This window comes from Bacteroidia bacterium (assembly GCA_027493955.1).
In the GTDB taxonomy this organism is placed as follows: domain Bacteria; phylum Bacteroidota; class Ignavibacteria; order SZUA-365; family SZUA-365; genus JAOSJT01.
In genome coordinates, this window is sequence record JAOSJT010000001.1 from 57,672 (window position 1) to 519,044 (window position 461,373).

At 56.9% G+C, this 461,373-nt stretch carries 342 protein-coding genes, 1 tRNA gene and 2 pseudogenes (1 of these 345 cut by a window edge); 210 read left to right on the plus strand and 135 right to left on the minus strand.

Annotation, left to right across the window (positions count from 1 at the left end):
- The 5 genes from M5R41_00295 to M5R41_00315 all read right to left on the minus strand — a co-directional run.
- Positions 1–795, minus strand: the 5' portion of a protein-coding gene (locus M5R41_00295) for an acyl-CoA carboxylase subunit beta (protein MCZ7554824.1). It extends 750 nt beyond the left edge of the window; only the first 795 of its 1,545 coding nucleotides appear in the window; it begins with the start codon at positions 793–795; its stop codon lies beyond the left edge, outside the window.
- 119 nt (positions 796–914) lie between these two features.
- Positions 915–2,420: a choice-of-anchor D domain-containing protein gene (locus M5R41_00300; GenBank protein MCZ7554825.1), complete on the minus strand. Its 1,506-nt coding sequence runs from the start codon at positions 2,418–2,420 to the stop codon at positions 915–917.
- Positions 2,421–2,438: 18 nt separating this feature from the next.
- The gene (gene pyk / locus M5R41_00305) at positions 2,439–3,857 is read right to left on the minus strand and encodes a pyruvate kinase (protein ID MCZ7554826.1); all 1,419 of its coding nucleotides are present in this window, start codon (positions 3,855–3,857) and stop codon (positions 2,439–2,441) included.
- Positions 3,858–3,864: 7 nt separating this feature from the next.
- The gene (locus M5R41_00310; protein ID MCZ7554827.1) at positions 3,865–4,632 is read right to left on the minus strand and encodes an NAD-dependent deacylase; all 768 of its coding nucleotides are present in this window, start codon (positions 4,630–4,632) and stop codon (positions 3,865–3,867) included.
- Positions 4,633–4,647: 15 nt separating this feature from the next.
- A complete protein-coding gene (locus tag M5R41_00315) occupies positions 4,648–7,065 on the minus strand; it encodes a penicillin acylase family protein (protein ID MCZ7554828.1) in 2,418 nt (805 codons plus the stop codon).
- Between the two features lie 257 nt (positions 7,066–7,322).
- Here M5R41_00315 and M5R41_00320 point away from each other — a divergent pair, with 257 nt between their 5' ends.
- From M5R41_00320 to lpxK, 6 genes are all read left to right on the plus strand, one after another.
- Entirely contained in the window at positions 7,323–9,068 is a 1,746-nt protein-coding gene (locus tag M5R41_00320) for an OmpA family protein (GenBank protein ID MCZ7554829.1), read from the plus strand.
- Between the two features lie 345 nt (positions 9,069–9,413).
- Positions 9,414–9,638 (plus strand): hypothetical protein, encoded by a 225-nt coding sequence (locus M5R41_00325; GenBank protein MCZ7554830.1) that lies wholly within the window; start codon positions 9,414–9,416, stop codon positions 9,636–9,638.
- 6 nt (positions 9,639–9,644) lie between these two features.
- Positions 9,645–9,887 carry a hypothetical protein gene (locus M5R41_00330; GenBank protein ID MCZ7554831.1) on the plus strand — a complete coding sequence of 81 codons (243 nt, stop codon included), beginning with the start codon at positions 9,645–9,647 and terminating at the stop codon, positions 9,885–9,887.
- A 12-nt stretch (positions 9,888–9,899) separates the two neighbouring features.
- Positions 9,900–10,691: an acyltransferase gene (locus tag M5R41_00335; protein ID MCZ7554832.1), complete on the plus strand. Its 792-nt coding sequence runs from the start codon at positions 9,900–9,902 to the stop codon at positions 10,689–10,691.
- Between the two features lie 17 nt (positions 10,692–10,708).
- Entirely contained in the window at positions 10,709–11,332 is a 624-nt protein-coding gene (locus tag M5R41_00340) for a lysophospholipid acyltransferase family protein (GenBank protein MCZ7554833.1), read from the plus strand.
- The gene (gene lpxK / locus M5R41_00345) at positions 11,333–12,364 is read left to right on the plus strand and encodes a tetraacyldisaccharide 4'-kinase (protein MCZ7554834.1); all 1,032 of its coding nucleotides are present in this window, start codon (positions 11,333–11,335) and stop codon (positions 12,362–12,364) included.
- Between the two features lie 12 nt (positions 12,365–12,376).
- On the opposite strand, the gene M5R41_00350 is transcribed toward lpxK, so the two are convergent.
- From M5R41_00350 to M5R41_00365, 4 genes are all read right to left on the minus strand, one after another.
- The gene (locus tag M5R41_00350) at positions 12,377–12,715 is read right to left on the minus strand and encodes a hypothetical protein (GenBank protein ID MCZ7554835.1); all 339 of its coding nucleotides are present in this window, start codon (positions 12,713–12,715) and stop codon (positions 12,377–12,379) included.
- 166 nt (positions 12,716–12,881) lie between these two features.
- Positions 12,882–14,750: a tRNA uridine-5-carboxymethylaminomethyl(34) synthesis enzyme MnmG gene (gene mnmG / locus M5R41_00355; GenBank protein ID MCZ7554836.1), complete on the minus strand. Its 1,869-nt coding sequence runs from the start codon at positions 14,748–14,750 to the stop codon at positions 12,882–12,884.
- 425 nt (positions 14,751–15,175) lie between these two features.
- Positions 15,176–16,576, minus strand: a complete 1,401-nt coding sequence (locus tag M5R41_00360) for an MBL fold metallo-hydrolase (protein MCZ7554837.1) — start codon at positions 16,574–16,576, stop codon at positions 15,176–15,178.
- Positions 16,577–16,618: 42 nt separating this feature from the next.
- Complete coding sequence (locus M5R41_00365) at positions 16,619–18,613, minus strand: thiamine pyrophosphate-dependent enzyme (protein ID MCZ7554838.1); 1,995 nt, start codon at positions 18,611–18,613, stop codon at positions 16,619–16,621.
- A gap of 377 nt (positions 18,614–18,990) precedes the next feature.
- On the opposite strand from M5R41_00365, the gene M5R41_00370 reads away from it, so the two are divergent.
- Positions 18,991–19,293 (plus strand): HU family DNA-binding protein, encoded by a 303-nt coding sequence (locus tag M5R41_00370; GenBank protein MCZ7554839.1) that lies wholly within the window; start codon positions 18,991–18,993, stop codon positions 19,291–19,293.
- Positions 19,294–19,521: 228 nt separating this feature from the next.
- Complete coding sequence (locus M5R41_00375) at positions 19,522–21,060, plus strand: YifB family Mg chelatase-like AAA ATPase (protein MCZ7554840.1); 1,539 nt, start codon at positions 19,522–19,524, stop codon at positions 21,058–21,060.
- A 193-nt stretch (positions 21,061–21,253) separates the two neighbouring features.
- On the opposite strand, the gene M5R41_00380 is transcribed toward M5R41_00375, so the two are convergent.
- From M5R41_00380 to M5R41_00395, 4 genes are all read right to left on the minus strand, one after another.
- Entirely contained in the window at positions 21,254–22,000 is a 747-nt protein-coding gene (locus tag M5R41_00380) for a WecB/TagA/CpsF family glycosyltransferase (GenBank protein ID MCZ7554841.1), read from the minus strand.
- 445 nt (positions 22,001–22,445) lie between these two features.
- Positions 22,446–22,979, minus strand: a complete 534-nt coding sequence (locus M5R41_00385) for a hypothetical protein (GenBank protein ID MCZ7554842.1) — start codon at positions 22,977–22,979, stop codon at positions 22,446–22,448.
- Positions 22,980–23,267: 288 nt separating this feature from the next.
- Positions 23,268–24,674: a HAMP domain-containing histidine kinase gene (locus M5R41_00390; protein ID MCZ7554843.1), complete on the minus strand. Its 1,407-nt coding sequence runs from the start codon at positions 24,672–24,674 to the stop codon at positions 23,268–23,270.
- Positions 24,675–24,751: 77 nt separating this feature from the next.
- Entirely contained in the window at positions 24,752–25,132 is a 381-nt protein-coding gene (locus M5R41_00395; protein MCZ7554844.1) for a response regulator, read from the minus strand.
- A 332-nt stretch (positions 25,133–25,464) separates the two neighbouring features.
- Between M5R41_00395 and M5R41_00400 the strand changes: the two genes are divergently transcribed.
- The 4 genes from M5R41_00400 to aat all read left to right on the plus strand — a co-directional run bounded on the left by M5R41_00400 (position 25,465) and on the right by aat (position 30,962).
- The gene (locus tag M5R41_00400) at positions 25,465–27,513 is read left to right on the plus strand and encodes an ATP-binding protein (protein ID MCZ7554845.1); all 2,049 of its coding nucleotides are present in this window, start codon (positions 25,465–25,467) and stop codon (positions 27,511–27,513) included.
- A gap of 6 nt (positions 27,514–27,519) precedes the next feature.
- Positions 27,520–29,013, plus strand: a complete 1,494-nt coding sequence (locus tag M5R41_00405) for a response regulator (protein MCZ7554846.1) — start codon at positions 27,520–27,522, stop codon at positions 29,011–29,013.
- Between the two features lie 486 nt (positions 29,014–29,499).
- The gene (locus tag M5R41_00410) at positions 29,500–30,384 is read left to right on the plus strand and encodes a tyrosine-type recombinase/integrase (GenBank protein MCZ7554847.1); all 885 of its coding nucleotides are present in this window, start codon (positions 29,500–29,502) and stop codon (positions 30,382–30,384) included.
- Positions 30,381–30,962 carry a leucyl/phenylalanyl-tRNA--protein transferase gene (gene aat / locus M5R41_00415; GenBank protein ID MCZ7554848.1) on the plus strand — a complete coding sequence of 194 codons (582 nt, stop codon included), beginning with the start codon at positions 30,381–30,383 and terminating at the stop codon, positions 30,960–30,962. The genes M5R41_00410 and aat overlap by 4 nt, the downstream gene beginning before the upstream one ends.
- Before the next feature lie 74 nt (positions 30,963–31,036).
- On the opposite strand, the gene glgB is transcribed toward aat, so the two are convergent.
- From glgB to M5R41_00430, 3 genes are all read right to left on the minus strand, one after another.
- Positions 31,037–33,250, minus strand: a complete 2,214-nt coding sequence (gene glgB / locus M5R41_00420; protein MCZ7554849.1) for a 1,4-alpha-glucan branching protein GlgB — start codon at positions 33,248–33,250, stop codon at positions 31,037–31,039.
- 305 nt (positions 33,251–33,555) lie between these two features.
- Positions 33,556–34,536: a class I SAM-dependent methyltransferase gene (locus M5R41_00425; protein ID MCZ7554850.1), complete on the minus strand. Its 981-nt coding sequence runs from the start codon at positions 34,534–34,536 to the stop codon at positions 33,556–33,558.
- Positions 34,537–35,020: 484 nt separating this feature from the next.
- Complete coding sequence (locus tag M5R41_00430) at positions 35,021–35,833, minus strand: hypothetical protein (GenBank protein MCZ7554851.1); 813 nt, start codon at positions 35,831–35,833, stop codon at positions 35,021–35,023.
- A gap of 178 nt (positions 35,834–36,011) precedes the next feature.
- Here M5R41_00430 and M5R41_00435 point away from each other — a divergent pair, with 178 nt between their 5' ends.
- Positions 36,012–37,688 (plus strand): peptidase, encoded by a 1,677-nt coding sequence (locus tag M5R41_00435; protein MCZ7554852.1) that lies wholly within the window; start codon positions 36,012–36,014, stop codon positions 37,686–37,688.
- Between the two features lie 819 nt (positions 37,689–38,507).
- A complete protein-coding gene (locus tag M5R41_00440; GenBank protein ID MCZ7554853.1) occupies positions 38,508–39,713 on the plus strand; it encodes a T9SS type A sorting domain-containing protein in 1,206 nt (401 codons plus the stop codon).
- A gap of 126 nt (positions 39,714–39,839) precedes the next feature.
- Here M5R41_00440 and M5R41_00445 read toward each other — a convergent pair whose 3' ends face one another.
- Positions 39,840–40,736, minus strand: a complete 897-nt coding sequence (locus tag M5R41_00445) for a hypothetical protein (GenBank protein MCZ7554854.1) — start codon at positions 40,734–40,736, stop codon at positions 39,840–39,842.
- 315 nt (positions 40,737–41,051) lie between these two features.
- Complete coding sequence (locus tag M5R41_00450; GenBank protein MCZ7554855.1) at positions 41,052–42,473, minus strand: IgA Peptidase M64; 1,422 nt, start codon at positions 42,471–42,473, stop codon at positions 41,052–41,054.
- A gap of 352 nt (positions 42,474–42,825) precedes the next feature.
- Here M5R41_00450 and M5R41_00455 point away from each other — a divergent pair, with 352 nt between their 5' ends.
- Positions 42,826–43,515 carry a hypothetical protein gene (locus M5R41_00455; GenBank protein ID MCZ7554856.1) on the plus strand — a complete coding sequence of 230 codons (690 nt, stop codon included), beginning with the start codon at positions 42,826–42,828 and terminating at the stop codon, positions 43,513–43,515.
- A gap of 159 nt (positions 43,516–43,674) precedes the next feature.
- Here the strand turns inward: M5R41_00455 and M5R41_00460 are convergent, their stop codons facing one another.
- Positions 43,675–44,655: a dihydroorotate dehydrogenase-like protein gene (locus tag M5R41_00460; protein ID MCZ7554857.1), complete on the minus strand. Its 981-nt coding sequence runs from the start codon at positions 44,653–44,655 to the stop codon at positions 43,675–43,677.
- Positions 44,656–44,809: 154 nt separating this feature from the next.
- On the opposite strand from M5R41_00460, the gene M5R41_00465 reads away from it, so the two are divergent.
- Entirely contained in the window at positions 44,810–45,439 is a 630-nt protein-coding gene (locus tag M5R41_00465; protein MCZ7554858.1) for a hypothetical protein, read from the plus strand.
- Between the two features lie 56 nt (positions 45,440–45,495).
- On the opposite strand, the gene M5R41_00470 is transcribed toward M5R41_00465, so the two are convergent.
- The 3 genes from M5R41_00470 to murA are packed head-to-tail and all read right to left on the minus strand — an operon-like array spanning position 45,496 to position 49,522.
- Positions 45,496–47,268, minus strand: a complete 1,773-nt coding sequence (locus M5R41_00470; GenBank protein ID MCZ7554859.1) for a hypothetical protein — start codon at positions 47,266–47,268, stop codon at positions 45,496–45,498.
- Positions 47,265–48,260: a hypothetical protein gene (locus M5R41_00475; protein ID MCZ7554860.1), complete on the minus strand. Its 996-nt coding sequence runs from the start codon at positions 48,258–48,260 to the stop codon at positions 47,265–47,267. Before M5R41_00475 ends, M5R41_00470 begins: the two co-directional genes overlap by 4 nt.
- Positions 48,260–49,522: a UDP-N-acetylglucosamine 1-carboxyvinyltransferase gene (gene murA, locus M5R41_00480; protein ID MCZ7554861.1), complete on the minus strand. Its 1,263-nt coding sequence runs from the start codon at positions 49,520–49,522 to the stop codon at positions 48,260–48,262. The genes M5R41_00475 and murA overlap by 1 nt, the downstream gene beginning before the upstream one ends.
- Before the next feature lie 392 nt (positions 49,523–49,914).
- On the opposite strand from murA, the gene M5R41_00485 reads away from it, so the two are divergent.
- Together M5R41_00485 and M5R41_00490 are read left to right on the plus strand one after the other, a co-directional pair.
- The gene (locus M5R41_00485) at positions 49,915–50,736 is read left to right on the plus strand and encodes a hypothetical protein (GenBank protein MCZ7554862.1); all 822 of its coding nucleotides are present in this window, start codon (positions 49,915–49,917) and stop codon (positions 50,734–50,736) included.
- A gap of 11 nt (positions 50,737–50,747) precedes the next feature.
- Complete coding sequence (locus M5R41_00490; protein MCZ7554863.1) at positions 50,748–52,295, plus strand: methylmalonyl-CoA carboxyltransferase; 1,548 nt, start codon at positions 50,748–50,750, stop codon at positions 52,293–52,295.
- A 245-nt stretch (positions 52,296–52,540) separates the two neighbouring features.
- Here the strand turns inward: M5R41_00490 and M5R41_00495 are convergent, their stop codons facing one another.
- The 7 genes from M5R41_00495 to M5R41_00525 form a co-directional block, all read right to left on the minus strand.
- Positions 52,541–53,887, minus strand: a complete 1,347-nt coding sequence (locus tag M5R41_00495) for an MFS transporter (protein ID MCZ7554864.1) — start codon at positions 53,885–53,887, stop codon at positions 52,541–52,543.
- Positions 53,888–53,912: 25 nt separating this feature from the next.
- On the minus strand, positions 53,913–54,368 hold the full coding sequence (gene nusB, locus M5R41_00500) for a transcription antitermination factor NusB (GenBank protein MCZ7554865.1): 456 nt from the start codon (positions 54,366–54,368) through the stop codon (positions 53,913–53,915).
- Between the two features lie 130 nt (positions 54,369–54,498).
- Positions 54,499–55,287, minus strand: coding sequence for an ABC transporter ATP-binding protein (locus M5R41_00505; GenBank protein MCZ7554866.1), 789 nt, complete (start codon positions 55,285–55,287; stop codon positions 54,499–54,501).
- Complete coding sequence (locus M5R41_00510; protein MCZ7554867.1) at positions 55,284–55,919, minus strand: hypothetical protein; 636 nt, start codon at positions 55,917–55,919, stop codon at positions 55,284–55,286. The genes M5R41_00505 and M5R41_00510 overlap by 4 nt, the downstream gene beginning before the upstream one ends.
- Positions 55,916–56,419: a hypothetical protein gene (locus M5R41_00515; GenBank protein ID MCZ7554868.1), complete on the minus strand. Its 504-nt coding sequence runs from the start codon at positions 56,417–56,419 to the stop codon at positions 55,916–55,918. Before M5R41_00515 ends, M5R41_00510 begins: the two co-directional genes overlap by 4 nt.
- 54 nt (positions 56,420–56,473) lie before the next feature.
- Positions 56,474–56,863: a hypothetical protein gene (locus M5R41_00520; GenBank protein MCZ7554869.1), complete on the minus strand. Its 390-nt coding sequence runs from the start codon at positions 56,861–56,863 to the stop codon at positions 56,474–56,476.
- Entirely contained in the window at positions 56,860–57,255 is a 396-nt protein-coding gene (locus M5R41_00525; GenBank protein MCZ7554870.1) for a (deoxy)nucleoside triphosphate pyrophosphohydrolase, read from the minus strand. Before M5R41_00525 ends, M5R41_00520 begins: the two co-directional genes overlap by 4 nt.
- Positions 57,256–57,608: 353 nt before the next feature.
- Between M5R41_00525 and M5R41_00530 the strand changes: the two genes are divergently transcribed.
- From M5R41_00530 to M5R41_00545, 4 genes are all read left to right on the plus strand, one after another.
- Positions 57,609–58,886, plus strand: coding sequence for a citrate (Si)-synthase (locus M5R41_00530; protein MCZ7554871.1), 1,278 nt, complete (start codon positions 57,609–57,611; stop codon positions 58,884–58,886).
- Between the two features lie 265 nt (positions 58,887–59,151).
- Positions 59,152–59,523, plus strand: coding sequence for a VOC family protein (locus M5R41_00535; GenBank protein ID MCZ7554872.1), 372 nt, complete (start codon positions 59,152–59,154; stop codon positions 59,521–59,523).
- Positions 59,524–59,738: 215 nt separating this feature from the next.
- Entirely contained in the window at positions 59,739–60,125 is a 387-nt protein-coding gene (locus tag M5R41_00540; GenBank protein MCZ7554873.1) for a DUF488 family protein, read from the plus strand.
- 159 nt (positions 60,126–60,284) lie between these two features.
- Positions 60,285–60,731, plus strand: coding sequence for an SRPBCC family protein (locus M5R41_00545; GenBank protein ID MCZ7554874.1), 447 nt, complete (start codon positions 60,285–60,287; stop codon positions 60,729–60,731).
- Between the two features lie 37 nt (positions 60,732–60,768).
- Here the strand turns inward: M5R41_00545 and M5R41_00550 are convergent, their stop codons facing one another.
- A complete protein-coding gene (locus M5R41_00550) occupies positions 60,769–62,076 on the minus strand; it encodes a serine hydrolase (GenBank protein MCZ7554875.1) in 1,308 nt (435 codons plus the stop codon).
- A 319-nt stretch (positions 62,077–62,395) separates the two neighbouring features.
- Here M5R41_00550 and M5R41_00555 point away from each other — a divergent pair, with 319 nt between their 5' ends.
- From M5R41_00555 to ychF, 3 genes are all read left to right on the plus strand, one after another.
- Positions 62,396–63,754 (plus strand): tail fiber domain-containing protein, encoded by a 1,359-nt coding sequence (locus tag M5R41_00555; GenBank protein MCZ7554876.1) that lies wholly within the window; start codon positions 62,396–62,398, stop codon positions 63,752–63,754.
- A gap of 13 nt (positions 63,755–63,767) precedes the next feature.
- Complete coding sequence (locus M5R41_00560; GenBank protein ID MCZ7554877.1) at positions 63,768–64,547, plus strand: T9SS type A sorting domain-containing protein; 780 nt, start codon at positions 63,768–63,770, stop codon at positions 64,545–64,547.
- Positions 64,548–64,931: 384 nt separating this feature from the next.
- The gene (gene ychF / locus M5R41_00565) at positions 64,932–66,014 is read left to right on the plus strand and encodes a redox-regulated ATPase YchF (GenBank protein MCZ7554878.1); all 1,083 of its coding nucleotides are present in this window, start codon (positions 64,932–64,934) and stop codon (positions 66,012–66,014) included.
- A gap of 372 nt (positions 66,015–66,386) precedes the next feature.
- Here ychF and M5R41_00570 read toward each other — a convergent pair whose 3' ends face one another.
- The 12 genes from M5R41_00570 to gdhA (M5R41_00625) all read right to left on the minus strand — a co-directional run bounded on the left by M5R41_00570 (position 66,387) and on the right by gdhA (M5R41_00625) (position 80,564).
- Positions 66,387–66,812, minus strand: a complete 426-nt coding sequence (locus M5R41_00570) for a VanZ family protein (protein ID MCZ7554879.1) — start codon at positions 66,810–66,812, stop codon at positions 66,387–66,389.
- The gene (locus tag M5R41_00575) at positions 66,799–68,373 is read right to left on the minus strand and encodes an NAD(P)H-hydrate dehydratase (protein MCZ7554880.1); all 1,575 of its coding nucleotides are present in this window, start codon (positions 68,371–68,373) and stop codon (positions 66,799–66,801) included. The genes M5R41_00570 and M5R41_00575 overlap by 14 nt, the downstream gene beginning before the upstream one ends.
- Positions 68,374–68,601: 228 nt before the next feature.
- Positions 68,602–70,026, minus strand: coding sequence for an NADH-quinone oxidoreductase subunit N (locus M5R41_00580; protein ID MCZ7554881.1), 1,425 nt, complete (start codon positions 70,024–70,026; stop codon positions 68,602–68,604).
- A 33-nt stretch (positions 70,027–70,059) separates the two neighbouring features.
- Positions 70,060–71,511: a sodium:proton antiporter gene (locus tag M5R41_00585; protein ID MCZ7554882.1), complete on the minus strand. Its 1,452-nt coding sequence runs from the start codon at positions 71,509–71,511 to the stop codon at positions 70,060–70,062.
- A 74-nt stretch (positions 71,512–71,585) separates the two neighbouring features.
- Entirely contained in the window at positions 71,586–73,130 is a 1,545-nt protein-coding gene (locus M5R41_00590; protein MCZ7554883.1) for an NADH-quinone oxidoreductase subunit M, read from the minus strand.
- A gap of 10 nt (positions 73,131–73,140) precedes the next feature.
- Positions 73,141–75,075, minus strand: coding sequence for an NADH-quinone oxidoreductase subunit L (gene nuoL, locus M5R41_00595; protein ID MCZ7554884.1), 1,935 nt, complete (start codon positions 75,073–75,075; stop codon positions 73,141–73,143).
- Between the two features lie 52 nt (positions 75,076–75,127).
- Positions 75,128–75,430, minus strand: a complete 303-nt coding sequence (nuoK, locus tag M5R41_00600; protein MCZ7554885.1) for an NADH-quinone oxidoreductase subunit NuoK — start codon at positions 75,428–75,430, stop codon at positions 75,128–75,130.
- A gap of 21 nt (positions 75,431–75,451) precedes the next feature.
- A complete protein-coding gene (locus M5R41_00605; protein MCZ7554886.1) occupies positions 75,452–75,910 on the minus strand; it encodes an NADH-quinone oxidoreductase subunit J in 459 nt (152 codons plus the stop codon).
- 290 nt (positions 75,911–76,200) lie between these two features.
- Complete coding sequence (locus tag M5R41_00610) at positions 76,201–77,034, minus strand: aminotransferase class IV (protein MCZ7554887.1); 834 nt, start codon at positions 77,032–77,034, stop codon at positions 76,201–76,203.
- On the minus strand, positions 77,022–78,422 hold the full coding sequence (locus M5R41_00615) for an anthranilate synthase component I family protein (protein ID MCZ7554888.1): 1,401 nt from the start codon (positions 78,420–78,422) through the stop codon (positions 77,022–77,024). The genes M5R41_00610 and M5R41_00615 overlap by 13 nt, the downstream gene beginning before the upstream one ends.
- A complete protein-coding gene (locus M5R41_00620; protein MCZ7554889.1) occupies positions 78,419–79,006 on the minus strand; it encodes an aminodeoxychorismate/anthranilate synthase component II in 588 nt (195 codons plus the stop codon). The genes M5R41_00615 and M5R41_00620 overlap by 4 nt, the downstream gene beginning before the upstream one ends.
- Before the next feature lie 214 nt (positions 79,007–79,220).
- Entirely contained in the window at positions 79,221–80,564 is a 1,344-nt protein-coding gene (gene gdhA, locus M5R41_00625) for an NADP-specific glutamate dehydrogenase (protein ID MCZ7554890.1), read from the minus strand.
- Between the two features lie 473 nt (positions 80,565–81,037).
- On the opposite strand from gdhA (M5R41_00625), the gene M5R41_00630 reads away from it, so the two are divergent.
- On the plus strand, positions 81,038–84,055 hold the full coding sequence (locus M5R41_00630; GenBank protein ID MCZ7554891.1) for a histidine kinase: 3,018 nt from the start codon (positions 81,038–81,040) through the stop codon (positions 84,053–84,055).
- Positions 84,056–84,213: 158 nt separating this feature from the next.
- Here the strand turns inward: M5R41_00630 and gdhA (M5R41_00635) are convergent, their stop codons facing one another.
- From gdhA (M5R41_00635) to M5R41_00670, 8 genes are all read right to left on the minus strand, one after another.
- Entirely contained in the window at positions 84,214–85,554 is a 1,341-nt protein-coding gene (gene gdhA, locus M5R41_00635) for an NADP-specific glutamate dehydrogenase (GenBank protein MCZ7554892.1), read from the minus strand.
- Positions 85,555–85,808: 254 nt separating this feature from the next.
- A complete protein-coding gene (locus M5R41_00640; GenBank protein MCZ7554893.1) occupies positions 85,809–86,549 on the minus strand; it encodes a hypothetical protein in 741 nt (246 codons plus the stop codon).
- Positions 86,546–87,208 (minus strand): NUDIX hydrolase, encoded by a 663-nt coding sequence (locus tag M5R41_00645; GenBank protein ID MCZ7554894.1) that lies wholly within the window; start codon positions 87,206–87,208, stop codon positions 86,546–86,548. Before M5R41_00645 ends, M5R41_00640 begins: the two co-directional genes overlap by 4 nt.
- A gap of 169 nt (positions 87,209–87,377) precedes the next feature.
- Positions 87,378–88,055 (minus strand): metal-dependent hydrolase, encoded by a 678-nt coding sequence (locus M5R41_00650; protein ID MCZ7554895.1) that lies wholly within the window; start codon positions 88,053–88,055, stop codon positions 87,378–87,380.
- A 238-nt stretch (positions 88,056–88,293) separates the two neighbouring features.
- Positions 88,294–90,342, minus strand: a complete 2,049-nt coding sequence (locus M5R41_00655) for a T9SS type A sorting domain-containing protein (GenBank protein MCZ7554896.1) — start codon at positions 90,340–90,342, stop codon at positions 88,294–88,296.
- Positions 90,343–90,834: 492 nt separating this feature from the next.
- Complete coding sequence (locus M5R41_00660) at positions 90,835–92,880, minus strand: T9SS type A sorting domain-containing protein (GenBank protein MCZ7554897.1); 2,046 nt, start codon at positions 92,878–92,880, stop codon at positions 90,835–90,837.
- A 265-nt stretch (positions 92,881–93,145) separates the two neighbouring features.
- On the minus strand, positions 93,146–94,402 hold the full coding sequence (locus M5R41_00665; GenBank protein MCZ7554898.1) for an SPOR domain-containing protein: 1,257 nt from the start codon (positions 94,400–94,402) through the stop codon (positions 93,146–93,148).
- A 36-nt stretch (positions 94,403–94,438) separates the two neighbouring features.
- The gene (locus M5R41_00670) at positions 94,439–95,587 is read right to left on the minus strand and encodes a tetratricopeptide repeat protein (GenBank protein ID MCZ7554899.1); all 1,149 of its coding nucleotides are present in this window, start codon (positions 95,585–95,587) and stop codon (positions 94,439–94,441) included.
- Positions 95,588–95,845: 258 nt separating this feature from the next.
- On the opposite strand from M5R41_00670, the gene M5R41_00675 reads away from it, so the two are divergent.
- Together M5R41_00675 and M5R41_00680 are read left to right on the plus strand one after the other, a co-directional pair.
- Positions 95,846–97,210, plus strand: coding sequence for an NAD-dependent succinate-semialdehyde dehydrogenase (locus M5R41_00675; GenBank protein ID MCZ7554900.1), 1,365 nt, complete (start codon positions 95,846–95,848; stop codon positions 97,208–97,210).
- 131 nt (positions 97,211–97,341) lie between these two features.
- Positions 97,342–97,842 (plus strand): hypothetical protein, encoded by a 501-nt coding sequence (locus tag M5R41_00680; GenBank protein MCZ7554901.1) that lies wholly within the window; start codon positions 97,342–97,344, stop codon positions 97,840–97,842.
- Positions 97,843–97,890: 48 nt separating this feature from the next.
- Here the strand turns inward: M5R41_00680 and M5R41_00685 are convergent, their stop codons facing one another.
- From M5R41_00685 to M5R41_00715, 7 genes are all read right to left on the minus strand, one after another.
- Complete coding sequence (locus tag M5R41_00685) at positions 97,891–98,985, minus strand: UDP-N-acetylglucosamine 2-epimerase (protein ID MCZ7554902.1); 1,095 nt, start codon at positions 98,983–98,985, stop codon at positions 97,891–97,893.
- Between the two features lie 17 nt (positions 98,986–99,002).
- Complete coding sequence (locus M5R41_00690; GenBank protein ID MCZ7554903.1) at positions 99,003–99,389, minus strand: hypothetical protein; 387 nt, start codon at positions 99,387–99,389, stop codon at positions 99,003–99,005.
- Positions 99,390–99,400: 11 nt separating this feature from the next.
- A complete protein-coding gene (gene purD / locus M5R41_00695) occupies positions 99,401–100,699 on the minus strand; it encodes a phosphoribosylamine--glycine ligase (protein MCZ7554904.1) in 1,299 nt (432 codons plus the stop codon).
- Complete coding sequence (locus M5R41_00700; protein ID MCZ7554905.1) at positions 100,696–102,084, minus strand: glycosyltransferase family 4 protein; 1,389 nt, start codon at positions 102,082–102,084, stop codon at positions 100,696–100,698. The genes purD and M5R41_00700 overlap by 4 nt, the downstream gene beginning before the upstream one ends.
- 1 nt (position 102,085) lies before the next feature.
- Complete coding sequence (locus M5R41_00705; protein ID MCZ7554906.1) at positions 102,086–103,192, minus strand: Xaa-Pro peptidase family protein; 1,107 nt, start codon at positions 103,190–103,192, stop codon at positions 102,086–102,088.
- A 148-nt stretch (positions 103,193–103,340) separates the two neighbouring features.
- On the minus strand, positions 103,341–104,813 hold the full coding sequence (gene guaB / locus M5R41_00710; protein ID MCZ7554907.1) for an IMP dehydrogenase: 1,473 nt from the start codon (positions 104,811–104,813) through the stop codon (positions 103,341–103,343).
- A gap of 26 nt (positions 104,814–104,839) precedes the next feature.
- Positions 104,840–106,003, minus strand: coding sequence for an acyl-CoA dehydrogenase family protein (locus tag M5R41_00715; GenBank protein ID MCZ7554908.1), 1,164 nt, complete (start codon positions 106,001–106,003; stop codon positions 104,840–104,842).
- Between the two features lie 472 nt (positions 106,004–106,475).
- Between M5R41_00715 and M5R41_00720 the strand changes: the two genes are divergently transcribed.
- The 5 genes from M5R41_00720 (at position 106,476) to M5R41_00740 (ending at position 116,696) form a co-directional block, all read left to right on the plus strand.
- The gene (locus tag M5R41_00720; protein MCZ7554909.1) at positions 106,476–107,552 is read left to right on the plus strand and encodes a T9SS type A sorting domain-containing protein; all 1,077 of its coding nucleotides are present in this window, start codon (positions 106,476–106,478) and stop codon (positions 107,550–107,552) included.
- A gap of 175 nt (positions 107,553–107,727) precedes the next feature.
- Positions 107,728–113,460: a hypothetical protein gene (locus M5R41_00725; protein MCZ7554910.1), complete on the plus strand. Its 5,733-nt coding sequence runs from the start codon at positions 107,728–107,730 to the stop codon at positions 113,458–113,460.
- A gap of 121 nt (positions 113,461–113,581) precedes the next feature.
- A complete protein-coding gene (locus M5R41_00730) occupies positions 113,582–115,624 on the plus strand; it encodes an OmpA family protein (protein ID MCZ7554911.1) in 2,043 nt (680 codons plus the stop codon).
- 38 nt (positions 115,625–115,662) lie between these two features.
- Positions 115,663–116,412 (plus strand): DUF5714 domain-containing protein, encoded by a 750-nt coding sequence (locus M5R41_00735; protein MCZ7554912.1) that lies wholly within the window; start codon positions 115,663–115,665, stop codon positions 116,410–116,412.
- A gap of 134 nt (positions 116,413–116,546) precedes the next feature.
- Positions 116,547–116,696 carry a hypothetical protein gene (locus tag M5R41_00740; GenBank protein ID MCZ7554913.1) on the plus strand — a complete coding sequence of 50 codons (150 nt, stop codon included), beginning with the start codon at positions 116,547–116,549 and terminating at the stop codon, positions 116,694–116,696.
- On the opposite strand, the gene M5R41_00745 is transcribed toward M5R41_00740, so the two are convergent.
- On the minus strand, positions 116,648–117,556 hold the full coding sequence (locus M5R41_00745) for a DUF72 domain-containing protein (protein MCZ7554914.1): 909 nt from the start codon (positions 117,554–117,556) through the stop codon (positions 116,648–116,650). The genes M5R41_00740 and M5R41_00745 overlap by 49 nt on opposite strands.
- Positions 117,557–117,775: 219 nt before the next feature.
- Between M5R41_00745 and M5R41_00750 the strand changes: the two genes are divergently transcribed.
- The 12 genes and pseudogenes from M5R41_00750 to M5R41_00805 all read left to right on the plus strand — a co-directional run bounded on the left by M5R41_00750 (position 117,776) and on the right by M5R41_00805 (position 131,135).
- Positions 117,776–119,170, plus strand: a complete 1,395-nt coding sequence (locus tag M5R41_00750; GenBank protein ID MCZ7554915.1) for a sigma-54 dependent transcriptional regulator — start codon at positions 117,776–117,778, stop codon at positions 119,168–119,170.
- A gap of 419 nt (positions 119,171–119,589) precedes the next feature.
- Positions 119,590–121,830 (plus strand): carboxypeptidase regulatory-like domain-containing protein, encoded by a 2,241-nt coding sequence (locus tag M5R41_00755; GenBank protein MCZ7554916.1) that lies wholly within the window; start codon positions 119,590–119,592, stop codon positions 121,828–121,830.
- Positions 121,831–122,251: 421 nt separating this feature from the next.
- On the plus strand, positions 122,252–124,069 hold the full coding sequence (locus M5R41_00760) for an NAD(P)H-dependent oxidoreductase subunit E (GenBank protein MCZ7554917.1): 1,818 nt from the start codon (positions 122,252–122,254) through the stop codon (positions 124,067–124,069).
- A 27-nt stretch (positions 124,070–124,096) separates the two neighbouring features.
- A pseudogene (locus tag M5R41_00765) lies at positions 124,097–124,807 on the plus strand (2Fe-2S iron-sulfur cluster-binding protein).
- A 20-nt stretch (positions 124,808–124,827) separates the two neighbouring features.
- Entirely contained in the window at positions 124,828–125,373 is a 546-nt protein-coding gene (locus tag M5R41_00770) for an NADP oxidoreductase (GenBank protein ID MCZ7554918.1), read from the plus strand.
- 30 nt (positions 125,374–125,403) lie between these two features.
- Positions 125,404–126,852 (plus strand): Ni/Fe hydrogenase subunit alpha, encoded by a 1,449-nt coding sequence (locus M5R41_00775; protein MCZ7554919.1) that lies wholly within the window; start codon positions 125,404–125,406, stop codon positions 126,850–126,852.
- Positions 126,849–127,334 carry a hydrogenase maturation protease gene (locus tag M5R41_00780; protein ID MCZ7554920.1) on the plus strand — a complete coding sequence of 162 codons (486 nt, stop codon included), beginning with the start codon at positions 126,849–126,851 and terminating at the stop codon, positions 127,332–127,334. Before M5R41_00775 ends, M5R41_00780 begins: the two co-directional genes overlap by 4 nt.
- A 56-nt stretch (positions 127,335–127,390) precedes the next feature.
- Positions 127,391–127,765 carry a response regulator gene (locus tag M5R41_00785; GenBank protein ID MCZ7554921.1) on the plus strand — a complete coding sequence of 125 codons (375 nt, stop codon included), beginning with the start codon at positions 127,391–127,393 and terminating at the stop codon, positions 127,763–127,765.
- Positions 127,766–128,167: 402 nt separating this feature from the next.
- On the plus strand, positions 128,168–128,371 hold the full coding sequence (locus M5R41_00790) for a type II toxin-antitoxin system HicA family toxin (protein ID MCZ7554922.1): 204 nt from the start codon (positions 128,168–128,170) through the stop codon (positions 128,369–128,371).
- The gene (locus M5R41_00795) at positions 128,368–128,589 is read left to right on the plus strand and encodes a pilus assembly protein HicB (protein MCZ7554923.1); all 222 of its coding nucleotides are present in this window, start codon (positions 128,368–128,370) and stop codon (positions 128,587–128,589) included. Before M5R41_00790 ends, M5R41_00795 begins: the two co-directional genes overlap by 4 nt.
- 664 nt (positions 128,590–129,253) lie before the next feature.
- Complete coding sequence (locus M5R41_00800) at positions 129,254–130,279, plus strand: hypothetical protein (GenBank protein ID MCZ7554924.1); 1,026 nt, start codon at positions 129,254–129,256, stop codon at positions 130,277–130,279.
- Positions 130,280–130,913: 634 nt separating this feature from the next.
- On the plus strand, positions 130,914–131,135 hold the full coding sequence (locus M5R41_00805; GenBank protein MCZ7554925.1) for a pilus assembly protein HicB: 222 nt from the start codon (positions 130,914–130,916) through the stop codon (positions 131,133–131,135).
- Between the two features lie 17 nt (positions 131,136–131,152).
- Here M5R41_00805 and M5R41_00810 read toward each other — a convergent pair whose 3' ends face one another.
- Entirely contained in the window at positions 131,153–131,278 is a 126-nt protein-coding gene (locus tag M5R41_00810) for a hypothetical protein (protein MCZ7554926.1), read from the minus strand.
- Positions 131,279–131,381: 103 nt separating this feature from the next.
- Here M5R41_00810 and M5R41_00815 point away from each other — a divergent pair.
- A pseudogene (locus tag M5R41_00815) lies at positions 131,382–131,994 on the plus strand (virulence RhuM family protein).
- Between the two features lie 202 nt (positions 131,995–132,196).
- On the opposite strand, the gene M5R41_00820 reads toward M5R41_00815, so the two are convergent.
- Positions 132,197–132,685, minus strand: a complete 489-nt coding sequence (locus M5R41_00820; GenBank protein MCZ7554927.1) for a T9SS type A sorting domain-containing protein — start codon at positions 132,683–132,685, stop codon at positions 132,197–132,199.
- Positions 132,686–132,997: 312 nt separating this feature from the next.
- Here M5R41_00820 and M5R41_00825 point away from each other — a divergent pair, with 312 nt between their 5' ends.
- The 3 genes from M5R41_00825 (at position 132,998) to M5R41_00835 (ending at position 139,244) form a co-directional block, all read left to right on the plus strand.
- Positions 132,998–136,504 carry a PAS domain-containing protein gene (locus M5R41_00825; protein ID MCZ7554928.1) on the plus strand — a complete coding sequence of 1,169 codons (3,507 nt, stop codon included), beginning with the start codon at positions 132,998–133,000 and terminating at the stop codon, positions 136,502–136,504.
- Positions 136,501–137,148, plus strand: a complete 648-nt coding sequence (locus tag M5R41_00830; protein ID MCZ7554929.1) for a response regulator transcription factor — start codon at positions 136,501–136,503, stop codon at positions 137,146–137,148. Before M5R41_00825 ends, M5R41_00830 begins: the two co-directional genes overlap by 4 nt.
- Before the next feature lie 416 nt (positions 137,149–137,564).
- Positions 137,565–139,244, plus strand: a complete 1,680-nt coding sequence (locus M5R41_00835) for a hypothetical protein (protein ID MCZ7554930.1) — start codon at positions 137,565–137,567, stop codon at positions 139,242–139,244.
- Positions 139,245–139,411: 167 nt separating this feature from the next.
- Here M5R41_00835 and M5R41_00840 read toward each other — a convergent pair whose 3' ends face one another.
- A complete protein-coding gene (locus M5R41_00840) occupies positions 139,412–139,675 on the minus strand; it encodes a hypothetical protein (protein ID MCZ7554931.1) in 264 nt (87 codons plus the stop codon).
- A gap of 93 nt (positions 139,676–139,768) precedes the next feature.
- On the opposite strand from M5R41_00840, the gene M5R41_00845 reads away from it, so the two are divergent.
- From M5R41_00845 to M5R41_00865, 5 genes are all read left to right on the plus strand, one after another.
- Positions 139,769–140,041, plus strand: a complete 273-nt coding sequence (locus tag M5R41_00845; protein ID MCZ7554932.1) for a hypothetical protein — start codon at positions 139,769–139,771, stop codon at positions 140,039–140,041.
- 171 nt (positions 140,042–140,212) lie between these two features.
- Positions 140,213–144,226: a T9SS type A sorting domain-containing protein gene (locus tag M5R41_00850; GenBank protein ID MCZ7554933.1), complete on the plus strand. Its 4,014-nt coding sequence runs from the start codon at positions 140,213–140,215 to the stop codon at positions 144,224–144,226.
- An 84-nt stretch (positions 144,227–144,310) separates the two neighbouring features.
- Positions 144,311–148,633, plus strand: coding sequence for a hypothetical protein (locus M5R41_00855; GenBank protein MCZ7554934.1), 4,323 nt, complete (start codon positions 144,311–144,313; stop codon positions 148,631–148,633).
- Between the two features lie 345 nt (positions 148,634–148,978).
- Positions 148,979–149,704: a hypothetical protein gene (locus M5R41_00860; GenBank protein MCZ7554935.1), complete on the plus strand. Its 726-nt coding sequence runs from the start codon at positions 148,979–148,981 to the stop codon at positions 149,702–149,704.
- Between the two features lie 215 nt (positions 149,705–149,919).
- A complete protein-coding gene (locus M5R41_00865) occupies positions 149,920–151,938 on the plus strand; it encodes a kelch motif-containing protein (protein ID MCZ7554936.1) in 2,019 nt (672 codons plus the stop codon).
- Positions 151,939–152,090: 152 nt separating this feature from the next.
- Here M5R41_00865 and M5R41_00870 read toward each other — a convergent pair whose 3' ends face one another.
- From M5R41_00870 to M5R41_00880, 3 genes are all read right to left on the minus strand, one after another.
- On the minus strand, positions 152,091–155,339 hold the full coding sequence (locus M5R41_00870) for a C10 family peptidase (GenBank protein MCZ7554937.1): 3,249 nt from the start codon (positions 155,337–155,339) through the stop codon (positions 152,091–152,093).
- A gap of 191 nt (positions 155,340–155,530) precedes the next feature.
- The gene (gene ugpC, locus M5R41_00875; protein MCZ7554938.1) at positions 155,531–156,625 is read right to left on the minus strand and encodes a sn-glycerol-3-phosphate ABC transporter ATP-binding protein UgpC; all 1,095 of its coding nucleotides are present in this window, start codon (positions 156,623–156,625) and stop codon (positions 155,531–155,533) included.
- Positions 156,618–156,842 carry a hypothetical protein gene (locus M5R41_00880; GenBank protein ID MCZ7554939.1) on the minus strand — a complete coding sequence of 75 codons (225 nt, stop codon included), beginning with the start codon at positions 156,840–156,842 and terminating at the stop codon, positions 156,618–156,620. Before M5R41_00880 ends, ugpC begins: the two co-directional genes overlap by 8 nt.
- 77 nt (positions 156,843–156,919) lie before the next feature.
- Between M5R41_00880 and M5R41_00885 the strand changes: the two genes are divergently transcribed.
- Positions 156,920–158,218 (plus strand): MFS transporter, encoded by a 1,299-nt coding sequence (locus M5R41_00885; GenBank protein ID MCZ7554940.1) that lies wholly within the window; start codon positions 156,920–156,922, stop codon positions 158,216–158,218.
- A 150-nt stretch (positions 158,219–158,368) separates the two neighbouring features.
- Here M5R41_00885 and M5R41_00890 read toward each other — a convergent pair whose 3' ends face one another.
- Positions 158,369–159,025, minus strand: a complete 657-nt coding sequence (locus tag M5R41_00890) for a Crp/Fnr family transcriptional regulator (protein MCZ7554941.1) — start codon at positions 159,023–159,025, stop codon at positions 158,369–158,371.
- 546 nt (positions 159,026–159,571) lie between these two features.
- Here M5R41_00890 and M5R41_00895 point away from each other — a divergent pair.
- The 17 genes from M5R41_00895 to M5R41_00975 all read left to right on the plus strand — a co-directional run bounded on the left by M5R41_00895 (position 159,572) and on the right by M5R41_00975 (position 180,318).
- A complete protein-coding gene (locus M5R41_00895; GenBank protein MCZ7554942.1) occupies positions 159,572–162,322 on the plus strand; it encodes a valine--tRNA ligase in 2,751 nt (916 codons plus the stop codon).
- A complete protein-coding gene (locus tag M5R41_00900) occupies positions 162,291–163,067 on the plus strand; it encodes a hypothetical protein (GenBank protein MCZ7554943.1) in 777 nt (258 codons plus the stop codon). The genes M5R41_00895 and M5R41_00900 overlap by 32 nt, the downstream gene beginning before the upstream one ends.
- A gap of 6 nt (positions 163,068–163,073) precedes the next feature.
- Positions 163,074–165,596, plus strand: a complete 2,523-nt coding sequence (locus M5R41_00905; protein MCZ7554944.1) for a hypothetical protein — start codon at positions 163,074–163,076, stop codon at positions 165,594–165,596.
- Positions 165,597–165,888: 292 nt separating this feature from the next.
- Positions 165,889–166,668 (plus strand): hypothetical protein, encoded by a 780-nt coding sequence (locus M5R41_00910; protein ID MCZ7554945.1) that lies wholly within the window; start codon positions 165,889–165,891, stop codon positions 166,666–166,668.
- 841 nt (positions 166,669–167,509) lie between these two features.
- Positions 167,510–167,977 (plus strand): hypothetical protein, encoded by a 468-nt coding sequence (locus tag M5R41_00915; GenBank protein ID MCZ7554946.1) that lies wholly within the window; start codon positions 167,510–167,512, stop codon positions 167,975–167,977.
- Complete coding sequence (gene ybeY / locus M5R41_00920; GenBank protein MCZ7554947.1) at positions 167,949–168,419, plus strand: rRNA maturation RNase YbeY; 471 nt, start codon at positions 167,949–167,951, stop codon at positions 168,417–168,419. The genes M5R41_00915 and ybeY overlap by 29 nt, the downstream gene beginning before the upstream one ends.
- 57 nt (positions 168,420–168,476) lie before the next feature.
- Positions 168,477–168,935, plus strand: coding sequence for a DUF494 family protein (locus M5R41_00925; GenBank protein MCZ7554948.1), 459 nt, complete (start codon positions 168,477–168,479; stop codon positions 168,933–168,935).
- A gap of 86 nt (positions 168,936–169,021) precedes the next feature.
- Positions 169,022–171,274: a type I DNA topoisomerase gene (topA, locus tag M5R41_00930; GenBank protein ID MCZ7554949.1), complete on the plus strand. Its 2,253-nt coding sequence runs from the start codon at positions 169,022–169,024 to the stop codon at positions 171,272–171,274.
- Positions 171,275–171,284: 10 nt separating this feature from the next.
- Positions 171,285–172,175, plus strand: coding sequence for a tyrosine recombinase (locus M5R41_00935; GenBank protein MCZ7554950.1), 891 nt, complete (start codon positions 171,285–171,287; stop codon positions 172,173–172,175).
- Between the two features lie 30 nt (positions 172,176–172,205).
- Entirely contained in the window at positions 172,206–172,502 is a 297-nt protein-coding gene (gene raiA, locus M5R41_00940) for a ribosome-associated translation inhibitor RaiA (protein MCZ7554951.1), read from the plus strand.
- 63 nt (positions 172,503–172,565) lie between these two features.
- A complete protein-coding gene (gene hprK, locus M5R41_00945; GenBank protein ID MCZ7554952.1) occupies positions 172,566–173,597 on the plus strand; it encodes an HPr(Ser) kinase/phosphatase in 1,032 nt (343 codons plus the stop codon).
- Positions 173,598–173,876: 279 nt separating this feature from the next.
- Entirely contained in the window at positions 173,877–175,472 is a 1,596-nt protein-coding gene (locus M5R41_00950) for a peptide-binding protein (protein MCZ7554953.1), read from the plus strand.
- Between the two features lie 32 nt (positions 175,473–175,504).
- Entirely contained in the window at positions 175,505–176,470 is a 966-nt protein-coding gene (locus M5R41_00955) for an ABC transporter permease (protein MCZ7554954.1), read from the plus strand.
- A complete protein-coding gene (locus M5R41_00960) occupies positions 176,463–177,953 on the plus strand; it encodes an ABC transporter permease (GenBank protein ID MCZ7554955.1) in 1,491 nt (496 codons plus the stop codon). The genes M5R41_00955 and M5R41_00960 overlap by 8 nt, the downstream gene beginning before the upstream one ends.
- A 303-nt stretch (positions 177,954–178,256) precedes the next feature.
- On the plus strand, positions 178,257–178,484 hold the full coding sequence (locus tag M5R41_00965; protein MCZ7554956.1) for a hypothetical protein: 228 nt from the start codon (positions 178,257–178,259) through the stop codon (positions 178,482–178,484).
- A gap of 88 nt (positions 178,485–178,572) precedes the next feature.
- Positions 178,573–179,469: an MlaD family protein gene (locus M5R41_00970; GenBank protein MCZ7554957.1), complete on the plus strand. Its 897-nt coding sequence runs from the start codon at positions 178,573–178,575 to the stop codon at positions 179,467–179,469.
- A 267-nt stretch (positions 179,470–179,736) separates the two neighbouring features.
- The gene (locus M5R41_00975; protein MCZ7554958.1) at positions 179,737–180,318 is read left to right on the plus strand and encodes a YIP1 family protein; all 582 of its coding nucleotides are present in this window, start codon (positions 179,737–179,739) and stop codon (positions 180,316–180,318) included.
- A 167-nt stretch (positions 180,319–180,485) separates the two neighbouring features.
- Here M5R41_00975 and M5R41_00980 read toward each other — a convergent pair whose 3' ends face one another.
- Positions 180,486–181,502: a rhodanese-like domain-containing protein gene (locus M5R41_00980; GenBank protein MCZ7554959.1), complete on the minus strand. Its 1,017-nt coding sequence runs from the start codon at positions 181,500–181,502 to the stop codon at positions 180,486–180,488.
- Positions 181,503–181,539: 37 nt separating this feature from the next.
- Positions 181,540–182,877 carry a hypothetical protein gene (locus tag M5R41_00985; protein MCZ7554960.1) on the minus strand — a complete coding sequence of 446 codons (1,338 nt, stop codon included), beginning with the start codon at positions 182,875–182,877 and terminating at the stop codon, positions 181,540–181,542.
- A gap of 305 nt (positions 182,878–183,182) precedes the next feature.
- Here M5R41_00985 and mazG point away from each other — a divergent pair, with 305 nt between their 5' ends.
- The 6 genes from mazG to M5R41_01015 all read left to right on the plus strand — a co-directional run bounded on the left by mazG (position 183,183) and on the right by M5R41_01015 (position 192,220).
- Entirely contained in the window at positions 183,183–183,944 is a 762-nt protein-coding gene (gene mazG, locus M5R41_00990; GenBank protein ID MCZ7554961.1) for a nucleoside triphosphate pyrophosphohydrolase, read from the plus strand.
- Between the two features lie 86 nt (positions 183,945–184,030).
- The gene (locus M5R41_00995) at positions 184,031–184,654 is read left to right on the plus strand and encodes a DUF2239 family protein (protein MCZ7554962.1); all 624 of its coding nucleotides are present in this window, start codon (positions 184,031–184,033) and stop codon (positions 184,652–184,654) included.
- 337 nt (positions 184,655–184,991) lie between these two features.
- Positions 184,992–190,592, plus strand: coding sequence for a hypothetical protein (locus M5R41_01000; protein MCZ7554963.1), 5,601 nt, complete (start codon positions 184,992–184,994; stop codon positions 190,590–190,592).
- 486 nt (positions 190,593–191,078) lie between these two features.
- A complete protein-coding gene (locus M5R41_01005; GenBank protein MCZ7554964.1) occupies positions 191,079–191,312 on the plus strand; it encodes a CopG family transcriptional regulator in 234 nt (77 codons plus the stop codon).
- 312 nt (positions 191,313–191,624) lie between these two features.
- Entirely contained in the window at positions 191,625–191,864 is a 240-nt protein-coding gene (locus tag M5R41_01010; GenBank protein MCZ7554965.1) for a DUF433 domain-containing protein, read from the plus strand.
- Positions 191,861–192,220 (plus strand): DUF5615 family PIN-like protein, encoded by a 360-nt coding sequence (locus M5R41_01015; GenBank protein ID MCZ7554966.1) that lies wholly within the window; start codon positions 191,861–191,863, stop codon positions 192,218–192,220. Before M5R41_01010 ends, M5R41_01015 begins: the two co-directional genes overlap by 4 nt.
- Positions 192,221–192,713: 493 nt before the next feature.
- Here M5R41_01015 and M5R41_01020 read toward each other — a convergent pair whose 3' ends face one another.
- On the minus strand, positions 192,714–193,385 hold the full coding sequence (locus tag M5R41_01020) for a hypothetical protein (GenBank protein MCZ7554967.1): 672 nt from the start codon (positions 193,383–193,385) through the stop codon (positions 192,714–192,716).
- Between the two features lie 407 nt (positions 193,386–193,792).
- On the opposite strand from M5R41_01020, the gene M5R41_01025 reads away from it, so the two are divergent.
- From M5R41_01025 to M5R41_01080, 12 genes are all read left to right on the plus strand, one after another.
- Entirely contained in the window at positions 193,793–194,089 is a 297-nt protein-coding gene (locus M5R41_01025) for a GIY-YIG nuclease family protein (protein MCZ7554968.1), read from the plus strand.
- Between the two features lie 750 nt (positions 194,090–194,839).
- Complete coding sequence (gene mtaB / locus M5R41_01030; GenBank protein MCZ7554969.1) at positions 194,840–196,207, plus strand: tRNA (N(6)-L-threonylcarbamoyladenosine(37)-C(2))-methylthiotransferase MtaB; 1,368 nt, start codon at positions 194,840–194,842, stop codon at positions 196,205–196,207.
- Positions 196,208–196,317: 110 nt separating this feature from the next.
- Positions 196,318–197,649 carry a signal recognition particle protein gene (gene ffh, locus M5R41_01035; protein ID MCZ7554970.1) on the plus strand — a complete coding sequence of 444 codons (1,332 nt, stop codon included), beginning with the start codon at positions 196,318–196,320 and terminating at the stop codon, positions 197,647–197,649.
- A 32-nt stretch (positions 197,650–197,681) separates the two neighbouring features.
- Positions 197,682–198,227, plus strand: a complete 546-nt coding sequence (rpsP, locus tag M5R41_01040) for a 30S ribosomal protein S16 (GenBank protein ID MCZ7554971.1) — start codon at positions 197,682–197,684, stop codon at positions 198,225–198,227.
- Positions 198,228–198,253: 26 nt separating this feature from the next.
- Entirely contained in the window at positions 198,254–198,778 is a 525-nt protein-coding gene (gene rimM / locus M5R41_01045; protein ID MCZ7554972.1) for a ribosome maturation factor RimM, read from the plus strand.
- Complete coding sequence (gene trmD / locus M5R41_01050; GenBank protein MCZ7554973.1) at positions 198,768–199,484, plus strand: tRNA (guanosine(37)-N1)-methyltransferase TrmD; 717 nt, start codon at positions 198,768–198,770, stop codon at positions 199,482–199,484. Before rimM ends, trmD begins: the two co-directional genes overlap by 11 nt.
- 39 nt (positions 199,485–199,523) lie before the next feature.
- Entirely contained in the window at positions 199,524–199,862 is a 339-nt protein-coding gene (rplS, locus tag M5R41_01055) for a 50S ribosomal protein L19 (GenBank protein MCZ7554974.1), read from the plus strand.
- Between the two features lie 153 nt (positions 199,863–200,015).
- Complete coding sequence (locus M5R41_01060; GenBank protein ID MCZ7554975.1) at positions 200,016–200,798, plus strand: hypothetical protein; 783 nt, start codon at positions 200,016–200,018, stop codon at positions 200,796–200,798.
- 376 nt (positions 200,799–201,174) lie between these two features.
- Positions 201,175–202,884 (plus strand): DNA repair protein RecN, encoded by a 1,710-nt coding sequence (gene recN, locus M5R41_01065; GenBank protein MCZ7554976.1) that lies wholly within the window; start codon positions 201,175–201,177, stop codon positions 202,882–202,884.
- A gap of 342 nt (positions 202,885–203,226) precedes the next feature.
- Complete coding sequence (locus M5R41_01070; protein ID MCZ7554977.1) at positions 203,227–203,445, plus strand: type II toxin-antitoxin system HicB family antitoxin; 219 nt, start codon at positions 203,227–203,229, stop codon at positions 203,443–203,445.
- Positions 203,442–203,621: a type II toxin-antitoxin system HicA family toxin gene (locus M5R41_01075; protein ID MCZ7554978.1), complete on the plus strand. Its 180-nt coding sequence runs from the start codon at positions 203,442–203,444 to the stop codon at positions 203,619–203,621. The genes M5R41_01070 and M5R41_01075 overlap by 4 nt, the downstream gene beginning before the upstream one ends.
- Positions 203,622–203,728: 107 nt before the next feature.
- Positions 203,729–204,652, plus strand: a complete 924-nt coding sequence (locus M5R41_01080) for an EamA family transporter (protein MCZ7554979.1) — start codon at positions 203,729–203,731, stop codon at positions 204,650–204,652.
- A 142-nt stretch (positions 204,653–204,794) separates the two neighbouring features.
- Here the strand turns inward: M5R41_01080 and M5R41_01085 are convergent, their stop codons facing one another.
- Positions 204,795–206,195 (minus strand): M28 family peptidase, encoded by a 1,401-nt coding sequence (locus tag M5R41_01085; protein ID MCZ7554980.1) that lies wholly within the window; start codon positions 206,193–206,195, stop codon positions 204,795–204,797.
- Positions 206,196–206,244: 49 nt separating this feature from the next.
- Positions 206,245–207,657: an MFS transporter gene (locus M5R41_01090; protein ID MCZ7554981.1), complete on the minus strand. Its 1,413-nt coding sequence runs from the start codon at positions 207,655–207,657 to the stop codon at positions 206,245–206,247.
- A gap of 74 nt (positions 207,658–207,731) precedes the next feature.
- Here M5R41_01090 and M5R41_01095 point away from each other — a divergent pair, with 74 nt between their 5' ends.
- A complete protein-coding gene (locus M5R41_01095) occupies positions 207,732–208,082 on the plus strand; it encodes a hypothetical protein (protein ID MCZ7554982.1) in 351 nt (116 codons plus the stop codon).
- 52 nt (positions 208,083–208,134) lie between these two features.
- Here M5R41_01095 and M5R41_01100 read toward each other — a convergent pair whose 3' ends face one another.
- The gene (locus tag M5R41_01100; GenBank protein ID MCZ7554983.1) at positions 208,135–210,768 is read right to left on the minus strand and encodes a carbohydrate binding family 9 domain-containing protein; all 2,634 of its coding nucleotides are present in this window, start codon (positions 210,766–210,768) and stop codon (positions 208,135–208,137) included.
- A gap of 314 nt (positions 210,769–211,082) precedes the next feature.
- Here M5R41_01100 and M5R41_01105 point away from each other — a divergent pair, with 314 nt between their 5' ends.
- The 5 genes from M5R41_01105 to M5R41_01125 all read left to right on the plus strand — a co-directional run bounded on the left by M5R41_01105 (position 211,083) and on the right by M5R41_01125 (position 221,001).
- A complete protein-coding gene (locus tag M5R41_01105; GenBank protein MCZ7554984.1) occupies positions 211,083–212,093 on the plus strand; it encodes an FAD-dependent oxidoreductase in 1,011 nt (336 codons plus the stop codon).
- Positions 212,090–212,551 carry a hypothetical protein gene (locus M5R41_01110; protein MCZ7554985.1) on the plus strand — a complete coding sequence of 154 codons (462 nt, stop codon included), beginning with the start codon at positions 212,090–212,092 and terminating at the stop codon, positions 212,549–212,551. Before M5R41_01105 ends, M5R41_01110 begins: the two co-directional genes overlap by 4 nt.
- 15 nt (positions 212,552–212,566) lie before the next feature.
- On the plus strand, positions 212,567–214,321 hold the full coding sequence (locus M5R41_01115; GenBank protein MCZ7554986.1) for a right-handed parallel beta-helix repeat-containing protein: 1,755 nt from the start codon (positions 212,567–212,569) through the stop codon (positions 214,319–214,321).
- Positions 214,322–214,661: 340 nt separating this feature from the next.
- Positions 214,662–217,661, plus strand: coding sequence for a VWA domain-containing protein (locus M5R41_01120; protein ID MCZ7554987.1), 3,000 nt, complete (start codon positions 214,662–214,664; stop codon positions 217,659–217,661).
- Positions 217,662–217,998: 337 nt separating this feature from the next.
- Positions 217,999–221,001, plus strand: a complete 3,003-nt coding sequence (locus tag M5R41_01125; protein ID MCZ7554988.1) for a VWA domain-containing protein — start codon at positions 217,999–218,001, stop codon at positions 220,999–221,001.
- A 162-nt stretch (positions 221,002–221,163) separates the two neighbouring features.
- On the opposite strand, the gene M5R41_01130 is transcribed toward M5R41_01125, so the two are convergent.
- Positions 221,164–221,625 carry a hypothetical protein gene (locus M5R41_01130; protein ID MCZ7554989.1) on the minus strand — a complete coding sequence of 154 codons (462 nt, stop codon included), beginning with the start codon at positions 221,623–221,625 and terminating at the stop codon, positions 221,164–221,166.
- A 570-nt stretch (positions 221,626–222,195) separates the two neighbouring features.
- Between M5R41_01130 and M5R41_01135 the strand changes: the two genes are divergently transcribed.
- Positions 222,196–226,530, plus strand: coding sequence for a choice-of-anchor L domain-containing protein (locus tag M5R41_01135; protein MCZ7554990.1), 4,335 nt, complete (start codon positions 222,196–222,198; stop codon positions 226,528–226,530).
- Between the two features lie 212 nt (positions 226,531–226,742).
- Here the strand turns inward: M5R41_01135 and M5R41_01140 are convergent, their stop codons facing one another.
- Positions 226,743–227,219, minus strand: a complete 477-nt coding sequence (locus M5R41_01140) for an EVE domain-containing protein (protein MCZ7554991.1) — start codon at positions 227,217–227,219, stop codon at positions 226,743–226,745.
- A gap of 840 nt (positions 227,220–228,059) precedes the next feature.
- Here M5R41_01140 and M5R41_01145 point away from each other — a divergent pair.
- The 13 genes from M5R41_01145 (at position 228,060) to M5R41_01205 (ending at position 243,444) form a co-directional block, all read left to right on the plus strand.
- A complete protein-coding gene (locus M5R41_01145; protein MCZ7554992.1) occupies positions 228,060–228,704 on the plus strand; it encodes an HAD family phosphatase in 645 nt (214 codons plus the stop codon).
- Between the two features lie 10 nt (positions 228,705–228,714).
- Complete coding sequence (locus M5R41_01150) at positions 228,715–229,227, plus strand: TlpA family protein disulfide reductase (protein MCZ7554993.1); 513 nt, start codon at positions 228,715–228,717, stop codon at positions 229,225–229,227.
- 3 nt (positions 229,228–229,230) lie between these two features.
- Complete coding sequence (locus M5R41_01155; protein ID MCZ7554994.1) at positions 229,231–230,835, plus strand: DUF6029 family protein; 1,605 nt, start codon at positions 229,231–229,233, stop codon at positions 230,833–230,835.
- Between the two features lie 89 nt (positions 230,836–230,924).
- Complete coding sequence (locus M5R41_01160; protein MCZ7554995.1) at positions 230,925–232,520, plus strand: Rne/Rng family ribonuclease; 1,596 nt, start codon at positions 230,925–230,927, stop codon at positions 232,518–232,520.
- Positions 232,521–232,734: 214 nt separating this feature from the next.
- Entirely contained in the window at positions 232,735–233,862 is a 1,128-nt protein-coding gene (gene dnaN / locus M5R41_01165) for a DNA polymerase III subunit beta (protein ID MCZ7554996.1), read from the plus strand.
- 2 nt (positions 233,863–233,864) lie between these two features.
- On the plus strand, positions 233,865–234,998 hold the full coding sequence (locus tag M5R41_01170; GenBank protein ID MCZ7554997.1) for a DNA replication/repair protein RecF: 1,134 nt from the start codon (positions 233,865–233,867) through the stop codon (positions 234,996–234,998).
- A complete protein-coding gene (locus M5R41_01175) occupies positions 234,995–235,288 on the plus strand; it encodes a DUF721 domain-containing protein (GenBank protein MCZ7554998.1) in 294 nt (97 codons plus the stop codon). The genes M5R41_01170 and M5R41_01175 overlap by 4 nt, the downstream gene beginning before the upstream one ends.
- Before the next feature lie 8 nt (positions 235,289–235,296).
- Positions 235,297–236,667 carry a tRNA uridine-5-carboxymethylaminomethyl(34) synthesis GTPase MnmE gene (gene mnmE, locus M5R41_01180; protein ID MCZ7554999.1) on the plus strand — a complete coding sequence of 457 codons (1,371 nt, stop codon included), beginning with the start codon at positions 235,297–235,299 and terminating at the stop codon, positions 236,665–236,667.
- A 27-nt stretch (positions 236,668–236,694) separates the two neighbouring features.
- A complete protein-coding gene (gene gyrB / locus M5R41_01185) occupies positions 236,695–238,689 on the plus strand; it encodes a DNA topoisomerase (ATP-hydrolyzing) subunit B (protein ID MCZ7555000.1) in 1,995 nt (664 codons plus the stop codon).
- Between the two features lies 1 nt (position 238,690).
- The gene (locus tag M5R41_01190) at positions 238,691–239,992 is read left to right on the plus strand and encodes a GWxTD domain-containing protein (GenBank protein ID MCZ7555001.1); all 1,302 of its coding nucleotides are present in this window, start codon (positions 238,691–238,693) and stop codon (positions 239,990–239,992) included.
- Position 239,993: 1 nt separating this feature from the next.
- Positions 239,994–240,992, plus strand: a complete 999-nt coding sequence (gene pdxA, locus M5R41_01195; protein ID MCZ7555002.1) for a 4-hydroxythreonine-4-phosphate dehydrogenase PdxA — start codon at positions 239,994–239,996, stop codon at positions 240,990–240,992.
- A gap of 18 nt (positions 240,993–241,010) precedes the next feature.
- Positions 241,011–241,667 (plus strand): ATP-binding cassette domain-containing protein, encoded by a 657-nt coding sequence (locus tag M5R41_01200; protein ID MCZ7555003.1) that lies wholly within the window; start codon positions 241,011–241,013, stop codon positions 241,665–241,667.
- The gene (locus M5R41_01205; protein MCZ7555004.1) at positions 241,660–243,444 is read left to right on the plus strand and encodes a DEDD exonuclease domain-containing protein; all 1,785 of its coding nucleotides are present in this window, start codon (positions 241,660–241,662) and stop codon (positions 243,442–243,444) included. Before M5R41_01200 ends, M5R41_01205 begins: the two co-directional genes overlap by 8 nt.
- A gap of 81 nt (positions 243,445–243,525) precedes the next feature.
- On the opposite strand, the gene M5R41_01210 is transcribed toward M5R41_01205, so the two are convergent.
- On the minus strand, positions 243,526–243,915 hold the full coding sequence (locus tag M5R41_01210) for a vitamin K epoxide reductase family protein (protein MCZ7555005.1): 390 nt from the start codon (positions 243,913–243,915) through the stop codon (positions 243,526–243,528).
- Positions 243,916–244,151: 236 nt separating this feature from the next.
- Between M5R41_01210 and M5R41_01215 the strand changes: the two genes are divergently transcribed.
- The 28 genes from M5R41_01215 (at position 244,152) to M5R41_01350 (ending at position 273,076) form a co-directional block, all read left to right on the plus strand.
- Complete coding sequence (locus tag M5R41_01215) at positions 244,152–244,574, plus strand: DUF3788 domain-containing protein (protein MCZ7555006.1); 423 nt, start codon at positions 244,152–244,154, stop codon at positions 244,572–244,574.
- Positions 244,575–244,778: 204 nt separating this feature from the next.
- Positions 244,779–246,035 carry a thioredoxin family protein gene (locus M5R41_01220; GenBank protein ID MCZ7555007.1) on the plus strand — a complete coding sequence of 419 codons (1,257 nt, stop codon included), beginning with the start codon at positions 244,779–244,781 and terminating at the stop codon, positions 246,033–246,035.
- A 179-nt stretch (positions 246,036–246,214) separates the two neighbouring features.
- Complete coding sequence (locus M5R41_01225; GenBank protein MCZ7555008.1) at positions 246,215–246,754, plus strand: hypothetical protein; 540 nt, start codon at positions 246,215–246,217, stop codon at positions 246,752–246,754.
- A 49-nt stretch (positions 246,755–246,803) separates the two neighbouring features.
- Positions 246,804–247,634 (plus strand): class I SAM-dependent methyltransferase, encoded by an 831-nt coding sequence (locus M5R41_01230; protein ID MCZ7555009.1) that lies wholly within the window; start codon positions 246,804–246,806, stop codon positions 247,632–247,634.
- 128 nt (positions 247,635–247,762) lie between these two features.
- Positions 247,763–248,812 carry a CNNM domain-containing protein gene (locus M5R41_01235; protein MCZ7555010.1) on the plus strand — a complete coding sequence of 350 codons (1,050 nt, stop codon included), beginning with the start codon at positions 247,763–247,765 and terminating at the stop codon, positions 248,810–248,812.
- Positions 248,813–248,972: 160 nt separating this feature from the next.
- Positions 248,973–250,223 carry a thioredoxin fold domain-containing protein gene (locus tag M5R41_01240; protein MCZ7555011.1) on the plus strand — a complete coding sequence of 417 codons (1,251 nt, stop codon included), beginning with the start codon at positions 248,973–248,975 and terminating at the stop codon, positions 250,221–250,223.
- 404 nt (positions 250,224–250,627) lie between these two features.
- On the plus strand, positions 250,628–251,626 hold the full coding sequence (locus M5R41_01245; GenBank protein ID MCZ7555012.1) for a cytochrome c: 999 nt from the start codon (positions 250,628–250,630) through the stop codon (positions 251,624–251,626).
- Positions 251,627–251,770: 144 nt separating this feature from the next.
- Positions 251,771–253,186, plus strand: coding sequence for a carboxylesterase family protein (locus tag M5R41_01250; protein ID MCZ7555013.1), 1,416 nt, complete (start codon positions 251,771–251,773; stop codon positions 253,184–253,186).
- A 407-nt stretch (positions 253,187–253,593) separates the two neighbouring features.
- Positions 253,594–254,151 (plus strand): DUF2384 domain-containing protein, encoded by a 558-nt coding sequence (locus M5R41_01255; GenBank protein MCZ7555014.1) that lies wholly within the window; start codon positions 253,594–253,596, stop codon positions 254,149–254,151.
- On the plus strand, positions 254,148–254,621 hold the full coding sequence (locus M5R41_01260) for an RES domain-containing protein (GenBank protein ID MCZ7555015.1): 474 nt from the start codon (positions 254,148–254,150) through the stop codon (positions 254,619–254,621). The genes M5R41_01255 and M5R41_01260 overlap by 4 nt, the downstream gene beginning before the upstream one ends.
- 174 nt (positions 254,622–254,795) lie before the next feature.
- Complete coding sequence (locus M5R41_01265) at positions 254,796–255,278, plus strand: nuclear transport factor 2 family protein (protein MCZ7555016.1); 483 nt, start codon at positions 254,796–254,798, stop codon at positions 255,276–255,278.
- A gap of 236 nt (positions 255,279–255,514) precedes the next feature.
- On the plus strand, positions 255,515–255,715 hold the full coding sequence (locus M5R41_01270; GenBank protein MCZ7555017.1) for a hypothetical protein: 201 nt from the start codon (positions 255,515–255,517) through the stop codon (positions 255,713–255,715).
- A 214-nt stretch (positions 255,716–255,929) separates the two neighbouring features.
- Positions 255,930–256,394: an SRPBCC domain-containing protein gene (locus M5R41_01275; GenBank protein MCZ7555018.1), complete on the plus strand. Its 465-nt coding sequence runs from the start codon at positions 255,930–255,932 to the stop codon at positions 256,392–256,394.
- On the plus strand, positions 256,391–256,831 hold the full coding sequence (locus tag M5R41_01280) for a VOC family protein (protein MCZ7555019.1): 441 nt from the start codon (positions 256,391–256,393) through the stop codon (positions 256,829–256,831). The genes M5R41_01275 and M5R41_01280 overlap by 4 nt, the downstream gene beginning before the upstream one ends.
- 170 nt (positions 256,832–257,001) lie before the next feature.
- Complete coding sequence (locus M5R41_01285) at positions 257,002–257,586, plus strand: Crp/Fnr family transcriptional regulator (protein ID MCZ7555020.1); 585 nt, start codon at positions 257,002–257,004, stop codon at positions 257,584–257,586.
- A gap of 103 nt (positions 257,587–257,689) precedes the next feature.
- Positions 257,690–258,229: a YceI family protein gene (locus tag M5R41_01290; GenBank protein MCZ7555021.1), complete on the plus strand. Its 540-nt coding sequence runs from the start codon at positions 257,690–257,692 to the stop codon at positions 258,227–258,229.
- A 102-nt stretch (positions 258,230–258,331) separates the two neighbouring features.
- Positions 258,332–259,216 (plus strand): 4,5-DOPA dioxygenase extradiol, encoded by an 885-nt coding sequence (gene ygiD / locus M5R41_01295; protein ID MCZ7555022.1) that lies wholly within the window; start codon positions 258,332–258,334, stop codon positions 259,214–259,216.
- A 392-nt stretch (positions 259,217–259,608) separates the two neighbouring features.
- The gene (locus M5R41_01300) at positions 259,609–260,022 is read left to right on the plus strand and encodes a hypothetical protein (GenBank protein MCZ7555023.1); all 414 of its coding nucleotides are present in this window, start codon (positions 259,609–259,611) and stop codon (positions 260,020–260,022) included.
- Positions 260,023–260,420: 398 nt separating this feature from the next.
- A complete protein-coding gene (locus tag M5R41_01305; GenBank protein ID MCZ7555024.1) occupies positions 260,421–263,672 on the plus strand; it encodes a glycosyl hydrolase in 3,252 nt (1,083 codons plus the stop codon).
- A gap of 510 nt (positions 263,673–264,182) precedes the next feature.
- A complete protein-coding gene (locus M5R41_01310) occupies positions 264,183–265,949 on the plus strand; it encodes a transglutaminase-like domain-containing protein (GenBank protein ID MCZ7555025.1) in 1,767 nt (588 codons plus the stop codon).
- Between the two features lie 341 nt (positions 265,950–266,290).
- On the plus strand, positions 266,291–267,217 hold the full coding sequence (era, locus tag M5R41_01315; GenBank protein MCZ7555026.1) for a GTPase Era: 927 nt from the start codon (positions 266,291–266,293) through the stop codon (positions 267,215–267,217).
- A 39-nt stretch (positions 267,218–267,256) separates the two neighbouring features.
- Positions 267,257–268,324: a N(4)-(beta-N-acetylglucosaminyl)-L-asparaginase gene (locus tag M5R41_01320; protein MCZ7555027.1), complete on the plus strand. Its 1,068-nt coding sequence runs from the start codon at positions 267,257–267,259 to the stop codon at positions 268,322–268,324.
- A 61-nt stretch (positions 268,325–268,385) separates the two neighbouring features.
- Positions 268,386–269,441, plus strand: a complete 1,056-nt coding sequence (gene ruvB / locus M5R41_01325; protein MCZ7555028.1) for a Holliday junction branch migration DNA helicase RuvB — start codon at positions 268,386–268,388, stop codon at positions 269,439–269,441.
- On the plus strand, positions 269,438–269,980 hold the full coding sequence (gene lptC / locus M5R41_01330; GenBank protein ID MCZ7555029.1) for an LPS export ABC transporter periplasmic protein LptC: 543 nt from the start codon (positions 269,438–269,440) through the stop codon (positions 269,978–269,980). The genes ruvB and lptC overlap by 4 nt, the downstream gene beginning before the upstream one ends.
- 27 nt (positions 269,981–270,007) lie before the next feature.
- Positions 270,008–270,592 (plus strand): DNA-3-methyladenine glycosylase I, encoded by a 585-nt coding sequence (locus M5R41_01335; protein ID MCZ7555030.1) that lies wholly within the window; start codon positions 270,008–270,010, stop codon positions 270,590–270,592.
- A 74-nt stretch (positions 270,593–270,666) separates the two neighbouring features.
- Positions 270,667–272,394 carry a serine hydrolase gene (locus tag M5R41_01340; protein MCZ7555031.1) on the plus strand — a complete coding sequence of 576 codons (1,728 nt, stop codon included), beginning with the start codon at positions 270,667–270,669 and terminating at the stop codon, positions 272,392–272,394.
- The gene (locus tag M5R41_01345; GenBank protein MCZ7555032.1) at positions 272,391–272,783 is read left to right on the plus strand and encodes an SH3 domain-containing protein; all 393 of its coding nucleotides are present in this window, start codon (positions 272,391–272,393) and stop codon (positions 272,781–272,783) included. Before M5R41_01340 ends, M5R41_01345 begins: the two co-directional genes overlap by 4 nt.
- Positions 272,780–273,076, plus strand: coding sequence for a hypothetical protein (locus tag M5R41_01350; protein ID MCZ7555033.1), 297 nt, complete (start codon positions 272,780–272,782; stop codon positions 273,074–273,076). The genes M5R41_01345 and M5R41_01350 overlap by 4 nt, the downstream gene beginning before the upstream one ends.
- 25 nt (positions 273,077–273,101) lie before the next feature.
- Here the strand turns inward: M5R41_01350 and M5R41_01355 are convergent, their stop codons facing one another.
- Both M5R41_01355 and gpmI read right to left on the minus strand, forming a co-directional pair.
- The gene (locus M5R41_01355; protein MCZ7555034.1) at positions 273,102–274,778 is read right to left on the minus strand and encodes an NFACT RNA binding domain-containing protein; all 1,677 of its coding nucleotides are present in this window, start codon (positions 274,776–274,778) and stop codon (positions 273,102–273,104) included.
- Positions 274,779–274,851: 73 nt separating this feature from the next.
- Positions 274,852–276,474: a 2,3-bisphosphoglycerate-independent phosphoglycerate mutase gene (gene gpmI, locus M5R41_01360; GenBank protein ID MCZ7555035.1), complete on the minus strand. Its 1,623-nt coding sequence runs from the start codon at positions 276,472–276,474 to the stop codon at positions 274,852–274,854.
- A gap of 385 nt (positions 276,475–276,859) precedes the next feature.
- On the opposite strand from gpmI, the gene M5R41_01365 reads away from it, so the two are divergent.
- The 4 genes from M5R41_01365 (at position 276,860) to M5R41_01380 (ending at position 280,716) form a co-directional block, all read left to right on the plus strand.
- Entirely contained in the window at positions 276,860–277,783 is a 924-nt protein-coding gene (locus M5R41_01365) for a hypothetical protein (GenBank protein ID MCZ7555036.1), read from the plus strand.
- A 289-nt stretch (positions 277,784–278,072) separates the two neighbouring features.
- Positions 278,073–279,059 carry a phosphate acetyltransferase gene (pta, locus tag M5R41_01370; GenBank protein MCZ7555037.1) on the plus strand — a complete coding sequence of 329 codons (987 nt, stop codon included), beginning with the start codon at positions 278,073–278,075 and terminating at the stop codon, positions 279,057–279,059.
- 192 nt (positions 279,060–279,251) lie between these two features.
- Entirely contained in the window at positions 279,252–279,878 is a 627-nt protein-coding gene (locus M5R41_01375; protein MCZ7555038.1) for a TatD family hydrolase, read from the plus strand.
- A gap of 73 nt (positions 279,879–279,951) precedes the next feature.
- On the plus strand, positions 279,952–280,716 hold the full coding sequence (locus tag M5R41_01380; GenBank protein MCZ7555039.1) for a tRNA threonylcarbamoyladenosine dehydratase: 765 nt from the start codon (positions 279,952–279,954) through the stop codon (positions 280,714–280,716).
- Positions 280,717–280,785: 69 nt separating this feature from the next.
- On the opposite strand, the gene M5R41_01385 is transcribed toward M5R41_01380, so the two are convergent.
- The 4 genes from M5R41_01385 to M5R41_01400 form a co-directional block, all read right to left on the minus strand.
- Entirely contained in the window at positions 280,786–282,075 is a 1,290-nt protein-coding gene (locus M5R41_01385) for a BamA/TamA family outer membrane protein (GenBank protein MCZ7555040.1), read from the minus strand.
- Positions 282,076–282,610: 535 nt separating this feature from the next.
- Positions 282,611–283,429, minus strand: coding sequence for a hypothetical protein (locus tag M5R41_01390; protein ID MCZ7555041.1), 819 nt, complete (start codon positions 283,427–283,429; stop codon positions 282,611–282,613).
- 18 nt (positions 283,430–283,447) lie between these two features.
- Positions 283,448–284,353, minus strand: a complete 906-nt coding sequence (locus M5R41_01395; GenBank protein ID MCZ7555042.1) for a hypothetical protein — start codon at positions 284,351–284,353, stop codon at positions 283,448–283,450.
- A 108-nt stretch (positions 284,354–284,461) separates the two neighbouring features.
- On the minus strand, positions 284,462–286,162 hold the full coding sequence (locus M5R41_01400) for an amidohydrolase (protein ID MCZ7555043.1): 1,701 nt from the start codon (positions 286,160–286,162) through the stop codon (positions 284,462–284,464).
- Between the two features lie 202 nt (positions 286,163–286,364).
- Between M5R41_01400 and M5R41_01405 the strand changes: the two genes are divergently transcribed.
- Entirely contained in the window at positions 286,365–289,514 is a 3,150-nt protein-coding gene (locus M5R41_01405; GenBank protein ID MCZ7555044.1) for a biopolymer transporter Tol, read from the plus strand.
- Positions 289,515–289,989: 475 nt separating this feature from the next.
- A complete protein-coding gene (locus tag M5R41_01410; protein MCZ7555045.1) occupies positions 289,990–291,003 on the plus strand; it encodes an aspartate-semialdehyde dehydrogenase in 1,014 nt (337 codons plus the stop codon).
- 188 nt (positions 291,004–291,191) lie between these two features.
- Here the strand turns inward: M5R41_01410 and M5R41_01415 are convergent, their stop codons facing one another.
- Together M5R41_01415 and folE are read right to left on the minus strand one after the other, a co-directional pair.
- Entirely contained in the window at positions 291,192–291,536 is a 345-nt protein-coding gene (locus M5R41_01415) for a nucleotide pyrophosphohydrolase (protein ID MCZ7555046.1), read from the minus strand.
- Positions 291,537–291,667: 131 nt separating this feature from the next.
- Positions 291,668–292,297 carry a GTP cyclohydrolase I FolE gene (gene folE / locus M5R41_01420; GenBank protein MCZ7555047.1) on the minus strand — a complete coding sequence of 210 codons (630 nt, stop codon included), beginning with the start codon at positions 292,295–292,297 and terminating at the stop codon, positions 291,668–291,670.
- A gap of 696 nt (positions 292,298–292,993) precedes the next feature.
- Here folE and M5R41_01425 point away from each other — a divergent pair.
- Positions 292,994–293,446, plus strand: a complete 453-nt coding sequence (locus M5R41_01425) for a hypothetical protein (protein MCZ7555048.1) — start codon at positions 292,994–292,996, stop codon at positions 293,444–293,446.
- 32 nt (positions 293,447–293,478) lie between these two features.
- Positions 293,479–295,713: a TonB-dependent receptor gene (locus tag M5R41_01430; protein MCZ7555049.1), complete on the plus strand. Its 2,235-nt coding sequence runs from the start codon at positions 293,479–293,481 to the stop codon at positions 295,711–295,713.
- A 59-nt stretch (positions 295,714–295,772) separates the two neighbouring features.
- Here M5R41_01430 and M5R41_01435 read toward each other — a convergent pair whose 3' ends face one another.
- A complete protein-coding gene (locus tag M5R41_01435; protein ID MCZ7555050.1) occupies positions 295,773–298,376 on the minus strand; it encodes an outer membrane protein assembly factor in 2,604 nt (867 codons plus the stop codon).
- A 293-nt stretch (positions 298,377–298,669) separates the two neighbouring features.
- Here M5R41_01435 and M5R41_01440 point away from each other — a divergent pair, with 293 nt between their 5' ends.
- Genes M5R41_01440 through M5R41_01455 form a run of 4 tightly spaced genes read left to right on the plus strand, consistent with a single transcriptional unit; the run spans position 298,670 to position 303,521 of the window.
- Positions 298,670–299,521 (plus strand): phosphatase PAP2 family protein, encoded by an 852-nt coding sequence (locus tag M5R41_01440; protein ID MCZ7555051.1) that lies wholly within the window; start codon positions 298,670–298,672, stop codon positions 299,519–299,521.
- Positions 299,522–299,534: 13 nt separating this feature from the next.
- Positions 299,535–300,035 carry a histidine phosphatase family protein gene (locus M5R41_01445; protein ID MCZ7555052.1) on the plus strand — a complete coding sequence of 167 codons (501 nt, stop codon included), beginning with the start codon at positions 299,535–299,537 and terminating at the stop codon, positions 300,033–300,035.
- A gap of 46 nt (positions 300,036–300,081) precedes the next feature.
- Positions 300,082–302,187, plus strand: coding sequence for a polyphosphate kinase 1 (ppk1, locus tag M5R41_01450; GenBank protein MCZ7555053.1), 2,106 nt, complete (start codon positions 300,082–300,084; stop codon positions 302,185–302,187).
- Positions 302,188–302,246: 59 nt separating this feature from the next.
- A complete protein-coding gene (locus M5R41_01455) occupies positions 302,247–303,521 on the plus strand; it encodes a DUF5706 domain-containing protein (GenBank protein MCZ7555054.1) in 1,275 nt (424 codons plus the stop codon).
- A 450-nt stretch (positions 303,522–303,971) separates the two neighbouring features.
- Here M5R41_01455 and M5R41_01460 read toward each other — a convergent pair whose 3' ends face one another.
- The 9 genes from M5R41_01460 to M5R41_01500 all read right to left on the minus strand — a co-directional run bounded on the left by M5R41_01460 (position 303,972) and on the right by M5R41_01500 (position 320,614).
- Positions 303,972–305,996: a hypothetical protein gene (locus tag M5R41_01460; protein ID MCZ7555055.1), complete on the minus strand. Its 2,025-nt coding sequence runs from the start codon at positions 305,994–305,996 to the stop codon at positions 303,972–303,974.
- A 239-nt stretch (positions 305,997–306,235) separates the two neighbouring features.
- Positions 306,236–307,321, minus strand: a complete 1,086-nt coding sequence (locus M5R41_01465; GenBank protein ID MCZ7555056.1) for a hypothetical protein — start codon at positions 307,319–307,321, stop codon at positions 306,236–306,238.
- A 1-nt stretch (position 307,322) separates the two neighbouring features.
- Positions 307,323–308,327 (minus strand): PorV/PorQ family protein, encoded by a 1,005-nt coding sequence (locus tag M5R41_01470; protein ID MCZ7555057.1) that lies wholly within the window; start codon positions 308,325–308,327, stop codon positions 307,323–307,325.
- On the minus strand, positions 308,324–311,203 hold the full coding sequence (locus M5R41_01475; protein MCZ7555058.1) for a TonB-dependent receptor: 2,880 nt from the start codon (positions 311,201–311,203) through the stop codon (positions 308,324–308,326). The genes M5R41_01470 and M5R41_01475 overlap by 4 nt, the downstream gene beginning before the upstream one ends.
- Complete coding sequence (locus M5R41_01480; GenBank protein MCZ7555059.1) at positions 311,169–312,647, minus strand: hypothetical protein; 1,479 nt, start codon at positions 312,645–312,647, stop codon at positions 311,169–311,171. Before M5R41_01480 ends, M5R41_01475 begins: the two co-directional genes overlap by 35 nt.
- A 10-nt stretch (positions 312,648–312,657) precedes the next feature.
- Positions 312,658–315,777, minus strand: a complete 3,120-nt coding sequence (locus tag M5R41_01485; GenBank protein ID MCZ7555060.1) for a M4 family metallopeptidase — start codon at positions 315,775–315,777, stop codon at positions 312,658–312,660.
- Positions 315,778–315,798: 21 nt separating this feature from the next.
- Positions 315,799–316,293, minus strand: coding sequence for a hypothetical protein (locus tag M5R41_01490; GenBank protein ID MCZ7555061.1), 495 nt, complete (start codon positions 316,291–316,293; stop codon positions 315,799–315,801).
- A 108-nt stretch (positions 316,294–316,401) separates the two neighbouring features.
- On the minus strand, positions 316,402–318,519 hold the full coding sequence (locus M5R41_01495; GenBank protein MCZ7555062.1) for a T9SS type A sorting domain-containing protein: 2,118 nt from the start codon (positions 318,517–318,519) through the stop codon (positions 316,402–316,404).
- A 13-nt stretch (positions 318,520–318,532) separates the two neighbouring features.
- Positions 318,533–320,614, minus strand: a complete 2,082-nt coding sequence (locus tag M5R41_01500; protein MCZ7555063.1) for a hypothetical protein — start codon at positions 320,612–320,614, stop codon at positions 318,533–318,535.
- A 416-nt stretch (positions 320,615–321,030) separates the two neighbouring features.
- On the opposite strand from M5R41_01500, the gene M5R41_01505 reads away from it, so the two are divergent.
- From M5R41_01505 to M5R41_01515, 3 genes are all read left to right on the plus strand, one after another.
- Positions 321,031–321,867, plus strand: a complete 837-nt coding sequence (locus M5R41_01505; GenBank protein ID MCZ7555064.1) for a hypothetical protein — start codon at positions 321,031–321,033, stop codon at positions 321,865–321,867.
- A 519-nt stretch (positions 321,868–322,386) separates the two neighbouring features.
- Entirely contained in the window at positions 322,387–324,072 is a 1,686-nt protein-coding gene (locus M5R41_01510) for a glutamine--tRNA ligase/YqeY domain fusion protein (GenBank protein MCZ7555065.1), read from the plus strand.
- 210 nt (positions 324,073–324,282) lie between these two features.
- The gene (locus M5R41_01515; protein MCZ7555066.1) at positions 324,283–325,266 is read left to right on the plus strand and encodes an NAD-dependent epimerase/dehydratase family protein; all 984 of its coding nucleotides are present in this window, start codon (positions 324,283–324,285) and stop codon (positions 325,264–325,266) included.
- A gap of 3 nt (positions 325,267–325,269) precedes the next feature.
- Here M5R41_01515 and nadD read toward each other — a convergent pair whose 3' ends face one another.
- From nadD to gltX, 3 genes are read right to left on the minus strand one after another with little or no spacing between them, the layout of a single operon-like run.
- Positions 325,270–325,860 carry a nicotinate (nicotinamide) nucleotide adenylyltransferase gene (gene nadD / locus M5R41_01520; protein MCZ7555067.1) on the minus strand — a complete coding sequence of 197 codons (591 nt, stop codon included), beginning with the start codon at positions 325,858–325,860 and terminating at the stop codon, positions 325,270–325,272.
- Entirely contained in the window at positions 325,857–326,765 is a 909-nt protein-coding gene (locus tag M5R41_01525) for a glycosyltransferase (protein ID MCZ7555068.1), read from the minus strand. Before M5R41_01525 ends, nadD begins: the two co-directional genes overlap by 4 nt.
- 12 nt (positions 326,766–326,777) lie before the next feature.
- Positions 326,778–328,220 (minus strand): glutamate--tRNA ligase, encoded by a 1,443-nt coding sequence (gene gltX / locus M5R41_01530; GenBank protein ID MCZ7555069.1) that lies wholly within the window; start codon positions 328,218–328,220, stop codon positions 326,778–326,780.
- A 272-nt stretch (positions 328,221–328,492) separates the two neighbouring features.
- Between gltX and M5R41_01535 the strand changes: the two genes are divergently transcribed.
- The 3 genes from M5R41_01535 (at position 328,493) to M5R41_01545 (ending at position 330,347) form a co-directional block, all read left to right on the plus strand.
- On the plus strand, positions 328,493–329,062 hold the full coding sequence (locus M5R41_01535) for a DUF4256 domain-containing protein (protein ID MCZ7555070.1): 570 nt from the start codon (positions 328,493–328,495) through the stop codon (positions 329,060–329,062).
- A 683-nt stretch (positions 329,063–329,745) separates the two neighbouring features.
- Positions 329,746–330,024 carry a type II toxin-antitoxin system Phd/YefM family antitoxin gene (locus M5R41_01540; GenBank protein MCZ7555071.1) on the plus strand — a complete coding sequence of 93 codons (279 nt, stop codon included), beginning with the start codon at positions 329,746–329,748 and terminating at the stop codon, positions 330,022–330,024.
- The gene (locus M5R41_01545; GenBank protein MCZ7555072.1) at positions 330,021–330,347 is read left to right on the plus strand and encodes a type II toxin-antitoxin system RelE/ParE family toxin; all 327 of its coding nucleotides are present in this window, start codon (positions 330,021–330,023) and stop codon (positions 330,345–330,347) included. Before M5R41_01540 ends, M5R41_01545 begins: the two co-directional genes overlap by 4 nt.
- Positions 330,348–330,681: 334 nt before the next feature.
- Here M5R41_01545 and M5R41_01550 read toward each other — a convergent pair whose 3' ends face one another.
- On the minus strand, positions 330,682–330,810 hold the full coding sequence (locus M5R41_01550) for a hypothetical protein (GenBank protein ID MCZ7555073.1): 129 nt from the start codon (positions 330,808–330,810) through the stop codon (positions 330,682–330,684).
- A gap of 115 nt (positions 330,811–330,925) precedes the next feature.
- Between M5R41_01550 and M5R41_01555 the strand changes: the two genes are divergently transcribed.
- The 3 genes from M5R41_01555 to M5R41_01565 all read left to right on the plus strand — a co-directional run bounded on the left by M5R41_01555 (position 330,926) and on the right by M5R41_01565 (position 332,561).
- Positions 330,926–331,156 carry a type II toxin-antitoxin system VapB family antitoxin gene (locus M5R41_01555; GenBank protein ID MCZ7555074.1) on the plus strand — a complete coding sequence of 77 codons (231 nt, stop codon included), beginning with the start codon at positions 330,926–330,928 and terminating at the stop codon, positions 331,154–331,156.
- A 540-nt stretch (positions 331,157–331,696) separates the two neighbouring features.
- Complete coding sequence (locus M5R41_01560; protein ID MCZ7555075.1) at positions 331,697–331,987, plus strand: nucleotidyltransferase family protein; 291 nt, start codon at positions 331,697–331,699, stop codon at positions 331,985–331,987.
- Between the two features lie 70 nt (positions 331,988–332,057).
- Positions 332,058–332,561, plus strand: coding sequence for a DUF86 domain-containing protein (locus M5R41_01565; GenBank protein ID MCZ7555076.1), 504 nt, complete (start codon positions 332,058–332,060; stop codon positions 332,559–332,561).
- A gap of 73 nt (positions 332,562–332,634) precedes the next feature.
- On the opposite strand, the gene M5R41_01570 is transcribed toward M5R41_01565, so the two are convergent.
- Entirely contained in the window at positions 332,635–332,916 is a 282-nt protein-coding gene (locus M5R41_01570; GenBank protein ID MCZ7555077.1) for a hypothetical protein, read from the minus strand.
- 177 nt (positions 332,917–333,093) lie between these two features.
- On the opposite strand from M5R41_01570, the gene M5R41_01575 reads away from it, so the two are divergent.
- A complete protein-coding gene (locus tag M5R41_01575) occupies positions 333,094–333,291 on the plus strand; it encodes a type II toxin-antitoxin system VapB family antitoxin (GenBank protein ID MCZ7555078.1) in 198 nt (65 codons plus the stop codon).
- The gene (locus M5R41_01580) at positions 333,288–333,683 is read left to right on the plus strand and encodes a PIN domain-containing protein (GenBank protein ID MCZ7555079.1); all 396 of its coding nucleotides are present in this window, start codon (positions 333,288–333,290) and stop codon (positions 333,681–333,683) included. Before M5R41_01575 ends, M5R41_01580 begins: the two co-directional genes overlap by 4 nt.
- 207 nt (positions 333,684–333,890) lie before the next feature.
- Here the strand turns inward: M5R41_01580 and M5R41_01585 are convergent, their stop codons facing one another.
- The 3 genes from M5R41_01585 to M5R41_01595 form a co-directional block, all read right to left on the minus strand.
- Positions 333,891–335,171 (minus strand): adenosylhomocysteinase, encoded by a 1,281-nt coding sequence (locus M5R41_01585; protein MCZ7555080.1) that lies wholly within the window; start codon positions 335,169–335,171, stop codon positions 333,891–333,893.
- 30 nt (positions 335,172–335,201) lie between these two features.
- On the minus strand, positions 335,202–336,356 hold the full coding sequence (gene metK / locus M5R41_01590) for a methionine adenosyltransferase (protein ID MCZ7555081.1): 1,155 nt from the start codon (positions 336,354–336,356) through the stop codon (positions 335,202–335,204).
- A gap of 362 nt (positions 336,357–336,718) precedes the next feature.
- Positions 336,719–339,985 (minus strand): S41 family peptidase, encoded by a 3,267-nt coding sequence (locus M5R41_01595; protein MCZ7555082.1) that lies wholly within the window; start codon positions 339,983–339,985, stop codon positions 336,719–336,721.
- A gap of 220 nt (positions 339,986–340,205) precedes the next feature.
- Here M5R41_01595 and M5R41_01600 point away from each other — a divergent pair, with 220 nt between their 5' ends.
- From M5R41_01600 to M5R41_01625, 6 genes are all read left to right on the plus strand, one after another.
- On the plus strand, positions 340,206–340,610 hold the full coding sequence (locus M5R41_01600) for a hypothetical protein (GenBank protein ID MCZ7555083.1): 405 nt from the start codon (positions 340,206–340,208) through the stop codon (positions 340,608–340,610).
- A 572-nt stretch (positions 340,611–341,182) separates the two neighbouring features.
- The gene (gene cysS, locus M5R41_01605; protein MCZ7555084.1) at positions 341,183–342,583 is read left to right on the plus strand and encodes a cysteine--tRNA ligase; all 1,401 of its coding nucleotides are present in this window, start codon (positions 341,183–341,185) and stop codon (positions 342,581–342,583) included.
- A 15-nt stretch (positions 342,584–342,598) separates the two neighbouring features.
- The gene (locus M5R41_01610) at positions 342,599–343,123 is read left to right on the plus strand and encodes a cyclic nucleotide-binding domain-containing protein (protein MCZ7555085.1); all 525 of its coding nucleotides are present in this window, start codon (positions 342,599–342,601) and stop codon (positions 343,121–343,123) included.
- Positions 343,123–344,160 (plus strand): AI-2E family transporter, encoded by a 1,038-nt coding sequence (locus M5R41_01615; GenBank protein ID MCZ7555086.1) that lies wholly within the window; start codon positions 343,123–343,125, stop codon positions 344,158–344,160. Before M5R41_01610 ends, M5R41_01615 begins: the two co-directional genes overlap by 1 nt.
- A gap of 151 nt (positions 344,161–344,311) precedes the next feature.
- Positions 344,312–345,757: a 23S rRNA (uracil(1939)-C(5))-methyltransferase RlmD gene (gene rlmD, locus M5R41_01620; protein ID MCZ7555087.1), complete on the plus strand. Its 1,446-nt coding sequence runs from the start codon at positions 344,312–344,314 to the stop codon at positions 345,755–345,757.
- Entirely contained in the window at positions 345,718–346,566 is an 849-nt protein-coding gene (locus tag M5R41_01625) for a phosphatase PAP2 family protein (protein MCZ7555088.1), read from the plus strand. The genes rlmD and M5R41_01625 overlap by 40 nt, the downstream gene beginning before the upstream one ends.
- Before the next feature lie 230 nt (positions 346,567–346,796).
- On the opposite strand, the gene M5R41_01630 is transcribed toward M5R41_01625, so the two are convergent.
- The 3 genes from M5R41_01630 to M5R41_01640 are packed head-to-tail and all read right to left on the minus strand — an operon-like array spanning position 346,797 to position 349,951.
- Positions 346,797–347,486, minus strand: coding sequence for a PAS domain-containing protein (locus M5R41_01630; GenBank protein MCZ7555089.1), 690 nt, complete (start codon positions 347,484–347,486; stop codon positions 346,797–346,799).
- A complete protein-coding gene (locus M5R41_01635) occupies positions 347,483–348,163 on the minus strand; it encodes a TrkA family potassium uptake protein (protein MCZ7555090.1) in 681 nt (226 codons plus the stop codon). Before M5R41_01635 ends, M5R41_01630 begins: the two co-directional genes overlap by 4 nt.
- A 12-nt stretch (positions 348,164–348,175) precedes the next feature.
- Positions 348,176–349,951: a hypothetical protein gene (locus tag M5R41_01640; GenBank protein MCZ7555091.1), complete on the minus strand. Its 1,776-nt coding sequence runs from the start codon at positions 349,949–349,951 to the stop codon at positions 348,176–348,178.
- A gap of 404 nt (positions 349,952–350,355) precedes the next feature.
- Between M5R41_01640 and glmM the strand changes: the two genes are divergently transcribed.
- The 5 genes from glmM (at position 350,356) to M5R41_01665 (ending at position 356,817) form a co-directional block, all read left to right on the plus strand.
- Entirely contained in the window at positions 350,356–351,762 is a 1,407-nt protein-coding gene (gene glmM, locus M5R41_01645; GenBank protein MCZ7555092.1) for a phosphoglucosamine mutase, read from the plus strand.
- A 39-nt stretch (positions 351,763–351,801) separates the two neighbouring features.
- Entirely contained in the window at positions 351,802–353,100 is a 1,299-nt protein-coding gene (gene eno / locus M5R41_01650) for a phosphopyruvate hydratase (GenBank protein ID MCZ7555093.1), read from the plus strand.
- A gap of 3 nt (positions 353,101–353,103) precedes the next feature.
- On the plus strand, positions 353,104–354,213 hold the full coding sequence (locus tag M5R41_01655; protein ID MCZ7555094.1) for a glycerate kinase: 1,110 nt from the start codon (positions 353,104–353,106) through the stop codon (positions 354,211–354,213).
- Between the two features lie 69 nt (positions 354,214–354,282).
- Positions 354,283–355,686, plus strand: a complete 1,404-nt coding sequence (locus M5R41_01660) for a phosphoglucomutase/phosphomannomutase family protein (protein MCZ7555095.1) — start codon at positions 354,283–354,285, stop codon at positions 355,684–355,686.
- Between the two features lie 15 nt (positions 355,687–355,701).
- Entirely contained in the window at positions 355,702–356,817 is a 1,116-nt protein-coding gene (locus tag M5R41_01665; protein MCZ7555096.1) for a YfiM family protein, read from the plus strand.
- On the opposite strand, the gene M5R41_01670 is transcribed toward M5R41_01665, so the two are convergent.
- The 3 genes from M5R41_01670 to M5R41_01680 form a co-directional block, all read right to left on the minus strand.
- Positions 356,818–357,888 carry a DUF1624 domain-containing protein gene (locus M5R41_01670; GenBank protein ID MCZ7555097.1) on the minus strand — a complete coding sequence of 357 codons (1,071 nt, stop codon included), beginning with the start codon at positions 357,886–357,888 and terminating at the stop codon, positions 356,818–356,820. It abuts the gene before it with no gap.
- 23 nt (positions 357,889–357,911) lie between these two features.
- A complete protein-coding gene (gene asnB / locus M5R41_01675) occupies positions 357,912–359,834 on the minus strand; it encodes an asparagine synthase (glutamine-hydrolyzing) (GenBank protein MCZ7555098.1) in 1,923 nt (640 codons plus the stop codon).
- Positions 359,835–359,962: 128 nt separating this feature from the next.
- Entirely contained in the window at positions 359,963–362,095 is a 2,133-nt protein-coding gene (locus M5R41_01680; protein MCZ7555099.1) for a hypothetical protein, read from the minus strand.
- Between the two features lie 359 nt (positions 362,096–362,454).
- Between M5R41_01680 and lexA the strand changes: the two genes are divergently transcribed.
- The 5 genes from lexA to M5R41_01705 all read left to right on the plus strand — a co-directional run bounded on the left by lexA (position 362,455) and on the right by M5R41_01705 (position 373,881).
- The gene (gene lexA / locus M5R41_01685; GenBank protein MCZ7555100.1) at positions 362,455–363,093 is read left to right on the plus strand and encodes a transcriptional repressor LexA; all 639 of its coding nucleotides are present in this window, start codon (positions 362,455–362,457) and stop codon (positions 363,091–363,093) included.
- Positions 363,094–363,306: 213 nt separating this feature from the next.
- The gene (locus M5R41_01690; protein MCZ7555101.1) at positions 363,307–365,181 is read left to right on the plus strand and encodes a hypothetical protein; all 1,875 of its coding nucleotides are present in this window, start codon (positions 363,307–363,309) and stop codon (positions 365,179–365,181) included.
- Complete coding sequence (locus M5R41_01695) at positions 365,075–368,593, plus strand: C25 family cysteine peptidase (GenBank protein ID MCZ7555102.1); 3,519 nt, start codon at positions 365,075–365,077, stop codon at positions 368,591–368,593. The genes M5R41_01690 and M5R41_01695 overlap by 107 nt, the downstream gene beginning before the upstream one ends.
- A 21-nt stretch (positions 368,594–368,614) precedes the next feature.
- Positions 368,615–371,707, plus strand: coding sequence for a DNA polymerase III subunit alpha (locus M5R41_01700; protein ID MCZ7555103.1), 3,093 nt, complete (start codon positions 368,615–368,617; stop codon positions 371,705–371,707).
- Between the two features lie 272 nt (positions 371,708–371,979).
- On the plus strand, positions 371,980–373,881 hold the full coding sequence (locus tag M5R41_01705) for a tetratricopeptide repeat-containing sensor histidine kinase (GenBank protein ID MCZ7555104.1): 1,902 nt from the start codon (positions 371,980–371,982) through the stop codon (positions 373,879–373,881).
- A gap of 80 nt (positions 373,882–373,961) precedes the next feature.
- On the opposite strand, the gene M5R41_01710 is transcribed toward M5R41_01705, so the two are convergent.
- From M5R41_01710 to M5R41_01725, 4 genes are all read right to left on the minus strand, one after another.
- Entirely contained in the window at positions 373,962–374,639 is a 678-nt protein-coding gene (locus M5R41_01710) for a hypothetical protein (GenBank protein ID MCZ7555105.1), read from the minus strand.
- Between the two features lie 220 nt (positions 374,640–374,859).
- Positions 374,860–375,441: a thioredoxin family protein gene (locus M5R41_01715; protein ID MCZ7555106.1), complete on the minus strand. Its 582-nt coding sequence runs from the start codon at positions 375,439–375,441 to the stop codon at positions 374,860–374,862.
- Positions 375,442–375,469: 28 nt separating this feature from the next.
- On the minus strand, positions 375,470–376,006 hold the full coding sequence (locus tag M5R41_01720) for a TlpA family protein disulfide reductase (protein MCZ7555107.1): 537 nt from the start codon (positions 376,004–376,006) through the stop codon (positions 375,470–375,472).
- Between the two features lie 62 nt (positions 376,007–376,068).
- Positions 376,069–376,785: a hypothetical protein gene (locus M5R41_01725; protein ID MCZ7555108.1), complete on the minus strand. Its 717-nt coding sequence runs from the start codon at positions 376,783–376,785 to the stop codon at positions 376,069–376,071.
- A 248-nt stretch (positions 376,786–377,033) separates the two neighbouring features.
- On the opposite strand from M5R41_01725, the gene M5R41_01730 reads away from it, so the two are divergent.
- From M5R41_01730 to M5R41_01760, 7 genes are all read left to right on the plus strand, one after another.
- On the plus strand, positions 377,034–377,579 hold the full coding sequence (locus M5R41_01730; protein ID MCZ7555109.1) for a hypothetical protein: 546 nt from the start codon (positions 377,034–377,036) through the stop codon (positions 377,577–377,579).
- 397 nt (positions 377,580–377,976) lie between these two features.
- The gene (locus M5R41_01735; GenBank protein ID MCZ7555110.1) at positions 377,977–379,164 is read left to right on the plus strand and encodes a SpoIIE family protein phosphatase; all 1,188 of its coding nucleotides are present in this window, start codon (positions 377,977–377,979) and stop codon (positions 379,162–379,164) included.
- A gap of 46 nt (positions 379,165–379,210) precedes the next feature.
- Positions 379,211–380,224, plus strand: a complete 1,014-nt coding sequence (locus M5R41_01740; protein MCZ7555111.1) for an ABC transporter substrate-binding protein — start codon at positions 379,211–379,213, stop codon at positions 380,222–380,224.
- A gap of 50 nt (positions 380,225–380,274) precedes the next feature.
- Positions 380,275–381,483: an STAS domain-containing protein gene (locus M5R41_01745; protein MCZ7555112.1), complete on the plus strand. Its 1,209-nt coding sequence runs from the start codon at positions 380,275–380,277 to the stop codon at positions 381,481–381,483.
- Positions 381,480–382,427 carry an ABC transporter permease gene (locus M5R41_01750; protein ID MCZ7555113.1) on the plus strand — a complete coding sequence of 316 codons (948 nt, stop codon included), beginning with the start codon at positions 381,480–381,482 and terminating at the stop codon, positions 382,425–382,427. The genes M5R41_01745 and M5R41_01750 overlap by 4 nt, the downstream gene beginning before the upstream one ends.
- Positions 382,427–383,239, plus strand: a complete 813-nt coding sequence (locus M5R41_01755) for an ATP-binding cassette domain-containing protein (protein ID MCZ7555114.1) — start codon at positions 382,427–382,429, stop codon at positions 383,237–383,239. The genes M5R41_01750 and M5R41_01755 overlap by 1 nt, the downstream gene beginning before the upstream one ends.
- Before the next feature lie 103 nt (positions 383,240–383,342).
- Positions 383,343–384,275, plus strand: coding sequence for an ATP-binding protein (locus M5R41_01760; protein MCZ7555115.1), 933 nt, complete (start codon positions 383,343–383,345; stop codon positions 384,273–384,275).
- Between the two features lie 26 nt (positions 384,276–384,301).
- Here M5R41_01760 and M5R41_01765 read toward each other — a convergent pair whose 3' ends face one another.
- Entirely contained in the window at positions 384,302–386,242 is a 1,941-nt protein-coding gene (locus tag M5R41_01765) for a tetratricopeptide repeat protein (protein MCZ7555116.1), read from the minus strand.
- A gap of 476 nt (positions 386,243–386,718) precedes the next feature.
- Here M5R41_01765 and M5R41_01770 point away from each other — a divergent pair, with 476 nt between their 5' ends.
- The 5 genes from M5R41_01770 to M5R41_01790 all read left to right on the plus strand — a co-directional run bounded on the left by M5R41_01770 (position 386,719) and on the right by M5R41_01790 (position 392,261).
- A complete protein-coding gene (locus M5R41_01770; GenBank protein MCZ7555117.1) occupies positions 386,719–387,132 on the plus strand; it encodes a hypothetical protein in 414 nt (137 codons plus the stop codon).
- Positions 387,133–387,406: 274 nt separating this feature from the next.
- Positions 387,407–387,739: a hypothetical protein gene (locus M5R41_01775; protein MCZ7555118.1), complete on the plus strand. Its 333-nt coding sequence runs from the start codon at positions 387,407–387,409 to the stop codon at positions 387,737–387,739.
- A gap of 404 nt (positions 387,740–388,143) precedes the next feature.
- Positions 388,144–389,079: a hypothetical protein gene (locus M5R41_01780; GenBank protein MCZ7555119.1), complete on the plus strand. Its 936-nt coding sequence runs from the start codon at positions 388,144–388,146 to the stop codon at positions 389,077–389,079.
- A 56-nt stretch (positions 389,080–389,135) separates the two neighbouring features.
- Positions 389,136–389,546 carry a hypothetical protein gene (locus M5R41_01785; protein ID MCZ7555120.1) on the plus strand — a complete coding sequence of 137 codons (411 nt, stop codon included), beginning with the start codon at positions 389,136–389,138 and terminating at the stop codon, positions 389,544–389,546.
- Between the two features lie 255 nt (positions 389,547–389,801).
- Positions 389,802–392,261 carry an ATP-binding protein gene (locus tag M5R41_01790; GenBank protein MCZ7555121.1) on the plus strand — a complete coding sequence of 820 codons (2,460 nt, stop codon included), beginning with the start codon at positions 389,802–389,804 and terminating at the stop codon, positions 392,259–392,261.
- Between the two features lie 138 nt (positions 392,262–392,399).
- Here M5R41_01790 and M5R41_01795 read toward each other — a convergent pair whose 3' ends face one another.
- The 3 genes from M5R41_01795 to gatE form a co-directional block, all read right to left on the minus strand.
- A complete protein-coding gene (locus tag M5R41_01795) occupies positions 392,400–394,469 on the minus strand; it encodes an Omp28-related outer membrane protein (GenBank protein MCZ7555122.1) in 2,070 nt (689 codons plus the stop codon).
- A 310-nt stretch (positions 394,470–394,779) separates the two neighbouring features.
- Positions 394,780–396,168, minus strand: a complete 1,389-nt coding sequence (gatD, locus tag M5R41_01800; protein MCZ7555123.1) for a Glu-tRNA(Gln) amidotransferase subunit GatD — start codon at positions 396,166–396,168, stop codon at positions 394,780–394,782.
- On the minus strand, positions 396,165–398,090 hold the full coding sequence (gatE, locus tag M5R41_01805) for a Glu-tRNA(Gln) amidotransferase subunit GatE (GenBank protein MCZ7555124.1): 1,926 nt from the start codon (positions 398,088–398,090) through the stop codon (positions 396,165–396,167). Before gatE ends, gatD begins: the two co-directional genes overlap by 4 nt.
- A 179-nt stretch (positions 398,091–398,269) precedes the next feature.
- Between gatE and M5R41_01810 the strand changes: the two genes are divergently transcribed.
- The 3 genes from M5R41_01810 (at position 398,270) to M5R41_01820 (ending at position 401,582) form a co-directional block, all read left to right on the plus strand.
- Positions 398,270–398,659, plus strand: a complete 390-nt coding sequence (locus M5R41_01810) for a RidA family protein (protein ID MCZ7555125.1) — start codon at positions 398,270–398,272, stop codon at positions 398,657–398,659.
- Positions 398,660–398,697: 38 nt separating this feature from the next.
- Positions 398,698–399,438: an ABC transporter ATP-binding protein gene (locus M5R41_01815; protein ID MCZ7555126.1), complete on the plus strand. Its 741-nt coding sequence runs from the start codon at positions 398,698–398,700 to the stop codon at positions 399,436–399,438.
- Between the two features lie 158 nt (positions 399,439–399,596).
- A complete protein-coding gene (locus tag M5R41_01820; protein ID MCZ7555127.1) occupies positions 399,597–401,582 on the plus strand; it encodes an ATP-dependent helicase in 1,986 nt (661 codons plus the stop codon).
- A gap of 110 nt (positions 401,583–401,692) precedes the next feature.
- Here M5R41_01820 and M5R41_01825 read toward each other — a convergent pair whose 3' ends face one another.
- On the minus strand, positions 401,693–402,364 hold the full coding sequence (locus tag M5R41_01825; GenBank protein ID MCZ7555128.1) for an IMPACT family protein: 672 nt from the start codon (positions 402,362–402,364) through the stop codon (positions 401,693–401,695).
- A gap of 67 nt (positions 402,365–402,431) precedes the next feature.
- Between M5R41_01825 and bshA the strand changes: the two genes are divergently transcribed.
- The 6 genes from bshA to M5R41_01855 all read left to right on the plus strand — a co-directional run bounded on the left by bshA (position 402,432) and on the right by M5R41_01855 (position 410,379).
- Positions 402,432–403,553: an N-acetyl-alpha-D-glucosaminyl L-malate synthase BshA gene (gene bshA / locus M5R41_01830; GenBank protein ID MCZ7555129.1), complete on the plus strand. Its 1,122-nt coding sequence runs from the start codon at positions 402,432–402,434 to the stop codon at positions 403,551–403,553.
- Between the two features lie 137 nt (positions 403,554–403,690).
- Positions 403,691–406,195, plus strand: coding sequence for a tetratricopeptide repeat protein (locus M5R41_01835; GenBank protein MCZ7555130.1), 2,505 nt, complete (start codon positions 403,691–403,693; stop codon positions 406,193–406,195).
- Between the two features lies 1 nt (position 406,196).
- The gene (locus M5R41_01840; protein ID MCZ7555131.1) at positions 406,197–406,985 is read left to right on the plus strand and encodes a dihydroorotate dehydrogenase electron transfer subunit; all 789 of its coding nucleotides are present in this window, start codon (positions 406,197–406,199) and stop codon (positions 406,983–406,985) included.
- Positions 406,982–407,929 (plus strand): dihydroorotate dehydrogenase, encoded by a 948-nt coding sequence (locus M5R41_01845; protein MCZ7555132.1) that lies wholly within the window; start codon positions 406,982–406,984, stop codon positions 407,927–407,929. Before M5R41_01840 ends, M5R41_01845 begins: the two co-directional genes overlap by 4 nt.
- Before the next feature lie 17 nt (positions 407,930–407,946).
- On the plus strand, positions 407,947–408,903 hold the full coding sequence (locus M5R41_01850; protein ID MCZ7555133.1) for a hypothetical protein: 957 nt from the start codon (positions 407,947–407,949) through the stop codon (positions 408,901–408,903).
- Positions 408,904–409,809: 906 nt separating this feature from the next.
- A complete protein-coding gene (locus M5R41_01855) occupies positions 409,810–410,379 on the plus strand; it encodes a hypothetical protein (protein ID MCZ7555134.1) in 570 nt (189 codons plus the stop codon).
- 330 nt (positions 410,380–410,709) lie between these two features.
- Here M5R41_01855 and M5R41_01860 read toward each other — a convergent pair whose 3' ends face one another.
- The 10 genes from M5R41_01860 to M5R41_01905 all read right to left on the minus strand — a co-directional run bounded on the left by M5R41_01860 (position 410,710) and on the right by M5R41_01905 (position 425,660).
- A complete protein-coding gene (locus M5R41_01860; GenBank protein ID MCZ7555135.1) occupies positions 410,710–410,898 on the minus strand; it encodes a hypothetical protein in 189 nt (62 codons plus the stop codon).
- A gap of 122 nt (positions 410,899–411,020) precedes the next feature.
- Positions 411,021–411,554 (minus strand): hypothetical protein, encoded by a 534-nt coding sequence (locus tag M5R41_01865; protein MCZ7555136.1) that lies wholly within the window; start codon positions 411,552–411,554, stop codon positions 411,021–411,023.
- Positions 411,555–413,173: 1,619 nt separating this feature from the next.
- A complete protein-coding gene (locus tag M5R41_01870; GenBank protein MCZ7555137.1) occupies positions 413,174–414,055 on the minus strand; it encodes an IS3 family transposase in 882 nt (293 codons plus the stop codon).
- Positions 414,052–414,366, minus strand: coding sequence for a transposase (locus M5R41_01875; protein MCZ7555138.1), 315 nt, complete (start codon positions 414,364–414,366; stop codon positions 414,052–414,054). Before M5R41_01875 ends, M5R41_01870 begins: the two co-directional genes overlap by 4 nt.
- A 446-nt stretch (positions 414,367–414,812) precedes the next feature.
- Positions 414,813–415,598 (minus strand): T9SS type A sorting domain-containing protein, encoded by a 786-nt coding sequence (locus tag M5R41_01880; protein MCZ7555139.1) that lies wholly within the window; start codon positions 415,596–415,598, stop codon positions 414,813–414,815.
- Between the two features lie 13 nt (positions 415,599–415,611).
- Positions 415,612–417,693 carry a hypothetical protein gene (locus tag M5R41_01885; protein MCZ7555140.1) on the minus strand — a complete coding sequence of 694 codons (2,082 nt, stop codon included), beginning with the start codon at positions 417,691–417,693 and terminating at the stop codon, positions 415,612–415,614.
- Positions 417,694–418,347: 654 nt separating this feature from the next.
- Complete coding sequence (prmC, locus tag M5R41_01890; protein MCZ7555141.1) at positions 418,348–419,220, minus strand: peptide chain release factor N(5)-glutamine methyltransferase; 873 nt, start codon at positions 419,218–419,220, stop codon at positions 418,348–418,350.
- Entirely contained in the window at positions 419,217–421,634 is a 2,418-nt protein-coding gene (gene lon / locus M5R41_01895; protein MCZ7555142.1) for an endopeptidase La, read from the minus strand. Before lon ends, prmC begins: the two co-directional genes overlap by 4 nt.
- 319 nt (positions 421,635–421,953) lie before the next feature.
- Positions 421,954–423,309, minus strand: coding sequence for a 2-oxo acid dehydrogenase subunit E2 (locus M5R41_01900; GenBank protein MCZ7555143.1), 1,356 nt, complete (start codon positions 423,307–423,309; stop codon positions 421,954–421,956).
- 260 nt (positions 423,310–423,569) lie between these two features.
- Entirely contained in the window at positions 423,570–425,660 is a 2,091-nt protein-coding gene (locus tag M5R41_01905) for a thiamine pyrophosphate-dependent enzyme (protein MCZ7555144.1), read from the minus strand.
- Positions 425,661–426,215: 555 nt separating this feature from the next.
- Between M5R41_01905 and M5R41_01910 the strand changes: the two genes are divergently transcribed.
- The 3 genes from M5R41_01910 to M5R41_01920 all read left to right on the plus strand — a co-directional run bounded on the left by M5R41_01910 (position 426,216) and on the right by M5R41_01920 (position 430,104).
- Positions 426,216–427,124, plus strand: coding sequence for a PfkB family carbohydrate kinase (locus tag M5R41_01910; protein MCZ7555145.1), 909 nt, complete (start codon positions 426,216–426,218; stop codon positions 427,122–427,124).
- 74 nt (positions 427,125–427,198) lie between these two features.
- A complete protein-coding gene (locus M5R41_01915; GenBank protein ID MCZ7555146.1) occupies positions 427,199–429,013 on the plus strand; it encodes an ABC transporter ATP-binding protein/permease in 1,815 nt (604 codons plus the stop codon).
- Positions 429,014–429,711: 698 nt separating this feature from the next.
- A complete protein-coding gene (locus M5R41_01920; protein MCZ7555147.1) occupies positions 429,712–430,104 on the plus strand; it encodes a GxxExxY protein in 393 nt (130 codons plus the stop codon).
- A 301-nt stretch (positions 430,105–430,405) separates the two neighbouring features.
- Here the strand turns inward: M5R41_01920 and M5R41_01925 are convergent, their stop codons facing one another.
- From M5R41_01925 to M5R41_01950, 6 genes are all read right to left on the minus strand, one after another.
- Positions 430,406–431,734, minus strand: a complete 1,329-nt coding sequence (locus tag M5R41_01925; protein MCZ7555148.1) for a GWxTD domain-containing protein — start codon at positions 431,732–431,734, stop codon at positions 430,406–430,408.
- A 2-nt stretch (positions 431,735–431,736) separates the two neighbouring features.
- On the minus strand, positions 431,737–433,044 hold the full coding sequence (gene rimO / locus M5R41_01930) for a 30S ribosomal protein S12 methylthiotransferase RimO (GenBank protein MCZ7555149.1): 1,308 nt from the start codon (positions 433,042–433,044) through the stop codon (positions 431,737–431,739).
- Between the two features lie 142 nt (positions 433,045–433,186).
- Positions 433,187–433,921: a 3-deoxy-manno-octulosonate cytidylyltransferase gene (kdsB, locus tag M5R41_01935; protein ID MCZ7555150.1), complete on the minus strand. Its 735-nt coding sequence runs from the start codon at positions 433,919–433,921 to the stop codon at positions 433,187–433,189.
- The gene (locus M5R41_01940; protein ID MCZ7555151.1) at positions 433,918–434,283 is read right to left on the minus strand and encodes a hypothetical protein; all 366 of its coding nucleotides are present in this window, start codon (positions 434,281–434,283) and stop codon (positions 433,918–433,920) included. The genes kdsB and M5R41_01940 overlap by 4 nt, the downstream gene beginning before the upstream one ends.
- Positions 434,283–435,404 carry a GNAT family N-acetyltransferase gene (locus tag M5R41_01945; protein ID MCZ7555152.1) on the minus strand — a complete coding sequence of 374 codons (1,122 nt, stop codon included), beginning with the start codon at positions 435,402–435,404 and terminating at the stop codon, positions 434,283–434,285. Before M5R41_01945 ends, M5R41_01940 begins: the two co-directional genes overlap by 1 nt.
- Positions 435,405–435,418: 14 nt before the next feature.
- Positions 435,419–436,660 carry an aminotransferase class I/II-fold pyridoxal phosphate-dependent enzyme gene (locus M5R41_01950; protein MCZ7555153.1) on the minus strand — a complete coding sequence of 414 codons (1,242 nt, stop codon included), beginning with the start codon at positions 436,658–436,660 and terminating at the stop codon, positions 435,419–435,421.
- A gap of 407 nt (positions 436,661–437,067) precedes the next feature.
- Between M5R41_01950 and M5R41_01955 the strand changes: the two genes are divergently transcribed.
- From M5R41_01955 to M5R41_01965, 3 genes are all read left to right on the plus strand, one after another.
- Positions 437,068–437,143: transfer RNA gene (locus M5R41_01955), tRNA-Thr, on the plus strand.
- A gap of 102 nt (positions 437,144–437,245) precedes the next feature.
- Positions 437,246–437,917 carry a fumarylacetoacetate hydrolase family protein gene (locus tag M5R41_01960; GenBank protein MCZ7555154.1) on the plus strand — a complete coding sequence of 224 codons (672 nt, stop codon included), beginning with the start codon at positions 437,246–437,248 and terminating at the stop codon, positions 437,915–437,917.
- On the plus strand, positions 437,914–440,172 hold the full coding sequence (locus M5R41_01965; protein MCZ7555155.1) for a M23 family metallopeptidase: 2,259 nt from the start codon (positions 437,914–437,916) through the stop codon (positions 440,170–440,172). The genes M5R41_01960 and M5R41_01965 overlap by 4 nt, the downstream gene beginning before the upstream one ends.
- A 182-nt stretch (positions 440,173–440,354) precedes the next feature.
- On the opposite strand, the gene M5R41_01970 is transcribed toward M5R41_01965, so the two are convergent.
- Together M5R41_01970 and M5R41_01975 are read right to left on the minus strand one after the other, a co-directional pair.
- The gene (locus tag M5R41_01970; protein ID MCZ7555156.1) at positions 440,355–441,113 is read right to left on the minus strand and encodes a PorT family protein; all 759 of its coding nucleotides are present in this window, start codon (positions 441,111–441,113) and stop codon (positions 440,355–440,357) included.
- A 12-nt stretch (positions 441,114–441,125) separates the two neighbouring features.
- On the minus strand, positions 441,126–445,877 hold the full coding sequence (locus M5R41_01975) for a T9SS type A sorting domain-containing protein (GenBank protein MCZ7555157.1): 4,752 nt from the start codon (positions 445,875–445,877) through the stop codon (positions 441,126–441,128).
- A 286-nt stretch (positions 445,878–446,163) separates the two neighbouring features.
- Here M5R41_01975 and M5R41_01980 point away from each other — a divergent pair, with 286 nt between their 5' ends.
- From M5R41_01980 to M5R41_01990, 3 genes are all read left to right on the plus strand, one after another.
- A complete protein-coding gene (locus tag M5R41_01980) occupies positions 446,164–446,886 on the plus strand; it encodes a hypothetical protein (protein ID MCZ7555158.1) in 723 nt (240 codons plus the stop codon).
- A 71-nt stretch (positions 446,887–446,957) separates the two neighbouring features.
- Entirely contained in the window at positions 446,958–448,310 is a 1,353-nt protein-coding gene (locus tag M5R41_01985; GenBank protein ID MCZ7555159.1) for an SPFH domain-containing protein, read from the plus strand.
- 387 nt (positions 448,311–448,697) lie between these two features.
- A complete protein-coding gene (locus tag M5R41_01990; protein MCZ7555160.1) occupies positions 448,698–449,276 on the plus strand; it encodes a hypothetical protein in 579 nt (192 codons plus the stop codon).
- 171 nt (positions 449,277–449,447) lie between these two features.
- Here the strand turns inward: M5R41_01990 and M5R41_01995 are convergent, their stop codons facing one another.
- Positions 449,448–451,235, minus strand: coding sequence for a lysophospholipid acyltransferase family protein (locus tag M5R41_01995; protein ID MCZ7555161.1), 1,788 nt, complete (start codon positions 451,233–451,235; stop codon positions 449,448–449,450).
- A gap of 242 nt (positions 451,236–451,477) precedes the next feature.
- Here M5R41_01995 and M5R41_02000 point away from each other — a divergent pair, with 242 nt between their 5' ends.
- The 3 genes from M5R41_02000 to M5R41_02010 all read left to right on the plus strand — a co-directional run bounded on the left by M5R41_02000 (position 451,478) and on the right by M5R41_02010 (position 459,990).
- Positions 451,478–453,403: a glycosyl hydrolase gene (locus tag M5R41_02000; GenBank protein MCZ7555162.1), complete on the plus strand. Its 1,926-nt coding sequence runs from the start codon at positions 451,478–451,480 to the stop codon at positions 453,401–453,403.
- A gap of 141 nt (positions 453,404–453,544) precedes the next feature.
- Complete coding sequence (locus tag M5R41_02005; GenBank protein ID MCZ7555163.1) at positions 453,545–456,520, plus strand: VWA domain-containing protein; 2,976 nt, start codon at positions 453,545–453,547, stop codon at positions 456,518–456,520.
- A gap of 143 nt (positions 456,521–456,663) precedes the next feature.
- Complete coding sequence (locus M5R41_02010) at positions 456,664–459,990, plus strand: T9SS type A sorting domain-containing protein (GenBank protein ID MCZ7555164.1); 3,327 nt, start codon at positions 456,664–456,666, stop codon at positions 459,988–459,990.
- Positions 459,991–460,085: 95 nt separating this feature from the next.
- Here M5R41_02010 and M5R41_02015 read toward each other — a convergent pair whose 3' ends face one another.
- Positions 460,086–461,312 carry a hypothetical protein gene (locus tag M5R41_02015; protein ID MCZ7555165.1) on the minus strand — a complete coding sequence of 409 codons (1,227 nt, stop codon included), beginning with the start codon at positions 461,310–461,312 and terminating at the stop codon, positions 460,086–460,088.
- Positions 461,313–461,373: the final 61 nt, after the last annotated feature.

A 461,373-nucleotide genomic window follows, 5' to 3' on the forward strand; every position in this document is an offset into this window, starting at 1 on the left:
GGCGCGTGGTGGCTTAGCGGGGAAGGGATCGGGTCGCTTGTTGTTGTTCCATGGAATAAACGTGACAAGTTTCTTGATCTGCTCGAAGCATTCCTGCTCGCTGCGTGCGAAGAAATGGGCGTTGCCGGTTATTTCGGTATGGACGCGCGCTCCGCCCAAATCCTCCATGGAAATGTCCTCGCCGAGTACGGTCTTGATTACCTCGGGACCGGTAATGAACATCTTCGAGATCTTGTCCACCACGAACACGAAATCCGTCAACGCCGGCGAGTACACCGCGCCGCCGGCGCATGGACCGAGGATGACGGAAATCTGCGGGATGACGCCCGAAGCGAGGGTGTTGCGGAAGAAGATCTCTCCATATCCCGCCAGGGAGTTGACCCCTTCCTGAATGCGTGCACCGCCGGAGTCATTGATACCGATCAACGGCAGGCCGAGCTTCATCGCATGATCCATGATCTTGGTGATCTTGCGCGCGTGCATAAGGCCCAATGAGCCGCCGGCGACGGTGAAGTCCTGCGCGAAAATGCAGATGGGGAAGCCTTCGATTTTTCCCGTTCCCGTGATCACGCCGTCCGCGGGCAGCTGCTTTTTGTCCATATCAAAATCCTGACACTTGTGCTCGACGAAGAGGTCGTACTCGTGAAAGGTGTCATTGTCCAGGAGCGTCATGATACGGTCGCGGGCAGTGAGCTTACCCATGGAGACCTGCTTCTCTATGGCCTTCTCTCCGCCGCCCAGGATGGCTTTCGACTTGCGGCGAAAGAAATCCATTAATGATGATGCGAGTGACATTACGGGGAATTCTCCGAATTGTGAGAAATGGACAGTATGCCGGTGCCGGACTTTCAGCGGATCACAGGGGGTAAAACTCCTGTATAGACGTAGTCATGCCCTCTTCGTTGAGCGTGCACTCAACGGAGAAGGAGCATGGATCGTGTCTGTGCGCCCGATGAACTATGAAGTGTGTACACATACACACCGCTGGGGAGCCCGGAGGCAAGGAAATGCACATCGTGATTTCCTTCTCTCAGAGTTCCGTTCACCAGTGTCGCAATGTGCTGTCCGTCCATGGCGTGAACGTCGAGACGGACGTACTGTGCGATGGGCAGATGAAAGGAGATGACGGTCGAGGGGTTGAATGGATTGGGATGATTATTCCGGAGTTGCGGCGCAGCGGACAATTGAACGGTTTTCAGATGCTGGTTACACATACTGTCCACCAGGAGTACGCCGTCATGCGCACGCGCGCGCGGGTTACCGGCATTGAAGCTCAGAGTGCGAATGCGAAGCGGGGCGTTGTTCGGTTCGTGCCAGAGACCAATACACCGAAGCCGGAGGAGCACGCCGGTTCCGGATAGTGCGGGACCTCCATTGTCGCGGATGAGAATCTCGCCGGGACGGGAGAGGTCAACGCTCATGCTGTGCCCCTGCGTGAGCGTCCCTTCGCTGCTCCATCCGATGGGATACAGTAGATGGGGATCGTACTCCACATCCATGGCGAAGATCGTGGCGAGGGAGCCGCTGCGATTCTGCGTCAGGAAGAGCGGGATTTCCACGAATTCCTGTGCGCGTGCATAGACCGTGTCGTTGAAACCCGCCGCAAGCGTTGTAACACCCACGCCGGTGAGACGAATCACGATCAGCGGTACATCGCTGTCGTTGGTGGTCAGCTCCAGTTGCGCATCCTTGCGGAAAATGCTTTGCGGAGCGAAGCGTATGCTCAGCGAGGCGCTGTCGCCGGGTTGTAACACCCATTGCGCCTGGGCTGTGAGCTGATACTGGTCGGCTTCGCTGCCCGTTATGCGGGGGTTGTCGATGCTCAGAGGGCCGTACCCGACGTTCCTGAAGGTCAGCACGGTGTCGCGGAAATCACCCAGTTCAACCTCGCCGAAATCTATGGCCGAGGTGTCAATGGCGATTTCCGGGGAGACGTTATACAGCTCGACCCGTATCATCCCCGTGTTGTCGGCGTGCCTGTCAATGGAAAAAGGTGGTTTGTCCTCGATGAACAATGCCGCGGGTGCACCCAGCCCGGTGAACGGTACGCGATACGTGTAGGTGGAGCTCACGCCAGGCGGATTTATGCGCCCGGATATCGGTTGCCCGTTGATTAAAAAACCATTGGTGATAGAGGTGGAAAGACCGGGGAAACCGAATTCCCCCGGCGGAATGTCGCGATAATACGCGGCGTCCACGAGACCTATGCTATCTCCCTGCAAGGTACGCCAGAAGGAGAAGGTTCCGGAACAGATGAATTCGAAGCGCTTCTGTGCCGGAAGAAATTGCGTCTGCTTCGGAATCGTATCCACGGCGTACACGTCGATGGTCTCCATATAGAGCTGCGCCTGGCTTCTGCTCGGAAGAAACAGCGCCAAGGTACAACACAGCAGCGCGAGAGTATGGAAGCGATACGACATCAACGGACTTTCATTGACCTACACCTTGCGTACTTCTAACATATTGGTCGGGCCTCTCTTGTGCAAGGGGGAGCCGATGGAGAAGACCACGAGAGCTCCGGCGTCCACAAGCCCGCGTTCCAGCAACAATTTGCGTACGGCCTCGATGCTGTATTCCTGGTCAGGCAGCGGAGGCAGAAATTCACCCTTTACGCCCCAGGTGAACGCCAGCCCCCGGAGCGTCGCCGCTGTGTCGCTCAACGCGAGTATGGGTGTGGATGGCCGGTACTTCGCTATGAGCCGGGCCGTATCTCCGGATCGGGTCAAGGTCACGATGGCGGCCGCTCCGATTTGCTGAGCAAGCCCGCAGGCCGCCTTGCCGATGGCGTCGGTCACATTGTGCCGTTCGTCGTCGGGGATGGCGTACTCCCGTTCGTGCTTTTCCTCCGAGGCCTCTATCGCCCGTATGATGCGATCCATATAGGTTACGGACGCGACCGGCCAGTCTCCGACGCTTGTTTCTCCGCTGAGCATCACGCAGTCGGTCCCGTCCAGCACGGCATTGGCCACGTCGCTGGCCTCGGCGCGTGTCGGCCGTGGTTGCGTGATCATGGATTCGAGCATCTGCGTGGCGGTGATCACGGGTTTTCCGTGCGCGTTGCACCGTCGAATGATGTGCTTCTGCAGCACGGGTACCTGCTCCGCCGGCATCTCCAGCCCGAGATCTCCACGGGCAACCATGATTCCGTCCGCTTCACGGATGATATCCTCTATGTCCATGAAACCCTCCCATCGCTCGATCTTCGCAATAACGGGCACGTTGCGGCCGTGGTACTTCATGGCGCTCTGCAATTCGATGACGTCCCGCTCGGAGCGTACGAACGACAGGGCGACGGCATCCACTCCCGCACGCAGACCGAAATCGAGATCTTCGAGATCCTTCCTGCTTAGTGCCGGGGCCGAAATGGACGCCTTGGGCACGATTATGCCTTTGTTGCTTTTCAGGACACCGCCTTTGACCACCCGGGTACGGATCTCCGTCGCGGTGACGTCGAGAATTTCCAGCGTGAGATATCCATCGTCCAGGAGCATGTGCTGTCCCGCCAGCACGTCCTCCGCCAACTGCGGATAGGTTGTGCCGCACCGTTGCGCATTCCCGATGCCATCAAAATCCATTGCGATGGTGAAATCGCTGCCGTCTATGAGCTGCACACCGCCTTCAGGCATGGGGCCGGTACGAATCTTCGGACCCTGAAGATCCTGGAGAATTGCGAGCGGCGTTCCATGCTGCTCTGCAACGGCGCGGAGCCGCTCGATCATCTCCAGATGCTCCTCCCGCGACCCGTGTGAGAAATTGAGACGCGCGACATCCATCCCCGCATCCAGTAATTCTCTGATGCGCTCCTCACTCCGCGAAGCGGGGCCTATGGTGCAAATGATTTTTACCTTTCGTTGCATGGCTGGGTCAGTCTCCTTCGTTTCTGATGTCCATCATCGTTTGGAGAATGGCCGGGAGCACTACCCCTGAAAGGAACGGAAGCTGTTCGTCCAGGGAAGGTGCGAGTCCTGTCGGCTCCGGATTTATTTCCACGGTGTATGCGCCGCTGCGATGCGCGAGACGCGGGAGGTCCGCTGCGGGATACACCAGTCCCGAGGTCCCGACGGAAAGGAATACATCACAGTCCACAGCGGCGGATTGGGCGAAACGCAATTCGTCCTCGGGCAAGGACTCGCCGAACCAGACCACGCCCGGCCGGATCCATCCGCCGCAACTGCAACGCTGTGCGGTTTCCGTCGGGGGGGCCGCAGCGTCGTGATAGGGTATTCCGCACGCGATACACCGGCTGTGTTCGATATTGCCATGCAGTTCGTGTACGTCCGGCGATCCCGCGCGACGGTGCAGGTTGTCGACATTTTGGGTTATCAGTGAAAAACGGGGGAAAACCTCCGGAAAAGCGGCCAACGCCCGGTGGCCGGCGTTGGGCTCCACGCCCGCTATCAGCGTGCGACGCCACGAGTACCAGCTCCAGACCAGGTCCGGATCCTTTCTGAAGGCGCGCTCCGTGGCTAACTCCGTCGGATCGTATTGAGACCAGAGTCCACCGGCGCTGCGAAATGTCGGGACGCCGCTTTCGGCGGACACGCCTGCGCCTGTGAGAACGCAGACATGCCGCGCGCGACGAAGGCGCTGGATAAATGTCTCAGACAGTACCGGGGTGTGTGAGTGATTCATGCAGCAACTCCGGGGTCAATTCGTGAGGGAGAGACGTTTCCAGCCGGATCGCCGAACAGCCTCGACATTGATGACGAGGCGGTGCAACGCTCCCATGTGCCAGAATGCGGTGTGATCGGCATAATGCGGGCTGAATGGCTGCCCCGACTGTCCGCCCGGTATGACGATGTAACTGGAATCCGGTGAATTCAGATCCGCCACGAAACGCATGGATGCCGCGACACGTGCATCATACGGGCGCGAAATGGAGTACTCCGTGTTGTTCACGGTCGTGTTGGATCCGCCGATGCTGAAGGGACCGATATTGAAGAGACGATCCAACGGTTTCTTTTCACCGAAAGGATGGCGGAACTCGATGGTGTGCAGTCTTCCCCAGTTCCATGTGTTCATATCCCTGCCGAGCGCGGTGCGAAGGTCGGTTACAGCGTCGGTAATACCCTTGACGAGGATGTGCCTCTTGCTCTCCCTCCCCGGTGTCCGGATATCGTCGAACCAGGTTTCCGTTGAGTCAGCAAGCAGGGTCGGAAGGACGCGCGTGACGATGTTTGCAACGAACGTGTAATTGTGAAACAGTGTGCTGTCCATCTCGTCTTCGAAGGTTCGACGCAGCACATGCGTCAACGCGGCATTGAAAATGGCGGCTTCGGCGGATGAGGTGTTCATGCGACAATCCCAGCGGGCCAGCAGATTCATAACCCGCGTGATGAGCAGCGGACGAGCCTTCCATGCGCGGAGGGCTCCTACGAAGGCACGTCGGAGAGTGTCCGCATAGGGTGATTGCACATCCATTTGCATCAGGCGGAAATCGTCCGGAGTGAACATGGCCTGTTCGCTGAGCATTTGATGGATGCGTTTCGCGCGCGAATCGTCTTCCCACAGAGAGGAGATGGGCACCGGAGAAGACGTTGGCACCTTGTTGTTCGCCGCGACGAGCATTCCCTCTTCGGGTTCGGCCAGGCGGGGAAGCTGCCCGGCCGGAACATAGCCCTGCCAGCTGTTCGCACCTTCCCAGCCCGCCGAGGGGAGCAGCGCTTGTCCTTTACCACGAATCGGCACACGACCGACAGCGAGACGAGCGATGACGCCGCTGGTGTCGGCGTAGATGATGTGTTGCGCGGGAACGCCAAATGTTGCGAACGAACTCTGAAATTCATTCCAGTTCCGCGCGTGGGCCGCACGGTACATTGCCAGAATCTCGTCGCTGGCTTCCTGTCCAGCCCAGCGCAGCGACACCGCAGTAGGGCCGCTGAAGCGGCTGGAATCGCGAATCACGTTCTGCAGCGGATACACGGGGGTGATAATCGGTCCGCGCGGTGTTTGCCATGTGGTTTGCACGACAGGCAGACTGTCGCGAACAAAGATCGAATCGGTGAACACGCGCATGCCCACACTGCGACCCGCATCGATGCAGGTCGAATCGCGATAGTTCACCCGCTCGGTGAAAAAATCAACGTCGTCCGCCATCAGATTTGTCATGCCCCAGGTCAGAACGGAATTGTGTCCGATGACGATACCGGGCACACCGGGGATCGTTACACCTCCCACATTCAATCCGGGAGCGGAGAGGTGCATGATATACCAACGGGAGGGTTGGCTGATGAGCAAATGGGGATCATTTGCCAGCAAAGGTTTTCCGTTGACGCTCCGTGTTCCTGTAACAGCCCACGCATTGCTGCCGATCGCCGAACCTTGTGACGCGAGGAGGCGCTGTGCGGTTGCAGCCCCATCGTGCAGAAGTCCGAGCGACACCAGTTGCCGCGGTTGTGTCGGATGCGGAAGTGAGGAGATCGCCGTCTGTTGCGGCGGGAAAAGCTGGCGAGCGCGTTCTTCGCCGAAACGCGCGATGAGTTCGCTCAAGGTCAGGTCTGTCCACCAGGAGAGGGCAAGTTCCCATCCGAGCAACCGCGCGATGATGAGCGAATGCGCCGGCGTCCACGGTTCAGGTTGATACTGGAGTAAATCGAACTCTATCGGTAAGGAATGCCCGCGTTCGTGTATGCCCGCATTGACCCCCTTGCTGTACGCGTCGAGTATTTTCCGTGTCTGATCGGAAACCTCCGTCAGCAGACTGTCCGCCTGCCGGTGCAGGCCGATGGTACGCATGAGACGGTCGGCAGGCAGCGCTTCAGCGCCAAAAATCTCGGCCAGCCGACCGCTCCCGTAGCGTCGAAGCACGTCCATCTGCCAGAGGCGATCCTGCGCGTGAACATATCCGGCGGCGACAAAGGCGTCATACTCGTTCCCTGCGAGAATGTGTGGTATTCCGGCCTGATCTCTGAATACCTCTACCGGCCCGGAGAGCGCCGACACGGAGGCCTCTCCCTGCGTTTCAGGGAGTGCCCGTGTCGCCAGATCGTAGGTGAGGTATCCGGCGAAAATGAGGAGCAGAATGGTGCTGACCGTTAGTGCGATTGAGGTGTGTCGTCGTTTCATGGTGTCGCTTCATTGCGTCGTTCAAACTAGCAAGCACTGCAGCGAAATCCAATGAACACCGCGCGGCATGTGCGCTTTCACCCGTACGGAGCGGCAAGGTGTTTTCCGCACACAGGAGACGGGGCGGCAATATGCAACCATAGAGCGACAGAGTGATACGCTTTGCGCCATTTTCGCGATACTCCTCCCTGACCGGGAGTCGCTGATACCGGAGCGCGATCTTCCGAGGCACGCGACGCCCGGCATCAGGCACATCCGTGTTTCTCACGCCGCGAAAAAGCGGCAGCACATCGGTGGCTGAGGCCGAAGAACTCGCGGCACAGCGTGTGGATACCGAGGACGAACAGTTTCAACTTGTCGTGAGAATTCATTATCTTTTCATCATCAACATCTACCACAGCTGTACTTCCACCGCCATGAAATACGAAGCATTCAAGGTTTCGCAACGTATGAAAAACCGCTTTCTGCTGTTGGTGGCCGCGACGATACTGGCAGGTACCGGCAGCACGATGAATGCCCATGCACAGCAGGCGCAAAAGCCGGCATTCATGCCGAAGCGGGAAAATCTCGGGCCCATGGTGAATTCCGAATATGACGAGGTTTTCCCTGTCATTTCCGCCGATGCAAAAACATTGTACTTCGTCCGGAAAGGTCATCCTGACAACACGGGATCAAAAAAAGAAGATGATATATGGGTCAGCGAGCGCCTGCCGGATGGAAGCTGGAGCAAAGCGCGCAATGTCGGGCAGCCGCTCAACACCGATGGCTTCAACTTCGTCTGTGCCGTGCTGCCGGACAACAACACCCTCCTTCTCGGGAACCAGTATATGCGGGATGGCTCCCAGCGTCAGGGTTTGTCGCTGACATATCGTGAGGGTGAAACATGGAGTTTTCCCTCGCCGTTGAGCATCGCCAACCTGGGCAATCTGTCGCATCTCACGGAGTATACCATGGCGCCTGACGGCAGAGTCATTGTGATGAGCATCCTTCGCCAGGACTCCATTGGCGGCAGGGATCTCTATGTCAGTTTCAGAAAGCCGGACAACACCTGGGCCGAACCCGAGAATATGGGGCTTGGAATCAACAGTACGGAACAGGACGTCACTCCCTTCATTGCTGCCGATGGTGTGACACTGTATTTCTCCAGCAATCGTCCAGGGGGCTTCGGGAGCAACGATGTGTATATGACGCGAAGACTGGATTATACGTGGAAGAAATGGTCCGTTCCGCGCAATCTTGGCTATCCAATCAACACGGCGGGCTGGGATGCGTACTACACGGTGCCCGGCAACGGAGAATTCGCATATTTCGTTTCGACCAGCGATGGATATGGAAAATCTGATCTTTTCCGTATCGAGTTGCCTGAGGATGCCCGGCCTATTCCGGTCATGATGGTAAGCGGTAGGGTACGCGACCCCAAGGGGCAGATCATTCCCGCATCTATCACCTATGAGCGCCTCTCCGATGGGGAAGTGATGGGATCGGCGACAGCGGATCCTACCACGGGCGAATATCAGATCGCCTTGCCTATGGGGCATCAGTATGGCTTCCATGCGAATGCCGAGGGGCATTATCCTGTAAGCCAGCACCTGGACCTTACGGATCTGTCCAATTTCAAGGAAGTGGAGCGGGATCTCATCCTGGCTCCGGTGACGCGAGGCGCATCGATACGACTCAACAACCTGTTCTTCGATTTTGACAAGGATATACTCCGCGATGAATCGAAACCGGAGCTTGACAGACTCGTCCGTTTCCTCAATGAACACCCGAGCATGATCATACAGGTCGATGGTCATACGGATTCTGTGGGTGGGTTCGAGTATAACATGGATCTGTCCCGGCGTAGGGCCAAAGCGGTCGTCGAATATCTCGTGTCGCATGGAATTTCCGACGTCAGACTTATTCCGCGCGGCTTCGGTAAGACGCGTCCTGCTGCGACCAACGAAACGGACGAAGGTCGGCAATGGAACAGACGGGTTGAATATTCCATCCTGCAGGAGTGACGTCGCTCCTCTGTCGTGTCCCAATGTAAATCCCGGTTCGCCGGGATTTATTTTTCCCCCTCGAAGGAGGTCCGAAGCGCAGGACTGGCGCAACCCGAGTCCGACCGGGCATTTCGATGTCTCATGCCGTGCGTACGTCGTCTCTCCGGTCATGGCATCACCAGAGCGCCATATCGCTCCCCCGCGCTGAGCGTATCGCGCTCTGATCGGAAGTATCAGCACTCATTGGATGCAGATCGCGATTCAGGTATATTTCTGTGACAATCGCGGCCCCGCCCAGGTCGGTAGAGGAGCGAGGCGGACGCAGCGCTCGACACAGTTCCCCGCATCATCGAGATGAATGGTATGAGTAAATTCGAAACGATTCTTCACTCCAAATCCGATTGTCTCATCACGCTTTTTCATGATCCTGAAGATCACATGTCGTGGATTATTCGAAAGTGGAAGCGACGGCTGTTCGGAAAGAAATGTCTCGTCAGCCGTTGGTTCAACACACGCGAGCAGGCGGAGCGCTTCGCCGAGCAACTGGTGCGCGAATGTGCCGGAATACGCGCAAAACTTCAGTCGTAAGGCATCATGGATACCACCTATTGTTATTCACCGGAAAACGTCTTGCGTCAAATCGAAGGACGGGAGGCCGTTCTCGGCGTTTTCGAGCTTCGGTTTTATTCTTCCGGAGGCAGACCTGCGAAGGAAATGACCGAGTGTGTTGAAACCTTTTACTACTATCCCTCCGGCGGTACGATTCGCGATGCGTCCTTGAATATTCTCCTGTATGAGCCGCGTCTCGATATTTATCATACCGGCAAACGGGGATAGTTCGCTTTTCAGATGCGCAGCGCAGCCCTTCAATTTTGCCCGGAATTCCTCGCCGTCGAGTCCAATCAGACGCGTGTACTCGATTTCATACGCACCTGCGATGCGGAATTGCTGGTTCTGCCCGAGCTCTGCTTCACGGGATATTTTTTCCACGACAGCGAACAACTCCGCTCGGTGGCGGAAGCAACGAACGGGCCCTCCGTCACGTTGCTGCGTGATGTTGCACGTTCACGGAAGGTTATCATCGTGGCCGGAATCGCCGAACGTGCAGGAGAAAACGTGTATAACAGCGCTGTGACGGTGCTCCCGGATGGCAGTGTGGATGTATACCGGAAAACCCATCTCTTTGCAGAGGAAAAAATCCTTTTTACTCCGGGTGACAGCGGTTTCCGTGTGAGGGACTTCGGTTCCTGGCGCTTGGGCGTCATGATCTGCTATGATTGGCGTTTCCCTGAAGCCGCGCGTACTTTGGCACTCAAAGGGGCGCATATCATCGCCCATCCTTCCGATCTCGTCGCCGCTCCGGAACTCTGGCAGCCTGCCATGCGCGTGCGATCACTGGAGAACAGGGTGTTCACCATCACCGCCAATCGCACCGGGCGTGAAACACGCGGACTGGATGAACTGATATTCCATGGTTGCAGTCAGATTGTCGCACCGTCGGGCAAGGTGCTCGTGGAGGCGGGCAGGGAGGATGAAGGTTGGATATACGCCGAGATAGATCCGACTGCCGCTGACCGCAAAGCCTTCTCGCAGTGGAACGATATCATGACAGATCGCCGGCCGGATCTGTACGAACTCTGACACGATACGGAGGAGTGATGCGCGCGTTACTTGTCAACGTCCTCGTCGGAATGCTTATGCGTACCTTGCGTATCTCCGTCGAGAATTCGGCAACGGTAGATGCGCTCCTTGAAGCCCGGTCTCCGTTCGTGCTCGTCTTCTGGCATGGTTCGATGCTCTGGCCGTGGTGGCGATTCGGAAACAGCAATGCTGCCGCTCTCGTGAGCATGAGCAGCGACGGCCAGCTGCTCGCAGACATTCTCCGGCGGTGGGGATACACTGTTGTCAGAGGATCCAGCAGTCGCGGCAGCAAGGAAGCGATGCAGGCGATGCGCGACATCATTCGCGAAGGACACATTCTCTGCGTCACACCGGACGGACCGAGAGGGCCGCGCCATGAAATGAAAATGGGGGCGGTGCGCGTGGCCCAAACCATGCGTGTTCCGCTCGTCGTCGTCAGTGTCGGGTACGTCCGTTGTCGGCACCTGAAAAGCTGGGATCGTTTCGAATTACCCATGCCGTTCTCACGCTGCTATGTGCGATTCAGCGAGGCGGTGCAGATCAATCCGGATCTGGAAGGTGAGCCGCTGGAAGATGTGCGCGCAGATCTGGAGAAAAAGATGACGGCCGAGTATCGCAGCGTCGCTCTGCGGGGGGCATGAGTGATTCGGACGCTTGCATCCCGGCTGTACGGGACGGTGGTGCGCCTGCGCAATCGGGCCTATGACCAGGGGTACCTGCGCAGTGTCCGTATCCCTGTACCGGTAATTTCCGTGGGGAATATCACCGCGGGCGGCACCGGAAAGACGCCGGTCGTGGAACGATTGGTCGAGTACTACCTGAGAAGTGGTATACGAACCGCTGTTGTGTCACGCGGATACAAACGTACCAGTACAGGCAGTGTTGTCGTGTCCGACGGGAAGGGAAGCGTTGTGGATGTGCCGAGTGGCGGAGATGAGCCGGTTCAGATCGCACGGAAATTCCCGGAGGCGGTGGTCCTTGCGGATGCGAATCGCGTTCGCGGCTGCCTCCGAGCAACGCAGGAATTCGAGGTCGAGGTCATCATCCTTGACGATGCCTATCAGCACAGGGCTGTGGGCCGTAGTGTGGATATCGTCGTGCTCGACGCCTCGAGCGCACTCTACGCGCAGCGGCTGTTGCCGGCCGGACGTCTGCGGGAACCGCTGGTGAATCTTTCCCGGGCGGATGTTCTGCTTCTCAGCCGCTGCGAAGCCGACGTCGCGCACGAACAGATGACGCTCGCGCTTCGGGCCTACAGCAATGTGCCGGTGTTTGCGACACGCTTCCTGCCTCAGCATCTTCGCCGCCTGCACGACTTCGGGGAGCTTCCACACGATGCACTCCGCGGTGCCTCGGTGGTGTCTTTTTGCGGTATCGGTGCGCCGGCAAGTTTTCTGAAAACCATGGATCATATGGGCATCGCGTCGCAGCAACATCATGAGTTCCCCGATCACCATCGTTTTACTGACGCGGATATTGCCATGCTTCTGGATGGGGCCAGAGCCGCAGGGACAGTGCTGCTCACCACGGAGAAAGATGCGATGCGACTGTTGCAGCATCGGACGGCACTCGAGGGAGTGGATGTGCTGTATCCGGTGATGCGTCTGGAGTTTTTGGGAGCGGAGGAAGATTTTTTTCGTCTCTTGTCTGAACGCACATCCCTGCGCATCTAACGCACACCCTGCTCAGCGTCGCTGGAAACCGTACGCCGGCGAACTTGTCCTTTTCCTGAGAATACCAGCGCACTGTTCGCAGAAATGGGCGGTCGGATGTTGCCGCAGGAGATCCGCAGCGATCTGTCCCTTGCAGAAAATGCACTGGCCGTATTCGTTGCGATCCAGACGTTCAAGTGCCAGACGCAGATCATTGAGTCGCGGATCGGCCTTGAACGCGAGATGCGCGGACAGCGCCTCAGGCGTGAATTGGGTAATCTCCTCTTTGTACACCTCGGTGAGAATCGCCGCTATGCGTTCGAGGATAATTTCCCTGATGCTTTCGTCTCTATTCGTCGCTGCGTGTTGCACGATGTCTTGCTCGTCATGATACCGGATATCCATCCGGCGGGAAAAGGTACACGATGGTTGTTACCCGCAAGTATAGAGCTTTTTTCGAAAGAGTCAAGTGAAATCGTACAAAGGCGCAAAACACACCGATTCTCCGCGATTTCTTGCTGCGTCAGGCTGCCGCACTTCAACGAAGATAGACCATGAGAATGGAAATATCGGCTGAACTCACTCCGCTGATGCGCGATGCCTGCCCTATGGAGCTGGGTTGCACACGCATGAGCTTTTCGCGTCCCTCATTGGAAAGCGAGCGCACGCGGCTGTAATCGAAATTCGGCGGAATAATGAAATCCTCCGCAAAACTGAATTTTTCTACATCGCGTTGTTGACGGTCTATATAACCGGCATATTTCGTCTCGATTTCGAGCTGCTCAAGCACGCGTGTATCAGCAAGCGCACGGCGGACGAGTGGATCCCGCGCAATACCGTCCAGGCGCAGGACGCTTTCGGCCGTCACTCCCTCGCGTCGGATGATTTTGCCCAGAAACTCGTTCTGTGCAACCGGCGTGGATGCGTGGCGGGCAAGTAGGGGATTCAGAGTCGCGGGATCGAGTGTGCGCACTTCCACGAGGTCTCTCATTGCGGCGATTACGGGTTCGCGTTCGCGCACGGTGTGAAACAGATCGTCCGGTATCAGTCCATAACGGTGCCCGTGATGCATCAAACGACGGTCGGCATTATCCTGCCGCAGAAGTAGCCGGTACTCTGCCCGCGAGGTGAACATGCGGTACGGCTCCTCTGTCCCTTTGTTGACCAGATCGTCGATCAGCACTCCAATGTACGCCTCGGAGCGCCGGAGGATGAAAGGCCGCTCCCCGCGCAAGGCCAGTGCGGCATTGATACCCGCCATCAAACCCTGCGCCGCGGCTTCTTCGTATCCGGATGTACCGTTTATCTGTCCGGCGAGGTAGAGTCCGCGCACGCGCTTCGTCTCAAGGCTGAGGTTGAGCTGATGAGGTGGGACGTAGTCGTATTCGACGGCATAGCCGGGGCGTAACATCTCGACGCGATGCATGCCCGCGACGCTGCGCAGCGCGCGCAATTGAATCTCCGCGGGGAGACTGGAGGAAAAGCCGTTCACATAGACGACATCGGTCGCCCGGCCCTCCGGTTCGAGAAAGAGGTGATGGCTCTTTTTATCGGCAAACCTGACGATTTTATCTTCTACGCTCGGACAGTAGCGCGGGCCTGTTCCCTGTATTCTGCCGGTGTACATCGGCGAGAAAGCGAATCCTTCGCGCATGATGTCATGTGTCTGTTCGTTCGTATGCGTGACGTAACACGGCACCTGATCGAACGAAGGGCGGGGTGAACGGAAGGAAAACGCGAATGGTGGTTCGTCGCCGGGGGCGATGGCCGTCTGGTCGAGATCCAGAGAGGCGAGTGATACCCGCGGGGGAGTGCCGGTTTTCAAACGTCCCGTTTCGAAACCAAGTCGCTGCAGCGCTTCGGTTATTCCAGTCGCCGGCATTTCACCATGCCGCCCGCCCTCCGTGCGGGCAAGTCCGGTGTACATGGCGGCGTTGAGAAAGGTGCCACTGCAGATAATCACCGCGCGACAGGAGATATCACCCCGCGATGCGGTACGGACAGCGGTAATGCGCCCGCTTTCGACATGCAGGTCCCGCACTGAATCTTCGAGAACAGACAATCCGGGGATGGATTCGACATAGGCGCGGGCGGCATCAGCATACTGTTCACGGTCATTCTGCGAACGAGGCGACCACACCGCCGGACCCTTGGACCGGTTCAGCATTTTATACTGAATTGCGGACGCATCGGCGAGCAGGGCCATGGCGCCTCCGAGCGCATCGATTTCCCTGACGAGATGCCCTTTTGCAGTTCCGCCGATTGCGGGATTGCATGAGAGTCGGCCGATGGCCTGTGCGTCCATCGTCACCAGGGCGGTGGTGCAACCCATACGTGCGGAAGCGGCGGCGGCCTCAATGCCCGCATGCCCGGCTCCGATAACGATAATGTCGTAATCCTGATTCATCGTAACCTTTTAAAGTAACGCAATTCGGTTGCAATTGCGAGCGGGAAGCAGAGAAAAAATGCACGGAAAAATGCAGCGAATACCTTCAATACTCACGGCGGTGTTTGCTCTTTCGATAAAAATCTTTGAGCACTCTCGCATGCCTGTTCCCTCTGTCCGGCTTTCCTGAGGAATGCAGACACGAGTCGGACTCCCACAGATGGAAGTCCGAATCGCAGCCGGGGAAACCGGAAGAACCCTCGTGGTGTATGCCGTCCGGCCGGAATATTCAGGTCATAAAAAAATCCCCATCCGGATTGTGCAACCTTGGACGAGGATCACCGTAACAACTTTGGGCTAAAGATCTAGGGAGACAAAGAACCCTCCGAACACACCCCACCGTCAATCAGTAATAGCGGGCGATGTCGAGATCGCCCGTTATTTTTTTATAGCACAAATGATTCACCGGCAGCGGGAATGACGACGTTGCGCAAGCCCAGGTCTTCCTGCATCGCATGTTGCAGTTTCTGTTGCTGGTCGTAGTCCCCGTGCACAAGGAAGGTGTGACCGAGCCGGGCGGGATTGAATCGCCCGTGGAAGGCGAGGAGTTCTTTTTTGTCCGCATGTGCGCTGAGGCTGTTCATCACGACGATCTCCGCCTTGACGGCAAACTCCTCGCCGAAAATGTTCACCTTGGGGTGACGTTCGACCAGCCGCCTGCCGAGTGTATGCTCGGCATTATACCCGGTGATCAGAATGGTATTGCGCGGATTTTCGATGTTATTGCGCAAATGATGCAGTATGCGTCCTCCTTCGCACATTCCTGAAGCGGAGATGATCATCATTGGCTGATGAATGCCATTCAGCTCTTTGGAATGCGTTACATGTGAAACGTAGCGCAGCGTTTCGAAATTGAAGGGATTCTGCTGTGTGAGCATCGCTTCGCGGGCTTCGGGATCCATGCACTCGGGATGAATGCGGAACACCTGCGTGGCGTTGACGCTCAGTGGACTGTCAACATAAATGGGAATCTCTGGTAGTCTCCCTGCTTCCCAAAGTAAATGCAGATCGTAAATGAGCTCCTGAGTTCGGCCAACCGCGAAGGCGGGAACGATGATTTTACCGTTGCGCGCAATGGTGCGCTTGATGACATCCTCCAGCAGGTCAAGCGCAACTTCGGTTTCGAGATGCGTCCTTCCGCCATAGGTACTTTCCGTGATGAGGACATCTGCGTCGCCGGGGAATTCCGGGTCCATCAGAATCGGCCTGTCGGGGCGCCCAAGGTCGCCCGTAAAACAAATACTGAGCTCGCGGTCGCCGTCGCGCACGTCGAGCATCACGATGGCGGACCCAAGGATATGCCCGGCATCATAAAAGGTGACAGTGATGCCGTCCGCAATATGTGTTTTTCTCCGGTATCCTACGGTCTGGAACTGCGTGAGCGAATCCACGACATCGTCGAGGGTGTACAGCGGTTGCACTTCGGGGAGGCCCTTGCGCTGATGCATTTTGTTGACGAACTCCGCATCCTTCTGCTGCAGGAACGCGCTGTCGAGCAGCATTACATTGGCAAGATCGCGTGTCGCATGTGTGCAGAATACGGTACCGTCGAAGCCGTGCTTGCAGAGCATCGGGAGTTTGCCGCTGTGATCGATATGCGCATGTGAGAGCACCAGCGCATCTATCTCCGACGGGGTATACGGAAACCTGCTGTTTATCTCCCATGCCTCTGCACGCTTTCCCTGATAGAGTCCGCAGTCGAGCAGGATGTTTGTTCCGTTGACCGTGAGCAGATGACTGGAGCCCGTTACCGTCCGTGCGGCACCGTGAAATGTGAGTGTAATCATGGTAAAACAGGATTTGTGGTTATTGATTCCCGGGCGAACAATTCAATATTGCGCCAGTGCGCGTGCTGATTGATAGATGTCCCCTTCACTGACGAGGATTGCCTCCTCCAGCGCTTTGGCGAAGCCTACAGGACAGTCCAGTGAGGCGACACGCCTGACGGGTGCGTCGAGTTGTTCAAAAAGATGTTCCGAAATCCACGCTGCGATCTCCGCGCCGAAGCCGCCGGTTCGACCGGCTTCATGGACCACCAAAGCCTTCCCGGTACGGCGCACGGATTCGGTGATTGCATCCGTATCGTACGGTATGATGCTACGGAGGTCAAGGATGTCCACCTCTACGCCCTCACGGGAGAGACGTTCGGCTGCGAGATCGGCAAGACGCACTGTATTTCCGTAGGTGATGATGCTCAGCGCGTCGCCCTTGCGGCGGAGCCGCGCACGTCCGATGGGAACACAGAGATGCTGTTCGGGGTACGGCGCACGTCCCCATGCGTGGTTGTAGAGATACTTCGGTTCGAGATAGACCGTAATCCCGCGGGTGCGGAAGGCGCAACGCAGGAGTCCGGCGGCGTCGTCGGCGGAAGCCGGCATCACGATGCGCACACCCGGAATGGACGCGAGAGCGGCTTCGATGGATTGCGAGTGGTACATACCACCCTGAATGTAGCCTCCGGAAGCCAGTCGTATGATAATATTCGGGACGAACTGTCCGTTCGTGCGCCAGCATTCGTGTGCGCTGTTGACAAACTGTTCCATGGCGGGCCAGAAATAATCTGCGAACTCGGCCGCTTCCACGACCACCCAGATGTCGTCGCTGTAACGGCAGAATCCGTTCGCAGTGCCAAGGATGAAGTCCTCCGCAATCGGGGCATTGAATACGCGGCCCCCGCCGAACTCTTGCTGCATCCCTTTTGTGACATTGAAGACGCCACCCTTCTCGCCGGAGGCGACGTCCTCGCCCCAGAGAAAGGTGGACGGATTGCGACGGAATTCATCAATCAGCGTCGCGTTGATCGCTTCGCGCATCGTGAGCGTCGGGACGCTTGGATCGCCGGAGCGAAGTCCGGCTTCGAACTGCGATTGCGACAATGGGCAGATGTGCGTGTCATCCGCAAATACGTACCGCAGAACGCTTCCCGGATCCGGTGGAGGTGCCGCTTCTGCGCGTGCAGCGGCGGCCTCTATCTCCGCATGATTTTCACGTTCGATAGTGGATACATCTTCGTCACGTACTATTCCGTGCTCGAGCAGCCAGAGGCGGAAGCGCGGTAATGGATCGCGACGCTGGGCTTCGATGATTTCCTCATCGCTCCGGTACAATTCGTGTCGGTCGGAATTGCTGTGCGCTCCGATGCGCACGCAATCGGCATGTACCATGGCAGGACCGTTGCCCGAACGTATCCATGCTATCGCGCTCTGCAGTGTCGTCCAGGAGTCGAAAATGTTCGTGCCATCGCAATTCAGCACGAGAAGATTTTTGAAGCCGCGGAAGTTGTCCGCGATATTGGTGTTCGCGCTCTGCTCATGCACCGGGACAGAGATGCCGTACCCGTTGTTCTGCAGGATGAACATCACCGGCAGTTTTTCTCTGCATGCCCCGCTCAGTGCTTCGTAAAAGTACCCTTCGGAGGTCGCGGCTTCACCGCTGCTATACCATGCGATTTCATCGCCACCGAAATAGCGTGCAGCCCGCGCGACACCCACCGCATGGAGTGCATGGCTCCCGACACAGCTCGAGACATTCTGTATACGCAGGGACGGTTTTGCAAAATGGTTGCTCATGTGCCGTCCCCCCGAGGCAGGATCGTCCGCCTTTGAGAGTCCGTTGAGAATAATTTCCTCACACGTCAGGCCGGCGGCGAGCACGGTCATCAGATCGCGGTAATACGGGAACAGGAAATCGACACCGCTGCGGACGCTGAGGCCCATCGCGAGTTGTATTCCTTCGTGGCCTGCGCACGGTGCGTGATAACTCCATCCCTTCGACATCTTGAGATAGCGGGCGGCTTTCTCATCCAGCGACCGGCCGCAGTGCATGAGCTTGTACCACGCGATGAGTGTGGCGTCGTCCACATGCGCTGCTCTGCCACCGATGGGATAGAGGTCGAAGACGGGAGCGGAAGATATATCGGACATGAAATGCGCTTTCGATTTCTGCTACGGAATGCAGGAAAAATAGCTGCCCCGGCGCGACGAAACAACAGCCGACAGCGGCGGAGCAGGGCGGGAAGCGGGTGATCACCGCCTCATGCAGCGGAGTGTTTTTGCGGCGGCGTGCCGAGACCACTTCCACACCCCTGTCAACATTGCTCCAAATTGCTGTGCTCGCGCAAAATAGTATTTGACACCTCTCGAAAATTTGCTATGTTTCATCGAGCTATCACAATTAACTTCACCATCACCAGGAGGCATCTATGGCAAAGGCAGCTCCAAAGGCCATGACGAAAAAGGAAATCATCGATCACCTCTCCACCAAGCTCGATGTGCAGAAGAAAGTCGCCGAGCAGTTCCTCTTCGAGTTCACGGATCTCGTGTACAAGCAGACGAAGAAGCAGAGCGAATTCACCCTTCCGGGTCTCGGCAAGTTCGTGACAGGAAAAACCAAGGCACGCACGGGACGCAACCCGTCAACGGGCGAGACAATCAAAATCCCGGCCAAGAAAGTCCTCAAGTTCCGCGTCGCAAAAGCGGCAAAGGACAGTGTGCTCGGAAAATAATCGTCGTCCTCCGGACCGATGAGAAGGCGCCGATTTGGCGCCTTTTTTTTGGACTGCGCGGTGTTGCGCTTCATGCGTACGTTTATGGTTGTCGTACACTGTCGACGGTGATCCTGGTCCTGTGATGGAGCAATGATGCAACTGTCGCATAGACGGCAACGATGTACGCACGTCGTCCGCAGGGATTCGCGGCACGGAAAAAATAACTTGAAACAAAGGCAGGGAGCCATGATCTCAACAGTCAACAGTGCGGCAACGCATGGCATCAACGCATATCTCGTCACCGTGGAAACACATCTGGAACAACAGGTCCCGGGTTTCGTTGTTGTGGGGCTCCCGGACAACGCCGTCCGCGAGAGTCGCGAACGCGTGACCGCGGCCATCAAGAACTCGGCGTATCACTTTCCGATACGGCGCATCGTCGTCAATCTCGCCCCCGCCGATGTGCGGAAGGAGGGGTCCGCTTTCGATCTGCCGGTCGCCATGGGCATTCTCAACGCGGCCGAATTTGTGGACGGGAAGCTCTTTCCCGACACGGTCTTTTTAGGTGAACTGGCGCTGGACGGGAGTCTCCGTCCGGTACACGGCGCGCTGTCCATCACGATAGAGGCGCGGCGACGGGGGATGCGACGTATCATTCTCCCCGAGGCAAACGCACGTGAAGCGGCCATGGTGCAGGGTATTGATATTCACCCCTGCACGTCCCTTACCGAAGCCGCGGAAATAGCGAACGGCACGCATCCCAGCGCAAAACCGTTTCGTGTGGATGTGGAAGCGGTATTTCGTGAACAGCAATGCCGCGCCATCGTGGATTTCGCCGATGTGAAGGGACAGGAAAACGTGAAACGCGCTCTGGAGGTATCGGCCGCGGGCGGACATAACATCATTCTCATCGGTCCGCCGGGATCGGGTAAAACAATGCTCGCAAAGCGTATACCGACGATTCTTCCCCCTCTGGATTTCGACGAGGCGCTGGAGACAACGCGCATTCACTCCGTAGCCGGCCTCTTGAGCCCCGGGGCCGCCATCGTCGCCACGAGACCATTCCGTTCACCGCATCATACCATCAGCGATGCCGCGCTGGTGGGCGGAGGCATTGGGTACGCAAGACCCGGGGAAATCAGTCTGGCGCATAACGGCGTGCTGTTCCTGGATGAACTTCCGGAGTTCGCGCGTAATGTGCTGGAAGTCTTGCGGCAACCGCTCGAAGAGGGTAGCGTCACAATTGCGCGATCCAAAATGTCCATCGAGTATCCCGCTGATTTCATGCTTGTCGCTGCGATGAATCCCTGCCCTTGCGGGAACTACGGTAATCCGCTTCAGGAATGCTCCTGCACGGATCAGCAGATACAAAAATATATGGGACGCATATCAGGGCCTTTGCTGGATCGCATTGACATCCATATCGGATGTCCGCAGGTCAAGTATCAGGAACTGGCCAGCGAACGACGCGGAGAGTCGTCCGGCATCATCCGTGCGAGGGTGCAGAAAGCCCGCGACCGGCAGCGCGAGCGTTTTGCGCACCGTCACGGATTACACTGCAACGCCTCGATGACATCGCAGGATATTCAGAAATTCTGCTCGGTCGATGAAGCGTGCAAAGCCCTGCTCAAGCATGCGATAACCGTACTCGGCCTGAGCGCCCGCGCCTACGACCGCATCCTCAAGGTAAGCCGCACCATCGCAGACCTTGCCGCTGCTCCCACAATTACAGCTGAACATGTCTCCGAGGCGATACAGTACCGCGATCTCGACAGACGCGTCTGACGCTTGCGCGCTGTCGCACGGTGCCTGTTCCAGGGGTGCAAAGCGGCATGAGTGGATTGCTGGGTGCTCGCGGGACTTCGCGAGTGTCAACCGTACAAAACCCTTTGTTGCGGAGGGGGAAGAAAATGCTCTCGTGCGAGACGGATTCCTCGACCGATTGGCTGGGCCACAGAACGATCATTTGTGCGGCATGCTATCGTTTGATGATACCAAGCTTCATGGCAACGAGCAGTAAGAGGAACTGCGGGATGCCAAGAATGTACCGTCTCCAGAGTCGACCAGGTTCCAGCATCAGACGATGGAGCCATTCGAGTCCGAGATACTGCATCCACAGCGGTGCGCGAGGTTTCGTCCCCGAGAGGATTTCGAAAAATCCGCCAGTGAGAACGACACGTGGCGCCAGGGCGAAATCCGCATGTGCGGCATACCACTCGAACTGCTTCGGAGTACCCATGCCGATGAAGAGGACATCCGGAGCGAATCGCCTGATGAGCTCGACAGTATCCGAATCGTCGATTTCTCCATACCCGTGACGGATGAGCAGGCGGTTATCGGGCACGCCCAGCCGGTGCATGGTCATGCGCAGCCTGTTGATCGTTCCCGGCAGGGCGCCGATCATGGCGATACGATGTCCCTGAGCAATGCAGCGCTGGAGCAAGCGATGATTCATGTCCGTGGCGTTTATCCTCGCAACCGGGCCGCCGTGCATGAGTCGAAACGCAAAGCGAGCGCCTATTCCGTCGGGATAGGTGAGTGAGCAGGCGGACAGAACGGATCGGAGGAGAGCATCCTTGCGGCAACGCATCAGCACGTCGAAGTGCCCATAGGCGACGGACACCGGCAGGGGCTCGTTGTCTATTGCAGAAAGCATGGCATCGTATTCGCCGACCAGCAGGTCGATGCCGAACAACGCACCTTTTCGAGGAATGGTCTGAGCCACGGTTCTTTGTATGGAATGCGTGATGTTTGCGTGGATCCGCGTGTTTCCTTGATGCGGCGCTGCCGAATGGGGGGCGGCGCGCCATCATACGCGTCGCGACTCACCGATGGTATCGTCTACTGGCTATCGCATACTGTTGGACCGCAGAACGGGCTTGCTTGCTGAAGCGTGTACGATAACCGCATCACTCCGCAATATCTTTCCACTCACGAGCAGCCGGAGACTAGCTCAGTTGTTACCTGCGGACGGGTGTTGACTTTGCGGAAAAATTTCCTTATACTTGCAGCAGATATTCTCACCAAGACAGGAGGACCCGATAGAAGCATTTATGCTGAACATATCGTTAGAACTGTCTACCGTCAATATCTGATGACGGTTAACCCGCGAAGGGTTTGTAAATGGAAAGCGGCGAGCATACCTCGCCGCTTCCGCGTTTTCAGGGATTTCAGGCCTCTTCTTCACCCGTGTCTTCCGCTTCTGCATCGGGATTTTCTTCCTCCTCGCTGCCGAACCAACCGAGAAGGAGGGACATGAGCATGACGGCGTTGCTATCCTCATTCGGAAGAAATGTACCGTCGAATTGGGACGAAGCAACTTCTTCGCTCAGCGTGTGCCATTCCACCTGCCCATTCTCATTGAAAAGCGTCGCTTTCGGTTCATACCCGAGGTCACGCAGCTTCGTCGCCACCTTGTCGCGCAGTTCCGTTTGTCCGGCGCTCCAGTACTCAAGAATGCTCTTCGCGAGATCGGCGGAAAGGTTCGCCTCCTCCGAGATCGCGGGTAAAATCAGCGAACCCGGCGCCTTGGCGATATTCCGGAAGCCTTTAACCTGATGCTTCCCGGTTACGAGCCGGCAAAGCCCGGCTTTATCCTGTTCCAGTCCCGGCCGAATGACGGAGTGACGAAAGTTCTTATCCTCCATGAGCGCGAATACCACATTCGCGGGGTGTTCCTGTGCTTCTTTACGGTTAAGAGCCATTGTGCTGCAATACGGTGAAACAAATCATGATGAAGAAAAAGATACGCTTTTCCGACCGAATGCGGAAGTACCCGAATGTTTCGGTCGGAAGCATGGCTAGCGAGACGCCGGGTGCGATGTATTTATGGCGCAATACGGTATCTGCAGTGCGGGATGACGGATGGACAGCGAAAAGTTGCGTGTATGCGCAGACGGGAAATGCTGAATGGTCTGCCGAAGGCTTGTGGTCTCTCCGCAGGGTGCGAACGCGTTGATGCCGTGGTGCTGACCAGGCTTTCTCAGCGGTGGTTACACCGCGAGATCTTCAATATCCGGCTGCGTCCATGTGAAGGACCTGGGCAGCGTTATGATAAACGCCGAACCAGGGAATTCCGGACCATTTTCCAGTCGTGAAGGGGATTCCACTCTGATGCTGCCATTGAATTGGCGGAGGATGTGCTTGACGACGCTCAAACCCAGACCGGTGCCTTCGATGCCGTGCTTTTTCGAAAGTGTGGAGCGATAAAAATCCTCGAAGATTTTTTCCTGTTCCTCCGGAGGGATGCCCATACCGCTGTCGGCAATCTCGATACTGACACTCTCATCACGCTGATGGATATGAATCTCGACGCGCCCTTCCGCCGGTGTGTATTTGTGCGTGTTCGAAATCAGGTTGGAAAGCGCGAGCTTGAGCAAGCGCGGTTCCGCCTCGATATGCAAATCCTGTTGCGCACCGATCCAGGTCGAGAAGCGAATTTTCTTCGCGATGAAGAGGACACGCATTTCCTGGTAAATCTCGTCAATCAGCTCCGTGAGATTCACCTGAGTAATCACCGGCTTTTCCTCCAGTTTCAGTTGTGTAAGCTGAAGGATGTCGTTGACTACCTGAATGGCGTTCATCATGCGTGCCTGCGAACGCTCAAGCGGCCGCTGCATGGCCTCGGGTACCGCTCCGACCGAACCGTCCAGAATCATGTTCAGATAGGTAGTCGCTGCGGCGATCGGAGTCTTGAGATCATGTACCACGGACATGACATAGCGCGATTTCGCCTGCTCCGCGTCTCCCAGCTTGCGAAGGGCTATCGTCAGCGCACGTTCCCGTAAGTACAGTTCCTTTGAAATGGAATTCGCGAGATAGTTGCTGACGAACAAGGTGAGAGCAAGAAAAACGAACTGCACCCCGATAAACGTTTCGCTCAGATAATGGTCGTCCGGGATAAATCCTTGCGCGTGCATGTGGGGAATAACACCGTGTAATTCCATCATCGCGCCGCTGACCGCGACCACAAGCGTCACACTGATCAAGACCGAGATCACGCGCATCGGCAGTATCAGGCTGCCGATGATGACATGAAAAATGAAGAAGTACAGGAATGGCGATTCCACTCCGCCCGATATATAAATCAGGGCAAGCAGCGCCAGGAAATCCAGACACATCTGGATCAGCGCAAAGTGAAGCCCGTTGAACGCCGCGAAACCGTCCGGCGTGAGATGATGCGTGCGGTGGAGAATCAGATTGTAGATCAAAATTCCACCAGCCAGGGCGGTGATCAGAAATTCATCGAGCGAGATATCCGATAACGCAATGCTGAAAATGATGACGGACAGCAGCATCGCGACGGCAATGTAGCGCATGTTGATAAGCCAGAGGTTGCGCCGCTTGAGCGCCCTCCAAAACTCGTCGTACATGATCCATTTCGGTGCGAGATGTAGCATACTTCCTCGTTGGTACCAGCCCCGCATGGTGTGGATGTGATTTCGCTTGCTGAAGCAGTGCCGGTCGCTCCCGCAACTCAATGCGGGCGGACGCGTGCAAGATGTCGTTGAATCTTCTCCAGAAGGACGGCCGGCGCGGTGGGCTTTTCAAGAAACTCCTGGATGGGGACGCTTGCGCTTTCGCCGAAATTGAAACCGATTGCGCGCGTCAGGGATGTGAGCATGATGATGGGGACGGTCAATCCGCCGCGGCGAAAGCGGCTGGCCAGATAGAAACCGTCGTCCGCTTCCTGCATCATGACGTCGAGAATGATCAGATCAGGTTTTTCGTGGGAGACGATTTTGATGGCTTCGTCTACACATCCCGCTGTAACCACCCTGTAGCCGTGGGATTCAAGAAGCAGGCGGTTGGCTTCTACGATGTCCGGATCGTCGTCGATGAGTGCGATGGTAGGCATGACAACTCCACGTGCCGCGGATAAAACAGTAAGGGCTTGCGCCGGAACAGTTCCGGCGAGGGGTACTCTCTTCCTGAAAAAATACAGACTGTCGCTTCCAAACGCAACGACATAGAGATGTGATTCTCTGCTGTGTTCATTTTTTTCGGGATGCGCATCGCACAAGGAAGCCGACACGCTGCTTTCGGTTTCGCCTGTGTACGCCGATGCCGGATGTGTGACAAGTGCTTTATCCTCTGTCCGCCGCCCTGTGCCTGGCGATTTCCATTGTTTGGTAATCATCTAAAGGCGAATTTTATAGGTATATGCGAAAGGAAATGCAATCCTCATACATGTCCTCCGTTATCTCCACCATACCCGAACTGTGCAAGCGCTGCTATTGCTGCGTACGCGAATGCCCCGCCAACGCCATTCAGATTCAGAACGGACAGGCCGTGGTGCTGTCCGCGCGCTGCGTCGGTTGCGGGAACTGTTTGAAGGTGTGTACTCAGCATGCAAAATCCGTGCAGGACGGGGTATCCCATGTACTTGAACTGCTCGCGAATGCCGGATCACAGGAGCGCATCGCTATGCTTGCGCCTTCCTTCCCCGCGGCCTTCCCCGGTATCGAACCGTTGCGCATTGTCGGTGCACTGCGGACAGCCGGCTTCACCAGGGTTGTGGAAGTGGCGTTCGGTGCCGATCTCGTCAGCGAGGCCTATCACAATTTCATAGCCGAAAGCGATCGCCCCGTCATCACCACTCCCTGTCCGGCCATAGTCGAGTACATCGAGATGTACTACCCCGAACTCATACCCAGTCTCGCCCCCATTGTGTCTCCCATGATCGCGGCAGGGACGGTCATGCGGGAAAAATACGGCGCGTCGGCGGTCGTCGCATTCATCGGACCCTGTGTCGCAAAAAAACTGGAGATCCTCGATACCAATGTCGAGGGCATCGTGAACGAGGCGCTGACGTTTGATGAATGCACTACGCTGTTCGAACGCTGCGGCATTGATCCCGCCACGCAAGCGGAAGTGGAATTCGACCAACCGCGGGCGAATCTTGGCCAGATTTATCCTGTTTCAGGAGGCCTGTTGAAAAGCGCGGGCATCGGTTCCGATGTCATGAACGAGGAAGTCGTGATCGTTGAAGGCCGCCAGCGCTGCATGAATATCATCAGTGAACTTGCGCAGGGGAAGGTGAACAGCAAGTTGATAGACATCCTTTTCTGCGAGGGCTGTATCAACGGTCCCGGAATGACCAGTGAACTGAATTATTTCGAGCGGCGGGAATGCATCATCAGCTGGACGAAGTCCCGCAGTGCGGGTCTCAACAAGGCCATCTGGCGCAATGCCATGCAAACGTACAAGGATCTGGACCTCTCGCGCGAATACCGCGACCGAAGGGTACAGGAACGGGTGCCGGATGAAGTGGAGATTCAGCGCATTCTCAACGCCATGGATAAGCATGCGGTGTCGAACCAGATCAATTGCGGGGCCTGTGGCTATGCAACCTGCCGGGATCTGGCAATTGCGGTGGCTCAAGGCATCGCCGAAAAGGAAATGTGTCTGCAGTACACCATTGACAATCTCGAACGCTCCCATCGTGAACTCGCTGAAGCGCAAGCGCAGCTCATTCAAACCGAGAAGCTGGCTTCGGTCGGCCAGTTGGCGGCAGGTGTGGCGCATGAGATCAACAATCCGCTGGGCACCATTGTACTCTATTCCCATTTACTGCTCAAACAGTTACAGGAATCGGACCCCGCACGCGACGATATCCGGTTCATCATCGCCGAAGCCGAACGCTGCAAGAACATCACCGCAAGTTTGCTCAATTTCGCTCGTCAGGGGAAACTGGTCGTAGCCGAAACTTCCGCACAGGAGCTTCTCACCTATACTGCGACTATGATCGGCAGAAGGGACGATTTTTCCGCCATCGAACTACGACTCGACATCGCGGATGAACTCCCGCCGCTGTTTATTGACCTGGATCAGATGAAACAGGTGCTGCTCAACCTCGCCCTGAACGCTTGCGAAGCGATGCCGGACGGTGGCACGCTGACGCTCGCGGCACACATGGCTCAATCGCCGCGGGAAGTAACCTTCCGCGTTTCGGACACCGGAGTAGGAATACCGAAAGAAAATATGTCGCGATTGTTCACTCCATTTTTCACAACGAAACAGATCGGGAAAGGCACGGGACTGGGGCTCCCCATCGCGTATGGAATTGTCAAACTCCATCACGGGCGGATTGAAGTTCGCAGTGAAGCGATGAAGGGGACCACCTTCACCATCACTCTGCCAAGCGATCTGCGGGATTATCCGACCGGAAAACCGATGACGCCTTCTGAACTGGCGGACGCGTTGTCCCCCGGAGCGCTCACAACAATAAGCACCTGAATTCGCATGGATGAAAACAAACCGACTCTGCTGGTCGTTGATGACGAGTTGGGTCTGAGGGAAGGCATACGCCGGATTTTTACCCTCGAAGGTTACGCGGTAACCGTCGCGGAAAATGGCAGCGAGGGTGTTCAAAAGGGCTCAGAAAGTGAGTTCGATGTCGTGCTTCTGGATTTGAAAATGCCCGATATTGACGGACTCACTGTGCTCCGACGACTGCGGGAGATATATCCGGATACCGAATATCTGATTATCACCGCTTTCGCCGGTATAGACACGGCTGTGGAAGCGACGCGTCACGGTGCCTACACCTACATCCCCAAACCCTTTACACCCGATCAAATCGTATTCGAGGTCAACCGGGCTTTGGGGAAACGGCGGCTCACGCTCGAGACCCGTGAATTGCGGGCCGAACAGGAACGACGGCTTCTCGAGATCAGTCAGGAGAAGAGCCGGCTTCGCACCATTATCAATGCGATCAATGATGCGGTGTTTGTTACCAATCTGGAAAACGAGATCGTCCTGGCCAACCCACAGACCCGCGCACTGTTCAACTTTCCGAGCACCATCAAGGCTGGCGATACCATCACCGATCTGCTCCCGCGCGAGGTGATCGATATCATCGAAGAGGCACGGGTGAAGGCCGGTGAGGGCGTGGAGGTGCTGGCGCACGAGTGGGAGATGAAGCCGAATCTCGAGCTCGTGGTGTCCATGAAAACCGCACCCGTACGCGATGCGTCAGGAAGTATCATCGGTTTCGTGAGTACGATACAGGATGTCACGCAACTGAAACGTCTGGATGCCCAGAAGTCGCAATTTGTCTCCATGGTAGCGCACGAGCTCAAAGCGCCGGTCGCGGCCGTGTCCGGGTATCTGGAAAATATGTATGCGAAAGTTCTCGGCGACGACATTGCGGCGTATGAAAAAATGATTGCCCGGTCACGCGAACGTCTGCAGGCGTTGATTGATCTCGTCAACGATCTGCTGAACATCAGCAGACGCGAATTAGGAACGATACGGCGCGAGATCGCCCCTGTCAGTATTCCGGATATCGTTGAAGCGAACAGAGAACTCTTGCAGGGAGAAATGGACAGGCGCGGACTGGCGTTCATCACGGAATATTCCGCTGCTCTCCCCCCCATATCTGTCGACAAGGATGAGTTCTCCCGCGTGGTCACGAACCTGCTCAGCAATGCGATCAAGTATAATCGCGACAACGGAACGGTGACGGTTTCGGCGTTCCCCGAAGGCGATTCCGTGATCATTCATATTCGCGACAGCGGTATCGGTATGAAGAAAAAGGACCAGGATATGCTGTTTAGGCAGTTCTACCGTATTAAAAACGAGCAGACGAGAAGCATTCCTGGCACAGGTTTGGGGCTTTCCATCGTGAAACAAATCATCGATTCCTATCACGGAAATATCAGCGTGGAGAGCGAGGAGGGCGTCGGAACGACGTTCGTTTTGCGGATCCCGGTGCATTTCGTCGGGGGTGAGTGACAGACGAATACCGCTCGTCCGCTTTCGGCGGAGGAGAATGTTGTGCTATTTGCGATGAGGGAGCCATGATGCATACTTGCACGCGCAGGCCTTGTGTCTTGCAGTGTCAGGACGAATGCGGACATCCTCACGCCCGACTCCGCTGTTGCCGCTCGTCAGGGGATACAGCGCGTTTCCGTTAAGACGTCGTAATTCGAATACTACCATCGCGGCGATGTACGGAGCTTTGGTATAACTCCGCGGACCTCCGGAGCGCAGGTGGCGCCAGATACGCGTGGGTAGTTGTGACGACCCCGGATTCTTCCGGTGAAACCGGATCACAGAAGCATCGAATGACAAGGCATCGACGGTGCGGCGCGTCTGCGCGGGCGAATCCCTTCGATGCCCGGTGCTCTGGAGCGCCCAATTTTTTGAATTCTCGGTGATCCTGCCAATATTTCAAGATTCGTATCGCATGAATCGTTTGTTCGCAGGAAACAGTACAGGATGACAGAGAAAAAGCTACAGGGAATTGCCGAATCCTTCCAGACCTACCTTGCTGAGCACGGGAAGCATTTGAATACCATACGGTCGTACGGGAACGATCTCCGACAATTTTTTACCTGGTGTCGCAGTACCTTCGGAAGCGAACTGGATCTGTCGATGTTGACACGCAGCGATGTCCAGGATTTCCGCGCGTTTTTACTCACCCGTAATGCGTCTCCGGCATCGGTCAACCGCAAGGTGACGGCCTTACGTCAGTTTTTCGAGTTCTGTCGTAATCGCGATTTCATTTCCTCCAATCCCGCGAGCAACATCGGTGGCGTGACCGCAGATCCGAAACCGCCCACGGTGTTGCTCCGCAAAGACGCTCTCCTGTTGGTACGCACGGCGGAGCGGCAGGCGGGTTCGCTGGACGCGAGTATCATTCTCCTGCTGCTGCATGCAGGATTGCGGAGCAGTGAACTCTGCGCTCTCACCGTCGGCAATGTGCATCTCACACCACGCGAGGGGCGGTTGTTCATCAAGGGACAGCGGGGAAAAACCACGCGGTTTGTTTTCTTGAGCATGCGCGCACAGAATTCTCTCCGGCAGTACATGCGCCAGCGCGGCATTAGTGTGCTGGCAAAACGGTTGCGCAATGAGGCGCTCTTCCTCACGCATGACGGCTCCCCGCTGACACAGCAGGCGGTGGATCAGATCGTCAAGCGCGTGGGACGTCTTGTCGGCATGGCGGAAATCACACCGTCCATGCTGCGCAACACCTACGCCGCAAATCAACTGCAGAGCGGCGCGTCGCCGGAGGCCGTTGCGCTGACCATGGGAGTCGCATCACTCAAGTCCATTCAGCGACTCAAGGAGCATTTGGACGACGATACGGATGTGGAATGAACATTATCTCCCCGGATCGTTTGCTCGCCATGTACGCTTCCGGTGTGTTCCCGATGGCCGATGGACGAAGCGGTCCGTTGCTGCTGTTCAGCCCTGATCCGCGCACGATCATACCTTTGGAAGACTTTCACATAACACATTCGCTGAAAAAAACCTGGCGGGCCGGTCGTTTCGACATTCGTTACGACACCTGTTTCGAGCGGGTGATGCGCGAATGCGCCGCGAGAGACGATACCTGGATATCCGAAGAGATCATCCGCTCCTATGTTCTTCTGCACCGGCAGGGGAATGCGCACAGTGTGGAGACGTGGATGGATGGCGAGCTGGCAGGAGGCTTGTATGGCGTAGCCCTCGGGGGGGCGTTTTTCGGAGAATCGATGTTTCATCTGCGACGCGACGCTTCCAAGCTCGCGCTCATCGCACTGGTAGAACGTATGTTGGATAAGGGAATGACGTTGCTCGATGTGCAGTACAGCACACAGCATCTCCTTACTTTCGGGGCTAAAGAGATACCGCGAACGAGCTATCTGCGTCTGCTGGAAAAAGCGATTACCCAGACGGTATCTTTTTCGGATTGACAATCCATTTTCCCGCGGTCAAAGCAGACCAGCGTACCACCATGTGGTGGGCAGGAATGCCTACTGTCCGGGTATCACACGCGCTTCAGAATAAGGATTCCCAGCGGCGGGACGGAGAGCAGTACGGAATGATCACGCTGGTGCATCGGGTGCGCTTCGGAGGTCACACGCCCCATGTTCCCGACGCCGCTCCCGCCATATTCGGTAGCGTCGCTGTTCAGGAGCTCCACGTATTCTCCCGCATCGGTCACACCCAGGCGGTACATGTGATGTACTGTTGGTGTAAAGTTGCATAGGAAGACCAGACGTTCCTCTTTGTCACGTGAAATTCGCTCAAACGATAGGAGGCTGCGGGTGCTGTCCTCGAAATCAATCCACTGAAAGCCCTCCCAACTGAAGTCATCCTCGAACATCGCACGTTCGTGCCGATAGACGCGGTTCAGATCACGGAACCAGGTAAGCAGCTGTTTGTGCGCGTCGAAATCCAGAAGATTCCAGTCGAGCTGCGTGTCATGATTCCACTCATTCCATTGGCCGAATTCCTGTCCCATGAAGAGGAGCTTTTTCCCCGGGTGGCCATACATGAAGCCAAGGAAAAGCCGCATGTTCGCGAATTGTTGCCAGTAATCGCCTGGCATTTTGGAAATCAGGGATTTCTTCCCGTGCACGACTTCATCGTGAGAAATCGGGAGCAGGAAGCGTTCCGTGAACGCGTACAAGAGACTGAAGGTGAGATTGCTGTGATGATAATTTCGGAAAAGTGGGTCCTTTTCGAAATACTGCAGTGTATCGTGCATCCAGCCCATGTTCCACTTCAGGTCGAAGCCGAGTCCGTCATTATCCACAGCATGTGTAATGCGGGGAAAGGCTGTTGATTCTTCGGCCATGACCATGACGCCGGGATGATTAGCCTGGAGGGCAAAATTGAGTTGGCGCAGGAAATTCATTGCCTCGAGATTTTCACGGCCGCCGAACTCGTTCGGTATCCATTCCCCTTCGTTGCGTGAATAATCCAGATACAACATGGAAGCGACGGCGTCGATACGCAGCCCGTCGATGTGAAAATGATCTATCCAGTACAATGCATTCGCGAGCAGGAAATTCCTGACTTCGTTTCGTCCGAAATTGAAGATGAGGGTCCCCCAGTCCATGTGTTCGCCCTTCCGCGGATCGGCATGTTCAAAGAGATGCGTACCGTCAAAATAGCCGAGCGCATGGCCGTCTTTCGGAAAATGCGCGGGAACCCAATCGAGGATGACGCCGATCCCGGCCTGGTGAAAGGCATCGATGAGATACATGAAATCCTCAGGCGATCCGTAGCGGCTTGTGGGCGCGTAGTATCCGGTTACCTGATATCCCCAGCTCCCATCGAAGGGATGTTCCATGATCGGCAGGAATTCCACATGTGTGTACCCGCATTCGCGCACCCAGGGTACAAGATACTCCGCCAGTTCCCGGTACGTCATGGGTTCACCCGGATGATCGGGCGCGTGCCGCCATGATCCGAGGTGGACTTCGTAAATCGAAACGGGTCCGTCGAGCGGAGAGATCTTCGCGCGGTGGTCGAGCCAGGCCTTGTCCTTCCATTCGTATCGGTTATTTGTCGCGACGATGGATGCGGAGCGGGGCCGGACTTCCATCGCGCGTGCGAATGGATCGGTTTTGTCGATCACATGGCCGTCGTGTGTTTTGATTTCGAATTTGTAGAGCTCACCGTCGCCGATGCCAGGAATGAAAATCTCCCAGACGCCGGAGGAGCCGAGCACACGCATCGCATGTCTTCGTCGATCCCAACCGTTAAAGCTTCCAATGACGCTGACGCTCCGCGCGTTTGGCGCCCACACGGCGAACTCGATACCGCCGATGCCGTTAATTTCTTTAAAATGCGCTCCCAGCTTGTCGTAGATACGGTAATGATTCCCCTCGCCGAAGAGGTATAAATCAAAATTCGTCAGCTGAGGGAAAAAGGCATAGGAATCGAAAAATACTGTATCGCTGCCGTCCGCAAGCACGCGTTTGAGTTTGTACGGAAATGGTTCCGGTTCGCCGGGGAACAGGCACTCCCAGAATCCCTCCTCATGAATCCGCTCCATCGGGTATTCACCGATGGTCCCGTCCGCAAATTCGCGCAGCACGAACGCATGCGCTGCGAGCGGCATGAATGCGCGCACCGACGTGGCAGGATGATCCTCGATCACGACCTTGTGTATACCGAGTACCGTGTAGGGATCGTAATGCTCGGTGTAAATGATGCGGTAAATATCCTCGACGTTCACGGTCGATCGCATGAAATCCTCGTTCAATATAGACATACAAGTTACGGAATATTGCCATGCAGAGGAAAATCGAGGAATCCGCGTGAACGCGCTGCGTGATTGCACGTCGGAGGAAGACGTACAAGAGTGTATTCCCATGTCCATGCACCAGACGTATATTCGGGATCAGGAGAGAGCAAACCACGGCAGAACACTGCTTCCTGACGTACGACCGCACAGAGAACGCCGTATTCCGATGCGGAAGATCCCGGCGAGATTCACCGATCGGTATGTCTCCCGTCGTCAGCGGCAACGATCATCGAAACGGTCGTTGTGTGTCAGCGAAGCGGCTTACGCAGGCAGATACTGTACTGGTCACCTCTACCGTTGGTATTGAGCACGCGGGCCATACTTTCCCATTCTCGGATCTGCTGTCTGCTGAATGGTGACGAAGCGGGGTTGACCGCATGGCTCCGGGCGTCGTTCAGCGGAATGCCCATTCTGTACTGCTCACTGCCCCAGAACTGGAATGCGGTGGAGTTCCAGCGGATGTTTGTGACCTCGAAACCGATCCGTGTTGCGAGTGCTTCCAGTCCCTGCGGTGACGGAAGGAACAGATGGCGCGGGGCATCGAGTTGTACCCAGCGTTCGCCGTAGGTATCCCAGGCCTCCGAAACAGGATTCGGAGTGTTAATCAGACAGATGCCGCCGGGCGGTAACACGCGGAGTCCATGAGCGAGGACATTTTCGGGGTGCTCCATGTGCTCGAAGGAATGATGGAACATGACGAGGTCGAATGTCTCCTGGACGTCGCCCAATCCGGCTTTCCGGATCTCTGCGCCGTGAGGAAACAGGATATCTTGAGGTGCGAAAGGATCAACACCGAGAACACGCGCGAAACCGAGTTCTCCCAGCGTGTAGAGCATGGAACCGGAACCGCAGCCGACATCCAGTATGCGGGCACTCGTGTTGAGACCGAGCATGCCCAGACTGGCGAGCATTGGATCGGGGAAGCGGTGATAGAGCAAGCGTCCCGGCCAGCCTCCCCGCTTCCACAGCGCGTGTCGGGCGCGCAGCCGATGGGCGATTTGCTTTACACGGTTTCGCAGGGAGGGATCTGTGGAGAAGGAGTAGTAGCCGTCCGGATAGTGCCTGGACATATCGGTGGGTATTTCTCGATTTTCCATGCTGCCGCAGTGCTTGCAGCGATGATAGGCAAAGTGTTCGCCTGTTCCGAACATCATTTCCGCGACAGTGTGTTCGGACATGCCGTCCGAGGATTCGCAGAAGCGACAGCTCTGTCCCGGTATCGGATTCATGAAAATACCCTGTAAAATGGTACAAAATACAAGATACACTTCTTTTGTCTGTGTCACCAGCGAGTGATGCTTTAGTGGAGAACGGTCGTACCGTGTTGTCGTCATGTATATGCGGCGGGAGCGTACGCGAGGAGATGCATGCTGGTGGGTTTGTGCGACCGATGATACGCGATACGAGAGCGGCTGGAAGGCGATTTGGGCGATTCATGTATCGCCATCTGACCGAGGCCCGAATCGGATTTGGGCGATTCATGTATCGCCCAATTTCTCCCCAGGACCCGGAAACACCCCCGCCACACCAGGTTCCAACCCTCAAAACCACCACCCAAACCAGCACACTCCTCCATTTCCGACCATCATCCCTCACCAGATGGACCCAAATCCAGACAAATGCACAGAGCTTTCCCTCCCCGCCTGACGTCCGTCGTCCCGGAGCGCTGTCCCTGTCTCCTTGCGATAAAAAAATGTGCTCTTCGGCTTCCGCTTACTCGGATAGAAAGATCCGGGCAGGACCCAGGCTCCGGATCACCGAGCCTCGCCCGCCCGCCATGCCACCGGCGCCTCCCCCACGCGCGACGCCCTTCTTGGATGCAGTGCGCACCGCCTCATCTCTCCGCGCGCCCGTCAGCAACAGAACGCGGCCGAGAAGCATCGCCCCCGCGAGCTGATCCGATACCGCGCGCCCTTTGCTTCCACGTACGGGCAGCGCACCCGTGCCGCCGAATTCCGATGCAAGAACATCGGCCAAGGTGAAGGCCTGCTTCCCCTTCTTCGTCTGAGGCGCGGGGTCCACCACCACACGGCTCCACTCCTCCCGCAACTCCGCGTACACACGGGCCAATACGTCCTCGTCCTCCAGAACGCATGATGCGTAGCGCCGCGCCCAGACTGCGCCGCCATCCCTGCCGAACAACGCGTTGATGCGATGCGCGCTGTTCATCTTCAGATACCCCATGAACTCCGGCAGTGTCATGATGCGCCGGTAGTATATCCATTCGTCACTGTCCTCCGGCGGCGCTTTCCGGGGGTTCCGGACTTCCGTGATCTCCAGGGCCATCTCCACCTCGGAGGGACGAATGTTCAGTTCGTGAAGGCGAATGCACGGGAAATTCTGCAACGCCTGACCGAGCACATCGAGGAATGCGCGTCCGGCGTCGCTGAGCGTGGTGATGCCGTCTTTCGTCGTTCCGAGAATTTCAGCATTCTTCCTGGTCTTGAACACGACGAGATGCTTCGACAGCTTCGAATAGTCGTACTCCCGCACGCGGCGGGTACTGAGTTCTTTGAGTCGTTTCACAAAATGCTCCCTAAGCGTTGGAAAAGACGATTTATTAAATATGTATGTGCTCGCACTCCGGACAAGGCAGAAAACCGCCGCTGCTCGAAGGCCGGCGCACAGGCTCCTTTCGTCGGGTTTGTGCCTTCGCAACGGGTTCGGTAGCTTACTGCTTCTTGTCAAACGTCTCCGGACTGTCATGAAGAACCGAAGCAATCTCCTCACCAGTATTCTCATTACGTCCGTTGCACTGCTCCTCATGCGGTGCGGCGGAAAACAGGATAATCACATGATGGAATCAGAGCAGTTGAAGCTCGTACGAGAGCGTATAGCCATGTTTGCGGAGACGGAGGTTTCCGCTGACCTCTCGGCACTCACTGAACGCGAACGCGCCTGTGTTCTGAAACTGGTGCAGGCCGGGAAGCTTGCGGATGCCATTTTCTGGATGCAATCCTCACATGACGCGGCAGCCGTACGAGATTCGCTTGCGACGCGTGACGACGACGCAGCAAAGGATTTTCTCACGTATGTGATGATCCATTACGGCCCTTATGATCGGATTTTTGAGGGCGAGCGTTTCGTCGGACACGGCCCGGAGCGGAAACCGCTCGGGGCTGGTCTCTATCCGCCGGATATGTCGCGGGAGGAGTTCGAGAGCTGGGTGGCGGCCCATCCTGAGCAGCGCGCCGCCTTAGAAAGTCCCTACACGATCATCGTGCGCGGTGACGACGGTTTACGCGCGGTACCCTACCATACATGCTATCCGCAGGTACATGAGATGTCCCGCCTGTTGCTCGAAGCCTCGGAACTCGCCGACAATCCCGGTCTCAGGAAATATCTCGCTCTCCGCGCCAAGGCGGTTATTACCGACGAGTATTATGACAGCGATATGGCCTGGATGGATCTGAAGACAAACAACATCGACGTTGTCATCGGTCCCATCGAGAATTATGAAGATGGGCTCTTCAACTATAAGACGGCATACGAATGCGCTGTCATGGTAAAGGATCCGGAGGGGACACGGGAACTACAGATGTTCATTTCCCATATTGATGCATTCGAAAAGGCTCTCCCCATCGAAAGCAAGTACACACGGACGTCCGCAGGCAGCGGCAATATCCTCGAGGTCGTGAACATCGTGTACTTCGGAGGCGACTTCCACGCAGGCGTGAAGACCATCGCGGCGTCTCTCCCCAACGATCCCCGTGTAACGGAGAAAAAGGGCGGCAAAAAGCAGATGTACAAGAATCTGATGGAAGCGAAGTTTGATAAAATCGTCGTGCCCATTGCGGAGCGTATCCTCGATCCGGCTCTGCATCCATTCGTGAACCGCAGTTCATTCACAAGCTTTGTGACGCTGCACGAGGTCTCGCATACCCTCGGCATGCCCTACGTGTATGGGAAGCCGGAGTTGAGCGTACGCCGGGCTCTCAAGGACCGTTACTCCGCCATCGAGGAATGCAAGGCCGACGTGCTCGGTTTGTACAACAACATGGTTTTGCTCGATGAGAAAATCATCACCAAGGAGGCCCTGAAGAAAAGCATTGTCACCTACGTGGCCGGTCTCTTCCGGTCCCTGCGTTTTGGTGCCGAGGAAGCGCATGGTAAGGCAAATCTCATCCAACTCAACTGGCTGATTGACCGCGAGGCCGTCATACGGAGCGGAAAGCGGTGGAGTATCAATTTCGATCGTTTCATGCCGGCACTCACCGAACTCGCCCGCGAAGTGCTGATGCTGGAGATACTTGGTAACTACGACGGAGCCGGTGAGATGCTCACACGATACGGCGGCATCACACCTGCGATACAGGAAACCGTAGCGGCGCTGGCGGAAATTCCGCGGGATTTGAACACGAAATATTCTGTGCTTCGATAATATCCCGACCGGTTTGCCTGTGTAGAGCGTCTGAAGCCGCGGCAGTGCCCTGCTTCCGTGCGCGCTACGTCTCTCGCACATCCACATGTGAATGTGTCGCGGTTACGCCCGGAAGCACGCGTAAGTGTATACGGTGACGACCCCGCCGCTTCATGCGACGGACGCTCGCACTCCATTTCTCTTCGCGAACGAGCTACACTCCGGTGGTGTATCAGGCCTTTGCACATCGATGGCTGTCACGACCGGGTGATGACCAGTATGTGGCGAATCAGCATCGGGTATGGGAGTCGGGAAGCATGGTGCGCTCAATAGGGCTCATCACATCACCTCAACGAGTCTGAATCTGCACCAGATGGCTGGAGAACGCTGGCCCTTTGGCGTCCATCGTGTATTTCGGGCACTGGCAGACCCGAATCGGCGTGTGGATCGCGTAACCATGACAACGCGGGGAGAACAACCGGAACTTCGTGTCACCAGCGCCGCCGTGAGGCAATGTGTTGACGAGGAAAACATGCTGCGAGGCACAGGAGAGGGAGTTCACACCGCTGTCGGAACGTCACTATCACAGCCCCGTGTTCGTTAGTCCTCCCGAAGTCCGGGAGGAATCCTGTTGTGATTGACGCGGTGACTCCGAGTCCCACCATGCGAAAAAAATAATAATCTTGCTTTCTATTAATTCTCTTCGTATAATGCCGCGTCATCATCATACCACGACTCTGACGGTTTCACCCGAGCGCCGGCGTCACGCCGGTTGCATTGTGATAGAAATTCCCGTCCCGAATGGGGCACCTTATTCTCTTCACACACATGGAGGTTCTCATGATCCGTTCCACACGCATGATTCTGTGCATGGTGCTTTTCATCACCATTGCGGTGCCGTCACTTCACGCGCAAATCGTCTTCGATGGATCGCCCGGTACCGCGGCACCACCCGCAACGTTGGGTCCGTACACTATGATGACGTTTCCCGCCGATCCGCGGCCGGATTTCACGAACCTGACGACGGTTACCGGACCCAACGGTGACGTGATCTTCGATCAGAACATGTTGCGCGCGACTCCCGGAGTAAGCTGGAATCCCGGATGGAGTCACGGATATACCGGCCCGATTTATTATCGCGGAGGCAATGATGTGACGATGACAATGCCCGCCAATACGGTCGCGTTTTACTTTTATGCGGAACCGAACATACACAGCACTTTCACCTTCACCGCGACAGCTCAGGACAATACTTCGTCCGGTCCGATCAGCGTCGCAGGTGCCGGGGGTGCGAAGTATTTCGGATTTTATTCGACGAACGGCGTGCCGCTCGTCAGCATCGCTGTGTCGGTTTCCGGTAGTCCGTCGGGATTTGCTGTGGGTGAATTCGGCATTTACCAGTGCGCAGCTCCGACCATCGCGGTTACGGTGACGCCGGCGATGTTATGGCCGCCGAATCACACTATGGCGACAATCAACGCCACTGTCGCCGTCACAGCGGACTGCGGTGGCGATGTGATCACCCTGGAGTCCGTGACCAGCAACGAGCCGGACAATGGACCCGAGGACGGAAACACGATCAACGACATTCAGGGTGTCAGCACAGGTACCGCTGACTATGAATTCATGGTGCGTAAAGAACGTTCGGGCATCGGTACGGGTCGCGAGTATACCGCTACCTATATGGTCACGGACGGTGCCGGCAACACGGCCACAGCATCCGCTGTCGTTTCTGTTCCGTTGAGTCTGGCGAAAAACGGAGCCGACGTCTCTGTTGTGCCTGGAATTATCGAACTGGAGCAGAATTATCCGAATCCCTTCAATCCATCGACGACCATCAATTACGTGGTACCCGAAGCAGGGAGAGTCACTCTCGCTATCTTTGATATGATGGGCCGCGAAATCGCGATGCTCGTCAACGAAGAGCAGGAGAGCGGTCGGTACAGTGTCAGTTTCGACGCTTCGCACCTCCCCAGCGGGAACTACATTTCCCGCCTCTCCATGGGTGACCAGTCCGTGATACGCACGATGACGTTGTCGAAATAGGCATCAGACATCAATTGATCGGGAAAGGGCGGTGGTTCACCGCCCTTTCCTGGTTTCATAGTCCCCGGAACTTCTATTGAGCCGCGGCACTGTTACCGAGCGGAACGCACTTGTTGGTACGCCGGGTTACAGAACAATCGACGCCCCGATCCAGGGAAGAAATTCGAGCGGTTCCATTTGCAGAGGCAGAATGACGCCGAGGTCGATATCGAAGGCCCCCGCCTGCAAGCGCACGCCGGGAGTACAGTATGAAATTTGTCTTTGATCGCGAATGAGAAACAGCTCGGTCATAAGTCGCACATGATCACTGACGGGAAGATCAATTCCCGCTACCATAAAATAATCTTCCTCGTCGGACTGATATCCCATGCCGCAGGTGAGATAGTTTCCCCTGGGACCACCGAGGTTCACCGTTCCAACGAGAAAGGGAGCTGTGGTCGAGTACTCGTCGGCAGTGAAATAGGTAAAGCCTGCCGAAATCGCTCCGAATGTTGTCGTGAAAGGCGTTACCTTCAATGTCGTGTGGAGGAGTTGACCGTCTGCGTCTGGGAAAACAGATGTTCCTCCCTGAATCGTAACATATCCCGCTATTCCATATGCGATTGTGGGAAAGAATACCTCCTGTAACCCGAGCCGGAGATCACCAGCGCTCTCGGGATATGCGGTGGGGATGAGGTAGAGGTTCGGACTCCCGCGGCGCGAGCGAGGGATTTGAGGGTTCAGGACCGATACGCCGCTTACGGCTGAATGCGAAGCTGACTGCTCCTGATCCGGTGTCAGGATACGGGTCAGCGCGAGTATCGATGAGGAGGGTATTCGTACTTCGACGCCGTCGCGTGTCGTGAGTATGAGCGTGTCGGCACTCCACCCCGATTCTTGACCTTCGATCGTCAAGCCATCCGTGCTTGTAATCGTGCAACGTGCGCTGTGAGCGTCACGCTGGTTGTTGTTTTGCGCGTTCATCGTCGCGCCGAGAAACATCATGCACAGCATTGCTATGCCCGTAAACTCCCTGCAGGTCATGGCGACCTCCGTTTTGTGTGACAGGAATAGAGAAAGAGCAAAAGGCGGTAAAAATGCGCAGTACGTCCGTTTCCCGATGTTCTCCAGCTAATATGCGTCATTGAGGTGTGAAATAGCAATAGAGAAAGGGCACCTTACAAAAAATTAATGTGAAGGGAATATCCCTGCAGTGGAAAACCGGAGTTATAGATATGAAGAAAAGGCCCCGCTGCTGCGGGGCCTTTGATGCTCATACGGTATTGTCAAAACGGAAGGGCATGCTCCTGTCAGATTCCTTCGCTGCACGTCGTCGTACGACACGCAGACTGAGTAATCTCAGTTGCTATAGAAATCGATTTGCCTTTCGATCGCAGCCGAACATACCTTGCAGAAGGGGCCGAGTGTCAGTGAGAACATTCTGCAGTCGAGAGAAGGCCGGTACATGCCTTCGGAGATGTAGCCCGCTCCTTCGAAAGCGCCTACCTTGCCGAGGAGCTCGGGATTTTCTGTTATTGCCTTACTACGCTTCATGATGGGGTCGCGCTTGGCATAATAGTCGGCGGCAAGTCGGTCGAGTGTCGAGATACTCGACCGCAGTTCGTCGTACTCCTTTTTTCCCCAGTCTGTGGGGAGACTGAGGCCTTGTGTGAGATGCTCCCGCCATTTTACGTCCGGGGCGTCGAGGAGGCGCGTAATGTTCGGTTCCCACGGCTCGACTCCGGCGGGATAAAACTCTTCGTACCCGGTGGAGGAACTGTAGTACTCGTCACCGAGCCCGCCGAAGCTATGGCCAAACTCATGTACGTACACATAGTCGCGCTGCCACTCCTGCCCCTTGTTGTTCTCGATTGTGTACGTGGTGGTATAGAGCTGATAGATGCCGCCGCCGCCGTAGCGGCTGTCATTGATGAGGATGCAGATAAAGTCATACGGTGCCGCGGAAGCGATGTCGCGGAGTTCACGGTTTGCTTCGGTGAGGACGTACCGTTCACTACCGAAGGTGTTGTACATGCTGCCGAGCGCGGTATTTTTCCACACATTCTTGTCCGGTATGTCGATGCCGGATTCCGTGGAGACGGCACAGAGGGCGCGCACATTGAAGTCCTTCTTCCTCTCCTTGAAGGGGGAAGTATCGAACATCACATCGTTGAAATGCTTTGCATCGGCCTTGAATTTCTCCATATCCTTGGCCGCGTAACCATCGCCGATAATAAGAATATCCACCTTCCTGTGCATGTCTCCGTTATCCATGAGTGTGACGAGTTCCGATGCCGGCGCACGGCGCTCGATGCTGACAACGGTAGGATCGTTCGGATCTATGACCGCGCTGAATTTCTCCTCGAAGATCAGATACTTGTTCCGACGGCTGAGCGTGAGTTGGACATGGCGTTTGGGGAAGGGGAAGCGAACGCTTTCATGAAACGACTTCCACACGCCGCGGCCCGCTTCCGCTGTGGTTTGCCACTCGTTGAACACAGTGGAGAAGCCACGCGAATAGAGCAGCATACCACTCTGCAGGTCGTAGATGCGAACCAGAAATTCCCCAAGATTCAGGGTATCGATGAGGTTCTTCGTGCTCCCGGCCCATGGGCCTTCGTGGAACACCTTGTCGAGGGTGATTTTCTCCTCGCCGCGCGTGCCGAGGTGATAATAATCCACGCGCATGGTCTTGTTCAGGAAAAAGCGGTGAAAATCAACTTGAGCTGTAGCCGGGACTGTGAGCAGGACGAAGAGCAGGATGGTTGATTTGAATTTCATGAATTCCTCGATTGCGGGTTGAGGGCGTTGGCCTATTGAGGAAAATTACGGATTTTGGCGGGATTGGAGAAGTATCTCACGGGAAAGCGGCGGACAATGGGAAGCGGGGGAGAGATGCCGTACGGGAGTATCCCTCAGCTGTGTGCGCTGCCACAACCTGCGGCTGCGATTTCTCACAACCTGGCCACACAGTGGATGATCTCGTTTCCCCTCTGTTGTTTTCTCTCGACAGTTGAAGTGCCTTTGCTACGTTATCGCTTTTCTCCTATGTTGTTTTTGTACGCTGGACTGCAATTGCAACTTTGGCACGGGATTTGCCATATACGGGGAATATCAAAAAGGAGATATCGTCATGCACCTTCGTACCATCGCAATCTCTCTTATGTCCGTCGCACTTCTGAGCGCATGTTCGTCAACAGGACGCCTCAAGGAGTACAGCTTTCATCAGAAACGGGTGGTCTTCAGACCGATAGCGGAAACGCAAACCATGACAGCGTCCGTGTTCGTGAACGATCCGTCCCCCGGCTCGAAGAATGCCTGGTCGGCTCTCGGCTCTTTCTTTCTTTCGCTCGCTGGCAGTGCGGCGGCGAGTGACAATGTCAAGCAAACTGTGAGCACGCAGGGTGTTGCACAGATACTCTCGGAGAATATGCGAAGCAGTATGGAAAACAGATATGCCATAGCCACTGTAGGGGAGGCGGAAGGTGAGGCCGACTTCATCGTCGAGACACGTCTGGAACATGTGGAACTGAGCAGCGATCCGGGTGGGGTGTTCCTGCATCTCAAGGTGAAACAGCATCTGTTGGATTGGCGCGACCTCAGCGTCATTTACAAGCAGTGCTTTGATGAACATGTTGCATTGCGATTCCACCCTGTTGGAGGTGTTCATCCCGCAGTCGATGCCGTGGTGGGTGTCGTCAGTGCCGTGCAACTCCTCTCCATGGATGAAGCGGAAGTTCAGGACGCCGTACTTGCGACAGCGCAGGATGCCGGACGCATGCTCTCCGACGATTTCGTTCGCGCTGTTGCGCGTACGCGCTGATCGGGTTTCTGCTTGCGCAGTTGATGATCGCAGGTTTTCCTGCACGAAGGAACGGGAGAGGATATGAAAAAGGCCCCGCGCGCGTCGCGGGGCCTTTTCATTGCTGCATCGAACGGATAGTGTAAGCGGTGCTTGCGGGGTGGCCCGCGCAAGGGGGCTTTACTCCACTTCGGAAATCTTTTCCATGAACTGTGTACGCAGATATTTTGACGGATCGCCTGCCTTGTGGAAATTCAGCATCCCCTTGAATTCTGCGATGGAACTGAATCCATTTCTCGCCATCCATTCTTCCAGTCCACTCAGAATCGGCGCGATGGCTCCGAGACCCTCCTTGTACAGCAGCGAGGCGACCTGCACACTGGACGCACCGGCGAGAAGCATTTTGATCACATGTTCGGCATTTTTGATACCTGTGGAGGCGCAGAGATCGTATGGCAGATAGTGCGACATCAGTGCGATCCATCGGAGAGGCAGATGGTGCTCGTCAGGAGAGCTGAAGCTGAATGTCGTGCGCAGTTTGAGTTGTTCGATGTCGATATCGGGCTGCGTGAAGCGGTTGAAGAGTACGAGGCCGTTCAGATCGCGCCTTCCGAATTCCACCGCGAGGTTCGGCAGCGCAGTGAAGCCCGCGCCGATCTTCAATGCGACGGGGATGCTCACCTTCTGTTTTACCGTGCTGAGGATCTGAAAATACAGCTCCTCGACTTTTTTAGCGTCCATCGTGAGGTCCGTGGCGGTGGTAAACACGTTGAGTTCGATGGCATCCGCCCCGGCACTTTGCACCTGAACGGCAAAGTCCGGCCACCATTCGGCGGAGACGCAGTTGATGCTCGCGATGACGGGAATGGAAACTGCTGCTTTTGCGTCACGAATGAGCTTTGTGTAATCCTGTGCGCCGTACAGCAGTTCGAGACGGGCATAATAGTAGTCATACGCTTCTGTATGATCGATGACCGAATCGCGCACACCGAAATCGCGCTCGGAGAGAACCTCTTCGAACAGACTCTTCAGAACGACGGCGCCGGCGCCGGCTTGTTCGCAGGCAATGAGGTTCTCGACGGACTTGGTGAGTCCGCTGCTTGCCGCAATGACCGGATTTTTCAGTTGCAGTCCGAGATACGAGGTGGTGAGATTCGGCATGGGTGTGCTCCGCTGGTCTGATTGGTGAGTGCTGCGAAAAAAAGAAATATCCACAAATCAGGGAACTGCTGCAACAGAGATTTGCATATCTGCCCAAACTGTTGTAATATCCGATGCAGAACTCTTTAGATAAAACACCCTAACCGGGAAACGCATGAAACAGGCCACAAGCTCTCCGAAATACATCACCCCCGCGCTGCCGCTGCTCGCCGTCGTGTTCCTTGTCTCTGCTTGCGGTACCCTTGATATCGCAGCGGTTGCGGACACACAATTTATGATGAGTACACGCACGCTGCCATTCGAGCGCATCCTGGTGGTCTGCGACACGCGCGATTTGGGATTGAAATCGGAGCTGGAGGAGGGAATGAAGCGCTATCTCGAGGAAACGGCAGGCGTGGAAGCGTTTCGAGATCTTGATCTCTTCACCCCTCTCAAGACGCTCTCCGAGAAAGAAAAGGTTTGGGCGCTGAAAGACGCGGGCATCAATGTGGTTCTGTACATGAGTGCCGGAGGCAGCGGTCGCTCCCTGCGCGATTGGCTCTACACGGAGGCGGAGGATGTGGACAAAACGACACAGGCATGGCAATCTTCCGTCGTGCGGCTGATTATTCCGGAGACGGGCCAGGTGGTGTGGGCCGCCGGATTGCCCGGGGAATCGCAGCTGATTACCTCCGAGACGCCGGCCCGGAAACTGTACGCCGCCATAACCAGTGATCTCCTCAAACGCGGTTTCCTGGCCCTTCCGACGGATAATCAACCGCTCATCAGGGGATTCAATCGGTAAGAGCGCGGGGATGACGGTCGTCTGCTGCTTGCGCTCCGCTTTGCGTCAACACCGGCCTATTTTTGTCGCCGTGTTCGGTTGGTTTCCATTTTTCTCATATCAATCACCACGTCGCTGTCTTTCCCGCGCACGGTAAGTGCGCCGCTTCCTTTTTCGCATGAAAGACGCGGGCTGGAGAAGAGGAGATTTTTGGGGGGATGGGGCAACACTTCGCCGTTCACTGTGCGCGACCCCTCATAGGCCATGCTGAGTGTATCGCCGAAAATGGTGATATAACGTATGCTCATGTCGCTGTCGAGACGGCTCGCATCCACCTTGCTTGCCTTGATGCGCCTGACGAACTGCTCGTAGGGTCCCACTACGTTTCTGCCCGCTACCTGCACGATGGCGCCGTTGCGCCGTTCATAGGATATCATGTGCCTGCCGAAATGCCCTTCGGCCATGCGATATCGTTTGAACGGGTACAGCGCGATATACACATCGCCGGTATTGATGGTGATCCACCCCGATTTCACGCTGTCGATATCCAGAGCTTTCACATCGGGAGGGAGAAAACCGGTGAGCACCGGGAAGCGGGTAACCGTCCCGATGTCGTACAAGGCAATCAAGGTGTTTTTATACTGAAATACGTCCTCGAAAGGCGAGCCGCCGACGATTTTCGTCACTGTGCCATGATAGGGATCCAGAATGGCCGTGCTGCGCAATGCGAGTTCTTCGGAGTGCGGGAGGAAGGGGGTGAGACTGTTGGCGTCGGAATACGGCTGCATGAGAAATAGTGTCGCGGACTTTTCGGGATTGTCCGGTATCCATGTCACATCCCATGTATGCTGCTCACGGTGCTGAATGAGTCCGCCATCGATCGATCCGATAGCATACAATGGATCCATGTAGGTGTATTTCCAGACCGGTCCGTTTCCTGTGAGACCATTGTCCCTCAATGGTTTGCGCCTTGGTTTCTGCTCCCAGGCCTCATACGGTTCCTGACGGTGCGTAGCAATGTCCACTATTTCAGGCAGCGGCTCGAAATCGCTGAGCGCGGCGAAGTATTGGTCACGGGAGTACAGACGCGTACCGTCGCCAAAGTACAGCCATCCGATGGACGACATGTCCGAGGTGATGGGCTGCATCGCGGAAAGCATGTGTTCACGCGCGTGAGCGCCGGCGTACGCACCCACCAGATATTCATGTGCAAAATCCGCAAGCAGCCACTGCGCCATGAGCTCGGCGCGCTTGCGTAATCCATCATCGATCGCGTGGTCCCGCAGCAACAACAGCGCATTGAATACCGCAGCTCCGTAGGTTGGCGAGTCGAATTCTTCCTGGCCGGCCTCCGTGACCTCTCTCATCCAGTGCAGTAAGAATGCTTTGCTCTCGTCCTGATTCTCCTGCCTTGTGCGACCGTTGAACCACACCGCGGAATCTCCGAAATACAGCGTGGACAGATGGAGTGCGGCAAAATAGCAGACACGTTCGTGCTCTGCCTCGAAGGGCCTCACCGGAAGCTCCGTCCACACCATTTCGATATCCTGCCGCACATCATCCGCCATGGTGTTCCGGAGCAGCACGTAGGCTGTCGTCAACCGAAAGCGCTCAATGATATCCGGCGTCGCCATCGCGCTGAGGCTCCGGAGCATGTCCATGCCGTATTGGACCGCGCTGTCATTGCGGGAAAGTATTCTGGCGACGGCGGCGGCATGGTTATTCGTGGTTTCGTGATTTGTCCAGAAGGAGATGACGGAGTCTCGCCGCTCCGTCAAGGTGGGCTGCGCCGCCGCTGACCCACAGAGTGCAAGGAGGACGATGAGGGTGATGCGAATGTTCATCTTCATTGAATCAGAATGGTGCTGATGTAACCAAGCCGCACGGAGAAGGGTTGCCAGGAACGTCCACGCGCGTTGGAAACGAATGATCCGTTTTCCGAGCCCGCATAGACACGGTCAGGTGAATCAGGGTCGAAAGCCAGCGCCGTGATGTTAAAATTCGTCAATCCGCCGCCGGCGATTTCCCATTGACGGCCGAGCGATGTGGAGCGGAAAATCCCGGCGTCGCGTGTGCCGACAAGGATCACATCCCGCTCATGCGGGCTGAAAGAAATGCATTTGACCATGGTGGAACGCAGGCCGCTGTTTCTGCTCTCCCAATTCCATCCTCCGTCCGTGGAAATCCAGACGCCCTCTGTCTGGCTGATTGCCGCAAAGGTGGTTGGTATGGCCGGATGGGAGATAATGCGAAAGACGTCCTTTCCTTCGAGCCCGCTGCGAATCCACGTCGATCCGCGATCCGAAGAGCGAAAGAGTCCGTCTGCCGTGGCGAGAAAAATCTCTCTTGCGGTAATGGTAATGCCGTTGACGTAGCCCGCATTGGTACCGGGAAGCAGGCGCCCTTTCTCAACCCAGCGCTCGCCCCGGTCGGTGGATACGTAAACGCCGCGAGCCGTTGCTATCCATATCGCACCGTCGCGTATCGCAACGTCCGTCACGGTTGGCATGTCCCAGTCGGTGAGTAGTCTCCACGACAATCCTTCATCGCTGCTTCGCAGGACGCCGTAATCCGATGCGAGGAACATGACGCGTTCGGCCCCATCGCTCAGCATCGCGACACCGCTCACACCGCTGGTCACCCATCCGCGATTACTCCAGGTGACTCCGCGATCCGAGCTCACCGCCAAACCCTGATACACCGGGGCGGCACGCCCGGCTTCCATGGGTGGTGGGGCGTAATAAAAACCGAAGGCCATAAGACGCTGTGGCTGCGCGTATGCCGGCGTTTCGGGGATGATGAGCAACAGAAGAGGGAGCAGGGGCAGCAGGATTTTTCGCATCAGTATTCCTCGCTGTCAACGCGGTGTATGTCGGCGCCGAGATCACGTAGTTTGAGCTCGATCGCCTCGTATCCGCGATCGAGGTGATAGACGCGGAGCACCTCCGTGCTTCCCTGCGCGACCAGGCCGGCAATGATCAGTGACGCGCTTGCCCGGAGATCCGTGGACATGACGGTCGCACCTTTGAGAGCGGGCACACCATGCACGATGGCCGAGTTTTGTGTGACGTCAATGCGGGCACCCAGACGCTGGAGCTCGGCGACGTGATTAAAACGGTCTGTGTACACAGTATCAGTGATGAATGAACTCCCGTTCGCACCAGTCATCAATGCCATCCACTGTGCTTGCATGTCCGTGGGGAAACCGGGGTAGATGGCCGTCGTAATGTTGACGGGCAGCAGCCGCTCCGGTGCGCGGAGCGTGACGCTGCGCGCGCCGGGGAGGACTTCACAGCCGGCCTCGCGGAACTTCGTCAGCACGGCGGTGAGGTGGAAGGGATCGACTTGCTCGAGTGTGATTTCTCCACCGGTCGCAGCAGCAGCCGCGAGAAAAGTACCTGCTTCGATGCGATCCGGGATGTTTCTGTCCTCGGCGGGATGGAGTTCGTCCACACCCTCCACGGTGAGGCAATTACTGCCGATGCCGTGGATAATCGCTCCCATGCGGACAAGAAAGCCGGCGAGTTGGGTGATTTCGGGCTCCGTTGCGGCGTTGCGTATGGTCGTAATACCTTCCGCGCAGACTGCCGCCATCAGGGTGTTCCCCGTGGCGCCCACACTGGAAATGTCGAATGTGATGTCCGCACCCTTGAGTCGTTTGGTTCGGGCGACAACATAGCCGCCATCGATGTCGATCTCCGCACCCAGTTCCTGCATGGCCTTCAGATGGAGGTCCACCGGTCGAGGTCCCCATGCGCAGCCACCGGGATAGGAGACACGCGCCGTACCGTAGCGGCCAAGCAATGGTCCCAGTACGTAGAATGATGCCCGCATCTTTTTTACGAGATCGTATGGTGCTTCAAATGAGTGGATGTTGCTGCAGTCGAGTTCCAGCGTCGTACCAGGATGACGTATTTCCACACCCATGGATTCGAGCAGCGTTGACATTGTGGCGATGTCACGCAGACGCGGAGTGTTCTCCAGCCGACAGACACCGTTGCACAGCAAGGTGGCCGGCATCAGCGCGAGTGAGGCATTCTTAGCGCCGGAAATCGTCACCGATCCCTTGAGGGCATTGCCACCCCTGATAATGAATTTGTCCATGTTACCCGGAAAAAGAGAGATGTTAAGCACTCATGCAATCTTCAATCTACGCCCCCCGTCTACGCAAAGCAATGTCTTTCGCTGTCCGCTGGAGCGTGCTTGTTGACTCATACATCATTATCCTCAAGGGTTTCATCATCGCATGCGACTGTTTGCGTATCCGTCTGCAGGCCCATGGGTAAGCCTGAGCCTGTGTACGCGGATGAATACGGATTGTCATGGATTCATGCGGCGTTTTTTCATCGCTGGAAAGATCGTCTTTCACACAGTGCGATCATGGGCGATACATGAAGCGCCCGCATCCGCGGATTGCGGGCAATTGCGTCCCCGCATGCTTTTCCCTATATTTTTCGCACCTCGTTCTCCGGACTGTACCAGCACATGGATACACTATGAATTCCTACCTCGGCTATTTGAAAGCCGCACTGACCTCGCAGTACAACCTGTTGCTTCTCGCCGCCGCAGGTATGATCTCGCTCATCTCAGGCAATCTCCTCCCTCTGCTCGTCGCTCTCGGCGGGGAGGCCGTCTGGCTCGCCGCGGCACCGCTATCACCAGCCTACCGGGCGATGGTGGATAGAAAACAACAGAAACACGCCCGAATCGATGCCGACGATGAAATGCAGCGCATCGCGGGCGAGTTACCGCCGGAACTTCAAAAGAGGTTTGAACGCATGCGGAGGCAGGTTGGCGAAATTCGATCGCACAACGAAGCTCAGGACGCACCCGGCCTTGCCCTCATGAACAGGACGACGGAGCGCCTCGATGACATGCTGCGCCGCTACGCGCGCATGTTGCACGCCCATAATCGCTGGCTGCAGCACGCCGCCAGCGGAAATCGGTATGAGGTGGAGCAGCGGCTCGCCGCACTTGCCGGGGATGATGGCGGAGATTCCGAGCTCGCCGCGGCACGCGAACAGCAACGGCGTATTCTCGAGCAGCGGCTGGAGAAACTCGATAAAGCCGAACGGGACAACACGCTGTTGGAAACGCAGATAGCCACTCTGGAAGATGCCATGGGTTTACTTCGTGATCAGGCGCTCACTCTGCGCGATCCCGGGGAAATGACGGCACATCTGGATGGATTTCTCACCGAAGTGGAAGTGACGGAGCAGACTGTCTCCGCGCTCGAATCCTCCTTTGCTGCGCTCTTTGACCGCGAATTGAAGCAAGCCGAAGAAGCCCGACGTATCGGCGATTCCACTCAATCCTGAACGGAGATACCATGTCCGAACAAAATCGCAGGAAGCTGCAGGAAATGCGCGCACAGTCCCGTCTGGGTGGCGGCGCGGAGCGCATCAAGGCCCAGCATGACAAGGGAAAATTTACGGCGAGAGAGCGCATAGACATCCTGCTCGACCGCGGCAGCTTCGAAGAAATTGACGCCTTCGTGACGCACCGCTCGCGTGACTTCGGACTGGAAAAGCAAAAATTCCTCGGAGACGGTGTCGTGACAGGCAGTGGCACCATCGACGGACGACTGGTCTTTGTCTTTAGTCAGGATTTCACGGTCTTCGGCGGTTCGCTGTCCGAAGCGCACGCGGAAAAAATATGCAAGATTATGGACATGGCGATGAAGGTCGGCGCGCCGGTCATCGGCCTCAACGACAGCGGCGGAGCGCGTATACAGGAGGGTGTCGTGAGTCTCGGCGGCTATGCGGATATTTTTCTCCGCAACACGCTCGCATCCGGCGTCGTGCCGCAGATAAGCGCGATTCTGGGTCCCTGCGCCGGCGGAGCGGTGTACTCGCCGGCCATCACGGATTTCATTTTCATGGTCGAGCAGAGCAGCTACATGTTCGTGACCGGTCCCAACGTGGTCAAGACCGTGACGCATGAAAATGTGACCTCCGAAGACCTCGGCGGGGCGATGACGCACGCGAGCAAGAGCGGGGTGGCCCATTTCACGCATGAAAACGAAGCACAAACCTTGCTGGCGATTCGTCGCCTCATGGGCTTTCTGCCGCAGAACAATGTCGAATGTCCACCGCGCGTCCCGCCGACGGACGACATCCGCCGCAAGGAAGCCGCTCTGGAGGACATCATACCTGATAATCCGAATAAACCGTACGACATCAAGGATGTCATTCGGCTGACGGTGGATAACGCGGATTTCATGGAGGTGCACGAGCATTACGCGCCGAACATCGTCACGGGTTTCGCGCGTTATGACGGACGTTCGGTCGGCATAATCGCCAATCAACCCTTCGTGCTTGCGGGGGTGCTCGATATCGATGCGTCAACGAAGGCGGCGCGTTTCGTGCGCTTCTGTGACTGCTTCAATATTCCCCTGGTGGTCTTCGAGGATGTTCCGGGATTTCTGCCGGGCACGGATCAGGAGTGGCGCGGGATTATACGTCACGGCGCGAAGCTTCTGTACGCCTTCGCGGAGGCGACGGTGCCGAAAATCACCATCATCACCCGCAAGGCCTACGGCGGTGCTTACGACGTGATGAATTCCAAGCATATCCGCGGCGATTTCAATTTCGCCTGGCCCACCGCCGAAATTGCGGTGATGGGACCGAAAGGCGCCGTGGAAATCATTTTCAAGAAAGAGATCAGCTCGGCGTCCGATCCTGAAGCGGCATTGGAGGAGAAGATTAATGAGTATCGGGAGAAATTCGCGAATCCCTTCATCGCTGCGGAGAGAGGGTATATCGACGATGTGATCGCCCCGTCGGAAACCCGCCCCCGCATCATACGAGCGCTCGAAATTCTCGAAAACAAAGTGGATACCAATCCCCGCAAGAAGCACGGCAATATCCCGCTGTAGCGGAGGCGCAGAGCGCAGAGCGACTTCTTTCGGAGACCGCGGTGATATTGGCGACAGGTTTCGCTTTGCGTGGTGGATCGTGGGCGATTCAGTGATCTGAGAAATGTGCCGTAACGGCATCGAAGCGCGGACACACTGTGGAATTCTCTCCGAGCAGACGCAATGTCATGACACTTCGACGGGTGAGTAGCCTACATCGTTCCGCCTGAGGCATAAAGATCGTAACCCGTAGTGGTTGTAAATCTTTATTCGCTCAGTTTTGCTTCCAGCGCGTCACGGTCTAGCTCGGCGCACGGGATGTTGACGAAGGCGAGGAGAAGGAGCCCGACAATGAAGAAGATGACCAAAGAAAGAATACTGTTGCGCGAGCTGCCGCTGACATAGGTCAGGTAGGCGAACAGCGCGGGACCGAGTATGGCGGAAAACTTTTCGAACACGGAGAAGAAACCGAAAAATTCCGCCGAGGCCGAGGGAGGTATGATGCGGCTGTACAATGAACGGGAGAGCGCCTGGCTGCCGCCGAGCACGAGGCCCACCACCGCGCCCAGTATCCAGAACTCCATCGCCGCCGTCATGAAAAACGCGTAAATCACTACACCGGTCCAGATAAGCAGCGATACCATGACCATGACTTTTGCGCCCCAGCGCCCGGCTGCCGCGCTGAACATACGCGCTCCGGCGATGCCGACGAACTGTATCATCAGCAGACTTCCCATCAGCGTCATCGTATCGAAACCGAGTTCCTCCTTGCCGTAAATGGTCGCCATGGCGATGACGGTCTGTATGCCGTCGTTGTACACCATGAATGCCAGCAGGAAGAGCCCGAGATGCCTGAGCGAGCGAATGGTGCGCATGGTGAGAAAGATGCGCCGGAAACCGCCGGCGAAGAGTTTCAGCACCGGGCCCGCGCTCTTCCGCAGTCGCGGTTCTTCCAGGCGCGCAAAAGTGATCATCGAGAAGCCGCCCCACCAGAGCCCCACGCTGCCGAGTGCTATGCGTATGGCGAGCTGCATGTCTATCCCCACCGCTTCGTGAAAGGTCACCAGAAGTACCTGAAGGACGAACAGTGTACCACCGCCGGCATACCCGTACGCGTATCCTTTTCCGGAAACGGCGTCCTGTTCGTCGGCGGATGCGATATGGGGCAGGAAGGCGTCGTAAAAGACATTTGCCGATACGAAGCTGAAGTTGCCGAGGAAGAACAGCAGAAGCGCCGGCCATACATCCCCCGGACCGACAAAGAACATAAGCAGCGAACTTCCGCTCCCCACCCACGCGAAAAAAAACAGGAACGGACGCTTTGCGGAGGTATGATCCGCGATTGCGCCAAGCACCGGCATGAACAGCATGACGAGCAATGCGCTTGCGCTGAGCGTGTAGCCGTAGAGCGAGGTGGCTTTCACGCCGGTCAATCCGAGAAAGGCTATGTCGACACCGCCTTCGGGTACGACAACCGAAGCGAGATAGGGCCCGAACAATGCTGCGAGTATGGTGACGGCAAAAGCGGAGTTCGCCCAGTCGTACATGTACCAGCCGTACAGCACGCGCCTCCGCGCACTCGTCACGGAAACGGCGGTAGTGCTGCCTGTCATGTCGGTGATCCTTTCAGCGGAGATATCAGGTATCCAGCAATCCGCGGCCCGTCTTGTTGAGCCGTTCGCTGGTCTTCAGTTCGGTGAGAATGCTGTCGAGCAGACCGTTGATGAAGCGGCCGCTCTGCTCCGTGCTGTAGCGCTTCGCAATCTCGACGCATTCGTTGATGGTCACTTTGGCGGGAATGTCGGGGAAGTACAGAAATTCGATGATTCCCATGCGGAGCAGCACGCGGTCGAGAAGGGCTATGCGCTCGAAGCTCCAATGAGTGGATTTATCGGTGATGAGTTTGTCCGCCTCCGCCCTGTGCTTGAGTACCGCGTACACGATGCCCTGTGCGAAGCGGTAGTCTTCTTCGACGGCGTTCAACTCCTCGCCGGCTATGGTTTCCAGGAGCATTTCAATGGGCCCTTGTGACACCTCGTAGGCGTAGAGCACCTGCATTGCTTTTTCGCGTATTTCTCGCCGGGTTTTAATCATGTTTTCAAGATAGAGAAATAACCGCTGTCACGGAAGTTTGAGAATGTACAGAGATTTCTACGTCGGATCGCGGTGCCAGTGCTTGCTGTGTGTTCTCACTGCTGGATGCTGCATGTTCCATTCTGTCTCGTTATCCTCCGCGCAGCAGCCGGATCGAGGGGGCGTCATCCTCCATGGTCACACGTGTGCGTACGCCGAAATGTCGTTCGAGGTGTTCTTCGGTGAGCACGTCATAGGGTGACCCATCAGCGACGGTACGGCCCTCGTCGAGCATTATCAGACGCTTGCAATACTTTGCGGCGAGATTCAGATCGTGGGTGATGCACAGAATGGTTCTCCCTTCCATATGCAGCCGCGAGAGCAACTCGAACAGCTCGACCTGATGGCGCAGATCCAGATGCGCGTTGGGCTCGTCCAGGAGAAGAATGGGCGTCTCCTGGGCTAATGCCCGGGCAATGAGGACGCGGTGCAGCTCTCCGCCGGAAAGATCCGTGACTTTGCGGGCGGCGAATTTCGCCACGCCGGCCAGTTCCATCGCACGCTCCGCTGCTGCGATATCCGCCTGCGTCTCATACCCGAAGTACCCGAGGTGCGGCCCGCGGCCCAACAATACCATGGACCTTACCGTGAAAGGGAATACCATGTCTTCGTTCTGCGGTACGACGGCGATCAATCGGGCACGCTCGCGTGCCGCATAGGCGTGCAGATCTCTGCCGTGCAATGCCACCGTGCCGCGCTGCGGATGTAACTCTCCGGTGAGCAGACGGAAGAGTGTCGTTTTGCCCGCCCCGTTTCTCCCGATGACTCCCGTGAAGCTTCCCGACGTGAAGTCGACCCGCACATCGTGGAGAATTTCCGTGTCGTTATATGCGAAACAGACATCCCGCAGCGCAAAGATCGTGTTTCCCGAATCGCTCATTTTAAAATGTATCCGGTTTCACGCTGCCAGAGGAGCAGATCCAAAGCCGCGTGCGGTATATCCAGAGCGGCGGCGAGTTCTTCGAAGCGTCGCTCCAGGTTGCGATAGGTTTTGAGTGAAATACTCGGCGGCCATGCCTCCAGTACGTCGAGACGGATGAGATTGCGAATGATATGCCTGTCCACGATGGTGACCTCCGTCCTCCCAACATTACGCAGAAAATGGCTGGCTTCCTTCATTCCCAGACCATCGATGCCATCGGCGAGGATATCGCGGAGCTCTTTATCCGTAGAGTTCTGCTCAAAGAGCTGCAGTATTTCATCCTCGCGATTTCGCAGCGTGAGCAGGCGCCGCGCTTTAGTATTGTGAAAGCGCACATAACCGCCGGCGTGTCCGCGAAGGAGGGGAGCGGGATCGAATTCCACCGAAAGGAAGTTCCTCCGTTCCAATTCTTCCGCAACCAGCGCGCATTGCGCCGCGCTGCTCTGCGGCGTCATGACGCAGAAGAACAATTCATACATGTACCGCTCCTTCGGGACGTTCCCGAAGTCCCGCAATCTGCTGCGAATCGCATCGCGGTGGGCGTCCCACGCCACGAGTAATTCACTTCGGTCCGCTGCTTTGATTTTCATTCCGCAAGCCTCACGAGAAGTCGTGCGGGCGGAGTGGAGGCGTTATCGGGCCGAAGGGTGATGAGGCTGTCCCTCCGCAGCGAGTTCAGCGCGTCCGCGAGAAGGCGTGGTGCATCGTGCCGCTCGTCGTACACTGTGCGGAGCAGCCGCGAAGCCCGGAGTTCATGTCCCGGGGCGTTTCGTAATTCCTCTACGATCCGGCCGCGATAGATTCTGCGCGGTGTCTCGCGCGTCGTGCCTGAAGAAGTTCGTTCGGAAGCTTTCATGCGTCCGCGCGAGTTGCAATGCGCGGCGAGCGGACAGCGATCACACGCCGGCTGTCTCGATGTGCAGATCGTAGCCCCGAGGTCCATCAGGGCCTGGTTCCAGTTGTAATGGCTTTGCCGCGGTAACAGTGCCCACGCAATTTCCCATGCCGACGCCTCCGGGAGCATGTCTGCTTCGCGTTTCTGCTTTGCGAATAGTCGCGAGAAAATTCTCCGAATATTGACATCCACCATGGCCGCTCGTTTCCGGTGCCCGAAGCACAGGATGGCATGCGCGGTGTAACGCGCCTATGCCGGTAGTGCACGCAACGCCGTGACGGAATCGGGAATGCGGCCGTCGAAGCGTATGTGTATCACCTTAGCGGTCTCATGCAAGGATATTGCCCTTCGGTTGTAGCCCATACCGCTCCACGCCAGCAGTACGCTGCGCCTTTCGGCCGTGGCAAGAGCGGCGATATCCGGAAAACGCTGAAGCCAGAGAGGCAGCTTTTCGAGAACGCGGGAGACCTGTGTCTGCTGCAGCATGAACTCACTGACGAGTACGGAATAGACATCGTCGCGGTCGCGCCAGGGAAGAACACGCCCATGGCGTTTGTACCATCGCAGCAGCCGTCGCTGTAGCTGTGTGCTTTCCTCGGGGGTGGGTAGTCGAATCCCGGAAACTGCGGCGGGGATCATTTCAACGCGGGAAGAATCGGAAGCGACCCTTCAAGCATCTCATACTGTGATACTTCGTCGAGGGTCACCCAACGGATATCCTCGAACACACGGTTTTTCAATTCACCTGTGTACTCGGTCACCTGGAAAAAGGTGATAAGAAAACTCCCGCCGTCATCGTAGGTGGTTTGAATGGTCTTCAGCTCCACAGGTTTCACGGGTTCAATGTTCAACTCTTCCCAGAGTTCGCGCTCGAGACATTCGAGCAGTGTTTCTCCCGGGAAGGTTTTACCGCCCGGAAACTCCCATTTGAGGCCGTATCTGTGGTTTATGCCCCGTTGGCAGATGAGAAACTTCGCTCCGTCGCGAATGACGGCGGCAGCTACTCGTACAAGTTCTTCGCGATCGTACATGCTGTTACCTGTTAAGCTGATCGATGACGGGACGGGCGGGCGAGGGCCCGTACGCAACAGTCCCATTGACCGTGCAGGATATTGGGCAATATACAAAATTGGGAAGGAGAAACACACAAAAACCGGACAGAGCGATGCATGAACTGCTTACACATCGTCAGGGAGCGCGCGCGGCAGTGACGCTCCCGACCTTTCTCCCGAGCCCGTATCGACGTCATCGGGCAAGCAAATTTTCTCGCGGCCGGGAGTAGGCGAATTGTTTCATTTTTACTGACAATTGTCTACTTTCCTAATGGTTTCCACACCGACCAACAAATACTCACTTCACCGATCATCAACCAAGAGGAAGGATCATGCCTACTCTGCAGGAAAAGCTTGCGGCTGTCTATCCACCGCTGCGAGATGAAATCAAGAACCTCGTCGCCGAGCACGGCGACAAAGTTGTTTCCCAGGTCACTGTCAAGCAAGTCTATGGCGGTATGCGCGGCGTCAAGGGTCTTGTGTGCGACACCTCGGAAGTTCCGCCCGACAAAGGACTGATCATTCGCGGTATCGAACTCAAGCACCTCGGCGACAAACTCCCCGAAGAAATCCTTTACCTGCTTCTCGTCGGCGAACTTCCCGATGCCGACGCGCTGGCAGACATTCAGGCGCAACTCCGTGCCCGCATGGATGTTCCGGCATATGTATGGGACGTGCTGAGTGCCATGCCCGCCGATTCCCATCCCATGACCATGTTCAACACAGCCATTCTGACCATGCAGAAGGAATCGGTGTTCGCCCGCCGTTACAACGAAGGCATGAAGAAGGACCAGTACTGGGATGCGACGCTGGAGGACGCGCTCTCCATCATCGCCAAGCTGCCGACGATCGCTGCATGGATTTACCGCAAGCGCTTCGGCAAGGGCGATCCCATCGCGCCACTGCCCGATGTGGATTGGTCGCAGAATTACGTGCACATGCTCGGCCTCGGTGATCCCAACGGCGAGTTCACCAAGCTGATGCGTCTCTATCTCGTGCTGCACAGCGATCACGAGAGCGGCAATGTGAGCGCGTTCTCGGCTTCGACCGTCAGTTCCGCGCTGTCGGATCTCTACTACTCCCTGAGCGCGGGTCTCAACGGACTTGCAGGTCCGCTTCACGGTTTGGCGAATCAGGAATGCCTGAAATGGGTTATCGAAGTGAACGAGCAATTCGGCGGTGCTCCGAGCAAGGAACAGCTCGAAAAATTCGCCTGGGATACGCTGAATGCTGGCAAGGTGATTCCGGGTTACGGCCATGCGGTGCTCCGTATCACCGATCCGCGCTTCGACGCCTTCCTCGCCTTCGGTAAAGAATACTGTACCGGCGATCCGGTATTCGAAACCGTCTCGAATGTTTTCGACGTCGTACCCAACGTGCTGCGACAGATTCAGAAAATAGCCGATCCGTGGCCGAACGTGGACGCCGGTTCGGGCGCTCTGCTGTATCACTACGGTCTGACCGAATTCGATTACTATACCGTGCTGTTCAGCGTCAGCCGCGCTCTGGGTATCGCCTCGCAGGCGGTCGTCGCCCGCGCCATGGGTATGCCCATCACTCGCCCGAAATCCGTCACCACTGCTTGGGTCAAAGGCCAGGTCCAGGGCTGACCTCTCTGAAACACCTTTCTCAATCGACAAAGTCCCGCTTCGGCGGGACTTTTATTTCCGGGAGGGCGGGAGCTGATGCGCAGTTGGCTATGGAGACCGGATACGGTGCTGTTCCATCGCTCACTCGCGACCGAGGTTGAGCACCTCTGTATCGGTGTGTTGTCAGGAGAGGGCCCTGTCTGCGGGGACCAATGAATCAAAAGCATACAATTTCAGATCAAATCTTCGTACCTTATGTCGAGCCACCCATATACAGGAGTATTTCATGAATCTCGGCGCATTTTCTGTCAGCTTGTCCGTCAAGGACATCGAAGCCTCAAAACAGTTTTATGAGAAACTCGGATTTGCCGTAACCGGCGGGAATCAGGAGCAGAACTGGTTGATACTGAAAAACGGAAGCCATGTCATAGGATTGTTCCAGGGGATGTTCGAAGGAAACATCCTCACCTTCAATCCCGGATGGAATAACGATGCCCAACGACTCGATCACTTTACCGACGTGCGTGATCTCCAGCGTCTCTGTAAAGAGCGAGGGCTCGAATTGACGTCCGAAGCGGACGAAGCGACTTCCGGTCCCGCGAGCTTCACGCTGGCAGATCCCGATGGCAATGTTATTCTTTTCGATCAGCATATTTAGCCCGGTCTGTACTCCTGTTCCGTCCCTGGCGCGAATGCCTCGCATGCTCGTAGCGATGATGCCGGAATGGCGACCGGGCGAGGTACGTTTTCCCGCATCAATGTTTCGGCGCTGGTTGGTGTGGGGGATTCGCTCGCGGAGGATTGGCGCGGTATCCGTAACAAATCTTTCGTTCAGAGGAAATTCTCAATCACGACTTTTCATCACGAACGACTATGGCTATCAGTATTGTCCGACTCGGCAGTGAACGGTTGCCCGGCGAGGGCTTGCGCATCGGTACTGTGCGTCGCCCGCCGCGCGGTGTTCCAAAAAGTGAATTCGCAGCACAAAACTGGTACGATGTATGGTATCCCAATCTGGCCCCGACTGCGGAAACCCTGAAAATGGGGCAATCGGCGAGTACGGCGACGGAGTGGACAGCATTCGTCAGAAAGTTCCGGTCGGAGATGTCCGAGCCCGACGCTGCCCGGTCTCTCGCGCTGCTGGCGGCGTTATCGCATCAGACGGACTTTTGCGTCGGTTGTTACTGCGAAGATGAGGAACGGTGTCACCGTTCCGTCTTGCGTGCGCTTTTCGCGGAGCTGGGTGCCATGCTTCGTTGAAGCCCGGACGGCGGGATCGAGCATTCAGGAGACCACCGCAGCAGTGCCGGAACAATTGAACGAAGCACTTACATGGATGCCGGAGAAAAAGAATAAAACGCCTATATTCTCTCCCTCGAAACGTCTCACGAACAGATACCTTCCGAAAGGATAATAGCTATGGCGACAGGCAGCGTTACTCTCCACCGTGTGCTTCGGGCGACACCCGAAACAGTGTATCGGGCATTTCTCGAAGCAGACGCTCTCTGTAAATGGATGCCGCCCTACGGTTTCACCGCGGAAGTGCATCATATCGAACCCCGCGTAGGGGGCACCTACCGCATGTCGTTTCGAAATTTTTCGACGGGACATGCGCACAGCTTTGGCGGCGAGTATCTCGAATTGCTACCCAATCAGCGGCTGGACTATGTTGATCGTTTCGACGATCCGAATTTGACTGGGGATATGCGCGTCACCGTGCTGCTGACAGAGGTGTCGTGCGGTACGGAATTGACGATTACGCAGCAGGGCATTCCCGAAATTATTCCGGTGGAGATGTGCTATCTCGGATGGCAGGAGTCCTTGCTGCAGCTGGCCAATCTCGTCGAGGCGGACATCCCCGAGTGAACCGCCGGTGGCGTGAAAGTGGCAAGGAACGACACCCTTACAACTTGAGAAATCGCCTCGTCCCCGCGCTGCCGCGAAGCAGATAGATACCGTCGGGCCAATCCGATACATCGAGTCGGATGTTCCCGTTAGCGAATCCCGAGTATCGCATACGTCCGAGTATGTCGGAGATGGAGAAAAATCCGTCGATATGTCCAATGTGGATGATGTTGACTGCGGGATTCGGATGGATCGTCATCACGAATCCCCGGTCCGCTACCGATTCTGTTGTTGTAGATATCGTTTCGGCGAGCGCGGCATGCAATTGAAGCGCAACGAGAGCCGCCGGCGCAGGTGTCGCATTGGTGAGCACGCAAATCACAGCCCCCGATGAAACATCGTACATCATTTGCGATGAGTAGCCGCGTATACTGCCGCCGTGTTGCCACACCACGCGGCGGTTGAGGATTTTTTCGGCTATGCCGAAGCCGTAATTCCCGCTGCCCACAAAGGTGGTCATCTCCCGCAGAGACGTGCTGCCAAGCACCTTACCCGACAGCAGCGCGGCATACCATTGCAGCATTTCACTGGAGGTGGAGTACATCGCTCCGGCAGTCCAGGCGGCGCTGAGCAGGGAGTTTCTCGACGTTGCATTGACATTCCCGCCATTCGCCCAGGGATGGGCGATGATTCCGTCCAGTGCTTCGTCAATAGGGAGAAACGTGCTGTCGAGTTGCAAAGGGGTGAGTATGGAATCGCGCAGAAAACGAGAAAATGGCCTTCCCGTGGCGCGTTCGACGATCATGCCCGCGAGGAGATAATTTGTGTTGCAATACCCCCAGGAGGTCCCTGCCGGGAAGTGTGGCGGCCCGATCCAGCTCAGCACCTCTTCCCGTGTAAATACTCGTTCGGGATTTTTCAGAATAGTGTCGGGATATCCGGTGATTTCGTTGATGTCCGCCAGACCGCTCGTGTGATTCAATAGTTGGCGAATGGTGATGTTTGCATCAATGTGCTTGAACGCCGGCAGCCGGGAGTGCAGCGAATCTTCGAGGGTCAGGAGACCGGACTCGACACATTTCAACACCGCAGCTGCGGTGAAAAGCTTGCTGTTGCTGCCAATACCGAACAGCATCGCCGGGGAGACCGGAAGCCCGGGATGTGAACCTCCGGACGTGCCCTGCCACATTTCATGCCCGGGCAGCAGAAGCCCTGCGCTGATGCCGGGGATGCCGTGCGCGATACGCATGCTGTCTAACACGCGCTGTAACTCGGAGCGCAGCAATTCGGGCAGCGGCTGCGAGGTGACGGTGCCGCACACAACGAAAAGAACTATGAGGTGTAACGTTGCTCTGCGCTTGATCATTTTCCGGTGAACGTGCAGTGTGCGGGGAACATGATAACAATCCACAACATGCAGAGAAGATAACGCGTTAGCCGTGGACGCACAATCATCTGATGAGTGGTCCTGAGAGACAAACCCCCGCAGATCCTGCTTCTCTGCACACGAGGTCGAGCCCTTCCGTGAAAAAATACTTGCATGGAGTACAAAGGAGCAGTAAGTTTCCACCGTACACATTTTCATGGTTCTGAATTACACGGTCACAGGGCCTTCTGTCGTAAAAACAGAAGCATCCTTCCTGTATATACCTACGACATCACTCACCATTTAAGGACGGGTCACCATGAAGGCAATTACCATTTTTCTCTTCGCAGTCTGTCTGAGCGCACTGCCGGTATCCGCACAGGATATTGAAGCGAAACTTTCGGGAGCGACACCATCACAGGGATTCACCATCAAGGACAATGGTGGCACAAATCTGTTCACGCTCCGCGGCAATGGCCGACTCGGTATGGGTACGATGAATCCCGTCGGGTCCATTCACATCGAGGGAACGTCCGGTTCTTTTAACGCGCTTCGCGTCTACACGTCTACTCCCGACGGCTGGTCCGGGATATTATTGAACCAGAGTGGCGCGGGTAACGCTGCACGGTTTGTCATCAACAATACCACGTCGACCAATAGTTGCCTCGAAGCCTCGACCAACGGGCTCGGAGCTGCCATAAACGCCAATAGCAGCAACGCCAGCGGGAAGTTGTTGGAACTCATGAACAGCAACACATCGAGATTTCTCGTCGAAACGGATGGGACGGTAAGCATGGGAGGCAACCTCGGCATTGGCACTTCGTCTCCGTACGGTAGACTGGATATTCAAGGTACCGCATCGGCGAATGCCATCCGCATCACACCATGGACCAGCAACGGGTCAGGGATATACATCAAACAGGACGGTTCCGGAAATGCCGCGCGCTTCGATATTGCAATGTCCACATCAACGAACAACTGCCTGGAAGCGACAACCAACGCTTCGGCACCGGCGATCTGGGCGAATAATACCAATACGGGAGTCACCGCGCGCATCTTTCAGGCGAATAATGGATCCTCTATCACACGATTTTTTATTGAATGTGGCGGAAATGTCGGTATCGGTGTTGATGACGCGACGCAGGATCTCGACGTACTCAACAACGCACGGTTTAGAGGAGTTATTTCATCCGCCTACTCTGCTCCGCTGAATCTCACGTCCACCGGAGTACTGACAATGGCGACATCTGACATGCGCCTGAAAACACATATCACCAGGCTTCATGGGTCACTTGAAAAAGTCATGAAACTTCGGGGAGTGCGCTACAACTGGAAATCCGATCCGGACGGCGATCTCCGCATCGGCTTCATTGCACAGGAGGTCAGGGACGTGGTACCGGAAGTCGTGTACACCAATCCTGTTGACGGCTTTCTGGGGCTCAATTATGCGGAACTCACCGCTGTACTCGCCGAAGCAATGCAGGAGCAGCAACTCCTTATTAATGCGCTGCAGAAGAGAACGGATGAAGTTGCCTCGTTGAAGCAGCGGGTGCAAGAACTTGAACAACAGTACGCTCAGGTCCGTCAACTCGAGTCCGATCTCAACGCGCTGAAGGCCCTGCTGAGAGAACGCACCGGGGATACAGGCGCCGTTCAGGCCTCCCTGCAGATGAAGTGAGCGAGGCGACGAAATGAAAACCATAATGATATTCTTCATCGCTTTGTTTGTGGTGCACATGGCCAATGCGCAACGAGGCGATATGACCGTGGCGACTGCGGCGCAGCTTACCGTGCCGGCCGGCGCGCAGATATGCGCAGACAGAATATTCGCGAATAATCCCGGCTATGGTGCGCTCACCATTGCGAACGCGAACTGTCTGTGTCCCGGCATGTCGGTGGTCCCGGTGGAACTCCTCGCGTTCAGCGCCTCGGCCGACAATGGTATCGTACTCCTACGTTGGACCACCGCGACCGAACTCAACTGCCACGGCTTCGAGGTACAAAAAGCCGCTCACGGCGGGGGAGCGGAATGGCTGGCGCTCGGATTTGTTGAAGGTGCCGGAAGCACAACGGAACGGAGAGACTACTTTTTCAGCGATCCGGGGACGAATGAAGGCACTGCGTTCTATCGTCTCCGTATTATCGATTACGACGGCTCTTTCGCGTACTCTCCTGTCGTCGAGGTTCGATTCGTGACGCGGGTGTTGCCGTATACGATGTATCCGGTCTATCCCAACCCGGCGACAGAAAACATTACCGTCTCCTTCACACTTCCGGAAGCCGCGAGTGTATCGCTCACACTCTACACGGTAGCAGGCACCGAGGTCACCAGGGTGATGGAACCGCGGGAATTCAGCGCCGGCTTCCACGCGGCGACGCTACCGACCTCAGGTTTGAGCCCCGGGACCTACGTTATCGAGTTGCAGGCAGGTGCAGTCCGTCGGACGCAAACGGTGGTTCTGCTCCAGTGATCTGAGCTGATACGGCGAACCATCTGCAGAGGACAGACGGAATCGCTCTTTCACGGAAGCACAAGCGATGGAAATATTCCTTCCGTCTGACCTGCGTTCCGCGCGGAGCGGACGGACAAGGATGATTGTGGTGTGCGATACTCTTCATCACAGTGGGCGAACGGCACGGTGAAAGACGAGAACTAAAACCCGTCCGGGTATCCGGGAGCGGTATGGTGCGCCGTTTGCGCATTGGATGCGAAGCGCAAGTACTTCGTGAAGAACGACGTACCCGGGGTGGGGCATTTTCGCGATGCCGGACTGTTCGAGGGAATTGAAAGGCCTGCTTTCCTCGTGATCGCCATTGCAGTATCTTATAGTTTTTGCTCACCTTTTGGATGAATCATGCAAATCGGTATCGTCGGTCTTCCCTTCAGCGGCAAATCCACACTGTTTCAAACGATGACGCGCAGCTACCTCGACGAACAGGCGTTGGCGCGCAAGCAGACCAACATTGCCGTGGTCAAGGTACCGGACGCACGCGTGGACAAACTCGCGGAATACTACAATCCCAGGAAACTGGTCTATACGTCCGTGGAATTTGTGGACGTCGTCGGTCTGAAGAAGGGAGATCAGTCATCCACCCAGTTCACCGGCAATTTCCTGGCCGGGGTTAAAACCAACGACGCGCTGATTCACGTGGTGCGTTTGTTCGACGATCCGCTGTATCCGCATCCGGAGGGGTCCATCGACGCGTTGCGAGATGTTGAAATTCTGGAAACGGAGTTCATTCTCTCGGATCTGGCTATGATCGAATCGCGCATGGAGAAATTGCGCAAGCAGGCCATGAAGGCACCGGATGACAAGACGAAGGCTGAAGTGCGCATCATGGAGCGCTTCCAGGCTGCGCTCGAGCAAGAGCAGCCTTTGCGGACCCTGGACCTCGATCCGAATGACAGAGCGGTGATCAAAGGATATCAGTTCCTCAGTCTCAAACCGGTCCTTGTGGTACTGAATCTCGCAGAAGAGCAACTCGGCGATATAGCCATGCAGGTGCAACGTGTGCGCGAAGCTGTTCAATCGAAGGGTATGGCGGTGGACGCGTTTGCGGGGAAAATCGAAATGGAACTCGCGCAACTCGACGATGCCGAGGCGTCCGAATTCATGAAGGACTATGGAATCGCCGAGTCGGCCCTTACGCGTATCATCCGCTCCGCCTATGATATGCTCGGTCTGATTTCCTTCCTGACCTTCGGAGAGGATGAATGCCGTGCGTGGACCATACGGCGTAATACGCCGGCCCAGGAAGCCGCCGGCGCGATACATACGGACCTCATGACGCGCTTCATTCGCGCGGAAGTCGTGCACTTCGATGATTTCGTGAAGCATGGATCCATCCAGGCCTGCAAAGACGCCGGGCACTGGCGTCTCGAAGGGAAGGAATACGTGGTCAAAGACGGAGACATGATCACCGTCCGTCACGGCTAGGAAGCGGGAGCGGAACGCTGCGAATGGAAATCATCAGAGAGTAGACGTATCAGGTAAAAGGGAAGGGATCGCGAAAAGGAAAAAGGGTGAAATGGTAGGACGCTATTTGATGAGCATTCTTACCTTTTCACCATTTTTCCTTTTCACCGTTTCACGAGCGTCCGACGGTCCACACCGATCAGGCGAAATCGTCAATCGTTCCGCCTATAGGCGGATCAATCGAAAATACAAAAGCCTGACCACGTGACGGACAGGCTTTTTCGTTCAGTGAACGTGCACAGAAAGGTATACTGCAATATACTCGTGCGGAGAGGCGTTGTCAAGAACAAGTCTAAATACGCTTTACCGCGTCAAGACGAGCGGGGAGATTTCTCAGGTGTCGAGGCGGAAGAGACGACGCGCACGGTTCAGCACGCGCTGTGTCCCCGTGCCCAGAATGATCCCGGTGGAGAGCAAAGCGCCGACGGTGTTCGCGATCATGTCGTAGGGATCGAGCATACGGGATGTGGCGACATCCTGATACACCTCGCTGAGTATACCGAAAGCGACGGTGGCGGCGAACGAGGCAAAAAGCGCTTTCGCAGGGGAGGAAAATCGTGGCAGCGGAAGCTCCAGCGCAAGCCAGAGCAGGGCTTGCTGAACACCGAAAAGCAGAATATGCGCTATCTTGTCCGGCTGCCAGATCCGGACGACAGGGAAGGACGTCCCCGGGAGCGACAGCAGGGTCATGATGAACAGGAACCAGACGACGGCGGGGAGAGCGGTACGCAAGCGAGCGCGTCGTTCATCCTGTGACATGCGGAGAAAAATCCTTCAGAATCGACGCAAAGGAGGAAAGCAGATCCGTCGCGATCAGACCGTATTCCCCAACCCGATCTCTTGCGTGATCTCCCGCCTGACCGTGGAGATACACCCCCGCGCTGGCAGCGTGCTCCGATGAACAACCCTGAGCGCGGAATCCGGCTATGATACCGCTCAGCACGTCTCCCGCGCCGGCGGTCGCCATACCGGGGTTGCCGGTGGGATTGATAAAGACGTTTCCGTCTCTGCTGGCGATAACTGTCGGAGCGCCTTTGAGTACCAGTGTCACACCGAACTCCACCGCGAAGGTCTGCGACAAACTTATGCGTTTGGTCTCGATCTCCTCCTTGGATTGCGAGACAAGACGTGAAAATTCTCCCACATGCGGTGTCAGAATAACCTCCGCGTTGGTTTTTTGCAGCAGGTTGAGATGACCACCGAGCGCGTACAAAGCATCTGCGTCCAGCAACAGCGGTGCGGATGCGTGTTCGACAATGCGGCGGACCAGATTCTGCGTTTCGTACTGTCGGGAAATTCCGGGACCGATTACAGTGATACTTGCGCTGTTGATACGCTCGAGTATTTTGTCGAAATCCTTGAGACTGAGCGTTCCTTCATCGGTCTCATTCAGGGGAACCGTCATGACTTCCGTGAGCTTGATCTCGAAAATCGAATTCAGGCTGGCCGGTACTCCGAGATGCACGATCCCCGCTCCGCTCCGCAACGCCGCTTCGGAGGCCAGGACGGCCGCACCGGTCAGTCCGACGGATCCGGCGAGGACGAAGACGTTCCCCATCTGGTATTTGTGGACGTCGAATGCGCGTCGGGGCAGCATAGCGATGACGTCGCGACTTTCGAGGAGGAATGCGCTCGCGGCGCTGCGCAGCACAGCCGCGTCCGGCAGCCCGATGTCAACCACGCGGACCTTCCCGGCATGCGCGCGGCCTTTGCGAAGAAGTACCCCGCGCTTGTAGGCACCCATGGTGGCAGTGCACCCGGCGCGCACGGCACAGCCGAGAACATCCCCTGTATCGGCACTGATTCCTGTGGGTACATCGATGGACAGAACAGGAACCGGCGAGGAATTGATGACCTCGACAACCTCCGCGAGTTCTCCCGTAAGGGGCGAGGCAAGACCAGTACCGAGCATGGCGTCTACGAGCAGGGCGGGTCCTTGCCGGAGGAGATCCGCGAGTTGGGCGCTGCCTCGGAAAAGGGATACATGCAGGGTATCGCTGCTGCTCTCCATGCGCCGGAGAATGTCGAGATTCGTGCGAGCGTCTCCCAGAATACTCTCATCCGGAGCCAGTGTCAATACATCCACGTGAACGCCGCGGTTGTGCAGATGACGGGCGATCGCGAAGCCGTCCCCTCCGTTGTTGCCTTTCCCGCATACGATCAGAACGCGTTTCCCGGAGAGAGGCCCGAATTCCGCTTCGGCCACATCTGCCGAACCGCGGGCGGCATTTTCCATGAGTACAACACCAGGAATGCCAAATTCCTCGATACCTGTCTGATCGCAGGCGCGTATCTCATCAGAAGTGAAAACGGGCAGCATTTACGATTTTCGATTAAACGATGTACGATATACGATTTGACGATTAGGAGGGAGGCCGAAGCTATGTATGTTGATGGCTCTTGTGTCGATATATGCGAGCGAAGGTGGGAGAGAGTGATGCAGCATACAAAACAGCGGTCCCGCCTGGCATCTCTCATGATTTCGCTCCAGGGCTCGGGCAGGAACTGCAATCTCCGTGCTCTGCTCTCCGCGCTCAGCTCTCCGCGCTCAGAACAATCCGTTCATCCAGGCCAGTACGACGGCGGGGAAGAGGCCAATGAGAAAAATGGCAGCGGTGGAAAGAATGAGCGCCGACGTGCCGGCACCCGTCGCATCCACTGCGGATTGCGCCTCGCCTTCCTGGAAAAACATCACGACGGTCACGCGCAAATAGTAATACACCGATATCATGCTGGTAATGACGCCGACAATGGTCAGCCAGGTATAGCCGCCCTCTATCGCCGCGACGAAAATGTAGTATTTACCGAAAAAGCCGGCCAGGGGCGGTAGTCCTACCAGAGAGAACATGAACACCGCCATGAGCACAGCCAGCATCGGACTGCGTTTGAACAGTCCACGGAAATCCTCGATCTCGGTTCCACGCTGCTCTGAATTCTCAATGATGGAAATGATGCCGAAGGCGCCAATATTGGTAAAGGTATAGGAAATCAGATAGAAGAGCACACCAGCGATGCTCATATCGGCTCCAACGGTGATACCGATCAGCATATAGCCCGCGTGAGCGATGCTCGAATACGCCAGCATGCGTTTGACATTGCTCTGCGAAATTGCAACCAGGTTACCGACGATCATGGATGCCACGGACAATACCGCAAGAACAGTGTTCATGCTGCTTCCGGTAAAGTCGAAAGTCGCGGTGAAAACCAGCAGCAGGGAGGAAAACGCGGCGGCCTTCGCGCCGGTAGACATGAATGCCGTGACCATGGTGGGTGAGCCTTCGTATACGTCCGGAACCCACATGTGAAAAGGGACAGAGCCGACTTTAAACGCGAAGCCGACAAGGAGCAGACCGGCCCCTGTCAGAAACAGGGGCTCGGTCTTGTATGCGGTTATGTTCTGTGCAATCTCCAGAATGTTCGTGCTTCCCGTGCTGCCGTACATCAGGGCAATGCCATACAGGAAGAATCCCGATGCAAAGGAACCGAGCAGGAAGTACTTCAGCGCGGCTTCGTTCGATTTGTGCATCCGGCGGGTGGCGCCCGCAAGTACGTACAGGCTGATGGACATCAGTTCCAGTCCGATGAACGTCACCACGAGATCGATGCCCGCGGCGAACGTCATCATGCCGGCTACCGCGAAGAGAATCAAATGGAAGAACTCTCCGAAGTTGGCACCGATTTTCGCGATGTACTCTCTCGAAAGGAGTATCGTTAGTCCCGCTGCGGTCAGGAACAGTATGGCTGTCACGCTCGCGAAGCCGCCCGTCAACACCGAGCCTCCGAAGGCGGTACCGTTGTCGGGATACAGCAGTATCGCGAAAACAATGTTCACCGCTATACCGAGCAGCGAAACCCAATACTCCGCGGCGAGCGGATTCTTTTTCAGCGCGTTGATCAGCACGACGATGAGCGAAAGCGCGACCATGCCGGCGATCGGCCCTGTGCGAATGGTGTCGTTAATCAGTTGTTCCATTGTACCTGTCGGATGCGTCGAATGCGATTGCGGTCAATTGAAATACAGCAGCCACACCAGGAAAAAGATGGGCAGAAGTATGGGAATGGCAAAGCGGAACAGATAGCCGAAAAAGCTCGGCATTTTGGCGCCCGCCTGCTCGGCGATGGACTTCACCATGAAGTTCGGCGCGTTGCCGATATACGTCATTGCGCCGAAAAACACGGCGGCAACGCTGATCGCGACGACGTAAATGTCGTGCAGTCCGATCAGAATGGAGACGTTGATATCATCGAGCGGGACATTGCCGGACGCGACCATGTCACCATGGTACCGCACCAGCACCTCCACCGTCGTGCGCACCTCCTGCGAGTACTGCGCGAAATTCGGGGCGTTCAGCGCGCCATTCGCGATCACCTCCTGCACCTGCGTTACCAGCTCGGGTCGCACGAGCAGGCCGATCTCCGCGCTAAGGAAATTCAGATACGTCGGGGCGTTGTCGAGGAAGGAAGACAACGCTCCAGTGCCCCAATAGAACTGTCCTGCGCTGGAGATGCCGAGCGATGCCGCATTCAACTCCAACCAGTCCAATGCGGGCACCATAGTCGCAAAAAGCCCGAGGAACAGGAAGCCTACTTCCTTGATCGGGAAGAAATTGAAATCGTTGGCCCGATGAATATCGCGCTTCGTCGTAAAATACGATGCGGCGGCAGCGATAATCATGATCGCCTCACGCACGAACGGAGGATCCTGGATGAAGACGGCGATGAGGATCAGGAGAAGGAAGCCGATATTGTGCATGCCCTGCAGTTTCGTCTCGTCGCCGGCCTCGTTCTGTCTGGCGCGGACATCAACCGGTACCTTCTTGTAGTAGTATGTGTCGATAGCAATGAAGACCGCAAGAACGATGCCGATCGTCAGAAGCCATATCATCCACACATTCTCCATCACCCAGAAGAAGGGGATACCCTTCAGATACCCCAGAAACAGAGGGGGATCGCCGATGGGCGTGAGCGCACCGCCGATATTGCTGACGATGAAAATGAAGAAAATGATGTGGTAGGCGTGCAGACGCGATTTGTTGTTCCGCATGAACGGCCGGATCAGAATCATCGATGCGCCGGTCGTACCTACCAGATTCGAAAGCACAGCGCCGATCAGCAGCAACACTGTGTTCTTCACCGGTGACGCATAGCCCTTGAGGTTGATGTGCATTCCGCCTGCGACGACGAAAAGCGAACCTACGAGACAGATGAAGCTGAAATACTCGATCCCCGAATGCAGCATGCGCACCGGGTTGTGGAGGAAAAAGACGTAATAGACTATGGTGATCAACCCGAGGCCGATCGCCACATGAGGGAAGTAGTGCTCCCACCAATGCTTGTTGATGAACGGCATCAGAGCGATGGCGAGCAGCAACACGACAAAGGGGATGATCATGAGAGGATTGGGCTCAATTACATGCGAGACGCCTTCCGACGCGAACGCCGGAAGTGTCGTCAGCATGAGAGCCGCGAGTGCGCCGAGGCACACTTTGACTGCGTAAGCCAGGGTTTTCAACGAAATACTCCTGTTGAACATCACGGTTGTTTGGGTGCAGTCTCCGTCATCGTTGCACCGCTCCGTACGTGTTCCAGTTTGTCGACCACTCGTTGCATGGTCGGCTCGGACTTGGACAGAAATGTTGACGGGTACACGCCGATCCAGAAAATGAAGAGGATGATCGGTAGAAGAAGGCCGATCTCACGTTTGCTCAGATCGGGCAGAGACTCGTTTTCCGGATTTCTCGAAACGCCGAACACCACCCTCTGATACATCCACAGCATGTACACCGCCGCGAGCACAACGCCGGTCGAGGCGAACACAACATACCAGATGGATCCCAGCACGCCGGAGTTGAAAGAGCCGAGGAGAATCAGAAATTCTCCGACAAACCCGTTCGTGCCCGGCAAGCCGATGGACGAAAGTGTCACGATGAGAAAGAAGGTTGAAAATACCGGAATGGAGCGAGCCAGTCCGCCAAAATCCTCGATCATGCGCGTATGCCGACGATCATAAATCATACCCACGATGAGGAAGAGCGCCCCTGTCGACAATCCGTGATTGATCATCTGAATGAGTCCGCCCTGCAAACCGGCAGTGGTCATACCGAACAACCCGAGCAGGATGAAACCCATGTGACTCACGGAACTGTAGGCGACGAGTTTCTTCACGTCCTTCTGTACCATCGATACAAGCGCGCCGTAAATGATTCCGACAACACCGAGAACCGAAAGGAGCGATGCGAATTCTATCGAAGACTGCGGGAAGAGCTGAAGATTGAAACGGATGAGGCCGTATGTGCCCATCTTGAGCAAAACGCCTGCGAGTATGACCGATCCTCCCGTTGGTGCCTGAACGTGCGCATCAGGCAGCCAGGTGTGCAGCGGGAAGGCCGGTACCTTGATAAGGAAACTCAGTGCAAACGCCGCGAACATCCACTGCTGGATCTGCAAGGGTACCGTGGGTGCGATCTCGAACAGCTCAACGATATTCGTCGTGAATACACCGCCCGGCATTGTCGACGCGTAATACCCGAGCCAGATGATCGCGATCAGCATGAGCAGTGATCCGACCATCGTGTAAATGAAGAATTTCACCGTCGCATATATGCGATCCTTGCCGCCCCAGATACCGATGATGAAGTACATCGGGATCAGTATCAGTTCCCAGAACACATAGAAAAGAAATGTGTCCAGCGCCACGAACACGCCGATCATCGCCGTCTCGAGCAGCAGCATCATAGCGATGTACAGCGCGATGTTTTTTTGTATCGATGTCCACGAGGAAAGCAGAACGATGGGGGTGAGGAAGGTCGTAAGCAAGACCAGCAGCATGGACAGTCCGTCAACACCCACGTGATAACTCACGTTCAGCGAAGGTATCCAGAGGACGCGCTCGACGAACTGCATGCCGGGATTGCCGGCGTCGTAGCCGAAGTACAACGGAAGCGACAGCGCGAATACCACGAGAGAGGAGAGTAGCCCTGCCCATCGCGCGCCTTCGGCGCTACGGCGGAACAACAGGACGATGGCGGCTCCGATCAGCGGGAGGAAAAGCAGGTAGGTCAGCAGGTGTGGGATCATCGCGATTCCGTCAGCTCAATATGATCAATCCAAGGACAACCGCGATTCCAAGAACCACGAGCATGGCATATTGCTGTACCACGCCGGTCTGGATAACGCGAAGGGCGGAACTGCCCGCAGCCGTGAGTTTCCCGAGGCCATTGACAATTCCGTCAATGATGCGTACGTCGAATACACGGAAGAGGAGAGACTCGGATGTTTTCACCATCGGCTTGACAACCGTGGTATCGTAGGCCTCGTCCACAAAATATTTGTTTGCCAGAAGCTTGTACAGTCCGCCGGCTTTCATGAGCTTTGTGTCGGCGTTGGGATCCTTCAGGAACATGCTGCGACCAAGCCAGAAGCCCGTGATGCCGATAAGCACGCTGATACCCATGAGGGCGTACTCGAGCGCGTGGTCATGATGCTCGGCCAGGCGCATCGTTGCCTCGGCCTGCGAGAAAACAGGGTGAAGCCATTGATGAATGGCATTGCCTCCGCCCAACACCGCCGGAACACCGACGAAACCGCCGACAACAGCCAGCGCGGCCAACACGATCAGCGGAATGGTCATCGTCGCGGGCGATTCGTGCGGATGTTTGTCGTGCCCCCAGCGCGCTTCGCCCTCAAAGGTCAGGGTTACCATGCGGAACATGTAGAATGCCGTCATAAGGGCTGCGGCCGCACCGAGCAGCCAAAGCACGGCGGAACCATCGGCGAAAGCCTTCCACAGGATTTCATCCTTCGAGAAAAAGCCCGACAACGGGGGGAAGCCGGCGATGGCGAAACTGGAAATCAGAAAGGTCCAGTATGTGCGCGGCATGATTTTTTTCAGACCACCCATGCGGCGGATGTCCTGCTCTTCGTGCAGGGCATGGATGACCGAGCCAGATCCAAGGAACAGGCATGCCTTGAAAAAGGCATGGGTCATCACATGGAAAATGGCTGCTGTAAACGCTCCCACGCCCAGTGCCAGGAACATATATCCCAACTGGCTGACGGTGGAATATGCGAGCACTTTCTTGATGTCGTTCTGCGCGATACCGATGGAAGCGGCCATGATGGCCGTCACAGCGCCGACGATTGCCACGATCATCATCGCATCGGGCGCCAGGGCATATAACGCGGAATTACGCGCAACCATGTACACTCCTGCGGTGACCATGGTCGCGGCATGAATGAGAGCGGAAACCGGTGTCGGACCCGCCATCGCATCGGGAAGCCAGACGAAGAGGGGAATCTGTGCGCTCTTGCCGGTCGCGCCGATGAAGAGCAGCAATGTGATCCAAAACATCGTGCTGTCGCCGGGCGCCAATGCGCCTGCCTCGCCCATGACTTCGCGGAAGGTCAGTGTGCCGAATTCCCGGAAAATCAGAAACATGCCGAGCATGAAGGCAAAGTCACCGATACGGTTGACCCAAAACGCCTTGTTCGCCGCGTCACCCGTCCACGTGATGCTGGTGCCGGGAAATTTCCTGTCGTACCAAAAGCCGATCAGCAGGTACGAGCACAGTCCCACGCCTTCCCATCCAAGAAACATGAGAAGGAAATTGTCCGCCAAAACCAGGTTCAGCATCGCGAAAATGAACAGGTTCAGGTAGGTGAAGAAGCGCCAGAACCCGCGGTCGCCATGCATGTAGCCGATGGAATATACGTGGATGAGGAAGCCCACACCGGTCACCACCAGCGTCATGAGTATGGACAGCTGATCCACCTGATAGGCGGCGGAAACCTTGAATGACCCTACCGCCAGCCACGTGAACAGTGTCACGACATGGCTGCGCTCCTCCGGCGCCGCGCCCAGCATTTCGATGAATATCAGCGCTGCGACGACGAAGGACAAACCCACGGCGGCGCTGCCGATGGCTCCGACGAGAGATTCGCTCCTGATTTTCCTCCCGAACAGCCCGTTAATGAGCAGGCCGATCAGCGGGAAGAGGACAATGAACCCGGCGTATTGATGCATGGAAAATGATGGACGTTAAACAGTGACTGTGTGATGCCGAAGCGGTGCTCTGTCACCACTTTAAGAGATTGACGTCGTTGATGCTGACGGTTTGCTTATTCCTGAACAGCGCGATCACGATCGCGAGACCAACCGCGGCCTCGGCGGCGGCGACGGCCATGACGAAGAAAACGAAAATCTGACCTGCCGCATCGCCAAGGAAGGCGCTGAATGAAACGAAGGTCAGATTCACCGAGTTGAGCATCAGCTCGATGCACATGAATATGATGATGGCGTTTCTGCGCGTCAATACCCCGACCACGCCGGTCGTGAACATGATGGCGCTGACAATGAGATAAAAATGAATCGGTACCATGTAACGGTCGTTTCTCCTTCGTCAGGGGAATTGCTTCTTCGCGAGTACCACTGCTCCGATCATTGCCGCAAGCAACAGCACGGAAGTGATTTCCACAACAAACACGTATTCGGTGAACAGAACCCCGCCGATGTGCTCAACGGTACCAATGACCGATGCTTGCGGGGACTGCGCAGTCATGGCGTCGAGCGTGCTTCCGCCTTTCCATAACAACACCTGCAGTATCAGCAGTAAAGTCACGGACGCCAGCGCAACGCCGATAAATTGCGAGGCTTTGAGATGCTCACGTAACGGCGCGTCACTCTGCAGATTGAGCAGCATGATGACGAACAACACCAGCACCATGATCGCGCCGGCATAGACGAGTATCTGTATCACGGCAACAAATTGCGCGTGCAGCGTCAGATACATCCCCGCGAGCGCGATGAAATTGAGTATGAGAAAGAGCGCACTGTTGACCGGATTCGCCCTTGTGATCATCAAAATCCCGGACAAAACCGCGGTTACTGCCAGGACAAGGAAAAAAATCATTTCGGAAGACACACTTTCTCCGGGAGAATAGAGGTTCGGCACTAATCATGGCAATATAGCCCGAGGGGGCCTTTCATACAAACCGCAACGTCGTTGCGCGTGCGTCCATTACCGAAGTCCGGACAAGAAAGCGCAGTGTTGATCGCCATGAGCGGTGCCGGGGGTCGCCTTCGGACAGGCCCCGTATGCGAACGTGAAGCGCAAGCCTCACTGACGGAAGCGGCCTGCGTGTCTGCCTGCTACGACGGCTGTGGTTCGTAGGCAAGCCATTGTGTGCGCAAATCCACGAGCAGCTCTTCGGGAAGCGCTTTTACCTCTACGCGGTTGATCGAATGCACCGGGAAGGGACCGAGTAGCGAATTGCTCAACAGTATGGCGGATTTGAGCAGCCGCTCCGGCGTCACAACACCCGTTGCCACATTCGCTCCCTTGCCGCGCAAAATTTCGATGAGGATGTCCCGGGAAATGCTCGGCAAAGCATCCGGAGTCTCGGGCACGATCCAACGGCCCCGATAGAACAGCAACAGCGCTGCGATGCTGGTTTCAGCCACGTTCCCGTTGCGATCGAGCAGCACCATGTCGTCGAAGCCGTGTAGCCGCGCCGAGTGCAACGCCATTCGCGCAGCGAGGTAGCTGCTGCTTTTATGCACGGTGAGCGGGCCGCCCTGCACACGTCCGTCGAGCCCCAGTCTCCAGGGCATGGAAAGAGCCGGCCTCAGGTAGGGCTCGGCGGTAATGAACAAGGTAGGACGTCGCACCGGCTGATACGCAGTGATGTCCCCGGGAGTAGCGAGTATTTTCACGCGCACCTGTCCGTGATCAAGACTGTTCTTCTTCAGCACCGAGGTGATGCCCGTCCGCAACTCATCGTCGCTTTCCACGATGGGAATTCCCAGTTTCTCCGCCGATCCGCGTAAGCGCGCGAGGTGACGCCCGAGTACGCGGGGAGTTCCGTCTATGCACAGGAGCGTTTCGAAAAGTCCGGCGCCGAACTGAAAGCCCGCGTCGAAGACGGAGATGGTCGCATCGTGCAAGTGCACGAGTGAGCCGTTGAGGTAGACTATTCCTCGCATCTATCGTCCAGTGTTCGTGAAATATCGATTCCAAGAAATTTGAAAAACGTCCCTCCCTTGTGCAACGTTTCAAGATACTCCGCTTCGGGATCCGAGTCGTAGACGATGCCCCCGCCCAGTGAGAGGTGACAGACGCCGTGACGCAGTATCGCCGTGCGTATCGCAATGTTGAAATCACACCGGCCGCCCGCGGCAATATAGCCGATGGCACCGGTGTACACATGCCGTGTCGAAGACTCGAGCTCCGCGACAATCTCCATTGCCCGGATTTTCGGACATCCGGTAATGGATCCACCGGGAAAAAGGGCGCGGAACACCTCTCCGACCCTTGTGCCGGGCGTCAGCCGGCCCTCGACCACGGAAACGAGATGCTGCACATTCGCATAGCGCTCGAGTCGCTTGTGCGCCGTCACCTTCACACTTCCCGTGGCACAGATGCGACCCAGATCATTGCGCTCAAGATCAACGATCATGGAAAGTTCAGCATCATCCTTCGGGTTGCTAACAAGATCCTGTGCCAGGGCTTCGTCCTCTTCCGGTGTCGCGCCCCGCGGCCGCGTCCCCTTGATCGGGCGCGTTTCAATTCGTCCGTCGTCGAGGAAGAAGAATCGCTCCATGGAGGTGCAGAGAATGTCGTGCTCCGGCGCATGTATCCATGCAGCGAAGGGAGATGGGTTCGCCTCAACCAGCTTTTTCCAGAGTGTTCGCGCGTCGCCGGTCAGGCGAATATGAAAGCGCTGCGCGAGATTCACCTGATATACATCCCCGTCGTGAATGTGCTTCCGGACGGTCTCGGCCTTGTGGAGATATGCACGCTCGGTCCAGTCCGCGAAGGTCACAGACGTGTCGTGCAATGGCGTATCGGGAACGAAGGGAATCTCATCGATGCGCTTCCCCTCGTCGTCGCACCAGATGAAACGGCGGGATTCGATTGTGCCGCCGGCGTGTTCATACACAAGAGTGCGGGAGGGAAGAAGGAAAAGCAGATCCGGCAAGCTGAGTTCGTCATGCGCGTGGACGCGCATGTCGTCGAGCAGTACCGCCGCTTCGTAGGCGACATATCCGCCAAGCAGCGGGGCATCCTTCCAAGCGTGCGGAGCAGCGGGCAGCAGCGATGCCAGCTCCTGGAGCACATCGAAAGGATGCGCTTCGAAGTGCGTTACCTGCAGACCGATCTGCAAACGGCACTGCATCGCTTTTGCGGTGAACAACACGACCGGACGCAGCATTGCCATGGAGTGCACGCTCAGGTCGTGCGCTCCTCCGCTGGCCAGAACGACTTCGTATCCGCCTCCGGCCGCCGCCTGACTGCGCGCAAGAAATTCCTGTACGTCGGTGCAGGGAGTGACGGAGGATTCGGTACAGCGGAACGTGAGTGATGGTATCATCGGTGTCGTTTCCCCTTCTCCCGCTCAACGAGAGCGAGAAAATTTCCGGCCATGGTATCGCCGTGTTGTGTAAGGAAGGATTCCGGATGAAACTGCACACCGTGGATCTCGAACGAGCGATGCCGCAGGGCCATGACGGTGCCGTCGCTGCCCCATGCCTGCTCGACGAGTTCGTCGCCTTTGCGGCGTATGGCAAGCGAGTGATAGCGGGCGGCGCGAAAGGGGCTCGGTACACCGAAAAACACACCGCTGCCATCGTGATGCACCTCGTCCGTTTTTCCGTGTACCGGGAAGGGAGCATGAACTGTCTCACCACCATAGACCTCATTGATCAATTGCATACCGAGGCATACACCCAGCACGGGAAGGACGCCGCTCCAATGCAGCAGTGCCTCGCGGCTTACGCCCGTCTCATCCGGACGGCCGGGGCCGGGGGAAATAAGCAAGGCGTCCGGACGCAACATCACCAACTCCTCCAGAGACACGCTGTTTCGACGTACCACCACGTCTGCACCGCCCGAGCTGAGGAGTTGCGCGAGGTTGTGCGTGAAAGAGTCGAAATTATCTATGAGCAGAAGTCGCATCAGGTAAAAATAGTCAGCGGCGCGCAATACCCATAACGAGCAGGCTGGGGTCGCGTCTCATGCGCCGTCGGCATCGCGGCAGGGTACAGCAGAGTGATGTGGCCCTTGAAGAAATGCCCGTGAGCGGTGACGCACACCCGGTTTGAGCCAAGGTATACAAAAAACGCCCTCCGAGGGGGGAGGGCGTTTGAAGGAAGCCAGAGGTGTGTAGAGATTACACCACGCCCTGTGCCATCATGGCATCGGCGACTTTCAGGAAGCCGGCGATGTTCGCGCCGTTGACGTAGTTGCCCGGGGTGCCGAAACGGTCCGAGGCCTGGACGCAGGATGTGTGAATGTTGTGCATGATCGTCTGCAGGTGTCTGTCCACTTCCTCGCGCGACCACGACATGCGAATGGAGTTCTGGCTCATTTCCAGACCGGAGGTGGCGACGCCGCCCGCGTTCGCGGCCTTGCCGGGGCCGTACAGCAGTTTGTGCTCGATGAACAGATCCACCGCGGCGGGTGTGGACGGCATGTTCGCGCCTTCGGAAATACAGATGCAGCCATTGGCGATAAGTGCTTTCGCATCGTCACCGTCGAGTTCGTTCTGTGTCGCGCAGGGCAGCGCCACATCGCAGGGAACGCTCCACACGCCCGTACCCTCGTAGTACTCGGCGTTCGGATACTGCTCCGTGTACTCCTTGATGCGACCGCGGCGGTTGTTCTTGAGATCCATGACGTAATCCCACTTCTCACCGCTGATGCCGTCCATATCCACGATATAGCCGGCGGAGTCGGACAAGGTCACGACTTTACCGCCGAGCTGATTCACCTTCTCGGTGGCATACTGCGCCACATTGCCCGAGCCGGAGACCACGACGGTCTTGCCTTCGAGCGACATGCCGCGCGTCCCGAGCATGTCGGCCGCGAAATATACACAGCCGTAGCCCGTGGCTTCCGGACGGATGAGCGACCCGCCCCAGGACAGGCCTTTACCGGTGAGCACGCCTTCAAACGCGTTGCGCAGCTTTTTGTACTGTCCGAACATGAAGCCGATCTCACGGCCGCCTACGCCGATATCGCCTGCCGGAACGTCGGTGTTCGGACCGATGTGGCGGAACAGCTCGCTCATAAGGCTCTGACAGAAGCTCATGACTTCATTGTCGGATTTTCCTTTCGGATCGAAATCGGAACCGCCCTTGCCGCCGCCCATGGGGAGTGTGGTGAGGCTGTTTTTGAATACCTGCTCGAAACCGAGGAACTTGAGAATGCCGAGATTCACGCTCGGGTGGAAGCGCAAGCCGCCCTTATAGGGACCGATGGCGGAGTTGAATTCGACGCGATAGCCGCGGTTGACCTGCACGTCGCCGTTGTCGTCCACCCATGGAATGCGGAACATGATCACACGTTCCGGCTCAACGATCCGTTCGAGGATTTTCGCCTTCCGGAATTCAGGATGCTTGTCGACAACGGGCAACAGCGAACCGATGACTTCCTCGACTGCCTGATGAAATTCGGGCTGGGCAGGATTCTTCGCCTTGACCTCGTTCATAAAATCGATGAGTGCGCTTGACATGAACCACTCCTTGGGATGATGATTGGTGGTGGAGATGTGGAGCCGGGGCGTTATGCCGCCGTTGGCTCCTTCTATCAGTGAAGATCACGTGTGCCGATATGATTGCCCTGGAAGTTCTATCGCGTACAAAAGGGTTTCGGACCCGACTCATTGAATAGCCTCACTACAAAACTACGACAGCGCCGTGCAACATGACGTAGGGAAATGGCGCGGATATTTGTAGGGAAAACCCTACACAGTTATATCGGTGATTGTAGTCTTACAATATGGCACACTGATGCATGAAAAACAAGAGCGCCGCGCTCCCACCAGCCGGTACGACGTGGTGACCGGCAATCGTCACACCTCAGCGGACCGCGTGCACATCCGCGGCGCGTACGGCACATGTCCGGGCGACGCGGCTGTTTGTACAACGCCGTATCGACAGTTACATTGACCTCCATGAACTTCCATCTCCCGATGAGTACTCTGCCATGAAACGCCAGCGAATAAAAAGCGACGAACTCCGCGATCTTATCGTTGATTCCGGTTTTGCCAATAAGGATGTCAGTCCGCAGGACCTGGACTTCAAGGATCTGATGCGCTTCCGTGTCAACAATATCCTGCTCGTGTCGAGTCGCTACGACTTCTATACGCTCGTGGATGACGGACAGCTGACAGAGGCCATCTTCAGCGAGTATCTGGAACTGAACCTGCATTACGCACCATCCATTACCCGCGTCTACTCCGGTGAGGCCGCGCTCGATGCGCTCGACAACAGCCGCTTCGATCTGGTCATCACGATGATGCGCCTCGGCGATATGCGACTCAAGGATTTTGTCGCCGCACTCAAGGCACAGCACCCCGATCTGCCCGTAGCCCTGCTGGGCTATCAGAGCAGGGAACTGCAAATCCTGATCAGCCAGGGCGCGGTGGACAAATTCGACCGCGTGTTCATATGGTCCGGCGACAGAAAGCTCTTCCTCGCCATTATCAAGTTGCTGGAGGACCTGGTCAACGCGCGCACCGATTGCATGGAGTTCGGCGTTCGCGCGATTCTGCTCGTCGAAGATTCGCCGCAATTCTATTCGTCGTATCTGCCACTGATTTATACCGAGCTCATCAAGCAGGGGCAGATGCTTATCGAGGAGGGGAAGAATTTCGCGGAAAAGCTGCTACGTCAGCGCGCCCGGCCGAAGATTCTTCACGCGATCAATTTCGAGGAGGCATGGCGCTATTTCCACAAGTACCGGCACGAGCTGCTCGGCATCATCACCGATATCAAATTTCCGATCAACGGTGTGGAGGATGAAAAAGCGGGCCTCAAGTTTATTCAGCGCGTCCGCGTGAAAAGTCCGGAACTTCCGGTTCTCGTGCAGTCATCCAGGGAGGATTTGCGGGAAGAAATCGCCATTCTGAATGCCGCCTTCTCGAATAAAAACTCCCGTATTCTGCTGCAGGAAGTGCGGGAGTTCATGCTGAACAACTTCGGCTTCGGCGATTTCATTTTCCGCATGCCCGATGGGACTGAGCTGGACCGCGCCCGGACGCTGCGGCAACTGCGGCAGAAGATGCGCATCATGCCGGAAGAGTCCATCCGGTATCACGCTTCACGAGACCATTTCAGCAATTGGCTTATGGCCAGGACGCGATTCCGGCTCGCACAGGAGATCAAACCGGTCAAAATCACGGAGTTCAAAACCACAGAGGAACTGCGACAGTACATCCTCACCAAGATCGACGAACTGGTGTTGCACGATGAGAGGGGACTGATAGCGGATTTCTCGCACGAGGAAGTCGATTCCCGATCTACCTTCCTGCGCATCGGCCGTGGCTCACTCGGTGGCAAGGCGCGTGGTCTGGCTTTCATCGATACGATTCTGAAGAATTATCTGCATCCATCGTATTTCCCGACCATGCGCATCAAAATTCCGCGATCCGTGATTCTCTGCACGGAGGTGTTCGCGCAATTCATGGAAGCGAACCAGCTGCTGCCGCAGGTGGTGCAGAACATATCCGATGAGGAGATTGTGGACTTGTTCATGCAGGCGCGTTTCCCGCAGAGCGTCGAGGAGGATTTGCGTGCCATCGTGCTGCGCAACACCCAACCCCTCGCGGTGCGTTCTTCCAGTCTGTTGGAAGATACACTCTATCAGCCCTTTGCGGGTATATACGCCACAGTGATGCTTCCCAACAGCAATGACGATCCGTACATCCGCTTCAAGGAACTCGAGCAGGCAATCAAATACGTCTATGCGTCCACCTACCTTCGCGGAGCCAAGAATTACATCGAGGCGACGGGGCATCGTCTCGAAGAAGAGCAGATGGCCGTCATCATTCAGGAAATGGTCGGCAGAAAATACGACAACTACTATTACCCGCATTATTCCGGCGTGGCGCGTTCGTACAATTACTATCCCTTCGGAGACGCACGGCAGGCGGACGGCATCGTGAATCTCGCCGTGGGACTGGGCAAGACCATTGTCGAGGGGGGCGTCAGTACGCAGTTCTGTCCCGTGTTCCCGACAATTCAACCGCAGTTCGCGACGCGAAAGGATTACTATGCCAATTCGCAGAAAAAATTCTATGCAGTGGATTTGAACGCCGAGCCGTTGAAGCAGAAGCCCAGTGAAGACGAAAATCTCGCACTGCTCGACCTCAAGATCGCCGAGCAGCATGGGACGCTCGACTACGCGGCGTCCACCTACTGTACCGAGGACGACACGCTGTATGAGGGCACCTTCAGAAAAGGCCTGCGCGTCACGAATTTTGCCCCGATTCTGCAATCCGAATTTATTCCTCTCGCAAAAATTCTGCGTCTCCTGATGCACTTGTGCGAGACGGCGATGAACTGCCCTGTCGAGATTGAGTTCGCAGGCACGTTGGGTGAGAGTTTCGACGACATTGCGGAATTCGATTTCCTCCAGGTACGCCCCATGGTGAAGGAAGAGGGCAGTGTGGATCTCGACGAGGCGCATATCGCCGCCTCGGACGTTCTGCTGTGGAGCGATAAGGTGCTGGGGAACGGCGTGTATCGTCTGCGGGATATCGTGTATGTGAAGCCGGACTCCTTCGAGAGCGCAAGAACGCAGGAGATGGCGAATGAGATCGCCGAAATCAACAAAGGATTGGTTGCGGAGCATACACCCTATCTGCTCATAGGGCCTGGTCGCTGGGGTTCAGCCGATCCCTGGCTCGGGATTCCCGTTCGATTCACCAGCATCGCCGGCGCTCACGCGGTGGTGGAAACTTCTCTGCCCAACATGCTGCCCGACCCTTCGCAGGGCTCGCATTTCTTCCAGAATCTCACGTCCTTCCACATCGCGTACTTCACGACAAGGCACTATAACGAGAAACACACTATCGACTGGGACTGGCTGAACGCGCAAGAAGGGGTGACGGAAACGCAGTGGATACGTCATGTCCGTCTGCCCGAAGATCTGGAAATTCGCGTGGACGGACAGACCGGACACGGCGTCATTCTGAAGCGGCTGCAGGTCGTGGAGGACTGACACGCGCCCGGTACAGCAGGACGCGGTGCTGTACACACCCTGTGCCGGGACAGACGCGCCGGGCCTTTGGTGCGTCACCGAAGCGATTCAATGGTATCGGTGGAATACAACAACAGCGCCCGGTTACCCGGGCGCTGTTTCCTGATCGAACTTCGGTGTTATACGATGCCTTGTGCCATCATCGCGTCGGCGACTTTGACGAAGCCAGCGATATTGGCGCCGGCGACGTAGTTACCGGGAGCGCCGTAATTGCTTGCGGCGTCGAGGCAGGATTGGTGGATATTCGTCATGATGCGGTGCAGATGCGTATCCACTTCCTCGCGCGACCAGCTCATTCGAATGGAGTTCTGCGTCATTTCGAGGCCTGATGTCGCAACACCGCCGGCGTTCGCGGCCTTGGCGGGTCCGTAGAGAATCTTGTGGTCGATGAATAATTTCATCGCTTCGGGAGTGGAGGGCATATTCGCGCCTTCGCACACGCAGATGCAGCCGTTGTCCAGCAACGTCTGGGCGTCCTTGCCGTCGAGCTCGTTCTGTGTGGCACAGGGCAGCGCGACGTCGCACTTCACTTCCCACGGGCGTTTGCCGGCCACGAATTCGCAACCGAAGCGCTCGGCGTAGGGTTCGACGATGTCCTGATTGCTTGCGCGCAGCTCGAGCATGTACTCGATCTTTTCGCCCGAGATCCCTGCCGGATCGAACACGTAGCCGTCGGGACCGGAGAGGGTCACAACCTTACCGCCGAGTTCGGTGACTTTGATCGCCGCGCCCCATGCCACGTTGCCGAAGCCGGAAAGAGCGACCGTCTTGCCCTCGAAGCTCTGTCCCTTGGTCTTGAGCATTTCCTGCGCGAAATAGGTGACGCCGAAGCCCGTGGCTTCCGGACGGATCAGCGATCCGCCCCAGGTAAGGCCCTTGCCTGTGAGCACGCCGTCGAATGAGTTGCGAAGCTTTTTGTATTGACCGAACATGAAGCCGATCTCCTGGCCGCCGACGCCGATGTCGCCCGCGGGCACGTCGGTATTGGGACCGATATGGCGGAACAACTCGCTCATATAGCTCTGACAGAAGCGCATGATTTCATTCTTCGACTTGAATTTCGGATCGAAGTCGGAGCCGCCCTTACCGCCGCCCATCGGAAGCGTCGTGAGACTGTTTTTGAAAATCTGCTCGAAGCCCAGGAATTTGAGAATGCTCAGCGTCACGCTGGGGTGGAAGCGGAGACCACCCTTGTACGGACCGATGGCGCTGTTGAACTCGACGCGATATCCGCGGTTGACCCGTACTTCGCCGTTATCCGCCACCCAGGGGACGCGGAACATGATGGTCCTCTCGGGTTCGACGATGCGTTCGAGAATTTTCGCCTTGCGGTACTCCGGGTGCTTGTCCAGCACCGGCATGAGAGTTTCGACAACTTCTTCCACTGCCTGGTGGAACTCGGCCTCTCCAGGATTCTTGGCCTTGACTTCCTGCATGAAGTCGTTCAGTGCGCTTGACATCGAAGCTTCCTTCAAAAGAATGATGAACAAAAAAAAGAACGAACCAGCATGGTTAAGATACGGCTTTCTGATCTCGAAAAAAAGATTTCAAGGGCATTTTGAGAAAAAAATCACGAGCGACGCCGTGATATTTCTCACGTATCGGTAAATCTTGGCATAAATGGGAAAACCCGAAGGCCGGGTGTCGAAAAAGGTCGCTAGAAATCACTAATTGCCGCGAAATCGTTTGAAAAATGATGGAATACCCATCATCCCTACATGCCGAGTGCGGACGCTTGTTTGACGCAGGTGAGCAGGGCACCACAGCGTTTGAGGCTGTCGAGAATGGTTTCGTATTCCACTACGCTTCCCTGGGCTCTGGCGTTGTCGAGAATCTCTTTCTTGACCACCTTGGCGAAGGCGGCGGGTGATATATGTGCTTTACCTTGAGTCACAAGGGTACTGAAAACACCATCGTCGTAGAGAAACCAAATATTGAATCCCTCGAGAATATCGCTGCTCAACGCGGCGGTGGAAACGATGGAATCCGCGGTCGCGCGTGTGAGACCATGCTCATGCATCAGGTACTTCAGGCTCAAGCCGTAATGCGTTTCTCCCGTTCGCACCCGGTGCGGGCTGGGAAGGTCGGCGAGGAGCTCTTCCACCTCCGCCCGATGCTCGGTGATCATCTCCTGAAGCTCGAAAACACGCTCCAGCAGGCCCCGGCATGAAGCGTCATGTTCTTCCTCCATGTGATGCTTGAGCACCAGCAGGGCGTCGTCCGACAGCCCCCGATCGGGATCCAGTGTGAGCGTCAGCCTGCGTTCCGCTGGTACGGAACGGTTGTAGCTGTGGAGCATATCCCGAATCTCGGCCTGCTTGACGGAGATCGAGAACAGGTACTGTTCTGTTTTCTGAGCGGTATTCCGGAATTCCTCGCTGTCGAGCCGATGCAGGCCGCAGGAGGAAAGTGTGAAAATCGCAATAAAAATGCAGACAGTAACAATCGCTTTCATGCAATTCCTGGCTTGTGGGACATTGATGGCATCACAAGATCAGAACGCTGCAGAAAAAGCTGTGCGAAGGCGGACACGACCAGAGCGTGAGAGATCGATCCATTCAGAATCAAAGAGGGTACGGCCGTGAGGGGCACGTGGCGGATGCGCAGTTCCTCAAGATCATCGGGGCGCTGGGCGGCGGCGGGCCAGGCGTCATACGCCACGAAGGAATGGCAGGTATTGTTGAGTATTGCCGGATTCGGATGCACAAAGCCCAACGGCTCAATATGGGTTGAATCATACCCGCATTCCTCGAGCATCTCGCGTCTGGCGGCTGCCAGTGTGCTCTCGTCCTCCGGATCCACAATACCGCCTGGAATTTCGAGTGTGATGTCCTGCGTCCCGTGGCGAAACTGCTCCACCATCACGACCTCACCCGCGACGGTGATGGGAATAATGTTGCACCACGCGTCCGCGGTGAGGACGTAGAAATCGCCACGGCGATGCCTGTTGCTCCGCTGATGCCGTTCGATAGTAAAAATGCGGCACGCGAATTCCGTTGAGGATTCGAGGGTGTTCCACTGCAGTTCCGACAGGGTATCGCTCCGGTTGGGCCCGGAATTCCGGACTTCTCCATCTGCGAACGGCGTTGCATGTGGTGTGGCGGTACTGTCCATGAGTGTTCACTGTTTCGTCACGCACGGGCGTGAAACAGAAATTTGCGGAAAAATCACAGGAAATGCAACGCGCCGCAACAATGCGGCATGTAGTGCGCATCTCGTCTCCGGAGGACGGTCGGAGCTTCCGGCGGGTTGGACAGGGGGCCGGGACGTCCATGTGGCCGTCTCAGAGCTCTATCGTCTCTCCGTACTGCATCACGCGGGCATGCAGACCGGCTGCGTGTACGCCTGTTTGGAACGCTTCCGGATCGGCTTCTATCACTGGAAACGTATTGTAGTGCATCGGGATGGCGAGTCCGGGGCGGACGAATTCCACCGCGGCCACCGCATCTTCCACCCCCATGGTGAAATTATCTCCGATGGGAGCCAGCATGCAGTCGATACTGTTGCGCTCGCCAATGAGCTTCATGTCGAGGAAAAGACCCGTGTCGCCGGTATGGTAGACGGTTTTACCGCCCATGGAAATGAGCACCCCGGCGGGCTCACCCATGTACATACCCTCAGGCGATGATGAGCCATGGTGGGCGATCGTGAACTTGACGCGGCCAAAAGGGAAGATCCGCGCGCCGCCGATGTGCATATTGTGCGCTCTGGCGCCGTGCGACGCCACATAATTCGCGAGTTCGTTGACGGCGATGATCATTGCATCGCAGCGTTTCGCGAGCGCCAGACCGTCGCCGAGATGATCGCCGTGACCGTGTGTGAGTACGATGAAATCCGCATGGACCTCGTCCGCTGCGACGGGGGAGGTTGGATTACCGGTGAGGAAGGGATCGATCAGCACTTTGTGCGAGCCGTCATCGAGCATGAATGATGAATGGCTGAAGTAGGTGAGTGAGAGCATACATCCTCCAGTGAATCGGATACGGGAAATATACGGGGCTTCGCACATTTCCTAAAGCGGAATCCTTCTCCTCCGCACACCCGCACGGCACCCTTCCGGCGGCCGACAGCACAGACCGGGACTTGCGCGCCCCACGCACGTTCGTTGCTTGCGCCGTCGCGGGCTCACGACGACGCCATTCTCGAAAGAGGACGGCGCGAGTGTACCCGCGCCGTCGCTTTGAAAACCGGTGGCTGTGTTATTTGCTGAGCATCATTTTCTGCGCCATGCTCCTGTTCCCGCTCTCGAGACGGTAGATGTACACGCCGCCGGGGAGTGAACGAGTGTCGAAGTTCACCGTATGTGTGCCGGCCGTCAACTGTGCATCCACCAGTGTGGCGACCTGCTGACCGAGCAGGTTGAACACGCGAAGCGTGGTCTGCCCGGCGGACGAAAGCGTGAAGTGGATTTTCGTGGACGGATTGAACGGATTCGGATAGTTCTGCGCGAGATGAAAACTGCCGGGGGTGGGATCGAGCAACTCGACATCAAGAATGACGGGGACCCGGAGATTTTGAACAAACCAGACAGTTTGATCCGAAAATACGGCGTCGTCATCCCTCCGCTCGCCGACTCCAAATTCCGGGGTTAACACAAAGCACTGACCGTCGACGCTGGCGTATTTCGCAATTTTTGTGAACTTCGCACCGAAGGTGGCATCCTCTTCAAAGAGACTGAGAAAATCACCGGTATAGCGCATGACGCTGTCCATTTCGAGAGTATTCGCGCTTGCATCGGCGAAGTTCCAGGGATGGTGATAGGGGTGTATACCGCGACTGTCCACGTGGCGCCCGTTCACATACACCTGGGCGAGAGTATCCTGAAACAGCGTTGGTGTACCGGCGACGACACTTACGCGCCAGGAGTAGAACGGGGAAATCCACTTTGCGAAGAGCTTGTCCCCAGCCCAGGTCCGCGCCCATTTGGGTTCGCAATGAATCCGGTAGGGCTCAGCGCTACTGGATGCGGATGTGAAGGCAACCCGGTTGATGCGTATCCTCCGCGCGGGTCCGATAGGGATAATACGCCAGCCCTGTTCCATTTCCACGACTTCGCAAGCAAACGTACTGTCCCCGCTGTTGAGCGCGATCGTGGTGTCCGTCGGCCGATCCAGGCCGAAGGGATTGAAATCCGACGAGAGTATGGTGAGGAAGTGCGGTTTGTTCTCCTTGCTGACGATCATGTCAAAATCCACAGACATTTTACAGTCTGCGTTCAGCGGTTGCGGCGTATTCGGGATTTCAGATGGCTTGATCCGTTGCAGATCTCCCCAGGTGCGTCCCTTATCGGTCGACACGCGCCAGGCGATTTCATGTCTGTCGTCGACCTGCAACGCCTGGTCCGGTTCGTATTCGAAGGCGAGCTGAAAGGCGACAACGAACGTACTTCCGTCAGGCGAGATGTCGAAGCGAAGCTGAGAAGCGAAAAAACCGTCCGGGACGATGTCGGCGGACCAACACGGTGTGCTGAGATCAGCGGCCCATGATGCACCTCCGTCGGTCGATTTGAAGAAGTAGAACTCTCCCGTGCTGGCTCCGTTTGCGGGATCTACCGCGAGAGCCATCGTGTACAGATCGCCGGTGGACTGATCGAGCACCGACGTGTACGGCAGGTCCCAGCTCGGGGGAGGAGCCGGGAACTGCGCATACAACGGATTCATGTTGTTGCGCTGATTTGAGACCCCGTGCACGCGCCATGCGAGAGTCCCGTCACCATTTTGACTGATCTGTCCCCAAAGAGAGGCGAACGTTGTACTTCCATCGCTTTTGGGCACACAGGATATCGTCGGATACCTCGGCTGGTTCGTGCTGGACACATTATCTCCGATGGCGCTCCAGCTCTGTCCGCCGTCATCGGAATATCTGATGTACAGCGTATTGCCATCGGATTCACCGACGGAGGCGCGATCATTTCCGCGAAAGATGACCGCAACGCGATTATTCCGCGGATCGTAGGTGATCTGACTTTGCGTTTCGGCCATCATTCCATAAATATTTGCCATTTTACCAACTTCGAACAGACTGCTGCGCTGAAGCAGCTGTGTCGTGAGTTGGTCCACGATGACACGATTGGTCGGAGCTGTGTTTTCCCGGCCCGTTGGCCTTGGCTGAAAGAGCGACGGGAGGGCACGCTGCGTTTCATCACCCTGCAGAACAGAAGTGTTTTCCGGCGCGCGGACGGTAGTCTGCTGCGCCTCCGCCAGACCGACGAGTGTTGTCAGAACGGCAAACAGGAACAGTTTCTTCATGAGTTACTCCGGGATTTGAGGTGTTTCCTGCAACAGTGTAGGTGCTATCCTGTCAAAAATCATCGTTTTGGCATGTCGGGCAAGGCAATTCGTAATGCATTACCGGTGCCCGTCCCGGCGATGTGGTGTACGCCTGAGGGCTCCGGCTGCGTGTGCCCATCCGTCAGTCTCAGGTTGAGACCGGTCCATCTCGTATGTGACTTCACAGCGCCGGCGAAGCTCGTCATGCTGATGAGACGGAAAGTACATGCACAAAGGCGTATCGCCATCCCTGTGATGCGTGCAGTGGCTCCGTACTCCGTAATTCGTCATGACGCCGTTTCCCGGCATGGGGTTGCGCTGTTCTCGCGCCTGTGATCAAAGGGCGCGTGTTCCCGGTACGGGTGACTGTCTGCAAAGGATGCTGTGCGAGATGTGGGCGTTCTCCCACGCCCCCCAAAAAAAAACGGCGCGGGAAAACCCGCGCCGCAGCACTGGAAACCAGTGGTTGGATTACTTGCTGAGCATCATCTTCTGGGACATGCTCAAATTCCCGCTCTCGAGGCGGTACATGTACACGCCGCTGGGGAGCGAGCGGGCGTCGAAGCTCACCGTATGCGTACCAGCCGTCAGCTGCGCATCCACGAGTGTGGCGACCTGCTGACCGAGCACGTTGAACACGCGCAATGTGGTCTGTGCGGCCGTCGGAATCGTGAAGTTGATTTGCGTGGACGGATTGAACGGATTCGGATAGTTCTGCTCGAGACTGAAGCTGCCGGGAGTGGCATCGAGCTGTTCGACATCCACCATGATATTGGGGATTTGCGCGCCCTGCAGGAACCAGATGGTCTGATCGGAGAACAGAGCATCGTCGTCGCGGCGTTCGCCGACACCGAATTCCGGCGAGATGACGAACACATCGCCATTATCGCTGGCGTATTTCGCGACCTTGGTGAACTTGGCACCGAAGGCACCGTCTTCCTCGAAGAGGCCGAGGAGATCACCCGAGAAACGCATGGTGCTGTCCATGTCGTAGGTGTTGTTGTCGGGTTCCACGAAATCCCACTTGTGCATATAGGGATTGCCGATCGTTCTGCTGTCCACGTGGCGGCCGTTGACATACACCTGCGCCAGAGTATCGGGGAACAACGTCGGCTGGCCGGCCACAACGCCGATGCGCCAGGTCAGATACGGGGAGATCCACTTCGCGAAAATCTTGTCGCCGTTCCAGGTGCGCGCCCATTTCGGCTCGTTGCGGATCACGTACGGCGTGGATGTCGTGGAAGCGGCGGTAAAGGAGATTCGGTCGATACGCAGACGGCGCGCGGGACCGATCGGAAGGATGCGCCATCCCTGGCCATCCATTTCGGTGATTTCGCACACAAAAGTGCTGTCCGTGCTGTTCAGGGCGATGGTCGAATCCGTCGGGCGGTCGAGACCGAAGGGATTCACGTCCGCGGACAGGACGGTGAGGAAGTGCGGCTTGTTGTCCTTGCCGATAGTCATGTCGAAGTCCCAGGACATATTGCACTGGAAGTCGAAGGGCTGCGGCTTGTTCTGAATCGCGGAAGGCTTCACGCGCTGCAAGTCACCCCAGGTTTGACCCATGTTGGTGGAAACACGCCAGGCGACTTCGTGATTGGCATCAACGAGGAATGCGCGGCCGGGTTCGCTCTCGATGATGAGCGAGAACGCCATGATCATCGTGCTGCCATCGGGAGAGATGTCCAGACGGAGGTTGGAATCGAAATACCCGCTCGGGATGAGGTCCTCGGTGTACACCGGGCTCGACAGGTCGGCAGTCCAGCTGGCGCCGCGGTCGGTGGACTTGAGCAGATACAGTTCGCCGGTGCTGGCGCCGTTGGCGGGATCGAGGGCGAGGGCGATCGAGTACAGATCACCGGTCTGCTGATTCATCACCGGTTCCCAGGGAATCGACCAGAGGGGAGGAGTGGGGAAGGGCGAATACAGCGGATTGCTGTTGCCGAAGCCGGCTTTCATGCTACCGACGGCGCCGAAGCCCGAGTTACCGTCGTTATATTGCGTCGTTTGCGCCCAGTACGCCGCAACCGAGGTGCTGCCGTCGTTCTCGGGAACGAGTGCGAGGTTCGGGTAGCGCGGCTGTGTGGTATTCGCGATGTTGTCGCCCTTGTCTGCCCAGGTCGCGCCGCCATCAGAGGAGTAACGGATGAACAGGGTGTTACCGTCGCTGGTACCGCGGTCATTGCCACGGAAAATCACCGCAACGCGGTTGCTCTTCGGGTCGAAGGCGATCTGCTGACGGGTATCGCCCATCATGCCGTAGATATTGGCCATCTTGCCGATTTCATAGAGATTGGTCCTGAATGCGGTTTTCTTCAGGCTCGTGCTTTTCTTCGCGGCGCGGGGAAGGAGGTTCTCCGCGGCGGGGAGGAACTCACGGAAAATGGAAGGACCTTCAACCGATTCGCTCTGCAGCAGCTGCGGCTGCACGCGCTCCGGCGCACGGACGGTGGTCTGCTGCGCCTGTGCCAGTCCGACAAGAGAGGTCAGAAGGGCAAGCAGAAACAGTTTCTTCATTAGTAACTCCGGGATTGTGTGTGATAAACCTGGAAATATGCTGGTATCGTTGTGCCAATGAGCATGGTTTTGTGCCAAAGGGCAAGGCAATTCGCGATGGGTTCCTTGCGCGGGACCGGATCCGGAAATATCCGTTTTCGGGCTGTGGCTTGTGATGTTCGCATTGCCGCGAACATCGGTAGCTCAAAATCTACGTAATTCGTTTGTAAAACCCTAACTTTTTGCGCCTCATATCGGCTGGGGGCGGATTTTCGACCTGCTTTCCCTATTTCTGGGACAAATCTACGGTGTACGCCTCGTTGCCGTACGTGACATTGATCAATTTCGTGTATTTATCTGCGTCCGTGCGAGTGTTGAACGGACCGACAAGTACGCGATACCATGTCGCCCGACCTATCGTCGCGCGGGTGATGAAAGCGGGGTACCCTTGTTCCACCATTTTGCGTGCTTCGACGCGCGCTACATCCACGCTGCGCAAGGAGGAGACCTGAACGGCATAGCCGCTCAACGGTTCGTCCACAATGCCGAAATCTTTTCTCCAGCGTGCGATGTCGTCATTCGCGTTCGCCGTTTCCCTGGAAGCCTCTCGGCGCATGCGGGCAGGTCGTCCGGTGCCGGGCTCTGCGGCGGCTACGGGCACCGATTCCGTCAATCGTACACTGTCGAGAAATGCATCCGCCGGAACCAGCCCGGGGTGAGCTGCCGCGGCGGCAAAAGCGGCCTCGGGGCTTTCATACGGACCAAGGCGGACGCGGTAGAAGGTCCCACCGCGTCTGGACAGGGCTTCGCCTTCCACGGCCACATCGAGCCCGGCGGCGCGTAATTTTTCAGCCTCCTGATCGGCTTTCATCAATTCTTTCCACGACGATACCTGAAGAAAATAATCCCAGGAACGCAATTCGGTGTCGTCGGCCGGGCTGGCCGCATCCTGATCTGCTGGCGGGGTGGAGACGGCAGCGACTTCCGTCGGTTTGCTCTTGAAAAAGCCGGCTATGGCATCCTTCAGCGGAGGATACGGATTGACATGCCAGATGAGCGCGATAAGGACGAGCAGCACAACAACGCCGCCGATGATGATGATGGGCCAGGAAGTGCCGCCTCGCGTGGTATGTGACGATGCTGTCATCTCTGCGTTCTCCTCGCTGTTCTCCGCTTCGTACGTCGATGGATGTGCAACCGCGGGATCGGACTCTTCCGCGACCTCCGCAGTCTCGATGGGATGTTGAACAGGTTCCGTGGTGAGATGAGAAAAATCGCGTTTGGGGTATTTATCGAGAATGCTGGTCGGCGCTTTGCCCCCGTCGGCTTGAGGGGGCGCGCCCGGCGACGAAGACGGCTGCCCGTGCGATGCATGCGCGGGTTTTGAAGGAATGCTGGTAAGCTCGTACGGAAGCTCACCCTGCCGGGCATCATCGGCAGAAACCGGCCGCGCGGGGCCGGTTTCATTGCGTGTCGGAGCGGTCGACGGGCGCTCGGTTTTGGTGCCGCCGCTCTTGCCTTTCGCGAAATTGAATTCAGGCACGAGATGTTGCCTCTCGCTTCGTGAACGAAAAAAACGTTACCGACGCCGCTTGGGAACGGTAATATTCTTGATATTGCCGTTGACCTTGTTCTTGTAATACGTCGACTCGGCGCCGAGCTCAAGGTAACGGTTATAAGCCGCCAAGGCCTTTTGCAGATCGTTCAGTCGCAGATAGGTGTCGCCGAGAATGCGAAATGTCTTGTTATGCGTCGGGTCGAATGCGGCCGCAAGCAGAAGCGTCGATTCGGCATCGGCGTACTTGCCGTCGTGCAACAGGAATTCTCCGAGACGGACGCGTGCGAAAGTCATGAAGGGATTGACTTCGAGTGCTTCGCGCAATCCGACAATACCATCGATGCGTGTCTCTTCGCGGTTCAGCTTTGTGCGGGCCGATTTCGCTTTCGCATCGGCCTCCTGGATCTTGTCATAGCCGACCGAATCATACACACCGTAGCGCAAATGATTGGGAAGGAAGTCCAGTGTGAGGATATACTGGTCGACCATGTTCTTCGAGGTGGCCGCACCGCCACCTGTTTCGTGTACGCTGTAACGGACAAGCAGCTCCTTGACCTTGTCGAAGTTGCTGTCGGTCCACGCTGCGTCCACTTTCTCGGCGACGAACTTTCCGTCACGCTGCCCCGCGGTTTCCGTCCATGAAGTGAGCACGATCACGGCGGTCTGCGTGTACCAGAGGATGGAACCCTTGGTCTCGTTCGCACCGTTGGGGAGCGTGTATTCGCTCTGCAGGTACATTTGCACGCCTTTGTCGAGCGTGATGATGGGACGGATCATGGTCTTGCCGGCCGGGAGGGCCAGGAGATCCATGAGCTGATATTTCCCTCCGCCGGCAGGTGTTATGACCAGGGTCACGTTACAACCCGCATTATCGGGGCCGGTATGGTACAACAGCCACATCTCCTCCTTTCCATCGCCGTCGTAATCCGCCTGAAAACCGGTGAGCGTGCCGGTCGGCTTTTCCGCGAGACAAACGTCCTGCGGCGAAATGGTCTCACCGGAGGCGGATATGATATCGACGAGAGCCGTCGCGGGCAGAGTCACCTTGGCGTAGGCATCCTCGGCTTCGCAGGCGTGCTGCATGCCAAAGGCGAATTGCTGCGCGCTGAGCTTTGACACGGACAGCAGCAAAAAGGCGAAGAGCAGAAGGGAGGTTGCGCGTGTTTTCATGAGCTTCGGAGATGGATATGAGTAATGTATATACCAAATCAAAATACGGAGACCTGCGGCCAAGTGCAAGAAAGTCTGTGAATACTCGGCACATTCCCCTTATAGCGCCGCGCGCGCAGGGTTGTTCCGAAAAGGATTTGCCGATCTTGTCGCATTTCATAATTTTTCCGGAAGAATTCCGTACACGGAAATCCGTCTTCCTGTGCCCGGCCTTCCAGAGGCGGATCACAGCCAAGCAGTACCACAGTCGAGGCCACCATGTCTTTCTCATCACGCAACCCGGCGACGGGCGAAATTCTTGAGCGCTTCGATGCTCATACGCCGGCGCACATCGAAGAACGCATACACATCGCTGCACATACACAACAAAGCTGGAAGCACGTGCCTTTCGGGGAACGGAGCGCGCTGATGTACAGAGCGGCGGCGGCGCTCGAGAGCGGACGAGAGGAGTACGCAAGAACGATCAGTCTCGAGATGGGGAAACCCGTCACCCAGGCCAGAGCCGAGATAGAGAAATGCGCCTGGGTGTGTCGCTTCTACGCTGACGAGGCGGAGCGCATGCTCACGAAGGAGCGTCTGGAATCCGACGGCAGCGAAAGCTATGTGCGCTTCGATCCGCTGGGTGTGGTCCTCGCGGTCATGCCGTGGAATTTCCCGTTCTGGCAGGTCTTCCGTTTCGCCGCGCCCGCGCTGATGGCGGGCAACACCGCATTGCTCAAGCATGCCTCCAACGTTCCGCGCTGTGCGCTGCATATCGAAAAGGTATTCTCGGAGGCCGGCTTTCCGGATGGGTGCTTCTCGACGCTGCTGATACCTGCCGACGCGGTGCAAGGCGTCATTGACCATCCCGAGGTGGCGGCGGTCACGCTCACCGGCTCCGAGTATGCCGGCAGCCAGGTGGCGTCCAAGGCGGGCGCGCGTCTGAAAAAGAGCGTCCTCGAGCTTGGCGGCAGCGATCCCTTCATCGTTCTCGCTGATGCCGATGTGCAGCGGGCCGCGAAAACCGCCGCCGCCGCACGCATGTTGAATACCGGACAGAGTTGTATCGCGGCCAAGCGCTTCATTGTCGAAGCGCCGGTATACGAGCGCTTCCTGTCGGAATTCGTATCCGCGGTCGCCGGCATGCGCGTCGGCGATCCTCTGGACGATGCGACGGAGATCGGTTCCATGGCCCGCGAAGATTTGCTGCTCGAACTGGATGTGCAAGTGCGCCGCTCCGTGGAAATGGGAGCACGCATTTTGCTCGGCGGACAGCGGCTGGACCGCCCCGGCGCATTCTACGCACCCACTGTGATGGACCAGCTGACGCCGGAGATGCCCGTGCTGTCGGAGGAGACCTTCGGACCGGTCGCGGCTGTCATCGCTGTGGACGACGTTGATGCCGCGGTGGCCGCGGCCAACGCCACGGAATTCGGTCTCGGTGCCAGCGTGTGGACCGAAGACCGCGTGCGGGCGACGGATATGGCGCGACGGATCGACGCCGGCTGCGTGTTCATCAACGGCATGGTGAAATCCGATCCCCGGCTGCCCTTCGGGGGCGTCAAGAAGAGCGGCTACGGGCGTGAACTTTCGCAATACGGTATTCGCGAATTCGTGAACATCAAGACGGTCTGGATTGGCTGATCGTGCGGCCTGCGTCCGGGTGAGGTTCGCGATACCCCATGCGGCGTTCTGCGGCGGAGGCCTCTCCGCCGTCTACCGCCCACACCCGGAAGAAGCCATCATAACACGTGGAACAGTCGAGGAACAGAAACATGGATACAGCACAACCTCGGGATGCGATGGGGCAGAGCAAGGGCGACGGAGACGTGTCGGACCGTCGCCGCCGCTTTTACGCTCGTCTGTTCGTTATCGTCATGGTGTCGGTGCTCCCTCTCACCGCACTGGCACTGTGGCTGCTGACTTTCCTCAATTTTTGGAAAGTCAATGTGGACGCAATGGGGCTGCTGGCAATCTCCGTTGGAATTCTGGGGATTCTGGTCTTCTTCATGTTCCTCTACAAGTATCAGATCATCATGAACGGTGATCACCGCGCACGCGTTCTGGCTCTCACGTTGCATGGCGTTATAACGCTCACGCTGTTTCTTGGATGTATCTGGTTGGCTTTCGATTCCCCCTGGTCCCTGACGAAGCTTTGGGGCGATTACGACATGCTCAGCGTGGGCAAACCCTGGATCATCTCCATCCTCGTTGTCGGGAGTATCTCGCTGCTCGGCAGTTTGTTTGATCTGGTGCGGAAACGTCTGTCGGAATGAACGCCGTTGAGCGTTCACGCCTTTCGGCGGGTGCCGGAGACCGGAAGGTCAGCAAGGAATATATTCCAGCATCGCACGGACAATCCGTTCCGCCGCATGGCCGTCACCGAAGATGGCGGGGTGTTCGGTGGGCCGCGGTGCCTCGACGGCGGCGCGAATCGCATGGGCGTCCGCACCGGTGAGGCTGCACCAACCGTTCTCGACAAGCTCATACCAAGCGGTGGAATCATCGAGACAGATGGACGGAACACCGCAAAAATACGCTTCGCGGGTGAGTCCGCCAGAATCGGTGAGGACACAGCGCGCGTTGCGTGTGAGCGCGAGGGAGGTTGCGTGGGAGACGGGCTCGATGATACGCAATGCTCCCTGCGGGGCGGTCAGGCCATAGGCCCGAAGCCGTTCGCTGCTGCGAGGATGCAGCGGTAGTATCACGGCTGCATCCAACCCGGCGAGTGTCTCCAGAAGTGAAGCGAAACGTCCCGCGTCGTCCGTATTCACGGCGCGGTGCAGAGTCGCGTAATAATAGCCTTCTTTGCCGATACCCAGGCGTCGCAGCTCGGCGGCATCATTCACCTTGCCGGCTTGGAGGCGCAGATACAGATCGTACATGATGTCGCCTGTCAGGATCGCTTCTCCGCAGCAGCCCTCGCTCAGACATTGTGTGCGCCCCTGTTCCGTTGCGCAAAGCAGCAGCGCTGCGGTGTGGTCGATAAGGACGCGGTTGCTCTCCTCCGGGGAGGCTGCGGGATGGACGCGGCTGCCGTCCGTGCAGCGGCTGCGCTCGCCGGCTTCGACGTGCATGACCGGAACGCCGTGCTTGACCGCGGCCAGCGACGCCGCGAGCGCGCTGTCGGTATCGCCAAAACAGAGCAGCGCATCGGGACGTGCATCGTCGATTATAGTGTCGAGACGCTCGAGGTAGTGCGCAAGACGGGGGAGGCCGTCCAACGGGCCGGATGCAAGCACATGCGCGGGTTGCGGCAAGCCATACTCCTCGATGAAGTCGCGGGAGAGGGCTGTGCTGTAATGTTGTCCGGTGTCAACCAGCACGATGTGCAGGCGTTCGTCGAGATGCGGCAGCAGAGCCGCGAACTTGATGTACTGCGGGCGCGTGCCGATGACGGTGAGTATCGTGGGTATCACGACGCGGGTCCCGGTGTTCAGAGCGTGAAGCGCACGGATGTCAGCTCGTCGTTCACGGACGCGAGTTTCGTATGCCGGAGCCCGAGTTCTTTCACGATGTGTATCATTTCTTCGAGACTGCCGTCGAAGTTGTATTTCTCACGGTACTCGTCCTTTGGATACAGCACCCAGATGGCGCCGTCGGGATCGATGGCCGGCCGCAATCTCCGGGCTTTCTGCTTCCACTCCGCGGCGGAGGTGGGTGCCACGAAGGCGAGATCGCAGACGCCCTGCCGGACCAGTTTTGTATCCTCGGTGAAGGGGAGCACCAGGTTTTGCAGCCAGGGCGGATCTTTTTCGATACGGATTTTCAGCCAGGGCATGATGCCCCATTTTTCGCCGAGAGTTTTGACTGGTCGTCCCATGAGATACAGCTTCAGGGTTGGTGGAATGTGGATAACGCTTTTTTGCCGATATCGGTGCGGTAGTAAGCGCCGTCGAAACGGATACGGTTCACGGCATTGTAGGCGATGCGAATTGTTGTCGCGAAGTCCTTATCCTCACCGAGCGCCGTGACGCCGAATACGCGTCCCCCGGCGGTGACGATGTTTTTTCCCTGCATTGCGGTGCCGCTATGGAAGACCACAACGCCTTCCGCCGCCTCATCGATGCTGTCGAGTCCGGCTATGGCCTTGCCCGTCTGATAGGCATCAGGGTAGCCATTGGAAGCGATCACGACGCAGACCGCGTTCGCGTCGTGCAGGGGTACGCGATTGAGTTGCAGGTTGTCCATGGCGATGTCGTGCAGCAAGGAGGCCAGGTCGTAATCGAGCAGCGGGAGCACGACTTGCGTTTCAGGATCGCCGAAGCGGCAGTTATACTCCAGAACCTTCGGACCCTCGTCGGTGAGCATCAGGCCGACGAAGAGCACGCCGTTGAACGGTATACCATCGGCGCGCATACCGTCGATGGTGGGTTTGATGATACGGATTTTGATGTCTGCAAGTATCTCGGTGGGGACCCAGGGCGTCGGGGCGAAGGCGCCCATGCCGCCGGTATTTTTTCCAAGATCATTATCCAGAATGCGCTTATGATCCTGGGCCGGAGCAAGCGTCACGAAGCGGTTTCCGTCGGTCAGCGCGAACACCGAGGCCTCGATGCCGGTGAGGAATTCCTCGATCACGAGCGTGGTACCCGCCGCACCGAACGCACTGCCGGAAAGCATTTCACGCGCGGTAAGCAGGGCCTCATCGAAGGCCTGCGCGATAACGACGCCCTTACCGGCGGCCAGGCCGTCCGCCTTGAGCACGAGCGGGTACTTCGCGTGGCGGAGGTATTCTCTGACGGCTTCCTCATCTCCTGTCCGGAACACTTCGTATGCGGCCGTGGGGATGCGGTGGCGCTTCATAAAGTCCTTCGCGAAGGCCTTGCTCGTCTCGAGCTGCGCCGCAGCCGCGGTGGGACCGAAAATACGCATTCCCTCGGCACGAAACGCGTCGACGATTCCCTCAGCCAAAGGCGCTTCAGGTCCGACTACTGTCAGATCGATATTCTGCTTTTTGGTGAAAGCGAGGAGTTGCGGTACATCGGTTGCCTTGATCGGAATGTTTGTGCCGAGCGCGGCGGTACCCGCATTGCCGGGTGCGCAGTACAGCGCGGTCACGAGTTTACTGTGCGAAAGCTTCCAGCAGATGGCGTGTTCACGACCGCCGCTGCCCACGACGAGGATGTTCATGTCGATGTGGTTTTGCTGATGGATGATACCGTATTCCCGGCGGTGGCGGCCTCGCTCGCCCGTCTTGTGTGGACGGTGTGCTGCCCGGCGTCGGTGTCGACCACCGAGAGCAGGGTTTTGGCGAGAGCTCCGGTTAAAATATTTCTGTCGAACTGTGAGACGAAAGAGTACGACGGTACTGGCAATCTATGGCTTTTGTGGAGCTGGTACAAGGCGTACATCTGACTCGCAATGGCCTCCACGTCGTCCGGAGCCGTAAAAAAAGCTGCTCCACATTTTTCCAGGACCTGCCGCGCGGCCCCTTCGGGTATGGTGGCGAGAATCGGCTTCATCGCACCGAGGTACTCAAAGAGCTTGCCGGTCGACATCATTCCCTCGCCTTTGCCGCGTCCGATGAGCAGCCAGAGCACGTCCGCGTTCACCAGCTCCTGAACCGTGTCGCGGTGCGCGAGATAGCCGCGGGTGATCACCTGTTTCTCCAACCCCATGCGGCGGACCATGGCGGCGTCCACCTCGCGTGCGCTGCCCACGAGGTGCAGTTCTACCGTCCCGCGTGTTTCAGGATGGCGCTCGCCGAGCAGGGCAAGTGCACGGAACAGGGTTTCAGGACTGCGGTTGTAATAAAATGTCCCCGCGTGAAGAATCCGGAGCTTCCCGTCTGTTTTGCGCGTGCGCTCCAGACCAGTGAAGTCGTCCTGATCGTAGCCGTGCGGGATGATGCGGATATCGTTGTGCGATACCAGATCATAGCGCCGGACCATCTGCTCCTTGATGGGCCGGTTGATGGTGATGATGGCTGCGGCGGCCCGAAGCACACGCTGCTCGAGGCGCATATGCAGGGCGCGATGCAGCGGTGTTGCATAGAAGTGCAGGGGATTGTCCACCCAGGCGTCACGATAATCCACCACCAGAGGCAGCCCCGTGCGCTTGCGCAGCTCTTCTCCGATCAGGAAGTCGGTGTAGGGTGGAGCGGTGGCGAAAATGACGTCTATACCATCCCGCTCGATGATGCGCAGGCCCTCGGCCACGGCTTTGCGTTTCCAGCCGATTTTATTGTCCGGTACGAGCAGGGTCTGGCTTATTTTTCCGAACAGACTCAACGTCGCCGCGCGCGGCATCTGTACGACATTTTTCCTGCGCAGCAGGTGCAGCGGATCGAGCGAACGTGTCCGGTGGATCTGGACCGGAAGATCCGTCAGTTCGTCCAGCAAGGCGGCATCTTTCGCGAAATAAGCCCGATCTTCGACTGTCAGCACCGAAGGATGCCAGCCGTGCTGCGGAAGATATTTCACGAACTTAGATGTCCGTTGCACACCGCTCAGCCCGAGGGGCGGGAAGTAATAGGCGATCACGAGGACGCGATGTGTGCGGAGCGTTTCGGTCACGTCACAGCTCCATCAATTCGCGGGGGAAGCGTGTGATGCTTTCGGACCCCTCGCGCTGTACCAGTACATCATCCTCGATGCGGATACCGAACTCGCCCGGGAAATACACACCCGGTTCGATAGTAACAATCTGCCCGGCTTCGAGGAGACGCTCGCTGCGCGACGAAAGCACCGGTGTCTCGTGCACGTCGAGTCCCAGGCCGTGACCGAGGGCATGCCCGAAATACGTATCCATTCCGGATTCCGCGAGACCTTCGCGCGTCAGTGCGTCCAGGGTGCGCGCCGCTACTCCCTCCCGTACAGCGTCCCTGGCGGCTTGCTGGACTCTCTGCAGCTGATCGTAGGCAGCACGGAAGCGTTTTGACGCGCGTCCCAGGATGAAGGTGCGCGTGATATCGCTGCAGTAGCCTTTCACCTTGCAGCCGATATCCATCAGAATCGGCTGGCCGCGTTTGAGGCGATGCGGACCGGGAGTGCCATGCACAAGCGACGTACGTGGGCCGAAAAGCACGATGGGGTCGAAGGCGTCACCGTCTGCCCCGGCTTCGCGAAGGCGATAGCTGATGCGCGCGGCTATGCTCTGTTCGCTCACACCGGGACGCAGGTCGGAGAGAATATCGCGAAGCACGGTCTCGACCACATCCACCGCATTGCGGAGCGACGCGAGTTCGAGCGGCGATTTCTTCTCACGCAGCGATTCCACGATGCCGGTGAGCGGATGCAGCGCGCTTCCCTTGAAGGTTTTCTTGAGCGTGCCATGGAGGGCGACACTGACATCCTCCGCCTCGAAACACAGCGCTTCGGCTCCCTTCAGCGCACCGACGCGCAGCAATGCGTCGGACAGACGCTCCTGACCGGCGATAAGCAGCGTTGCTTCACGCACCTCGTCGCCGGCCTGTTCTTCGTAGCGGCTGTCCGTCACCAGCAGGGCGGAGTGCCGCTTCACGAGCAGCCATCCGTTGCTTCCGGTGAAGCCGCTGAGGTAACGCACATTCGTCCGCTTCGTCACGAGCAGGGCATCGCAGCCGCGCTCACGGAGGGAGGCGCGAAGTCCTCGAAGGCGACCAGCGATTTCCGGAGAGCGGAGTATCTTGCGCTTGGGCGTCACGAACGGGTCCGTGAATGTGGATAATTACGTCGAATCTGTGGATAACTATGCCAGTCTGTCGAAAATGGGCCTGAAATCGTTGATTTCTCAGCTCTTTTCGGTGAGAGATCTGGCGCTTGGTCCGGCAGGATTGTGGATAACTCCAGACTCAGTTACTGCCCGCCTGATAGTTCGGAGCTTCCTTCGTGATGAAAACGTCGTGCGGGTGGTTCTCCTTGAGCCCCGCGGCCGTCACCTGGATGAATTCGGTTTTGCTCTTCAGGTCCGCAATAGTCGCGACACCGCAATACCCCATGGAGGCACGCAATCCGCCGAGCAGTTGATAGACGGTTTCTTCGAGGAGTCCACGATACGACACCATGCCCTCAATGCCTTCAGGAACCAGTTTTTTTATATCGTCTTCCACATCCTGGAAATATCTGTCCTTGCTCCCTTCCTTCATCGCGCCTAAGGAACCCATGCCGCGATACACTTTGTAGCGGCGGCCTTCATAGAGGATTTTTTCACCGGGACTCTCTTCCAGACCTGCGAACATTCCGCCGATCATGACAGAATCCGCGCCGGCCGCGATGGCCTTGGGCACGTCGCCCGTTTGCTTGACGCCTCCATCCGCGATAATGGGAACGCCATACTTGACGGCAGCTTCGGCGCAATCCATGATGGCGGTGATCTGGGGTACGCCCACGCCGGTGACGACGCGCGTCGTGCAAATACTGCCGGGTCCGATACCCACTTTCACCGCATCGGCGCCGGCTTTGATCAGGTCCTCCGTCGCGGAACCGGTACCCACGTTTCCGGCGATGAGCTGCAGATCCGGGAAGCGTTTCTTGACTTTCTTTACCATCTCCAGCACCCCCGCCGAGTGTCCGTGCGCCGTATCGACGATCACCACATCCACCGCGGCGTCCACAAGCGCCTGCACGCGATCCAGGGTATCGGCGGCGATGCCCACCGCGGCGCCGGCACGCAGGCGTCCGAGCGAATCCTTGCACGCGTTGGGATGGTGCTTCTTTTTCATGATGTCCTTGAACGTGAGCAGGCCTCGCAGACGCCCTTTTTTATCCACGACCGGAAGTTTCTCGATGCGATGCATCTGGAGGATGGATTCCGCTTCTTCCAGGGTGGTGCCGAGCGGGGCTGTGACGAGGTTGTCGCGCGTCATGATGTCGTACACCAGCATGGAGCGGTTGGGCTCGAAGCGCAGGTCGCGGTTGGTGAGAATGCCGAGAAGCCGCTCCTCCTCGTCCACGATAGGGATGCCGGAAATTTTATAGCGCTCCATCAGCTCATGCGCGTCGGCGACGGTTTTGTCAGGACGCAGGGTGATGGGATTGACGATCATGCCGCTCTCCGAGCGTTTGACCTTATCCACCTCTTCCGCCTGCCTGCGGATGCTCATGTTTTTGTGGATGATGCCGATACCGCCCTCTCTGGCCAGGGCGATGCCCATGTCGGACTCGGTGACGGTGTCCATGGCCGCGCTGAGCAAGGGTATGTTCAGCTCGATGGTGCGCGTCAATTTGGAACGGACATCCGCTTCACGCGGGAGGATGGAGGATTTTCGCGGGACGAGCAGAACGTCGTCGAACGTAAGGCCGAGGCGGATCTTTTTCTGCGGCATGGAAAAGTGTGGTGATGAGTGAATAATTAGCTGTATGCCGGCAGGCCGGTGATTTCGTGTCCGAGAATGAGCGTGTGAATGTCGTGTGTACCTTCGTACGTGTACACAGACTCGAGGTTGTTCATGTGCCGCATCACGGGATACTCGTCGAGAATGCCGTTGGCGCCGAGGACGTCGCGCGCCATGCGCGCAATTTCCAGCGCGGCATGGACGTTGTTGCGCTTGGCCATGGAAACATGGCCGAAGGTCATGGTATTGCTATCCTTCATTCTTCCGAGATGCAGCGCGAGCAGGCGTCCCTTGGTGATTTCAGTCAACATCGCAACGAGCTTCTGCTGGACAAGCTGGAAGGAGCCGATGGGACGGTCGAACTGTTTGCGTGTGACGGCGTAGCTGACCGCGGTGTCGTAGCACGCCATAGCCGCACCCATTGCACCCCAGGCAATACCGTAGCGTGCCTGCGTCAGGCAGGACAGCGGCGCCTTGAGTCCGGCGGCCTCCGGCAGAATGTTGCTTTCGGGGATTCTGCAGTCCTGGAAGACGAGTTCCGAGGTCACGGATGCCTTGAGTGAATGTTTACCGCGCATTTCCGGGGCGGTGAAGCCGGGCGTATTCTTCTCCACGAGGAAGCCGCGTATCTCTCCGTCGAGCTTGGCCCACACCACCGCAACATCCGCGATGGTCCCGTTGGTGATCCACATTTTTGCGCCGTTGAGAACGAATTCCTTGCCGTCGCGTACGGCTTTCGTCTCCATGCCGCCGGGGTCGGAGCCATGATCCGGTTCCGTGAGTCCGAAGCAACCGATGGCATCCGCAGTGGCGAGCCGTGGCAGCCAGTGCTGGCGTTGCTCCTCTGTTCCATAGCGGTATATGGGATACATGACCAGACTGCTTTGTACGCTGGCGAAACTGCGGACACCGCTGTCGCCGCGTTCGAGTTCCTGCATCATCAGGCCGTACATGACGTTGTTGGCGCCCGCACAGCCGTATTGCTCGGGGAGCGTCGCGCCGAAGATGCCGAGTTCGGCCATGCGCTTTGCGAGATGCAAGGGGAAGCGATGCTCGCGGTTCGCTTCCTCGATGATCGGAAGCACCTCTTTCGCGACGAAATTGCGAACGGTATCGCGGACGAGGAGTTCTTCTTCGGTGAGCAGTGCGTCGATGTTGTAGAAATCGGGGGTGGTGTGCATGGGACTATCCGGACGTGTGACCAGTGGGAAGGGACATGCTCAGCGTATATCCTCTAATATTACGCAGATCGGCGTCGAAAAACAACCGCCACAGAAGGCAGGATCGGCTAACAGCCAGGATCGGCGCGGTCGTCGTATCCCTCTCCGCCGTTGCGGCCGGAACGAAATCACGCCGCGTCGTTTTCGCGGGACACGTAGGAGGCGCAGCGTACCTTGTGCGCGATGTGGTGCACGTCTCCGTGCCGTCAGTCTCTGTAGTGTCACATGGCGGGAGTGCCATGATCATGTCGGGGTGCGGGTATCCGGACAGTCGGCTGCATGCACGGAGTGTTTCGTGCCGCCCTCGCACGGCACGCGTACGACATTCACTCGCGGCGATGACGCAACCTGCAACATCGTGATTCGTATTCCCATATCTGTGCAAGTTTTTGTACTTTTTCATATTCATTTCCAACAACGCCAGGAGGATTTCATGCGTTTGTTTCAACATGTCTTGCTTGCTCTCGTACTCACGGTGTGTTTTGCGGGAGGTTCGCAGGCACAATTGCAATTTACCCGTGCCGACGCCGAGCCGATGATGCAGAATGGGACCGCGACGACGTTTGACGCAACCAACGCGCCCGGGAGCACATTCAACCTGGGAAGCAAGGGCAGCGGTAATACATGGGATTTCACCGTGTATCAGTACTCATCAGATCAATACGAGCGTGTGTATGTCGATCCCTCCCTCACTCCGTATTCGGATATGTTCGAAGGCGCGACGCATGCCATGTACTTCGATGCCACGTCAGAATCGTACTCCTATTTTCTGCTCAACGATGCCGGACTCTATTCACTCGGTGTGGCAACCGAGGTGCAGGGCATGCCCTACATCATGGCCTACAAGCCGCCTATGCCGCAATTTCTTTTTCCGATGCAGCTCGGCAGCAAATGGACCTACACCGGCGATCCTGTCGTTCCGCTCGAAGGTATGACGCAGGAAACGGTCATGACCGTTGAGGCAATTTCCTCCGGCACACTGAAGACGCCTCGGGGCTCGTACGAGGCTTTGTGCATCAAAAACGTGACCAAGCTGACCGTCCGTTTTGAAATCGGCGGACAGGTGTTGTCCGAGGGCTACACCACGAACACGGATTACATGTTCATGACGAAGAACGGCGTCGCCGCCACGCTCGCTGTAGACAGTGCCGATTCGGACAGCATGACTCCGATGCTGCTGGAAGCCGGCTACTCGGTGGACGGAAATGTCAACGCGGTTGAGGATTTCGCTTCCGTCCGGCCATTCGCGCTTCGGTCGGTGTGGCCCAATCCCGCGCAGAGCGGCAGTACCTTGAATGTGGGCTGGACGCAGGAACGCGGCGCCAACATGCGCATCGCGTTGTACGATATGCTCGGTCGCGAGCTCCGGCCGGTATTCGACGGTTATGCCCCATCGGGCAGCCACGCACTGACCATCCCGACGAACGATCTTCCCGCCGGACTGTACATGCTTCGCGGTCAGTCCGCAGGCATGAACAGCGCGATGCAGCGCATCATGATCGTTCGCTGACGATTTACCCCGGGCTCTTTTCCGCGCGGTCTTGCTTCACGCACAAAACAGAGTTGGACCGCGCGGAAATCAGAGCTGGTTATAGCGCAAGGATCGCGTTCTCGACAGCGATCTCTTGTACGGTGTTTCGGCCAGAAGGTCTCTTTACTACACCTCACCATGATCGGCTTATCCCATGATGCTTGCCGGATCCCTCCGTTTCACAGCTGCCTTTCTCCTCTGTTGCCGTATCGGAGTCGCCGCGCCGTCTGTCACCTTTGCTGACAGCGGTGAAGGCGGCTTTCGCATTGAGCAGTACCGCGACAGCCATGAAATTTTTCTGCTTCGCGATCTCACCCGCACTCACCAGCATGACGCCGCACCCTTCGCGGCCACCACGATGCTGAACGGTGTGCGTGTCTTCTTTTCTCCGCAGGGCCTGCATTTCGTCCGTTACACCGCGGCGCATGCAACGGCGGCGGACGAACGCGTGAACCGCGCAACGGAAATTTTTAGCGGGTGGATGACGCACCGGGTCGATTTGCGTCTTGTCGGGAGTGCGCCGGCCTCCGTCGAGACCATCGGTCGCGCAGATGCGCACAGGTGGGTCTACACACACGCGGCTCCGTATACGGACGGCAACGCCTGGCAGGGACTTCGTTACCGCAACGTCTGGCCCGGCATCGATTTGGAGTGCCTCGCGACCCAAGACGGTATAAAGTACCAGTTTATCGTGCATCCCGGGGCGGATGCTCGTTTGGTACGTCTCCGGATGGATGGTGCGAACGGCACCTCTCTGCTTGGTGACGGCACGTTACGCCATGACTGCGGCGCGTGGAGCATCAGCGATGCGGCACCCGTAGCATTTGTTCAGGGAGCGGAGGCCGATCGCATACCGGCGCGCTGGAAGCGGGCAGGCAAGGATTTGCGTTTCGACATCGGTGCGGTACCCACCGGGAAGACGCTTGTGATAGATCCTTTTTTGCAATGGAGCACTTTCATGGGCGGCTCGCTTTCCGACTATGCGAGAGATGTGGCGGTGGGAGCGGACGGCTCCACCTATGTTTGCGGCTACACGGCGAGCACGGATTTCCCGGTCTCTCCCGGGGTGATGCAGTCCGCTTTCAGCGGGAGTTTCGATCTCTTCATCACGAAGTTTTCCCGTGAACGGAGACGTGTTTGGACGACCTTCTTCGGGGGATCGGGCGCCGAGGAAAATCCGCAGATAGCGCTGTCGCCCGGTGGCGATATCGTTGTTGGAGGTTCCACCTCCAGCGTGGATTTGCCCATCGGTACAGGCACAGCGCAACAGCGGAATGGTGGTCGCTACGACGTGTTCGTGCTCGCGCTCGATGCCGACGGGCGTCGCAAGTGGGTTAGCTACCTCGGCGGGAGCTATACGGACGAACTGGGTGGACTCGCCGTGGATGCGCAAGGACGGATCTGTCTTGCCGGTGCGACCTACAGCACCAATTTCCCGGTAACCCCTGATGCCTGGCAGACCAGCAACGCGGGTGATTTCGATATGTTCGTCGCACGTTTTACCGCTGGCGGAGCGCTCGACTGGGCCACGTACATCGGCGGATGGAGCATGGACATCGCGACGGATATCGCGGTCAATGCATCCGGGGACATGTTCATTTCCGGGAGGAGCGAGAGCACCAATCTTCCCGCGGTCGGCGACAGCTTCCAACCGCAGTACGGTGGTGGTACCTTCGATGGTCTGTATTATCACATCGACGGACGACTTCGCAGAGTCATCCGCGGCAGTTATCTGGGTGGTGAAGGCGAGGATTGCGCCGAGCGTATTGCTGTCCGAAAAGACGGGAGTATTGTCATCGCGGGATATACGGAGAGTCAGCGCTTCCCGGTGAAGGGAAATCTTTCGCCGAAGAAGGGTGGTGCGATAGATGGTTTCGTCGCGGTGCTCGAAGGAAAGGGAGACCTCCGCTGGTCCGCGGTATTCGGCGGCGCGGACCTGGACAGAGTCGGTTGCCTGGATGTGGACGCGAATGGAAACATTTTCCTCGCCGGGGTCACCGCGAGCAAGGATTTTCCTCTGGCGGGAATTCCTGATCAAAAGGAAAAAGGCATGGGCTTCGACGCGTTCGTGATGCGGCTCGGCAGCAACGGCGCATATCTCTGGGGAAGTTTTGCGGGTGCCGAAGGGCATGACATCGCGCATGGCATCGCCGCGGACGCAAAAGGGAACGTGGTTGTCGTGGGCGGAACAGAGAGCCGCGGATTCAAGACCGCAGGAAATCTCTTTCAGGCCGATCGCAAAGGACTGACGGACGCATTCATCCTGCGGCTGATCTTTGATGAACCGCTCGCAAGCGCGGGACCCGACACGACAATCTGCGCAGGAAGTTCCGTCGTTTTGGGTGGAGATATCGGCGGAGGACTGCCGCCGTATCGGTTCCTGTGGGAGCCCTCGTCCGGATTGAACAAAAGTAACGAACAGCGACCGACCGCGACGCCTTCGCACACGACAACGTACGTCCTGAGCGTCACAGACGCCGAAGGCGCGGTAACGCGCGACACCGCCGTCGTGACCGTGGTAGCATTGCCCGTGGCGAAGGCGGGTCCTCCGCAAGCCGTCTGTCCCGGCTATTCGGCGACTCTGGGCGGAAGCGCTTCGGGCGGCAGTCCTCCGTACCGGTTTTCCTGGGCTCCGGCGGATGGTCTGCAGAGTCCCGGCACGGCAGTCACCACGGCTACGCCGCGTCGAAGCACCTGGTACACACTGACAGTCACCGATGCACGGGGCTGTACTTCGAGTGATTCCGTATTGGTGACCGTGCATCCTCCGCTGACCGTCGACGCAGGCGGAGACCGCGAGGCATGCGCAAACACGCCATCCCTTCTGCAGGCCGAAGCCAGGGGCGGCACCCCGCCGTTCCGCTACGCCTGGTCGCCTTCCGCGATTATGGAGAATCCATCCGCGCGCGAAACGCGATTTACCCCACGCGGGAATATCGCTGTAAGTGTGCTGGTGACGGATGCCAATGGCTGCGTTACCGGCGATACAATACGCATCATCGCGCATCAGCCGCCCGTGGTTGACGCCGGTGACGCTGTGTCGCTTTGTGCGGGTGAAAAAACCGTGCTCAAGCCCCGGAGCAGCGGCGGCAAGCCACCGTACAGCTACAGGTGGTCTCCGGCTGAAGGACTCAGCTCACCGACTATCGCAGCACCACAGGCCTCGCCAATGGTCACGACGCGCTACGTACTGACGGTGACCGACGCGAACGGCTGCTCCACTGCGGATTCCCTGTTGGTCGCGGTACATCCGCAACCCGGTCTGAACATGGTCGCTGATGCCATTTCCTGTACCGGTGTGCCCGTGCGCATCGGAGCAGAGGCGGCGAACGGAACACCTCCGTACCGCTATCAGTGGTCCCCGGTCACGGGACTGGACAATCCCTCGGCAGCCATGCCCCTCGCTTCGCCGTCACGCAGCACGACCTACGCTGTTACCGTCACGGACGCGAATGGTTGCCGTACAGGCGGCACGGTGCGTGTCACCGTGCAGCCGAAGCCGGTGCTGAAAGTCAGTGGCGGTGTCACGCTTTGCAGAGGTGCCTCGACGCAACTGACCGCGAGCGTACGCGGTGGGACAGCACCGTACACCTATCTGTGGAAGCCGGAGGCGGGGCTTTCTTCCGCCACTTTGCCATCGCCCGTTGCAGCCCCGTTGCTGTCCACAACATATCGCGTGACCGTTACCGATGCGGCTGGCTGTGTCGTGGAAGAGCAAATTTCGGTGGCGGTCGCGGATGTCCCGACCGTGAATGCGGGAAAGGACGTTTCTCTCTGCTCCGGCGCTGAAGTTGAACTCAACGCGAACGTCACCGGCGGACGTCCACCATATCGATTTGTATGGAGTCCGGCCACCGGGCTCAGTTCGACACGCACGCTCAATCCGCGCGTCGCCGTCAATCGCACGACATCGTATATGCTCACCGTCACGGACGCGTCGGGCTGCACCGTGAGCGACTCGGTGACGGTGTTCAGTACGGTCGCGCCGAGAGTGCAGGCAGGGCCCGATGCCACGATCTGTGCCGGCTCCATCGTACAGCTTACATCTGCCGTCACGGGAGGAACGCCGCCGTTTTCCTGGAAATGGTCACCGGCGTTCGGCCTCAGCAATGCGTCCATTGCAGCACCTACGGCCAGCCCCACGTCCTCAACGCAATATACCGTGACTGTAACGGACGCACTGGGCTGCACCGCCGCAGATCAGGTGGTCGTTACGGTGCATCCTCCTCCCGCACTGTCTTTACCGAAGGAACTGACGATTTGCAGAGGGCAGTCGAAGCGCATCGAACTCGGTGTCAGCGGAGGCAGCAGACCGTACCGCTACGAATGGGTACCGCGAGAAGGACTCAGCGATGCCTCGGCGGCATCACCCGTCGCCAATCCTGTACAAACCACCACGTATTCCGTGACGGTGACCGATGCACACGGGTGCAAAAGCACGGCGATGATTGTCGTCATTGTACAGCCGTGTAACAAGGCGGATGCCGGGATGGATCAGGACATGTGCGTCGGCGCGGCGGTGCGTCTCGGTACAACTTCGCCGGACAGCAGCGACAAAGCGCAGTTTACCTGGACGCCTGTAACCGGGCTCGACAATCCTCTGTCGCCCGCTCCCATGGCCGCGCCGCTGGCAACGACCCGGTATATACTGCAGGTAGGCAATTCCTTTGGTTGTGTGGCGCGCGACACGGTGCTGGTACGAGTACGGGAGGTCCCCCGGATACAGGTCACGCCGGATCTGACGGTGTGCAACGGCGGCAGTGCACGGCTTGCTGTGCAGGTGAAAGGCGGGAAGGCACCGTATCGCTTTACCTGGTCGCCGCAAAGCGGACTTTCGCGTACGGTGGAGGCGCGTACGGAAGCGCGGCCGGTAGCCACGACACGCTATACCGTAACCGTGACCGATGCCGAAGGATGTTCGAGTCGCGACTCCGTGCTCGTCACCGTCGCTCCCCCGTTGGCAATGTCGCATGATAGATCCGTGCTCCTGTGCGAGGGAGAGGGGATCACGATTGGAGCACGCGTCACGGGAGGTACGCCTCCCTTCAATTTTTTTTGGAGTCCTCCGGAAGGTCTGGATAGCCGGACCGTCGCCAGCCCTCTCGCGTCGCCCCGGCGCAGTCTGAAATACACCGTTACTGTGACCGACGCATCCGGCTGCCAGCTCATCGACACGGTGATGGTAACGGTCCTGAAGGTGCCACGTGTCGACATCACTGCCTCCGGAGCCACCGACATCTGTGAGGGACGGTCTGTGCGTCTGAACGCGCCTGTTGGATTTACGCGGTACCGATGGTCGAATGGTAGCGAAGGACCGGAAATACTGGTGGGCGAGCCGGGGGAGTACTTCGTGAGTGTCTGGAACGAGGCCGGATGCGAAGGTCGCAGCGCGCCGATTATCGTGCGGGTGTTTCAGCCGCCTACACCCGAAATTACCGCTCTGGGTCCATTGCGATTCTGTGAAGGAGATAGCGTCGTGCTCGACGCGGGCGCGGGTTTCAGGAGCTACCGATGGATCGGGGGGGGGAGCGGCCGCCGCCTCACCGCACGAAGTGCCGGTGAATACCGCGTGACAGTGGCAGGACCGGGAGATTGCGAAGAGACGTCGGAGGCCGTCCGTGTACAGATAGATCCGGCCCCTGTGGCCAGAATTTCGTCGCAGGGCGACACGTTGATCGCGAGCGATGCGGAAAGCTTTCAATGGCGGAGGGATGGAAAAGTGATCGCCGGTGCGACGGCGCGTTGGTACATTCCGACACGCGCAGGGAACTACACGGTCTTGGTCACGAACGAGCGCGGTTGTTCCGTCGTCAGTCCGGCGATGCGTTGGCGTCCCGGCACAAAAGTGGGTTCGCCGGTACGCCGGAACGCAGGCAGCCGCCGATAGGACCGATGCATCACGATCTTCGCGCTTGCTCCGTCTCAGCATTCATCCATACGGAGTTTTTCCTTCGCGGAGAAGTTGCTACATTAGAACACACGCACCTACACCAGTACGGAACGACAGAATGATGTTTCGATCTGCACGGCTTTCGTATTTTTTCAGGACGGCGACAATACTGTTCCTCGTCGCTCTTCTCGTGACAGCCTCACAGGTGTTTGCGCAGAGCGCCGACGAGGTTGATACTACCGGACTGCGGTACGGCGGATTCATCAATTATTCGCTGAACATGCACTCCGCCGATTTCCAGAAACTTCCTGGAATCCCGAACTGCTGCCCGCGCTTCGAGACCGGAGACGGCGGAGGCTTCGCGATCGGTGGTATGGTGGAATGGCCCTTCGCCGACAGCTTCGCCATACTCTTCCGGCTCGGCTATCACGACTACAGCGCCTTGCTGACCGACAGGGAGAACATTCTCGTCAATGTCAACGGTGAAGCCGTCCCCGGTGTGTTCGAACACAGCATCGATGCCTCGCTTGCCGCACTGATTTTCGAACCGCTTGTGGCATGGAAGCTCTTCGGTGCATTTTCACTGCTCGCCGGACCCAATCTCGGCTACGTTCTGACGAAAAGCTTTGAACAGGCAGAGACAATCGTTGAGCCGTCGGATGTCGGTGTGTTTTTCAACGAACAGCGGAGGACACGCAACGAGTTCTCCGGCGACATTCCCGACGCAGGTACCCTGACCGCTTCTTTCCTCGCTGGTGCGCGCTACGAAGTTCCGCTCAATGAAAGCCGGACGCTCATGGCGGCTCCGGAAGTGCTGTACTCCATCGGCCTCCTGTCCGTCGCGGATGGACTGAACTGGTACTCGAATTCCCTGCGTCTGGGTGTCGGCGTGTTGTATCGACCGGAAAGCGGTACACCGGAGGAGAAGCCGCTCCCGCCACCACCACCTCCGCCACCACCGCCGCCGGCTCCCCCCGCGCTGAGCGCAGATATCAATGCTGTCGCGCTTGCAGCCGATGGTTCTGAGCAGCCCATCGCCACGATTCGTGTCGAGGAATTTATTTCCACGGAAATGCGTCCGCTGCTGCATTACGTGTTTTTCGACGAGAATAGCGCGCAGCTTCCCGAGCGCTACGAGCGCCTGACCCCGGCGCGAGCGGCTTCCTTCGATGTACTTTCCGTCAAGGACCGCGACATCCTCGGCACCTATCACAACATTCTCAATATCATCGGGCGGCGCCTGACGCAATACCCTGAGGCGACGCTGCAATTGACGGGCACGAATACCGATGCCGGAGTCGAGGCGGGGAATCTGCAACTGTCTCGCGGCCGCGCCGATGCTGTGAAGGAGTATCTCCTCTCTGCCTGGAACATCGCTTCGGAGCGCATCACGGTCGATGCACGAGGCCTTCCGGAAAAACCATCGAATGTGTCGGATCCTGACGGCATCGAGGAGAACCGCCGCGTGGAAATCGTCTCCACCGACCCGCGTATACTCGATCCCGTGGTGATCGACGATACTTTGCGCACCGTCAATCCGCCTGTCATTCTGTACAAGCCCGAGGTCGAAAGCCAGGCCGGCGTCACTTCCTGGCTGGTGTCCGTTCGTCAGGATGGAACCGTGCTCAAGAGTTTCGATGGACGAGGGGACGTCCCGCGCGTATTGGAATGGCAGGTCGAACGCGAGCGCAACAGCATTCCCCGCGGCAGCGCATCGCTCACCTATCGCATCGATGTCACCGATGCCGCCGCGCAGCAGGCCTCCTCGCCGCTGCGATCGCTGCCGATAGAGCAGCTCACCGTGCAGAAAAAGCGGCGCGAGCGACTCGGCGACAAGGAAATCGATCGTTACAATTTGATTCTCTTCGAATTCAATTCCGAAGAATTGGGCGACAGAAACAGACGCATCGCCGGTATGATCAAGCCGCGTATCGCCGCAAATGCGACGGTGAGCATCACGGGCTACACCGACCGTATCGGAGAACTGAGCGTCAATGAACCACTTTCTCTGGGGCGCGCACGATCTGCGGCGCTGGCGCTGGGTCAGCCATTGGAAAAGGCCACCGGTCTCGGTGAAACGAATATGTATACAAATGATCTGCCGGAAGGACGCTTCTATTGTCGCACGGTGAGCATTGTCGTGGAAACTCCGGTCGAATAACACAGTCGAGCCAGACACGAAAAGAAAGTCAGGATTGTATGCATCAGGTATTCCGTTCGGACGATGACCTCTGTCAGTTTTGCGGCGCGGAACGTGTGCCGGGAATCGAGGACATTGATGTGTTGTGCAGTATCTGTGAATCGCCGCTCACCGGAGCTTCGGTGTGCACTGCGGGACATGCCATATGTCCCGACTGCAAAGCTCTTTCGGCGGTGGAAGTTATCGAGCGCTACTGCCGCACGACGAGAGAGCGCGACCCGCAAGCTATCGTCGAGATTCTGATGGGACATTCCGCAGTGCGACTGCAGGGCGCGGATCATCATTTCCTCGTACCCGCGGCGCTCATAGCGGCGTACGCGAACTCCACGGAGGACGCGACGGACCGCGCCCTCCGTCTTCACGAGGCGAGGATTCTCGCCGAATGCGCACATGAAGGTCAATGCGGCAGCAGCGGTCGCTGCGGAGCCGCAACGGGAAGCGGGATTTTTTTCCAGGTGTTTGCGCGGACGTCCGAGTTCGCGGATTTTGAGAAGCAATGGAGCACGCGCGCTGTGTCGAGAACACTCGAGCGTATTGGAGACGACGCGCGACATCGTTGCTGCAAAATGGATACGTCACTCGCCGTGCTCGAGGCCGCGCAATTTCTCTTCGAAACCACCGGTGTCCGTATCGGCGTGCAGACGCACAGGGCTTGTGGACTGTCCAAACTCAATCAGGAGTGCCTCGCGACAAGCTGCCCGTTTTACAACAATCCGCTCAGGGAATTGGGCCTGGACGGCGTCGCCTGAATATGCGCCGGGGTGGTGAACACTGATGGTGCGAATTTCCTGACCGCATCACTTTTTCCGGCCTTCCTTTTTGACTCGATACTTTTCGGACTGTTTTGCATTGTACCTCCTGTATTCTTGTCCAGGAGGCAATCATGGCTATCGTCGTCGCATCCCTTTTTCTGCTGCTGTGCGCGGCCTTTCTTACCCTGGCGCTTGGAATCTGCCGCCTTTCGGGTGAGGCCGAACAGACCTACTACGATGTACTTTCCAACCGTGAGGGGAGGGGCACACCGGCCTCCTGAAGCGCCGCCCGCAGCAGAGTCATGAAGCGCTCGATGGTCAGCGGTGCACACCCTTCGTAATGGTTGTTGACGTTCACAATGACGTCAACGCCATCCCCGAGTAACGTCGCGACACGTTCTGCGATTCCCCGCAATTCCTCGTCACGCGTTTCGATCAATCGACTCCACACACCGCCGCTTTTTTCCTCCATCCCCTTTCTGTCCGGTCCGTGCAGACGGATCACCGTCTTCCTCCCGGTGTAGCCATGTGCGCGGAGGACCTCCCGAATATCCGGCATGTAATACCCTTGCAGGAATACATGCTGCGCTCCCGCGTCCGTGAGCAGATCGAAATACTGTCGCGACAGATAATTCGGATTCCTCGTCTCGATACCGATGGGAATGCTCTCGTCATAGTGTTCGAGAAAGGACGCCAGCTTCTCCAGAAATTGATCCCGCCCCTGCATTTTCTGCCGGTTCAGATATTCGAATTGCAGCATGACGCACGCGGTGCGCGGCAGCAGCGGTGCGACGGATTCGAGAAAACGATTGAAAAGAGAGACAGAAAGAAAGTGATCGTTTGCCCCGAGAGGCGCCTGTTTCGATTTCGCATAGAAATGCGTGAGCGTCACACTGTTGGGCGCCTTGATCGTGAACCGGAAATCATCGGGAACAGCCTGGGCATAGGAGCGGACGGTGCGCTCATCCGGCATGGCAATCTTCCCCGGACCGTGCAGCGACCAAAACCATTGATCAATTTCCACTGTGTCGAATTTCCGCGCATATTCGGCGAGAAAATCTATCCCTTTGTCCGATGAATACACGACACCTTTCCATTCACCGTATTTCCAACTGCATGTTCCTATTCTGAAATCCGCCATAATCATCTCTGCTTGTGACTCAATCAATGTACATCTCGCGCGCGAAATGGGAAATCTGTGCTTCGGCATGTTTTCAGGACGACGAAGGAGGGAGACTACACCATGTCGCCTCGTCTGTTATCCGTCCGGGTGATCCGCTGCCGCAAGGGTGGCACCTCTGAGAGTCGCTTGGTATATTGCGTGAGGCACTTACACATTCCAGCGGAGGAGATCGCAGGTATGTCCGAACAGTATCGCGTCTGCATCGTGGATGATGATCTCGCCACACGGCGCCTGATGGAACTCACCATCGGCCGCGCATGGGGACACGAGGTCCGCGTGTTCGAAAGCGGCATCCGCTTTCTTGAGGCGTTCCCCGACGACCCCGGCATCGTGTTGCTCGACATCATGATGAGCGGAATGACCGGCGTGGACGTGCTGCGTCATATCAAGGAGCGCTCGCCGTCGACACCGGTGATCATGCTGTCCGCTCAAGGGAATATCAATGTCGCCGTCGAGACCATGAAGCTCGGTGCCGAGGACTATTTTACGAAACCGGTGGACTTCAACCGACTCCGCTTTGCGCTGGAGAAAGCAGTACGTCTTCAGCAGCTGGAGCACCGGGTGCGGCAGTTGCAGGAAGCGGTGGAAGGAGAAGCCAGTTTTGAGGGCATCATAGGAGCGGATGGAGCCATGCGCAATGTCCTGCGCCTTGCCGACAAGGCGCGGCACAGCGATATCACGGTGCTGATCGAAGGGGAGAGCGGTACCGGCAAGGAACTGATCGCCCGCGCGATTCACTTCAACGGCAAGCGCCGGGAGCAGCCTTTCGTGGTGCTCAACTGCGCGGCAATACCAAGGGATCTGCTCGAGAGCGAGCTTTTCGGGCATGAACGCGGCGCATTCACCGGAGCAGTGGACAGAAAGCCCGGCAAGTTCGAGCTTGCGCATCAAGGGACCATTTTTCTTGATGAAATCGGGGAGATGGACCTCGCCCTGCAGGCGAAGTTGCTGCGCGTCCTGCAGCAGCAGGAGTTCGAACGTGTGGGCGGCACCGAAACGGTACGGGTGAATGTACGCGTGATATCGGCAACCAACAGGGAACTCGCGCGCATGGTGGCGGACGGCCTGTTCCGTGAAGATCTGTACTACCGTTTGTGCACTTTTCCCGTCAAGCTTCCCCCGCTGCGTGAGCGACCGGCGGACATCCTTCTGCTTGCGGAACACTTCCTTGGCGTCTTCGCGAGGAAAGAGGGGAGAGACGGCCTCCTCTTCTCACGGCTTGCGGTCGAACGCATGACATCCTATCACTGGCCGGGGAATATCCGCGAGTTGCAGGCACGCATTGAACGGGCGGTGTTACTCAGCGAAGGACAAGAAATCCCCGAGTCCCTGTTTCCGATTCCAACCACGCTGCCCCCCCCGCATCCGCCCGAAGTCATGCCGCCCATCGAAACCGTTCCTGACGGGTCCGCTCCCATCATCCCGCTGGAGGAACTGAAGAAACAGGCTCTGCTCAACGCACTGCATACCACAGGCTGGAACATCAAGGAAGCCGCCACACTGCTGGGCATCGGGCGCACCACCGCGTATCGCATGATGGACGAATATGGGATACACGCGAAGGAAACCTAGCGTTTTGCGCACAATACTGGGTGAACCCGCTGCGGAAATAGTGCATATTGAAGCGCGGGTCCAACGACACTGCCGGCCGGCGCGTCGTTCCAGCCTTGGTGCGGTGTGTCGGCAACCTGAAGGGTATGCAATGCTAACCACTGGCTAGTGGGATAGCTGATAGGCATGAATTGGACCGGCAAGTCACTCCTGAGGGCCGCTCAGAGCGTCGATCGTCAACAATTCGCCGACGAAGCAGACGGTCTTCGGGGGCGCAGCTCGTGCGGCACCGATTTTCTCCGTTTCTTCACACGGAGCCCGGAGGTGTGTAACTTTTTCTCGTTTCAAGGTATCTTATACTATTGGCATCCGCGCACCTTCCCGGTCCCTTCCGGCCATTGCAGCTCAACAGCGCCCATCACATTCATTTCAGGTGTTCCATGACACGATTGATTCCGTTGTTCACGGCTCTTTTCCTCCTGACGCTGGTCATTTCTTGTTCGGATGACGCAGCCACTCCACCGCAGGATACCGTAAGTTTCGCGGGAACGGTGCGCGATGGCGCAAACGGTACACCAATGCAAGGTGCAGAGATTGTTGCCCTGCGGCACGACAATGGCGCTGAAGTCGCGCGGACCGTCTCCGATGTGGATGGTTCCTTCACGTTTCCGAAGGTTCCGAGAACCGCCCTTGACGTACTCGTGCAAAAAGCCGGATACAGCGCCCGGCGGGTCGAGAATGTCGATCCCACCGAGCAGCTCGATCCCGAGCACACTGGTCTGAATGTGCGCATGGCTCCCTCGTCCAAGGAATGCTGCGATGGCGTGCTCACTCTTACCGTGACCGATGCGAACAATGCCGGTATTCCCCAGGCCAAGGTGCAGATAAAGAAGAACGGCAATCTGATTGACGATCCCCGGACCGATGCCAACGGTGTCGTCGTCGTGGACAACCTGTGCCCCGGTAATTACAGCATTCGCATTTCCCGCGATGGCTACCGTGTGTACGAAGCCGCATTCGTGATCAACGAAAGCTGCGAGCCGGTAAATCATACCGCTGTGCTCGAAGCCATGCAGGTTTGCTGTACCGGTGTGTTGACGCTGACCGTCAAAAAGGCGCTCGGCGCGGGGATACCAGGTGCCACCGTTCATCTCTGGAAAGGCGGAGGCATTATTGCGACCAAGAGCACCGACGCCAATGGCGTCGCGATGTTCGATTCCCTCTGCACCGGATCGTATGGCATCAATGTCGAAAAACAGGGCTATGAAAGTCGTGAGCTGACATTCACCATCGGGGAGAATTGCGCTCCCGTGGAGAAATTCCTTGTTCTCGAAGCGCCCGCTTGCTGTGATGGTGAATTCACCATGACCGTGCGCGACAACAACAACAATCCCATTGAGGGAGCAAAAGTTGTTGTGAAAAAGAATGGGGTAGTGAAAGGCGAGGCGCTCACGAATGCGTCCGGTGTCGTCGTCATTGGCAATCTCTGCGAAGGTGGGTATACCTACCGCGTCAGTAAGGAGGGCTGGACGGTGCGTGAAGGCGAATTCGCCATCAACAGCTCCTGCGATCCCGTTACACGCGACGTGACCATGGAGCAGACGCAACAGGTGTGCTGCAGCGGTGTGCTCACCCTGACGGTGAAGGATGTCAACGGCAATCCCATTCAGGGTGCGAAAGTGTTGATCAAAAAGAACGGTGTACCGATCAGCGATCCGCTTACCAACGCCTCCGGTGTGATTACCGTGGACGGTCTCTGCGCGGGTGAATACACCTACCGCATTTCCAAAGATGGCTGGCAGGTAATCGAGGGCAGCTTCGCCATCAACACGAATTGTGATCCTGTCACCTTGCTCAAAACCATGGAACAGACGCAGCAGGTGTGCTGCAGCGGTGTACTCACCCTGACGGTGAAGGATGTCAACGGCAATCCCATTCAGGGCGCGAAAGTACTCGTCAAAAAGGGTGGCGTCGCTGTCGAAGATCCTCTCACCAATGCCGCCGGCACGATAGTGATTGATGGTCTGTGCGCCGGGGAATACACCTATCGCATCTCCAAAGAGGGCTGGCAGGTAATCGAGGGCAGCTTCGTCATCAACACGAATTGTGACCCCGTCACTGTGCTTAAGACCATGGAACCGACGCAGCAGGTGTGCTGCAGCGGTGTTTTCACACTGACGGTAAAGGACGCCAACGGCAATCCCATTCAAGGTGCCAAAGTGTATCTCAAAAAATCCGGATCTGTGGTTGCCGATCCGCTGACCAATGCCAACGGACAAGTGGTCGTCAGCAATCTCTGTGCCGGTGCGTATACCTGGAAAATCGTGAAGGATGGTTTTGCCGTCAACGAGGGCAGCTTCGCCATCAATGAGCAATGCGATCCTGTGGTTCGCGAGGCGACCCTGATCTCCGATACACCCTGCTGCACAGGCGTGCTTACCGTGACGGTAAAGGACGGCTCGAACAATCCCGTCGCCGGTGCGGCCGTACGACTCTGGAAAAACAGCATCCTGCAAACCACCATCCAGACCGACTCGAACGGTGTTGCTGTCATTTCGGACCTTTGCAAAGGCTCCTACGGTGTGGATGTCGCAAAAACAGGATACCAGACCCGGGAGTTCACGTTCAGCATCAATGCAAGCTGCGATCCGTTCAACAAGATTGTGGAACTCATTCCCTGAGGCGAATGCCGCAGGTACTCCCTCAAAAAGGCCGCGATAGCGGTCTTTTTTTTTCCTTCCACTCGTAACGCGCCCACGGGTCGCCTCGTCCGGCGATATTCCACGCGCAAAGGGACGGTTTTCGTGCGAAATACGGATTTTCTGCCGATAATGGGTAATTCCTATCGACAGATGCCGTGCAATCGTGATTTTTTTATGTCTATGGCGATAAAAAGAGAAAAAAAATTGGATATGACGAGTCCGAATAACAAATCATCGGGAGAATTTGGAAATATTGTTCAGATATTGCACACATCCGGCGTCTAATCGAGAAAAATTTCTTGAAAGTCTTGCTCAAGTGCTTACGGCTTCATAATTTGAAGAAGAAAATCTCTATCTCTGAGATTATGCTCAACCACAGTGAGTTACAGAGAGGTACTGGATGTCAGAAAACTTCGAATCGGTCATCACGACCATCTGTGAAGGATTCGGAAACGACAAAACCCGCATGATGGATATCGTGCGCGAGGTGCAGGAAACCCTCGGTTGTGTTTCCGATGAAGCGATGGAACTGATCGCCGCGCGTGTCAACACGCATCGCGTCGAAGTGGAAAGCGTTGTATCCTTCTACGCTTTCCTCAGCAAGGAAAAGAAGGGAAAAGTGGTCATACGGCTGTGCGACGATATCGTCGATCGCATGTCGGGATATGACCGCGTTCGTCAGGCGTTTTGCGATGCACTGGGTATCGGTGTGGGCGAAACGACGGAAGACGGAATGTTCACACTCGAAACCACGCCGTGCATGGGTATGTGCGACCAGGCACCCGCCGCCCTGATCAACGAAGAGGTCTTCACTGATCTGACGCGCGACGCCGCGACGCAGATGGTGGAGCAGCTTCGGAACGGGGTCAAACCCGAGCGCCTGCACCGCCGCCTGGGCGACGGCAACAACTCCCATCCGCTGGTGGGTGCTGCCGTCATCAACAATATTCGTAAACGCGGCGAGGTGATTTTCGCTCCGCTCGATTGCGGTACGGCACTCAAGAAAGCCGTGGCGATGAGTCCCAACGAAGTGATACGCGTCATCAAAACCGCTCGTCTGCGCGGGCGCGGCGGCGCGGGTTTCCCGACAGGTATGAAATGGGATTTCACGCGAGCGGCCGAGGGTGACAAGAAATTTGTCGTATGCAATGCCGATGAGGGCGAACCCGGCACATTCAAGGATCGGGTGATTCTCACGGAGCGGTCCGAACTGCTTATCGAAGGAATGGTGATCGCCGGTTACGCGATCGGCGCGCAGCAGGGCATCATTTACCTGCGCGGCGAGTACGCCTATATGCGTCCTTTCCTCGAGGATATGCTGCAGAAGGCGCGTAACGTCGGTATGCTCGGCGAAGACATCGAAGGCAAAAAGGGCTTCCATTTCGATATCCGAATTCAGATGGGCGCAGGCGCCTATGTGTGCGGCGAAGAGACCTCGTTGCTCAGTTCCTGCGAAGGTCTCCGTGGAGATCCCAAGAATCGTCCGCCGTTCCCGGCACAGAAGGGCTATCTCGGCTATCCAACCTCGGTAAACAATGTCGAGACCTTCTGCTGTGTCGCGCGTATCCTCGACAAGGGTGCGGGCTGGTTCTCCGAAATCGGATCCAAGGGCAGCACCGGCACCAAGCTGTTGAGCATCTCGGGTGATTGCAGCCGTTCGGGTGTGTATGAGGTGCCCTTCGGCGTGAGCATGAAAGAGGTACTGGAAATGGCCGGCGCCGCCGATGCCATCGCGGTACAGGTGGGTGGTCCGAGCGGTCAGATGATTGCTCCGGACATGTTCCATCGCGTCATCTGCTACGATGATCTCGCAACGGGCGGTGCTCTGACAGTATTCGGTCCCGGCCGCAATCTGCTGGAAGTCGCACACTACTACATGGAATTCTTCAATGAAGAAAGCTGCGGTTATTGCACGCCCTGCCGCGTCGGCAACGTGCTGTTGCAGGAGCGTCTCGAAAAGATTATGCAAGGTCTTGGCGAACCCTCAGACCTGACCTATCTCGAGGAACTCGGAAGCAGCGTCAAATCCACAAGCCGTTGCGGACTCGGACAAACCTCCCCGAATCCCATCCTGACAACGCTGAAGAATTTCAGGCCGCTGTACGAAGCACTCGTCAAGGAAAATCCGGACGGATTCCAGTCGAACTTCGATATTCATCAGGCGCTCACCGAATCCTCGGCGATCGCGGGCCGGCCGTCCATGCACTTTGCCGAATAATTCACCAGACGACAACGGAATACCGACATGAACGATACTCTCATCACATTCGAAATTGACGGCGTCGAGGTGAAGGGCACGGCGGGGCAGACCATTCTTCAGGCTGCCGATCAGGCCGGCATTTACATCCCTCGCCTCTGCGCGTTCGACGGACTCGAGCCCTTCGGCAGTTGCCGTGTGTGCACCGTCAAGGTGAACGGCCGCTTCCAGGCCGCCTGCACGCAACCCATCGCGGAAAACGCCGTGGTGGAAAACGACACGCCCGAATTGCTCGAATTCCGACGCAACATCATTGACATGCTTTTCGTGGAGGGCAATCACTTCTGCATGTTCTGCGAAAAGAGCGGTAACTGCGAGCTGCAGGCCATGGCCTACCGCTTCGGCATCACCGCGCCCAAGTACCCGTATATGTTCCCGGCCGACCGCAAGATCGACGCCTCGCATCCGGACATTTTTCTGGATCACAACCGCTGCATCCTTTGTGCACGCTGTATCCGCGCGTCGAAAGATCTCGACGGAAAGAATGTGTTCCAGTTCGTCGGACGCGGCAAGCACAAGCACATCGCGGTCAACGCGCGCGCCCGCTTGTCCGATACCGACATCGACGTCACCGATAAGGCCGTGTCGTCGTGCCCCGTCGGAGCGATTCTGACCAAGCACGTCGGCTACGCGATCCCGGTCGGACAGCGTAAATACGATCAGCAGCCGATCGGCATTGACATCGAATTCAAAAACCGGTTCAGGCGTAGGAGCACACCATGTCAAAACCAAAAGTTGCAACAACCTCCCTCGCCGGCTGCTTCGGCTGCCACATGTCCATTCTCGACATTGACGATCGCATTCTCGAGCTGGTGGAAATCATCGATTTCGACAAATCGCCCATCAACGACATCAAGGAATTCACGGGCGAGGTGCTCGTGGGTATCGTCGAAGGCGGTTGCGCGAACGAAGAAAACGTGCGTGTGCTGCAGGATTTCCGCAAGCACTGCAAAATCCTCATCTCGCTCGGCGACTGCGCCATCAACGGCGGCCTGCCCGCTATGCGCAACACCATTCCGCTCATCGAATGCCTCGAGGAAGCCTATCTCAACGGTCCCTCCGTCCACAATCCTTCGGGCCGCATTCCGAACGATCCGGAAATTCCTTTGCTGCTCAACAAGGTGTATCCCTGCCATGAGGTGGTAAAAATTGACTACCACCTTCCGGGCTGTCCGCCCTCGGCGGAAACGATCTGGCAGACGCTGGTGGCCTTGTTGACCAACAAGCCGCTGGATCTGCCCTACGAGCTGATCAAGTACGATTAACCGGACAGAACGGAAAAAGGAGTAGATATCGTGAATACCACTGATAATTTGAAACGAGTCGTCATCGAACCTGTGACCCGCGTCGAGGGACACGGCAAGGTGACCATTCTCCTCGACGAGGAGAACAAGGTGAAGCAGGCACGCCTGCACATCGTCGAGTTCCGCGGCTTCGAGCGCTTCATCCAGGGGCGTCCCTACTGGGAAGCACCGGTGCTCGTGCAGCGTCTCTGCGGCATCTGTCCGGTGAGTCATCACCTCGCGGCGGCCAAGGCCATGGATCAAATCGTGGGCGTGGACACGCTCACCCCGACAGCCGAGAAAATGCGCCGTCTCATGCATTACGGCCAGATGTTCCAGTCGCACTCGCTGCATTTCTTCCATCTCGCCTCACCCGATCTGCTGTTCGGCTTCGGCTCCGACGTGGCCAACCGTCACGTGATCGGCGTCGCCGCCAAGCACAAGGACCTCGCGGTGCAGGGCGTGATGATGCGCAAGTACGGCCAGGAAATCATCAAGGCAACCGCCGGCAAAAAAATCCATGGCACCGGCGCTATCCCCGGCGGCGTGAACAAGAACCTCTCCATCGAAGAGCGCGATGTCTTTTTGAAAGACATCGACCAGATGATGGAATGGGGTCGCGGCGCGCTGAAAATCGCGAAGGACTACACCGTCGAAAATCTCGCGGAAGTCGCACCTTTCGGATCCTTCGACAGCAACCATCTCTCGCTCATCCGCGAGGACGGCGCGATGGATCTGTACCACGGCAATCTCCGCGCCATCGACGCGCAGGGGAACAAGATTTTCGATCAGGTGCAGTACAACAACTACCTCGATTACATCGTCGAGGAAGTGCGTGACTGGTCGTACATGAAATTCCCCTTCATCAAGTCCATCGGTCCGGAAAACGGTTGGTACCGCGTGGGTCCGCTCGCGCGCGTCAACGCCTGCGATTTCATAGACACACCGGAAGCCGAAGCCGCACGCAAGGAATTCATGGCGGTGACCGACGGCAAGCCCAACAATCTCACGATGGCGTATCACTGGGCGCGCATGATCGAGACCCTGCATTCCATCGAGAAAATCCGCGACCTGCTGCTCGATCCCGACTTGCAGGGCACGGACCTCGTGCTTCGCGGCGACCGTCGTGAAGAGGGCGTTGGTCTGATCGAAGCGCCGCGCGGCACGCTGTTCCACCATTACAAGGTGAACGAGAACGACCAGGTGACCATGGCGAACCTCATCGTTTCGACGACGAGCAACAATATGCCGATGAACACGGCCGTCGAGAAAGTCGCCATGGACCATCTTTCGGGAAAACCGGAAATCACTGAAGGTCTCCTGAATCACATCGAAGTGGCCATCCGCGCCTACGATCCATGTCTGTCCTGCGCCACTCATGCGCTGGGCCGCATGCCGCTCGTCGTGCGGCTGGTGGACCACAACGGTAACGAGGTCGCCAGGAAGAGCACCACGGAATGAGCCAGGCGCCCCGCATATTGCTCATTGGTTACGGCAATCCGGGCCGTCTCGACGACGGCTTGGGACCTGCCGTAGCCGCTGCCGCCGAAGCATGGAAGCTCACGCACGTCACTGTGGATTCGGACTATCAGCTCACGGTGGAAGACGCGGCCGACATCGCCGCGCACGACATCGTGGTGCTGGCGGATGCATCGGTGAACGGGCGCGAGCCCTTTTATGTGGAGCCGGTGGTACCAGTGCCCGCGCAAAGCTTTTCGAGCCACAGCGTGGAGCCGGGACCCTTGCTGCACATGGCCCGCTCGCTGTTTGACGGGCACACGCGCGGCTACATTCTGGGCATACGGGGTTACGAGTTCAACGAGTTCGGAGAGCGGCTGTCGCCACGCGCGCAGGACAATCTCCGCCAGGCGCTTGACTTCCTCCGCCTCGCGCTCGACGATCCGCGCTTGTTCGACCTTCCCTCTCCCGGGGAGACGAACTGAGCGGGTGCTGAGCGCATCATTGCGAAACATGAAGAATCATCTATATGGAGACAACAATGAAGGACGGTAAACACGTGATCCTGTACCTCGACGACGATCAGGACATGCTCGACGCCGTGCGCATGATACTCGAAGCCAACGGCTACGAGATGGCAGAGGCGCACAGCGGCGAGGAAGGCCTGCGGGTGTACAAGGAAAGCAAACCCGATTTTCTCCTCGTCGACCTGATGATGGAAGAAGTGGATGCCGGCACCGTTTTCGCCAAGGAGCTCAAGCTGCTCGGCAATCAGGTTCCCGTCTTCCTCCTCAGTTCCGTGGGCGACAGCCTCGACGACAACACCGACTATAAGGCCCTCGGCCTCGACGGCGTGTTCCAGAAACCCGTGCATCCCAAGACGCTGCTGTCGATACTGAAAAAGAAACTCGGCTGACGTACCCCTGCGCCCGGCGCGGCCCCGTCAAGGGTGCGCCCGGCGATGCAGACAGACGTAACGCGCGGCGATCCGGAAGGGTCGTCGCGCGTGTGTGTTTATAGTTACCGTGAACGAAGCGATGAGCTCTGCGACTGAGGTGAGGGTGCATGGCTTGCTTATGCTTTGCTGTTTTAGTTCTCTGGCTCCTTACATTTCTTCGATCGAGCCTGTTACGTCGCGGAGGTGCATTGTTTAAATTATTGAAATGGCTTCGTACCTTACCGGTAAGTGCATTGCTTTTCTAAGGTGGGGGTTGCATCAGGAGCTATTCATCTGAAAAAGCCAAGGAAGTGCAGTCGAATCGGCAATAAAGTTCCCGCGCATTTGCAAAATGTAAACTGAAGTATCCGCTCACCACATATGGCACAGAAAATCAGACAGCTGATCACGGCGCTCACTCAAGCAGGCTTCATTGAAATTCAGGGCGGGGGCAAGGGTTCGCATCGTAAATTCACTCATGTGAAATATTCGGGTGCGGTAACACTCAGCGGTCGACCCGGGGATGACGCAAAACCATATCAGGAAAGACAAATTCAGTTGGCAATCATGGAGGTTCAGAAATGAAAACCAGCGATACATATCACAAATGGGTTGAATGGAGCGAAGAAGATCAGGCATACCTCGGGAAATGCCCGGATCTGATGACCGGTATTCACGGAGAGGATGCGCTCGAGGTATATCGTGATCTGTGCGCCGTCGTCGAGGATATCATTGCGCATTTCGAGTCCGAAGGCCGACCGCTACCTCCACCGCGCGTGCGTCCAATGCGTGAGGTTGCCTGAAGTTCCGCCCGGTTCGCTGCAACAGGGGCCCGCATCACCGTATAGGGAACTGTGATGTTCACCGGGGTCCCTTCCGCATTCACAACACCGACTATCAGGTCTTCGTTCTCGACGGCGTGTTCCGGAAACCCGTGCATCCGAAAACGCTGCTGTCGATACTGAAAAAGAAACCCGGCTGACGTACTCACGCGCGAGGCGCCGCCCCGACAGGGACGCGCCCCGCGCCGCAGACAGAAGTAACGCGCGGCGATCCGAAAGGGTCGCCGCGCGTGTGTTTCTGATGTACTACATCGGTTCGCGGGGGTAACAAGCCCGGGGGAGCGAAGAAATTGAAAAACGAATATTCCTGAACCGCAAAGGCATGTCGATACAGTATGCACGGGTTCAGCTCCGTCGCGGCACATCGGCTTGTCTTGGCCAGGTGGCAGCGAGATACCGACTGGCGCGGCTTACCATACGGCGCTCGACACGCGGCGGACCTATTGACAAGAGCGTTTTTTTTATATTGGTCAAAGAGATGCGTTTATTGCCGTTAAGACTCAGCCGTCCATCACGTACGACACCGTCAGCATAGGAGGACTCTTATGATCCGTACAACCGCCATCGCGATGTTCCGGGCCTTGCTGTAACGCAGTGCATGATCGGGCAAGTACAGGGAGATTACTTGTATCAAATAGGCGACTCTGTTCGTGTGCTGGAACTTCGGGATGAGAGTGGAACACACCAGGCCCACTATGTCAGAGCGACGCAGTATTTTCCGCAAGTTGCGGTAGTGACCGATCTGGGTGAGGTGAATATTCGCGGACAGCAGGGCGACACGCTGGAACTTCCCTTCGATTTTCACGAAACATATATGGCACTTACTCCGGAATATCGGGTGTATGATACCAACACCGTGAATTTCGCCCTTCCGATGTACACGAAGCAATTCCGGTTTGAATCGGGAGACACCTTATACTACGTATTCTCCCCGAGCTATCGTTTCCCCCGCTTTAACGCTACAGGTGGTGAACGGACATTCGAAGAGGACTCCGCTAATTTTTGTGTACCCGACAGTGTTTTGTATTATGTGGATCTCATAGACGCGTATACATTAGAACCTGTTGTATCGATTGATTCCATCCTCTTCGTCCCGGTGTTTTCGATAGACAGCATGCTTATCGCGATCAAGGGACTTCAGTACGATGCGACAATTATCGAGCGCATGGAGAGGTCCTTTCTTCCCGGGCCGCAGCATACAGCAGGATCAGACTATCGATTGCGGCTGCGGCCGATTCATATGCCACAACTCGTGGGGAATTACGACAACAGGGTGCTCTATGGAAGATATTTCTGGAGCAACAGGTTGTCGGCTGCACTCAGAGATTGGGCCAGGGCCAATCCGAAAAGCACTGACCCAGGGGTGGTCCGCTCATCCAGACAGGAGCGAGCACTGCATATCGTTCCAAATCAGCTCACACGCGCAAAGAATGGAATTCTTCAAGTGAGCGGCGACTGGGATATTGCCGCGCCGGTGTACGTTACGGTGCACGACGCGCTCGGAAAGATCGTGTACGGTACGAGGATGATGAGCGAACCTTCCGGCTCATTTCTCCTGACGCTCGAAACAGAAAAATTGGCGGGAGGAAAGTACTTCGTGAAAGCATCACAAGGTACTTCGATTTTTGTTGGTTCCGTCACCATATTCTAGCGGGGGCACAATGAGAGCTGGATACCTCTTGATCGCAATGGTGGCATGTACGCAAATCACCATGGCTGAAGGACCGTCTGATCGAAGTGGATTTGATGAAGACATGTGTTACGGTTCCATTTTTGTGAGAGCGGAGAACACGTCGTACCGATACGTCACTGGTGCCGTCCCATATTGCGGTGAGCTCGTAAGGAATATCTGGAACTATACGAGAGCGCTGCATTTTTGTTTTTGCACCCGGACACTCATGTTGGAGATCGTCTACGACCGGATACAAGAAAGGTCGAGGACCTATTATATATTGTGTGGGCACTGTCGGTATTACGCTCAAGGGGCTGCGCCAATGGAGCAACAGTACGCCCCGTGTGATTATCCTGAAACAACGGCCGTCTGCCATGATGTTATTATTAACGGCTGGGCAGACAACGGCATATGCAGATCCATAACCGAGTTTTGGGAAATACCCTGAGGCGCTGAACATCCAATCCGTGTCGCCTCTCCTGATCTGACAGCAGATTCAGTGCACCCGTAGCAACTCCCTTCCAACAGGAGCATATTCGTGCGCGAAGGGGAAAAAGGAAGTGCGTTCACGCAGCAGGCGGCGACGAGCCGGAGCAATCGGGTTGCTTCAGAAATGAAAACCAGCGATACATATCACAAGTGGGTTGAATGGAGGGAAGAAGATCAGGCATACCTCGGGAAATGCCCGGATCTGATGACCGGTATTCACGGAGATGATCCGCGGGTGGTATATCGCGATCTGTGCGCCGTCGTCGAGGATATCATTGCGCATTTCGAGTCAATAGGCCGCCCGCTTCCGCCGCCGCGTGTGCGTCCGATGCAAGAGGTGGCCTGAAGTCTGCCTTCGTTGCGTCAGTGTTCTGATACACTGCCGTACAATCCGCTCACCGCACTGTCCGCAGGGGAGAATTGAACAACGCTGATTTCAACCACGCCGATTTCGAATCCAAAAACTGTTTCGAAGAAGGAGATATCCATCGTCCGCTCCTCGGCGGCAGAATATCTGACCTTCGTTGCGGCAAGCGGGACCGGCGGCGTCGAAGCGTTGTACGCCGATGAAAGCATCTGGTTGACGCAAAAGATGATGGGGATGCTGTATGATGTGGCAACAGACACCATCAACTATCACCTGAAAAAGGTGTTCTCCGACAATGAGGTGCAGGAGGATTCAGTTATTCGAAATTTTCGAATAACTGCCGCCGACGGCAAGACTTACGACACCAAGCACTACAAGCTCCCGACCATCATCGCAGTTGGCTACAAGGTCAACTCTGAACGAGCCGTGCAATTTCGCAAATGGGCCACCACGATCATCGATGAGTACACCATCAAAGCCTATGTCATGGATGATGAGCGGATTAAAAGTGGCGGCTCCATCCTTACGGATCAGTACTTCGAAGAGCAACTTCAGCGCATTCGGGAGATCCGCCTGTCGGAGCGAAAGTTCTATCAGAAAATCACCGACATCTATGCTACATCCATCGACTACTCCCCGTCTCAACCGCTTTATCGCAGCCACCGAGCGCGAAATTCTTCAGGATGCGGGCAAAGTTACGGCGGAGATCGCCAAGGCCCATGCCGAAAGCGAGTTCGAGAAATACCGCATCGTGCATGATCGGCTGTTTGAAAGCGATTTTGACCGCATGCTCACAAAAGTCAAAGCCCTGCGGAAAGAGGAGGGTAACGATGAGTAAACAAAGCGCTCAACTACCGTAAGTGCACTTCAACAGTGGTTTGGGTTCGCAGCGGGTACCGACAGGGTAATCGCAAAATTAATTCGATCCGCTGTCTTTTCTCTGCGCTCCTTGCGTTCTTTGCGGTCAACATCTCCCTGTGGTTTAAAAAAACGCGGACAAGTATATCCGCGCTCTGCTAACATTCTATCTCCGCGGTCCGTCACTTTGCGATGACGAATCTCCGCGACATTCTCATCCCATCGCCTTCCAGCAGCAGCATGTAGGCGCTGGACTGCAGGCCGCGGGCGTCGAGAGAAAAGCTCGATTCGTCGCCGGGGAGCTCGCGGCTGGCACTACTCTGCACAACCCGGCCGAGTACATCGATGATGTGTATTCGGCACTGCGCGGGCAGAGACAGCGACACACGTACAGTCGCCGTGCTGTTGGCAAGTACCGGATGCGGAGAGGGGAGGGCGAGCGAGGTGGCGACAGAGGTGCCCGCCGCGCTTACCTCAATCACCGATGTATACGCAACACTCCCGTCCGTATCGATCTGACGAAGACGGTATTGCGAAAATGTTACGGGAGCATTGTTGTGCACCTGTCTGTCGATATGTTCCAAGCCATTGCTCGCCACGGCGGAGAAGAAGGCGTGGTGCCGCCTGTCGCTGTCGGAGACGAATACGGAAATCTGATCGCGAACATGCAAGAGGACGCGCTGTGATTTTGACTTTCAGCGACGCGGCTCTTATATTGTTGGCAAGGTAAAATAGCAAAAATAGTCCCTTGTTAGGTCTATTGAGCGGTTACGTGGTCACCGGACGTGGCAGAGTTTGTGGGTTGCGTTCAAGAATACGTTTCAGGCACGTTGTGCGTTGCATTCTGTTAACCTGACTTCAAGCACGGACACGTACCCGGCGGCAGTTGTCGTAGCAGTCCCGAATCTGATACGGAGAGGAAACATGAGAGCGGGTTCCCGTTGAGCAGCCGCATTCGATTGCGTCTTACCGCAGTTCTACGGATGTCGTTGAGAATCGTCATTTGGCATGGGTTGGTTTACGCTCTGGGGCTGCTTTGTCCATCGCAGCTTTACGCACAGGATGATGAGCGATATCCACTAGAGGATTCCTGGCGATGGGTGCGCTTCGGGCAAAGTTCGGGACTGCCGTCGAATCGCGTGTACGATGTTATCGAGGCGCCGGACGGTACGCCGTGGGCCTGGAGCGAAACAGGAATCGCCTGGTATGATGGCTTCCGCTGGCGTGGCCTGGGTTCCGTCCTTCGGGGCATGGAAATGACCACTTCCCGATTCCACGGCTTTATGCGCGATAAGCTGGTTGTCCGTATCGGTGGCCGTGTAGGGCTTGTCGATACAAGTGGAATTGAGTTGCTGCCGATGCATGATGTGTCGGATATTATGGTCAATGGTGGTGATTCTCTCTTATTTCGAAAAGCTGATCGGCTTTTTCTCTACCTGCACTGCGAAGCGGTAGCTCTGAAACCGCCGCCATGGTTCAATTCGCAAGGTAAACCATACGCTGCGTATCCCGACAGAAGAAGGTATTTCTCCGGACCGGGGGGCTTGTACCGCATCTCTGGCAGGAAGCATGAAAACCTGCTTGAGACAAACATGAGGGGGTTGGGAATCATTGCAATCAGCGTCAATAGCGGAGGGGAGGGTGTGGTCTTAATCAATTCGCCCGTGGAAATGCAGGGCACATGGGAATGGGACCTGCACAAGGGAGCAAAAATGACACCGATCAGGTCTCATCGAATACCCCTGCATACAGCGATTTCTGAGGACGGATATGCCGTAGTCCTCCATGAAGATGGCATGTACTCGACGCGATCTGACGGGAGCTGGTGTGCACTGCGGCGGCTGCGGCAGGATTTGAACGATGTTCATAGAATCCGCTTCGCCAAAAACGGGGATCTGTGGGTGGCAACGAACAACGGTCTGTTTCTGTGTCGGCTCTCCTCGGTCGCGGTGCGGAGTTTCCAGTGGCCGGAGAACGATAAACGCAATCGCATCAATGATATCATCCGAGATCGTAATGGGAATGTCTGGTGTGCGACGAGTGGCGGAATTGTGCGCATTTCACCTGATGGGGCTGAACGGAGATGGACCAGGATTCTGGGAACGCGCTTCTCCGTCGTTACCGGTGTCTGTGAAGACAATGAAGGTGGTATCTGGATATGCAGCGGCGTAGATTTTTCTGGAGCGTTCCGATGGGACGGTCGGCAGTGGTTTAAATACGAAACACATGCGAACGGGAGGGCTGCGAACATTCACAGGATATTCCGCGGACGGGGGGACCGTCTTTGGTTTGCCGGAATATCTCCGGATTATACCCTGGCACCGGAGGACAATCCGGGAGTATTCGTGTGGGAGCGCGCAGTACTGCGTCACTGGGAGCATAGCGATGGATTGCCGCATAGCCGGGTATACGCGGTCAACGAAACGTCCGATGGGACGCTTTGGTTCGGCACGTACAATGGCGTCGGAAAATTCAGGGATGGTCAGTGGACGATGCTTGCTCAAGGCGCTCGTCCCGGCTGGCGCTACGTGATGTCCATTACTCCACATTCCGACGGCAATGTGTACTTTGGCATGGCGGCCAGCACCGCCCGCGGTTTGGGAGTGATCGATGCGCAGGAAAATGTCCGGTATGTCGACGTAGCTGACGGATTGCCGGACAACAAAGTGTGGGAAGTGAAGTCTGACGCAGACGGTCGTCTCTGGGTGGCCTCCGGCAACGGCTTGGGCTGTATGCAGAATGGGGATTGGACGGTATATCGCGAACAGGCAGGCCTTCCTTCGGCGAGCCTTTGGCCGCTGTATCCTTGCGGTGATTCGCTGTATGTGGGTACGAGTTCGAGTGGATGGGTGCGAATCGATATAAGTAAACTACGAACATCTCCTCCTCGTATTGACCTCGATGCGCCCATAGTTGAAGGGAGGGAAGTCCTGCTTTCGTGGACGCCACTGCTGTATTACGGAGGCCTTGAACCCAATCAGGTATACTGCCGGTATCGTATGGATAGTGGTGAATGGAGTAGGTGGCTGCAGGGAAGAACTATCAAGCTGTCCGACGCGGCCTATGGCGCTCATTCTTTCCACATTCAGGCGAGGGGTCTACACGGAGAATATGATGTGCTGGGATCCTCACTGGAATTTTACGTCCCGTATCCTCCCATACTTCGTTGGTACATTCTCGGCCCACTGCTCGTCCTGTTGACCGTGCTGATCTACCTGAGCGTACGGTACATCAGAGGAAAAATTGCCTACAACAGTGAACTGCGTCGCAGTCTCGAGCGCTATCAAATGCTCAACAACCTCTTAGTGAACAACGCCTCTCTGAATCGTGAATTACAGCATAGCGAGCAACGATATCGGATGACCACTGAACTTATGTCCGATTTCGCCTTTGGCTTCGATGTTTCGCCCAATGGTTCATGGAGTGTGCAATGGATGACGGAGTCGTATTCACGCTTGACCGGATATAGTCTGGATGAAAGCCGCTACACGGGATTCATACGGAAATTCATCATATACGATGATTTTGCGAAGCTCATCGAAAGCAGGAGGAGCGTAAATCAAGGTCTCCAGGTACATATTGAATATCGTGTGCGCACAAAATCCGGCAGTGTGTTGTGGCTGGAGAGCGAACTCAGTCCTGTAAAAAATCCGGAAAGCGGTGTGGTAACGCAGGTGTACGGCATAGCCCGCGATATCACGCAGAGGAAGGCAAGCAGCGAGCGATTGCGATGTCTGGCGGGTGATCTCGTGCAAACGGAGGAAAGGGAACGGCGTCGCATGGCCACCTTTCTGCATGACGTCATCAGTCAGTCGATTGCACTCGCATATCTGAAGCTTCACCGCTGGCAGAAGCGTGCCGCACCGGATGACGCGGCTCTTGACGAGGTGCGCGGCATGCTGGATCATGTCATTGAGGACGCCCATACCCTGACGTTTGACCTGTGTCCCCCCATCATCCACGAGCTCAATCTCGCCGAAGCAATCACCTGGCAGGTTCGCCAGCTCCAGAGGCAGCATGGTGTGGAGTTGTTGACATCATACAACGGCATTGACGTTCGGGTAGACCCGGAGCTTCACGTACTCCTGTTCCGCGCTGTGCGGGAATTGATCGTAAACGCTCTCAAACATGCACAAGCCCTGCATATTCGTGTGGAAGTGCAGCGCGATCTCGACATGGTGATCCTCCGCGTGATCGACGATGGCGTCGGCTTTCCGACCGGGCAATCCGATGCCGGGGATGAAGAAGATCGCGGAGGATTCGGTTTGCGCAACATACGGAGACGGCTCTCCGACTTCGGCATCGACGTAGTGGTGGAGAGCACACCAAGAGAGGGAAGCGCGGTATCGTTGTGTGTGCCATTGGGCCTGATTCGCTCCCTGAGTGAAGGCGGCGGAGATGGAATCTTAACGACCGATAGAGAATCCAAAACGGAAACAGAAAGCAAAACGGCAACGGCGCACGATACCAGCATAGAGGAGACCACATGAGCACACGCATTCTTCTTGCCGACGATCATCACCTTATGCGCGAGGGGCTCCGCAGCATCATCGAACAGGATTTGAAGATGCGGGTGGCGGGACAGGCCGCGGACGGCATCGAAGCAGTTGCATTGGCGGAGACGCTGAAACCCGATCTGGTGATTATGGACGTACACATGCCGCATCTCAACGGCATCGATGCCACGCGCGAGATCAAAGCAAGAGATGCCACCATCCGTATTGTCGCGTTGTCCATGCATAGGGAGCAGCAATTCGTATCCGACATGTTCCGCGCCGGCGCCGATGCGTATCTCCTCAAGCATTGCGTCCTGGACGAGCTCGAAACCGCTATTCGTACCGTCCTCACAGGCAGAAAGTATCTCAGCGCCGACCTGACCAATCTCGTTATCGACGACTACGTGCGTCACCTCGACGCCGATGCCATCGCGCACGACGATGGTCTCACCGCCAGGGAGCGTCAGATCCTCCAGCTCATCGCCGAGGGGCAGTCCACCAAGGACATTGCCGTTCTCCTCCACCTCTCCGTCTCCACAGTCGAAACCCACCGCCAGCATCTCCTCACCAAGCTCCACGCCCACTCCATCGCCGAGCTCACCAAAGCCGCCATCAGGATGGGACTGACGGGGGTGTGAGAGCAGGCATGGTTGCTTGAGCGCGTTTTCCACGATGCGACATCGTGGAAAACGCTATTACTCGTGTGCAAGCAAACACATCGAAGTGCCTCCCGTTGACGATTTGCCGCATTCACTAAAGCGGTGAGCCCGGCTGTGTCCACTCCAAATCCGTTCCCGCTTCTGGCGGATTTCGTGGTAAACAATCATGGATAGCGCTATCGCGTTGTTGATTTGATACGAGGCAATTTACTCGTGTCATTCTGGAGCTGCCATGGAAATTGATCATCAATCATACGCATAGTGCGGAAATGCTCAAATTCCGGGCAACTTCGTACGGGCTCCGCTTAGAGAACATCTGCGGCGGAGGGTAAGGACGGAGCAACCAGCACGCCGCTTCTTCATTGATGATCGATTAAAAGGCAAAGGAAAGGCAAATGAATAACATCAACAGCGCCTTTAAATGTATTGTACTAATCGCTACAGTATGGATGCTCCTCCCCGCCGTCCTCGCCGCCCAGGACTGGGCCTGGATGCACGGTACCAGGACAATAAATGAAAGAGGGATCTATGGCACATTGGGACTGCCTGATTCACTTTCGACGCCGGGCAGCCGCAGTGGCGCATTCACCTGGAAGGCCAAGGACGGCACCTTCAGGCTGTTCGGTGGAAACACCCGCATAGCGGGACTTGTGATTCACGTCTATAACGACCTCTGGAAATTCGATGCGAACACCAATTTGTGGACATGGATGCACGGTCCGGACAGCGTCGATGATCCGGGACAATACGGAACCCGTTCAATGTCATCTGCCGCGAACGTCCCACCGGGGCGCGAAGCAGGCGTGAGTTGGGTAGACAGGAACGGGAATCTCTGGATGTTTGGCGGAAGTAAGGAAACAACCTCCGGCCTTGGAACCGATTATTTCAATGATCTCTGGATGTTCGATGCAGAGCGAGGGGAGTGGGTTTGGATGCATGGCTCGAACAAGGTCGACCAGAACGGTGTGTACGGCACAAAAGGTCTCCCGAACGGGGCGAACACACCCGGCTCACGCGAAGGTTCCGTCGGATGGACGGACCTGCTCGGTAACCTCTGGCTCTATGGAGGAAGAGGTGTTCCATTCAGTCAGATCACATTCAACGACTTGTGGAAATTCGACGCTGTTCAAAAAACGTGGACCTGGATGCAGGGTGATGACAACACCAACAAACTTCCGGTGTACGGCACGCTGGGAGTACCCGCATCCGGAAACCAGCCCGGTGGACGGTTCTCTGCGACGGCATGGAGCGACAGCGAGGGAAATTTCTGGCTCTTCGGAGGTATGAGCGTGGAGGGGTCGGTGACATATAAAAACGATCTGTGGAAATTTATGCCGAGTACAGGCCAATGGACATGGGTACACGGGCCTAAGGAAACAAATATTGCAGGGGTTTACGGCATGAAAGGTGTGCCCGATCATGCCAATGTTCCCGGCGCCCGCAGGAACTCCGTCGGCTGGACTGCCGACGACGGAATGTTCTGGCTTTTCGGTGGGGAACATTACGACAGTAAGTCGGGCAGATTTCACCTGCAGAATGATCTCTGGCGTTATGACCCGCGAAACAACGAGTGGACCTGGATAGCAGGTGCAAAGGAAATGGACGAAAAGAGTCAATATGGCATCAGAGGCATCCCTTCTACCGGAAATGCGCCGGGTGCCCGCAAGGCGGCTGCCGCGTGGGCGCACAATAACAGCGAGTTCTGGATGTTTGGTGGCTTGGGCTATACGGAAATGCTCGCAGGTTTTACCAACGATCTCTGGCGAATAAGCACATTTGTGAACAATGCTGACCGAGTCGACGAGCCGCGGCGTGATGTGTCCCTTTCGCTTATCGGTTCGGAACCGTTTTCAAAGAGGTTTACAATATCCTGCCGCGCCAGCGGCAATCAGTCGTTCCTGCTTGAGATTCGAGATCTGCATGGTCGGCGTGTACACCTGCTGACTGAAGGCATCGGCGCGCCCGAAGAACGTATCTTCGTCTGGGACGCGAGCGCGATGCCGCCCGGCGTGTATTTCTGCTGTCTGCACGTAGGTGAAATAATGAAGACGATGAAAATCCTGCTGCTGCGTTGAGGTTCAGGTCAAGAGATTCGAAAACGTTAGCCGGAAGTACACAAGACAAGCTCTTCATTCGCTATGTCGCATCGCTACGTTTGTATCGAGGGCAATGTTCATACCAGCTCCAGGCTTGATCGTACACCTGATACAGGCAGCGGAGCAGAGCGATGGATGTGTGATGGTCAGACAACAGGGCCACCTGAAGCACCAAAAGCTTTTACCGAAGTCACCATCAGCATGGGGTTGATGGGGATGGCAAAGCAGGCATAGCTGTTTGATCGCGTTTCCCACGATGCAATATTGTGGATAACGCGATTATTCGTTCGCAACGAAACACGGCGAAGTGCCTCCCATGGATGATTTGCCGCAGTCAATGAAGCGATGAGCCGGGCTGTTTCCACTCCAGATCGTTTCTGCTTCTGGCGTATTTCGTGGTAAACAATCATGGATATCGCTATCGCGTGGCTGCATGAAGCAACACAATTTACTCTTGTCATTTTATGCGCGTCATGGATCTTTGATCATCAGCCAACGGCGTTATGAATACTGATCCCGTCATCACAAAGCTTATTTACCCCGATCCCTTCGAGCCAGCCGGTTTGGAGGTGGATTTGCCGGACGACGCTCTGGTCACCGTCACTGTGACGGACGATGCCGGCACCATCATCCATACCGTAGTCAATAGCGTACCCATGCAAAAGGGCAGACACACAATCTCCCTGATCGGTGGCGTAGACCGGCGCGGTCCGCTGTATTGTCGTCTCACCGCCGTCATCGGAAGCGAGACGGTGCAGGTGGTGAAGGGGTTGTGATGGAAAATCTCACTAGTGAATGCTGAAGATATCGAGTTGCAGGTGAAGTTCATGAACCCATAAACCAAACATTGCCACAATGAAGCTTCGGCTACGATTAGAAAATGTGTTTATTGAACAGTGTATAACCGCTTAGCATCTGTGAATTCCGGTATCACAAAGAGGTGAATCATGAAAAGAATGCTTCAATACTTGGGGTTCACAGGCTTGAGTGGCCAGTCATCTCCTGCGAAAAAATTGATTCTGATTGGAGTGGCGCTCTGCCTGCACGCACCTCAGGTGATGCTGGCCCAGCCTGTCTGCGGCACAAATTATGCGCCGAGCACAGCTTTTCCTGTCCAGCAGGGAGAATGCTGTTTCGATCTTGGATTGTACACCGGTTCGCTCACTCCGACGGCTGTAACTATACAGGCTGTGGGTAGCACGGGACCACAGATTGGATCTGCAACTACGACGATTACATATTGGACGGCGACGAACGTAACATCGTCGTACATCCGTTATTCTGGTGTATCGACTCTATTAGACTGTGACGACCACCACAGACAATTTACCTTTTGCGTCACCAATGCATACGGTGATGTCACATTGCACTGCCAGGTATGGTCAAATAATACGATGATTAAAACATGTGACACCACCATCCACTGTTGGGACGATCCTTGCAATGACATCGACCTACTGAAGACAGGCCCATGCTCGTGGGACCTGACCTTTGTAAATACGAATTATGGAAATTTCGCAGTAGATGGATTTCATATTTCCGCAATATCACCTTCAGGCGCAGGGATAAGCCTTCTTACACCTCCGTCCGGCTGGAACCTGACTTCTGAAACCCCGCAAGCATTCACTATTGCGCCGGACGATCCGAACGACGCTATCCCGGCGAATGGTACTTTGCAAGGCCTGACCTTCACGACAGACGTCACCTGTCAGCCAGTGGAATTCATGTGGAAAACGGTCACCAGTGACCCAGCAACGAGTGACAGCACGCTCTGTAAAGGAACGGGGACTATCACCTGCTGTGATTGTGAACCCGGAGTTTTTACGAAGATTCCGTCTGGATCAACGGGTGATTGCTGTTTCAAGTTCGAGATACTGAACCAGAATCCCTACCTGAAGGACGTGACCGAAATCCAATTCACGGTAATCGGCGGCGGCGTCATCAGCAATGCCAGCCACACCGGAGTCCCAACTTTCAACAACAACGCGCCAGGGAATACTGTTACATTCCAAAACGGTACCATCCCTCTTGGAACGACTGGAACCGGATTTACCTTGTGCTTTGACAATATCCCATCCATGCCCTTCACGGTGGAATATTCGACATACTGGACGAACGGAAGCGAGAGGCGCTTGCTATGCACATTTCAGAAGGTACTTGAGTGTTGTGATTGCGAAGGGAGTTTCGTACCGCTGCCAGCGATTCCAGGCTGTGGTTGTTTGTATGAATTGAGCACCATCAATCCAGATCCGATAAATAAGATTGTCCTGTCGATTCCGTCAGGCACCTTCACCTGCCCGACTGTTGGTAGCTCATTGGCGGGATGGACTGCGAGCGCGCCGGGGGGCAGTACGATAGAATTTACCGCGCCTACGAACACCAGCCTTCCCGCATGTACGTTGGGGAAATTATCCTTTGGAATTTCAGAAACAGCATTGGTGAAGTACGAGACGTTCTTTAACTCGGAGCCAATTTGTGACGGCAAGGAACTGCTGACGTGCACGCCGCCGCCGCCATGCGATATACAGTGGAGCACCTTAACACCTGACGCGAACTGCCCATGCAGATATAAAGTTTCAATATCCAATCCCGATGATGTCGTAAAGATCGTGCTTGAGTCACTCGATGCTGGAGTGAATATCACTTCAGTCTCTGTCCTTAGCGGAACGCTAACAACGATTTCAGGGGCGTTGCCGGGGACGCAGGTGGAGTTTATCGGTGGGACTGCGGGAGCAACTCTCCCGGCTGGTAGCACTCAGGAAATTGAATTCTGCATGGATGGCTCAGCGGACGTTCAGATTAAGTCATATGAGACGATCGGCATGGTGGTCTGCTGGGATAAGACCACTTTGATCTGCAATCCATGCAGCTGCGAATTGGAAGAGCTGCCGGTAATAGTACTGGATGACTGCCCATGCGCAAAACGGATTCGTATAGAGAATCCTGATCCGGTGAATATGATCGTTCTTACTGCGACTGGTGGACAGATTATGGATGTGAATCTCGGGCCACAGTTCAGCGGCTGGCAGCAAACCATGTTACCTTCATCAACAATCACGCTTGTGGCTGCAAATCTCACACCGTCCCTCCCGGCTTGCACAGACGGATTCCTTGAGATATGTGTCGACCAGCAGTGCACCGTCGCCATTGAAACATTTTTCAAGGATCCCGCAATCACAACGCCGATACCCGTTTGCGATTGGGATATAGAGATCAAATGTAAGGTGAAAAACTGCTGCGACCCGGATCATTGGAAACACAGCGCAATCCCGCATGACGTCAGTTGGGACGCGTTTATTACATCCGGTTCACCGCCGGTGATTTGGCCGCCGACAGCGTACGTTGTGCTGCACTTGACTTCGGACAAGCCCGTAACGCGTGTTTCAGTGATTAACGAGCGCACCTGGATTTCGGCGCCGGGCATACCCCCGAACGGAACAAAGGATGTCACAGGCTATTTCTGCGGCGCTCGGGCCTCTTCCATTCCCATGATACCGCTAGTTCCGGGTACGGGACCATGGTCAACTACACCCATTCTTGGCACAGGCGGCTTCGGGTTGCATGATTTGACCGTCGGCTCTTCCGTTGCACTGCCATGGATACTTGGGGGAGGTCCGCGTGTAATCACGTGGAATAACGTTTCCACCACAGGTTCGGACTGCGCCGGAAGCCCGAGCTGCAATCTTGGGTCGCCCACTCCGATTGTTGTTGCGATCGGCTGGAGACCGGGTGAGATGCCCACGGTTCAGGATCGTCAATTCAACTTCAGAATGCGAGTGGAATTCACGAACGAGGATTGCGTCACCTGCTGGGACATCGTTGATGGCAAGCTTGCTATCCCGAATAGCGCCTACAACAGCAATCCAACGCTGTGTTCCTCGCAACTTTCGATGACCAACGCAACCGACGGCGTGCTCTCTATATCCGTACCAGACACCGAGCATATACCCGACGATCTCAAGCTGATCCGCGTATCCATGGCGCCGGATACGTCGGTGAGAATTACCTCCATGCGGAATGAGACGACTGGCAAGGCTGCCATCGTGCGAGATAATTCGGCCGCAATATCGGTAGATATCGGGAAGGGGCAAAGCGTGAGATATACTATCCGTTACGACAATCCGCAGCCTGTCCTGCTGATTCCCAACTCGCTCCTTCTGAGCGGGGTGCGTGGGTCACCGCTGGACAGCACCGTGTACGAAGCATTCGAATTGCCAACGAAGGTCGTCGGAAGAGTCCCTGTGCAAGCATCCGACCCCTTGGATTCACTTCTGGTGTCAGAAGCTGATTGTCCGTCCGTGCGGACAGTCAAGATGCACCTTATGAAACCGAGAAATGGAGAGATCCAATGGGTCATATGGAGCGACGTATACCGAAGCCGGATACTCGCTACTGGTTCGCCGATATTTACAGAGGACGCGGCCAAAGGACAGAGAAGCATCAAGTCGGGGCGGCACCGGATCTGGGGGCTTCCGGATACGTCTACATGGAAACCGATGCGGGACAAGGCTCCGGATTTCCCGTTGCAAGCCGAGGTTTTTCTGACGCTGTGCAGTCCCCCGAATGAGAAAGTGGAAATCAACGTGGTCAAGATTACCGCGAGCGGGGACACGCTGTCCTTTGTTACAGTGCTGGTAGATTCAATTGTGCAAAGCATCGGAAACCAGGACCGTGATCCCGTACCGATTGCTCGTACACTCTTAATAGCACCGGTATATCCAAATCCAGCCAAAGAACATGCGAGCGTACAGATACGTGTTCTTAGAGCGGAACAGCGGGTTACACTTAGCATTAAGGACATGGCGGGACGCGACGTGCTGCGTCTGTTCGAGAACGAGCTTCTGACCATCGGAGATCATCTGGTCTGTTTAGACCTGGATGGACTTCCCGCCGGAGTTTACCATCTCGTCGCGAACAACGGCGGCAATATTGCGACCAGACCTCTCATCATTGTTCGATGAGCGCAGGAAATGAATTCCCGGTTCGTACCAACGACAACTGAATTGATGAACTTCCCGGTCAAAGACAGAAATCGGAGATTCGAAATGCAGAAGCATATATTCCACGCTATCATAGTATTTGCGGTAGTCTCATTTCTAGCCGCACCCCGTTGCGCTTCGCAGAGCAACACCACGCCCGAAGTGGAGCTCGACGGCTTCCGTCTGAAACTTTCGGTAAGTGATCTGGAGATTCTGACAGGGGAGCAGTTCTCCTACCACATTGATTTTACAATTCCTGGAGGAGCGTCGGGTGTCAAAATTGCATTGCAGATCCCGTCGGGTTTGGAATTCATCGGTCTTACATACGATCAGGCCGCCTCGGGGAATCCGGCTACTGAGCCTCCATCACTGCCTCCGGTCTACCACCCTTTCAACGGTGATCTGGGAATTGATTGGGGCTCAGCGGTTTTCGCGCAACCCTTGACAGGCCTCTTCACCGTGAGCGTTCGTTACGCGACAGGCAGCACATGCCCGGGTCCGAATAACGCGGTGAATTGTTTTGCACATCTTCACGGTGTGATTGACAATCAGGCGACGGATTTAAGTACCGATATATTGGGGACAGCACCCCTGATCGTTCCCAATCCGTGGAACATCAGTAAAGTCGTACTGGGTGCATCAACCGATGCAGATTTTCCCGGATGTGAGCAAGGTGTGAGCGGAAAAGTCGTCAGATATAGATGGCGACTTGCGCAAAACGACGGCACGACAGGTCAATTGGACCTGACTAATATAATAGTTACAGACGATCTGGGGCAGTATGCTGAAAGCGTAGACCTTGTCAACACTTACGACGCATCATCATCAATTGCAAGTGTAACACAAACCAACAATCCTAACCTAACGCTAACCTGGTCGGTTAACCCGCTTGCAGCCAACGGCAGCAGTGAAGCATGGGTCATCTACGAAGTTACATATGCACCTGGGGCTACCTCTCCGCAGAAAAACAAGGTCGAATTTGAAGGCAACCTCGGTTCATCCACGTCAAACTGCGGTCAACTCACTGGCGAAAGTAACGAGACCTGCGTGCGCTTGGAACGACCGGGCGCTGGATTTATTGATAAGGGCGTATATACGCAGGGGCAACCCGGATGCAGCGGATTTTATCGGATCCTGTTCGTGAATAATACTGGGTACCCCATACCCGCAGATCAATTGGTGATTCATGATCCGTTCGCAGTTGACCTTGAAAATTTTGGCCCCGTGGATTTAAATTCTTACGCGTTCACAAAGTTTTTAATTACACATTCTCCTACAGATATCGAGCCATGGCTAACGCTAACAAATTACGTTGAAATACCAGAAATCAATCCATCTGAGGGATATATCATCACGGTCCCTTTCATGATCAAAATTGGCGTTTCACCTGGTACGCTAGTGGAGAACAAGGTTACGGCAACAAACGGGGCAGATCAATCCTCCGCGTATGTAAAATTCAAAGTCAAGAGCGACAAGCCAATATTGTGCCTCAAGAAAGCGGTCTGCGGCGAACAGCCCGAGTATCACCCGGGCGATGTGCTGCGCTTCAGGATTGGAATCCGCAATATCGGATCTACAGTTTTACTAGGCGCATCCATCACGGATGTCCTGGATCAGAATCTGGAGTACCTCGGCAACGAATCATTTTACTCTACGACCAACTGGGATGAGGCTTGCTCTCCGACAGGGCCTGTTAATTCTTGGGCCCCGCCCTTCAGTGTTGTCGGAAATCAACTCGAAATAGGAGCATTCGACCTGGATGCCTCGTGTCAGGATGTGTTCCTGAATATGTGCGACGGCTATGGGAGTGATATCACGACTGTCCCATGCCATTTTATGGAATTCGATGCGCAAGTTAAGGAAGACGCGGCCGTCGGGAACATCCCCAATTTCTTCACGGTCAATGCCACTAATCTAGATCCTGACGAAACATCAAATACCGTGTTGGTCAATGTGGTTGGGACGGCAAGCTTCACTACAGAAACCTCATTCAATGTTCAGAATGTGCTTCCCGGGAGCGCTCCCATCAAGACGCTTCGCTTTGAGAAAGGAGCGGGCACAAAAGTCGCTCTCAGGCACCTGACCATGGTGGATTTGTTGCCTCGCTCGTCAAGTCCTGATGATTACTTTATTGATGCGCCTTGCACCGCTCCGGGAAGAGGCAGCAGTACCGATCTCAGCTACCAATCCACAGTTCAGGTGACGCAGGACGGCCAGTCAGCTTTCCCCGAGCCGTGTTACGACGACGCGGCAACAGGTGTGAGTATAATTCCTCTGGCGCCAAACTCCGGGAGCTACCCGAATTATCCGTCCCAAATGTTTACGACGGACTGCTTCTCGATGATTTCGCCGAATTGGACATGGGGAAACATTTTGGCTGGTGTTCGGAATGTAGGTTGGTATTTTCCCGCTCCGCTATTACCCTCGTCTACGAATGTGCAGGTTGATTTCGTTACTGGTGTATCTCCTAATGCAATGGCTGGCGATGTAGCGTGCAACACTTTCATCGCAAACGCCGCAGTAAGACGGCTTTACAACAGCACTACGACAGTTGATGAACCCATGTGCCAGCAGGAGTCAGCACCGGCCTGTGTCACGGTGGAAGGGCCGCCACCGACGAACTGCTGTGATCAGACGACGTTCCCGAGGAGCGCAAGTGTGATGGAAACTGTTTTCGGTGCTGGAAATATGGTCTTGCCGCCACGGATGCGCATAAAACTCCACGTGCAATCAGACAAACCGGTCACCCGCTTCTCCGTGGTCAACGACAGAACCTGGGTAACCGACGGACCGTCAGCAGCGACCGAGCAGGATGTATCGGGTTTCTTCATCTCCGCGCAAGGCAATTCTTCCGGATCGGGAACCTGGCTTTTGTCACAATCCAGCCAGGCAAATCCGTTGGTCTGCGAGCCGGATGGCGCTAACGCGACCGGGTTGCCCGACCTGCGCGTGTATGCCCCGATGCCGCCTCCTTCGCCGTACAATATTGGCGGACCGCGCGAGGTTGTATGGAACGGCGAATCCGTATCGGGCTTCGACTGTGCCCAGGATCCGATATGCCTGATGGTCAACGGTCTGGACCTGTTCGTGATTCTGGCATGGCGCGCCGATGAGTATGCGGGCCTCGCGGATCCCTACCTGCATTTCCGTTTCCGCTGCGAGTTCACCAACTCCGAGTGCGTAACCTGCACGGAATTCGTCTATCAAGCCGTTCGGCTTAACGATGTGTTGCCGCAGGGCACGACGAACGGAGGGCCTTCGATCAACGCGTCGATCATTATGACAAACGCGAATTCGGGCACTCTGAAAATGTCGATACCGAAATTCTCAGCGGCAGGAGACGACGTTCATATCAATCAACTGGAATTCGAGTCCGCTGCGGATGTCGCGCTTGTCTCAATGAAAGATCTCGGGTCGGGAGCAGTGGCAGTTATAACCGGCGGGAAAGCCACCTTGCCCGTGTCGCTCGGGGAAAATACGACAGCTTCGTACACAGTGGAATTCGATAACATTCCGGCGAAAACGCCACTACTCAACCATCTTGTCCTTCGGGGATCGGTTGCGAATGTACCACCACTTCCGGCTGATTTCGTCCTGCACGAACAGGACGTCGTTGCGCACGTCCGGTTGGAGACCAAAATGGATTCGGTAATGGTCACCACCGATACATGCAAACACATCAACACGTATGCACTTTCCTTCAAAAACTCCAACCAGCGAGGAGAGGAAGCGGCCACGGTTATTCTTGAGAATCCGGTGGGAGCTAAAATGCTCGCCCTCGGACCTCCTTCATTCCTGACAGATTCCAGCAGTGTTCTGCTCTACTGGTGGCTGAAGAAGGACGAGAGCGGAGCGGCCTTGTTGAATACGGATCCCAGGAACCTTTACAGTGATCTGACCAATTACAATCCACCTGCATCCGATACAGCGCACTTCTCTGGTTACGGAGGTCGGATCTACCTGACCGTTTGCGAAAACAGGCCCGGAGAAAGCAGCGTACGCTTCACATCACTCACAGCCGGAGGCGACACAATCACCCGAGGTCAGTGCAACCTCCTTAATCCTATGCCCGGTTATGCTACCGGTGGCGGTGGATGGGGTGTTTCGAAGTCGGTGCCGAGCGAGACCCTGCTGATGAAGGTCGCTCCGGCAAATGAGTTTACGGGCGCAATGAATGCACAGCTATCATCGTCGACGGGATGTCCTTCTGCCACTCTCACACTTGTAACACATGACGGTAGAGAAATCCTGCGACTGCTGGATCGAAGAAATCTGCCTGCTGGAGAACACATCATTGCGTTCGATATTCGTGAACTCGACAGAGGAGAATACAAACTGCTTCTGGAAGGTGCTTGCGGCAGTAAGGAAGTACTGATACTTGTACAGTAGTGGATGATTATATACACGTGTCGATCATGCGACGCACTTCGCGAATAGTGACTCAATGTACTATTTGTATTCGTCTCGTTAGGTACTGTTGTGATCAGCGATATCTGTGAAAAAATTGAGCGCGTGCACGTGACGAGAATGTGAACTGATTTACGTTTACGTCTATATTGTCCTTCGATCGCACACAGCCGTCTCAAGACTCCCAAATACCCTGGGCCGCGACACGTATCTTGGAGTGAGATTGTACGTCATTTGGTCGCCGATGGTGAACTCATCGGGATGCCTTACGGATAACGAAGATTGCTCATCTACCCACACTCATTCCAACAAATCCGGACTACCCCCATGAAGCACCTAAGCATACTATTACTCCTATTCGCCTTCTCGGTCTCCGCACTACTCGCACAGCCGGACAGACGGCCAACTCGCTCCATCGGCAACGATTACAGCATTCGCGCCGGCGGTACGGAACGCGCGGTGCTCACCGCGCAAGGACAATTCGGGCTGAATGTCAATCCGCCGACGAAGTATGTTGACCTGCGTTTCATGGACCAAACACGATATCATCAGAATAAATGGGGCATGGAAGGCATGCTGCTGTACAACAACTGGAACACGACAACGACGGGTCACGGCGCTGCTATTACTCTCGCCGCTATCGGTGGACAAGGAGCGCACATGGCCCGGGCAATGATATCCGGTCAGGTCGTAGACGCAGACCGCATGGATATTGTATTCCAGAATGAGTTCGGGGCACCGGACCTCATGCGCGAATCCATGCGCATCACTTCGGAAGGATTCGTTGGCATCGGTATCACCCAGTCCCGACCAGCCAGAACGCTGCATACGGCGGGCACCATACGCTTCAGTGCGCTTGAATATGGCACCGGCGATGTGCTGGTTGTCGATGACAATGGCGACGTGTTCAGAAGTCAGGCCGGACAGGCGAGAGAAGGACGAAGAGAACCTCGCGCGAGCAGCAATGAGATTGAGATTCTCGAAAGAAGGATTCGACTTCTTGAGGCAGATGTCATCGAACTCCAGAAGGCGCTGCAGCGGCAAGAGCGGTAACGCTATCGCTCTCTACTTCCAACCATGCACTCGTATTGCGTTCATGATCGCAATCTGTAGTACATGACCGCAATCTGTAGTACATGACCGTTACGGTATCCATGCCGAAATTTCCGTCCGCACTCCGGATCACCAACGCGCCGTTCCGCCTCATGGTTTATCGTGGTTTTCGCATCATAAACAGCCCGCACATTCCACTTTCTGGAGATGCATAGATGAACACAAAACTCTTCAACGTGATGCTGCCGGTCCTGGCGCTGGCGCTTATGGCTGGATTTCCGCTCGCAGAGACGCACGCTCAGGAATGGGCATGGCTGAAAGGATCCGACGGCGTGGACTCTCCGGGTGTCTCCGGGATCAAGGGGGTAGAGTCGCCGGACAACACCCCCGGGTGCCGGAAACACGCCGCATCCTGGACCGACAAGGACGGAAATTTCTGGCTGTTCGGAGGCAGCGTGCCCGGAGGATCGCTGAACGACCTGTGGAAATTCAACATCCAGACGCGAAACTGGGTATGGATGAGCGGTTCTATCGCGATCAACCAGTATGGAACCTACGGAACATTCCGCGTGGAGGATGACGGCAATCAGCCCGGCAGCCGTGCCGCTCCCTCAGCATGGACGGACGAAGATGGAAATCTTTGGCTCTTCGGTGGTGTAGGTTACGGGGCAGTCGGGTTAGGGTGGTTGAACGATCTGTGGCGGTACAACATCGCGACCGGAAAATGGACGTGGATGAAGGGCGGCTCGCAGGTGTCGGTCCCTGCGGTGTTCGGCACACAGGGCGTCGAAGATCCGTCGAACAGACCTGGTGGAAAAGCCGAGGCGGCGTGTTGGACGGACCAGAACGGCGACCTGTGGCTGTTCGGAGGCCACGGGCATGTGCCGAACGCTTTCGGACCGATGAACGACCTCTGGAAGTACAGCATCGCGACTGGGAACTGGACATGGATCAAGGGCTCGGCCTGGGTTTGGCAATACAGCATCTACAACACGATCGGAGTCGAGTCGGCGTCAAGCACGCCCGGCAGGAGATGGGGATCCGCTTACTGGACTGATCCGGCCGGAAATCTCTGGCTTTTCGGAGGTCACGGTTCGGGGGAAGCGACGGACGGATATCTGAACGACCTGTGGAAATTCAACGTCGCGACTGGCAACTGGATCTGGATGCATGGTGCCAAGATAGCTGCTGAATATGGTGCATACGGAGTCAAGGGGATACCTGCTTCGACGAATTGCCCTGGTGCGAGATACCTCACCGCTTCGTGGAGCGATGGAGATGGAAATCTGTACCTCTTTGGTGGCCAGGGACATGCGGCTACGTTGATAGGATATATGAACGACATTTGGAAATATCACGTGGCTACTGGAGAATGGACCTGGATGTATGGATCCGATGGAACCGATCTGTTCGGTGTGTATGGATCGAAGGGCGTTGCATCTCCTTCGAACATCCCGGGATCGAGACGCTCCTGCCGGGTGTGGGGTGATGCATACGGACGCCCGTGGTTCTTTGGTGGAGAAGGATATTCCGCATCCTCCTTTGGCCAACTGAACGATTTCTGGGGTTACGCGCCTGTCGCGGTTTGTCGCGATGTCACCGTGCTTTCCGATCCGACGGGCTTTGCCATGGCGTCGGTCGACAACGGTTCCTACGATCCGGAAAACGATCCGATTGTCGTAACGCAACTACCGCCGGGTCCCTATCCGGTGGGTACGACAACGGTTACACTCGTTGTTACAGATTCGAAGAATGACTTGTCAACATGCGGCGCTTTCGTCACCGTGGTGGATATCCGCTGCGGTCAGAACAATAACAAAGTTCTTGTATGCCATGACGGCAACTCGCTGTGTATAAGTCCTCACGCTCTGCAGGCCCACCTGGATCACGGCGACACGCCCGGCCACTGTCCCGTTCAGAAGCATGGCGACCCAACGGCAGCCATTTCACCAGAAAGGCTATCGGTAAGAAATTATCCCAATCCGTTTGGGCCATCCTCAGCGGGAGGAACAGCCGGTACCGTAATCTCCTATGCTCTCGAAACCGGAGACGATGTGCGCCTCACCGTTCTGGATTCCTACGGTCGCGAAGTGGCAACGCTCGTTGAGGAAAAACAGGAAGCCGGTGTTTACAGCACGGAGTTTCGTCCGGCCAGTCTTCCATCAGGAATGTACAGGTACGCACTTCGCGTAGGCAACGTGCTCCGGACCGGAACCATGGTGTATTTGAAATAGCTGCTTCGACGACATCTCGATACGATACGGTTTGAGTCTTACGACCCGCACCGCAACGCAACTTCTCTCCGAATCCTCTTTTTTCACCGGTGTCCATAAATAAAGCGCGGGCCGAAACGCCCGCGCTTTCGATTTCATATGCGTCGCGAAAATTATTTCGTCACCACCACGCCGCGAGCCGTGCGCTGTCCGCCGCGATCGAGCACGAGGAGGTACGCGCCGGGACGAAGCCCCTGCGTGTCGAGCATGATCATGCTTTCACCGGCGGGATAATCACGGGCTTCGGTCAATATTGCTTCGCGGCCCAGAACGTCGAAGACCAGGAGGCGGCAGGGCGAGGGGGAGGGAAGGGTGAAGCGCACCGAGGCCGTTTGTCCGCTGACGAGGGGATGCGGAGAGGGTAGCGACAGCGAAACAGCGGTGGCTGCACCCTCAGCGCTCACATCAATCATCGCTGAATACGCAACACTCCCGTCCGTGTCGATCTGACGCAGGCGGTATTGCAGGGCGGCGGTTGAAGGCGCATCGTCGATCCATGAATACGAGTGCTCTGAATTGCTTCCCATCGATGCGGGGACGAATCCGTGTTGACGCCATGCGGTGCTGCCGGATTCGCGGCGCTCGACGAAGAAGCCGTGATTGTTCACCTCGTCGGCCGTGCGCCAGTGCAGGACGACCTTTTCATCCATGCGCGCGGCCGAGAAGGTGAGGAAGCGCACCGGATACAGGCCCTGTCCGCTGCCGATGGCGAGAGGCATGCCGAGTTGCGAAATGGTGGTGAGCCCGCTCACGCTGCGTGTGTAGGGTCCGTTGCCCGACGCCGCGCCTGCGGCCTGAAGCGGATCCCAGAACATGCCGATGTCGTTGCGTGAGATGGCACACAGTGCGCGGTCGAAACCGCTGAGTTCGTCGCCGGCATTCCATTGCAGCGTAAGCGAAACGTTGCTTTGAGAACTGCCGCTGATAATCCAGGTGCGATTCACGGCGGAGTTGCTGATCGCTGGTCCGCTCAGGCCGTGCTCCTGTACGCCGTCGAGTACGCGCACGGAGAAGTCGCAGGCAGGGGCCGTGTTGCTCATGCTCAGCGGCGTGTAGCTGCTTCCGCTGCCGACGGGGAATACGATGGTGCCGCTTCGCCCGCCTGCGCCGATGTTCTCGACGAGCAGCGACCCGCTGCCCGTGGTGGCGATATGACTGCCCGAACTGCCTCCGGCAATGCTGGCGGTGGCCGACAGTATCAGATCGTGATCTCCAAGTTCGAGCGATCCGGCCTGCAGGATCAATGAGCCGGTGATGTACAGCGTGCCGCCGAGCGCGGTGCCGGTCGAATTGTTCAGCGTGAGGTTGTGCAGCGTCAGAAATGGCACCGATGCCGGTGGCTGAGTGCCGGCCGGTATCACGACATCGTCGCCGCTGCCGGGCAATGCGCAGGGATTGTCCCAGTTGCCCAGATCGTTCCACCTCGAGCTGATGGCGCCGGTCCAGACAAGAAGCGTCGGATCGAGGGGATGCAGTGTGACGCTGGTGGGAGCGGATTCCGTGGCGCAGGTGCCGACCGTCACGGTCACGGTGTACAGACCGGCTTCGGTTGCCGTCCACATGCTTGTGGTGGCTCCCGGTATGGGTGTACCGTCGCGCTTCCAGAGGTACGACGCTCCGGTGACCTGTTGCGCGGTAAGCAATTCGCCGGCGCCTTCACATGCTTCGACCACAGGACCGGTGAGAATCACGGCCGCGGGCTGCTGATGCACAGTCACTACCATGGGATCGGATGTGGTGGTGCAACCGCTTTGCGTCACTCCCACAACATAACTGCCTGACGTACTCACGAGCAGGGTAGCCTGTGAAGCTCCGGAAATTGGCATACCATCGCGCCACCAGGTGTAACTCACGCCGCTGCCGCTGGCGGTGCTGAGAGTCACCGAGCCGCCGCTGCACAACACCACCGGTCCGGAAGCGCTGATCGTGACATTTCTTGTGGTAAAGCTTCTGGCGGATGACCATGCGCTCGTACCGGCTGTGCCGGTTGCGCGCACACGCCAGTAATACGTGACTCCCATGCTCAGCGGTCCCGCCGCATACGACGTGCCCGTCAGCGAAGGCTGATCCACCACGGTCGTCGCGAAGGATGATGCCGTCGACACCTGCAGATGATAGCTGTCCGCGCCGGAGGAGGCGTTCCAGACCAGGGTCGGTGTCACACAAATGTTCGTCGCCTGATGCGATGGCGACGACAGCGTGGGGGTGGCAATGGTCTGCGGCTGAATTCCGATGACCGCACCCTGATAATAGGTGAAAATATTGCTGCCCGGCGTGATGTCGTTCAGGTAGAAATACCCGTCAAGATAGCCGCCCCAACCGTAGTTCATGTGGAAGTAATCCGTGCCCGAGAAACCGTCCAGCACCCAGGCATGTCCGCCGGAACCGTTGGAGGCGGATCCGCGATATATCATCGGCCTTCCGCTGTTGAGTTCGCTGGTCAGGAGAGACGTCCAGGCCGACGAGGAGTAGGAATTCTTCCATACATGCGTCGCGCTGCTGCTGTAACGGAAATAATTTACCAATGCCGCGCGAGCATCCTGTGTGGTTGCGCCTGATCCGGTTGGGGAAAAATCCATGTCCACCGACACGGCGCAGTGGTAGATGAGCTGCGCGATGGCGTCCTTCGCTGTGCTGCTGCTGGAGCCGCTGATGCTGTTCGGCATGTTGGCCCATTGGTACGTCGTGGCGCCGAAGTTGGCGCTCTGCAGCCCGTACGTGGGATGCACATAGCTATACGAACCCTGACCGGTAGTCGGCGCGTTGTAATAGCGCATGACCTGTGCCATGGCGGTGGCCACACAGCCCGCGTACACATAGCCGCCGCTGCCGCCCGTGCTGGTGGGCGGACAGAATTTGTTGTAAGGTGAATTCTGATTCCAGGTTGTCGTCAACAGAGGAGAGACAGCCATGACGGACGATCCGCTTCCAAGATTGGAGACACCGTTTTCATCCAGAAGCTCACGCCATCGCATCTTCGTCTCCACGGGGGCTTCGAGGCCTTTCGCTACGGCCGAGGCGATTTCTTCCGATGCTGTCCGCAACAGCGAAGCGAGCCCGTCGGGAAGTGTGCTGCCATCATAGCTGCCGTTTGATGTGTACATCAGCACCGGGACCGCGACGTCATCCGCACTGATGACGACGACGCCTTCGGGTGCGAGATTCACGATGTAGCAGGTGGTGAGATTGTCCGATACAAGCGGATACACCATGCGCACCGAATAGGCGGGCGCTTCACCACCGCCATGCGTGAGCATCCAGCGTACGGCGGCTTTGCGTGCGGTGCCTTCGTCCACGGGTTCCGCGAACAGATTGCACGTCAGAAGCAGAAGACAGAACGAAAGGGTAGCGGCAGCTTTCATGGCAGGAACCGGTCAGTGAGAGAGAGACAAGTTGGCCATTACGCTCAGCGTAACGGCACAGAATTAATATAGGATGGACAAGACCGGTGAAACAATGGCCAATGCACGAATTAATGAAAATGTCATGTTTCCCGTGCGGGAGGGGGAGTCGGGGGTAAAACACCGGGCGGGCGTCGCCACACTTCCGCGGGTCAGAAGATTCTCCGTCCGCTTTCGGCGTCAAACAAATGGGCTTTGTCCATATCCAGATACACGGTGATGGCATCGCCGCTCGTCGCAGGCGGGGCCGTATTTGCGCGACAGGTGAGACGTGTATCACCGGATCGCAGATACAGGTAGGTTTCGTGACCCAGAAGTTCGGAAAGTTCGAAGCTCGTCGTCAGAGGACGCACGTTTTCGCCGTGCCCGGGATTGATCGAGATGTGCTCCGGTCGAATACCCAGAATGACGTCCGTTGCGGAGCGGTCCGCCAATGCCACCCGCTGGGTATGTGCGAGCGGGAGAGCTATCCCGTCGGCATTCGACAAGGTGCTTCCGTCCGCGTCCGGTCGCAGAGTGAGCATGTTCATGCCCGGACTGCCGATGAAGCCCGCGACGAAGGTATCCGCCGGTTTTTCATACAGCGCCATGGGCGCATCCACCTGATGAATTTCGCCGTCCTTCATGACGGTGATACGATCACCCATGGTCATGGCTTCCACCTGATCGTGTGTCACGTAAATCATGGTGGTTCCGAGCCGCTTGTGCAGCTTTTTTATTTCCGTGCGCATCTGCACGCGAAGCTTTGCATCCAGATTGGAAAGCGGTTCGTCGAAAAGAAACACCGTGGGTTTACGAACGATGGCACGGCCGAGGGCCACACGCTGCCGTTGGCCACCGGAGAGCTCCCGCGGCTTGCGCTCGAGCAGATCGGGGATCTCCAGCATTTCCGCGGCTTCACGCACGCGCGCGTTGATCTCGGTTTCGGGAAATTTACGCAGCTTGAGACCGAAGGCCATGTTCTCGCGCACATTCATGTGCGGATACAACGCGTAATTCTGAAACACCATGGCGATGTCGCGGTCTTTCGGCGCCACGTCGTTGACGCGCTTGTCGCCGATATACACGTCGCCGCTGCTGGCATCCTCCAGGCCGGCGATGATGCGCAGCGTGGTTGATTTTCCGCATCCGGATGGACCGACGAGCACCATGAACTCGCCGTCCTCGATGTGCAGGGACAGGTCGCGAATGGTGGGAGCCTGTTTTCCGTACACTTTCACGACCCGGGCCAGATGCACGTCAGCCATGAGTTTCTCCCCCGCCCCCCCCTGAGCGCTTCAGATACAATTTCCGGAAAATGGAAATCTTCAGGAGGTACAATACGGCGAGCATGACGGCATAGCCGCCGGCCATGTAGGCGAACCACGGATGGTCGCCGATGATCAGATACATGACCGCAAGTCCGGCCAGCAGCATGAGTGGTGTGGCCAGATAGACGAGAAAGAAAAGCAGTGAGTCGCGCATACGCTGAAGGAAATGTTCTGAAAATGAAATAAGTTACTCACGCCGTGCGCAAGTTGAAACTGCTTTAGAGGAATTTCATGGACAAGCCCCGTCTTGGTTTCTGGCAGATCTGGAACATGAGCTTCGGCTTCCTTGGCATACAGTTCGGCTTCGCCTTACAGAACGCCAACGTGAGCCGTATTTTCGAAACGCTCGGTGCGAGTATCGAGGACATCCCCATCCTTTGGATCGCGGCGCCGGTTACCGGTCTGCTGGTACAGCCCATCATCGGCCACATGAGCGACCGCACCTGGGGTCGTCTCGGGCGACGGCGTCCGTATTTTCTCGTCGGCGCAATTCTTGCGTCACTGGCCTTGCTCATCATGCCGAATTCGCCCACGTTGTGGATTGCCGCCGGCATGCTCTGGATCATGGATGCCTCGATCAATATTTCGATGGAGCCCTTCCGGGCGCTGGTAGCGGATGTATTACCCGGGGAGCAGCGTACGACGGGCTTCGCCGTGCAAAGTTTTTTCATCGGTACCGGGGCCATCATCGCCTCATCGCTGCCGTGGGTGTTCAGCAATTGGCTCGGCATCGACAACACGGCTGCACCGGGAGAAATTCCCGATTCCGTACGCTATTCGTTCTACATCGGGGCTGTCGCGTTTTTCGGAGCCGTGTTGTGGACCATTGTACGAACAAAGGAATACCCGCCGGAGAATCCTGAAGAATTCCGGCGACGCCTCGAGGAGCAGCGCGGTGTGCTGCCGGCATTCATGGACATCATGAAATCCATCGGCGCCATGCCGCGCACCATGCTGCAGCTCGCCGTCGTGCAATTTTTCTCCTGGTTCGCACTGTTCGCGATGTGGATATACACGACCCCCGCGGTGACGCAGCACATCTACGGCAGCAGTGATCCTACATCTGCGCTGTACAACGAGGGCGCGGATTGGGTGGGCGTGTTGATGTCCGTCTATAACGGTTTCGCCGCGGTGATGGCCTTCGTGCTGATCGCGCTGTCGAAGCACATGTCGAGGAGGTCCGTACACGGGATAGCGCTGATCATCGGCGGTTTGGGACTCGCCTCGTTTTTCGTGATACGCGATCCCCAACTGCTGCTCGTCAGCGAACTCGGCATCGGTCTGGCCTGGGCTTCGATTCTGTCGATGCCCTACGCCATCCTTGCCGGCTCGCTTCCTGCGGAAAAGATGGGTGTGTATATGGGAATTTTCAACTTCTTCATCGTGCTTCCGCAAATCGTGGCGGCCGCCATACTCGGCGCCATGGTCAAGCACTTGTTCGCCGGCGAGGCGATATACGCGCTCCTTCTAGGCGGCGCCTCCATGGTGCTGGCGGGCCTGCTGGTGCAGGTAGTGGAGGATAGGGGGTAGAGAGTGGAGGGCAGTGAGCGGAGTGCGGAGAGCGGAGAGTATGGCCGTACAAATCGGAAGTACGAGATACGCACTATAACCGTCGCTGACATCTTTTACATTTCACAGCGATCCGCACAGACGTACCCTCCGCTCTTCGCTCTCTGCTTCTTACAGCAGCTCGGTGAGACGAGCGAGGGAGGGACGATCGAGAATGGTCACTGCCCCACGGTTCAGGGTGAGCCAGCCGCGGGTTTCGAACTCCTTGAGATGACGACTCACGACCTCGCGGGCCGTGCCGGCGTCATAGGCGATGCGCTGATGTGTCGCGGCGAGCACCGGTTGATCGGCGCTGGTATTCTGCAGCAGCACATCGACAATGCGCGATTCGACGCTGCGAAAGACCATGTGGTCCACCAGCCCGATGAGTTTGCGTATGGTACCGGACAGGAAGCCGATCACATACTGCCGCCAGAATTCAAAACGGACCATCCAGTCCTTGAACACAGCGGCAGGGACCAGCCACACGACGCTTGGCTGTTCGGTGTAGGCATTCGCGGGAAAATCCGTGCCATGGAGCAGGCAAGTCATCGTGAGAATACAACCTTCACCTTCCCGGATGCGATACAGTGTCAGCTCTCCGCCATCCCGGCTGAGCTTGAATACACGAACGACACCCGATGAGACAAGAGGGAAGAAGTGGCATGCCGTGCCCTCCGCGCTCAGTTCGACGCCACCGGGAACAGATTTCGCGATCGCGTGGCGCCGGAATTCCTCCCGCAGCGCCTCGGGAGCCGTTTCAAGAATTGTAGGTAACGTTGCATCCATGAGGACCTTCCTGGTTGTATGGATCTGCGAAGCGATGAGACTCTGCTCCTTCGTCTATCGCTCGCGTCGAGGATGGATGTACGGGTGCGGTATTCCGGCTGTTCCAGTCGTCGCTCGCATTCGGGTTCGGGCTAACGGTATTGACGGTACCTTCGTATACGGGTGCGGAAAGTTCGTGGATGAGGCCAGGCAGAGCAAACCGTCGGAATCAATGAGAGCCGCTGGCGGCTCGGATTACCGCATAAAGAATTAATAATAGCATCTCCTTGAGTGTCGCGCAAGGAGGTATGCCGATTTGACCCACCGCACATCGAAGGAGATGACGCTTCGCTGCCTGCCTTCGCATGTTGAGCGGCCGTGTGCCGGATTTCACACACGCTATTCATGTGCCCGTGCTCGCGCGAGTGGGCGGAAACAAGCACATCCTACGCGCTTACCGACGCTCCGGCCGGGTTCCCGTATCTGCCGGTTTCTTCGTATTTTACGTGATTGCCCCGCCGCGACTGATCACGCGGGCGGATACGGTTGTCATTCATTGGAGAACACATGTCGGATACATCATCACCCGCATCCCCATCCTCGACGGCGTACGATCCCGCTCAGGTAGAGGACAGCTGGTATGCGTTCTGGGAGGAACAACGCCTTTTCCACGCGGAACCGGAATCCACGAAAAACCCCTTCACCGTGGTCATCCCGCCGCCGAATATTACGGGCATGCTCACAATGGGACACGTGCTCAATAACACGCTGCAGGACATTTTTCTTCGCTGGCGCAGACTGTCCGGCGATCACGCGTGCTGGATACCCGGTACGGACCACGCAGGCATCGCGACGCAAACCGTTGTCGAAAAAACCCTCAAACGCGACGAGGGGAAGTCGCGGCATGACCTTGGGCGCGAGGAATTCCTCAAGCGGGTCTGGGAATGGCGCGGCACCTACGGCGACATCATCATCCGTCAGCTTCGAAAACTCGGCGTTTCCTGCGACTGGGAACGCACGGTATTCACCATGGATCCCGGTCTCTCCCATGCCGTCCGGGAAGCTTTCATCCGTCTGTACAAGAAAGGACTCATCTATCGCGGTAAACGCATCATCAACTGGGATCCTGCCGCGCATACGGCCTTGTCGGATGAAGAAGTCGTGTACAAGGAACAACAAGGAAAGCTTTGGCATATCCGCTATCCGGTGGTGATCGATGGCGCACCGAGCGCAACGGACTTCATCGTCGTCGCCACCACACGTCCTGAAACCATGCTTGGCGACACCGCGGTCGCGGTGCATCCTGAAGACGAGCGCTACACGCATCTCATTGGAAAGACCGTGCTGCTTCCCCTGATGCAGCGTGAAATCCCCGTGATCGCGGACGATTATGTGGAGACAGCCTTCGGCACAGGTGTGGTGAAAATCACTCCCGCACATGACCCGAACGATTTCGAAGTCGGTGCACGGCACGGACTTCCACAGATCAATGTGATGAACGTCGACGCATCCATCAACGAACTCGGCGGCGCGTATGCCGGACTCGACCGCTACGAGGCGCGTAAACGCATTGTAGCCGATCTCGAGGAGCTGGGACTGATGGAGAAGATCGAAGACTACACGCACAGCGTGGGCTACAGCGACCGCACCGACGTCGCCATCGAGCCGTATCTGTCGGACCAGTGGTTCCTCAGCATGCGCTCACTTGCCGCGCCCGCCCTGCAGGTGGTGCGCGATGGCACAATACGATTCCATCCGGAGCGCTGGGTGAAAACCTACGAACACTGGATGACCAATATCCGGGACTGGACCATTTCGCGGCAGCTCTGGTGGGGACACCGCATCCCCGTGTACTACTGCGACACCTGCGGATGGATGGACGCACTGCATGAGACACCCGCATCCTGCCCCTCCTGCAGTGCCGCAGTGCGTCAGGACGAGGACGTGCTCGATACCTGGTTCTCGTCCTGGCTCTGGCCGTTCAGCGTTCATCACTGGCCGACGGATTCACCCGACCTGCGTTACTTCTATCCGACCAGTCTGCTCGTCACGGCGCCCGACATCATTTTCTTCTGGGTAGCGCGCATGATCATGGCCGGACTCGAATTCATGCCGGACATTCCGCTGCCCGACGGTTCGAAACGCAGCGAAGCCAAGGATCTCGTCCCCTTCCACGACGTGTATTTCACGAGCATCATCCGCGACGAGAAAGGGAGGAAAATGTCCAAATCCCTCGGGAACTCCCCCGATCCGCTGGACGTGATCGCCGAGTACGGCGCCGACGCCTTGCGCTTCACCGTGGTGTATCTCGCTCCGCTGGGGCAGGATGTGCTGTTCTCCACCCAGAAATGCGAACTCGGACGCAACTTCGCAAACAAACTGTGGAATGCCGGCCGCTTCCTTCTGCTGTACAAGCAGCGTCTGCAGGACGCCGGCTCGTGGACCGGATTCGGCGATACGGTGGATACCGAAGCGATGGGTATCGAAGACCGTTGGATATTCAGCCGCTATCACGCCACCATTCGCGATCTGCGCGACGGCATGGATCGCTTCCGGGTGAACGAGATGGCGAAAATTCTGTACGATTTTATCTGGCACGACTTCTGTGACTGGTACATCGAACTGATCAAAGACCGGCTGTATTCCGATGACAGCAGCGTACAGCTCCGCACCTTGCAGCGGGCCTTGCACATTTACGACGGCATTCTTCGGCTGCTGCACCCGATCATGCCGTTTATCACCGAAGAGCTCTGGCACAGATTGGACGAACGCCGCGCCGGCGCCAGCATCATGACGCAACAGCACCCTGTACTGCACGAGAGAATGATAGATGCTGCCGCGGACGGTGAAATGAATTTCCTGCAAGCCCTGGTGGAAGGGGTGCGAACCATTCTCGGCGAGATGAATGTGCCTGCCGGAAAATCATGCGACGTGCACATTGCGTGCAGCAGTGATTGGCAACTCGCGGCGGTCAACGAGAATACGCATTTCCTGCGCCGCCTCGCGCGCATCAACGAGGTCCGTTCCGGGATGGAGGTGAAACGGCCGCGGCTTTCCGCCTCGGCAGTGGTGGCAGGCGCTGAAGTGTTCGTCCCGCTGGAAGGTCTCATCGATATTGATGTCGAGCGCAAGCGATTGGAGAAGGAAATCGCCCGCGTCACGGGGCTGGTGAATGGTATTGATTCCAAGCTCGGAAATGCCAAGTTTTTATCCAATGCGCCCGAAGATGTTGTTGCGCGTGAACGCGACAAGCAGGCGGCATTCCGACTGAACCTGGAGAAACTGCATGCGAACCTTCACAGTCTCGATCTGGACTGACGCGGCAACACGGATTGCCATTGTACTTGTGCTCGTGTTCTGGGGTGTGGCACCGCTATGGGCACAAACCGAACCTGAGGCGCCCAAGCCGCCGGAGAAGCTCTACAACGGCTGGCAGCTCAGTCTGTATGGGGGCGGAAGTCTGTTCTATACGAACGGAGAATATAATGGCGTATGCAATTGCGATTTCGTCGGAGATGTGACGAGTTTCAACGCCATCTTTGGTTCGTCCGTCAATATCCCCGTGCATCCTGATTTCGCTCTTTATTTGCGCGCCGGCCTCAACAACGCTTCCACCACATGGTCAACGGCGCGAACGGATTCGCTGACTTCCACCGGCGGGAGCGGGTACGTTCTGTCTGACATGACCTTCGATTATCACCTGTTGAATGTCGACGTGTTGTTTCGTCTCATAGGCAGCATGGACGGTGAACGTGTATACATCGGCCCCAGCTTCGGCATCGTTGGCAGAAAGAACGTGCGCGTCACGGATACGGAGCTGTCCTCGGGCCTGATCCGAGTCGTGGAGGACGGTCCGCTGGATGTGGATCACAGTTTGCGTGTTTCCATGATCATCGGAGCCGAGTACGCCTTCGTTCCCATGAAAAATCTGTACGTGGTTCCGGCCTTCGAAGTGGATTACGCGTTCGGAAAAATCATCCAGGACAGAAGCTCCCGGCCGAATTTCATTCTCCGTCCTACCTATTACAAATTGCTCGTCACCGTCGCGTACCAATTCCTGTGAGATCCCATGCGCCTCCGCATTCTGTTGCTGTTTCTGACGGCGGCTGCGGCCTGGCAGTTTGCTCCACCGCCCGCTCCGCGGGAGATCGCTGAACGCTCGGGAAGGCCTTTCGACCGCCCGGCGGATGCGGCGCGATTTTTCATGGAACAGCGCGCCTGGCCTCAGGGCATTCCGGAGCGGTGGCACGAAAGGGCCATGACGCACGTGCATACGATGCGCCGGCAAGGGCTGAGCAAAGCCGCGGCGGGCTGGCGGTGGCTCTCCCTCGGACCAGACAACATTGCCGGACGTATTCGCGCGATGGCCATTGATCCCCGCAACGCCTCGCTTGTCTATGCAGGAAGCGCAGGAGGCGGTGTGTGGAAGAGCAGTGATCGGGGCAGATCCTGGCGTCTGCTCGACGAGCTCTTACCGAACCTCCGCATCGGCGCCGTCGCGGTGGATCCATTTTTTCCTGATCGCGTCTTCGCCGGTTGCGGCGAAGGGTACGTCGCCTGGCAGGGAGGAGCGGCCTATGGTCGCGGTATCTATGCAACGGTGGACGGCGGGGATAGCTGGCAGCTGTTGGGGTCCACCGACAGAAGCGAATTCGCCTATGTCTTTCATCTCGCCTTTGATCCCTTCGCACGAAACGTCGTGTACGCAAGCACCGCCAGCGGGATCTATCGCAGTCCGGATGCCGGCAATACATGGACGCGCGTTTTCTCCAGGCCGTTCACACAGTTTTCCGCCATGGTGGAATGCAGCCGAACGCAACCGGGCGTGTGTTACGCGGGAGTGGAAGGCGTGGGGGTGTTCCGCTCGTCCGATTACGGTGTAACATGGTCGGGCCCGCTTACGAATGGCATCGAGACGCAAAGCTTTACCCGTGTCGTCGTCGCTGCTGCGCCATCAAACGGCAATGTCGTGTACGCGGCATTGACAGCAACGGACGAACAATGCGCCGGCGTGTTTCGCAGTACAGATGGCGGCGCTTCGTGGTCGCGCGTCAGCACACCGCGGAATGAACTGAACGGAAACACCTACATGGGATTTCAAGGGAGGTACAACAGCACTCTCACCGTGCACCCCACCAATGCGAATGTTGTGTGGGTAGGCGGAATCGATCTCCACCGCAGTACCGACGGTGGCGCAAGTTGGAAGCAGATGAGTAATTGGTATCGCTTCCAGCGCTACCCGTACGTCCATGCGGACGTGCACGCCATCATTTTCGATCCGTATTTTCCGGAAACGCTGCTAGTCGGCACGGATGGCGGGCTGTTCGTGACTTCAGATGGCGGAGGAGCTTTCGTGGAATACAGCGCGGGTATGGTCACCGTGCAATTCCACAGCGGCACGCCGCATCCACAGAGCGACATGGTGATCGGCGGCACTATAGACAACGGCACCCTCCGCACGATGCAGGGCGACGGATGGAGCGACGTCACCGGCGGAGACGGTGGACACACGGCCATCGATCCCGTCGAACCGCGCATCATGTATGGCGAGCTCTACTATCTGCATTTCTTGAAATCCACCAATTTCGGACGCAGTTTTTATCTCAGTATGACCGGGATTCCACGCGCGAGAGATTTCGGGACGTCTGATCGCGTCGCCTTCATCGCGCCCTTTCTGCTCTCGCCTGGAAATCCTCGCACGCTGTATGCCGGCACGTACCGGGTGTTTCGAAGCAGCAACGCCGCGGAGAGTTGGTCCGCTATCAGCGGCAATCTCGCTGGTGACGGATACATCAGTGCGCTGGGACTCTCTGCCGCGGACGCGAACGTGGTGTATACCGGGGCGTCGCGCGGACATATACACGTCACTACCGACGGCGGGGCGGATTGGACCAGAGTCGATGGCACAGTGCCCGATCGCTATGTGACGGACTTCGCAGTACGCTCTACCGACGCACGCCGGGTATTGGTCGCCCTCAGTGGCTTCTCCGGTGGACATCTTTACTATTCGTCCGATGCCGGCGGGACCTGGGCGGATCTGTCCGGCAGCGGTACATCGGGATTACCCGATGTACCCGCGAACACTGTGTTCTGGCATCCGGAAGATGAAAGCACCATCTATGTCGGAACCGATGTGGGATTATTCGTGACCACGGATTTCGGGCAGAGCTGGATGGTTGACAATAACGGTGTCGGAAACGTGATCATCTCGGATCTTCAACTGCGGACCGATGGTGTCTTGTTCATGGCCACCCACGGCAGGGGAATGTACCGGAGCAGCCGGTCCATCCTCGCTTCCTCTGAATCTCCACCTCTGCGGGCAGTCGTGGGACAGAATTACCCCAATCCGGTGTCTCTCTCAACAGGATATGAAACCGTGCTGCCCTACACGCTGACGGAAGAGGCCGACGTGCGCATTACCGTGCACGATGCGGCCGGTCGTCGGGTCTTGAACCGTCATTTGGGCCATCAGGCGCCAGGTGACTATCGTCTGCCGTTCGATGTGCGTGGACTGACGTCCGGACTGGCGGTGTACCGTGTCTATCTGAACAGGATACAAGCCGGAGAGAAGAACATGCTGGTCATCCGGTAAAACATCGTTCCCGTATGTTTTACAGGTCCGCCGTTTCTCAGGATGATGGAAGAAGTGGATCTATGACGACGGTGATGGCAGGTTTTGGAGCGGCACAGAAAGGGCAATCCCTGAGTAAGGCAGAAAGACCAGTCGTGGATGAGAGCCGGATGGACATTGAAACTTGAGCTGTATGGGAGTCGCAGCTTTCTTTCTTGTACCGAGTGCGACCACCTACATATCTTAAAGTTCGTTCTTTTCACTGCTTAGGGAGCATTTTGTGAAATGACTTAAAGAACTCAGTACCCGCCGTGTGCGGGAGTACGACTATTCGAAGCTGTCGAAGCATCTCGTCGTGTTCAAGACCAGGAAGAATGCTGAAATTCTCGGAACGACGAAAGACGGCATCACCACGCTCAGCGACGCCGGACGCGCATTCCTCGATGTGCTCGGTCAGGCGTTGCAGAATTTCCCGTGCATTCGGCTTCACGAAATGAGCATTCGTCCCTCCGAGGTGGAGATGGCCCTGGAGATCACGGAAGTCCGGAATCCCCGGAAAGCGCCGCCGGAGGACAGTGACGAATGGATATACTACCGGCGCATCATGACACTGCCGGAGTTCATGGGGTATCTGAAGATGAACAGCGCGCATCGCATCAACGCGTTGTTCGGCAGGAACGGCGGCGCAGTCTGGGCGCGGCGTTATGCATCCTGCGTTCTGGAGGACGAGGACGTATTGGCCCGTGTTTACGCGGAGTTGCGGGAGGAGTGGAGCCGTGTGGTGGTGGACCCCGCGCCTCAGACGAAGAAGGGGAAGCAGGCCTCCACCCTGGCCGATGTTCTTGCATCGGAATTCGGCGGCACGGGTGCGCTGTCCGTACATGGACGCAAAGGCCGTGCGGTATCGGATCAGCTCGCCGGGGCGATGCTTCTCGGCCGCGTTCTGTTGCTGACGGGCGCGCGGAGAGATGAGGCGGTACGCACTGCATCCAAGAAGGGCGTCGCGCGAGGAGGAGGCGCCGGTGGCATGGCGGGCGGGCGAGGCTCAGTGATCCGGAGCCTGGGTCCTGCCCGGATCTTTCTATCCGAGTAAGCGGAAGCGAAGAGGACATTTTTTCATCGCAAGGAGAAAGGGACAGCGCTTCGGGACGACGGACGTCAGACGGGGAGGGAAAGCTCTGTGCATTTGTCTGGATTTGGGTCCGTCTGGTGAGGGATGATGGTCCGAAAGGGAGGAGTGTGGTGGTTTGGGTGCTGGTTTTGAGGGCTGGGACCTGGTGTGGCGGGGGTGTTTCCGGGTCCTGGAGAGCAAGTGGGCGATACATGAATCGCCCAAATCCGATTCGGGCCTCCATCAGATGGCGATACATGAATCGCCCACTTTCGGTTTCGGCCGTACCCTCGTGGCGATACATGAATCACCCAAATCCGATTCGGGCATCCATCAGATGGCGATACATGAATCGCCCACTTTCGGTTTCGGCCGTACCCTCGTGGCGATACATGAATCACCCACTTTCGGATTCGGCCGTATCCGGGTGGCGATACATGAATCGCCCGAATCGCCTCCGAGACGCTCTCGTATCGCGTACCATCGATCGCACGACCCCAATTTCACTCATTACTCCCCCCAATCCCGTCACTCCGCAAACTGAAGTATCCGGATTCCCGAATACGAATTGGCTACCTTTCATACAGGAGTACTCTCGGATTTACCTCCTGCGCCACCAAATGGGTATAATCCAGATTTTCGGAAACCGCTACTGTTCAAACGCCTCTGGGTACGTTTTTTGTGCGAGTCAACACGTCGATCTCCCGATTTCCTCTCGCGTCTTGAATTACATGTTCCGTGGGACTATTTTGAAACAAATCAGCGAAGTCCCGTACAACTCCGGGTGTACCGGATCCGTCACGAAATTGAGGACGCAGCAATCATGAGCTTCGAATTTACACAAGAGCATATCGAACAGATCGCCGCCATTCTCGGCGTTGAAGCAAAACATTACGGGAATCACTACCGCTTTGAAATCCTTGGGGCCACAGCCGAGCGGCGCGTGTCTTTGGAAGTGTATCCCCGCATTCCCATCGGCGACAGCGACGGTGCCTTGATCAGCGTGTTCACGCCGAATTCCAATTTACAGATTCAGCATTGCGCCGGCGTGGTCGTCAGTGAACTGATGGGCGAAGTCACCTTTTTCGCCGAGGGAGGAGGCAAGCTCTCCGGACTTATCATTGAGCGCGAGGGCGGTTGTTCCATGTACGCAAATGTGGATCGCGAATTACTCTCCGGCGATTTCACCAAGCTCGGTCCCGAGGTCATGCTTTCGGGCATCGCGCTTTCCCTCACGGAAATCATGCTTCCCGACGAAGGCAATGGCGACGCGCAACTCCCGGGCGCTTGACGTTGCCGTCACCTTCCGGACCCGCCTGGGCAGCATTGGCACCGCTTTTTTTGTCGATGCGGCACTATTCGCGTTGGCCGCGCAGAAGGTGAGGAACGCGTCCATTTCCATTACCTTGCTCTCTGATCGCGAGATGCATGCACTCAACCGCGAATGGCTCCAACATGATTATCCGACCGATATCATCACTTTTCCGCTCGAAAGTGATCCGCTCGAAGCCGAGATTGTGATCAGCCTTGACACGGCACGGCGACAGAGCAGGGAATACCGCGTAGCACTGCGCTCGGAACTGGCCCGACTCGTGCTGCACGGGATACTGCATCTGACAGGCTTCGACGATGACACCGAAGAGCATCGTGCTGTGATGAAACGGCGTGAAGATTTGCTGCTTAAACAATGTCCGGGAGTACCCGGTTACAGCCCGGACGCGGAGCTGACTTGACATTCGGACTGCGAAAGCCTACATTTTGCAGGACGTAGTAAAAACAGTGGCCTGAAAATGCAGGAAAGAATTGTTGAAATAATAGTCTATTTGATCCACGAAATGCAGACCGACAAACGCCTCGGCGAAATCGATCTCCGCATTCTCTCGGACAGGGGCTATACGCAAAATGAAATCAGTACAGCCTTCAGCTGGCTATTTGATAAAATTCACCTCGGGGATAATATTCTCTCCGAGGGCAACAGGCGTCTGCCGCATTCGCATCGTATCCTGCATGATTCCGAGCGATCAGTGATATCACCCGAAGCCTATGGGTATCTCATCGAGCTCCGGGAACTCGGGTTGCTCGACGATATGGACATCGAGGTCACCATCGACCGCATTATGATGGCGGGATTCGGAACCGTCACAATCCGGGAGATGAAATCCGTCGTCGCATCCGTGATTTTTGATTACGACGATTCCAATCGTATCGGAAGCAGGCTCATGCTGAACAGCAAAGACACTATACATTAAAACGCATCCTGGCCCTACGCCGGGAAATCAAGGGAACGTAGCGCGGAACCGTTCATCGGTACTTTTTTCATCCATGTGCGAGAATCATGTCGAAATCGTTGATCATCGTTGAGTCGCCTTCCAAGGCGAAGACCATCAATAAATATCTCGGGAAGGACTTCACCGTCGAAGCCTCCGTCGGGCATATCAAAAATCTCCCGTCCAAGGAAATCGGTGTGGATGTGGAGAACGGCTTCGAGCCCAAGTATGTCACCATTCGCGGTAAGGCACAGATAATAAAGGACTTGCAGAAAAAGGCGGCGCTGGCGGAAGCGGTGTACATCGCGACTGACCCTGATCGTGAAGGCGAAGCCATCGCACATCATATCGCCGTGGAACTGGAGAAACAACTCAAAGGCAAGAAGCTGTACCGCGTGCTTTTCAATGAAATCACGAAGTCCGGTATCGCGGACGCGATGAAGCACCCGCGAAATCTCGATACACGCATGGTGCAGGCTCAGCAGGCCCGTCGTGTCATGGATCGCCTCGTAGGATATAAAGTCAGTCCCTTCCTCTGGAAGACGATTTACAAAGGATTGTCCGCCGGCCGTGTGCAATCGGTGGCGTTGCGCCTGATCTGTGAAAGAGAAGAAGAGATCGCTAAATTCGTTGTCGAGGAGTATTGGACCATTACGGGTGAATTCCGTAAGCCGGGTGACGGCGCCTTTCATGCAAAACTTGCGAAGGTGGATGGGCGGGCCCCATCCATACCCGATCAGGCGACAGCGGAGAATCTCCTTCAACGTCTGCGCGCGGAGTCCTACGCGATCTCCGACATCCAGTCCCGTGAAGTTCTGCGCTCACCTGCCCCCCCGTTCATCACCAGCTCTCTGCAGCAGGAGGCATCCAATCGCCTCCGCTTCAGCGCAAAACGGACCATGATGATTGCGCAGCAGCTCTACGAGGGTGTGGACCTGGGGCCGGAGGGTGCCGTGGGTCTCATCACCTACATGCGCACCGACTCGACGCGCATCAGCAAAGAGGCGCTCACGTCCGTGCGTGCCCACATCCATGACACGTACGGGCCGGACTTCCTCCCGAAGGATGCACGCAGTTTCAAGGTGAAAGCAAGCGCCCAGGATGCGCACGAAGCGATACGCCCTACGTCTTTGCAGTACGCGCCACAGGCGGTCCGAAAATTCCTCAATCCTGAGCAATACGCCCTCTACGAGCTGATCTGGAAGCGTTTCGTCGCCAGCCAGATGTCCGCTGCGAAGATGCTGCAAACAACAGTGCTCGTCGATGGCGGCCCGTTCCAATTCAAGGGTGTTGGCTCCATATACACCTTCCGCGGTTTCTTGCAGGTGTTCGACGACTTCGCCGGCGACAACGGGCAGGAAGTGGACGAGGAAGAAACCCTGATCCCGGAAGGGCTTAAGGTCAAAGATACCGTCGAAGCCCAAAGTCTGGATCCCCATCAACATTTTACCAAACCGCCCCCGCGGTACAGCGAAAGCAGTCTCGTGCGTGAGCTGGAAGCCAACGGTGTTGGACGCCCGAGTACCTATGCACTGATTGTGAGCACGATACAAGATCGGGGGTATGTAGAGCAGAAGAATCGTCGTTTACACGCCACGACGCTGGGCATGGATGTCAATCGCTTGCTCACCACGCATTTCGACCGTCTGTTCAATGTCACGTTCACCTCACAGATGGAGGAAGAGCTCGACACCATCGCGAGCGGTGAGGTCCCCTATCTCAAGGTGATGAACGATTTCTACGGTCCCTTCGTGGATTTGCTCAACAGCGTTTCTGTGGACGACGCACGCCTTCAGGAGGAGACGGACGAGGTATGCGATAAATGCGGCAAGCCTATGATCCGGCGCTGGGGTCGCAACGGCAAGTTCCTCGCGTGCAGTGGGTATCCTGAATGCAAGAACGCGAAACCTCTGCCCGAGGATGCGGAGAGAATGAAGATCAACGAGGATTGTCCCAGCTGTGGAGGGGGGCTCGTTCTCAAACAAAGCCGCTATGGGAAATTCATCGGATGTTCGAATTACCCGGAGTGCAAATTCACACGCCCCATCACCCTGGGCTTCAGTTGTCCTAAATGCGTCAAGGGCGAAGTGGTGGAGCGGACCACGAAAACCAAACGGACGTTCTACGGTTGCACCCGCTATCCCGAGTGTGATTTCACGTCCTGGGATCGCCCTGTACCGAGTATTTGCCCTTCATGTAAAAATCCGTATCTTCTGGCAAAGTACACACAGAAGAAAGGCGAATTCCTGAAATGTCCTGCGTGCAAGGAAGAGTTCACGAAGGACCTTGACCCATTCGACCCCATGCAAGTAGCAGCATGACAGAATGCCGATGCTCACTGCGCTGAAATTGTTCCACGAATATCTGCTTGTGGAGCGCAACGCTTCACCCCATACGGTCAAGGCGTACATGCGCGACCTGGAGCGTTTTCACGCCTGGGTAGCGGCGCTTGCCGAAACGGAGGCGGTGGACCCTGATGCAATTGACCGCAATACGATTCGTGCATACATGGGTGCGCTGGCGGAGCAGGGGCTGACCAAGCGTTCGATCAGCAGAGTGATGACGTCTATCAGAATGTTTTTCAAATTTGCTGTTCGCAGAACCATCATCAGTCGCGATCCGACATTGAATCTGAAGTCCATGAAAATCGAAAAGCGGCTCCCCGCCTTTGTCGAGGAATATGCGGTGGCGGCGATGCTTCGACTTCCGGATACTTCGACTCTTGAAGGAGCCCGCGATGCGGCGATTCTGGAATTGTTCTACAGCACAGGGATACGTTTGAGCGAACTGGTTTCGCTCGATCGACGCGATCTTCCGGTGGATACCGGCACTATACGCGTGCTGGGAAAACGCAGGAAGGAACGTGTTCTGCCGGTGGGCGGGCCGGCAATGGAAGCGGTGCGGCGCTATCTCGCGATGCGCGATGCTCAGCGCGGCGGCGATACGCAACCCGTTTTCACGAACAACCGCGGCACGCGGCTTTCGGGTCGCAGTGTCTATACCATCGTACACCGCTATATGAGAGCGGTATCGGAGCAGGCCGTCTGTTCACCGCATGTCCTTCGTCACAGTTTCGCCACGCATCTGCTCAACCGCGGTGCGGATCTCGAAGCAGTACGTGAACTGCTGGGGCATGAGAGCCTCTCCACCACACAGATCTATGCGCATGTCAGCATGGATCACCTCAAGCGCGAATACGCGAAAGCGCATCCGCGAGCGTAAACCATCCACACCATTCCAAGGAGCGTTGTTATGAACGTCCAATTCACCGCTCGGCACTTCAAGGCACATGAAGGCCTTAAGCATTATGCCCTGTCGCAGGTGTCTACGCTCAAGAAGTACTACGACGGCATCGTCACGGGGAATGTGGTTCTCCGTTTCGAGAAAGCCAAGGACTCGGTCAAAATCGCCGAGATCAACCTCTCCGTTCATGGCACGAATCTCGTGGCCATCGAGAAATCTGCCGATTTTTACAAATCCATAGACACCGCCGTGGAGAAGCTGGAACGACAGCTCTTAAAATATAAGGACAAAAAGCGCGGCGTCTGATTGACTCCGGGGCTTTGAGAAGGTATTTTATGGGCGGAATTTCCGCCCATTTTTTATACTCCCATGCCGTCACCAAACGAACCCCTCAAAAACCTGAAGACTCTGCAGAAGCAGAGCATCACCGTCAGCGAATTTTTCGAACTCAATCGCAGCCGCATCAAACTCACATCGGCGAACGGTCTGGAACATTCCGAACGGCTCATTGTCGAGAAAAACCTCCATCGGCCGGGCCTCGCTCTGGCGGGCTTCGTGGGTCTGTTTACCTACCAGCGTGTCCAGGTGTTCGGGAACACCGAGATCAACTATCTCAAGTCCCTTCCCGACGACGAGCGGCAGGCGTCGTTGCACTATCTCCTTGAGTTCGAAATCCCCTGCATCGTTGTCACCAACGGCAGCAATCTTGACCCGGCACTGCTCGACCTGGCGACCGAGCACGGCGTCCCGGTCTTCATCTCCCAATATGAAACCACCCGCGCGACGTATTTCATGAGCGACTTTCTCGACGATCAGTTCGCTCCCCACGCAGCCATTCACGGCGCCTTCGTGGATGTCTACGGCGTCGGGGTGCTGCTCATCGGCAGATCCGGAATCGGAAAAAGCGAAATTGCGCTCGACCTTATCGAACGTGGACACCGGCTTGTTGCGGACGATGTCGTCATGGTGACGCAAAAGGGCGAGGGGATTCTTATGGGGGCTGGTACCGATATGGTCAAGCATTTCATGGAAATACGCGGGCTGGGACTGATCGATATCCGCGCCATGTTCGGTATCAGAGCCATTCGTTTTCAGAAACGCCTCGAAATCGTGGTGCACCTGGAAGAATGGAGCGACAGATTGGATTATGAGCGAACCGGGCTCGATACGCAGGAAGTGGGCATTCTCAACGTCAATGTACCACACGTGCGCCTTCCCATTTTCCCTGGCAAGAATGTGACCGTCATCACGGAAGTGATCGCACTCAACTATCTCCTCAAACACTACGGCTACGACGCCGCCAACGAGTTTTCGCGTATGCTGAAGGATCACCTCGAGCAGAAGGCCAAAGGAGTGACCGAACGCCGCGCGATCGATTATTTCGAGCACGATTTCGAGTGATCCGCGGAGCCGTGCCATCCCGACAGTGCGTCAACGACGATGGCGGGGAAGCGAACGGATCCGGTACGTCGTTCATGGAAGAAATATCGTTTGACTTTTACGACACTTTTCTGTTTTTTTCAGAAGAAGAACACGTCTACACGGCCCGTTTAGACCAGCGGTTTGAGCGCAAATTCAAATTGAGACGGAGGTACCATGTCTCCACGTTTTCTCCCTCTATTCGTTCTCTGCTGCCTTATTCTCGCAGCGTGCGGTAAGAAATCCGGAGATAAAGACCCGATGGGCAGCACAGCCGTCGTGGCTCTCTCCGGCGATGCCGACAATCTTAACCCTGTTGTATCCAATTCCACCATGGCGTCCGATATCGGAAGCGGCATCTATCCCATGATGTTCGATGTCTCCTTCGACCTTCGTGAGGGGAAGCTGGTGTTTGAACCCGCGCTGGTTTCATCGTGGGAATCCAAAAACGGAGGTCGTGACGTCGTGCTCAATCTCCGCCCCGGCGTGAAATGGCAGGATGGCATGCCTGTGACCACCGCGGATATCAAATTCAGTTACGAACTGTACGGCGACCCCGACGTCGCCAGTCCCCGCAGACATTACGTCGAGAGCATGATATTTACGAATGGGGAATTCGATGTGGATAAAAGTATCGAGATCGTGGACGATGTGACGATGATTTTCCACTTCTCCAAGGCTTATCCGCTGCAGCTTTTCCACATGAATCTCTCGCCCATCCCGAAACATATTTATCAGAACGCGGACAGAAAAACCCTCCGCACCAATCCCGCCAATTCCAATCCGATAGGCGCCGGTCCGTTCAAACTCGAGGAATGGGTGCGGCAGCAACAGGTGACTCTGGTGAGAAACGGTCGTAGCACGCTTCCGTATCCCTCGAAGCTGGACAGGGTTGTGTTTCGGGTGATCACCGAACCGACGACGCGCCTGACCGAGCTGAAAAAGGGGACCGTTGATATGATGTGGCCGGTGTATCCAGAGGACGTCCAGGACATTCAGAAGAACAATCCGAATGTCAAACTGGTAACGCTTCCTCCCCGTATGCATGATTACATCGGATGGATGAACATTGACCCGGACGAATACCACAACAAGAAGGTTGTCAAGCCGCATCCGCTCTTCGGTGATCGTCGCGTGCGTCAGGCGCTCACCTACGCTATAGACCGTCGGAGCATTATTCGGGAAAAATTGCAATCCTATGGCGAACAGGCGGTCACGGACTTCTCCCCGATTTTTCGCTGGGCTACCAATAAAGGGCTCGTACCCTATCCGTACGATCCGGACAAGGCGCGGCAGCTCCTGCGTTCGGCAGGATGGACCGACAGCAACGGTGACGGTATTCTTGACCAAGGCGGTAAGAATTTCGAATTCACGCTCTATTACAATGTCGGCAACAAGCGTCGTGAGTACGTCGCCACGGTGGTTCAGGAGAATCTGAAACGCGTCGGTATCAAGGTCGCGATTCAGGGTGTGGAAAATACGGTGCTGTTCCAGAACATCGATCAGAAGCGCTACGACGCCTTCGTCGGAGGCTTCAACATCGGTCTCGCCATCGATCCTTCGGACCGCTGGGGCGATGTGTCCAGTCCTTTCAATACCGTGGGCTTTCAGAATACGCGCGTAATGGAATTGCTCAAACTGGGCTTGCACGTCGTCAACGAACGCGACGCGGGTCCCTTCTGGATGGAAATTCAGTCCATCCTGCATCAGGAACAGCCCGTGACCTTCCTGTACTGGATTAAAGATATCGTCGGTGTGAACCGTCGACTCAAAGGAACCAACATCAATACCCTGGGCGTGACGGACAATATCTGGGATTGGCAAATCGGTGATCCCAATGCAGCGATGACTCCGTGACGCTTTCGCAACGCTTCTGCGTCAGGTAGAACGTGCTACGTTTCATTCTTCGTCGTATTGTGTCAGCAGTCCCGCTGCTATTCGGGCTGCTGACCTTTACGTTTTTTATCATCCGCCTCGCACCGGGCGATCCTGTCGCGCTCTATGTGAGTGCGGACATCGATCCGCACTACGCCGACAATCTTCGGCAGTCCCTGGGACTGAACGATCCCTTACCGGTGCAATATGTGAAGTGGCTCAAGGGTATGCTCAGTGGCGAGTTGGGTGTCTCCCTCAGCATGCACGATGAAGTTGTGCATATTCTTGCCCGCACCATCCCCAACACGCTTCTTCTGACCTCGCTCGCTCTCGTTCTGAATTTTCTTCTCGGTATCGCGCTGGGAATCGCATCGGCGCTGAGGCGAGGGCGTCCCCTCGATCACTTCATCAATGTCAATGCGTTGTTCCTGTACTCCATCCCGGAATTCTGGCTCGGCCTGATGCTCATTCTCGGCATATCGTTGAACCTGAATCTGTTGCCGGCATCCGGCATGCATGCGCCTCTGGCGTTCATGCTTCCGTTCTGGGAAAGGCTTCTGGATTTGCTTGAACACATGATCCTTCCGGTATTCGTTCTTGGCGTGGCAAGCGCCGCGGCCACGGGGAGGTACATGCGAAGCAGTTTACTTGAGGTCATTCATCAGGATTATATTCGGACAGCACGGGCGAAAGGCTTGAGCGAAGTGCTTGTCATCGGCAAACACGCGTTGCGTAATGCGCTCATTCCGATTATCACCTTGCTGGGACTGTCGCTCCCGTTTTTGCTCGGGGGAGCCGTCATTGTGGAATCGGTGTTTGCCTGGCCGGGCATGGGGAAGCTCACCATTGACGCAATCTTCGCGCGGGACTATCCGCTGATCATCGCATGCACGCTTGTTTCAGGCGTCATGGTCATTGTGGGCAATCTGCTCGCGGACATTCTCTACGCGTTCGTCGATCCGAGGATTCGCTATGACTGAACGACGCGGCTTCGGAAAGTTGTTGCACATTCTCGGACAGCACGTCCCCGGGATCACGCAAATCCGCAGAGGACGGCGCCTTACCGGCTGGCTGTTGCTGTCCTACCTGGCACTTTTCCCGGTTATCATCATCGGCCGCTTCGGGTACTTCATCGACAGTCTGATCTCTCTTGCCCTCACTGCGTTTCTCCTGGTCTTCGACAGCATAGATTCGTCCCTGCTGCTGCGCGAGGATACGATCGAGCATTGGATCGCCGCGGTATTCCTGCTTGTCATGCCTGTGCTGCTCTGGTATCTCCACAGGCGCTATCTCCGGCGGAGCGAAACCACGGACAGCGATACCGAGGTCAGTCAGTGGACCATCGCGCGAAGAGAATTCGCGAAAAACAGACTGGCAATCGCCGCATTGCTTCTCGTGGGAATGATGTACACCGTGGCTTTCCTGTGTCCGTTTATCGCTCCGTTTGATCCGAATGTTTTTCAGGATGGCGTCGTGACGCAATTCCGTCCGCCGTTTTCCGTGGTACCGGTCCTGTATCTGGCCGAGGACAGAGATCCCGAGCCGCATTGGACGATGGCGGGGATACAGACGAATTACCCGGAAATCACGTCTACGGTATTGAGTATCAACAGGGAACTTGAGGACCATGGTCTCAAGCGCGAGCGTGCTGTGGAGGCGTTTCGCGTCGAGGAATCCAACGTCATGGCAACCGAGGGGGATGATCTTCTCGTCATTCCCATCGCATCGCTCATCAGTCCGCATGAAAGCGAGTTTGCCGGTACGCGTACATACGTTCTCGGAACGGACAGTTACGGCCGTGATCTGTTGAGCCGCATCATTTACGGATCGCGTATTTCTCTGTCGTTGGGCTTTCTCGCTGTACTCATATCCGTGACCTTCGGTACGCTGATTGGTCTCCTCGCCGGATACTTCGGTCGCTGGACCGAAACGGTGCTCATGCGCACAGTGGACATATTACTCGCCTTTCCGACATTGTTTCTCATTCTGATGATCATCGCCGCGTTCGAGAGCGTGGCGGTGCCGCGAAGTTTACTCATCGTCGTAATACTCGGACTTACCTCATGGATGGGTATAGCGCGTCTCGTACGCGGTGAAGTACTTTCCCTGAAGGAGCGTGAGTTCGTACTGGCGGGGAAGGCACTCGGTCTGGGCCATGTGCGCATCATGATTCGGCACATTCTTCCCAACACACTGTCGCCGATCATCGTAAACGCCACTCTGCGCATCGGTGGCATCATCCTCGTCGAGGCCGCACTCAGCTATCTCAATGTCGGTGTGCAGCCGCCGACAGCGAGTTGGGGGAACATCATTTTCGAGGGTAAGGACTTCATGTCGCACTCCTGGTGGATCAGCACCATCCCCGGATTCGCGATCGTGATCGTCGTTGTGTGCTTCAATCTCATCGGGGACGGCCTCCGCGATGCCTTCGATCCCATGCTCGCGAACGAGAGGCAGGGGTGAGGGGAAGGTGAAAAGGTAAAGAGTGAAGAGTGAAGCGTGAAGCGTGAAGAGTGAAGAGTGAAGAGTGAAGAGTGAAGAGTGAAGAGTGAAGAATGAAGAGTGAAGAGTGAAAAGTGAAGAGTGAAGAGTGAAGAGTGAAGAGTGAAGGTAAACCTCTCACCGGTCAGTATTGACATGAGAACTCCCGCACAACGCTTGCGTGACATCCCGCTTCGGTTTACGATGAACGTTTTACGTTTATCGTGTTCCTCCTCCTTTCGCTTTTCGCCGAAACAAGACACACGAACGAATCCAGGAGCAATAATGACACATGCCGAACAGCACAAGCTCGTCGTGGAGCTGCGCGACCATGAAAACAAGATGACCCGTCAGGAATTGGAGATGTTCGATATGTTCCGCAAACGGGACAAGGATGATGAGGATCTCGACGCGATTTCGAGGAAGAAACTGGTCGCGTTGCATGAAAAGTACGTGGTTGCCTCACGACCGAAAGGGAATCCGCTCGACGCCCTGTTCGGTAAAAAGCCCTGACGCGTTGTTCGTGGCGGTGCTCTTCCGTACATTCCGGTATGCAACAGCATCGAGATTCACGTAAAATAACAGATGAGAGGGGATTGAGGTGAAAGATCACAGCAAAAACGAGGTGAAAGTAGGGCTCACCGTAATTGCGGGCCTGCTCATCCTGCTGCTTGGTTTTTCCGTATTCAAAAACTGGAGCGTGGGCAAGGCACAGTACGAGATTCGTATGCATTTCCCGACCTCCTCCGGATTGCAGGCGGGCGACCAGGTGTCCGTGAATGGCGTGCGCGCGGGCGCGGTATCGGCGGTGGAACTGCAGAACGGGGGTGTGCTTGTTACCGCTCTCATCGATCAGAGTATCGAAGTGTACCGCGAAGCGACTCCCGTCATCCAGATGCTGGAACTGATGGGAGGAAAGAAAATTGAAATCCGTCAGGGCGGAAGCGGATCGCCGGCTGACGCATCCTTCGTCATTCAGGGAACGGTGGACCCCGATATAGCCGGGGCTCTGGGTGCATTGGGTGCTGTACAAGGCAACATACAGAACATCAGTGTGCAGGCGGATTCCCTGCTTCGCTCCATCAACAGCGTGATGGGAGACAAGGAGTTCATCGCCTCGCTGAAGGAGACCGTGACGAATCTCCATGCACTCTCCGGAGAACTCCGCAGCTACGCGACGCGCAACGGCGCCAATCTCGACCGCCTGACCGGTAATCTGACCACGCTTACCTCCCGCGCGGATACGTTACTGGCCGAATTGCCGCCGCGCCTCGGTCGGACGCTGGACAACACGGATCGGCTTCTCGGTCAGGGCGATACTCTGCTCGGAGACGTGCGGTCCCTTCTGACAGACATTCGCGACAGCAGGGGCCTGCTGCACAGTGTCGTTTTTGACACGGCGCTGGTCCGTCGCTTCGACGGTATGCTCATAAAACTCGACAGTCTGAGCAACATCATCATCAACGGCGAGTTTACGACGAATATATCCTTGTTCTGACCTCCACCGTATCCGCCTGGGGAGGGTGTCGCATTCGGCCGTCCTGCGCCGTTGTATGCGGTTTCTCTGTGCGTCTGCTTGAATGCGTCGTACAGAGTGAGGCGAATTTCCGGACATACTCATTTTTTTGCGAAGGGAAACAACAAAAAAAAAGTTGTTTTTGAGCACATTTAATCGGAGATTGCTCAATCAATCAGAAGATCCCTGACAGTCTGTTCCATCGGAAACATAGGTTCAGAATATCCGTCAAAATATTCAGGAGGTTCCATGAGTCTTGTTGATCGTGCAAAAAACATCATCGTCACACCGAAAACCGAGTGGGAGGTAATCGAAAACGAAACGCCGGATACCGGTGCGATTTTCACCGGGTATGTGCTGCCGATGGCGATTCTGCCGGCTGTGGCCAGCTTCATTGGCTATGGTTTCATCGGTCTCGGTTTCATGAGCGGTGTCACCGTGGGTATCGCCTACGCGTTGATCAATCTGCTGACGACACTGATTTCCGTATTCGTCACCGCTTTCGTCGTCAACCTGCTCGCTGGGAGCTTCGACTCTCAGAAGGACATGGGTCGTGCAATGCAGTTAGTGGCCTACGGCTACACGCCGGCGTGGGTGGGCGGAATATTGAACATCATTCCCGTCATCGGCTGGTTGGGTGCGCTCTTCGGTTTGTACGGCATCTACCTCATGTATCTCGGCTTTCCGCACACTATGAAAACGCCGAAGGATAAGGTGATCATTTATATGGTCGTGACCTTCATCATTCTCATGGTCGTGTACTTTGTGCTGATGGGGATACTTACCACCATTATCTTCAGCATTCTGGGCGTAACGCTGTTCGGTCTGTAACCGTCCCGCCTTTCGCATCTTTGCAGCGTCCCGGGCATCCGGGACGTTTTTTTTGGGGTGACTTTGGGCATGCGTATCCGTCACTCGTCTATCGCTGAGTAACCGGATGAAGCATAAAAAAAACGCCCCGGAAACCGGGGCGTTTTTTATTGGGGAGGAACCGCGGATTACTTCACGTAATCGAAGTTCTTGCAGTCGACGGCGTTCTGATACACTGTTTTACCGGCGGTTTTCATTTTGTCGGCGATCATGCCCTGTGTCCCGAAGGCGAGACTCTTGGCGTCGTAACCCATCACGCGAAGGATGGCGGCGACGTTGGCGCTGGTCTGGCCGGTGTAGCAATACACAACGATGGTCTTGTCGGTCGGCAGGGTCTTCAGATTGCTCGCGAGCTTCAGGTCGGCCTTCGGAGTATACTGAAGGGAACCGGGGATGTGACCGATACCAGTGTAATCAGTGACGGACCAGTAATTGATGATGTAGTACTGGCTCAGGTTCGTGAACACTGTTGCGGCATCGATGGCGGATTTGGAATAGCCCTCGGCGTGAATAGCGGCGATACGATCCTTGAGGATCTCGGCACCGGTGGCTTTCCCGGTGTTGACTGTGGGGAGATTACCCGCGGCGGGCTTGGCCGGAGATGCCGTCGTGACGAACTGGCTTTCCTTGTCGCTGTTCAGTTTGGAGGTGATGTTATCGAAATCGCTGTGCCACGACGACATGCCGAATTTCATCGAGAAGGCCTTGGTGTAGCCGGACATGCGGAGGATGGCGGTGGTCCACGCGGCGCTCTGGCCGGTGTAGCAGATCACGGCGATCTTGTCGTAATTGGCCATGTTGACGCCGGCCATGTGCGTCAGCACATTTGCGATCGGGACGTTGACTGCCCCGGCAATGTGACCTTTTGCATAGTCGGCGGCCGCGCGGATATCAAGGATGTACCACTTCTTCGCACCATTGACGTCTTCGTACACTTCCTGAGCGGAGACAATGGCCGGAGCGGCGGTATTCATGTAATCACCGTTTGCGCCTTCGAGTTCGGCTACCAGCAGGGCGGCTTCGTCGACGGACGGAATGATGGGATCGTCGTCGTCATCCGAGCAGGCATTGGTGAATACGAGGAGAGGCAGGGCGACCAGTACGGTCACCGCGTAGCGACGGAGAAAAAGAGCGAGGTGCGACATAGAGTATCCTTTCCGAAAAGGTTATGAGGGTGCTTTGTTATTTCCAGCTTGCGGGGAGTGCGCCGTCCACCACGACGGATGTATTGGCGTCCTTCTCCCACTGCTCTTTGAGATCAGCTTCGAAGAGGAACCATTCTTTGTTCTTGCCATCCTTGATATGGCATGCTTCGTAGCAGGCCTGTCCCTGCGCAACTTCGGTACGAGGGGTCCAACGCTTGATGTTGTGCGGTGTGGCCATGCGCCAGGTCGGATGGGAATTGAAATTGTTGAGGTTCGGCACTCCGTAATTGCTCCAGGTGTCCGGCGCGTGCGGTGCGTTGCGCAGTACGACCCATTTGAAGCGTTTGGTGTTGGGAAGAGGATTCTTCCCGATTTTGAAGGCCATGTACGGACCGTTGCGGACGCCGGTATCCACGTGACAGCTGCCGCAGTTCTGATAATCCTGCGAATGGCAACCCTGGCAGGAGACGTTGTTCCAGTGCACGTTGTGGAAGGTGTTGGCGGTTGCCTTGTTGCCGTGACAGTGCTCGCACTTCGGCTGGTTCGACACGGAGTAGCGCTGCTCGAACTTTTGTCCCGTACCGTGCATCTCGTCGGCGGTGTGGCAGTTGGTGCACTGGCCGCCGGGCATCTTCAGATAATGCACGTCCGGACGCAACCCGAAGCCTTCGCCGAAGTAGGCGTGTGCCACACGGGCGGAATGGCAGGCGGTGCAGTTGAGGCGCATGTCGGGCTTTTTCTGGAAGTCGTGCGAGGCCAGGAAACCGCCACCGGCCTGACGGGGACGCATGACGTGGCACTCGCCGCAGGAGGCGTGACACTTGCCGCAATTCTTGTCGTAGCCCTTCTTGAGCTGTTCGGGGTAGTTTTCATAGCTGGGCAGGCCGGCGCGATCGGCGACCATGCGTTTTTGACCGAAGCCCTGCGTGTGGAGGCTGTTTTTATCCCGCGCGGCGATGGAGGGATGGCAGCTACCGCAGTATTTGTCGGCATCGTGCGAGGGACTCGCAACGAAATCCGTTGCATGCGCTTCGATTTTGTCCTTGGCGGGTTCCTTTCCTCCATGGCAGCTCACACAGGAGAGCTTGCCGTGGGCGGAATTCAGAAACTTCGCGCCGTTCTCTCCGCCGACGTACACCTTGGCCCAGGCTTCCATTTCCGGCAGAGTGCCGCCGCAGCCGCCTTCGCCTGGTCCGGCTGGGGGATTGGGATCGGCGACTTTCTTGAGCGTCGCTTCGTCACTGTGGCATCCTACGCAGGTTGTGATGTCGGCCGTCGGCTGAAGCGTGTTCGGCGGGATGGTCTCTTCGTCGTCGCAGGCCGAAAACACGAGTATCGGCGCGAGGACGAGCAGGAGTTGTGCGAATCGTTTCATAGGTGCTGTATTCTGTTGTGAATGGTGCTGCGCGGATCGGAGGTTCATGTAGAAAATATAGAGGTACGGTTGTCCTGTATACCAATGCAAAATACGAGCATTAGTTGATAGGCGCAAGTATATTTTATAAAATCTTAAAAACGTAATAACGTCCGAATACTATACAGTTGGAGCGTTCAAATGAAGCGAATGTTTTTCCGGCCTCGCCGATGCAGCGCAGAGCTTGCGGGCGCGCTTCCGATCCGGTGATTGTACCAAGCCTCGCCGGGTGCTAACTTGCTAGCTTCTCTACATCAGGAATGACTATGCAAACATATACCTTCGACGATTTGCTGACAGTAATGAAACGCCTGCGGGCGGAATGCCCGTGGGACAGAGAGCAGACCAACGACTCCATCAAGGCGCACACCATCGAGGAGGCCTATGAAGTGGTGGAGGCCATTGACCATGGAAACGACGAAGATTTGCGCGGGGAGTTGGGCGATTTGCTGCTGCATGTCGTCTTTCACGCGCAAATCGCCGCCGACGGCGGGCGTTTTACCATAGACGATGTGCTGCGCGCCATTATTGACAAGCTCGTCCGGCGTCATCCGCACATTTTCGGTGATGTCCTCGTGAGCGGCTCCGCCGATGTGATGAAAAACTGGGAGCAGATCAAAATGGAGGAGGGCAGGGAATCGGTGATAGACGGTGTTCCCGCTACGCTTCCGGCGCTCTTGCGCGCCTGGCGCATGCAGGACAAGGCATCGAAAATCGGTTTCGACTGGGAAAAACCCGACGATGTCATGGACAAAGTACGGGAGGAATTGGAAGAACTCCACGCCGCCACGGAAAAACACGACCTCGACGCTATGGAAAGCGAAGTCGGTGACGTTCTCTTCTCCATAGTCAATTACTGCCGTTTCATCGGTGTCAATCCGGAGAACGCTCTCCGCCGCACCATTCAGAAATTCGACCGGCGCTTCCGCCATGTTGAGCGTCGGCTGCGGGAGGAAGGACGGCTTCCGTCCGATGCGACGCTCGACGAAATGGATGTGTATTGGGACGAAGCGAAACGTCGCGAGTGAGCGCTGGAAATATTATCCGGATGATATTGCGTTTTGAATTGTATCCGGGTATATTGTGTACATGAATTTCACACAGTGGAGAACACATGTACACGGAAACTGCGGAACGATGCATTGCCTTTGATGGCCATCGCTGCATAGCGAAGGGAAATATTCTCACCACGGCGGCTGCCGTGAAATCCTATATTGATGAGCGGCCGGAATCGTCCGTCTTGATTTTTGACGCAGGGGATTCCCGCATCGTCGAAATTGACTTTCGGGGCACCCGGGAGGAAGTCATTGACCGGCTGAAGACTCGCCTGGGCCAAAGCGGCGCACCACTTCCGGAATACCCGGAACCACCACGCCGCGCCGGTCGCCCGAAACTCGGCGTCATTCCGCGCGAGGTCACCCTGCTGCCGCGGCATTGGGGCTGGCTCGAGGCACAGCCCGGTGGGGCCTCCGTGGCACTGCGGCGGCTTGTGGACGAAGCACGGAAAGACAATGCCGGACGCGAGCGCATGCGCTTGGCTCAGGAAGCCGCGTATCGCTTTATGAATGCGGTGGCGGGAGATCTCCCGGGCTTCCAGGAAGCACTGCGCGCCCTCTATGCCGGTAACGCCGGGCGCTTCGCAGAGGAAACCGCCGCCTGGCCGCGCGACGTGCGAGAGCATGCACGCGCGCTCGCCACGACGGCTCTCGACGCCGCGACTCCGCCGACAGCCGGATGATACACACTCTCTTGTATCGCCACCTTCCGGTCGGGGCCGCTGCGTGAAAGCGGCCCCGGCCGTCTCAGCCCCTGCGGAAGCGACGCGCCTATAGTTCCCGACCCCCAGCCCTGAGTGCGGCGTCAGCCCCGGCTCCCAATTCTTCATCACTATCCCACGCACTCCGGCGTCGGTGTCCCGTACGTGGTCGTTCGAGGTTCAGCCGAAGAAAAACGGGTTCATCGGAGAAAAAAGCTTGATTTTTTAAGAATATTTCGATATATACAGACGATAAAAGCCTACTCGGCAATTGTTGCCTGCCCTGCCGACGTCTGACCATACCATCATCGGAGCCGCCATGAAGCCTGTAACAGTACTATCTGTGTTGTTCGGTTTTCTATTCATCTTTCTCAAAGGGCCGGACGTCACAGCCCAGGGCGTGATCATTCCAACGGACGAGCAGCAAACAGACATGCTCCGGGCGTACAGATTCGTCCTGACCCAGGCCTCGGCCGATTATCGTTTCACCAATACCACGATGGATACGCTGCTCTTCCCGCGCTGGGGCGAGTACTCGATCTACTGGGCCGCATCGGGACAAAACAGGGGCAGCTTCGTCTTTCCCGATGTGCTTCCTTCCGCGTATTCGACGGTGCAGGCAACCCGCTACACCGGGTACGATTTTGCGCAAGCCGACCACTACGCGCTGACGTTCAAAGCCTACGCGAAGACGATCGCCATTTTCAAAAGCGCTTTGCAACGGAACAACGGAAGTGTGTCGTGGGAGGCGGTATACTTCCAGAATCTCGTCGAGTCGCATTTGCTCGGTGGCGTCTCCTATCCCATCAACGAAAGAGAGATCGACTCGGCGGGCATCATCTGGACGACGCAGGTGCTGGTAATTCCGGCCTTCGCCATGCATGGCGGTGACTGGAAATTCTATGTGGACAGCATGTTCACCGCGGCTCCGCGGCTTCGCGAAAGGCTGCTTACCTTCCTGTCGCGCGGAGGAACGATATACACCGAGGGCAACGCCGTCTACGTGATAGAAAAACTGGGTCTGCTGTCCGATGGGGCGGTGGACTACACGGACGCCGTGCAGCCTGATACAACAAACAGCAGCATACTTCTCGATATCGCCGCATCCAACCATCCGGTCGCTTTTGCGCATGCGGCGGCGGGAAATCGCATTTACTCCGGCAGCATACCGAGGGTGCACTGCGGCGGAGCGGAAGTCCTCGCCAGGGCACAGGGTACGAGTACGCCTGTGATTTTCGTCCTGCAGGGTCCGAAGGCGAACAACGGACGGGTGATCTGCAATACCGCGCTTCCGACGGTCGGCGGCTCGAATGCCATACAGCCCGGGGAGACTTCGCACGAGAGCCGGCAGCTACAATGGGCGATCAATGCCATCCTCTCGGCATTCGCCACGCGCATAGACGTCACGCGCTCGATTGACAACGCTATCCCGGATTCCATTACGGCCGGGCGCAATGCGGCCTCGTTCGACCGCTGCGACACTCTCGAGGTGCGGGTACGTCTGCGCAACCTCTCTTCTTCGCCCGTCAGTGGCATCGAAGTGCAGGAAGCGCTGCGGGATTTCTTCACGTTTGTGGACGTCGTGACGCCCGATGTGACGGCAGAGTACAGCAAACCGAATCTGACGTTTCGCGGGATTTCCCTGCAGCCGCACGAGGAAAAGGTAATCGTCTATCGTATCGCCACGCCGGCGCCCTCCGATCCCGTCCACGAAAAGGTAAACAGTTACATTTCCTGGGCTTCCTATATCTACGCGTCCTACGCCACCATTTCGTACACGGACGTTGACGGCGCCGCATCCTATCGCAAGTACAGGAATTACGTGGACCTGCTGTTCTCCGCGCGTATTGTAGCGGATACCGATCTGAATTGGAAGAATTTCCTGGGACTGTACTATCAGCCGTTCAAAGTGTTCATGCTGATGGAGAACAAGGAGCGCACGGCGGCCAGGAGCACGAAATATGTGCAGTATATCCCCAAAGACGTTCCGTTTTACTGGACCGACACCGGGCTCGATATTCCCATTCTGAAAACTCCGGGCGGTAAATACGTGGACGTGCTCCGCGGCAGCAACAGCGACAGCTCTCCCGAGTTCGACATGGACAGCGACGGGCATCCCGACGTCTGGCTCGATACCGCGTCCATCAGCCCGAAAAACTACCGCCTCGAAGAAACGGAAGTGTACTGGATCAATCCGTGGGAGCATCTGCGGAGCGGCAACACCGCATTGTACGAAGACATAGATCATGACGGACTGCGCGCGCAGGATGTGGACGGCGATGGAATCGTGGACATCGAAGAGCCAGGTGATAAAATCCGCGTCTGGAAAGTGACCTGGGATATCGGCACCATGGCCGGGTATCAGTTCTTCGATCCCTATTGTTACTTCGAAATCTGGGTCGATCCGCCGGATCTCGTTCCCATGTCCGCAGGTGTAGCGAGCGCGCTCGGGCGGCTTGATGGCGGCGTCGAAAATATGTTCTATCCCTACTCTCCCGATGTGCACGCGCCGAATCTCAGGGACACCTGCTGGACACATTGGATGGAGCGTGACGAAAAGGGGGACGTGGTGTGGAAGCAGCTCATCTTCCAGCAGATCGGGAACTATGAAGGATTCACCTTCATCGACACGCTGAAATCGGGCTACAAGCTGAAGGCGACGGACCGCTGCGCCGGCACCGTACCGCAGCCGCACAGGGAATTCATCGCCGTACTCTCCCTCGGTGGCGAGGAAATCGACATGAATAATTTCACACCCTCGAAATCGCAGTACTCCAACATCGAGTATGAAACGATATTCGGCGAGCAGCGAAACACGCCAATCCGCACCACATACACGTACTATGCGCCGCTGCCGAACCCGCTGCAGTTCGAATATCTAACCAACAATTTTACCATTACCAGTCCGAAGGACGGATCGCTGCTGCGAGAGCTCCCGGCCTATGGTAAAGCGAATCTCACCTTCGACATCGATGCGTCTACGGAGTACTCCTACTACTGGATACGCAACGCCGGACATGACGTCGATTTCAACGATCCGTCCGAGGCTCTTGACAGCGTCGAAGCGTTGGGCGATGGAGTGTTTGGTTACATGCTGTACGACATCCCGAAGGGTATGGGCGGTTACAAGATCACACTCCCGAAAAAATCCGACGGAAGCTACGACATCGACAGAATCCTGAAGGTCGACGGGAAGCCGTATCAATCGTGGTTGTCCAACGCGCACACCAGCGACTCGGTGCGGATATTCGAGGACCAGTTTACCTACCACCTTCATATCCCGCAACTGCTGATTCCGCCGGCTCTCGACGACGACAACTACGACGGCGTAGACGACTGGATAGACGACCGCGGTGACCGCTTCCAATCCTCGACGGGCTTTTTGCACGACGGCTTCATGAAAGGAAACGGAGAATTGTATCCGGAATATCCGCCCACACCCTTCAGGGACGATATCTACGGTTGGGTGACGTCGGGCTGGTATCCGGGCGCGGACAACACCTACGGCGACGATTTTTTCGAGACGCTGGGTAAGACGCATTTCACCATCAGTGCGCAGTACGAGGGCCTGGGGAGGGAGGGCTCTGTTGACATCAGCAAGGGCGGCTGGCTCGTCGTGGAGGAAATCTTCGGCGGCTCACCCTGGGTGCTGTTCTCGCATGCACTCAGCGCCTATGCCGAGGGCGTCAATTACACGCTCACGTCCGCCGTTAATCCTTCCGTTGCGCGCTTCGGTGTGGACACCGTGTACGTCAGGCATGTGATCGAGGACAAAGGTGAGCCGCATTCCTTCGACGCGAATTTCGATCCCTTCCAGGTTTCCTACGGCTACGGACAAACGACGATCAGCACGTACTCGGGCGGCAAGGATCCCTGCGGTCTGATCGAGCCGTCGCCGAATCTCTCGACCATCATCGATCCCGGTCGCGACACGCGGCAGCTCACACTCGTTCCAAACGCCGATCCGGCGAATCCGGATCTCGCAGACTACCCGAAGCAGGTGAACGGCACCTTTCTCTCCGTGCGCATCGAGGTGTCCAATGGTACGGACTACAACTGGATCGGGACGAACATCACGCCGCACATCCCTGCGAAAAGCGGCAGCACCCGTCTCGTTATGAGTTATGTGTCATATCCACGGCCGCTGGTGCCCGCGCAGGTGGATCCCGCCACCGGAACTGTGATCCGGGGGGGTGATGATCCTCGTGCGTTCCGGGCCGGCTGGCGATTCAATCAGCCGGAGGGAGAAGTGCTCGTGAAAATGGGAAACGAACTGCCCCTCCTGCAGCCGTCGCGGCGCGCGTATTTCGTGTTCCTGTTCGAAGTGGATGCCTCCCTGGATGATGGCGTGTACGGCATTGATTTTACGATGAAAGGCGAGATGCGGCATTACGACGGCAGCCCGGCAGGGTCGGCGGCGTTTGACGTGCCGTCGTCCATGTTCAGCATTGCTCCGCGCGATGCGCGTGGCAATGTGCGCGAGTACCAGAAGCTCGTCATAGGACAGGGCGCCCTCGGCGACATCGGCACGACCATGCTCTCGCCGCAATTTCGCGGACTGGAGAATGTGCGCTGGTCCACGAAGGATGTGCAGGCAACGGACTTCGACACGCTCACCGCGACGCTCCCGGCAACATACCTTCCTGCCTCCGGCGTGGAAACCATCGATCTCTCGCGCTTTACCGCGTTTCCCACGGTTGATGCCACGAAGCTTTACGTGCTCGAAGAGGCCGAAGTGCGCAGCGGCACATCCATCGAAACGCTCAACATCACAAGCGGTGAAGCGCTGCATTATTCCTACGATCCTTTCGGCAGCTATACCGCCACCAGCAAGGCCTTGACCCTTTCCACCGTCGGTCCCAAGGTCGTGATCGGGAAAACGGTGTCCGATATCAACGGACGGCGGTACAGCGAGAAGTGCATTCCGGAATTCCTGCCCGGCGAAGAAAAGGTAATAAATGTCCTATATACGGTCACCAATCAAGGTTCGACGATGGCGGAGAACGTGGCGTTGCGCTGCGATTCCGGACCGCTGTTCGAAGCGGATCCCGACCACCTGCCCGCGGGCTGCAGAAGCGTGAGCGGCGGCATCGAGATCGGGTGTTCCTCGCTGATTCCCGGCGAAACCCGCGAGATCCTGCTGCGCTACCGCGCGACGGAGCGCGCTTGCGCCACAGTGTACGATTCCATCGCGCTTGTGCGCGGCATGACCGCCACCTACGACGGCAAATACGTGTTGTCCGGCACGGTCAGGAAGGAAGTGTTCACCGTGCCCGATGCCGCTGTGCTCGATCTCCCGGCCTATGATTTCCGGGCGGACCGCCTTGTGTGTTCGCAACTGGACGCTGCGCCGGGCGAGCACGTGTCGCTGTATGTCAAAGTCGTCAACGGCGCACTTGCCGCAAAGGATGTAACGGTCGGATTTTACGCCGTGGTCAACAATGCGGACACTGTGTTGCTCGCTTCACGACCGCTCGACGCGATAGCGGGACAGACGTATCAGATCGTCTCTTCTGGCGTGACCATACCGGATTCCGCGATATGCATCGAGGTGTTTGCCCGCGTGGATGACGCGGACGGATTTGGCGAATTTTGCGAGGGCAACAACATCACATCGCTCAAGCTCCCTTTGCGCGGTCTGGACTGGATACTCGAGGTCGGCAATTTCCCGAATCCGATGCGCGGCGAGACTGTGATCTCCTATGTGCTTCCCCGCGAAGTACGCGAGCTCACGCTTTCACTGTACGCCCTGGACGGCAGGGAAGTCGGCAGGATAGAGCATCCCCCATCGGAAATTGGAAGACATAATATTCCCTGGCAGGAGGCGCAGCTTTCCGCCGGCACCTACCTGTACACCTTCAGGGGCATCGACGACCGCGGCGAACTGAAAACATTTACCGGACGCCTCGTCAAACTCTGACGTCCGAACGACAGGCGACGGATCAAGACCCGCTTCGACACATTACCGTCGGAGCGGGTTTTCCCGTATTGCGGTGGCTCGATGTCACACACGATATAAACCTGAGCGCAGCTAAGTTTACCCGACTGCTCATGACATGTTGGACGATATGGGTCGACTCTGAGTATACCAAACCTCGTCACCCTGAGTGTGCCCACCAGTCCGCCCAGGTGGACTGGTGGGCACACTCAGGGTGACGGTGTTAGTTGAGTCGCTAATGCCAAATGTCATGAACGAAATGGACCGTCGTCCGTCCAGGCGGACTGACGCGCACACTCAAGTCGAAGACTCGCCGCGGCGGGATGATGAATATGACGTACACCTCAGAAGCTTGAACACCGACGTTGTAGGAATGTGCAGGCAAATACAGTTTTCAATAATCGAACATTTTTCGTAGACGTACATGACGTTATAACGTTGTTACGCTACGACATCCGGAGGTGTTTGATGATTTCAGCGAACCGTCGTGTGACGATTTACATCGATACGGATCTGCACAAAGCGCTGCAATTGAAATCCGTTGAAACATCGAGATCCGTATCCGACCTCGTGAGTCAGGCAGTGCGTGAATCTCTTGCGGAGGATGCCGAGGATCTGGCCCTCTTCGAAACGCGTGCGCATGAGCCATCGCTCAGCTACGAAGACATGGTGAAAAAGCTGAAGCGCGATGGGAGAATTTAGCGTCCGCTTCAGGCAGTCCGTATGGTGGAAACCCCGTCATCCTGAGTCATGTGACCAGCGCTGCGCGACGTTTTATATCGAGTGTGACATCGATTTGGGATGAAAGATCTATCAAATATCGTCACGCTGAGCGCAGCGACCGCAGCACGGAGTGAGGTTGATAGATGATCGTCCCCGGTCGCGGAGTCGAAGCGCTCATGTCCGTCCTCTACGGTGTTCACAGGTCCCGATACAACCATGTCATGAGCAGCGCAGAGCACACCGCGGATTTATCGACTTGCTCTCGATAAGCACAAACCTTAACTTTAAAGTATGAATTGGACCGAACATATCTCTGTTGAGCCTGACGTTTGCCATGGAAAAGCGTGCATTAAGGGGACCCGTGTCATGGTATCCGTGATCCTTGACAATCTGGCTGCTGGTCGTACGACTGAAGAGATTGTCCACAGTTACCCATCTGTTCAGCCTGACGATGTAGCCGCTGCGATTGCGTATGCCGCTGATCTTGCTCGTGAGCGAGTGGTTGCGACGCCACGTGGCAAAGTGGCGTGAAGTTTAAACTTGATGAGAATTTGCCGGTCGAAGCCTCCATTCTGCTTCGAGATATCGGTCATGACGCGCATTCCGTTCAAGACGAACACCTTGGCGGGTCGCCTGATAGTGAAATCGCTGAAGTTTGCCGACACGAACAACGAATTCTTATAACACTCGACCTCGATTTTGCGGATATCCGCAATTACCCTCCCTTACGATACCCCGGTACGATAGTACTTCGGCTTTCGCGTCAGGATCGTGAAAGTGTCATTGCTATTATTCCACGTATTCTCGAACTTCTGCAAACTGAGCCAATCGTTGGACGCCTCTGGATAATGGACGAACGGAGAACTCGCATCAGAGGAGAATCGTAATGTGTGAGAGATCGAACGTGCAAGAGTCGTGTCTATATTGTGCCCAAATGAATCGTGGACACATATCAAGATATCCCGAAACCCGGCCCAATGTTATCAGAATTCCTGCTCTGCTTCAATCACAAAGCAATCCATAAGCTCCAGCTTCCGCCGGCAGCCGCACAATTCGGTGTTGAAGCAAGCTCTGTATCCGGACTATTGAGCCTTGAATCGAAAATGGGTGCGGATGAAGTGCACAACCGCTTCTGTTGCTGCTCGCGCGCTTAGCTGCGGTTTCCTCCACAACGCATCTCGGCATGCTACGCGAAAGATTTTAGACAACGCCGCCAAGTCGGCCCCTGAGAGAGGTTTCGGCGGTGCCTGAGCGTAGTCGAAGGGCAACCACCGTCGAAGGGCGGCCCCTGAACAGAGTCGTAATCATGCCAAAACAAGGGTATGCTGCGACGGATTGGCTCGCTGTCCGTGTCTCAACATCCAACGCGAGCCGCCACCATTACAGCCTCACCCCCAACAGCAGCACGAGTATGAAGTGCCGCCTGTAGCCGGTTGAGTACGAATCTCCGGCGTTGTTCCCGGGATGCTTCCAGTACGCGTGCACACCCTTCTGCAACTCCGTCCGATGCTGCAACTCGATGAACATGCGCCGGTACGTATAGCGCAGTCCGATTTGCGCGAAGAGCCGCTTGGCGAAGTCGTCGCGTTCCAGTACGTAATACCAGAGCGCGCTGCTGACCTTGTGAGCGATCATGCGTTCTTCGCGCACATCCGCACCGATGCCGACGAGTACCGAGGGGAGATCCTCCCAACGCAGCGAGACGCCGATATCCACGAGCGCCGCTTCGGAGGTATACAGAAACGAAGGCCTGAGCCCCAGCGCGAGAGAGCCGCCGATGTCCGCGAGTGGCAGTTCCGCCCCAAGCATGGCCGCGAAGGAAACGTCATTATTCAGCGCGTCGTATTGCCGTATGAATTGCACCGCATATCCCGCCGCCGCGAAGCCGGATATCGTACGATCTGCATCTTCTGTTGAAGCCGCGGGCAAGGCCGGTCCGCTGCCCGTTATCGTACCCGACAGACCTGTCGGCGGAGTGGCATCGGACGTCTGGGCGGCAGTGGCACTTGCGAACAGGCACAGCGCCGCCAGGATGAAAAACATGTCTTTCATGATCAGCCCCGAAAATGAATGTGATAATGGCGATGTGTGACAGCCGCAACGCGCGGCACGGAAAAGAGACACGGGAGGAGGGGAATTGTTACGGTGGTTGAACGGATACCGTTTGCTGCACGGTCATTCCGCGCGGAGCGAAACAGCACACGGTCATTCCGCGCGGAGCGAAGCGGAGTCGCGGAATCCATCTTAAAACTCCGCATGGACCCTGCGACTCGCTTCGCTTCGCGCAGGGTGACAGACGCCGGTCATTCCGCGCGGAGGGGCCTGGTACGGTCATTTCGCGCGGAGCGAAACAGCACACGGTCATTCTGCGCGGAGCGAAACAGCATACGGTCATTCTGCGCGAGCGCAGCGAGTCGCAGAATCCACAACAAAGTCTAACACAACCGGAGTGACGACTCATGGCTAAGGCTGCTTATGTGTACATCCTCGCGAGCAAGAAAAACGGCACCTTGTACACTGGCGTCACCAGCAACCTCGAGCGTCGGCTATACGAGCATAAGCATCATCTTCTGGAGGGGTTTACCAGCAAATACGATGTTACTCGTCTTGTCTGGTTTACTCAAGGTGATGATATTGCTTCAGCCATTGCCCTCGAGAAAAAAATCAAAAACCGCAACCGGCAATGGAAAATTGACTTGATCGAGAAGAATAATCCGAATTGGGATGATCTTGCTGCAGAATGGTTTGAGCCATGATTAAGAGTGCAAAGCACCATGGACCCTGCGACTCGCTTCGCTTCGCGCAGGGTGACAGACGCCGGTCATTCCGCGCGGAGCGAAGCGGAGTCGCGGAATCCATCTTAATACTCCGCATGGACCCTGCGACTCGCTTCGCTTCGCGCAGGGTGACAGACGCCGGTCATTCCGCGCGGAGCGAAGCGGAGTCGCGGAATCCATCTTAAAACTCCGCATGGACCCTGCGACTCGCTTCGCTTCGCGCAGGGTGACGGACTAAGGTCATTCCGCGCGGAGCGAAACAGCACACGGTCATTCCGCGCGGAGCGAAGCGGAGTCGCGGAATCCATCTTAATACTCCGCATGGACCCTGCGACTCGCTTCGCTTCGCGCAGGGTGACGGACTAAGGTCATTCCGCGCGGAGCGAAACAGCACACGGTCATTCCGCGCGGAGCGAAGCGGAGTCGCGGAATCCATCTTAAAACTCCGCATGGACCCTGCGACTCGCTTCGCTTCGCGCAGGGTGACAGACTAAGGTCATTCCGCGCGGAGCGCAGCGGAGTCGCGGAATCCATCTTAATACTCCGCATGGACCCTGCGACTCGCTTCGCTTCGCGCAGGGTGACAGCGACTTCGCGCAGGGTGACAGACGCCGGTCATTCCGCGCGAGCGCAGCGGAGTCGCGGAATCCATTTCCGTACCTTCTGCCCTCGACAGGTCACCGCGCCCCCCCTTTCTATTTCAACGAATTTTTCCTTTTTTATAAGGCTATGAAACGTGTGTCCTTCCATACGTTGGGCTGCAAGCTCAATTTCGCCGAAACGGCCACCTTCCAGCGACAGTTCGCGCAGAGGGGCTTTGCCACCGTGGATTTCCGTGAAGAGAGCGATGTGGTGCTCATCAACACCTGTTCGGTGACGGCGAATGCGGACAGCGACGCGCGCAAGGCCGTGCGGCAGGCGCTGCGGCGCTCGCCCGGCGCCTACGTCATCGTCGTGGGTTGTTACGCGCAGCTTCGTCCCGAAGAACTGGCCTCCATCGACGGCGTGGATCTGGTGCTGGGTGCGGAGGAAAAATTCCACATCATGGAGCATGCGGATCCGTTGTGGAGCAAGGATCAGGTACGGGTCGCGGTGGGGGACATCGCCGAAGCCAACGATTTCGGGGTTGCCTACTCCGCTGAGAGCAGCGAGCGCACGCGCGCCTTTCTCAAGGTGCAGGACGGCTGCGACTACAGTTGCTCCTATTGCACCATTCCCATGGCGCGCGGAGGCAGTCGCAGCCAGAGCATAGAGCGCACGCTGGAACATGCACGCGATATCCTTGCGCAGGGCTTCCGGGAAATCGTGCTCAGCGGCGTGAACGTGGGCGATTACGGTGCGGGCACCGATACGACGCTGTACGAACTGCTGCAAAGGCTTCTGGAACTGCCGGGGGATTTCCGCGTGCGTATCAGTTCCATCGAACCGAATCTGTTGAGCGATGACATCATCGCGCTCGCCGCCGCCAACGCGAAACTCGTTCCGCATTTCCACATCCCATTACAGAGCGGCAGCGATGCCGTGCTGCGTCTCATGCGCCGGCGCTACAACACGCGGTTGTACCGCGAGCGTATTGACGCCGTGCTCGCGGCGCTGCCCCATGCCGGCATCGGCATCGACGTTATCGTAGGCATGCCGGGAGAGACAGAGGAGCTGTTCCGCGAGGGCTATGAATTCCTGGTCGATCTGCCGTTTTCCTACCTGCACGTCTTCAGCTACAGCGAGCGTCCGGGAACCGAAGCCGCAGGAATAGCGGAGAAAGTTGCTCCCACCGAGCGGGCGCGTCGCAGCCAGATGTTGCGCACGTTGAGTCAGCGGAAACGCCGCGCCTTCCATGAACAGCAGCTTGGCCGCACACTTCAGGTGCTTTTCGAATCGGGCGAGCAGGGTCGCAGTTCCGGCTTCTCGGAAAATTACGTCCGCGTTTCCGTACCCTGGCAGCCGGGCCTGGAGAACCGCATCCTTCCCGTCCGCTGCGATGCGCTCGAAAAGGATTGCGTCGTCGGCACACTTCTGGAAACCCCTGCAGATTGGAGCGGATACATTCCGCTGCAGGTGAAACAAATTCCCGATTCCCGATTCCCGATTCCCGATTGATACAAATCGTAAATCGTAATTCGTACATCATACCTCACTTTGCATTCTCCCGTAAGTTCTTTATTTTACCAAGCTAGTACGATTGTAAACGATGCGTACCCGTAATAACTATGTTCGAAGCCCTCTCTGACAAACTGGAAGAAGCCCTCCGCCGCGTGAAGGGCCAGCACCGCATTTCCGAAGACAACGTCTCGGATACCCTGCGTGAAGTGCGCCGCGCGTTGCTGGAAGCGGACGTGAATCTCCAGGTCACCAAGGACTTCATTGACTCGGTGAAGGAAAAAGCCGTCGGCGCGGATGTGCTCAAGAGTCTGACGCCGGGGCAGCAAATCGTAAAAATACTGCACGACGAACTCGTGGCTCTCATGGGCACGGAGAAGTCGGACATCACCTTCGCCAAGACGGGGACCACCGTAATCATGGTCGCGGGCTTGCAGGGTTCCGGTAAAACGACGTTCAGTGCCAAACTCGCGCGCATGCTCAAGAGCCAGGGCCGCTCGCCCTTGCTGGTCGCCGCGGACGTATACCGTCCCGCCGCCATCGGGCAGCTCAAGCAACTGGCGCAGCAGATTTCCGTGCCTGTGTATTCGGGCGATGAAAGCAAACCGGTGGCCATCGCCGTCGAGGCCCTGGAGTACGCGAAGAAAAACCTCTGCAATGTCGTCATCATCGATACGGCGGGACGCCTCAGCATCGACGAAGAGATGATGCAGGAGGTCGCCGACATCAAATCCCGCGTCAATCCGACGGAGATCCTCTTTGTCGTGGACAGTATGACGGGTCAGGATGCGGTGAACACGGCACGTGCCTTTCACGACCGTCTCGACTTCGACGGCGTGGTGCTCACCAAGCTTGACGGCGACACGCGCGGGGGTGCCGCGCTGTCCATTCGTCGCGTGGTCGAGAAGCCGATCAAGTTCGCCAGCGTCGGTGAGAAGCTGGACGCGCTCGAGCCCTTCCATCCGGACCGCATGGCCTCGCGCATCCTCGGCATGGGCGATATCGTCACCCTGGCTGAAAAAGCGCAGGAGCAGTTCGATGAAGCCGAGGCGCAGAAGCTCGAAGAGAAGATGCGGAAGAACCAGTTCACGCTGGAAGACTTCTATTCGCAGATTCAGGCATTGAAAAAAATGGGGCCGCTGTCAAGCGTGATCGAAATGATCCCCGGGGTCGGCAAAGCCCTGCGCGGCGTGGACATAGACGACCGTTCCTTCGTCAAAATCGAAGCGATGATACTTTCGATGACACTCGAGGAGCGACAGAAACCGCATATCATCAACGGCAGCCGCCGCAAGCGTATCGCGGGCGGAAGCGGAACGACGGTGCAGGACGTCAATCGCCTGCTCAAGCAGTTCACCGAAATGCAGAAGATGATGAAGCGCCTCACCAAGGGCGGAATGCGGCAGTTTGCGCAAAGCATGATGAATCAGAAATTTTCATAACCGTTCTATCGTTTTATTGGAGGTCAAATTCCGTGGTAAAAATTCGTCTGCAGAGAAGAGGCAGGAAAAAAGCGCCGGTGTACAAGATCGTCGCAGCCGACGCGCGCTCGCCGCGTGATGGTCGTTTCATTGAAGCGTTGGGCCAGTACGCTCCGCTTGCCAAGCCGGTGCGCATCGAGCTCAACAACGAGCGCGCGCTGTATTGGCTCAAAGTCGGCGCGCAGCCGACAGGGACCGCCAAAAGCCTCCTGAGCGAAGCAGGCCTCATGCTCCATCTGCATCTTATCCGCAAAGGCAAGTCAGAGGAAGAGATTCAGGTCGAACTCGACAAATGGAGCAAGGAAAAGCAGGCCCGTACGGTGAGCAGCACGTCCAAGAAGGAACGCCGCGCCATCAAGAAGGCCCAGGAAGAGGCGAAGGCCAAGGCGGAAGCCGAAGCCAAAGCCAAGGCGGAAGCTGAAGCCAAAGCCAAAGCGGAAGCCGAAGCGAAAGCCAAGGCCGACGCGGAAGCCGCTGCAGCCGCTGCAGCCGCTGCGGAAGCCGCTCCGGCTGAGTCGCCCGAAGAACCTGCGGCGTAAGTCCGTACGGGCGAGCGTGCGACGTCATGTCCGGCCTCTGTCTGATCGGCGTCATTACCGGCGTGCACGGCATCCGCGGCACTGTCACGGTGCTGTCGTATTCCGATATACCCGGGCGCTTCGAGCGATTGAAGCTCGTGAGAGTCGGTGCGACTCCTGAAAGCACGCGCTCGCTTGAGGTACACTCGGTGGACGAACACAAGAACCGTATCCTCCTCACCTTCGAGGAAATTCCGGACAGGACGCAGGCCGAGAAGCTGAAAGGGCTCAACCTTTACGTCACGGAAGAAGAAATGGCCGAGGCACCCGAAGGCCGCTATTTCATCCACGATTTGATCGGTTGCGAGGTCGTCACGGTGCAAGGAGAACGGAAGGGCAGTGTGCGCGATGTGATGCTGCTGCCCGCGAATGACGTGTATGTCGTGGACTGTGACGGTCGTGAAGTTCTGATTCCCGCTGTGCCGTCCATCGTAACCTCGGTGAACATCGCGGCGCGCGTCATCACGGTGGAGCCCATGCCCGGTCTGTTTGAGGAGAACGATGAGGATTGATATCATCACTGCCTTTCCTCCGCTGTTCCGGGGGCCGTTCAGTGAGAGCATCCTCAAGCGCGCTCAGGCGGGTGGATACGCCGAATTGGTGCTGCACGATTTGCGCGATTACGCGCACGACAAGCACAGGACGATAGACGATTCGCCATACGGCGGTGGCGCCGGCATGATTCTGAAGCCGGAACCGATTTTTGAATGCGTCGAAAGACTGACCTCCGAACGACGCTACGACGAAGTGATACTGACCACGCCGGCGGGCGAGGTCCTGACGCAGGAGCGCTGCAAGCGCCTGTCGATGCTCGGGAACATCATCATTCTGTGCGGCCACTATAAAGGAGTGGATCAGCGGGTGATTGACGCTCTCGTAACGCGCGAACTGTCCATCGGCGATTACGTCCTCACCGGTGGAGAACTGGCGGCAGCCGTCATCGTGGACGCCGTCGTGCGCCTCATCCCCGGCGTGATAGGGGACGGCGAATCCCTGCTCACGGATTCGTTCATGGACGGTGGACTCGACAGTCCGTATTACACGCGGCCACCGGAGTATCGCGGCATGGTGGTTCCCGACGTGCTCCTGAACGGAGACCACAAGCTGGTGGACGAGTGGCGCCACCGCGCGGCGCAGGATTTGACCAGGAAACGCAGGCCGGAGCTGCTTCCCCCGGAAGAGCCAGAGCCGCCCAAACGACGTAAGAAAGAACACTAGATTTCATATATTGAATTTCCTATCCCAAGGAGTACACTGATGAACACCATTGATTTGCTCGAACGTTCGATGATGCGTGACGACATCCCGAATTTCAAACCCGGCGATATCGTCAACGTGCACGTGCGGGTGAAAGAAGGAAACAAGGAGCGCATTCAGGAATACCAGGGCATCGTGATCGCCCGTAGCGGTGCCGGCGCGCGTGAGACCTTCACCGTACGGAAAATCTCCAACGGCGTCGGCGTCGAGCGTATTTTCCCCGTGCATTCGCCCTCGCTTGCGAAAATCGAGAAAGTCCGCGACGGCCGCGTGCGCCGCGCGAAGCTTTTCTATCTGCGCACACTCGCCGCAAAGCAGGTCCGCGCGAAGACCACCTGATCAGGACTTCGCGGCATGCGGAGTGCTGCGAGGGACACAGATTTTCCGGACCTTTACGCCATCGCATAACGTGTTGCAGTCCGGTTTGAAACTTCGATCCCATCATGGAGGCTTGCACGGCATGTCTCCATTTTTTTTCCAGGAGGAAACGCTATGCTTTCGCTCGTCTATCATCGTTCCGGCAGAAACGGCGAACTCATCGAGGCGGTGCGGCGTGCGGCGGAAGATGGCATCACTCTCCATGAGGCGCTTCCTGCGCACGTGGACTGGATGCTTCTCGAACAGCAGGCCGATGCCGCGCTGGCATCGCCGTTGCTGTACGGACAGCGCGAGGGGGATCTCGTGCTGCTCCCTGGTGCCAGCCTCACGGCCAGCGGCGCGACGGCCGATGTGTTCCTGCATTTCCGCGAGGGACTGAAAACCATCGCAACGTTGGGCTATTACGGTGAAGCGGATATCAACACCATGCTCGCGCAGGTGATTCTGAAGGAGAAATACGGCATGGCCCCCCGGCTTTCGCGGTTGACGCAGCCTCCTGCCGAGGCTCTGACCGTGGTGGATGCTCTGCTGCTCGCGCAGAAGGAAGACGCCCCCGCCGCGCTGCCGCAATCGGCCATCGATCTGTACGACGAGTGGTTCGACATGACGCAGCTTCCTTTCGTCCGGGAGGTGTTTCTGGCCTGGGAGGCCATGGTCACTCCGGAGTTCGCGGAGGCCGTGCGCACTGCAGGCGAGATGCTGGATGACGCCGCACTCCGACAGTTGGAACACCATATGGAGCATGAACGCCCCGAAGTGGAAACATCGACGATACCTCCGCATTACCGCTACAGATTCACCGACGATGCCGGCGAAGGGTTGCGCATGTTTTTCCAGCTCGCATTTTTCCACGGTCTGCACAGGGATATACCGGATTTTCGCATCTGGGAAGTGTAGAGTGTAGAGCGGAGAGCGGAGAGCGGAGAGCGGAGAGCGGACGTTGCATTTGTAGAGACGTTGCATAAGCGGAGACGTTGCACGAAAAACTACGCATGATCCTCCGCATCTTGGCCCAACGTCTCTGGAGTGAATCGTTAATCGGGAATCGTGAATCGGGAATCGTGAATCGTGAATCGTGAATCGTGAATCGTGAATCGGGAATCGGGATTTCTGTTTCATATGTGTGGAATCCACAACCGCAATTTTCAGTGCACGGCTGCTACTCCGGAAGCGCCTTGCAACTCAATTTTTCAGCGTCTAGATTACTCTGTTTGCCCGGGTACAGGGGAGTCCCCGCCATCCCGGTAATTCCGTCATCCATACCACGCGTCGCATGCTTACTTCGCTGTACATTCGCAACTTTGCTCTCATCGAGGAAATCCGCATCGGATTTCAATCGGGACTGACGGTGATGACCGGCGAAACCGGCGCCGGCAAGTCCATCGTGGTGGATGCGCTGGGCCTGGTGCTTGGCGGACGCGCCGATACCTCGATGGTGCGGCAGGGCAGCGACAAGACGGTGATCGAGGCGGAATTTGATGCCGTCGGTCTGGACTTCCTTCGCGAGCGCGTTGAGGCGGGCGGAGCGGAGTGGCAACCCGTGCTCATACTGCGTCGCGAAATATCCGCGAAAGGGACAAGCCGCGCCTTCGTCAACGATTCGCCGTTGCCGGTAGCGGAACTGCGCTCATTAGGCGACAGACTCGTGGACATTCACGGCCAGCACGAACACCAGTCGCTCCTGCGCAGCGAAACGCATCGCGCGATTCTCGACTGCGACGCCTCAGTGGCCTCGGTTCTCGCGACCTACCGTGAACAGTATGCGGAATTCGTCGCGCTCGATGCCGAAACGGACGAAGCCCGGCGCACGCGCGACCGCATCGACGAACGCCGTCTGCTTGCCGAACATCAACTGAAGGAAATCGACGCAGTCAGCCCCGTTGCGGGAGAAGACGAGGACATCGAGCGCGAACTTCGCGTCGTGGAGCATGCCGAAAAACTTGCCGTCGCCGCGAACGAAGCGACCGATTTGCTCTATGATGGCGAGCACAATGTGGCGGACATGCTCGGCCGCGCCCTTCGACTGCTGGATGATATATCCCGCATCGACGACAGCGTCGCACCGTTACGCGTAGAAGTCGAGAGCATGGGCAGCGGTGTCGCCGAGATCGCGCGTACCCTTCGCGATTACTCCGAGCGCATCGATTTCAGTCCCGACCGCGCCGAAAAACTTCGTCACCGCCTGGCCGAGTTGCTGCAGCTCACCCGCCGCTATCGCATGACGCTGCCGGAGCTGGTGGAAAAGCGCGAAGCCCTGACCGCAGAACTGCAAGGCCTGGACAACATAGACGGCCGCATAACGGAACTTGAACGCCGGGTAGAAGCCGCGCGGGCGCAGTGCTCCAAATCCGCAGCGCTGCTGTCGAAAGCGCGCGAGGCCGCGGGCGGCGAACTCGGCAAACGCATTGCCTCCGAACTTGGCGAGATGGGTATCAAGCACGCGGTGTTTCAGACACGGCTCACACCCTTTGTCGCGGAGCATCGCACAGATGCGCGCTATCTTCTGCGCGGCAAGGAGCGCACCGCTTGCGGCGAATACGGCTGGGAGGACGTCGAGTTTTTCCTTTCCACCAATGTCGGAGAATATCCCAAACCGCTGACACGCGTCGTGTCCGGTGGCGAGGTCTCGCGCATCATGCTCGCCATGAAAACCATTTTCGCCGGTCGTGAAGGCATCCCCATCATGGTGTTCGATGAAATCGACACCGGCGTCAGCGGCACCATCGCCCGTAAGGTCGGCAAGGCAATGCGGAAACTCGCCGCTAAACATCAGATCCTCACCATCACCCATCTGCCGCAAATCGCCGGTGTTGGCGATGCTCACTTGCGAGTGGAAAAGCACAGCAGCAATGGCCGCACGATCACCCGCGTGATCGCGCTCGGCAGCGACGATCGCGTCACCGAGGTTGCACGGCTGCTCAGCGGCGAGAAGATAACGGAGGCGGCTTTGCAGAGCGCGAAAGAGTTGATTGAAAACGGGTAGAGGATTTACGAGGTACGATTGACGATTTTCAATTGCCTGGCCGCCGAGGCATCGTCGGTTTATGTTTGGCTTCTGGAATGAATGGCAATACAGTATGTGCAGTGAAATTGCATTGACGACGGCAGAATATATTGCTATTTTCATTGTATTCTTCGGAAAAATCATAGTGAATCCGGAAGCGGTCGCCGCAACGCAACGTGCAACTCATGGCTGCATGCGGAGTCAGGACAAATAGAAGGCGGTCGTTCAAGGAATACCGGTCTTTTCGGAGCAACTCCACAGACTTTTATGCGGCGGAAGCGGTGACGATCATTCAGGATAGCATGCAAGAAAGGAAATACCATGAAAGCGGAATTTACTGCAATCATTGAATCTGCGCCGGAGGGCGGATACTGGGCGGTTTGCCCCGAAGTACCAGGCGCAAATGGACAGGGCGAAACCATCGAAGAATGCAAAAACAATTTGAGTTCCGCGATTGAATTGATTTTTGAGGATCGTAAAGCCGACATGCTTCGTGGGTTGCCCGCAGATGCAATTCAGGATACGGTGACTGTCGGATGAAGCGGCGGGATTTGGAGCGAAAACTACGAATTGCGGGTTGTTATTTGAAACGTGAAGGTGCTTCGCATGCGCTATGGATCAATCCGAAAAATGGGATGGTAGAGGCGATTCCTCGCCACGTTGAGATCAAAGAGGCTTTGGCAATGAAAATATTGAAAAGCATGGGGGCTGAATGATGTCAGATCTGTCGCCTTGTTCCGGGTTGCAGTAACCGGGTTAATGCAACTCGCCAGGATTTGTTTCAAGCGAATCACGTCATGAGGCTACTACGAAAACACCGGATATGAACGAGGCCTCCCGTGCCAAAGTGCTGCTCGCCTTTGCGATAGTGTATCTCGTCTGGGGATCCACCTATCTCGGCATCCGTTTCGCTATCGAGACCATTCCGCCGTTCATCATGGCCGGGGTGCGATTTTTTGCCGCCGGCGCGATACTGTATCTCTGGCTGCGCTTCCGCGGCGCACCGGGGCCGAGCAAAGCACAGTGGCGGTCAATGAGTGTTGTCGGCTTTCTGTTGATCGGCATAGGCAACGGCACGGTATCATGGGTGGAATTGACCCTGCCATCCGGTCTGACGGCGCTGATCATCGCGTTGACGCCCTTCTGGTTCGTCTCGCTCGAATGGATGCAGAACGCCATACGACCGACGCGTGAGGTCATCGTTGGTTTGTTGCTCGGATTGTCGGGAATGATCATTCTCATCGATCCTGCGAACATCACGCAGGGTGGGCGCCTCGATCCCTTTGCGACGACCATACTGATACTCGCGACAATGTCCTGGGCGGGAGGGTCAATGTACTCGCGCAGCGCGGAGCGTCCCGCATCGCAGCTCATGGGCGCCGCCATGCAGATGCTCGTCGGAGGTGCCGTGCTCATTGTGTTCGGCAGCATTATGGGCGAATGGGCGGTATTCGATCCATCCGCGGTCAGCACTGTTTCGCTTGCGGCGTTTCTGTATCTGATCGTGTTCGGGTCACTGATCGCCTTCTCCGCCTATATCTGGCTCCTGCAGGCCAGCTCGCCGGCAAGGGTGTCCACGTACGCCTATGTCAATCCCGTCATTGCCGTATTTCTAGGCTGGCTTCTCGCCGGGGAAACCCTCACACCCCGCATCATGATTGCCGCCGCGGTCATACTCTCAGGCGTGGCGCTTATCACAGCAGTAAAAATCCGCCTCGCCGCTTCGTCGTTGCGTCGGGAATCGTGAAGCGTTAAACGTTAAAAGTTAAACGTTAAACGATGATGCGGTGTGGGATATGAATGCGATATGTAAAATGTTCCGCCTGAGGCGGATAAATCGTAAATCGTAAATCGTAAATCGTAAGTCGTAAGTCGTAAGTCGTAAATCGTCAATCAAAAGTCCATTCACCCTGCTTTTTCAGCCGTTTGTCGAGTCCGTATTTCACCAGCCAATCGCGGGTTTCGGCAGGAGAGCGGCGCAGCATGAGGGCGTCGGGTGTGTTGGCAAGCTCGTGCGTGAGAATGGCGACGACTGCGGCTGCTTCGGAAAGATAGCGGCGGTTGACGAGGTCGAAGGTGTCGCCGAAATCATGATAGGTTTCCACCATTTCCTTGTCGAGATGTCCCATCGGTGTGATTGCGGGGATGCCGGCCAGCATGAACGGCTGATGGTCGCTGTTGGTCCATGGCACGCTTGCAACGCCGCGCGACATGTCGAAACCGCGCAGCTGCGGAAGCAGGCCACGCAACAGCGGCAGCAAATGCTCGTTGCCCATGGCGTTGAAGCCGCGCGGCGAACCCGTCATGTCCATGTTGATCATGACGGCTATCGGCTCATCCTTGTGCTGCTCCACGTAGCGCCGGGAACCCCAGAGACCCATTTCTTCGCCGTTGAACCAGACGAACTCCACCGTCCTCTCGTTTTCCGGGGAGAGCGCTCGAAGGATGCGCGCGACATCGAAGAGAATCGCCGTGCCCAGGCCGTTGTCTATCGAACCCTGCCCGACATCCCAGGAATCAAAATGCGCGCCGACGACGATTTTTTCCGGCCGTTTACCCGGAAGCGTACAGACCACATTGGCGCTTTTCACCGGCAAGCAGCGCGACTGCGTCGTGATGCGCATACGCACCTCGACACCGCGCCGCAGCAATCGCAGCAGGCGCTGACCTTCTTCCCAGGTGAGACTGAATGCGGGAACAGCCGCGGGTTCGCCGTGGAAGTTGCTCATGCCCGAGAGCGTCATCCGTCCTTTCTTGTCATTGATGAACAGCACCGCCTTTGCGCCAGCCTTCGCGGCATGGACGATGGCCTCGGCCCGCAGCAATTCTTCCGCTCCCGCCGGGGCTTCCTGCGTGAGCAATGCGATATGTCCGCGCACGTCCACAGTATCGAAATCCGCCGCGGTGCCGCGATTGGCCCAGCGCAGCTGCGCTTCGAACTGCGGCGTACTTTCCACATACCCCAACGCCACAGCACGAAATACGCGGTCCGAGGGAACGAGCATGCGCACCTCATCCGCCCCGCGCATCCAACCGGGAACGTCGAATCCTTCCTTCCGCGGCTCCAGACCCTGACGGCGCAATTCCTCCTGGAGGATGTCCATGCCGAGTTCATTCTGCGCCGATCCGATCCACCGTCCTCCTGCTTCATCGCTCAGCCGCATCAGCATATCGAATGAATCGTTGTGTAAAAAAGCCGATCCGGCGATGCGTTCGCGTACTGCGTCGCTCTGTGCGCTCAGCAGTGACGGGAGGGCAAGGAAGACGAGAAGGATCTTGAATCGTTTCATTTTTTTCTTTGTGAGAATAGTCGGAACGCGTGAGTATCTGTGTGTCGGTTCAGTCGTGCTGCAGTTGTCCGCTCGTTTTCAGCTTTCCCGCCATCCATCCGCGCGCGAGGTACAGCGCTATGGGGCTTATCATGGCGATGAGGCCGTACAGCAGCCAGAGGAACTCGGTGTCCCGCGCACCAACCTCGGGGCAGTACACGGAGAGCATGTATCCCGAATAGAGTCCTGTCAGCATCTTGGTCAGGAACCACGGGAACTGGGCGATGCCCATGTACAGCCCTGTCTTGCCCTCGGGTGCCAGCTCCGCGGCGAGCTGGAGAAAACGGGGTTGCCACATCGCCTCGCCGACAGACATCAGCAGAATGTAGGCGAAAAGGAATTCCACGCTGGCGCCGACTGCGAGGAAGAATGTCGGTGCCGCCATCACCAGGGTACCGATAATCATCATCCGGTACACATCCACTTTATGCGTCAGCGCGGTCACAATCGGAGTCAGTATGAAGATCAGTACGGGATTGATATTGACGAAGAGCTCCATGTTCTCGCTGACCCAACCGGGAAAGGACCTCTCCACGTACTGCGGCATGGTGAGCCATTGATGGGCGAACAGCGTCTGCACAGGGATGAGGATGAAGATGAAGAAGGAGAAGCGGCTGTCGCGCAGGGGATGCTCACGAAGCCAGGTGATGAAATGAAAGGGCTGCTTATCCTTTTTTACGGACTCCGCGTCCTCCGTGATCGCGGCATCGCGTATGGATTTTTTCGTCATGATGAAAAGAATGCTCGCCAGACTCAGCAGCGTGAGCGCGGTATACGCCCAGAACACGCCCCGTATGCCGAAACTCGCGCGCATGGGCGGCGACATCAGACCCGGGAGAAAGGCCCCGAGGTTCATCAGTGCGTAGAGCATGGCGTATCCCATTGCCGCGTTCTTTTTCGTGGTGAATTGTCGCACGGCGGCGTAGGAGGCGGGCATGTACATACCGTATCCCAACACGACGAGCAGCAATCCCCCGAGAGCCGCAAAAAACATGGGTGAGCCGATACCCCATCCTCCGAAGACAGACGAGCCGGAAAGCAGCACGCGCCCACCGATCATCAGCAGCAGCGAAACGGCAAGAGCGCGCCGCACACCCCAGCGGTCCGAGAGTTCGCCGAAGAAAAACATGGCCAGCGTGATGCCGCCGGTGAAGAAGCCGACGACGGGACCGGCTTCGATGTCGCTCAGTCCCACATCGCGGTTGAAATGTATCGCCAGCAGGGTCAGTATGCCGAAATAGCACAACCCCTCGAGGAAGTAGGCTGCGTTGACGCCCCACAGGGCGCGTGGTGCCCGGACGATGTTGATGAAAGGGTCGATGAGTTCGCGAATGGGACTCGGAGGCTGCTTCGCGGTGTCGTGCATGGATGGGGTTCCGCGTGAGATTCGGAAAAAAGTCTCCGCACAATATACGAATCGCAGTACTGCTTCTCTGCATTGCGAATCAGCGCGATACGGTGTACTATGGATGATCAGAATACCTACAGGAGCTCACCATGTCCCGAAACACCTTTTTCGCTGTCGTCCTCCTCGTTGCGTCCGCAGTACTCTCCACCGCCTGCTCCGAGGATCCTCCAAGTATCAACGTTCGCAACGATTACACGGCCAAAGTCAATGTGCAGCTCAAACCGGCTGCCGGCAACACCGTGAATATCAACGACGTCCAGAGCGGACAGACCACCAGTTTCATGGATGTCACCGAAGGGCAGTGGACCGCGAGCGCCACCATTCAGGCGTCGTCCGCCGAACCGTCGGCTACGTTCACAACGTCGAATGACAACAATTATACCGTGGTGATCACGAATACCGAACCGCCGACGATGCAGATTCAGGTCGGGGACAAATAGGCGGGCGAGTATCGAATGATCACCCTTGCGGGTGCGAAAGAAGCATGGTGCTTCAGGAGACGGGCAGCCAGTAAGAGATTTTCATGGCGAAGAAATTATCTCCCGGACTGTCAATGGAATGCAGAAGATGCCTGGGTCCGATGGTGGCACCGTCCATATCGTAGTTCGAGCGGTTTTGTTGCCAAACGAGAAAGAGCGTACTGCCGCGCAGCCACTCCCATCGCAGCACGACATTGGAACGGAATGAAAGGATCTTGAAATCCGGGTTGTTGAGCGTCAACACCGGCTGTCCCGCTTCCCGCACGGTATAGGAAGTTCCATCCTCCGACAAGGTCAGGCTGCTTCCGTCCGTGCCGTAGATCCGCAGGTCGCGTTCGCCGCCTTCCGCCATTTCGCCGAAGGCGGTGAATCTGCCATTGGAGGCGAAAGGTTCCATGTACACTTCAAGCGTCAAATCCGGAGTGAAGGCGTAGTTTACGCGGAAGCGGCTCACGAGCGTCGCCTGATCAATGGTCGAGAACACGTAGCGTTTTCCGTAGGTGCGCGCATCGCCACGGTCAAATGTGCCGATATACTGCCGGGTGCTGATCTGCCGTATGAAACTGGGTACGAGGGAGAGTTCCAGATTCCCTCGCAGGCGCAGTGCGAAGGAGCCGTCGATGACGAAATTCCATGAATCCGTTTCGTCGTTGAAGCCGGACACACCGCCGGACCAGCGGAAGTCATCCGCGTAGTTGTTGTGGAAGCTCCAATAGTAGTTGATCCCGGCGCCGGCATCCATTAACGGGCCGCCGCGTGTGAGTTCGTCGCTCACGCCCCGTGCGCCGTAATTGATGACGAACGCGCTCGTCCAGAAATTCTTGAATGTTCCCGCGAGTTCAAGATTTGCTGTGGTGAAGCGATGCGTGCCACCGAAGTTCCATCCGGCGACCTGGCTGACGCCCAAGCTCCAGGCGTGGAACAGCGCGCCGGGTTCCGTCTCGCGATAGGTGAGAGAGGTCGAGGCCTCGATATCGTCGGTAGACTGCAGTCGTCCCGTGTCGTTGATCTCGAACTCCGGCGATTCGGCCGTGATGCCCGCACCCCACAGCCAGTTTTTCCCGCCGATCTTCGAAAAATTCAGTGCTGCCGTGTAACCGGTCAAAGAAGTGCGCGTCGGATCAAAGGAAACATGCGTGGCATCGGGCCGCTGAAAGTAATGCGCCGGGGAAAGCTGAATCAGCGCGATGGCGTCCGAACTGCCTTGCACGTGACTGAAGCCCGCGAAGCCATTGAGCTCATACACCCCGCTGTTGAAACGAATTTTCCAATCCGCACCGCCGCTCACCGCGTTGCGTGTCAGTATGCTCTCCGCTTTGGGATCCGCCAGATCCCGTTTCACACCGGCAAGAATCACACCGGCGGACGAACCTTCGGCGTCGATTTCCTGCAATGCCCGTACGACGCCATAGCCGGACATGGGTGCAACCTGTGTCTCGCCGCGCGTGGACGTCGCGGGATCCCAGGTCTCGACAAATTCGCGCGCGGTCAGTGCCGTGAGTGCACCCAACGAGAATCCTGACTGCAAGCGGCCGCTTACCTTCGCGGCACCGAGAATCGTGGTGTTTGACGTCTTTGCCGAATAGGGTGCATCGGACGTCAATCGCGGCGGCGCTCCGATGCGGCGGGAGTAGAAATAATTGGGCCCGCGCCCTTTGAGCAGCTGACTGCCTTCGATGAAAAAGGGCCGGCGTTCGTCATAATAAATTTCGTAGGCGGACAGATTGACCGTCGCCGGATCCGCCTCCACCTGCCCAAAATCAGGATTGATTGTTGCGTCGAGTGTGAGATTGGGACCGAGCCCCATTTTCATGTCGACACCGGCACCTCCCTGCCATGTGCTCTGTGTGGAGAGCGGATTCGCCGGGTCATGTGTGCCGCTGTGCGTGAAGTCGGTGGACAAATAGGGGAACAGCTCGATACGTGATGAGGGTGCGATACCGCGGATACCGGTCAGCGTCCCGAAGCGCGACGCCCAGCCGGTTTCGCTTTTCGGGATCAGTACCCAGTACATATCCTCGTTGCGCGACGGGACATAGCGATTCATGTTCAGTCCCCACGAAAGCTCATCACGGCTATTGAAACGGAGCTGGGAGAACGGGATGCGCATTTCGGCACTCCAACCGACAGCATCGCGTGAGACAGCAGCTTCCCAGACCGGATCAAACGAATGATCGCGGCTGAATTCCTGATCTTCGGAATGATAGTACTCGACCCGTACGCCATCCGCTGTAACACAGAAGGAATACGAGGTGCGTTTGTCGCCGTAAGTGTCGAGTGATATGATGATACGCTCTGAATTCCCTGCATTGTCCCTGCGCGAGAGGGTGGACACGATTTCCGTGACATCGTCGTGGTACATACGCGCCCCCACATACAGAGCCTTGTCGTCGTACACGAAGCGGACCTCTGTGCGGAGCGAGGGTTCGGCACCCTCGCGCGGTTCCTTCAACACAAAATCGGTCGCCGGAGAGGCTTTGAGCCAGCAAGCATCATCGAGCACACCGTCGAGACGGGGCGTGCGGTCGAGGCAGCGGGAGGCGGCGACGAGACGTGCGGAGGCGCCTTCCAGACCTTGCCCATGAAGGTATGGTGACATTGCCCAAAGTAGCACGCCCAGAGCGACGGACGCAATACTTGGGATCATGTTTGCACATGCCTGACCGCGTGGAGGTCGCATATCCCCCTTGTCTCGATACGAATTATCGTCTCTTTTCGTCAATCAGTTCTGAGCGCATCCTGACGGGCTTGCAGCGGGAAAGCACAGGATTTCTCTGCCGGAATATACAACATGTCCGGCACGAATCCTTCATGTGCAAAAAAATATTCTTCCGCTCATTTTGTATCCTTCCCGCTAGGGCTTGGCGCGCCGAATCCTGCAAATCGCCCAGATCGCAACGATTTGTGCAAAATCAGGTGGTTGCGTATCATGCGGGACAACAGAGTACTCCGGATACGCACATGACTTCAGTTTCCAACACGCAGGAACCAACCTGCCTCATTATCGGTGCCGGCATCGCCGGGTTGTCCGCCGGCAGGGAATTGCACCGCCAGGGCATTCACGTGACCATTCTCGAGAAAGCCCGCGGGGTAGGGGGACGCATGGCGACGCGCCGTTTCGCCGGTGGAGTATTTGATCATGGCACCCAGTACTTCGCACCCGCCAGTGCCTGGTTTCAGACACGTATTGATGAGTGGGTGCGCGACGGGTACTCCCGCGAATGGTTCAGAGTCAGTCAGTATGAAATGGATCCACGCTTCGTTTCCGCCGCCCGGTATTGCGGATTACCCGCCATGACGGCGATACCGAAGCATCTCGCCGAGGGGCTCGATCTTCATACCGAGGTGCGTGTAAGCGCATTGCGGCAGGCACAAGAGCAGTGGCAAGCGGTGACGGTGGAGGGACAGGAGTATCACGCACAGGCCTGCATACTCACCGCTCCGCTGCCGCAGTCGTTGGAAATCATTGCCCACTCCGATATCGACGAACTGCCGGATCTCGGGGACCTGCGCGACGTCACGTACAATCCGTGCATCACCGTTCTGGCGACGTGCGCGCAGGCTCCCTCTCTGCCGGACAATGGTGTGCTCGAGCTCGCTGAGGGTGTGGTGCTGCGCATCATGGACAATCACCGCAAGGGCATTTCGCCCGATTGCCACGCAGTGACCATTCATGCTTCCGCGGATTTCAGCCGGGAGCATTTCGACAGTGATCCGGCCGTCAGCGGCGCCTTGCTTCTTGAAGCCGCGCTGCCGTTGCTGGGTGTTCCGGTACGCGAATGGCAGGCGCACCGCTGGAGGTTCAGTACCGTGCCCAATCCTGTCGACGCCCCGTATTTTTCCGTGCGCGAGGCGCCGCCGCTCATCCTTGCCGGCGACGCGTTCGGCAACAACGGTGTGGAAGGCGCGGCGCGTTCGGGACTTCGTGCCGCGCAGCACGTTCGCGATTGTTTTGCGAGGTTGAGCAGATGAAACCCGATATGCAGGATCTCGATGCGGTGATGTTTCTGATGCAGGTGGTCACCACGTTTTCACTGACGGGCATCATCTGGTTTCTGCAACTTGTGCATTATCCCTTGCTCCGCCGAATTGTGCGATCCCGTTTTGCGCGCTATGCGCGTATGCACGTAGTGCTCACGCTCTTCATCGCCGGTCCGCCGGCCTTGTTGGAAGCCATCTCTGTTCTCTATTCTCTTTGGCGCACGCCGCCATGGATGGATCAGGATGCTGTTGTTCTGGGCGCGGTGTTACTCGGGATCATCTGGGCCAGCACGTTTCTGCTGCAACGGCCCCAGCACAGAAAGCTGCAGGAGGGCTTCGATCCACGCGCGTACCGCCGGTTGCTGTACAGCAATTGGATCAGGAGCTACGCGTGGAGTTTCCGCACGATCATCCTTCTTTTCAGTCTCCTGCGGCTGCTCACCACCTGAAAATCGGGTTCATACATGCTGATGCGAAGTGCTGTTTTCGCGTTCGTGGCCGCTCTCGGCCTTCACCACGCCGTCGTTGCACGCCAGGTCCCCGTTTCCAGTTACACCACCCTCCGCGATGCGTGTCAGAACGCGCTTCCGGGCGACACCATCGTCGTCGCGGCCGGAACCTACACGATCACCGGGGCGTCGCGCATCATGATCAGCGGCCGACCGGGTCCCGTCCTCCTTCGTGGCGCCACCGGCAATCCGCAAGATGTTGTCATTCGCGGACAGGGGCAGGACAACAACGCGGTGCAGATGGTGTTCAATCTGGACAACGCACCCGCCTGGACCTTCCGCGATATCACGGTCAAGGATTCGTATTATCACGGTTTCAAATTCGATCATGCCTCGACGGATTGCGCGTTGATCAGGGTCGTGATGCGGGATCATGGCGAATCCGGCGTTAAAGGCACGAGTGATCCCACCGCAGGCAGCTACCCGGACCGGTTGCTCATCGACAGCTGCGATATCGGCTTCACGCAACCGACCGGCGGCACACGCTCGGTCGTTGAAGGGGTGGACGGAGTAGGCGTCAACGATTGGGTGATCCGCAACAGCCGTTTCGTGAATGTGCAGAAAAATGGCGCGCCCGCGTATGCCATTTTCACTAAAGGAAATTCCTCGAATACCGTCATAGAAAACAATCGCTTCGAGAACTGTTTCATCGGAGCGTCCTTCGGTGGCGGTGGTACCGGGGCGCAATTTTTTCGTGACAACGACCAGACCTATGAACATCGCAACGGCATCATTCGCAACAACCTCATCATACGCTGCACCGATGCCGGCGTGTACATCAACAAGGGTGTGAACTGCCGGATTTACAACAACACATTGTTCGAATGTGTGCTGACGATACAGCTTCGCTTTTCGCAGAGCAGTGGTGACGTGCGGAACAATCTGGTTCTGCGCGCCCCGTCGAATCCCTCGGAACCCGTCGTTCGTCTGCGCGACGGCGCCGTGCTGCTCGGATCGGGCGCCAATCTCGCCGCTTCGACGGCGGATTTCGTGCAGTCCTCCGGTTCACCGGCGCAGCTCGACCTCCATCTGGCCGCATCGTCGCAGGCTATAGACGCGGGGAATCCGTTGCCTGTCGACGTTCCTTTCGATTTCGAAGGACAACGGCGCCCGGCGGGCAGCGGCTGGGATGTTGGCGCTGATGAACTGGGACTGATTCCTGTCGAATTGCGCACATTCTCCGCTGTCCTCCACGACAACGGGGTGCTGTTGCGCTGGCGTACGGAGACGGAAACCGAGAATTTCGGTTTCGAGGTCCAGCGAGCGGTGGGAAACGCCGAATTTGAAGTGTTGGGTTTCGAACCAGGCAACGGCACCGCTGCCGAAGCGCGAGAATACACGTTTCTGGATACGGATGCTTTGGCTGTCGGCAGTTCGAGACGCCGCTATCGGCTTCGGCAAATTGATTTCAATGGTTCCTCCGTGCTCGGTCCCGTTATCGAGGTGCGATCCGACGGGGTGGAACTCCCTCTATCCCTTGTATCCCTCGCAGTGTGGCCGAATCCCGCTTCCGGGCTTGTGCGTGCATCCATCGAGAGCACTGAGCAGGGGACACTGTGGCTCCACGACGTTTGTGGACGGGAGTTCCACGAGTGGGCTCTTGAACCGGGGACGCAGGTTATTTCCATCCCGCTTCCGAAAGAAGGAGTTTTTTATCTCGTAGCGCAATGCGGAGCCGCCCGTCGAGTATTGACAGTGATAGCACGCTGAATCCTGCGGCGTTGCCAGTCCAGGAGAGGTCGAATGCGTCCTGCGCTGTAATGCATCGCGGAATTTATGCATCCGCATTGTAACAAATCGCCCCTTCATGTGTTTCTCATTGGGGCAGCGGGATGCCGCGCTTTTTCCTTGTGGAAATTCCGATTGTGCTTTCCCGTGTTCCCGAGACAGAACGATGATGATTGTTTCTGAAAATTACAAAATCATCGTATATTCGATACGGATCACACAGAGACACAATCGGCTGCTTGCCGTGCCAACGTGCTGATATTTCGTACAGGCCACGATAGAGTGAAGGACCTTTTTTCATACACATGCCGGGAGGGCTGTCATGAATGTGCGCGTCGTTTCCATGCCTTGTCGTCTTCTGTTCATTGCTCTTTTCAGTATCTGCAGCGCCACCGGGGTGCTTCAGGCGCAGCCGAATCTCACCTTTAAGCGTGCGACGGTAAACTGGCCGACGATCGAACTCTATTTCTCGGTCGGCTGCAACGGGAGTCCCGCGTACAACATGGCGAAGCAGGATTTTCGCATCTATGAGAACGGTATTGAGGTGAAAGACTTCATCCTCGATTGTCCGGACCCGACACAACGGTGCGCAATATCAGCCGCCATTGCGGTAGACGTCTCGGGCTCCATGGCGGGACCCGGCCAAGCCGGAGCCAAGCAAGCCATGTACGCGTTCGTGAATCTGATGGATGGCGTCTTTGACGAAGCGGCGATACTCTGGTTTTCGGATCAGGTTACGCTGGCTCAGACGATGACGACGAATAAAAATGCCCTTCGCGACACCATTACCGCCATGCCTTCCGGGGGGCCATCGGCGGTCTGGGATGGTGCCTACCGTGGCGTGCAGGAAGCCATCAACCAGGGGACAAACTCCTGTCGCGGTGTTATTGTCCTGACGGACGGAGGGGACAACGCCTCCACACGAACTCCCGCCGAAATCATTACTCTGGCCAACTCGAAGGGCATCAAAGTGTACAGCGTGGGGCTTGGAAGTTCGATAAATTCCGTGGAGCTGGAACTCGTTGCGTTGCTGACAGGAGGGAAATACTATCAGACGCCGAACGCGGGTGAGCTTGTTGCGATTTTCCAGGAAATCGCGACTCTCATGTTTCAGCGGAATCAGGAGTGCATGATTACCTACACCCGCAGCTGCGCGGATAATACCATGAGGAATGTGGAATTGCAACTCCGCGACTTCTGCGGTGGGAGCGACTCCAAGATCAAATCCTACCGTGCGCCTCTGGACACGGCGACGTTCACGGAGTTTCGGCTTCAGGCCGGCGATGTAAGTGGTCTGAGTGCAACGGAAGTGACCATGCCGATTCAACTCCTGACTCCGCTAACGCATGACGTACTGAATCCTTTCTCGTTTGTGCTCAAATTCGATCCCGCTTGCGTCGCGTTCAAGAGTCTCTCCACGCCACCGGGATCGGCGCTTGACGGTCAACCAATAACGGTCAGCCCGGTCTCAGAGGGCATTCGTGTCGAGGTTCCGTCGCGCAGCACCTCGAAAGCGGGTGGAAGGTTGATGGAGGTCACGTTGTTGTTGAGCACGGTGACGGACACCACCTGCTGTCCTGTGGAGATCAACAACCTCGTTTTCGCGGACGGTTGCTACACACCTGTCGCCGAGCACGGCGAGGTGTGCGTTTTCCCGACTCCGGAAGAACCGATGGTTCTCTGCACTATCGACGTTCCCCGCACACTCACCTGGGATCGGGCCACCGGAGACTACCTCCCGCGACCGATAGAGCTCAAGGCACGAGCGGTGAACATGGGGAATTCCGCCGCTTTGAACTCGATTTTTACACTGACCTACGATAGCACTGCCTTGGAACTGCTCTCTCCGGGAAGCATACAGCCCGGCACTCCGGCAGACGTGGCACCCGGAAACTGGAGCGATGCGACATGGTTCCTGAAGGCGAAGCCGCGCGCGACACTGGACTCGACGGTCGTGAGTTACACCATCAGTTTCGATAATCACAAAACGATAGACTGCAGCGCGCGTATTACCATACCGCCGACCGATACCGACATCAGTTGCGTCCTGGATGTTCCGACCATCGTCGCCGATACGGTGAGCGGAAGCTACGATCCAATGCCTTTCACCGTTACTGTAACGGCGGTGAACAACGGTCCACTCCCCACTGACACCGTTTGGGCGACGATCACCCTGCCACCCGGTGTGTCCTTCGCTTCTCCGGACGGCCCGACGACGGCGACGAAGATGCTGAGTACTCCGATTCTGGCTCCGAATCAGAGTTCAACGGCAAGTTGGGTGCTCGAGCATCCGCTTTCGACATCGGACAGGGACCTGACCATCACCACCATGCTCACCTCGGGCAATGAAGTCGCCCTCTGTCAGGGAATGCTGCGCATTCCGAGGTTCCCCGGAGCCACGTTCAGTTTTACACTGAACGCCGGAGGACCGTTGAGTTTCTGCGAAGGAGGATCGGTGAGTCTGGACGCGGGAACAGGGTACGCGTCCTATCGCTGGAACACGGGCAGTGTGAGTCGAAGACTGACCGTGACAAGCAGTGGCGAATACTTCTGCACCGTACGGACGTCCGGCGGTGATACCGGTGTTTCCGACACCGTGCGGGTTGTCGTGCACGCCAATCCCTCGCCCGTGATCGCGGTGTCGGGGCCCTTGCCATTCTGTGCCGGCGATTCGGTGTTGCTGGATGCCGGTGCGGGATATCAGCGGTATCTATGGAGCACGGGCTCCACCGACCGTATGATTTACGCAAAAACGGCGGGTGCGTTCGTTGCCACCGTGTGGAACGCCGAGAATTGCGAAGGAAGAGACACCATAGAAGTCGTTGTGTATCCCGCAGTACAGAAACCGACGGTACAGCGCAGCGGTGATTCTCTGCTGGCCTCTGCGGCCGGGATGGTGTATGCGTGGTACCGCGACGGTATGCTCATTCCGGGAGCAGGCACACAGGGTCTGTACGTCACACAGACGGGCTCCTTCGTCGTGCGCGTGACGGACACCAACGGCTGTTGGGCGGAGTCGGATCCATTTCCTGTGACAGTGCTCGACGCCGCGCCCGTGGGCTTGCCACCGGCGTTTACGCTGCACGCATGGCCCGATCCTGCTGAAGACGTCATCAATCTTCGAGTGGACGACGCGGGTGGACAAAGTGTACGCGTTGTTCTGACTGACGCCCTTGGACGTGCGGAGACGGTGTACGAGGGACGAGCAGCGCAGGGGGCATTTTCGCTGAGTGTGCCCCTGGCCAATATCGCGCGGGGCCCCGTTTTCATCCAGGTTTGGATAGGAGGGCAGGTGCAGACGAGGAAGGTGCTCCGACTGTAGGTCCGTCAACACACACAGACTCTCCTTTTTCCGGAGATTTATCCGAGAGGCGGGCTGTCCACAAGACAGCCCGCGCCTTATACCGGATTCAGGAGCAAAAAATCATGTGGATCTGTAACTTTCAGCGCTCTCATGTGTTTTTCGAAATAGTGGCGCGTTTGTTATGCATACCGTCGTCACGACGCGGTCGGCAATTCCCGCTATTTTTTTCCAGGACCGGATGTCAGGGCGCACGATACACCTGAACGGAACATTCCGAACCGGGAATCAACCGCACTCCAGAGAAGCACATTTCCTTCAATAGTGATCGCCTACGTGGCGTGGAGGTCCGAGAGATATGCACAGCGCACCGTTCACTCCCATCCCCCGGGGCGTTGCAGCTTCGTTGCTGCTCCTTCCATTTCTATTTCTGTCCGCGTACGGTCAGCCCCAACTCGATCTCAAGCGTATCGCAAACCGGCATGGAAGTGTCGAACTGTACTTTCAGGTTGAATGCGTCGGGCAACCCCAGCATGTGCTCACAGAACAGAATATCGTAATCACGGATAACGGTAACACCGTCGATGCCTTTTCCCTTTGGTGTCCCGATCCGCGAATGGAGCCGACGATTTCCGCGTCACTGGTGCTCTGCGCATCCGGCTCCATGAACGGAGAGAAGCTTCAGATGGCCAAGGATGGCGCATCGGCGTTTGTCGACATGATGGACGGTGTCCTCGATGAAGCGATGGTGGTGTTTTTCGGGAGCAACGTCACCGTGTATCAGCAGATGACCACCATCAAACCCCTGCTGCACAGTGCAGTGCAGGCCTTGCCGTCCACGGGATACCGGGCTCTCTACGATGGTATGTACGCGGGCATCGTTGAGCTGATAAACAACGGGATCAATCCGTTTCGTGGGATTGTGGTGCTCACCGATGGTATTGAAAGCGCATCATCCACCCACGACGCTCAGGATATCATTGGGCTTGCTCAGCGTCACCGGCTCAAGGTGTTTCCTATTGAGCTGCGGTCGACCTCGATGAAGGATGTGCTTGAAGACATCGCAACTGAAACAGGAGGCCGGTACTACAACGCGGACTCAGGGGACTCCCTTATCGCGGCGTTCCGTGACGCATACCGGTTGCTTGCCCAGCCGCCGGAGGATTGCATCATAACCTATAACGCACCTTGTGCGGATGGTGCGCTGCACATGGTGGATCTGACCGTCAGGGATATCTGTGATGGTACCGACACTGGGACGCTCTCCTATCGTGCGCCGCTCGACAGCAGCAGCTTTTTGCCCATAGTGATGGAATTTGGCGATGCGACCGTCCAGGGCGGGAAGCAATGTGTCCTCCCACTACAGCTCTTGACCCCGCTCGGGAATACGATGTTCGAGCCCTTGCAGTTCGACGTAGCATTCGACACCTCCTGTCTGCGACTGGATTCTGTAACCGCCCCTGATCACTCGCTTCTGAACGGCATGCCTCTCATCTTACAACCGAAACCGGAGGGCGTACGCGTGCTTATTGCGGATCGCCGCTTCCTGAATGCTCCCGGTCTCCTCCTCGAATTCGCCTTCACCACGGTCGCGACCACGACGGATCGCAGCTGCACTGTGTCGGCCAGCGGAGCAGGCTTCGAACAAGGATGTCACCTCCCGGTCATCCGGAGCGGAATGATCGAGATAGTGCCTCACACTCCCAAGCCGGAGATTGCCTGCGTTATAGACGGTCCGAGGACCCTCCGGTGGGACAGGGCCACCGCCGAATACATTCCGAACCCGATACTAGTGTCGCTTCGCGCCTACAACACCGGCGACGCTACGGGGCTGAACGCCCGGGCGCGGATTTCCTTTGACAGTACGGTATTTTTGCTTTCCTCGCCGAAGAGCACGGAGCAGCAGGGAAGTCCGCCGGATCTGGCACCCAATTCCTTCACCGAATTTACCTGGCAACTCTCCGCGAAACACAGGGCTGTCCCTGATTCCAGCGTAGTATGCATTGTGAGCAGCTACGACAATCATGCCGAGCAGTCCTGTTGCATTCGGGTGTACGTACCAGCAATGGGCGCCGCATTGAACTGCGCGGTGAGCGTCCCGCCGGTTACGCTCGACACACTCACTGGTAGCGTCGGCCCCATGCCGTTTGAAGTGATCGTCACCGGGTGGAACGACACGACCAGTCCCACGGATACGGTATACGCCATCATCGACGTGCCGCCGGATCTTCTCTTTGCGTCTCCCGATTCCCCGGCCAGTTCCAGAAAACGTCTGTCGAAACCCATACTTCAGTCCGGAGAGCAGGGAAGCGCCAGTTGGTTCCTGAGGCACGAGCCGACCGTGACGGACAGAAGCTATCTCATAACTGTGCAGCTGTCCACCAGCTCAGATACCACCTCATGTACGGCGCAGGTTCGTATACCGCGGCAACCGACGGCGTTTTTCACATTTCAGCTTACCACAGATGGACCGCCGGAATTCTGCATGGGCGATTCGGTGATACTGGACGCAGGTGAGTACAGCAGTTACTTGTGGAACAATGGGAGTGTCAGCCGCCGCATCACAGTGAAGAGCAGCGGTGACTATTACTGCACGGTAAAGGATTTCTCAGGGTACACCGGAATTTCCAGCGCCATGCGCGTCGTCGTTCACCCCATTCCGTCCGTCACGGTTACCAAGGCCGCCCCTTCACCTCTGTGCCAGGGAGATTCCGTGTGGTTGCAGCCGCAGGCGGAGTTCTCGCGCTATCACTGGAGCGACGGTTCGACAGCGCGGCAATTGCTGGTCTCGGAAAGCGGGCGCTACATCCTCACCGTCTGGAATGAAGGAGATTGTTCTGGCAGCGACACGATTGAAGTGACATTCATTCCATTGCCTGTGAAACCTGTCATTTCGCGCAGCGGAGACACACTCAGTGTTCCCGATGCAGGAGGTTCGATACGCTGGTATCGCGATGGGCGGCTACTGGTGACAAGCTTTACACGCCATCTGCCTCTGACTCACACCGGTAGTTATATCGCGCGGCGTACCTCACCCGCCGGCTGCGTGAGCGACTCGGAGCCGTTCATTGTCGCAGTGCTCGGAGGAGTGCAGCGCGTCCCGGAGAGGGAGTTCGCGCTGCACGTGTGGCCCTATCCATCTTCCGACGAACTCCACATCGTGCTGCGCAGCAAGGTCGGCGAACAAGTACGCATCGTGCTCACCGATGTGTTGGGAAAAAGCGACATCGTGTACAGCGGCCGCGCGGGCGAAGCAGGTGTGACACTGCGTATTTCCCTGCAGGGCAGGGCACGCGGTCCGCTGTTTATTCATGCGCAGGCGGGCGAACAACGGACTATCAAGAAAGTGATGCGCAATTGATTGCGGGGAGAGGCGTGACAGCGGATGTACCTGCGCTGTGTTGCCTGCTGGCGATTTCAGGGTAACCAAGTTCGTGTACAAAAGAAGAGACGCGCGGGCCGTGATGAGGTCCGCGCGTCTGTTTTCCGGGAGTCGCTCGATTTCCGGAATCACCCGGGATAGTCAGAAGGGGTATCTGACCTCGGCCACGTACTGCTGCTGTTCGGAACGGTTATCCCATCTCCGGACAAGCGTCTGGCAATGCCGCACCAATCGGGACGAAGAATCATGGCGGGCTGTTTGTACGACCGCGAATTTGCCCATGCGCGAATCCTGGAACTCGTACAACGCCAGGGCAGCGATGATGCGGATACATTCCTGGTCCTCGTTTTTCAGCTTGTCCATGAGAGGGATGATCGCATAGTCGAAGTCGTATTTCGGATAGGCCCGTTTAAGGTCGATGATGAGCTGTATATAATCGCAGCGCACCTCGAGTGATTTGTGGTTGAGGCCGGCCAGAATGTTTTTCTCGATATATTCCTGGCGTTCGGTGGACAGCGGCGGATTGATTTCGCGGGCCAGAAGGGTATTCTGTACGGCCGCGATGGCGAATACCGCAACGATGGCGATCATAAAGCGTTTCATGATGCACTCCTGAAATCTTCTGTGGGTAGCGAGTAATTTTTACAACGATTCGGTGTACGGAAAGGGTGTGCACGAGTTTCACGCTCCGCGAAAAAAATCGACCATGCTGAAGGAAGGGAAGCTCTTGTGATCTGGAAACGGTGGAAATCGGATCAGAGGAAAGTTCACATGAGTGGGGCGCTTGTCCATGAGCCAAAAATGGGCGATACATGAGTCGCCCATTTCCCGCATCCGGCGGGGGCGAGCTTGAACCGCTTCCATGTAGAAGCAGAGCGAAGCCCCGTGTCAATCTCTGCGATCGCTGTACAATTTTCGGAAAAATGGGCGATACATGAATCGCCCATTTTCGGTGTCCGGTAAAAGCACCTACCATCCGATTCCACTAAAAGAAAACTGCCATCATCCATCTCAGATCGTGCATATCCGTGTACAAATTCAGGCCCCGATCCGACCGAGATTGTGCAGGGATGGAACACGCATTGCAGCGAGGAAAATATTCTGTGGAGAGGGTACGATTTTCTCCTTGGCATGGCATCGCGGGAAACCCTATTTTCCGTATTGAGGTACCTGATGGTTATTGCGACAACGCGAGTACATCGTCATAGCAGTCAACGCCGCACGCTTGTGTATGGCGTGCTGCTGTGTTGCGTGGTACTCGTTTCGCTTTTTCCTCAAACTTCCACGTCACAGCTTCTCGTGCGCGATGATATTCCGCTCGAGGAGCTGGTACGAAAGCACTTCATCGGCGAAGGCGCGAATGTCACAAACATCACCCGGCGGGGCTGGCCAAGGGCAATGGGTTGGTTCGATGGCCGTGGCAGCAATATCGGCCTGGCAGAAGGAATTCTGCTCACCAGCGGATGGGTCGGCATAGCTCCGGGTCCGAATGATGTGGAGGATGCCAGCTTCCCCGCGTTTTCCGGGGGAGATGCCGATTTAAGCGCGCTGGTCAACCGCATCACCTTCGATGCCTGTGTTCTGGAATTTGATTTCATCCCCTATCAGGACACGGTGAGTTTCGAGTATGTCTTTGCATCGGAGGAATACGAGGAATACGTCGGCTCACCGTTCAACGACGTTTTCGCATTTTTTATCTCCGGGCCGGGAATCACCGGCAAGAAGAATATTGCCCTGGTCCCCGGCGTGGCTATCCCGGTGGCCATCAACAATGTGAACCACCTGAGCAACACGCCCTACTACGTCGACAACGCCGGGGGAGCAACAGTACAGTATGATGGCTTTACGAAAGTCCTCAAAGCCATGTCTGTTGTGACACCCTGCGAGACCTATCGTCTGAAGCTCGCCATCACCGATGTGCAGGACAACGTGCTCGACAGCGGTGTGTTTCTGAAAAAGGGCAGCTTCAATGCCGGCGACGCCTTCGAAGTGCGCGCCATCCGTGACGCCTACGAAAAAGGATGTCAGCCGGGTCTTTTCGAAATTCTCCGGGGTGGTGAAATCAGCAAGCAGTTGCAGATCACCTTTCAATTGCTGGGTAATGCACAGGAGGGCACCGATTTTGCTCCCATTACCAAGACGGTGACCTTTCAACCTGGTCAAAGCAGTATGATCATCCCCGTCGATGCACTTGACGACGGTATTTCCGATGATGGAGAAATGATCATCCTCTACATCCCGGATTTCTGCAACACCGGCCTCGTGCGCGATACATTGTATATCTGGGAAACCGATCCGCTCACTATTTTGCTTCCCGACGACACGCTGCTCTGCGACGGTGGAGATCTCCATCTGCCGGCGCGCATCACTGGCGGCACGGGAGTTTTCAACTATTACTGGGACGGGTATGCGCACGGGGACAGCGTGCTTCACCTTTCACCGGTAACCGCTGGAACGTACCGTTTTCACGTCACTGACTCTCTGACGGGCTGCTCCGCCTGGAAGGACATCATTGTCCGCGTGGATAGTCTCCCGGTCGCGTATGCGGGCGAAGATACGGTGGTCTGCGTAGGTGGCTCGATTCTCATCGGAGCACCGGCCACTGGCGGCACTCCACCCTATCTCTATGAGTGGACACCAGCTGCCGGATTGTCCGATTCCCGTATCGCCACACCCGTTGCCAGACCCATCACCACGACAACGTGGCATCTGAAAGTCACCAGCGCCTCGGGATGCACTGCGTACGACTCTGTCACGGTGGAGGTGAGCGACGTGCGCGTGGATGCCGGGAAGGATACACTGTTCTGCAGAGGTGCCGTCGTTGCCATCGGCGGAGAAGCGTCAGGCGGCCGCGAACCATACACATACAGCTGGAGCCCGGCCGCGGGCCTGACCAGCACAAATATGCCCAGACCGCTCGCGAAACCGGATGTTACGACTACATATACGGTGCGCGTGCGGGACAGAAATGGCTGCGAAACCATTGATTCCGTGCGCCTCGAAGTCTCATGGATCACTCTCGATGCGGGTCCGGACAGAATGATCTGTCCCGGAGAAAGAGTGACCATCGGAAACGATGCGCAGTGGTCGCATAGCCCGGTTACCTATGTCTGGAGTCCTACGACAGGTCTGGACAATCCATACAGTCCAACGCCTTCGGTGCGTCCTCCGAGAAATTTGACCTATGTCGTGACGGCGACAAACGGCAGCGGCTGTGAGGTGAAAGACACGGTCAACGTGTTCATTTCCGATCTCTCGGCGGATGCGGGACCCGACAGGGTTATGTGTCCCGGTGAGCCCGTCCAGCTCGGCGGCAGTGCGCGCGGGGGACGTCCGCCATATTCGGTGCTATGGACGCCATCGATCGGATTGACTGCCGCCGATGTCCTTGACCCCATGGCCAATCCCGATACGTCCACGTGGTACCATCTTCGCGTCCTCGATCGTGATGGTTGCGCGTACTACGATTCTGTCCGCGTCACGGTCTTTGCCAGACTTCCGATGCGGCTGAGTGCGAGCGGACCGACCTTGCTCTGTACCGGCGACAGCGTGACGCTTGATGCTGGTGGCACCATGGCATCGTACAAATGGAATACCGGCGCCACCAGCAGAAATATACGCATCGGCACGAGCGGCCGCTATTGGTGTGAAGGCATTAGTCCCGACGGCTGTCGCAGCTTCTCGGATACCATTCAGGTTTCCGTGACGGATCAGCCGCAACCCGTGATCACAGGCCCTTCGGTTGTCTGTACGGGAGCAGAGGTGCGGTATAGCGTGCAGGACGCCGGAGCTGCGGTGTACCGGTGGTCGGTAAACGGCGGTTTTATTCTCTCCGGCGACGGTACACGTGAAATTACGGTGCGGTGGGACAGCGATGGAAGCTACACCGTCGCGGTAGAAATATTACTCGGGTCTGCCTTCTGCCGGGGTGACACCATGATCACCGTCAGTGTCCTCCCCAATCCCCGCCCCGTGATCTCCGCCTCGGGTCCTCTGCGTTTCTGTTCAGGGGATTCGGTGGAACTTCGCGCTCCCGGAGGGTATGTTTCCTATGCATGGTCCAACGGCGCAACGGGCAGCAGGCTCATCGTTTCTACTGCCGGTCGTTATTCCGTCACAGTGACGACGGCCGAAGGATGCACAGGGGTGTCACCGGAAGTGGAGGTCTTGCTCTATCCACAGCCGCGTCCGCAACTGCGTTTTGTGTCGTCTGCCGCAGTGTGCGAGGGCGACAGTGTTCTCATCGAGGTGATGGGTGATTATGCCGATATCGAATGGAACACCGGGAGCCGCGGAAAAACGATTGCATTGCGCAGTCCGTTGGTGGTATGGGCACACGTGGTCACCGCCGATGGCTGCCGCGGCGTCAGCGACACGCTGCAAGCGCGCATACTGCCGAACCCGCAGCCGGTAATCGTTGCCGACGGTCCGCTTGAGTTCTGTGAAGGAGACAGTGTCCGCCTGCGAACCAGTGAGGCGTTTGCGTCGTGGAGCTGGTCCGGCGGCGAAGCAACACAGAGTATCGTTGTGCGGGCAAGTGGTGTTTACGGCGTCCGCGTAGTCAACATCGAGGGTTGCGAGGGCAATGCGGAATCGGTCCGGGTTATCGTGCATCCGAATCCTCCTGAACCGGTCATTACGCGTGATGGCCGCCTGCTGCGCGCACCGGCGGGCTATCTTTACGAGTGGTACGAGGATGACGCAGGTTCACTACAGCCGATTCCTGGAGAAGAGTCGGATACACTCGTCTTCAGTTTTGGCGTTTGGTATCGCGTCCGCGTGCGTACACCGTTCGGATGCAGCGCACTTTCCCGGCCCATACTGATTCCGCTGAGCGAGATGGCCACAAGTACTGTCGGTCTGCCCGTGCTTACCGCACAGCCGGGTGAGGAAGTCCGTATCCCGATGAATCTTCTTGCCGCGCAGTATCTCCGTGAGGCGGGAGTGACGACGTTTACCGCAACCATACGATTCAACAGCAGCATGCTCAGTCCGTTGAACGGCGATCCCGGCGGACGTGTGGTGAATGGCGAACGTATTCTGGATATCAGCGGGTCTCTTGTCGAGGGTAATCCTGTACTTTCGGAACTGCGGCTCGTGGCAACATTGGGAAATGCAAGTTCAACGCCCTTGATCATCGAGACATTTCACTGGAACAACAGCGGCGTCGTGGTCACACGTATTGACGGAAGATTCGACATGCCGGTGTGCGAGCAGGGCGGAGAGCGGCTCTTTGGAGGTGAAGGACGTTTGCGGCTTGCTCAAAACCATCCCAATCCGTTCAACAGCCATACGATTATCGAGTACGAAGTCATCGAGCGAGGCCATACGCAGATCTACGTACTGGATATGCTCGGCCGCCGAGTCGCTACGCTCCTGGATGACAGCATAGAGCCAGGCGCATATCGCGTGGCTTTCGACGCCCGGAACCTGCCCTCCGGTCTTTACTGGACTGTGTTGCACACGCCCGGGCAAGTCGTGACACGGGCTATACGTCTGTTGAAGTAACGCTGCTGTTTCAGGGGATTTGGTTTTTCTCGCGGCTATTGCGGCGATAAAAGAAACGCAAGGGTTCGAAACCGAATGCACGCGGCGCGTGATGCGGGAGCGATACCGTTCCCAGCTCCCATCGCGATCACGATATCCGTTCTGGGTCATCTGCTGCTGTCTCGCTCTTTGTTTCTTGAGCGGAGTCGAACGGAAATAATTTCGTGGCGCAGTCAGCGAACGGAGGATTTCGCCATCGCAAGGATTTTTTTCCATTCGGCCGGGCGGACCGGCTGCACCGAGAGGCGGCTGCCTTTACGGAGTAATTCCATATCCGCGAGTTCGGGGATATCGCGCAAGGACTCCAGAGGGAGCGGCGAGCGGAACTTTTCCACAAAAGAAATGTCGACCATGAACCAGCGTGGGGATTTGACTGTGGCCCTCGGATCGAATTTTGCGTGACCGGTTTCGAATTGCGTGTGATCGGGATAACCGGCCTGTGTCACGCCGGCAATCCCCACAATGGCGGGTGGATCCCCATTGCTGTGGTAGAACAACACACCGTCACCCACCTTTACCTCGTCTCGCAGCATATTGCGTGCCTGATAGTTCCGTACACCGTCCCAGCATGTGTTTCCGTCGCGCTGCAGATCGTCGATGCTGTAGGATTCCGCCTCGGTTTTAAATAGCCAAAAACACTGATTCTTCATACTGTGCCCCATGAGAAATTGCCCATACAACAACCTACGCGCTTCAGGCAAGATTAGAAAATGGAACAACGTTGCTCCACGACGGGTGCAAAAAAAATGTGCCCGATGAAAACAATGATTTCCTGAAACACCAACATCAGGCACTGCTCCGGAGCGGCGATGTTGGAACACTCATCCTGCCCGCGGCCGAAAGCCCAGTATCCAAACCTCTCAGCCGAAGGCCCCCGGTCCGTTGTTCGCTTTCTCTGATTATACCGTCACCCTCTCGGTGATTACAGAAGGTTTGACGTCATTTGTCCGCATACTGCGGGGGTAATTCACGGCGGATAATTCACCTTCCGAGTTCATTTGATTCACCCTGTTCATTGAGTATTTTACTCTATTGGACTCTTGCAGCGAATTTCATGCTCGCGTTAAACACCTCAGCACCTGACTTCACCTTACCCGATCACGACGGCACCCCGTCGCATGGAGAAATTTTCGTGTCAGGACCGTTGTTCCCGTTTTCCAACCCAAGGACGCTTCCCCTGTGTGCAACAGGCAATTGAACGATTCTGAATCGCCATTTACGGATTTTTGTGCCGATGCTGCGCAACGTCCCGCCATGATCGCCAACAGCGCCGGAGAACATCGGACTTTCCGTACACTCCGTGGTCCTTGTTTTTTCGTGCTTGCTGCCGATGCCTGTGTCACCGGACGAGTGAGCAAAGAACGCACATTTCTGCCAGTATCGGAACTGGCGTTGTCTCCCAAAGCCAGGGATGTACTCCTTCGCTGCACGAACGGCGCTTTCATGCTAGCGGAGCTCGCTCTGGACCGAATTTCGGAGGTACTGCCGGCATGATACGCGCTTTGATCAGCGACCTCGGGAATGTGCTGCTGCATTTCGACCACCGCATTATCCGCAGGCGCCTGGAAGAATTGTATCCCGGAGTCTTGCGTGAGCAGGGATCCAAGGGTGCCTTTTGGTCTCTTGTCGGGGATTTCGAAACCGGGGAAGTGGACGCCGACGAATTTCTTCCTCTCCTTGCCGCCGTGCTGAACCTGCCTGACGGTTTGGACAAAGCCCGGTTTTTCGAGGTGTGGGGAGACATATTCTGGCTTAATCGCGAGTATTTCGATCTACTCACCGAGGTTCGCGGGCGTGTAAAGCTGGTCATGCTTTCCAACACGAATCCACTCCATATAGACTTCGCGCGCGCGCGTTTTCCCGAGGCATTCGCGCTCTTTGATCACACTGTTTTCTCCTATGAATGCGGCTTCGCAAAGCCCGATCCGCGTATCTTTCAGAATGCGCTGACTGCGTGCGGCATTGCTCCGGAGGAAGCGTTGTACGTGGACGACATCGCTGCGTATACCACCGCCGCGGGCGCACTCGGCATGCACGCATATCAATACGTCTCCACAGACGCTTTGCGGGATGTGCTGAACATCTACGAACTCCACGTCACGGCACCCAATCATGCGGATATCACCGGTCACTAAAGGAATAGACATGAAACAATTCTCGCTCTTCGTTCTCCTTTTGCTCTGCGGAGCGATGCTCACCAGCAGTGCGCAGGATCTCACTTCGGTGAACTTCCACCTCAAAGACATCAATGGCAAGGACCAGTCCTTCCAGAAGTACCTCGACAAGGTAAAGGCCGGCGGCGAAAAAGGAGCCATTCTGCTCAGTTTCTGGGCGATGTGGTGTGAACCCTGCAAGCAGGAAATGAAATCGCTCGTCGAGACCTACAACAAGCTCAAGGACAAGAATTTCCATTACATCGCCATCAACCTCGATAATCCACGCAGTCTCGCGAAGGTGAAAGCGTATGTCACTTCCCAAAAGCTTCCCTACGAGTTTTGGATGGACCCGAACAGCGAGGCCTTCAAGAAGCTGAATGGTCAAAGCATGCCCTATTCATTGCTGGTCGACCGCGACGGAAAGCTCATCGCGAAGCATACGGGCTTCATCCCGGGCGATGAGAAGAAGCTCGAAGATGAAATCCGATCCATTGTGGAGTAGCGTATGAAACGTCTGCTTCTCGTCTTCGCCATCACGGTGCTTTGTGCCACCGCTCTCCGTGCGCAGGTACAATACTCCGTCTCGAACTATATGCGCTACGGCAACGGAACGCAGGTGGTGGGCGGTGTCAATACCGCGAAAGAGTACATCGAAAATCAGGCCAGTGTACGCCTGTTTTGGGACGATTTTACAGTCGGCTTCGAGCATCTCTACGACGATCCCCCCGAGTTCGGGCCGCGTTTCAACGGAATCCGGAAGCGGTATGTGGAATTCTCCCGTGCCGGTCTGGAACTGCGTGCCGGCGATTTCTATACGCTGTACGGCAAAGGTCTCGCGATGAACCTCTTCGAGAACCGCGGCATCAATTACGATACGCGTCTCGACGGCGTGCGCGGTATTTATCGCAACGACTGGACGAATGCCATTTTTGCCATGGGCAAGATGCGATACTATGACTTGCTCAATTCCGAACGCATCGAAACCTACTCCGTCAAAAGTGGGCATATCGAGTTCATGCCGCTGGAATATGTGCGCTTCGGTGCAAGCATGGTCGGTGCGGAGGGTGAACTGCCCAGTGCCTTCGGTCTGGACCGTGTGCATGCCGACATTCCGGAAGCCATGGTATCGCTCAGCGGCTACGGATTTGACCTGCATGTGCAGAAAGCCTCGAAACGCTCGTCCTTTCTCCGTCCTCAGGCGGATGGCACGAATGCGTCGGGTTTTTCGTACGGTGACGGTTTGTACGGAAGTCTGGCCTATACCTCAGACATCGGTCTCGGTGTGACGTTCGAATACAAGGATTACCGCTTCGATCCGGTGGGCGAGGAGGGCCGCGATCCCAATCGTCCGAGCCGCATGCTCCCGATGCAAAATCCTCCGATCGTACACAAGGAACATGTGTTCACGCTGCTTTCCCGCACGCCGCATGTCGTTGATTTTAACGATGAAATCGGCATGCAACTGGATGTGTATTACGCAGTATCGCCCACCCTGACCGTGAACCTGAACGGCTCTGCGGCGAGCAGGCAGAAGGGCTATACGTCGAACAATGGCTTCCTCGTCACGTGGGAACGCGACGTACGTTTCATGCCGAGTCTTGACCCGATGTTCTCGCCGTTCTGGGAATTGTACGGTGAATTGGAGTGGTACTTCGACGGCGGTTCATTCATACGTGCCGCGTTCAACCGTCGTTGGGTCAATCAATACGAGGGGAATCTCGGTCATGTGCAGGCGAGTTCGACTTTGCCCATCCGTGTGGAGTATCTGCTGGACGAAGAGTACAGCATCGGATTGAATCTGGAACAACAATTCTTCCATGACAGCTTCAATCGCACGAAACCGAACTTTTTCAACGAGTTCGTGTCGCTGTCGCTTGCACGTGCGGGACAGTGGACCGCGACGGTGCGTGTGGAATATACAACGGACCAGAGCGACGCTTCCGGAAAGGATTTCTGGCGCGCGGCGGAATTGGCCTACCGCATCGGTACGCATCATACCGCGACCATTATGTACGGGACGGAACGCGGTGGTCTGATTTGTTCGAGCGGTGTGTGCCGTGAGGTTCTTCCGTTCGACGGGCTCAGATTGTCGCTGCAGTCCCAACTTTGAGTATCGCGCGGGTTTCTCCCGCGCATAGTTTGGCCGGCCCGTGCCTTCCTCAAGGCACGGGCTCACGCCATGGAACACTACAGGATCGTATGCAAAAGGAAATCATTATCAACGCGTCGGACAATTTGCAGAGAGTCGCGATTGTCGAAGACGGGAAACTGGCCGAACTCTTCGTCGAGAGCGAAGAAAAAGAGCGTATGGTCGGCGACATTTACCTCGGAACCGTCGCAAAGGTCATGCCGGGCATTCAAGCCAGCTTCATCGATATAGGGCTCGAACAGGATGCGTTTCTCCACTATTCCGATGTCAGTGACGCGTTTCGGCAGGTGCGAACCGAAGCGGGAGACAGAGGGGCGGACTCCGTGGTCGTGGACGAAGCCGCCGTCGTTGCGACAGAGGAGAGTGCGTCCAACACGTCGGACGCCAAGCCCCAGCGCCGGCGCCGGCGACCGCCGTCACATGTGACGCTGAGCCGCGGCCAGGAGGTCGCCGTTCAAATTTTCAAGGAGCCGGTGGGAAACAAGGGGGTACGCGTGACAACCGAAATCGCGCTTCCCGGGCGCTTTCTGGTGCTGATGCCCTACGACGAGCTGGTGGGGGTCTCACGCAAAATACAGAGCTTCAAGGAGAAACGGCGCCTGCGGCGCATCGTTCGCTCCATGCTACCCGGCCGCTTCGGAGTCATCATTCGCACGGTGGCTGAAGGCAAGGCCGAGGATATTCTGCGCGCTGATCTGGAAGCACTCCTGACGACATGGCGCGACATTGAGCGCACCATGAAAAAATCTTCGGCCCCGGCACTTCTGTACAAGGACATGAATTCCTCCACCAGCACCATTCGCGACCTCTTTTCAGAAGATGTGCGCAGGGTTGCGGTGGATTCACGGCGCATGTACCGCGAGATTCGCGCCTACCTCAACCTCGTCGCCCCCCACAAGGTGGACGTGCTTGAGTATCACGGAAACCGCGAACCCATTTTCGATACCTACGGCATCGAAAAACAAATCGAGCAGTCCATGAGCCGCAAGGTCTGGCTGAAAAGCGGCGGATACATCATCATCGAACATACCGAGGCGATGAAGGTGATAGACGTCAACAGTGGACGCTATGCCGCGAAAAGGGAACAGGAACAGAATTCCCTGCGAACGAACATGGAAGCGGCGCGTGAAATCGCCCACCAAATCCGGCTCCGTGATCTCGGCGGTATCATTGTGATCGATTTCATCGACATGGAACAGGAAGAAAATCGCCGGAAGCTGTTCGATGAAATGCGTCGCGAAATGCGCAAGGATCGTGCGAAATTTACCATCCTGCCGGTCACCGAGTTCGGTCTCATCCAGATAACCCGCCAACGCGAACGAGAGAGCGTCCAAATGTCCATCAGCGAAGCCTGTCCCACCTGCCAGGGGACGGGACGCGTGCTCTCAAAATCGTCACTCCTGACACAGATCGAACGCTGGCTGCGTCGCTTCCGTGTTCGCAGTCGCGAGTTGCGGCTCACCGTACTCGTCCATCCCGCAATGCAGTCCTTCCTGCTGGACGGAGCGATTTCGCAAGCGGGACGGCTCATGCTCAAGTATTTCATCAGGCTGAAAATTGTCGCCGATCACACCCTGTCCGTGGACGAATTCCGCGTTATTTCCACGCGCAAGGGCAAAGATGTCACCAAGGATTTCCATGTCTGAGACCGGGGTTGGTTTGCGGCTGTAACACATTGAAAAATAAGGCGTTAATCCTTTCCTTTCTGAGAAGATCCGTTGGCATGCCAGCGGATTTTTTCCTATATTTATTGATTGAAAGCGTCGATGCCGGAATGGGGTGGTTCAGGTCATCCGCCCGGGCTTCATGGACACGCTCTCGGTCGGTCAGAATATTTTTTATCGAATTTCGGAGGCAAGAATGAAATTTTCCGTCGTCAGCAGCGATCTCCACAAGGCACTGTCGAAAATCATCAGTGTGGTGCCGTCGAAGTCCACGTTGCCCATTCTCGAGAGTGTGTTGTTCGAGCTGACCGGAAACGACCTGCGACTGACCGCGAGTGATTTGGAACTTTCGATGACGGTTTCCCTGCAGGTCCAGGGCGAGCAGGATGGTCGAATCGCCGTCCCGGCCAAGAAGCTGAACGAGACGCTTCGGGCTCTGAGCGCAACGGATGTCCTGTTCACTGCGGATGAGGGCACCCGTCGTATCGGTATCAAAACTGATCAAGGCGAATATAAAATGGCCGGCGAGAGCGCATCCTCTTTTCCCGAGGCGCAGATACTCGAGGAGGATTTTTCTCTGCAGATCAAGGCCGATCTTCTGCGAGGGATTATTGCCAAAACTGTGTATGCCGTAAGTACCGACGACCTCCGCCCGTCCATGATGGGGGTGTTGTTCCAGTGGCGCGGTGGTGAGTTCTACGCAGTTTCCACGGATGGCCATCGTCTCGTCCGTATCCGTCATAAAGGCGAGCTTGCAGAAGCGCACAGCGGTGGTGATCGCGACGTCATCATTCCCGCCAAAGCGCTGAACGTGGTTTCGAAATCGCTGGGCGACGGTGACGTACATGTCGTATTCGGGCGCACGAACGTCCGTATAACCTTTGGAGACATGCTGCTTCTCTCGCGCATCATCGACGAGCGCTACCCGAACTACGAGAGCGTCATACCTCAGGAAAACGACAAGGTGCTTGAGGTGAACCGCGCGGCGCTTATCGCCGCAGTGCACCGCTGTTCGATTTTCTCGAACGCGATCACCAATCAGGTGCGCTTCGCCGTTTCCAAAGAAGAACTGCGTGTAGCGGCGGAGGATATCGATTTCGGCGGCGAAGCCCGCGAGACCATCCCCGCCGTATTCAGCGACGATGATGAACTGGAAATTGGCTTCAACGCCCGTTACGTCTCCGAAGCGCTGCAGCATCTCGAGTCGGATGACGTGCATTTCCTGTTCAGCGCCTCCTCCCGTGCCGGACTTGTGCGTCCGAAACAGGAGGACCCCGATCTCGATATTCTCATGCTTGTCATGCCTTTGCGATTGAATGCCTGAGCATGCTTCTGAACCGTCTGCGTATCGCCAATTTTCGCAACCACTCTGCGACGGATATTGATTGTCCGGAAGGAACGCTGTTGCTGCTTGGTGAGAACGGCGCGGGTAAAACGACCGTCCTTGAAGCGATTTCCCTGTTGTGCACCTCCCGCAGTTTTGTCACCCGGCAGGACAAGGGGCTGGTCGCCATCGGCGCTCAGCAATTCTCGCTCGAAGGAGCCTTTACCACTTCGACACGGAGCAGACGGCATGTGACCGTGGAATATCCCCTGGACCAGCGCAAGCGCATCGAAGTGGACTTCACCCCGCTCGACGCCGCGTCGGATCTCATCGGCATGTTCCCCCTGGTGGCGCTCTCACCGCAACACCGCCCCATTACCTCTGGCGGTCCTGCGGAACGAAGGGCCTTCATCGATTTCGTGCTTTCGCAGGTCCATCACAACTATCTCGAAGATCTGTTGACCTATCGGCGCGTCCTCAAGCAGCGCAACACCCTGCTCGCCGAGGCGGACGGCCGGCTGAGCGCCATTGCCGGCGTTATTGACGCCTGGGATCAGGCGCTTGCAGAATCCGGCGTGCGTATCCTCCGCAAGCGCGCGGAATTCATTGGGCAGTATCTCCCCTATGTGCATCAGTCCATGTCCGGTATCATCGAAGGACGGGAAAGTGTCGACATCAACTACGTCGGCAGCTGTAGCGCCGACATCACGTCCGGGGATGCCGCAGCGCAGTACCTGACCGAGCTAATCGAGCGCAGACCTTCGGACCTACGCCGGGGCGTCACCAGCATGGGGCCGCATCGCGACGATCTGTCCATCATGCTCAACGGTCTCGACGTACGGGCGCAGGCCTCGCAGGGTCAGCACAAGACCATTCTCATCGCCTTGAAAATCGCCGAGTATCATTATCTTGACGAGCATCTGGATGAGACCCCATTGCTGTTGCTGGACGACGTTTTCAGTGAGCTCGATGATGCGCGTCTCGACCGTGTGCTCGCTCTGACACAGGGACTCGGGCAAACCTTCATTACATCAGCACATACGAGTCTCCTCCATGTTTTGGACGGCGCACCCGGCGATCATCACGCGCTGCGCATCGAGAGTGGCGGCGTGTACAGACTGGCGGATGTGGCATGAAGGGGTTGGGAAAAACATCCTCGCTCGCTAACGCCATGCACGCCGCACTGGAGAGGCGCGGAATGGACCGCCACGTCAGGGAGCAGCAGGTGTTGATCCGCTGGGTCGAGTATGTCGGCGAGGCGGTGGCCCGTCAGGCGACACCGAATCGTTTTCACGATGGAGTACTCTGGCTTACAGTTCCTGATGCAACCTGGAGAATGGAGCTGCACAGCATGCGCAGGGAACTTCTGGAGAGAATCAATACCGCAGCCGGTGAAGAATTGGTTCGGGAAATACGGGTCCGGTGACAGCAACGATGAACACAGCCATACACCAGGAAGACACCATCGCCGCCCTCGCCACACCACCGGGTGTGAGCGGGCTCGCGGTGATACGGGTGTCCGGCGCGGACGCGATCGACTGCGTCGCGGCGGTGTTCCGCGGCGGGGATCTACGGCAGGCTTCTTCGCACACCATGCACCATGGACATGTCCTGAATCCGCAAGGCCATACCATCGACGAAGTACTTGCCGCAGTGTTTCGGGCCCCTCGCTCGTATACAGGAGAAAACAGCGTGGAAATCAGCTGCCACGGCGGGGCGACAGCATACAGGGCAGTGCTCGATCGGCTCTACGCGGCAGGGGTACGTCACGCCGAACCGGGCGAATTCACCCGCCGGGCCTTTCTCAATGGAAAAATGGATTTGTCGCAGGCGGAAGCTGTCGCCGATCTCATCCATGCACAAAGCGAGGATGCGCATCAGGCATCGGTCCGGCAACTCGAGGGACGGCTGTCGAGCTTCGTCGAAGGAATCCGCTCTTCGTTATTACACTGTCTCGGTATGCTGGAACTGAGTCTGGATTTCGTCGAAGAGGATGTCGAATTTCTCACTGCCGAACGACTGCGCTCAGATATCGCACAGGCGGAAGCCAAACTGCGGGATGCTCTCGCCACCTTTCGCAGCGGGAGGATCATTCGCGAGGGTGTGAAAGTCGTGCTGCTCGGGAAGCCCAACGTCGGCAAATCCAGTCTTCTGAATGCCGTGCTCGGCACGCAGCGCGCAATCGTGACCGATGTACCGGGCACCACGCGCGATTATATCGAAGAACAGATGATGCTGCACGGACGTCCGTTCCGCTTCGTTGATACGGCAGGGTTGCGCGAGACGCATGATCGAGTCGAACAACTCGGTATCTCCGCGAGCACGGAACAACTTCGCGACGCGGACATCGTATGCGGCATCATCGATGATCCTGCGGAGAGCGAAGGACTCGAGGTGCTGCGGAGCCTGGCTGCGGATATCGGAGCACGATGTATCGGCGTCCTGAACAAATGCGATCTCCACACGCATCCATTGGTAACGGATACAGACCTCGTCAGCATTTCGGCATTGCATGGAACCGGCCTGGATGTATTGCTTCAGCGGCTCGCCGATGTCGCCGCGAACATCGGCATGCTCCCTGCGTCCTACGAAGTCGTCGTTACGAACGTGCGGCATGCCGCGTGTATCGAGCGGGGGATCACCGCGCTGGGGCGGGCAGCATCTGCAGCGGAGGCGGGCCGGACGGAAGAATGCATCGCAGTCGAACTGCGGGAGGCCGCCGACGCCCTGGGCGAGATAATCGGCGTCGTTACCACGGACGATATTCTCAACGGGATCTTTTCCCGATTCTGCATTGGCAAATAATTCTCATACTACAGGCATACACCAACCATGACCAAGGAAAAAGAAGAACTCGCAAAACAATACTCCGAAACCAGCATCAAGGTGCTCGAAGGCCTCGAAGCGGTTCGGAAGCGTCCCGCCATGTACATCGGCGATGTCGGTGTCCGCGGATTGCACCATCTCGTGAACGAGGTCGTTGACAATTCGATTGACGAGGCGCTTGCAGGGTTTTGTGATAAAATCGATATCACCATCCATAAGGACGAGTCCATCACAATCGAAGACAACGGCCGCGGTATCCCCGTCGGACCCCATCCGGTGAAAAAAATCAGCACCCTGGAAGTGGTCATGTGTACCCTGCACGCCGGCGGAAAATTCGACAAACAGACGTACCAGGTTTCCGGCGGTCTCCACGGCGTCGGTGTGTCGGTTGTGAATGCGCTGTCCGAATGGCTTGAGGTGGAAATCTACCGCGAGGGCAACATTTACGTGCAGCGGTATTCGCGTGGCGCTCCCGAGCATGGCATCAAGACCCTCGGCAAAACGAAAAAGACCGGCACCAAGGTGACGTTTTTGCCGGACAACCAGATCTTCAAATCCACCGAGTTCCGTTTCACCTATCTCGAGGAGCGGCTGCGCGAACTCGCGTATCTCAACAAGACCATTCGCATCTCGATTAAGGATGAACGTGACGGCGAAGAGGCGGTGTACTTTTTCAAGGGCGGACTGGTGGACTTTGTGCAGTACATCGATACCGACCGGCAGAGCTTCATGAAGAAGCCGATATACGTCGAAGGCATGCGCGACAATACGCCGGTTGAATTGGCGATGCAGTACAATGACTCCTATACGGAAAACATTTTCACCTACGTCAACAACATCAACACGCATGAGGGGGGTACCCATCTCATCGGCTTCAAATCCGCACTGACGCGCGCACTCAACAACTATGCGTACAAGAACGGCCTGGTCAAGGAAGGCAAGCTCACCATGGGGGGCGACGATTTCCGTGAAGGATTGACGGCGGTGCTCAGCGTCAAGGTCGCAGAACCGCAGTTCGAAGGGCAGACGAAGACCAAACTGGGGAACAGCGAGACCAAGAGTATCGTCGAAACCATCATTTTCGAACAGCTTTCTCTGTATCTCGAACAGAATCCCCCGACGGCGAAACGCATCATCGAAAAAGCCGTTCGCGCCGCCGAAGCACGAGAGGCCGCACGGAGGGCGCGCGACCTGACGCGACGCAAAAATGCCATGGACTCCCTCAGTTTGCCGGGTAAGCTGGCCGATTGCTCCATCACCGATCCGGAGCATTGCGAAGTGTATCTCGTTGAGGGCGATTCGGCAGGCGGCTCAGCCAAACAGGGACGGGACCGGCGTTTTCAGGCGATTCTCCCGCTCAAGGGAAAAATTCTCAACGTGGAAAAAGCCCGGCTTCACAAGATTCTTGAGAATCAGGAAATCAACGCCATCGTCTCCGCCATGGGCGCGGGCATCGGTGGGGAGGACGACATTGACCTCAGCTCGCTCCGGTACGGCAAGATCATCATCATGACCGATGCCGATGTGGACGGCAGCCATATTCGTACGCTGTTGCTGACCTTTTTCTTCCGCTACATGCGGGCGCTGGTCGAAAACGGCAAGGTGTACATCGCCCAGCCTCCCCTGTACAAAATCAAGAAGGGGAAAGTGGAGCGTTACGCCTTCGACGACGACGAGCGCGATGAAATCATTAAAGTCCTGCGCGGCCAGAAAATCGTCGAAGCGTCGGATGACGCGGAGCCGGTATCGACAGACGGCGATGAGATCGTCACACGCAAGGACGGTATCACGATCAGCCGCTTCAAAGGTCTGGGTGAGATGAATCCGGAGCAGCTTTGGGAAACGACGATGAATCCCGAAACGCGCACGCTGTTGCTGGTGACGCTCGAAAACGCCGCGGAGGCCGATCGTCTTTTCCAGATCCTGATGGGCGACTCCGTCGAGCCGCGTCGTCAATTCATCGAACGGAATGCGAAATACGTCAGAAACCTCGATGTCTAACATGCGACACTCCCTGCTGACAGCGATTCTGCTGAGTTGCCTCATCGCCCCGGGCGCGTTGGGGCAGCCGGAACAACGTTTGAAATATGGGCAGCTCCTCTACGCGGAGGTTGTCCCCGGCCTGTCCGATAGCGCCGGTGTCGGACGTGCAGACCTGTTGCTTCGGGTGTCGTATGATTTCATGGTATTCGAACGCGGCAAAGACGCTGTCACCGATGCACCGTTTCATGGCGGTGTGGATGTGTCGGTCGATCTCCGCAGAGATGGGGTATCTATCGGGTCCATGAATTTCGGTGCATCCACTGCGGCGAACGGCTATTCGGAAACAGATCGGCGGGATCAGTTTCTCCTGCTCCAGCGAACGCTGTTTCTGGAAGCGGGCGAATATTCCGCACTGATCGTCGTTTCGGACAGGGGTTCGACTCGTGAGAGCGCCATAAACAAGTCCTTCAGCATCAGGCGCTTCGACGCGCCAGCGTTGGGGACGCCGATCATTCTGGAAGTGGATTCCATGGCAGGGATGAGCGGCGCGTACGGCTACGCGGGATACCTGCCTTTCGCGAGACCAGCCGCTTTGGCTATCCCTTCCGAAGCCGGACGGGAAGGAGACTGGTATATCGTTCTCGAACGACGCGGCCGCACGCGCGAGATCGTGTTCGAGGGCCAGGTGCAGCCGACAGAGGTCGTGCGACGGAAGTCGCTTCGCCGCGCGGATGGAGTGGTGGAGGATTTCCGCTACACCGATTGTGCTTCCTGCGTCGGGCAATTCACGCTCCTTGCCGTACCGAGCGAGAGCGCGGACACGGGGCCTTACACACTGCGCGTCATCTCCCGCTCCGGGGAATCGGCCGACACGATGACCGTCGACACCGAGATATTCTGGCGTGACATGCCGTACTCGATGCGCGACATCGATTTCGCTATCGAGGCCATGCGGCATATTCTTACCCGCGAACAGCTCAAACAGATGAACGATGGCGATGAGAGCTACAAGCGTCAGCAGTTCCGTCGCTTCTGGAGCGAGCGCGACCCCACTCCCGGTACGGCTTTCAATGAAATGATGGCAGAATATTTCATCCGTTGTGATGACGCCTATTACAAATTCCAGACGCTCTACGAAGCGAACGGGATCACGACTGATCGTGGAAAGGTGTACATTCTCTTTGGCGCCCCGGAGGATACGGAACGGATATTTCGTAGCGGCGAACCCTCCATAGAGATATGGTCCTACCCGTCGTTGGGAAAGACGTTTCGCTTCGCGGACAGCCGGCAAAACGGAAACTACCGTCTGATGGAGGACTAACATGGATTTACCGATTATCGCTATATCTGCGGGTGACGTCAACGGCATCGGTCCCGAGGTGATACTCAAAGCCTTCGATCGCTCGGAATTGTTCGACGTGTGTATTCCGGTCGTATACGGTCCCGCCGCGGCGTTCGAGTGGTATGCGCATCGCCTGGGCTTACAGCATATTCCCGTCGACGCGGTACGCACTCCCGCGACGGCGCAGCAGGGTCGTTTGAATATGGTGGATCTCGGCTCACATTTTCAGGCGGCGGAAATCGGCAAGCCGACACCGTTGTCCGGAAAAGCGAGCCTGGACGCAGTGCGGGCCGCGTTTGACGACGTGTTCGCGAAACGGGCGGACGCCTTGGTAACCGCTCCGATCTCCAAGGAGGCCATCGGTTTGGCGGGAAGCGGATATCACGGACACACCGAAATGCTTGCGGATTTCTGCGGTTGTGGAGACGACGTCATCATGATCCTCTCCGGCAACACGATGAAGGTCGGACTCGTCACCGTGCACATGCCCGTCAGCGCCATCGCGCCGGCATTGACACGGCAGGCGGTCGAACGTACCCTGCGGCTGGGTCTCCGGGCAATGACGACGGATTTCGGCGTGGATAATCCCCGGCTCGCCGTCCTGGCGCTCAATCCTCATGCCGGAGATGGCGGCTACCTCGGCAGCGAGGAGCGCGACATCATCATTCCGGCCATCGAAGCGATGCGCGACGAAGCCGGAAGCATCGAGGGACCGTTCGCAGCGGATGGTTTTTTCTCCACGCACAACAAGACCCTGTACGATCTCATCATCGCGATGTATCACGACCAGGGCCTCATCCCGTTCAAAATGCAGGCGCAGGGCCGGGGTGTGAATGTCAGCTGCGGTTTGCCGATAGTCCGCACATCACCGGACCATGGTACTGCGTACGGAATCGCCTCCCATGGGCTTGCAAGTGCCGAGAGTATGAAGGAAGCCGTTCTCGCGGCGCGGCGCATCGCCCTGAACAGACGTCAATAAACGGAGGACCGCCGACTCATGATCGAATTCCACAATGTCCGGTTGACGCTCGCCAACCAGCACATCTTCGATCACGCAAATCTCGTGATATCGGAGGCGGAGTTCGTCTATGTGATCGGTGAGACGGGTATCGGGAAGAGTTCCTTTCTGCGCCTGTTGTATATGGATCTGCTCCCATCCTTCGGTCGCGTACGCATCGGCGGCTATGATTCCTCCATCATCACAAAGCATCAGATCCCGTACCTTCGAAGAACACTCGGAATCGTTTTCCAGGATTATCGCCTGCTGGACGACAGAAACGTGTACGAGAACATCGCGTTCGCACTTCATGCCACGGGCGCCAGACGGCAGATCATTCCCACCAAGGTGCACAGTCTCCTTGCGGAGGTGGGTCTCTCGTCGAAGGAATTCGCCATGCCCGACGACCTCTCCGGCGGCGAACGCCAGCGTGTGGCAATAGCCAGAGCGCTCGTGAACGATCCGGTGATTCTTTTGGCCGATGAACCGACGGGCAATCTCGATCCGTCGGCGTCGCGGGATATTCTCGCCATTTTCGACCGCGTGAACCGCAGGGGTACGGCCATCATTATGGCCACGCATGATTACAGTCTCCTCGCGCAGCGGCCGGGGCGGGTGATCAAAATCCAGAACAGAAATTTTTACGACGTTGTCTGACACGCGACACGTGCAGCCCGGATTTTTGGCGCCGGAGGAAGTGCCGCTTCACGCCTATCAGATCGCGGACACCGATTTTGTGGTGTGCGATGTCGAGACCACCGGCTTGTCGCCTGAGCGCAATCGTCTGACCGAAATCGCATTGGTCAGAATTCGCGGGGGCGAGATCGTGGATCGCTATTCCTCCCTCATCAATCCCCGGCAGTTCATTCCTCCCGAAATCACCCGCCTGACCGGCATCAGCAATGAGATGGTGTACGCCGCGCCGGAGGCGACGGAGGTCCTGCCGGTGGTCAAACGTTTTATCGGCGACGCGGTGTTCGTCGGACACAATGTACGCTTCGATCGTTCCTTCGTGGATGCTTCGCTGTTGCGTATCGGAGGAGCAGCCCTGCAATCACCTATGCTCTGTACGGCACGTCTCGCACGGCGGCTGATGCCCAAGAAATCGCGGGCGTCGCTCGGCGTTCTTGCCGCGCAGTACGGCATCCGCATCAACAACCGGCACCGCGCGGGTGGAGATGCCGAGGCCACCGCCCGCTTGCTGCTGTTGTTCCTGAATACCCTCGAAGAAGAATTTGATATCACGGAACTCGGCGACGTACTTTCGTTTCAGAACAGGCAGATTTATCGCATTACGGGTGCTCCGAAGTACTACACGAGACTGGAACAGCAGCTTGCCGAGCTGCCGCATACGCCGGGAGTGTATTTTTTTCATGGGAAAAAGGGCGAAATACTGTATATCGGCAAGGCGCGTAATCTGAAACAGCGTGTCAGTTCGTACTTCTATCACAATATCGGTCACACGGAAAAAATCCGGCGCCTGCTCCGTTCCGTACACGGCATTTCATGGAAACAGACGGAAACGGAGCTCTCCGCGTTGCTCAGCGAATCGCGTCTGATCAAACAACATCAGCCCGATTACAACACGCAGCTCAAACGCTATCGCCGTTATCCGTTCATTCGCATCTCTGTGCAGGACGACTGGCCGCGAGTGGACTGGTGCTACGACATACGCGACGATGGTGCGGAATACTTCGGACCGTTCCGCAGCCGCTTTGCGGTGGAGGACGCGCTCGACAGCATCAACAAACTGTTCGGCCTGCGGGAATGTGGCGGAACGATTCGTCCCGATCCCGCGATCAATCCCTGTCTGTATTATGACATCAAACGCTGTGCCGCACCCTGCGCCGCCCTCGTCAGCAGAGAGGAATACGCGCGTGAGGTGGGTGACGTCATGCGTTTCATGCAGGGTGAGCACGACGAGGTGATGCTGCGTTTCCGGGACCGCATGAAGACAAAATCCGATGCGCTGGATTTCGAGGGAGCCGCGGTGCTGCGCGATCGCATCTCCGCGCTCGAGCGTATGATACGGCAACAGCGCGTCATGGTGCATTCCGTTCGCAAGCAGAATCTCGCCATCGTCACGCTTGCCCGGGGCAGCAATGTCGAAGTGCACTTCATAAAGGGCGGCATGCTCGCGGCACAGTTTCTGGTCGATCAGAAGCGCATGGTGAAAAAGGATTTACTCGATGCGCTCCGGGATATTTACGCCGGGCGACAGACCGAACTCTTTGGCGGTCGCATCGAGGATATAGACGAAATGCGCATCATCGCATCCTGGTGCCTCACGCGGCGCGACGAATCCACGTACGTGGACATCGACACCTTCCCGAAATCCGACGATGCGCTGGAGCCGCTGTGCGACACCATCCGAAATGCCGGAATGATGATTACCGAGGACAGCGACTCTGCGAGCGGGGAGCTGGGAGCGTAGAGAGCAGCGAGGGTACAGTGAAGAAGAAAGGGGTAGTCTCGTGTACTGCGGGGATATCCACCGATACACGGCATCGTCGGTTCACCACAGCAGCACAAGTACAATCACTCCGTTGATCGCATGCGCAGCATAGCAAAGCGCGCAGGGCTTCCGCAGTACGAACAACAGGATGATCGTGAGATAGACCGATATACCGAACGACACGGCGGCGCCGAGCGTGATCAGCGTTTCCGACCAGGAGGGCAGTGGGAGGAGTATTCCGATCACCGACCAGAGCAGGAGCACGAAATACCAGACAATGCCGATGCGTGCGTTGGGTATGCCGGCGAACAATGCCGCCTGGGGCGCCTGTGTCACAGTATCACACTGGCTACCGATGTCAGGGTCAGTGGGGCACATGCTTCGTTGCCGTCTGAGCGCGGCAATGGAAACGAAGAGACCAGCGGTGGCGAGAAGAGACATATCGATCATGGTGGTACAACCCTCTTTCCTGTCAGAAGGGTTCCGGGTTGTTACATCCCGTGCATGGTACGCCCGCCCGCGCACCAACGTGCGCGGTGCTCTTGCATTTTCCGCCATCAAAGCGTACGTTGCACTGATAAAGCACATGATTATCCGATGAAAAGACGACGACACAGCTACCCGCGCATGACGCGAATACCTTGGAACTGCGATGACGCCTGTTTGCACAGTACTGGAGAACGGACATGCCTGACGCCAGCGCCTTCATGGCGAAGGACAGCCCTCCGAGTACCGAAGCCCTGAAAACCGTCCTCGCGGACACATACGGTCTGTGGGAGCGGCTTCGTGCCGAGGTATTGACACGCTATCCGAAAGCCGTGGAGGAATGGAGTTTTCCGGGAAAAACCTTCGGCTGGAGTTTTCGCGTCAAGGACAGCAAGCGTGTGATCGTCTACATGCTCCCTCGTGAGGGGTATTTCAAAGCGGCGTTCAATTTCGGCCAGCGGGCGGTGGATGAAATCATGGGATCCGGGGTCGCTCCTTCGATCAAGGAGGAGCTCGCCGCAGCGCGGGTGTATGCCGAGGGACGCGGAATCCGTATCGACGTACGGAAAAAGCGCGACCTGCAAGACGTACTGACGCTCGTCGAGATCAAGCTGCGTTGTTGATGCGGTACACTTGTCCATACCCTCTCCGCATGACGCTGCATCCGATAGAGATGGATAGCGGATTGAACATCACAACGAATTGTGATTGCCGTTCTGAAAACGAAAGGAAGGTCCACGATAACGGCGGTGTGCTCCGAATGCTGAAGACACGGCCGATTCCGCCCTGACTGCCTGAGACTCGCGTAATGCAAATAGGATCCCGTTATGAGAAAGTACCTGCCGTTCATCGTCACCGTCCTTATGATTGCCTGTGGCCAGCAGAAGGAAACCGGAACTTCCCTCATCGGTTTTCAGAATGTGTCATACCCGGAAGCCCTGAAGCTCGCAAAGGCGCAAGGGAAGCATCTCTTTCTCTACTTCCACTTCGAAGGATGTGGCGCGTGCAAGGAACTGGAGAAAGCAGCCTTCAGTGATGCGGAAATCGCGAAATACATCCGCTCGCAGTTCGTCTGTGTGGACGTGAATACCAGGCATGAAGAAGCGCGAGATTTCCTGCGTCCGTTTCCTGTTCGCGCCGCGCCGACATGCCTCATTGTAAACCCTGAAGGGGAAGCGGTGTACGCCCTCGTCGGCTTTGCCGACAAGAACGATTTTATCTCGAAGTTGCGGCAGTGGAAGACGGCAAACCCCGCGCTTGCTGCTCTGAGGGACCGTTACCACGCCGGCGACCGGGACGCGGATTTCATCCGCAAGTATATTGCGCTGCTGCGCGCGGAGGATTTACCTTATGCGAAAATCCTCGAGGACTACATCGAGCGCCAATCTTCCGTCGACCTGGAGTCGCGGGAGAATTTTGATCTGCTCTATGACCTGATTCCGGAGAGAATCAGTCCCGTCGTCCGGTTTCGCGGGGCGGCCTATACTGCTTTCCTCCGGGGCATCGAGACACACGCCGACCGCTATGACAGAGAACAACTGGATGGGCGTGTATTGATGGGTTTGCTCGACGCGTTGTACGAGTCGATTGAAACATCGAACACCGCATTGTTTGATTCTGTCATGACTGTGGTGAGCGGGATACCGCTGCGCGGCAGATCGCTCATTCGCGACAGAGACGGCCAGCCGATCACGATGATATTTCCGGAGCAGTACGGAATAAAAATCAAATTGGAGTTTTACCACAAGGCAGGTGATACAGAGAACTACCGCGCCACGCTCAATCAGTATCTCACCGAAATCCGTGACGACGCAGAAGCGCTGAACGAACTGGCGCGGTCATTTGCCGAATTCGCGAACGACAAGGATTCTCTGCACCAGGCGTCGATGTGGGCCCAACGCTCCATCGCTCTTGCGAGCAGTTACGAAAACAACGATACCTACGCCGCGTTGCTGTACCGCCTCGGAGAGTACAGCAAGGCTCTCGCACAGGCGGAAAAGGCGTTGGCGATAGCCAAACGGACGTCACTGACACCCACTTCTACGGAGCGGCTGATAGTCAATATCAAAAAAGCGATGAGATAGTAATCCGTACGACGAATGCATCGGATCCACGTGGGCGCCGAAGCCGGCGATGCTGTGTCTCCGTTTGTGAAATAGCGGAATATGATGTACCATGTAAAAAAAATGAAGCAACCCGCGCCGGACACCGGAACAGGGCTACAGATTTGCCGCCGGGTACGAGTTTATTCTAGGAGGTTACGATGCGCAATCCGCTCGACAGTGCCGAAAGTGTGACGATGGTGCAGAAGTGGGAGAAGGTGTGGCAGAACTCCGCGGAGGTGAAGCAGACCTATGAAGAGAAGCTGGAGGGTGCGCAGGGCGCCGATGTGTTCAAATACATCGTCCTTATCAATATCAGCGCTCTGGAGGGCTATGTTACCCAGTCACGCTTGCAGGCCCAGCAGAGCTTCAATCTCAGCAAGGGTATCGCGGTTGCCGGCTTCGTCCTGCTTTCGATCGCCATTCTCCTCAGCATCGTGCTCACCAGTCTCGGGAGAGAAACGCTCAACGCCGCATACCTGTCCGGCATCGCGGGCGTTCTGACCGAATTCATAGCCGGTGTGTTTTTCCTGCTGTACAGCCGCACGCTCGGGCAGATCAACCTCTTTCACGACAAACTCGTGGATATGCAGAAAATGGCGCTGCAGCAAATCGCGGCATTACCGCCGACGCATCCGGTGTCGACCTCTCCGGACGACCTGGAGCAGAGCGCCGCCCCGCCGGCGGAAATGGCGTTGTGATGCTGCCGACGCTGTGCGCCCGACGATGCAACGTCACGGTTCTCGATACATGCTACAGCTGACCACAACCGACGGGATTCTTTGTCCGATGATTTCACTTGAAGACAGTATTCTCCACTCTCTCGATGCCGCCGACGCACGTCTGTTGCCGCATCTCCCCTATATCCTGCAGGATCTCGACGAACTGGGATCGGATCCGGCAATCGTCTCGGATATTCTGCACCGACACTGCAACAGGCCGTCGGAGTGTTACGTCCTCGACCTTGGTTGCGGAAAAGGTGCAGTGTCCGTTCGACTTGCGGCGGAACTCGGATGTCGCTGCCATGGCATCGACGCCCTCCCGGCGTTCGTTGAAGCCGCCGCGAGCGCGGCACGCGCCCGCGGTGTTGCGCATTTGTGCGGCTTCGAGACGGGAGACGCAAGAACCGTGGTAGCGTCACCACCGGATTACGATGCCATTGTATTGGGATCGGTCGGGCCGATTTTTAGTGATTACGAACAAACGTTGCTTACCCTGCTCCCAAGATTGCGCGCTGGCGGGATCATCATTCTGGATGATTGCTACCGGGTTGAGGAAACGGACTCGAGTGCGCACTCCGGCCTTTCACGATCCGCGTTGCTTCGGCAGATTCATGCGGCCGGCATGGAAGTCCGCGACGAAGTGCTTTCCGATGCGCGAACGATCCGTGCGACGAATGCTCTGATGTACGCCGCCTTGCTCCCGCGCTGCCTCGAATTGATGGACAAGTACCCCGACGATCGGGAACTGTTCGAGCAGTATCTGCTGCGTCAGCGCGAAGAAAATCACGCGCTGGAGAATGACCTCGTCTGCGCGACGCTGGTACTCGGGGTGCGCACGAAGCTTCCCGCTGAGCACTGAGCAGAGTCTCGAATAGTCGGAAATTCTGAATATCTTTGAATCGTCTGCCGGAATCAGCGCTGTTCGCATGCTGCGTGTGCGCGATTCGTGGCCTCCGTTGGTCTTGTTCTACAATTTGCCGGTGAGGCATGACCCTCTTACTGCTGTATCTTTTTCTCGCTCTCTTTATTTCTTTCCTCTGCTCGATCATGGAAGCGGTGCTGCTCTCCACGCCGTTGTCCACCCTGAACGCGCGCGTTGAACAGGGCGATCGGATCGCGCTCGACTTTCTCACGATGAAATCCGATATCGACCGTCCGCTCTCCGCGATACTGTCGCTGAACACCATTGCGCACACAGTGGGAGCCGCGGGTGTCGGCGCACAGGCAACGGTGGTATTCGGTGAAGCGTATTTCGGAGTGGTCTCCGCCGTGCTCACGATACTCATTCTCGTCCTGACGGAAATCATACCGAAGACCCTCGGTGCAACGTATGCGAAGGAACTGGTCGGCGCGGCCTACAGAGTCATCAAAGCGATGATTATTCTCACCTGGCCTCTCCTGGTCATTTCGGCCGTATTGACGCGTATGCTTTCCAGAAAGGATCCGGTACAAACGACGAGTCGCGAGGAAATTTCCGCCCTGGCGAATATCGGCGCGAACGAAGGGGTATTCGGCGAGAAGGAGAACAAGATCATCCAGAATCTCATGCGCCTCAAGGATATCCGGACAAGCGAAATCATGACCCCGCGCGTCGTTGTGGTTGTCGCGAACGAGACGATGCCGCTGCAGGAATTTCTGAAGAACAAGGATTTCCTGCATTTCTCCCGCATCCCGATCTATCGGGAGAGCAAAGACAAGATCAGCGGCTATGTATTCCGTGAGCTTGTATTCGAAAAACTCGCGGAGGACCAATTTCATCTGACGCTTGCGGACATCCGGCGCGAGATCGTTGATGTGACGGAAGCCACCACCTTGCTCAACGCATGGGAGCTGATGCTCGAACGCAAAGAGCACATCGCCCTGGTTACGGACGAGTACGGTGGAATGGCCGGCATCGTCACGTTGGAGGATATCATCGAGACGCTCCTCGGCTTTGAAATCGTGGATGAAACGGATCGCGTCGCCGACATGCAGCAATACGCCATGGAGCGCTGGAAGTCCAAACAGAAAAAATATCATCTCCTCGACAGCGAATAAGAATTCTTCCCGCACGCAGGAAGTGTATCGCTTCGCATGCGACAGGGCATTTTCACTCCAGTCCGGGAAGGAAGTGGTGACAGGCTTCAGACCTGAACGGTAAATACGGGAATTTAAGCTGTATTGTAGTTTGTACTTCCCATAGCAGGAGGAATTGTCGATGAAGTTCTCCGTACTTCTCGTATTGTTCGTGTGCGTACAACCCTGCAGCAGTCAGGATGCGGGTATTCGGTTCTCACGCGACAGCTACCGCGTCACGCTTGACCGCGCCAGGAACGAACATCGCCCCGTGTTCCTCTATTTCCATTTTGACGGCTGCGGAGCTTGCAAGAAAATGGAGGACTCTACGTTCTCCGATCCCGACGTTGCGGAGTACTACAACACGACCTTCGTCTGCCTCGATATCAACACCGAAAAGGAGGACGGTGCTGAAACGAATAAAGAATATGGCGTGCGTATGCATCCGACCTTCCTGTATCTCGACAGTGAAGGAAGCGTCGTACATACCGCTGTCGGGGTGTTCACGCCAACCGATTTCCTGAAACAGGCGCGTATCGCCCTCGATCCCGATCAGCGCCTGAGCGCACTGGACAAGCGCTACGCCGATGGTGATCGGGACGCACAGTTCCTCCTGCGATATTGCTATTCTCTTCGGGATGCGTACCGCCTTACACCTGAGCATATTCGAGCGTATGTCGCCACGGTGCGACCGGAGGATTTACTCACGGACGTCAACATGCGCTTCACCTATGAGTTCGCTCTGCATCAGTACGAAATTGGCATACCGTTTGGCAGTCCCGCGTATATGTCCATGTTTGAAAACCGGGACCGGTTTGCAAAGATTTTCGACAGCGCACAGGTGGTTGCGCGCCTTGTTTGGGTTGCGCACATGACGGCCGCGCTGGCCATCGAATTCCGCAATGAAATCCTTCTGGAGAAGGCGCTTGCGGTGATCGAAACGCTCGACAGGGGTTCGGGACATCAGTTCCGGGAAATGGACGGCAGGCTCACCGGCATGTTTTCGCCGCGTCCGCTCGGGCTCTCGCTGCGCCTGTGGTACTATCAGATTACCGACGACACCCTCCGTTACGCCGCTCTGCTTCCGACGTATGTCGAGAAGATCTGGAATAACAGCGGCGCCCTCAACGACCTCGCATGGAGCTACTACGAGAAGGAATCTGCGAGGGATCGTCTCGAACAGGCCATTCCGTGGATCGAACGATCACTCGCATTGCGCCGCTTCTACAATAATCTGGATACTTATGCGTCGCTGCTCTACAAATTAGGACGAGTTTCTGAGGCAGGGACGCAGGCAGAGCTGGCCATCGAGTGCGCAAAGGAGGAGGATGAAGATTACAGCAGCACGGCCGCACTGTTGGACACCATTCGCGCGGCATTGAAGACGGAGTAACGCCTCTCCGTTTTCCTTATCTCTTGTTTCCGGGAGCGGAAGGACAAAGCGCCGTGATGGCCGTAGCCGGTCCGCGGGCATGGGGGAGATGTGCTGTGGCTCTTCGCGGGAGTCGTCGCTCAAGAAGGGCATCGAAATCAATGTCAGGGGAAATATTGACATTCCTGTTGAAACTGCCTATTTTTCGAACAGTCCATCATTCTCCAAGCGCAGAACCGACGGGTGACGCAGAAGGACGCTCACGAAGGTACGTGGCGTGCAGACGTCGGTCCATGCACCATTCCGCTGAATAGCCGCAAAGTACCTTTTTCGTTCCTTGTGCTGTACCTGCCCGTTCTCACCCTTTGCCCGAGGCTCATGCGGGCATGGCGCTCATATTCACATACAGACATCGGAGAATCATCATGAAACTGTTCCTTCGCATTGTGAAATGGACGGCCGTCGTCCTCGTCGTGCTCGTTGCCGGATTGTACGCCTTCGTGGAATTGACCTGGGATCGCAGATATGAGGCGCCGTATCCGCAAATCTCGGCGAGTACGGATTCCGCCGTGATTGCGCGCGGCAAGTATCTCGCGTTTGGACCGGCACACTGCGCAACCTGTCACGTACCCATGGATAAAATCCGCGCCGTGGAGGACGGGCTAGAAATGCCCCTCAGCGGCGGATGGGAGCTGACGCTCTCAGGATTCGGGACCTTCAGAGCCCCGAATCTCACACCGGATGAGGAAACAGGAATAGGAAAGCAGAGCGATGAGGAACTGGCCCGCGCGTTGCGGCACATGGTTGCGAGCGACGGTCGCTTTTTGCCGCCCTTCATGCCGTTCCAGGAAATGAGCGACGAGGATCTGACTGCGGTCATCTCCTTCCTCCGCTCCCAGCCGCCCGTGCGAAACGCGGTCAAGCGTTCTGAACTCGGTTTCATCGCTCGCGCCCTCGTTGCGTTCGGTATGCTCGGACCGGAGGGACCCAAACGTACGCCCGCACGGTCCGTCCCCCGTGATGCAAGCAAGGAGTATGGGCGGTATCTCGCGTACAACATCGGGAATTGTCTCACCTGTCATACGCAGATGGACCCGAACACCGCGGAGCTGATCGGCGAGCATTTCGCGGGGAAAGGTGTTTTCGAACCCGATGCCTTCTCGGAAGGATATTCGTTCGTCTCACCCAATCTCACGCCCGATCCGTCGACAGGCATCATCGCCGGCTGGACGGAGGAGGCCTTCGTCGCCCGATTCAGAAACGGGCGTGTGCATCGCGGTAGTCCGATGCCCTGGGGTGCTTTTTCCCGCATGGACGAAGTGGACCTCAGAGCGCTCTATCGCTTCTTTAAAAGTCTCGATCCGGTAAGGAATAAAGTTGAAAAAACCGTTTTTGAACCGGGCCAGGAATTACCGAAATTCTGATATCCGTGTACCGTGTCTCCCGGGGAATTGCATCGCGCTGCGAGCGCAGTGCGACATCGCGGAAATACCTGGTGGAAGCACGGCGCACATGAAATTCGAGATACTGCATTTCCAGATAACCCCCGTGAGAATCACCCGGTGACTATGACCCGATTGCGTTTCGTCCTCACAACCGTCTTGTTCCCGTTGTTATGCGCCATCGTCGCTGCACAACAGCCGTACACGATCGAAGCCTACGAGTACCGCGTCAGCAAAGACATCGAGTACGGCGTCGCGCTGGATTACGCCGGAAATGAGGCCCGATTGCATCTCGATATCTACACACCGCGGAATGCCTACTGCAACCGGCCGCTCGTCATCCTTGTCCACGGTGGCGCATGGGTGGGCGGCTCGAAAGACGATGCAGACATCGTGTGGCTGGCGCGCTCCTTTGCTTCGCGGGGCTATGTTGCTGTGACCGTCAACTATCGTCTCGGAATGCATCTGACGTCCTCCTACAGCATGTACGCTCTGTGCAACGAAAGTATCTCTGCCCCGTGCGCCTATATTTGCGACAGCATGGAAGTCTATCGCGCGAATTACCGGGCGATGCAGGATGTGAAAGGTGCGGTACGCTTCATGAAGCTCCGCTCCGGGCAGGATTCCACCGACGCCGGGAATGTGTTTCTCATCGGCGAGAGTGCTGGTGGTTTTGTCGCACTTACAGCGGCATTCCTGCGGGAGGAAAATGAGCGCTCCGAATTTTGCGGCTCCATTGCGGATGCTCCCGTACCCGATCAGGACTTGCGGCGCTACGGGTGCCTGCCCGCAGCGCTGTCACCAGTCCGGCCGGACCTCGGCTCTGTTGCCGGATCATTGCATACAAGCGGTGCGGACGCGGAGGTGCAAGGTGTGGCGAATATATTCGGTGGTATGCTTGATCCCGCCATTATCGATGAGAAGGAAATTCAAAATACGGCGCTGTACCTGTACCATCAGGGATCGGACGTGGTAGTGCATTACGGATATGGGAGATTGCTCGGACGCCTCAGCTGGGAATGTTTTGCGCAGACCAACATCTGCCAATCGTATACGCACTATCCGCATGCGTACGGGAGCAAGGCGCTTATGGAATATTTCGGAGCGGCGTTTCCCGGCGTCGCGCATCTCAGAGCAGACATCACCGAGAATTACCGCTATCTGGGGAACTGCTTCGACAACGGCCATGCGATCGCCAATATTTCGAAGCAGGCCGGGGACATCGCGGAGTTATTCGCGGAGAAAATCGCGGTGAACGGCAACGTCCCGCGCGAGGGATGTACGCTCTCGGCGGACAATGGCAGCCTACCGCTGCGTCTGTCGGTCTATCCCAATCCATCCTCTTCCCATATTTTCGTTGACGCGCCGGGTCTTCGCGCGGGCAGCACCTACCGCATCATGGATATGCTCGGGCGGACGATGCAGGACGGTGTTCTTACAGCGGAACGGAGCACGGTGACGGTATCCTCGCTCCCGGCAGGACAATATCATTTTCATCTTTTCGGTCATCCCGGACGCATCTTCAGGGTGCGACGAGAGTGACCGCAGCGCCTCACTGCGATGCATGGGCGCGATGAATCACCGGAGCGGGATCGCTTCGAATGCAACCATCCCAAATCGCTTCGGTTCTCCTATCCGTTCTTCCGCCAACGGAAACCATGCAGGCGCCTCGTCGCGCAGCCTGCGGCACAAGGCGTGAGGAATGGCGAGACACGATGGCACAGTGTACGCTGTGCGCAACGTGACCCGCAGCACCGTCACTTTTCCCGCCAGAGTACATGTCCGATGAAACGTTGTTCGCAGCCATCGACGGATGGGGCATACGGACATTGCCACTGATGTCGTGAGGGGAACTCTTCTTCATCCCGCCGGCGGAAGCACGGAAGAAGGGACTTGCATTGTGCTGCCATATGGCGTATATTAAAATGTAATATGGCAAAGGAGAGTGCATGGCATCGGCAAAGAAGAAATCGACGGGAAACAGCGGCAGCGGCGGGCGAGTGCACACAGCGTCCGAACCTGTCGCGGTATACTCACACACACGCGCGGGCTTTCAGCCGTTGTCCATACGTGCTGTTCGGGTCAAGGCGGAGAAAGGCCATCGGGTGTATGGTCAGGCTCTTGGAATGGCAATCCGCGATACGCGGCAGCTCCTGCGAGTGCTCAAGGAAGGGCTCGGTTTTGAGGCCTTCGAGTTTTTGTGCGCCGAGCTTCAGGTCAATCAGGCGCATCTTGCGGAGGTGTGCGGGATAGCCACACGGACGCTTGCCCGCCGTAAACTCGAAGGGCGCCTTCAAGCCCTCGAGTCCGAACGCGTCTATCGAATAGCGGCGTTGTTCGATCAGGCGAAAGAAGTTCTGGGAAACCACGATGAAGCCCGTCGCTGGTTCAAAGAAGGCAGCAGAGCGCTCGCGGGAGCGGCACCGCTGGAATACGCCGGTACCGAAATCGGGGCGAGGGAAGTGGAGGATCTGCTCGGACGCCTCGAATACGGTGTATTCTCGTGATCATCACCGCATGGCGCATCGTCAAAGAGCGACATTTGTCGACGGCCTTCACCGGCGAGGGAGCGGCACGGTATCCTGGTCGCTGGAATGAACGCGGAGTACCGATGGTGTACACTGCGGCATCGCTGTCGCTCGCAGCATTGGAAATACTCGTGCATGTCGGCAGCGATGCCGTTTTGCAACAGTACACTTGCATCCCGGTGAAATTCGATGCGGGATTGTGCAGGCAGGTAGCTCCCTCCGATCTCCCCGAAGACTGGGCCGCTGAACCGGCTCCGGATTCAACCAGAGCTTTAGGGAGCACCTGGACCAAGGATTCCTCGTCGGCCGTACTCGCTGTTCCAAGTGCTGTCGTTCCCCTGGAATCCGTGTATCTCATCAATCCGCTCCATGAGGATTTCTCACGGATCGCAATCGGCGGGGAATCCCATTTCCGTTTTGATGCGCGACTCCGACAAAGCCTGGCGTAATTGAACCCCTGTTTTCTCTCGCCGACCGTGTGAATTCCAGGGCGACGCTGAGTACATTGTCCTTTCAGATATTTTCGTGTACACCCACAGCCCAGGAAGGTTGGCATGGCAACGCTGAGAATGAGAACTCTCTATCGCAGATACGCAAAAGTGTTTGCGCTGCTCGTGATCGGTATGCTGGCAGTTCGCTGCGGGAGCGAAATGACACAGACCGGAGATGAGTCGCATAGAATTTCCGCCGCGCTCGATTCCTTCCATGTTGCCGCAGCCCGGGCGGATTACGACGCGTATTTTCAATGCTTCGCGGAGGACGCAGTGTTCATAGGCACCGACGCAACGGAGCGTTGGGACAAACAGAGCTTCATGGTGTGGGCGAAGCCCTATTTTGATCGCGGCAGGGCCTGGTCGTTCACTGCGATCGAGCGCCATGTCATGATCGATGAACGTGGTGGTCTCGCGTGGTTCGACGAGTTGCTCGACACGCAAATGAAACTCTGTCGGGGCTCCGGTGTGCTGATTCAGCGCAATGGGGAATGGAAAATCCGCCATTACGTGCTTTCTATGACGGTACCAAACGAACTCGCCGATTCCGTTGTGACGATAAAATCCGTGATAGAAGATGGGTTGATACAGAAGCACGCGAACAACCGCGAATGAGACCAGTTCAGCTCGCAGCTTTCGTGCACGCGCCGAAAGTGTGTGACGGTAACTGCACTGGTCCTAACAGAACGGAGCGCATGGTCTGGGAGGTGTCTGTAAGCGACTGCCGGAGTTCACATCCGTCTCCGTTGTCGGGGAAGGAACATGAGACTACTTCTGGAGGAACGCGGGTGGCAGAGGTAAGCACTGATTACATCAATGCTCGACCCGGGAGTGTCACTGGATGAGGGCTCATGAAAAAAGCCATGAAGGCCACTAGGCACGTTGCAGGCAAACTGCTGGCATCACGGTATGACGTTGATTTTCCTGAAGTGTACACACTCGGTAGTCCGAGCGAGGCCGCAGTGTGCGCTTATTTTTCATATCACGTGTGGAAAGAAATCGACGGCGCCTCGCAGTGGCTGAAGGACAACACCGCGAAGCCCCGGAAGTAAGTCACCGCCTGCGCGTCTCGCAGGTCATAACGGCGAACGACACCCGCTATTGTCGATACACCACTCGCTGCCGGCGAAGGGCCGTCGTGACAGGGGTTTGAAATCAGCCAGAATCAACAAAATACATGCTCTTTGTGTGTGATGTTGACTTTGACGCCTGGCGTGTGTATCATTCCCGTTCATTAATTCTCAAATCAGGTGAAAAGGCGCCGCAATGCAAAAACTGACATACAGCGTGGAGATTTCCGCGCCGGCTGACATTGTCTGGAACGTCCTGTGGGAGAAGGAGAGCTATGAGCAATGGACCAAGCCCTTCAGCCCCGGATCCACGTACGATGGCAGCTTCGAAGCCGAAGGCAACCGTGTTCACTTTCACAACGGCGAGGGCGGGGGAATGTACAGCGTCGTCGCACGCAGGGTGGAGAACGAGCTTCTCTCCATACGGCATCTCGGGGTGCTCGGCCAGAACGGTGAGGAGTTGCCTCCCACAGCGGATACCGAACAGTGGAGCAACATCTTCGAGGACTACACACTGACGCCAACGGAGAATGGCGTACGCCTCGACATCACCCTAGACATGGATGATGCCTACGCAGACTTCATGAACGATGCCTTTACCAGGGCATTGGACATCATCAAATCACTATCCGAACAACAGACACAGGAACAGGCCACATGACAACAGTCAACGTGTACTTGAATTTCGACGGAAACTGCGAAGAAGCATTCCTTTTCTATAAATCCGTCTTTGGCGGAGAATTTCCCTACATCGGACGTTTCGGCGATATGCCGCCGCAGGAAGGTATGGAGCCCTTGCCGCCAGAGATGGCGAACCGCATCATGCATGTTTCACTGCCCATCAGCAAGGAAACCACCATCATGGGCAGTGACACGGGAGGCGAGTGGGCTCCGGCGTATGTGCAGGGCAACAATTTCGCCATTTCCATCAACACCGACAGCAGAGAAAACGCCGACCGTCTTTTTGTCGGACTGTCCGCAGGCGGCCATGTGACCATGCCCATGGGGATGACCTTCTGGGGAGCGTACTTCGGTATGTTCACCGACAAATTCGGCGTCAACTGGATGGTGAGCCAGGGTGAAGAAGGGCAGGGTTGATGCGGACCATACTGCCGCTGCGATCGTCGCTCTCCCCGTGACTGTTGAAATGCACCCGCCTCGCCGCGGGTGTTTTTTTCATCGAACACGGCCCGGCGTTGTATATTCCTGAGCAGCACGATTCCGTGAATATTCCTGCAGAACGAGATGCACAACAGGAGCACAAGGAAATGAAAGAAATGCTTCGGCGGAATATCGAGCGCACGACGGGAAACTCGCCCTCGGCCGACGAGTGCGCATTGCTCGCGGACAGCATGTTCGTCCGCTCCTTCGACAGAAAGGCGATGCTCGCAGAGGAGGGGCGGGTGTGTACGCATGTGTATTTCATCACCCGCGGGGCCGCGTATTCCGGCATCGTCAACAGCGAGGGAGAGAAATTCGCCGTGCAGTTCGCTCTGGAGGGATACTGGATAACGGATCAGTACAGCTTTTTTTCCGGACGTCCCGGGCTCTATACCGTGGAAACGCTCGAACCCACAGAAGTGCTGATGATGAACCGCGATACCTTCGATCGTGTCTGTGCGGCCAGCCACACCCTCGAGCATTTCTTCCGCGTCCTGATCACGAACGCCTTCGTGGCGCTGCAATATCGCCTGGCCAAGACCAATGCCGAAGACGCGGAGCATCGTTACCTGGAGTTTGCGCGTCTGCATCCGGATTTCGTGCAGCGCATACCGCAGTATCTCATCGCATCCTACCTCGGTATCAAGCCGCAATCCCTGAGCCGCATACGAAAGAATCTCGCCGCGAAGTGACGCGTTTCCATTCTTCACCTATGTGAATGTGCCGCCGAGCGGCATACCGTAGCTTGTATGTGACATTGACATTGCTTCACAACATCACATACAGAGGTACGACATGGAAAACAGAACAACCTGGGTCATCGACCCCGCGCACAGCGAGATCACCTTCAAGGTCAAGCATCTCATGATCGCCAACGTGAAAGGCGAGTTCCGTCGCTTCGACGCCACGCTGGACACGGTCGGCGACGACTTCAGCAAGGGCCGCATACGCGCCACCATTGACGCGGCTTCCATTTTCACGAATAATGATGACAGAGACACGCATCTGCGCAGCGCCGATTTTTTCGATGCGGACAATCATGGTGAAATCAGCTTCGAGGGGAAGGAGTTTACGCAACTGGATGACGAGAATTTCCGGCTGAAAGGGCTGCTCTCCATGCGCGGAGTGGAGAAAGAAGTCGTGCTGGAAGGGGAGTTCGGTGGATTCATGAAGGACCCGTACGGTAACATCAAAGCCGGATTTACGCTTAGTGGTAAGATCAACCGCAAGGATTGGGGACTCAACTGGAATGCCGCGCTGGAAACCGGCGGTGTGCTGGTGAGCGAAGACGTGCGCATAGCCGCCGACATGCAGTTCGTCAAAAAAGCCGCCTGAACCCGGATGCGGCGGTGTACGAAAGGGGAGAATTTCTCCCCTTTCGTCGCTTCAGATTGTTTCGCATACTGAAAAAATACGTCAAACAATGAAAGACAGATTATGGACAGAAAGGCCTTCCTCGGTGCGCTTGCCGCGCTGCCATTTGCCGGAGCGGCCATGAACCTCCGGACACTTGCGGGAATGACTGATGGATTCAAAGGCAGCGAGAAGATGCCGTTGCTGTTTCTGGGACATGGCAGTCCGATGAACGCCATCGAAGAAAACGAATTTGTGCGCGGATTCCGGGACGTTGCGAAGACCATACCGAAGCCGCAGGCGATTCTTTGCATTTCCGCGCATTGGGAAACCAGGGGTACTTTTGTCACCGCCATGCAACAACCGCGTACTATTCACGATTTCGGAGGTTTTCCTGATGAACTGTACGCGGTGCGCTATCCCGCTCCGGGGAGTCCGCAGCTTGCGAAAGCGACACGCGAGCTCGTGCGTGGGACGGGAATACAGGAGGATCACAGTTGGGGACTCGATCACGGCGCGTGGTCGGTGTTGAAGCATCTGTATCCGGCCGCCGATGTGCCGGTGATTCAAATGAGTCTGCACGCGGGACAGCCGCCACGATACCATTACGAACTGGCAAAGGAACTCACGGCGCTGCGCGACAAAGGCATTCTGATTGTGGGCAGCGGCAACATCGTGCATAATCTGCGTCGTGTTGCCTGGGACAAGCTGAATGCCGACGGTTACGGTTACGATTGGGCGCTGGAAGCAAATGAGAGAATGAAACAATACATCCGGGAGCGCGATCACAACGCCCTGCTGGATTACGCGAAGCAGGGAGAAGCCTTCCGACTCGCCATACCCACGCCCGAGCACTTCCTGCCCTTGCTCTATGTGCTCGCTCTCGCGGGGAAAGCGGAGGACATCGGCATCTTCAACGACAAGGCGGTGGGCGGAGCGATTACAATGAGCTCGCTGCGGGTGGGGTAGCATCCCATCCTCGGGTCTTCTGAGGATCAGTGTCGCGAATGCCCCATAATTCGGAAACGACAGGCCGTCCGTTTATTAAGATTGAAGGACACACGGTCATCCCAGGTGTTTCTGTCGTTGGCTTATAATGCAGGCCTCCGTCGACAATGCGAGCTTGTCGCGGTGTAAGAACTGGCCAGGGGAGTACTCGACACAGAGCGGTAGCTGCTCGAACGAGTCGCTGCGGTTCCTGCCTACGACCGGTGGATCGTGGCTTCGATCAAACGCTTGCTTTTAAAGACATGGATTCGGAGATTCATCCACATCGTCTCGTCACGCCCTCGGTCAGGAGTTCGTAAGCTCCCGCCGTGTGCTTGCGATGATCATCTCACACTCGACGAAAGGTGCATTGTATGAACTCCGTTTTGAAAAATATTCTCGCCCTCATCGCGGGCCTTCTTGTCGGCAGCATGGTAAACATGGGCATCATCATGATCAGCGGCTCCGTCATCCCGCCGCCCGGGGGTGCCGATGTGACGACGATGGAGGGATTGAAATCCACCATGCACTTGTTTGGGCCTGAGCATTTCCTCATGCCCTTTCTCGCACATGCGCTCGGGACCTTCGTCGGCGCGCTGATCGCGGCCCTTATCGCGGCGAGCCAAAAGCTCATTTTCGCGCTCGTGATCGGCGGACTGTTCCTTTTGGGCGGTATCGCGAACGTCTTTCTGCTGCCCTCGCCGCTGTGGTTCAGCGTCGTTGATCTTGGGCTGGCATACCTGCCGACAAGCTACCTCGCGGGCAAGCTGGCGCTCAAGCGGAGCTGACGATACGCACATTCTCGGTGTTTCGACGGACATACGGGAGAAATGATGGCCGGGGCAGCCGTCGCTGTCCGTCTTTGCCCACGGTAAAGGAAGAGCCGCTCTGATATTATTCCTGAAGGATTACCGGAGCACGAACGGTGCCTCGTCCATGCCGCATTTCTCAATCAGAGAAACGCGCATACGCCATGGACTCACCCCGAGGCAGTACATGCTTGTGTCCTGAACGAGTTACGACCGACATCGAATTCATTGATGCGGTTCCGCCATTGCCGGTCTCTGCGGAGATATTCCAGGAGAGCCCCCGCGCCACAGAGCCACAGCTTTCCGCGCTTCGGGAAAACCGATTATCTTATAAGGCCTTTGCACATTCGATTCCCACTCATATCCTGGTATGGAACATGTCCCATCAGCTGCTTGCCCTCATCTGCACCTTGCTTCTGCTCGTACCTGCGCACGCGTCCGTCGGCCAGAAAAATGAGAAGAAAAGCCCCTCACTCAGTTCTTCCACATTGAATGCACTGAAATTCAGAGCCATCGGACCAGCGCTCGCTTCGGGTCGTATCGGCGATCTGGCGGTGAATCCTTCGAATCATGCCGAATATTACGTGGCTGTCGCATCAGGCGGCGTATGGAAAACGACGAACGACGGCATCACCTTCGAGCCGATTTTCGATGACAAATCGTCCTATTCCATCGGCTGCGTCACGCTCGATCCGAACAATCCGCATGTGGTGTGGGTCGGTACGGGCGAGAACAACAGCCAGCGCAGCGTGGCCTGGGGGGATGGCGTGTACCGCTCCTCCGACGGAGGCAAGAGCTGGAAACACATGGGACTCAAAACGTCCGAGCATATCGCGAAAATCCTGATCGATCCCACCGACTCCCGCATCGTGTACGTCGCCTCGCAGGGACCGCTCTGGGGTCCCGGGGGTGAGCGCGGTCTGTATAAATCCACCGATGGCGGGACAAGCTGGAGTGCTGTACTCACCATCAGCGAAAACACCGGAGTCACCGATGTGGTGATGGATCCCCGCGATCCGAAGGTGCTGTACGCCGCGTCCTATCAGCGGCGCAGACATGTGTGGACGTTGATCAACGGTGGTCCGGAAGCGAAAATCTTCAAGACCGAGGATGGCGGTAAAAGTTGGGATACGCTGCGGAGCGGACTTCCGTCCGGTGATGTCGGCCGCATCGGACTGGCCCTCTCGCCTGCGAATCCGGATTACATTTACGCCGTCATCGAAGCGGCGGAAAAAGCCGGCGGTGTGTACCGCAGTACGAACCGCGGCGGCAGCTGGGAGAAACGCGGGAATTACGTACCCGTGAGTCCGCAATACTACAGCGAGTTGGTCTGCGATCCGCTGGATCCGGACATGGTGTATTCGCTCGACACGTATACCATGGTCACCACCGACGGATTCAAGACCTGGAACAGATTGAGTAACCGTGCCCGGCATGTGGACGATCACGCGCTCTGGATCAATCCGCAAAACACGAAGCACTTGCTCATCGGCGGCGACGGCGGCATTTACGACAGCTACGATGGCGGCGAAACCTGGCGCTTCAAGGAAAATCTCCCCGTGACGCAATTCTATCGCGTGAGCGTGGACAATGACGAGCCATTTTACAACGTCTACGGTGGCACACAGGACAACAACAGCATCGGCGGTCCGTCGCGTACCATCAACCGGGACGGCATTTTTAACGAGCATTGGTTTTTCACCAATGGCGGAGACGGTTTCAAATCGCAGGTGGACCCCACGGATCCGAACGTGGTGTACGCGCAGGCGCAGTACGGCGTGCTGGTGCGCTACGACAAACGCAGCGACGAGCGCCTGGGCATTCAACCACAACCGGGTCCCGACGAAGCCCCATATCGTTGGAACTGGGATTCGCCGCTGATCATCAGTCCGCACAAACCCACCCGGTTGTACTTTGCGGCAAACAAGCTGTTTCGCAGCGAAGACAGGGGAGAGAGCTGGACCATCGTCAGTCCCGATCTCACGCGGCAGATCGACCGCAATGCCCTCCCGGTGATGGGAAAGATCTGGCCGCCGGAGGCCGTGGCGAAGAACGCTTCCACATCTTCCTACGGAAATATCGTCGCGCTCAGCGAATCGCCGCGACGCGAAGGACTGTTGTACGTGGGCACCGACGATGGCCTGCTGCAAGTCAGCGAAGATGCCGGGCGGAACTGGCGCGCGGTATCCACCTTTCCGGGGATTCCCGAAACGACGTATGTGAGCTGCGTCCTCGCTTCGGCGCACGACGATAACATCGTGTACGTTACATTCAACAATCACAAGAACGCGGATTTCAAGCCGTACATACTGCGCAGCAGCGACCGGGGAAAAAGCTGGACCGCGCGTGTCGGCGGTTTGCCTGCTGGCGGGCCTGTGCACTGCATCATCGAGGATCACGTATCTCCGGATCTGTTATTCTGCGGTACGGAGTTCGGTGTGTTCGTAACGACGAACGGCGGGCAGGACTGGACACAGATGAAAGGCGGTCTGCCGACCATCGCCGTACGCGATCTGGCGATACAGAAGCGGGAGAATGATCTCGTGCTCGGTACTTTCGGCCGCGGCTTCTACGTCCTCGACGATTACACACCGTTGCGTTCGCTGTCGCCGCGTTTTCTCGACACGACCGCCGCGATCCTTCCCGGGCGCGAGGCACTGATGTACATTCCCGCCCGCAGCCGTGCGAAAGGTGCGCAGGGCGAAACCTTCTTTACGTCGCCCAATCCGCCCTTCGGCGCCACGTTCACCCTGTACCTGAAGGAGGAACTCAAAGGGCGAAAGAAACAGCGAAAAGCTGCGGAAAAGTCAGACGCGAAAAACTCCGGCAGCACCTCCTATCCCGACTGGAGACAGCTTCGGGAGGAGGATCAGGAGATAGAGCCGCATCTCATCGTGACGATTCGCGACGAGAGCGGCGCGGATATCCGTCGGCTCCGCGCACCTGCGAGCGCCGGTTTCCAACGCATCACCTGGGATCTGCGGCATGCTTCACCGGCGCCAGTGACCGCCGCCACGAACATCAACGACGCATCCGGCATGCCGGCCTTGCCGGGAACATACACCGCGACGCTCGCGGAAGTCATTGACGGCGTGGAGCGGCAGATCGCCGGTCCCGTGCGCTTCAGCGCACGTGTGCTCGAGAACAGGACCTTCCCGGTCGCCGAACCGGCTGCGCTCGCCGCGTTCCGCAAGGAAATGAGCGAGACACAGCGCAGCGTTTTCGGTGCGCAGCGCTTCCATCGAGAGCTGAGCGAGCGCCACGCGGCAATCGACAGAGCGGTGAATCTGGTACCATCGGCGGATGCGGCTTTGCGTAACGACGTGCTCGCCCTGCGCGGGTTGTTGCTCGATCTCGACATCGCGCTGAACGGAGATGAGACGATCAGTTCGCGCAACGGGGATCAGTTGCCGTCTGTTGTCGGACGCATGCAGACGCTGCTTTCGCAGCAGTGGTCCACGTCCTCGGGCTTGACCCCTAAGCACAGACGCGAACTCGAGCGCGTGCGCGCCGCATTGAGCCCTGTCGTGCAACAACTCCGTGACATTTCCACCAGGACATTACCGGCGATCGAGCGTACACTCGATTCGATCGGGGCTCCGTGGACTCCCGGAAGGCTTGTGGAGTAAACGCTCGACCATTCAGTGAGAATAAGACTGTTCTCTATCACCATCGGTGCGTGACGCTCCGATGGTCCCCCAGTATGCGTACCGTTGGTGACAGGTGTCATCAACGCGACGACGATAGGAACGGGGCCTCCCGTGTCATGACAGGTGGAGGTCCGGGCGATGGCAGAGCGGCGGAAGGGATCGGCGTATTTATTGTTGCGTGAGGCTGCCGGCACGTCAGCCGGCAGCGGCGCACGGTACTCGTCCGCTTGGGGACGCCGTTCCGGTGGCGGTTCTTCCGATGCCGTTTTAGGCATCGCACTTAGGCATCGCGCCATCGCGCGGATTTCTGTTCAAAAACGTGAAAAATCACTACATTTCAAGTTTGTATTTCGTGGATATTTTCAGGAATTGATGATCTCCCTACCACGCGCAGCGGTCCTGTTTTTTTTCCTCGCATTGCCGGTCCTTTCTCACAAGGCAGATGCACAGCGCTATGTTCTGTACGCTGACGACAGACCGTGCGGGACTATGGAAATCAAGATAGAAAAGCTCAAAAGCGGTTACACGGAATATACTCTCCGAGAATCGCGCACCATCCTGACCTCCGAGGGAAAGCGACAGGAGTACCTCCGGTCCGGGAACTGTCTCGTGGATGCGGCATTGCGACCGATCAGCGTCGAGACCACAGTGCGTCAAGGCGGCGTTGCTGTGACGACGAAAGGCAGCGTGGTTGACGGTACGATGTACCTGACAACGGACTTCGGAAAGGGAAGAGTGGAGCGCTGGCGTGAGGACGTCAGAGATGCGGTGGTGGACATTTCTCTCCCCGACGTTGCGGTGCGTTCCTTACCCGAGGCTCCGAAACGCCTGTATCGCCTGTCGGACCATCGAAGTGTTCAGGCGGATTTGCGTATCGAAGCCGATTCGGCGAAGAACGCGATCATCGTGGCGCACGCTGGTGCCGAGTTCTGGCACATCTCGCCGACGGGCAGATTGTCGCGGTACGACGTCCCTGGTCTGGGCATATCCTGGATACCGGCGCACGAGACCTCGAAACGGCCGGAAACCTGCGTCATGAACGCCGGATTGGAGTGGGACGCAGGCGCTGCCGTGCTGCCGACGGCGGCGGACAACATCAAGAGTTTGCGTGCGCGCATTCTCCTCAAGGCGCAGGTTGGAGCAACACTTTCTCCTGAAGATGCGCGACAGCGATTGGACGCCGGCATCGATGCGGAAGGCCGAAGCATCGGCATATCGCTCAGCCATGGCGGCAAGCCACTCGAATCCTTGCCGCTGCCGGTGTTGCACAAAGATTTTTTTCCCTTCGTTCGTGGGGACAGTGCTCTCACGCTCGACGGTGACGCTGTGCGTCGCCGCGCCAACGCATTGAAAGCGTGGGAGCGGAATTCCGATGTTGTTCTCCGGGCGCTCGCCGGAACAATTCGCCGCGAATTTACCCGTGATCCGTTTATACCCGCGACTACCGCGAATGGGGTTGCGCAGGTCCCGCGTGGATCGTCGTTTCATGCTTCGCTCCTCTTCGTCGCTGTTGCACGCGCGGTGGGATTACCTGCGCGTTTCGCTTTTGGAGTCGCCCCATCGCACGGACGATGGACGACCAAGGTGTGGGTTGAGGTCTGGAGCGGTGATTGGGTCCCCATGGACGCGGAAAGCGGCGAGGCCATTACCGACGCCGTACACATCAAACTGTTGGACGCGGTATCGATGGCCGATGTACTCGATCAGTCCGGAAGATTGCGCGGGAATCTTGGTATTCGGGTTGACAGCGTACAGCTCGTGGATACGAGTGCCAACGCGACACTGCAGACCGCGATCATCGGATCGGTGTACACCAACAAGAAATTCCGATGCAGCATTACTGCGCCGTCTCCGGAGTGGTTGATGGAGGAGCGTTCGGCGGGGGACGAGACGATGTTGGTACTGTCCCCCACTATGGGGAGTCCTGTGGAATTCACTGTTCTTCTCTTCCGCAGCACGTGGCAGCAGTCGGCAGATGAATTGCTCGGAGCACGTATCAAGGCTCTCCAGGTGTTACTGGATGGCTTGACGATGCAGCAGCGCGGAGAGGTACGTGTCGCGGGACGCCGTGCTCCGACCATCATGTACACCTTCGTCAAACGGAACGGAGGCTCGAATGTCCGAACGGCGTCGGCACATTGCCTTCTGGTGGACGAAGGACGCAGCTACATGTTCTCTTTCAGTGCGCCGGAGGAAACGTTTGAATCCATACGGCCCGAAATGGAACGTGTGTTGCGTGAATTCAGGTTGCATTGAAGCTGCGTTTCCAAAGTGTTGCTCGCCGTGTCTGGAGCGGAGCGCGGAGCGAGGAGCGCATGCATCTCGCTCGACAACTCTCCGGCTCATCGTAAGATCCCTTTACACGCTGCGCTTACCCAGACAGCGGATATCGGGCTCAAATCGTCGTTCAACTTTTTACGTGTAACGTATTACTCCTTCCTTCACTTTTCACCAAAGTGTCACCTTTCACCCCGCACTGTCGCCCATCGGGGAACGGTACTGTGTGTTTCGAAAATGCTCCGTCGGACTCCCGCTTCGTTGCTATTCACCCGCATTCTCTCTAGCTTTCAGTTTTGTCTTTATGGAGATCCATTCCCATGTCTGACAGGACAACCGAAACCGAATCACCCTCATTTCGTTGCGGCTACGTGGCCTTGATCGGCGCGCCCAATGCAGGGAAATCTACATTTCTGAACGCGGTTCTCGGCACCAAGCTCTCCATCGTAACGGCGAAACCGCAAACAACCCGCCGTCGGCTGCTGGGATTCTACACGACGGAGTCGTCCCAGATACTTTTTATCGACACGCCGGGGCTGATCAAACCCCGTTACGTCCTGCAGGAAGCGATGGTCAACAGCGCATTGACCGCTCTCAAGGAGGCCGATGCCGTGCTGCTCATTATTGACGCCGCGCGGGCGCTCGAGCGCAGGCAGGTGTTTCCCGAAGGGCTCATCCCTCTACTTGAAGCTGCGCCGGGCAGTGTGTTCGCTCTGTTGAATAAAGTGGATCTCGTGCGCGATAAGAAGCAATTGCTTCCCTTGATGCAAGCCGTCCACGAGGCATTCCGCTTCAAGGCGATCATCCCCGCTTCGGCCCTCGAAGCGGATGGCCTCGACGCCGTGCTTCGTGAATTGGAATCCGCTCTGCCGAAAGGGCCGCCCATGTATCCGGACGATCAACTCAGTGATCAGCCGGAGCGCTTTTTCGTGAGCGAGATTATTCGGGAAAAGATCTTTGAACAATTTCGTGAAGAAGTGCCTTACGCCACGGAGGTGTATATCACCGAGTTCAAAGAAGGAGACGACAAAGATTTTATCTCGGCGGAAATTGTTGTCGAACGTGAAAGCCAGCGCCGCATCATCATCGGAACGAAAGGGCAGGCCATCAAAGCAATCGGTTCTGAAGCCCGCAGGGATATCGAGGAGTTCATCGGCCGGCAGGTGTTTCTCGATCTTCACGTTCGCATTCGCGAAGGGTGGCGCGACGATAAAAACTGGGTCCGCCGCATGGGGTACACGGACTGAGGTCTATCAACTACGCAGAGAGTTCAGGAGTCCCGGTATATGCAAAAGAGAACCCACACCCGACGCGTGTTCATGAAATCCGCCGCGCTGCTCGGTTTGAGCGCTGCGGTCCATTCTCCCTCTTACGCAGCTTTTCGGCAATCGCGGGAGAGCGGATCATTGCCGCTCAGCATAGCAAGTGCGAACGGTCTTGGCGCAACTGCGAAAGCGATGGAATTGCTGCGGCAACAGAAGGACACGCTCGATGCCGTTATCGCCGGGGTGAATTTGGTGGAGGACGACCCGGAGGACACCACCGTCGGGTATGGAGGGCTCCCGAACGAGGACGGTGTGGTCGAACTCGATTCCTGCGTGATGCACGGCCCGACAGGCAGGGGAGCGGGCGTCGCATCGCTGCGCAACATCAAGAATCCCTCACACGTCGCGAAAGTCGTGATGGAGCGAACGGATCACGTTCTCATCGTCGGTGAGGGCGCGTTGCGCTTCGCGAAGGCGCATGGATTCCGCGAGGAGGATTTACTCACGGAACGCGCCCGGCGCGAGTGGCTGGAGTGGAAAGAGCGCCTGAGCGACAAGGACGATTGGCTCCCACCGCATACCATCGATGACAAGGATATCGGTGCCCTGCGGCGTTACGATGCGACGCGGCATACCGGAACCATCAATTGCCTCGCAGTGAATGCTGCGGGCGACATCTCGGGCTGCACGACCACGAGCGGACTGGCGTTCAAGATTCCCGGACGTGTGGGGGATTCCCCGATTCTCGGCGCGGGATTGTATGTGGACAACGCCGTGGGCGCTGCGGGATCCACCGGACGCGGCGAAGCCAATCTCCTCGCATTATCCAGCTTCCTCATTGTCGAGCGCATACGCTCCGGCGACAGTCCCACGGATGCGTGTCTCTTTGCCTGTCGCCGCATCGCGGAACAGACAAAGATGAAGCGCCTGCTGGACGACAAGGGACGTCCCCGCTTCAATGTAAATTTCTACGCGCTCAACAAGCTCGGTGCACATGGCGCAGCATCCCTGTGGTCCGGCTCGAAATACGCAGTGAACGACGGAGGCGAAAGCCGACTGCTCGATTGTGCCGCACTCTATACACGATGAAACCAACGTCAACCGAAAAGTCCAACCCTTCACATTCGTACCATCGCTCACTGATCAACAGATGACAGCCTCACGCCCCTCCGACCTGACCAGCCCCGATCCGCGGAACGGCGACCGCGACGCGGAAGCCACGCTCCGTCCGGTACGATTCGAAGATTTTGTCGGCCAGCAGAATATTGTGGACAACCTGCGGATTTTCATTCAGGCGGCACGACAACGCGGTGAAGCGCTCGATCATGTGCTGCTCACAGGACCACCGGGACTGGGCAAAACCACGCTCGCGCATATCATTTCCAACGAAATGGGGGCTACTCTGCGCATGACGTCCGGACCGGTGCTGGACAAGCCGGGGGACCTTGCGGGATTGATCACCGGTCTCGAAGAAGGCGACGCCTTGTTTATTGATGAAATTCATCGTCTTTCTCCCGTGGTTGAGGAATACCTGTACTCGGCGATGGAAGATTACACGTTGGACATCATGATAGACTCGGGACCCAACGCTCGCAGCGTGCAGATCGACCTCAAGCCCTTCACACTCATCGGCGCGACGACGCGCGCCGGTCTGCTGACGTCTCCGCTGCGTGCGCGCTTCGGTATCACCAATCGGCTGGATTACTACAACGTGGCGCAGCTCACGCGCATCGTGATCCGTTCTGCGCGCATTCTGGGCATTGATATCGATGAGGAAAACGGTGCTACAGAAATCGCTCGCCGCTCCCGCGGTACGCCCCGCATCGCCAACCGGCTCCTGCGCCGCGCAAGAGATTTTGCGCAAGTCATCGGCGATGGTATCATTACGCGCGACATCGCGGACCATGCGCTGAATGCGCTCGAAGTGGATGAGCACGGTCTCGATGAAATGGACAAGCGCATACTTGCCTGCATTCTGGACAAGTACGGAGGCGGCCCTGTCGGACTCAACACACTCGCTATCGCTGTCGGTGAGGAGCCGGGCACCATCGAAGAGGTGTACGAACCCTACCTGATACAGGAGGGCTATGTGCAGCGTACGCCCCGCGGCCGGGAATTGACTCCTGTGGGATATCGTCTGCTCGGACGTCAACCCCGGGGGGGACGGACGCAACCCGGGCTATTCAGCGAGGATGTGCAGCCGTGAGATCGATACTGCCGATGCTTGTATTATCCCTCGCGTTGCTTGTCGGCTGTGGTGAAAAGGTGAAGCCGCCCATACAGCGGGCAGGGACTGAGGAACAGAGCCCCGATCAGGAGAGCTGGAATTCCCGGGTGATATTTTCCGACTCCGGTCTGGTGCGCGCGGAGCTGTACGCGCGGCATATCCGCATGTACCGCGACCGTCGCGAGACACTGCTGGACTCCGGCATTGTCGTGGATTTTTATGATCGCAACGAGCAGCATACCTCCCGTCTCACCGCACGCAGGGGGCGAGTGGATGACGAAACGAAAAACCTGGAAGCGTTCGAGGATGTCGTGTTTTCTTCGGACAGTGGCACCGTTGTGGAGACAGAGTACATTTTCTGGGACAATGCCTTGAAAGTGGTGCGGGGCGACCGTTTCGTGACGATCACATCGCCGAAGGAGCGTTTGCAGGGATACGGCTTCGAAGCCGATCAGGGATTGAAGAACTACACGGTATTCGGCAAAGTCAGCGGTGAAGCCGAGATCAAGAAAGAGTAACACAGCGTTTTCAGAGAAAGGAAGCATATGTCCGAAGCAATGCAACAGCGCTGCCCCTGGTGTGGCACCGATGCGCTGTATGTCCGCTATCACGACGAGGAATGGGGTGTGCCGGTGCATGACGAGCGCAGGCTTTTCGAGATGCTCACGCTCGAAGGCGCGCAAGCCGGCTTGAGCTGGCTGACCGTTCTGCGGAAGCGCGAAAGCTACAGGGCTGCCTTCGACGGCTTCGATCCCGAACGCATCGCGCGCTACACAGACGCGCGCATCGCCACCCTGCTGGACGATCCCGGAATTATCCGCAATCGCCTCAAAGTGCATTCTACGGTAGGCAATGCCCGGGCATTGCTTGCGCTCAAAGATGCCGGTGCTTCCTTTCCGGAGCTTCTCTGGAGTTTCACGGGAGGCGGAACAAAACAGAACGCATTCACAACATTGTCCGAACTGCCCGCGCGCACAGCGGAATCCGATGCGATGAGCAAGGCGCTCAAGCAACTGGGGTTCAATTTCGTCGGCTCGACAATCTGTTATGCCTTCATGCAGGCCGTGGGTATGGTGAACGATCATCTCGTCACGTGTTTTCGCCATACAGCCTTGCACAACAAGCGATAATTTTTTCCGTACACCGGATACTTGCCGGAACAATCCGCATCATTACGCTACCGTCACACTCGTCAAGGTCCCGCATGAAACACGTTTCGTTCATCCTCGCAATCGTCGTCCTCTCCTGGTGTTTCCCGGGGCAGCGAGCCGGCGCACAATTGGATACAGGCAAAATGAACGCTCTGCTCGATCAATATCATCGCGCGGGTGTATTCAACGGCGTGCTGCTCGTGGCGCAGGAAGACAGAATCATATTTCAGGCCGCGATCGGGGACGCCGATATGGAGTGGAAGCAGCCGAACGGCATCGATACACGCTTCCGCATCGGTTCCCTCACCAAGCAGTTCACCGCCGCGTTGCTTCTCTTGCTCATGGAGGATGGATTGATTGACGTTGAGGCACCGCTGCTCCGCTACATCCCTGAATATCCAAAGGAGCAGGCCGAGGGCGTCACGGTGCATCACCTGCTGACGCATACCTCAGGCATTCCGGGGTACACGGAGTTGCCGAATTTCATTCGCGAGATCATGCGGACGACGTACACGCGGGAAGAATTCATGAAGGTGTTCTCCGGTTTACCGCGGCAGTTCACTCCGGGCAGTGCGTTCCGTTACAGTAACTCCGGATATTATCTCCTTGGTGTCATAATCGAACGCGTGACCGGCAAATCCTACGATCAGGTATTGCGTGAGCGGCTCACGCTCCCCCTGGGTCTGGACCATACCGGCTATGAGCACAATACCTCGATCATTCCCAACATGGCTCGCGGTTATCAACGTATTCCCAACGGGTACGAACGCACACAGGCACTCGATTCCAGTGTGCCCTTTGCGGCAGGCATGCTCTACTCGACGGCAGGGGATTTGCTGCGTTGGACACGACTGCTGCACACCGGCAAAGTGTTTGCGAAAAAGGAAACTCTGGAGATGATGATCACGCCGACTCATGACGGCTATGCGTGCGGACTGAAGATCTCCGCAATACCGGTCAAAGGGAGTACCGTGCGCAATATCCATCATTCAGGCGGAATCAACGGATTTTCGTCGCAGCTCTGGTATCTGCCGGACGAAACCTACACCATCGTCGCGCTGGATAACACCATGTCCAACGCCGGATTGGCAGCGGAGACGGCCTTCGCATTGCTGTATGATCTTCGGGCGCCCCTGTTCCGTTTCCCCATCTCCGAAGAGGTGGCTGCCATCATCGACACCGAGGGAGTCGACAAGGCGTTGATGCGCTATCGGGAATTGAAGGACAGCGCCGCCGAGCGTTACGATTTTTCCGAGCAGGAACTCAACGGACTCGGCTACTACTACATGGGGAAAGGAAAGCTGGACATTGCGCAGCGGCTTCTCGCCCTCAATCTGGAAATGTTTCCCGATGCCTTCAATGCATGGGATAGCATGGGTGAGATCCACATGAACATGGGGAACAAGGACGAAGCGATCCGGCATTACCGCCGCGCACTCGAACTGAATCCCGGCAGCGGGAACGCGATAGCGATGCTGAAAAAGTTGGGCGTGGAGGTCGAAACCGTGCCGGTCTCAGTGCCGGAATCCGTACTGGACAGCTATCTCGGACGCTATGAACTCCAGCCGGGCTTCGTCCTGACAGTGACGCGCGAGGGTACGCAACTCAGGATGCAGGCGACGGGTCAGCCGCGCGTGGACGTGTATCCCGCCACGGAGACGAAGTTTTATCTGAAAGTTGTGGATGCGCAAGTGACGTTCGTGCGTGATGACAACGGCAGTGTGCATGAACTCATCCTGCATCAGGGCGGCAGGGATATGCCCGCCAAACGCATTCCGTGAGCACCGCCGATCAACACCTTCTGCACACTGCGGCGTCGCATCCCTGGCGTCGCGGCATTGCCATCACCGCCTGGCGCGCGTCGTATGCGTATACTGTCCGCTTGCATTCCGGCGAGCATGTGACCGTAGTTCCGCGTGAAAGTGAGTGGCCCGGTTGGCAGTGGTGCGCCAATGCCGAAGGCGAGGAAGCTGGGTGCCCCGCAGTGCTGCTCGACCTCCGCGGTGACCGTGCCACCGTGCTGAACGATTACGATTCAACAGAACTCGATGTACGCGTCGGCGAGGCGTTGTTGCTCGGCGACCGGCAGGCGGGATGGGTATGGTGCAGAAGTGGCGATGGCAGTGAAGGATGGCTCCCCGATTCCTGTGTTGCGGAGCAGTCGTCATGACGCCACACACATCGCCGCTTCGCGCCTTGAGTGCGCCGTTTTTTGCCGCGGCGCTCCTGATCTTCGGTTTGTTGCTCTTTGTTGAGGAAATACGCCTGTATCGCGATCTCGAAATGGATGGCCCACTTGCGCTGGCTTGCTGGGGTCTGGCCATCCTCATCAGCGGTTATGCGATTTGGAAAAAAATCGGCAGCAGGGCGTTGAACATCATCCTCCTCGTATTGAATTTGCTGGTTCTCGGGCTGGTCCTCCTGCTGCTTGCTCTTCTTTCGGGACCCATGCGCCTTTTTTAAACACAGGGCCTCTGCCCGGGATCCGTTACTCCTCGGACATGCCTTCAGGCAGCATCGGCTGCACCATGACCACTTTTTCGCGCTCCATAATCACCGAACCCGGCGCGGCGCCCTTCGGTTTACGCACGTATTTTTTTTCGGTGTAGGCGACAGGGACGTTTTTCGCATTGCGGTGTTTGCTATAGTACGCCGCGATGGAAGCGGCCTGGCGGATCGCCTCTTTCGTCGGCTCGCCTTGCGCACTGCCCACTTTCAGCACCACATGCGAACCGCCCACACCACGGGCGTGAAACCAGATGTCATTGGGACGGGCGTGACGCACCGTCAGCGCGTCATTGTTCGCGCTGCTTTTCCCCGCCCATACCTCGAAGCCTCCCGCCACGATAAAACGGCGAAAGGGGAAAGGATTCGTATCTCGTGTTCCTTTGTCCGTCAAACCTATCCTCCGGAGCAACGTGTGATGTTTTGCGAGCGTCTCCCGCATCTCCGCCGCGTTCGAAACAAGAGTGCTCTCCGATATGAGTGTCCGGAGCTGGTCGTGCAGCTCCATCAACCATTTTCTGCGTACCGCGACGTACTCCAGGGAGGCACTCGCGCTCTGTGCCTTGCCGAAATACCGCTGTGCGTTTTCCAGTACGGTGCTGCCCGGTGTGAGTGGTATGCTCACGATCAGTCGGGGATCGACGAAAAGATCCGGGACCAGCATGCGGTCATGCTGCGATGGTGTGTCGAGAAGGTGGATCATGAGCAGGTTGCCGAATTTCTTCCATTGTTCCGCCGATAGCTTCAAATCGCTTTCGGACGGAAGCAGAGATAGCTTTTTCTCCGCCTTATCCAACTCGCGTCCGGCGGCGCGGAGAACGCGGTCGCGCGTCGCGGTGAAGCCGCTCGCAGCCCAGCGATTCCGCACAAAGGTACTCAAACCCTCCAGCACATCGGCGCAGCGAAAGTGCTCGGAGTTCTCCACGTGCCGCAATGTGACAAGGGAAAATGCCGTCGGCACGCCGCCAGAGCTGTACACGTGTGACGCACCGGCGTGTAACTCCTCCCGCAGTTCCTCCATCACCTCCGGAAGTCGCTCCCACGCGGGAGCAGCGCCGGTGGCTTCAGCTCTCTCGGCCGGCAGTGCGGCGCGAAAAAGAATTTCGCGGGCCAATGCTCCCTGCAGCCACGGTCGGAGCGCCTTCAATGTATTGAGAGGAGGGATAGAAGGTCCGGCATCCAACACGGAGCGTATCTCTCCTCGATCAGGGAAAGTGAAGTCGTTGCAATACCGCAGCGAAGCGGGGTGTACCGGCACACCGCCGCGCTTGAATTGGTCAAGCAGTTCACCCTGCGCATCATAGAGAAACAGGTTCCCCCGCGCGGGTATGAGCGAAGCATACAGGGTGCGGCCGCTGTCAAGTGCGATGCGCACGATTCGATCGTTCGACGCAATGGTGATGGACGCGAGCACATCGCCCGCGATGGAAGGAAAAAGATCGAGCGAGTTTTTTCTGGCTCGCGCGAGTTCCGTCTTTGGCAGGAGCCAGGTGAAATTGGGCTGCACCGACAGATGGAGATGGACGTCGTGACGCGACCCGGCGAGTTCCAGCAGCAGTTCTCCTTTTTGCTGTGTGAACACGGATACGATGCGCGATCCGCGCAGATGTTCGTCCAACGCGACGCATGCGGCTCTCCAGGTCAGCCAGTTTGAAAACATTCCGTTTGCTTCGCTTTGTCGGTACGTTCAGGAATTCGGCGACAGCAGGGCATCATCCGTTACAGAGAAAAGTTTACAGCAATCGCACGAGCGAGGGTTCGTAATCATCGGGTTGTACATAGCCGAGCAAATTCATAATCGTCGCGGCGACATTCGCCAATCCCGGTTCCTCGATGACGGCAAGGGCATAGCTGTTGTATCCGCGGGCATCGAGTATGCAGAATGGGACAGGATTGAGCGTGTGACTGGTTTTGGGCAGTCGTTCTCCATTTTTTTCGGTAAACATTTCATCGGAATTTCCGTGATCCGCCGTGATGATGACGACGCCATTCAAGGCGAGCACGCGTTCCGTCAGACGACCAACGCAGGCGTCCACGGTCTCAATGGCGGTGATGGCCGGCTCGAGTTTGCCGCTATGTCCGACCATGTCGCCGTTCGCGAAATTGATGCGGCCGAATGTATACCCCTGTTCGAGGAGTTCCAGAGCCGCCGCGGTGATCTCATCCGCCTTCATCTTCGGCGCCTTGTCGAACTCGATTTTATCGGAAGGAATCTCGATGTACGTTTCCAGGGCCTCGTCAATGTACCCGGAATTGTTGCCGTTCCAGAAATATGTCACATGTCCGTATTTTTGCGTTTCCGAGATGGCGAAGGAGCGCACCCCGGCAGCGCAGAGATACTGACCGATGGTGCGGTCGATGCTGGGCGGATTGACGAGGTAGCGTCGAGGTATATGCAGGTCGCCGTCATATTCCATCATCCCCGCGTAGTCAATATCCGGGAGGGGACCGCGTTCGAATTCAGTAAAATGGTCTTCCGTGAGCGCCCTTGAAATTTCGATGGCCCTGTCGCCGCGGAAATTGAAAAAAATCACCGAATCGCCGTCAATTATGGGGCCGACGGGGTTGCCTCCCTCATGGACAACGAAGGCATCCATATACTGATCGGTCATGGCGGGATCTTCATCATAAAAAGCGGATACCGCTTCGGCCGCGCTACCGAAGGCACGGCCCACTCCGCGAACATGCGCGTTGTAGCCGCGTTCCACGATGCTCCAATCGGCATTATACCGGTCCATGGTTACTTTCATGCGACCACCTCCCGAGGCGATCCGATAATCGCATCCCTGCCGTTGCCGTATTTCCGAAAGTACACTCTCCAATTCGGAGATGTAGCGCAAAGCGGATTTCTCATCCACATCGCGACCGTCGAGCAGAGTATGGACTCGAACCTTTCGCACCCCGTCTTTCGCAGCCTGTTCAAGCATTGCGTAGAGATGACGGATATGTGAATGTACGTTCCCATCCGAGAGCAAACCGATGAAGTGCAGGGTACCCGAGGACTGGTGTTTCGCGACAAAAGCGCGCCACACCTCATCCTCGAAAAGCGCGCCGCTGTCGATAGCCCGGTTGACAAGCTTGGCGCCCTGCTCAAAGATGCGGCCCGCGCCGAGAGCGTTATGACCCACCTCACTGTTGCCCATATCATCTTCGCCGGGCAGTCCCACCGCAGGTCCGTGCGCTTTGAGCTGCGTGTACAGGCCTGTACTGAAATAGCGGTCCAGGTTGGGTTTCGTAGCGAGATGGATGGCATTGCCCGGATAGGGCTTGCCGATGCCGTATCCGTCCATGATGATGAGTAACAGTGGTCCGGAAGGTGGTGAATAGGTGTCGAGTGTATTGAGTGTCAGCGTCATTGCTTTCGTCAGAAATGGTGAAACGATAAAAAGCTCTATCTAAACAATGTAATGAAAAACGAAGTTCTCTCTGTGTGCTGTTCTGTCGCATACCGTTCCACGGCCTCCCGTGCATCGAACACCCACTCTCCGGGTCTCGCCCGCGAAAGTTGAAGCGCGATGGGTGCCTGCAACTCGTCGGGGTTCGATGGCGCAGGTCGCTCGCTTCTTTGAGGATTTGCGGGAGAGGGCGTTCACATCCTCGCTCCACTTGTTCGATGCGTCCATTGACCCGTCAATTCATGCCCCCGATTCGTGCGCACGATGTGCTCTCGAGACAATTGTTCTTTCAACAGAAGATGAAAATGCCTACATTGCGCGCACATACCACTGCAAGGATGCACCGATGTCACGCTTCACCCTCACGCTGATGTCGCTGTTCCTCGTCATTTCGATTGCTGCAGGTCAGCAGACAGCGGATCCATCGTACAAGCCGATAGTCGGAGAAAGCGCTTTCTCGCCTGACAATGGTCCGGTCATTTTCATTGACGAGGCACACCATAACTTCCATACGGCCGGCGGCGGCTACAAGCCCTTCGCCGATCTGCTCCAGGCACATCACTGCACTATTCTGCCGTCACGGCAGGAGATCACACCCGAGCATTTGCGGAATTGCGATATTTTCGTCATCGCGAACGCGCTCGCCGCCCGCAATGTGCAGGAATGGTCGCTTCCCGTGGGCGAAGCTCTCGCGGAGGCAGAAATCGATGCACTGGATCATTGGGTCCGCGGAGGGGGGGCTTTGTTTCTGATCGCCGATCACATGCCCATGCCCGGTGCGGTGGCCCGGTTGGCGAAGCGATTTGGTGTCACGTTCAGTAATGGCTTCGCGATGTTCAAGGGCATGCGGACGCGAGGATTGCTGTTCATCCGGGACAATGAGACACTGCTCAATCACTGGATCACCGACACGAAACTCGACGGTGTTCGGGTAGACTCTGTGGTGAGCTTCACGGGTTCGGCATTTCGCGTCGAGGTTTCGCACCGTCCATTGTTGATTTTCGGCGAGGATATGGTTTCGCTGGAACCGGAAACCGCCTGGGAGTTCACGGAAAGCACGAAACGTGTGAACATTGAAGGATGGCGCCAGGGCGCGGCATTTGAACATGGCAAGGGCCGGGTGGTGGTGTTTGGCGAGGCGGCGATGTTCACCGCGCAGTACGGTGGACGCGGCACCATCCCCGTCGGTATGCACACTCCTGAAGGTGTACACAACGCACGTCTTCTGGTCAATATTATCCGTTGGCTGGCAAAACGTAACGTTGAATAGAAGGTGGGTGACGGTTTGATGGAAACGAGGTGAAGAATGTACGACCTGCGACATACGTTCCGTGATTTGCTATGACGTCTGTGCCCCCGGGCTGAAGCCCGGAAGTAGAGGAACTGTCGCCTTTCGGACTTCTCACCCTTCGCCCTTCACCTCCCCACGTTTGGTCAACCTCGGGCTGCGCTGCGTGTAACGTTCAACCTAAAAAATCACTCCTCAGTTTGATGTTACCCGCGGGGCGGGTATTTTTATTGATGGACCTGTTCATCGTTTATTTACCATCAGGACTGACATGAACCCCGCAACTTTTATCGACGATCTCAAGTCAAGAGCAAGAAATCTCAACAAGCACATTGTCTATCCCGACGCGACAGACGAACGCGCGATCAAAGCGGCGCGCATCGTTACGGACGAGGGTATCGCCCGAATCACGCTGGTGGGATCCGAGGAGGCCATCCGCACCCAGGCGGCGGCGGCGGATGTTTCCCTCGAAGGGATCTCCATTGTCGATCCCGCGAGTTCCGGGCACCGTGGCGCATTTGCCCAGCAGTACTTTGAACTTCGAAAAAGCAAAGGCATGACCGAAGATGTCGCTGCGCAAACGGTTCTCCATCCGCTGTTCTTCGGTGACCTCATGGTGCGCAACGACATGGCCGACGGCAGCGTCGCCGGATCGCTATCCACCACCGGCGATGTCATCAAAGCCGGTCTGCATTGTATCGGTTTGAAGGATGGAATCAAGACGGTCTCCAGTCTCTTCGTCATGAAATTCCCGGAGAAGATTTATGCCTTCGCGGACTGCGCCGTCATGCCGCTTCCCGATGCCGGCCAGCTTGCCGACATCACCATTTCCACTGCGGATAACTACGCGGCGCTGACAGAAGAAACGCCTCTCGTCGCAATGCTCTCCTTCTCGACAAAGGGAAGCGCGAAGCATGAATTGATCGATAAAGTGCTGGAAGCGAAAGCCATCGTCGCGCAGCGCCGTCCGGACCTCAAGGTGGACGGTGAGATGCAGTTCGACGCTGCCATTATCCCGGCCATCGGACAGAAAAAAGCACCGGGAAGCGAAATCGCAGGCAATGCCAACGTTCTGGTTTTTCCTGATCTGCAATCGGGCAACATCGGCTACAAAATTGCGGAACGCCTCGGCGGTGCCGAAGCTCTCGGACCCATCGTCCAGGGACTCGCACGCCCCGCCTACGATCTTTCGCGAGGCTGTTCGGTAAACGACATCGTCGTCACGACCGTATTCAACGCCGTCATGGGCGCGGTGTAGCGAAGAGGAGAGCAGAGAGCACGTTCGCACGTTACTCGAAGCTCCGCACAGGGGCCCGGCTGCGGTTCAGGTGTTGCGAATTCAGATCGTTGCACAACCATTCGTGACGCACGCGCGTACTCTCAGCTCTCTGCTATGTTCTATAACATTCACACACATACGGACCACGGCTCGCAAGATTGCATAAGCATCGTGAACGTCGCTGTTCGGAACGGCGAGGTCGAACTGCCGGACTCGTTCTGCAGCGTGGGTGTTCATCCCTCGCACGTCGGGAATGAGACGCTGAGCGCATCGCTGCACGCGGTCGGCCGCCTCGCATCGAATCCTACCGTCATAGCCATAGGAGAATGCGGTATTGATCGTGCCATTTCTACTGGTATCGATGTGCAAATTCAGGCGTTTCTCGCCCAGGTACACATCGCCGAGCGCGTGTGCAAACCCCTGATCCTGCACTCTGTTCGCAGTGGTTCCGACATCCTCTCCCTGCGTCGATCATGTGATCCTTCTATTCCCTGGGTAGTCCATGGGTATGCGGGAAACCCGGACATGGCGGAGCGACTAATGTCGAAAGGCATTCTCCTGTCGTTCGGGGCCGCGCTGCTCGACCCGAAGAGGAAAACCGCGGACGTGTTTCGTCTCATGCCGCTCGACAGAATTTTTCTGGAAACCGACGAAAGCGATGTCGATATTGCCCGGGTGTACGAAGGGGCCGCTCTGCTTCGTGGAATGAGCGTCGCCATGCTGGCCGACGTCATCGGTGCCAGTGTCGCAAGAACTTTTCCCGGTATCGACCAGATGCAAGACGGGGCGCGACCTTGACGCGGCGGTTTTGTGCGCGTCTGCCCGGCAGTCGGAAAATGCAGTAACGAAAAACACCTACAGAAAGAATGCTATGATGGATTTTCCCCAGTGGATGGAGCGTACGCAGTTGCTCCTCGGTGATCAGGTCCTGGAGCGCTTTCATTCGGCGCACGTCCTTGTCGTGGGTCTCGGAGGCGTGGGCGCGTATGCGGCCGAGCAACTGTGCCGCGCCGGGATCGGCAGCATGACCATTGCCGATGGCGACACCGTGCAGCCTGGGAATCGCAACAGACAATTACCGGCATTGCGCAGTACCGAAGGGCAATTGAAAGCGGAAGTGATGGCAGAACGCCTGCTCGACATCAATCCGGAATTGAAGCTGCGCGTGCTTCCGGAGTTCATTCGCGACGAGGCCTTGCAACGCCTGATGGCGGAAGCTGCAGACTATGTCGTCGATGCCATCGATACGCTCTCCCCGAAGGTCTGGCTCATAGAACACGCGCTGCGTAACGGGCATCGCGTCGTCAGCTCACTGGGAGCGGGTGGAAAAACCGATCCGACGCTCGTGCGCATAGATGATATCGAACGCTCGCATCACTGCCGCCTCGGGAAAATGCTGCGCAAACGTCTCCACCGACTCGGCGTGCGCAGGGGGGTGACAGTTGTGTACTCGACTGAGGGAATAGCGCCCGAAGCGATGCAGGCGGTGGACGACGAGCGGAATAAAAAAACCATCGTCGGAACCATCTCCTACATGCCTCCGCTCTTCGGCTGTCTCTGCGCTTCCGTGGTGTTGCGGGCATTGGCGGACGATGTACGTGCACCCGACGCCGCGTCGATGCAGGCACCTGCATGAAAAGAGAGGCCCCGTGCGGATACCTTCGCACGGGGCCCGGAGTTCGGCGGACAAGCCGACGTCAGCTCTTTAGAAGGGACGTGAGAATCGTATGATGAAATTCGGGGATTCGCCTCTGTCCAACCGCCACGCCGCGCCGATACGGAAGTCGCCATTCGCTGAACCCAGAGCGATGCCCGCGTCGGATTTCCAGGTGTCGAAGCTCATGTCGCTGCTAAAAGATGCGTCATAGGATCCGTTGCGTACATCACGTGTGACGATGGGGGCAATATCATTCGTTGCGCCGGCGTCAAAGAACAGGATGATGTTCGTGTTGCGAAGGACGTTTTTCGCCCAGCCCCGCGCATTGCCCGCGATGCTGCTCCTGATGATGAACTCGCTGTTGAACAACGCCATGTGCGAGCCGCTGAATTCCTTGAAACGGTACCCGGGAAGTGTACCAGGGCCGCCCAGCTCGAATTGCCGTTGCACGGGAACGATACCGTCGCTCATGCCCGCACGAGCGCGGACGTTCAGGCTCAAGTGCTCATTCAGAGGCTGGTAGCGGCGAATATCCACCGTGAGCTGACTGAATTCGAAATCACCCTTTGCGGTGCCGCCTGCTTTCTCAAAAAGGAGCTGTGCATCCCAACCACGTGATCTGTCCGTGAGTGACGGCAAGGTATGTATCCCTCCCGACACAACGAAACTGTTGAGATTCCCGTCGTTGATGAGGGGATTGACACGGAAGGTTTTATCTCCGCCGAAAACGGACCAGTTCGTCGCGCGATTCATGCCGCGGTAGGTGTCATGTACGTAGCCCAACGAAGCGCGCAGATTCATGCCCTCGTCTCCCCTGAGATACCACGATGCGGAAACGGTATAGCCGCGTCGCTCGAAGTAGTCGAGGAAATCCTCGCGGGCGATGATGGACGTCCAGGTGTTTTCATCTCTGTCGAAACGCCATTCATCCTTCGAGTCGGTAAAGCTGTGCCCCTCACCGCCGATTTCAAGAATCTGATTCTCGAAATAGAAGGGGAGGTACAGGCCCAGACTATAGCGCCAGGTATGATTCGCAAAACCATAGCCTAACGATCCGGTGCTCACCAGCCAGGGTTTGCTGTGCCAGTACAGACGCTTTACCTGCGCAAGACCGATGTACACGCCTTCGACGCGATTGTACCGGAAGAATGTTTCGTGAAGGCGTGAGGAGAGAGGAAACATCCACGGGAAATTCCCGGGGAATTTCTGGAAAAAGTTTTCGCTGAAATCGAACTGGTTCTCCTCGTCGCCTGAGCGCTTCCACCAGCTCCACTCACCATCGTCGCCGCCATCTTCCTCACCCCACGCATCACCCCAGCCGTCCCCCAATCGCCCCATCCGTCGGAGTCGCCGCCGCGATTCGCGATTTCGGCGTCAAGCGAATCAACGCGCGCTTCGATCTCACTGAGGCGGCCTTCGATACTCTCGATACGCGTTGCGCGCTCCGGACTTTCCGCGCTTCCGCGTTCGGATTCCAACTGTTCACGCAGGTCACGGACCTGATCGAGCAGTTCGCGCTGCAACTGTTTCATTTCGATGACCGCAGCACTGTCCGCGGGATCTGGCTCTGTCTGTGCGATAACGTACTTCGGAGCGAATAAAAGGAAAAAGAGAGCGAGAGCGGATACGAGATGCAATGTCCCGAACAGTCTCATGGCCAGCCTCTGAATTGATGAAAGTTTCATAGCCCAATTATACGAAGAGCGAAGGAAAATGTTCGCTTCTCGCGCTGATTTTTTCCACGAATGCGTCCCCGATGCACGGATGCCACTGTACCGTGAACCCCCCTTGTCATTACGCGCCGCGAGGCGTCCTTTCGAACATGAAAAAAAAATCCCGCCACGCGGGCGGGATGGTGCGGAAGGTATCCGGATTATTTCTGCGCCAGTTCCAGTTTCATGGTGGCGTTGGAAGTGACGGGTACGCGCATGTTCATACTGGAAACAACGATGACCTGATCGCTGGTGGTTTCCATATCGATCTCGACAAGCAGGCCTTCGGCGGGCGCGTAATAGATTGTGCCTTTCGATTCCTGTGTCCCGTTGATGTTCATTTCCTGATCTCCTCTGATCATCGTCCCTTCGACTTTGGCTTCGGATTCGGTGGCGATCATGAGGCACTCATAGTTCCCGACTTTTTTCTTGCCCGTCACTTTGAAGCTGCTGTTTGTCGTGACATAGGTTTTCGCATCGCCGCGTCCGGAGGTATCCTGACGCGTCCTCGTCCAACTGCCTCCTTCGGTGAGCTGCTCCATATCGAGTTTCGGCAGTAAATCGGTGATGCGCTGCAGGATGTTCGCGGCGGGGCCATCGAGGGACTTGGCGCTGTTGGTATCCACATCCACGACATCACCCATGGGGTCGAAGACGTAATTGACCGATTTGCCGGCAAAATCATTGCCCAGTGTCTGTGTGCTATTGTTTGCTTCGATGACAATGAGGGCATTTTCAATTTTGGCTGTTGCGGCCATATTCCCGTTTTCGAGTACATCGGTGATACTGATGACGGTACTGACCATGGACTCGTTGTTGCTTGTCATGGACTGACCCTGGACTTCCTGAATGGTCATGCCGGTCTCTTCGAGGATATACCGGTAGTCCTTGCCTTTTTCGTAGCGATACAGCTTGTCCTGTGCCTGTCCTGTCGATGCGAGAAGCGCGACGAGAAGAAGGGCGGAAAGAAGTTGTTTCATGATGTCTCCGACAGGATTTTATTGTGGGATGAATTCAAGCGTGGTAATGGTGGAAATCGAGGACGGTATGACGGTATTCTGTCCTCCGAACAATGCGCGGGTATTCTCTTTTTCCGAGCGTACCTCCATCTCAATAGGCAGACCTGAGTCCAGTGACACGTACAGTGTGCCGTCAATGCTGCCTTGTTCTTCGGAGAATTCCTCGAGGGAAGGGAAGAGGATTTTTTCTTCCATGAAAAGCTGACCCCGCCACTGAATTTTCAGACATTCGATTCCCATTTTTGTGCTGCGCTCTGCCACCGAATAGGTCGTGGCGTTGGCGATGTGCCGCACACCGTTCCCGCGACCGAGCTGCGGCAGTTCCTTGCTCGGATAGAGTGTATCGCTTGCGCTTTCCGTCCATGAATCGCCGATTCCGAGGGGACGCATTGGAAGGACGGGGAGGATGGCGGCACGTTGTGCGAACAGCGCGTCGCCGCCGGGCAATCCCAGCAGGGCTTCTGCGCGGAGCGGGACGGTCGGGATCGTGGATTCCACCTTGCCGGACGGCGAGATGCGTACCCGCACAGGTTTGCGTGTCAGGATATTTTCCGGATCGATCTGCCTGCCGGAGGCAAGGGCATCGCGCTCTTCAACGACGGCTGTGTCCTGACGGAAAAGGAATTGCACGCCGGAAATGCCGGCCTCCTCGATTTCGATCGTGAAATAGCGCGTCGTCTTCTTTTCGAACTTTGTGCTCCGACCGTCGTTGGTCTGTGCGAGTGCGCTGGTTTGTTCGGTCTGTTTGAACTTCCAGATACTGCCCGGTTTCACGTTGTAGCTGAGCTGAACCGTTTGCGCGGCAGCCGCAAAGCCTGACAGAACAAAGAGCAGTGGAAGAAGAACCTTCATGGAGCGGGTGGGGTAATCGAAAAATTGCATCATCAAAAAAGATACGAAAGTGACGAACGGAAAAGAATCCCTTATTCGGGAACCCCGCCGTTCAACAGAGCAACGCCGTATAATGTTTCGGAACAACTCCGAAGAGCATGTTCAGTGTTTGTCCCCGTAGGTCCACACTTTTTTCCCGCCCACCCAGGTAGCCATGACGCGGATGTTGAGAAACTCCTCCACCGGGGTAGTGATCAAATCATTGGAAACGATCACGAAATCGGCGTATTTCCCGACCTCCAGACTGCCCAGATCCTTCTCCATCCCTGCTGCACGAGCGGCCCAGATGGTAAACGCCCGCACCGCGTCCGTGCGTGACATACGCTGCGACGAATACCAGCCGTCACGGTAGCGCGCGGCGGATCGAGGCACTGTCTTGTCGATTTGGAACCAGGTTTCGATGTCGTCCTGCGTGCGCGGCCTGCCTTGTGCATCCACGCGAAACGCCGCGGCATAGACGCCTTGCAGCGGATCGGGCCGCTCTACGGGGAAATCACTACCGCCGGGTATCCACGTACCGGCGCTGATCAGTGACGCCCACGCATACGCGTTTGCGACGCGTTGAGCGCCCAGCCGGGCTTCTGCCCAGTACATGTCGCTCGTGCAATGCGTCGGCTGCATGGAAGGGATTACACCCAGCGCGGGGAAGCGGGGGATGTCTTCGGGAGCGATCACTTGCGCATGTTCGACACGCAGCGGCGGACCGGAGCGTGGAACGCTTTTCTGTGCTGCTTCAAAGGCGTCGAGCACCATTCGTACAGCGGCGTCGCCGATGGCGTGGACGCATACCTGGAGCTGCTTCGCGAGAGCTTTCGTCGTTTCCCGGACAATACGTTCTTTTGTCGTGATCGGAATACCGCTGTTCCCCGGATCATCGGCGTACTCTTCGAGAAGCCACGCACCACGGGACCCGAGGGCGCCGTCGGCATAGAGTTTGAGGCCCGCGATAGTGAGTTGCTGCTCGCCATACACCGTCCGCCCTTCCTCAAGGAGATTTTCCCACATGCTCCCGGTACCGTCCACGTAACCCACAACGCGGAACGGGAAGGCGTCGTCGTCAATGAGTTTTCGTATGGCGCGCACATGCTCTTCGCGCAGGCCCATGTCGTGCATACCGGTCATACCGAGTGCGAGACATTGTTTCACTGCGGAGGCAAAGGCGGTCTGCAATTCGGCGTCGGTTCTTGCCGGGATGTGCTGCCGTACCAATTCGATGGCATTGTCCAGAAGGATACCGGTCGCAACGCCTTTCGCATCTCTCATGATGCGGCCGCCTTCCGGATCCGGTGTTTCGTTCGTGATTCCGCTGAGTTCCAAGGCGCGTGTGTTGACCCAGGCGGCATGCCCGTCTACGCGGGACAGAAACACGGGTTTATCGGCAACGACGGAGTCGAGTTGCCCCGCTGTGGGGAATACCTTCTCCGGCCAATCGTTCTGGTCCCAGCCGCGCCCGCGTATCCACTCGCCCTGTCCGGCCGCCAGCGCATGTTCACGGATACGCTCGAGGGCATCACCGACGCTGGTGGTTCCGTGGAGGAGCAGGATGAGCGCTTCCTCGCCGAGTCCGGCCAGATGTGCGTGTGCATCGATGAAGCCGGGATACAACTGTGCCCCGCCCATATTGATCGTCTCATCGGGATTCCATGCAGCGAGTATTTGCTCATTTTCGCCAATAGCCACAATGCGACCATCCTCGATGGCCATAGCGTTGGCCAGAGGGAGGTCGGGATTCATCGTGTGGATTTCGGCGTTATAAATGACGAGTTCGCAGCCCTCGCGAGGGTCGCAGGCAGTGAGAATCAAGAGACAGACTGCAAAGGTGTTGAATAAATGTCGCATATTGATGAAATATTTCGTAACCAAATATAACGATTCGGTGTCACATTGAGGTAATACCGGGTACCCGAAAATATCCTTGACCGCCGCGCGTCGCGGGCGTATACTACCAGATGATGCGTAAACACCACACATCCATCCTCCCTCGGGAATCGCTATGAAGAACGCCATGTCACGAATCTTTCTCGCCGCCGTCCTGCTGAGCCTTGCATCCATGACGATGCACGGTCAGTATTTCGGAAAGAACAAGGTACAATACACGAAATTCAACTGGTATTACATACAAAGCGAACATTTCGACGTCTATTTTGCCGATGAGGGGTACGATATCGCGAGTTTCACCGCTTACGCGGCCGAAGATGCGTTGCAGAGCATTCAACGCACGGTGCAGTACCGCATCACCTCACGTATTCCCATCATCGTGTACAATTCCCACAACGATTTTCAGCAGACCAATGTCGTGGGTATCTATCTTGAAGAGGGTATCGGCGGCGTGACGGAGCTGTTCAAAAATCGTGTCGTCATCCCGTTCGAGGGCTCCTATGCGAAGTTCCGGCACGTCATCCATCACGAGCTCGTACATGCCGTGATCAACGACATGTTCTATGGCGGTTCGTTGCAAGCGGCGCTCACGAACCGTATCCGTCTCGTGTTGCCTCTGTGGATGAACGAAGGATTGGCGGAATACGAGTCCCTCTCCGGCTGGGACAATGATTCCGATATGTTCCTCCGTGATGCCGTGACGTCCAATTACCTTCCACCCATTCCGTATCTCGGCGGCTATTTCGCCTATCGCGGCGGTCAGTCCGTCTGGTGGTACATCGCTGAAAAGTACGGCGAAAAGAAGGTCGGGGACGTGCTCAACAACATCCGCACATCACGAAGTCTGGATGCCGGATTGAAGAAATCTATTGGACTGACGCTCGAAGAGCTTTCGGAACGCTGGATGAATGAGCAAAAAAAACTGTACTACCCCGACGTCGCCAAGAGGGAATCCCCGCGTGATTACGCCAAGCGCCTGACCGACCACCGGAAGAGCGGTGCGTTTTACAATACCAGCCCCGCTATCTCTCCGACCGGGGACAGGATAGCGTTTCTCAGCAATCGCGACGATTATTTCAGTTTGTTCGTCATGTCCGCGATCGATGGCGGTGGTGTACGCAAACTCGTGGAAGGCACGAACACGAATGACTTCGAGGATCTCAACCTCCTCACGCCGGGTCTGTCCTGGTCGCCTGACGGAAAGAAGCTCGCCCTCGCGTCCAAGGCAGGCGCCAGCGACGCGGTGAGCATCATCGATGCGGAGACGGGCAACTACGAACAACTTCCCATACGGCGCAATGGCATTTCAGCGGTGCAGTGGTCGCCTGATGGTCGTTTCCTCGCCTTCATCGGCAATTCGCCGAAGCAGTCCGACGTATTCGTGTACGACATGGAGACCAAGGGAGAACGCAATTTGACCAACGATGTGTTCTCCGATGCGCAGCCGTACTGGTCGCCCGACGGCAACTGGGTGTATTTCGTGTCCGATCGCGGAGATTTTCTCAATGGCACCTCGACCCCGGTGGGTTTCAACATGCACGAGCATGACTACTCGCAAAACGATATCTATCGCGTAAACGTGTCGAGCGGTCTTGTGGAACGCATCACCGCCACTCCGGACGCATCGGAAGGCTTCCCGATTCCCGATCCGTCGCATCAGCGATTGCTGTTCATTTCCGACCGTAACGGCATCAACAATCTGTATGTGAAAGACCTTGCAGGCGGGAAGGAGTATCCGGTAACGAATTCATTGTCCGGTATCTATCAGATGTCACTGACGGCGGACGGAAACAAGCTCGCGTTTTCGTCCATGTTTGAAGCCGGCTTTGATATTTTCCTGCTGAAATCTCCTTTCGAGCTGCAGGAACTCGCGGAGCTCGAGAAGGCGGAATATCTACGTCGCGGTGACGGGGTGTCGGACAGGACCGTTGTCGCCGAACACATGGCGGACACGAGCGCCGTGAACGCCGGAGAGCTTCACGAGCACAGCGAGGATGTGCAGATTGCGCTTGGACCGCAGGAGAGTGAGAAACCCGCGCTTGCGGACAGCGCCAGGCAGAGCGGACGTATGCTCTTCGGTTCCGATCTCGGCGGCATGAGCAAGGAGCAGGCACGCCGGGCTTTTACCCTGGGAAAGACGCAGACGGAGGATGGTGAATTCATCATCAACAAGTACAAACTGAGTTTCTCCGCAGACCTGGTGTATGGAAATGCGGGATACAGCACGTTTTATGGTGTGCTTGGAACGACACAGATGGCCTTCAGCGACATGCTCGGCGATCATCAGCTGGTGTTTCTCACGAATCTCATCGGCGATTTGAAGAACAGTGATTATGCGCTGGCATATTATTATCTTCCGGGCCGCATTGACTGGGGTATTCAGGGATTCCACAGCGCGCGCTTCCTGCTTTCATACACCGGAGGCTTGTATGATGATCTCTACCGGTATCGGCAATACGGAGCCAGCCTCTTCGGCGCCTATCCCTTCGACAAGTTCCGCCGTCTCGAAGGAACGCTGACGTTCATGAATATTTCGTCCGAGAACCTGAATGACGCCAACGTTCCGCTCACCGAACGCACACTGATAATTCCCAATATCGGGTACGTGCATGACAATACGCTCTGGGGCATGTGGGCGCCGGTACGCGGGTCGCGGTACGAAGCGAGGGTATTCGGCAGTCCCGGGCTGGGGAGTTCCACACTCACGTTCATGTCCACTACAGCCGACTACCGGACGTACTGGAAGTTCTGGGATGATTTTTCCTTCGTGCTTCGTGGTTCCGGTGGCGCGAGCTTCGGCGCAAATCCCCAGCGTTTCTTTATCGGTGGAACGGATAACTGGATCAACCGCACGTTCGAGAACGGACGCATTCCCATCGAAAACGAAGAGGACTTCGCGTTTTTGCAGGCGGCGCTGCCGATGCGCGGCTACAATTACAACGCGCGCATTTCCACCAAGTACCTGCTCGGCAACACCGAGCTGCGCTTTCCTGTCGTGAAATATTTTCTCGGTGGAATTTTACCCTACATTTTGCAGACCGTCAATGGGGCCATCTTCCTGGATGTCGGCGCGGCATTCGATCATTTCAGTGACTTCAAGGGTTTCGGCCGGAATCAGGACGGCATGATCGTAAATCAGGATTTGCTCGTCGGCACCGGCGTGGGCGCGCGTATGTGGTTCCTCGGCTTCCCGATCAAATTCGACGTCGCGTGGGGGCATACGGGAAGCGGCTTCACGAGTCCGAAGTATTATTTCTCTCTCGGCGGAGACTTCTAGACCACAGAAAAGACAGAAAACCACAGAAAAGACAGAAAAACACAGAAGAACGCAGAACACGCAGAAAAGACAGAACACGCAGAAAAGACAGAAGACGTGGAGAACGCAGAGAGCGCAGAACTCAGAGAGCGAAGAACACAGAACGCGCAGAGAACGCAGAGAGCGCTGAACACGCAGAAAAATCAGGACACGCAGCAAACTACAGGAACAAGGGGATACCACAGTGTCGGGGAGGGGCATGAAGATTACTGAGCGATACAGGACAGCAGTCTGATCCCGGAAGTGGTCGAGGTGTTTCGATGTTGTGATCCCGGCTGGAGAGGGATGTGATGATGATTACGGGCGCCGATGATGGCGCCCGTTGTGCTTCGGTGAGGTTGTTGTGTGTATATTGGATTATGGTGCGGTGACATCAGGAGACGGTGGCGCATCGAGATTCTCCATCAGGCATTTTTTCAACGTGAGCGGATTGGACATGAGTACATATGGCGTGGCGGTGCTTGGTGCGACCGGACTTGTCGGGCGCATGATGCTGCGTGTATTGGAGGAGCGGAACTTTCCGGTGCGCGAACTGCGGGTGTTGGCGAGCGAGCGTTCCGCTGGAAGCACGGTGCGTTTCCGGGATAGCGAGTGCGTCGTCGCTCCGGTTACCCCCGATGCTTTCGATGGAGTGGATATAGCGCTTTTTTCCGCCGGTGGTACGGCGAGCAAGGAATGGGCGCCGGTTGCCGTTCAGCATGGCGCAGTGGTCATCGACAATAGCAGCGCATGGCGCATGGATCCGGACGTACCGCTGGTGGTCCCGGAAGTCAATCCGCACGCGATCCCCGACTTGCAGCCGCGCATCATCGCAAATCCGAACTGCAGTACGATACAGATGGTCGTGGCGCTCAGGCCATTACAGGCGCAGTATGGTGTGAAGCGGGTATTCGTTTCGACCTATCAGGCGGTGAGCGGGGCAGGGCAGAAGGGGCTCGATCAGTTTCATTCCGAGCGTGCCGGACTTGAACCGGAGTCGGCTGTGTTTCCGCACAGGATTTCCGGGAATGCCATTCCGCACATCGCGGCGTTTTTGGAGAACGGGTTTACCGTCGAAGAAATGAAAATGGTGCATGAGACGCGGAAGATTCTCGAGCTGCCCGAACTGCCGGTGTCGGTTACCTGTGTCCGAGTGCCGGTTCCCAACGCGCACAGTGAAGCGGTGCATGTGGAATTGGAACGCGATTTCGTGCTGGACGAGGTACGGAACGCGCTTGCGGGCACACCGGGTATCGTACTCCTCGATGAGCCCGAGAACCATCTGTACCCGCTCGCTCGCACAGTGTCCGGTCGTGATGAGGTGTTTGTCGGTCGGCTGCGCCGTGATCCGGCGCTGCCTCACGGCCTGGCGATGTGGATCGTGTCCGATAATGTGCGCAAGGGTGCGGCAACGAATGCGGTACAGATCGCGGAGCTCTGGTCGAACATGAAGTTAAACGTTAAAGGTTAAACGTTAAACGATGCTGTAGTATGAAACACTGCAGACGATGAAAACGGCCGAGCGCCGCTGGGAAATGGAAATCGTACATCGTTGAACGTTAAAGGATAAACGTTACACGATGCAGTTGTATGAAACGCTGCAGACGATGAAAACGACCGAGCGCCGCTGGTACATTGATTTCGTACATAGTACATCCTTCACTGCCGGAGCTTCGGATTGTCGCGATGTCGATTGGCATCGCGTTGCGTTTTTTTCTCGAGGTTGCGATGCAGAGCCGAAGTGAGATCCACGCCGGTTTGGTTCGCGAGGCAGAGAAGCACGAACAGGACATCCGCGAATTCATCGGCGAGATCTCGGGCTGAGTCGGATTCTTTGAAGGATTGCTCGCCATACATGCGTGCGATGAGACGTGCGACCTCACCGACTTCCTCGACGAGCAGCGCCATATTCGTCAGCTCGTTGAAATAGCGTACACCGGTGGACGAGATCCATTCGTCAACCATACGCTGGGCATCGCGGAGGGAGATATCGGAATCCTGCATGACGGGCTTTTTTTTGGTGAGGGGTAAAGAGTAAAGCGTAAAGGGGGAGAGGTGAAAAGGTGAAATGGTGAATAGGTAAAAAGGGTAAGAGGTAATGCCTTCCTCTTTACCCTTAACCCTTTACCGATTTTCTACACCTCGCTCAACGACACATAGCGAAGGAACTCGTTACGCATCTGCGCGTCCTTGAAGCGTCCGCTGTATTCGGAGGTGATGGTGCTGCTGTGCGTATCCTGAATGCCGCGGGCGGCGACGCAGAAATGCTTGGCGTCAATCAGCACGGCCACATCCTCGGTATCCAGCGCACGTTTCATTTCCTCGGCGATCTGCATGGTAAGGCGCTCCTGCACCTGGGGCCTGCGGGAGTAATAGTCCACGATGCGGTTTATTTTCGAGAGTCCGATCACGGTGCCGGTGGAAACGTACGCGACATGTGCGCGGCCGACGATAGGAAGGAAGTGATGCTCACAGGTGGTGTGCACCATGATGTTCTTTTCCACGAGCATCTCGCCGTATTTGAATTTGTTCTCGAAGACTTTCGGTAGCGGCTTGTTTTTCGGATCCAACCCGTTGAAGATTTCCCGGACGAACATTTTTGCGACGCGATGCGGGGTGCCCCGCAGACTGTCGTCGGTCAGGTCAAGGCCGAGAGTGAGCATGATGTGCTCGAAATGCCGCTCGATGATGCGCATTTTCTCTTCGTCATTGAGTGCGAAGGCGTCATCGCGCAGTGGTGTGTCTGTCGAGGTGGCGATGTGCATATCGCCCGTGAGGATGAGGTCGGAAAGGTCGTGGATGTTCGGGTGTGTATGAGCAGTGCCGTTGGTTTTCATGGCTGTCTCTGATGTTTGCGAGATGATGAGAAAAAGCAATATCGCGATGCTTGAACAACCTCGACGTTTCGGCAACAGTTCCCCGAATATTGGCGAAATCGGATTTTATTTGGGAGGGAATCGTTTCGCAGGTACGTGTGTTTGATTCTCGTGGCGCAACGAGCCATATTATTGTATTATGAAACACAGTCTGCTTCGATTATCACGCATTCGCCGCATCGCGAGCGCACTCCTGGGAGTGTACTCGTTGCTCTTGCTGTTGAATGCCGTGCATGAGCATCATTTCTGTGTGCCCCCTCCTTTCGCCGAATTACGGGAACCTCTCGCGGGCAAGTCACACGCACATGTTCACGGTGCGGCCGAGTGTCCGCTTCACCTGTTGTTCTCCAATCCGGTTCTCACGTCCAGCTTTGACTTTCCATCCATAAAAAGCATTGCCTCTGATGGGATACTGCTTTGTCCTGAAGGCACTGTTTTTCTCCGTGTACGTTTTCTTCACCCTGCCCTGCGCGCTCCCCCGACTGCGTGATCATTCCTGAATACCGCCATTGACTCAATCGATACGGGGTGTATCGATGAGGTTGTTACTGTGTGTATCAAGAACATTATCACAAGGGCATTTTCATGCGTTCACATACAATTCTCGGCTTTCTTGCGCTTTCCTTCTTCGTGTTGACCATCACCGGTTGCGAGGATGATCATGTACACCCTGCCGGTGATCATTTCGAGGCGATCGGGGTTGTGCTGTACCGTGGTGACACGGCCGTGTTCTCTATTCTTCGCGGAGTGACCGGCGATACGCTCAGCATCGCGTCCGGAGTGACGGGTGAAGATTACGACGTCCGCTTCTATGATGCTGACGAACGTATCGTGGAGGCCGATGACGACCACTCCACTCTCGGGTGGGAAATCGGCGACAGCTCGCTGCTCGAAGTGGTCCAGGATCCCGGCAAGGAAGGAAAGTTCGAATTCCGTCTCCGGGGGAAGGCAGCCGGGAGCACCACTCTGGAGTTGCAGATACTGCATGAAGGTCATGCGGACTTCCGATCCGGAAAGATCCCGGTCCGCGTCCGGTGAGAACCGATTGCCTCATCGTTCAAAGCAGGTGCGTGAAGGTGCTCCGGCTGTTCGCTCTGCCCACGCTGTTCCTGCTTATCATTCACAGTGCGGCCGCGCAGACTTCGAGTCTGCGCGGCGTCGTGCTGCATTCGGAGAGCGGTGTACCGGTTCCGCACGCGCATATTCTTCTTCAACCAAAAACACCCGGGAGCGGCACGCCCCAGTCGCAGTCCGCAGATGAGCAGGGTGTTTTCCACATCAGGAATATCGCCGCGACGGGGTGGACGCTGCGCGTCACCCGGGCCGGGTACAGACCGCAGACCATCGACGTCCAGGTGCCTGCAGATGAGGAACGCAACGTCATCATGTATCTCACCGAAGTTCCGTATGAGACGCGCCCCATCATCGTGACGGGGACGCACCGTCACAGCGGCCCCGGACACGATGAGGAACTCGGCAGTGTGCTTCGCGGCAAGGAACTGGACCGGGAGTTGGGTCTCTCCCTGGCGGCGACATTGAAAAATGAAGTCGGTATTGCCATGCGGAGCATGGGCCCGGCACCCGCACGACCGGTGGTTCGTGGCCTCGGTGGCGACCGCGTCTTTCTCGCCGAGGACGGGATAAAGACGGTCGATTTGTCCTCAACATCTCCGGATCATGCTGTCACCATCGAGCCTTTCGGGGCGGAACGTATCGAAGTGCTCCGGGGCCCGCGCATACTGACGAAAAGTCCGGTGACCATCGGTGGAATGGTAAATGTGGTACGCCACGACATTCCTATCGACATGCATCAGGATGTGATCGGTTCTTTCGGGTTGTACGGTGAGACGGCGAATCGCGGGTATCTCGCGTCGTTGGGTACCGAAGCGCCGGCGGGTCCGCTGTTGCTGCGCGGTGACATCAGCCGTCGCGAAACCGGCGATGTACGGACGCCGGTCGGTAATCTCGGAAATTCCTATTCGCGCACACTGAATTTCGCGTTGGGAGGCAGCATGATTCGTGAGCAGGGTATGATCGGTGTTGCACAGCGCCACTACACGTTGAGCTACGGTGTACCGGGCGGTTTCGTCGGTGCGCACCCGCGGGGCGTGAACATTGAAATGGAGAGACGGCAAAGCAGCGCAAAAGGGAGTCTGAATATGCATTCGGATTTTCTCCATGACATCCAGCTTACGGCTGCTCGCACATATTATCGTCACAAGGAATTCGAAGCCAGCGGCCTCATCGGTTCCGAGTTTCTGATCGTGGATTGGCAGGCGGGTATGACACTGAACCATCACGCGATCGGGATTGTGGATGAGGGCTTGATCGGCGTCTCCGCGTCGCATCGTGACGTCACCTTCGGTGGTTTCGTTTTTACGGTGCCGGCTGTTTCGTGGTCCCTGGCGCCATACGTGTATGAGCGCTTCCATCTCGGGGCATTCAATCTCGAAGCGGCTCTGCGACTGAATCATGACGTGATATCACCGGTCACGGAAAAAAAGGATACTCGAATCGGACATATACGCGAGCGCAGCTTTACGACCTGGTCTGCATCGGTATCCGCACTGTATCCGCTTACGGACATTGTACGGGTAGGGGCAAATGTATCCAGATCCTCACGCGTCCCGACCATCGAGGAATTGTATTCCGAAGGACCGCACCTGGCGGCGTATTCCTACGAGGTAGGTAATCCGGACCTCGGCGAGGAACATGGCATTGGCACCGAATTGTTCGTGACACACAAATACGACGGTTTTTCCTGGACGCTGACCACGTTCCGGAATCTTCTGACATCCTACATCATCCCGCGCAACAGCGGAGAAATCAACTACAGCACGTTTCTTCCCATTTACCGGACAGTGGGTGTAGAAGCACTTCTGTACGGTCTGGAAGGGCAACTGGCGTGGGCGATCAGTGAACAGGTCCTGTTCGATCTATCGGTTGCCTATACACAGGGGAGCATCGGCGACGACGGAGATCCACTCCCGCAAATCCCGCCGCTGAAAGCACGGGGCGCATTGAGCTGGAGAAGCGGTTCGTGGCAGCTGGGTCTGTCGATGGATGCGGCAGCTGCCCAGCATCGCGTGGATACCTTCGAGGAAGCGACAGCCGGCTATACCGTCGTGAACGCGTTTGTGCAATACACACGCATCACCGGTGGCTGGATACATAATCTGTCGTTGAACGGAGACAACCTTTTCGATCGCGAGTATCGCAATCATCTTTCGCGCGTGAAAAGCATTCTCCCCGAAGCGGGCATCAATGTACGGGCGACGTACAAGCTGCATTTTTCGTGGATGTAACAGCAGGCACGGAAGATCGTCGCTGCGGCGGGTGTCGGCGCACAGCTGTTCCTCAACATTCAGAATGCGAATCCACTGATAAGATCGAAACGCAGACCTTCACTCGACGCAGCCACATTTGCGCTGATCGTAAAATCGTCTGAAACGGGAGCGAGCCACGCTCCGCCTCCGAAAGATGCGTGCCAGCGCGAAGACCGCTCACCGCGCTGCCATACACGTCCGCTCTCGGCGAATGCAAGAGCACCGAGCCGCGAGGGGAACAGGAAGAAAACATCCGTTACGCCGACGCGAAGTTCCGCCGCAGCGAAGAGGGAGGACGCACCCGCGAAGCGGTTCTTCTCGAAGCCGCGCGCATTCTCGATACCACCGAGAAACGCGGAAGCGAAAAACGGCGCCTCGCCGTCCACGCGTCTGCCACAAAGGCGGAGCGCGAGTGCGGCATGTGATACTGACGGTGTACTCAGGTAATACCGCAGGTCGGCTCCGATACTCGTCCAGCGCTCCTTCGCATCATAGGCGTCGGGAACGACGGTTGCGTCGCACTGGAAAAAGGCCCCGGCTCGTGGCCACATCGGATGATCCCTGCTGTCGTAGCGGGCAACGGCGCCACCCTCAAGAAAAAACATCCTGTCGTAGCCGTACGGTCGTTCGATTGACAGATAACTTTCCTCGTCGTCAAGATCATGTGCCACGAAGCGGGCTTCGCCTCTGAGGGTGAGCGTCAGTTCCGGCAGCGGCTGCAGGGAGATCGAAGGCGCGATCTGCAGCTCGTTCTGCCTGACGCTGTATGTGAAGTTGCGGTCCTCGCGCAGACGGGTTTCATTCCCCATGCCGAAATAATTGAGAACCTCGAAGGTCGTGAACAGCGCGTCCACGCGCACCGTAGCCGCATCGAAGGGTAAGCGAAAATCCGCGGCAGCCCGCACATCGACATTGGCCGTCATGGGTGCAATACCCGCCACCAGACTCACCTCCGCCGCGTGCGGCACACGCGCAAAGCCATAGCGTGTGTATGTTGCGCCGCCTCCGATGAGCACACCCAGGTCGGCATTGTAATTTCCGTGCAGAGCGGGAAAAACCATGCTTCCCCAATCGCGGTACTTCCGCTCGAACGCGTATTCCAGCGAGTCCGCGCGCGCATCGTTTCGTACGATATGAACGTTCCTCCTGGCGTTGAAACGACTTTTCTTCCCCGCATCTATGAAGGCGATACGTGCGCCCGGACCCGGCTGCGGCCTGAGCAATGATTCACGACAGTATATTCGTACCGCCTCGGCGGTAAAGCTGTCCTCACCGGGACCCCCTATCGCGATGATACCGATATGCGCATCCGTAGATCCTCGGACCAGCACCGAATCGTCGCCGCCGTTGCAGTAGATCCGGATCTCGTCTGTGCAGCCATCGCCGAAGTGGCGATGAAACAACCGCTGCTCGGGCCGCATTCGTCTGAACACCGATACCGCAATCGCGTCGTTTCCGAGTCTGTCGATGATCACGAGATCGTCTTTGTCGCTGAGGTGTATGTCTACCTCCTGCGCGAGAACGCGGTAGAATTCGTCTGCCGCCTGAGGCAGGGCGTTGCGACGGGCTTGTAGCGTCGCCAGCAGGTCTTGAGCCTTTTCACCGTGCAACTCCTCGGGTAACTCGTTGACGGCGGCATGCAGAACGCTGTCCGTCAATACCGACTGCAGTTCCGTTGCAAGAGAATCGAAAAGTGTGCGGTCCGCTTCAGCAAGGAAACGGCGGTCGAGATGTCTCCCGCTCCAGGTGAGATAGGCCATGCCCGGATATTCCGGATCACAACTCTCGATCTGCGGTACAATCACGGTGATCAGCCAGGGCGCGATGCCGTCATAGCGGGCAAACACCTGATCTCTGTCCCTGGGAATGGGATGCCATTCGCGCTTCGATCCCTCGTCGAATCGTGCCCATCTCCATTGGTCATAGTGTCGGTCCCAGTCGCCGAGAAACACATCCATCAATCGGGCTTTGAGATAGGATGCCGTGTGCACGACATCCTCGTTGTCACGGTCGAGCCTGCGGATCAGAGCCGGGGTTCCGGAGATTTTCTCCGCTCCTGCGAAGGCGCTGTCGTCGAATTCATTCTCATCCGGATGAATTTCTATAAATCCCGCCAGGCCGCCGAATTCCTCGCGGTACGGACCCAGAAGCTCGTCGTCGGGCAGCAGCACGAGTGTGGGATCGGCCTGGAGTATGCGTGCAGCCCGCAGGAGCGGTGCGGCAACGAGTGCGGCGTAGGGATGGGACGAGGCGATCATGTCCTGCGTCACGGAGGCGACGAAAGTTTCGCGCAATTCCTCGGGAAGAACGGCGACGGGATTCTTATCGAGAGAGCGGAATTTGTATTGCACACCGTCCGCGCCACGAAAACGCAAAGACGCGGTTTGGAAACCGCCTCCGCGCTTGAGCGGTGTGAGACCACCCGCGCTGCGACGGAGGTCGAGTACGGGCACGCGGAGTGGTGTCGTCCACACGTCCCTCCACAGATCTCCGAACAGCCAGCGGTGCAATGGACCCGCACCGTACATCACGCCCGCCGCGTGAAACCTGGTCGTGTCCGGTTGCGAGATCAGCGGCTGTGCCGCACAGCGTGTCACAGAGCTGAGCGATACGGCTATGAAGCAGATGAAGAGTTTTGGCATGAGATATCGCATCGGTGCTGATCTCCCGCGGAAGAAGGACGCAATCAGAGCAATATACGGTGAGCGGATGTCATTCGCGACCAACCGGCATCGGTCGTGCCTGGACGGAGGATTTGGTCGTGTCCGGAGATTCAGACACTGCGGGAGACGGCGACTACCGCTGCGGTTTGCAGAGTTGCATGGTTTTCTCGTGTGAGCGTTTCATGTTCTGCCGTTCGCGCTTCGGTCATGGCTGTTGAATGGCGTCGGGCATGGATGTATTTTCCGGAATGTTCATTGCCCGATCACACCGGATGAGACTATGCATCGCTGTTCCCGCACGGAACGCGCTGCTTGCGCTGTTCCTCCTATTTGCTGTTCCCGCGGCGCAGGGAATGGACGACAGCACGCGTGTCCGTCCGGATGTGTTGGACACCGTCTGGAAAGATGCGGGCATTGTATGGGAGGACGGTATAGCCTGGCTGCTTGCGCCGCTGTCATTCTCGGACAACGACTGGCTGCTGACAGGCGGCATCGGTGCGGCAACCATCGGTGTGTACACCGCGGATGGCGATATACGCGCGATTATGCGGCGCAATCAAAACAGCGGCTGGTATGATGCGGCGAGCGTCGCGAACGAAGGAGGTCGGGTATTCTGGGCACAGACACTCACAGGCGCGTTGTATCTCCCCGGTTTGGTATTCGGCATAGACGAGCTGCGTGTTACCGGGCGCATGCTCGGGCAGACCTTGATGTACTCCGGCGCCGTCACCATGGCGGTGCGCATCATTCTGGGGAGGGACAGGCCGTATGCGGAGCTGGGGCCCAGGTCATTCGGTTGGATGGAACTCGGCAATGCTGAACAGGCTATGCCTTCCGGTCATACGACGGTCGCATTCTCGATTGCATCGATTCTGTCCCGCCGTATACGGCACCCGGCAGCGACCGTTCTCCTCTATCTGGCGGCAACCGCCACAGGTATGGCGCGCATGTATCACGATCAGCACTGGGCATCGGATGTGCTGCTTGGCGCGGTGATCGGCCACACAGCCGGTATGTATGTCGCTGCGAGAGAGGAGGCGCGCGATCAGGGGAAGGGGGATGAATCGAAAACATGGAGCGTCCTTCCATCACCGGGAGGCGTGGTGCTACAGTACCGATTTTAACATAGAGGAAGTTATGAAGCGATTATTGATGGTCCGTCACGCAAAATCCTCATGGGATGAGGCGTATGTGTCCGATTTCGAACGCCCACTCAACAAGCGCGGCCGCCGCGACGCACCGCTCATGGGCGCCGTGTTGCGTAATCAGCAGGTGGACGTACAGTACCTGCGCTCCAGTCCCGCTGTACGCGCGCTCACCACGGCACGTTTGCTCGCCGAGGAGTTGTCGTTTCCGCTCGCGAATATTGTGACAGACGACAGCATGTATGGCGCCAGCGCCTTGACCCTCCAATCCATCATCCGCGCTATCCCTGACAGCGTCGCCCATGCCATGATCGTTGGTCACAATCCCGGCATGCACGCCCTGGCGGAGACGCTGGTTGATTTTCGGGAGGTCAACTTGCCCACCTGCGGAATAGTTTGTGCGGATTTCCCGGTTGACAGCTGGGCACAGGTAGGGAAGGGGACGGGGCGTCTCGCTTTTTACGAATACCCGAAGCGTCATACACGCGATTGAGGACCGGAAGCAATCCCGTTCCCGTCGAGTCACACGGAAGGAGAATATGAAGGTCGACGCCACATTCATTGATCGCGAGCTGAGTTGGATCAGTTTCAACGGGAGGGTCCTGCAGGAGGCCGCCGACACACAGGTGCCCTTGTACGAGAGGCTGAAATTTCTGGCGATTTTTTCCTCAAATCTCGACGAGTACTTTCGTGTGCGCGTTGCCGGTCTGCGCAGCCTGCTTTCACTCGGGAAGAAAAAGCAGAAAGCGATGGAAATTGACCCCGCCGCGTTGCTGCGGCTGATATACCGCGAAGTGGACCGGCAGCAGCAGCTTTTCGGAGAGGTGTTCCGTGATCTTCTTCCCCGGCTCGCTGCCGTGGGAACGCCGCTGGTGCAAAGTTCCGCGTTGTCGGAACAGCAACGGGAATGGCTTTTGCACTATGCGCGGCGGACGTTGTTGCCGCTTCTCGATTGCGCTGCTCTCGGTAAAAACGCGGAAACGGATTTTTTCCGGAATCGCGTTCTGTATCTGGTCCTTCGTATTCGCCGGGAGGACGGGCCTCCCTCGTTGGAACGGGTGGAAATACCCACCGATAGACACCCGCGTTTTGTCGAACTGCCGGAAGAGGAAGGTCAGCGTCCTGTCGTGTTTCTCGACGATGTGGTCCGTCTGATCCTGCCCGACCTGTACCCCGGCGCGACATCCATCGAGGCCTGGTCGGTAAAGTTGAACCGGGACGCGGATTTACGCATCGAGGACGAGTTCAGCGGCGACCTGGTGAAAAAAATCCGTGAAGCGCTGAAATTGCGTGAGTCGGGAGTGCCATCGCGATTTTTGTACGATCCGGAGATGCCGAACGAGGTACTACGCCGGGTGCGCCGGGCGTGTGGACTCGCGAAGGAGGACCTGTTTCCGGGGGGACGGTATCATAATTATTTTGATTTTTTCTCCTTTCCGCAAGCTTCCCGCGAGGATCTGCGAGACAGGCCGCAACCACCGCTCGCATATACACCGTTCGAGCGAAGTGCTTCGCTCTTCGAGGCCGTTGCTGTGCGGGATCATTTGCTGCATTTCCCGTACCAGCGCTTCGACTACGTCGCCCGCTGGTTGGAGGAGGCCGCATTGGACGATGCGGTGAGCGAGATCTGCATCACGCTGTACCGCATCGCCGGAAATTCGCGCATCGCACAGGCGCTGCTGGAGGCCGTGCGGCGCGGTAAACGGGTGTTCGTCTTCATGGAAATCAAGGCACGTTTCGATGAGGAAGCAAATCTCCAGTGGGCGGACACACTGAAGGAAGCGGGCGCGAGCATCGCCTACAGCATCCCGGGACTCAAAGTGCACGCAAAACTTTTCCATATCCTCCGTACGGAGCAGGGACAGGAAAAGGGATACGCGTATCTCGGCACCGGAAATTTCAATGAAAAAACCGCCGCGCTGTATGCGGATCACGGGTTGTTTACCGCCGATGCGGAAATCACGGCGGACGTTGAACAAGTCTTCACCCTTCTGAAGGATGGTCAGGGGGATATTAATTTCGACACGCTGCTCGTGGCGCAATACAATTTACGCGACGGCATCACCGAGCGCATCGCCAGGGAACGCGAAAAGGCGCGCGCAGGAAAGCCATGTTCCATCATCATGAAGATGAACAGTCTCGAAGATCCAAAGATTGCGCGACGACTGCTGGCGGCCGCAAAAGACGGTGTGCCCGTGCGACTTCTGGTGCGTGGCATCTGTGTGCTCGTTCCCGAAGAGCACGACGACGACGGAGTACTGACGGCAACGAGCGTCATCGACCGCTATCTTGAACACGCGCGGGTCTACATATTCGGCCGCGGTGAGGAGGAAGAAATCTGGCTCTCCTCGGCGGACATGATGCGCAGGAATTTGAATCGTCGCATCGAGGTGGCCTTTCCGATTCGGGATCCACGGCTGAAGGCGCAGCTCCGGCGCATCATCGAAATACAGCGCGCGGACTGCGTGAAAGCGCGTCGCCTCACAGCCGGGATGAGCAACCAGTACGTGCACTGCGAGGGCGGCGAACCGCTTCGATCTCAGGAGGAAATCTACCTTTTCCTTCAGACGTCATCCACGGAGCCTGGACATAGTCAGCTTGACGGAGAGAGACTGACGCCGACAGACAGCATTGGACGGGATTGAATCATGCCCGGGCAAAACGTACATTTCCTGATCGGTTCTGATTTTTACGGAGGCACACCGTGCAGCATCATCTGACAAAACTCGCCGCAGACCATGTACGCACCCTGTTCGGAGATCGTCTGACACCCGCGTACAGTTATCACAACTGGGACCACACGGTGGCCGTCGTCGCCGAGGCTAAGGTCATCGGCGAGCGATGCGGACTGAGCGAGGAAGACATGCTGGCGGTTGAGCTTGCGGCCTGGTTTCACGATGCGGGAGTGACGGAAACCTACATCCACCACGAAGCACGGAGCGCCGAACTTGCAGCGGCGTTTTTGCGCGAGTATGGGTATCCTTCCGATCGCATCGAGGTTGTGCGGTATTGCATCCTCGCCACCGACCTGACCACAAGCCCAAGGACGCTGGCGGAGCAGGTGCTCTGCGACGCGGACATGGTTCATCTCGCTTCGGAGGAATTCTGGGAGCATGCGGATGCACTGCGCGGGGAGTGGCAGGTTCTTCTCGGCCACACCTACACCGACGAGCAATGGATGAGCAAGCAAATAGACTTCATGAAAGCGCGGCAGTTTCATACCGAGGCCGCACGCGAGTATCACGAGGAGGGCCTTGCGCGCAACATTCGTAAGCTGGAAAAAAAATTCCGTAAAAGGTACGGTGGAGACGACTTGAAGGAACCGAACGAGAAGAAAAAGAAGTCGCTACACACATCCGACAACGAGGATGCGGTGACCGGGAAGGAGAAAAAATCCGACAAAGTGAAGGACGATTTCCTTGGCCGCGGTGACAGGGGAGTGGAGACCATGTTCCGCACCACGTCGCGGAATCACGTGGAATTCAGTTCCATGGTGGACAGCAAAGCCAACATCATGATCAGCATCAACGCGCTGGTGATCTCCGTGGTTATCAGTGTACTGTTCCGCAAACTGGACAGCAATCCCTATATGGCGATTCCGACATTCATTTTTCTCGGTGTCTGTCTCACCACCATCGTGTACGCCGTGCTGGCGTCCCGGCCCAAGGTCACGAGCGGTATTTTCACCCGCGACGACATCACGCACAAGCGCGCGAATCTGCTCTTCTTCGGGAACTTCCACAGGATGTCGCTGGAGGATTTCGAGTGGGGAATGAAGGAAATGCTCAAGGACAAGGAGTACCTGTACGGCAGCATGATCAGGGATTTTTACTATCTTGGCAGCGTGCTCGGAAAAAAATATCAGTACCTCCGCATCTCCTACAACGTGTTCATGTACGGCTTCGTGGCGTCGATCATTATTTACGTGCTCATGTTTCTGATCACGTCGCAGAATCCGATGGACATGCTGCCGTGGTAGGAGCGGTGAGTTCATACAGATCAAGCAGTTCGGCGCGCCGCGGATGCGACATTCTGGACCGACGAGGGACTGCTCACCATTGGCGTCCTACAGAAGACAATCGTATTTCTTTTCGTGATGAACAGACGGCATCCAGGAACGATGATTTCGTTTCGGGCACCCCGGCAGAGCGAATCGCACTCGTCTGATCGCTCACAAAGGAAATTCTGTCGCTGACCGGGAAATACGACGCTGAACGAAGATTACAGAGACATAGTACTCGCGTTATCCGACGAGAAGGTTAGCTTTCTCCTTGTCGGTGCGTTTGCTATGGCCCACGATGGCTATCAACAGGCTATGATGAGAATAGCCAATTATTCGTTTACCAGAGAACATTGCGCCAGCCGGGAGCATACCAATCGGCCGGCGTTTCTCATCGGGTGAAGACGGCCGAAGCAGGGGAGTACGTGATCAGTAGCGAATCACACGCTTGCTGTGACGTTCGCCATGCAGCGTGCTGCTGAGGGTAATATGATAGACACCACGCTGTGGAAGCGTGATGCGGAAGCGGTCGGAAGCGGTGGAGGGTTCGAAAACAGCTGAATGAAGCTGCCGTCCCCAGAGGTCGTGTACAGTGATATGCCAGGATCCCGCTGAGCAGCGAAGCCAGGTGCTTTCGCCATCCACCACGGGATTGGGATACAACTCCACGCTCGAAGCCAGAGCTTCCCGGCCGGCAACGGGTGCGCTGAGCACAAAGCTGTCGTCGCTGACCTTGATGGTGTTGTTTTCATAGAACAGGTAGCAGCGGCCTTTGAACGAAACAGCCTGGCGTATGCCGGCAGGTGCAACGGCCACAAGGCTCCCATCCTGAAGACGGTAAAACCGCCCGTCGCGGGTGACGAGCAATAAATGATCCCGAAAATGAATCAAACTTGCGGTCTCGCCCGTGGCGGGACGCTCCCAGAGCGGTTGCCCGGTCTCGAAATTCATGGCGACGACGCGACCATCTCCGAGCAGCACGGCGATTCTATTCGAGTACGAAAGGTCAATGAGCTTGTAGCGTCGTACGGAAGTCATCCAGAAATGCGTGTGGGTGCCGGTTTCCGGTTCATACATATCCAGCATACCATCCGGTACCCACATGAACAAGCGACCTTCGGAACTTGCGAGTAGTGCGCGTTTAGCAAATATGGAAATGAACCCTTCGGATGTATAGCGATACACATATGGGACCCAGGAAATGAACAACAGGCTGTCATTGACAACGATGACATCCGTACCAAACAAATCCAATGCATATCGTGAATTGATGACATCATACCCCTGTATCAATACACGGTCGGTCTTTGCGACGGTGATCACCGAATCTTTGTACATCGTGGGCGGCGGCTTTCCGAGTGCATTATCAAAGCGATTTTTCAGCCTTCGCACCTTCAATCCGTCGTATTCAAACAGTCCGCCGTTACTCCAAAGCAGCATACGATCTTCCGTCGTCTCCACGTTATATACAGGTGCTTCGTACAAGCCATTTCCGTGCCAGACGAGGTCATCGCCGGCATACATGTATTTGAACAACCCGCCGTTGCGATCCGACAAAACCAGATACTCCGGATGTATACTGTAGATACGCGCAGGTCGTATCCCGGTGGTCTTCGTGGAGTCCAGCCGAGCGATCTCACGTACAACGCCGGATTCAATATTCACCTTGAACAGACGGCATTGGTCGGCATAATTTTCCGCTACATACATCCATCCATCACGTTCCATCGCGCTGAAAATGACAACTGCAGGGTCAAACCCGATATGCAACATCCGAAACTCATACGTGAAGATATTGAATAATTCTATACCTAGGAGGCCTACACTAAAAAGATACGATCCTCCAACGATACCCTCGGAAGTGGTTGGTGTCAGATAGGACAAACCGAAATCTCCGAAGACTTTCTTTATCCTCGTGCCGTCAATAGAAATAATATGCAATATGTCTTGCATGATATACAGAGTATCCCGGACAAGCGCTACACGATGAATAGGATAGGGTACTGCCATGCTGCCTCCGAAGTCCACCCGATGGAGTATTTCCCTGCTCCGGATATCGTAAACGACAAAACTATTTTGATTGACGATTGCGAGTGTATCACCATAGAATGCTGCGTTGCGGTACAATGAATCATACAAGCTTTCATGCAGCTGAAGTCTCTCGCCCGTCGCTCTGACGCGCAATTCCATCATTGGAAGGAGAAACTCGTAGCGCTCCGTATGAATGATATCACTGATTCTGTACCCTGAGTAGTCGACATCCGGTAACCACGAATCGTGATCGGAATCATAGACGTACACATTGCCGGAATCCGTCAGAAGCCTTGTCTTGTCATAGGTCATGTACCGCTTCGGCGATACCCAATTGACAAGATTGATGTCTTGCCATTGTGACGATGCCTGGATCGTCATAATGAGAAATACTACAAAAATGGTTATACGGCTCATGTGCATGTAAAGACCGTGGTGTTTCGTTACACGAGAGATAGCGGCCGCTTACTATTATTTATAAACAGTGACGCGCCTGCACCAGGATGAACGGACAATCTGCACGTCAACAGGTGGCAATATGCTGACAATACGAATGAATCGCAATCATCTGTGGAAAAATGGAATCAACGACGAGAGATCAATACTGCGGTTTTACAATACAAATCGCGGACAGGAATGTCCGCGCCCGTATTTAATGTAGCTCACCGCAGGTCGGTGGACAGCACGAAGCGCAGCACGCGATTGTTGCCTGTATCGGCGATGTAGAGTATGCGGTCGAACCAGGCCACGCCTTCGGGAGCCCGGAACTGCGCCGCTCCGCCGAAGGCCTGCGAAATGAAGCCGGAGGAATTGAACGCGAAGAGACTGTCTCGCCCGGCATCGATCACGAATACATTACCGGCGCCGTCTGTCGCGACATCCTCCGGTCTGTCAAACAACCCGACGCGCAGAAAGTCGATGCTGCCGTCTCGCGCCGGTGTATAGAACGATTCCCATTGCGTGACGTCGCCTGTGGTGCGCTGCGTGATCCATTGCATGCGGAACAGCGATTTCTCGCCGCGCTGTGTGATCAGGAAGTCGTTACTGTTTCGTCGGAAGGTGGCGATACCCGTCGGCTGTGTCAATGTCGCCAGGCCGGTGCCGTCTATCGCCATGCCGGGCCACTCGACCCGGGGCCGGAGCTGATCATTGCGATCGAACAGCATCACGGCATCGTCGGGATCGACCGGGCTGTTGTTATTGGGTCCCATACGCGTGACGTAATAGCTGTTGTTGTGCAGCACGGCGACACCCGTGTAGCGCCTGTTGATATTCAGAGGATCCCAATATACCCTGCGTATGGTCGCACGGGTTATATCGTGACCCGCTCCGACGAGGTCGACGCGGTAGACGGCCCCGTAGGTCACCGATTGTCCGCCAATCGTAGTGTCGAATTCGCCGCATACGAGAAGCTGCATGCGATAATCCTGCGCAATGGCGGTGGGACGCGGAATACGCTGACTGCTTCCTACGACGACGCCGGAGAGATCGAGCATGGTGACGCGATTCGCTCCCCGCTCGGCGACGAAGAGGAAGGGCTCGAAACCGACGTGTATATCCGCCGGTTCGCTGAAGCCACCCCACACGGGTTGCTGAAGCACGTAGGATGTATCACCGAAGACTTCGGGCGGAGTGATGCTGCCGAGTTCTTTCGTGTCGAATGTATCGCCGCAGCGTACGAAGAGCAACAGCGCGGCGGAGATGGCCACGACGGTGAGTGAAGCTGTATACTTCGTGTTTATATTCATTCTACATTCCCAACCGTATGGTCAGCCGATGCACACCGCCGAGGCGGCCGAATTCCGCGAACGAGTAGTCGAAACCCGCCTTTACGTCGCCAACCGGAGCGAGTACTCCGGCACCCGCCGTGATTCCTTCTTCATCGACATTGAGTTTGTAGCCGACGCGGATGTGAAACAGTTCGTTCCAGGCGTATTCCGCACCCAGGGCGAGGTTTTCGCTGTTGTCGTTCGGATGATTGAGCTGAACCGATGTGGTGATGCGATTCACTTCATCCTGCAGCGGCTCGAAAGCGAAACCGATGCGGAACAGCGTCGGAGGCGAAAATTCCTGGAAATCCGAGAGCGTTTCGCGACGCGGCAATATGACGCTCCCCTCCGGCGAAACATTTCCACCGAAATTCGATACCACGACCGAAAAGCGCGTCGAGCCTAGTCCAGTGCGATAATACGTGCCGAGGTCAATCATGAACGCACGGGTTTTCAGGACGTCAATCGTTTCCTCGACATACCGCACCGTGGCGCCGAAAGAAAATTGCTCGGTCAGTGCGCGGGCGTAACTGAGCCCCAGGGCAATGTCGCCGTAGGAAAAATACCGTCCAGTCCCGAAAGGCTGCGTCTCGGTGGTGACCTCCATGTCGTCGGTGTGAAGGGACAGGAAGGACACACCCACGGCATCGGCGGGGGAGAGGCGGTACACAGCACCAATAAACTCATGCCGGAGATCCACCAGCCAGTTGGTGTGCGTGAACATAATCTGATGTCCCTGGAACTGTACCAGGCCGGCGGGATTGTATTGCAAGGCGGAGGCATCGTCCGCAAGGGCGACGAAGGATTCGGCCATACCGGCCGCGCGCGCACTGGAACCGATTTTCAGAAACTGCAGCGACGAGATGCCGGCCCGCTGACCGCCAAGCAACGGAATGAGCTGGGCTTCCGCCGTTGCGTACAGGAGCGGCAGCCAGACGGCGATCAGCCCGGCAGCGGAGAGTGTACGAAATAGTCGTCGTCTCATAATTTGATCGAAAATCCTGCGCGGATGTTTCGCGGCGCGAGGTATCGCGCGGGGTTGTAGGGATACGGATTGAGAGGCGCCTGAAGGTCGGGATACAAGGGATCGTTCCAGCCGGTCGGGGTCGCATCTCCGTATTCGTATGCGCGACCTGTGACGGGATTGATGATGGTCGCATTCTGATTATTGAAGAGATTGCTCACCTCCACCGTGATGCTGAACTCCATGCCCGCAAGACGCACACGGCGATCAATGCTCAAATCGGAGGAGAACCAGTATTCGCCTGTCTCTGCGTAAATGTTATTGCGGTCTGTGGTGTAGACGGCTCTGCCGGAAACCGGATCATAGCCGACGAGCAACTGCGGCGTGTAGCGCTTTCCGCTTTGGTAGAACAGGCGCAGGTATACGCTCATGTCTTCGAACAATCCGATACCCAAAGGGTCGTCGCCGGGGGCGATGTAATAGCTGCCGGACACCGAGGCCTGAATCGGACGATCCCAGATCAGGTAGTTTTCACGAATGCTCTCCTCGAGGTCGCCGCGCTGCACCAGGGCCCCTTCGTCGGCGGACGAGCTCTTTCCCGTCGCGATCGTGTATACAAAGCTGGCCGTGCCGCGAAAGGCCTGTCCGATGCGCTTCTTGTATTCCAGTTCCACGCCGCGTGTACGGGCATAGTCCTGATTGACATAGGTGATGAAGCTGCCGCCGGAAAACCGCGAACTGCTGATTTTCGCTGACCGTGTGCTGACGTAATCAAAAATATCCTTGTAATACGCGGTGACGGTCAGCACGTCGTTTTCGGTAAACTGATTGCGTAGCCCCAACTCGTAGGCGACGGTCGTTTCCGGATCGAGATCCGGGTTGCCGAATTTCTGGAAGGTGGACTTCGCGCTGGCGGGATTCAGTTTTGCGTAGACGAATTGCGGTCGCGGGCGCTTGCTGAAATGACCATAGGAGAAAAACAGCGTCTGATTGTCCGATATCGGGTGCGAAATCCCGAGCCGCGGGCTGATGCGCGCTTTGAAGCGCTGTCCGAACAGCCCAAAGGTGTTGTCCATATACGATTCACGAATGGATTCGGGGATGGTGACGACCTCGGGATTGTTCACGGCGTCGTCCACATATTTACCCGGCATCCACCAGTCCAGCCGCAAACCGAAATTGAGTACCATGCCGCTGAAATTCACATTGTTCTGCGCGTACATAGCACCGTATGCGGGATGGACGGTGTAAATGTCGTTGTTCAATCCCAGTTCTCCCAACCAGGGTTTATAAATGTCCACAACCTGCATTTCACCGAACGTCCCCTCGATGCCGCTTTTAAATTTGCTGCGCTCGCTGAGATTGCTGGTATAGTCCAGTTTCACTGTTGTGTTGATAGCGTGATGGTCATGCCAGGTATACCCGTTCCCGGTATCCCAGAAACCATCGCCGGGCACCACACCCACGGAATCTCTGTCGAGGTTGTAGTAGTCAACGGGAAAGGTGATGAGGTCCTTGGGCTCCTCGTACTCCGTCCAGTTTTTTCCGTTGGCGTCGGCGCGGAGATTGGTGTAGAAGCGGCTGAGGCGTATTTCGTAAAAGGACCGGTTGCTGACGGTGTGCGTCCAGCTCAGCGTATGAAAAATGGTGTTGTGCGTGTAGGTATTTGCGTTGTCCAGAATGTTCTGGAACTCGAACTGGTAGCCCGGACTGGGTTCCACATATTCCAGGTTAGTTTGCAGAGACTGCGAATTCTGATTGATGCTCACGCTCTGATTGTAGGAATACCGCAGCTTCATTGTCGGCGTGAAGGCCCAGGTGACCTTTCCGAGCCAGAACCAATTGTTGTCCTGTCGGGGTGCGTAACGCGTTCCACCGAAGGTGCTTGAATAGAGCTGCTTCGCCGTGGCTTCACGGAACTCGCCGGTGAGTTGTCCTCCGCGGACGACAGGCGCCAGACGCGTAAACGCATCGGAGAAACCGGCATAGGCATTACCGAAAACGGAAATTTTTCCCGGGAGGGACAGACCGATCGCCGGCAGGAGGAAGCTGCTGATGGGTTCGGGACCTCCAAGAGATACCTCCGTGATATCCGAGTTCCAGTTGGAGCGTGTATCACTGTTGAAACCCAGGTTGTCCCGTTTGTAGCCGAGATAGAAGGAATACTGATCCTCTGCGTCGCGCGTGGTGACGTTCACGATACCCGACGTGGCCTGCCCGTATTCGGCGTTGAAGCCACCCGTGATCACTTCGAGTTCCTGGATCGAGGATGCGCTCAATTGCAGACCGAAGCCGGTACCGGCGAGCGGATCCTGCACGGACACACCATCGAGCAGGAACGCGTTTTCATGCGTCCGTCCGCCGCGGATATGAATACCCTCATCGGATTTCACTACGCCCGTCTGCTGCGACACCACGTCGCGCACGTTCTCAATCACGGCGACTTCGATGTCGTCTGCTGTGACCGTGCGCGAACTCGATGTCTGTTCGATGTCGAGAAGAGGTTTTTGTCCGATGATGACAACTTCCTCACCGAGGGCGAGAATTGCTTCCTCCATCTCGAGATCTATGACGACCCGCTGTCCGGCCTGTACCTTGACGCCGGTTTTCTGGATTTTTTTATATCCGATCAGGGACACGGCGAGCGTGTATTCTCCGGGATTGATTTCCCGGATGGAGTATCGTCCGTTCACATCCGTGGCGGCACCGTAGTACGTTCCTGACACGAGGACGTTTACCCCGATCAGAGTCTCGCCCGTACGGGAATCCTTGATTTTTCCGGAAATCTCGCCTTTGTTCTGTCCCACCAACGGGGAGGCGAGACAGAACAGCATCAAGACCAGAGTGCTGCGGTTGATCATGTTATTGAACACCGAATTCATTTCGGAAAATGCCATGAATGAGACTTCCAACAGTACCGTCCCCGTCGAAGCGGTGAAGCGGAATGCCGAAGAGAATAAAGCGGCTGTCGCCACTGCGTACGGCGACAACGGGTCTGCCGGACCAGCGTGAGTTCTCTTCGAAACGGTAGATGTTCTTTGCGTTGATTTTTCGGGACAGTTCCCGGATAAATGCCACTGGTACGCCCTGTGCGTCGCGCCGGAGAGTCGGATAACCCGGAGACTCAGCGTCCGCCTCGACGCGTACACCGGCCGGGACGAAGGTGATGGGCGTGGGACTCAAACTGTCGATGGGGGCAAAATCGGTGATGCCTCCGCGCGGATCGATGGCGCTTTCAGGAAAGGAGGCTGTGTACAAAATGTATCCGCCGCTACGCTGAAACTCCGGCAGACTGAGCTGGGCTACATCGATGGTGGGTGTGTTATCGGCATACCAGATAACGTAGCGGAACAGTTTCAGCGTTTCGATGAACGTAGGATTGATGTACGGCGGCAGATATTTCCCCCTCGCCGTGGAGGAGGATCCGGTACGGATATCGAAGACGTCCGCACGCCGAAATTTTCCCCCGAAAAGGGTGTCTGTGATACTGCGGTAAAAAGCACCCGAAGCGTCCGCGGGTCCGTAGTCGTCGACGACAAGGAGCTCGGAAGATGGTTTCTTCACATACCAACTCCCCGTGCTGTCCGGCATGCGCATGATGCGACTTTCGGCTCCGGCGATATCAATCGCCTTCAGATAAAACACATTTCTCCCCTCGCGGAGACCATCCTTTTCATGCAGGGTAAGGAAGGTGGTGCTGCGCGGGAGGATGCGCCAGGAGGCCGGATCGAGGGTATCATTGAGCGCGTAGCGGTATTCGCGTATGGTTTCATTGCCGTCGAGATCGGAACCGAACCAGGAAAACGAGGCTACGGTGAACGTGGTATCCGGAACCTCGCTGCCGCGAATGAAGCTGACTTCAGGCGGCGAATTGGTGATAGGATAGCGAATATCCGCGGGTGTGGGGTCGGCGGCGCCAAGATCGATGAACGGTTCGCCTTCATCCCATCGTCCGTTGTTGTTACGATCCGAAAAGGGCTCGGCACCCAACGGACCGTCAGCATCGTAGCGGCCGTTTCCCTGATCATCCACGGCGCGTACCCAGAAAGAATAGGTGGTGTCAGCACCGGAGAGACGCAGCGCAAATACGCTGTCGTTTTTTGTGGTAAACGTCCAGTTCGTATTGTCGAAGCTGATGAGGTATCCCGCCACAAAACCATCCGGATCGTCGCCCCACCAATGCACATGCTGCCTGCTCGTGCTTGTGCGCAGCTCGCCGTCGGGTTGCAGCGCCAACCAGGTTTCCGGAGGCAAGTTTGCATTCGGTGTATCGTTGATCGAGTCCGAGCATGCAGCAAGCAGCAGGACAAACGGCAGTATGGCAAACAGTGGTTTCTTCATACGGATCGGATTATTGTGCCAGCACCATACGGCGTGTCAGGATGCTCCCGTCGCTTTGAAGGCGATAGAGATACACGCCGGAGGGCAGAGATATCCCGGTGGCGTCGCGTCCATCCCACATGGTGGTGTGCTGTCCCTTGTCCAGGACCCCGTCTGCCAGAGTCTTGACCGTGCGCCCGAGCATGTCGTGCACCGTCAGCTTCGCGTGTGCCCGCTGCGCGATGGTGAAACTGATCCGCGTGGAGGGATTGAATGGATTGGGATAATTTTGCGCGAGTTCCATGCCGATGGGGAGCAGTGCCGGGGATTCGACGGAAACCGGACGTGTGCCGGTGCGGAACCATACGGGGAAGGTTGCTTCAGCAATGAAACCGACGGGGTTTCCTGTGGCGGTCACCGCGTCATCGGCCATGGGAGTATTAAACACGATGTCCCGTGTATCCGAGCGGACAAAGGACAGGATTTTGTCGTTTCCCGAGAACGTGGGATAACCGAACGTGCCGGACGGTATCTCCGCGAGTGGATTGGGCTCACGAGTGAGCAAATCCATCGTCATCACCCACGCGGTACCGCTTACGGGGAATTGCACGTCGAAGGTGATGACGGATTGCTTCGTCTCCGCCCAGCTTGGATTACCGATGTTGATTTCCGGTTCTTGTGGGAAAACGCGATCAATGCGTCCTGTGCCGAAGCCTGCGCTGTTTTTATCCCAGAAATCGAGCGTATTGATGTCCCAAAATCCGTAACTCACCTGTCCGACGGTGATTTCGTTATACGCATCGAAGATCAGTGTCCGTCCGTCAAGACTGAAATCCAGGGCGTCCGCGAAGACAGCGGTATTGGGAATTTCCGTCCCCGTATAGGTTGGAGTATAGACCGGGAAATCCTGTGTCACCATTGTCGGGCCGGACAGATCGATGCCATAAATCATGGCGCCGGGAAGGATGGACGTAATGGCGAGTTGCTGTCCTCCGCGATTAATCGCAACGGAATTCCATACACCCGACGCGTCAAGCACCTGCTCATTGGGTGCCCCCGCCAGTGCGATGGCGCGAATATTGAACTCATCGTCCACGAAAACGGCCATCGTTCCGTCATCGGAAATGCTCGGTCGGCTCCAGATGCCGGAATAGGATATGGAGCTGAAATCGTTCTGATCGGTTCCGGGCGGAGTCACTATCCAGAGCGGTGCGGGTAAGAAAGGATCGGTGTTGACAAAGAGCATACGATCAGTACCCGCGACGGGCGGATAATCGACCGGTTTGCCTGTCCCGCTGCCGTCGGTGATACCGACCTGATCGCAGGCACTCGCACAGGCGAGGGCTTCGGCGCTGCCGTACAGTTCTTCCGCGGAGCGAATTATAGCCAAGCGGAAATCTATAAAGCGCGCCTGGCGGGTGAGTTTCGTGGTAAGCGCGCGATACATGATGCGCTCTGTCTTTTCACGTCCGATTTGCTGCGCAAGCAGATATGCCGCGTGATTGGGAATGCCGCTGTTTATGTGGACACCGCCGTTGTCCTGGTCTTCGGGTAAATTCTGAAACTCGTTCATGTGTTTCGGCTGCCACGCGGGCGAACCCTGCGATGCGCCATTGTGCGGATCCTCGAGACTGCGTGCGGCTCCGCTCGGGAACACGCTTCCCGGCTTGGTGATATCTTCGGCGAACGTCCAATCGTCTCTGTCCACCATCATGGCAAAAATATCACTGAACGATTCGTTCAACGCTCCGGACTGATTGCGGTATTCCAAGCCGGCGGAGAATTCGGTCACGCCATGGGTGAACTCATGCGCCGCCATATCCAGCGCTTTCGCGAAGGGCTCGAACAGGCTTCCGCCATTTCCATACGAGATGAATTGTCCGTTCCAGAACGCATTCTCCATGGCTGTACCGCCCATGGTCACGTTGACGATGGAAATAATCGACCCGCCTTTGTTGTCGAGCGAATTACGGTTGTGCGTTGTCCGGTAGTACTCGTACACCAGCCCGGCATGATGATGCGCCGACACGGAAGATGGATCACTCCAGGTGTTGGCACCGGAAACGACGTGCGTGATGTTTTTCAAATCCGTGTTATTCGCTGTGAGCGTGAGGATGGTACCGTAGGTCGCATTCGGAAATACGGAATTGGCCGCATTGAACATAGGCCTGGTGGCGTCTATCATGAAATAGGTGCCACCCACATCGTAGGTGTCGAGCGTCACAGTGGCGCCGTGCAAATCGGTGGCTTGTGCTTTTACCGGTCCATCCGCGCAAATGGTGTTAAATGCGCTCAGCACCAAACCGCTTTCGGCATCGACAACGCACTGCCAGCGGTCCGCCGGGGAGGGGCGCAACTCAATACTGAACACGGCGCGAAGCCCTCCATCATGCTCAGCGTAGGCCTGACGTATGACAGGCGTCGAATCCCAGGAAAGGCCGGCAGGAAGATCGGTGTCGTGTCCATGCAGCCGGGGTGCGATATGCTCTTCAGCGGTCGTCAGCGCTTCACGCTCCGTCAGCACAAACGTGCCGGAGACGGGTACGTCGAGCGCCGCGAGACGGCCCATGAACAAATCCATATCTCCCGCTGCGGTCACCCCGCAGATTGCTTCCTTGCCAAGTACCGGCAGTCCGTTTCGCAGTTGCGAAAAACGAAGGTGCGTGCGGCCTGTCTCGTCCGTATGGCTCGAGGTCAGGGTCAGGGCTTCCGCGTCCGCATCAAGGGCAAGGAGTGATGCGAAGCGACGGAAAAACTCTCTCACGGTTCTTTCGTGCACAGTGCTTCCCGCAGCCGTACTCATCGAGCGCTGCAGGGGCTTGCCGGTGATGCTGATGGGGACCCTGCCGGATTCATCCCAGGTGACGTGAAGCCCTGGGGTCTGATCGTACAGTCTGCTATAGGCGAGGATTTGATCGATACCGAGCCCTCGCACCCTCGAGAGTGCGCTGTGGCGGGCGAGCACGTCATTGGACTGTTTCCAGGACTGGAATCGCTCACCTATAGATGAGACATCCACGTCGCCGGAGACGGCCTTTTTATGTGCATCAATCACACGCTGCTTCGACAGTCCCTGCGCTGCTGCGGAGAGGGAAAACAGGCACAGGACAATGGTCAATGCGCTGATGCGGAAAAATGTATGACTCGTCATGATGGACCTCACGGTTTCTGACTACGGAATATCGGAATCTATTGGTTGGGTCGAACGGAGAGAATCGATGAGTATTTCAAGCTTTTCGATCAGCGGTCGCAGCTGTTCTGGCGTCGATGGGGACGCACGCCAGAGGCCAGGCCATGCGAAACGGTACAACAGTTCGCCGGAAGAGACCTCCAGCGTAGCCGTCATGTTTCCGGTTTCGTACTGACGTACTTCGGGAAGATTGCATTGGTAGGTGGTATGTAAAAGGTCTCGATATGCATCGCTGTCAAGGGCACCGACACGACTGGAGTCGCGTTTGCTGGCAGCGAAACCACGCCATGCGTATACGTTACCCTCCGCGTCAATGGTGTATCCGACAAACTGACCGGTGACGCCACCGCCTTCCGAAATGCTGATCACGGTCGGAGGGTAGGTGTTTTTTTCGGTTTTCCCGCAGTTGCAACAGCCGCCGACGAGAAGACCGGGCAATAGAACAAATGGAAGCAGTATGCGAGAAAGTACACGCATCGGGTCAGTGTATCCTTAAAAGAACAGAGAAGCGGGTGCGTTGCCGCGATCGTCGGCAACGCGATAATGATGGGCGGCGGATGTTCGCATCCGCCGCCCTGAAACAGGTTACCTGGTGATGATCATGCGACCGGTACGCAGTCCTGCGCTCCCTGACAGCATGTACATGTACATGCCGGAAGGAAGGGCGGGGGCCGTGAAACGCACCGTTACGGTACCGGCATCCATCGGCCCATCGAGCAACGTCGCGACGCTGCGGCCGGTGACGTCATACACACGAAGGGTGACGTGTTCGCGCAGCGGCAGCTCGAAGCGAATGGAAGTACCTTCCGCGGCACGGAAGGGGTTCGGGTAGTTCTGATCCAGTTTCATTGACGTGGGATGGCCTGCGACATGCTCCACCGACGTGACGACATTGATGAAATCGTCCTCATCACGCGGCAACAGTTTCCAGTTGCTGAAGGAGAAGTACATCACGCCGGTCAGGGACTCGATGGCGGTGCCGGGACGCAAGTAAATGAGATTTGTGTCGGTGGAATCAAGCGTGTACACGTTATCCCAGGTCCCTGCATCGTCAACGCGCATATTGCCGTTGGTGTCGTTGAACAAAAACTCGCCAAAGTTCCCCGTTGGGGCATCGGCATTGATACTGGTGACGGTTCCTGGACCGAATTTGGTGAGCATGCCTTCCCACTGCTCGGCGAAGGGATCACCGTCCTTGACAACGGCCGTGGCAAAATCACCTGTCGAGAGCTGAAGCGCAGCCGGGAGCGGAGCTGTACCGTGATCCGTCGTGACGCTTGCATTACCGACTGCAGTCACGTTGAAGCGCTCCTCAACGACGCCCGTAATGGTCACATCCTGACCAATAACGAGATTTCTGATGCTTTCGTCGCCGCGCAGCATAATGCCGCTCCAGGCGTTGATGCCATCCTGCATGAACACCATGCCGAGATCCGTACTGCCCGCGATGATAACGCCGCGCAGTGTGACCTGTCCGCCGATAGCGCCGGAATTGCCGTTCAGGAAGGGCGTATACTGCACGTCGCGGATGCGCAGTGCTCCGTCGCGCACGATGAAGAACGGCTTCCCGAGGCGGGTGTCGCCGGGGAATGCCGTGGTCTCGTTGTCATTGTCGGTTGCTTCGACGTAGTACCAAATCACATCTTCATCACTCTGCGCAGGGATCACTCCCGTCGCGATCATCGAAGCGTCATCGTAGGTCATGGTGATGCGATCAATTTCGGAATCGCCCATGCCGTAAATCAGAACGACGTTACTGATGCTGCCGTCCGGGTTGGTGTCCTCGACCTTACAGGTGACGGTCACCGCTTGCGTTGAGTTCGGGATGCTGATGTCGCGTCCGAGATTGCTCACCGCGGGCGGGAAGGAGCCGACAGTGATGTCGCCGGGATACAACGGAGCGATGACAATACCCTGACCCGATGATGTGATGACACCACGGATTGCGGTGATCGTCGTACCGGTTGTCGGAGGTGCCCAATTCGGATTGAAGCCCTGCGACCCACCACGGAAGTAGATGCTCTGATCGTACACACCGATGGAATTGCCATTGCCGTCCTCGATCGTCCAGGTATACCGTCCGGTGGAGGTGTTCTGCGTCACGGATCCGACTTTGGCGCCCTCGATCACCACATACGCACCTTCCCATTGCTGCGCCTCGGGCTTTCCGGTGAGGGGACCGCCGTTGACGAGATCGCTGAGGAGAATTTTGGTCGGATCAGGGCGCTTTCCGAGATCATCGAGAATTTCGACCATCGCGTCGGCATTCCAGCGTCCGCTCAGAATGCCTATTTCGAATTGTGTCGTCGAAAAATACTGGGTAACGACACCGGTCACCCGAACGACATAGCCGGTATCGACCGCGGTGACGAGAATGGCGTTCGAAGCGGTAGAATCCGAGGCGCGAACATTCAGCCCACTCCAGGCGCCACCCGCTTCATCCATGAGATACATGGTGAAGCCATTTCCAAGGGCAAACAGGGTGGGGCCGCCCGCTGAAATGCGCGGGGCGGCGTACACCACTCCGGTCACGGTAATGGTATCGCCCACATACGGCGAATTTTGATTCCCGGCGGCGAGGGTATCCGGATGAACCTCCTGAATCTGTCGTATGGTCAATGTGTCAGAATTGACCTGTGCTGTTGTCTGAGATACCGAGAACAGCAGCGAAAATAGTACGATTGACGTAAAATAATACTTCATTAAAAACTCCTAACTATTTGATAATGACGAACTTGCCGCGTTTTATATCTCCGGTGTCTTTATTTTCGACGGTAAAGAGGTAGAGACCGGTTGCAACCGCCTGATCGCTGTCTGAGATCAAATCCCAGGCATGCTCACCGCCAGCGAAGGTTTGCGTTCCATCCGAGTAACGAGCGAACCAACGGATCTCTTCGCCATTCGAGGCATCTGCATCATGCTGCATTGTTTTTACAAGGTCACCCGCCATAGTAAACACGCGGATCTCCGCGCGCGCGGGCAGATTGGCGAAATACAGCTTGCGTTCGCGTTCACCGGAGCCATCCCACAAAGCGGAGGCGTAATAGGGATTCGGATACACCCGGGGTTCCGCGTTCACGGTTTCCGTTGGTGTAGTACCCGGCAGCACACGTCTGGCATTTTGAAGCCGGCTGCTCTCAAGGCTCTCTACGTTATTGACGGGATCGCCCCCGTCGAAAGCGGTAACCGAGTACACATACTGCCAGCCGTTGAGCTGATTGGGAACACGGAGATGGTAGCGATACTCGGCCGGATCGCCCTCGAAGGACACCGGAGCCGCAAGGCGTACAGCATCGAATCCCGTGTTGTAGAACAATGCATTTCCCGGAAGATCGTATTCGCCGGCAAGAATGAAGCTCTCCGAAAGCACCGTACCTTGATTCAAATCCGCACCGGGATTGGTACGGTAGACGCGATAGCCCTCGAAATCCTTTTTCCCGGATATAGGGTCAATCGATGATTCGGCCCGATCATCCCAATAAATGCTCACGGCTTGATTCTCAGGGATGATTTTCACTCTTGGGGCCGTAGGGGGAGCAGGGAGAACATAGCGCGTCAGTTTGCCGTCGCCGTTCAAATCCTCACCCGGATCGAGCACATTGTTGCGATTCTTGTCCTCACCGTCGTACGCCTGTTGCGCAAAGCTCCGACCGCGAAAGAGGTTCGCTTTTGCCGCTTCGGTGTCGTCAGGCGTTGCGTCGCTGCCGGCCTTTTTTGCGCAGATCACAGCAAAAACAGTGTTGACGGTTTCACCCGGTTGCACCGCGCGAAATGGTCCTGTACTCAGGAGGACAGAGCGGTTGGAGGGGGACTTCAGCGTCGGATATTCCGTGCGTGGTAACCCGACGGCCATTTTTTCATAGCGTTCACGATCATTCTCCGGAGAAAAATAGACCGGATCGGTGGTGTTTCGGAATTGCCAGGTGTTGAAAACACTTTTTGCGCCGAGTGAATCGCTTCCGTCGGGTTTAGGGCCATAGCGCTGAATAGGTGTACTGCCGAGTACGGCGAGACCGATATAGCTTTCGGTGAAGCCCGGATCGCCATCCACATCGAATTCATAGGCGAGACGCAGCGAATCCACATAGCCATTCCCCCCGCGGGCAAAGAACGCGGAACCGCGAGGCGGAGAGATATTGGTGTTTCTGACCACCATATCTATCCACACACCGACGTACAGGCTGTCGAGAACAGTTCGGGAATGATTTGTTATCGAGTAGTTGAGAATGACGAAATTTTCGGCAAAGGAAAAATTCCACGCATACGCCTCCATTCGCACAGCTACCCCCAACGGATTCGTATGCTCTGGAATGGTGACGCTGCTGCCGGGGACAATCAGGTTGGAATCGGTGAATTCCGCAACAAAATCCTGATGACTAATGGCATCGGGGCTATAAAAGCGGGAGTCCGTTAAAGTAGATCGTTCTTCAGTCCGCGATCCTTGCGCATTCGTGAACTCAAAACCGGCGGCAACATCACGCACGGAGCTCACATCAACGGCACCGCTGGAAACGAAGGGCCCCGCACTTCCACGAAATGCTCCCAGCCACAAACCTCCCGAGAAGAGATGCTCGATTCCGGATCCGGCCGGATACTCACAATTCGGTTGTGATGGCCACCGATTGAAGCCGTGTCCCAGCGTCCCAAAATTCGACAGAGTTAACCGTACACTACCCACGCTGGTAAATTTCGATTCATCGTCATCCAGCGATTTACGGAACGAGGCGGGGCTGCCCGGTTGCTGCTGGGCCAACGCCGTACTTCCGGCGAGAAGCAGAAAAAAGATCACACGCTTCAAGGAATACCCGTCGTTGATTGTACCAATTTGATTCTGAAGATTCTGCCGCTTCTTGTGAGCTTTCAAGGTAGAAATGCGGGCGTAGAAAAGCAAAAAAACGATGGAATGCGGAGATGAGGTGCTCGCAGCTAACCTGTTATAATTCAATTCTTTACGGGTTTCACTATCATCCTGTCCTGTGGACGTTTCATCGTGCTCAAGAGAATGACAAGCTTCATGGGAAGGACAGAACAGTGCTTCACATCATACATTGCATTGCTGTATGTAATGCGGTCAACTGTCAGTGCCCCTGCCTGATCCTGCGCTTCGATGGGGGAGAGACGAGGCATCCCGCCATTTTTGACTTACGAAGCAGGGCCAAAATCGGTAATTTTTATGTTGAAATTTCTTAACCATGTTCAATTTGGGAGCATTGCATGGGAAGCACAGGACAATTCAATCAAAAGCGTTTGCCGGATCACGATTACTCGGAGCCGGGGACCTATCATCTGCGTTTCGACGTCGACAAGCACGGTGCGGTACTCGGCACGATGAACAAGGGAGTGATGACACTCAACACCTTCGGCGAGTTGCTGCTGGGAGTGCTCGGTGTCGCGCTGCAGGTATTCACGTGTCTTCGCATCGACGCGATGGACATTCGACCGCGCTGCGTCGAGTTTGTGGTCACAATCGATTCGTGGCGAAAGCCATTCATTTCCCGTTTCATCGAATGGTTCGACAAGTGGCTGTATCGTCGCCAGATGACCATTTCGGCGTTCGCGGGATATGTGAAAATGAACAGCGCGCGCCGCATCAACAGCGCGCGCGGAGGGAGCGGGACGCATTTCTGGACACTCGGGTACAAGGATCGCGTGCTGACGGATCCAGATGAGATCGAGCGAGTGTGCGCACGACTGGATGTGCGCTTCCGTCGCGTGCGCTGCTCACTGCGCTCCGAAGAGGTCGGTGCACAGAATGTACAGGTGCAAAGCTTTTCATCGGCCATGTTGAGCGGCTTGCGGAAGGTGTTCGGGGCATTGTGCGGCGGCGCAGACGTGGTTAGGCTTCCGGAGGCAGAGGAGTTGCCGTGCGACACGATGCTGCTGGGCCGGGCGCTGTTTCTGAACAACTCGCTGTTGCGGCCGTTGACCGGAATTTTTGGTAACAGGGAAGCGACAGGAGGAGAGAGTGTGCCCGGAGGTCTCACGCGAGTGCCGTTGATCTGGTCTGTGGGTCCAGGTAGGATTTTTCTGAAAGAGCCCGGTAATAGTTGACGGGCAGCATTGAGTTGTAATCCTGCGAAGGCGGGTTTGGGAAGCGGATATCCCGGGTCGGCGAGCGGCTGAGCGGGGAGGCGGAGCGTGGGGTGACGGATGAATTGCGTGGGGTGTAGGATGGGGAGGAGGGGTTGGGAGGCGGGAGTTTGGCAGCGTTGGGTGAAATGGGAGGCAACGGAGGGCAGTATCTGGTACTTTGGGGCATTGATTTCGATTCATGAATCGATTTTAGGAAACCGAGAAGCCCCCCCTCAATTTCGATTCATGAATCGATTTTAGGACACCGAGAAGCTACCCCCTCAATTTCGATTCATGAATCGATTTTAGGACACCGAGAAGCTACCCCGCTCAATTTCGATTCATGAATCGATTTTAGGAAACCAAGAAGCCCCCCGCGCTCCGACTGTTTCAAACCCCTATGCTCTCTCCTCCTAAAACGCTATCTTACCTCTTCCTCCCGCATCACGCTGGACCCTAGCACGAACCGTCGATACCAACAGACTCAAACCGGATACCATGCCACAAAACGATACCCCTGCAACCAGCAACTTCATTAAGCAAATCATTAACGAACATGAACGAACCGGCCGCTTCGGAGCCCGTGTCCATACACGCTTCCCGCCGGAACCAAACGGCTACCTCCATATCGGCCACGCGAAATCCATCTGCCTGAACTTCGGTATCGCACGGGAGTACGGTGGCCTCTGCAATCTGCGCTTCGACGATACGAACCCGGTGAAAGAAGATACGGAATACGTGGATTCCATAAAGGAGGATATCCGCTGGCTGGGATTTGACTGGGAAGACCGAGAATACTATGCCTCCGACTACTTCGAGACGCTCTACGGTTATGCAGAGCAACTCATCCTCGCCGATAAGGCCTTTGTCTGCGATCTCTCGGCGGAGGAAATTCGCCAGCATCGCGGAACGCTCACCGAAGCAGGCCGCAATAGCCCCTACCGCAATCGCGCCGTGGATGAAAATCTCGATCTTTTCCGCCGTATGCGTGCCGGTGAATTTCCCGATGGATCCCGTACCCTGCGTGCGAAAATCGATATGACCTCGCCCAATCTCAATATGCGCGATCCCGTCATGTACCGTATCCTCCGCGCCGAACACCACCGTACCGGTAATGACTGGTGTATCTATCCGACCTATGACTGGGCGCACGGACAGAGCGACTCCATCGAAGGTATTACCCATTCCATCTGCACATTGGAATTTGAAGATCACCGGCCGCTCTACGATTGGTTTATTGATCAATTGGGCATCCATCACCCGCAGCAGATAGAATTTGCACGCCTCAACCTGACCTACACGGTGATGAGTAAACGCAAGCTGCTCCGGCTCGTCCAGGATGGTATTGTTGATGGCTGGGACGATCCTCGCATGCCCACTATCTCCGGCTTGCGTCGCCGTGGCTTCACCCCGGCTTCGCTCCGCGATTTCGCGGACCGTATCGGGGTTGCAAAGAAGGAAAGCACCATCGACGTCGCGCTGCTTGAACACTGTGTTCGGGAGGACCTGAATAAACATGCCACCCGCGTCATGGCGGTACTGAATCCGCTCAAAGTGGTCATCACGAATTATCCCGAAGGGCAAGTTGAGCATCTGGAAGCGGTGAATAATCCTGAAGATGAATCCCACGGCAAGCGCGATCTGCCATTCTCACGTGAACTCTACATCGAACGCGAGGACTTCATGGAGGATCCTCCGAAGAAGTTTTTCCGTTTGTCGCCCGGGAGCGAAGTGCGACTGCGATACGCGTACATCATCCGCTGCGACGAGGTGGTCAAGGACGCACACGGCTATATCACTGAACTCCGCTGCTCCTACGATGCGGAAACGAAGAGCGGATCCTCAAACAGCGGCCGAAAAGTCAAGGGCACCATTCACTGGGTGTCTGTCGAACACGCAGTCACCGCGGACGTGCATCTGTACGAAGCACTGTTCCCCGTAGAGAATCCGGACGACGTACCGGAAGGGCAGGACTTCCTCTCCAATCTCGATACAAACTCGCATCGCGTCATTTCTGCCTTTGTGGAGCCGAGTCTCGCCACCGCCGCGCCCGGCGATCGTTTTCAATTCGAGCGTGTCGGGTATTTTTGTGTCGATTCAAAGCATTCGCTGCCGGGCAAACCGGTGTTTAACCGCACGGTGACGCTGCGGGATACTTGGGCGAAAATCGCGCAAAACACCTGATCTCGGTATCTGGGCTCGCTGCATGATGCGCACTGCAGGTGACGGAATATCCCTGTCCACGCCGTCCCGGGCCTCGCAGCGGAGCACGCCTCCAGCCATGAAACGCCCACGACAGGCATGTGAATACAGGGATGGAAATGCGACGCTGCAAACAGTAATGCGGGTAGTGAAACACACACCTGCATCAACATCACCGAAGTACATAGCCGTATGATTATCTCAGTTACCGGAGGAACAGGTTTTATCGGCAGTCATCTCATCGACAGACTGCTGGAACAGGGGCATGAGGTGCGCGCTCTCACCCGCCGTAGCAGCAATCTGCGATGGCTCGAAGGCAAGCCCGTGAAACTCGTGGAGGGTGATGTGCGCGACGCCTCATCGCTTCAGACGTTGCTCGACGGGGCGGACGTCGTGTACCACATCGCCGGTGTCGTCAAAGCGCGGGATCGTCAGGGGTATTTCGACGGCAACGTCAAAGCAACACAGAATATGCTTGAAGCAGCGCATCGCTTCGCTCCGGGGCTGCGGCGCTTCCTCTATGTGAGCAGCCAGACGGCCGCGGGACCATCAACCTCTCTCGATCGTCCGGTGCGGGAAGACGATACACCGCATCCCATCACCACATATGGGGAAAGCAAATGGGCAGCGGAGCAGTTGGTCCATGAATGGCGCGACCGCTTGCCTTGGACCATCGTGCGTCCGCCAGCTGTGTATGGTCCGCGTGACACGGAAATCTACATTTATTTCCAGGCGATATCCCGTGGACTGAATTCCATCATCGGTTTCGACGACAAACGCCTGAGTCTTGTGCATTCACACGATCTCGTCCGCGGCATCATGCTTGCAGCCGAAGCCGGGCATAGCGTCGGAGAAACCTACTTCATCGCCAGCGAGGAATTCTATTCCTGGCCGCAGGTCGGTCGCATCACCGCTGCGGCGCTGAACAAACGTTTCGTCACACTGCGTCTGCCGCATATGCTTGTGTATTCCGTGGCAGCCGTGGCGCAGTCCGTGGCAGCGCTGCAACGCAAGGCGGCGACGCTCAATCTCGAGAAAGCTCGCGATATCACTCAGCGCTATTGGACGTGTGACATTTCGAAAGCGGTGAAGGAACTGGGCTATCGTCAGGAAATGCCCATCGATAAGGGAATAGCAAATACCGTTGCGTGGTACCGCGAGCAGAAATGGCTCTGACCATCAGGACCTGGGATTTCGGTAGAGGCCCTGACTTTCGATGTATATCTGTACGGTCCAGGGTACGAGATACTGTATCGAGGCACCTGCGGCGACCCGCTGGCGGATATCTGTCGAAGAAATTTCGACGAGCGGCATGGTAAACCGCTGCGCCGAATCCGCAAATGCATGCTGCGCGTCGCCGGGCGAATGACCCGGTCTTCCGGCGACACACAAATGCGCAAGTCCGGCGATGACTTCAGGGTTTTTCCATAAGTGGAAATCCCGGAACGTGTCTTCTCCCATCAACAGAAACAACGTATCCTCCGCGTACCGTTCGGCCAGGTACCGAACGGTGTCTACGGAATACGACGTTTCCTCGCGTAATGCCTCCCAGTACTCGCCTCGGAACTTCCTGTTGTCCGAGAGTGCCAGTTCCACCATCTCGCACCTCAGCGCGGCTGGAAGCATATCCTCGTGGTTTTTGAAAGGGGATACATATGCGGGAACAAAGAGCACGACATCGAGCCCGAGTTGATCCGCCGCGCTTTGCGCGAGCAGCAGATGTCCGAGATGCGGGGGATTAAAGGTGCCGCCGTAAATGCCGATGTTCATACGTCTTGCCTGCGAGCGTGTTGTCGTTCACTTGTGCGGGAAAAGATCGCGATCTGTTTCAGCAACTGCCGCACGTCGCTGAGCAGCATTGTGCCGCGTACGGCGGCGATGGAAAATTTCGCGATAAGATAGACTTTCAGGGCAGAGAACTGCGCGAAGGAATTGTAACGCGCATAGTATCGCAGCTGCTCGCGCCGATACGCGCGGACGATTTCAGGATTCGCTTGCGGATCGGAGCCCCCGCCGAAATGCACCATCGCCGAGGCCGGCTGGCATGCCACCTTGTAACCGGCCGTGCGGACACGACGGCACAGATCGACATCCTCAAAATAAAAATAGAACGATTCATCGAAACCACCGACGGCCTCCCACGCCTCGCGTCGTATCAACATCACGGCTCCGGTAATCCAGTCCGCGTCGCGCATTGCTGTTGTGGCACGCTCCCTGTCCAGCACGATACCTCCCGCGCGGCTGCGCCTCTGCCGTCCGCGCTCACGGAACTCGCTGCCAAGATCAGGATCATCTCCCCATGATAGTTGGAAACGTCCGTCGGGAAAGCGCAGCATCGGTCCCAGTACACCGACCTCCGGATGCGCATCCATCGTTTCCCGTAACGCTTCCACCGAACCCGCAGGTATATCCAGATCGTTGTTCAAAATCAATATGTATCTGCCACGCGCAAGAGCCGCACCGGCATTGCAGGCCGCACCGTACCCGCGGCTGTGTTCGATGCGAAGCACGCGTGTTCGAGGGGCTTCGCGCAGCGCGGCGGCTGGAGAAGATGATGAAGCGTTATCCACGACGATGCACTCGAGCTCCGTATCGCGCACGGAGAGGAGACACTCCAGCACATGCGATGTGTACTCCGCTTTGCCGAAATGAATGATGATGGCGCTGATGTCCACGGCTCGCCCGGCTCAGGACAGTTGCGCGGCCGCTCGCGCGATGCACATGTCGCGTCCGAGTATTTCGGCCGTGGTGCCGAGGTCCGGACCATGCGGGGCACCGGTGAGCGCGATGCGAATAGGCCCGAAGAGCGCTTTGCCCTTTATTCCGCTTTCCTTCTGAATGTCGGATATCATGGCCTTGATTGCGGGCGCGGTCCACTCGCCGGGTGCCTTCGCTTTCGCGAGGAAATCACGCAACACCTGTCGCGAGATTTCGGAGTCGAGAATGTCACGGGATTCCGCGTCATCAATGATAATGGGAGAGGAACTGAACGGCCGCAGCAGGGGAGCAATATCCGAAGGCAAGGACAGGTAGCTGCTCAGCAGCGTCGTGATGGAGATGCAGCGCGCCGTATCGGCGGTGTCGATGCCCGCTTCCGCCAGCCACGGCTGACAGATGTTCACGAGTGTTTCGGCGGGCAGAGATCGTACATACTGCGCATTGAACCATTGGAGCTTGTCGATGTCGAATACGGCACCGGCCTTGCTCACGCGATCCAGCGTGAAGTCACGCTCCAGATCGTGCAACGTGAACAATTCCCTGTCATCGCCGGGATTCCACCCAAGCAGGGCGACAAAATTGATCAACGCTTCAGGTAAATAGCCCTTGGCGCGGTAGTCCTCCACAGCGACATCGCCCTGGCGCTTGCTCAGCTTGCTCCTGTCCTGATTCAACAGCAATGGCAGATGCGCAAATTGCGGCGCATCCCATCCGAAACAGTCGTACAACAGCAAATGCTTCGGTGTGGAAGGCAACCACTCCTCCCCGCGAATCACGTGGGTTACGCGCATGTGATGATCATCCACGACATTGGCCAGATGATACGTGGGGAAGCCATCGCTCTTGAGCAGCACCTGATCGTCGATTACCTCGTACGCAACGGAGATCTCACCGCGCACCAGATCGGTGAATTGCATAGTTCCGAGCAACGGTACTTTCAGACGCACCGTGAAGCTGCAATCACTCTCGAGCTTCTCACGAATCTCCGACTCGCTGAGCGACCGGCAGGTCCGGTCATAGGATGCATCCTGCTTCGCTTCGATCTGCCTGTTGCGCGAACGCTCCAGGTCTTCGGGTGTACAGAAACACCGGTAGGCCTTGCCCTCCGCGAGAAGCTGATCGACGTGCTGCCGATACAGCTCGGTGCGCTCGGATTGGATATAGGGCCCGTATGGCCCCCCGTTGCGCGGTCCCTCATCGAAGGTAATGCCTGCCCACTCCAGCGTATCGAGGAGGTTTTCGACGGCGCCCTCGACATAGCGGCTTCTGTCTGTGTCCTCAATGCGCAGAATCGTGCGTCCCCCATGATGCCGGGCGAACAGATGGTTATACAGTGCGGTGCGAAGGCCGCCCACATGCAGAAAACCGGTGGGACTGGGGGCGAAGCGGACGCGAATATCGGATGTGCTCATAATGATTGTTGCGATACTGTTCCAAAACTTCTAATATACGTCGTCAATGAATACCGTGCCCGAAACACACCCCGTCAACATGCGGGCGTCGGACATGATACGCAAACACATCTCGCGCACCTGCGAAAATCCTTCGGATTCGCGCTGAGGCAGAGACGGCACCGGGACGCAAGACACAGGTATCGCCGGGCAGCCATTTCGCGCATCGTTACTGCCGCTGGTGCACCGGCGTCCGGAGTCTCCTAAACACATACACACAGGAATCACGTACGATGAATACACGCAAAAAGAGCAGTCTGAACGCGGAGCAGCGTGCTGCGCTTCTCGAAACCCTGCGGCTTCGCTTCCATGCCAACATGCGGCGTCACACCGGTTTGGAATGGCAGCCGATTCATGATCGGCTCAAGAGCAATCCGGAAAAACTGTGGTCTCTGCACGAGATGGAACGCACCGGCGGTGAGCCGGATGTGATCGGTTACGACTCCGACAGCGATTCCTACATCTTCTGTGACTGTTCGCCCGAGAGCCCGGTCGGTCGGCGCAGCGCGTGCTACGATTCCGAAGCGCAACAATCCCGAAAGGAACACGCGCCCGAACACAATGCTGTGGATTTCGCCGCCGCGATGGGGGTCGAGCTTCTGACGGAGGAACAGTACCATACGCTGCAGACCATAGGACCCTTCGACATGAAAACATCGAGCTGGCTGAAAACGCCGCCAGAGCTGCGGGCGCTTGGCGGAGCCATTTTCGGCGACTATCGCTATGGCCGTGTCTTCATCTATCATAATGGCGCGCAATCATACTATGCCGCCAGGGCGTTTCGCGGACTGTTGATGCTCTGAGGTTTACTCTGCAGCAGAAACAACCCTGCAACATCCGAATGTGGAAATGTGGGTTGCGTCGTGCAGGGTATCCATCGCTCCACCCATGCTGAGCATCAAACCGTGTGGACACCGCGCAACGTTGAGATCGATGACAATCCGACCACACGGGTGAAGAAACCACAGAGATTTTTTACCATGAAGAGACGGTTACAGGCGTCTTGACGCTGTTTATGTGCACAAGAAGAGAGGGGAGTTCCGCAGTATCCGTCGTGCACACAGAGCCGAGCGTTCGAAGAACGATTGCTCCTCAACACAGTGGCCTACGCGGTATCGTTTTTCAAGCTCACCCGCTGAGTACGACTTCGAATATTTCTCGGCATTGACCACTGGTAGCGATAATCCAGAATTCGGAATCCTATGAGTCTCATGCCCCGGCATTTTACTCAGGTCGTTGTCGAATCTGCACCTCGATTGCGGATACCGTGAACACAGCTGTCGCAGGAGCAGTGGAAAAAAAATCTTGACGATGCTGACCTGAACCGTAATTCTCTCTCAAAACGTTGCGCGGTGATTACGCATTGGGGCATCCTGCGAGTTGCACCGGCATGCCGGCTGCATCAACCGTCGCAAAGCGGCATTGCAATGCCGCTTGACAGTGAACCTGTTTACGGACTATATTTGGTCATGCTAGGAGAATCGTCATGAAACTGTCTCATCAAATCAAACCGATCAGTTATTTGAAAGCCCATGCGGCGGAAATCGTGCGGAATATGTCCGCACAGGATGGACCCCTGATTATCACACAGAACGGCGAAGCGAAGGTTGTGATGCAGGACATCGAAAGCTATGAACAAGCACAAGAGACCATGGCCCTGCTGAAGATTCTCGCCCTTGGCGCGCGACAAGTCGAGGAAGGCAAGGTTCAGCCGGCCGGTGATGTTATAAGGCAGCTTCGGAACCGGAGCAAGAAACACAAATGACCTGCCGCGTACTCCTCACCGATGATGCGTCCCGCGATCTCGAGGAATTGTATGACTACATCGAATTCCACGACGCGCCGGCAAGGGCGGAATATGTGCTCGGTAAGATTGAGGAAGCCATCGCGAAGCTTGCGGAAAATCCGGAGCGGGGAGCATACCCGAAGGAATTGTTGGCAATAGGTCTTCGCGATTACCGCGAGATTTTTTTCAAGCCCTACAGGATAATCTACCGGCTCAGCTCCAGGCAGGTGCACATTATGCTCATCACCGATGGCCGACGTGATATGCAGGCAGTACTGCAGCGACGGTTGCTGCATGCATGATCTGGACTCCGTGCCCCGCAATGCGTTTGCGTGATGTGCGATGTATTGCCACGTGAGGAAACGAATTGCATCATCACCTGTGAACCTCCGCTGCGAAACACACAAGGGAAAAGCATACAGAATCTCTGATGAAGGTCTCGTCTATGGAGGGTGTCAATGTCAGCGATCCCTTTGGGAACCCGACCGGCTCCTTCAAAACAGGTTCAGGGATATGGCATAGATGGTACGACTGGTGACGAGCGCTCGCTTTCAAAGCGCAGTTTTTCGTTATGCGGAAAACCAACGGGGACGCAGCCATTGCGTCCCGTTATACAAGCGATACGACGTTGCGCGTTTACGTACCCGCCCTGTAGTCGTTCATGTAGGCGAGCTGCTCTGGGGTGAGCTTGTCGATTTTGTGGCCCATGGTGGCGAGCTTCAATTTCGCGATGTTCTGATCCTGCTCGTCGGGGATGTCGTGCACGGCGATATCGAGGCGCTTGCCCTTTTTGGTGAGCTCGGCAATGCGGAGCTACGAAAGGAACTGATTGGCGAAGCTCAGGTCCATCATTTCCGAACTACGACCTTCGGCTTCAGCGATGCCATACGTGCATGCGGAACAACTGTTCCTGGATACGGATCTTGTCAGATACTGGGATCCAACGCGGTGTTTCACACAAACCTTTGTGCTAAACTGTGTGCAAATTGAGGAAGTATTGCCGACGAACCTGTCGATTGATGACAAACTGATCAATGCGGCTCAGAGGCTGGGGAAGCTTCGGACAAAGAAAGAGGTGGTGACGACGGCCTTGCAGTTTCTCACTGCTTAAAAAAAACGGTCGAAACCACTCAAATTGTTCGAAACCGTCGATTTAGATTCTACCTGCGACTACTGGAGAGCTCGCAAGGGATGAAAGTCCAGATCGATATCTGTGTCTGGTCGGGCGTACTTCTCCGTCGCGACCATCTGCATTTGTTGACCGCTCTTCGCAGCGATGTGAAAGTTTTTTGCCGGGTAAGACACTTCGGACTATTGCCACGGAGGTGCCTTGGGAGGAACGGCACAAAGGATCAATCAGATGAAGAAGAAGGCGGCACCGTTTGAGAATACTAGAGCTGCGCAAGCCATGGTTCCCATCCCCTCAGGAATAAAGCCCCTGGAAGAGAAATACGATGAAGCATCAAACACTGAACCCGGACTCATACCTTGCACCTTGGGACCAGAGAGAGTATTTTTATCGTCAAATACGTGGTGAGAATGCACGACAGCATAAACCGAACGATCAAGGAGAGCACCTCCAAGTAGTGAAACACCGCAATAATTGAACCTTGAGTGGAAGAGTCGTTGAGGAAGCAAAATCTGTTCATTTATGAAAACGCTACAGGATATACTGAAAACCCTTCGCAAGCACAAAAATCGCTTGTTTCTCGACTATCCCATAAAGTCGCTTGCGATTTTTGGTTCCTATTCACGGGAAGAACAAAACGACTCCAGCGATATAGATATTCTCGTCGAGTTCTCGGGAAGGGTCGGCGTACGATTCATCGATCTGGCGGATGATCTGGAAAAAATCATCGGGTTCAAGGTGGATCTCGTTTCCAGGAATGGGATTAAAGATAAATACCTCCAGTCCATCGATTCAGAGCTGTTTTATGTCTAGGCGGGATACAATATTGCTGTTAGACGATATGCTCCAATCGGCGCGGAAAATCTGACGATATACAAGAGACATCGACTTTGACGCCTTCGCATCCGATGATAAAACTATGGATGCGGTTGTTCGCAATTTTGAGATTATTGGAGAAGCTGCCAACAGGGTTGAACAGGATTTCAAGGATAATAATCCGGAAATCGAATGGCAAAGAATTCGTGGATTCCGTAATAGGATCGTACACGACTACTTCGGGATCGATTATGAAATCGTATGGGAAATTTGCGAGACGTATGTGGATGAATTGATCGAACTTCTGGAGTCCGCAATTGGCAGGAATGAAGCTACCTGGCCGATACCGCGAGAACGAGTGTGTTTCCGAGAGAAGAGGTCATGTTTCCTAAAAAGTATAGACTTCGCATTGAAACGCCCCGACGATTTCCTGCTCATCGTATTGTTGAGGTATGGGACACGGGATAAGAAATTCAACTACGTCTATTGCGAGCTTTATCCTGAAGTTGCGGCCACGGGAGAGACGAGGCTGCATCGATATTTTCGTACGTTTGTTTTTAGACAGAAGTAGCATCGTCAGCAACATAGCGCGGAATGGAACATTTGAGATGTGACGTCTTGTTGTGCACCATACCCGGGTTTTCTCAGAGTTCTTCACATGAAAAAACGGGACACAGCAATCTGCGTCCCGCTTTTTGTAAAAGAAGTATCCGCGCTTTTTCGCTCCAGGCGCTGAAGTCGTTCATGGAGGCGACCTGCTCCGGTGTGAGCTTGTCGATTTTGTGGCCCAAGGTGGCGAGCTTCGGCTTGGCGATGTTCTGATCCTGCGACTCCGGAATGTCGTGCACACCCGGATCGAGGCGCTTGCGCTTGCGGGCGAACTCGGCCGGCCGGACCCGCGAAAGAAATTGCTTCGCGAAGCTCATGTCAACACTTCCGAAGTACGCCCTCCGACCGCTGCCGGCTAGCCAGGCACATGCGAGAACTTGCCGTACGCTGCACGCGTTACGGCTTAGTACAATATGTCAGGGCGAGACGTGGCATGAGAGTCTCTTGTATCACACACGGTAATGTGTTACACTGTGTGTAAAAATGAGGACGTAATGCCGACAAATCTTGCAATCGACGATACACTCATCACGACAGCGCAGAAGCTCGGGAAATTCCGCACGAAGAAGGAAGCGGTCACAGCCGCGTTGCAGTTTTATATCGCTCAGAAGAAGCGTATGGAGTTGCTCAAGCTGTTCGGCGACGTCGATTTCGATGACAGATACAACTACAAGCGGGCTCGCAAGGGATGAGAGTGCTGATCGATACCTGTGTCTGGTCGAGCGTGCTACGCCGTCGCAAACCCGACCAGGAGATGACGGCGCTTGTGACCGACCTGATCGTTGACGGCCGCGCGGTGCTCATCGGGCCGGTAGTTCAGGAGATACTCTCCGGGGTTCGCGATGAAAAACAGTTTGCGGTATTGCTGAAGCATCTCGCACCGTTCGAGGACATTCCATTGAACCGATGGCATTTCGAAAAAGCGGCGGAGTTTTGCAACATCTGCCGAAGCCATGGGATTCAGGGCTCGACTATCGATTTCCTCATCTGCGCGGTGGCGCACATGGAGGGCCTTCTCATTCTGACCACGGACAAGGACTTCACGCTCTTCGCCGAGCGTCTGCCGGTCACAATGTATCGGTGAACAGTGCAGCGGCACACTTCGAAGTGCGCGCTGCGGAGGGGGGGGGCGCATCGGAGAATGCGGAATGCATCGACCCGCGTGTGCCCGGCAGACGGCTCGGGGCTGATCCCTATCCATAATTGTAATTCATCTTCAGTCCATTCCCTGAAAAAAAAACGGGCCGCAGCATTCTGCGTCCCGTTTTTCGAATCTGAAATATCCTCGCTGTTACGTACCGGCGCTGTAGTCGTTCATGTAGGCGACCTGCTCCGGGGTGAGCTTGTCGATTTTGTGGCCCATGGTGGCGAGCTTCAGCTTGGCGATGTCCTGATCCTGCGACTCCGGAATATCGTGCACGCCCAGATCGAGGCGCTTGCCCTTGCGGGCGAGCTCGGCAAGACGAACCTGCGAAAGGAATTGGTTCGCGAAGCTCATGTCCATCACTTCCGAAGGATGACCCTCGGCCGCGGCGAGATTCACAAGACGTCCCTGCGCGAGCAGATAGATGCGGTTGCCGCTCTTCTTGATCACGTATTCCTCGTTGTTCGCGCGGATGGTGCGCTTGCTCTTGGCCAGTTTTTCCAATTCGGGAATGTTGATCTCGCAATCGTAGTGGCCGGTGTTGCACACGATTGCGCCGTCCTTCATCGCCGCGAAATGACGTTCGCGGATCACATCCTTCACGCCGGTGGCGGTGATGAACACGTCGCCGATTTTCGCGGCCTGATCCATGGTCATGACTTCGTGGCCTTCCAGCGTGGCCTTGAGCGCTGCCGTGGGCTTGATTTCGGTGACGATGGTGTTAGCGCCGAGACCCTTGGCGCGACTGGCGACGCCCTTGCCGCAGTGGCCGTAACCGGCGATCACGACATTCTTACCCGCAAACAGTATGCTGGTCGCGCGGAGAATACCGTCCAGCGTGCTCTGACCCGTACCGTACACGTTGTCGAAGTCCCACTTCGTCTCGGCGTCGTTGACGGCGATGATCGGGTACTTCAGCTCGCCGGCGTCTGCCATGGCGCGAAGGCGTTGCACACCGGTGGTGGTTTCCTCGGTGCCGCCGAGAATGTAGGGAATGAGCTTCTGATGCTTGTTGTGGATGGTGAAAATGAGGTCGGCACCATCATCGAGCGTCAGGTTGGGCTTGAAGTCCAGGGTGCGCTCGATGGCCCAGTAAAATTCCTTCACATTCATGCCGTGCCAGGCGTAAATGGAAACGCCGTTGGCGGCGAGGGCGGCTGCGACTTCATCGTTGGTGGAAAGGGGATTGCATCCGCTCCAGCTTACTTCCGCGCCGGCGGCAACGAGCGTCTCGACCAACACGGCGGTTTCCTTGGTCACGTGCAGACAGCCCGCGATACGGAAACCCTTCAGCGGCTTGGTCTTGCTGTATTTCGCGCGCAGCGCCATGAGCACGGGCATGCGGCTTTCCGACCATTCGATTTTCTTGCGGCCTTCGGCGGCGAGCTTCAGGTCCTTTACTTTGTAGTTCTTTGCGGCTTTTGCCATGAGAGAAACATTCTCCGATTATGGAAAAAATTATGCTAATGCTTTTTTGATGTCCTTGACCATGTCCAGCGCTTCCCAGGTGAAGCTCTTCTCGTTGCGACCGAAGTGTCCGTACGCCGCCGTTGCGCGGTAAATCGGGCGGCGCAGTCGGAGGCGTTCAATAATTCCATGCGGTGTCATGTCCACGTTTTTCGCGACCCAGCGCTCGATAACGGTGTCGGTAACGCCGTTCTTTGCGGTACCGTGCGTATCGATGTGCACGGATACCGGCTTTGCGACGCCGATGGCGTAACCGATCTGTATCGTAACTTCGTCCGCCACGCCTGCGGCGACGAGATTCTTGGCGAGATGGCGGGTAGCGTACGCCGCGCTGCGATCCACTTTCGAGGGATCTTTGCCGCTGAACGCGCCGCCGCCGTGGGGAGCCCAGCCGCCGTAGGTATCGACGATAATCTTGCGTCCGGTAAGGCCGGAGTCGCCGTGCGGTCCGCCGATCTCAAAGCGGCCTGTAGGATTGACGTGCAGCTTGATGTTGCCTTCGAGCAACCCGGCGGGGAAGACTTCGTTGATCACATACTGCGTGACATCCTCGCGAATCTTTTTCTGCGTGGCGCCGGGATCGTGCTGCGTGGAAACGACGATGGTATGCACACGCTTCGCTGTCCGGCCTTCATATTCAAAGGTGACCTGCGATTTCGCATCCGGGCGCAGATAGGGCATCAGTGTCGGATAGTGCTTGCGGATATCCGCAAGACGCTGCACGAGCTTGTGCGCGTACATGATGGGCATGGGCATGTATTCCGGCGTCGCGTTCGTGGCATAGCCGAACATGATGCCTTGGTCGCCGGCACCGCCGGTCTTGACGCCGCGGAAAATATCCGGGGACTGCTGATGAATGTGCGATGCGACGCCGCAACTGTCCGCGTCGAAGCGGTAGCGGGGATCGGTGTAACCGATTTCCCTGACTGTCTGGCGCACGATTTCCTGCACATCCACGTAAGCGGAGGTTGTGATTTCGCCGCCGACGAGAACGAAGCCCGTCGTCGTGAAGCACTCGCAGGCGACGCGCGCCTGTGCATCCTCGCGCAGGATGCTGTCAAGAACCGCATCGCTGATCTGATCGCAGACTTTGTCGGGATGCCCTTCGGAGACGGATTCGGATGTAAACAGATACGACATTGCCATTGCCCATGTGTAGTGATCGATGCTGAAAACGAATCATGCTCTGCCTGCGGTGTTCCTGCAGCTTACAGGCTCAGAACCGCTGTACGTGCCCTTTTCCGCACGCTGTCGCGATATGTCGGGCTGTTCGGTGAAAAACTATCCCGGCAGATGCTGAAACCTTATAATTTAGAAAAAATTTTCTTGCAAGAACAGCGGGAAAAAAATTCCCTCCTCTGTGATTTTCTGTGCCACGTCGGACGTCGGCGCGCCTACCCTCGCATGCCCGGCTCCCGCGGAGAAGGGGAGAGCGTCACACCTGCCGGAACGGACAGGAAAACGGGTGGCCGCAACCACCCGCTCTTCCTGTACAGTTCTCGCAACGCCTATCGCGAACCGGGACGCGATTCGTCCGGCGGAACGGGACGCGGGACGGGACGCACAGGATTTTCCTGCAGTTCACGCAGCAACACTTCCACCGCCTTTTGCAGCGAGGGATCTATGCCGCGCGCGACGAGGTCCGGCCGGTCGATGACTTCTATGTCGGGCGACACGCCTTCGTTTTCTATCACCCAATTGCCTTCCGGGTCATAGAAGCGGAATGTGGGGACGCTGACGGAACCGCCATCCACGAAATTCGGCTGTCCGGTGAGACCGATCAGCCCGCCCCAGGTGCGCGTGCCGATGAGTTGACCCAAACCGCGTTTCTTGAAATAGTACGGGAAGGCGTCGCCGCCGGAGGACGAATAGTGATTGATGAGACAGACCTTGGGTCCACGATGGAATACATCCGGCGCGGACATGGGCTCGATATTGCGGCGCGCCCAGTAGTTCAGTGCCTGGCGATCGAGGAGCTCGATCATGTTGTAGGGGATGAAGCCGCCTCCGTTGTACCTATCATCAAGTATCAGGGCCTGTTTGTTCGCCTGCGGATAGAACCATTTGAACAGTTCGCGATTCCCCTCCGCCGCGGTGTTCGGTATCCAGATGTACCCGATGCGGCCGCCCGAGGCGCTGTCCACCCAGGCCATATTGCGCTTCACCCAGTCGAGGAAGCGGACGTTGGTTTCGCTTTTTACGGGACGCACCATCACGTTCCGCGCTCCCTCCGGTGAGGGGCGGGTGTTCACGGTGACTTTCACGGTGCGTCCGTGTGTGTTCTCCAGAAAACGGAATGGATTATCCGGTACGACGATTTCCTTGTCGTCGACGGCGATGAGGTAGTCGCCGGCACGCACGTTGACGCCATGCTCTGTAAGAGGAGAGCGGAAGGCCTCGTGCCAGTTTTCCCCCTCGAAAACCTTGCCGATGCGGTAATAGCGATTTCCGGCATCCTCGAACTCGCAGCCGAGTAAGCCGCCTTCTATGCGCTTGACCCTGTGCTCGTCACCGGAATTCACATACGTGTGTCCGGCGTTCAGTTCGGATATCATTTCCCCGATAATGAAGTCGAGGTCGGAGCGCCGGCCGAGTGCGGGTAACAGGGAGGCATATTTTCCGCGCAACGCGTCCCAGTCGTAGCCGTGCATGGCGGGATCGTAGAACCAGTCCCGCATGATACGCCAGGCATCGGAAAACATCTGTCGCCACTCCAGCCGGGGATCGATGCGCATGTCCATGCGCGCGAGATTGAGGGCTCCATCTCCTTTTTTCTGACCGGCGCGCACCGCCACGATGCCCCAGCTGCCGCCGGCCGCGTAGAGTATGCTCTTGCCGTCACGAGACAATTCGTAGCCTCCGATACCGTCGAAGACGGTTTCCTCTTTCTGTGCCGCAATGTCATAGCGCAACAGCGCGCGCTGGCCGTCCTTTATCCTGATGTACAGCACGGCACCTTCGCCGGCTTCGAGACTGAAGTAGGTGGCGTCGCTGACGGGCAAGGCGACAACGCGATCGGCGAATCCCTCCGCACTGATGCGTACCTTCGGTGCGCGGGCGGTATCCGCGGATGCGGGGCCTCCTTCTTCGTCACTGCGCCAGGGACGGAACGCCGGGACCTCGGGATGCAACGCGGCGGCGTACACGCGTGTGGCGTTGGTGTAGAGATAGCGGAATTCGAAGGCGCTGAATGTCAGATTAAAGTCGCGGTTGGAGAGAAAGAACATGTATTTGCCGTCGCGCGAGAATACCGGATTGAAGTCATTGGACATTCCGGAGCTGAGCAGCAGCGGCGTATCCTTCTCCGTGTCGTACACCCAGATACCGTTGAGGTCGCTCGGTGCAACGTCGGTGTACACGAGCCAGCGGCTGTCGGGGGACCAACGGAAGTGCGTGATGTCGTATCGTCGGCCGCGCACAAGCTCGCGCACGGCACCCGTGGCTACGTCGGCGATGCAGAGGCCGCGCGCCTTGTCCGCGAAGGCGATACGCCGGCCGTCCGGCGACCATTGCACGGAAAATATCCAGCCGCGGGATCCGCTGGTGAGCTGCCGCGCAGGGGAGGTATTATCGGCGGGACGCAGCCATATTTCGTACTCACCGCTCTGATCGCTGACGTATGCTATCGTTTTTCCGTCGGGAGACCAGGATGCGGCGCGCTCGCGCACTCCCTGCGTGCCGGTGAGATTGCGGATTTCGCCATGCTCGGCGGGGACGCTGAACAGATCGCCACGCGCCGCCATGATGACGCGTTTGGCCGAAGGTGAGAGCGCGGTGCCCTCGATGAAATCACTGACGCTCCGGATGCCCGGCAGTGTCTCGCGGCCGTCGGCGCGCAGGCCGATACGGAGTTGCCGCGAACTTCCGCTGCGCGTTTCATATACATGAAGTTCGCCGCCGCATTCATAGATGATCGCGTCCGGACCGCTGCTCGGCCACAGTACGTCCCAGGTATCGTGTTGCGTCACTCTTCGCACGGTTTTTCCGTTCAGATCCATGGCAAAGAGATTGAGCGTGAATTCCCTGTCGGAGGTGAAATACAATGTATCGCCGATCCACATCGGCTGGTTGTCCGTCATGATGTGGTCGGTCAGGCGTTCGGCGGAAACCTTCTCAAGATCGAAGAGCCAGACGTCCTGCGCGCGTCCTCCGCGGGTACGTTTCCATGTGCGCCATTCGCGGGAAATAGGAGTGTACACCATGCGCTTGCCGTCCGGCCCAAATTCCCCCATGCCTCCCTCAGGGATGATGAGCGGCGTTTCGAGTCCTCCGGAAAAGGGGATGGTGTAGAAACGGCTCAATCGTTCGTCCCAGGGCAGGCGGTTCGCACGGAACAGTATGCGCGTGCCGTCCGGCGTCCACCCCAGCACCTGATGATCGAAGCCACCACGCGGCGGCATTACACCCGCATCGTTGTACCAGGTCAGCTGCCGGGGCGTACCACCCTCGCTGGGCATGACGTATATCTGTCTGCTGCCGCTGTACTCGGCTGAAAACGCTATCCACTTTCCGTCGGGCGAAAATTTCGGGAAGAGCTCCTGTCCCTCATGCGACGTGAGCTGCCGCGCTGTACCACCGTTTGCAGACACAGTGTAGATGTCGCCTGCGTGGACGAACACCACGGCGTCGCGGTGTATGTCGGGGAAGCGAAGAAGCCGCTTGCCATCGTTGTCGACATCGGCCCGCGTCGCGAGTGGCTGGGCGCCGGCGGCGGCGACGAAGAGCATAAGGAACATGATGAGGTGAGCCGGGGGAGACAGGTGCGATGGGGTCATTGTGTATCCTCGTTGCGTTGGGGCAATCCTTGTGCTACGTGTTTTGAAAATAGGAGTTTCATTCGGGAATTCTGTTACCGGATTTGGCTCTGTGAGACAAAGGAGAACGCTGGTCCCGAACCGCACCCACGGGAGATTTCAATGCAGGAAAGATTTCAATGCAGCGGAGAATCCGTATATTGCACCGAATCGCATCACATTCACCATCGTCCCGCGCATCATGCAAACGTTTGAACTCCTCGCCCTCGTCACCTTCCTCACATCCTATCTGCTGAGTGCTCTGCGCGCCATCGCCACACCGGAGCAGTATCGTGACAGGGAAATTGCATTCTACCGCAGCGGGAAGGTGGGCGTCTTCGAGCTCGTCTCCTTTCTGCTCACCGGACTCGCGCTGGGATTTCTCATCGTGCATTTTGTACTTGAGACTCCGAAAATCTCTCAGATACTGCTCTATGGCATGATCATCATCTTCGACCTGATGATGCCCTTTCATTTCTTCCCGTTTTTCCGCGACCGCATGGTGAGTTCATTGAAGCAGAAAACTGCGGCGCAGTACCGCAGTTCCGGGCTGAAACGCCTCGCCATCGCCGCGGTGATCATCCTGCTTCCGTTCATCTACCGCTGATGCCCGCTCGCGCGGTCTGCGTATCGCTACGTATACTGCCATGTTGGGTATGTTTCGGGTGAGCCCCGCATCAGCCCGAGGCTGACGACGTATTTCGACTCTGACAAACCGCAGGGAGGGGAATGTAACGCAGGGGCGCAGAGGCGCAGAGGTGCAGAGGCGCAGAAGGAAATACGATATTGGGGCATGAACCATTATCTCATTCCCACCTACCCTTGTGCCTCTCCACATGGATTTCTTCTCCATATGCCAGTCCTGTGACTCTCTGCGCTGAGTTCTTCTCATCCCTGGATCATTGCTCTGCGTCTCCGCGCCTTTGCGTCTCTGCGTTCAATTCCCTTCCCCTGCGTCTTTCCTTTGCATCTCTGTGTAGGCACGCGCGGTACCTCCAGTGCGGCGCTCCTGAATCTGGATAAAATGGTGGTAGCAGCAACATCGTTCGGGATTCGCGGTAGCTTCGGCTTCGCTCAGCTACCGTCGAAGGGCGGTTCATGGTTTGTCCTGTTCCCTGAACGGCTGTACTTTTGTACGACAGGCAACGCATCCTTCACTTTGCTGGATAGTAACGATTCATGGCCGTATCGCTGTACAACACGCTGACGAAAAAACTGGAAGAATTCAAACCCCTCACAGAGGGTCAGGTGCGCATGTACACCTGCGGCCCGACGGTGTACAATTTTTTCCACATTGGTAATGCGCGTTCGTTCGTGATGTCGGACGTCATTCGGCGCTATCTCGAGTATCGCGGCTACGCGGTGACCTACGTCATGAACATCACGGATGTGGACGACAAGATCATCAAGGCCGCGAATGAAGAAGGCGTGCCGTCGTCGGCTATCGCCGAGCGCTATACCGCGGCTTTTCTGCAGGATACGGAGCGCTTCGGTATCCGTCCCGCCACGGTCCACCCTCGCGCCACAGAGTGCATCACAGATATCATCGGGCACATCGAGGGCCTGATAGCGAACGGCTCGGCCTATGTGGTTGAGGGCGATGTGTATTTTTCCGTGGAGGCCTTTGCGGAGTACGGCAAGCTCAGCGGCAAACTCGTGGAGGATTTGCGCATGGGCGCCCGTGTGGACACAGATGATCGCAAGGTGCATCCGGCCGATTTCGCGCTGTGGAAAAGCGCAAAGCCGGGCGAACCCTCGTGGGAGTCGCCCTGGGGCAACGGCAGGCCGGGTTGGCATATCGAATGCTCGGTGATGTCGCAGAAATACCTCGGCGAAACGTTCGATATTCACGCGGGCGGCAACGATCTGATCTTTCCGCATCATGAAAATGAAATCGCGCAGAGCGAAGCGCTCACGCATGCGCCTTTCGCGCGCTATTGGATTCATTTCGGTTTTCTGAATGTGGACAATGAAAAAATGTCCAAATCGCTCGGTAATTTTTTTACCGCGCGCGAAATCCTCGACAAGTACAGCGCCGAAAGTCTCCGCTTTTTCTATCTTCAGACGCATTACCGCAGCCCGTTGAATTTCGTGCAGGAGGGCCTGGACGCCGCGAAGGCGGGTTTGCAGAAGCTGCAGAGTTTGTACGATACTCTCGGTGGCGACGGAGCCGGCGCAAATGGCTTCGACGTATCGCCGTACGAGCAGCGCTTCATCGAGGCCATGGACAATGACTTCAATGCTCCGGCGGCGCTTGGTGTGCTGTTCGAACTCGTGCGCGACGTCAACGCCCGTCTGCATTCCGCGGAAGGGGTGAACGCCGAAAGCCGGGCCGCTGTGCGTGCGTTTCTTCGTCGTACGGCTCTGGACGTCTTCGGTGTCGTTGCCGAGAGCGGTGAGCGGCAGGGTGAGGACAGTGCCCTGGTGGAGCAACTCATGCAACTGCTGATTGATCTGCGCAGCGAAGCGCGAGCGCAGAAGCAATGGGAGCTGTCGGATCGCATACGCGACGGTTTGAGTGAACGCGGCATCGTCCTGGAGGACGGTCGCGATGGTACGAAATGGAAACGGCAATCATGAACGGTCAGGGGCACCATGAGTACAAGCAGTGATCCCTCATTTCTCTGGAGCAATTATTTTCGCCGCGACGACGAGAAGGATATTTTCACGCTGTTGCGAGGTATCCCGATCTTTGAGGATCTGAGCAGGCGCGATTTGAAGGCGCTCGAACGTATTCTTCACCGCAGAAAATATCACGGTGGGGAATATGTGTTTCGAGAGGGCGATCCCGGCCTGGGAATGTACATCATCGAACAAGGGGAGATTTCCATCGTCAGCGAAAGCCGGAGCTGCGAAATTTCGCGTTTACGCAAAGGCGAATTTTTCGGAGAAATGGCGCTGTTCAGCGACAGGCCGCGCACTGCCAGCGCCGTAGCCTACGACGATACGAAGCTGTTCGGCTTTTTCCAGCCCGATCTGTTCGGACTTCTGGAAACGAGTCCGCGTATCGGCGTGAAAGTCGTTCTCAAACTCGCGCGCATTCTGAGTGAGCGCCTGTACAAGGCCAGCGAGGAGAATACGCGTCTCGTCACGGAACAGCAGCGCAACCCGGCTCCGTGATGCTCACCAACACCAAAATACTGATCGTTCTTCTGCTGCTGTTCATTGCGGCCTTTCTGGCGCTGACGGTGTACACCATCGGGACGGTCGTGGCGATGCTCCTCCTGTCCCTGTTATTCGCCTTCATCATTTCGCCCGCCGTGGATTTCCTGGAAGGGAAGGGAGTCCCGCGAACGGCGGCGGCTGTTGTGGTTTTTCTCTTTGCCCTGGCGGCCTTCGCCTTCGTGGTGTACATTCTCTCGCCGCTGATATTCGAGCAATTACTTTCCCTGCAGGAAATGCTCAATCTCGGACAATTGCGACGGGGAATCACGCGATTCGAACGACTGTTGCAGCGGAACCTCTCCTTCCTCGGTGTGCGACGCATCACGTTTGGCACCAAGGTCGAGGAGTGGCTCGGTTCGGTATTTGACAATGTGCTCAACATCGCGTCGGGTCTGGTGGGACTGATAATCTTCATCGTCATGACGCTGATTTCCACCTTTTTCCTGCTCAAGGATGGACGCCGTCTCAAGAAGAGTTTCATCGAAATCGTTCCGAACCAGTTTTTCGAGATGGCGCTGAGCATTGTGCACAAAATCGACTGGTCGCTGGGCGCGTATCTTCGCGGTATAGTGCTGGACGCGCTGGTGATCGGCGCCCTCGCCACCACGGCGATGTGGCTGCTCGGTATTCCGAACTACGCACTGATCGGCGTCGTGGCCGCCGTCGCGAATCTGGTGCCCTACCTGGGCCCCCCCACCGCCGCGCTCGTGGCAAGCATGATATCCGTGCTGTCGCTCAATACCTTCGAGGAAGTACCGATCATTCTCATCGCTTTCACATTGATTCGACTTATCGACGACGCCATCGTCCAGCCGTTGACCATTTCCCAGAGCGTCAAACTGCATCCGCTGACCATCATTTTCACGATACTGATCGGCGGACATCTGTTCGGCATTCTCGGCATGTTGTTCGCCGTGCCCATTGCGGGTGTGATCAAAGTCGTATTATCGGAGTTGTACGCGGGGCTCAAACGCTACCGGGCCGTGTATTAACACAGAACGGTGCGACGATTAAGACGCACAGCGCCATCAGGTCGGTCTGTTCGTCTGCGCGAAAGTGTGTGCGGCAGCGTGTATCGTGAGCGTCTCGACCCATCCTCTGACATTTCCTTTATCAGATCTTCGGAATTACCGTACATCCATTATGACAGAAGATATTCAGGCAACCCCTGCACCCATTCGACGCGGCGATATTCTGTTGCTCGATATTGAAAAAGCGGCTTTCGAGGGCAAAGCCATTGCGCGGCCGGACGGCTTCGTCGTGTTTGTGCAGGGCGCTGTGCCCGGCGACAAAGTGGAAGCCGAAGTGTACCGCAAGAAGCAACATTTTGCCGAGGCCCGCTTGCTGCGCGTCGTCGAGGCATCGGAGCAGCGTGTCGAGCCGCGCTGCAGTCATTTCGGCGTGTGCGGCGGCTGCAGCTGGCAGCATCTCGCGTACGAGCAGCAGTGCCAGTGGAAACGCGATCACGTACGGGACGCATTCGAACGTATCGGTGGTTTCGGGAATCCGTCGGTCAGAGACACGCTGTCCGCGTCGGAGCCGTTCTGGTACCGCAACAAAATGGAATACAGCTTCGGCGAAATGCGCTGGCTGCTTCCGGGCGAGCTCGGTACGGTGGACCGCGACGCCGAGCTCTTCGCCCTGGGCCTGCACGTGCCCAAGCGCTACGACCGTATTCTGGACATCAGAGAATGTTTTCTGGAATCACCGGAAAGCAACGCCATTCTCTCCGCCACGCGGGAGTTTTTTCTCTCGCGCGGCATACCGGCGTATTCCACGCGAACACACACCGGAGAATTGCGCCATCTCGTCATCCGCGAAGGCAAGAACACCGGCGAACGCATGGTGTTTCTCGTCACATCCAATGAACTTCCCGAACTTTATGGAGCCTACGCCGAATTATTGAAAGATACGCGCTTTGCGGTGAGCACCTTCGTGCAGGGCGTGACATCGCGGAAATCTTCCGTCGCCATCGCCGAAAAGGAAATCACCTGGTTCGGCGACGGAAGCATCATGGAACGGCTGGGACGCAACACCTTCCGCATCTCACCTACTTCGTTTTTCCAGACCAACACGCTGCAAGCCGAGCGCCTGTATGCGACCGCAGAAGCAGCGGCCGGACTCCGGCCGGAGGATACGGTTTGGGACCTCTACTGCGGCACGGGCACCATCGCGCTCTTCATCGCGCGCGATGTGCGGCATGTGGTCGGCGTGGAGCTCAACGAGGCGGCCATCGCCGACGCGCGGAGGAACGCTGCGGATAACGCAATCGGGAATGTGGAATTTCATTGCGCCGACATCGTCGATTTTCTTGCTCCTGAGCGTAGTGCCGGGATTCCGCGACCCGACGTCATCATCGTGGACCCGCCGCGCGCGGGCATGCACACAAAGGTTGTGGAAGCGATCGGCGCCTCCGGTGTGGAGCGTCTGGTGTATGTCAGCTGCAATCCGTCCACCAGCGCCCGCGACTGCGCGATGCTCGCGGAATGCGGTTATGAAGTGACGGAGATCACCCCGGTGGATATGTTTCCCCATACCTGGCATATCGAATGCGTGATCGCGCTGCGCAGGAAAGGCGAGCCCGCGTGATACGGGGCTGCATCGTCGCAGTCGCATTGCTGTGCATGCTCGCGTCCGTTGCGGAAGGGCAGAGCCGGCGCGATGGATTCGGGCACCACGCGAGCGTGTTCGGGGAGGACTGGGGTCATGTGCTCAGCGCTCCCGTGCATTTCAACGGCAACGACTGGCTGCTCGCGGGCATCGCTGTTGTGGCCACCGCGTCGTCGTGGATGGTGGACGAGGACGTGCGTGAATGGTCGCAGGCGCATCGCGATCCGCAACGTGACGACTGGCTGCTCATCGGCGACTATTACGGTACCGGCGAGGTGAGCACGGGTGTCGCCCTGTTGTTGTATGCGGGGGGCGAGGCCTTCGACGATACCTGGTCGCGCACGACCGGGCGCATGGTCTTTCAGTCCATGGTGTACTCCGAGGTATTCACGCATGTCATGAAAGCGGTGATTGGTCGCAGCAGACCCTACGCGGACCGGGGGAATGCGGATTTCCATCCCTTCACGCTCGCGCACGAGCGTACGTCGTTCCCGTCCGGACACAGCACGGCGGCGTTCGCACTGGCCACGACACTGTCCCGTCGCATCGGTCATCCGGCGGCGACGGTGCTGTTGTTTACGCTGGCGGGCGTTACCGTGCTGCAGCGCATTGTTTCCGACAGTCACTGGCTGTCCGACACTGTTCTTGGCGCGGCGATAGGGACGTCCACGGCCTGGGCAGTGACCGAACTGGAGAATCGGCGTGAGAGGGAGGCGGAGCAGATCCCGCCGGGGCGGCAGAGCACTCCCCGCCATGCGCCATTACTGCATGCGCGCATTTCGTTTTGATGCGAGAATCCAGCGACGTCTCACGATGAGCATCGTGCACGGGACTAGGCCTGGGTAGCTGATTGTTAGAAAACGTTACTCTCGCTGTGCTGCCGCTAATCGTCAGAATTTCGTTATCCTATGCTGACGATAGTCAAGGAGACTGTTTCAGTAGATACTCTTCGCGTCTTTGCGCCTTTGCGTTCATTCCCCTCTCTACACCGCGCGATCTGGAAAATTCCGTGGCGATGTCAACCGCGTCGAATATCTGTGCCGATGAATACATAGCGTCCCTCGCCGAGTGGGTGAAGATGCCAGAGGGGGTTCAACGTACCACCGCCGGCTGCAATCACGGGCATACGGCGGGGTTGCATGCTGATTGCGTTTCCCGACCGCTGCAGTGTTTCCAGGAGAAATTCCCTGTCCGCGGCTTCGATGAGATAACCGCGGAGATTTCTGCGTTTCAGTTCCGACGGCAATGCGGCGAGGAGGGCGGCGGTGTCGATATCCGCCGAGAGAATATTGAGATGTGCGTCGATCACCAGAATCAGCGGGCGGGCATCGAGGCGACGGGCGGCGCGCAGGAGTTGCTCCGCGGCTGCGTCCGCGACCTCTGCAGCTTCTTCGCAATGCATTTCCTGTGCAAGGGTCTGTAATTCGGCCTCGTTGCTGTCCCGATCCAGCGCGCGCGAGAGGCGTTGCAGCGCCAGCGCGACGACACCGCTGCTCCACAAGGCGAGCAGACCGGCAAGACCTATCAGACCCAGCACGGCGGGGAGGAGGATGAGCGGACTGCGGACGCGATACAGCCGCAAGCCGTCAGCGAACAGATAGTCGAGCAAGACCAGTCCCGCGATAAAGCACAGCAGCAGCACGAGCAGATGCGAGAGAAATACTCTGTGAAACAGCGCGGGCGCCTTGCGTCGGGGTGCGGTGCTCATGCGTCGGCCAGCTTTCGGACCACTCCCTGTTCGCCCATCAGGATGAGGATGTCGTTTTCCTCTATCACTGTCTCGGGCATCGGAACACCGATGATCTGCTCGGCAAGTCCGCCCTTCAGTATGGAGGTCGTCGTGCGCTTAATGGTGATGAGATTGACTCCGTATGTACGGCGCAGTTCGAGGTCTTTGAGCGTCTTGCCGATCATGAAACGCGGAGCCCGAAGCTGCACGATACTGTACTCGTCCGTGAGGGGAATGGCGTCGAGTACGCTCGGGTTGACCATTGTGACGGCCAGGCGCTCCGCCAGATCCACATCCGGTGATACCACCTGATGCACGCCGACACTGCGGAAAATACGCGCATGGATGGGGGAAGTCGATTTCACGATGATATGCTTGCAGCCAAATTCCTGCAGGAGCACGCAGGTCAGCAGGGCGTTCTCGAAGTCCTCGCCGATGGAAACAATCACCGCATCGAGATCTTCGAGTCCCTGATTGCGCAACGTTTTTTCATCGGTGCTGTCCAGGCGCACCGCGTACGCCACCTCGTCCTTGATCTCTTCGATCTTGGACATGGTGTTGTCGATGGCGATGACTTCCGCGCCCTTGCGCGTGAGCGCGCGGGCGATGTTTTGTCCGAAATAGCCGAGTCCGATAACGGCGAAACGTTTCACCATGGAAAAATCCTCTTATCCGACTATGACATGTTCCGTCGGATAGTCATATCTGTTGAGAGGTGCGGCCGTGCTCACTGACTGCATAAACGTGAGCACGCCCACGCGTCCGATGAGCATGGTCAAAATAAGGACAATTTTACTGCCGTCAGACAGCTCCGCGGTGATTCCGCGCGACAACCCGACGGTGGCCATGGCGGAGACGGTTTCGAACAGTAAATCAATCAACGGTGCCGTCTCGAATGCGCTCAACGCCAGTGTCGCCACGAATACGAGCACCATCCCGAAGAGCAGCGCCGCGTGCGCCCGGTCAATCACGGCGGCGGCGATGCTTCGCGACCCGATCTCGATGGAAGTCCGTCCCCGCAAATGCTGCAAAGCGTGCATCAGCACCACGGCGGCGGTAGTCGTCTTGATCCCTCCTCCTGTGGACGCGGGTGAGGCCCCGATGAACATCAACAGCACCATCACGAGCGTCCCCGGCACCGTGACAGCGGCGATGTCGATGGTGTTAAATCCCGCGGTTCGCGTGGTGATGGACTGAAACATCGCCGCCATGCCACGTTCCCACCAGGAGAGGCCGCGGAGCGCGGCGGTCTGTTCGGAAAGGAGCAGCAGCACCGCACCCCCGGAGATCAGCAACGCGCTGCTGACGAGCACGATGCGCGAGTGCGCGGTGAGCCGAGCACGCTTTGCCGGTGTGCTTCTTCGGCCGGGCAGCAGGGAGAACACGTTGACGATAGTGATGAATCCCAGACCTCCCAATACGATAAGCCCGGCGATACTGATGTTGACCGCCGGATTCATGGCCACACCCGCATGCCCCAGTCCGTCGCTGAACAACGAGAAGCCCGCGTTACAGAACGCGGATACGGAATGGAATAGTGAACTGAACACCCTCTCCTCCACCGACGAAAAACTGCCGGCAGGCCAGGAGAAATACAGAAACAAGGCTCCCAGCGCCTCGATGATAAAGGTCACGGTCATGATGTTTTTGAGGGTGTGCCGGACCTCTCCGAGATGCTCGCGGCTCAGCATATCCTGCAATAATACCCGTTCCCGCACGCCTAACTTCCCGGCGAACAGCGCAAAGAAGGTCGTGAATGTCATCAAGCCCAGTCCTCCGATCTGTATGAGCACCAGGATGATGAGCTTTCCCGTGAAGGTGAATGCCGTTGCGGTGTCAACCACAATCAGACCGGTGACGCACACGGCGCTCGTGGACGTGAACAGCGCATCCACGACGCCGATGCCGTTGGTGCTGGCTTTGGGGAGCAGCAGCCCCAGTGTGCCGAGCAGTATGACGAGAACGAAACTGGCGAGAAACACGCGTGACGGATGCAGGCGCAGGCTGCCGATCCGCCGACTGAAACGTACCGTGGTGAACAGCATTTCCAGAACGATGGCTACCTGGGCGGTCACGATCGTGACCGAAAACAGCCTGCTTCGTGCGGCAAGTCCCTCGCCCTGAAGCAGCACGGTGAACAACAGCGCCACAGAAGCAAGAAGCACGACACCGGTCAACAAGTACTCGAGCCGACGCTCCCGCAGGAGGGCGCTCCTGTCCGGTACCGCATACAATTTGACTGCCTGGACAGCGATAAAACAGATGAGCGCTACGAGATCGATCCAGTGCAGTACCGAGCGCACCCATGCCCCGGCATAAAAACCGTATTCGATGAGAATCGAAGCGGACGCCGCGACGAACACCGCAATGAGAATGGCATTGCTCACCCGGCGTATTGACGGGTAGTGTTCGGATGAGGGGGCGATGCTGCTCGTGGGTGGCATGGGTATCCTGAAGCGGAAAAAGTAGCATTCTTCCGACTTCCGTACAAACGCGGGCCGAGCGAGGCACAGGTACCTCAGGCGCGGGACGGAGCGGGACTTCCGTACGGCGCTCCCTTCGGCTTCGCTCAGGGACCGCTTCGGCTTCGCTCAAGCACCGCTCGTTGGGAGGCCGGCGTGTACGGTGATCACCGGTACACATCTCTCGAAACCCTGTGCAGGATGGATCTTCTGCGACAGTGAATCCGGCGCGCGATGCGGTTGCCGTGGTGAGAGGATATTGGACAATTCTCACAAAATTCCCCAAACGAGTGGTGTAGCCGGGAAGCGGAAAGGACCTCATTATCGCTCCGGAGGCCCCGATTTGATTTCCCCCCCATGCTTCGTAATTTTATAATCTTGAGATTATGACGCATTCACAGGACAGCAACTATCGCATGAGCAAGCTCATCGCCAGCATTTCAGGGATACGGGGCATCGTGGGTGCGTCGCTGACGCCGCAGACTGTACTGACCTACGTCCCCGCCTTCGGACGCTGGTGCGGGGGAGGTCCCGTCGTCATCGGCTTCGACGGCAGGCCTTCCGGACGCATGTTGATGGACGCGGTGCGCTCCACGCTTCAGGCAAGCGGTGTGGATGTTATCGATGTCGGCATGGTTCCCACACCCACCGTGCAGCTCATGGTCGAGCACTCCGGGTCACGCGGAGGCATCGTCGTCACTGCAAGCCACAATCCCGGAGAGTGGAACGGACTGAAATTTCTCAATGCCGACGGCGTGTTTCTCGATGCCGAAGAGAATGCCGCTTTCTTCGCTCTGGCCGCCGGGGGGGACGCACGCTATGCGGCGTATGATCGTCTTGGCGCGCTGCAGCAGGTGACGGATGCCGTTGAGCGGCATATCGCCCGCGTGCTGGCATGTCCGCTGCTCGACACAGGCGCAATACGCAAGCGCGCCCTGCGCGTCGTCGTGGACGCGGTCAATGCCTCCGGGAGCGTTGCCATTCCGGCGTTGCTCGAAGCGCTCGGTTGCGCCGTCATTCCGCTGGCCTGCGACGGCAGCGGTGTGTTCCCGCATACGCCCGAGCCGCTGCCCGAAAATCTCGGCTCGCTGGGAGCAGCAGTACGGAGTCACGGTGCGGATATCGGCATAGCGGTGGATCCCGATGCGGATCGCATTGTGGTATTCGATGAGCGCGGCGAACCGTTCGGCGAGGAGTATTCCATCGCCACTGCCGTGCATGCGGTGCTGTCGCGCATCCCCGATCCCGCACAGGCCAGCGTCGCGGTGAACCTATCCACCACACGCGCCGTGGACGAGGTCGCGCGACGCTTCGGCGCAACCGTGCACCGCGCGCCCGTGGGTGAAATCAACGTCGTCAAAAAAATGAAAGAAACCCGTGCCGTCGTCGGCGGAGAGGGCAGCGGGGGAGTGATACTGCCGCAGGTACACGCCGGACGCGACTCGCTCGTCGGTGCGGCGCTGCTGCTGCAGGCGCTGGCCGATCACGGCGGCAGCGCTTCGGATTTCCGGGCGTCGCTACCCGACTGGGTTATCCGCAAACACAAATACGCTGCGGAAGGCATAGACGCCACAGCCGCGCTTGGGAGGGCCGCGGAGGCGTTCGCAACCCAACGCATAGACACGCGCGACGGCGTCCGCATTGACTTTCCGGAAGGGTGGGTACACCTACGCACATCCAACACCGAACCCATCATGCGCGTGATCGCAGAGGGACGCAGCGCCGCGGAGGCGGATGCGCTTGCCGAACGCGTCGCCGCGGTGGCCTTTGCCGACACCGCCCATGAAGTATAACAGGAACATCACATCACCATTCGAAGAGAGATTTTCATCATGACCACCATCGTCGACATACTCGCCAGAGAAATCATGGACTCCCGCGGCAATCCCACCGTGGAGGTGGAAGTTGAACTCGAAAGCGGCGTGCGCGGGCGCGCAGCGGTTCCTTCCGGCGCCTCCACTGGCGAACGCGAGGCGGTGGAACTGCGCGACGGCGACGCCGAGCGCTATGGCGGCAAAGGCGTGCTGCGCGCAGTGGAAAATGTGAACGATTTGCTGGCCGATGAGCTTATCGGCTGGGATGCCTTCGATCAGACCGGAATCGATTCCTACATGATCGAACTCGACGGCACGCCCAACAAAGCGCGCCTGGGCGCCAACGCCATTCTCGGCGTCTCCATGGCCATTGCCCGCGCCGCTGCGGAAACGCTCGGCATGCCGCTGTATCGCTACCTCGGCGGCACCAACGCCAAGGTTCTGCCCGTTCCCATGATGAACATTCTCAACGGCGGCAAGCATGCGGACAACACTGTGGATTTCCAGGAATTCATGATCGTTCCCTACGGCGCACCCACCTTCGCCGAAGCGCTGCGCTGCGGCGCCGAGGTGTTCCACGCACTGCGCAAAGTGCTTCATGACGCCGGCTACAACACTTCGGTCGGCGACGAGGGCGGCTTCGCCCCGAGTCTGAAATCCAACGAGGAAGCGATTCAGTTCATCCTCAAAGCCATGGAGAAGGCCAAATACACGCATGAGGACTGCTACATCGCGCTCGATGTCGCGGCCAGCGAAATGTACGAGCAACAGCCCGACGGAAGCGCCATGTACCGCTTCTTCAAGTCGGATCAGCGGCTCATCACTTCCGACGAGCTGATCGACATGTACGCCGATCTCGTCGCCAAGTATCCGATTATCTCTATCGAGGACGGTCTCGGCGAGAACGACTGGGACGGCTGGCGCAAGATCACCGACCGTCTCGGCTCCACCACGCAGATCGTGGGCGACGATGTGTTCGTCACCAACACGGCAATACTCGCGGAAGGCATACACCGCGGGGTCGCGAACTCCATTCTCGTGAAGGTAAATCAAATCGGCACGCTCACGGAAACTTTCGACGCCGTGGAAATGGCGAAGCGCGCGCGCTACACTTCGGTTATCAGCCATCGCTCGGGCGAGACGGAAGATTCCACCATCGCCGATATCGCCGTGGCAACCAATGCCGGGCAGATCAAGACCGGCTCGGCGAGCCGCTCCGATCGCATCGCGAAATACAATCAGCTCATCCGCATCGAAGAGGAACTCGACACCAACGCGATTTTCCCGGGCATCTCGGCGTTCCATGTCGCGCGCTGATTCGTGAACATTCTCATCGCCCCTGATTCCTTCAAGGGCTCGCTTACCGCTGTGCAGGCCGCCGGCATCATTCGCGAGGCACTACTCGCGGACGATCCGGCGGTCCGCTGTATTATGCTTCCGCAAGCCGATGGTGGAGAGGGCAGCATCGACGCGGTGTGGCGGGCCGGCGGTGGAGAGCTGATTACGGAACAGCTTCCCGATCTCGTTGGCGAACCCCGGCCGGTTCAATGGTTGCTTCGTGACGACGGCAGCGCGTTGATCGAAGCCGCCACCGCTATCGGCTGGCAACTTCCCGAGGGTGTTGCGCGCGAACCGCGCCGCTTCAGCACTGCGTCCTTCGGTCTGCTGCTGCGCGCGGCGGCGGAGCGCGCGGTACGCATCGATGCCGCTATCGGGGGCAGCGCCACGAGCGACTGTGGTATGGGTTTCGCCGAAGCGCTTGGAGCACGCTTCCGCACAGCAACGGGGGCGGATGCGGACATACCGTCTCGTCTCGCCGGGCTTCGGCGTATCGAGTACAGCATGCCCGATCTCCCACCGGTGCGCGCGCTCGCGGATGTACGCAATCCGTTGTTGGGACCGGATGGCGCTGTGCGCGTGTATGGTCCGCAAAAAGGCATCCCCTCTGAAGATCTCGCGGAGTGGGACGCCGCTTTCGAGCACTGTGCCGCCGTTGTGCGGCGTGACGTACGTGATGTTGATCCCGCGGTCGAAGGAATGGGCGCCGCCGGCGGACTGGGTTTCGCGCTTTCCGCCTTCGCCGGCGCCGGGCTTCGTAACGGCGCTGATGCTCTGCGGGCGCTGACCGGCTTCGACGAACATCTCGCCGGGGCTGATCTGGTGCTCACCGGCGAGGGGCGCATTGACGCGCAGACGTTGCAAGGCAAGGTCGTGCAGGGAATAGCGAAAATCGCTGCGGGACGCGGTGTTCCGGTCGCGGCGTTTTGCGGCGCAGTCCATGGAGATGTCTCAGTGCTTGCGGCTGCCCTGGGAGTGCAGAGCATCCTCTCTTTGTCCGTGCCGGGTGAGGACACTGCGCTTGTGATGACGGAGGCGGAGCATCGTTTGTACACGGCGGTACGCAATTTCATGCGCACGCTTCGCGGGTAACGTTTCGGGCTTGCCGGCTTTTTCGTATTTTTTTCTTTTCTCATCGTACTACAACAACACGGGTACCTCATGGCTGCGATTACTTTCGGGACGGACGGCTGGCGCGCACTGATCGCCGACGATTACACATTCAGCAATGTGCGCAAGGTCGCGCTTGCATTTGCGCGCTACTACAAAAAACACCCACGCATCGCCAACGGCGTGCTCGTCGGAGGCGACGCCCGTTTCGGTTCGCAGGATTTCGCCGCCGCCGCTGCGCAGGTCATCGCGAGTCAGGGTATCAAGGTCTGGCTGGCGGAAGCTGTTGTTTCCACGCCGATGCTTTCGCTCGGCATCATCAACAAGCAGGCCGCGGCCGGCGTCATGATCACGGCCAGCCATAATCCGCCGGCGTGGAACGGCTTCAAGATCAAAGCCGACTTCGGCGGCTCCGCACTGGTGGAGGACATAAAGAAGGTCGAAGCTCTGGTGTCCGACATTGTGGAAAAGAATGTCGAGACGAAGCTCAAGCCCATGGATGAATTGCGCGCGGCGGGACTCATCGTTCCCATCGACCTGCACAAGCCCTACATCGCCGATCTGAAAAAGAAAATCAACCTCAAGGCCATCGCGCAATCCGGGATGAACATCGCCTACGACGTCATGTACGGCGCGTCCTTCGGCGTCATGCGCCACCTGCTTCCCAATGTCACCTGTCTGCACGACGAGCACAACCCCGGCTTCAAGGGCGTTGCGCCGGAGCCGCTCGCCAAAAACCTGAAGGAGTTCATTCCCCTCGTCACGTCAGGCGGCTACGACATTGGCCTCGTCACCGACGGCGACGCGGACCGCTGCGGCTGCGTGGACGAACACGGCAATTACATCAGCACACAGCTGCTCATCCCCATTCTCCTCAAGTATCTCGTCGAGCATAAAAAGCTGAAGGGCTCCGTTGTAAAAACCGTGAGTGTGACGGACATCATTCCGAAAATGTGCGAGAAGTATGGCCTCACGCTGCACGAGCGTCCCGTCGGTTTCAAGTACGTCACCGAGCTGATGATTTCCGAAAACGTGCTCATCGGCGGCGAGGAGAGCGGCGGCGTCGGTACCAGTCTGCACATCCCCGAGCGCGACGGTATCTACAACAATCTCCTGCTGTGCGAATACCTCGCCAAGCGCAAGATGACGCTGGGGCAGGCCGTGCAGGAGATCTACGACGAGTACGGCCGCGTGTACTACGACCGCGTTGATTTTCACACCACCGAGAGCAACAAGAAGAAAATCCTCGCCGCCTGCGCAAAGGGTCTCGCCACGCTGGGCGGACTCGCGGTAAGGAGCACCGAGACCATGGACGGATACAAATTCCGTGTCGATGGCGGCTGGCTGCTGATTCGCGCCTCGGGCACCGAGCCCATTCTCCGCTTCTACGCGGAAGCCGACAGCGAGAAAAAAATGAAAACGTTGCTCAAGGCCGCGCAGTCCATCGGGAGCTGACGCGAGCTCTTTCGCATGAAAGAAAAAATCAACGATGCCACGAGGGATGAAAGCCGAAGAACGCCGCTTTCATCCCTCACCATCTCTCCGTGCGATGGCGTGCACGTCTGCAATACCCCTGCCCCGTATTGCGGACGGACGCGTGCGGCATTCCCGCGTTTAGTGCTTCTGTGCGTGCTCCTGCTTTGTCAGGCTTTGTCGTACACCGCATATGCTTCTCAAAAGGGGAACGATCCCTCCGATTCTCTCGCACTGTACCGCGCAGTCGTTTTCGCGAATCGCTATCCCGGGCTGGCGTCCGACCAGGTGAGGGAGGACAGTGGCACGGTAGACCAGATGCGGCTGTGGCTCGTTGCGGGGACGCTGTTCACCGCGAACACCGCGATCATGGTGTACTATTTCGCCACCTTCTACAACGACGACTACGCGCAGCGCGGAGCGTTTCACACCTTCGACGACTGGTACAACGCGGACCTCAATGTGGACAAACTCGGTCATATCTGGGGCAGCCAGACCTATACGCGCCTGCTGTATCGCATCTTCCGCTGGACCGGCATGCGCGACCCCTCCGCGATGTACTGGTCCGCGGGAGGATCCATGCTCTTTCAGCTCGAAATGGAAATCACCGACGGCCTGTACGAGAAGTGGGGCTTCAGTTGGTGGGACATGGCGGCGAATACGGTCGGAGCGGTGTGGCCGCATGTGCAGCGCATGGCGCCGGAACTCCAGTCCGTGAATCTCAAAATGAGCTACCGGCCTTCAGCTGCGGTAAAGAACGGCTGGGTGCAGCATGACTATCTCCGCGACTACGACGGATTTACCTACTGGCTTGCGCTCAGCGTCGAAGACGTCCTGCCGCAATCCCTCAAGCCGTGGTGGCCGGACTGGCTCGGCATCGCCGTCGGCTACGGGGCCAACCGGACCATGCTGGGGAAGAATGTGTTCAATTCACGGGAAGGAAAAGGACAGGGCGAGCAGGAATGGTACATCGCGCTGGATTACGATCTGCGCAAACTGCCCGGTGACGGCGCCTTCGTGCGTTTCCTGAAAGAAGAGCTGAATCTCTTTCACTTTCCTTCGCCGGCCGTGCGCATCGCGCCGGATGCGATCTGGTACGGCCTGTATTTCTGATCACCTGCCGAACAGAATGCGCGCGTAGGTGGACTGCGGCGGATAGCGGAGTTTCGCTTTGTCTATGCCGAAACAGATCAGCGCGATACCCGCAAGCACCGCAAGATTGACACCGGTGAACAGCAGGCCCGAAGCGATGGTCTCAAGGCCCGCCGAGGCAATCCACGGTTCGATGATCCACGCCCCCATGGCCTGATGGAGGATGTACACCATCATGGAATGCTTCCCGAAAAAGGCGAGTATGCCGAGCGGCCCGAGATGATGCACTCTGCGCAGTATCGTGGCGAAAAGGATGACAAGCCCGGTGGACGTAAAGATGTAGGCGAACGTGGGCGGATAAAAAATCTCCGAATACCCCCCCCGCACCTCAAGAATACTCTCATTTGCGAGATTGCGTAACGTCGAGGCGCTCACGGGTACGAACAGCAACACGAAACCGATGATGGTGAGCGCGGCGCCGATTCCCATGATATGGTATTTCGCCACCAGATCGCCCGCAAATATCGTACGGAACAGCAGTGCGCCCAGTACCGCGTAGCCCAGCCACGGGAAAATGGGAAACCACCCGTCAATGAACCAGCTCTGCAGCAGCCGTCCCGGCGCAGGCAGGAACATATCATCGAAATACACCTCCAGCGTTTCCGCATGATAGCCGAAGATGAGCTGTAAAACATAGGTGCCGATCACAAAAATGATAGTGATGTACAGTAATTCGCGCGATTCCACATTGCGCAGCATGTACATCAGCGGCAGCGCCAGGCCGATGGGATACAGCACGTCGAAGGAAGTGAAAGGAAAAATTTTCCAGAGCAGAGTGTCGATCAGCGCACCCGTCAGAATGATCAGGCCGCCGCGCTTCAGGAAGTAGTTGAGGGAATGGCGTTCGGCGGTGAGTATCACCATGCCCGCGCTGAGCATGATGAACACCGGAGCGGCGAAAGAGCCCAGTATTCGGAACCACATGGGATGGGGCTCCGCAAAGTACGGCGACAGATTGGCCGGAACCATGAGAATGATCGCCAGCCCGCGGAGGGCGTCGACCCAGGGGATGCGTTGTTGCGTGTCTGCCATGAAGTGCCTGTGGATGAGTCGCGTCAGAACGAGGAAGCACCCTCGATCCAGCGACGGTGCCAAAGCTCGAAATTGTACAGCGTCCAGATCTGCGGAGTATAGTTGATACCGCGTCGCGCATACTCGTCGAACATGCCTCGAATATACGAAGGATTGTAATATCCATGTTTTGCGCTGAGCAGCAGCGAACGCGCGTGTTGCAGGATTTCCGGCGTCAGCATGTTTTTTCCCGATCCGGCGAAGCCGATTTTCTTCCGGTCGATAATCTCATCCGGAAGTATGCCGCGCAGTGCCTTTTTCAGAATGTACTTCGGTACACCGTGACGCAGCTTCATGGCGGACGGGATGTTCATGCTGAATTCCACCAGATGATGGTCCAGAAAAGGCACACGCGCCTCGATGCTCACCGCCATGGTCATTTTGTCCACCCGCATGAGCAGCAGCTCGGCGAGGCGATTCTTCAGTTCCCAGTACACCACGCGCTGCAGATCGTCCGCATACCCCTGTTGCCTGGCGTAATCGAAACGCTCCGAGGCAAGTGTGTAGCTGTTCGGGATGCCCGGTGGGAACACGCGCGTGTCTATGGCCTTGCGCTTTTCCTCTTCGTAAAAACCGATGGCGTTGCCCCAAAACACCGGCTGACCCGTGAGCATATTGCGTATGACGTTCTGTCGGTAATCAACACGTTTCGCCTTGAGCAGGGGAGTGATGGCGGCATACAACGCGTTTCCCAGAAAGAGCGGAAGCGGTCGCAACGCCCGACCGAGACGCATGAGCCGCACGGCGCGCTGATAACTCTCATAACCGGCGAACTGCTCGTCGCTGCCTTCGCCCACCTGGATGACGATGGTGCCGTTGTCACGCGCGAGTTTAGAGACGTGATACAGAGGGAAGCACACCGGATCGGCCAGCGGCTCGTCCTGATGATGCACGATGGTCGGCAGCAGATCCAGAAACCCGCCGTCGTCAATCACGATCTCGTGATGATTGGTGCCGTACAGCCGCGAAATCCTGCGCGCCCACTGAAATTCGTTGGTGTCTTCCTGTCCCTGTATTGCGACGGTGAATGTGTCCACGGGTCTGTCCATCAGCTCGGACATAAATGCCACATTCGCGCTGGAATCGATGCCTCCGGAAAGGAACACACCGAAAGGCACGTCAGACATCATTCGTTTGGCGACGGCTTCGCGAAACAGTGTGCGTATGCGTTCGGTGACGGCATTTTCGTCGGAGTAATCGAAATCGGCGTCGCGGTGGCCGAGGGGATCCCAATACTGCCGCACATCGAAACTGCCGCCCGCCCGCATCTTCGCCATGTGACCCGCGCGCAATTTCAGCACGCCGTCGAACATGGTAAACGGTGCCGGTGTGTGAATGTAGGTGAAATAATGATAGAGGGCCTCGGCGCTCACCGCCGCGGAGCAGAGCGGATGCTGCAGCAACGCCTTTATTTCGGAGCCGAACAGTAATGCGCCGTCGCGCATGCTGAAATACAGCGGCTTGATACCGATACGGTCGCGGTAGAGCAGGAGCGTTTCTGTATCCGCATCCCACAGCGCTATGGCGAACATCCCCTCCAGCCGCGTGACGAATTCCTCGCCCCAGTGCCGATATGCGTACAGCAGGGTTTCGGTGTCCGTACGTGAGCGATACGTGTATCCGGCGGCCTCGAGTTCGGCGCGAAGCGCGAGGTGATTGTAAATTTCTCCGTTGAACACCATCCACAACCGTCCATCCGGAGTGGACATCGGCTGGTGACCGGCGGGCGAGAGATCAATGATGGAAAGCCGTCGGAAGGAAAGTCCGACCCGCCTGCACGGGGAAACATAGGTCCCCTTGTCGTCGGGACCGCGATGGGCGATCACATCACCCATGCGTTCGAGCAGAGGTTCCGTTATGTCGTCAGTTGATCTTGCGTAATGAAAAATGCCAGCGAAGCCGCACATGCGAAAGTGTCCGATATGTCAATCACACAAAATACGTCAAGGGCATCTGTGCGGCAACGGACGCGAAATTCCCGGACGAAAAAGCCGCTGACGCTGAAGAGGCCTGTATGCTCCGCTTATGGTTCTCGTTATTCGAGCCGCCGGAGAAGGTCCCGGAATTCTTCCGCCTTGTTCTCCGGCACGCCGTATTCCGAACACCAGCGAAGCAATTCGACGGCTCTCTCATGCTCGATGCCCGCGCGGAGGTAATACTTTGCGAGGGTGAATTTGAGCATCCAGTCGTTCGGAAAACTCGCGATGCCTTCCTCCAATGCCTGCAATGCTTCGACATGGCGTCCGGACAATGCCAGAGCGTTGCCGTGAAACAACGACAGTATCGGAGAGGCGAAGCCGGAGGCAAGGGCCTCGGAGATGGACACCACCGCGGCGGGAAAATCCTTCCTCGCATAGGCCTGCATCCCGATGATGCCCGGCCACGCTCTGCCGCCCCGCGTGATGGCCGCGATATCACGCAGTTGCGCATCGGGAAACGGTGCGCGTGTCGTCAGCGCCTGTACACCGATGCCTTGCGCCAGGGAGTCTATCTGATCCATGCTCATAGCGTAGTCTCGCACTACCCCGTCGCGCCGCATTGTTTGTGCGCGTTCGAGCAGACGCGCCAGCATCCATATATGTACGCGTTCGTATTCCTCCGGCGCTTCGCGGTACATGACGGCAGCGGCATCACTCAACTCGCGATAGTGCAGGGGATAGCCCGTCAATTCTATCATGCGCTGCGTAAGATCGATCTCGCGCGACGGGTCACCGGCTCTGCGGTGATACTTCCGCAGCGCTTCATAGCCGCTCAGAGCGTAATCACCGTACATATGCGTGTCGTCCAGCCGCAGAATACGTTCGAAACGGGCACTGCCGGCCGGAGCGTGGAGATTCACCACCAGCCACGGCAGCGTGAACAGCAGCGACGCCACTCCGGTGATCAGCATGGCGGTCGGGTGCCAACGCTCCGACAAAAGCAGGGCGGAGAACAGCAGCGCCACGCCGAGCGGAGCGGCGAGGTCCCAATCGCGCGCGAGGCCCAGCGAGGTATTGGCGAGAAACACGAACGCCGCCAGGAACAGGAGCGACAGCAGTGCGAAGTTGAGCGACGACCGCGCTTCCTCGGCGTCACGTGCCATTTTCTTCCGCAAGAGCGGAGCCGACAGCAACAGCACCGCCGCCATGGGCGCGAGCAGCAACGGCAGATTCATCATGTCCGCAAGATGCCAGGGCGAGAACAGGGTGTACGACAACGTTCCCGCCGCTGTGCGCACATTGGTCCAGGGCATCAGGACGCGGTTGTCCGGCAGCAGCAATCCAATGATAAAATGGAACACGACAAGCGCTCCCAGTGCCGCCATGGACAAAGCGAACGGACGCCGGGTCACCACCGCCGGTATGCCTGTAGACGTCGGGCGCTTCGCCACGACATAGATCAGCGCCGGGGCGAGAACGAGACTCTGGAAATGCGCTGAGAGGCAGAGCGCAAACAGAACGATCAGCGGTATGACGGATGTCTGCTTGCGCACGGTCCACTCGCCTTCGAGCAGAAACAGGATGACGCAGGCAAAGAGCGGGGTGTAGAATTCGGCATAGCCGAAAAAGAACAACACCCCGGCCGAACCGCACAGGAGCAGCGACGCGCGCAGTCTCTCAGCTCGCGGCAGACGAAGCAGGATGTACAACGAGACCGCGAGCAGGGAGACGAAGGACACCAGACCGAAGGGATACATCGCTGTCGTGGGTTCGAACGCACCGATGAGGGACGTGATTGTCGGAATGCCATGCATGGCGGCCACGAGCAGTGCTCCGCCCAACGGGGCCGATTTCATATCCAGCAGCAGCGAAACGTCGTATTCTTCGCCGAGGGAAAAGAGATGGATTTGCGGAATGAGAAGCCCGCCGTCGCCGTAGAAAAACGTCTCCATTGGTCGGAAAAGTGAAGCCGCAAGCAGCAGACCGAGGAGCGAGAGCGACGCGATGTGTCCGTTCCTGTGAGCCCCGTCCGCCGCCGTCTGCTGAAAGCGCGGATGCAGGAGGAGCAACGCCAACAAGGGCGCGAGGCACAGAAGAACACCAGCGGGCGTGTTCAGCTCCCGTAGCATGTCGAAGCCCCACGTCCGTTGCCACGGGAGCAGAACCGCGGACAGACGCAGAGCTGTTGGTATAACGACAGCCGCCGCGAGCGCGTACCGGAGCGAAGGGGACAGAGGTGGATGTTTCATGTGCTTTCCGTCAATCTCCGAATATAGGAAGTATCGCCTGCACCTCGAAATCGGATTTTTACCGAGAAATGAACGGGGGAGTGAAACGTTGAACGTGAAACGTTAAACGACATCGAATCCGCAGGGCGGCACTTGGTGAGGTGAAGGGTGAAGGGTAAAGGGTAAGGAGGTCGGTTTCTGAAGGGAGATCACAATGGAAAGTGAAAAATGAAAGGTGAACAGCGTGCCGATGACGATTCATTCACCCCGGATTTCAGTCCGTGGACGTGACCCAGGCCTATCGTCTACCGAAAGTATTTGCATCCAAGCCGCGTCGTGCGTACATTAGTTAGACAAAAAGATAAGTTAAGGAGCTTGGCATGGCACGTGGCTGGACGGAAAACAGAAAAAAAGTTGCCGCATTCATCGAAAACTATATGACGCGTCATGGCCGCGCACCCAGCATGGATGAGATCGCGAAAGGGACGGACCTCTGGAAGCGATCCGTCGAAATCGTACTGAAGGGCCTGGAAAAAATGGGCGTCATCGAAATCACGCCCGGTATCAGCAGGGGGATACGTCTCGTGGAGCAGCACTTCCTGCGTGTACCCCTCATCGGCGATGTGAAAGCGGGTCCTCCCGCCTGGGCGCAGGAACAGCCGCATGAGGTGGTCAGGCTCAACAAATCACTCGTGCCCTTCAAGGATCCGGTGGCGCTGCGCGTGGACGGCTATAGCATGAAAGACGCCGGAATCTTTCCGGGAGATCTGGTGCTTGTCCGGCCGCAGAACACCGCGAGCAGCGGCGACACCGTCATCGCGTATTTCAACGGCGGTATCACCGTCAAGAAGTTCGAGAAGCGAGGGAGCAGCATCCGCCTCATCCCGGCGAACGAAGAGTTTGCCCCGACAGTCATTAGCGGAGACGATGATTTTCAGATCGTAGGCAAAGTGATGCTCGTGCTGCGCGATCTGGGATCGTGCTTCGATGTGGCTCCGGTTTCGGCGGACGAGGCGTGATGCACCGGCGAAGAGGGGTGAGAAGAGTTCCCGCAGCCGTTGGATGACGCTGATACGATGTTCGGGCGACGACGATTTCAGCGGTACACAGCTGGGAAGTCAATACGGATTCGCGTAAATTGAAACGATTAGAGAACATTCAATCTTTTGGTCCCCGTGCCCTGAATTCGAGTACTTTCGCTTGACGCGTTCCAGAAGCTCCAAGGTGTTTGCATGAACTTTCGCTCCCGCTTTCATGGCTTCCTGCTCACAGTATTGACAGTGTCCTTTTTCACGCCGCAACTCCATTCGCAGGAGCGGATAACCGTGCGGAACGACATGTACCGCTACGACGTGCGCGAGTCCGGGGGGGCCCGACTCTTCGTCATCGAGGGCGTGGCCCCGACGCTGCCGGAGGAAGTCGGGATTCCGGTCAGAACCATCCGCATACCCGTGGACCAACGTGCCCCATTCGACCTGCGTCTTGCGGATGTGCGCACGGCGGAGCCGGTCGTCGCTTCGCCGTTCGTGCGCTATGCCGTCACCATGGCCAAGGATTCCACGCTGCGCTCCGAGCTGCTCGCCGCCGATGTACCTCGCGAATACACCGGCGGGGCCACTGCCGCCATCCGGTCAAAACGATTTACGAGAGACCGCGGGACACTGGAACTCGTGCTCGAAGTCCCGCTGCTGGAATGGGACGCCGCCGCGAACTCCGTGCGCTGGATTGAAGAATACGTTTTTGAGCGCGTCATCCCGCAGAATATTGTGTCCATGCTCCCGGCGGCAGCGGAAGGTACACCGCCGTACGCGAGTCAGCGCTTTACCACCCGAAGCCGAAACGTGGATACCAGCAGGACCTGGATTGATTTCGGCAATCCTATGCTCCGATTTTTCGTGCGGCAGGACGGACTCTACAAAGTGACAGCGGACTGGATGCGCAATTCCGGTTTCAACCCATCCACCATCGATCCGTCGCGCGTCGAATTGTATCGCAAAGGCGTGCCGGTGCCGGTCTATCTGCATGGCATGGACGACGGCCGTTTCGATGACGGAGATTACATTCTGTTTTACGGCACCAAGAATTATGATGAATTGGGTCATCGTCGCATTCCCGCGCATGTGGATGATCCGTATCCGCAGTACATGAGCATTTTCACCGACTCGACGGCGTACTGGTTCAATTTCAACAGTCCCGCGACATCGCGCATCACACGGTCCACGCTGGATGGGCAGGGGTTGACCGACACGCTCGACTGGGCCTACAGGAATGTCCATTTCGAGCAGGATAATGTATTGTGGAGTTATGCATCGTCTATTGTCCGCGCCCAGCTTCCGGACTGGACATCGGAGGATTCGTGGTATATCTGGTTCACTGGAGGCACTCCGACGTTGTTTTCCGTGGATAATCTTGCGTCTGCATATCCTGCCCGGGCCTATGCCAAGGTCGCCCACTGGTTCGGCGACGGGAGCTACTCGCCGAATCATGCCGTGACCATGGTGCTGAACAAGCGAGAGACCATAGACTCCGTTGCGTTCAATGTGGATGAGCAGGTGTTGTTGCGTGCGGAGTTTCCCGCGATGAAGCTGTTCAACGGCGTTGATACGCTGCAATTGTTCGGCAGGAATTTGCAGCCCGCAGGATCAACGAGCACCATTGTGGATTGGTACGATCTGGAATATCCGCGTTTTCTGACGGCCGACGAGAGGCAATTCATTTTTTCGACAGATACGGTAATGCAATTGCGTCCGTCATTGCTGAAGCTTACCTCCCAGCGTGACATGGACCACTACCTGATACGGGTGGGTGCGGGCAGCTCCGTCATGCTGAACATGCACGCGAAGCAGTCCGGCGCGGCCGCCACGTATATCTATGCCGATTCTCTTCTTGCTGGCTCCACATATCGTATTCTGTCCGTCGGATTCGACGCTGGAACCGCCCGCGGGTACACGCCGGGTGGTGGAAGAAATGGTACGTGCCGACAATGCCGCATCCTATCTCGTGGTAACCGCCGAAGCATTGCTCGAAGCCTCGCGGGAATACGCGGATTTCGTCGCGCGAACCTACGGGATTTCCACCCGCGTGGTGACCATCGAAGACATCTATGATCACTATTCGTACGGCATGTTTCAGCCCGAAGCCATCAAGTTGCTGACCTTCGAGGGCTACCATACGTGGAAAACGGACTCGCTGCGCTTTCTCCTTCTCATCGGCGACGCCAACGTCAACTACAAGTTCAGTACGGGTCCCTACAGCGCCAACATCGTGCCCTCGTATGGCACACCGGTCAGCGATGTGTGGTATGTATGCTTCGACGAGCGTCAGCACGAACCCGCTTTACCCGTAGGGCGCATATCCGCGAGAAGCGCCGCGGAGATTCGCGCATACCAGCGCAAGCACGAGGCATATCTTCAGCAGCCGTACAATCTTTGGAATAAATCCAGTCTCCTGTTCAGTGGTGGGGATTTGAACCTCGGCAATACAGAATTGCTCAAATTCAAAGCGATAAATCAGGTCGTCGTGGATAACGTGGTCACACCGAGGAGTTTTTCGGGCCAGGCGACGCATTTCTACAAGACACTGGATCCGCAGAGCGATTTCGGTCCGTACACACCCGACTTCGTCAAGGGACGGATACAGGAGGGAGGCGTGTTCATATCCTACGTCGGACACAGCGGTACGGCGACCTGGGACAACTCCATCGCGGTCGCGTCCGACCTGCACAACCGTGAAGGTCGCGGCTCTCTGGTGACGGATTTTGGCTGCTCCACCGGGCGCTTCGCCGAGCCGGATATCATCTCCTTTTCCGAAGCCGCGGTCACCCTCACCGAAGGCGAGTTCATCGGCTATATCGGCAACGCCTCTGCGGGCTTCGAATCCACCACGTCGACACTGCCGTTTCTGTATTACTCCGCGCTGATTCGCGACCGCGCACCTTCGATCGGCGCGGCGCACATCAATTCCAAGCATCAGCTGCAGCAATTGTACGGAAAGAACATCATCAACACGATCTCGACGCTCACGAATGTGCTGATCGGTGATCCGATCGTGAAGGCGGCTTTACCCGAGAAACCGAATTTCGTGGCCAGGGATCAGTGGATGAGAGTGGAAGAAGAGATTCTCACCGATCAGATGGATTCGCTCCACTGTCGTGTCGTAATCGGCAACTACGGCATGCATGTGGATGATTCTGTCGATGTGCATGTGGAACAGCAGTTCCCTGGTCAACAGACCTTGCTCCTTTCGCAGCGCATCGCGGTGCCGGACATTTACGACACCCTGCGTTTTGCACTTCCGCTCGCCGGCAAATCCGGGCAGGGTGTGCTGCGTGTCTTCTTCGATCGCGACGATCGTATCGAAGAGATCTACGAGAACGACAATACCGCATCGCTGCGCTACGATGTGTTCAGCACGTTCATGAAAGTCGTTGACGAGCGTCTTGAACGAACGTCCGGCGGTAACGCACCTATTCGCATTCTGAATCCGGCGCTCTCGCCGGGGCAAATCAGCACGATGCTCGTGGAATTCGCGCCGAGCACGGATTTCACCTCGCCCGTACAGTCGAACGCGACGTACGGCAAGACGATGACGGAAGCCGCATTCCAGTCCCTTTCCTCTCAATCTCCCACCTATTGGCGCGCTCGTCTCGATGGAGGAAGCGGAGAATACATCGGGCCCTACAAGAGGCATCCGGCGTTGGACGGCGATTTCATTCAGGCTGATTCTGTGGATTTTGAGGCTTCCGAACTCACGGATGCGCGCATCCTCGGGGATGCCGTAACGACGATGTCCGGCGACCTGCTGATTCAGGCAGAATCCGCCGGTTTCCCCACGAAGTATTGTGCCATTCGTCTCAATGGCGTGAACATCGTGAAGACCACGTTTTTCCGCGGGTATTCCATCGCAGTGTTCGACAGTCTCACCATGAAGCTGAAGCGTTTCGCGCAATTCGATAGCTGGGGCAACGGTGCGCATCGTGATTCGATACGCCTCTGGATTGAAGGAGTTCAGACAGGCGAAATCGTGGTCGTCACCACCGCCGATGAACCGCAAACCGGAAGCAACGTGTTCGCCGCCGCCATGCGATCCATAGGCAGCGTGATGATTGACAGCGTGCGGCGATACAACCGCTGCAGTTGGGCCATGATCGGTCATAAGGGTGCCGCGGCAGGTTCCGTGCCCGAGGCGTTCAATCGCATCGGCGAGCTGGTTTCAACGCAACAGCTATTCCCGGTGTTGCCGGACACCGGCTATATCGCATCCCCGCTCATCGGTCCGGCGGCGGCATGGACCGAACTCCGGCTTGGGCGTTCACCTGTTGCCGAGACGGATATACGCATTTCCGTGATCGGTGTGGATACCGCAGACGTGGAGCAGACAGTGCTGGACGGCGCGAACCTGGAGACGGTCGATCTCTCGGGAATAGACGCCGCTCAGTTTCCCTTCATACGTCTCCGTGCCGCTCTCGCTCCGGAAAGCGCGACACCGCCGGAACTGAAGGCATGGTCACTCGCCTATGTTCAGCCGGCCGAACTCGCTCTCAATTATCAGTCCGTTGCGGTGCTGCAGGACAGTGTTATCCAGGGAATCCCTGTCGGCGTATCCTTCGGCATACTCAATGCGGGCGAGGCCGCCGCATCGAATGTCCCTGTTCTGCTGGAGGCGATAGGGAGTGACAACATTCCGAGACCGGCCGGCGCATTCACCATTCCGCGGCTCGCTGCGCGCAGCTGGTTCGATACCACCATCAGCGTGGCTACCGAGATGTACACGGGGCCGTATCAGCTCCGCGTCGTCGTGGATCGGGAGAATCTCATCCTGGAGCAGTACGAGGACAACAATTCCCATCTCTCGTCATTCTATGTGAAGGCCGACACGACCCGTCCGCAAATGAATATCGCGTTCGACGGGTATTTACCACTGGACGGAGATTATATTCGCTTCAATCCGGAAATCGTTCTCACGCTGCGTACACCGCCGCCGTATCCCATCAGCGAGAAGGAGAAATTCCGTGTCAGTATCGACGGCGACGCGTTGAGTCTTGACAGTCTCTCCGCGTCATTCACTCCTTCGACGCGTGAGACACCCGCCGTGCTGCGTTTCCAGCCGAATCTTGCGGACGGTGAGTACTACTTCGGCTTCAATGCGACTGATGGCAATAATCAGAGCGTGTATGACGAGGATCTCGAAATACGCGTGCGCGTAAGTACACAGAGCCGTATTGCGGAAATGTATAACTATCCGAATCCGTTTTCCGGAGAAACGCAATTTACCTTTCTTCTGACCGGCGCGGGTGCACCGGAGGAAATTCAGGTGAAGGTGTACACCGTGGCCGGCCGTCTGATACGGTCGCTGACCTATCCTCCCACATCCGTGCGCATCGGCTACAATGCACTGAAGTGGGATGGGCGGGACGAAGACGGCGACGCCATCGCGAACGGCGTGTATTTCTACAAACTGATCTCGCGCTTCAGCGACGCGACGGTGGAAGAAGTAGGCCGGATGTCTGTTTTGAGATAAACGCTTCACGGTGGAAGTACCGTGCATTTACATCTGCACAGCAATTACTCCTTTCTTGCCGGAACACTCTCCATCGAGCGTATCCTGGCACACGGGAAGGAGCAAGGGTGCTCTGCACTCGCATTGACCGATACGAACAACGTCTCGGGGGTGATGGAATTCTATACCTCCTGCCTCCGTCAGGGCATCAAACCCATACCCGGTGCCGAGTTCCGCCTCGGCGGTCAACGCGCCGTCGTGCTGGCACGATCGTGGGATGGATACGAACGCCTCTGCGCGGCGTTGACCTCGCTTGTCGCCATCGCGCCTCCCGCCCGTATTCTCGAAAGCGCGGAGGACGTCGCACCTCCGGATGCCGATGACACCGATCCCGGTCAACGGGACAGTGACACACTCGCCACAATTCTCGCACGGCATCTCGACGCTTCGACCATCGTCCTGAGTTCCCATGTCGCACTGCTGCGCTCCCTTCGCGGCAGTTGCGACGCCGCGTTGTATGTCGAATTGATCAAGGCGCATGAAGCACGCTGGCCGACGCTGCTGGACGGCGCAAAAGAACTCGCCGTCCCTCTGGTCGCGACGAATGACGTGTACTTTGGTGCGCCAGCGGGGAGAGAACTCCACCGTGCCCTGCGTGCAATCGCCACGAACACGACATTGGGCACTCTTTCGGAGGACGAGCTCGCGCCGCCGGAATGCTGGTTCATTGGCCATGAGGAGTTCCGACAGTGGTTCAGGCATGTTCCGCAAGCGCTGCGCGCACGTGAAGAGATTATCGCATCCGTGGATGTACGTTTCGACACGGAATCATCGAAATTCACGCGCTACCCCGATCTTCCCGATGCGCAGAAAGCGATGCGCTTGCGCTCGCTTGCGGAGGACGGATTACGCTTCCGGTATTCTTCCGACACTGCGGAGGCACAGCGGCGCATGGAGAAGGAGCTGGACATTATCCGTGCGCTGGGCTTCGTGGACTATTTTCTCGTCGCCTGGGATCTGATTCGTTTCGCCCGTTTCCGCGGCTATCCATATGTCGGAAGAGGATCCGGAGCAAACAGTATCGTTGCGTACTGCCTGCAAATCACGAATGTCGATCCCATAGAACTGGATCTTTTCTTTGAGCGCTTTCTCAATCCCGAGCGAAAATCTCCGCCCGACTTCGACATCGATTTTTCCTGGAGAAACCGCGACGATGTGATCGCCTACGCTCTTTCGAAATACGGCAGTGAGCGCACCGCGATGATCTGTACCATCTCCACCTTCAATCCGCGCGGTGCGCTGCGCGAGATCGGGAAAGCGCTGGGTTTCAGCGCCGCGGAGATCAAGCAGGTCACCGCCATGCTGCCGGGCTACGGTTCGGCGCACGATTTCAATGATGAGAACAGCCCCTTCCGCAAACATATGGGACCGGTACTGAACTCTCCGTACGGCAAGGAATGGGCCCGCTATGCGAAGGCATTGCTGGATTTTCCGAATCATTACGGCATTCATTCCGGAGGCGTCATCCTTGCTCCGGAGGTTATGACGCGTTACACCGCGACACAAATTGCGCCGAAAGGCGTGCGCATCACACAGCAGGACATGTACTCCCTCGAGGACTGGCGTCTGGAGAAGCTGGATATCCTCTCCATCCGCGGTCTCGGGACCTTCGAAGACACCATGTTCGAAGTGAAACGGCGCAGCGGTGTGTTGCCGCCGATACAGGATTACAAAATCGCCTGTCGTGATACGAAAACACGTGAGATCATGCGCAAGGGAGAGACTGTCGGCTGCTTCTATGTCGAGTCGCCCGCGATGATACAACTGCTGAAAAAGCTGCGTACCGATACGTTTGAAATGCTCACCGCCGCAAGTTCCATCATCCGCCCCGGTGTGGCGCAGTCCGGTATGATGCAGGCCTTCATCGAGCGCTATCATGACCGGTCCAAAATCGATCCTCCGCATCCCGCGATGGCGGAACTGTTGAAAAGCACCTACGGCGTGATGGTCTATCAGGAAGACGTCATCAAGGTGGCGCATTTCATCGGCAAGCTGAGTCTCGGCGAAGCCGACCTTCTGCGCAGAGCCATGTCCGGAAAGATGCGCTCACGCGAAGCGATGCGCGCGCTCAAGCACACTTTCTTTATCGGTTGCGCCCGGCAGGGCATAGGCGAGGATGTGAGCGCGGAGATTTGGAGGCAGATGGAATCCTTTGCCGGCTACTCTTTCTGCAAGGCGCACTCGGCGTCCTACGCCGTGCTGTCCTTTCAGGAGGCCTGGCTCAAGGCGCATTATCCGGCACTGTTTCTTTGCGCCGTTCTGAACAATCAAGGCGGCTACTACCGTCCCGAAGTGTACATACAGGAGGCGAGGCGGCTGGGCCTGGCGATACTGCTCCCCGATGTCAATGCCAGCGATCAGCTCCACACCTGCCCCAACGACCGCACGATTCAGCTCGGTTTCCTGCACATCAAAGGGCTGACCGAACGTACCCAAGAGGCATTACTGCGGGAGCGACGTGAGAACGGACGTTACGTCAGCTTCGAGGATTTTCTCGAGCGTTCCGGTGCGACCTTCGACGACGTGAGTACTCTTGTTCGTTGCGGCGCATGCGATACGCTGGAGCAGAAGCGCGGAGCGATGCTGGTGAAAACGAAGCTGTTCTTCAACAGGCAGGGGAGCACTTCGGCGACGCAATCACTTCAGCTCGGGCTTCCCGGCTTCGACGCCGAGCTGCGGCGTCTCAAGGACTATTCGCCCGAACAGATCGCGCAGATCGAACTGGAGACATTTACCTACACGGTGAGCACGCATATTCTTTCGCATTTCAAGGAGCAATTGCGCGATACCATTACGGCAACGGAGCTCGAGCGCCACGTCGGCAGGCGGGTCTCCGTCGGCGGATGGATGATCGCCGCGAAACTCTCCCGCACGAAAAAGGGAGAGCGCATGATGTTCATCAACCTGGATGACAGTACCGGGCGTATCGATGTGGTGCTGTTCCCGAAATGCTTCGATGCCCATGCGCATTTATTACGGACAGCAGGACCTTTTATTATCACCGGCGTTGTCAAGAAGGAATACGGAGTGGTTTCGCTGATCGGGGAGAAGGTCGCACTCCTGACGCAGAAGTGACATGCTCTCTCGCCCTGCGTTTGCCGCATGCCGTTTCGTCTCCTGTATCGCAGATACCGGAAAGGGAACAGCCGCACCCCCGATGTTGTGCGCCAAGGCGATGTCCGTTGTTCCGTCCGCGGCACGTCCCGCAGCATGGGAACTCTCTGTCCTGAACTCGGTCTGAAAATTGATGAAAAAATCCTTATATTGCATTGAGATATCGCCGTTCTGAATCCGTATGTATCACTCCTTTTGAAATGGTCTTCGTGATTCGCGCTTCCTCATTCTCAATGCTCGTCCTTCTTCTAGTCGCCGGCAGCAGCTATGACGCCGCCTCGGCGATGAAGAGCGTCGCCGCGGACAGCGGCACCTCCAAACAGCGAGAGATCGAGGAGTACTTCGAGGGCATAGCATCGTACTGGCGGAGTGATCCGGCGACAGGCGCAACGAAAGCCCTGGAGGAAATCCGGCTCGCGACACGACGGAAGGACAGTGTTGCACTCGGTTTCGCGTGGTGCGCGCTCGGTATCAATCAATGGGGCATGGGACAGAATGTTGAAGCGGCCCGATCCTATATGGCCGGCATCGGGATTGGGAAGAAATGGGGAAACCGGCGCCTTCTCGCGAAATCGTACAACAATCTGGGACTCCTCTACTTCGCGCTGGGGAGTATGACGGAGGCGAAATCCCTGTTCTTTCAGGCTGCCGCTTTACGAAAAGCGCTGGGTGATTCCGCCGGACTCGGCCGTGTGCGCATGAATCTCGGATTGGTGGCAAGGAGAGAAGGCCACCTCGATTCGGCGATGATGCTCTTCAGCAGCGCGCTGCGACTGATGATAGCCGTTTCCGATTCCGTGAACATTGCACGGGGTCGCCACTATGTGGGTGAATGTCATGCAGCGCAAGGCAGGTACATGCAGGCCGTTTCCTGGTACTCCCGTGCGGATTCCGTATTCCGTCTGATCTCCGACAGAATGGGGCGTGCGCTCTTGTATGTCGATTTGGCGAAAGCGCGGAAAGCCACCGGAGATGCGATCCGGGCCCGGCGGGATGCGGAAAGAGCATTCAGGATGGGGACGGAGTTACAGGCACCTTTCGTGCTGCGGGAGTCGGCTGAGGTGCTCCAGGAACTGTACGCTTCCGCCGGTGCGTATCGGCAGGCCTATCACATGCTTCGTCTGTCCGCGCAGTACGCCGACAGTCTGCGGCATGAATCAACGATGCACGCACTGACTGGCCTGGAACTGCGGAACGCGCTGGAGCAGGAACGGCAAGCGGAACTGTCGCAGGCGCGACGCAGGGAAGATCGCGCACGCGAGGAATTGCGCCGAGCACGCGTCGTCCGCAATATCACCGTCGTAGGATTGTTTCTGGTGCTCGCCGTCGCCATCGGTCTTGCCCTCGGGATACGGCATGTCCGGCGTGTGAACACCATCGTTACCGAGAAGAAACGGGAGATCGAAGAGATGAACGAATTGCTTCGGCGACACGATCTCTCGCGCGAACGACTGTTTTCCATCATCGGTCATGACCTTCGGGGCCCGATGGGCAGCATTGTCGAGATATTCTCGTTGTTGAGCGAGCGAGGCCATGAATTGACCTCTACGGAGAAAGAGCAACTGTGGGAGGTGATTCGCGCATCCGCCGAGGCGTCCTTCGAGTCGCTCGAGAACCTGCTGCACTGGTCCCGCTCCCAGCGTGGCGACTTGAGGTGCTCGCCGACGAGTCAGCCCTTGCGGCACGTTCTCGATGCCACCCTCGCTATCTTGTCTCCCGCGGCACAGCGCAAAGGCATTACGCTTGAAACGACGGGGAATTGGGAAACGACGATGCTCCATGACCGATCCATCTTGGTCGTGGTGCTGCGGAACTTGCTTTCGAATGCGCTGAAATTCTCCGACAGCGGCGGGGTAGTAGTGCTCGATGCGTCAGTGCAGGAAGGAAATATTCGAATATCGGTGCGCGACGCGGGGATCGGGATCGTTCCGGAGCGATTGGAGGAAATTCGTCAACGCCGTGGAGGTGTGCTCTCGGAAGGGACTACCGGAGAAGAGGGCACGGGACTGGGTTTGGAACTCTGTCAGAGTTTACTCCAATGTCATGGGGGACATTTGGAAATTCAATCGACAGTGGGGAAAGGAAGCGAGTTCACCGCGGTGATACCCTCGCAGGAACAGCGGCAGTCGGAATGACGCAACTGCGAGCTTTGCCGACGCATGCCGGTGTGCGAGGCTGGGGACCACGCCTTTCTCCTCTTCCTTCGCGCAAATGGTCATATCAGGAGCTGTAACCCGAGGAGAAAATGGAGTTCGCCGTAATCCCATTGCAAATCGCGATCCGGATTGCCGGGAACGCGTACTGCGCCGTCGAGCCAGCCGGCGCCATAGCGTGCTGTCAGGTCCAGCACCATACCCCGGCTGAGCAGATATCCCATGCCCAATCCCGCATTGATGCCGACGCCGTTTCCCGTTGACGTCGTTTTCGGCAACACATACACCGACGTACTTTCCTCGTTCTCCTCGTTCTGACGGACATAGCCGATGGACAACTCCAGTGCCGTGTACCACCGCATGCTCGCAGGGATGTACCAGCGAGCCCAGGGACCGACGAAAAGACGGTTTGCGTAGTCGCGCGACCGGAAGTTTACCGGGTTCGGATCTGGTTGATAGGATTCGGAGCGGTGCTCCCAGGCGAACTCACCACCAATTGCGAGATGACGTAAAACGAAGAATCCGTTTCGCGTTGAAAACTGAAGGACCTCACGCTCGGTCTCACCACCGATCCGCACACCTCCGGAGCCCTGATCCATGTCCGCAGAGGAGTGCGAACTCTGAAAGAATCCGGCGATGCTGTACGTGTAGCGGTACATGCGCATCATCGACTGCCCATGCCCCGACTCGACTCCGGCAAACGCGAGTATGATGATCATCAGAGAAACGTGCGTCTTCATGCGGGCTCCAAAGATAGTGGTGTGACGGTAAGGGACGTCAGACTCCGAACAAATTGTATCACAAAGTACCGAACTTGTGCCTTTGTGTGCAACCGTCAACAGTGCTCAAGCAATTGCGCCACTACGAAAAGGAGCAGGCCCCTGAACCATTCGTTCAAGGGCCTGCGTTGGATTGGCGGAACGGAGCGTCATGCTCCATTCCAAGCTTCCGCATCATCGATTACTTTTTGACCTTTATCGTGCAGCCGATGGCCTTTGTGAATGTGGTGGACGGCTCACTCCCTTGCAGGAGGGCGTTAATGGCCGAGGAAAGGTAGGGCTGCTTCACATCATCCGGTTCCTTATGATTGTCATCGATGGCTCCGATGTAACGCACGATCAAATCCCCACCGTTTCGCTGCAGCAGGTACACATGCGGAGTGCGCGTCGCTCCGTATACCGGATACACCTTCTGTCCTTCATCGAACAGATAGGGGAAGGTGAAACCCTTTTCGCTCGCTCTTTCCTGCATCTTCTCGAAGCTGTCTTCGGGCTGCACTGCGGGATCATTCGGGTTGATGGCGATCACCGGAAAGCCCATGGGCTTGTACTTTTTATCGAGCTCGATGATGCGATCTTCGTACAGCACGGAATACGGGCAGTGGTTGCAGGTGAATATCACGATGAAGCCCTTGGCATCGGGGTAATTCGCCATGGACACCATGGCTCCATCCACGTTCATGAGGGTAAAATCTGTGGCCTTGTCGCCGACCTCATAACCGCCGGCGATACCCGTGGAGACTGCAAGTGCAAACACGAACATGAAAGCGAACAGGAACCGTTTCATATGGCTACTCCATGAATGATTCTACAAGTTGGAAAAGTTCATCGCGGGTGAAAGTTTGCTCACGAAATACGCGTTTTTCGCCTCTGAACACCAAGGTTGCGGGAATGGCTCCGGACCATGACGGATCCACCTGGTCAATCCACGAATTGGCATCGGGATCGTCGAGCACCACCACGCGGGATTGAATATCGAAGCGTTTCAGAAAGGGGAGCAAGCGTGACGTGAGTTGTTTACGAAAATCCAGACTGACGAGCAGGACACGGAGGGGTTTGTCGGTCTTTTCTTTCGTCAATGCTTCGAAATACGGCAGTTCCTCGACACACGGTGCACACCAGGTCGCCCAGAAATTCACAACATACGTCGTGTCGTTCTGTTCGCTCAGAAGCGGTCGTAATCCATCGAAATCGTAGATGGGCACCGAGCGGGCACCATCCTGAATGACGTCTGGCGTACCCGACTGCGCCGACGCACGCAGCACGCTCATTATCAGCATGACCGCGATGGCTGTGGCGAAGAGGAAATGTTTTCTAAAATTGTGCATAAAAAACACAACAGCCGGGAAGCGCACTGCGTTCCCGGCCGGTGACGGTCATTGCATTCGAACTATTTCCCCAGAATAACGCTGCGTGAGAAATCCCCGTCGGCTGTCTGCAGCTTCACCGCGTAACTCCCGGCGGAGAGTCGGGAGCCGTCGAGACTGAACGTATGCTCACCCGTCGCCAATTCGGACGCCGCATAGATTCTTTCAATGGTGCGGCCCTGTTCATCGCTGAGCAGCAACTCCACCGGACCCGGCTTGTTGACTCCCACCGATATCACGTAGGTGTTCATACGTCCCGAAGGCTCCGGAACCACGGAAAACGATCGGATTGCACTGTTGAGACGCGCAACGATGATGTCCGAGTACACAATTTCTCCATTTCTGCCGTGAATACGCAGCAGATACCGGACGTCCTCCGCTGGCACATTGCGGTCAAGGAAGGTGTAGGTTTGCGGGAGACGGCCGTTCACCGCGGCGACGAGACCAATACGTTCCCATCCGCGGCTGGCGGATGACGCACGCTGAATCTCGAACGTCAGCAGATCCTGCTCATTCTGTGTCAACCATTCCAAGAGAACGTTTCTGCCTTGCCGGGTGCCGGTGAATTTCCCGATTTCGGCAACGGGTGAGCCGTTGTCCAGCGTGAGGATCGCTGCCTGCGTTTGTTTTCCGCCGGTCACGAAATCAGGCAGCAGCTGTACCGACTCCGTGAGCGCGGCGAGCAGCATGCTCGCAAGCACCAGCGGCATCGTATATCGAGTTGTTCCGAGAGCGTCCATACTTCTATGCATCAATGTGAGGTCTGCCACGAACACATTGCAACCTACCCAGCGCAATCCTACAGGACAATTACAACAACATTACAATGCTGAAAGGTTGTAATGACCATACGGCGGTATTTCTGCCGTGCAGCGGTGCGGAGTGACCGGCACGCTCTCGATGTGTTCAGCAGCTGTCGGTCTGTTGCTTGTTGTACGCGGAATGGGCATATTTTCCGCACAACCACATCCTCTTGAGGAGTGCCATCATGAATGATTCAGCGAAAGCGGAGAAAACCACGCCGCCATTGAAGCAGCGCTTGCAGCGCCTGGCCCTCCTGGCGACTTCGGCACTCGCAGTGCTTCTCCTGATCTGGATCCCCGTCTCGAATATGATCACTGACGCACGGCATCAGGATGCCTTGAGCGAGATGCGTGACCATGCTGCCGCGGAATTGGACACGCGGACGCGGTTGCTGCTCTCTACTCTGTCTGATGCCATGCGGCCCGGCCTCACCAAGGCCATTACCGAGGGAAGCGTATCGCAACTGCGCACACAACTCCTCGCGGTTCAGGGCGCTCAGCATTTGAAACTCGGCATGGTTGCCGACGGATCTGGTATCGTGCAGGTTTCCACGGATCCCCGCCTTGAGGGGAGCATCCTTGAGCCGACCTACCGTGTTCTGACATCATCACTGACACAGACCATGGTGGACACCACTGCCGCTTCGGCGTATCGCGTGATAGTGCCTCTCGAGCAGGGTGGCACAAGACTGGGCACGGCAGTTCTGGAATACGATTTTTCTGTCCGGTAAATGACCTGCGCACGCGCGCTCGTATGCATGTCCATTGCTACGAGCTTCTGAGCTGCCTCCGCCGAAGGTTGATCGATGCTTGTGCGTCGGGGCCGACTGCACGGCCCCGCCCACGGACACGGAGGTGTGCTCCCCGAGTGCTTCCGTGACGAATGGGGCCAGGGGCTGCGTGTTCCTCGTACACCGCGCCGGTGTGAGACCATGGAAGTTTCCCGGTCTTTCTGTTTGATTCCCCGGACTGGCCTGAGGATGAGAAGCTGTGAGCGGGAGGTTTTCGGGGATTCAGGAAGTCGTTCGGGTAACCTCGTTGCTCCGGTGATTTGGATTTAAGAACATTTTTGCTGATTTTCCTCCTTCCAGTTCCCGAACATGTCACACATTTGCGAAAGCGTACACCGTGAGCGACACCGCCGCGTCTGCCCGAATTCTTGTGGTAGATGATGAACCCGATCTTGAATTACTCGTTCGCCAACGATTCCGGAAGAAAATCAGGGAGGGCGAATATGACTTTATGTTCGCCGCCAACGGCAAGGAGGCATTGGATCATGTGCTGACGCAGGCTCCGCTCGACGTCATACTCTGCGACATCAATATGCCTGTGATGGACGGTTTAACCTTCCTGAACAAACTCACGGAGCTGGAGCACGTCGACTTTCGGGCGGTCATTGTCTCCGCCTATGGCGATATGGAAAATATCCGCGTCGCAATGAATCGCGGCGCATTCGACTTCGTCACGAAGCCCATTGATTTTTCCGATCTCGAAGTCACCATAGAAAAAACACTCGGACACGTGCGCCAGCTCCGCGAAGCCAGATTGGCCCGCGAGCAATTGACCAAGCTCCATCGCGAACTCGAAGTCGCTCATCACATACAGCAGGCCATCATCCCGCGGAAGTTCCCCGCATTTCCGGACAGACAGGAATTCGACATTTACGCCGAGATGCGGCCTGCACAGCATGTGGGTGGCGACTTCTACGATTTTTTTCTGTGCGGTGAGAATCAGCTCGGTGTCGCTATCGGGGACGTTTCGGGCAAGGGGGTGCCGGCCGCTCTGCTCATGACCGCATCCCGCGCCCTGTTGAAATCACTCGCCCTCCGCGGCTTACCGCCAGGCGAATGCCTGTCCCTGCTCAACGCCCATCTTTGCTCGGAAAATATCTCCTCAATGTTCGTTTCCCTGTTCTATGGCGTACTGGATTTTTCTACCGGCCGCTTTCAGTATGCGACCGCCGGACACCAACTCCCGTTCCGAATCGGGAGACATTCGTTCTCGCGTATGGAACGAACACACGGAATGGTGATCGGGGTGTTTGCGGCAGGGGAGTACGAGACGGGTGAGGTGACACTCGAATCGGGTGATCATCTTTTTCTCTACACGGATGGAATAGACGAGGCATTCAACACCGGCGAGGAGGAGTACTCGGACGAGCGCCTGGAGCGTCTGCTTCGACAACCGGATCATGGTGGTGTGCAACAGCTCGTGAAAACGGTGATGGAAGACGTAGTGTTGCACGCCAATGGACGAGCCCAATCGGATGATATGACCATCCTCGCCCTCGAGTACCGGGGTGGAGTCCCGTCCTGAAATAGCGAATGAATTCATAAAACATCAACTCTCCGGAGGACCTGGTATGAAAACCACACGTACGCAGTTTTTTCAGCATGTGCCCGCCATGCTTGTTCTCGCGATGGCATTGTTTCTCCTTTCGTGTCAGGGGAAAAAGGAGGAAAGCACTGATGGTGGCAAGGTCTGGAAGATCACGATGATCAAGTACGAGGATCTTCAGCAAACTGAAGAAGCCGAACGTGGTTTTCGAGACGGGCTTACGGATGCCGGTCTGAAGGACGGCTACGATTACACCATCGAATCCCGCAGCGCACAGGGAGATATTCCGACGGTCATCGCGATGTTGGATGCTGCCGCGGCGGACGGTACGAACATGCTCGTCTCGCTTCAGACCCCGACGCTGCATTCCGCTGTGCAACGTGGCGTCGGAATTCCTCTGGTGTTCATGGTGGTCGCGAATCCTTTCGTGATCACGAATGTGGGAAAGAGTGATAGTTCACACTTGCCATTTCTCACGGGTGTGTACACGAACACGACGTTTAAAACCATGCTTCAGCATATCAAGGCATGCATACCAAATGTCAATAAAATCGGGACGCTGTATTCCTCCTCGGAATTGAATGCGATGTTCTATCGCAGCCAGTTACAGAACGCCGGCGCGGCAGAGGGCTTGAGTGTGGAGACCGTTGGCGTTGTGTCCAAAGAGAGTGTGGGAGCGATGACCGAGCTGCTGATTTCATCCGGTATCCAGGCGATTTGTCAGATTGAGGACAATCTTACGAGTGCCGCGTTTCCTGGCCTTATCAAAGCCGCTGCCGCAGCGAAAATCCCCGTCTTCGCCTTTGTCAACAAGCAGGCGGAACAGGGCGCTGTTTTGACGCTTGCCCCGGATTATATCGTCGGTGCGAAGCAGGCGGCGCGTCAGGCCGCGCAAATCATTCGGGGAGAAAGCCCGGCAAAGATCCCTTTCCAGCGTATCACGAAATTCGATCTTATCGCAAACAAGAAGGCAGCCCAGGCCGCCGGACTCACACTACCCGCAAGCGTACTTGCTCGTGCGGATAGAGTGATAGAGTGACACCACAACCACCGTGGGAATAGCGCCGGCCGTGTGCCGGTCGATGGTATATGGATATACAACGAAAGTCCACAGGCAAGGCCACGTTGCTGGAAGTCAGCGGCAAACTGGATGCATATTGGTCCGGTGCCTTGAGCCAGGAGATTGAGGCCTGTGTGCACGGAGGGTCGAGCGAGATCGTTCTCGATCTGGCCGGGGTGGATTTTATCAGTTCCGCGGGGTTGCGCGTGCTCCTCATCTGGCTCAAACAGATGAAAGCCATCAATGGCAATTTCCGTATTGTCCGTCCTTCTGCCGAGGTCGTGAGTATCCTGGACATGTCCGGCCTTTCAGAGCTGCTTCTGACAGCAGCGGGTGAGGGAGAAAGCGGACAGATCACTCCGGAGTCGCCATTCGCCGGGGGACGCGGCAGGTATGCGGTCGTTCCATTGGCTGAGGTTCCGGAAGGCGCTCTGGATGTTGTCACCCCGCCGTCAGCTTCGCCGAACGATGGATCTTTTCCCCTTGTGCGTTATTCCGCCAAACGAATAGGTATCGGAATTGGTGCTTTCGGTGATCTGCGGAGTGGAAGCGCCTCCCGATTCGGGGAGTTCCTATCCACGTCCGGAATAACCGTCTGCTTACCCACCGACGGACGAGGCCATCCGGACTATATGACAGAAGATGGTGCCTTCGTACCCACCATTTCCACCTATTCTGGTATTTCATCCGATGCGGATTACACGCAGATGGTGTTGTTCGAGGCCGCCGATGCCGGCAGTGGTATCCCTCTCTCCGCGCTGGCACAGCTTGCAATACAGACTTCCGGGGCCGAATCGGCGATGCTCCTGATTATCGCGGAAGCCGCTTTTCTGATCGGTGCCGCGACAAAAACATCCCCCGTGAATGCAAAGGATTTGTTTTCATTCCCCGGCGTACGTGAGAGCATGTATTTCACGGCCGAACCTTCATCAGAGAATACCATCGCCGTGGTCTGCGGGCTCGTATCAACGCGTGCATTTCCTTACGTCAGACCGATGACCGGTCAGTCCGGCATTTATGGACATTTCCATGCCATATCCTTTTCACGCCGGCCGTTGCCTTCCGGAATATTCGATCCGAAAGCGTTGGTACGCAAACTGTTTGATGAGGAGCGCATACAGGCGCTTCTGCACCTTCTGACGGATGATCGCCAAACCTCTGCGGTCGTCGAAAGTGAGTTCACGCGCGGCAGCGTGTGGATGCATCCGGTTCAGACAAGCGGAGGGGGTGGAGCATGATCAGTGTGATCATCGGAGGGCTGCTGATCGGTTTCATTCTGACGCCCCTGGCGTTGGGGGTGTTCATCAGCTATCGCATGCTGCGATTTCCCGACCTCACTGTGGATGGTGCTTTTGCCTGCGGTGCCGTGGTATCCGCACGGATGGTATTGTATGGCTGGGACCCTTTGAGCGCGACGCTTCTGGGGATGTGTGGTGGAGCGGTCGCCGGATTGCTGACCGGCCTGCTGGCAACACGTTTCGGCATCCGCCGTCTGCTCGCAGGCATCCTCGTCATGACGGCGTTGTACAGCGTGAATCTGTACATCCTCGGGAAACCATCGCATGCCTTCAATGAGGAAATAACCCTGTATAACTGGGCGCGGGAGGTCGCGGTGTGGTTCTTCGGTCCTGAACCATCGGTCATTCTCCTTGGGTCGAGGATATTCACCGTGAAACTGGTCAGTCTGGTCTTTGCCGGCTGTACTTCCGTTCTGATCGTGGCAGGCTTGTACTGGTTGTTCAAAACGCAGTATGGTCTTGCAATGCGCGCAGCTGGTGACAATCCCGAGGCAGCCGCGGCGATGGGAGTGAATGTTGAACGCATGGTCATCATCGCCCTGGCTTTGGCAAACGCTCTTGCCGCGCTGTCGGGAAGTATTTTCGCGCAGGAACTCGGATCAGCCGGATTCGACCTCGGCCTCGGGATGATTGTGACCGGACTTGCCTGTGTCATCGTGGGAGGCGCGCTGTTTCGAAGGAGTCGCTTCAGCATGCAGCTTGTGGCCACCGTTATCGGTACGCTGCTCTATCGGCTGATCATCTCCCTCTTGCTGCTCGCGGGCGTTGTCAGTACGGATTTGCGACTGTTCACCGCAGTCTTTGTTTTACTCGCACTCCTTGTACCTTCGGCGTTGGATCGCTGGCTGCGCCAAGGCCAGGTGCCGGTGAAGGGGGTGCAGTGATGCTCGTGCTGCGCGCGCTTACCAAGGTGTTTAGCACCGATGCCGGCGACAGAATAGCAGCGCTGGATGGTATCGATCTCACGGTGCCCACGGGGCAGTTCCTTGTCATCGTGGGCACTAACGGTTCAGGAAAAACAACGCTGATGAACGTGATAGCGGGATCGGAGCACTGTGATGCCGGATCCATAGTTCTGGACGACCACAACATCACCGAGCTTACCGGGTATCGTCGCGCGGCGATGATTGGACGGGTGTTCCAGGATCCGATGCGTGGTACCATACCCGAATTGACCGTCGTGGAAAATCTCGCTCTCGCCGCAAGTAAGACCGTACCCCGCGGATTCAGGATCGCCGTCGGGAGGCAGTTCCGCGAGGAATGTCACCGCAAACTATCCGCGCTGGGGATCGGTTTGGAGTCAAGATTGCAGCAACGTGTTTCGACCATGTCCGGTGGACAACGACAGGTGTTGAGTCTTGTCATGGCCGCCTGGCACCGTCCCGCGCTGTTGCTGCTGGATGAACATACGGCGGCGCTCGATCCGAAAAGTGCCGATCTCGTTCTGAAGATGACGCAAAGCATTATCAGCAGGGAAAAAGTCACGGCCATCATGGTGACACACTCGATGCAACAGGCCGCGCGTATGGGCGACCGGTTGATCGTGATGCATCGCGGTAGCATCGTCCGCGACATCTCCGGAACAGAGAAGCGCTTGCTGCGTTCACCGGAGTTGCTCGAAGAATTCGAAGCGCTGAGAAGCAGCGATCTGATTGATGAGAGTGTCTCGGGATTGTTACGGAGGCAGTATATCTGAACCGACGGTATGATGATGGCGATGGCGAACGGCCGTACGTTCCGTACCGTTCCACAGCCTTTGCCGGGTTGACAGCACTGCCTGGTATGACGGAGGACAAAATATGAAAAGATACCATACTCGATATGTACGCAGACGAAAGAAAGCCGATGTGCATGCCACACCGGGGAGCGGAGAACGCCTGGAAACGCTGCAAGCGGACTGTGCCCATCTCCGCCTGGTGGTCGAGTCGCTGCAGATGAAACTCATCTCCACCGATGCGCTCGCCGCGCTTGGGCAACTTACCGCCGGAATCGCGCATGAAATCCGCAATCCGATAAACTTCGTGAACAACTTCGCCGAAGGACTCGTCGACCTGGCAGGGGAATTGCGGGAAGAAATTGAGGGCATGAGCGTGGCGGCTGACGCCTCCCGTGCAGCTGTGTCGCTGCTCCTCGAAGAGATGATAACGAGCGCGCAGAAAATTCGTGAACACGGCGGCCGGGTCGAGAGCATTGTTCGGAGCATGCTTCTGCAGGCACGTGGCCAACAGGGGGTGAAGGAGCAGGTGGAGCTCAATGCGTTTCTGGAACAGTACGTTTCGCTCGCCTTCCATGGGATGCGTGCTCAGGTGCAGGATTTTTCCGTGCGCATCGAGCGATCCTATGATCCCCATGTGGGCTCGATTTCCCTGTCCCGACAGGGGATGGCGCGTGTCTTTATCAACCTGCTGAACAACGCGTTTCAGGCGGTGGAGGAAAAGAAAAAAACGGCGGGAGAAGCCTACGAACCTGTGGTACGTGTAGGGACGCTGAAAACGGAGAACGGGTGCTCGATCAGCATCGAAGACAATGGCCCCGGTGTTCCCCTGCATCTCCGCGAGAAAATTTTTGAACCGTTCTTCTCCACGAAAGATGCCGCCTCCGGCACCGGTCTCGGCCTCCCGTTGAGCCACACGATCATTGTGGATGATCACAACGGTGCCCTCACCTGCGAGGAGTCGCGTTTCGGCGGCGCGTTGTTCCGTGTAGCGCTTCCGGATGACGGGCGGGAATGATCAGAAACAGTGCTCGCTGAACGGCCTCAACTCAGCTTCACTTCATCAAGTACCGGCAACAGGATGATGAATTCCGTGAATTCATCATCGCGGGATTCGACTTCAATTCGCCCGCCATGCTTTTGAACGATGATGTCGTAACTGATGGACAGGCCCAGACCCGTGCCTTTCCCGCTGTCCTTCGTCGTAAAGAAGGGATCAAAGATGCGCTTCTTAACATGCTCGGGAATACCGGGACCGTTATCTCTGATGCGGATTTCAATGTCTTTGTTCTTCACGGCGCTGGCAATTTGGATGACCGGCTGATAGTCCGCATCGTGCAGGCTGCGTTCGCAGACCGCGTCCAGCGCGTTGTTGAGAATGTTGACGAACACTCTGCTCACATCCTGTGGCACGATGTTGATGACGGGGAGTGCGGGGTCGAGCAGGAGGTCCATGCGTGGTTTGCATAACGCACCTTCCGATCGCACGCCATGAGCCGCCAGTCGAGAGGCGTCGGTGAGGAGTGTGTTGACATTGGCGTATTGACGCGTTTCCGACGAAGACCGTGCATGCATCATCATGCTGCGCACGATTCCATCCGCGCGTGCTCCATGTTCATGTATTTTGCTGACGCTTTGACGCAGATCAGCCATGATCGCCTTTTTCTCCTCCACATTATCCGAGCTCTGATCCAATTCATCGAGCAACTCGATGGAGCCCTGTGCGAAATTGTTGATGAAATTCAGCGGGTTCTGGATTTCGTGTGCAATACCTGCCGTCAGTTGTCCCAATGAGGCGAGTTTCTCCTGGACGACCAGTTGGTTCTGCATCGCGCGAAGTTGTTCATTGATGCGGGTCTTCGACTTATTTGCCGCATAGAGGAAGAACGAGAAGACGAGGACAAGCAAAAAGGCAACGGAGGCGCCGATGGCGATCATGCGTTCCAAGCGGCGGGTTTGCTCGAGGAGCTCGTTGCGTTCCTTCTGGAAATCCACCTCATGTTTCAGATCATTGAGCCGGAGATCCTTCGCTTTGGCATCACTGAGAACACTGTCCTTCATCATGGCGAAGAGAGTGTGGGCCTTATAGGCCTGCTCGTAGTTTCCCAAGCTCGCGTAGGTCAGCGCAATTTCCTGATAGGTCTCTTCGATTTGCTTAAGATCGTGTACCTCCTTATTGAGTTCCAGTGCCTCGCTCAGGTACTCGATCGCGTCCAGGTAGCGGCCGGTTTTTCGATGGATCGAACCGACACTGAAAAGAGAATTTGCCGTCCTTCGCTTATCGTGATGCTTGCGTCGGATGTCGAGGGCCTTCTGATACCAGTCGAGTGCTTCCGTGTACTCGCCACGCTCATCGTAGAGATACCCCAGGTTGTAGTATGCGATCGAAACGCTGAGCTCGTCGTTCAGCTTTTTGAAGAGGTCGACAACTGTTTGCAGATTGACGAGTGCGTTTTCCCAATCCCGGAGTTCGATGTAAATCATACCGAGGTTCAACCGGGGGTTTGCGATCTGGAACGGATCCGTCGGCTTCTGTGCCAACGCCGAAAGAAACATATCACGCGCTTCTTCACTGTTTCCCAGTTCTCGACGGACGAGACCGATATTCGTGTACATCGCAGCCAGGCCATTGACATCTTTCAGTTCCTCGAAGATTTTCAATGCCTTCCAGGCGGGATCAACTGAGCCGGGATAATCACCGATCACGGTGTGGATAACGTGGATGTTACGCAACGCCCATGCCTGCCCCTCCCGATACTGTGCGTCAACAGCCATGGAGTACGCCTCCTTGGCAATCTTCATGGCCTCCATCGGTTCAACATGCCGAAGTTCCCAGGCGAGATCATTCATCGTCTGAACCCGCATCGTCGGATCGGTATACGTATCAATCCTCGCCCGGATGCTGTCAATTGATCGTGGCTGTGCCTGAACGGAGAGGAGTCCGATAAGCAGACAGATCACGAGGATTCCAATTGTCTTCGTCATTGCGCCCTCCAGGTTCGTATTGCCACGCGTTCGATGTGACGATGAGTGTCGCCCGCTGAAATAAGTAGAACTGAATCTCTCCTAAAATATGAACGAATTATCCGGAATGCAAGCTGAGCGGGAAGGACGTATTCCGTTGCATCGCACTATCTGAAGCAAAATGCCGCGTTCAGCCCACTGTGTGCTCTGGTACAATGCATTTGCATGTTGGAGATGTTGCTCGTATATTGCTGATTGTTATTCAGTGCAATTCGAAACAGCGTTCTTCCATCCCCGCAAGGGTATCACAGACGGATTTCTCCGGCGTTCCCGCCCGGATGTATCTGTAGGATTGTATGACTTGTGGACCGTGGAGTGAAACGACCAGCGGATTGCATTGCGGGTGCCCGAAGTCCCATGTTCGCGTTTCCCGGTTTTTCAACAGAGGTCGGTGTCTCGAAATTTCTAGTATACCCACTGATATCAGGAGTTTCCGCATGCTTCAACATCGTTTTCCGCTGCTTTTTATCGCTGTTCTGCTTTTCGCAGCCGGCTGTAAGTCGGTCCCTGACACGGAAATGCTCACCACCACAAAGAGATTGTATTTTCGGTGGGAGCCCAATGCGTCCGTTCCTGGAGGAGGAATTATCGTCGGCAATGATCGCGGTGAAGGCAGCAACGGTAGAATTACCGTCGAGATCCCGATTCCCGAGCCCGGTAGCACGGGTGATATTGAACTGACGCACGAGAATCTTATGCATATGACCATCACGATAACGACAGATGAAGGTGAGACAATGTCGTTCGATGATTCTCATATCGCGACTGCGACGTATCAGTTCACCTTCACTCATACGTTCGACGATGGCAGTAGCGCAAACGTGGTGGTGAGCCACCAAATGCCGGAATAGCAAGTTCGCCATCGCCGCTTTTGAATTGAAACGGGTACCCGCGACGGAGCTGTCGCGTCGCGGGTGCTGTTTGTAGCCCTGAAGTCTCGGCGACAACACCAGGCTCATGGTATGGACGGAGATATTCTCTCGGCTGCGAAACAAAGGCCGTCCTCGAAATCACCGTCTACACCGGTCCGCTTGACCAGCGTGTTTTTCCCTGGACCATACTTCGATATGTCCGCGCAAACGGCGCCGGACAGAGTGATACCACATACATATCCAGGAGGTATTTATGGTGCTCAACGCAAGCGAATTCACCTTTGAGATCAGCGGATGCTGGCAAATCTCTCCCTTCGATCCCAATGTGAAGGTGATCGTGGTTCGGGGTGAAGGCAGCAACGGTGTGATTACTGTGAGCGTCCCTCATCCGACCAGTCCAATTCCGGATCCTCAGGAGCTGTCTGTACAAAACATCAGCAACTTCGATCTCATCGTGCATACCTCGCCTACCACGGCTACGCATTACGACATGTCCTCGCTTGAAACCGACAAGTTCCTGGTGTTGTTCTCTCTCACCTGGCCGGCCGGCGAAGTAGTCAACTACCGTATCCGTGTGAACTGCTGAGAGCTTCCTCGAAGCACACTGCGCACCCGTCTGCGGACCCCGGGGTCCCTTCCGGTGCGATCGAAAGATTGCCGACTTTGCTGCGGATATACTGCTCCGGCGATGGGGGATGGACCCGAAATCCATTCCCCATCGCTGTTTGTTTCTCTTCCTTACCCCAAGGACGAGCAGGCGGATTACCAGTTGAGTTTTCATACAGAAAAACTGCGAGCGCTTGCAACGCAGCAATCCTCTCCGTATATTTCCTTGTTCGTTTACACTCAATACCCACCCGACTCCTTGCATGCCGTTACCCTCCGGCATACAGCATCGCCAGTCGTCGGTGCTCTCATCACGCTGTAAGCCACATTGGTTGAACAGGCACACCGTAGCACCTTGAAGTACACAATCTGGACCTCTATTTCATGGTTGCCAAGCTCAGTGTCTATATGTTGATGTGCATGTGCCTGTGGACGAGGGCATATGCCCAGGTCGTGACGTCAAACAATGGGTACAATCCACCCCCGTTCACCTACTCGATAGTACCTTCCTTCGATCTGACCGCGAACACGACTGTTTCGAAAACCAGAGAAATATACAATCTGCAGCTCGGTGGCAAATTCAAGGCGGATTTATCATACAATGTTGGCCGAGTCAATATCCGAACCCTTATCGATGCGCGCCTGGCCCAGAAGGTAAACTCCGACCGTATTCCGGAGCGTACCGATGACGATTTTGTGATGTCGGTGATCCCTTCCTTTCGTCTGTATGCGGACCGAATTCTGACGCTTGCGCTGGACATGACGATGCAGACACAGATGACCAATACCGTGGTGGACGAGAATTACAGCAAGAGGTTTTTGGATCCCGTGTTTTTCTACCAGACGCTGTATCTGGGCCATCAGTACGAGTGGAAATCGCAGGACAAGAAGGATTATTTCCTCTTCCGCCACGGACTGGGGTATGCCTTGCAGCAGACCTCCTATTCGCGATTTGTCCTTACCTCCGACCGCCTGGGCGACAGAATCGGCTCGCAAAATCCCCTGACGGAAATCCAACGCAAGGGGGGGCTCAAGTTGGAATCGGGTGTCAGTTATCTTGCGGGACTGGACTACCGAAGCGATCTGGCGGATGACCTGAAATTTCGATTCGAGAGTTTCGGTGTGATGCTCTCCAAAACGGGATTCATCGGGGATCCCGCTGAATCCCGGGCGTACTTTAAAGTCAATCCCTCACTCACCTATAAGAATTACCTGAAACTCGAGTACCGCCTTGTAACGACCTACGACAAGAATTACTCCAAGCGGCGAAAGCTCATTCAGGAACTTACTATCGGCCTCACCTATGACTTGCATAATTAACCCGGCATGAAAGTACTGTGCCGCACATATTTCCGCTAATCAAGAGGAGTTCGTACATGACAAAATCCATTCAGCTCTTGCTGATCGCCGTGGCACTCGTTGCGGTGTTCACCGACTTCGGTAACGCACTGCGTACAAAGGCCAATGTTGAAGTTCAATTCAACGCGACGTGGACCCCTGATCCGACTCTGCCCAACGGCGGTGTGATCATCGGTCGCGGAGAGGGCAGCAGCGGTGTCATTACCGTGGATATCCCGCCACTCACCTCCGTGCCCGAGACCCCGGTGCAACTGACCTGGGAGAGCGTGACCTCCATGGACATCACCGTGATCAACGAGAACGGAGTGCAAATGCATTTCGGAAACCGCGCAATCAAGCCCTCGGCATATCTCATCGAATTCACCCATGACTGGGGGAATGATGTTGTCGTGAGCTACCAGCTGCGCAACAACTACGAAGGGAACTAACGGACGCTCCCGTCCGCGAGCCCTGGACGAAACAGTGCACGGTGCATCCAGTATGCACCGTGCATCATTATTTCCGGGGCAACAGATCAGATATGTTCGAGCTATCGGTAGCCCGTATCAGCTGTCGTGCGCCACGTGTTGCTACTCCGTTGACGCGCAGAACAACGGCGTGGGTTGCGTGAACAGTCATGCTTCGGTAGCTTTGCTTCAGGACTACGACGGTCCTGTCACGCAACTATACTGAGGCCAGCACCCATGCAGGATTATGAAAAACTCGGTTCCTTCTATTTGGGCCGTGTTCTTGACAACGACAGGCAGCCGGGAGGCGAACCGCTGCTCTACGATGCGAAGGACCTCGTCACCCATGCGATCTGCATTGGCATGACAGGCAGCGGTAAAACAGGTCTGTGCATCGGCTTGCTCGAAGAAGCCGCCATCGACAGCATCCCCGCGATCGTTATTGATCCGAAAGGGGACATCGGTAACCTCCTGCTGACATTTCCGGAAATGCGGGCGGAGGATTTTCGTCCCTGGATAGACGAACAGGAAGCCGCGCGTCAGGGGCTGGATCCCGAGGCTTTCGCGGAGAAAACCGCTGAACTCTGGAAAAAAGGACTTTCTTCGTGGCAGCAATCCACTGAGCGCATCGCGAATCTGCGTGCCGCGGCAGACCTCGCAATCTATACGCCGGGCAGTACCGCGGGGCTCTCCGTGAGTCTGCTGCGTTCTTTCGCCGCACCGGCAGAAGAGGAACGGACCGATGCCGATGCCATGCGGGACCGCATTCTCGGCGCCGTGTCAAGTCTCCTCGCACTCATCGGGATAGACGCCGATCCGGTACAGAGCAGGGAGCATATACTGTTATCGAATATCCTCGACCATGCCTGGCACGATGGCCGCGATTTGAGCATGGCAGATATTATCCGCGCGGTGATGACGCCCCCGTTCGCATCCCTCGGCGTTTTCGACATCGAATCGTTCTTTCCCGAGAAGGACCGTCGCACCTTTGCGATGCAACTCAACAATGTACTCGCCTCGCCATCGTTTGCCGCATGGATGGAAGGAGAGCCGCTTGACATCGAGCGCCTGCTCTATTTGAAAGACGGCCGGCCGCGCATCTCTATCATGTCCATCGCGCATCTTTCAGACGCCGAGCGCATGTTCTTCGTCACCATGCTGCTGAACGAAGTCATCTCCTGGATGCGCCGGCAGTCAGGAAGCAGCAGTCTGCGCGCAATTCTCTATATGGACGAGATCTTTGGCTACTTTCCGCCCTCTGCGACACCACCCTCCAAAAAACCCATGCTGACTCTGCTGAAGCAGGCGCGCGCTTTTGGCGTCGGTTGTGTGTTGGCAACGCAGAATCCGGTGGATCTCGATTACAAGGGTTTGGGAAACACCGGGACGTGGTTCATCGGGCGTCTCCAGACCGAACGCGACAAGCTTCGGCTGCTCGACGGGCTGGAGGGGGCGCTGGCTTCCGCGGGACAGACGTTCAACCGTTCCGAAATTGACATCATCCTTTCCGGGCTCGGGAAGCGTGTATTCCTGATGAATAACGTACATGACGATCACCCAGTGTTGTTCGAGACACGGTGGGCACTCTCCTACCTCCGCGGACCTTTATCGAAGTCGCATATCGAAGCATTGATGGCCGGGAAAAAAGCCGGTGAGAAAAGCGCAGCCGCCCCCGCGCGTACGCCCGGTGGTGTTACCGCCTCTGCACCCGTCGAAGCAACGCGAGCACACACAACAGCTGTCGCGGGTGCGGGAGTGCTCCCCGGCGCCCCGGAAATTCACTTCCCACCTGTCGCAACGCTCGCCGGGGATTATGAAATGCTGTTCAGACCGGCGCTGTATGCCAGAACCCGTCTGCACTACGTCCATACAAAATCGGGTGTGGACGAGTGGGAAGATCACGTCCTCCTTGCAACGGTTCCCGACACTACTGACTTCGTGACATGGGAAGAGACAGCTCTGTTCCATCCGGAAATCGAATTCATACCCAACGGTCCGGACACTGCCTATACCCGGGAAGCGATCCCGGATTCCGCCGCGTCCAGGACGAGCTTTTCCACGTGGAAAAAATCCCTCGCCGAATGGATTTACCGCGACTTTGAACGTACCGTCTGGCAATGTCCCGAATTGAAACTACTCTCTTCACCGCAGGAGACGGAAGGACAGTTTCGCGTACGCGTGCAACAGAGGTACCACGAACAGCGCGATACGGCGATGGAAAAACTTCGTTCGCGTTACGCACCGCGCTATGCGCGTGCACAGGAACGCATCCGTAAAGCGGAACAGCGTGTCGATCTGCAGGAGGCGCAATACCGGCAGCAGCAGGTATCAACGGCCGTTGATATCGGATCAACGCTTCTCGGAGCGCTGTTCGGGCGCCGCTCGGGTGTGTCCGGTATCGCCCGTCGGGCAGCAACAGGCGTCGGGAAGGCGAGTCGTGCGATGAACGAACGCGCGGATGTCACGCGCGCACAGGAGGATTTGCGGAGCGCGCAGGAAGAACTCGTCATGCTGGAGGAGCAATTCAAAGATGAGGTGGCGCTGCTGCAATCGCAATTTGCCGTGGCGCCCGCCATCGAAGCCGTTGCCATCAAGCCGCGCAAAACCGATCTCTCCGTATCCGATCTCGCTCTTGCCTGGGTGCCCTGGGCGGTGCCAAAGGACCCCGGCGGAGAACCACGCATGTTACTGGAGTGAAATCGCGGCGCATCGAAGGCGAGGGAACGCGACGGGCGCGTAGGTCTGTCGGTCGAATTGCCTGGCGATGAAAAAAAGTAAGGGGATGCGTGTTGTTCGCATCCCCTGTCTGTGTTGGGAGTACTGCCGTACCGGTGCTTAACGTGCCACCAGTATATGACGTTGCAGCGTCTGTCCGCCTTCGCTGAGACGGATGAGATACGGTCCGTTTGCCAGTCGGGAGACAGGGATGTTGAGGTTCGAAGTTCCGGCAGATATCTGCGTCGGAGGATGTGCATACACGCATCTGCCCAGCATATCGAACACGTCCAGACGCAGCAGTCCTGGTTTGCCGCTGCCGACCTCGATCTGCACCACCTGGTCAGCCGGTTGCGGATGTATACTCCGCATAGTGACATCCGGTGTATGCACAGCTTCCACAGCCAGAGGCCGAAGATGTGCCATACCCGCGTTCAGGACCTCGCGGTCAGTTACATCTTCGCTGTGCGTGGTAATGAATGCCACGACGCTCAGATTCTCCTCTATACCCTCGGCATCGTAGTCGAAGTGGTAGAGCGCCTCCCATTCGGAGGATGCCGCCGGGGCATCGGGCAGAATGCTCTCATCGCCCCAACTCCCCGTCGCGGACGCACGCAGTACGTGCCGATGCTCGAAATCAGGAACGGGATTGGGGAGGGAATAGAAGGGATGGTTTCGGTATGTCGTATTTCCGCTGAAATAATTTGCCTGGTTCCATCCGCTGCCACTCCCCGTGAGTTTGTCGTGAACCAACCAGCAATGCACACGGTAATCCGCGGGAGGAGCATAATCACTGAACGTCAGAACCACTCTGGCAGTGATTCTTTTCCTCGCTGCGTCGTAGCTGCTCGTCACATTCACCGACAGGGGAGTGTAGGTCTGGCGTCGGTCTCCGGTGCGAAGCACCCAGGCTTCATTGCCCCGCGAAATCGCTACTCCTTTCTCACCTTCGAATTTTACCCGATCGATCATGGCTGTCGGATACGCAGGTGTGAATGCCTGCGCTATGGCCGATCCGGCGGGAATGATCATCGCATCGTTGCCACCCGCATGAATGGCGACCGCGATGGCGTCGGGATACGCATCGCGAACACGTTCAACTTGCAGCATGCCGTCCGGGCACCAGCCGCACCATGCACCGGTGAATTCCTCGACAAGCACACGCTTCGGAGAAGTGATACCCAGTATCGTGAAAATCGTGGTGCTCAACGTGTTATTCTCCGCGACTTCGTCGTCACCGCCGTTGATGTCGAATATTCTGCATGTCAGTATGTACTCGCTTCCCGCTGCGTCGGGTGTCCATCGTACGGGATGCACGAATGCGTGCGTCTGATTCGATCGCAGAGTCAGATTGTCGACATCCAGCACCTGCTCCCCGGACCCGTTGATACTGTACCCCACGCGGAAAGAGGTTATTGTTTCCGAACCGCTGTTGCGCACAGTTCCGGTGACGCTTACCGATTCCGTGTGACGTATCACCGCGGGAACGTCGAGCGTTTCGAGCGCGGCATCCAGCGCACTTTGCGACCAAGTGAAAATCGTCCGGATGTCATCGTTCGGGTCCGCAGTCAGGGAAGGGTACTCGAGATCAGGGCTGTCGCCGGCCAGAGTCAGCACGCTACCGTCAGCATTGATGGCTCCCATCGTACCCGACATATTCCGCGATGGCTTGCCCGCGATCTGCACGATTTCGAAGCCGCCTTTTTCATACAGAACCAGGGCGAAACTCACATTGTGTACCGACCACGAAGAGCCCTTCGGAACAGCGCTCACCCACATAATGATATGTCTGCGATCCGGTGCAACACCCGTCGTCTTTGTGCGAACTTCGTTGGACCATATCGAGTGACCGCCCTCGAGGAAGAGGTCATCCCAGAAGGCGAAGATAGCGTTATGCACGTTTCCCGCGGCATTATCGGGATCGCTGACGGTAGCGGACGGATCAAATGTGATGTACCCATTGTCACTGATGAAATAGCCATTGACGCTGGTATCACCAAACATCCAGGAGAAAGGGAGGGTTTGCCATCCTGTCAATACGTCATCCATTGGCCCTGACCCAATCAGGGCGCATCCGTTACGGAAGTCACTCATATCCTCTTGCGGACCGGTTGTCGAAGTATAGGTCCAGGTTTGCGCGAGGAGCGGGGAAGTACAGACGATGAGCAAAGCGGTAAGCAGTGATTTCATGCGCAAGACTCCGATATTGCAAAACAAATCAATAAAGATTGACAGTCGTATTCACTGTGAGGTTACTCACGCGACAGTTCATTCGGAGCGCAATGCCTGCGCCTCTGGGGAAGCGGGCTGTGGATCGCTTGCATTTGATGTCACGCGAGGGAGAGACCGGTGTGCAGCGATGACAGTGTCTCCGAAAATCGACAGGGGAGAAAATCCGGTGGAAAACGCAAGCGGAGGGCATCACCCTCCGCTTCGCGAAAACATAATCCGAGCCCTTTTTCTGCCCTTTCAGTCTTTTCAGTGGTGTATCCTGCGGAGGTCAACGATGAATTTCGCTGACGAACTCATCCACCTCGGGAATGCCCCCCTGGAAAATGAGATAGCCATTGTAGGGCTCTCGCGTCGTTGTTTCACGATTGATGGGCGTGAGCATAATGCGCTTGACTTCTTCGGGATCTTCGCTTTGCCCCATGGCCCAACCAAGTTTGATATAGGCCGATTCGGGCAGCATGTTCTCCAAAGGAATCACGCCGAGTTCCATCATTTCGCGACCCGTTTCGTACACGTACATCTGCACATAGCCCCACAGTGTCTGCACTGTCATGTACACGGCGACACCGGCATCCTGCGCGCGTTTGAGAGCGGGGTACAGCGGTTTGTTGACGTGACCGAGGCCGGTACCGGCGATGATGATACCCCGATAGCCGTTTTCGACCATCGAGTCGATCATGTCGGCCTTCATGTTCGGATAGTAATACACGATGCCGATGCGATCATCAAAGACGGCGCGGACATCCACGTTCCTGTCCTGGCGTCGAGGATTGTAATCGTTGCGCAAATATTTGAAACCGTCACGATTGACGATGGCCAGCGGAATATCGCCGATGGTACGGAAGGTCGAGCGATAGGACGAGTGCATTTTCCGGACGCGGGTGCCGCAGTGGAGAAGGCCGTAGTCATCGGAGGTCGGTCCGAACATGCAGACCATGACCTCGGCGATATCGCAGTCCGCGGCGGTCTTGACGCTATGCATCAGATTCAACGCCGCGTCGGATGACGGGCGGTCGCTGGAGCGCTGCGATCCGACCATCACAATCGGGACGGGGGAGTTCTGGACCATGTACGACAATGCCGCAGACGTGTGGTGCATGGTGTCCGTACCATGCCCGATAACGATGCCGCGGACGCCTTTCTCAATTTCCTCGCCGATCTTTTCCGCGAGAATCATGTACTGTTCCGGGCCCATGTTTTCACTGAAGACACCGAAGAGTTTCGTCGTTTCCAGATTGCAGATATCCGCGAGTTCCGGAACGGAACCGTACAGCTCGCCGGGCGTGAAGGCGGGGATAACCGCGCCGGTACGATAATCCAGTCTGCTCGCGATAGTTCCTCCTGTACCGAGCAGAACCACTCGAGGCTTCTTGGGATCATACGGGAAGGCCTTTTCCGGAATCTTGTACACCGCTTCTTTGTAGCCGATTTCCTTTCCGGCAATAATTCTATCCGCCCGGATACCGACGTTGTAGCCGGTCTTCATCTTGATCACGATGTGATCACCGTCAGCAGTTTCGGAGCGCGGCAAAATGATGCCCTCAAAGGAATCGTCTTCCGTGGTCAGAACTGCGTCGCTCCAGACGCGCACACCGAATTGTTTCAGCGCTTCGAGTGCGGCGCCCTTGTACCCTTTGTATGTATCGTTGCTGCTCATGCTGTGCGCTCCTCTTCAAAATATTTCCGAACGGCGTTGGCGACTTCTGCGCCCGGAATGCGTCCGCGCACCTCGTTCATCACGAGGTCGAGCGTGAGATTCTCTATGTTCTTCTCATCGTGGACGCCGTCGAGAACGATACGCAGTTTCGCATCATGGATGATGTCGTGCAGGTCATCGGGTTGCAGACGCGGCTTGAGTGTGTCGGAAGACCAGCCGCCATTGAGCGATGCCCGCATCGCGGCGGAAAGGCCGTCGAACGTCATGCGACCTTCCTGGATGGCGGAAAACATAGATCGCAACGTATCGTGATTCCAACTCGTGTAGGCATGCCCTTTACGGTAGAGCCGTCGGGGTATGCGCCATAATGCCACCGCGGCCTGCATCGGAGTGAAGCCGAATTGTCCGACCGCCTCGTCGTAGAGCGGGGCCAGCGCGGAGTACGCCAAACCATCCACTGCATCGGAAGGTACGCCGTCTGCGATGAAGCGACTCCTCCGCTCCCAATACTGCACTGGCATTCCCGCACGAATACGTTCGACGCGCTCAGGCGTGATGCGGAGCGGGGGCAGGTCCGTGTCCGGATACATACGCTGCGGACCGGGGAGTATGCGCTCAAAGCCCGTCGTCCCGTCCCGCAACGCTTGCCGGGTCTCCGAAGGAATGCCGATAGTGACTTCCTTGGCACGAATGGCAATTTCCTTGACAGCGGTATCCACGTCGGAGGCATCGCCCCAGACGAGCACCACCACATCGGAGGATGTGGCGCCAAGCGCAGCCTTGCACTCTTTCCATTCGGCGCCGGAGAGTGTTTCACCGGGGCTGTCGGAGTGGATGATGTTCGGGAGAACGGTCAGGCAGGCGATGACGCGAACGCGGTCAGCGATCTCCCGCGCGAAGGTGGTGCCGTCCTGGGTTTCCCAGCGCAGCAGCCCCGCCCAGCCCGGCAGACGCACGGCTGCGATTTGATGTCCTTTACGGACCGCATTTTCAATGGGGGTGAATCGAGTGCGCTTGAGAATGCGCGTCACATCCGCAGAGGAATGCGTGAACGTTTCGGTGGTGATGCCGCGGGTAATAAGCTCCTCGCGAAGGCGCAGGAGATTCCACTGCCGTTGCGCTTCATTGTAGGTAAGCAGTGGCATCAGGCCGATACGCGGTACACCCTTGATTTCGATGCGTGTCCCGCCGCTGACGCTGACATTCGTATCGGCGCGCGTCGCGCCGATTCCCCGGCGGACATGCCCGGTGGTACGCATCATTTTCCTGAGAATCTGGGCGACATCCGCCACTTCCTGCGGTGTGCGCATATCGGGTCCGGTCACGAGCTCGATGAGCGGCATACCCAGTCGATCAGTATTGTACGTTCGTCTGTGGCCGACATCGCTTATTTCCCTGCACGAATCCTCCTCCAAACCGAGCTGAATGATCTCGATGTTTCTTTCCCTGTAGGGCACGGAACCGTTGATGCCGCAAATGGCCGTTCGTTGAAAGCCGGTGGGAATGCTGCCATCGAGATATTGCTTTCTTGCGATGTGCAGTTCGTCCACCAGCGTCAATCCCGCAAGCATGGAGATTTCGAGAGCGAAATCGAGCGCTTCCGGATCCACCATGAACGGAGGAGTGTCGTCCATTTCGTAGGTGCAGACGGTTTCGCGATTGACGCGGTAAATAATTTCCTTGCGGGTCTTGAACTCCATCAAGGCCGTACCGTCGTACTCACCGAGTTCCGAAAGCGTCGGGCGCATGTGACGGAGAATCTCCGCATGAAATTCCTTGCTGTAACGTCCGGCCGGGCAGCGGCAGAACAGTTTACTGGTGGTCAGCAATTGCTGATGCACTTCCAGTCCGGATCTGAACCCGACAGTGGCATAGTCCTCGGGTGTCATTTCCTCGAACGGCTTGAATCTGAAATCGTACATTTGGAAATACAGAGCTGGTAAGAAAAAAACCGGAAGTCCCGGAGGTCGGTGGTATCACAGTAATTTAAGACTGTCGTGTACGGGAACCAAATCGAATAGCCCGATTCGGCCCCGCGCTTTTTTGGGCGTCTTGCGGAAATTCGGTAGAATGTCGGTGGAGAGTTGAAACTGAGGTTATCATGAAAACGCGAAAAACTATCAAGAGTCCTACCGCCTGGGAAGATCGTCTCGGGTATTCCCGTGCCGTTCGTGTCGGAAATATGGTGTTCGTTGCCGGAACAACAGCCGTGAACGAATACGGCGAGGTCGTCGGCCGTGCTGACTCCTACGAACAGGCACGCTACGCCTTCGAAAAAATCGAACGCGCGCTCAAGGAGGCCGGCGCCGAACTCAAACATGTCGTACGGACACGCATGTATTTGTCGGACATCCGCTGCTGGGAATCCGTCGGCAAAGCGCATGCAGAACTGTTCGCCGATATCCGGCCGGCCGCGACCATGGTGGAGGTCAACCACCTCATCCATCCGGATCTTATGGTCGAAATCGAAGTCGAAGCCGTTATCCCCTGACGAAGCCACGCTATTCCGAAGACGGGAACTCACGGAGTATGATCGAGATCAGAGGGCTGCGAAAAACCTTCGGAGACGGACAGCCCGTTCTTCAGGGAATCGATCTCACTATTCAGACCGGAGAAACCATCGCTATCGTCGGTCAAAGCGGTTGTGGAAAAAGTGTTCTCCTGAAACATATCATCGGCCTGTTGCAACCGGATGACGGGGAGGTGATCGTCGATGGCCACAATGTGCATACCCTCGACGAGGGAGCTCTCTACCAGCTCCGCGCCCGCTTCGGATTTCTCTTCCAGGGTGCGGCGCTATTTGATTCCATGACGGTGATGGAAAATGTTGCGCTCGGTCTTGTGGAAAATCGCCAGCTCGGGGAGAACGAAATCCGCCGCATCGTCGCCGAAAAACTCGCCATGGTCGGGCTCCCGGGTATCGAACAGAAAAAACCCTCTGAACTGTCGGGCGGAATGCGCAAACGCGTCGGTCTCGCCCGCGCGCTCGCAACAAATCCGGACTACCTCCTCTACGACGAGCCCACCACCGGCCTCGATCCCGTGATGTCGAATCAAATCGATGCGCTGATCGCCAATATCACCAGACAACTCAACGCCACATCCATCGTGGTGACGCATGACATGTTCAGCGTCTATACCATCGTGCACCGCGTTGCCATGATACATGACGGCCGCATCTACTTCACCGGCACCCCCGACGAATTCAGAAGCACCGGAGACCCGGTGATCAACGATTTCATCGAGCGCTTTTTACCCGCCACAGGATAACCGCGAAAAGACGAGGGCAGAGCGGGGGAGTGTCCGTCAATTCGGATTGACGAACGCAGACCGCGGGAGCGGGGCGGCGGATGCTGAACATTTCTTCTGTATCATTGCAGTATGATCGCTGCGCTCTACATCGTGTCCACACTCGTTTCGGCGTGCGCATGAAGAAAATCACACTGAAAAAAACCAGCCTTTCCCTTATTACCGGCGACGAAGCACGCTACACCATACGCTATCGTGACGAGCTGAACGCGGCGCAATACGAAGCCGCCGTGCATGCGGACGGGCCGGCGCTGGTGGTGGCCGGAGCGGGTACCGGAAAAACCCGCACGCTGACCTATCGCGTGGCCCGGCTCATCGAATCCGGCGTGCGGCCCGAGTCCGTTCTGTTGCTGACTTTTACCCGCAAGGCGGCGCGCGAGATGTTGCGCCGTGCCTCGCTGCTGCTGGATGAACGCACCGAGCGGGTCTCCGGCGGCACCTTCCATTCCTTCGCCAATCTCCAACTCCGGCGTTATGCACCGGAATTGGGATACGCCGCCAATTTCACCATACTCGATCAGACCGATTCCGAGGACGTCGTGAACCTCCTGCGCTCCCGTCTGGGACTGTCGTCGAAGGAAAAGCGCTTCCCGAACAAACAGACGCTCCAGCGCATGTACAGCAGCTCGGTCAATACGCTCACACCCATAGACATCATCGTCGCACGGGATTTCCCGCAGTTCGCGGAGCAGATCGATGAGATCGAACAACTCGCCAAAGCCTACGTCGCCTACAAAAAGCAGAACAACATCATGGATTACGACGATCTGCTCGTCAACCTCGTCGTTTTGCTTGAAGAGCAGGAAGCCATAAGGTCGAAACTCGCGGCCCATTTCCGCTACGTCATGGTGGATGAGTATCAGGACACGAACAAGCTTCAGGCCAGAATCGTCCGGGGGCTCGGCGGATCGAACAGGAACATCATGGTCGTCGGCGACGACTCGCAAAGTATTTATTCCTTCCGCGGTGCGAATTTCCGGAATATCATGGATTTCCCGAAGGAATTTCCGGACTGCCGGGTTATCACGCTCGAAGAGAACTACCGCAGCACGCAGCCGATTCTCGATCTGACCAACGAGATCATCAGTCGATCGGCGGAGAAATACCAGAAAACTCTTTTTACCTCACGAGGGCGGGGCATCATCCCCGCACTGGTCGCCATGGAAGGGGAGAACACGCAATCGCGCTACATCGCCCATACCATACTCGAGCTTCGCGAAGAGGGTGTTCCGCTGAAAGAAATCGCTGTGCTCTTCCGTGCCGGTTACCACTCCTTCGATCTCGAAATCGAACTCGCAAGGGCGAACATCCCTTTTGTGAAATTCGGCGGCCTCAAGCTCATGGAAACCGCCCATGTCAAGGACATCCTTGCCTATCTCCGCATCGTCGAGAATCCGCGGGATGTCGTGTCGTGGACGCGCGTGCTGCTTCTGCTCGAAGGTGTGGGCCCGGTCTCCGCCGAGCGGGTCGTTGATGAAATCGCCTCGGGGTTGAATCCGCTCACTGCGCGATCGGAAGAGCGGCTCGGGCACCTCGTCCGCGGGGACCATCTGCCGGAGCTTCTCGACGTGTTGCGCGATATTGCACCTCATGGAATTTCTCCGGCGGATAAAGTCGCGCGCTTGCTCCTCTATTACACCCCCATCCTCAAAGCGCGATACGACGATCATCCCAAGCGCTTGAAGGATCTCGACATGCTGCAGACTATCGCCGAGCGCTATGCCCAACTCGCCGTGATGCTTGCCGACATGGCCCTGGAGCCACCGAATGAGAGTGTCGAGGACCTTGTTCCCGAAGGACAGGAAGAGGAATTCGTCACGCTTTCCACCATTCACAGCGCCAAGGGACTGGAATGGCATTCGGTGTTCGTCATGTACCTCCTCGACGGTCGCTTTCCGGTAACCGCCGCCGCCGAAAGCGATGAATCCATGGAAGAGGAGAGGAGACTCTTTTATGTTGCCTGTACCCGCGCCCGGGAGCGTCTCTATCTCACGTATCCGACACGGATATACGACCGAAGCACCGGTACCATACTCAGCAAACCCTCGCGCTTTCTGGACGGACTCCCCGAGCGGTTGCTCGACGCCTATGTTGTTGACGATTGAAAAATGGTCTTCTGATGCCGGACCCGATTGTGATGGCTGCCTGAATCTTCCAGCTTGTCGCGTTCATCCGTCGCTCCGGGCGCCGGCTGCCTGAACGCGTGCAAACGTCCCTACTTCGCGTCAGGTGTTTCCGTGTTCCTGACCAGCACGACCTGTCTCTGCGTCAGCTCGGCAAGGTCCTGCAACAACCGCTCTCGTCGCGAACATCGCACGCGGAGGGCATACTCCGCGTTGTCCTGCCAGTTGCGGGAGATGATCTCGGCTTCCTGTCCCTCGATGGCATGATGTACCTGGCTGGTGACCTCATACGGAAATGTGATCGTGAACTCGTCGGTCAGGTAGCGCGTCTCGATGGTACAAAGACCGAGTACGGATTCCGCCGCATCCGTGTAGGCCCTCGCCAGTCCGCCGACGCCGAGTTTTGTGCCGCCGAAATACCGCACGATGATGATACCCGTGTCCGTCAGATGATGCCGGTCGAGAGCACCGAGAATTCGTTTCCCCGCCGTGCCGCTCGGTTCACCATCGTCGCTGAAGCGGAACGACGTATCATCGTAGCCCGTGCGACAAGCAAAGCAGTGGTGTGTGGCATCGTAATGCTCCTTGCGCACTGTTTCCAGAATCTCCAGGAATGCCTCCACCGTGCGTACCGGGACGGCATAGGATAAGAAACGCGAAGCGAGTATTTTTATTTCTGTCTCCCGCCGTTCGGCGATCGTCAGGAAAGCATCGACCTCTGCGGGATGTGTGCTTCCGGGCTTGTTCTGCTGTCCATGACTCATTGCGGTGCGTCGGCGGGTGAAAAAAGTTTAAGTCACAACCTACGAATTCCCGGCACCTCTTGCACCTATGAATATTGGAATAACGTGTTATCCCACCTACGGCGGCAGCGGCGTCGTCGCCACGGAACTCGGCATCGCGCTGGCGGACAAAGGGCATGAAGTCCACTTCGTCACCTATGACCGTCCGTTCCGACTGGATCATTTTCACGACAGAGTGTACTTCCATGCCGTGGAAATGGCGAACTATCCCTTGTTCGAATTCAATCTGTATTCGCTCGCGCTCACCAGCAAGCTGGTAGAGGTGGCGCAGTATCAGAAGCTCGACATACTGCACATGCATTATGCCATCCCGCACGCGGTCAGCGCCTATCTGGCCCGGCAGATACTGGGCGAGGGATCAATACGGACGGTAACGACACTGCACGGTACCGACTCGACTCTGGTAGGTCTCGAGCCGTCCTTTCTGCCACTCATGAAATTTGCCCTCGAACAAAGCGACGGAGTTACGGCGGTTTCGAGCTTTTTAAAGGAAAAAACACTTAGCACCTATCAGCTGGATACGAGCATCGAGGTGATTCCCAATTTCATTGATTCGCAGGTGTACGTGCCGAAAGAATCATGTAAATACCGTGAACTCTTTTCTCCCGCCGGTGAAAAAATACTTGTGCATACTTCGAATTTCCGTCCGGTCAAGCGTGTGACGGACGTCATACGCATGTTCGATCTCGTGTTAAAGCAGCTTCCCGTTCGGTTGCTGCTCATCGGTGATGGTCCCGATCGTTCGGAATGCGAAAATCTCTGTCGCGAACTCGATATCTTCGATAAAGTCCGCTTTCTTGGCAAGCAAGACGCCCTGGCCGACATACTCGCCGCCTGCGATCTCTTCGTCCTTCCGAGCCAATCCGAGAGTTTCGGACTCTCCGCCCTCGAAGCAATGGCTTGCGGAGTGCCAGTTATTTCCACCAGCATCGGCGGTATTCCGGAGGTGAACATTCATGCGAAGACCGGCTACATAGCCGAAATCGGCGATGTGGAGCGCATGGCGAAGTATGCGGTGGAACTGCTCACGAATGATGCAAAATACCGCGTATTTTCGGAAGCCGCGAGGCGGCGCGCCGTCAACGTGTTTGACAAGAGCGCCATCGTGCCGATGTACGAAGCGTATTATGAAAAAATTCTCGCTTCCTGAAGTCCTTCGCGCGACACCGGGCGGGGCTGCGGGAATGACGGTACCGCCATTTGACTTGTTTTTCTTGGCAGGGGCCTGCTAACTTGTTTTCTGGTACAATGTTGAGTGTCGAAAAGGTGTATTGCTTGTTGAACCGCATGTTGCGTAACCTCACCCCGGCCATACTCGCGCTGATTGCCATGTTGCTTCAGAGCTGCGCGGTATGGAATTTCGTGGACGTACGCTGGCAAAATGCCACCGGATATTTCAACACGTACTACAATGCCTCGCGTCTGTTCGATGAAGCCGAGGAAGAAATCGCCGAGAACCAGTTTACCAAGAGCATCGATCCGACCAAAGGCAGTCTCAGTGTCGCTGCCGCTCCGCGTGGAACAACGTTCGGGGAAGATGAAAGCACAGCGCGCATCAAACACGATATGGCGCACATCGAATCCGGCATCCCCTCCTCGGCCATTCAGAAGCTTGATCGCGTCATCGAAAAGTGCTCACGCCTGATCGTGAACTACCCCAAGAGCAAATGGGTGGATAACGGGCTGTTGCTTATCGGAAAGAGTTATTTCTACAAGCAGGAATTAACTCGCGCGGAAAGGAAGTTTCAGGAACTTCTGGACCGCTACCCGGACAGCGATCTGGTGACAGAAGCAATTCTCTGGCTCGGGAAAACCTATGTGAAACTCGAGCAGTACGAACTCGCACACGGTATGTTTGAACGCGCGATCATGCGCGCCGTCAGCGAATCGGAACCAGATTTGGCTGCCCAGGCACATTTTGAGATGGGGAAAATGTATCTCGCGCTCAAGCAGGGAGACGCAGCCATCGCCAACTTCGAACGCGCGGCGGAGTTCGATGCGGACAGGTATTTCCGCATCCAGGTACAGATTGCCCTTGCCCGCGAGTACGAACGCAACGGCGACAAGAAAAAGGCCGCGCAGGCGTTCCAGGATATTTTCAAACTCGATCCCAATCGTGATCTCGCCTTCATCGCCGAGCTGAACTACGCAAAACTGCAGCGTGAGATGGGGGAACTCGACGAAGCCAGCAATACCATTATCGACATGCTCGATAATCCGATGTATCTCGACTACGATGCGAAAATACAGCTCGAGATCGGGCATCTGTACAGGGAGTACTTCCGGCACTATCAATCCATGGACGACGACATCGCCGGGGATGCATTCACCGCGGCGCTGGAACAATACCGCTACGTTGATACGACCTTCAAGAGTACGGCCGAAGCGGCTGACGCGCTCTATGCGAAGGGGGAACTGTACGAGCTGGATCTCAAGGACTACGACAACGCCTTCGATAACTACAACAATGCGAAACTCGCCTTTCCGGGAGCCGAATCGGCGCAGCTCGCGGGGAAAAAGGCGGGTATATTCGGGGACTACCGGAAACTCCGTCGCCGTATGTATGATACGGACACCACACTCTTTTATGCGCGAAATCCCGATTCGCTTCGTGTCCGCGATTCGCTTCAGGTCATCACCGACTCCCTCGACCGGGAAAAGCGTATCGCCGAAGTCGGTCGTGATGCCCTGATGACACCCGAAGAGAAAATGGCGGAACGCTTCCGGCGTCGTAGGCCGCATGGCCGCAACACCGGCCGCATCAATCCCTGGATGATGGAAAAGGAAAAGGCCCAATCTCCGGCGATGGTGGGACTGATGAATACCGAGCAGGCGGTCGCCTCAGCCGGTCCGGCATACCGGCGTCTGAATCTCTCCGCGATCGATAAGGATTCCCTCCAGGCCTCGCTTGCCGTCCTGCAAATGGAGATGGGCTGGATGATGTTCGACAGAATTGCGAATATTGATTCGGCCCGATACTACTACACCAAAGCCCTGTACAATGGTCTGCCGGATTCGCTGAAACCGCAAGCGTTGTACACCATGGCTGTCATCGAGCGACGTGCAGGACTGGAGGATGAAGCCCGCGGATACGAAGACCGTCTCATCAATGCGTATCCGAGAAACAAGTACGCCCTCGGTATCATGCGTGCCCGCGGTCTGGATCCCCCGAAGGACAGTACGCAGATCTATCGTGACGCGTACGCCGAAGCAGCACAGGCGCTGGAACGTGGGGAGATCGAACGCGGGATCGCGCTCATGAAAAAACTCATCGAGCAATACCCGCATGCGGAAGAAGCACTGCGGGCGAAGCTCGCCATCGCCATGGTGTATGAGGACAAGCGCGGAAGCGAGGCCTTGGCCATGTACCGGGAAATGGTTGAAAAGCATCCGAACTCTCCGTACTCGAAACGCGGAAAGGAAATACTCGCAGCGATTGATATGGCGGAGAAAAACATCGAAGTCGAAAAAGCAAGGAAGGCGGAAGAGGAGAGCCGACGCGCCGCCGAAGAAGAAGAGCGGAAGCGAAAAGAAGAACGCCTCCGCAACCCGTTGCTCGACGAGGAACTGAAAGTACTCCGCGACTCCGTGCGCGTGAGTACCGAGCCCCAAAAAGATCCTCCCCGCGACGACGATTTTCCGCTCCGTCCGGGTGGGGACAAGAAAAAACCGCAACAGCCCGAGAAAAACCTTCCGTTCAGGAATGACCCGGGTTCCGGCCCCGTCAGGGATCTTCCTGTTCCGGGAGATACAGTACGAAAGCTTTCACCAGAATTTATCGAACCCGAGTAGCATGTCCGTCATCAACACCGATTTCCCCGTCCTGTCCAACGACTGTGTGGCGGACGAGACCTATGCCCTGTGCTTCAGAGCTCCCGAACTCGCCTCGCGCATACTCCCCGGCCAGTTCATGAATATCCGCGTCGATGACGCGATGGATCCCCTGCTCCGGCGACCGTACAGTATATCCGGCGTTCACGAGGACGTCTGTGAAATTCTGTACACTGTCGTCGGGAAAGGTACGGGCATCCTCGCAAGGAAACGACCGGGAGACCTCGTCGGCGTGTTTGGTCCGCTCGGTAATACCTTCGGGTATGAAAAGGACTTCGGCACGGCTGTGATCGTTGCCGGCGGGATCGGTGTCGCACCCTTTCCGTATCTGACGCGGGAACTGCTGAAACGCGAAATCCCCGTGCTGACCTTCCTGGGTGCGCGCAGTGCGTCCCGCGCCGTCACGCGCGGCCTCGCAAATGTCCACCTCGCGACGGACGACGGCAGCGGTGGCTTTCATGGCACGGTCATCGCCCGGATGGAAGAGCATTTTTCCGCGCACGTGGTGGAGAATCCGCGCATCTTTGCGTGTGGTCCCAACCCCATGCTCAAAGCCACGCAGGACTTTGCTGCCGCACACGGTATACCATGCGAATTGTCTCTCGAGTCGGAAATGGCCTGTGGCATCGGTATCTGTCAGGGCTGCCCCATCGAACGTACTGAAGGAGAGAGGAAGTACGCACTGGTTTGCACCGACGGACCATGCTTCGATTCCCGCGACATCATTTTTCACGAGCATCACCACGCATGAACACCTCGTTTACCCTCGCTACGCTGCATCTGAAGAATCGCGTTCTCGTCGCGTCCGGCACCTTCGGCTATGGCAATGAAGCCGCACCCTACACTGACGTCAGCGCAATCGGCGGCATAGTCACGAAGTCGGTAAGCTTGCTGCCGCGGCAGGGAAATGCTCCGACCCGCATCGCCGAAACACCGGCGGGAATGCTTAATTCCATCGGACTCGCTAATGTGGGTCTCGATGCGTTCATCGCGGACAAACTCCCTTTCCTTCGCGGCATCGGTACTTCCATCATCGTGAATATAGCCGCCAGTTCGGTGGAGGAATATTGCGAGGTACTCGAACGCCTCGAAGATGAAGAGGGAATAGAAGGCTATGAGATCAACGTCTCTTGTCCCAACGTCAAGGAAGGCGGTCTCAACTTCGGGACGCGTTGCGACATGACGGAGATGATTACACGCGAGATGCGCAAACGTACGCGCAGAGCACTGATCATCAAGCTCACACCGAATGTGACGCACATCGGCGATTTCGCGAAGGCTTGTGAGGCGGAGGGAGCGGATTCCGTCTCCCTGATCAACACGCTGGTCGGTATGGCGGTGGATATTAAAACACGCCGTCCCAGGCTGTCCACCATCACGGGTGGACTGTCCGGTCCGGCCATCAAGCCCGTCGCATTAGCCAAAGTCTTCGAGGTGTCAAAAGCCGTCAGCATTCCCATCATCGGTATTGGCGGCATCATGACCTGGGAAGACGCCATAGAGTTTCTTCTCGTCGGCGCAAGCGCGATACAGGTAGGCACCGCCAGCTTCCGGGATCCGGACGCGGCCGTGAAAATCGTGCATGGCATGGAGCGCTGGTGCGCCGAGCAGGGGATTGAGGATATGCAGGAAATCGTCGGCGGCCTGCGCGTGGATTCCGGTGTAGCCGCCCCGGGATTTGTGAAAAACAGGTAACGATTATGGACGATACAATGGACGCTGAAATCACGTTGGACGAATTGAAGGCGGCCCGTAGTGGCGCCTTCGTTCATATTGCGGAGAATCTGGGTGTTCTCCGTGTGGATGGCAGGGACACGCTCGACCTGCTGAACCGCCTTGGCACGAACAAGGTGGATGCCTTACGGCCGGGAGAGCTGCGTGAAACGCTGTTCACCACGGAAAAGGGTCGCGTGATCGATGCCGTGATCGTTGTCGCTTCAGCGCGCGGTGCTCGCGTCCTCGTGTCGTCGGGCAAAGCCGCGGTCGTCCGCGAGTGGCTGGAGCGGTACACCATCATGGATGATTGCGAGTATACCGACGTGAGCGCGATGTATCAGCACATTCTGCTGTATAATGCGCCTCGCATGCCCGCGCTGTTCGCTATTCCGGAGCCGGGTGTGTCGGTACGAACGGAGCTCGCCGACGCTGAAATTGAGTTGATGCATGTCCCAAGCGTCGTTGGCACGCACGTCCGCCTCCTCTGCAAAGCGCAGGATGCCGCGACCGTCCTGCGTGTCCTTGAGGACGGAGGCCTTCGTGTCATTCACGATCGGGCGTTTTCCCTGTGGCGCTGCGAAACTCTGACGCCCGCAGTCGGACACGAACTGACGGAGAACAGCAATCCCCTCGAGTCGGGAGCGGCGGCAGCCGTGGATTTCAACAAGGGGTGTTACATCGGCCAGGAAGTCATCGCCCGCCTCGACAGCTACGACAAAGTGCAGCGCCACCTTGCCCGCATCACCATTGAAGCCGAAGCACAGCTGCGTATCCCGTCCGGCACGCCGCTTACCTCCGATGAGCGTGACGCCGGCTTCATCACCACCGCTGCATATCATCCCGGTGAAGGCCGCTGGCTTGGCATCGCCTGCATACGCAACGCCTTCAGCGCTTCCGGCACCATCCTGCGTCTCAAAACTGACATCGTGAGCGCCGATGTGACGGTGACCTGAGGGGGGGATGTACCGTGATGGACGGAGGCGTCATGCAGCAACGGAAGTGCCTTTGTCTCTTCCACCGTTACCTTCCTGTCGCTTGCGGACACAACTTACGAGACGCCCTGTAGCCGGGCGCTGTCACTCCTCGTGGACGATTACGGCTATGGGCAAGACTCGAATGTGCGTCGGCGTTTTCATGACGATAGAGATCAACTGACCGGCATTGTATTAGGAGCGGGAGCCTGTACTACCCTATGCGTACGGATATTCTCCGGATCCACAGACGGGAGAGTGGAAAATCACAAGTGTTCGCAGTGCATTCGGATCAACGGCTATGCGGATATGGTGACCATCCGGCAACGTTGTGCAGAGGGAGAAGCACGGATAGCTGCGTATGGATAGCAATGGCGTACGCGGGAGGGACGCAGCCGACGGTGTACTGAGAGTAATGGGGTAGAAGGCATGCCATAATGCATGACCGTTCTCCATGTACGGCCCTGACCGCGGTACTGGATTTCCTGATGCGGATGCATCTCTGAACGCTCGCGCTCCGAGCGATGTACCGTCGTCCCGCGGTAGCGACGCATCGGATGTGTTGTCCTTCGTACCCGTACTCCCTGTGCCGCATCAGGAGGACGAAAGAAGGAAACGTAGAGCGGGAGGACGCATAGTGTCTGATTTGCACGCATAATAAATTATTTTAGGAAATACAGCTCTGCACTTGCGTGAAAAGTCTGCGGATAGTACATTTTCGAGTCGTTTCATCGAACCCTGTACGCAAACGCATGACTCATATCCGCTACATGCCGTCATCCGTCTGGTAATAGTGGTATTACGGTCCGATATTCTGTTCTGATGCGCTGAATGTGCGGGCGTTGCCCGTGTGTAATACATCATTCAACTTATCAAGAAGAGGTACGTATGCGTTCTCTCGCCCTGACACTCGTCTTCCTCGCGGTCGTCCTTGTTGGATGTAGCGAAGACCAGAATCCGCTGAGCAACAACACGAGCGGAGAGCAACCAACGACAACACTGCAGAAGCCGGCGCTGCCATTCCAGGGTTCCGCGACAGGAATGTCGACCACACACCAGAGCCCCACCTGCGTTTGGCCGTATACGCTGGAGCAGTCGGCCAGCGGTACAGGTGATTTTTCTCACATGGGACACTGTACCGCCACAGCTACATACTGCGTAGGGTGGTACTGGACGCCCGGAGTGAGCCCGCTGCCTTGGAGCGGCCCTGTCATCGGTACCGGAACCATCAAGGCAGCCAATGGAGATGAAGTGTACTTCTCAACCACAAGTACGTATACGGTACCCAACGCCATGCCGCTCATGAATTACTCTACGGGAACGTACACCATCACTGGCGGGACCGGTAGATTTGCGGGCGCGACGGGTACAGGGACCCTGACTGGTGTGCAGGAGCTTGCCCAGTTTGGTACGCAGCATGTTACGACGTTCACCGTAAACGGGACGATTGTCTACTAATAGGGCCCTTTGCGGTACAGCAGCACACCCGGGCCTTACGGCCCGGGTGTGCATTACTTTGTTCATCCCTCTTTTGTCAGCTTCGACGATCCATTCTCCGGTCATTCCATAATTCATGTCCGCGACGGTTTCCGGCACGGATAGCGTGTTCCTCACTCTGCGCGGAGCGTCCCGGAATGTGTGGCGACTTGTCTGCCGCGAGGATGCACGTCCTCGTTCGAGCAGGACGCTTCCCGTCGCTCTGTTCAAGCATACCGATCATGGCGCGAAGGTGTCGCCGCATCGTCAATGCTTCACGACGTATTTCTTCACTGCGCTTTCTATGCGATTCTATGTGCCCGTCGGTTTTTTGTACACATTCAAACCGATTTTTTTATCCTCGGCGCCTTCAACCGAAACGTTTCCTTCTGTGGTCGCGATGATGATGGTCTTCCCGGATGAGGAAGGTCCGAATTCTTTGCTCAGATCCACCGTAATGGTCAGGATGTTGCCTTCGACGCGCATTTCAACGTTTTTCATTTTCATTTCCTTCAACGTATGACTGATGTTCTACAAGGTACTGCATCAGTCGTTCTGTCGCGAATCGAAGCGACGCTGTGGCGTGGCCGGGCCGTCCTGTGCGGAGAAAATGGGTTCGCCACTTACCGTTTGGTGAATGTACCCTCGTAGGTCCCCATCGCGCCGCCGTTCTTGGTCGAGATCGCGCGCCACAGCAATTTATTGCCGTCATGAAAAATCAGCGTGTGTTCGACGTCGAAGCGATCATTGTTGACGACTTTCGATTCCTGGAGTTTCAGGGTGGTCTTGGTACCCACAACCCAATCGCCGGTGTACTTTCCGACCTCACCGAAACTGGAGACCGTCAGCATCGTTACCTGTTCGAGCATGGGGTCCCAAGGCAAGCAGACTTTTTCGCGATAGGGTCCCATATCTTTGACATCCGCTGAGGGATCAATTTCGATGGCCTTGCCATTGACAATGGACTTGCCGGAAAACTTCATCGTGAATTCCCATTTCTTGCCGTCACCCTCGTAGTAGCCGCTTCCGGTCCACGATCCAAGAAACAAATCGAGCTGTGACTGGGACACGGGAGGATCGGATGCGGGCATGTTCTGAGCGATGCACGGGGAGGCGAGAAGGAACAAGAGAACGATGTATGTCAACGCGAATTTCATATTTCCTCCGGAAAAAATCCGACGGCTGCTACCCTTCGAGGGCGATCAAACCGGGATGGTGACGGAAAAAGGGGAATGTCGGCACAGAATAGAAATAATTTCCCGGAGATGCAACAATGTGCGGTATCACAAGAAGCATCGCAAGAGCAAAGAAGGAGCGGTCAAAGATGGATCGGTCACAATACGGATCTGTCGTGTGAGCTCCGATAATTGTTCCGTTTTAGGCTGAAAAATCGTTATGCCTGAGTGTGCCTGACAGTATCGCGCACTTGCCCATTTCGTGCGTGACATCTTGGTTTCTGGAAGTGTCGTCCTTCGGACTATGAGAGCGGGTGGGTTGCGCGTGCCCCCCGGCTGAAGCTGGGGTTGGAGGAAGTTGCGCCCTCCGGGCTTGCTACGGTCTGTGCTGGTCGCGCGTGGCCCCCAGCTGAAGCTGGGTGTTGGAGGGAGTGGCGCCCTCCGGGCTTGCTACGGTCTGTGCTGGTCGCGCGTGGCCCCCAGCTGAAGCTGGGGGTTGGAGGAAGTGGCGCCCTCCGGGCTTGCTACGGTCTGTGCTGGTTGCGCGTGGCCCCCAGCTGAAGCTGGGGTTGGAGGAAGTGGCGCCCTCCGGGCTTGCTACGGTCTGTGCTGGTCGCGCGTGCCCCCCAGCTGAAGCTGGGGGTTGGAGGAAGTTGCGCCCTCCGGGCTTGCTACGGTCTGTGCTGGTCGCGCGTGGCCCCCAGCTGAAGCTGGGGGTTGGAGGGAGTGGCGCCCTCCGGGCTTGCTACGGTCTGTGCTGGTCGCGCGTGGCCCCCGGCTGAAGCTGGGGGTTGGAGGAAGTGGCGCCCTCCGGGCTTGCTACGGTCTGTGCTGGTTGCGCGTGGCCCCCAGCTGAAGCTGGGGTTGGAGGAAGTGGCGCCCTCCGGGCTTGCTACGGTCTGTGCTGGTTGCGCGTGGCCCCCAGCTGAAGCTGGGGTTGGAGGAAGTGGCGCCCTCCGGGCTTGCTACGGTCTGTGCTGGTCGCGCGTGCCCCCCAGCTGAAGCTGGGGGTTGGAGGAAGTGGCGCCCTCCGGGCTTGCTACGGTCTGTGCTGGTCGCGCGTGGCCCCCGGCTGAAGCTGGGGGTTGGAGGAAGTGGCGCCCACCGGGCTTGCTACGGTCTGTGCTGGTTGCGCGTGGCCCCCGGCTGAAGCTGGGGTTGGAGGAAGCGGCGCCCTCCGGGCTTGCTACGGTCTGTGCTGGTCGCGCGTGCCCCCCAGCTGAAGCTGGGGGTTGGAGGAAGTGGCGCCCTCCGGGCTTGCTACGGTCTGTGCTGGTCGCGCGTGCCCCCCAGCTGAAGCTGGGGGTTGGAGGAAGTGGCGCCCTTCGGGTTTGCTAAGGTCTGTGCTGGTTGCGCGTGGTCCCCAGCTGAAGCTGGGGGTTGGAGGAAGTGGCGCCCTCCGGGCTTGTGGAGTGTACCGCAAAAAATGGACAGTGAGTTCCCCCCGGATTGAAATGACAGTGTGCTTGTAGTGGTCGCGTTCGCAGTCGCGCAGAGGAACCGCGGGGTGGCGCCGGGGCGGCCCTGAGCTCTCTTGGGGGCTCCAGTCGCCCCGACTGCCAGCGCGGTTCGCTGCGCGCCTTGCTCTCGCTCATATCGTTTCATGCCGCCTGCTCCATGTCATTGCCGAGACGTTTCTTCGACCAATACAGATTCTCGTGTTCCTGCGGCGTATGATAGCCCAGCGTGCTGTGCAGACGCTGATTATTGTATTCAAGTTCAATGTACTCGAAGAGGTATCGCCGGGCATCCGTCACCGACGCGAAGAGAAGTCCTTCCGGCATTTCCTTCTTCAACGTGGCAAAAAATGACTCGGCGACGGCGTTATCCCAGCAATCACCCTTCCTGCTCATGCTCTGAATGCTGCCGTAAGGGCGCAGGGCACTGCGGAATCCCTCGCAGCAGTATTGCACACCGCGATCAGAATGCACGATAAGCCCCGCACGTATGCTTCGCGTCCAAGCCGCGCGTTTGAACGCGGTCACAACCATTGTATGGCGCAACGATGTGCTGACCTCCCAGCCGACGATCTTCCGGGAAAACAGGTCGATAAACACGCACAAGTACAACCATCCGGAGGTGCTGCGCAAATACGTGATATCACTCACCCACACCGTATCAGGTGCATCGACCGAAAACTGGCGTTCGAGCATATTTGGCGAGACAGTATACGAATGCTTCGAATCTGTCGTGGTAATGAAACGGCGACGATGCTTGACCTTCAATCCCTGCCGACGCATGCTGGCCGCCACGCGGCTCCGCCCGCACGCGAAACCGCGCTTGCGTAATGCTTTGACGAGACGACGTACGCCGTAGCTGGATTTCCTGCGCAGGAATTCCTCCCGGACCGCCATATCGAAGGCTGCGGTGCGCTCGGCGCGTGCATGCTCGCCACGACGACGCCATGCATAATAGCCTGAGCACGATACGTTGAGCACGCTGGCCATCCTTTCGATGCTAAACTCGTTCCGATATGCGTTCATAAACCGGAACCGGGCTTCGTGGGTAGCGAGAAGATGGCCACTGCTTTTTTTAATATTTCGCGCTCCTGACGGAGAATCTCGTTCTCTCGACGAAGACGATGCAGTTCAGAATCACTGGCGGGAAGATTTCCGTTGCCGGGAAAGGCCTCTGACTTCTGTGTCAGAAGCTGACGGCGCCAAGTGCGTATCGCACCATCATAGAGGTCGAACTCCTCCTCAAGCGCGGAGTCGGGTCGATCGGTGCTGTCAGCCAACTCGATCACGGATCGTTTGAATGCAGCATCATATTTCTTGTGGGTTCGTTTTACCATGACAGAGTCTCCGGTGATTTTTGAAAAGGTAACCGGGGGGAACTCTCTGTGCAATTTCTTCGGGACACTCCATTGCTACGGTCTGTGCTGGTCGCGAGTGGCCCCCGGCTGAAGCTGGGGGTTGGAGGAAGTGGCGCCCTCCGGGCTTGCTACGGTCTGTGCTGGTCGCGCGTGCCCCCCGGCTGAAGCTGGGGGTTGGAGGAAGTGGCGCCCACCGAGCTTGCTACGGTCTGTGCTGGTCGCGCGTGGCCCCCAGCTGAAGCAGGGGGTTGGAGGAAGTGGCGCCCTCCGGGCTTGCTACGCTCGGTGCTGGTCGCGCGTGCCCCCAGCTGAAGCTGGGGGTTGGAGGAAGTGGCGCCCTCCGGGCTTGTGAAGGGTGTGGTTTACCGCCCGCACCCTTCACGATCGAATAATTCGGGTTCTGAACAACTGTACCGTTCGTGACTTCACCGCCGCACGACGAAAGGCCGTAGCAGACATAAATCACCGGAACGAAGCTTGAGTATATATCCGCCCGGCGAAAGGGCGGATATGTTTACGGAAAGTATATACTCGCCTCTGTCCATAAATTCGCCATCTCCGAAGGAGAGCAATTGCTGCCCGGTCATCGCATACACAGCGATGCGTGCTGACCCGGCATCCGGCAGCGAATATCGCACGGTGATGCGGTCTGTCGCGGGATTGGGATAGGCGGCATGGAGTGCCACCGTCCGGGGTGCTGTGTCAACGCTGACGTTCACTACGGGCGAGTAAGTCCATGCGCCGTCGAAGTCCACCTGCCTGAGACGATAGAACAACGTCCCAATGGTCATGAGGCTGACAGGGAGAGCATCCTCATGGATGTAGCAGTGCTCTTGCATGGTCGTGCCATGGCCCGGGACGTAGCCCACGTGCTGCCATAACGCCTGGTCGGTCGAACGCTGCACCTCGAAGCCCGCGCAGTGCGCTTCGGACGCCGTTTGCCATCGGAGTGTGACAATGCCGTCGTGATGCGATGCCGAGAGACTCAGAAAATCTACAGGAATCACGGAGCCGCAGATGCGCGCGGGATCGTTCCCGTAGCTCAATGTGCCGTAACCGGGATTGTTCGCATAGTAGCGGTCCGCGCAAAGCTGCGCCCGTGTAGGAATGGAGATTTGCGCACCGATGGGGATGGTTATTTGGCCTCGCTGGGCGAAGGCAGTACACATCGCAAGCAACGCGCATATACAAATCAGTGAGAGCGTTTTCATGACAGGCCTCCGTTTATTTGCCCGTCTCAAGAGAAGCATGCTTCACGCTCTCCGGGAGTGATGGTCCCGTGAGAAGCGCTTTGAGGGTGCTGATCTCGTTTTTGAGTTGATCCACTTCCGCCCGTTGGATGGCAAACTGTGCCAACGCTTTTTCAAGCGTCGCTATGGTTGCTTTGAGCGATGAGATTTCTTCCGATTTCCGCTGCAATTCCGCCGTTCTTTTCTCCAGCGCCTGTACGGCGATGCACAGTACACCGTCCACATCAGCGGAGGCGAGAGTGGTGTCGTTGCCTATGGTGCCAATGCCATCATGTCCAAACGCAGCAAACCATTCCTGCGCCATGGGTCCGTAGTGCCTATCCTGCTCCGGAGTGAGCTTCAGATGCCAGGATCCAAGTCGGAGATCACGGAATCGTCGCAGAAGTGCCTCCGCGTTGACCCTCTGAAATCCGTCTTTGCGGGTACTATCGGATATGGTGCTCCACGATGTACCGTTACCCGCGATCTGTACTCCGACATTGTTCGTGGAATGCGTGTACAGATAGTACCCGTTGTCGAAACAGGCTTTGAAGGAGCGGGTTAAGGCATTTGTCCTCATGGCGCCTGTGTAACTGTCGCCGATGATGAAATTGGAATTTATCGCCTCTACAGACGAACCGATAGCCACCGAGTGCGAATTGCGCGCGATGGTATTGTATCCGATCGCGGTCGTGTAATTGCTGATATTGCTGTCGTCCCACTCCGTGCCGCTGACATATCCTGCCCGGAAAGCAGCTTTCCTGGGATAAAACATCATACGCGCACCCGCACCCGTCGCAGGGATGGAACCCGCGCCAAAGTTGCCGGAAACAACGAGGCCATCTGTGCCGCCGATGACCACGGCGCCAGCGTTCGCGGTGATCGTCCGGCCTGCTCCCGCACCGCCCTCATCATATGCTTCGTCGAGTGTGTTACCGGCGGGAGACGTCCAGGAAGCGAGACCATTCGCGTCCGAGGTAAGGACTTTCCCGTTGGCAGGGGATCCACCGGTGATTTTCACTGTACCTTCAACATGCAGAGTAGCATCGGGAGCTGCGGTGCCAAGGCCCACTCTCCCATTTTTCAGGACTGTCACAGCGTTGGCCGTGTACACCGTATTCGAGCCGATCCCAATCTCGAAAATAGGATCGCCCGGCACCCAGCTTCCGGCACTGCCGCCTCCGATGTTGTACCTTCCCAGCGCGGTACAGGCATAGCTTTCGGCCTTTGTAAAGTGACCGAGGGCCGTCGCCCGGCTGCCACTTGCAGTGGTATTCGAACCCATCGCGACAGCGCTTGTACCACTGGCGATCGTATTCACGCCAATTCCGCACGATTCTTCGCCGATATTCGGCTCGTCCCATTGCGTCCCTGCCACATACCCGCTTCTCAAGGCCGACTTCCTCGGATAGAACATCAGCCGGGTTCCCGCCGATGTTGCGGGGATTGTTCCCGAGGTCGTACTACCCGTGACCAGAAAGCCATCCACCCCCTGAATTCGTACGGCACCAGCGTCTGCTGTAATCGTGCGGCCCGCTCCCGCTCCGCCGCAGTCGTAGGCCTGATCGAGCGTGAAACCACTTGCGACAGGTGTGCCCCATATGACCTTTGTGCCGTCGAACTGAATAACCTGACCCGAGGACGCTCCAGTGTAATTCATCTTAATAGGTGCCACAGCCCCGTCGGCGATTTTGGCTGTGGTGACGGCGTAGTTTGCTATCGTTGGATTCGGGTACGTTCCGAGCAGATCCCCGCCCGCCGGCCCGCTCGGCGGCAGCGACGAAAGCATCGTCCATGTCGCCAGACCGCTGGCGTCGGAAGTGAGCAGTTTGCCCGGGCCGGGCGAGCCGCCGGTGATTTTCACTTGTCCCGCCACGTGCAGCAACGCGTCGGGATTGAGAATGCCAAGTCCGATTTTCCCGTCCGCCCGAACGGTGAACAGCGGTGTACCCGCGTAATTTTTGACTGTGAAACCTTGACTGTTGGTGTTGCCGGATAGTGTTGTTTCGATGTCCTGTCCGTTTGTGACGGTGCTGAGGACAAGCAACAGGCAGGTGCAGACGATGAAGCGCTTCATGACTTCAGCCCTCGCGAGGTTGTAGCTGTGATGTATGGGATTTCTCCAGCGAAGCTATATCTTTTCCTGCTCAGAGTCAATACTGACGAAAGAGAATGATCGGTCCATGAAGGATCGGTCACAAAAACGGGTCTGTCATGTGAGATCCGATAATTGTTCCGTTTAAGGCTGAAAAATCGTTCCGCCTGAGTGTGCCTGACAGTACCGCGCACTGGCCCATTTCGTGCGTGACATCTTGGTTTCTGGAAGTGTCGTCCTTCGGACTATGAGAGCGGGTGGGTTGCGCGTGCCCCCCAGCTGAAGCTGGGGGTTGGAGGAAGTGGCGCCCTCCGGGCTTGCTACGGTCTGTGCTGGTCGCGCGTGCCCCCCAGCTGAAGCTGGGGTTGGAGGAAGCGGCGCCCTCCGGGCTTGCTACGGTCTGTGCTGGTCGCGCGTGCCCCCCAGCTGAAGCTGGGGGTTGGAGGAAGTGGCGCCCTCCGGGCTTGCTACGGTCTGTGCTGGTCGCGCGTGCCCCCCGGCTGAAGCTGGGGTTGGAGGAAGTGGCGCCCTCCGGGCTGAGGTAAATCGTCGTACGTCGTCCCGCCTGCGCTCTCATGTACCGACGATTGTGTCATTGTTCTATGATGCTTCGGCGGGCAGGCAATTCGTACGTCGTTACTCTGCTCTGCCGGCGAGCAGCACGCGCGCTATCCCGGAATAATCCTGAATGATGCTTTGCACGCTAAGGTTGTGGCTGAGGAAAATGCGCTGCACCGCCTCGGATTGACCATAACCGACTTCCACGGCCAGCAAGCCGCCGGGCGTAAGCAGGGTGGAAGCACCGCCGGCAATTCGGCGGTAAAAGGTCAATCCGTCGCCATTGTCCGTAATGGCGAGCATCGGTTCGTGGAGGCGGATTTCCGGTTGCAGCTCGGCGATGTCCGCTTCCGCAACGTACGGCGGATTGGAGACGATGATATCGAAACGCTGTTCGTCCGGCAGTGCGCCGTTGAGCATATCATGGCGCAGAAAATTGATACGGTCCTCGACGCCATGCCGCATCGCATTGCGTCGCGCAATGTCCAGCGCGGCTTCGCTGACGTCGAGAGCCGTGCATGTACACGAGGGAAGCTGTGCCGCGATGGCAATGGGGATGCATCCGCTCCCGGTGCCTATATCGAGAAGTTTCGGATTGTCAAGAGCAGCATTCGCACGTACCCAGTCCACGACGGCCTCCACGAGATGTTCGGTCTCGGGTCTGGGGATGAGTACGTCGGGAGTGAGCTCGAATTCCATGCCGTAGAATTCGGTGGTACCGACGATGTACTGCACGGGTTCGTTTGCCAGACGGCGGCGCACAAAGGAGCGAAAAAGCTCGAGTTCTTCGTCGCCGACGGGCTGATCGAAGCGCAAGTACAGTTGTATGCGCTTTTGCCCAAGCGCATGGGCCAGCAGATGTTCCGCCGAGCGCTTCGCCTCGCTGACGCCTCTCTCGTTGAAAAACTCCGTCGCCTTTTTCAGCAGCGACAGCACCGTCTCGCTGTTCATTTCCGGCGTTTCCTCGCGGGCGCCTTTTCTCCGTCGCCGAAGACCAACGGAATTGCCTCGTCTATGGTTGCGACGGGAATGATCGTCAACCCCTTCAGAATGCGTTTCGGCACCTCTTTGAGATCTTTTTCATTGTCGAGAGGAATGATCACACGCGTGATGCCGTGCCGCTGCGCCGCGAGTAGTTTCTCATTCAGACCGCCTATCGCCAACACGTTGCCGTGCAGATCGATTTCTCCGGTCATCGCGATGTCGCCGTTGGGTGCTTTGGAAAGTATTGCGGACAGCATTGCCAGCGTCATGGTGATGCCTGCAGAGGGGCCGTCTTTCGGAATGGCACCCTCGGGAAGATGGATATGAATTTCCTTTTTCTCGAAGGCATCATCGCTGATTCCCAGGCGCCCGGCGTTGCTGCGCAAGAAACTCAAAGCCGCCTGGGCGCTTTCTTTCATGACATCGCCAAGCTGTCCCGTCAGCGTCAGTTTTTCGCTGCCTTTCATCAGGCTGACGCCGACGCGGAGAATATCGCCGCCGACGCTGGTCCAGGCCAATCCCGTCATGGAGCCGACGATTCCCACCTTGTGGAATTGTTTGCTGCGGTATTTGGCCACGCCGAGAAATCCTTCGATGCGTCCCTCGGTGACGACAAAAGACGGATCGCCGCCGTTTTTACGCCGCTTGGGATCCGCCGCGGATACGACTTCGCGCGCGAGCTTGCGGCATACCGTGGCGATGTTGCGCTCGAGATTCCGGACCCCCGCTTCGAGCGTGTATTCACGGATGATTTTCAACAGGGCTTCGTCCTCGAAGCGGACATCGAAAGAAGCCAGACCATGCTCCGCGATCTGTTTTTTCAACAAATGGCGCTTGGCGATTTCCAGCTTTTCGTGTTCCAGGTAGCCCGGGAGTTCGATGATTTCCATGCGATCCTGCAGCGGCAGGGGAATCTGATACTGCACATTGGCCGTCGTGATGAACATCACTTTCGACAGATCGAAATCCACGTCGAGATAATGATCGTTGAAGGTGTTGTTCTGTTCCGGATCCAGGACTTCCAGCATGGCAGAAGTCGGGTCGCCATGAAAGTCATGGGTCATCTTGTCTATTTCGTCCAGTAGAATGACAGGATTCGCGGAGCCCGCCTTGCGTATCGCTTGAATGATCTTTCCGGGCATGGAGCCGATGTAGGTGCGACGATGCCCGCGGATTTCGGCCTCGTCATGCACGCCTCCGAGCGCGATGCGTCCAAACTTGCGGTTCAATGCGCGCGCGATGGATTTGCCGAGTGACGTTTTTCCCACCCCGGGAGGGCCGACGAAACAGAGAATCTGGCCTTTCATCTCCCGGACCAGGTTCAGCACGGCGATGTGTTCGAGGATGCGCTCCTTCGGTTTCTCCAGACCGTAGTGGTCGGCGTTCAGCACGCGCTTCGCGTTCTCTATACTGAGCACATCTTCCGTGGTGACGTTCCAGGGCATGGCCAGCATCCAGTCGAGATAGTTGCGGATCACGGACGCCTCGGGCGACATGGATGGTGTTTTTCGGAGTTTATCGAACTCCTCCATGGCCTTGGTCTTCACCGCTTCCGGCATGCCGGCTTCCAGGATACGCTGCCGCAGAACCTCGAACTCTCCGGTATCCACTTCGTCATCTTCACCCAGCTCCCGCTGAAGAATACGAATCTGTTCCTGTATGAAGAACTTGCGCTGTGACCGCTGGATGTTATCATTGACTTTCTCGTCAATCTCGAATTCGACCTTCAGAATCGCGAGTTCATCGGTGATAATGCCTATGACGTGATAGTATTGCTGCACCACGTCGTGCATCGCCAGTATGCTTTGACGCACGTCGAGCGGTACCAACAGGTTTGCGCCCGCGTAATACACTTTGCGCGAGGGTTCATCTATGCCTTCAAAGCCGAGCAGCGTCTCGTTCGGAATATCGCGATGCGCCTTGACGTATTCGGCGAACACCGTGTCGAGCTGTCGCATCAGGGCTTTCTGCTCGGTGGTGAGGCGTACCGGCGGCGCGACAATGTCGATGTCGGCGAGGTAGAACGAACTGCGCTCCCGCCGGATGTTGACCGCCCGCGCCTGAAACAACCCGTCTACCAGCACCTTCATCAGGCCGTTCGGGAGTTTGAGCACCTGCAGAATCCGTGCTACGGTGCCGTCGTGATACAGTCCGTCGGAGCCCGGGTCTTCATCTTCGGGACTTTTTTGTGCAGCGACGAAAATGAATTTGTCCTTCTCAATCGCGGCGGTCACCGCGAGGATGGAAGATTCTCGTCCCACGAGGACGGGAAAAATCATATAGGGAAAAATGACAACGTCGCGCAGCGGAATGACAGGCAGTCTGGAAGGAATGTCCGCCGGCGTCGCGTCGGGTATGATGTCTTCAGGATTCTGGTACATGGATGCTCCGATATGTTCCCGTAACGCTGCTCACCTGAGGCAGCGCCTTTCGCAATGTGCCGCAAAGGCGACATCTCATAAAATAGATTCCCTGCCGGCGTAAATCAATGACATATTCAGCGACCTGCTCGTGCGTCGAGGTCTGTGAGTATATCCTCACGTTCGTGGACTTCGAACGCGGCATGCAGCGTCCGCTGTGCCCGTCTGCTCCGACCTTGTCCCATGCCGCGAATCAGTGGCGGGCTTTCGTCTGGCGGTGGGACACAAAAAAGAACAGCCGTCGCAGGCAACGGCTGTTCCATACTGCATGTGCCTGGACTCAGATCGCGTCGAGCGAAAACTCCTCGAGGTACTGCTTGACGCGTTCGAGGAAACGGCCGCCGAGCGCACCGTCGATGATGCGATGGTCGAAGGAAAGCGAAATGTACATCATGGACCGCACAGCGATGACGTCCTCGCCGTCGCGCTCGAGTACCACGGCTTTTTTCTGCAGCGCGCCGACGCCGAGTATGCCCACCTGCGGCTGATTGATGATGGGTGTGCCGAAGATATTGCCGAACACGCCGAAATTGGTGATGGTGAACGTGCCGTCCTGAATTTCTTCGGGCTGCAGGCGGCGCTTACGCGCGCGGCCGGCGATATCGGCGATGGAGCGGCCGAGACCCACGACGTTGAGCGTGTCCGCATGTTTCACCACGGGAACGATGAGTCCGCCGTCGTCCATGGCCACGGCGATACCGAGATTGACGGCCTTCTTGAGAATGATGGAGTTGCCGTCCACAGAGGAATTCATCCACGGAAAATCCTTCAGCGCGCGCACGACGGCTTCGGCGATAAAGGGCATGAAGGTCAGGGAGAAGCCCTCGCGCTCCTTGAAGGCCGCGGCGAACTTGTCGCGGAATTTCACGATGTTTGTCATATCCACTTCAGACACTACGCCGACATGCGGCGAGATCTGCACGCTCTTCACCATGTGTTCGGCCATGAGCCGGTGCATGTTGCTCATCTCGATGACTTCGAAGCCCTCGCCGGCAACGCGCGCGGGTGCGGCTGCTGCTGCCAGACCCGGACCGGACGATGCGGGTGCTGCTGCCGGCGCAGCCGCTGGGGCTGCCGGACGGGACGCCCTTGTCTCGAGCCACGAAAGCACATCGTTTTTGGATACCCGTCCGCCCAGTCCGCTGCCGGGAATTTGCTCGAGTTCCGCCATGCCGATGTTCTTTTCCGCCGCGATACGCATCACAACGGGGGAATAGAAGCGGGGAGCGCCGGACGGTTGCGCTGTCGGGCGCGCGGCTGCCGGGGGAGGTGTCGTCTCTGCCTTGGGAGCCTGTGCCGGAGTGCTGGGTGCGGGCTCGGCTGCCGCGGGAGCCGCGGATTTTTCCGCCGGCGCCGGCGCTTCGGCGGGTGCCGCCGCGACGACCTGTGCCGCTCCCGCCTCGGTTTCCAGTATGCCGATCGGCTTGCCTACTTCCACGACCTCGCCTTCCTGCGCGAGTATCTGCACGAGAATACCGGCATTCGGCGCGGGCACTTCCGTGTCCACCTTGTCGGTGGCGATTTCGAGAATGGTTTCATCCCTGTCCACCGCATCACCAGGCTGCTTCAGCCATTTGAGAATGCGGCCTTCAGTGATGCTTTCGCCCATCTTGGGCATGAGGACTTCGACTTTCATGTCAGGGGATCCTTGTATGATTCTGAACTATTTGTGTGTCGTTTGTACGGGTAAAGGGTAAAGGGTAAAGGGTAAAGGGTAAAGGGTAAAGGGTAAAGGGTAAAGGGTAAAGGGTAAAGGGTAAAGGGTAAAGGGTAAAGGGTAAAGGGTAAAGGGTAAAGGGTAAAGATTGCTGAGTACTCGTAAAGAGCTTGGCTCTGTGCTCTCCGCTCTCCGCTCTACGCTCTCCGCTCTCTGCTCTCCGCTCTCCGCTCTTTGCTCTAGTACTCCGCCAATTTCCGTATGGCCGCGATGACGTCCTTGTCCTGCGGGAGGATTTCCGGTTCGAGCGACCACGCGTAGGGGATATGGCAATCCTTCGCGCCGAGACGCATGATGGGAGCGTCGAGCAGATCGAAGCCCTGCTCGGCAATGCGCGAAGCCACTTCGCCGCCGAAGCCGCCTGTGAGATTGTCTTCATGCGCGACGAGTACGCGACTGGTCTTTGCGACGGAGGCGAGCACCGTGTCCATGTCCAGCGGGACGAGCGTGCGCAGGTCAACGACTTCGACGCTCAAACCTTCCTTGTCGAGTATGCGGGCCGCTTCGAGGGCTTTGTACACGATCGATCCCCAGGTCACGACGGTGACGTCGCTGCCTTCGCGACGAATGGACGCCTTGCCGAAGGGGAGCAGGAATTCGGGATCCGGTTCCAGCGACGCGGCATAGCCCTGGCGATACATGCCCTTGTGTTCAAGGAAGAGCACGGGATCGTCCATGCGGCAGGCCGTTTTCAACAGCGCTTTCGCATCCGCCGCGGTGGAGGGATACAGGACGTACAGACCCGGTATATGCGTGAAGTACCCGTCGATGCTCTGGCTGTGGCACAGACCGCCGTGTATGTAGCCTCCCACGGGCACGCGCATGACCACCGGAGCGGAAAACGCATTGTTGGATCTGTACCGCATGGTGGAGACCTCGTTGCGGATATGCATCATCGCGGTCCAGATATAGTCGCCGAACTGAATCTCCACCACGGGTTTGAGCCCCTGCACAGCCAAACCGACGGCGGTGCCGACGATACTCGATTCGGCAAGGGGAGAATTGAAGACGCGGCTGAGGCCGAATTTCGTGGAGAGTCCTTTCGTGGCCGTGAATACGCCGCCTTTGCCGTCTTCAACATCCTGACCGTAAACGATGATCTTTTCGTTGCGCTCCATTTCTTCGTGCAGCGCGTGATTGATGGCATCGACGATGACAGTCTTGGTGCCTATGGGCAGATCCTGCTCGAAACGCAGATCGAGCTGCTTCGGGGAGTACAGGAAGTCCGAGGCGGTGGAGGGATCGGGCAAGGGCTTTTCCTCCGCCTTGTCCGTGGCGGCGTTGACCTCTTCGAGGACATCTTTTTCCATTTGCTCGAATTCTTCTTCCGTAAGCATGCCCGCGTTGATCATCGCATCTTTGAGACGATTGATCGGATCGCGCTGGCGATCGCGCTCCAGCTCTTCCTTGCTGCGGTACTTGGTCTGATCGTCGGAAGAAGAGTGGGGGAGCAGGCGCACGACGTCCGTGACGATGACCGTGGGACCCTCGCCGCGGCGCGCGCGCGCAACGGCTTTACGGAAGGCCTCATGCGTTTCGAAAAGATTCGTGCCGTCCACCTCCATGCGGTCGAGGTTCACATAGCCCGACACCATGTCGTACACCGAGCCGCCGGTTTGCTGCGAGATATGCACCGAGATCGCGTATTTGTTGTCCTGCACGCAGAAAATTACCGGAAGTTTTGCGCGGCTGGCCCAGTTCAGCGCTTCGTGGAAGTCGCCCTGGCTGGTGGTGCCTTCGCCGCTGGACACATACACGACTTCGTCCGTGCCGCGCAGTTTGGCGCCCTTGGCCGTGCCGACGGCGTGCAGGTACTGCGTGCCGGTGGGTGAGGATTGCGACACGACACGCGCCGAGGCCATACCGTAGTGCTGCGGCATTTGCCGGCCACCCGAGTTCACATCCTCCGCGCGGGCAAGAAAGTTGGTCATGATGCCTTCGGCGTCCATACCCATGCCGAGCATATACGAGAGGTCGCGGTAATACGGATAGGACCAGTCCTTGCCCGGCGCGAAGGCCATCGCCGCGGCAATCTGCGCGGCTTCGTGTCCCGATGCGCCGATGTGGAAAAAGCTCTTTCCCTGTTTGAGCAGCGTGAGCATTTTCTGATCGAGCCTGCGCGAGGTCATCATCAGCTTGAGGATGCGCCGCAGTTCGGCGGCATCGAAGGGGGAATTTTTCGGAATGCTCAGGGCGAAGGGATTACCCGCAGGTGCGTCGGAAGTATCAACCGGCGGACGCATATCGTCGTTGCTCCGGGACTTTGCCATGTATGTTTCTCTCCAGGGACAGATTTTGTGAGACTCGGGGCCTTTGAAGTAACTCCCGTTCGAGGGGAAAAATTCCCTCCATGGAAGCTTTCTGCTCAAAATCCCTCGCTTTCGGGGAAACCGAAATGTACACTTGCCGTATCGGAATTGCAATGCTGTGTCGCGCTATCGTGTCGCAAGCTATCGTGTCGCAAGCGAAGGGATCCCCGAAATGGACTTCGCGGGATTCCCAAGGCAGATTCGGCCGCACTACATCAGGGAAGGCTCACGGCCGACAGCCGAGATGCAAGCATCAACACTTTCACGCGTCGGCATGTGCACTTCGATGTTGGTTCCATGTTCCTCAACGGAGTCCTATCTGTTGAGACTGCAATACTGGGCAAGTATCGAATGTTGCATTTCTCTCGAGAGCATCGGCATGTTGCGACAAGACGCCCATATGTACTCGGGCTGATTTCGTCTCACGTGGAGTGTAGAACAGATTTGCATGAAACGGTGGATCGTTCTATTACTTTGCGGTTTTTTCTCTCCCCCCATTTCCGTAGTTTTCTCCCCATGCTCACCATCATCGCACCCTCGCCTGATCATAAGCGCATCTATCGTGTCGCCTCGCTCGCCGCCGGCACAGTGCATCGGGCGTCGGAGGTGCTTGCGGTTGCGTCGGGCAAGGGCGTCAACGCCGTGCGGGCGTTGGGCTGCATCGGCGCCGAGGTGAAGCTCGTCACTCCGGCCGGACAAGCCTTCCATGACGCCCTGCTGCAAGACGCATCCCTGGAGGGCGCGCAGCTCGAGGTCATAAAGGTTGCGCTACCCACGCGCTGCTGCGTCACCTTGCTCAGCGAGGACGGCATGGCAACGGAAATCGTGCAGGAGGCCGCGCCGATGTCCGAGGATGAGGCCGCGCAGTTCGTCGCACACAGTCTCGCCGCCGTAAACAAAGCTTCCGCGCTGCTGCTGGCTGGCTCCATCCCATCGGGCGTGCCGGGGGATCTCTACGAACAGTGCGGGCGGCTTGCTAGCGAGCGGGGCATTTACGCGGTCGTGGATGCGCATGGCGTGGCGCTGCAATCCGCGCTGCGCGGCGGACCGTCTGTGGTGAAGATTACGCGATCCGAGCTTGCCGATACACTAGAACTGCGGCGTGAAGATCTGGACGTCCCATCCGCCTGCTCCGCGCTGCGCGGCCTGGGAGCCCGCCACATCGTGCTTACCGACGGCGGCGGACCCGTGACCATCGTGGAGGAGGACGGCACGGTGTTCTCTCTTGCTCCGGAAACTGTAAAGGTGGTCAACGCGGTCGGCTCGGGTGATGCAATGAGCGCCGGTATTACGCTGGCCCTGGGTCGGGGGCAGGATTTGCGGCATGCCATCGAACTCGGAATGCGCATGGGATCCGCCAATGCGGCGACGCTCATACCAGGAGAGCTGCCGGTGGATTTCACCGAGATCACAAGCCCGGAGTGATCACCCCGAGTCCCGGTGACAGAACTATTCGTCCATCACGGACGTTGTGCTAGATTGTGCAGAAAGGATACGGAATGCAGGAAGACGAAATTCTCGGAAAAGCGTACGACAGCCGTTTGATGAAGCGTCTGCTGATTTACGCACGGCCGTACGCACCGCATATTGTGGGCGCGATTTTGCTCACGATATTTATCTCGGCGCTGAGCCCCCTGCGTCCTTACCTCACAAAAATCGCAATCGACGATTACATCAGCGTGGGGGACAGCGACGGCCTGCTGCTCATTGTCATGCTGCTGTTCGCATCATTGCTCGTTCAGGGTGCGGCGCAGTATTTCATGACGTACTTCACGCAGTGGATCGGTCAGCGCATTATCGTGGATGTGCGCATGCAGATTTTCACCAAGCTGCAGCGGCTGGCTTTGCGTTTTTTCGATCGCAATCCCGTCGGACGCCTCGTGACACGCGTCACCAACGATGTGGAAGTGCTCAACGAGATGTTCTCCTCCGGTCTCGTGACGGTATTCGCCGATGTGTTCATCCTCATCTGGATTGTGGTGTTCATGTTCAGCATCAACTGGGTGTTGGCGCTGGTCACGCTCAGTGTCATTCCGTTTCTGGTGTACGGAACATTTCTCTTCCGCCGCAAGGTGCGCGAGACGTATCGGGCCGTGCGCTACGAAGTGGCCAGACTGAACAGCTTCATGCAGGAGCGCGTGTCGGGGATATCCACGATGCAGCTTTTCGGAAAGGAGAAAAAGGAGTATGATACCTTTGACGGCATCAACAAGGCCCATGCCGAAGCGAATATCAAATCCGTGTTTTACTACGCGGTGTTTTTCCCGGGGGTGGAATTCATCAGCTCGCTCGCGGTTGCGTTGATAGTATGGTATGCCGGCGGTGAGATTCTCGCGGGTCTTATGAGCGTCGGTACGATGATATCCTTCATCCAGTACACGGAAATGTTTTTCCGTCCCATACGCGATTTGTCGGAAAAGTATAACATCATGCAGACGGCCATGGCGTCGTCCGAGCGCATTTTCAAGATGCTTGATGATGACACCATCATTCCGGAACCCGCGGCGGATCGCGCGCGTCCGCTGCCGCGTATCGAGGACATAGCGTTCACCAACGTCAGGTTCGCCTACAACAAGGACGAATGGGTGCTGCGGGATGTGTCGTTCAGCATTCCGCGCGGCAGCACGATAGCCATTGTCGGCGCTACCGGAGCGGGGAAGAGTACCATCATCAATCTTCTTTGCCGCTTCTACGATATACAGGAAGGGAGTATTACCGTTGGCGGCACGGACATACGCGATGTGTATATCGCGGATCTTCGCCAGCATATCGGCATTGTGCTTCAGGATGTGTTTCTGTTCGCGGGAAGTATGCGCAACAATATCACGCTCGGCGACGAGAGTATCAGCGGCGAACGCGTGGAGGAGGTGTCGCGACTGGTCGGTATCGACCGCTTCATCGAGCGCTTGCCGGATCGTTACGAGTCGGAGATCAGGGAAAGGGGCGGTTCCCTTTCCGTCGGTCAGAAGCAATTGCTCGCTTTTGCACGCGCACTCGCGTTTGACCCGGAGCTGCTGATCCTCGACGAAGCGACATCGAGCGTTGACACGGAATCCGAACTGCTTATTCAACAAGCCATCGCCACACTGCTCAAGGGTCGCACATCCGTCGTCATCGCACACCGCCTCTCCACTATACAAAACGCTGACATTATTCTCGTGATGCACAAGGGCCAGATACGCGAGCGCGGTACGCATCAGGAATTGCTGGCGCAGAAGGGGATATATTACCGGCTGTATCAGCTGCAATACAAAGACCAGGAGACCACAGAAAAGACAGAAAAAACAGAAAAGAGGGAGGTGCTGTCGTCATGAGTTATGCAGATTCGTGAGATGTTACGGGTGCATCATCGTGGACAAGCTTCGAAGAAAGTGTGACCACAGAAGGGACAGAAAAAACAGTGACCACAGAAAAGACAGAAGAAACAGTGACCACAGAAAAGACAGAAGAAACAGTGACCACAGAAAAGACAGAAAAAACAGAAAAGAGGGAGGTGCTGTCGTCATGAGTTATGCAGATTCGTGAGATGTTACGGGTGCATCATCGTGGACAAGCTTCGAAGAAAGAGTGACCACAGAAGGGACAGAAAAAACAGTGACCACAGAAAAGACAGAAGAAACAGTGACCACAGAAAGGACAGAAAAAGCAGAAAAGAGGGAGGTGCTGTCGTCATGAGTTATGCAGATTCGTGAGATGTTACGGGTGCATCATCGTGGACAAGCTTCGAAGAAAGAGTGACCACAGAAGGGACAGAAAAAACAGTGACCACAGAAAAAACAGAAAAAGCAGAAAAGAGGGAGGTGCTGCCGTCATGAGTTCATTGGTGAGATCTTACATGTGCATCATCGTGGACAAGCTTCGGAGTCAGTAAGCCCCATCTTGTCCATTCTCGTGGCGATGAATTTCTGCATTTGAGAGACAGGTGATTACGGTTATCTTTTCCGTACTGCAGCCACAGAAGGGGATTATCGGTGGTTACATCAAGAATTCATTTTGCAGAGGGAGATTTGTGATGACGGATGAAGAGTATTTTCCCTATAAGGACGAGGGCTACCGTATTCTGGGAGCCGCATTTGAAGTCTACAGGAGGATCGGAAACGGATTCGGAGAAGGGGTGTATCAGGAAGCACTTGCTATAGAATTCAGTCTTCGAGACATTCCCTTCGAGGAGCAGCCGCGGCTCCATATCGAGTACAAGGGTACACAGCTTCGACGGACGTTTGTACCGGATTTCATTTGTTTTGATGCCATCATCGTTGAAATCAAAGCGGTTACCCTGCTCAACGATTTGCATCGGTCTCAGCTTTTCAACTATCTGAAGGCTTCACGATTCATTCTGGGCTATGTGCTAAATTTTGGTCATGAACCACTTCTCGAACATGACAGAAAGCTTTGTACCTGGTAAACCCGAGTCGCGCATGGCGTAGGGACGGGCCAACATTCTGTTCCGATAGGATTGAGTGAGGATAGCTGGAAAGCCGTGTCGCAAAACGGTGGGGAACCGTCTCATTCCTACCCCGAATCACCTAATGGACAGTAGCTCGATCAATGCCGTGCTTTAATGACAGTACTTTTCCTGATTCCAGCATATTCTGTCCTCTTCTGTTCTTATTCTCTTCTTTTCTCTTCTTTTCTCTTCTTTTCTCTTCTTTTCTGTCTTTTCTGTCTTTTCTGTCTTTTCTGTGGTTTCTGTGGTTTCTGTGGTCTCAGCGGAGGCGATTCCTGTCGTCCCAGATCGGATACAGCAGGCGATAGTCTCCGAAGCCGGACTCGTCGATGAAGACGAAGCGCCGGTTGATGTCGTAATACTCCCACACCTCGTAGGGGCGTTCGTCGGCGCTGAGAGGGTTACGATCGATGTAATCGGGTGCGCCATACATGATATAGGTCATGCCGCGATCGGTTTTCCAGCCGTCGAGGTAATGGCCGAACTGCTGATTTGCGAATGCGACACGGTTGTAGTACTCGATCATAGCGGTGTTGGTCTTCGAACCGGGCGCGGGATTGCGGCGTTCCCAGAACTCCTCGAAGCGCCGGCGCTTTTCCTGCTCGTCTTCAGCGTCGCGTATGAAGCGGAGTTCCTCACTCGTTGCATAATAACGCAATTGATCTATGGCCACATCCAGATCGACAGCGGAAATGGGAGCGCCGGCGGTGAGCCACTCGATGATGAATTGCCGTTCCACTGCGGCCAATACACTCGTACCCGCGCTGTCGTCACCGCGGCGCAGTGTGGCCTTCAGTATATAACTGCCTATGCCGAGTCCGGAACTTCCGATGTTTGCGAGAAAGGTGTTCCTTCCCTGCTTGAGCGGTTGTGTATCGCGTTTGGAAAAGACCTCGCGACCCTGCCGCGTGATGGAATAGGTGATATCCACCGCGTTCAGTTTGAAGGGATTGTACACTTCGTAAAACAAGTCGAAACCATTCTCGAGTGCGGCTACATTGGGATTGATCTGTGGGGAAATCTGCCTCTTGATGCCGACGTTTTCCACATTACGAACGAGCATGAGATCGCTGATGCCGAGGAGATTCTGATCATAGCGCTGCACGGTGAAACTACGGGACTGACGGAATTCCTTGCGCGATTCCCTATCCTCGAACAGCACTTCGATCTGGTACTTACCCGGGTCGAGTTTCAGTGTGCGCTGGCTGAGGTCATAATGCGCCGAGCTGGTCGTGCGCTCAAAACTCAGAAGCTCCACCTTGCGCTCCCAGGTCTCCTCTCGGACCAGACGCGCATTGTCCGGTTCATACACCAGCACGGTGATGGTATACCCGCTTATATAGAATTCCTGGTTCTTCACGAAGGTGAGCAGATCATTCGGAACATGCACATAGACGTCCACGCGCCCATGAAGACCGAACTCATCGTATTCCGCAAAATTCAGAATATCGAAATAAAACGGCTGAACGCGCATGCTATGGACCGTTTTGGCTTCGCTGCTCCCTGAGTCCTGCGCGTGCAAGAGATGCCCGCACGCAGTGATGATGAGCAAGGCTACGAGAAGGGAAATCGTGTGCCGACGGGGCATATTCACCTCCGGAGTGTCGCGACGAGATCGTATTCCGCCGCTTCAGTGATGACCGCATCGACGAAATCTCCAATGGGTGGAGGTCCGTCAAATTCGTTGACTGAAATGAGAACTTCATTGTCCACCTCGGGCGCATCGAACTCGGTACGGCCGATGGCGAATTCTCCTTCCACCGCGTCGAGGAGGATACGGAGTTGCTGCCCGATGCGCTGGTCGTTTTTCTTCGCCGAAATACCACTTTGCAGATCCATGATAGCGTCGCGACGTTCTTCCTTGACGGAGCGCGGGACAGGATCGCCGAGTATCCAGGACGAGGTATTTTCCTCCTGGGAATAGAGAAAAACACCGAGCCGATCAAATTCGGTTTGACGCACGAAATCGTAGAGCGTCTCGAAAGCGGCATCCGTTTCACCGGGATACCCGACGATCAGCGTGGTCCTGATGGCGATGCCGGGGACGCGCTTGCGCATTTCCTCCAGCAGTTCTTCGGTGGCACGACGAGTGATACCGCGCCGCATGGACTTGAGAACGGCGTCGTCGATGTGCTGTATCGGTATGTCAATGTAGCGGCACAGCGCGTCGCGCTCTCTGATGATATCGAGCGTCCCGAGCGGAAAATGTGAGGGATACGCGTACATCAGGCGTATCCATTCGAGACCCTGTATGGCGGAAAGCTCGTCGAGCAGTGTGGGAAGACGCCGCTCTCCGTACAGATCGAGACCGTATGACGTGGTGTCCTGAGCTATGAGTACGAGTTCTTTGGTACCAAGGGTGCGGAGGAATTTCGCTTCATGCACAATCTCCTCCATGCGTTTCGAAACATGACCGCCCCGCATGAGAGGAATGGAGCAGAAAGAGCACGGACGGTCGCAACCTTCGGAAATTTTGAGATAGGCAGTATGCGACGGTGTGCTGAGATGCCGCTCACCGAGCAATTCCCGTTTGAAACTGCCCCCCAGTGTTTCGAGAATTGCGGCAAAATCCGTGACGCCGAAGAATTTATCCACCTCCGGAAGCTCGGCTTCGAGATCGCTGCGGTAGCGTTCCGAGAGGCAACCGGCTACGTAGAGCTGCTGTATGGTGCCGGCTTTCTTCAGTTCGGAGGCTTCGAGTATGGTATTGACCGATTCCTCTTTCGCCGCATCGATAAAGCCACAGGTGTTGATGATCACCGTATCGGCGTCGTTGGGATCATCGACAATGCTGAGTCCGTTGACGTCGAGCTGATGCATCAATACTTCTGAATCCACCGTATTTTTCGAGCAGCCGAGGGTGACGATAGAAATACGCTGGCGGGGGGATCGGGCCATGGAATACTCGTTGTTATGGAAGCGGTAAAACGGAAGCTGCCTCAGGTTCCGTCAACAGATATGCGATCGTGGCAGAACACCGTGACGCCACTGCGCTGATTGCATAACACCCAATGTTGCAGTTTTTATTCCCGGACGCAAGTCATAAGCACATCGCCCTCACCCGTTCGAGGTCGGCAGGTGTATCCACCGCCTGGGAGAGTTGCGTCGTGATACCCACGCCGATGCTCATGCCATGCTCGAGAGCGCGAAGCTGTTCGAGTTTTTCCAGCAGCTCGAGCCGTCCCTGGGGCAGAGCCGCAAAACGTAGCAGTGCCTCGCGCCGGAACGCGTAAATTCCCACATGCCTGAACCAGGGTGCCTCTGCGGCGTCTGCGTCCCGAACGTGCGGAATGGGCGCGCGCGAAAAATACATCGCGCGTCCACGTCCGTCCATCACCACCTTGACAACATTGGGATCGGCGACGTCCGCCGGTGCGTCGAGCGCGCATGCAGCGGTGCCGATGTCCACCTCCGGGTCGGCGAGAAGCGGCGCGATTGCCGCATCGAGCGTTTCCGCCGGGAGCAGTGGTTCGTCTCCCTGGACATTGACGACGATAGAGTGGGGCAGATCCCTGGCAACCCAGGCGGCGCGTTCCGATCCGGATTGCAGCGACTCGGGCGTCATGACCACTTCTCCGCCGAACGAACGGACCACGCTTTCGATGCGCATATCATCGGTTGCGACGAGTACCTGCGCGTCCGGTTGCGCGGCGATACAGCGATCGTACACATGCTGAATCATCGGCTTACCGTGGATGTCCGCCAGCGGCTTTCCAGGAAAGCGCGACGAGGCATAGCGGGCTGGAATCACGATGAGCAATGTCTGCGTGCTCATGGGTTCGTTCCGTCATGTTGCAGGGTGTCGTCGGTTTGTTGCAGAGGATTATGCCGCGACTCATGCTTCTCCCCGGCGACATGTATCCAGCGGGGCGCGGGCACGTGCGCGGCGCGTTGGAGAATATCTTCCAGGTCGGCCACGCGGGTTGGACGCGGTTCGTCCTCGCGCATTGCGGGGGAGCCCGGGGCGTGAGCAACCGCTGTGTCGCCGCCCGTCAGAGGCACGGAACGCAAAGCTTCGATGGCCTGGCGCATATCCTCCATGTCGGCACGCGTCTGGGAAAGTTCGCCGTCCGCGATGATCAGCTTCGCCAACGCAGCGGCCCGACGGGCTGCTTCATGGGAGATGGGCTGTGCCATCAGATGGACACGTCGTAAATGCGATACGTCTTGTACCGCTCTGCGTTCATCATTTTCGCTCCTCGGTTCATCATTTCGTTGTCCTCCAGAACCCAGGAGGCCTCACCGAGAAAGATACCATGCGCAGCGGCGCGTTTGAGCACCTCATAGTACATCACCGAATCCAGTCCTTTGCCGCGATATTGCGGGAGGACGCCGAGAGCGATAATTCTCCCGAGATTGATGGACTTGGTTTTGGTGGCGATGTGGTACAGCGCCGGCAGAATCGCTCCACTGCTGTTGTGTATAAGCACCTGGTTCAAGTCCGGGAGAAAGAGGGTGAAGCCGATGGGCTCACCGTCCTTCAGGAGATAGAACACCAGATCCTTGAATTTGCCGACCGCTTGTTTCAGATCGTTTGCGAGAAAATCGAACTCCGCGTCAGTCATTGCCACCGCGCCCCAATTCGCCTCCCAGATGCGATTGTAGAGGTCCTTGAGCGTCGCGGTTTCGCGTGCGAGATTACGAAAATCCACATCGCGGACACTGACGCCGTATCGATCGCGGACGATCTGTTGTCCCCGTTCCAGTTTCGGCGTAAGGACGTCGTCGTGCCGCAGGAGATACGCGTAGAGATCTTTCTCCTTTTTGAAACCGTAGGTCTCGACGAGCAGGGGATAGTAGCGGGGATTGTAGGTCATGAGGAGCACGGGGGGGCGGTCGAAACCGTCCACGAGCATCCCGATTTCATCATTGACCGAAGGATTCATCGGTCCGCGCATGGTATCCATGCCTTTTGCGCGCAGCCAGTTCGCGGCGGCGTCGAATAGCGCATCGGCGACTTCCTGCACGTTGATACACTCGAAGAAGCCGAAGAATCCCACCTTGTCGCCGTGCGTCTGGTTATGATTTCGATTCACGATGGCGGCGATGCGTCCGACAGCTTCGCCGTTGCGCTCGGCAATGAAGAGCTGCATATCCGAATGTCGGAAGAAAGGATTCTTCCTGGTATTGAGCACCTTTTTTCTGTCCATCAGGAGCGGGGGTACCCAATTCCGGTCGCCCTGATAGAATTTCCATTGCAGTTTAATGAACTTTCGTGTCCCGGCGCTGCCGGAGACGGGTTGCACAGTAATACTCATGACGTTCTCCCACATTAGTCAATGATACCGAGCTTCTTCCCGATGTCGCCGCAGATTTCAAGAATGCGGTCGAGATGCTCTTTCTCGTGCGTTGCCATGAAACTGGTACGGAGCATCTGCATGCCCTGCGGCACGCCCGGGCTTATGAACACATTGACGAAGACCCCGGCATCGAACAGTTCTTTCCAGAAAATGAAGCTCTTCATATCGTCGCCGATGATGACGGGAACGACACCGGTTTGTCCGTGCAGCACGTTGAAGCCGAGCCTCGTGAATCCGTCGCGCATGTACTGGGCGTTCGCCTGGAGCATGCCGACCAGTTCCGGTTTTTCTTCCAGAATGTCGAGTGCGGCGAGTGCGGCAGCCACACTGGCGGGCGTGGGACTGGCGCTGAAAATCAGTGCGGGGGAGTGATGCTTGATGTAGTTGATGACCGCCCGTTCCCCCACGACGAAGCCGCCGAGACTGGCGAAGGTTTTCGAGAACGTACCCATCGTCATGTCCACATCTTTTTCGAGGTCGAAATGACTCGCCGTGCCTCGTCCCCCGACACCGATAACGCCTGTCGAGTGTGCGTCGTCGATGAGAATGCGGGCATTGTACTTTTTGGCGATTTCAACGAGACGCGGCAGTTCCACGATCTCTCCGGTGGTACTGAACACGCCGTCGGAGACAATCAGCTTGCCCTTTTCCAACGGTAGTTTCGCAATGACGCGTTCGAGGTCATCCATTTCGTTGTGCTTATAACGCTCGAAATTCGCGAAAGCGCCTTTCGCCATCAGATTGCCGGCGACGATGCAGGCATGATTGTCCTTATCGGACACCACGTACTCCCCGCGCTGCACCAGCGTTGGGATAATGCCCTGCGCAGTCTGATACCCTGTGGAGAACAGCAGACAGGTCTCGGCGTTGAGGAATTTCGCCAGTCGCTCTTCAAGCTCATTGTGCAGGACGAGCGTGCCGGTGAGATAGCGGGAGCCGGAGCAGCCGGTGCCGTAGCGGCTGACCGCATCCAGTGCGGCCTGCTTGACTTTCGGATGCGCTGTGAGCCCCAGATAATTGTTCGAACCGGCCATGATGACTTTGCGTCCCTCGATGCTGACGATGGGGCCTTCGTTTTCTTCGATAGCACGAAAGTACGGGTACAGGCCGGAAGCCTTCACCTCATCCGCCCGAGTGAACGCTCTGCATTTGTCAAATAGATCCACGGAAACTCCTGGGAAAAATCTTGTAGTGGTCTTAACGATTCCTTCCATGCCCGCCTGAGGAAATAGCGGCTGTAAGATGAATCGTGATTCATTTATACGTCCAACGATTTTCAATATAGCAACGACAGAGTCGGAAATCAATGAGGAGTTGCACGATGCGTCTTGCTGTGTATTGTTGCGTCTTGGGCTTCATTCATACATCTTTTCCTGCGTCTCGTTACCCGACGGTATGATAGCCACTATCGCGGCAGGAAGTGCTCTTGCGTGGATGCGGGGAGGGCACTCCTACAGGCAGGAAATGATGTTCGTCGTGATATCCTTGTCCGGCAGCTTCGATGCTCTGCGACGGAGCACGTCCACTGCGGAGCGTGCCAGCATGCTGTGTGCCGTTGATCAGGTTCCGGAAAAATACCCGCTTGCTTCATACCCACGGACCTGACTATATTTGTTTCTCCGCCATCCTAGCTCAGTTGGTAGAGCAGCTCACTCGTAATGAGCAGGTCGTCGGTTCGAGTCCGATGGATGGCTCCAGGCCCCGCGAATGCGGGGTTTTTTTATGCTGCGCTGCCGCGATTGCCCGAGACTTCCTATATTACCACTACGCTATCGTTGTACCATCCGAGAAGTACGCACATGCCAGAAGTGATTCTTCGTTCCGCCACTCACCCCGTTTCCATTGGAAGCATGTACTGTATCGGGAGGAATTACCTACGACATATTCAGGAACTGGAAAACGAGGTGAACGCCGAACCAGTGCTTTTCCTCAAGCCCGCAGCCTCGTTGATCACCGAAGGACGCATGATAGAACTGCCTGCGTACAGCAGTGATGTGCATCACGAAACGGAACTGGTGCTGCTCATCGGACGGGAAGGACGACATATAGCGGAGGAGCAGGCCTTGGACTACCTGGCCGGCGCGGGTATCGGTCTGGATCTCACCGCGCGTGATACGCAGCAGAAGCTCAAGGAAAAGGGGTTACCGTGGACGCTCGCGAAGGGCTTTGAAACAGCGGCCTGCGTGTCGGATTTTCTTCCGCTTTCCATGCTGCCTCCCCTGGACTCGCTGCGCTTCACGTTGCAGGTAAACGGCGCGCTACGGCAAGAGGGTGATACGTCGCTCATGATATTCAGCGTACCGCGTATACTCGCCTTCATCAGTTCCATCGTGACGCTCCTTCCGGGCGACCTCATTTTTACCGGTACGCCGCATGGCGTGGCCGCGATACATGAAGGAGACGTGCTTGACCTGCGTCTGGGCGATGCGCTGCTGGCGACGTTCCGCGTGCGCGGGGAGGGGAACGAATGAACCTGCGTGCTCTGCGTGCCGGGACGACCCGCGCCCGGGTGCTCTTCGGCGTGATGATAGCCGCTCTCGCAGCCGCGCTGCTGCTGCGACCGACGCAGACCACCAGCACGGCCGGGGAGGATCCACCACCAGTGGTCTACAATCCCGCCGAGACCGAATGGGATGATTACCTCTGGCCCACCGACGCGGGCACAAAGCGCACGTCGGATTTCGCCGAGTTTCGCAAGACACATTTTCACGCCGGCATCGATGTCAGTACCGGCGGACAAATCGGATACAAGGTCTTCGCCGCACGTGATGGGTGGCTGCACGCACTGAGTTTTGAACCGGGAGGGTATGGCTGGTTTCTCGTGTTGCGCCACTACGATGGCTACTACACCTGCTATGCGCATCTCGACAGACCTGTTGAGGGTATTCTCAACGCCTGGTATCAGAAATTGAGCGCCGCGGGGCGCTCTTTCGGAGAGATCGTTTGGGCCGGTGACACGGTGCACGTGAAACGCGGAGAGTTGATCGCCTACACCGGCGATACCGGTGCCGGACCTCCGCATCTCCATTTCGAAGTGCGGGACCGCGACTATAATCCGGTGAATCCGGGTCTGTCCCGGCATTTGCGTCCTGTGGATTCGCTGCCACCGGAAGTGAAGGGCATTATGCTTGTCCCGCTCGACGCCGGCGCGACGATTGACGGGAAGTGGACCTCCAAATTGCTGACTCCGTCCGGTGCGGGAAGTGCCACGACCGTGAAAGGATTGCCGGTGTTGCGCGGGCGGGTGGGGATTCTGCTGCGCGCGCATGACCGGGCAAATGGCGCGACGGACTATCCGACGCCGTACCGCATTCGATTACTGGTGGACGGGAAGGAGTATTTTTCGTCCACCGCTCGTCGTTTTGCCGACACGCTGGGATTTCATATACGCATAGATCGCGATCATTCGCTCATGCAGGCGATGAAGGGGGAGTTCCGAAAGCTGTACCGAGAAGAGGGAAACCTGCTCGAATTCTATCTGCCCCAGTCACTCGATGCGGGAGTTCTGACCGCAGAGCGGCTCGGAGGCGGGCGGAAGGCACTGCGAATTATCGCAGAAGATCTCGCGGGGAATCAGACCTCGGTATTGATGAATGTGTCGCTTGCCTTCGATAACGCAATGCATATTGGCGGTACTGACAACCGACTCTCGCTGCGCTTACAGCGTTCTGCGGGCTGTAGCGGGATTTCCCTCGAGGATGCCTCGTCCAAAGGGAGCGCACGGCTCGCGGGTTGGAACGCACGCGAAGCGAGTGAGGGAGTGACGGTGGATCTGCAGAAATACCGCGACCGAACGTTGCGAGTCGTCAGTACGGATTCATCCGGGCATCAGCAGCTTCACGCGGTGTTTGTCGCGGGTCGTGCGGCGCCGACAGCGAGTCGGCTGAACGTCCGGCGGGAGTTCCATTTTGATGAGCTCGTCCTGGAGCTTCGACTCGCGACGCCCTTTGCTTCACCACCGGAGGTGCTGCTTTTACAGGGTGGAAGATCGGAGCGTGGCAGGGTGTATCCCCTCGACGCCGCACGGTATCGCGCCACAGTGCCTGCCTGGGAAGGACTCGACGGTATGGCGATCGTACAGGTCCGCTACGCGACGGGCGGAGAATCCCACACGTACACCGATTCACTGCGAATGACACTTGTCAGTGCCAGGAGAGGCGGCGTGTTGCGCTCCGCCGATGGCGCGTTTGCGCTCCGCTTCGCTCCCGGGGATGTGCTGCGATCCACGCTGTACACCGTTGCGCGCGTTGGAGCCGACAGCATACCAGGATATCGGGTGTATCCATCCGATATACCTCTTACGGGGAGACCGAGGGCGGAATTTGCGCGCGTCGCAGATGCCGATCACGCGTTCGTTGCCGTGCAGGCGCCGATGCGAAAGTACACCGAAGAGCGAAGGCCCGGAGTCGTTACAGCGCGCATCGGCCGCTTCGCGGGCGATTATACGCTCCTGCGGGACATGAGCGGACCATCCGTCAGCATCGACGTAGCGATGAAAAGTCGCGAACCCATACGTATCGCCGTGCGGGATTCACTTTCCGGAGTGGATCTAGCCAGTGTCATAGCGCGCATTGACGGCGTGATTGTGCCGCTGCAATTCGACGAACGTCGTTATCAGCTTTACGTACCTGCGGAGGTGTTCAAGCGACACGGCGGGAAGGAATTGACCGTCTCCGCGAGGGACAGGGTGGGGAATGAAACGAAGGTGAGCCGGAAGTTCCGTTGATTTATTCCCATTGAATTACGATTCTCGATGAAGCTGAGGAGCGAACAGGGGGATTCGTCAGTCCCGGCATCTCCCTCCCGAAGCATTCAGGCAAAATTCGTCCTGGCACATATCACCCGCCTTTAAAAAAGAAGGCCGCACACGGCGGCCTGGGGAGGGAAGGGTTTGGCAGGCTAAACAACTCAGGGGATGGGGAAGGTGAGGTCGATGAGTAAGCGGAGGTTGTTTACATTCCAGGAATCCGCATACGTGGCGTTGCTCACCGGATTGAGCCCGAATTCGTAACTCAGCATTGGTGTGACAAAACCATAGCGGTGAAAAAAGTCATAGCCAAGCCCCAGCTGTAACGCGTAGCGGAGGTTATTCGCGTCGGGAATATCTCCGCTCTGTGTTGCCGAAACGGAGCCGCGCGCCCAATCGGGTTCGCTGATTGTCGCGGTATGAGCGAAGTCCCCCTTGAGCAGGGCACCAAGATTGGCGCCGCCGAGCACAAAGAATCCGGGGCCACCCATGGGGTAGAGCTTGGAGTAGAATCCAAAGCTCAGGTAATTCAACGTGTAGTCCGCCGCATGGTCACGATTGACAGTGTATACGGCACCGTTGTCGTCCGCGATGCGATAGGGTTCGGTGAAGTTTCCCTCCACCTCGCCGGACATCTGATCGAAGGCCGCACGCACGCCGAGAACGACATAGCGCGTGACGGCCTTTTCACCGTGGACGCCGAAGACGAGATTCGTGTTTCCGGCGTCGCCGTAATAGCTGTTTTCCTGCGTCGGAAGGAGAGGGACATCACCATTGTGGAAACTTTGATTCAGTCCGACAAACAGACCGCCTCGAATGGTGTACCAGGCTCGTTCGCCCATGCGGATACCTTGTGCCTGTGCGATATGCAGCCCGGCCAGCAGCAGAGCCGTTGCGAAGAAAATGCTTGTGCGTTTCATGCTTCTGTCTCCTTACCTGGCTACGATCAGTTTCTGCATACCGCGGTATCCGGCCGCAGTCATGACGACAAAGTAGACACCGGGTCGCAGCGTCTCGGGTGTGTATCGAATGCTATGCGAGCCGCGTTTGAAACTACCGCTGTGAATAACCGCAACCTCCACGCCGAGTATGTCGAAGACTTTCAGTTCCACAGAGCTTTCCTGTTTGAGACTGAAGCTCAGCACGGTTTGTCCGTTGCCGCTGCCGCCTCCGATGACGTTGGGGCGGGGGGGATTCAGCGTAGTGATTCCGAGGTCGCTCAGTGTCGCCACGCCGTTTCTCGGACGCACGGTGATGGTTCCGCTGCACGTGGCATCGGTTGTCAGCAGTGCGAGGTCGGGAGTGAACATCGGAGCGGAGACGGTCCACTGTGTGGATGTTGTGCGACCAACCAGGACTTCCATCACGATTTTCGCTATTTCGCCGGATGTGAAAGAAGCGTTGGTGATTTTCACGAGAAGTTTGTCGGGGGACGGACGGGTAAAGCTTGCCGTGCCCTGTGAGGACAGCACTTTGTCCGGGGTCAATGCGCGTCTGTCGAAGGTCAGCTCGAATTGCAGCGATACCCCTGTGGCGGGGCAGGTAAGTGCCTCGTTGAGGAGCACCGGAATTTCAATGAAGTCGCCCGGTCGTGCCGAGATCGCAGGGGCAGTGCCGGCACTGTTACAGGAAAGTGTGAGTTCCGGGCGGGACAGTGTCACTGCCAGGACGGTTGATTGTTGGGTTCCGCATTGCGATTCGGAAGCGATAAGCGTCGCAACGGGTGACACGCCGGCCGCGGGGGTAAAGCGCAGCGCAATTTGCTTGCGTTGTGCCGGTTGTATGGTCACAGGCTGTGCTTCAATGAGGGTGAAGGCCGGGGATCCTTCGACGCGCAAGTCGAGCGTTATCGGTGCGATGCCGGCGTTCTCGATTTCGGCGGTGAGCTCCACCGGTTCGGTACTGCAGGTAATCGTTGCGCGCACACTGTCGCTGACGAAAGCGTAGGACAGATGGTTCAGCTGTCCGCTGAAGGGAATCGAGCGGGTTTCCGTAACACAGCGGGTATCACGTGTGACGTTAAGCTCGACGACACCGTTGAAATTGCGTGCCACCTCGTTGAACGGTGGAGTCAATTCCACGGTGATCGTCAGAACCTGTCCGGCGGGTACGATAACCGGCCAGGTCAGGGGAGCGAGAATGCGCAGAGGTGCCGCCGCGGGCTTGACTGTTCCATTCAGCGTGAGTGGAAATTCGCCGGTATTGCGGAATTCGATTTGCTGTCGCAGTCGGGGAACATCACCGGGACGAACCATACCTCCCGGACATACCGTGATCATACCGAAGTCCAGCGCCTCGGGTGCCGTGGCGTAGGTGCTTCTGACAATGCGTGCCTGTATCGGGAAGGCGTCTGTTACATCACACGGTTCGCCAAAGAGCGTGACCATGCCGCTGTATGTTCCGGGTTCGGTACCGACGAAACGGACCACGACGTCGCGGGTCTGTCCCGGTTGCAATGTGAACGGGAACTGAGCAGGCGGATCATATTCAAAGCCGCGGGGAAGCAACGAGCCGTCGCTGATGGTGATGGGTGAGGCGCCGGTATTCTCGACTGTCGCGCGTATCTGACGCGAGAGTGAAGTCTCGCAGGTGAGGATATCGATGACGCCGGGAGGCATGACGGCATTGATTGCGAATGCCGGCTGGACGCCACGACCGCGCAGGGTAAAGACCACGGTGTCGGAGCAGACATCCGAGGTGAAGAATACCGCTGCGACATCCGCGCCGTTGAGCATCGGTGAGTAGCGTACCGGAAATTCACGGTAAGTGCCGGGTTCCAGGGTGATGCGGAAGGGCTTGCTCAGGAGCTGGAAGGGGGAGAAATCCGCGAATCCGTCGGAGGAAATGGTCATGCGGCGATCACCGGTGTTCTCGATTATGAAGCCGCGTACCGCGCTCGATCCCACGCAAACATCACCGAAGTTGCTGCTGTACCCATTTTCCCGCACGCTGAAGCGTGGCTCGTAGCGCTCACCCGTGAGGACGATCGGGAAAATTTCCCGACAGTAGCCACCTGTGCCGGCAATGATTTCCAGCGTCAGCGTGTCGTTGAACACACCACCGGATCCCGGAAGTGCGAACACATCCACGTCCACGGACGAGGCAGCGGGAACGATGACACCTTGCGTCGGGAAGGGGACCGCGCCATAGCGTAATTCGTATTTCGATGTCGAGGCGATGGCGTTCAGTGTCAATGGAAGAGGACTGTTGTTTTCCACCGTGATCACGCGGCCGGGGTTTGCGCCTCCGGTTCCGCAGTAAATCACCTGTCCGAAATCGACGCGGCTGGGTGTGATGGACACCTGCGGGAGTATGCGTTCACCGGAGAGCGTGAAGTACACCGTTGATCCACAGGGTGCGCCAAACCACTGCACACTGCCTCCGAACGATCCACCCTCGCCAAGCGGCGGCTGGAAGATAATGTAGGCTTCGAAAGGCGACGTTGCATCGGCAGGGATGGTGATTGGGGTTCGCACCGCGGGATCCCAGGCGAAGCCGGCCGGCAAGTCGGGCAACTCGGTAAAGCGAACGGGTTCGAGGCCCTGATTCGTGATCTGGAGCAATATCTTGCTGCTCGGTTCGCAGTTCGCCAGCGTGACATGCGTCGGTGCCACTACCGAAGCCAACACCTGTTGACTAAAGGTTGAGCCGCGCAGCATGACTCGCGCTTCGAGGTCGCACAGATTGGCGCTGATGGTCAGTTCTTCTTCGAACGTCCCGCTGACAGTGGGATTGAAGCGGATAGGAACAATACGCTCGTCACCCGGTCGCAGAGGAAACGTGTTGCTGAAGGCATCGACGATGAACGGAAGCGCCACATCCACGGTCATGAGGAGTTCGGCTGTGCCGTTGTTGTACAAACGAATCAGTTTCGCGGCGGAATAGCTGCCGACACAAGTGGTGTCGTACAATTGCGGCGGCAGGGAGCCTGGTGTGTCCACGGCCTCGGCGGTGAACGACGGATTCTGCCGTTGTCCGAACAGGCGGACGCTGAAGCGTTCTGCGCACAAACCGAAATCAGCTTCGATTTCCAGTACTGCATCGAAATCCGTTGCACCTGTTCGCGCAGGTTCCACCACGACATCTGCGGTAGTGCCACCGAAGATGGAATCCGGAGCATTGACGAGGGTAAAACCGGAGGGCAGCGTGTACCGCAATCGTGCCGCCTGCGTGAAGTCATTGTCCAGTCGAATTGTGCGCTGCGGCAACGGGTCCACAGTGCAGGAATTGACGAGACCAAAGTCCATTTCCGTCACGTCCGCTGTGACGGTGGGTGCAATGCGGGAGGCCGTCAGTTTGAACAGAATCTCCTGCCCACAGGCATCGGCTGACATAATCACGTTTTCGACGATGGTCCCGCGCTGCGAAGGAGTGGGGGCGAACTCCACATATAACACCGCACTGTCGCGTGCCTGAACCGTCAAGGGGAAGATGCCGGGATTCTTCAACACGAATCCCTCGCCGAGATTCGGGACATTCGAGAACAGTATGTCGTTCAGTCCTGCGTTGGCAATGGTCACGGAAATCAGATCCGTCGCCTTGTTCTGGCAGCTCAGGATGGATGGTTCACCGACAACGGTTGCGGTCAGCTCCGATTTGCCGATCCTGACGATCACCGGAATCCGAATCGTGTTTGGTGAAGAGAACGGCGATGTAAGATCTATCGTCGCCGCATGCGTACCCGGGCAGGGGATGGCGGAGGTGATGATCTCGACATCGATAGAGTCGTTGCCCGTGCCCTGGGATTTGGACAGTCGCAGCCAGGGAACGCTCGGCGTTGCGGTCCATGCATAGCACGCCAGGCCGCTGTTGCTGATATAGAGCCGCTGCCTAGGCGGGGGATTCAGATCCACCACGAAGGTGTCCAGAGAGGAGATCGTGACCGGGAAGGTGCGGGGCGCATAATTCGCGGTGATGACCTTATTCTTCGTCATGGAAATGTTCAGAATCTGATTCGTTCCCGTAGCATCCCCGGACCAGTGGGAGAACGCATAACAGGTATCGGGCGCGGGGAGATTCACCGCAACGAGCGCGACGGGATCACCCGGAGCATAGTCCAGTTGGAAGGGGACGCGGAACACCTGCCCTTTACCGGGGGGATTGATCTCCACGTTCAGAGTGTAGCGCGTCGGCGGCGGATCGCCGTACACGGCGTATATGAAGTACCGGTTTGTTCCAGGAGGCAGCAGCACCTGGGCGGTTCCGGACATGTCAACATCCAGAATAGTCGGATCCGGGTGTGAGACCAGGCGCATGCTCGAAATTCCTGTCGCGAGAGGGATATCCCAGCGAAGCCAGGTATTGCTCGCAAGCGGATCGCGCCTCAGCCGAATTTCAAACGTCTGCGAAATCGGCGGCCCGGTGAAAACACCACGGAAATCGCGTAAGACCCCATTGCCCAAAATGGACGGGCTGCGGAAATCCGTATCTATGAGACGCGCATCCCACGTGTTGGGCACCGGTGGCGCCAGTACTGCTTCGCCCAGTGCGGGATCGATGCCGTCCGATGCGGACGCAACGATGCCAATACGTAAATCTGTGCTATTTCCTACGTTGTCGAAGGCCGTCAGCCGCGTGCGGATATCCTGACCGCGGCTGTCCTGAACTCCCGCAACGAGAAGAAGCAGGAATACGAATGGGACGACCAACAGGGAGTAGGTTTTCGGTGTAGCGGTAGCTGGCATGGTCAACCTCTTAACCCGTTGCTATTAAAGAGACTACTAACTTTAACTTAAGTAAGTTATCAATAAAATGCAGTAAAAATCACAATCTCGGTATTTTTTTTTTAAGACGGTCGTCTGAAGCGAGCACTTCAAGAATCGGGAATCCATCTGCCTGGGTAGAGGGAATCGCTTCAACGGGTATCGTGCGTTTTTCCTCATGTTAAAAATTTACATACATTATATGTGAGATTTCACCCCGTTTTCATCTTGTAATGAAGATTTAATATTCCTTACCTGAGGAGCTGCCATGTTGACGCTGTACCTGGCGTGCCTGATCAGCGGAGCGATTCTGCTTATCATTTCCCTGTTTTCCGGCGGGGACGCGGAAATGGATCACGGTCTTGAGGCGCATACGGATTTCGATCATGGTCTGGCGGCGCATGGCGATATGGGGCACAGCATCGAGGCTCACGTTGACGTCGCAACGGATACGGACGTCGGGGGTGCAGTCGTACACGCAGGAGGAGCGCACGATTCCGTCGTTGAGGCGCATGGTGGAGAAATGGAATCCGGGAGCGGTGGTGCTCTGGCTGCGGCCTTTCAATTTTTCAGCTTTCGTAACATTGTCTACCTCACTACATTTTTCGGTCTTACCGGCAGCGCACTGACATGGCTCGGCACGGGGACGCTGCTCACTTTCCTGAGTTCGATCGGCATGGGAGGATTTGCCATGATGATCGGACACAAATTCATGCGCTATTTGAAGGACACCGAAAGCGGCCAGTCGCTGCATGAGCGCGATTTGGTGGGTCATGTCGGTGTCATCACTCTTCCGCCGACAAAAGAAAGGAAGGGAAAGATCCGCGTCACGATAGGGGGCCAGACGCTCGAACTGCTGGCGATCATTCATGCGGACAGCACACGCGAGGAGTTCCGCTATGCGGAGCAGGTGCTGATACTCGAGTTCGAACACAACATTGCGGAGATAGATGAGGCGGATTTTCTCCGGGAGCTTCCATCGGATACTTAGCTCCACGACGGTACGCCGCCTGGCATTATACGCGAATACATCATCCGACACAGAATAAGGAATCGGACATCATGGAAGAATTCATTGTCACCATTTTCGGTATCGCGGTATTTGCGATCATCGTTATCATGATCACGATCAGCCGGCTGTTGCTGATTTGCCATCCCAACGAGGTTATTATTTTATCCGGCCGCAAACGTCGCCTCGCTGACGGAAGCATGGTCGGATACCGCATGATTCGCGGTGGGCGTGCGATTCGTGTTCCACTCATCGAGCGTGCTGCGCGAATGTCACTGGAGACGATCCCCCTCGATTTGAGCGTCTATAACGCGTATTCGAAGGGCGGCATCCCCTTGAAAGTCGAGGCCATCGCCAACATCAAGGTCGACAGCAACGAGCCCGTGTTCGGCAATGCCGTCGAACGCTTTCTGGGCAAGAAGCGGGAGGAAATACACGAGATAGCCAAGGACACTCTTGAAGGCAATCTCCGTGGCGTTCTTGCGACACTGACACCCGAGGAAGTGAATGAGGATCGCCTGAAGTTCGCTTCGAGTCTCATCGAAGAAGCCGATAACGATTTGAAAGCGCTTGGACTTCAGCTCGACACATTGAAAATCCAGAACGTATCAGACGATGCGGGGTATCTGGATTCCATCGGTCGCCGCAAGACCGCCGAAGTACTTTCCCAGGCCAGAACCGCCGAGGCAAGCCGCAAATCCGAGGCCGAACAAGCCGAAGCCACCGCCGAACGTCTGGCGGAGATGGCGAAAGCCGATGCGAAGAAAGATGTGGAATCCGCACGCATCGAAGCCGAGAGAAACATTCTCGTGAACAAAGCCCGCGCACAGCAGGACATTGAAACGGAAAACAATCTTCTGCGCATCAAAAAAGCCGAGCTGGAACGCGAAGCCATCATAAAGGAAAAAGAAGCGGAAATCGCCGGCGAGAAAGCACGCGTCATGTTCGAGCAGGATGTCGAGCAGCAGCGCATCATTCTTCAGCAAAAGCGTTTGATGGCGGATGTGATCGAACCGGCACGCGCGAATAAAGAGGCCAGGGAACTCGAGGCCAAAGGCGCCGCGGCGTCCATCATCGAGAACGGCATGGCCAACCTCAACGTGCTCAACAAGATGATCGAGACCTACAAAAGCGCCGAAGGTGAGGGCGAGAAAATTTTCGTGCTCAACATGCTGCCCGATATCATCGAACAGCTCGTTCAGACAGTCGGTCATATGAAAATTGACAAAATCAGCGTCGTCGACAACGGCAGCGGACGCAGCGTGTCCGGTCTCGTCGGACAGCTCCCCAACGCAGTGATTTCTCTCAACGAAATCATCGAGAACGCCACAGGAGTCAACATCCTCAGTAGTCTCCAGCGGGACAAGCTTGCGCAGGCCACGAAATCGCTCGAAGAGAGTGCCTGATTCGGTGTCGCTTGCAACGGAAAGCAGGAAGGATCGCGGATATCAATGCGCGATCCTTCTTCCATTACTGGCGAACTCGTGAACTGCCGTACTCCGGAAACAATGGGCGATTCATGAAACGCCCATTTTCTTCGGGGAATGCGCTTGCGGATGAGAGCGGGCGTGCTTGTACCATCGTTTCCGGGGAGAGTCCATGCTGAACCCTCTCCCCATGCGCTGCATCGTTCATCGTTCCGCCAGAGACGGATACGTCGTCAACCAGAAGCCGATCGTGTGACGCATTCGCCCTTTCCTGAAATCATGCGTCGCGAATCGTCGCCGGAAATCGTATCTTACGCACGATAACGGCGTAGGAAGCGTTTCTTTTTCACAAACTTACTCGTGCACATGATGCGTCAACATAGTATCGTTCTCACCGTAGTGTCTCTCCTTTTCATCGCCTGCGGGAACAAGGAAAAGCCCGTACCCCATCCCTCTGCGATGCAGCCGATGAATCTGCCACCGCAAACCGAACAACATTACGCCGCGGATGTGGACGTCTCCGGGCTGGATAGCATCCCCGGATTCTCGAAACTTCCTGAAGTCGAACGCGAAATATTCAGCAGAACAGTACAGTTACAGGTAAAGCATTACGAGAATCTCGAGCGCTGGGCCGATGAGGCCAATACTGCAAAGACCGGACGTGACGCCTCCGTCTCCATGCGCCTGTACATCGCCTACCTCGAGGATTTCGAGCAGAAAATGAAAGCCCTGGATCAGGAATTCAGCGGCAAGCTCTCTCCCAAATATGCGGAATCGAAAAACTTCAACTCCGTCGTAGACGCCTATATGGAGAATCCGGATCTGCAGCGCCGGGTGGAATACATCATGAATTCTTTCGTTTCACTCATGCAGCGCTTCCAGGACGATCCTGCCTGCCGCGACGTTTTCGCGGAACTGCAGCGCATGGTGGGGCAGGCGCAGTAGTCACGTTTCGTGTTCTGAGCCACCGTGTCGCCGCGTCAGCACCAGGTGGTCCCGCGGAATCCGGCATGTCATGCTTTCCGGAATGACACGGCTGACACCAAGCGTATGGATTTTCCATGCTGTGACGCGCACTTCCTCTCCGTCGCGCCTCTGCTGTGCAGCAATGCGCAGTCACTGACAGTGACGAAGGAAGGCATCCGCGCCTTCCGCGCCCATGTAGCGCTCCAGCATTCGTCTGTCGGTTTTTGTCAGGTCCACGAGAATGAGCCCGTCGAGCACGTTGCTGAAATCGGGGTCAATATTGAAACCGAGGAGGACGCCACCAAGCTTGAGATACTGCTTTAAGAGAATTGGGACATCCTTTTGATCCTGCTCAATTTCGCTGACCAGGGATGAAAGATCGGACAGGTCGCGCAGCACGGTGGACATCGTCCGTGGATCGAATCCTCTGAGACGCTCGGCATTCGGCGGAGTTTTCGGTCGCACGAGGTGCGCACGTTCATCCATCGCATGTTCCTTGAGGAATTCCATCATCAGTTTTTGTGAAACAGCGCTGTATGCGCTGTTAATGCTCACGGGACCGAACAACCTCGTGTACCGCGGATTGCGCCGGACATAGGTTCCGATACCACGCCAGAGCAGGAGTAAGGGAAGAAATTGCTTCTGGTATTCCTGGCGGACGAAGCTCCTTCCCATCTCCAGAGCGGGGGAGATCTGCTTCAGGAGTTTTTTTCTGATGTTGAACAGCGAATGCGTGTACAGTCCCTTCTTTCCATGCTCGCGCAGTATGACGTCCGTTGGACCAAGGCGATACGCGGCCGCGATCTCTCCGGCAGTCTCGTCCCAGAGGAAGAGGTGCAGATACCACGCATCATAGCGGTCCAGGTCTATTGATCTGCCCGTGCCTTCGTTATTGGCGCGGAAGGTGATCTCCCGTAAACGTCCGATCTCGCGGAGGACGACAGGAATATCTCTCGCATCGGCTATGTAGACACCGAATCGTTCATGCTGAACAAGAAGAGCGCTTTCGGGGAGGGCGGAGATTTCATGGCGCAACAACACCTTGTCCGCCGCATCCACCACCGCTTCCGGGAGAGGTTCAGAACGCATCAACGGAGCGGGAGTGCTTCCGCTGCGCTGAAGGTAGGTCCGGATTCGCAGATATGCGATCAAATCACCGGACGTTTTGAATTGACGGATGCGCGTCGGCGAAATGACATGTCCGATGCGCATCGTCACTGTGCTGTCGCATTTATTGACGAATTCATGCGGCAGCCGTGCGGTGCGGAGACGCGGATGGAGCAGACCCATGAGCTGGAAAAGGGGGCCGTTGCATCCCTCGATGAAAATCGGCAACACCGCGGCCCCACTGTGCATGGCGATGCGGGCTATCGTATCGCTCCAGGCGGGATCGCTGATTTCACCTCGTCGAACATCGGCATGCGATACCTCACCGGCCGGGAATACTCCGAGAACCCCACCCTCTCCCAGCCAGCGCAATGCCTCTTTCAGCGGCGCGGAGTTGGAACGCACCGCCAGCTCTCCTCCAAAAGGATTGACGAGAATGAACAGATCGCGAAGAGAAGGTATGTGTCCGAGCATTCGATTTGCCATAATCCTGACATCTGTCCGCCGTCTGTGCAAAAGCGAGGCAAGGAGCAGTCCTTCGACACCGCCGAACGGATGATTCGCCACGACGATAAGCGGCCCTGTGTCCGGTATCCGTTCGAGCGCCCCGCCGTCAACATCGAGTCCCACCCGCATGGCACGTAAAATCCGATCCTCCGCGCTGTACTCCTCCTGACGGCATTCGGCGGCGGCATTGATCTCGTTGAGTTGCGGAAAGGCGAGAGCCCGCTCCACACTGCCGCGGAACAGCCGGAGTAGCCCTCCCACAGCCGGATGCGAATGCTGAACCTGAAGTTGGAAACGGTTTTCTTGTGTTGATAGTGTGTACATGGCCGAATCCTCGATGGATGATGCGTCTCAATATCGCATCATAAAAATGCCGACGGGATTTGAGCGCACTGTTTACATATCATGAGAATTGGATGAGGGTGGTACACGAGGACTTCTCGACGGAAGCATCTCACTCTTGTCGCAGCTGCCGCGAAAATGACATTTTTCGGCGGCAGACACACCCCGGCATGCGGAAGAATCGCCGTTATGTGTGTAGATTTGAGAGAACACAGGAGAACAGTATGAAATCCAGCCTACTACTTTTGCTTTCTTGTATCGCGATGTCTTTTGTGCATGCTCAGCCACGTGCCGGTACGCCATCGCCTCTGGACGCGGCATCCATCAGCACGAAACCCTATGTGCGCTGGTGGTGGTTTGCTGATGAGATCAAACCGTCCGACACACGCGCACAATTGCAGTGGCTGCGCGACAACGGTTTCGGCGGCGTGGAAGTGGCGTGGGTATATCCGCTGTCCGGAGACAGCACGCGCAAAAGGCCGGAGTGGCTTTCGAAGCAATGGAGCAAGGCCGTGGCGGAAGCCGCGAAGCAATGCGATGAATTGGGACTCGGTTTTGACATGACTTTCGGTACCTTGTGGCCCTTCGGAGACAGCAAGGTCCCCGTCGCCGATGGCGCCATGACGTACGGCAGCAAGGAATCGCCGGCCAGCATGCGTCTGACCTGGGAGCATCCAAAGCGTGGTCGGGTGCTCAACCATCTTGACAGCGAAGCGTTGGGGCGCTACTCCAAGCGCCTGTTCAAGGCCATGGAGCCGGCGCTGAAAGGAAAAAACCGCGGTCTGTTCTGCGATTCATGGGAAGTCGAAACGCGCAAGCTTTGGACGAGCGGCTTTGCCGAACGCTTCAGGGACACATACGGTTACGACATCGAACCATTGATGGACAGTCTCTACCTGCCGGGCTATGGTGACGTCCATTACGATTACATGTCTTTGCTTTCCTCCTTCGTTGTGGACGAATTCTACGGACCGTTTACATCTCTTGCACACAGCCGGGGCGCATACACGCGGGTTCAATGCGCGGGGGCGCCGGCGGATCTCATCGAGGCGTATCGGCGGGTGGATATTCCTGAAACGGAAGCTATGCTCTTCGAGCCCGACTTCGCGCGTATCGCCGCAAGCGCCGCAGCGTTGGATGGGAAGCCGCTGGTCTCGGCCGAAGCGTTTACCTGTTTGTACGGCTGGAAGGGTTGGCCTGGACCGGGCCCGCATCAGGGAGATGAGAAAATTGCGGACCTCAAGCTCGTGGCGGATGCGTTGTTCGCCAACGGCGTCAATCACTTCATCTGGCATGGCATGCCCTACAATCCGCCGGGGCGAGATGAAAAATTCTACGCGTCTGTGCATGTTTCGCCGAAGGCCCCGCTTGCACAGCATATCTTGCCGTTCAATGATTACATCTCCGAGATTTCCCGGGCGATGCGCAGGGGGAAGACCTACGCCGACATGGCCGTGTACCTGCCCACGGAGGATGCCTGGACGCGTGTGGAGCTGCCTGACTCCCTGCAGTTCCCGTGGGCATGGGGGCATTACGAAATGCGCTACATCAAAGTCCCTGAGGAATTGAAGCGGCGGCATGCACTATGGATCAACGGACGTGCCTTGCGGGAGGCGCGTGTCGTCAGTAACAGATTGCACACGGGGCAGGCGGTGTTCAATTCGCTCCTCGTCAATGTGCAGTATATGGACGTCGCAACGCTGGAGGCGCTTGTGCGTGTCGTCGAGCAAGGTGTACCCGTCGTGCTGCTGCAGGTACCGGTGGAGGCGGGACGCACGCGATCGCCCCAATGGTCGAAGCTGCTCGGTCGCCTGCTCACGAATGAAGGATTACTGCGCTCGCCCATGGGATTGCCTTCCGCTCCTTTGGTTGATGGTGCCACCGTGCCTGATTTCTGGTGCAGAGAAGATGGTGAAGAGCTGTATCTCTTTCTCGCGAATCCCGCGTCGAAGGGGCTGCGCTATCCGCTCAGGCACAAGCAGGCGACGGAGATGAAGCATGAAAGGATGGATGTAACCCTTCGCTGGCGCGGTTTTCAGGTGAGTACGACGCTGGATTTTCTGCCCGGAAAATCGGTGCTGCTTCTGCTGCGTCCGGACGGGTATGCGGATGAGATCCCGCTGCCGTTCTTCGATCCGGCGTTGGACTGAGTTTCGACTCCTCAATTACGTACTCGTGCATCCGGATTACTTGCATCTGGATGCGGAAATCCGTATTGTGCGCGGTGAAACGAAACCCGTCTTGCCGGACGTCTGACGGCGAAGCGGAACCCGGAGGCAGAAGGAGTGTCCATGAGATCATTTTTTCGATTCTTCTCATTTTCGGCCGCGCTTGCAGGAACGGTGCTCTGCGCCGGTGCGGTCGCATTTGCGCAGCTCACCGGCGATGTGACGCGCGTTCTCGTGCGTCCCGCCAATGTGAAAGCGGAATTCACGACATTTTGCGGGGGGCAGCGCTATGAGTCGTTGACGCAGAATGATGTTACAACCATCGTGGACGGGGCTCCGGTGGAGATACTGGGCTTCCGCTGCCCGGATCCCGGGACGAGGCCGTATTCCGCTGTGTTGCTGCTGGATGTGAGCGAAGATGTAGGACAAATGCGTGCGCAAATCATGCGCGATGCGGCCCGCAGTTTTGTCGACAGTCTCGACGGCGTGCTCGACGAGGCCTCGGTCATGATGTACAATGCGCACTCCGAGGTCATTCAGCAGATGACCACGATAAAGCCGATGCTGTACAGCGCGCTGGAGCGTCAATCCGGGATTGGCGAACGGCATACCTATGACGCCTTGTACCACGCGGTGGAGGAGGTTTCCCTGATGCCGTCGCACAACACGACGGCGGTGATTCATTTTGTCGCCGGTCCGGAGCAGGGTAGCAGCGAACATTACGGCAAACTGCTCTCCCTCGCTCGTCAGCGCGGTGTACGGATTTATAGTATCGCTTTCGCGGGATGGTCGGTTTCCGGCCTTGAGAGTCTCGTGAATTCCACGGGAGGGAGTCTTTTCCGAACCGATGACGTTTCGCGTATGCGCGCGAAGCTGACGGAGATACGGGATTCCCTTCGGCGCTATGCGGAACAATGCTCGGTGGTGCTTCCGTTGCTCTGTACCGATGGAGACGCGCATGCGCTTACCCTGCATGTCAGCGGATGCAATGACACAAGTTCCTTGCACGCATCGTACATCGCACCGGAGAATGGGGTCCCGTCCCAAAACCTGTTCTTTTCCATGGGAAAAACGATGACGCGCGGGCTCGACACTTTCCGCGTCCCGATCACCCTGCACACCGTGCCGAAGACGGGCGTGCTGTATCCGGCGCTCTTCTGGTTCGGGTGCGATCCCGCACGGCTGACCTTCATCGACGCCGAGGCGCCTCCGGGCGGTCTCCTGCACGGCGTCCCGCTGCACGTGGAACGCGGCAACGATTACATCAAGATCTCGACGGACCGGCCTGTGCCGGTGTCTTCAGAAGGCCTCTGCCTGATGCTTACGCTGGCGGCACGAGGTACGCTCAAAACCGTGGAAACAACGATTCGCACGGTGAGTGCGCGCAGTCTCAGCGGCTGCGGGAATCTCTCCCTTAACGGATCGAATGTTACGATTTATCCGAATAATGCCGCTTCGGTCCTCCATCTGCGATCGGGCCAGATCACGGCATCGGGCATGACGGTGGAATTCTCCGCTTTGTGCGACGGCAATTCGCTCTTGGCAGCGGACAGTGCGAACGTGCGTGTGGTGATTGACGGTGTGCCGCAGACGCTTGCGTCGCCTCCGAAGTCCCTCGGTGAAGGAGTGTGGGAATGTGCGCTCCTGTATTCCTGTACCGACGGCCGTTCGCATCATGTGCAGCTGACGCTGGAGAATACGTGTTCGGAGATGATCAGCGACACGCTGACCATTCCTTCACCCTTGATCGCCCGGCACATTGTTTTCGAGGGGCCGGAGCACATCTGCGCGGGAGATTCGACCGTGCTGGACGCCGGCGCCGGATACGCGGCGTATCGCTGGAGCACAGGGGAGACCAGCAGGCGCATCGTCGTTCACAAGCCCGATGTGTACATCGTCGCCGTGGAAAGCGCAACGGACGTCTGCGATGTCTACATCGCCCCTGCCATTGTCAGCGGACCGGTGCAGCCACGCATTCAGCCGCCGGGCCCATACACCTTGTGCAGGGGAGCGACCCGCACACTCACGCTGCCGTTGAACTATGCTTCCTATCGCTGGTCGAACGGCAGCGAACAGGAAAGTATTACGGTCTCCGTCCCCGGTGAGTACTTCGTCACCGTGACGGATCAGAGCGGTTGCATCATTCAATCAGACACCGTGCACATTACGCAAGCGGATACTTTGCGTCCCGTTATCACACCAGGCGGTGTTGTTACGTTCTGTGAAGGGGCCGGGGTGGAGCTCGATGCAGGCGGACAATGGAACCGGTATCTCTGGTCGAACGGTCATGAGGGCAGGCGGCTGTACGTCCATGAAAGCGGCAATTACTCCGTCCGCGTCTGGAATGAGACAGGGTGTACCGGTGAATCCGCCGCCATACCTGTGATGTCGCTGCCGAATCCGAAACCTCGCATCGAGATCGAGGGGTCTCTCGATCTGTGCGAAGGCGACAGTGTCCGGCTCTCCCTGCCCGGATTCGAGCACCGCGTTTTGTGGATCACGGAAGATACCATCTCGTCACTCATGGTCCGTTCGGCAGGCGTGTTTTGGGCAAGTGTCCGTCACACGAACGGTTGCCAGGCGGCGACCGACACCGTTGTCGTGCGACTGTATTCCCGCCCGCCACGGCCGGACATCACGCGCGTGGGCAACAGGTTGCAAACCATTCCCTGGAGCGCATACCAGTGGTATCTGGACGGTGCACCGATTCCTGGCGCGACGTCCGCGTTCTATGACCTGAAGTCAGCCGGCGGCTATCAGGTGGAAGTATTCAATGAGCACGGCTGTTCGAGTATCTCCCGGTTGTTCGATGTGAATGTGCTGGATGCGGCATCGGCTGATGTGACGCAGTTTCGCTGTGAGCTGTATCCCGAACCGGTCATCGAAAGTGTGACAGTGGATATCTCGTTGCCCGCGCCCGGGCGGCTGCATGCAGTATTGAGCGACATGGCGGGACGGGCTGTTCTTCGGGAGGAGGTCGAAACAGCCGGGACACGGCATCTGCTGAAAATCGATGTATCCGCGCTGTCCCCGGGTGTGTACATCTTCCGGTTGATCCATGGGAATGCCGTTACAGGTCGCGTTATCACAAAAATGTGACGCCAAATCAACCGCGTCGTGAAAATGGCGGCATGATGCTGTAACAATTGCCGTCGTCATGTGTTATTCTTTACTATACATGATGACGAACTCATTCGCCGTTCGAGTTCACGAAGTCTCAAGTGCGAAAAAGGAGGAAGCAAATGATGAAAACGTATTGTACCAACCTGCGCCGTCTCACTCTCATAATACCGGTTCTGTTTATTTCCTTGTCAGTCGCTCACAGTCAGCCGGATTTGCGTATTCAGCGTGTTGTCAGGAACTGGCCGGGCATTTCCGTGTTTTACAGCATCCAATGCGGTGGTCAGCTGAATTTTTCCCATACGGTGCAGCAACTTTCCCTCCGCGAGCAGGGCTTCCCCGTCACGGCGTTCACGAAGTACTGTCCGGACACAACGCTGGTGGGTGACATTTCGCTCGGACTGGTGCTGGACGGCTCGGGGAGTACGATCGGAGCCGGGAACCGGTGGATAAAGGCTGGGGCAAAAGCCGCGATCGAAAAAATGAAATCCTCCGACGAAGGTGCGGTGCTGCATTTTGCTTCCACTCCCTCGCTTGTACAATCCATGACAACCGACACAGCGGCACTCAAGGCTGCGGCAGACCAGCTCATCGCTTCCGGACAATCCGGGGTGTATTCCGGGATTTACCTGGGTCTGACACATCTGGGACTTACCGCATCGAAGAGCCGCCGGGCCATAATTGTCACGACGGACAGTGGGGACAATTCCAGTCTTCACGCACCGGACTCCATTGTAGCATTATCGGTGCGGCTGGGAATTCCGGTGATCGTGATCGGCATTGGCGCAAGTGTGCCGACTGCCGAGTTCAGCGCCTTCGCGAATCTGACTGGCGGTGCGTTCATCCTGGCGACAGACTCTGTTGCCGTTTCGCAGGCCTTTCGCGACGCCTACGAGCTTGTGGCAGATGATTTTCAGGTATGCCGTCTCGACTACACAACGTCATGCACCGACGGTACGCTTCGCCTCGTCGAGCTCGAAGTCACCGGCGTGTGTTCCGGTAGCGATATGGATAACAATCAGTACCGCGCGGTGATGGATACGAGCGGTCGGACACCTTTGGTGCTCAGTTTTCCACCTACCGAGGCGCTCGCCACCAAACCTTTCGTGATACCGGTCAGCATCAGCTCTGTGTCTCCCGGGCTGCTGCACAGTTTCGACATGGATCTGCAATTCACCTCTCAGTGCATGGTGCTCGATTCGATCTCCGTACCGGCAGGATCGCCTCTCGCCGGCTCGACCCTCATCGGATATCCGGTAAGCGGGTACACGCGCGTGCGTTCCGGAGTTACCGTCCCCGTCACCGGACCCGGCCCGCTGTTGAATTTGCATTTTACCGCCGCTCCCCGCGTTGATTCCGCGACCTGCGTTCTGACCATGCAGCGGGTGCTGTATGCCGCCGGATGCTATACGTCACCCACTGTGTCCACCGGGGTGAATATCGGGGTGCCGCCGCTGCCGGTTATTTCGCCCTCGGGGCGCATCACCTTGTGTCCTGGTGAAACCGTAACCCTTGTCGCCAATCCCGGTTATGACACCTACGAGTGGAACACCACGAGCACTGCGCAATCCATCGTCGTCTCCACCGCCGGCAGCTACTCGGTGACGGTCATGGACCGAGCCGGCCGTACAGCGACCTCAGCACCGGTGGAAGTCGTTTTTCGTAGCTCTCCCAATCCGCGGTTGACCGTCGGACCGACGCTCACGCTGTGCAAGGGAAGTTCCGTCCTCGTCGGTGTCAATGCAGCTTTCCCTTCGTACCAATGGTCCACCGGTATGCCGACGAACTCCATCCTCGTGACGCAAGCCGGGAGCTACTTCGTCACGGTGACGGACGACCATGGCTGTACCTGGAATTCCGATACCCTCGTGGTCACTGTCTCCGATCCGCAGGTCGCGATCTCCGCCAGCGGACCTCTGACGCTGTGCGAGGGAGAAGAAGTCACGTTGACGGCGAGTCCGGGTTTTGATACTTACACATGGTCAAGCAACGAGAAAACTCCAGCTATCGTGGTGCGAAGTTCCGGAAGCTATTTCGTTCAGGCCAGGAATGCAGCCGGCTGCACGGCTGTTTCGGATACCATTGAAGTGATTGTCCGGACACGTCCGACAGCAGGCATTCTTCCGTCGGGACCTCCCGTGCTGTGTCCCGGCGACACCTTGTATCTCGATGGCACGCCGACGTTTGCGTCATGGGATTGGTCCACCGGTGAGGCGACCCGTACCATCGCGATTTCGCGGGCGGGAACGTATTCTCTGAGTGGTATGGATGCCTTCGGCTGTCGTTCCGATACCGTCTCGCTTACGGTCACAATGGAGCAACGTCCCGCATTGAATCTTCCCGATACCGTCACCATCTGTCCCACGGGTGCTGTGACCATGGACGCGGGTGCGGATTACACGTCCTATCTTTGGAGTCAGGGAGCGACGACCCGAAGCATCAGAGTCAGCACCGCAGGAACATTTTTCGTTCGCGTCGGCACAAGTAGCGGGTGCGTGATGTATTCCGATACCGTCGTCGTCGAGGTACGCGCGCAACTCAAGCCGGTGGTCACACTCAGCGGTCCCTCGCGCATCTGTGAAGGGGATAGCGTACAGCTGGACGGTGGAGATTTCTTGAGTTGGGATTGGTCCACGGGCGAAAAGACCCGTCGTATCACCGTGCGCAGTGGGGGCAGTTATTCTGTCAGTGTCACTGATGCATACGGTTGTTCCGGCAGCAGCGATCCCGTCGTGATCACGGTGGTGCCCGCTCCCGCGCCGACCGTACAGGCGTTGACGCCGACACGGGTCTGCGTAGGGGATACTGTGGTGCTTGTTGCCTCCCCGGGCTTTGTAGATTATCAGTGGAGTAACGGCAGCACGGGAGCAACGCTTCGAGTCACCAGCAGCGGAAGCTATTTCGTGACTGTGGTGAATGCGGATGGCTGCGGAGGTACGTCGCCGCCGCTTTCCGTAACCGTTGTTCCACCGCCGACAAAACCCGCAATCACCCGAAGCGGTGATACCTTGCTTTCGACTCCCGCCGTAGCTTATCAGTGGCTGAAAGATGGAAGCATACTGACGGGTGCGACGGGGCGGAGCCTCATACCGGCCTCCTCGGGCAGTTATGTCGTACGCGTCTTCAACGTCGACGGCTGTTTCACCGATTCGGATCCGCTGACCGTTGTCGGCAGTCCTTCTGTTGAAGCACCCAAACCTCGCGGAATTTCCGTGTATCCCGATCCCACGAGCGGACGCGTCACCGTCAGTGGCGAGATTACCAGGGGCATCGGTCTGGAAATAACGGCCACCAATCTGCTTGGACAGACGGTTGCGCGCATCGTGGATACGGGCGCTCGCGGGTTGTTCAATCGCAATATCGATATCAGCGGAGCACCACGCGGGGTGTACCTGTTGCACGTGCGCTACGGAAACCATGTGATCGTCCGGCGCATCGTCAAAACCTGATACGCCCACACTCTTCTGCGCAGTGCGGGACAGACTGGAAAAAAAATCCCCGGCAGTACGATGGTAGTGCCGGGGATTTATTGTTCCAGAGGTGATCATTTGTACCGAAGCTTCCTTTCAGGGAGAAAGAGAATAGAGCGCAAGGCCTGGATCTTGTGTATGGCCGAGACAGCAAAATCCATATACGACTGACGCTGCAGCAGGTCCTGAATGATCATGTGCTCGGAGTGGACAAGCGCGTCTTCCTGCAGTTCCCCGACACGTTTGTTCAGACCATGCCAGGTGGAGTTGAGCATGTTGCCGTAGGTCGCGTAGGACTGATGCTTGATCAGATTCTTGATGCGCGAATCGAGCGCGAGGGATTCCCTGCCGTGTCCATTGTCGGAAAGATCAATGGCTTTTATCTCGAACGTACGGTAGTCCCCGGCGGTGTGCGTGTATATCGCCATTTCCCGAATGTACAATTCGCTGTAGCAGAGCCACTTCGCCTGCGCAATCAGCCCATCCTCGAAGCGGGCATCCTCGAGCACATAGTGAATTTTCTCGATATAGGGATGAATATCAACACGCTGGAAACGGTACATCTCCTCCAGAACATGGAGCACATTCTCCTTGGTGACGGCCTTGTCCTTCTTTCGGAGCAACTTGTCGGCTTCCGTCAGCAGGAGGTCGTAAAAATTCGTCACCATGCGCAAATGCGAATGCAATTCCGGCGATGTGTACTGATCGAGGAACTGTTGATAGCCGTGGACGCCATAGGGCTCACCGTGCGCATCGGGAACACGTTCCAGCAGATCCTCGAGCGCATCGTGCATGAATCCGACGGTGGAGTACACATGTCCGCCGTCATTGTCCATACCGAGCCGCCGTACGACGGCGCCGACGCGGCTCAGATGCGCGACGGAAGAAATGCCGCATTTGCGCGAAAGTCGGTACTTGAGGAACAGACGGATAATTTCCCGTACTTCCTCGGCGTAGTGACCGTAGAGCGGTTCGAGATCCACCGCATCGGGGAGGTCCCCGAACAGCACCCGCAATTGCAGGCGCTGAAAGTCTATGCCTTCCTCCACCTGACTGCGCGCATCGGAAATCTCGGTGGACGCCTTATCCACGTGCGGTCTGCGTTGCCCGAAGCCCTCCGGGTGGCTTTCTAAATGCCGTTCGAATACCCCGCGCATCACCTGCGCGTGTTGAATGCCGTACAGTGCGACGAGATCCTGTGACTCCGGCAGGACGCAACGAAGGAGTGCGTCGAGTAGGTTGCATGCGTTCTGATAGCGGGGATCCTGCTGCATTCGTTGGATGCTGTCGTTATAGCGCATTGATAACCTCGGGGAAGTGAATAGCCGCAGTGCTCGTGCTGAAAGGTGCGCGGCCGTCGGG

Coding starts and splice junctions, on each gene's coding strand:
- M5R41_00735 (MCZ7554912.1), top strand. CDS start 115,663: ATGCATCAGGTATTCCGTTCGGACGATGACCTCTGTCAGTTTTGCGGC.
- M5R41_01290 (MCZ7555021.1), top strand. CDS start 257,690: ATGGAAAACAGAACAACCTGGGTCATCGACCCCGCGCACAGCGAGATC.
- M5R41_01665 (MCZ7555096.1), top strand. CDS start 355,702: ATGAAAGAAAAAATCAACGATGCCACGAGGGATGAAAGCCGAAGAACG.
- M5R41_01490 (MCZ7555061.1), bottom strand. CDS start 316,293: ATGCGTGTACTTTCTCGCATACTGCTTCCATTTGTTCTATTGCCCGGT.
- M5R41_00555 (MCZ7554876.1), top strand. CDS start 62,396: ATGAAGGCAATTACCATTTTTCTCTTCGCAGTCTGTCTGAGCGCACTG.
- topA (MCZ7554949.1), top strand. CDS start 169,022: ATGTCGAAATCGTTGATCATCGTTGAGTCGCCTTCCAAGGCGAAGACC.
- M5R41_00440 (MCZ7554853.1), top strand. CDS start 38,508: ATGATCCGTTCCACACGCATGATTCTGTGCATGGTGCTTTTCATCACC.
- M5R41_00805 (MCZ7554925.1), top strand. CDS start 130,914: ATGAAAACCAGCGATACATATCACAAGTGGGTTGAATGGAGGGAAGAA.
- M5R41_01535 (MCZ7555070.1), top strand. CDS start 328,493: ATGAATACACGCAAAAAGAGCAGTCTGAACGCGGAGCAGCGTGCTGCG.
- M5R41_01025 (MCZ7554968.1), top strand. CDS start 193,793: ATGGCTAAGGCTGCTTATGTGTACATCCTCGCGAGCAAGAAAAACGGC.
- nuoL (MCZ7554884.1), bottom strand. CDS start 75,075: ATGCATCAATACGCCGGGTTCATTGTCCTCTTCCCGCTGATCGGCCTG.
- M5R41_01945 (MCZ7555152.1), bottom strand. CDS start 435,404: ATGAGTATTACTGTGCAACCCGTCTCCGGCAGCGCCGGGACACGAAAG.
- gatE (MCZ7555124.1), bottom strand. CDS start 398,090: ATGTACGATTTCAGATTCAAGCCGTTCGAGGAAATGACACCCGAGGAC.
- M5R41_01380 (MCZ7555039.1), top strand. CDS start 279,952: ATGATGGATTTTCCCCAGTGGATGGAGCGTACGCAGTTGCTCCTCGGT.
- M5R41_00960 (MCZ7554955.1), top strand. CDS start 176,463: ATGACTGAACGACGCGGCTTCGGAAAGTTGTTGCACATTCTCGGACAG.
- M5R41_01130 (MCZ7554989.1), bottom strand. CDS start 221,625: ATGAAACGCTTTATGATCGCCATCGTTGCGGTATTCGCCATCGCGGCC.
- mnmG (MCZ7554836.1), bottom strand. CDS start 14,750: ATGAATCAGGATTACGACATTATCGTTATCGGAGCCGGGCATGCGGGC.
- M5R41_01585 (MCZ7555080.1), bottom strand. CDS start 335,171: ATGGCAAAAGCCGCAAAGAACTACAAAGTAAAGGACCTGAAGCTCGCC.
- nuoK (MCZ7554885.1), bottom strand. CDS start 75,430: ATGGTACCGATTCATTTTTATCTCATTGTCAGCGCCATCATGTTCACG.
- M5R41_00845 (MCZ7554932.1), top strand. CDS start 139,769: ATGAATACTGATCCCGTCATCACAAAGCTTATTTACCCCGATCCCTTC.
- M5R41_01355 (MCZ7555034.1), bottom strand. CDS start 274,778: ATGTTTTCAAACTGGCTGACCTGGAGAGCCGCATGCGTCGCGTTGGAC.
- M5R41_00575 (MCZ7554880.1), bottom strand. CDS start 68,373: ATGCTGCCCGTTTTCACTTCTGATGAGATACGCGCCTGCGATCAGACA.
- M5R41_00395 (MCZ7554844.1), bottom strand. CDS start 25,132: ATGCCTACCATCGCACTCATCGACGACGATCCGGACATCGTAGAAGCC.
- ugpC (MCZ7554938.1), bottom strand. CDS start 156,625: ATGGCTGACGTGCATCTGGCCCGGGTCGTGAAAGTGTACGGAAAACAG.
- M5R41_01885 (MCZ7555140.1), bottom strand. CDS start 417,693: ATGAAGCGCTTCATCGTCTGCACCTGCCTGTTGCTTGTCCTCAGCACC.
- kdsB (MCZ7555150.1), bottom strand. CDS start 433,921: ATGAGCACGCAGACATTGCTCATCGTGATTCCAGCCCGCTATGCCTCG.
- M5R41_00830 (MCZ7554929.1), top strand. CDS start 136,501: ATGAGCACACGCATTCTTCTTGCCGACGATCATCACCTTATGCGCGAG.
- M5R41_01705 (MCZ7555104.1), top strand. CDS start 371,980: ATGCTCGTCCTTCTTCTAGTCGCCGGCAGCAGCTATGACGCCGCCTCG.
- M5R41_00405 (MCZ7554846.1), top strand. CDS start 27,520: ATGGATGAAAACAAACCGACTCTGCTGGTCGTTGATGACGAGTTGGGT.
- M5R41_00445 (MCZ7554854.1), bottom strand. CDS start 40,736: ATGACCTGCAGGGAGTTTACGGGCATAGCAATGCTGTGCATGATGTTT.
- mtaB (MCZ7554969.1), top strand. CDS start 194,840: ATGAAACGTGTGTCCTTCCATACGTTGGGCTGCAAGCTCAATTTCGCC.
- M5R41_00590 (MCZ7554883.1), bottom strand. CDS start 73,130: ATGATCCCACACCTGCTGACCTACCTGCTTTTCCTCCCGCTGATCGGA.
- M5R41_01395 (MCZ7555042.1), bottom strand. CDS start 284,353: ATGATGCAATTTTTCGATTACCCCACCCGCTCCATGAAGGTTCTTCTT.
- M5R41_00615 (MCZ7554888.1), bottom strand. CDS start 78,422: ATGATACCATCACTCACGTTCCGCTGTACCGAATCCTCCGTCACTCCC.
- trmD (MCZ7554973.1), top strand. CDS start 198,768: ATGAGGATTGATATCATCACTGCCTTTCCTCCGCTGTTCCGGGGGCCG.
- M5R41_01835 (MCZ7555130.1), top strand. CDS start 403,691: ATGTTGCGTAACCTCACCCCGGCCATACTCGCGCTGATTGCCATGTTG.
- M5R41_00720 (MCZ7554909.1), top strand. CDS start 106,476: ATGCGTTTGTTTCAACATGTCTTGCTTGCTCTCGTACTCACGGTGTGT.
- M5R41_00580 (MCZ7554881.1), bottom strand. CDS start 70,026: ATGGAACAACTGATTAACGACACCATTCGCACAGGGCCGATCGCCGGC.
- M5R41_00715 (MCZ7554908.1), bottom strand. CDS start 106,003: ATGCACACCACCCCCGATTTCTACAACATCGACGCACTGCTCACCGAA.
- M5R41_01145 (MCZ7554992.1), top strand. CDS start 228,060: ATGATACGCGCTTTGATCAGCGACCTCGGGAATGTGCTGCTGCATTTC.
- M5R41_00725 (MCZ7554910.1), top strand. CDS start 107,728: ATGATGCTTGCCGGATCCCTCCGTTTCACAGCTGCCTTTCTCCTCTGT.
- M5R41_01510 (MCZ7555065.1), top strand. CDS start 322,387: ATGCCACAAAACGATACCCCTGCAACCAGCAACTTCATTAAGCAAATC.
- glmM (MCZ7555092.1), top strand. CDS start 350,356: ATGACGCATTCACAGGACAGCAACTATCGCATGAGCAAGCTCATCGCC.
- M5R41_01615 (MCZ7555086.1), top strand. CDS start 343,123: ATGCTCACCAACACCAAAATACTGATCGTTCTTCTGCTGCTGTTCATT.
- M5R41_00620 (MCZ7554889.1), bottom strand. CDS start 79,006: ATGCGACTTCTGCTCATAGATAATTTCGACTCTTTCACGCACAACCTC.
- M5R41_00425 (MCZ7554850.1), bottom strand. CDS start 34,536: ATGAATCCGATACCGGGACAGAGCTGTCGCTTCTGCGAATCCTCGGAC.
- M5R41_01960 (MCZ7555154.1), top strand. CDS start 437,246: ATGCCAGAAGTGATTCTTCGTTCCGCCACTCACCCCGTTTCCATTGGA.
- M5R41_01540 (MCZ7555071.1), top strand. CDS start 329,746: ATGAAACTGTCTCATCAAATCAAACCGATCAGTTATTTGAAAGCCCAT.
- M5R41_00640 (MCZ7554893.1), bottom strand. CDS start 86,549: ATGAAAGCGATTGTTACTGTCTGCATTTTTATTGCGATTTTCACACTT.
- nusB (MCZ7554865.1), bottom strand. CDS start 54,368: ATGATTAAAACCCGGCGAGAAATACGCGAAAAAGCAATGCAGGTGCTC.
- M5R41_00935 (MCZ7554950.1), top strand. CDS start 171,285: ATGCTCACTGCGCTGAAATTGTTCCACGAATATCTGCTTGTGGAGCGC.
- M5R41_00610 (MCZ7554887.1), bottom strand. CDS start 77,034: ATGCGAGGAATAGTCTACCTCAACGGCTCACTCGTGCACTTGCACGAT.
- M5R41_00630 (MCZ7554891.1), top strand. CDS start 81,038: ATGAAACGCCAGCGAATAAAAAGCGACGAACTCCGCGATCTTATCGTT.
- M5R41_01125 (MCZ7554988.1), top strand. CDS start 217,999: ATGCACAGCGCACCGTTCACTCCCATCCCCCGGGGCGTTGCAGCTTCG.
- M5R41_01275 (MCZ7555018.1), top strand. CDS start 255,930: ATGCAAAAACTGACATACAGCGTGGAGATTTCCGCGCCGGCTGACATT.
- M5R41_01900 (MCZ7555143.1), bottom strand. CDS start 423,309: ATGAAAGTCGAAGTCCTCATGCCCAAGATGGGCGAAAGCATCACTGAA.
- M5R41_01875 (MCZ7555138.1), bottom strand. CDS start 414,366: ATGGTAAAACGAACCCACAAGAAATATGATGCTGCATTCAAACGATCC.
- M5R41_00390 (MCZ7554843.1), bottom strand. CDS start 24,674: ATGCTACATCTCGCACCGAAATGGATCATGTACGACGAGTTTTGGAGG.
- M5R41_00475 (MCZ7554860.1), bottom strand. CDS start 48,260: ATGCGAAAAATCCTGCTGCCCCTGCTCCCTCTTCTGTTGCTCATCATC.
- M5R41_00550 (MCZ7554875.1), bottom strand. CDS start 62,076: ATGATCAAGCGCAGAGCAACGTTACACCTCATAGTTCTTTTCGTTGTG.
- M5R41_00890 (MCZ7554941.1), bottom strand. CDS start 159,025: ATGGATGCAACGTTACCTACAATTCTTGAAACGGCTCCCGAGGCGCTG.
- M5R41_00540 (MCZ7554873.1), top strand. CDS start 59,739: ATGGCTATCAGTATTGTCCGACTCGGCAGTGAACGGTTGCCCGGCGAG.
- M5R41_01475 (MCZ7555058.1), bottom strand. CDS start 311,203: ATGGCATTTTCCGAAATGAATTCGGTGTTCAATAACATGATCAACCGC.
- M5R41_01390 (MCZ7555041.1), bottom strand. CDS start 283,429: ATGAAACAACTTCTTTCCGCCCTTCTTCTCGTCGCGCTTCTCGCATCG.
- gyrB (MCZ7555000.1), top strand. CDS start 236,695: ATGACCAAGGAAAAAGAAGAACTCGCAAAACAATACTCCGAAACCAGC.
- M5R41_01335 (MCZ7555030.1), top strand. CDS start 270,008: ATGTCCGAAGCAATGCAACAGCGCTGCCCCTGGTGTGGCACCGATGCG.
- M5R41_01270 (MCZ7555017.1), top strand. CDS start 255,515: ATGAAAAAAGCCATGAAGGCCACTAGGCACGTTGCAGGCAAACTGCTG.
- M5R41_00435 (MCZ7554852.1), top strand. CDS start 36,012: ATGAAGAACCGAAGCAATCTCCTCACCAGTATTCTCATTACGTCCGTT.
- M5R41_01190 (MCZ7555001.1), top strand. CDS start 238,691: ATGCGACACTCCCTGCTGACAGCGATTCTGCTGAGTTGCCTCATCGCC.
- M5R41_01175 (MCZ7554998.1), top strand. CDS start 234,995: ATGAAGGGGTTGGGAAAAACATCCTCGCTCGCTAACGCCATGCACGCC.
- M5R41_01470 (MCZ7555057.1), bottom strand. CDS start 308,327: ATGAGACGACGACTATTTCGTACACTCTCCGCTGCCGGGCTGATCGCC.
- M5R41_00950 (MCZ7554953.1), top strand. CDS start 173,877: ATGGGCAGCACAGCCGTCGTGGCTCTCTCCGGCGATGCCGACAATCTT.
- M5R41_01915 (MCZ7555146.1), top strand. CDS start 427,199: ATGCAGGAAGACGAAATTCTCGGAAAAGCGTACGACAGCCGTTTGATG.
- M5R41_01350 (MCZ7555033.1), top strand. CDS start 272,780: ATGACGCCACACACATCGCCGCTTCGCGCCTTGAGTGCGCCGTTTTTT.
- M5R41_01910 (MCZ7555145.1), top strand. CDS start 426,216: ATGCTCACCATCATCGCACCCTCGCCTGATCATAAGCGCATCTATCGT.
- M5R41_00870 (MCZ7554937.1), bottom strand. CDS start 155,339: ATGAAAGCTGCCGCTACCCTTTCGTTCTGTCTTCTGCTTCTGACGTGC.
- M5R41_01060 (MCZ7554975.1), top strand. CDS start 200,016: ATGCTTTCGCTCGTCTATCATCGTTCCGGCAGAAACGGCGAACTCATC.
- M5R41_01560 (MCZ7555075.1), top strand. CDS start 331,697: ATGAAAACGCTACAGGATATACTGAAAACCCTTCGCAAGCACAAAAAT.
- M5R41_00400 (MCZ7554845.1), top strand. CDS start 25,465: ATGTCCTCCGTTATCTCCACCATACCCGAACTGTGCAAGCGCTGCTAT.
- murA (MCZ7554861.1), bottom strand. CDS start 49,522: ATGGACAAATTCATTATCAGGGGTGGCAATGCCCTCAAGGGATCGGTG.
- M5R41_00895 (MCZ7554942.1), top strand. CDS start 159,572: ATGTCGGATACATCATCACCCGCATCCCCATCCTCGACGGCGTACGAT.
- M5R41_00455 (MCZ7554856.1), top strand. CDS start 42,826: ATGCACCTTCGTACCATCGCAATCTCTCTTATGTCCGTCGCACTTCTG.
- M5R41_01410 (MCZ7555045.1), top strand. CDS start 289,990: ATGAGTACATATGGCGTGGCGGTGCTTGGTGCGACCGGACTTGTCGGG.
- M5R41_00360 (MCZ7554837.1), bottom strand. CDS start 16,576: ATGATTACACTCACATTTCACGGTGCCGCACGGACGGTAACGGGCTCC.
- M5R41_01285 (MCZ7555020.1), top strand. CDS start 257,002: ATGAAAGAAATGCTTCGGCGGAATATCGAGCGCACGACGGGAAACTCG.
- M5R41_01990 (MCZ7555160.1), top strand. CDS start 448,698: ATGATGCGTCAACATAGTATCGTTCTCACCGTAGTGTCTCTCCTTTTC.
- M5R41_01255 (MCZ7555014.1), top strand. CDS start 253,594: ATGGCATCGGCAAAGAAGAAATCGACGGGAAACAGCGGCAGCGGCGGG.
- M5R41_01740 (MCZ7555111.1), top strand. CDS start 379,211: ATGAAAACCACACGTACGCAGTTTTTTCAGCATGTGCCCGCCATGCTT.
- M5R41_01815 (MCZ7555126.1), top strand. CDS start 398,698: ATGATCGAGATCAGAGGGCTGCGAAAAACCTTCGGAGACGGACAGCCC.
- pyk (MCZ7554826.1), bottom strand. CDS start 3,857: ATGCAACGAAAGGTAAAAATCATTTGCACCATAGGCCCCGCTTCGCGG.
- M5R41_00860 (MCZ7554935.1), top strand. CDS start 148,979: ATGAAGCACCTAAGCATACTATTACTCCTATTCGCCTTCTCGGTCTCC.
- recN (MCZ7554976.1), top strand. CDS start 201,175: ATGCTTACTTCGCTGTACATTCGCAACTTTGCTCTCATCGAGGAAATC.
- M5R41_02005 (MCZ7555163.1), top strand. CDS start 453,545: ATGAGATCATTTTTTCGATTCTTCTCATTTTCGGCCGCGCTTGCAGGA.
- asnB (MCZ7555098.1), bottom strand. CDS start 359,834: ATGTGCGGCTTCGCTGGCATTTTTCATTACGCAAGATCAACTGACGAC.
- M5R41_01010 (MCZ7554965.1), top strand. CDS start 191,625: ATGAATTGGACCGAACATATCTCTGTTGAGCCTGACGTTTGCCATGGA.
- M5R41_01460 (MCZ7555055.1), bottom strand. CDS start 305,996: ATGCACATGAGCCGTATAACCATTTTTGTAGTATTTCTCATTATGACG.
- M5R41_00680 (MCZ7554901.1), top strand. CDS start 97,342: ATGGATACAGCACAACCTCGGGATGCGATGGGGCAGAGCAAGGGCGAC.
- rlmD (MCZ7555087.1), top strand. CDS start 344,312: ATGACAGAAGATATTCAGGCAACCCCTGCACCCATTCGACGCGGCGAT.
- M5R41_01265 (MCZ7555016.1), top strand. CDS start 254,796: ATGCTGGCAGTTCGCTGCGGGAGCGAAATGACACAGACCGGAGATGAG.
- M5R41_01485 (MCZ7555060.1), bottom strand. CDS start 315,777: ATGACGAGTCATACATTTTTCCGCATCAGCGCATTGACCATTGTCCTG.
- M5R41_01760 (MCZ7555115.1), top strand. CDS start 383,343: ATGAAAAGATACCATACTCGATATGTACGCAGACGAAAGAAAGCCGAT.
- M5R41_00755 (MCZ7554916.1), top strand. CDS start 119,590: ATGACACGATTGATTCCGTTGTTCACGGCTCTTTTCCTCCTGACGCTG.
- metK (MCZ7555081.1), bottom strand. CDS start 336,356: ATGGCAATGTCGTATCTGTTTACATCCGAATCCGTCTCCGAAGGGCAT.
- M5R41_00760 (MCZ7554917.1), top strand. CDS start 122,252: ATGTCAGAAAACTTCGAATCGGTCATCACGACCATCTGTGAAGGATTC.
- M5R41_00525 (MCZ7554870.1), bottom strand. CDS start 57,255: ATGTACGATCGCGAAGAACTTGTACGAGTAGCTGCCGCCGTCATTCGC.
- M5R41_01120 (MCZ7554987.1), top strand. CDS start 214,662: ATGAATGTGCGCGTCGTTTCCATGCCTTGTCGTCTTCTGTTCATTGCT.
- M5R41_01415 (MCZ7555046.1), bottom strand. CDS start 291,536: ATGCAGGATTCCGATATCTCCCTCCGCGATGCCCAGCGTATGGTTGAC.
- M5R41_01680 (MCZ7555099.1), bottom strand. CDS start 362,095: ATGAAACATCCACCTCTGTCCCCTTCGCTCCGGTACGCGCTCGCGGCG.
- M5R41_01840 (MCZ7555131.1), top strand. CDS start 406,197: ATGTCCGTCATCAACACCGATTTCCCCGTCCTGTCCAACGACTGTGTG.
- M5R41_01210 (MCZ7555005.1), bottom strand. CDS start 243,915: ATGATCGATATGTCTCTTCTCGCCACCGCTGGTCTCTTCGTTTCCATT.
- M5R41_00790 (MCZ7554922.1), top strand. CDS start 128,168: ATGGCACAGAAAATCAGACAGCTGATCACGGCGCTCACTCAAGCAGGC.
- M5R41_00740 (MCZ7554913.1), top strand. CDS start 116,547: ATGGCTATCGTCGTCGCATCCCTTTTTCTGCTGCTGTGCGCGGCCTTT.
- gltX (MCZ7555069.1), bottom strand. CDS start 328,220: ATGAGCACATCCGATATTCGCGTCCGCTTCGCCCCCAGTCCCACCGGT.
- M5R41_01985 (MCZ7555159.1), top strand. CDS start 446,958: ATGGAAGAATTCATTGTCACCATTTTCGGTATCGCGGTATTTGCGATC.
- M5R41_01480 (MCZ7555059.1), bottom strand. CDS start 312,647: ATGAAGAAACCACTGTTTGCCATACTGCCGTTTGTCCTGCTGCTTGCT.
- M5R41_01105 (MCZ7554984.1), top strand. CDS start 211,083: ATGACTTCAGTTTCCAACACGCAGGAACCAACCTGCCTCATTATCGGT.
- M5R41_00880 (MCZ7554939.1), bottom strand. CDS start 156,842: ATGCGCGACTCACTGCTTTTCTTTCTCGTCTATCTGGCCACACCACTC.
- M5R41_00850 (MCZ7554933.1), top strand. CDS start 140,213: ATGAAAAGAATGCTTCAATACTTGGGGTTCACAGGCTTGAGTGGCCAG.
- M5R41_01385 (MCZ7555040.1), bottom strand. CDS start 282,075: ATGGGGCGATTGGGGGACGGCTGGGGTGATGCGTGGGGTGAGGAAGAT.
- gatD (MCZ7555123.1), bottom strand. CDS start 396,168: ATGAGCAGCAACGATACATACAAAGGGTACAAGGGCGCCGCACTCGAA.
- M5R41_00300 (MCZ7554825.1), bottom strand. CDS start 2,420: ATGTCGTATCGCTTCCATACTCTCGCGCTGCTGTGTTGTACCTTGGCG.
- M5R41_00570 (MCZ7554879.1), bottom strand. CDS start 66,812: ATGTCACAGGATGAACGACGCGCTCGCTTGCGTACCGCTCTCCCCGCC.
- M5R41_01795 (MCZ7555122.1), bottom strand. CDS start 394,469: ATGAAATCACTGCTTACCGCTTTGCTCATCGTCTGTACTTCCCCGCTC.
- folE (MCZ7555047.1), bottom strand. CDS start 292,297: ATGCACATCGCCACCTCGACAGACACACCACTGCGCGATGACGCCTTC.
- pdxA (MCZ7555002.1), top strand. CDS start 239,994: ATGGATTTACCGATTATCGCTATATCTGCGGGTGACGTCAACGGCATC.
- M5R41_01020 (MCZ7554967.1), bottom strand. CDS start 193,385: ATGAAAGACATGTTTTTCATCCTGGCGGCGCTGTGCCTGTTCGCAAGT.
- M5R41_01230 (MCZ7555009.1), top strand. CDS start 246,804: ATGCTACAGCTGACCACAACCGACGGGATTCTTTGTCCGATGATTTCA.
- M5R41_01300 (MCZ7555023.1), top strand. CDS start 259,609: ATGAACTCCGTTTTGAAAAATATTCTCGCCCTCATCGCGGGCCTTCTT.
- ychF (MCZ7554878.1), top strand. CDS start 64,932: ATGCAAATCGGTATCGTCGGTCTTCCCTTCAGCGGCAAATCCACACTG.
- M5R41_01070 (MCZ7554977.1), top strand. CDS start 203,227: ATGAAAGCGGAATTTACTGCAATCATTGAATCTGCGCCGGAGGGCGGA.
- gdhA (MCZ7554892.1), bottom strand. CDS start 85,554: ATGTCAAGCGCACTGAACGACTTCATGCAGGAAGTCAAGGCCAAGAAT.
- eno (MCZ7555093.1), top strand. CDS start 351,802: ATGACCACCATCGTCGACATACTCGCCAGAGAAATCATGGACTCCCGC.
- M5R41_00325 (MCZ7554830.1), top strand. CDS start 9,414: ATGAGTAAATTCGAAACGATTCTTCACTCCAAATCCGATTGTCTCATC.
- rplS (MCZ7554974.1), top strand. CDS start 199,524: ATGAACACCATTGATTTGCTCGAACGTTCGATGATGCGTGACGACATC.
- M5R41_00470 (MCZ7554859.1), bottom strand. CDS start 47,268: ATGAAGATGAACATTCGCATCACCCTCATCGTCCTCCTTGCACTCTGT.
- M5R41_00730 (MCZ7554911.1), top strand. CDS start 113,582: ATGATGTTTCGATCTGCACGGCTTTCGTATTTTTTCAGGACGGCGACA.
- M5R41_01160 (MCZ7554995.1), top strand. CDS start 230,925: ATGCAAAAGGAAATCATTATCAACGCGTCGGACAATTTGCAGAGAGTC.
- M5R41_00365 (MCZ7554838.1), bottom strand. CDS start 18,613: ATGCACTGCGGCCGGTCGCTGGATGAGAAAGCCGCCCGCTATCTCAAG.
- M5R41_00530 (MCZ7554871.1), top strand. CDS start 57,609: ATGCCTACTCTGCAGGAAAAGCTTGCGGCTGTCTATCCACCGCTGCGA.
- M5R41_01810 (MCZ7555125.1), top strand. CDS start 398,270: ATGAAAACGCGAAAAACTATCAAGAGTCCTACCGCCTGGGAAGATCGT.
- M5R41_00770 (MCZ7554918.1), top strand. CDS start 124,828: ATGTCAAAACCAAAAGTTGCAACAACCTCCCTCGCCGGCTGCTTCGGC.
- M5R41_01870 (MCZ7555137.1), bottom strand. CDS start 414,055: ATGAACGCATATCGGAACGAGTTTAGCATCGAAAGGATGGCCAGCGTG.
- M5R41_01425 (MCZ7555048.1), top strand. CDS start 292,994: ATGCGTTCACATACAATTCTCGGCTTTCTTGCGCTTTCCTTCTTCGTG.
- guaB (MCZ7554907.1), bottom strand. CDS start 104,813: ATGCCGCAGAAAAAGATCCGCCTCGGCCTTACGTTCGACGACGTTCTG.
- M5R41_00925 (MCZ7554948.1), top strand. CDS start 168,477: ATGCAGGAAAGAATTGTTGAAATAATAGTCTATTTGATCCACGAAATG.
- M5R41_00745 (MCZ7554914.1), bottom strand. CDS start 117,556: ATGGCGGATTTCAGAATAGGAACATGCAGTTGGAAATACGGTGAATGG.
- M5R41_00315 (MCZ7554828.1), bottom strand. CDS start 7,065: ATGAAACGACGACACACCTCAATCGCACTAACGGTCAGCACCATTCTG.
- M5R41_01135 (MCZ7554990.1), top strand. CDS start 222,196: ATGGTTATTGCGACAACGCGAGTACATCGTCATAGCAGTCAACGCCGC.
- M5R41_01405 (MCZ7555044.1), top strand. CDS start 286,365: ATGTCACGAATCTTTCTCGCCGCCGTCCTGCTGAGCCTTGCATCCATG.
- M5R41_00510 (MCZ7554867.1), bottom strand. CDS start 55,919: ATGAAAATCAAAGCAGCGGACCGAAGTGAATTACTCGTGGCGTGGGAC.
- dnaN (MCZ7554996.1), top strand. CDS start 232,735: ATGAAATTTTCCGTCGTCAGCAGCGATCTCCACAAGGCACTGTCGAAA.
- M5R41_01365 (MCZ7555036.1), top strand. CDS start 276,860: ATGTCACGCTTCACCCTCACGCTGATGTCGCTGTTCCTCGTCATTTCG.
- M5R41_00370 (MCZ7554839.1), top strand. CDS start 18,991: ATGGCAAAGGCAGCTCCAAAGGCCATGACGAAAAAGGAAATCATCGAT.
- M5R41_01980 (MCZ7555158.1), top strand. CDS start 446,164: ATGTTGACGCTGTACCTGGCGTGCCTGATCAGCGGAGCGATTCTGCTT.
- M5R41_01240 (MCZ7555011.1), top strand. CDS start 248,973: ATGAAGTTCTCCGTACTTCTCGTATTGTTCGTGTGCGTACAACCCTGC.
- M5R41_01000 (MCZ7554963.1), top strand. CDS start 184,992: ATGAAGCCTGTAACAGTACTATCTGTGTTGTTCGGTTTTCTATTCATC.
- M5R41_01215 (MCZ7555006.1), top strand. CDS start 244,152: ATGCCTGACGCCAGCGCCTTCATGGCGAAGGACAGCCCTCCGAGTACC.
- M5R41_01970 (MCZ7555156.1), bottom strand. CDS start 441,113: ATGAAACGCACAAGCATTTTCTTCGCAACGGCTCTGCTGCTGGCCGGG.
- M5R41_01975 (MCZ7555157.1), bottom strand. CDS start 445,877: ATGCCAGCTACCGCTACACCGAAAACCTACTCCCTGTTGGTCGTCCCA.
- M5R41_00585 (MCZ7554882.1), bottom strand. CDS start 71,511: ATGCTGACGACACTTCCGGCGTTCGCGTCGGAAGGCGTCTCGCATGTA.
- M5R41_01950 (MCZ7555153.1), bottom strand. CDS start 436,660: ATGGAAGGAATCGTTAAGACCACTACAAGATTTTTCCCAGGAGTTTCC.
- lexA (MCZ7555100.1), top strand. CDS start 362,455: ATGGCACGTGGCTGGACGGAAAACAGAAAAAAAGTTGCCGCATTCATC.
- M5R41_01965 (MCZ7555155.1), top strand. CDS start 437,914: ATGAACCTGCGTGCTCTGCGTGCCGGGACGACCCGCGCCCGGGTGCTC.
- ybeY (MCZ7554947.1), top strand. CDS start 167,949: ATGGCGACGCGCAACTCCCGGGCGCTTGACGTTGCCGTCACCTTCCGG.
- M5R41_01515 (MCZ7555066.1), top strand. CDS start 324,283: ATGATTATCTCAGTTACCGGAGGAACAGGTTTTATCGGCAGTCATCTC.
- M5R41_00340 (MCZ7554833.1), top strand. CDS start 10,709: ATGCGCGCGTTACTTGTCAACGTCCTCGTCGGAATGCTTATGCGTACC.
- M5R41_01755 (MCZ7555114.1), top strand. CDS start 382,427: ATGCTCGTGCTGCGCGCGCTTACCAAGGTGTTTAGCACCGATGCCGGC.
- M5R41_01005 (MCZ7554964.1), top strand. CDS start 191,079: ATGATTTCAGCGAACCGTCGTGTGACGATTTACATCGATACGGATCTG.
- M5R41_00995 (MCZ7554962.1), top strand. CDS start 184,031: ATGTACACGGAAACTGCGGAACGATGCATTGCCTTTGATGGCCATCGC.
- aat (MCZ7554848.1), top strand. CDS start 30,381: ATGAACATTATCTCCCCGGATCGTTTGCTCGCCATGTACGCTTCCGGT.
- M5R41_00810 (MCZ7554926.1), bottom strand. CDS start 131,278: ATGGATATCTCCTTCTTCGAAACAGTTTTTGGATTCGAAATCGGCGTG.
- M5R41_01320 (MCZ7555027.1), top strand. CDS start 267,257: ATGCAAAAGAGAACCCACACCCGACGCGTGTTCATGAAATCCGCCGCG.
- M5R41_00675 (MCZ7554900.1), top strand. CDS start 95,846: ATGTCTTTCTCATCACGCAACCCGGCGACGGGCGAAATTCTTGAGCGC.
- M5R41_01825 (MCZ7555128.1), bottom strand. CDS start 402,364: ATGAGTCATGGACAGCAGAACAAGCCCGGAAGCACACATCCCGCAGAG.
- M5R41_00855 (MCZ7554934.1), top strand. CDS start 144,311: ATGCAGAAGCATATATTCCACGCTATCATAGTATTTGCGGTAGTCTCA.
- M5R41_01505 (MCZ7555064.1), top strand. CDS start 321,031: ATGGGAAGCACAGGACAATTCAATCAAAAGCGTTTGCCGGATCACGAT.
- M5R41_01100 (MCZ7554983.1), bottom strand. CDS start 210,768: ATGATCCCAAGTATTGCGTCCGTCGCTCTGGGCGTGCTACTTTGGGCA.
- M5R41_01725 (MCZ7555108.1), bottom strand. CDS start 376,785: ATGGACGCTCTCGGAACAACTCGATATACGATGCCGCTGGTGCTTGCG.
- M5R41_00545 (MCZ7554874.1), top strand. CDS start 60,285: ATGGCGACAGGCAGCGTTACTCTCCACCGTGTGCTTCGGGCGACACCC.
- M5R41_01570 (MCZ7555077.1), bottom strand. CDS start 332,916: ATGAGCTTCGCGAAGCAATTTCTTTCGCGGGTCCGGCCGGCCGAGTTC.
- M5R41_01200 (MCZ7555003.1), top strand. CDS start 241,011: ATGATCGAATTCCACAATGTCCGGTTGACGCTCGCCAACCAGCACATC.
- M5R41_01775 (MCZ7555118.1), top strand. CDS start 387,407: ATGGTGCTCAACGCAAGCGAATTCACCTTTGAGATCAGCGGATGCTGG.
- M5R41_01850 (MCZ7555133.1), top strand. CDS start 407,947: ATGGACGCTGAAATCACGTTGGACGAATTGAAGGCGGCCCGTAGTGGC.
- M5R41_00825 (MCZ7554928.1), top strand. CDS start 132,998: ATGTCGTTGAGAATCGTCATTTGGCATGGGTTGGTTTACGCTCTGGGG.
- glgB (MCZ7554849.1), bottom strand. CDS start 33,250: ATGCGATCGACCGTGAACGTCGAGGATATTTACCGCATCATTTACACC.
- bshA (MCZ7555129.1), top strand. CDS start 402,432: ATGAATATTGGAATAACGTGTTATCCCACCTACGGCGGCAGCGGCGTC.
- M5R41_00515 (MCZ7554868.1), bottom strand. CDS start 56,419: ATGGTGGATGTCAATATTCGGAGAATTTTCTCGCGACTATTCGCAAAG.
- lon (MCZ7555142.1), bottom strand. CDS start 421,634: ATGTACCAGAATCCTGAAGACATCATACCCGACGCGACGCCGGCGGAC.
- mnmE (MCZ7554999.1), top strand. CDS start 235,297: ATGAACACAGCCATACACCAGGAAGACACCATCGCCGCCCTCGCCACA.
- cysS (MCZ7555084.1), top strand. CDS start 341,183: ATGGCCGTATCGCTGTACAACACGCTGACGAAAAAACTGGAAGAATTC.
- M5R41_00330 (MCZ7554831.1), top strand. CDS start 9,645: ATGGATACCACCTATTGTTATTCACCGGAAAACGTCTTGCGTCAAATC.
- ruvB (MCZ7555028.1), top strand. CDS start 268,386: ATGACAGCCTCACGCCCCTCCGACCTGACCAGCCCCGATCCGCGGAAC.
- M5R41_01495 (MCZ7555062.1), bottom strand. CDS start 318,519: ATGAAGTATTATTTTACGTCAATCGTACTATTTTCGCTGCTGTTCTCG.
- M5R41_01765 (MCZ7555116.1), bottom strand. CDS start 386,242: ATGACGAAGACAATTGGAATCCTCGTGATCTGTCTGCTTATCGGACTC.
- M5R41_00495 (MCZ7554864.1), bottom strand. CDS start 53,887: ATGACAGGCAGCACTACCGCCGTTTCCGTGACGAGTGCGCGGAGGCGC.
- M5R41_01745 (MCZ7555112.1), top strand. CDS start 380,275: ATGGATATACAACGAAAGTCCACAGGCAAGGCCACGTTGCTGGAAGTC.
- M5R41_01940 (MCZ7555151.1), bottom strand. CDS start 434,283: ATGGCACAGCCCATCTCCCATGAAGCAGCCCGTCGGGCCGCTGCGTTG.
- M5R41_00520 (MCZ7554869.1), bottom strand. CDS start 56,863: ATGATCCCCGCCGCAGTTTCCGGGATTCGACTACCCACCCCCGAGGAA.
- hprK (MCZ7554952.1), top strand. CDS start 172,566: ATGCCGTCACCAAACGAACCCCTCAAAAACCTGAAGACTCTGCAGAAG.
- purD (MCZ7554904.1), bottom strand. CDS start 100,699: ATGAACATCCTCGTCGTGGGCAGCGGCGGTCGTGAACACGCCATCTGC.
- M5R41_01785 (MCZ7555120.1), top strand. CDS start 389,136: ATGACAAAATCCATTCAGCTCTTGCTGATCGCCGTGGCACTCGTTGCG.
- M5R41_01555 (MCZ7555074.1), top strand. CDS start 330,926: ATGCCATACGTGCATGCGGAACAACTGTTCCTGGATACGGATCTTGTC.
- M5R41_01155 (MCZ7554994.1), top strand. CDS start 229,231: ATGAAACGTCTGCTTCTCGTCTTCGCCATCACGGTGCTTTGTGCCACC.
- M5R41_00835 (MCZ7554930.1), top strand. CDS start 137,565: ATGAATAACATCAACAGCGCCTTTAAATGTATTGTACTAATCGCTACA.
- M5R41_01715 (MCZ7555106.1), bottom strand. CDS start 375,441: ATGTTCGTGTTTGCACTTGCAGTCTCCACGGGTATCGCCGGCGGTTAT.
- M5R41_02015 (MCZ7555165.1), bottom strand. CDS start 461,312: ATGCGCTATAACGACAGCATCCAACGAATGCAGCAGGATCCCCGCTAT.
- M5R41_01465 (MCZ7555056.1), bottom strand. CDS start 307,321: ATGAATATAAACACGAAGTATACAGCTTCACTCACCGTCGTGGCCATC.
- M5R41_01920 (MCZ7555147.1), top strand. CDS start 429,712: ATGACGGATGAAGAGTATTTTCCCTATAAGGACGAGGGCTACCGTATT.
- M5R41_01640 (MCZ7555091.1), bottom strand. CDS start 349,951: ATGCCACCCACGAGCAGCATCGCCCCCTCATCCGAACACTACCCGTCA.
- M5R41_01110 (MCZ7554985.1), top strand. CDS start 212,090: ATGAAACCCGATATGCAGGATCTCGATGCGGTGATGTTTCTGATGCAG.
- M5R41_01925 (MCZ7555148.1), bottom strand. CDS start 431,734: ATGCCCCGTCGGCACACGATTTCCCTTCTCGTAGCCTTGCTCATCATC.
- M5R41_01635 (MCZ7555090.1), bottom strand. CDS start 348,163: ATGGTGAAACGTTTCGCCGTTATCGGACTCGGCTATTTCGGACAAAAC.
- M5R41_01790 (MCZ7555121.1), top strand. CDS start 389,802: ATGCAGGATTATGAAAAACTCGGTTCCTTCTATTTGGGCCGTGTTCTT.
- M5R41_01670 (MCZ7555097.1), bottom strand. CDS start 357,888: ATGGCAGACACGCAACAACGCATCCCCTGGGTCGACGCCCTCCGCGGG.
- M5R41_01435 (MCZ7555050.1), bottom strand. CDS start 298,376: ATGCCAAAACTCTTCATCTGCTTCATAGCCGTATCGCTCAGCTCTGTG.
- M5R41_01305 (MCZ7555024.1), top strand. CDS start 260,421: ATGTCCCATCAGCTGCTTGCCCTCATCTGCACCTTGCTTCTGCTCGTA.
- M5R41_00785 (MCZ7554921.1), top strand. CDS start 127,391: ATGAAGGACGGTAAACACGTGATCCTGTACCTCGACGACGATCAGGAC.
- M5R41_01880 (MCZ7555139.1), bottom strand. CDS start 415,598: ATGAAAACGCTCTCACTGATTTGTATATGCGCGTTGCTTGCGATGTGT.
- rimM (MCZ7554972.1), top strand. CDS start 198,254: ATGTCCGGCCTCTGTCTGATCGGCGTCATTACCGGCGTGCACGGCATC.
- ffh (MCZ7554970.1), top strand. CDS start 196,318: ATGTTCGAAGCCCTCTCTGACAAACTGGAAGAAGCCCTCCGCCGCGTG.
- M5R41_00660 (MCZ7554897.1), bottom strand. CDS start 92,880: ATGAAGAAACTGTTTCTGCTTGCCCTTCTGACCTCTCTTGTCGGACTG.
- M5R41_00865 (MCZ7554936.1), top strand. CDS start 149,920: ATGAACACAAAACTCTTCAACGTGATGCTGCCGGTCCTGGCGCTGGCG.
- M5R41_01845 (MCZ7555132.1), top strand. CDS start 406,982: ATGAACACCTCGTTTACCCTCGCTACGCTGCATCTGAAGAATCGCGTT.
- M5R41_01580 (MCZ7555079.1), top strand. CDS start 333,288: ATGAGAGTGCTGATCGATACCTGTGTCTGGTCGAGCGTGCTACGCCGT.
- M5R41_00900 (MCZ7554943.1), top strand. CDS start 162,291: ATGCGAACCTTCACAGTCTCGATCTGGACTGACGCGGCAACACGGATT.
- M5R41_01340 (MCZ7555031.1), top strand. CDS start 270,667: ATGAAACACGTTTCGTTCATCCTCGCAATCGTCGTCCTCTCCTGGTGT.
- M5R41_02010 (MCZ7555164.1), top strand. CDS start 456,664: ATGATGAAAACGTATTGTACCAACCTGCGCCGTCTCACTCTCATAATA.
- M5R41_01995 (MCZ7555161.1), bottom strand. CDS start 451,235: ATGTACACACTATCAACACAAGAAAACCGTTTCCAACTTCAGGTTCAG.
- M5R41_00505 (MCZ7554866.1), bottom strand. CDS start 55,287: ATGAGCGATTCGGGAAACACGATCTTTGCGCTGCGGGATGTCTGTTTC.
- M5R41_01575 (MCZ7555078.1), top strand. CDS start 333,094: ATGCCGACAAATCTTGCAATCGACGATACACTCATCACGACAGCGCAG.
- M5R41_01865 (MCZ7555136.1), bottom strand. CDS start 411,554: ATGAAATTCGCGTTGACATACATCGTTCTCTTGTTCCTTCTCGCCTCC.
- M5R41_01220 (MCZ7555007.1), top strand. CDS start 244,779: ATGAGAAAGTACCTGCCGTTCATCGTCACCGTCCTTATGATTGCCTGT.
- M5R41_01905 (MCZ7555144.1), bottom strand. CDS start 425,660: ATGGCAAAGTCCCGGAGCAACGACGATATGCGTCCGCCGGTTGATACT.
- M5R41_00985 (MCZ7554960.1), bottom strand. CDS start 182,877: ATGAAACGATTCGCACAACTCCTGCTCGTCCTCGCGCCGATACTCGTG.
- M5R41_00975 (MCZ7554958.1), top strand. CDS start 179,737: ATGAGTCTTGTTGATCGTGCAAAAAACATCATCGTCACACCGAAAACC.
- M5R41_01280 (MCZ7555019.1), top strand. CDS start 256,391: ATGACAACAGTCAACGTGTACTTGAATTTCGACGGAAACTGCGAAGAA.
- M5R41_00650 (MCZ7554895.1), bottom strand. CDS start 88,055: ATGCTCTCACTCACCTACTTCAGCCATTCATCATTCATGCTCGATGAC.
- M5R41_01770 (MCZ7555117.1), top strand. CDS start 386,719: ATGCTTCAACATCGTTTTCCGCTGCTTTTTATCGCTGTTCTGCTTTTC.
- ppk1 (MCZ7555053.1), top strand. CDS start 300,082: ATGAAGGTCGACGCCACATTCATTGATCGCGAGCTGAGTTGGATCAGT.
- M5R41_00795 (MCZ7554923.1), top strand. CDS start 128,368: ATGAAAACCAGCGATACATATCACAAATGGGTTGAATGGAGCGAAGAA.
- mazG (MCZ7554961.1), top strand. CDS start 183,183: ATGCAAACATATACCTTCGACGATTTGCTGACAGTAATGAAACGCCTG.
- M5R41_01595 (MCZ7555082.1), bottom strand. CDS start 339,985: ATGACCCCATCGCACCTGTCTCCCCCGGCTCACCTCATCATGTTCCTT.
- M5R41_01860 (MCZ7555135.1), bottom strand. CDS start 410,898: ATGAAAAACGTTGAAATGCGCGTCGAAGGCAACATCCTGACCATTACG.
- M5R41_00535 (MCZ7554872.1), top strand. CDS start 59,152: ATGAATCTCGGCGCATTTTCTGTCAGCTTGTCCGTCAAGGACATCGAA.
- ygiD (MCZ7555022.1), top strand. CDS start 258,332: ATGGACAGAAAGGCCTTCCTCGGTGCGCTTGCCGCGCTGCCATTTGCC.
- M5R41_00690 (MCZ7554903.1), bottom strand. CDS start 99,389: ATGGGACGACCAGTCAAAACTCTCGGCGAAAAATGGGGCATCATGCCC.
- gdhA (MCZ7554890.1), bottom strand. CDS start 80,564: ATGTCAAGCGCACTCATCGATTTTATGAACGAGGTCAAGGCGAAGAAT.
- M5R41_01245 (MCZ7555012.1), top strand. CDS start 250,628: ATGAAACTGTTCCTTCGCATTGTGAAATGGACGGCCGTCGTCCTCGTC.
- M5R41_00885 (MCZ7554940.1), top strand. CDS start 156,920: ATGGACAAGCCCCGTCTTGGTTTCTGGCAGATCTGGAACATGAGCTTC.
- M5R41_01085 (MCZ7554980.1), bottom strand. CDS start 206,195: ATGAAACGATTCAAGATCCTTCTCGTCTTCCTTGCCCTCCCGTCACTG.
- M5R41_00750 (MCZ7554915.1), top strand. CDS start 117,776: ATGTCCGAACAGTATCGCGTCTGCATCGTGGATGATGATCTCGCCACA.
- M5R41_01625 (MCZ7555088.1), top strand. CDS start 345,718: ATGCGTGATCGCGCTGCGCAGGAAAGGCGAGCCCGCGTGATACGGGGC.
- M5R41_01075 (MCZ7554978.1), top strand. CDS start 203,442: ATGAAGCGGCGGGATTTGGAGCGAAAACTACGAATTGCGGGTTGTTAT.
- M5R41_00485 (MCZ7554862.1), top strand. CDS start 49,915: ATGAATTCCTACCTCGGCTATTTGAAAGCCGCACTGACCTCGCAGTAC.
- rimO (MCZ7555149.1), bottom strand. CDS start 433,044: ATGGCCCGATCCCCCCGCCAGCGTATTTCTATCGTCACCCTCGGCTGC.
- M5R41_00905 (MCZ7554944.1), top strand. CDS start 163,074: ATGCGCCTCCGCATTCTGTTGCTGTTTCTGACGGCGGCTGCGGCCTGG.
- M5R41_01690 (MCZ7555101.1), top strand. CDS start 363,307: ATGAACTTTCGCTCCCGCTTTCATGGCTTCCTGCTCACAGTATTGACA.
- M5R41_01225 (MCZ7555008.1), top strand. CDS start 246,215: ATGCGCAATCCGCTCGACAGTGCCGAAAGTGTGACGATGGTGCAGAAG.
- M5R41_00560 (MCZ7554877.1), top strand. CDS start 63,768: ATGAAAACCATAATGATATTCTTCATCGCTTTGTTTGTGGTGCACATG.
- prmC (MCZ7555141.1), bottom strand. CDS start 419,220: ATGAACAGCGAGACGGTGCTGTCGCTGCTGAAAAAGGCGACGGAGTTT.
- M5R41_01235 (MCZ7555010.1), top strand. CDS start 247,763: ATGACCCTCTTACTGCTGTATCTTTTTCTCGCTCTCTTTATTTCTTTC.
- M5R41_00490 (MCZ7554863.1), top strand. CDS start 50,748: ATGTCCGAACAAAATCGCAGGAAGCTGCAGGAAATGCGCGCACAGTCC.
- M5R41_00780 (MCZ7554920.1), top strand. CDS start 126,849: ATGAGCCAGGCGCCCCGCATATTGCTCATTGGTTACGGCAATCCGGGC.
- M5R41_00980 (MCZ7554959.1), bottom strand. CDS start 181,502: ATGTCGCACCTCGCTCTTTTTCTCCGTCGCTACGCGGTGACCGTACTG.
- M5R41_00670 (MCZ7554899.1), bottom strand. CDS start 95,587: ATGAAAACACGCGCAACCTCCCTTCTGCTCTTCGCCTTTTTGCTGCTG.
- M5R41_01545 (MCZ7555072.1), top strand. CDS start 330,021: ATGACCTGCCGCGTACTCCTCACCGATGATGCGTCCCGCGATCTCGAG.
- M5R41_01730 (MCZ7555109.1), top strand. CDS start 377,034: ATGAATGATTCAGCGAAAGCGGAGAAAACCACGCCGCCATTGAAGCAG.
- M5R41_01600 (MCZ7555083.1), top strand. CDS start 340,206: ATGCAAACGTTTGAACTCCTCGCCCTCGTCACCTTCCTCACATCCTAT.
- M5R41_01710 (MCZ7555105.1), bottom strand. CDS start 374,639: ATGAAGACGCACGTTTCTCTGATGATCATCATACTCGCGTTTGCCGGA.
- M5R41_00335 (MCZ7554832.1), top strand. CDS start 9,900: ATGCGCAGCGCAGCCCTTCAATTTTGCCCGGAATTCCTCGCCGTCGAG.
- gpmI (MCZ7555035.1), bottom strand. CDS start 276,474: ATGACGCTGACACTCAATACACTCGACACCTATTCACCACCTTCCGGA.
- M5R41_01445 (MCZ7555052.1), top strand. CDS start 299,535: ATGAAGCGATTATTGATGGTCCGTCACGCAAAATCCTCATGGGATGAG.
- M5R41_00915 (MCZ7554946.1), top strand. CDS start 167,510: ATGAGCTTCGAATTTACACAAGAGCATATCGAACAGATCGCCGCCATT.
- era (MCZ7555026.1), top strand. CDS start 266,291: ATGTCTGACAGGACAACCGAAACCGAATCACCCTCATTTCGTTGCGGC.
- M5R41_01170 (MCZ7554997.1), top strand. CDS start 233,865: ATGCTTCTGAACCGTCTGCGTATCGCCAATTTTCGCAACCACTCTGCG.
- M5R41_01095 (MCZ7554982.1), top strand. CDS start 207,732: ATGTCCCGAAACACCTTTTTCGCTGTCGTCCTCCTCGTTGCGTCCGCA.
- M5R41_00605 (MCZ7554886.1), bottom strand. CDS start 75,910: ATGATCACAAGGGCGAATCCGGTCAACAGTGCGCTCTTTCTCATACTC.
- M5R41_00655 (MCZ7554896.1), bottom strand. CDS start 90,342: ATGAAGAAACTGTTCCTGTTTGCCGTTCTGACAACACTCGTCGGTCTG.
- M5R41_01150 (MCZ7554993.1), top strand. CDS start 228,715: ATGAAACAATTCTCGCTCTTCGTTCTCCTTTTGCTCTGCGGAGCGATG.
- nadD (MCZ7555067.1), bottom strand. CDS start 325,860: ATGAACATCGGCATTTACGGCGGCACCTTTAATCCCCCGCATCTCGGA.
- M5R41_00385 (MCZ7554842.1), bottom strand. CDS start 22,979: ATGGCTCTTAACCGTAAAGAAGCACAGGAACACCCCGCGAATGTGGTA.
- M5R41_00375 (MCZ7554840.1), top strand. CDS start 19,522: ATGATCTCAACAGTCAACAGTGCGGCAACGCATGGCATCAACGCATAT.
- M5R41_00450 (MCZ7554855.1), bottom strand. CDS start 42,473: ATGAAATTCAAATCAACCATCCTGCTCTTCGTCCTGCTCACAGTCCCG.
- M5R41_01115 (MCZ7554986.1), top strand. CDS start 212,567: ATGCTGATGCGAAGTGCTGTTTTCGCGTTCGTGGCCGCTCTCGGCCTT.
- pta (MCZ7555037.1), top strand. CDS start 278,073: ATGAACCCCGCAACTTTTATCGACGATCTCAAGTCAAGAGCAAGAAAT.
- M5R41_00645 (MCZ7554894.1), bottom strand. CDS start 87,208: ATGGACAGTACCGCCACACCACATGCAACGCCGTTCGCAGATGGAGAA.
- M5R41_01820 (MCZ7555127.1), top strand. CDS start 399,597: ATGAAGAAAATCACACTGAAAAAAACCAGCCTTTCCCTTATTACCGGC.
- M5R41_00460 (MCZ7554857.1), bottom strand. CDS start 44,655: ATGCCGAATCTCACCACCTCGTATCTCGGACTGCAACTGAAAAATCCG.
- M5R41_01750 (MCZ7555113.1), top strand. CDS start 381,480: ATGATCAGTGTGATCATCGGAGGGCTGCTGATCGGTTTCATTCTGACG.
- M5R41_01855 (MCZ7555134.1), top strand. CDS start 409,810: ATGCGTTCTCTCGCCCTGACACTCGTCTTCCTCGCGGTCGTCCTTGTT.
- M5R41_01660 (MCZ7555095.1), top strand. CDS start 354,283: ATGGCTGCGATTACTTTCGGGACGGACGGCTGGCGCGCACTGATCGCC.
- M5R41_02000 (MCZ7555162.1), top strand. CDS start 451,478: ATGAAATCCAGCCTACTACTTTTGCTTTCTTGTATCGCGATGTCTTTT.
- M5R41_01440 (MCZ7555051.1), top strand. CDS start 298,670: ATGAGACTATGCATCGCTGTTCCCGCACGGAACGCGCTGCTTGCGCTG.
- M5R41_01630 (MCZ7555089.1), bottom strand. CDS start 347,486: ATGAGCACCGCACCCCGACGCAAGGCGCCCGCGCTGTTTCACAGAGTA.
- M5R41_01140 (MCZ7554991.1), bottom strand. CDS start 227,219: ATGAAGAATCAGTGTTTTTGGCTATTTAAAACCGAGGCGGAATCCTAC.
- M5R41_01310 (MCZ7555025.1), top strand. CDS start 264,183: ATGGAAATCAAGATAGAAAAGCTCAAAAGCGGTTACACGGAATATACT.
- M5R41_00410 (MCZ7554847.1), top strand. CDS start 29,500: ATGACAGAGAAAAAGCTACAGGGAATTGCCGAATCCTTCCAGACCTAC.
- M5R41_01780 (MCZ7555119.1), top strand. CDS start 388,144: ATGGTTGCCAAGCTCAGTGTCTATATGTTGATGTGCATGTGCCTGTGG.
- M5R41_00465 (MCZ7554858.1), top strand. CDS start 44,810: ATGAAACAGGCCACAAGCTCTCCGAAATACATCACCCCCGCGCTGCCG.
- M5R41_00840 (MCZ7554931.1), bottom strand. CDS start 139,675: ATGATTGTTTACCACGAAATACGCCAGAAGCAGAAACGATCTGGAGTG.
- M5R41_00310 (MCZ7554827.1), bottom strand. CDS start 4,632: ATGAATCACTCACACACCCCGGTACTGTCTGAGACATTTATCCAGCGC.
- M5R41_01720 (MCZ7555107.1), bottom strand. CDS start 376,006: ATGCACAATTTTAGAAAACATTTCCTCTTCGCCACAGCCATCGCGGTC.
- M5R41_01080 (MCZ7554979.1), top strand. CDS start 203,729: ATGAACGAGGCCTCCCGTGCCAAAGTGCTGCTCGCCTTTGCGATAGTG.
- M5R41_01250 (MCZ7555013.1), top strand. CDS start 251,771: ATGACCCGATTGCGTTTCGTCCTCACAACCGTCTTGTTCCCGTTGTTA.
- M5R41_00965 (MCZ7554956.1), top strand. CDS start 178,257: ATGACACATGCCGAACAGCACAAGCTCGTCGTGGAGCTGCGCGACCAT.
- raiA (MCZ7554951.1), top strand. CDS start 172,206: ATGAACGTCCAATTCACCGCTCGGCACTTCAAGGCACATGAAGGCCTT.
- M5R41_01610 (MCZ7555085.1), top strand. CDS start 342,599: ATGAGTACAAGCAGTGATCCCTCATTTCTCTGGAGCAATTATTTTCGC.